The following is a 459,523-nucleotide window of genomic DNA, read 5'->3' as shown; positions in this document are numbered from 1 at the left end:
ACATAGGCCTTGGTGCTCGACACCGAACGGACGATCTCACCCTCGTCGTATTCCACCGTCGGAAGGCGATCCGGCATCGTTCGCGGGCTGGGCCGGTAGCGGCTCGCCGGCACATCGAAGTCGAGAGCCTCGTGGGGCCGGTCGAGATTGTAGACGGCCCGCCATTCGTCGAGCGCCCGCTGGACGTCGTCAAGGTCCCTGTAGCGCTTGAAGGCAAAGACTTCGGCCTTCAGGCTGCGGTGGAAGCGTTCGTTCTTGCCGCGGCCCTGAGGATGATACGGCCGGCTGTGGATCGTTCGAATGCCGAGCTTCAGAAGCCAGACCGTCAGCGCGGTCCAGGGGTCTTCGAGAGTAAAGCCCCAGGGACCACCATTATCGACGAACATCGCATCCGGCAGTCCATAGCGGCGGAACGTCGTCTCCAGATGTCCTTTGACCGTAGAGCCGCGCTCGTTGTCACACGCCGCCAGGCACGCGGAGAAGCGCGAGTGGTCGTCCAGCGCAGTCAGCGGGTGACAGGACACGCCGTTCTCCAGCGCACTGTGCCCCTTGAAGTCCATCTGCCACAGCTGATTGGGCGCATCCTTCTCGAAACGCCTGTACGGCTGCCCCGGCGTGCCTGCAGGCTCGCTCACGCGATCGTAGCGGCGCAGGATGGTGTGCACGGTGGATATCGCCGGGACAGTTTGCCCGTCGCGCGCGAGACGACGTGCGAGCTTGCGCGCGCCCCAGGCCGGGTGGGCGTCGCGCAACGCGACGATCTGCTGCTCAGTCGCAGCCGCCGTGCGCTCCGGACTCCGATGCGGCCGCCGCGACCGGTCCGCCAGCGTCGTATCGCCGGCGTCATACCGCTGGATCCACTTGTAGCCGGTCTCGGCGCTGATGCCGAACTGACGGCACAGCTTCCGCCGGTTCACGCCCTCCTGCTTGGCAAGCATCACAAACTCTCGTCGCTGGTCCATGACAGACACCTCTCGCCACGGCATCGCTCGCCCCTTTGCTTGACGAATCGAGCCGATTTTGAGGTGTCAACCATGTCTCCGAACACCTGTCAGCCATGTCCCCGGGCTGAACACTTCGCGGGTGATGACAGATGAATGTGTGGCGGGATCTCCCAACTCACACGCTTGGACCCGGCGCAGTGCTCCGCTCAGTGGGCGACCGCGCCGACTACTTCCTGATCTTCACGCCCTTGGTCGTGAACCGCTGCGGCCGCTGCTCCGGGCGCACCGGCCGCCGCGTTGTGGCGGCCTTGCCCGTTCCGGGCGGCTGATGTGCCGGCACCAATTGATCAGGGCGCGAGCCGATCAGGTCGCTGCGGCCCATGGCGCGGAGCGCGTCGCGCAGCACCGGCCAGTTGTCCGGGTCGTGATAGCGCAGGAACGCCTTGTGCAGCCGGCGCTGCTTCAGGCCCTTGATCGCCTCGACCTTGTCGCTCGCCCCGCGGCGGACGCCGCGCAAGGGATTGAAGCCGGTGTGGTACATCGCGGTCGCGGTGGCCATCGGCGAGGGCAGGAAGGTCTGGACCTGATCGGCGCGGTAGCGGTTGCGCTTGAGCCACAGCGCGAGGTTCATCATGTCCTCGTCTGACGTGCCGGGATGGGCGGCGATGAAATACGGGATCAGATAGTACTTCTTGCCGGCCTCGCGCGCCGCGGCGTCGAACATCTCTTTGAAGCGGTCATAGGTGCCGATGCCCGGCTTCATCATCTTGTCGAGCGGGCCGCGCTCGGTATGTTCAGGGGCGATCTTCAGATAGCCGCCGACGTGATGCGTGACGAGCTCCTTGATGTAGGCGGGGCTCTCGACCGCCAGGTCATAGCGCACGCCCGAGGCGACCATCACGCGCTTGACGCCCTTGACCTCGCGCACCTTGCGATACAGCCGGATGAGATCGTCATGCGAGGTGTTGAGGTTCGGGCAGATCTCGGGGAACACGCAAGAGGGCCGGCGGCAGGCAGCCTCGACCTTCGGGTCCTTGCAGGCCATCCGGTACATGTTGGCGGTCGGGCCACCGATGTCGGAGATCACGCCGGTGAAGCCCGGCGTCTTGTCGCGGATGCGCTCGATCTCCTGCAGGATCGATTCTTCCGAGCGGCTCTGGATGATGCGGCCCTCGTGCTCGGTGATCGAGCAGAAGGTGCAGCCGCCGAAGCAGCCGCGCATGATCGTGACCGAGAACTTGATCATGTCCCAGGCCGGGATCTTGGCATCGCCATAGGACGGATGCGGCGCGCGGGCGTAGGGCAGATCGTAGACGCTGTCCATCTCCGCCATGGTCAGCGGGATCGGCGGCGGATTGAGCCAGAGGTCGCGGTCGCCATGGCGCTGCACCAGCGGGCGCGCATTGCCGGGATTGCTCTCCCGGTGCAGCACGCGCGAGGCCCGCGCATAGGCTTCCTTGTCCTGCTCGACCTGCTCGCAGGACGGCAGGCGGATGACGACGTCGCCCTTCTCGCGGGCCGCGCCTTCGTCGGCGGAATCGAGATCGTCGGCATGCAGCTCGACGAACCCCTCCGGCACTTTCCGGAACAAGGCGGTGCCGCGGACCGACTGGATGTCCTTCGGCGATTCCCCACCTGCGATGCGGTGCGCGACCTCGATCACGGCGCGCTCGGCATTGCCGTAGATCAGAATGTCGGCCTTGGCGTCGGCCAGCACCGAGCGGCGCACCTTGTCGGACCAGTAGTCATAATGCGCAATCCGGCGCAGCGAGGCCTCGATGCCGCCGAGCACGACCGGCACGTCCTTGAACGCCTCGCGGCAGCGCTGGGCGTAGACCAGCGTGCAGCGGTCGGGCCGCTTGCCGCCTTCGCCATTCGGCGTGTAGGCGTCGTCGCTGCGGATGCGGCGATCGGCGGTGTAGCGGTTGACCATCGAGTCCATGTTGCCGCCGGTGACGCCGAAGAACACGCGCGGCCGGCCGAGCGCCTTGAACGGCTCGGCGGAATGCCAGTCGGGCTGCGAGATGATGCCGACGCGAAAGCCCTGCGCCTCGAGCAGCCGGCCGATGATCGCCATGCCGAACGAGGGATGGTCGACATAGGCATCGCCCGTCACCAGCACGATGTCGCAGGCGTCCCAGCCGAGCGCGTCCATCTCCTGGCGGCTCATCGGCAGGAACGGCGCAGGCTTGAGGTCGGCGCGGTGGCGCGGCCAGGAACCCAAAGGCGGAGCGGTGAGGGGGATGTTCATCGCCCAGCCATAAGGCGGAGGGCCGGCGAGTTCAACCGCGTGCCGACCCGAGCGGGGGCGGCCGAGGATCAAATTGTCCGGAATGGTTCCTGGAAGATGTCGCGGGGCGTCCAGGCCGGCGCGGAACGCGGGCTCAGTTGAGCCCTTCCTGGGCGGTCGCCCGCCGTTTCATCCAGCCATGGCCGAAAAAGGCCAGCAGCGCCACGGCGGCGAGCATGATCCAGATCGAGGGCATTTTCGAGCGGGTGCCGCCGCTGGATTCGCCCACCGTGATCGAGTCCTGGGCCCTGCCCGGCTCGGTCATCGACACCAGCCGCATGTCGACCACTTCGGTCGCGCGGCGCATGTCGGCCAAGGCGGAGGGCATGGTCGGGGTCGAGTCGGCCGCAAACAGCGGGCCGGTCGGCGCGCCGCCGGGATCGTCGGCGGCGACCTCGGTCTTCGGCGGCTCCATCGCCGACTGGGCGGCGTGGCTGCCAGCGGGCAGCTGGGCGAACGAGTTCAGGTTGGCCGGCCGGTGCGTCTTCGGCGGATGCTGCGGCATTCGCTCCTGCCGCTCCACCTTGTCGGCGCTCGCCGTCTTCTTGCGGGGAACGTGCTGCGGCACGGCGACCCGCACTTGCGGCCGCGCATAAGAGGGGTTGGTGATGGCCAGCATGCGGTTGGACCAGGACATATAGGCCTTGCAGAGATCGCTGCAGTACTGCTCGTTGACGGTCTCGCTGCTGGCCGACGCAGCTTGCGCCGGACCGCTTGTGAGAAGGGCAATTGTCGAGACCACGGCTGCGACGCCGCCGAGCCTCACGAAGGACTTTGAATGAGACGTCGCGCTGAAATGGTTGATCATCAATTTCCCCCGTCGCGGTTTCACGCCGTTTGGGAGATAACGACAGTCGCTATGGTCGATAGTTGGATCAGATCGCGTCAACTTCCGGATCAGATGCGGTCAAATTTTCGGATTCGAGGAGCTTCTCCATGCGACAGCGAGCGCTGTTGTTCGATATCGACGGCACGCTGGCCGACACCGATGCGCTGCACATCCAGGCCTTCAATGCCGTCTTTGGGCGATATGGCCACATCTTCGACCGGGCGCGGGCCGCGCGGGAGCTGCTGGGGCGCTCGAATGCGTCGATCGGCGCCGAGTTTCTGCCGGACGAGCCGCCGGAGCGGCGTGCCGAAATCATGGCGCAGAAGGAGGCGGTGTTTCGCAGCCTCGCCGCCGGCGAGGTGCAGCCATTGCCGGGCCTGATGACGCTGCTCGATCATGCCGAGGCGGCGGCGATCCCCGTGGTCGCCGTCACCAACGCGCCGCGCGCCAATGCCGAAATGATCCTGCACGGGCTCGGGATTGCGGCTCGGTTTCGCGCCGTCATCATCGGCGACGAGCTGCCGCACGGCAAGCCGCACCCGCTGCCCTATCTCGAGGGGATGCGCGCGGTCGGGGCCGCACCCGATCGCTCGCTCGCCTTCGAGGATTCCCGGGCCGGCATCACCGCGGCGAATGCCGCGGGCCTCGTCACGGTCGGCATGCGCAGCAATCTCGGCCATGACGATCTGATCGCCGCCGGCGCTGCGCTCACGGCGGCGGCCTTCGACGAGCCGGAGGTGCTGGCGCTGGTGACGATGCGGCTCGGCGCAGGCGCTTGAGTCGCCCGATCGTGGTGCAGGTTCAAACCGAGCAGGCGAAATAATTCGGCGACGATGGTCTTTGAAATGTCCAGGGGATGCCTAGCTCCTCGCCCGCCGACATCGAACGGCATGATCGCGCGAGGTGACAGCGCGGCGGCAGGAGCCGCCCCGGCCGCGCGCGACTTGGAGATCCCTCATGGACATCACCACTCTGATCCAGCCGGCCCTCGCGGCCGGGGCGATCATTGCGCTGCTTGCGTTGCTGAAGCTTTCCAACGTCATCCGCTACATTCCGAACAACCAAGTCGGGATTGTCGAGAAACTATGGACGCCGCGCGGCTCCGTGGCTGACGGGTTCATTGCGCTGAACGGCGAGGCTGGCTTCGAGCCGGAAGTGTTGCGCGGCGGCCTGCACCTGTTCTTCCCCTTCATGTACCGCATCCATCGCTCCGACCTCGTCACCGTGGGCCAGGGCAAGATCGCCTATGTCTTTGCCCGTGACGGCGCGCCGCTCGGCGCCTCGCAGGTGCTGGGCGCCAACGACAGCGATGACAAGAGCGATTTCCAGGACGCGCGTCGCTTCCTGCGCGCCGGCGGCCAGAAGGGCCCGCAGCGCAAGATCCTGCGCGAGGGCACCTATGCGATCAACACCACGCAGTTCGCCATCATCACCGACGAGCGCGTCTACGGCCATGCCTTGAGCGAGCAGGAGCGTGTCGTGCTCGACGCGATGCAACTGACGATCGCCGAGCGCTGGGGCTTCACACCCGTCATCCTGGCGGCTGATCATGACCTCGTCGGCATCGTCACCGTGCATGACGGTCCGTCGCTGCCGCCCGGCGAGATCATCGCGCCGGAGGTCGGTACCGACCTGCATGACGACGGCACCTTTCACAACAACTTCCAGGAGCCGGAGAAATTTCTCGCCGCCGGCGGGCATCGCGGCCGCCAGCTGCAGGTCATCGTCGAGGGCACCTGGTACATCAACCGGCTGTTTGCCACCGTGGAGAATGTGCCGAAGACCATCATCCCGGTCGGCAATGTCGGCGTCGTGATCTTCTACACCGGCCCGCGCACGGCTGACGTGTCGGGCGAGCAGTATCGCCATGGCGAGCTGGTCGGCAATGGCGGCCGCGGCGTCTGGAAGGATCCGCTGCTGCCGGGCAAATATGCGTTCAACACCTATGCCGGCAAGATCGAGATCGTTCCGACCGTCAACTTCATCCTGAAATGGGTGCGCGGCGAGGTCGGCGCGATGAAGCTCGATGAAAATCTGTCGGAGATCTCGCTGATCACCAAGGACGCGTTCGAGCCGACCTTGCCGCTCTCGGTCGTGATGCACATCGACTACAAGAAGGCGCCGATGATCATTCAACGCTTCGGCGACGTGAAGAAGCTGGTCGAACAGACGCTCGATCCGATGGTCAGCGCGTTCTTCAAGAACGTCGCGCAGAAGATGACCCTGATCGAATTGCTGCAGAACCGCGCCGCGATCCAGGAGGAGTCGGCGGCCGAGATGAAGGTGAAGTTCGAAGGCTATTCGCTCGAGCTGCAGGAGGTCTTGATCGGCACGCCGCGCGCGGCACCAGGCGATCAGACGATCGAGAACATCCTGATCCAGCTGCGTATGCGCCAGGTCGCACGCGAGCAGGTCGAGACCTTCCAGGAACAGGAGAAGGCCGCGATCCAGGAGCGCACCTTGAACGAAGCGAAGGCGACCGCGGCAGCCCAGGCCGCGCTGACCCAGTCGCTGATCCAGATCCGCGTCAACGAGAACGAGGGCGCGGCCGCGCTGGCCCGTGCGCAAAAGGATGCCGAGACACGCAAGGTCACGGCAGCTGCCGTCGGCGAACAATCGCGACTGGAAGGCCAGGGCGAGGCCGATCGCGCGCTGGCGGTCGGCGCGGCCAGCGCGCAGGCGACCAAGCTCGCGGTCGATGCCTATGGCGGGCCGGAGTTCCGGCTGGCCGAGCAGAACTTCGCCAAGTTCGCCGAGGCGCTGACCCGGATCAACCAGCCGCTGGTGCCGCAATTCCTGATGTCGGGCGGGCCGGGACAGGAGAGCGGCAGTTCGGGGCTGATCCCGACGGCGATGCTAAGCTCGATGTTCGGCCGCATGATGCCGGAGGCGCTGGAGCAATTGAAGCGCGAGGCACCGCGCGCCGCGCGTCAGTAGCAGGGAACAGGGTGGGACGGCGAGCTGACATGTCGCTGACATCGGACAACAGCTTGCCGTCACCGCCCGTGCGCCATGGTCGGATCGAAGGCGGCCGATGCATCGGCTGCCATGAGATCAAGGTGAGACGTATGCGCAAATTGCTGATCGTGACCGGTCCGTCGGAGGAACCGTTTCGAGTGATGCTGCCAACCGATGACGGCCCATCGGCGGCCAGCCCGCGCGGCCGCCGGGTGCGCACTGGACGTCCAGCCGGGCGCGCGGACCGCTTGCAGCGCTCGCCGCGGCGGTTGCGCTGGGCGTATCCCTCACGGGCCATTGCGGCGGTGCTCAGGAGCCTGAGGACGATGCTGCAGGCGCTGCTGCCGACAGAGAGCCAGGACGTTGCCGACAGTCATTCGGTGAGGCGAGAGGCCGCGGGCGAGCCGCGGCTGCGTCTGGTTCGCGATTGCGGCTCGTCTCTTGCGTCGGCGGCACGTCCGAGCGCCTGCGCTGACATCGTTCGGGACCTGCCGACGCAGCGCCGTCGCGCGTATTACCGTCGCAGTTCGCGTGTGAGATGAAGCGCACCGCGCTGGATTCCGGAGGCCGTTTGGATCATGCTGGCGCTGCAACTCGCGAGGGCTGTGTGCCATGCAAGGGTCGAAATGGATCGTCGCGTGTCTGCTGACTGTCGTGTCGCTGATCCAAGGCGCGGCGGCCCAGACGGCCGATCAGCACGTCACCTTCGACACTGCGCCTTATGTTCTTGACCAAATCCAGCGGCGTCTCGCGCTCGAGCGCGGCGAGATGGTTGTGGCGACCGGCCAGACGATCGACGGCTATCTGTCCAAGCCGGAGGGGGACGGCCCGTTCGCAGCGATCGTCTATCTGCACGGCTGCGCCGGGCTCGGTGATCGCGCCCGTCAGTACTTCTCGCGTTTGTTGACGGGGTGGGGCTATGTCGTGCTGGCCGTCGACAGCTTCCGGCCGCGCGGACTTGCGCAGGCCTGCGACCGCCCGATGCCGGATCGCAATGCCGATGCCTGGGGCGCGCTCACGTATCTCGCGTCGCTTCCGTTCGTCGACCGCTCGCGCATCGGCCTGGTCGGCTCATCCCAAGGCGGCATCGTCACGCTACGGCTCGTTTCCAAGCATGACGTCAAGATCTACGAGCTGCCCGATGATCTGACTTTCAAGGTTGCGGTCGCCTACTATCCGCGGTGCAGCTCCGCGGGGCGTTGGCTCGTAGTGCCGACGCTCATCCTGATCGGCGACAAGGATGACTGGACACCCGCGGCGAATTGCGAGCAGTGGCTGTCGCTGCAACCGGACCAGGGCGCTCCTGTCAGGCTCGAGGTCTATCCCGGCGCCTATCACGCCTTCGATTTTCCCTGGCTGGCATCGGGCCGGTCCAATTTCGGGCACTGGCTGCAATATGACGCCGATGCCGCCGGCCGCTCGGTCGCAGAGATGCACGATTTTCTCTCGACGCATTTGAGCAGATGATTGTCAACGATGTACTCATCGCGTGAGGCTGGATCCCTGTGACCTGCTGCACATGGCAGGCGGGCCTGCATGGGGAGCCCGCGTTGGCGTCATCTTGTGCCGGCTGCCATGCCGTGGGATTGAGGGGCCTTCCGGCGCTGAATTCGTCGGAGCGCGCTCAACGCACGAGGTCTGGACTGATCATGTTCTCTTGCCGCTCTCTGCTCGCTGGGGTCGCGATGCTGCTCTCTGCCGCGTCTTTCGCGGCCGACGCGCCGGGCACGATCAAGGGCACGGTGCTGGAGCCCTCGCCGGAGAATCTCGCGCTGACCTGGACCAAGGCCAATCTCGTCCTGCCGGCTTCGCTCGCGGGCGGGCGGCGCTGGGAAGGCCGTGCCGAGGATGCGCCCGACGTGATCGGCATCGTGCCACTGGTGGTCGTGATGCACGGCTCCAGCGGCGTGGCGCCGGCGATCAAGGAGTTTCAGACCTGGCTGGCCGACGAACTCGGCGCCGCCTCGGTCGCTCCCGACAGCCTCGCGATCCCGGACCGGCTGACCTATACCTCGCCGGTCGATGTCGACACCTATGAGCGTGTCCATACCTTGCGGCTGGCCGAGCTGGAGAACGCGTTGAAGGCGTCGCGCGACTGGAGCTGGGTCGACCGGCAGCGGACCCTGCTGGCCGGCAGCAGCGAGGGCGCGGTGGCGGTTGGCCGCTACGCCGGCAAGGACGTCGCTGCCCGGCTGATCTATTCGTGGTCCTGTGAGGACAACTACTTCGTCACCGCGCCCCGGCTCGGCATCGGGCCGAAGGAGCCGGTGCTGAATGCGATCTCGGCGCGCGATCCTTATTTCTCGGGTGCCAATCCCTGGAACAAGGACCGCGCCGTCACCGGCTCCTGCGCGGCGGCGCTGAAGGATGATCCGAAGGCAGAGGTGATGGTGCTGGATGCTGACGTGCATACGATCCTGAACCGGCCGGAGGTGCGCGAGCGGACGGCGCAATTCCTGCGCGGTGTCTTGAATCCTTGAGGCGGCCGCATCCATGAACGTTCGGAGAGCGAAAACGTGCTGAGATTGCTCGTCCTCGAAGGCAACTCACTTGCCGGCCGGCGCCGCTGGGCGGAGATCGCGGGGCATACGCCATCTGAGAGCTATGCCGATGTGCTTCGCGCGCTGGCGCCGGAGGCGGTGGTCGACATCGCCACGCCAGCCGACGCCGATGCGCAGTTGCCGCAGCCGATCGATGCCTATCAGGGCATCGTCATCACCGGTTCCGCGCTCAACATCTATCAGCGCGAGCCGGAAGCGCTGCGGCAGATCGAGCTGGTGCGCAAGATCTTCGCCCAGGGCGTGCCGATGTTCGGCTCATGCTGGGGCCTGCAGCTCGCCACGGTGGCGGCCGGCGGCGAGGTGTCGCTCAATCCTGCCGGCCGCGAGGTCGGTTTCGCGCGCAAGATCGCGCTGACGGAGGCGGGCCGCGCTCATCGCCTGCATGCTGCGCGCGGCAGCGTGTTCGATGCGCCGGCCATCCACAGCGATATCGTGACCCGGCTGCCGCCGGATGCGACCGTGACGGCGCGCAACGGCATGAGCGAGGTGCAGGCCGCAGAGATCAGATACGGGCGCGGTCGCTTCTGGGGCGTGCAGTATCATCCCGAGTTCAGCTTCCAGGACGTTGCCTGTGTGATCAGCCGTATCGGACAGCCGCTGGTCGATGAAGGCTTCTTCGCCGATCTGGCCGAGCTGGAGCGTTACGCGGCAGATCTCGCGACGCTACATCGCGACCGCGGTAGGCGGGATGTTCTGTGGCGGCTCGGGCTCGATCAGGACGTGGCCGACGATGCGCTGCGCCAAGCCGAGATCAGCAACTGGCTGGCCTCACTCGATCGGCGCTGAGTTCGCTGGCTCACTTCATGAACTGGATGATGAGCGGCGCCAGCGCCACGTTCATGAGCCCGACCAGCACCATCACGAGGCCCGCGATGGCGCCTTCCTCGCGTCCGATCTGGTGTGCGCGCGCTGTTCCCGCGCCATGCGCGCCCACGCCGAACAGCGCGCCCTTGGCGAGCGTCGAGCGAAGCGGCAGCCGTGCCAGCACGATGTCGCCGACAGCGGCGCCGATGATGCCGGTGAGCACGACGAACACTGCGGTCAGGTCAGGAATGCCGCCGATCTCGCCGGAGACTTCCATCGCGAACGGCGTGCTCATCGAGCGCGGCAGCAGGCTCAGCCGCAGCTCGCCGTCGATGCCGAGCACATAGGCCAATGCCCAGCTGGTCGCGACGGCGGTGAGGCTGCCGGCAACCATGCCGGCGAGCAGCAGCGGCCAGCGGCGGCGAATCAGCGCCCGCTGCTCATAGATCGGCACGGCAAAGGCGACGGTCGCTGGGCCCAGCAGCGCAACCAGCCAATGCGTGCCGCGGATGTAGTCACGATAGGAGACGTTGAGCGCGAGCGCCGCGATCATCAGCAGCGCCGGCGCGACAGCGAGCGGCATCAGCCACCAGCGCGGCCAGCGCCGGTGCACCCGCTTGGCCAGCAGGTACAGCAGGATCGTCGCCAGCGACCAGACCGCAGCCTGGACAAGCGGTTCACGCCACAGCGCTGCCAGCGTCATGATGCTCGGTCCAACGATAGCAGAGATCCACGGTGAGAGCGGTCACGCACATCACGGCGGTGGTGCTCACGACGATGACGGCAAAGATCTTCAAGCCGAGCAGCCCGAACAGCTCGCGATGATCGAGCAGCGCCAGCACCGCCGGCACGAAGAACAGCAGCATCTCGGCCAGCATCCAGTTGGCGCCCCGCTTCATGCTGGCCACCTTGAGCCCGCCTGCGAGGAACAGCGCGAGCGCCAGGGCCATGCCAATGATACCACCGGGCAGCGGCAGGCCAGTGGCCCGCGAGACCGCCTCGCCAGCGGCCCAGAACACGCCGAGCAGGCCAAGCTGCGCCAGCTGGTTGCGGCGGAGGAGGCGGTGCGCCTGAAGAAGAATGCTGCGTTGCGTCATGATGGGGGGTCCGAAGTCAGCCGTCGCAGAAGAGGATATGTCGCAATGCAGCATGTACAAAATGAATTGGTTGACTAATCTTCAGTCGAATTTGGAATGCTGAGGATGGAACTCAGGACGCTCAGGGCCTTCGTCGAGGTCGTCCGCCAAGGCGGTTTCTCGCAGGCCGCCAAGGTGGTCTTCGCGACCCAGTCGACCGTCAGCAAGGCGGTCAAGCAGCTTGAGGACGAACTCGGTCTGCCCCTGCTGGACCGGCTCGGCCATAAGAGCCGCATGACCGCGGCCGGGGAGATCGTCTATCGCCGCGCGATCCGGCTGCTTGCCGAACGAGACGACCTGCAGGCGGAGCTTGAGGAACTCAAGGGATTGAAGCGGGGCGTGCTGCGGCTCGGCCTGCCGCCGATCGGCTCCAGCACACTGTTCGCGCCGCTGTTTGCGCTGTATCGCCAGCTTTATCCCGATATCGAGATCCGGCTGGTCGAGCACGGCAGCGACCGCCTCAGCGAGTTGCTCGCCGCCGGTGAAATCGACTTCGCAGGCCTGCTGCCGCCGATCGCCGATGAGTTCGCGGCCCAGGTGGTACGCCGAGAGCCGCTGATGGCCCTGGTCTCGGTCGATCATCCGCTGGCACAGCGTGACGCCGTGACGTTGGCCGATTTGCGCGAGACTCCGTTCGTGCTGTTCGAAGCCGGCTTCGCGCTCAACCGGATCATCCGCGAGGCCTGTCGCCGCAACGGCTTCGAGCCAGTGGTGGCGGCGCGCAGCACCCAGATCGACTTCATCGCCGAGCTTGCCGGCGCTGGACTCGGCATCGCCTTCCTGCCGCGCATGATTGCGACCCAGCGCACGCAGGTGCCGATCAGTCTCGTCCTGCTCGACGAGCCGGGTACGGAATGGACCCTGTCGATGGCTTGGCGCCGCGGCGCCTATCTGTCGCCCGCGGCCGCGGCTTGGCTCAGACTGGTCCGCGAACGCGGCGAGGCGTGAGCGACAGCGCGACGATGTCGCGCGTTGTTTGCGGTGGAACGTGGGGCGAGACATTGGTTATCGCGCCCGGTGCCCGGCTAGGGCCCGCGACGGCAGACTGGGACGTGGCGCATAGCGCACGGCTGATACTGACGATCAGCGTTCCGCGCGGCGTGGAACCGGGCCGTCCCGCAAGGCGTTTCCGCCAGCCCCACAATCAGCAGGAGACGCCAGCAGTGAGCAAATCCCCGCTTTCCACCTGCGAACACAGCCCGGATCAAGACGTTCGTCCGGCGTGATCAGCCAATCGCATGCCGCCATGACGGCCGGTTCGACGCCCCCCTCCGCATTGGAGCATCACGATGTGCCGCTGGATCGCCTATCGCGGAGAAACAACCGCCTTCGAGCATTATGTGACGGAGCCCGAGCATTCGCTGGTTACGCAGAGCATCCGTGCGCTCGAATCGACCGCAGGCACCAATGGCGATGGCTTTGGCCTCGGCTGGTACGGCGATCATCCGGAGCCAGGTCTCTATCGCGAGACCCGGCCGGCATGGTCGGACGAGAACCTGCGTTATCTGTGCCGGCATCTGCACTCGCACCTTTTCTTCGCGCATGTGCGCGCCGCGACAGGCACGGCGGTGACACGGCAGAATTGCCACCCATTCGCCTGTGGCCGGTGGCTGTTCATGCACAATGGCTTTGTCGGCAGCTGGAACAGGCTGCGCCGCAAGGTGGAGGCGATGATTCCCGATGCGCTGTATCCGTCGCGCCTCGGCACCACGGATTCCGAGGCGGTCTTCCTCGCGATCGTCGGCGCCGGCATCGATCAGGACCCGATCGGCGCGACGCGCAAGGTGCTCGGGTCACTTTGTCAGCTCGTCAACCAGGACGGGCTTCGCGAGCACCTGCGCTTCACGTCGGCTTTGTCGAATGGCCACGATCTCTACGCGTTCCGATTCGCCGCGAATGATCGCGCCAATTCGCTCTACTATCGCGAGGACGGCGACCAAGTGATCGCGGTGTCGGAGCCCTATGACAGGGAGCCGGACTGGATCGAGGTGCCCCCCGATCATGTGCTGGTGGCGCGCGCGTCCTGCGCTGCCGAGATCGTTCCGCTATTTGCCGCAGGCACTGCTGGTCTTGATGCGGAACGCAAGCGATCACAGAGGGTTGTCGGAGACCTATAGAACAATGGAGTTGGATGTCCTGCGATGTGCGGCATTTGTGGTGAAGTCAGATATTCCTCCCCGCCGTTGCTGCACGCGCTGAGCCGCATGAACGATGCGATGCAGGCGCGGGGTCCCGATGCAGCTGGGCTCTACGTGCAAGGCGGGGTTGCCCTCGGCCATCGCCGGCTCAGCATCCTCGATCTGTCCGCTGCCGCCCAGCAGCCGATGATCGATGCGGCGTTCGGGCTCGGCATTGTCTTCAACGGCTGCATCTACAACTTCCGTGAACTCCGGACCGAACTCCAGGCCAAGGGCTATCGTTTCTTCTCGGACGGCGACACCGAGGTCATCCTCAAGTCCTATCATGCGTGGGGCAAGGGTTGTGTGCAGCGCTTCAAGGGCATGTTCGCCTTCGCGCTATGGGAACGTGACAGCGGCCGCGTGGTGCTGGCACGCGACCGGCTCGGCATCAAGCCGCTGTATTATGCCGAGGGCGCGGGCTTCTTCCGCTTCGCCTCGTCGATGCCCGCACTGCTCGCAGCTGGTGATGTCGATACATCCCTGGACCCTACGGCGCTGCATCACTTCTTCAGCTTTCACGCTGCGGTCCCGGCGCCGCGGACGATCCTCAACGGCGTGAAGAAGCTTGCGCCCGCGACGTTGCTCACGATCGATCCCGACGGAACGCAGCATCGCGAGCGTTATTGGAGTTTCAATGTGGGCGAGCAGCGCCCGACCGATCGGGCGATGAGTCAGGAGGAATGGTCGGATGCGTTGCTCGATGAGATGACCGTGGCGGTCGACCGCCGTCGCGTCGCCGACGTGCCGGTGGGCGTGCTGCTGTCCGGCGGCCTCGATTCATCCCTGCTGGTCGCCCTGCTGTCCAAGCTGGGACACCAAGATATCCGCACTTTCTCGATTGGCTTCGATGCGGTGGACGAGCATAGCGGTGACGAGTTCCGCTACTCGGACATCATCGCGCGAACCTTCGGCACCGATCACGAGCAGATCAGGATCGGCGGGGATCGCGCGCTCGAGGCGTTGCCGAATGCCATCGCAGCGATGTCGGAGCCGATGGTCAGCCATGACAGTGTCGCCTTCTATCTGCTGTCGTCGGAAGTGGCGAAGCGCGTCAAGGTGGTCCAGAGCGGGCAGGGCGCCGACGAGGTGTTCGGCGGTTACAGCTGGTATCCCGGATTCCTCGCGGCGAATGACGCCGTCCATCAGTATCAGAACGCCTATTTCGACTGGCAGCATGGTGATCTGCGGCGCTTGCTCGCTCCGGATCTCCTCGGCGACGATGTGAGCCTTGAGCTCGTCGAGCGCTTCTTTGCAGATCATGCCGGCGTCTCTGCGGTCGACAAGGTGCTGCAGATCGACACCGAAATCATGATGGTGGACGACCCTGTGAAACGGGTCGACAACATGACCATGGCGTTCGGGCTCGAAGCCCGCGTACCGTTCCTCGATCACGAGGTCGTCGAGCTCGCCGCGCGCATGCCAGCCGAGCTGAAGGTGACGCATGGCGGCAAGCATATCCTGAAAGAGGCGGCACGCCGTTGCGTGCCGGCGGAGGTGATCGACCGTCCCAAGGGCTACTTCCCGGTGCCGTCCTTGCGTTATCTGCGCGGGCCGTTTCTCGCTTATGTGCGGGACGTGCTGAGCGATGAGAAGGCGCGCAGCCGCGGGCTCTACCAGCGCGATTTCATCGATCACATGCTGCAAAACCCTGAAGCCGAAATGAGCCCGAAAGGGCATTCGCGGCTGTGGCAGGCGGGCCTGCTCGAAGCCTGGCTGCAAACCCACGGCCTCTGAGTCTGACAGGATCGATCACATGGGATTGGACCCGAGAATACTCGAACGGCTCAGGTTGGGCCTGAGCGACGACGAACGGCGCCTGGTGATCCGCTCGGCTACCGGCGGCGAGGACGTCACCGAATATTCCTTCGGCATCGAGGAGGAGTACTTCCTGGCGGATGCGAGGACGCTGGACGTCGCGATCCGCACGCCGGATGACCTGTTCGAGGCGGCGAACTGGTCGACTGGCGGACAGGCGATGCGCGAGATGCTGCAGGCGCAGATCGAGGTCGCGACCAATGTGCATGTCGATTCGCGGGACGCCCGCGAGGAGCTGAAATTCCTGCGCCGTGAGGTCGCCAGCGTGGCCGGCCAATATGGGCTCACGATTCTGGCCTGTTCGACGCATCCCACCGCCATGTGGCGCAGCTCGCAGCCGACCCCGAGACCACGCTACGCGGAGATGATGGAGGATCTCCGCATCGTCGGCCAGCGCAACATGCTGTGCGGGATGCATGTGCATGTCCAGTTGCCGGATAGCGAGCGTCGCTTCGCGGTGATGCGCGCGATGATTCCCTATATCCCGGTGTTCATCGCTCTGTCGGCATCCTCGCCGTTCTGGAATTCACGCGAGACCGGGCTGAAGGGCTATCGGCTTGCGGCCTATGACGAGCTGCCGCGCACCGGCCTGCCGGAGCTGTTCACCTCGAAGCCGGAGTACGACCGCTATGTTGCGGCGCTGACACGGTCGGGTGTGATGCCGGACGAAAGCCATGTCTGGTGGGCGATGCGGCCGTCGCTGCGGCACCCGACCCTGGAATTGCGCGCTCCCGACGTCTGCACGTCGGTCGACGACGCCGTGGCGGTCGCGTCGCTGTATCGGGCCTTGGCGCGCCATCTTTATCTCCATCCGGACCTCGCCGATGCCGTGGGCAATGTCGAGCGCGCGATCGCGGTCGAGAACAAATGGCGGGCGCAGCGCTACGGCACCGACTGCCTGTTCGTCGCCGAGGAGGGGCCCGTTACCGGGCAGGAGATCCTGAACCGGATGATCGCCGACATCGCGCCGCATGCGGAGGCGCTCGACTGCCTCGCCGAGGTCGAACGTTGCCGCACCATCATGCAGTTCGGCAGCTCCGCTGACTATCAACTGCAGGCCTATCGCGAGTCCGGTGGCGAATTGTCGGCAGTCCTGCGCTGGATCGAAGTGGCAACCGTGTCGCGCTCCGATCCCCCGCGCACACACGCGCCGGTCGAACCGGCGCAGTGACGCTCACCGCGGCCGGAGGACGCGGCCGTCGCGCGCGACCAGGCGGCCATCCTTGTAGACGGAGCGTCCTTTCGGGACAGCCACCACCGCCTCGGGAACGTGCTCCGCGTCGAGCGTGACGAAGTCGGCGCGGGCGCCGACATTCAGGCCATACCCCGCAAGGCGCAGGGCCTTGGCGCCCGCATCCGTGACGAGGTCGAAGGCGATGCGCAGCTCCTCGTCCACATAGAAGCCGGAGCGGTAGCCGACCATCATGGCGCGGTTCAGCAGGTCGCCGTCGCCATAGGGCCACCAGGAGTCGCGGATGTTGTCGTTGCCGCTGAACACGGTGACGCCGGCTGCGCGGAGCAGCGCGACAGGTGGAAACGGCCGTGCGCCGGGTGCGTTCGTCATGATGGCAACACCCGAGGTCGCCAGCACATCAGCGATCCTCTTCAATGCATCTGCCGCGAGATCGCCGAGCGCATAGGCGTGGCTGACCACGACATGGCCCTGCATGCCCAGCACGCGCGTGCGTGCCGCGATCTGCTCCAGCTCGAACAGGCCGAGCATGCCCGGATCGTGCAGATGGATGTCGATGTCGACGCCATGCTTCTGCGCGACGCCGAACACGACGTCGAGATGCTTCTCGACATCGCGGTCGAAGCTGGCCGGATCGAGGCCGCCGACAAGATCCGCGCCGAGCCTGATCGCCTCGTCAAGCAGCTCCGGCGTGCCGGGGCTCTTGAGGATGCCGCTCTGCGGAAACGCGACGAGCTGGATCTCGATCAACTCGCGATATTCGTCGCGCACACGCAGGATGGTTTCGAGTGAATTGAGCCCGACGGAGCCGTCGACCATCACGTGGCTGCGCATGCGCGTGGTGCCATGGCCGATGCAGAGATCGAGCTGGTTGCGGGCGCGCACGTCCATCGGTGCGGCCGCGGCCATGTTTTGTGCCTGGAAGGTAACGCGCTCGTGCACGTCGAAGCCGTTGGTGCATGGCTTGTGCGGCTTCCAGGCATCGCCATAGAAGCTGGTGTCGAGATGGATGTGGCCCTCGACGAAGCCCGGCACGACCAGCGCGCCACCGAGATCGATCACCTCGCGTGCCTCGGGACGCTCAGTTTCGGCGAGGAGAGCGCTGATGCGGCCCTTGTCGACCGCGATGGCGTGGCGCGCGCCTCGATCGAACCGCGCATTGATGAACAGCTTGTCGATGGCCATCACGCAGATCCTTTCTCTCGATCGGCCACAGCATCTCAGCCGTCCTGAGGACGGACTGATGCGGTGGCCGATGAGAGCATTGTCGATCAGGATCGCTCTGCGCCGCAAGCGGCTTCAGGCGGCCATCGCCTGCGGCAATCCGGCGATCCAGTCGCGGGCGAGCGCGATGTCCGGCTGCGACAGCTGATGCCCGGTCGGAAGCGTCGTGTGGGTGACGTCGGCACCGGCATCGATGAGCTGGTTGCACAGCTTTGCCGCGTTGGCGGTGGGCACGATCGGATCGGTCAGGCCCGACAAGATCAGGACCGGCGTGCGCGCCAGCTTCACGGCCGGGGGCTGGTTCAGCGGCACCATGGCGCGGAACAGCACCGCGCCGGCCAGCGCTTGCGGCTGCAGCAGGAGCAGCGCGGCCGCGATGTTGGCTCCGTTGGAATAGCCGACCGCGACCGGCGCGGCGATGCCGTAGTGCCGACGAGCTTCACCGATGAACTCGCCGAGTTCCAGCGCCCGGCGGCGGACGTCGTCCTCGTCGAACACGCCCTCGGCCAGACGGCGGAAGAAGCGCGGCATACCGTGCTCGAGCACCTGGCCGCGCGGCGACAGCAGCGCTGCGCCGGGCGACAGCGTGGCACCGAGCGGCAACAGGTCGTTCTCGTCGCCACCCGTTCCGTGCAGGAGCAGCAGCGGCGCTGCTCCGGTCGCGCTTCCGGGCTGAAAGCGGTGCGTAAAGGACAATGCGGCGGTCACGATGCGGTCTCCTCGAGGTTGGGCAGCACGCCCTCGATCTGCTTGCGATGCGATTCGAGGAAGGCGGGCAGCTTCAGATTGCGTCCGAGTTCGGCGACCGGCTCGTCGACCGCGAAGCCCGGAACGTCGGTGGCGATCTCGAACAGCACGCCGCCCGGCTCACGGAAATAGATCGAGCGGAAATAGTTGCGGTCCTTCTGCTCGGTCGGATGCAGGCCGTGGTGGTCGACCAGCCGCTGCGCCATCACGCTCTGCGCGGCATCGTCCGCCGCGCGGAAGGCGATATGGTGCACCGAGCCGGCGCCCTGCGTGCCGCGCAGAAAGCCCTTGGCTTCGTAGATGTCGACCACGCTGCCTTGCGCGTCGCCCGGCGCTTTGAAGCGGATCACCGAGCCCTCGCGGCCTGTCTCTTCGAAGCCGAACACGTCGCTGAGCACGGCCGCGGTTTTTTCGGCGGAGTCGAGCAGCAGAGTCACGCCATGAAAGCCGCGGATGGCATGCTCGGCCGGGATGTCGCCATTGCTGTAACCAGGCTCGTTCTCCGCACCGGGCACGCCGACCAGCGCCAGAGCCATGCCGTCGGGATCGGTAAAGGGCAGCACGGATTCACCAAAGCGCTTCTCCAGCGCCTCATAGGCGATGCCCTTTTCGGTGAGACGTTGCGTCCAATAGCCGAGCGAGCGTTGCGGTACCCGGAACGCGGTCTGATGCGTTTCGCCGACGCCGCGGCGGCCGGGCCGTACCCCCGCCCAGGGGAAGAAGGTCAGGATGGTGCCGGGGCGGCCGGTCTCGTCGCCGTAATAGAAATGGTAGGTGCCGGGATCGTCGAAATTGACCGTCTTCTTGACGAAGCGCAGGCCGAGGTCGCGGGTGTAGAAGCCGAAATTGCGGATCGGATCGCCGGCAATCGCGGTGACGTGGTGCAGTCCGGGCATGGGGATCTCCTGTCGATCAGGCCCTTCAGGGGCGTTGAAGTCTTGGACAGCAATATCGGTCGGCTTTGATTTGGAGACAATCCGTGCTCTTGTGACGTCTCTGTCTACGATTTGGCGACAATGGCGATCCGGGACGATGGACAAGCTCAGCAGCCTCAGGGCCTTCGTGAAGGTGGTCGAGAGCGGCAGCTTCGCCGAGGCCGGCCGGCAGCTCCGGCTGTCGCGCTCGGCCATCTCCAAATATATCGGCGAGCTGGAGGCGAGCCTCGGCGTGCAGCTGATCGTTCGCACCACGCGTCATGCCAGCCCCACCGAGGCGGGCCAGCTTTATTTCGAGCGAGCGGTCGTGATCCTGGCCGAGCTCGATGCCGCGGATCAAGCCGTCAGCCAGTCGCAGGCGGCGCCGCGCGGGCTGCTGCGGGTCAACGCCCCGATGTCGTTCGGTACCATGCGGCTTGGACCAGTCGTCGCCGAATTCATGCTGCGCTATCCCGAGCTGCAGCTGCAGATCGTGCTCAGCGACGACCTGCTGGACCCGGTGCAGGACGGATTCGACGTCACGTTGCGGATCGCCGAGCTGGAATCGTCGAGCCTGGTTGCGCGCAAGATCATGCCGGTGGAGCGGGTGATCTGTGCCGCACCCGCTTATCTGGCGCAGCATGGCACGCCTGCCAGCCCGGAGCAGCTTCGCCGCCATACCTCGCTCACCTATGGCTTCCTGCTGACCGGCAACCAGTGGAAGCTCACCGGCCCCGACGGCGATCATTGGATTCAGCCGGCCTGGTCGTTATGCGTCAACAACGCCGAAGTGTTGCGCGACGTCGCCATCAAGGGGCAGGGCATCGCGTTGATTCCACGCTTCATCGCCGCAGACGCGCTCGAGAGCGGCGCATTGACCGCGATCCTGGCCGACTACACGGCGCCGCCGCTCGCGCTTTATGCGATCTATCCTCCGACGCGGCACCTGTCGGTGAAGGTACGGCTGTTCATCGACTTCCTGGTCGAGCGCTTCGGCAGGGAGGCGGGCTGACCAGCCGATAGGCGTCTCGTGAGCGTCAAATCGCCTCGAAGCTTTAACCGGCGGCTGATAATCTTCGGATGGATCGCAGAAGGACATACGCATGGGGCGGCTGAGCACGCATATTCTGGACACGGTGAGGGGCAAGCCTGCCGCCGACGTCGCGATTGACCTCGACAGGCTGGAGCCGGATGGCTCCTGGCGCCGCATCAAGCAGGTCCGGACCAATGCCGATGGGCGGACCGATCAGCCGGTGCTGGCCGGTGACGACCTCGCGAGCGGCACCTATATGCTGACCTTCCACATGGGCGCCTATTTCAAGGCCCATGGGCTCGCCGCGGATGATCCGCTGTTCCTCGACCTGATCCCGCTCCGCTTCGCCGTCGCTGATGCAAGCGCGCACTACCACGTGCCGCTGCTTGCGACGCCCTGGAGCTACTCGACCTATCGCGGGAGCTGACACAGATGAGCGCCGACATCTATCCGCGCGACATGGTCGGTTATGGCCGCACGCCGCCGCATCCACGCTGGCCGGGCGATGCCCGAATCGCCGTGCAGTTCGTGATCAATTACGAGGAGGGCGGCGAGAACAATATCCTGCACGGCGATGCCGCCTCGGAAGCGTTCCTGTCCGAGATCGTCGGCGCGGCGCCCTGGCCGGGCCAGCGTCACATGAACATGGAATCGATCTACGAGTTCGGCGCGCGCGCCGGCTTCTGGCGCCTGTGGCGGATGTTCACCGCGCGCAAGCTGCCGGTCACCGTGTTCGCCATCGCCACCGCCATGGCCCGCAACCCGGACGCCGTGGCCGCGATGAAGGAAGCGGGCTGGGAGATTGCCTCGCACGGGCTGAAATGGATCGACTATCGCGATTTTTCAGAGGCTGAGGAGCGTGCCCATATCGAGCAGGCGATCCGTCTCCACACCGAGCTCACCGGCGCGCGGCCGCTCGGCTTCTATCAGGGGCGCACGTCAGAGCACACGCTGGACATTGTCCTGAACGAGCAGGGCTTCCTCTACAGCGCGGACTCCTACGCCGACGAGCTGCCTTATTGGATCCAGGGGCCGCACGGTCCGCAGCTGATCGTGCCCTACACGCTCGATGCCAATGACATGCGCTTTGCCACGCCGCAGGGCTTCAATTCGGGCGACCAGTTCTTCGCCTATCTGAAGGACAGTTTTGATACGCTTTACGCTGAAGGCACGGACGCGCCGCGCATGATGTCGGTCGGGCTGCATTGCCGCTTGGTCGGCCGCCCCGGGCGCGCGGCCGCGCTGGCGCGCTTCCTCGATTACATCATGAGCCACGACAAGGTCTGGGTCGCGACCCGGCTCGACATCGCCCGGCACTGGATCAAGACACATCCGCCCGATGGCACGTGGCGCCCGTCGCAGATGTCGCGCGTGCTGTTCGTCGAGCGTTACGGCGACATTTTCGAGCATTCGCCCGAGATCGCCGATCGTGCCTATCGTGCGGGCCTGTCGGCGTTCGACGATGCCGCCGACGCGCTGCATACGACGCTCATGAACGTGGTGCGCGGCATGAGCCGCGACGAAAAGCTGAAACTGGTTCGCGCTCATCCGGAACTGGCAGGGCGGGAGGCGCTGGCGGGCGAGATGACGACTGACTCGATCGGCGAGCAGGGCCGGCTCGGCTTCACGTCGCTGTCGCGGGCCGAGTTCGAGCGCGTCGCCGATATCAACCGCCGCTATCGTGACAAGTTCGGCATGCCGCTGATCGTGGCGCTTGCGTTGCATGCCGACCGCGCCTCGGTCATCGCCGAAATGGAGCGGCGGATCAGCAACGACCTGGACACCGAGATCGCCAACGCCGTCGACCAGATCGGCCACATCACGCGGGCGAGGTTGGCGAGGAAGTTCGAGCAGGGCTGAACGAGAGCAGCCGCTCCGCCTGGGCGGCGGCATCCAGCAGCATTCGGTCGCGGCCTCGTGCCGCGATCAGCTGCAGGCCGAATGGCAGGCCGTCTGCATTCTTGCCGCAGGGAATCGAGATCGCCGGCACGCCGGCATGGTTGGCGAACGGCGTGAACACCGCATGCGCGCGGGGCGACGCCGGTTGCCCGCCGATCTCGACGGGGCCGAGTTGCGTGAACGGCCAGGCAACGCAGGGGACGGTTGGCGTCAGCAGCACATCGACATCGGTGAACAAGGCTGCAAATGCGCGTGCGATTCGCGTGCTGGCCTCCAGCGCGCCAGCGACGTCGGCGCCGCTGAGGCCGAGGCCGCGCTCGATCTGCTTGGCAATGTCGGGATCGAATTGCGTGGGATCGCTGCGGAAGGCGTCGCCATGGAGGGCCGCCAGCCCGGCATGCTGGAGCGGCATGACGGCATCCTCGGCAAGCCCTGCAGGCCAGATCGGATCCTTGTCGACGATCGACATGCCGCCGGCGCAGAGCCGATTGATCGTCTGCCGCAGTCCGGCGCTCACATCGTCATCGACCGCGACGTCGAGCCCGAGCCGCGGCGAGAACGCCACGCGCAATGGCTTCCCTTCAACCGCCGAGCAGACATCGAACGAGTCCGGATCGCGCGGATCGGCGCCGGCCATCGCCTCGAAGGCAAGCCGGGCATCGCCAACATCGGCGGCGATCGGGGCGATCACCGAGATGCGCCAGAACGGTTCGGCAAATCCAGGGCCGTAGGGAATCGCGCCATAGGATGGTTTGAAGCCGACCACGCCGACATGCGCGGGTGGTCGGCGGCTCGAGCCGCCCGCATCGGTGCCGATCGCGAGCGGGACGAGGCCCGCCGCAACCGCTGTCGCCGGTCCGCCCGAGGACCCGCCGGGCGTGAGCTGCGGATCCTGCGGATGACGTGTCGGTCCGTACAGAAGCGACGTGGTAACCCCCTTGCAGGCAAACTCGGATGTCGCGCCGATGCCGACAATGACCGCGCCCGCCCGCCGCAGTCGCGCGATGGCTGTCGAATCTTCCGGCGCGGTGAAATCGGCAAACAGCCGCGAGCCTTGCGTGATGCGCCAGCCCTCGGCCCAGACGTTGTCCTTGACCACGACTGGTACGCCGGCGAGCGGCAGCCACTCTCCGGCGGCAACGCGCGCATCGACAGCTCCGGCTGCGGCGCGCGTCCGCTCGGGATCAATCGTGACGACGGCATTGAGATCGCGCGCGGCGGCGATCCGCGCCAGCGCCTGCTCGGCCACGTCTCTCGCGGACGTCTGCCGCTCCGTGACGGCGCGGACGATGTCAGTTGCGCGCATGAGATCGCTCCATCAGCAGCACCGCCGCACCTGCGGCCGCGGTCAATCCGAGCGCAACGAAGCTGCCGCCGAGTCCGACGCGTGGCGTCAGGACGGCGACGAGCGGCGGCGCTGCGACGAGACCGATAAACGAGACGGTGAGCACAGCGCCCGTGGACTCGGCGACGCGCCCGGGCTTGGCGAGGTTGGCGATCTCGGCGATGAACACGCCGTTCCAGCCGCTCGCGGTGAGCCCGAACAGGAAGGCGAGCAGGAGCAGGATCGGCCAGCTCAGCAAGGCGCCCCACAGCCCGAGCAGCAGCGCGCAGACCGCCATTCCGACGCCTGCCATCACCAGCACCGCCCGCGCCGAACGTAGCCGCGTCGCGACGACGCCCCAGCCCAGACGCCCCATCAAGCCCGCGCCCTGCGCCGACGCCAGCACCCAGCCGGCCTCGACATGGCTCAGCGCCAGCTCCGACGTGCCGAAGCTGACGAAGCAGGTGTTGAGGATCACCTGCATGCCACTGAACGGGATCGAGGCGACCGCGAGCGATGCCATGCGCGGGTCGGAGCTGACGAGCTGCAGCCGCTGCCGCAGGCCGAGATTCGGTATGGCCGGTATTTTGACCGCGTAGGCCGGTCGTAGCCGCTCGAAGCTGATGAAGCCGATCACCGCGCAGGCGATCACGGCAGCATAGGCTGAGCTGGGCGCGAGGCCGACTGCCAGCGGCGGCAGCAGCAGCGAGCCGATGATCGCGCCGATCTGGCTGCCGGTCTGTCGGATCGAGAACACCATCGCACGCTTCTCAGGCGATACCAGACGTCCGAGCAGCGCCGAGCTTGCCGGCGTTTCCGGACCGGCCGCAAGTCCGAGCACCAGCCCGGCCCCGAGCAGCGCCCAGCCATTGCCGAGCGTCGCCAACGACATGCCTGCGCAGACGGCGACCGCGCACAGCGCTGCGACGCGGAGCGAGCCGACCTTCTGCACCAAGGTGCCGCCCCAGAATGATGAGACGAGGCTGACCGCAAAGGCCGCGGTCGAAAACAGCGACAGCTCCTCGACGCTGAGCCCGGCGCGCGGCGCGACCGTGCCCGGCGCGAATAGCGCCAGCGATACCAGCGCCTGCAACGCTGTCATCGCGACCAGGCCGGGCCACAGTCGCGGCGCTGGCGCCGCGGTCGGCTTCGCGTCTATCATGACGAGAGAACCTGATAGCGGAGTGGCTGATGGCGGGTGGTATCTCGGTTCATGCGGTCGATGTGGCGAATGGGCGTCCGGCGTTGGGACTGCGGGTCGCGATCTGGCGCCTCGCGCCCGATCGGGCTCTGCTCGCGGAAGGCCAACTCGGCGCCGACGGCACCTTGCAGGCGCCGGTCGTCAAGGGCGATGGTGTCACAGCCGGCGAGTATGAGGTGCTGTTTCATATCGGCGAGTTCTTCGGGGCCAACGCTCAGACGAGATTCCTGACCACAGTGCCGTTTCGCTTCGCGATCGACAAGGTCGAGGAGCATTTTCACCTGCCGCTGAAATTCACCCCCTGGGGTTATTCGATCTTCCGCGGCGCTTGATCGCACTACGCCTCACGCCATCATACGCTCATGGTTGGACGATACTGTCTGCCAAGAAATTGCTCGTCGTGCCGGGACGAGCCCGCCATGACGGCGCTGATGGAGATGGGCACGAACCAGCACCGATGCGACCCGGGCAAGCTCAGCCGGTCAGTCGCTTCGACAGGCCCGTGGTGCGCTCCATGATCGCCATCAGCGCGACCGTGCCGATGATCAGCACGCTCGACAGCGCGGCGATGGTGACGTCGAGCTTGCCTTCGAGGTCCTGCCACATCCGGATCGGCAGCATGTCGGTGGCAGCATCGCGCAGGAACAGCGACACCGGCACGTTATCGAACGACGACATGAAGGCGATGAACGCGCCCGAAATGATGCCGGGGCGGATCAGCGGCAGCACGATCCGGCGGAAGGTGTAGAGCCTGGAGGCCCCGAGGATCGCCGAGCTTTCCAGCAAGGTCGGCTCCAGCTGCGTCAGCGCAGCGACCGTGTTGCGCACCACATAGGGCACGCAGACGATGGTGTGGCCGATCACCAGCGTCAGCAGCGAGATCGGCAGCCCGATCAGCGAGAAGAACATCAGCGCCGCGAGGCCGAAGGCGAGCGCCGGCAGCACCAGCGGCGACATGAACAGCGAGTCCAGCAGCTTTGCCGTCAGTGCTTTGGAGCGCGAGATCGCCAGCGCCGCGGCGACGCCGAGCACGATCGAGAGCGCCGTGGACCACATCGCGACGACGACGCTGTTGCGCGCCGCGAATTGCAGCTGCCAGGCGTTCCACAATTCGACGTACCAGCGCGTCGAATAGCCCGGCGGCGGGAATTTCAGCGAAAAGCCCGAGGTGAAGGAGACGATCACCACGACCAGCGACGGCGACACGATCAGGATCAGCGCCAGCACGGCGATGGCCGTCATCGCGATCTGGAAGCTGAGCGCTTCCCAGTTCCGCTGCCGGCCGCTCATCGGGCGTCTCCATAGCCACGGGCGCGCCGCCCGAGCATCGAGAACAGCGCGACGATGGCGAGCACCGCGAACAGGAAGATGATCGAGATCGCAGCCGCAAACGGCCAGTTCTGCAACGTCGAGGCCTGCTGATAGAGATACATCGGCATGAACAGCATCTGGCCGCCGCCGATCAGCGACTGGGTGATGAAGGCGGTGATCGCCGCGGCATAGGTCAAGGTGCAGCCCGCGATGATGCCGGGCATCGACAGCGGCAGCATCACCTTGACGAAGGTGCGCCAGCTGCCGGCGCCGAGCGAGGCCGAGGCGTCGGCAAGATTGGGATCGATGCGGCCGATCGCGGTGATCAAGGGCAGCACCATCAGCGGCATCTGCACCTGGGCCAGCGCGGCGATCAATCCGCCCTGCGTGTAGATCATGCGCAGCGGCGTGCCGATCAGGCCGAGCGACTGCAGCACCGAGTTGATGATGCCCTGTCGTCCGAGGATCACGATCCAGGCGAAGGTGCGGACGACGACGCTGGTGAGCAGCGGCAGCAGCACGATCATGATGATCAGGGTCTGCACCCGACTGCCGGAGCGCTGGTACAGCCAGGCGATCGGATAGCCGAGCACGAGGCAGGCGAGCGTCACCTCGGCGCCCAGCAGCAGGGTCGAGCCGAGCACCGCGAGGCTGAAGGGATCGCTCAGGAACTTGATGTACTGGCCGAGCCCCCACACCGTGGCCGCGGTGTCGTTGTGCAGCGACAGATAGAACAATTGCGCCAGCGGCAGCACGAAGAAGATCGCGAACACCACCCCCAAGGGCAGCGCGAGCCCCAGGCTGAAGCTGGTCACGTCGCCAGGAGCTGTCGCGCTTGCTGTCGTGGCGCTCTTCATCGCGTCAGATCTTGATGTCGCGGTTGAACTTTTCGATCCAGGAGGCGCGCTGCTCGTTGATCTTCTTCCAGTCCTGGAACACGAACTTCTTCTTCAGCTCCGCGGTGTCCTTGGCCAGCACCTTGGCGATCTCGCCGGTCATCGCGACCTTGGTGTTGGTCGGCACGATCAGATAGGGCGGGTTCATCAGCGCCGTCTGGACCTCTGGCGACAGCGCCGCCTCGATCAGCTTGAAGGCCAGCTCCTTGTTCGGCGAGTTCTTGACGATGTGGATCGTGGTCTTGAAGGCGATCGCGCCTTCTTTCGGCGCCACGAACTCGACCGGCACGCCGCGCGCTTTCAGGATCTGGATGGCGTTGAAATTGCCCGGCGAGATGTCGATCTGGCCCTGCTGGAACAGCGTCGCCAGCGCGCCGGGATTGGCGGCGACGGCGGCAAGGTTCGGCTTCAGCTCCTCCAACGCCTTGAACCCTTCGTCGACATTGGCCTCGGAGCCGCCGCGCATCCGTGCAATCTCAACCAGCCAGCCGGTGCCGAGCGTCGAGTTCAGATTGGTGATGCCGACCTTGCCCTTGAATTCCGGCTTCCACAGATCCGCCCATGATGTCGGCGGCGTCTTCACGGTCTCCGGATTGAAGGTGAGGCCGACGACCTGGAAGAACGGCGCCGGGCCCATCGCGTCCTGCGCTTCTGGAATCAGGTCCTTGAAGTACGCACTCTTATCGGCCGGGAACGGCTCGACGAGGTCCTGGCCGATCGCGACCAGCGCCGGACCCGGATCGTGCAGCATGACGTCGATCGGCGGATTGGCCTTGGCGGCATTGACCTTGGCGATCTGGTCGACCGACAGCATCGGATCCAGCACGATCGCGGCATCCGCATTGGCCTTGCGGAACGCCGGCACCAGCACCGCCTTGTGCGCCTCCTCCCAGCTGCCGGTGAAGGTCGCGAATACCAGCGGCCGCGCTTGCGCGAGGCTCAGGCCCGGGAACGCATGCATGGCTCCCAGCGTCAAGGCGCTGGTCAGGAGCCGGCGGCGATCAAGCATCATGTTTCACTCCGATGTATCTGTTGGTTGTTCATTGCGGGAAGACGGTGGCGAGCCCCGGGGCCAGCGGCGCGACGCGCACGGGCGTGCCGGCCTCACGCAACGGCGTGCCGCCGGTGCGGGCCTGCGAAATCTTGATGCTCGATCCGTCCTTGGCCTTGATCTCATGGACCACGGTGGCACCGAGCGGCAGCGCCATGCCGATCTCGCCGGCAAAACCGCTGTCGTCGCTGACGAAGGTGAGATGCTCGGGACGCAGGCAGACGATGACCTTGTCTGAGGCACGGACCGGCTTGGGCGCGCGGGCGATGATCTCTCCGCCGGCGTCGAGCGCGACCTTCACGTCGTCAGCGTCGGTCGCGATTACCGTGCCCGTCACCCTGTTGGCGGTACCGACGAAGGTATTCACAAACAGTGTCTGCGGCTGATCGTAGATTTCCGATGGCGTTCCGAACTGCTCGAGATGACCGTGGCTCAGCACGGCGACGCGATCGGCCATCGACAGCGCTTCCTCCTGGTCGTGGGTCACGATCAGGGTGGTCGTCCCGGCCATGCGCTGCAGTCGCTTGACCTCGATCTGCATGTCCAGTCGCAAATTCTTGTCGAGGGCGGCGAACGGCTCGTCGAGCAGCAGAATCGACGGCTTGATCGCGAGCGCGCGCGCCAGCGCCACGCGCTGCTGTTGGCCGCCCGACAATTGCCGCGGCAGCCGCTCGCCGAATGGGCCAAGCTGCACCATGTCGAGCAGTCGCTGTGCCTCCTTGTTGCGCGTCGCCTTGTCGACGCCGCGCGCCGCGAGGCCGTAGCCGACATTCTCCGAGATCGAGAGGTGCGGGAACAGCGCGTAGTTCTGGAACACGATCCCGACCGCGCGCCGGTTAGGTGGCAAGGCATCGACAACGTCATTGCCGATGATCACGCGCCCCTCGCTCTGGCCGATGAAGCCGGCGATGATGCGCAGCAAGGTGGTCTTGCCGCAGCCGGACGGTCCGAGCAGAGCGATGATCTCGCCGCCTTTGACATCGAGATTGATGTCGGAGACGGCCATCGTGCCGCTGGCAAAGCGGTGCGTGATCCGATCCAGAACGAGCGACTTGGCTTCCGATACGCTGGCCATGGGCTTCCTGCTCAACTGATTGGAAAAAGCAAGAAGCGTGCCGTCTTTTCAGGCAGCGGAGGCTGTTTGTGTACAAGCAGGTTCCCGGCCGGTATGCGAGTGTGCCGGACTGACGTAGCAGCTCACAGCAAGCAGTTTGTGGCCCCCTCTCTCCCCACGTCATTCCAACTAACCGTCGCGGTGCTCCAGCCGCGCGGCCAGCGCTTCCGACAATCCCGTCGTCGGCTTCGCCGCCGGACGGCGGAAGGTGCCGGCGGTGGCCTTGCGCATCTTCAGCGCCAGCAGCGCCTCGGCCTGTTTCACCGCGGCGATCACCTGATCGACCACCGGCACCGGAATACGATGCGCGACGCGCGCGGCAAGTCCGGAGAGCGGCGCACCGGCGAAGATCAGCACGTCGGCCTCGTTCTCCTCAACCGCGCGCAGCGCCAACTCGACCAGCAGCTCCTCCTTCTCGTGCTGCACGTCGGAAATCTGCTTGAAGCTGCCGTCGAGCATGCGAATGCCGGCGCAGCGCTCCATCAGCCCATGCATGCGCACGCACTCCTCGTACCAGGGGCCGAGCGCCTGCGCGAAGGTGACGATCGCAAAACGCCGCCCGGCCATGCAGGCCGTCAGCATTGCCGCTTCGGCGAGCCCGATGACGGGCACGTCGAACAGCTCGCGCGCGGCGAACAGGCCGGGATCGCCGAAGGCGGCGATGATCGCGGCATCGAAGCTGCCGTTGCGCTCGGCCAGCATTTCCAGCGCAACGGCCCCGCCGATCTGCGCTTCGGCGCGGGTTGCGATGTAGGGCACGCCGCGCGGCGCCGTGCAGGGGATCAGGCTGGTGCCAGGCGCGGCGGCGGCGCGGCCGACCTGCAGCATCAGATCGGTGATGTCGGTGCGGATGTTGGGATTGAGCAGCAGGATGTTCATGGCGCCTCGCGAGGGGATGCGCGAGCTTGCCCGACGCATTGCGGCCTTGTCCAGCGGTGGTCGTCAGGGCACGGTTCGAACGACGATGCTGATCAACGTCGCGAGCAGAGAGAGCATCGCGCCGATGCTGAGCAGCCGCCGCAGCCGGACAAACCAGGCACGGGAATCGTCGCTGCCGAAGTTGAATTCGTCGAAGACCAAGGCCGCCAGCAGCGCGGTCGTGAGCAGCACCAGCGCCGGCAGCGGTGGCAGTAGCAGCGCGACCCAGCCGAGCAGAGATGGCGTCACGCCCCAGCTCATCCGCGGCCAAGTCGCCAGCGCCGGCGTTTGCACCGCGGCTCCCCAATGCAGCGCCCCCAGGAAGCTCACAATGACCGCGCCATAGCCGATCTGCGCGCGCAAGGCGGCTGCGTGCAGGCTGTCGTCGCCGGCGATCACAACAGCTGCAAGGCCGATGAACGGGATCAGTCCCGCCAAGCCAAGGCTGCGCATCGGTGCGGGAATGCCGGACAACATCGGGCTAACGTCCTTGGGGCGTGGCGGTCGGGGCGGAGGCAATTTGGCTGCGCTCGGACCGGCAGCGGTCCGAGCAGTATTTCACCTCGTCCCAGTCGCGCGCCCATTTGCGCCGCCATGCGAAAGGGCGGCCGCAGGTGGCGCAGATCTTGGTCGGCAGGTCGGCCTTGCGCCGCATCCTCGGCATGGACGCCTCACCACGGGACCGGCGTGCCGCGCCAGTCATAGAAGCCGCCGGAGTCCTTGGCGTCGAGCCGGTCGATGACGCCGAGCAGGTGCCGCGCCGCCTCGACCGGTGCGACGCCCGACGTCGCGGCGAACGGCGCCGACAGCCGGGTGGCGACAGTGCCGGGATGCAGTGCGACGCAGACCGCTTCGGGAGCGCGGCGGGCGAGCTCGATGGCCGCGCAATGCACAAGCTGGTTGAGCGCTGCCTTGGACGCGCGATAGCCGTACCAGCCGCCGAGCCGGTTGTCGCCGATCGAGCCGACCCGCGCCGAGAGCGCCGCGACCATGGCCTTGCCGGTGCGTGGCAGTCGCGGCAGCAGATGCTTCAGCAGCAGCGCCGGACCGATGGCGTTGATGGCGAAGGCGCGGGCGAGCCGCTCGGCATCGAGCTCACGCCAGCTCTTCTCGGGCAGTGCTGTGCCCTCGTGAAGCATGCCGGTCGCGAGGATGACGAGACGGATGTCGCCGCAGGTCGCCAGCGTCTCCGCCGCCGTTGCGACGCTCGCCTCGTCGGTGAGATCGAAGCTGAGGTCGCCGCAGCGGCTGAAGCCGAGCACGCGGTCGAACCGGCCGCTGTCAGTCAGCGCCGCGCCGAGGGCTGCGCCGATGCCGCCGGTGGCCCCGAACACGGCGGCCAAGCCACCGTGCGGAAAGGAGTCCAGCCGAACGGTGAGCCGGGGCGCGTCGTGCCCTGCAGCACCGTCACGGCTCGCTGTCAGCTGGTCGGCCACGTCCATCCTCGCTGGTCACGTGCGGCGCTCAGCTCGGCCAAGCACTGTCCATGGTCACCAACGCTTGATGATCGCGATCGGATCATCGCCTCGCGCAAAAGGTGGGCCGCTTAACTATCCCTTGGTGACATGCACCGCCGGGGTCGCACCGGCGTTCCATCTGCCATCGATCGCGCGCTCGATCTGGGCGGCCAGCTGCAGCAGCAGGCCGTCATCCGCCTGCTTGCCGATCGCCTGGATGCCGAGCGGCAAGCCATGTTCGTTGGTCGCGAGCGGCAGCGAGAGCGCCGGGATGCCGCAGAGATTGGCGAGCGGCGTGAAGGCGAAGTTGCGCCACAGATTCTCGAACCAGTCGAGCACGTCGGGATTGTCGCTGATGGTCAGATATTCGGTGGTGCCGATTTTCGGCGTCGGCAGCGCGGTGATCGGGGTCAGGATGATGTCCCAATCCTCGAAGAACGCGCCGAAGGCGCGCGAGGTGGTGTTGAACACCGCCTGCATCGCCGCCCGCTCGGCGAAGCTGGTGCTGCGACCGGCTTCCCAGATGCGGATGTTGATCGGCTCGATCAGGTCGGCCGGGGGCCGCTCGAGCTTGCGCTGTGCCAGCAGGTTGCTGATGACGATCGCGAAGTTCGAGATGTAGCAGGTGGTCTGCGCCGCAAAGGCAGCACGATAATCGACGTCGGGCAGCGCATATCCGACGTGATGGCCGAGCCCTTCGAGGAATTTGCCGACGCGTTCCAGCTCGGCCGCGATATGCGGCGTGGCGCGGTAGTCGCCCCATTGATGCGACAGCGCGATTCGAAGCTTGCCGGGATCGCGCTTGATCAGCTCGACATAGGGCTCCGGCGTGGTCCAATACGGCATGAATTCGCCCGGCGCGCCGCCGCGGCAATGATCGACGAAAGCGGCGGTGTCGCGGACGCTGCGCGACTGGCAGCCCTGGATCGAGACCAGCCCGGTAAGATCGGACAGGTGCGGCGCGATCGAGAACACGCCGCGCGAGACTTTCAGGCCGATATTGCCGTTGACGCCGGCCGGAATGCGAATCGAGCCGCCGCCATCGGTGGCGTGCGCGATCGGCACCACGCCCGCCGCGACCATCGCCGCACTGCCGGCGGACGAGCCGCAGGTCGTGTAGTCGGTATTCCAGGGATTTCGCGTGACATAGACGGCCGGGTTCTCCGCCGAGCTGCAGACGCCGAACTCCGGCGTCGTGGTGCGGCCCATCAAATTGAGACCGGCCTTGCGCATCTTCGCGGTGAGGTGCGTGTCGGCGACGGGACGGTTGCCGCGCATGAACAGCGAGCCCTGCTCCTGCAGCCGGCCCGCCATGGTCGGGCCGAGATCCTTCATCAGGAACGGCAGGCCGGCAAACGGACCCTGCGCATTGGCGCCGGCCTTGATCGGATCCTCGATTGCGTCGGCGAACACTTCGACGACGCCGCACAGTTTCGGATCGACCTTGGCAATGCCCTCGGCGGCCTGCCGTGCGAGTTCCGCGGCGGTCAGCTCGCCGCTTTTCACACGGGCCGCGAGCGCCATGCCATCATGCCGGGCCCACTCGTCCCAGCTCATCACCAAAGTCATTGCTGTCCGATCCTTCGCGCCGCGATCATCATGGCCTCGCCGGGCCGTGATCCGCGCAGTTCATATTGTCCGGCGGCGCGAACCTTAGTGGCCGAAGGAACCAAGTCAATCAATCGACCTGCATGCGGTTCATTCGATCTCGTCATGCGGCACGGCTTACCGCCGTTTCGCCGATGTTAACGAAGACTGACGCGAGCGCCGTTCCGGAAAGCGGGACTTAAGCTTTAGCGGTTAACAGGGCAGGCCAGGGAGCGCGGCACGGGACGTTCGCATGACCACCGAGGCGATTGGATCGGCAGATGCGGACCGGGGCGCTGCGAGCGACGGCCTCATGGCGCGGCTGTCACGGCGCTCTCTGGTCATCCTGTCGATCTGGTTTGTGCTGTTCGCGGTCGAGCTGATCGTCAGCATCAACCTGGCCGGCGGCCGTCTCGTTTTCACCCTTGACGATGCCTACATCCATCTGGCCGTGGCCGATCAGATCCTGTCGGGCGGCTATGGCGTCAATCCCGGCGAGTTTTCATCACCGAGCTCGTCGATCATCTGGCCCTATCTGATCGCCGCCACCGAGGCGGTGCATCTCGGTGGCTGGGGGCCGCTGCTCATCAGCGCCGCCGCGGCCGCGGCCACGATCGTCACCATCATGCGGCTGCTGGAAGGCTGCGGCCTGTTCGACGCAGCCGGCTCCTGGCTCGTGGGCGCGCTCTGCGTGACGACGATTTTCATCATCAGCGCAGTCGCGCTGCCGATGACCGGGCTCGAGCACAGCCTTCACGTCTGGGCGACGGTGACCACCTTCGCCGGCCTCGCCGCCGCGGCGCAGGGCCGCGCGCCAAGTGGACTGCAGATCGCCGCCTTGGTACTGCTGCCGCTGATCCGCTTCGAAGGTGCGGCACTGGCCTGCGCGGCGCTGGCCGCGCTCGTGCTCCTGCGGCAACGCCGCGCCGCCGCGCTTGCCGCCGCTCTGATCGCCGCGGCGTTGCTGGCCTATGCGGCGCGCATGCACGCGCTCGGCCTGCCGCTGCTGCCGAGCTCGGTGCTGTTGAAGGCCCGCTTCGTCGAAGCGGCGTATGAGCGCACCGCCGCGTTCAGCGCCGTCACGGACAATCTGATCCTGAGCCTGATCAATCCCTACGGCCAGCGCCTGCTGCTGCTCGGCATGGCCGTGGCCGCCACCGCCTGCTGGCTGCGCGGCGACAGGCCGGCCTTGATCATCGCCGGCGCTGTGCTGGCGGCGGTCGGCGGTCACGTCGCTTTCGGCCAGTATGACTGGTTCCACCGCTACGAGGTCTATGTGATCGCGCTCGCCGCCGTGGCGTGGCTGTGGCTGGTCGCTCGCCTCCGGCCCCATCTCGATGCGCGCGTGGCGACGGCCTTGAACGCCCCCCTGCTGATGCTGCTGGGCTTTGCGGCGTGGCCCTACGTTGCTGCCGCGCTCGCGACGCCACTGGCGTCCCGCAACATCTATCAGCAGCAATATCAGATGGGCCGCTTTGCCCGGGAGTTCTATCGCCATCCCGTAGCGGTCAACGACCTCGGGCTGGTCGCCTATCGCAATCCGAACTACGTGCTCGATCTCTGGGGCCTCGGCTCCGAGCCGGTGCGCAAGGCCAAGCTCGCCGGCCATTATGGCCCGGCGGAGATGGCCGCACTTGCCGCGCAGCACGCGGTCGGCATGGCGATGATCTATGACCGCTGGTTCCCGCAAGGCGTGCCGGCGAGCTGGACCAAGGTGGCGGTGCTTCACACGCCGTTCGTCACGGTCGCCGTCGGCGACGTGGCCTTCTACCGGACGCCGGACGCCGATCCTGCCGAGGTCACGCGTGCGCTCGAGGCGTTCGCGCCGACGCTGCCGCCGAATGTGGCTCTGGATATCATGAGCCGCTGACGGCGGCGCCGCCCCCGGCGTGACATTGACCTTCGTCAAGGCGGCCAGTCCGCCGGCATGGTCGATGGCAACATGGATTTGTTGACCTTCGTTCTGTCGACCGCGGCCCTGCTGGCCACACCCGGTCCGACCAACACGCTGCTGGCGACGGCAGGCGCCAGCCGCGGCGCGCGCGCCTCCGCGCATCTGCTGCTCGCCGAACTCGCCGGCTATCTGCTGGCGATCCTGCTGCTACGCGTCGTGCTCGGACCGGTGCTAGCGACGGCGCCGCTGGTCGGCCATGCCTTGCGTGTCGTGGTCGCGCTGTATCTGCTGCATCTGGCCACGTCACTGTGGCGTCATGGCGGTGCCGGCCACAGCGATGCGGCGGCGGTCACCCTGCGCCGCGTCTTCATCACCACGCTGTTCAATCCGAAGGCCATCATCTTCGCCTTCACCTTGCTACCCGCCCCCGGCGCCGGGATCGAGCTGCTGCCATTCGCCGTTGCGCTCGGCTGCTCCACGATCATGATCGGCGGCGGCTGGCTGGTGCTCGGTGCGACGCTGCGGCGCGGTCTTGGGCAGGTCATGCCGGCGACGCTCGGCTACCGTTGCAGCGCTGCCGCGCTGGCGCTGCTGTCCTGCGTCATCCTCGCGCCCGCGCTTGCGGTGCCGTGACGCGGTGTTACATTGTTGCGGATCGACAATCGCTGCGGCAACGTGCTATCGGCTGCGCGACCAGGGGGCGCGGTGCGCAGCATTGATCGACGATCTCACGGAAGCCGTCCGCGCTTGCTGCGCCGGATTGCGGCCCTGTGCTTGATGCTGGCCTATCTGCTCGCTGGCGCGCTGCACGGCGCCTGCGATCTTGACGTGGCCCATGTCCCAGCCGGCAAGCTGGAGATCGCGTCGTTGCTCGACAAGGCCAGTCATTCCGATCCGCGCGGCATCGCCGATCACCATTGCCATGGCTGCTTCTCGGTGGCCATTCCGCAGTTGCAGTTCGCGGCCGTTCCGGCCGACATCGTCGCCGCAACCGATTGGGCCATTCCGCTGCTTCGCGCCGGCATCGTCTCCGAGTCGGAGTCTCCGCCACCGAAACACCTGATCTGACGCTGCGTGCCGGACGGCCGACGCCGTCCATTCTTGCTCGTCCAGACAGGTTCTTCTCATGTCATTTGCTGGGACGGCTGCGCGCGCGCTCTGCGCCGCAGCCCTGCTCGCGGCGTCCGCATACGCTGCGTCTGCGCAGACCTTGACCCTGCGCGAGGCGCTGGCGCGCGCACTCGCCGTCAGTCCGCGATTATCGGCCGCCGATCGCGACATCGGCATCGCCTCCGGCCAGCGGCTGCAGGCCGGCGCGCTGCTCAATCCCGAGCTCTCTTATGAGCAGGACAATTCGTTCGGCTCCGGCGCGTATCGCGGTACACGCGCGGCCGAGACGACGTTGCAGATCAGCCAGGCCTTCGAATGGTTCGGCAAGCGCGACGCGCGCGTCGCCGCCGGCCAGGCCGGGGTTCGCGCGGCCGAGGTGCAACGACAGGCGGTGCGGCTCGAAGTCTTGTCTGAAACGGCGATTGCCTTCGTGACAGTCCTCGCCGCGCAGCGCCGCATCCAGATCCTCGATGATCAGGTCGCCGCGCTGGACCGGCTGACGCCGCTGTTGCGGCGGCGGGTCGAGGCTGGTGCGTCGTCGCCGGCTGAGACCGGCCGTGCCGAGGTCGCCTCCGCGCTGGTGCGCGCCGATCGCGAGCGCGTCAAGGCGACGCTCGCCAGCGCACGGCGCGAACTTGCCGTGCTCACTGGTGACAGCTCGGCCAAATTCGCGTCCGTCAGCGGCCGATTCGAAGCCATCGGCCAGCCGCCATCGTTTCAGAGCGTCATGACGGCGATTGACGCCAATCCGCAGCTGGCGCGCTGGACCGCGGTCTTTGCCCAGCGCAATGCCGAGCTGCTGCTGGCGCGGCTGAAACCCTATCCCGACGTGCGCGTCGGCGCTGGCTGGCGCCACTTCAACGACACGAAGGACGATGCGGTCAGGCTCAGCGTCTCCGTGCCGATCCCGGTGTTCGATCAGAACCAGGGCAACATCCTCTCCGCGCAGGAAAGCCTCGCCAAGACCGAGGCCGAGCGCAAGGCCAACCGCAACGCGCTGCTTATCGTCGCCGGCCGTGCCTATGATTCGCTGCAGGGCTCGCTGCGCGAATTGTCCGTCCTGCGCGAGATCGCGATCCCCAAGGCGCGGGAGGCGGCGGACGAGATCGCACAGGGCTATAGCGCCGGCCGCTTCACCCTGCTCGAAGTGCTGGACGCGCAGGCGAGCGTGGCGCAGGCCCGGCTGCGCGAACAGGAGGCGCTGCAGAACATCCATGTCGCGGTCGCGACGATCGAGGGCCTGGTCGGCCGCCCCTTCACTCTGGCTCGGGAGACCACGCGATGAAGATCTCCACCATCACCGTTATCGTGATTCTGGCGGCTGCAGCCGGCGCCGGGGTGTCGCACCTCCTGGCGGACGCGGTGCCGCACAGGAATACGGCGGCTGGCCACACCGATCACGCCGAGAAGCAGGAGTGGACGCCGAGGGATCACGTCGAGCAGGACGAGCACGGTGCCGACCGCATCCGCATCAGCGACGTCAAGCTCGCCGCCGCCGGCGTCACGCTCGCCGAAGCGGGGCCGGCGACGCTCTCGGACACGCTGGCGTTCAACGGCGTGCTGCGCGCCAATCAGGAGGCGCTGGTGCAGGTGACGCCGCGCTTCCCCGGCATCGTCCGTGCCATCAGGAAGCGGATCGGCGACAGCGTCGCCAAGGATGAGTTGCTCGCGTCGATCGAAAGCAACCAGAGCCTGACCGCCTATGACCTCAAGGCCCCGATCGGCGGCACCATCATCGATCGCCAGATCTCGCTCGGCGAATATGCCTCCGAGCAGAAGCCGGCCTTCGTGGTTGCGGACCTCTCCACGATCTGGGTCGACCTGTCGATCTATCGCCAGGATCTCCGTCGTGTCCGGCTCGACGACGAGGTGTTGATCGACCCCGATGACGGCCGCGGCCCGATCAAGGGCAATGTGTCCTACATCGCCCCGGTCGGCGCCAGCGAGACGCAGACCGCGCTCGCGCGCGTCGTGCTGGGAAATGCCGACGGCCGCTTGCGCCCCGGCCTGTTCGTGACCGCGCGGCTGGTGCTGGCCAAGCGCAGCGTCGCCGTCGCGGTGCGCGCCAGCGCGATCCAGACGCTGGAGAACAAGACCGTCGTTTTCGTGCGCGAGGAGGGCGACAAGATCGAGGCGCGGCCAGTCGCGCTCGGCGAGTCCGATCCGGTCCATGTCGAGATCCGCGATGGTCTGTCGCCCGGCGAGCATTACGTCGCCGAGAACAGTTTTGTGGTGAAAGCCGAGATGGGCAAGGGGGAGGCCGAGCATGATTGACGCGATCCTCGCATCTGCCGTCCGCCAGCGCTGGCTGGTGCTGCTGGTCTCGCTTGCCGCCGCCGCGTTCGGCGCCTGGAATTTCACCCGGCTGCCGATCGATGCCGTGCCCGACATCACCAATGTCCAGGTGCAGATCAACACCAAGGCGCCGGGCTATTCGCCGCTCGAGACCGAGCAGCGCATCACGTTTCCGGTCGAGACCGCGATGGGCGGTCTGCCGCGGCTGGACTACACGCGCTCGCTGTCGCGCTATGGCCTGAGCCAGGTCACCGTCGTGTTCCAGGACGGCACCGATATCTACTTCGCGCGTCAGCAGGTCAATGAGCGCATCCAGCAGATCAAGGATCAGTTGCCACCGGGCGTCGAGGTCGCGATGGGGCCGCTCTCGACCGGGCTCGGCGAGATCTTCATGTATGCGGTCGAGGCCAGGCCCGGCGCGAAGACGCCTGACGGCGCCGACTACTCGCCGACGGAGCTGCGCACCATCCAGGACTGGATCATCCGGCCGCAGCTGCGCGGCGTTCCCGGCGTGATCGAGGTCAACACCATCGGCGGTTTCGAACGCCAGTTCCACGTGCTGCCCGATCCCGGCCGTCTGATGGCCTACAAGATCAGCTTCCGCGAGGTCATTGCCGCGCTGGCTGCGAACAACGCCAATGTCGGCGCCGGCTATATCGAGCGCAATGGCGAGCAATATCTGGTCCGCGCGCCCGGCCAGGTCGGCACCGCCGCCGAACTCAGGGATATCGTGATCGGCGCGCGCGGCGGCACGCCGGTGCGCATCGGCGACGTCGCCGAGGTCATGGAGGGACGCGACCTGCGGACCGGCGCTGCAACCCTCAATGGCGAGGAGACGATCCTGGGCACCGCGATGCTGCTGATCGGCGAGAACAGTCGCGCCGTGGCGCGGCGGGTCGCCGCGCGGCTCGACGAGATCGCGAGATCGCTGCCCGACGGGGTGATCACGCGCACGCTCTATGACCGTACCCATCTGGTCGAGGCGACGATCCGCACCGTCGAGAAGAATCTGCTCGAAGGCGCCGCGCTGGTCGTCGTCGTGCTGTTCCTGCTGCTGGGCAATATCCGCGCCGCCTTGGTTACCGCCTGCATCATCCCGCTGTCGATGGCGATGACCGTCACCGGCATGGTCGAGAGCAAGGTCAGCGCCAATCTGATGAGCTTGGGCGCGATCGATTTCGGCATCATCGTCGACGGCGCCGTCATCATCGTCGAGAACTGCCTGCGCCTGCTCGCCCAGGCGCAGCACCGCAAGGGCGGGCTCCTCACGACGGCCGAGCGGCTGCAGACCATCGTCGGCGGCGCGCGCGAGGTGATCGGGCCGAGCCTGTTCGGCACGCTGATCATCGCCGTAGTCTATCTGCCGGTGCTCACCTTGACCGGCGTCGAGGGCAAGATGTTCACGCCGATGGCGTTGACCGTGTTGATGGCGCTCGGTGCCGCCGTGCTGTTCTCCGTGACCTTCGTGCCAGCCGCGGTCGCGGTCTTTGTCACCGGCAGAGTGTCGGAGCAGGAGAACCTGGTGATGCGCGGCGCGCGGCGGATCTATGCGCCGCTGCTGCGCGGCGTGATCGCGCATCGCATGATGGTCGCTGCTGCCGCCGTCGTGATCGTCGCCGCAAGCGGGGTCGCGGCGACGCGCATGGGTGGCGAGTTCATCCCGAGCCTCGACGAGGGCGATGTCGCGCTGGCGGCGCTGCGCATTCCCGGCACGAGTCTGACGCTGTCGGTCGATCTGCAGAAGGCGCTGGAGGCGAGGCTGAAGCGAATTCCCGAGGTGAAGGACGTCTTCACCCGCATCGGCACCGCCGAGGTCGCAACCGACCCGATGGCGCCGTCGCAGGGCGACGGCTACATCATGCTGAAGCCGCGCGAGCAGTGGCCCGATCCGGCGAAGCCCAAGGCGCAGCTCGTCGCCGAGATCGAGGAGGCGGCCGACGAGATTCCCGGCAGCAATTACGAGATCTCGCAGCCGATCCAACTGCGCTTCAACGAGTTGATTTCCGGCGTGCGCAGCGACGTCGGCGTCAAGATCTTCGGCGACGATCTCGACATTCTGCAGGGCGCGGCGCGCCAGGTCGAAGCCGCGATCCGCGGCATCTCCGGTGCCACCGATGTCAAGACAGAGCAGGTCGCGGGCCTGCCGATCCTGACCGTGGCCATCGACCGCCAGGCGCTGTCGCGCTACGGCCTCAGCGTCGCCGAAGTACAGAACGTCGTCGAGATTGCGATCGGCGGCAAGGCGACCGGCAAGCTGTTCGACGGCGACCGCCGCTTCGACATCGTCGTGCGCCTGCCCGAGCGACTGCGCGGCAATCTCGACGCGATCCGCGCGATCCCGATTCCGCTGCCGGCCGGAGAGGAAGCGAGTGCGGCACCGCTGCGGACCGCCTTCAATTCCGCAAGCCAGCCGCGCTACGTACCGCTGTCGTCAGTCGCTACGGTCGCCTCGGCGCCGGGACCGAACCAGGTCAGCCGTGAGAATGGCAAGCGTCGCATCGTGGTGTCGGCCAATGTCCGTGCCCGCGATCTCGGCTCGTTCGTGACCGAGGCGCAGGCCACGGTGGCCGAAAAGGTCAAGCTGCCGCCGGGCTATTGGATCGGCTGGGGTGGCCAGTTCGAGCAACTCGTGTCGGCGACCAAGCGGCTCACGATCGTCGTGCCGATCGCGCTCGCTCTGGTATTCCTGCTGCTGTTCATGAGCATGGGCTCGGTCGCGGACGCCGCGCTGGTGTTCTCCGGCGTGCCGCTGGCCCTGACCGGCGGCATCGCCGCGCTGCTGCTGCGCGGGCTGCCACTGTCGATCTCGGCCGGCGTCGGCTTCATCGCGCTCTCAGGCGTCGCGGTGCTCAACGGTCTCGTCATCATCGCGTTCATCGAGCGGCTTCGCCAGGAGGGACGCAGCGTGCTGGCGGCGGTGGAGGAGGGCGCCCTGGCGCGCCTGCGGCCGGTTCTCATGACGGCGCTGGTCGCCTCGCTCGGCTTCGTGCCGATGGCCCTCGCGACCGGTGCCGGTGCCGAGGTGCAGCGGCCGCTCGCGACCGTCGTGATCGGTGGCATCATCTCCTCGACCGTGCTCACCTTGCTGGTATTGCCGGCGCTCTATGTCCTGTTCAGGCGGGAGACGCAGGCACCATCCGTCAAAGCTTCAGCCGCTTGAACAGCGCTTCCGGAATGAGCCCGATGATCGTCATCACCAGCCAGAACCGGCGGCCGACGTAAATTACGTCGCGCGGACTCTCCTCGGCGGCGGCGTAAATGTCGGCGGCGACGCGGGCAGGCGTCACGGTCAGTGGCGCCGGCAGCTTTAGATGCGCGGTCATGCGTGTGCGCACGAAGCCGGGCTTGACGGTGACGACGCGGACCTTGCCGGTCAGCGCCATACGGTTGCGCAAGCCCGATAGGAACTGCGAGAAGCCGGCCTTCGCGGCGCCATAAACGTAGTTCGAACCGCGGCCGCGATCGCCGGCCACCGAGCTGACGCCGACGATGGTGCCGGAGCCGCGGGCGGCGAAGGCGTTGGCGAACAACCCGAGCAGCAGGCTCGGCGCCTCGAAATTGGTGCGCATGACCATTGCGGCGTGCGCGATGTCGCGTTCGGCGCGGGCCTGGTCGCCGAGCTCGCCGACCACGGAGATCACCGTGTCTGGCAGGGCCGGGAGGTCATCGACGAAGGCGGCGAGCCTGTCGGTCTCCAGAATGTCCAGCGCGTGAACGGCCACGTCGTTGCCGGTACGCGCCTTGATGTCGTCGGCATTGCGCTGGGCCGTGATCGTGTCGCGTGCGGCGAGCGCAACCTGCCAGCTGCGCTCGGCATAGCGCAGCGCCGTGGCGTGACCGATGTCGGAACTGCCGCCGATCACCAGCACGGATTTGGATACGGTCATGGCTCAGATCCCCAATCGGGCCGAAAGGTGGGAGACGAGTTTGTCGGTGGCGCCGATGCAGCGGCGGATGTCGCGCAAGCCGTCGAGACCGGCATAGCCGGCGGCGAAGGTGGCCCGCGACTGCCGCGCATCCTTGGCGAGATAGAGTCGGCCTCCCGCGGCGGTGACGATCGCATCGAGTTCGTCAAGGAACCCGAACAGCGAGTCCTGAATCGGAAAATCCATGGCCAGCGTGTAGCCGCGCAAGGGAAACGACATCAGGCCGTGGCTGTCGCCGAGCTGCTTGAGCACCGCGAGGAACGAGGCGCTGCCGCGGCGCGCGACGCGGTCGAGGATCTCGGCCAGGACGCGGCGGGCGTTGGCTGCGGGAATCACACACTGATGCTGCAGGAATCCGCGCGGACCATAGATGCGATTCCAGTGGCCGATCGTGTCAAGCGGGAAGAAGTAGGGATCCCAGTGCACGAGTTGTGGCGTCAGGGCCTGCCGGGCACCGCGCCGGAAATACAGCGCATTGAAGCCGCGCACCGCGAGCGGGTTGAGCACGAAGCTTGGCATAAAGGCCGGCATCGAAGGTCCAGCACGCCGCTGCGGCGGGAAGGCGTCGCGCGCCGGCGCGAAACGGTCCTTGTCGGCTGCGCTTGCATGGTCTGCGGCGTAGATCAACGAGCGGCCGAGCGCGCGTCCGCGGGCCAGGCAGTCGATCCAGGCGACCGAATAAGTATGGGCCGCGGTTCGTTCCAGCGCGGCCATGGCGGCGTCGAGATCCTCGGCGACATGGGTCTCCTGCACCAGCCAGCCGGTCTCGATCGGCATCAGGACCAAAGTCGCTTCGACAATGATGCCGGTCAGCCCCATGCCGCCAACGGTGGCATGAAACAGCTCGGCATTGGCGTGCCGCGAGCAGGTGACGATCTCGCCGTTCGGCAGCATCAATCGAAGCGCGATCACATGATCACCGAAGCCGCCGTCACGATGATGATTCTTGCCGTGGACGTCGGCCGCGATCGCGCCGCCGATACTGACGAATTTGGTACCCGGCACGACTTTCAGGAAGAAGCCGCGCGGCACGTAGGTCGCGAGGATGTCGGCAATGGTGACGCCGGCCTCGACCGTCAGCTCGCCGCTCGCAGGATCGAAGCGGCGCATCCGGTTGAGGCGCGATGATGTCAGCGTCGTCGCCATGCCGACCGCGGCGTCGCCATAGGCGCGCCCCTGGCCGCGGGCAACGAGTCCGCTGCGCCCGGCGAGCAGCGGCGCGATGGCCTCGGCTCGCGCGGGCACGAGCTGCTCGGTCGGAATGCGCGGATAATTGCCCCAGCCGGCGAGGTCGCTCATGGCCGGTCGTTACATTGCGGCGAGCATGATCGCACCGATGGTGCCGAGCGCGAGCCAGCTGACCCGGTCCTTCAGCGCAAAGATCACCGGATCGTCGTCGATCAGGCCGCGCTGGGCGAACAGCATCACACGGGCGACCCAATACATCAGCACCGGACAGCTGGCCCACATGATCTGGGGATGACCGTAGAGCGCGCGCACCGCGTCTGACGAGATGTATAGCGTGAAGATGACGACGGCATTGAAGCCGGCGGCCGCCGCCAGGACCGCGATCATCGCCCGGTCGTTCGGCTGGTAATCGCGTGACAGCGGCCGGTCGCCGCTGCTCCGGCGGTCGAGCTCGACGTAACGCTTCACCAGCGCCAAGGCCATGAAGATGAAGAGCGAGAATGCGAACAGCCATTCCGACATCGCGACGCCGATGGCGACCGCGCCGGCGACGACGCGGATCGTGTAGAGCACGGCCAGCGTGACCACGTCGAGCAGCGCAAGGCGCTTCAGCCGGAACGAATAAGCGGTGGTCAGTGCGAGATAGCCGGCAAGCACGCCAAGGAAGGCCGGGGAGACCACCGCGGCGATCGTGATCGCGCCGATGAGCAGCAGCGCCATCGCGGCGATGGCCTGCGCCGGAGCAATCGCGCCGCTGGCGATCGGCCGCTCGCGCTTGGTGGCATGGGCGCGGTCGGCGCTGACATCGACGAGGTCGTTGAGGATGTAGGCCGCGGAGGCGCCGAGCGAAAAGGCAAGCGCCGCAAACAGCGCCGTGATCGCCGGCCACAGGCCGAATTGATGGGCCGTCAGCAGTGGCACCAGAACGAGCGCGTTCTTGGCCCATTGATGCACGCGCAGCAGCTTCGCCCAGACCCGCCAGCCGACGGGATCGCTGGTCGCAACGGACGGCGCCGCAGGTGAGCGGCGCGGGATTCGCGTCGCGCCGGCCGGCAGCACTTCGGAATCATGGCCGAGATAATCGAAGCCCTGACTCCAGGACTGCAGCAGGCTCAGGGCCTCCGGATCGAGCCTGGCGCCATCCGCCGAGGCGGTCCAGGCGGTGAATACGCCGAGATGCTGGGCGATGGCACCGACGAGCGCGCTGTCATAGGTGTCGGAGGCGAGATAGACCGGACGGCCTTCGCCGAGGACGCGCAGCATATAAGCAACGGTTTCGGTGTCGTAGGCGAGACGGGCCGGATCGAAATGTGCCGAATTGGCCAGGCGTCGCTTCAGCTCGGCCGGACCGCGCAGCACGGCGGCGGCCAAGGCGATGGCGGCTGCGGGACGATGGGCGATCTCCGACCAGATCGCCTCGCTCGACAGGCTCGTCTGCATCAGCACGTCGTCGACATCGACGACCAGCGGCCGGCCGCCGCGCAGGCGCGCGTCGCGGAGTGGGCCGGCGTCACCCGGGCCGGTCGTGTCTTGATAGGGAAGTGGCATCTCTCACCGCTGCTGGCGTCGCGCTCATCCTGCGGCTTGCTTCCCTAAGATCGTGTGAACCGGCGCGGAGCAACCAGGACGAAAGCCGGTGCTAAGGATTTTCCGTCATGGATGCGCGAGCAGCAGCGCATCCATGGATTCGACCGGTTCCTCAGCCCAGAAGCTTCTCCAGGTCGCCGGCGCATGGCTCGGCGGCTGCGCGCTCGCGGCCTTTGCCGTCCGTTCGGTTAACGATCCGTTGTGGGCCGACGAATTGCTGACGACGCATTTGCTGCAGGCGGACAGCCTGCCGAGGCTGTGGAGGGGGATCGCGCGCGGCATCGACGGCAATCCGCCGCTCTATCTCACCGGCGCATGGCTGCTGACGCGGTTATTGCCCTCAGCCGTGCCCGTTGTCGCGGCGTTGAAGCTGCTGAATATCGCATTGGTCGGCCTCGGCCTTGTCGCGCTGTGGCGGCTCGCCCGCCGTGCGCTCTCGGCGGTCTCCTGCACGGCCGGCGCCCTGATCCTCGTCACGCTGAACGACAACCTGCTCTACGCCGCCTTCGAACTGCGGACCTATGCCACCTATTTCGCGACGGCGGCCGTCGCGGCGCTGTGCCAGCAGCGGCTGATCGAGCGCGGTCGTCCCGCCGATCTGATGCTATCAGCGTTGTCCTTCGTCGGCCTGGCCTTCGCGCATACGTTCGGCATCGCCTATGTCGGCTGCATCGCGCTGGCCGGCTGTCTCAGCCGGCCGCGTGATGGTGCGCTGCTGCGCCGGGCGCTGCTTGCGACAGGTCCGGCGGTGCTCCTCCTTCTGGCCTGGACGCCGGTGCTGCGCGAGCAATTGCAGGTGGCGAGCCCCTATGGCTGGATGACGGAGCCGGGCTGGAGCGAACTGGCCGAGACCCTGTTCTCGTCGCAATGGCTGCTGGCGATCAGCGTGGTCGCGCTGCTGGGTCTGGGCAACGCCGGAATGGCATGGCTGAAACGAACGCCGCGGCGGCTCGAGGAGATGGTCGCCAGCGACCAAGGGCAGCCAGCCCGCTATCTCGGCCTCCTAGCGGCCGGCTTTACCGCCTTCGCGCTCGCCGGCTGGATGGTGTCGCGCGCCGCTGTCCCCATCTTCGTGCCGCGGTTCTTCACCCCGCAGATCGTGGTGTCCTACCTGCTGCTCACAGCCTTTGCGCAATGGCTGCTCGTTGCCGCACCGCGTGCGCTGGCGCTCCCGGCCGCGCTGCTGATCGGCGGATTGATGTTGCGCAACGTCGTGGATCATGCGGCCACGCCGTTCCACGGCGATCCCGTCTGCGCCGATGCGAATGGCGGCTATTTCGAGAGCCCGCATGTCGGCGGTGACCTGCCGGTGATCGCGGACTCGCCCCATGTCTTCCTGCCGCGCGCCGCCTATGCCGCGCATGCTGCGGCCTATCGATTTCCGCTCGATTGGGATGTGGTGATGACCTATCCGACGCGGTCGCCGGGCAATGCGGTCGACTATCACATTCTGCAGGCCTTGCAGGGTTGGCTGCCGATGCCGCAAATCGTGAGCACGGCCGATGTCGTGCGCGATGGTGCCCAGTTCCTGGTGATCGAAACGCCGGGGCGCGCCTGGTTCGATCATCTGCGTGCCACGCACAAGGTGCAGGCCGAGGCGCTGGCGCACAGCGTCGGCCGGGCTGGCGTGGTCTGCACCTTGTGGAAGGTCACGGCCGTCGACGCGCCGCGCTGAATGCGCGGCGCGATTAGGACTGGTGGCGCTTGGTGATGGCGACGCGCGCCGCTTGGCCATAGAGTCCCGACATCTGGTCGAGTTGCGCGGTGGTTGCCGCGCAGCTGTCGATCCAGCCGGGCAGCGCGTCGAACAGCGGCGGCAGCGTCGTGGCGCGCAAGGCGGCATAGTCCTCGGTGACGGCGCGGCCGCGGGCGGTGGCGCGGTAGCGCGTCTCCTTGCGCGAGGAGCGGCCTTCGGTTTCGATCAGGCCGGCGCGCACCAACTTGCGCGTCGCATATTGCAGATTGGGCACGTCGACGCGGTTGAGCAATTGGCCGACTTCGGCGAGCCGTTTCGGCTCGTCGCCCATGCGCACGACATTGAGGACGGCGACGTCGTCGCCGGTCAGCGGTACCTCGCACACCGCTGCGAGGCAGGACGCCTTCCAGCGGTAATAGGACTGCGCCAGCCGCTCCAGCGCAAATTCGAAATCCGACAGCCGCCGCTCCGCATCGCTGCGGGCGAGATGCCAGGAGCCCTTGTCGCCGTTCGCATCCGCGGCGTTGCGTGCCTTGGCCGGCTGTGAACCTGTCCTACGGCCGGCGGATTTCGCCTTCACCGCCACGGCCTTGCGCGTCGCCGCGGCGCCATCAGCCCTTTTCAATATCCCATCTCCCGATGCCGCTCCGCACAATGCGTGTGCAGCGCATGCTCAATCTCTGCTGTTTACATCCGATATTTTTACATTAAAAATTCAATGAAGAAAACACATCAGGTGCGGCGTCACTGTGGACGCCGGCAGGACCGGGGAGCATGACGATGGCTGGACAGTGGGTCGACATTGCCGCCGCCGATGGCGGCACGTTCAAGGGCTATCTAGCCGTGCCGGCATCAGGCTCCGGTCCCGGCATCGTGCTCCTGCAGGAGATCTTCGGCGTCAACGCCTCGATGCGCGCGGTCGCCGACTACTATGCCGAAGAGGGCTATGTCGTGCTGGCGCCCGACCTGTTCTGGCGCTTCGAGCCGGGCATCGAGCTCGGCTACGGCGAGGCGGATTTCGCCAAGGCGTTCGGCTACTACCAGCGCTTTGACGTCAATCTCGCGATCAAGGACACGGCGGACGCACTGAAGGTGCTGCGGGCGCGGCCTGAATGCAAGGGCAAGGTCGGCGCGCTCGGCTTCTGCCTCGGCGGCAAGCTCGCTTACCTCACCGCGGCCCGCACCGATGTCGATTGCGCCGTCTCCTATTATGGAGTCGGCATCGAGGCCGATATCGCCGAGGCCAAGACCATCAAGGGACCGATCGTCTTCCACTTTGCGGAGCTCGACAAGTTCGCCCCTGCCGAGGCGCGCGAGGCGATCAAGGCCGGCTTTGCCGGCCGCGACGATGCCGAGTTCTATCTCTATCCCGGCTGCGACCACGCCTTCGCCGCGCCGGAGCGCGCCAGCTTCGACAAGCCGGCGACGCTGATGGCGCATTCGCGCTCGATCGCGCTGTTCCGCAAGGTTCTCGGTCCGCATTATGACCTGTCGTCGCTGTGGGATCGCCACACCGAGCTCGAATTCGCCACCCGCTCGGCGGAGGCGACGATGGGCACGATGGTCGCCGAGCCCTATGTCAACCACATCCCGACCATGACCGGCGGCGTCGGTTACAAGAACTTGCTGCGCTTCTACGCCAATCACTTCATCCCGAAGACGCCCGCGGACACCAAGCTTGTACCGATCTCGCGCACCATCGGTGCCGACCGCGTCGTCGATGAGATGCTGTTCTGCTTCACCCACGATATCGAGATCGACTGGATGCTGCCCGGCATCCCGCCGACCGGCAAATATGTCGAGATCCCCTTGGTCGCGATCGTCCGCTTCCGCGGCGACAAGCTCTACAACGAGCACATTTATTGGGATCAGGCCTCGGTGCTGGTGCAGATCGGTCTGCTCGATCCGGCCAAGCTGCCGGTCGCGGGCATCGAGACCGCCAAGAAGCTGGTCGATGAATCCCTGCCCTCGAACACGCTGATGAAGTGCTGGGCCGAGAGCGCGCCGAACTGATCACGTCGTCGGGCGGCGTCGGCAGGAACGCCGCCTCATTCGCTCGTCGTCCTTCGCATCCGGAGTTGCATCACCATGCGTGACCATCAGATCTCTCGTCGTACGATGTTGCAGCTCGCCGGTGCGGCTGCGCTGCCGCTCGCCGCCGGCCTGCCGATCCATTCGGCGCGCGCCGCCGCGGGCACCCTGACCATCGCTTACAATGTCAATCTGCCGTCGTTCGATCCGACCGTCGGCGTCTCGGCGGTGAACCCGACGATCCAGTCGATCTACCAGGCGATCTTCGATCCCTATATCGGCCAGGCCGCCGATCTCTCCTTCAAGCCGGGCCTCCTGACCAAATGGGGCTGGAACGAGGACCGCAGCAAGGTCACGATGGAGCTGCGCTCCGACGCGACCTGGCATGACGGCTCCAAGGTGACGCCGGAGGACGTGGTGTGGTCGCTGACCCGCGCCGCCGATCCGAAGGGTGGCAACCCGATCCAGTTTGTCTGGTCGAAGATCAATAACTTCAAGATCGACGGCCAGACCATCACAGCCGATGTGGTCGAGTTCGAGCCCGTGCTGTTCAAATGGATGGCGTTCCTCACTGGCTACGTGCTGCCGAAGGCGTATTACGAGAAGGTCGGCGCCGAGGGCTTCGAGAAGGCGCCGATCGGCTCTGGCCCCTACAAGGTGGATGCGTTCGAGCGCAACGCCTTCCTGCGGCTGAAGGCGCATCCCGGCTATTGGGGGCCAAAGCCGGCGTTCGACACCGTCGTCTTCAAGTTCGTCACCGATCCGACCAGCCGCGTCGCCGAGATCGAGTCCGGCGGCTCCGACATCACTTTCGAGATTCCCTATGAGGAGTTCGACCGCCTCAAGGCCAAGCCGAACCTCGCCGGGCTCACCCAGCCGATCTCCGACATCGGCATGATCTTCCTGACCGACATCGACCCGATGCTCGACCGCAACGTGCGGCTCGCCGCCAATCACGCCATCGACAAGAAGGCGATCGTCGAGAAGCTGTTGCGCGGCTATGGCGTGCCGATCGACACGCTGGAGGCGCCGGGCTACGCCGCGTTCGATCCGTCGATCAAGACAGCCTACGACCCGGAGCTGGCGAAGAGCCTGCTCGCCAAGAGCGGCTACTCGACCGCCAAGCCGGTCAAGTTCACGATCCAGACGACGCGCGGCTTCAAGCCAAAGGACTACGAGATGGTCCAGGCGATCGCCGGCATGTGGCGCAAGGTCGGCATCGAGGCCAATATCGAGGTCTACGAGATCGCGCAGCATTTCGAGCTGCGCGCCCGCCACGCGCTGGCGCCGGCCGCGTTCTACAATTGGGGCAATGCGATCGGCGATCCCACGACCTCGACCGGCTTTGCGATGTTCGGCCCGTCGCCGCACTCGGCCTGGAAGGGCAAGGACCTGATCGAGCGCATCGGGCCGCTGTGGGGCGAGAAGGACGACGCCAAGCGCATCGCCGGCTGGAAGGCGGTCGACAAATACATCGCCGAGGAAGGCGAGGTGATTCCGCTGCTGCAATATGTCCAGCCGATCATCCATAAGAAGGGGCTGAAGGTGGTGCCGCAGGCCAACGGCATGATCCTGCCGCAACTCGTCACCCAGGGCTGAGCGGGGACGCGGGCGATGCGCTGGAGCGCCATTCTCAAGCGCCTCGCTCTGATCCCGCCGACCTTGCTCGGCGTCGGCGCCATCGTGTTCGTGCTGCTGCGCGTGGTGCCCGGCGATCCCATCGCGATGATGATCCCGCCGGGCGCCTCGCCGGCGGATATCGCGCGGCTGCGCGCGCTCTATGGCCTCGACCAGCCGCTGCTGGCGCAATTCGTGACATGGCTCGGCCAGGTCGCATCGGGCGATTTCGGCCGCTCGATCAGCCTGCGCCAGCAGGTCTTTGAACTGGTCGGCGCGCGGCTGCCGGCGACCTTGGAGCTCGCGGCGCTCGCTGTCGCGCTCGCGCTCATGATGGGCGTGGCGGTGGCCGTGGTCGGCAGTCTGCTGCGTGGCAGCCGCCTCGAATGGCTGCTCGACACCGCCAACGGCTTCTTCCTCGCCATTCCCGATTTCTTGTGGGCGCTGATCCTGCTGCTCGGCTTCGGCGTGCTGCTGCCGCTGTTGCCGATCTCCGGCCGGCTCGATCCGCAGCTCGCGGTCGCCTTCCGCACCCACTTCTATCTGATCGAAAGCCTGCTGACTTTGCGCTTCGACGTCGCCGCCGATCTCTTGCGCCACATGCTGCTGCCGTCGCTGGCCTTGGCGCTGCCGTTCGCGGCGCTGGTCGCGCGGCTGTTGAAGGCGCAACTCGCCGAGGCCGAGGATCAGGATTACGCCCAGATCGCGCGCACGCGCGGCTTCTCGCGCACCACCATCCTGCAACGCGAGGTGTTTCCGAACGCGCTGATCCCGACCGTGGCGCTGTCCGGCGTGCAAGTCACCCTGTTGCTCGGCGGAACCGTGCTGGTCGAGCGCATCTTCTCCTATGAGGGCATCGGCAATATGGCGATCGACGCGGTCATCAACCGTGATTTCCCGCTGATCCAGGGGCTGATCCTGACCTTTGCGGTGCTGTTCATCGCCCTCAACCTCGCCGTCGATCTCCTGGTGGCGGTGCTCGATCCGAGGCTGCGTCATGGCTGATCTCATTCTCTCGGGACCGATCTCCGCGCCGGCCTCGCGCTGGCGCAGCGCGCTGGCGCGCGGCGGGGCACGGCTGTGGATCGGCGGCGTCCTTGTTGCCTTGCTGCTGTTGATCGCGTTGTTCGCGCCGGTGATCGCGCCGCATGATCCGGCCGAGCAGGATCTGATGTCGGCGCAACTGCCGCCCGCCTTCATGCGCGGCGGCGAGGCCGCGTTTCCGCTGGGCACCGACAGCCTCGGGCGCTGCGTCCTGTCGCGGCTGATGTATTCCGCGCGGACCGCCGTGTCGGTGGCCCTGATCGCCTCGCTGCTCGCCGCGATCATCGGCATCGCGCTCGGCCTCGTCGCTGGCGCCTTCGGCGGCGTCCCTGATCAGTCGGTCTCGCGGCTGATCGATGTGTGGATGGCCTTCCCGCCGGTGCTGCTGTCGATCGTGCTCGCGGCGGTGATCGGCGCCGGGCTTGTGTCGGTCATCGCCGCCATCGTCGTGGTCGATTGGACCCGCTTCGCCCGCATCATCAGAGCCGAGACTCAGGCCCAGCTGGCGCGCGACTATGCCGCGGCCGCGCACGTGCTCGGTCTCACCCGCGCGCAGGCGCTGCGGCTGGAGATCCTGCCCAATCTGGTGCCGCTGATCGTCACCCTGCTGGCGGTCGAGATGGGAATCGCGATCCTGGTCGAGGTCATCCTGTCCTTTGTCGGTATCTCCGTCACCGGCGACACCGCGAGCTGGGGCGGCATGATTACCGAGGGGCGGCAGATCGTCTACCAGGCGCCGTGGATCATGGCGCTGCCGATTCTCGCCGTCATCATCAGCGTCATCGGCTTCAATCTGCTCGGCGACGGTCTGCGCGCCGCGCTCGATCCGGTGCAGCGCCGATGAGTGCCGTGCTCGAGATCGACAATCTCCATGTCGCGATCGGCGCCGCCAATGTGCTGCGCGGCGTCAGCCTGCGCGTCGAGGCCGGCGAGGTGCGCGGTTTGGTCGGCGAATCCGGCGCCGGCAAATCGATGGTCGGCCGCACCATCTTCGGGCTGTTGCCGGCCAAGGCTGCGATCCGCGCCGGCCAGGTGCAGTTCGAAGGCCGCGACCTCTTGGCGATGCCGGACAAGGAGCGGCGCGGTCTGCTCGGACGCCGCATCGCGCTGATCCCGCAGGATCCGATGACCTCGCTCAATCCGGTCCGGCGCATCGGTGCGCAGATGGTCGCGCTGCTGCAGCTGCATCTCGGCCTGTCGAAGCGCGCCGCTCTGGATCGCGCCGCCGATCTGCTCGCCGAGGTCGCAATCCGCGATCCCGCGCGCGTGCTGCAACTCTATCCTCACGAACTCTCCGGCGGAATGCGTCAGCGTGTGCTGATCGCGATGGCATTTGCCTGCGACCCGGCACTGGTCATCGCCGACGAGCCGACCACCGCGCTCGATGTCACCGTGCAGCGCCAGGTGCTGCAGCTGGTCGAACGGATGCGTCAGCGCCATGACGCCGCGATCCTGTTCGTCACGCACGATCTCGGCGTGGTCGCCAAGATCTGCCGCAGCATGACCGTGCTGCATGCCGGCCGCGTTCTCGAGGACGGCCCGACCGCGGACGTCCTGGTGAAGCCGCATCATGCCTACACCCGCGCGCTTCTGGCGGCGACGCCACGCGCCGATCGCCCGGCGGATGCGCTGAAGCCGGTGCCGCCGGCGCTGATCGAAAGCCTCTGGGCCGAGGCGCGCCGGCTCGATCAGCTGACCGCGACGAGGCCGGCATGAGCGACATCCTGCTCCGCACCGGCCAGCTCGGCTTCGCCTATCCGGCGCGATCGACATCGCCGTTCGGCAAGCCCGTGATGCGTGACGTCATCAAATCTGTCGATCTCGCGGTGCCGCGCGGCGCGGTGCTCGGTCTCGTGGGCGAATCCGGCTCTGGCAAGACCACGCTCGGGCGGCTTCTGGTGCGGCTGCTGGAGCCGACGTCGGGCGGCATCCAGTTCGACGGCACCGAGATCAGCCACTTGTCGGAAGCTGCGTTGCGCCCGCTGCGCGCGCGGATCCAGATGATCTTCCAGGATCCGCAATCGTCGCTCAATCCGCGCCTGCCGCTGGCGGTGACCTTGACGCGCCAGCTCGAGGTCTATGGCCGGCTGAAGGGCAGGCGTGATCGCCGCGACCGTGCCGCCGCGCTGCTCGATCTCGTCGGTCTGCCGACGGCGTTCGTCGACCGCTATCCGCACGAGCTCTCCGGTGGCCAGCGCCAGCGCGCCGGCATCGCGCGGGCTCTGGCGCTGCAGCCGGACTTCATCGTCGCCGATGAGATCGTCTCCGGCCTCGACGTCTCCACCCAGGCGCATATCCTGATGCTGTTGAAGGAGCTGCGCGCCAAGCTTGGTCTCACGGTCGTCTTCATCAGCCATGACCTGTCGGTGATTCGCGTGCTGTGCGACGAGGTCGCCATTCTTCGGGGCGGCGAGGTGGTGGAGCACGGTCCGGTCGGCCGCATCTTCTCCCATCCGCAACACGCCTATACGCGCCAGCTTCTTGCCGCCATTCCGCTCCCCGATGTCGAGCCGGGCTGGCTCGACGACATCCCGTCCCGTCAGCAACCCCAGCAGCAGGGATCAGCCGCATGAGTGCTTCGATCAAGGACTCCGTCGTCGTCATCACCGGCGCCACCGGCGCGATCGCCACGGCGCTCATCGCCGAACTTCTCGCCCGCGGCGCGGCCAAGATCTACGCCGCCGCGCGCGACGTCTCGGGACTTGCGGCCACCGGCAAGATCGTGCCGCTGAAGCTCGATGTCACCAGCGATGCCGACGCGGCGGCCGCCGCCTTACAGGCATCGGACGCAACGCTGCTGATCAACAATGCGGGCGTCAATCACAACACCGCCTTCATGCTCGCGCCCGATCTCGCCTTCGCCAAGGAGGAGATCGAGATCAACTATCTGGCGCCGCTGCGGCTGACCCGCGCCTTCGCGCCGGTCCTGATCAGGAACCATGGCGCGGTGCTCAACATCCTCACCATCCTGGCGCGGGTGAACCTGCCGCTGATGGGCTCCTATTGCGCCTCGAAGGCCGCGGCCCTGAGCCTCACGCAAGGCCTGCGTGGCGAGCTCACGCCAAAGGGCGTGCGCATCGTCGGTGCACTGCCCGGCGCGGTCGACACGCGCATGACGGCCGGCCTGCCGATTCCGAAGATGACCCCGGCCGATGCCGCAAAAGAGATTCTCGACGGCTACGAAGCCGGTGAGGAGGACATCTATGTCGGCGACATGGCCAAGGGTCTCGCTGCTGGCTTGGCGCAGGATCACAAGGCGGTGGAGAAGCAGCTGGCATCGGGGTGACGCGTGGAGCTCCACCGGTTCAGCTACGAAGTGAGGGGTTTGTCGCGGCACACGACGTTGCTCGTGAGTTTCTCCGTCATGCCCGGGCTTGTCCCTGGCATCCACGTCGCTCCCGGAACGCCGCGCGACATGGATGGCCGGGACAAGCCCGGCCATGACGACGTGGAGGCTCACGGGCACAACACTCCGGTCGTCACACGTGTTCGGCTGGATGATCTTTCCCCGCAATCAGGTCATCAGTTTGTCCCCTGGGAGTCCATCGATGAAGATCAGTCAACGCCTCAGCGCCACGATCGCCGCCCTCGCCCTTTCCACCACCGTCGCCTCCGCCGATTCCATCCCCGGCCTGCGCGGCCATGACCACACCGGCATCACGGTGCCCGATGTAAAGGCCGCGATTGCCTTCTTCACCGACGTGATCGGCTGCAAGCAGGCGATGTCGTTCGGGCCGTTCTCCGACGACAAGGGCACATTCATGCAGGATGTCGTCAACGTGCATCCGCGCGCGGTCATTCACGAGATCAGCATGGTTCGCTGCGGCTATGGCTCCAATATCGAGCTGTTCCAGTATGAGGCGCCGGATCAGGCGAAGACGCAGCCGAAGAACAGCGATCTTGGCGGCCACCACATCGCGCTCTATGTCGACGACATCGACAAGGCCGCCGCCTATCTGAAATCGAAGGGTGTGCGCACGATGCAGGGCCCCATTCCAATCACCGAGGGGCCCGCTGGCGGCCAGTCGATCCTGTACTTCCTCACTCCCTGGGATCTGCAGATGGAGTTGATCAGCTACCCAAAGGGCATGGCCTACGAGAAGGGCGCGACGACCTTGCTGTGGTCGACGACGGAGCCGCAGAAGTAGAGCGCGCTGTCCTCGTTCGGATCAGGCTCAGTCGTGCGCCGTCGCTCTTGGCCGCCGAGTGGCTCGCATAGGCGCGTGCCATGATTCTCCGATGCGCAATGGCGTGCGCATCGGAGGTCGGGCATGCGTCGACGGCGAGCATCGCGCGCCTGTGTAACGGCGATCAAGCGACGGCTCGGTTGGTCAAGGAGAGACGGGCTGGGACTGGCTTAGTTGAACGCCATCGGCGTTGCGTTGGCCATCCAACCATCAGTCCGCGCACGGGCGAGATGCTGATATGCTGGTGCGCGGGCCTGGCGGGTGAAGCTGCTGGCCGCGCCGTACATCGACGACGCCGCATCGGGATTCACGATCGTATAGCCTGCGATGGAGCGCGGGTGCTCGCGGGTGACGTGACCCCCGGAGTTGCCGTCATGCACAAGCCAGACATTGCCCGCGACCTGCTGCTGCAGGATCATGACGTGGCCGGGACGGACCGCAGCCATGCCAGGCGCGGGATAGGCCCGCGGAAAGCGACGCCAGTTCGAGGCGAGATTGAGCTCGGGAATGACGCGGCCGAACTTGTAGAGCGATGCTTCGCAGCCGCAGAAGGCGTGCGGGCATCCTGACGGACGGCCGCCGACCACGCGGCCCTCGCCTGCGATCGAGGCCATGGCATACATGGCCGAGTGGTGATGGCGGTGCGCAAAGTGATGAGAATGATGATGGTGGTGACGGGGGCGGGCCTGAGCCTGCGTCGAGAGCGCCAGCAATGCGGCGATGAGGATGACAACACGATACATTTGGAGGACTCCTGAACTGTGAAATCCCCCTGCCACGTGCCAATCAGCCGGCAATCATGTCCTCAAAGTGACGGAATCGCCGGTGAGCCATGCAAAACCGCGAGGGGGCTGCTCATCGAGGCAGGTTCCAATTCAACCCAAGTAGTTGACTCTTTCTCACGACTACCTGGGTACGGTGTGTTCTCTCAGCTCCACGGTCGGACGTGGAATTGTATCAGGACGAGGGCGCGTGACATCGCGGCCCGTTGGGCCGCCACGCTGAGACTTGTTAGTCAATCGCAGCGTGGCGCCGCGCAGTGGTTCTCCAGACCAGGGCGCATGGATCTGGGCGCTTGCCTCAGAGGAGATGAGTATGGCGAGATTTCGTGGCAGCTGCCTGTGCGGTGAGGTCGTGTTCGAGGTCGACGGCCCGTTCGACAAGTTTCTCAACTGTCATTGTTCACGATGCCGTAAGGCCAGCGGCACGGCGCATTCCTGTGAGGTCATCGTCAAGGCCGCGGCGCTGCGCTGGCTGCAGGGCGAAGCGCGGGTCGCACGTTTCGACCTGCCGCAGGCGCGTAGCTTCGCGACGGCCTTCTGCAGTCGCTGCGGCAGCCCGATGCCGCATCTGACGCGCAGCGGCCGGGAGGCCATTGTCCCGGCCGGCGGCTTCGATCAATCGCTCGGGGCCGCGCCGGATCGTCACGTGCATTGGGCGTCACGCGCCGATTGGTATGTTCATGGTGACGGGCTGGACATCGAGGACTGATGCGATCGGATATTGACGCGGTGGTCGTCGGGCGACTCAGCGAGCGCTTGCTCACCTGCGATGAGGGTGCCCGGCAAGCGCCGGCGGCCGCCCGACCAGCCGCATCCCGCCGCTGCACCCCCAGCGGGGCGGAGAGATGACCGCACTGCCGCTGCTTCGCCATTGACCGTCCCATTCATTGGCCTATCTCTTGAAGACCGCGAAAAGAAACCGGAACTGGATACCTCTGATGACCGCACATCCGCGCAATTTCGATGCCGCCATCGATCCCGTGAAGCTCGACCGTCTTGCCGAGGTTGCGGTGAAGGTCGGCCTGCAGCTGCAGCCGGGGCAGGATCTGCTGCTGACCGCGCCGTCGGTGGCGCTGCCGCTGGTCCGGAAGGTCGCGGAGCACGCCTACAAGGCCGGCGCGGGCATCGTGACCTCGTTCTTCTCCGATGAGGAGCTGACGCTGGCGCGCTACCGCTTCGGTCACGACAACAGCTTCGATCGTGCCGCTGACTGGCTCTATCAGGGCATGGCCAAGGCGTTCTCGGAGAACACCGCGCGGCTCGCGATCGTCGGCGACAATCCCATGCTGCTGTCTGGTCAGGATCCGGCCAAGGTCGCACGCGCCAGCAAGGCCAATTCCAAGGCCTACCAGCCGGCGCTGGAGAAGATCACCAATTTCGAGACCAACTGGAACATCATCGCCTATCCGAGCGCATCATGGGCCAGGCTGGTGTTCCCCGATGTACCGGAGGAGGTCGCCGTCGCCAAGCTCGCGGACGCGATCTTCGCCGCCTCGCGTGTCGATCGGGAAGATGCCGTGTCCGCCTGGGAGCGTCACAACGCGGTGCTGCGCGAGCGCACCGAATGGCTCAATGGCCAGCGCTTCAGCGCGCTGCACTACACCGGCCCCGGCATGGACCTGACGATCGGTCTCGCCGACGGCCATGAATGGGAGGGCGGCGCGTCGACCGCCAAGAACGGCATCGTCTGCAACGCCAACATCCCGACCGAGGAGGTGTTCACCACGCCGCATTGCCGCCGCGTCTCCGGCCACGTCGTCAGCTCGAAGCCGCTGTCCTACCAAGGCACGCTGATCGACAACATCCAGGTCAAGTTCGAGGAAGGCCGCATCGTCGAGGCCAAGGCGTCGAAGGGCGAAGAGGTTCTAAACAAGGTGCTGGACACCGACGAGGGCGCGCGCCGGCTCGGCGAGGTCGCGCTGGTGCCGCACTCGTCGCCGATCTCCAAGAGCGGCCTGCTGTTCTACAACACGCTGTTCGACGAGAACGCCGCCTCGCACATCGCGCTCGGCCAGTGCTACTCGAAATGCTTTGTCAACGGCACCTCGCTGTCGCCACAGCAGATCGCGGCCCAAGGCGGCAATCAGAGCCTGATCCACATCGACTGGATGATCGGCGCCGCCGAGACCGACATTGACGGCATCCATGCCGATGGCCGCCGCGTGCCGGTGTTCCGCAAGGGCGAGTGGGCTTGAGAAGCAAGGATGCCGGTCGGCAGTGCGCGAAGCGCTTCCGCCGACTGCACACGAAGGTGCGTAGCACGGGTCGTCGTGAGCTGATGTTCTCGCCGCGACCCGTAATTCTACTGCATCCAATGGTTGAATAGGTGTTGCTTCTGCATCCTAGTTAGTTCGTCTTTAAGCAGAACTCATAAAACTCGCCGCTGTTGCTTCATCGACTCATAGGGAACAGCGATGTGTGCCGAAGTCACGAGCCCGGCGCGGAGCCAGGTTCGTTTTGGGCTCAAAGGCCAAATTCTTTGTCTGGGAGTTGCCGGAGTCGCTGTCATCGGATGCCTTTATCTCGCGGGGCTATCGATCGAGCGGCGCAGCCAGCAGGTCGCCGATCGCGTTGGCACCTTGGCCGCTTTGAGCGGCGGGGTCTGGGAGGGGCTGCTGCAGGCGCGCGGCATCGCCACGGAGTTCCTGCAGAGACCGTCGGACGCCAAGGTCGCCACGCATGAGAAGATCGTGACCTCGGTCGAGGCGCAGATCGATCGCGTTGATGGCATTCTCGCAGCGATGCCGTATGACGATACGGCGCGGCAGGCCGCCTCGTCACGTGAGGCCATCAGAGGCTATGCGACGCGCTTCGCGAATGTGGTCGCTGCGCAGAGGATCATCGGTTTCGATGAGAATGACGGGCTGCAGGGCAAGCTACGCGGCGCTGTGCGTTCGATCGAGACCCAGTTGACGAAGCACGATCAGCCGCGGCTCGCCGTGCTGATGCTGATGATGCGCCGGCATGAGAAGGACTTCATGCTGCGCGGCGATCCCAAATATGGCGATGACCTGCGCAAGCGCGTCGACGAGTTCGGGGCCGAGCTGGCGAAATCCAATCTGTCGGAAGCCGTCAGGGCTGACATCATCAAGCTGATGGATGTCTATCGGACCAGCTTTCTCGCTTACATGGCCGGCCAGACCAAGCTGCTGGAAGAAGCGGCGGAGCTTACGCGGCATTACGAAGGCATCAGCCCGAGCCTGCAGGCGATCAGGTCGGCGGCGGACCAGCGACTCGGAATCGTCAAGGCGGAACTGGCGAGCGTCAAGGACTACGTGTTCTGGTCGATCTGCATCACCGTGCTGGTCGCAGCGGTCGCGGCGCTGCTGTTCGGACGCTGGCTTGCGACGCCGCTGCTGCAGATGGCTCGCGCCATGGAGCGGTTGGCGCAGAACGATCTTGATGTTCGCCTCGAGCCTGTGAAGCGTCGCGACGAGGTCGGGCAGATCTCGCGCGCACTTGGCATCTTCCACGGCAAGCTGCTGGAGAACCGCCGGCTGACGGAAGCACAAGAGAAGGCCAAGGAGGAGGCCGAACGCGAGCGTCGCAGGATGTTCGCCGAAATGTGGGAGCTGCTGGAGACTGATCTCGATTGCGCTGTCGCCGAGGTCATGTCGATCAGTGGCGATGCGTCGACCCGCAGTGCCCAGGCGGTCTCGGAAGCGAAGACGATTGCAAGCGAGGCCGGTGTTGTCGCGCAGGCGTCGGCCAGGGCGAGCAGCAACGTCGCCACGGTATCGAGCTCGGCGGAGGAGCTGTCGGCCACCGGGCGGGAGATCGCTCAGCGTGCAGCGGAAACGGCCGAGCTCGCCAGCCGCGCGGCGCGCGAGGCTCAGCAGGCCGGATCCACCGTCGCCGCCCTGAGCGACGCGGCCGAGCAGATCTCCTCGGTCGTCAGCACCATCGCGGAGGTCGCCGCGCAGACCAATCTGCTCGCGCTCAACGCGACGATCGAGGCGGCGCGGGCCGGTGAGGCCGGCGCAGGGTTCGCGATCGTCGCGCATGAGGTCAAGGCGCTGGCGCGCAAGACCTCCGAGGCGGCGGATGACATCGCCCGGCGCATCGAACGCATCTCCAATGCGACGTCGGACTCGACGGCTGTCATCAGCAAGATCAGCACGGCGATCGGCAGCATCGACGGCGCCAGCGCCGCCATGGCCGCAGCGGCGGAGCAGCAGGAAGCGACCTTGCGCGAAGTGGCGCGAAGCCTCACCGAGGCGTCGGCGGGAGTTGCCTCGGTGGCCGAGAACGTCACCCGTATTTCGGGACGCTCGGCCGAGATCGAGCAGCAGACGCAGGCCGTCTCCGAACTCGTGAACGGCACCAACGGACGGGTCTCGGAATTGCGTGCCAATCTGATGGTGTCGCTGCGGTCGTCGAGCGTCGGTGACCGGCGGTCGTCCCAGCAGCGGCGGCCGATGAGTCTCACTGGCTGCTTGCATGGCAGGGGCGGCCGGTTCGACGGCAGTGTCCTGGACCTGTCGGAGGCCGGCTTGCGATTTCGCGCGGGCATGGACGTGGTAGGATTGTCCGAGCACCAGCAAGTGAAGGTGGAGTGCGCGGCGTTCGGTGCCGTCGAAGGTGACATCGTTGCGATCGGCAACCGCGATATCCATGTTAGCTTCGGCGAGCACGGGATGGCGCAACGTGACGCGGTCGCCGCGTTCCTGGCCGAGATCGATCGCGCCGATCAAGCGAATGTCCAGGCCGCGTTGACGATCGCCGGCAGGATCGTGGCTGCCATCGAACAATCGATCGACTGCGGCGAATCGTCGATCGCGCAATGGTTCGATTTCAACTATCAGCGTCTGCCGGGCACCGATCCAGAGCAGTTCGAGGCCCCGTTCACCGCGCTATGCGACCGGCTGCTGGCGCCGATTCAGGAAGCTGCACTGGCTTCTGACCCCAACGCCGTGTTCTGCGCGGCCACGGATCGCAATGCCTATATTCCGACCCACAACCGCAGAGTCTCGCAACCGCAGCGGCCGGGAGACAAGGCCTGGAACGCCGCCAATTGCCGCAACCGTCGCTTCTACAAGGATCGCGCCGGAATGGCCGCGGCGCGGACTCTCCACCAGCCCTTGCACAGCGCTATGAGCGCGACATGGGAGGCGGGCTCAAGGTGGTGTTGAAGGAAATCGACGTGCCGATCCGGGTCAAGGAGCGTCACTGGGGCGCATTGCGACTGGCATTCAAGGCTTGATGTCAGCGATGGGAGCAGGAGGTCGTGACATCACGTTTGAGGTCACATCTCCATGCAATCGCGCGGCTGAACGGCGCCGGAGCTGCGGCGCCGTTCGCCGAGGCAGCGTTACTGCTTCGCGCTGCCGGTCGTGGCCTGCACGTTCACGGTGATGCGCTCGGACATCACCGGCTTGTTGTGCGGGATGTGGCTCCAATCGCCGAGCACGAGCTGCAGCGTGTGCTTGCCCGGCGTCAGATTGACCGAGGCTTCGGTCTGGCCCTTGCCAAAATGGACGTGCTCGGCGTCCACCGGGATCGCCTCGTTCAGCGCATCGCCTTCGAGCGCAGGCGCGTCGATGAGGAGGTGATGATGGCCGGTGTTCGGAGCCTCGGTGCCCGACGGAGCAACGCCCATGCCGGACAGGCCGAAGCGGATCAACACCGGCGAGGTGACCGTATCGCCATCCTTGAGGTTGATGAAATAGGCCTTGGCGTTGTCGGGTGCGGGCGTTTCGCCAGCCATGGCGAAGGTCACGGTCGACAGCAGGAGGGCGGTTGTGAGGCTCAGTCGGCGCATGTCGGCAAATCCTTGTCTCTGCGAAGGCGGCAAATCTCAAAAGGTGAAGGCATGCTGCAAGTTGCGTTACGCGACTATAACAAGCACGTCCGCATCTTGCAGTGCGGATAAACACTAGATCAGGAGGTTTGGCGGGGCCGCGAACAAATTGCGGCGCTCGCGTGACGTTTATGGTGCTGGCGCGGTTGTGATGCGATGGTTTACGGTGCCTGCTGTCCTACATTTAGACACCGTCGAGGATGATCACGGTCGGCGTCGACGGCAAGAGCTCGCGCGACATCTTCAGGGTCCGCTCGGTGCGGCGGTCGATCTCGAATTGCTGGCCGATCTTGCGCATGAACTCGTCCAGCGGCGTGGCGAAACGGTGCATCGGCAGCACCACCGAGGCGCGCAGCCGCTTGGTGATCTCGGAGATGCCGTCGAGCGACATCGTATAGGTGCCGTCGATCGGCACCATCACGATGTCGAGCCGGCCGATCGCGGCGAAATGGGTCTCGTCGAGCTTGACGTGCAGGTGACCGAGATGGCCGATGCAGAGCCCGGCGACCTCGAAGATGAAGATCGAGTTGCCGTCCTTGATCATGTCGGCGCCGAGCGAGTCACTGAAATAGCGCCGGATGTCGGTGGTGATGTTGCGGATCAGCACGTCGCCGACCCGCTCGAAGATCTGCGCCGGCTTGCCGTCGTCGCCCCAGCCGCGCAGGACATGCGGGATGCGCGGATCGGGCGCCAGCGTGTAGTGCGTCGAGTGCGCCCGGTTCATCGTGATCACGTCGGGCAGCCGTCCGACCTGGTAGGCGCCGCTGTAGTCGGTCGCGATCCGGATGCCCTCGGGCGTGTCGATGAAATAGGTCGAATGGCCGGCATAGGTGATGGTCACCTCGTTGCCGGACGCGGCGGCCCGGCGCAGGCTCACCGGCATCGCGCGCGGCGCGTTGCCCGCCATCGCCAGGCACTCGCTGGTGCGAGGCCCCGATTGCGCCAGGCCGGGCGATGCGAACGAGACCAGGATGGCAAGCAGCGAGACCAGCGAGCGCAGCATGGCGGTTCCCCTTCAACAGCGCGTGGGAGTGTAGCGCCGAAACCGGATCAGACCTATCATCATCGCAGCGCTGGAATGGGCAAGGTGGTTCAGCACTCGCGGAGGACAGCATGACGGATCAAGGAGGATCAGCGCAGGCGCAGGACATGCAGCCGGTCCGCGCGGTTGATGCCGGGGTGCTCAGAATAGCCTATGTGGAGAGTGGCCCCGCCGATGGACCGGTGGCGATCCTGCTGCATGGCTATCCCTACGACATTCATTCCTATGTCGAGGTCGCGCCGCGTCTGGCGGCCCAGGGCTGCCGCGTCATCGTGCCCTATGTGCGGGGCTATGGGCCGACGCGCTTTCGTGATCCGTCGACGCCGCGCTCGGGCCAGCAGGCGGCGGTCGGCGCCGACCTGATCGCGCTGATGGATGCGCTGGCGATTCCGCGCGCGGTGTTCGCCGGCTATGATTGGGGCGGCCGCGCGGCCTGCGTCGCTGCGGCGCTGTGGCCGGAGCGTTGCCAGGGGCTCGTCTCGGTCAATGGCTACCTGATCCAGGACATTGCCCGGGCGCTGGAGCCGGCGCCTGCGCCGCGCGAATGCGCCTTCTGGTATCAATGGTACTTTCAGACCGAGCGCGGCCGCGCCGGGCTGGCCGCCCACCGCGCCGAGATCGCGCGGCTGTTGTGGCAGCAATGGTCGCCGAACTGGGGCTTCGACGATGCGACCTTCGCGCGCTCGGCCCGGGCTTTCGACAATCCCGATCATGTCGACGTGGTGATCCACAGCTACCGCCATCGTTACGGCCTCGCCGCCGGTGATCCGCGTTACCAGGAGCTGGAGCAGCGACTGGCGGCCCAGCCCGTCATCAATGTGCCGACAATCACGCTTGATGGTGACTGCGACGGCGTGATCCCGGCCACCGACGGCGCGGCACATGCCGCGAAATTCAGCAATCGGATCGCGCATCGCGTGATCACGCGCGCCGGCCATAATCTGCCGCAGGAGGCGCCTGAGGCCTTTGCGGCGGTGGTGATGGAGCTGCTGCGCTGAGGATGTCAGGTTCGGGGCGGGCTGAGCTTCCAGGCCGCGAACAGCAGCGCTGCCGTCATCAGCCCGCAGATCACCGCGCCCTCCGGCAGCGCCAGCGCAAGCGCGGCCGTCGCGGCCCAGCCGATCGAGGAGAAGGCTTCCGCGAAGGTCGCGAGCCGCGACGAGGTCTGGCGGCGGCGAAACTGGCTGCGCCGTGCCTGGATGCGGAACCACAGCTGGATGGCGGTGGAGGAGACGGTCGCAATCAGCACGGCGGTCGCCGTGACCATCGCCTGTGCCGGTGCGATCCAGGCAAGTGCCAGAACGAGCGGTGCGAAGATCACGGCGATGGTGATCAGCACCACCTCGATCTTGGCGCGCATGGCTCGCCCCGCCGTCAGCGGTGCGGTCGCGACCAGTTCGGGCGCATCCTCGCCGGAGATGGTGAGCCAGGCCAGTCCGCCGGCGAGCTGGCCGGCGGCCATGACGATCACCGGCGTGATCAGAATCACGGCCTGCGAGCTGTCGGAATAGCTCCGCCACAGCAGCAGCGCCGGCGGCACGAGGTAGAGCAGCTGCATCAGCGTCTGTGAGATCAGCCAGGGATCACGCCGCAGCAGCATGAACTCCTTGCGCCGCAGCGCCTGTTGACGCGACCCGCCGCGGAAGGCCCTGACATGGGCGCCGGCGCGGCTGGAGACGCCCTGGGCCGCGGCGCTGATCGCGGTGTCGGCAAAACGCGGGGCAAACAGCAGCATCACGACGCCGAGCAGCAGCAGCCCGGTGGCGAGCAGGATCAGCAGCGCCTGGCCGTCGCCGAGCGCGGCGCGGGCCGGCAGCCAGATCAGGCTGTCCGGATCAGGCGCGATCGCGGCCGCGGCGTCCGAGGTCAGGACCGCGAATCGCGACAGCGTGCCGTAGGAGACGATGGCTGCGATCTGCAGCACGATGACGAAGCCGGCACCGATCACGGCGGCCAGGATCTGCGCGACCAGCCGGGTGCGGGCCGGGCCGATCAGGCGAAACAGGACGATCGTGATCGCGATCGCGATCGCAGCAGCAGTTAGGCCGACAGCCGCGACGACGACGAAGACCGCGAGCCAGCGCAGGCCGCCTTCAATGAGCAGAATATCGACGAACGGTGTGGCCAGCAGCAGCGCCATGCTGGTCACGGACAGCGCGATCGCGGCGATCCGGACCGAGAAGATCTCGGCAAGCCGTACCGGCGACGACATGATCAGGTCGAGATCCGCGCGGGCGTAGAACACCCGTGTCACCGATTCGATCGCCTGCGACAGCATCAGCGCCCAGGACAGCATGATGGTCGCGGTGATCACGATCAGTGCGGTCTTGTCGAGCGGTGGCCGCAGATCGGCGTAGCGGCCGACCACCACCCAGGCCGGCAGATGCATGATGGCGCCAAACAGCAGCAGGCCAATGATCGCGACGCGGGTGCGGCGGCGCCGCCCGGCCGTGATCATGCTGAGCCATTCTCGCCAGGCGAGCCTGAGCTCGTGACGGGCAAACCATGCGAGCGTCGCCGTCCGTGTCATGCCGCCGGCTCGACGTCGACCAGAGTGATGAACAGCTCCTCGAGGCTGGTGTCGGTCCGGCCGTTCTGTTGGCGCAGCTCGGCGAGCGTGCCCTCGGCCAACACACGTCCGGCCGCGATGACCCCGATGCGGTCGGCCATGCGCTCGGCGACTTCGAGAATATGCGTGGTCATGATCACCGTCCCGCCGCGGCGGACGCGCTCGGCCAGCAGCCCCTTGACGTGTCGCGCCGACACCGCGTCGAGGCCTGTGAGCGGCTCATCGAGAATGATCAGCCGGGGATCGTGGATCAGGGCGCCGGCCAGCGCCACCTTCTGGCGCATGCCCTTGGAAAAGCCCTCGCAGCGCTCGTGCAAATGGCCTTCCAGCCCGAGCGAGACCAGCAGCTCGCGGGCTGCCTCGCCGGACGCTGCGGGATCGATGCCCCACAGGCCGGCGACGAATTCGAGATATTCAAGTGGCGTGAGCTTGTCGTAGATCATCGGCTCGTCCGAGACCCACGCCATCATCTGCTTCGCGGCGATGGGTTCACGCAGTGCGTCAATGCCGAAGATCGCGATCTCGCCCGCATCGGGGCGCAGCAATCCGGCGACCATCCGCAAGGTCGTGGTCTTGCCGGCGCCGTTGGGGCCGACCAGCGCATAGAATTCACCGGCGCGCACGACGAGGTCGAGCCCGTCGACGGCCGGACGTTCGAAACGTTTCGCGAGTCCTCGCACGGCGAGGGCGGGGCTGTCTGAGGTCATGGCCGCTCGTTCGGTTTGCGTCTGCAACTTGGACGCAACTCGTTGCGGCCGGGTGAACGGCCGCGCGATTGCGAGATCGATGCGGGTTCCCGTGCCGGCCGGTGCGCCGTGTCCTGCGCAAGGGTGTTCGCTGGCCCGGGCAACCCGGACATGATGGCAGCATGGCCTGGAGTCAGGATCGCGGCAGGAGGCGCGCCGGTCCGCCTTAGCGGGAACCCAGGGCGCTCGGAACGGGCAGCGCCGCACCCGCCTCCGACCAGAAGGGGGAGGCCTGATATCGGCCGATACCGGTCTCGTCCATCACGAAGAGCGGGCGAATTTGCCGCGCATCACTATCGCGAACCATCGCCATCCGCTGATTGTCCAGCATCAGCCAGCGGCCATCCAGCCTGACGGCCGCAACGGCGTGATCCTCACCGCGGGCAAGATCGCGAACGATCACGATCCGCAGATCGCTCGCCGCGATACCGGCCAGCCGCAGCGCCACGAACTTGGCGATGGCATAGTCCTCGCAGTCGCCTGCGCGGCGGTCGAAGGTCGCGAGCGGCGCGCTCCAGACGTCCATTCTACCATACTGGGCGAAATCACTGGCGGGCCGGATGGCAAGATTGATCGCGCGGTTGATCTCGCCGAGCCGGGCGCGGCCGTCTTTCGCGCGGCCCTGGTCGACAATGGCGAGCAGGCGCAGAGCCGCGTCCGAGACGCAGCGTTCGCGATCGCCATCGCACAGCGCGAGCTGGACGCGCTCGTCGGCGAGTTGACGGGCAAGCGTCTGCCATTTGGCCTTCACGGCGCCGGCTTCCAGGTCCAGGCGCGGCAGGCCGAACGGTTCTCCTGTGTCTTCAAGGATGATCGTCAATCCCAGCGGCTGCCCAATCGGTCCCGCAACAACCGGGCCGCCAGCGCACAGGCTGGCGGTCAGCACCGCGATCGATGCGCGGATCAGTGCGCGAATGTTCATCTGACGCCCCGTGCCGGATCTCTCCTGTCCGACGTCGCGCATTGCGGACCCGGATGTTGTTGGGGACCAACATGGGGCTTGGGTATTGTGGTCCGCTTAATTCCCGGGAGCCGCTGAAGAATTGGCCGAATTAAGCTGAACGTTGTGTTGCCTCGCTGCGACAAATCCTATTGAAAGCGCCGGATTAACCGTTCAGTTGATCGCAAGCGGTGCGGCAATTCACTTTTAGGTTGCGCATGTGCGGGCGCGAGCAGGTACGACGAATTCCATACAATCTGTAGATATCTGTTGGCTCGATCACAGTCGGCCACTTGAAACTGGCTGATAACGGATTGCGCAGGTGGCGGCAGTGGTCGCCCCCAGCAAAGCGATGCGAGCGAATACTAAATTTTACTTCGAAGGGCGGAATCTTGGTGATTCAATACTTCCGAATATGTGGCGACATCGCGTGTCGGAAGGCCGAATATTGGCAATTTTCAAGCAAACCGTTGACGGAGGCCATTGTTCTGGCCCTGCAGCACAAGCTGAAGATGGTTCCGCCCGAGACTCGCCAGTGATATGCACGCATTGAACGCACATTGTTATGTAATAATTAACCATACGTCGGTGGTCCCGTGAATTACGCTGGTAAATCTGGCGCCGCGCATTTCTCCGACAGCCTCGGTGCGACCGCGCATGATCATGTGCGGTTCGATGCTCCGCCGGCTCACGCGCCCGCGGGAGCCGTCGTCGTTCCGGACGCGCATTTTCTGTTCAATGCCGATTTCAAGCGATCCGGTGTTGACCTGATCCTGTCGGTCGACGGCCGCGACGTGGTCCTGCCCGACTATTTCAAGGGCGAGAAGCGGGCCGCGCTCGCGTCGCCCGACGGCGCGCATCTGACCGGTGACGTCGTCAGTGCACTCTCAGGAGCCGTTCAGGTCAGTCAGGCCGGGGCTTCCGCGCCGGCCGGCAAGGTGATCGGTCATGTCACCAAGCTGCAGGGGACTGCGACCGCGATCCGTAACGGCGTCTCGATCATCCTGCACCAGGGCGACAACGTCGAGAAGGGTGACGTCGTCCAATCCGGCTCGGATTCCACGCTGGGCATCACCTTCATTGACGGCACGGTCTTCGGCCTGTCCTCGAATGCGCGGATGGTGCTGAATGAAATGGTGTACGATCCCAACGGATCGAACAACTCGTCGTTGATCAGCCTGGTCGCCGGGACCATCTCCTTCGTTGCCGGCGAGACCGCCAAGCACGGCGACATGAAGGTCGATACGCCCGTGGCCACCATGGGCATTCGCGGCACCGCCGTGCTGGTGGAGATCGACTTCACGGTGCCGGGGCAGGGCACTCTGCCCGACGCCAAATTCCAGGTGCTGGTCGAGCCCGATGGCCGCACCGGCTCCTACGTCCTGTTCGACAAGACGACGCTGCAGCCGATCGCCGTGGTCAACCAGGCCGGGCAGCAGATCCAGATCAGCAACGGCGTGGTGAACCAGAGCGCCGTTCCCCTGACGCCAGATCTCCAGAAGCTGATCAACGACGTCTTCACGCTGAAATTCACCGACAACACCAACCCGAAGACAACGACCCATTTCACCGATGTCGGCGTGCTTGAAGCGCTGACGCCATTGACCCTGGCCAATGGCACCAGCGCGGTACCGAAGATCCTCGTCACCGACAATACCAGTTCGACACCCACGACCATCACAACGTCAGCGCCGCCCTTTCGCATTCCGGGTCAACTGGAGGTCAGGGTTCTCGACGTCACAGGTGGTGTCACCACGGCATTCGGCGTGAACGAGCGGGTCGGCCAGACCGGGAACAGCACCGATCTCGACACCGTTCTCAGCCGGGTCAATTTCGCCGATATCAACGTGTTCGATCGGCCGACAGTTTCGGTGAGCTTCAGCGCCTTTAGCTACAAGAGCGCGCAGCAGGCCGACGTCACCGGGGCTCTGAATCAATTGCAGTTGCAGGATGTCCTGGCCACTGCCGTGAAGGTCTCGGTCACGCCGGACCCGAACAACAACAATAACGGCTCTGCGACGCTGACCTACAGCGTTCCCGACAACGCCTTCGATTTCCTGGCCGCGGGCGAGACGCTGACGCTGACCTACATCGTGCGTGTCGACGTCAATTACCCCGGCGCCAATGAGTTCAAGGAGGTGCCGATTACGATCACGGTGACCGGCACCAACGACGGGCCCGTCATCACGACCAGCGCTCAGACCATCAAGCTCACGGGCAGCAACGCGCCGAGTGGCGCGCTCACCTCCATCGATCCGACGTCCGGCAGCGTCACCTTCAAGGATGTCGATCTCACCGACACCCACACCGTGTCGGCCAAGCTGACGAGCGCAGAGCTGCCAAACGGCGGCACCATCCCGCCGGCGCTGCTCGCGCTGTTTGAGCAGTCCCTCACGGCCTCCCTGGCCTCGGACAGCACGGGCAGCGGCACGGGGAAGATCAACTGGAGCTTGGGCAGCCTGCCCGCCGCCGCCGCCGATCTCGTCCCGGCGGGGCGGAGCCTGACGCTGACCTACACGGTGAGCGTTACGGATTCTCACGGCGCGATCGCCACGCAGACGATCACGGTGACGATCGCCGGAACGGGGGACCCGAGTCTGGTCTGGATCGCTACGACCCAGGGGCAGTCCGGAGAGAGCAGCGGCGCGCAGGTTCTGTTGTGGAGCGATGGTGCGAATTGGCGCGGCGGCGTTGCGCCGACCGCTTCGGACGATGTCCGCATCGTCACCGACCAGACCCACGGCCTGACCCCGGCGTTCCCCGTCACCATCGACAGGGCCGCTTTCGCCAAGACTGTCAGCCTCGATGATCTCGGCGGCGGCGCCGTTCCTGAGCTCGACAATGCCAGCAGCTTGACCATCGGCGGTACGCTGACGGCCAAGTCCGACGCGCGCATCTTCAATTACGCTCAGGCCACGATCAACGTCGGGGGAGCGGTTCAGCTTCTGGACCACGCTGAATTGCACAATGCCGGCACGGTGCTGCTGGCCGGCGGCGGCGTATTCGGTGCCAGCGCCGGCATCAGCAATACGGGAACGATCGAGCTGTCCGGCGGTACGCTCTCGGTGCTGGGCGAGATCGCAAATGCTGCTGATAGCAGCTCCGGCCTCCTGCAGGTTGATCTGGCGGCAACCTTGACCGTTCAGGGCGGCAGGATCGACGGCGGCACCATCCTGATCCAGGGCGTGCCGGACATTCAGGTCGTCGGAACGCATGAGGGCACTGACAAGCCCGAACAGAAGGCCGACGGACTGCTCGTCCTGACGGGCGGGGCGGTGATCAGCAATGGTGAGCTAGCCAATTTCGGCACTCTCGACGCATCCGGGGGCGGCAACGTCGTCTCCGACGAGCGCGTCACGAATGTCGGCCTGATCGAGGTCAAGGCCGGCGGCGAGCTGACGCTCGATCTCGACACCCGCGTCGACAATGCGTCGGGAGTCATCAAGATCGAGGATACGGCCCGGCTGGCTTTGTCGGGAGCGCTCATCACCGGTGGTACGGTCACCAATCACGGCACCGTGGCGGTGGTCGGGGACAGCAGCATCGATGGCGGCGCGGTGAATGGCGGCGCAATCCTGGTCGGCGATACCGGCGGCGGCAACGTCCAGCTTCTGGCCGTCGCCGCGGCCGAGGCGCCCGTAAGCCTGACCCTGAAGGGCGGTACTGTCGTGACCGGTGCCAGCCTGGCGATCGATGCTGGCGCCATGCTGGAGGTTGCCTCGGCGGCCGGCGCGACGCTGAACGGCGTCGCAGCGCTCAACTCCGGAACGGTTCAGGTCGACCAGAATTCATTGCTGGTGCTCGAGAACAGCACGATCAGCGGTGGCGGCCTCGTCAATCGCGGCACGGTGCATGTCGAGACCCAGGCCGCAACGGCGTTCGATCACGTCGCGATCGACAATGCGGGCGGTGCAATCATCATTGATGATGATGGCGCTGCGGCGGTGCCATCGACCCTGGTGCTGGGTGGCGGCACGACGATGGCCGGCGGAACACTGAGCATCGGCATCGTCGGAACGCTGGAGGTGTCCGGGCGCGACGTGACCCTGTCGGGCATGCATGTCGATAATGCCGGCGTCTTCACGGTGGATCTCGGGGCGATCCTTGGCCTTGCCGGCACCACTGTGAGCGGCGACGGCACGCTGCATGTTTACGGAACGATCACCGCGAGCGGCCTCAGCAGCGTCGGTGGCAGCATCATCAATGACGGCAAGATCGAGATCGTCGGCGGGACGTTCGATGTCGCCGGCTCGATCTCCGGCGCAGGGACGATCGTCATCGATCCCGGTGCCATCCTGCACCTTGGCGGCGGCAACGCGCAGACGATCGATTTCAGCGGCCTGGGCAGCAGCGAGCTCGTCGTCGACGGCGCCAGCTTCTCCGCCAAGATCAGTGGTCTCGACGTCTCCGACAAGATCGACCTGTCGGCGATTGCTTGGAATGCCACGACGAAAGCATCCTACGACGCGAAGACTGGCGTCCTGACGGTCAGCGACGGTGATGGTGACAGCATCAGCCTGACCTTGAGTGGCGCCGACTATTCGGGGGCTCACTTCGTCGGCAGCGATGACGGCCATGGCGGAACGCTGATCACGCTGGCCGCCGAAGATTCGGCGCCGGTCATCAGCAATCCCGCCCAATCCGGCGCGATCGCGGAAACGACCGGACAGACCGGATCGCTCGATTCGCACAGCATTGGCGGCACGATTCATTTCAGCGATCGCGACCTGAGCGATCGTCCGACCGCTGCAATTCTGCCTCATTCTCAAAGCGTCAGCTGGATCGCGGCGGATCACCACACCGATCTCTCCAGCCAGTTGACGTCGGGCCAGATCGCCGCGCTGGAGCAGGCGCTGCAGCTGAGCCAGAGCGGCAACACCAACAATGGCACCGTCGCCTGGACCTATTCCGTCGCCGATGGAACGCTCGATTTCCTTGGCGAAGGTGAGAGCGTGACCGTCACCTCCACGGTGACAGTCGATGATCATCACGGCGGCACCGCCCCTGCGACGATCGTGGTGACCATCACAGGCAGCAATGACCGGCCCGTGGTGACAAGCGACGTGCAGACCGCTGAGCTCGCCGAGCGGGCGAACACGTCCGGCTCCGATTTGCCCGACAGCGCGAGCGGCGTCATCACCTTTACTGATGCCGACGCCACCGATGCGCATATCGTCAAGGTGACCGGCGTCGTCGCGACCGGCGATGATGGCAGCCTGCCGTCCGACAACTCGGTGCTCAAGAGCTGGCTCTCGCTCGGCGCATTGACCGATTCCGGCAAGGGCGCTGTCGGGTCGCAGGCGTGGACCTTCTCCGCCCCTGACAAGATGTTCGATTATCTCCGTGCCGACCAGAAGGTGACGCTGACCTATACGGTCGAGATCGACGATGGTCATGGCGGCATTCGCGATGTGCCGGTCACCGTCACCGTGCACGGCGCAGACGACGCACCCGTCATCGTCGGCGAAACGAACCCGGCCACTCAGATCGTCGTCCTGGCGGAGCAGGCGACCGTGCTTCCGGCCGGCACCACGGTCAACGCCGAGGGCATGGCGACGGAGACGTTCGATGGCATCACCGCCGGTTCAGCCTCGGACAATGGCGCTGGTTACGGCAGCTTCTACAGCGAAGCGCTGCACGCCACCTTCACGGCGGAAGGGCGGGCCGGTGTCGTTCACGGCTCCTCGTCGGTCTCCACGGCGCCCTATGTCGGCGGTGGCCAGGACCAGACCAACTATCTGAGCATCGGCAGTCACGGTCAGCAGACCATCACCTTCGACAGCGTGAAGAACAGCTTCGGGCTGTATTGGGGTTCGGTCGACGGGTACAACACGATCTCATTCTACGATGGTGACAAGCTGGTCGCATCCTATACCGGCAGCGATGTCGCGCCGCTGCTCGCGGATGGCGGACGGGGCTCCTTCGCTTCGAACGGCTATGTCGAGTTCCTGGGACTCGCGCCGTTCAACAAGGTCGTGCTCGAGAGCAGCGTCGACGCGTTCGAGATCGACAATGTGTCTGCAGGCTATATCGCCGACCAGCCGGTGAAGCTGGCGAGCGGCATGTCGGGCACCCTCACCGTGATCGACAGGGATGTCGGCGACACCCTGACCGCATCGGTACTCGGCAGCGCTGTCGTCAAATACAACGGTTCATCGACCCTGCCGGCCAATGCGCATGCCGAGGCGTTGGCCGCCGCCGGCGCCGTCACGTTCGATAGCGCGACCTCCAATGGTGGCTCGCAGGTGTTGCACTGGACCTATCATCCGGGTGACGTCGACCTGGATTTCCTCCAGCCCGGCGACACGCTGACCGTGACCTATCAGGCCGCTGTCAGCGATGGTCACGGCACCTCCGGCATTCAGCCACTAACCGTGACGTTGGTCGGCAACGGCGCGGCGACGGTGACCGGGACCAGCCAGGACGACAATTTCGTCAATGTCGGTGGCGGCGCGACCATTTTCGGCCAGGGCGGCAACGACACGTTCGTCTTCAATCCGCATTTCGGCAGCGCCACGATCGCCGATTTCGACGTCAACAGGGACACGATCGAGATCGACCATTCGCTGTTCGCCAATGTGGCGGCGATCCTGGAGAGCGCCAAGACGGTGAATGGTGACACGGTGATCACCGATGCGGCGCATGACACGATCACGCTCAAGGGTGTCACGGTCGCGCAGCTGCAGAACCATCAGAACGATTTCCACATCGTCTAGCAGGCTGTTGAAGAAGTCAGTGGCGTCGGGCCTCTCGTCATGATTCCTTAGGTCCGGCTGGATTGAGGGGCGGACGATGCGAGGAAGCGACGAACGGACGGGATCCCTGTTCAGCTATGTAGATTTGGAGGATCGGGTTCGTGCCGACCACCCGCTGCGGACAATAAGGCGGCTTGCCAATGCGGCACTGGCTGACCTTTCAAGGGACTTCGAAGCGCTCTACACCGCGTTCGGCCGGCCGTCGATCGCGCCGGAGAAACTGCTGCGGGCGATGCTGCTGCAGGCGTTTTACGGCATTCGCTCGGAGCGGCAATTGATGGAGCGGCTGGACTTCGACCTGCTGTTCCGCTGGTTTGTCGGCCTGGGCATGGACGACGCGGTATGGGATCATTCGACCTTCTCCAAGAACCGTGACCGGCTGCTGGAGGGCGAGATCGCGGCGAAGTTTCTGACGGCGCTGCTGGCTCGGCCCGAGGTGAAGCGGCTGCTGTCGAGCGACCACTTCTCGGTCGACGGCACGCTGATCGAGGCGTGGGCGTCGATCAAAAGCTTCCGCCGCAAGGACGGCGGCGATCAGGACAATGACGGTCCGGGCCGCAACGCCGAGCGCAGCTTCCACAAGGAAAAGCGCAGCAACGAGACGCATCAGAGCACGACCGATCCCGAGGCGCGGCTGTACAAGAAGGGCGAGGGCCAGCCGGCGAAGCTCTGCTACATGGCTCATACCTTAATGGAGAACCGCAATGGCCTCGCCGTGCTGGGCGGCGTCAGCCAGGCAACCGGCACCGCGGAGCGGGATCAGGCGCTGGAACTGATCGACCGCCATCGCGGCGATCGCACGCGCCGGATCACGCTGGGGGCCGACAAGGCTTACGACGTCACCGACTTTGTCGGAGAGCTGAGAAGCCGTTCGGTGACGCCGCACATCGCCATCGACGGGCATTTGAGCAAGACCGGCAAGCCACGCAAGACCGCGATCGACCGGAGAACGCTGCGTCACGCCGGCTACGCGGTCAGCCAACGCTGCCGCAAGCGCATCGAGGAGGTGTTCGGCTGGATCAAGGCCTCGGCCGGCCTTGCCAAGGTCAAGTTCCGAGGCCGCGCCCGCGTCGATGCCGCCTTCAAGCTGGCGCTGGCGGCCTACAATCTGATCCGCCTGCCAAGACTGTTGGAGGCAACCGCATGAGGCACCTCGGCTCAGGGTCCAAGCGCCGCACAAAGCCGACACTCGGCGCTTACCAGCCGACCCGGAGACTCAAATCCGACCGAAAGCAGACTTCTTCAACGGCCTGCTAGAGCATGATCCGGACAAGTGGAAACCGGCTTTCCGCGAGACATCATGCGCAGACGAAGTGCCATGGCGGGGGCAGCGGTCCTTGGCACGCCATGATCGCCCTTGAAAAAGGTGGATGCCGGCGCAGACCTCGTGACGCTCGGCCTGTCGAAGCCGAGCGCGCAATGGCGGTCCTGTCATGAAGCGATTGAAGGCCGTGCCAAGATGGTTCGCGCGCCGGTTCGGCTATGCGCGCGCGATCTGCCTGCTGCTGCTGCTGGGCTTTGCGGGTCTGCGCGTCGCCGATCCGGCCCTGGTGCAGGAATTGCGCGTCCGGACCTTCGACAACTTCCAGGTCCTGAGCCCACGGGTGAAGACGGTGCGGCCGGTGACCATCGTCGATATCGACGAAAAGAGCCTTGCCGATCCCAAGCTCGGTCAGTGGCCCTGGCCGCGCACGCGCATCGCGGAGATCATCGACAGGCTGACGCGACTCGGTGCGGTCGTCATCGCCTTCGACGTGGTGTTTGCCGAGCCGGACCGGCTCAATCCCGCGCTCGCGGCCGAGACCTTTCCCAATCTTGACGAGGCAACGCGCGACAAGCTCAGGACCCTGCCTTCCAACGACCAGGTGCTCGCCGAAGCGTTGCAACGATCGCGCGTCGTGCTCGGCGAATCCGGTGGTCCTGAGGCCCGCGCAGATCTCGACAGGACATTGCCCAAGACGGGCATCGCGACCCGCGGCCAGGATGCAGAGCGGTTCATGTGGAACTTCCCGGGGCTGTTGCGTAACGTCTCCGTGATCGAGCACGCGGCCGCCGGGCGCGGCCTGTTCACCATCAAGCCGGAGCGCGACGGCATCATCCGCCGGGTCCCGATGATCATGCTGGCCCAGGGGGACATCATGCCGTCGCTGAGCTTCGAGATGCTGCGGGTCGCGACCGGCTCGGACACGATCCTCATCGAGACGGACAAGAGCGGCATCATCAGGCTCCGGCTCGGGCGCGTGCAGATTCCGACCGACACGCACGGGCAGCTCTGGTTGCATTATGCCGAGCGTGATCCATCGATCTACGTGTCCGCCATCGACGTGCTGGAAGGCCGGGTGCCGCCGGAGAGGATCGCCGGCAAGCTGGTGCTGATCGGACCCTCGGCGGCCGGCCTGAACGACATCAAGACGACGCCGATCTCGCCGGCGATGCCGGGGGTCGAGGTGCACGCCCAGGTCCTGGAGAGCGCGCTGACGGGCGCGATCTTGACGCAGCCTTATTGGGGGCTGCCGGCGGAGTTTTTCGGCGCGCTGGTGCTCGGCCTGCTCGTCATCGTGTTCGCCCCGCAACTCGGCGCCGTCACGTTGGTGGTGGTCGGCGCCGTGTTTGCGACCGCGCTGATGGGCCTGTCCTGGTACTTCTACACCCAGCACCGGCTATTGATCGATTTCACCTACCCGATGCTGTCGACCACGGCCATCTATCTGACGCTGATCTTCGCGAGCTTCGTGCGCGAGCAGAGCCAGCGCCGGCAGATCCGTTCCGCCTTCGGCCAGTATCTCTCGCCGGCGCTCGTCGAGCAGCTCGCGCACTCGCCGGAGAAGCTGGTGCTCGGCGGCGAGGAGCGTGAGATGACGATCATGTTTTCCGACGTGCGCGGCTTCACCACGATTTCCGAAAGCTACAAGCACGATCCGCAGGGCCTCACGCGGCTGATGAACCGCTTCCTGACGCCGCTGACCAATGCGATTCTGGCGCGCAAAGGCACGATCGACAAATATATGGGCGACGCCATCATGGCGTTCTGGAACGCCCCGCTCGATGATGCGCGGCATCAATTGAATGCCTGCGAAGCCGCGCTGGATATGCTCGCGCGCGTCGACGAGCTCAACCAGGCGCGCGAGCAGGAGGCCAAGGACGGCGGTCACGTCTATATTCCGATCAATATCGGCATCGGTCTCAACACCGGCGTCTGCGTGGTCGGCAATCTCGGCTCGGATCAGCGCTTCGATTATTCGGTGCTGGGCGACAGCGTGAATCTCGCTTCCCGACTCGAGGGGCAGTCCAAGGAATACGGCTTCCCGATCATCGTCGGCTCGAAGACCGCGCTCGCCGTCAAGGACAGGCTGGCGATTCTCGAGCTCGACTTCGTCATGGTCAAGGGCAAGACCGAGCCTGAGGTGATCTATGCCATTACCGGGCGTGAAGACGTGATGCATTCCGAGCGCTTTCAGCGCCTGCGCAATCTCACCATCGAGATGCTGGCGGCCTATCGCAGCCGCGATTGGGACGAAGCGCTGACCGCGATCGGACGCGGACGCCGGAGCGACGAGGCGCACGAGCTCTCGAAGCTCTACGATCTCTACGAAGCGCGTATCCGCAATTATCAAAAAAGCCCACCGCCTGACGACTGGAACGGCGCCTACGCACTGATGACGAAGTAGTCGCGCTCCGTGGCGCAAGGGTCTCGCGGCCGCCATTGCGAGGAGCGAAGCGACGACGCAATCCATGGCCGGTGGCCCGGCCCAGGATGGCTTCGCCGCGCTCGCAATGACGACCGCGCGCGACGCTGCCGCAGCTACTCCGCCCCGATCGTCGTCAGGTCCTGGAACCAGTGCTGGGCCTGCACGAACTTCTTCACCTTCGGCGACAGCGCGTGCGGGTTGGTGTCGTGCACGACCCAGACCAGAACGGCATCGTCGACGACGGCCGCATGGGCCTGGGCGATCAGCTCGTCCTGCTTGGCCGGATCGAAGGTCTGCTTGGCCTCGGCGATCAGCGCATCGACCTTCGGGTTCTTGTAGCCGCCCCAGTTGACGCCTGTGGGCGCGATCTGGTCTGACGCGAAGAAGCGCACGATGGCATAGAGCGGATCCGACGTGACATAAGCGATGTTGTTGGCGGTGATGCCGGCATTCATCTCGTCGGCCGCGCCCTTACGCCAATGCGTATACAGAGTCTCGAGCTCGACCACCTTGAAGTCGATGTCGATGCCGATCTCCTTGAAGCTCTGCTGCAGGAACTCGTTCATCGGCAGCGACAGCATCTGTCCGGTGCCGCCTTGCGCGATGATGAAGGTCGTCTTCAGCGGCTTGGCTGGTGAGTAGCCGGCCTCCTCGACCAGCTTCTTGGCCGCGGCGAGATCATATTTCAGCTCGAAGCTCGGCTTGCCGAACCACGGGCTCGACGGATCGACCTGGCCTTTGGCCGGCTTGGCGAGGCCGTTCATCAGCCCCACGACCTCGTCGCGATTGATCGCGAGGTTGAGCGCCTTGCGCAGGCGGATGTCGGTCCAGGGCGAGCCCGGCAGCACGCTGAGATGGTAGTTCCAGACATGCGGCGTGACGTTGTCGACGAGCTTCATGCCGGCGGCCTTGAGCTGCGGCACAGCGTCCGGCGCCGGCGTCTCGATCAGGTCGACCTGGCCGGCGAGCAGCGCGTTGGTGCGCGTCAGCGCCTCCGGCATCGGCACCAGCACCAGCTTGTCGGTCTTGGGCAGCCGGTCCTTGTTCCAATATTCGGAATTCTTGCTGAGCTCCGCGAGCTCGCGCGGCACCAGTTTGGTCAGCTTGAACGGACCGGTGCCGGAGGGCTGGCTGGCGAACTTGTCCCAGTCCTTGCCGAGCTTCTCATATTGCGCCGGGCTCGAAATCAGGAACCACAGCATTTGATAGGGGAAGAACGAATCGACGGTCTTGGTGGTGATCTCGACGGTGGAGTCGTCGATCTTGGCGTAGCTCGCGACCGACGGAAGGCGGGTCTTTACCTGCGCGCTCTGCCGCTTGTCGAACTGCGGTGCCTTATCGTTGAGCACCTTGTCCAGATTCCAGATCACCGCGTCGGCATTGAAGTCGCTGCCGTCGTGGAACTTGACGCCCTTGCGCAGGGTGAAGCGCCACTTGGTCTTGTCGGCGTCATCGACCTTCCACTCGGTGGCGAGGCCAGGGATCAGCTTGCCGGGCTTGTCGGCGACGCTCATGTCCCAGGCGACCAGCGGATCGTAGATCGTATAGCCGGTAAACTGATAGGCCCCGGCGCCGCGATCCGGCTGTCCCGTGGTCAGCGGGATGTCGGCCATCGAGATGCCGTAGCGCAGGATGGTCTCGGCACGCGCAGCGACGGCGGACAGGCCGAGCGCGAGCGCGGTGGCGAGCAGGGAAAGTCGGACACGCATGCAGGGGAGCTCCGTTGCGATGTCGGCTCCGCGGCAGCGAAACCGGATCAAATTCGCAAGCGGACCTGCAATCCGGGTGCCACGGCGCGCGCGGGGATCGTTTGAACACAAACGGTTGTGACCACGCGTCGCAGGGGCTCTGTGCGCCGGGTCGCTGGCACAGCCGTTGCATACATTTGCTTAGAAATTAGCCACTGATCGGAGATGTGATCGTGCTGTCGAGCGTTACGAATTCGTTGACCATGCGAGCGGCTGTTGTGGCCGCGATGATGACGACGGTCTCGGCCTTCGCGCTGCCGGCGACGGCCGGTGCGGACTCCGTGCTGCGCATCGGCATGACCGCGGCCGACATTCCGCGCACGCTCGGCCAGCCCGACCAGGGCTTCGAGGGCAACCGCTTCACCGGCCTCACGATGTACGACGCGCTGACGATGTGGGACCTGTCGTCGGCGGACAAGCCGAGCGTCGTCATTCCCGGCCTCGCCACCGAGTGGAAGGTCGACGACGCCGACAAGACCAAATGGACGTTCAAGCTGCGCCCCGGCGTCACCTTCCATGATGGTGCGCCGTTCAATGCCGATGCCGTGGTGTGGAACGTCGAGAAGGTGTTGAAGCAGGACGCGCCGCAGTTCGATGCGAGTCAGGTCGGCGTCACCGCCTCGCGCATGCCGACGCTGGTGTCGGCGCGCAAGATCGACGATCTCACCGTGGAGCTGACGACGAAGGAGCCTGACAGCTTCCTGCCGATCAATCTCACCAATCTGTTCATGGCGAGCCCGGCCAAGTGGCAGAAGCTCTATGAGGCCGCGAGCGGCGCCGACGACAAGGCGAAGTCACAGGCCGCCTGGGCCGCGTTCGCCAAGGACGCCTCGGGCACCGGCCCGTGGAAGATGAGCAAGTTCACGCCGCGCGAGCGGCTGGAGCTCGTGAAGAACGAGGCCTATTGGGACAAGGCGCGCGTGCCCAAGGCGGACAAGATGATCCTGCTGCCGATGCCGGAAGCGAATGCACGCACGGCGGCGCTGCTGTCCGGACAGGTCGACTGGGTCGAGGCACCGGCGCCGGATGCGCTGCCGGAGATCAAGCAGCGTGGCTTCAAGCTCTACGCCAATGAGCAGCCGCATGTCTGGCCATGGCAGTTCTCGCGCGTCGAGGGCTCGCCCTGGAACGACATCCGCGTTCGCAAGGCCGCCAATCTCTGCGTCGATCGCGAGGGCCTGCGCGATGGCCTGCTCGCCGGCCTGATGGTGCCCGCGAGCGGCACTTTCGAGAAAGGACATCCCTGGCGCGGCAACGTCACCTTCGAGATCAAATACGACAAGGCGGCCGCGCAGAAGCTGATGCAGGAGGCCGGCTTCGGACCCGGCAAGAAGCTCGAGGTCAAGATCCAGACCTCGGCGTCGGGCTCGGGCCAGATGCAGCCGCTGCCGATGAACGAATATCTGCAGCAGGCGCTGGCGGAGTGCTATTTCGACGTCAAGCTCGATGTCATCGAGTGGAACACGCTGTTCACCAATTGGCGCCGCGGCGCCAAGGATCCGTCGGCGAACGGCGCCAACGCCACCAATGTGACCTATGCGGCGATGGATCCGTTCTTCGCGCTGGTGCGCTTCCTGCAGTCGTCGATGGCGCCGCCGGTCTCCAACAATTGGGGCTTCATCAACAATCCCAAGTTCGACGAGCTGGTGAAAAAGGCGCGCCAGACCTTCGATCCCACCGAGCGCGACAAGGCGCTGGCCGAGCTGCACGCGGCCTCGGTCGACGACGCTGCGTTCCTTTACGTCGCCCATGATGTCGGCCCGCGCGCGATGAGCCCGAAGGTCAAGGGCGTGGTGCAGCCGAAGAGCTGGTTCATCGACTTCTCGCCGATTTCGGTGGAGCCGTAAGCGACGATCTCCCAGTATTTCTCATGGCCGGGCTCGACCCGGCCATCCACGTTTCGATCCGAGGAGAGAAAGACGTGGATGCCCGGGTCAGGCCCGGGCATGACGGTCGATAGACGTTTTAGCAGGTGACTCGTGCTCTCTTATGCTGCCAGGCGGATGGTCTATGCGATCCCGATCATCATCGGCGTCGCGCTGGTCTGCTTCATGCTCGTTCACATCACGCCTGGCGATCCCCTGGTCGCGGTGCTGCCGGCCGATGCGTCGCAGGAGTTGGCGCAGCAGCTGCGTGTGGCCTATGGCTTCGACAAGCCGCTGCCGGTGCAGTTCGGCCTGTGGCTGTGGCGTGCCGTCAATGGCGATCTCGGCAGCTCGATCGCGACGGGCCGTCCGGTGCTGGCCGAGGTGCTGCGCGCCGTGTCCAATACCGTGACGCTGGCGATTGCGGCCGCCATCATCGGTTTCTCGCTCGGCCTGTTCTTCGGCCTCATCGCCGGCTATTTCCGCGATAGCTGGATCGATAAGGTGGCGACCTCGATCGCGATCGCCGGCGTGTCGCTGCCGCATTACTGGCTCGGCATGGTCCTGGTCATCATCTTCTCGGTCGAGCTGAACTGGCTGCCCGCGGTCGGCGCCGGCCCGTCCGGCTCGGGCGCGTGGTCGTGGGACTGGGCGCATCTCCGCTTCCTGATTCTGCCGGCGATCACTACCTCGGTGATCCCGATGGGCATCATCACCCGCACCGTGCGCGCGCTGACCGGCGACATTCTCAGCCAGGACTTCGTCGAGGCGCTACGTGCGAAGGGCCTGCGTGAAACCCAGGTGTTCCGCCACGTGCTGAAGAATGCGGCGCCGACCGCGCTCGCGGTGATGGGCCTGCAGCTCGGCTACATGCTCGGCGGCTCGATCCTGATCGAGACCGTGTTCTCCTGGCCCGGCTCGGGCCTGTTGTTGAACTCGGCGATCTTCCAGCGCGACCTGCCGCTCTTGCAGGGCACGATCCTGGTGCTGGCGATGTTCTTCGTCATCCTCAACCTCGTGGTCGACATCGCGCAGGCCGCGATCGATCCGCGCATCAAGCGGGGCTCGTGATGAGCGTCAGTTCGAACGCGATGAACGACGCCGCGCTGCAGGCCGCGCCCATGGCCAACGCGCGCGGCTATTGGGCGACCGTCGGCCGCCGCATTGTCCGGGACAAGGTCAGCATGGTTTGTGTCGCCATCCTGCTGCTGATCCTTCTTTCCGCGCTGCTCGCGCCCTATCTGCATCTCGCCGATCCATATCAGGGCTCGATGATCCGCCGGCTGCGCCATATCGGCACGCCGAACTATCCGCTCGGCACCGACGAGCTCGGACGCGACATGCTGGCGCGGCTGATCTATGGCGGACGGCTGTCGCTGCTGATCGGCATCTCGCCGGTCATTCTTGCCTTCGGCCTCGGCACCATGCTCGGCCTCGTCGCCGGCTATGTCGGCGGCTGGGTGAACACTGCGATCATGCGCACCATCGACGTGTTCTACGCCTTCCCGTCGGTGCTGCTGGCGATCGCGATCTCAGGCGCGCTCGGCGCCGGCATCGCCAACTCCATCGTTTCGCTGACCATCGTGTTCGTGCCGCAGATCACCCGGGTCGCCGAGAGCGTCACGACCGGCGTGCGCAACCGCGACTTTGTCGAGGCCGCGCGCGCCTCCGGTGCGAACGCCTTCACGATCATGCGCGCGCACATGCTCGGCAATGTGCTCGGACCGATCTTCGTCTACGCGACAGGGCTGATTTCCGTGTCGATGATCCTCGCCGCAGGCCTGTCGTTCCTGGGCCTCGGCACCAAGCCGCCGGAGCCGGAATGGGGCCTGATGCTGAACACCCTGCGCACCGCGATCTACGTCAATCCCTGGGTCGCGGCGCTGCCCGGCGCCATGATCTTCGCGGTCTCGATCTGCTTCAACCTGCTCAGCGACGGCCTGCGCAGCGCCATGGACATCCGGAGCTGATGTTTGCAATGCTGATGATCAACGCCGCTCGCTCGGCAATGGCAGTGCACCTCTCCCCGCCTGCGGGGAGAGGTCGGATTGTATCGAAAGATGCAATCCGGGTGAGGGGGGACAGGTCTCACTACACACACTCCCCGTGCGGCTGCCCCTCAACCCAACCCTCTCCCCGTAAGAATGGGGAGAGGGGGCGCACTATTTCTGCCGCGCCTGCTCGAGTACAACATCATGAGTGAAGCAACGGCAGTCACCGGGCTCGAGCCGATCGAGGACCTCGGCGGCAAGGCGCAGCCATTGCTGCGCGTGGATGGCCTCACGAAGCACTTCCCCGTTCGCGGTGGCCTGTTCGGCGCGCGCAAGACGGTGCGTGCGGTCGATGATGTCTCGTTCAACATCGGCAAAGGCGAGACCGTCGGCATCGTCGGCGAGTCCGGCTGCGGCAAGTCGACGACGGCGCGGCTCCTGATGCATCTGATGGACCGTGATGCCGGCGAGATCATCTTCGACGGCCGCCAGGTTGGCCACGAAATGACGCTGCGCGAGCTGCGCCGCGGCATGCAGATGGTGTTCCAGGATTCTTATGCCTCGCTCAATCCGCGGCTGACGATCGAGGAGTCGATCGCGTTCGGGCCGAAGGTGCATGGCATGGCCGATGGTGCCGCACGCGCGCTCGCGCGCGAGCTGCTCGGCAAGGTCGGCCTGCGGCCCGAAATCTTCGCCAACCGCTATCCGCACGAGATCTCTGGCGGCCAGCGCCAGCGCGTCAACATCGCGCGCGCGCTGGCGCTGTCGCCGCGGCTCGTCATCCTCGACGAGGCCGTCTCGGCGCTCGACAAATCGGTCGAGGCGCAGGTGCTCAATCTGCTGATGGACCTCAAGCGCGAGTTCGGTCTGACCTATCTGTTCATCAGCCACGATCTCAATGTCGTGCATTACATCTCCGACCGCGTGCTGGTGATGTATCTCGGCGAAGTCGTTGAGCTCGGCCCGGTCGAGCAGGTCTGGGCCAGGCCGGCTCATCCCTATACACGCGCTCTGCTGGCCGCGATGCCGTCGTCCGATCCGGACCGGCGCACCGAGGTGCCGCCGATCTCAGGCGATCCGCCCAATCCGATCGATCCGCCGGCCGGCTGCCGCTTCCACACCCGCTGTCCGTTCGCCGAAGCGCTGTGTTCGAATATCGCCCCTGGGTTGACGGAGCTGGATACAATGGGCCATCAGGCCGCCTGCCACATGGCGATCCCCCGTTCGGGACACAGCCGGGCCCCGGCCGCCTGACCGGCAGACACCAGCAGCGAGAAGCGGAATGACCAGACCCACGCCCCAGCAAGTCAGTGCCATCGCGGAGGCCTCCGGCCTGCCCGTCGACAAGGAGGTTGCCACCCGCATCTCCGATTCGATCGGACCGGCATTTGACGGCTTCGCCGCCATTGCAGGTACCCTGCCGTTCGATCTCGAGCCGTCCAGCTACGTCGTGGCCCAGACGCTGAAGGTGGGCCGATGAGCACCGAACCCGCGCTGATGACCCTGACCGAGGTCGCCAAGGCGATCGCCGAGAAGAAGCTGTCCTCGGTCGAGGTGACCCGCTCCTGCCTCCACCGCATTGCGGAATGGCAGCCGAAGCTGAACGCCTTCATGGCGATCGAATCAGAGCCGGCGCTGAAGGCGGCCGCCGAGGCGGATGCGGCTCTGGCCAAGGACGGTCCGAAGGGGCCGCTGCATGGTGTCCCGCTCGCCCACAAGGACATGTATTACGAAGCCGGCCACGTCTCGACCTGCGGCTCGCTGATCCGCCGCGACTTTGTTGCGACCACCACCTCGACCGCATTGCAGCGGCTGAAGGATGCCGGCGCGATTCGGCTCGGCACCCTGCAAATGGCCGAGTTCGCCTATGGCCCGACCGGCCACAACGCGCATTACGGTCCTGTGCACAATCCGTGGAAGCTCGGCTATGTCACCGGCGGCTCGTCGTCCGGCTCGGGCTCGGCGGTCGGCGCCCGCCTGACGTTCGCTGCACTCGGCTCCGACACCGGCGGCTCGATCCGCATGCCCGCGAATTTCTGCGGCGTGACCGGCCTGAAGGTGACCTGGGGCCGCGTCAGCCGCGCTGGCGCGATGCCGCTGTCGCAGTCGCTCGACACGGTCGGGCCGCTGGCGCAGACCGCCGAGGATTGCGCGCTGATGCTCGGCCTGATGGCCGGTCCCGATCCGGAGGATCCGACCGCCAGCCACGCGCCCGTGCAGGACTATGTCGCCGCCACCCAGGCTTCGATCAAGGGGTTGAAGATCGGTGTGCCCAAGGCGTTCTACGTCGATGACCTCGATCCTGAAGTGGCGCGCTGCCTCGACGCCACGATCGGCCTCCTGAAGACCGAGGGCGCCGATGTCGTCTCGGTCGAGCTGCCCGATCAGCGCCAGCTCACCGCGGCCTGCCAGCTCGTGCTCGCGGTCGAGGCCGCTGCCTTCCACAAGCGCTGGATGATCGAGCGGCCGCAGGATTACGGCCCGCAGGTGCTGATGCGGCTGCAGAACGCGCTGGCCGTCTCGGGCGTCACCTATCTCGAGGCGCTGCGCTGGCGCGGCGCGGCCCTGGCCGCGCATGTCGCGGCCACCCAAGGCATCGATGCCGTGATCGCACCGGTGTCGCCGCTGGTCACGCCGTCGATCGCCGAGAGCGATGTCGGCGGCGTACCCGGCGCCGAAGCCGTGATCCAGCGCATCACCCGCTTTACTCGTCCGGTGAATTACCTCGGCCTGCCGTCGCTCGCGATCCCGACGGGCTTCACCGCGACGGGACTTCCCGTCGGCATGCAGCTGATCGGCCGCTCCTTCGACGAGGCCACCATCCTGACCATCGGCGCCGCGTTCCAGCGTGCGACCGACTTCCACGCCAGGGTCCCGACGCTGCCATGAAGCGGAGCGGGAATCGTAGCTCGGATGAGCGGAAGCCCGCGCCCGCAGGGCGGAGGCGGACGCGACATCCGGGTTCTCACGCGGTGTCGCTGGTGAACCCGGATGTCGCTGGCGCCGACGCCGAAGAGGCGTCGTCTGTCGCTCATCCGGGCTACCAGCAACGCGCGCCGCATACGGGCACGACACCGGGTTTGTGAGGATCAAAACCCCATGACCAACCTCGTCGAGATCGACAACCTCACCATCCGCTTCACTGGCGATCGCACGGTGCATGCGGTGAACGATGTCAGCCTGTCGCTCGGCGATGGCGAGGTGCTCGGGCTGCTTGGTGAGTCCGGCTCGGGCAAGAGCGTGACGATGCGGGCGCTGATGCGGCTGTTGCCGAAGAAGCGGACGCAGATATCAGGCCAGGTCAAGGTGATGGGCCGTGACGTGCTCGCCATGGGCGATGAGGAGCTGTCGCAGTTCCGCGGCCGCATGGTGTCGATGATCTTCCAGGAGCCGGGGCTGGCGCTTGATCCGGTCTATACGATCGGCAAGCAGATTGCCGAGACCGTGATGCGGCACGAGGGCAAGAGCTACGCCGAAGGCTACGCGCGGGCGCTGGAGATGCTCGATGTGGTCCGCATCCCCTCGGCGAAGCGCCGGCTGGAATCCTATCCGCACGAGATGTCGGGCGGCATGCGGCAGCGCGCGATGATCGCGCTGGCGTTGGCGTGCCGGCCCAAAGTGCTGCTGGCAGACGAGCCGACCACCGCCCTCGATGCCACCGTGCAGATCCAGATCCTGCTACTTTTGCGCGAGCTGCAGCGCGAACTCGGCATGTCCGTCATCTTCGTCACCCACGACATCGGTGTGGCGATCGAAATCTGCGACCGTGTCGCCGTGATGTATGCCGGGCAGATCGTCGAATACGGCGCGTTGCGTGACATCGTGCGCGATCCGGCGCATCCCTACGCGCGCGGCCTCCTCGCATCGACCGTGCATGCCGCCAAGCGGGGCGAGCGGCTGCAGACGATCCCGGGGACGCCGCCGTCGCTCGACCAGGCGCCGCAAAACTGTTCCTTCGCGCCGCGTTGTCAATTGGCCGAACCGCGTTGCCTCAACGCATTGCCGCCAGCCGTGAGTCTTGCCGCGGATCGCGGTGTTCGCTGCGTTCGGGCAACGGAGTCCGCGACCAGCAAGGCCATGTGAGGACGCCGCTGTCGCTTGTGAGACTCATGGTTGGACCCGAAGCAGGCTCGCAAGCACCGAACGCGCGATCCTCGATGCACGCATCGTGCGGCACGAACGGCTGGCCGATACGTAAAAGCGCTGCTTGGCCTCATCCTGATCAGCGTGATCGTACAAACAGTCCCAGCCTTTGGCACTCCCTGTAGCATTCAAAGGCTGAGTTCGAAGCTGCCGTCGTATCGTATGCCGGGGGCCGGCTTTTGATGGCTCTTAGTATTGTTTTCGATGGGCTGTGCCCCTGATCAGGAAAAGGAACTTTGTCAATCTTATTTCGGAGCAGGCAGACTTTTGGCCGCAGATGGTCATAAGTGATCAATGAAACGATACGACCGCGCCGAATGGGCCTGCTTAGGCCAGGAAATGATGACGAATGGACATCGTCATACGATCCAACTTGTGGTGACGCGATACATTTGTATCGCGTGAATGAATTGCGACATGCGACCGAGCGTGTCTTCGGCCAGAAGCAGCCGCGAGTTCGGAAGAGCGACGCAACTTAAGATAACCAGGGCAGGGGGGCCATGGCTATGTACCGTTCGTTTTCAGCGCTGTCCGACAGGCGGCGCTATGCGCTCAGATCTCGATTCATCCGGCTCTCGATTCAGGCGGATGAATTCTGTCGAAACGTCTTTTCTGCGCTGTGTCTCTGAGCGTCAGCGCCGCCTCCGATAGCATTGCGTAGAGCCGCTGACGGACGTCGGGAGCCATCCCAGCCATCCGCTTCGGTTCTTTTTCGACGGCTACGCATCGGCTCGGGAGGCCGATGGCGCAGAACGCCGCTGTCCGGGCGCTGAATGGCCGTGACCATTCGATCGGGACGTTCCAGACCTCAATCAAGAGCATGAGAGGACGACATGAGAACGGCTGCCAACCTGCGAGGGACCGTTGACTTCCAGGATCTCTGGGATTCGCCTTGGGAGGTCGATTCAATCTTCAGCTCATTTCACGGCCTGCAGCCCTACCAGCTGCAAGCCAATCAGCTGCAAACACAGGCGCTGCAGGGCGGTGGAGACGGTGCGTCCGCCGCGGGATCAGGAGCGACTGCAGCAACGCCGGGGCAGGCTGGTCCATCGGCGCCGGCCGGTGGTTCGGTCGTGACGGTAGATTCGGGCGGCGTTGTCTTCAATCTGATCTATGATGCAGCCTCGATGTCGGCGCCTGCGAGTGTTCGCGCGGGCCTCGAGGAGGCCGCCGGTATCCTCAGCTCGTCGCTGACGGACAGGATCACCGTCAACATCAAGGTCGACATCAGCGGTACGGGCGGCGGCGGCTCAGCCGATCCTGACTGGGGCTGGAACAACATCAACTATTCGAGCGTCCACGATCTGCTCGCCGCCAGCGCGCCGCGCGGCGATCAGACGTTCAGCTCGCTTCCGTCGGGGTCGACGATCGGCGGTGCGTCGGTTGTCACCGTCTACGCCGCGCAGATGAAGCTGTTCAATCTGTTCAATCCGAACGTCACCCTTCTCAAAGCCAATGATCAGACCTCGGACGACGGATTCGTCCATCTTGCTACCGATACCCCAAATCCGGTCGCCCTGTCGCTGCATGAGCTGACCCACGCGCTCGGGCGAACGAACATGCCGCTGTCGATCACGAAGGTGCCGGAGAGCTCTCCCAGCATCTTCGAGTTCTACCGCTATACGAGTCCGGGTACGCGTCTGTACTCGGCCGATCTGCAAAAGGCACCGCCAGCCTATTTCTCGCTCGACGGTGGTCAGACCAAGCTGGCCGATTACGGTCAGACCTCGGACCCGGCCGACTTTCTCGACGGTGGCGTTCAAGGTGATCGGGATCCGTTCAACGAGTTTTATTTCAACGATACGCCCAGCACCTTGTCGATGGTCGATCTGCAGCAGATGCACGCGTTGGGCTTCCATACGTCCATTCCGGCCTTCTCGGTCGCGCAGATCACCGGAACGCCGGTTGGCAACTCTGCATCCGCGAGCGCGGTCGCGTCCGCGGGCGGAAGCAATGCGAGTGCGCCCGGTGTCGCGGATTTGCATAGCGGCTGGGATGAGCTGTTTCACAACGCGCACCCCTTGCTGCATCATGGCGATTTCCACCTCGTCTAGGGGAAGGACGCAGAGCGGACCGCCGGCTGCCATGCCGGCGGTCTCACCAGGTGCCCGCCGCGCTTCGACAGATGATCTCCCTGGATGCTCCGAGATCAGAAGGTGTCTCTGCGGCGTTGACGGCTCCTGCGCAGCGAGCAGCGGCACGGGCCGTGGTCGCATCGGAGGAACATCGGGACGTCGTACTCATCGCTAGCTGCGCGCGACCGTGGGGGCGCGCCGCGACGGCAGTCATGACGATCGAGGCGCCTTGGTCATTGCCGAGGATGCCAAAGATCGATGATGCGTCGCGGCTGACGCTGCGTGAGAACACGGATCGTCTGTTTTCCGGAAGTAGTTGGTACGTGGCGATCCGATGTCTTCAATCTAAAAGTGTGTTGCTTTCTGCGTCGATGAAACACAAAGTTCCCCCGCCGTCGTTGTTTGTCAGGGCGATGATGAAGCAATTCAGTCACCCGATCGAAGGATCGGGGACGAGGTCGGCAGCCACCCCAGAATCGTGAGCGGCGATGCGATGGTCAACGGCGGAAGGTCAGACGACGAGCGCCGTCGTGATCCGTCAATCCAAATCCGGCAAATGGCGATGCGGACGTAGGCCGCTTCGACAACATGCGTCTTGGATCACCGCTTCTTTGATTCAGGATCATTCATCATGACACGCGACGGCCGCAAAGGTCCGTCGAGCAAGCAGAGTAGACCAAATGAAGTCTGTACTGGCGCCGCATCGGGTGCTCGATCAACATCATCTCTTCGATTCACAAGATCTCTTCGACTCAGTGTTGGACGAGTTCGTCTTACCTGATCTGCCTGAAGCGGTCGGCTATCGTCTCCATGCCGTGGCGCCCGGGCCGGAACCTCAGTCTGGCGGGATGACGGCAGCTGCGCCGACGGCACCCGCTGGCGGCGCCGTCGTGACGATCGACCAGGGAGGCATGGTCTTCAACTTGATCTACGATGCCGCCGCGATGAAGGCTCCGGCCGCGATCCGCGCCGGGATCGAGCAAGCGGCTGCCATGCTGAGCGGTGCAATCACCGACAGGATCACGGTCAACTTTCAGGTCGATGTCAGCGGGACCGGCCGGGGCGCCGACGGGGGTCCCGACAGTGCCTGGGGCCTGTCATATTCCAAGGTGCACGACCTGCTGTCGGGCAGCGCCGCGGCCGGTGATCGGACCTTCGCCTCGCTGCCCTCGGGATCTTCGATCGATGGCAGGTCGCTCATTACGGTGACCGGGGCGCAGGTGAAGCTGTTCACGCTCTACGATCCCGAGCTCAAGGTGACGGACGATCCGACGAAGCCAGCCAATGTCCATCTCAATCCGAATGATCCCACCACCGACGATGCGGGCATTCATCTCGATGCCGATGTGCCCAATCCGGTCGCCGTCGCCTTGCACGAGCTGACCCACGGTCTCGGCCGGATGCAGTTGGCGCCATCGGAAGATCTGCCGCCCATCTTCGACTTCTATCGCTATACGGCGCCGGGCGTTCGCCTGTATTCGACACAGTCCAGCACGTCTCCGGCAGCTTATTTCTCGCTCGATGGCGGCAAGACCAAGCTTGCCGATTACGGTCAGACGTCTGACCCGGCGGATTTCCTCAATACCGGCGTGCAGGGTCCGCGAGATCCGTTCAACGAGTTCGGTAACGAGAAGTCGTTTCAGTTCTTGACGATGGTGGATTTGGCGCAGATTCATGCGATCGGCTTCCACACGATCATACCCGGTTTGGCGGTCGCCCATGCCGTGGGCCACGGGGCGGATCTTGCATCCGCTCATCCCGTCGGTGGATTGGGCCTCGACGCTCAGCTCCAATCGCTCGCCCATCCTGCGGTGCTGCATGACGGCTTTCATCTGGTCTAGGGTGTAGGGCGCGATGGTCTTGGCCGACCGGGTCTGACCCTGGGGTCCTCGACATCGTCGGCCGGCGCTGCGGCCGGGCTTGCCGGGCTGGCGCCTCATAAAGGCCGGCTGAATTGATACGGACGGTCTGCGGAGCGCGGCGTCGCGCCGCGCTCCTGCTCACCAACTGCCGTGCTTGGTTGCGCGGATTCGACCAGAGCAGGTATACTGAAGACGCCGCGCTCCGTCTGCCGTACACGCTCTACTAACCATCAAGCCATCTGACCTGGAAAAAGATCGATGCTGCCCCCATTCGGCACCGGACCTTCCGAGCTTCGCGACGCATTGAGGGGCTGCCGCAGCGCCTTCATCGGCGTCGGACTGATGAGTTGCGTCGTCAACCTGCTGTATCTGACCGGCTCGATCTTCATGCTCGAGGTCTACGACCGGGTGCTGCCGAGCCGGAGTGTGCCGACCCTGATCGGCCTCATCATCATCGCCGCCGGCCTGTATGTCGCGCAGGGCGCGCTCGACATGATCCGCAGCCGCATCCTCGGGCGGATCGGGACGGCGTTGGACGAAAGCCTGAATGCGCGGGTGTTCGATACGGTGGTGCGCTTGCCGCTGGCGGTCGGCGGCCGCAACGAGGGACTGCAGCCGTTGCGCGATCTCGACAACATCCGGAGCTTTCTCGGCAGCCAGGGGCCCGGCGCGTTCTTCGATCTGCCGTGGCTGCCGCTCTACCTCGCGATCTGTTTCGCCTTTCACGTCCTGCTCGGCGTCACCGCGCTGGTCGGCGCTGTCATTCTGGTGACACTGACCCTGGTCACGGAGTTCCTCACCCGGACCCCGGCCAAGGAGGCGATGGGACTCGCTGCCCGCCGCAACGATCTCGCCACCGCCAGCCGTCGCAACGCCGAAGTGCTGGTCGCGATGGGCATGGCCGGGCGGATGATGCAGCGCTGGAGCGAGACCAACGATCGATATCTCGCCGGCAACCAGCGCGCCAGCGATGTGGCCGGCGGCCTCGGCGCGATCGCCAAGGTGCTGCGCATGATGCTGCAATCGGCGGTCCTTGCGGTCGGCGCCTATCTGGTGATTCACCAGGAGGCTACCGCCGGTATCATCATCGCCGGTTCGATCCTGAGCGCGCGGGCGCTGGCTCCGGTCGATCTCGCGATCGCGCATTGGAAAAGCTTCGTGGCGGCGCGCCAGAGCTGGCACCGCCTCAGCCAGCTGCTGCACACCATGCCAGCGCGTCCCACGCCGACCTTGCTGCAGCCGCCGGTCAGCAAGCTCTCGGTCGAGAGCATCTCGATCGTGGCGCCGGGCGACCAGAAGCTGATCGTGCAGGACGTCACCTTTGCGCTCTCGGCCGGCAATGGCCTCGGCATCATCGGGCCGAGCGCCTCGGGCAAATCCTCGCTGGTGCGGGCGCTGGTCGGTGTGTGGCGTCCGGTGCGCGGCCATGTCCGGCTTGACGGTGCGGCGCTGGATCAATGGTCCTCGGACGAGCTCGGCCGGCATATCGGCTATCTGCCGCAGGATGTCGAACTGTTCGCCGGAACGGTGACCCAGAACATCAGCCGCTTCGATCCGCACGCCTCCGCCGATGCCGTCATCGCCGCGGCAAAGGAAGCCGGCGTCCACGACATGATCATCAAGATGCGCGAGGGCTACGACACCCAGGTCGGCGAGCAGGGCGCGGCGCTCTCGGCGGGACAGGCGCAGCGGGTGGCGCTGGCGCGCGCCCTTTACGGCAAGCCGTTCTTGATCGTTCTCGACGAGCCGAACTCGAATCTCGATACTGAGGGCGACGAGGCCCTGTCGCGCGCGGTGCGCTCGGCGCGTGCGCGCGGGGCCATTGTCATCGTCGTCGCACACCGGCCGATCGGCATCGAGGCGGTCGATCAGGTGCTGGTGATGAAGGATGGCCGGATGCAGGCGTTCGGTGCCAAGGAAACGGTGCTCGCGCAGGTCCTGCAGCCACGCGGCGCGCCGCCGTCGCCGATCAAGATCGTCTCCGAGGCAGGGGTCGCCAAGTCATGACCGTCGAACAAGTCATGACCGTCGAATCCCATGAACCGTCGAATCCCATGAGCAGCCAGGTTCCATGAGCAGCCAAGTCATCACAGGCGCCGCGATCGGACCGGGCAAGACGGTCGGGGTGCGGCAGTCGATCCGGCTGCACCTGATCGTCGGCATGGCCGTGGTCGCGGTCGTCGCTGGCGGGCTCGGCGGCTGGGCCGCGACCCAGCAGATCTCCGGCGCGCTGATCGCGCCCGGCCAGATCGTGGTCGAATCCAACGTCAAGAAGGTGCAGCATCCGACCGGTGGTGTCGTCGGCGAGCTGCGGGCCCGCGACGGCGATGTCGTCAAGTCCGGCGATATCGTCGTGCGGCTCGACGACACGGTGACCAAGGCGAGTCTTGCCATCGTCACCAAGAACCTCGATGCGCTGCTGGCGCGCGCCGCCCGGCTGGAGGCCGAGCAGCGTGGCTGGGCCAAGATCCTGTTCCCGCAGCAGCTGCTGCAGCGGCTGAGCGACCCCGACGTCAGCGGCCTGCTGGCGTCGGAGACCAAGCTGTTCGAGGTGCGCGTCAATGGCCGCATCGGCCAGAAGGCGCAGCTGCGCGAACGCGTCGCCCAGCTCACCGAGGAGATCGAGGGCCTCTCGGCGCAGGTCAGCGCCAAGGAGCAGGAGATCGCGCTGGTGCAGAAGGAACTCGAGGGCGTGCGCCAGCTCTATGAGCAGCATCTGGTGCAGCTGTCGCGCCTGACCACATTGGAGCGCGACACCGCCCGCCTCAACGGCGAGCGCGCGCAATTCATCGCCGCCCGGGCCCAGGCCAAGGGCAAGATCAGCGAGACCGAGCTGCAGATCATCCAGGTCGACAAGGACATGGTCAGCGAGGTGTCGAAGGATCTGCGCGAGACCACCGACAAGATCGGCGAGTTCGTCGAGCGCAAGGTCACCGCCGAGGACCAGCTGCGCCGGGTCGACATCCGCGCGCCGCAGGACGGCATGGTGCTGCAATCCTCCGTCCACACCGTCGGCGGCGTCATCACCGCCGGCGACACGATCATGCTGATCGTGCCGCAGGCCGACGACCTGCAGGTTGAGGCCAAGGTCAATCCGCAGGACATCGACAAGCTGCAGGTCGGCCAGAAGACGCTGCTGCGGCTGTCCGCTTTCAACCAGCGCACAACGCCGGAGCTGAACGGCGTGGTCAGCCGCGTCTCGCCCGACGTCACCACCGACCAGCGCACCGGCCAGAGCTATTACACCATCCGCGTGTCGATGCCGCCGCAGGAGATCGCCCGGCTCGGCGACGTCAAGCTGATCCCGGGCATGCCGGTGGAGGCCTTCGTCCAGACCGGCGATCGCACCGTTCTGTCCTATCTGATGAAGCCGCTGCACGACCAGCTGATGCGGGCGTTCCGGGAGAAGTGAGGGCTCTTTGTTCGCGAGGGCCAGAGGCCCCGCGCCAAACTCCGCGTCATCCCCGCGCAGGCAGGGATCCATAGCCCCCCGGCGGACTTTGGCTTGCGCAAGAGACCAACGCGCAGCCTGCCCCAAGTGAGATCACGCGGGATGGGTCCCGGATCGGCGTCCACCGACGCTTCGCGTCATCGGGCTTGCCCGGGACGACACCGAACGGCCTACTGATCAAGCTTCGTCAGCAGCAGCTCCAGCGCGCTCCTCGCGAATAGCTGCATGTTGGCGAAGCGGTCGCTGCGGCCGCTTTCCAACGTGACCACGGCGGTCGCGGGGCCGGCCACCGCGCAGCAGGCATGGCCAGCGGCGTCGCCATAGCGGTTGCCGGTCGGGCCGGCCGCGCCGGTCTCCGACAATCCCCAATCGGTCGCAAAGCGCGTCTTGATCTGCCGCGCCAGCAGCTCCGCATAGGGCTCGGAGGCGGAGCGGATGCCCTTCATCGCCTCGTCCGGAATGTCCATCAGCACGCGCCGCGCATCGCGGGTGTAGACCACGGCGCCGCCGAGGAAATAGGCGGAGGCGCCGGGCACCGCGAGCAGCGCCGCCGCGATCAGCCCGCCCGCCGACGATTCCGCAACCGCAATGGTCTGCTTGCGCGCGACGAGGCGCTGCGCAATCTGCTCGGCGATGGCGATCAGCTCATCCATGACAGACCTCATTTCCGCTCCGGCCGCACAAAAAAGCGGGCGGCATCCGATGATGCCGCCCGCGATGAAAACAGGCAACCAGGTTCAGGCCGTCGCCGGCTCGCGCGTCGCCACGGCCTGCTTGCCGCCGCGATAGACGGTCAGGGCGGCGATGATGCCGAGCACGGCCGCGAACATCAGCCAGAAGCCGGGCGAGGCCTTGTCGCCGGTTTTCTCGATCAGCCAGGTTGCGGCGAACGGCGTGAAGGTGCCGAACAGCGCCGCGGCGAGCGCGAAGGCCAGCGAGAAGCAGGTGGTGCGGACATGCGCCGGCACGATCTCGACCAGCGCGCCCAGCATGGTGCCGCTGTACATGCCGAAATAGAACGAGAACATCATCTCGACCGCCAGCATCTTGCCGAAGCTCGGCGCCGATACCAGCCAGCTCAACGCCGGATAGGCGGTCAGCAGCGCCAGCGTCGCGATCGTGATCAGCACCGGCTTGCGGCCGATACGGTCGGACAGCGCGCCGCCGACCGGGTTCCAGATGAAGTTGGTCACCGCGACCAGCAGCGTCACCAGCAGCGCGTCCGCCGACGACAGCTTCAGCACGGTCTTGCCGAATGTCGGGGTGTAGACGGTGACGAAGTAGAACGTCGTCGTGGTCAGGATCGCGATCATCATGCCGAGCAGCACGATGCGCCAATTGGCGAGCGCCGAGGCGAACACTTCGCGGGCCGTGGGATGCTTCTTCATGGCCAGGAAGGCTGGCGTCTCCTCCAGCGTGCGGCGCAGGAAGAAGATCAGCGGGATGATGAGGCAGCCGACGAAGAACGGGATGCGCCAGCCCCAGGCGGTCACGGTAGCGGCCGGCATGGCCTCGCTCAGCAGATAGCCGAGGATGGAGGCGACGAAGATCGCGACCTGCTGGCTCGAGGATTGGAACGAGGTGTAGAAGCCGCGATTGCCGGGCGTGGCGATCTCCGACAGATAGACCGAGACACCGCCGAGTTCGACGCCCGCGGAGAAGCCCTGCAACAGGCGGCCCAGCAGCACGATCACCGGTGCGGCGATGCCGATGGTCTCATAGGACGGGCAGAAGGCGATGACGACGGTGCCGGCCGCCATGATGCCGAGCGTCACGATCAGGCCCTGGCGGCGGCCGATCTTGTCGATATAGGCGCCGAGTACGATGGCGCCGACCGGGCGCATCAGGGCGCCGAGCCAGAACACGCCGAACGTGTTCAGGAGCGAGGCCGTCTCGTCGGTCGAGGGGAAGAACGCCTTGCCGATCGCCGCCGCGTAGAAACCGAACAGGAAGAAGTCGAACTGCTCGAGGAAATTGCCGCTGGTGGCGCGCAGGATTGCGCCGATCCGCGAATTGATGGTGGGCGCCTGGGAGGCAGAGGGCTGTGACACGCGAAGAAACTCCTACCGTCGCATGGCTCGTGCGGAAGAATTTCTGCGCCGGCCGTCGGGAAATGGTGCGGCAATTTGCCATGCGACATCCTGTCGGCCAATAGGTTTGCGGACAAATGCCTAACGCTGAACAGGATTTCGGGCTTCACGGGTTTGCTGCGCTGCACTCTTGAGCCATTGCCGGAAGGCCGTGAGCTTCGGCGCGTCGGTGCGGCCCTCCGGCGTCACCAGATAGAACCCGGCGTCGCTCGGCAGCGCCATTTTGAACGGGACGACGAGGCGGCCTTTGGCGATGTCGTCCTGGACATAGGCGGTGCGGCCGATGGCGACGCCGAGCCCGTCAATCGCGGCCTGAACGGTCATGAACAGCAGATCGAAGCTGAGGCTGCTCTGCCGCGAGATTTCTACCGGCAGGCCCGCTGCCGTCAGCCACAACCGCCAGTCGTCGTCATAGCCGCCGCTCGCTTGCAGCAACGTATGGTGGGCAAGGTCCTCCGGGCAGCGCAGCGGCTTGTCGCCCTGCAGCAGGGCCGGGCTGCAGACCGGAAACAGTTCGTCGGCCATCAGCCATTCGGCGCGGGCGCCAGGCCAATGGCCGCGGCCGTAGCGGATCGCGGCGTCGACATCGTCCGTGCGGAAATCGACCAGGCTGGTGGACGTCGTGATGCGCACGTCGATACCGGGATGAGCCTCCTGGAACGCGATCAGCCGTGGCAGCAGCCATTTGGCCGCCAGCGAGGCGATGGTGGAGACCGTCAGCACCTTTCCATTGTCCTTGCGCACCAGCCGCTCGGTCGCCAGCCTGAGATCGTCGAAGGCGGCGCGCACCAGCGGCAGATAATCGCGGGCCTGCGGCGTCAGCGCGAGGCTGCGGTTCTGCCGCACGAACAGCCGAATGCCGAGTTCGTCCTCCAACCGCTTGATCTGGTGGCTGATCGCGGTCTGCGTCACGTTCAATTCGGAAGCGGCGCGGGTGAAGCTGAGATGCCGCGCCGCGGCCTCGAACGCCCGCAATCCGTTCAGAGAGGGTAGCCGCGGCATCCTCCATGCCTCCTCATTCATGATGTTAATTCATCCGAAACGGTATCAAATGTCGTTTGTGAATGATCATTTTGCGGTCGATATTGCAGCTTCATTGTATTTCCAGGAGGCTTCCATGTCCATTTACGTCTCCTCTCTGATGACGAAAAATCATACCCGCGGCCTGTGGTCCGGGGTGGCCGAGCTGCTCGCGGCCTGGCGCTTCCGCTACCGCACGCGGCACGAACTGTCGCTCTGGTCGGAGCGTGACCTGCACGATCTCGGTTTGTCCCGCAGCGACATCGCCGCGGAGATCGACAAGCCGTTCTGGCGGGCGTGACCCCTCACTCGTCCCGCCGCCGGCGCTGCTCCGCGAAGGACGGCGCCGGCAACCCGCCGCGAGGAGCCCGCGATGCCGAGATCAGCCATTGTCGACCACGCCGCTGTGGCCGACGTCATCCTGACACGGCGCGGCGAGGCGGTGCACTTGCGCTTCGTGACGCCGGATGATGCCGAACTGTTGCAGGCCTATGTCCGCCGCCTCAGCCCGCGCTCGCGCCACAAGCGCTTCCTCGGCGCGCTGAGCGAGTTGCCCAAGGCGGTGCTCGATGACTTCGTCGCGCTCGGCCGCAACGACCGTTACAGCCTGGTGGCGATCATGGCGCAGGATGGCGTTGAGAGTGTCGTCGCCGAGGCGCGCTATGCGCTCGATCGCGCCAGCGGTCGCGTCGAGTTCGGCCTGTCGGTGCAGGACCGCTGGCATGGCCACGGCATCGGCCCGGCGCTGATCGCGCATCTCGAACAGCGCGCGCTCACCCTCGGCGGCGTCGTGCTGTCGGGCGACGCGCTGCGCACCAATGACGTCATGATTGCGCTGGCCCGCAAGGCCGGTTTCGCGATCCAGCCGCATCCGGATGACTGGACCTTGGTGCGGTTCGAGAAGGTGCTGACGGGACTCGTCGCGCAGTCGTCAAGCTCTGGCCTGCAAATGGTCGGTCACGAGCCGCGCGACACAACGCATGTCATCACATGAGGGGCGTCATTCCCCGCGCAGCCGAAGCATCCAGCAGGCGGCGGCCGCCCGGTGTTCCTCGCTGTGAGCTGCGGTTGCTGGATCGCCCGGTCAAGCCGGGCGATGACAGTTGTTATGAGGCGATCATCTATCCCCGTCATTGCGAGCGCAAGCGAAGCAATCCAGAGTCCTTGCTCGGCCCTGGATTGCTTCGCTTGCGCTCGCAATAACGGGGTGAGAGGTCGGTGCTCGACCAGCTACGGCCTTAAGCGACGTCGGTTCTCAGAATGTCTCCACCCAGGGACGCAGTTCCATCTCCCAAGTCCAGGCGCTGCGCGACTGCTGCAGCACGCTCCAATAGCTCGCCGCAATGGCGTCGGGATCAAGCATGGAGTCCGGGCGCTCCGCGGGCTCCTGACGCTCCGCGCTCTTGATGCCGCCATCGATGACGAAATGCGCGACATGAATGCCCTGCGGCGACAGCTCGCGCGCCATGCTCTGGGCGAGGCCGCGCAAAGCGAACTTGCCCATCGCGAACGGCGCCGATTGCGCATAGCCCTTCACGCTCGCCGAGGCGCCGGTAAACAGGATGGCGCCATGCTTGTTCGGCAGCATGCGTTGCGCCGCCTGCTGCGCCACCAGGAAGCCGCCGAACGCGCTCACGGCGATGGCGTTCTGCACGTCGGCCGGCACGAGATCGACCAGCGCGCCGCGCGCCCGGGCGCTGGCATTGTAGACCACGAGATCAGGTGGGCCGATCTCGCGCTCGACGAGGCCGAACAGCCGTTCCACCTCATCCGGATTGGTGGCGTCGCACGGATAGGCGCGGGCGCCGGTCTCGCTGCAGAGCGCGCCGAGCTTCTCGATCTTGCGCGCGGCCAGCGCCACGCGGATCTTCTCGCGCGCGAACAGCCGGGCCAATGAGGCGGAGAGCCCCTCGCCGGCACCGACGATCAGGGCGATCTTGTAGGCAGGGATGTCCATCAGCTTGTCCTCGGCAAAGTCCTGGCCAGACTCCTGGCCGAAATCCTGGCGATGCGCCCGCTCAAGCTAGTGCAGCCGGTGTCATCTTCCTACCGTTCATCCCCACAATTCTGCCGGAGGTCAGGCCGGACGCGGCTGCAATCCCGCCAGGCAGCCGATCTCCTCCAGCACCACGTCGAGCCGGCTGCGGTCATGCAGGAAGGCGTATTTGCCGCGCAGCATCGCCAGCGACCGCGCATGATATTTCTGAGGCTTCTGCGTCCAAAGGGCGCCGTCGAGCTGGACGGTGAACAAGTCGCGATTGTCAGCCAAAGCCTGCTCATTGGCGAGCGTCCATGGCATGAACAGCGCGCCGACCTGTCGCGTCAGGATCGGCATCAGGGTCAGCGACAATTCGGGCCATAGCTCGAAATCGCCTTCGGCGCGCGGCCACAGCATGCGATGAATCCAGGCCAGCACGTGGGGCGCGTTGCCCTCGATCAGCGCGCCGGCGGTCGGATCGGTCCACAGCTCGTAGAACTGGCCCCACAGACCGAAATCGCCATAGGCTGGCCGCCCGCCGAACAAATAGGGCCGGACCGCCAGATGCCGCTCCAGGAGACCGAGCATCTCGACGAACCCGCGCTCGATCTGCGGCGCGTTGACCTCGTTCGATCCGACATACCACAGGCGCTCCACCATCCGGGCGCGGATCTTCTCGGCGACCTTTGCAAAGCTGGCCTCATCGGCTTTCGGCGTGACCATGCGGGCGATGCGCCCGGCGGAGGCCCGCTGATCGACATCGCGCGCCCAGCGATAGTGGAACATCCATTTGTTGCCCCACTCGTCGCCGAATTCCTCGATGAGCGCGGAGATGAAGCTCGTCAGCACGTCGCCGGGATGGATCGACGGTTCCTGAAAATCGAGCTCGAGCGCGTCGATGATCGGCGTGGAATCCTGCATCGGCTGCTCGTCCGGTGAGACCACCAGCGGAATGATCGGCAGCTTGGCGTGCCGCGCATACTCCGCTTCGCTTTCCGCGTTGCGCAATATCCAATGATGCGGAATGCCCTTGTAACGCAGATACGATCGCACCTTGACCGAATAGGGCGACATCTCCGCCCCGAAGATGCGATAAACCTCGGTCGGTTGATTGGTCATGGATCTGCTCCCTCGCGCGTTCGAGCATGGGACGTGGTGTACCCGATCAGATGCAACCTGTCGAAGAGTCCATCAGAGACTTGAGCAACGAACGAGGGCTTAACCATGCATCAGTTCCTGAAGCGCGAGGACGTCATGACCGGCGGCGCCAGGCCGGCGCTGCTGGCGCCGGATACCACCGGGCTGAACTTTTATCGCGCCGATCCAGCGCTCTCGGACCTCCTGCGCATCCATCTGCCTGACACTCTGTTCCGTCACCTCACGCCGCATCTCGACCGGCTCGGTGAACTGGCCGGCGGCTATCTGGACGAGTGCGCCCGGCTCGCCGACCGCCACGGGCCAGTGCTGCATCAGCGCGACCGGTTCGGCCGCGACATGCAGTGGATCGAGTATCACCCCGCTTATCGCGAACTGGAGCGCGCCGCCTTCGGCGAGTTCGGCATTCACGCGATGTCGATCCGCAAGGGCATTCTCGGCTGGCCCGACAAATATCCTGTCGTCGCCAAGCACGCCTTCACCTTCCTGTTCAACCAGGCGGAGTTCGGGCTGGGATGTCCGATCAATGTCACCGATGGCTGCGCCAAGCTGCTGGCGAGCTTCGGCAGCGATGGGCTCAAGGCGAGATATCTCGACGGCCTGACGCAGACCGATATGCGGAAGCTGACCCAGGGCGGCCAGTTCATGACCGAGAAGGAGGGCGGCTCCGACGTCGGCACCTTGACGACGGTCGCGGTGCCGGAGGGCGATCATTGGCGCCTGCATGGTGAGAAATGGTTCTGCTCGAATGCCGACGCGAAGGTGGTGATGCTCCTGGCGCGCCCGCAAGGTGCCGACAGCGGCACGCGCGGCGTCGGACTGTTCCTGATGCCGCGCTTCCTCGATGACGGCAGCCAGAACCGGTATCGGATCGTCCGCCTGAAGGACAAGCTCGGCACCCGCTCGATGGCCTCGGGCGAGATCAAGCTCGAAGGCGCAATCGCTTATGCGGTCGGCCGGCTCGATCGCGGCTTCGTGCAGATGGCCGAGATGGTCAATTCGTCGCGCCTTTCCAACGGCGTCAAATCGACCGCGCTGATGCGTCGCGCCTGGCACGATGCGATCACGGTGGCGCGCAACCGCGTGGTGTTTGGCCAGCGCATCGTCGACCTGCCGCTCGGACGCCGCCAGCTGATGAAGATCCTGCTCGCCACCGAGCAGGCGCTGTCGATGAGTTTTCTCACCGCCGACGCGCTCGATCGGGCCGAGGCCGGCAGCCAGGATGCGGCAGCGCTGCTGCGCATCCTGACGCCGACCTTGAAGTTCCGGGCGACGCGGGATGCCCGCAAGGTCTGCGGCGATGCGTTGGAGATGCGCGGCGGCATCGGCTATGTCGAGGAGTTCGTCACCGCGCGGCTGCTGCGCGACGCGCATCTCGGCTCGATCTGGGAAGGCACTGGCAACATCGTCGCGCTCGATGCGCTCAAGCGCGCGGTCGGCCGCCATGGCGCGGACGCCGCGCTCGCAGCCGATCTGCATGCGCGGCTCGACGACAGCAATGCCGTTCCGCAGGCCTGGCGCGATCAGCTGCATCGCCTCGTCGATCGCGCCGTCGGCTTTGCGCGCGAGGTCGCTGGCCGCGCCGACAACGAAGCCGAGGCGCGACGCGCCACCAGCCTGCTGTATCACGTCGCCAGCGCCGTTTCTCTTACCTGGGAAAGCGCGCGCATCCACGCGCTGCGCGGCGACGCGCGGCGCCTGCTGCTGGCCAGGCTCGTGGTCGATCATCGGCTGATGCCGTCCGATCCATTCCGGCTTACGGAAAACAAGGCGGATGATGCGATCGCAACGCTGCTACTTGGCGAGAACGTCGCCAACATGGGAGAGGTTGGCGAACTGCTAACAGCGGCGTAGTCTCTCGGAATGTCACGATGATGGATCGCGACCTCATGACGAAGCTCATAGCTTCTGGTCTGTGCGAGTGATGAGCGAACAAGGCGCGGCGACGTCGGTGCACCTCGCCCCGCTTGCGGGGAGAGGCCGGATGGCATCATCAGATGCCATCCGGGTGAGGGGGGACAGGTCTAACCCTTCGCACCATCCGTGCGTCTGCCCCTCACCCCAACCCTCTCCCCGTGAAGAACGGGGAGAGGGAGCGCAGCACCCGCGTCCAAACAGCTGAGCCTTAACCGAGAACAAACAAAACCGGGAGAACGCCAATGAAAGCCGCCGTGCTGATGGAGGTCAACAAGCCGCTGGTGATCGAGGACATCAGCGTGCCCAAGCCGGGGCCGCGCGAGGTGCTGATCCGCACTGCTGTCGCCGGTCTCTGCCATTCCGACCTGCATTTCATCGAAGGGCTGTATCCGCATCCGCTGCCGGCGGTGCTCGGCCACGAATCCGCAGGGATCGTCGAGCAGGTCGGCTCCGACGTGACTTATGTAAAGCCCGGCGATCACGTCGTCACCTGTCTCTCGGTGTTCTGCGGCACCTGCGACAATTGCACCACCGGCCGGCCGGTGCTGTGCACCGACACGACGGTGAAGATGCCGCCTGGCGCCTCCAACCGGCTGTCATGGGGACGAAGTGAGAAGCTGCACCAGTTCCTCAATCTGTCATCCTTCGCCGAGCAGATGCTGGTGCACGAGAACGCGATCGTGAAGATCCGGCCGGACATGCCGCTCGATCTTGCCGCGCTGATCGGCTGCGGCGTCATCACCGGCTATGGCGCGGTGGTCAACACCGCGCGGGTGACGGCCGGCGAGACGGTGGCCGTGATCGGCTGCGGCGGCGTCGGCATGGCCGCGATCAACGGCGCTGAGATCGCGGGCGCCGGCCGCATCATCGCCATCGACACCAATCCGGCCAAGCTGCAACTCGCGACGAAACTGGGCGCCACCGACATCATCAATCCGGCCGACGGCGATGTCGTGGCGCAAGTGCGCGAGCTGACCAAGGGCGGCGTGCATCACGCCTTCGAGGTGCTCGGACGCAAGGAGACCGCCGAGCAGGCCTTCGCGATGCTGGCGCCGGGCGGCACAGCGACCATCGTCGGCATGATCCCGTTCGGCCAGAAGATCGAGTTGCACGGGTTCGATTTCCTGCGCGAGCGCCGCATCCAGGGCTCGTCGATGGGCTCCAACCATTTCCGCGTCGACATGCCCCGCCTCGTCGAATTCTACCTGCGCGGCAGGCTGCACCTGGAAGACTGGATCTCCGCCAAGCTGAAGCTGTCCGAGATCAACGAGGGCTTTGCCAATATGAAAGCCGGCAAGACGCTGCGCAGCGTGATCGTCTTCGATGCGTGAAGGCATTTGATTTCGAGCCGGCGGCAGCCGTCCAGCGCTTTGCCGGCTGGTTTACTCGTCATGCCCGGGCTTCGTCCCGGGCATCCACGTCTCTCCAGGCATTCAGGGCGTGGATGGCCGGGACCAGCCCAGCCATGCCCACAACATTTTCGTTGCTATTTTTCCGAAATCGTGTTCTTCTTTGCCCAACCTGCCTCCTGCTGAGGGGCGTACGCGTCGTCACGATACGCGAGGTGGGCCGCGATGGCCGCGACCGGAGGCGCTTGACGAGCGCAGACGGCACGGACCTGAAGTGACAGGGTCCTGACACCCCGAAGCTGGTGTCCAGCATGACGCGCCTGAGCGCGTCGTGCGACATGGTGGCCAACAAGCCGGCGCACCAGGGAGACTGTCTATAAGGGTGAAGACCATCGCGCAGGGAAGGCCGGATGCTCCGGCTGAGCCTGTGGTTCCTTCCCCGTGCATTCTTTTCGCACGGGGGCCGCAGGTGCCAGTCGGCACCTGGCCTTCCCTGCGCCCTCGCATCTTTCGAGGGACATGCCGACCGCATGATCCGGGCGTCACGCGCCGCGGAGCCACGGGGGCATGTCCACTGCTTGTCAGGTGAATAGGGTGGGCACGCGATGTTTCCCCTCGTCATTGCGAGCGCAGCGCATTAGGGCGTGGACCTAGTCCAGTCTGTCTATGTTGAGGCAGTCGGGATTGCTTCGATGCAAGGGCGCCTCGCAATGACTGAGTGGGGAGAGTTGAGGTTCAAACTCGCGACTGTGATTGTGGTCAGGCGCGGTTCACGTCGTTGCAGACGCCAACTAATCCGCGAACATCGGCGGCGGGACGAAGCCGCCGAATTCGCGTTCGATCAGCTCGGCGAGCTTGAGCGGCGTGCGGTCTTCGAGGAAGGGGCCGACGATCTGCATGCCGACAGGAAGCCCACCGGCGAGCCCGAGCGGGATCGCCGTCGCGGGCAGGCCGGGCAAGGTGGCCATGCCCGGCCAGGCGAGCTGGTCGTTGTAGTCGTGCGCGACGCCGTCGATGCTGATGCGGCGTTCCCGCTGATCCGGAGAGTGGTCATGCGGAAAGGCGGGCGTCGGCATGATCGGGCAGATCACCGCATCGAAGCTCTCGAACAGGGCCCGCCATTGCGCGCGCAGCCCGAAGCGGGCGTTGTTGGCCTGCACCCAATCGCGATGGCTGAGCGCGATGCCGCGCAGACGTTCGGCCGCGAGGCTGTTGGCTTCCTTCGGCAGCTGCGCGGCCGCCTGGCCGGCGCCGGCATGCACGTCCGGCGGCATGATGGCGCCGAGGAAGCCGAGCAGGAGGCGCATATAGAGTCGGCTGGATGCGGCGAAGTCCGGCAGCAACGGGCTCTCACGTGCGACATTCACGCCAAGCTTGGCGAGATCGGCGGCGAGCCGCTCAATGGCGCCACGCACGGCGCCATCGGTCGGCAGCACCGGGTCGCTGGCAATCACCAGGATCCGATAATCCTGCAGGCGCGCATGCCGCGCCGGCGGCAGCTGCAGCCGATACGCCTTGCCGGCCTCGAGCGGATCAGGTCCTGCCATCACGTCGAGCAGCAGCGACAGATCGGCCGCCGAGCGCGCCATCGGGCCGACCACCGCGAGATCCGCCTCGTTCGGCAGTGGCTGGAACGGCGGCGGCGTGTGGCCGCGGGTGGGCACGAGGCCATAGGTCGGCTTGTGCGCCGTGATGCCGCAATGAAATGCCGGTACGCGCAGCGATCCGCCGATGTCGGAGCCGAGCGACAACGAGCCGTAGCCGGCCGCCAGCGCCGCGGCCGAGCCGCCGGAGGAGCCGCCCGGCGTGCGGCCGAGATCGAACGGATTGTTGGTGGTGCCGTAGATGTCGTTGTAGCTCTGCCAATCGCCGAGCCCGATCGGCACGTTGGTCTTGCCAAGCACGATGCCGCCGGCGTCCTTGACGCGCGTCACCGTCAGCGCATCCTCGGCGGCGATGAAATTCTTCTGCTGCGGAAAGCCCCAGGTCGTCGGCAGCCCGGCAACGTTGTAGGACTCCTTCACGGTCAGCGGCAGGCCGAGCAGCGGCCGGCGCTCGCCGCGCGCGAGGCTCGCATCGGCGGCGTGCGCCGCCTCCAGCGCGCGTTCGAAATCGCGCACGCAGATGGCGTTGATCTTGTCGTCATGTCGCGCGATGCGGTCGATCGCGAGCTGTGTCAGTTCGACCGAAGAGATTTCGCGATTCGCCAGAGCCTTCGCCGTGTCGACGGCGGTCGCGAACGTCCATTGCGATGCAGCCAAGGTCCTGCTCCCTTGCTCGTGGAGCTCCTTTGTACTCCGGGCGAATGGCAGGCGCTTGACCGAAATTGCGCAGGCCCGTCGTCAGCCCGGCAGCATGCGCTGCATGATGCGGTCGCGATAGACGAAGATGTGCGCCAGGGCGGCGCCGACATGGACGACGATCAGGATCAGCAGCAGCCATTCGGCCGCCTGGTGCAATCCGTCGATGGCGCGGTTGCCCGCCGGGTTGCGGCCGGCCAGCATCGGCAGCGGAAACAGATAGAAGTAGGATACGCTCCAGCCGCGGAACGAGGCGAACAGCCAACCGGTGACGGTGCTCGCCAGCACCATCACATAGAGCATCCAGTGCACCGCCTCCGAGCTCAGCCGCTGCCATGGCGGCAGCGAGCTCTCGGGCGCGACCGGATGCGTCAGCCGCCAGACGAAGCGCACCACGATCAGCGCCAGGATGGTGAGGCCGAAGGAGATGTGCAGGATCATCGGCGCGCCGGGCGGCGTGTTGGCGTGCAGGTCCGGCATCAGCCAGCCGATCGGATATTGGATGGCGAGCAGCGCCACCACCAGCCAGTGCAGGATCTTCGCAGGCGTGCCGTAATGCAGGCGTGGTGTCATGGCGAACAGTCCATTGTGATCGGTCGGCATCGCGATCGGTCTGGCGCAATCCGTGGGCTTGGCCCGGAGTTCCGCAGCCAGCCGCGCGGCAGGTGGCTAGGCCGCTCCTATCAAGATCCCCACCCCAAGCACGATGATGCCGCCGAGCACGATCTGGAACACCGCCTGCAGGAAGGGTGTGTCCATGTAGCGCGCGCGGATATAGGCGATCGCCCACAGTTCGAAGAACACGACGAGGCTGGCGATGGCTGTGGCGATCCAGAACGCGTTGGGCCAGGAGTCGGGGACGAGATAGGGCATGGTGTGGCCGAGACCGCCGAGCGTGGTCATCGCGCCGCAGACCGCGCCGCGCAGCCAGGGCGAGCCGCGGCCCGTCAGCGAGCCGTCATCGGACAGCGCCTCGGCAAAGCCCATGCTGATGCCGGCGCCGATCGAGGCGGCGAGACCGACCAGGAAGGTCTGGAAGTTCTGGTGGGTGGCGAAGGCGGCAGCGAACAGCGGCGCCAGCGTCGAGACCGAGCCGTCCATCAGTCCGGCAAGGCCTGGCTGCACATATTGCAGCACGAATACGCGCCGGCGCGTCTCGTCCTCCTTGTCGCGGACGTCAGGACTCAGGATCTTGTCGGTCAGTTTCGCCGCGACCTTCTCATGCCCCTTCTCGGCCTCGGCGAGGTCGCCCAGCAGGCGGCGCACGCCGACATCCTTGGCCTGCTCGGCGGCCTTGGCGTAGAAGCGCTCGGCCTCGAACTCCATCGTGCCGACCTCCTTGCGGATGGCATCGAGCGACAGGTTCTTGGTCAGCCAGATCGGGCGGCGCTGCATGAAGCCCTTGACGTTCTCGCGTCGGATCGGCGGCAGGTTCTTGCCGAAACGCTCCTCATAGAGCTCGAGCAGCATGTGCCGGTGGCCCTTTTCCTCCTCGGCCATCTGCTCGAACAGCTTGGCGGAGTCGGGATAGCGCTCCGCCAGATCCTCCGCGAAGCTCATATAGATGCGGCCGTCTTCCTCTTCGGCCGAGATCGCGATCGCCAGGATCTCGCGCTCGGTGAGGTCGGCAAAATTCTTCATTCCAAGGTCCCCGGATATGCCGTTCTCAACATTCGAGTGTTTAGAACGCTTCTAAAGTCTATACGGATTTGCCGCAGCGCGGTCAAACTGCTGCCGCGGCGCGGTCTCGAAACATTTCGTGACGACGCATTCAGGCCTCAGTCATGGAACCTCGATGCAAATTCATTGTTCGCGTTCCGCTTTTGCTAGCTAAGGAGTTCCAATGGACAGCGTCAAATACCGGCTGAACGATCCAGGGTTGGCGCCGCGCCGCACCCGGATGGATATTCCGGGTTGGGCCGGTGAGCGGCAGCCGCGCGCGAATGGCTCGCATGAGCAGGTCTGGCATTGCGTACCATTCTCAGAAGGTGCGCAATATGGCATCGAGCTGTTCTATCCGTATGATTTCGAGCTGAGGGTCACGACCCGCGACGGCAAGCTGGACTTCGCCGGTGAATGGGGCGAGCCGCCGAGCCCGAGCCTGCAATGGCCGCCATTCCGCAATTTCGGCGATGCATTCTACACCTATCAGATCCTGCTCGATCTGAAGGTCCCCAAAGGCTTTGCGATCCGGACCGAGCCGCATCCGCGCTTCTACACCGATCGCACCGATACCTGTCCGATCGCGGTGCCGGCGCTGGTGCGCAATTTCTGGCCGATGCTGTTCTTCTGCGTGTTCAAGGCGCCTGCCGAAGGCCGCACGCATATCTTCCGCCCGGGCGAGCCGTTCGCACAGGTGATCGTGATCCCGGAAGAGGCGAACTTCACGGTCGAACCGATGAGCCCTGACGAGGCGGCGGAGCGCGAGCTGCAGTCGCGCCGCATTCACGCCAGCCGCCCGACCCTTGGCAAGGAGACCGAATGGGTCTCGAGCACCAATACGGTGTTCGACGGCACCTATCGTCATCTGCACCGCGCCGCCAAGGAGAAGGCACGCAAGTCGTGACGCTTCCGTTCTCCCAAGCGCAGAGGGCGCCGACCTCCCGGTCGGCGCCCTCTCTGGCTCTCATCGCATTGGCGATCAATAGCGATCGTAGTACCAGTGGTGATGGTGATGATGGTGGTGGTGATGGTAGTACCGGCGCGGTACCACATAGACCCGGGGGCCGTAGCCGTACCCATAGCCAGGGCCGTAGCCATAGCCGCGCCAGTAACCGTGATGATGGTGGTGGTGATGATGGTGGTGATGGTACCACTGCGCCAGCTGCACCTTCGGCTTGGCCTCCGGCGGCGCCTGCTCGTCGAGCGCCTGCAGCACCTTGGCCGCATTCGGGATCGGCTCGAGCAGGTCGGCGTAGGAGTTGGCCTTCAGCACGTCGCTCGGGGCCGGAGCCGCTGACGCCTGCGCCGTGCCGAGCGCGCCGACAGCGGCGACCGCGCCCAACAAGCCTGCGATCTTCTTATCCATAAAACCTCTCCTGATGCGCATCGCCCGGATGCAAAAACGTCAACCCCGATTGTTCGTTCCTCGAATCGCCTAATAAGTCGGAACGGCGTCCGAAATCAGGCTGTCGATTTGTTCAGGAACGTGAACAGAAGCTCATTGACATGGTCAGGTTGCTCCTGCTGCACCCAATGGCCGGCACGATCGATCAGCTCGCACAGGATCATGTTGGTGCACACTCGGGACTGCATCGCTTCGAACACACCGGGCCGTTGGTAGATGCCCCAGTCTTGCAGGCCGGAGATGAATGCAGACGGAACGTCGATGGTGCGATCCGACCACGTCTGCAATTCCGCGTCGAACAGGCCTGATGTGCCGCAGCGATACCATTGCAGGCCGCCCTGGAAGCCGTTCCGTTCATATTCGGCGGTATAAACCGCGAGCTCGCTGTCGGGCAGCCAGCGATTGGCTGCGATCGCCGCCGCGTCGGGCATCTCCTGGGCGACCGTCTCGGCCATCGTCTTGTCGAGGTCCATCACGTAGTAGGTCGGCAGCTTGGCTAGCTCGTCTGCATTCCAGGCTTGGAGCGAACAGGGTGCGTTGCCCGACCAGTTGGCGCTCTTGTGATGATAGTACGCGCGCAGGAAAGCATGCAGGCCTTGCGGCGCCCGATGCATGTCGGCGTTGGCCTCTGGTGTCGAGTAGTACCATTGATAGTGCTTGCGCGGACGCGACAGCGCGGCCAGCTCGCGGTGCACGGGGTCCTGCTGCGGCGTGAGGGGATGATCCGCGATGCCGAACGGCGCGGCCGGCGGCCCCGCGAACGGCGCGCTCATCATCACGACAGATCGAAAAACATCGGGGCGGATCACCGCGCACCACGCGGCGACGAAGCTGCCGAAATCGTGGCCGACCACGGCCGCCACATGGCGATGGCCGAACGCATAGACGACGCCGAGCGCATCGCGCACCAGATTGGTGAAGCGGAACGGGGCGAGGTCGCCACCATACTCGGGGCTCCAGCCGGTGGTGCGGCCATAGCCACGCTGGTCCGGCGCCAGCACATGATAGCCGGCTGCCGCCAGCGCCGGCATCACCTTGCGCCAGCTGAAGGCGAGCTCGGGAAAGCCGTGCAGCAGCAGCACACACGGCCGTCCCGGCGTCTCGAAGCCGGCCTCGAGCACATGCACGCGCAAGCCGTTGATGCCGTCGACGAAGCGGGAGCGGATGGAGGGGGGCAGCGGGAGCGGGGCAAGAGACTGAGACATGGCGTGTACTCTCCTCGCGTCGTCCCGGCGAACGCCGGGACCCATAGCCACAGGATAACGTGGCCGGGCGTGCTGGCAGCTCCAGCCTTCGCAGAATTCAAAACGGTGGCGATGGGTCCCGGCGCAAGGCCGGACGACAGCCCGCCTGGGGGTCAGGCCGCGCCCTTCTTCGGCCAATAGCGTTCGCGCAAATGGCGTTTGACCAGCTTGCCGGTCGGGGTGCGCGGCAGCTCCGGCTCGAAGTCGATCGAGCGCGGGCATTTGATCGGCGACAGATGCTGGCGGCAGAACAGGATCAACTGCTCCTCCAACGCCTTGCCGGCACGGGACATGTCGTGCGGCTGCACCACTGCCTTGACCTCTTCTCCCATCTCCTCGTTCGGCACGCCGAACACGGCGACATCAGCGACGTCGGGATGGGTGATGAGAACGTCCTCGGTCTCCTGCGGGTAGATGTTCACGCCGCCGGAGATGATCATGTAGGATTTGCGGTCGGTGAGATAGAGGAAGCCGTCGGCATCGAGATAGCCGACATCGCCGAGCGTCGACCAGCCCTTGTCGTTGTAGGCCCGCTTCGTCTTCTCCGGATCGTTGTGATAGGAGAATACAGGCGCGTCGGCGAAATAGACCGAGCCGATCTCGCCGGTCGGCAGCTCCTTGTCGTCCTCGCCAAGAATCTTGATCTTGCCGACGACGGCGCGGCCGACGCTGCCGCGATGCTCCAGCCACTGCTTCGAGGTGCACACGGTGACGCCGTTGCCTTCGGAACCGGCATAATACTCGATCAGGATCGGTCCCCACCACTCGATCATCTTCGCCTTGACGTCGACAGGGCAGGGCGCGGCGGCGTGGATCGCGCCCTTCAAGGTCGAGACGTCGTAACGCCTGCGCACATCGTCGGGCAGCTTCAGCATGCGCACGAACATGGTCGGCACCAGCTGCGACTGCGTGACCTTGTATTTCTCCACCAGTCGCAGGAAGTCCTCGGCGTCGAAATGCTCCATGATGATCGAGGTGCCGCCAAGCACGATCGCCATCATGTTGAAGCGCAGCGGCGCCGCGTGATAGAGCGGCGCCGGCGACAAATAAATGCTCTCGGCATTCATGCCGCACATGTCGGCGCAGAGCACGCGCAGGAACTGATTCGGCGCCTCGATAGGATTGCCTTCAAAGTCCTTCTTGATGCCCTTGGGCCGCCCGGTCGTACCGGACGAATACAGCATGTCATAGCCGGCGACCTGGTCGGCAATCGGCGTCTTGGGCTGCGCGCCAGCCTCCTTGTCCCAGGAGCGGAAGCCGGGTTCGGGCTCGTCGACCATGAAAAACATCGGGCCATCAGCCGCGGTCACGAGATCGCGGACCTGCTCGGCGCATTTCGGCGAGGTGATGAAGACCTTGGCGCCGCAATCCTTGATGATGTAGGCGATCTCGTCCTTGGTGAGATAGCGGCTGATCGCGGTGTAATAGAGGCCGGAGCGCTGCGCGGCCCATGCGATCTCCATGAAGGCGAGCCGGTTCTCCATCAGGAAGGCGATGTGATCGCCGGCTTTCAGCCCCAAAGCGCGGAACAGCTGTGCACCCTGGTTGGAGAGCTCGTCGAGCTCGCGATAGGTGATGGCCTTGCCGGTCGCCGCCATCTGATAGGCGATCTTGTCGGGATGGCTCTGGGCATGAATGGAGGGGTGGGTCATGAGGGGCACACCGCTGATCTGGAAAAAAGCTGTCGTCCCGGCCTCGAGCCGGGACCCATAACCACAGGAGCCTGTGGTGAGAGCAAGCTGTGGCTCCAGCTCGCCCGACATTCAATTCGGTGCTTTGGGTCCGGCTTTCGCCGGGACGACACCGTTATTGAGGCGGGACCTACAGCCGCTCCACGATCGTCACATTCGCCATGCCGCCGCCTTCGCACATGGTCTGCAGGCCGTAGCGCTTGTTGCGCTGCTTCAGCGCATGCAGCAGCGTGGTCATCAGCTTGGTGCCGGAGCCGCCGAGCGGATGGCCGAGCGCGATCGCGCCGCCATTGACGTTGAGCCTCTCAGGATCGGCGCCGGTGGTCTTGAGCCAGGCGGTCGGCACCGAGGCAAAGGCCTCGTTGACCTCATAGAGGTCGATGTCGTCGATCGACATGCCGGCCTTCTGCAGCGCGCGCTGCGTCGCCGGCAGCGGCGCCTCCAGCATGATGACGGGATCGCCGCCCATCATCGTCATGTGATGCACGCGCGCGATCGGCTTGACGCCGAGCGACTTCAGGCCGCGCTCGTTGACGACCATCACGCCCGAGGCGCCGTCGCAGATCTGGCTCGCGGTCGCCGCCGTCAACTTGCCGTTCTCGGCGATCAGCTTGACGCCCTTGATGCCGTCCAGGCTGACATCGAAGCGGATGCCTTCGTCGATATGGTGGGTGTCGGTCGAGCCGTCCGCGCGGGTGATCTGCAGCGGGACGATCTCGTCCTTGAAATGGCCGGCTTGTGTCGCGGCAATCGCGCGTTGATGGCTGTTATAGGCGTATTCGTCGAGCTCGTCCTTGGACAGCCCGTACTTCTCCGCCATCATCTCCGCGCCGGTGAACTGGCTGAACTGGATATTCGGATAGCGGCTCTGCATGTTCGGGCTCATGTAATGCCCGAAGCCGTTCTTGGCCGGCAGCGTCGAGGCGAGGCCCATCGGCACCCGCGTCATCGACTCCACGCCCGCGGCGATCACGACATCCATCGCGCCGGACATCACTGCCTGGGCCGCGAAATGCAGCGCCTGCTGCGAGGAGCCGCATTGGCGGTCGATCGAGGTGCCCGGCACGCTCTCCGGCAGCTTCGAGGCCAGCACCGCGTTGCGCGCGATGTTGGTGGACTGCTCGCCGGTCTGCATCACGCAGCCCATGATGACGTCCTCGACCTGGTCCGGCGCGGCGCCGGAGCGCTCGACCAGCGCGTCCAGCACCGTCGCTGCGAGATCGGCCGGATGCCAGCCGGCCAGGCGGCCTCCTTTGCGACCGCCGGCCGTGCGTGCAGCCGCGACGATATAGGCTTCCGCCATGACGTTTCCTCCCTAGACTTGGTGTTCGTAATTGGCGCCGATTTAAATGCGCGATTGAGCCTTAGTCAATCGATCAATTAACTCTTGAGATCAACTCTGGCTTCGGCTTATCTGGCTCGATCATTAGCGAGACACGTCTTGAGACCACAGCTTCAGAACAGCGTGCCGGAGAAACTTCCCGCGGGGCGGAATGCCACCGCGGAGAAGCTGTTGGATGCGGCGAGCGAACTGATGATCGCGCGCTCCTCGATCGAGATTTCGCTGAGCGACATCGCGCAGAAGTCCGGCGCCAACGCCGCGCTGGTCAAATACCATTTCGGCAACAAGGATGGCCTGCTGCTGGCGCTGCTCGCGCGCGACGCCGCGACCGAGGTGGCCAATCTCGAATACCTCCTGGCGCAGCCGATTTCGCCGACGGCCAAACTGAAGCTGCATATCAGCGGCATCATCCGCGCCTATCACCGGTTTCCCTATATGAACCGGCTGATCCATTATCTGCTGCATGAGAGCAGCGCCGAGGCGGCCGACGAGGTGTCGAAGTTCTTCGTCGCGCCGCTCTTGGATTTCCACCGCCGGCTGATCGAGGAGGGCGTCGCCCAGGGCGAGTTTCGCGCCGTCGATCCGGTGCTGTTCTACACCAGCCTGATCGGCGCCTGCGATCATCTGTTCTTCGGCCGCCATGCGATGTCGCGCGCCATCGGCGTGGGTCCGGTCACCGATGATGTCTGCCGCCAGTACATCGCCCATATGGAGGCGCTGATCTGCGGCGGAATATTGCAAGGGGCGAGTGGCGAATAGCGGCTTCCCTCTATTCGTTGCTCTCTACTCGCTATTCGCCAATAACAAACAACGGAGGAACCATCATGCAGTTGAACAATGTTGCCGTTCTCATCACCGGCGGTGGCTCGGGTCTCGGCGCCGCCACGGCACGCGCCATGGCGGCCAAGGGGGCCAAGGTGGCCGTGCTCGATCAGAGCCTGGAGAATGCCGAGAAGGTCGCCGCCGAGATAAAGGGCGTCGCCTTGCATGCCGACGTCACCAATGAGGACCAGGTCAAGGCCGGCATCGCCAAGGCCGAGGCCGCGCACGGCATCGCCCGCGTGCTCGTGAACTGCGCCGGCATCGGCGGCTCGCAGCGCATCGTCGGCAAGGACGGCGTCTATCCGCTCGCCAAGTTCGCCCGCATCATCAACGTCAACCTGATCGGCACCTTCAATGTGCTGCGGCTGTTTGCGGAGCGCCTGGTTACCGCCGAGCCGATCGGCGAAGAGCGTGGCGTTGCCATCAACACCGCCAGTGTTGCGGCCTATGAAGGCCAGATCGGCCAGATCGCCTATTCGGCGTCGAAGGGCGGCGTCGTAGGCCTGACGCTGCCGGCCGCGCGCGATCTCGCCAGCCAGAAGATCCGCGTCAACACCATCGCGCCCGGCCTGTTCCTGACGCCGCTGCTGATGGGTCTGAACGAAGAAGCCCGCAAGAGTCTCGGCGCCCAGGTGCCGCATCCGGCCCGTCTCGGTGATGCTTCGGAATACGGCAACCTTGCGGTCCACATCGTCGAAAACCCGATGCTGAACGGCGAAACCATCCGTCTCGACGGCGCCATCCGCATGGCGCCGCGCTAGTCGTTCCATCTAAGGTGCCCCCTCTCCCCTTGTGGGAGAGGGTGGCGCGCGAAGCGCGACGGGTGAGGGGTCTCTCTCAGCGCGTGAGAATGTCGAGATAAACCCCTCACCCGAGCGAATCCGGGGCTGATGTCGGTGATGCCCTCTCCCTCAAGGGGAGAGGGCGCAGTAACGACCTCCGGCGCATTGTTGAAGCGAGCGAGCTTTGCATGTCCCAACCGCTGCTGATCGAGCACGACAATGGTGTCGACCGGGTGACGCTCAATCGTCCGGACAGTCTCAATGCGCTCGATTCCACGCTGATCGACGCGCTCAATACCTATTTCGAGGGTCTGCAGCGCAATCGTACCACGCGCGTCGTGGTGCTGAAGGGCGCGGGACAGAATTTCTGCGCCGGGCTCGACCTGAAGGCCGCGATGCAGCGGCGTGGCGGCGTCAACGAGCCGCCCAGCGTAACCGAGTCGCTCGACTCGCAGCGGCGCATTGCGGACATCGTGATGCTGATGCGGCGCTGTCCGCAGCCGATCATCGCGCTGGTGCAGGGCGCGGCCGCCGGCGGCGGTTTCGCGCTGGCGCTGGCCGCTGACATCCGCATCGCCTCGCGCTCGGCGCGGATGAATTGCGCCTTCATCAAGCTGGGACTCGGCGGCTGCGACATCGGCACCAGCTACTTTTTGCCGCGCCTCGTCGGCGTGTCCGTCGCCTCCGAGCTCATCCTCACCGGCCGCTTCATCGGCGCCGAGCGCGCGCTGATGGTCGGATTGGTGTCGGAGATCGTCGAGGAGGACATGCTCGAGAGCGCCGCCGCGCCCTTCATCGATGCGATGATGAGCGCCTCGCCGGTAGGGCTTCGGCTGTCGAAGGAGTGTCTCAACATGAGCGTCGACGCCGCATCGATCGATGCCGTGATCGCCATGGAGGATCGCAACCAGGTGCTGTGCAGCCGCTCGGAGGATTTCAAGGAAGGCATTCAAGCCTTCCTTGAGAAGCGCAAGCCGGTCTATACCGACCGCTAGATATCAAGATCCGTAAAGGACGATATTTCGGGAGACGCAAAATGGACGGGACGGCAGCGAAGGTGCTGGAGAAGCCGGCATTCCGCAAGGTCAATTGGCTGGCGCGCGACATCGACGTCGAACGCCGTGCCGATGGCGTCATCATCATCAAGTCGCGCATTCCGCTGCAGGCCTATGAGCCGCATCTCGCCGCGCCGCTCGCCCGCTGGGCCAAGGAGGCACCGACGCGGACCTGGCTCGCGCAACGCAGCGGGCCCGAGCGGCAATGGCGCAAGCTGTCCTATGCGGACGCCAAGCGCACCGTCGATGGGCTGACGCAAGGACTGCTCAATCTGAAGCTCGACGGCCGTCCCGTTGCGATCCTCTCCGGCAATTCGATCGAGCATGCGCTGCTGACGATGGCCGCGATGCAGGCGCGGCTGCCGGCGGCGCCGGTGTCGCCGGCCTATTCGCTGATGAGCCACGATCATCTCAAGCTCAAATATCTATTCGGGCTGGTGAAGCCGGGCGTCGTGATGGTGCAGGACGGCCCGACCTTCGAGAAGGCGCTGAAGGCGCTCGACCTCGACGGCGTGACCGTGATCCATGTCGCGCGTCCGTGTGACGGCGTTCCGAGCGTCGGCTTCGCCGATCTGGCGGCGACGCCGGTGACATTGGAGGTCGCGGCGTCGGTCGCGCAGATCACGCCGGAGACCGTCGGCAAACTCTTGTTCACCTCCGGCTCGACTGGCATGCCCAAGGCGGTCATCAACACCCAGCGCATGATGTGCGCCAATGCGGCGATGATGATGCAGACGCGCCCGCGCGGGCCCGATGCGCCGATCTCGACGGTGCTCGACTGGATGCCATGGAATCACACCATGGGCGGCAATGCGCTGTTCAATCCGCTGCTGATCGAGGGCGGTACGCTGTACATCGACGATGGCCGGCCGATGCCCGGCCTGTTCGACGAGACGATCAGGAATCTGCGGGAGGTGTCGCCGACCTACTACGCCAATGTCCCCGCCGGCTACGCCGCGCTGGCGGCGGCGATGGAGAAGGATGACGCGCTGTGCCGCTCCTTCTTCAAGGATCTGGGCATCATGGCCTATGGCGGCGCGCGCCTGCCGGATGATCTCTACGAGCGCATGCAGGCGCTGGCCGTGAAAACAACCGGCGAGCGGATCGTGTTCTACACCGGCTGGGGCTCGACCGAGACGGCGCCGACCTCGACCGGCACCTATTGGAACACCGAGCGCGTCGGCCTGATCGGCCTGCCATTCCCCGGCGTCGAGCTGAAGATGGTGCCGACCGGCGACAAATACGAGCTGCGGCTGCGCGGCATCAACGTGATGCCCGGCTATTTCGGCCAGCCCGAGCTGACCAAGAAGGCGTTCGACGAGGAGGGCTTCTACTGCATCGGCGATGCCGGCGTGTTCGTCGATCCCGATGATCCGGCGCAGGGCATCATCTTCGCCGGCCGCGTCGTCGAGGATTTCAAGCTGACCACCGGCACCTTCGTGCATGTCGGTTCGCTGCGCACCGATGCGATCGCCGCCGCCACCCCGGCCGTCCATGATGCGCTGGTGACGGGGCAGGACCGCGACTATGTCGGACTGCTGGCGTGGCCCAATCTGCATGCCTGCCGGCAGCTGGTCGGCAATCCCGAGGCGACATTCGCGGACGTGGTGAAGCATCCGGCCGTCATCGATTGCGTTCGGCGCGGCCTCGAGGCCCACAACAAGGAGTGCGAGGGTGCAAGCAGCCGGCGCATCGGCCGCGCGATGCTGATGGTCGAGCCGCCGTCGATCGATGGCCATGAGCTGACCGACAAGGGCTATATCAACCAGCGCGCCGGCCTCGAACGCCGCGCCGCGCTGGTCGAGCGGCTCTATGCCGCCGAGCCCGACAGCGACGTGATCATACTGTGATGAGTCCCCGCTCTCTCTATTCGTCATTCCGGGATGCGTGCGAAGCACGCAGGCCCGGAATCCATAACCCCGATCGGGCGTATGGATTCCGGGCTCGCGCTCCGCGCGCCCCGGAATGACGGAGATACTTTCGAATATCAAAGGCGAGTGACACCCATGAACTTCGATTTCTCCGACGACCAGAAGCAGTTGCGGGACCAGGCGCGGAAATTCCTCGCCGAGAAGTGTCCGCCCAAGGCGGTGCGCGTCGTGCTTGACGGGCAGGCACCCTATGACCGCGCGCTGTGGAAGGGCTTTGCCGAAATGGGCTTCCTCGGCGTTGCCATTCCGGAAGAATATGGCGGCGCGGGCGCCGGCCATCTCGAGCTGTGCGTGATTGCCGAGGAGGTCGGCCGCGCGCTGGCGCCGGTGCCGTTCTCATCGACGGTGTATCTCGCCGCTGAGGTCCTGATGCTGGCCGGCAGCGATGCGCAGAAGCAGGCGTGGCTGCCGAAGATCGCGAGCGGCGAGGCGATCGGCACCTTTGCGCTGTTCGAGGGCACGGGCAATCCCTCTCCGAAGGCGATCAGGCTGGACGCGGCGAACGGTGTCCTCAATGGCGTCAAGACGCCGGTCGCTGACGGCGCCATTGCCGATCTCATCATCGTCGCGGCGCGCACCGCCTCGACCGGCCGCGACAGCGACATCTCACTGTTCCTCGTCGATGCGAAGGCCGGCGGTGTCGACGCCAAGGCGTTGACCAATCTCGATCCGACCCGTGGCCAGGCCGAGCTCACGTTCAAGACCTGCAAAGCGGAGCCGCTCGGCGCTCCCGGCGAGGGGTGGAGCATCATCACCCAGGTGCTCGATCGCGCCGCGGTGCTGACGGCGTTCGAGCAGGTCGGTGGCTCGGACCGCGCGCTGGAGATGGGCCGCGACTACGCGTTGGATCGTATCGCCTTCGGTCGTCCGATCGGATCGTTCCAGGCGGTCAAGCACATGCTCGCCGACATGTATGTCTCTGCGACCCTGGCGCGTTCGAACGCCTATTACGGCGCCTGGGCGCTCTCGACCAACGCGCCTGAATTGCCGGAGGCTGCGGCATCGTCGCGGATCAGCGCGACGCAGGCCTATCAGCACTGTGCCAAGAACAACATCCAGGTCCATGGCGGCATGGGCTTCACCTGGGAGTTCGACTGCCACATGTACTACCGCCGCGCCAACGCGCTCGCGCTCGGCCTTGGCAGCCTGTCCTACTGGGAAGACCAGCTGATCGACCGCATGCGCAAGCGCAATGCGGCGTGAGTCAGAGCCGAACATGCCGTCGTCATTGCGAGGAGCCGCAGGCGACGAAGCAATCCAGTGTCTTCGTTTGGCCCTGGATGGCTTCGCTTCGCTCGCAATGACGCTGACGAGATCGACCGGTCAATTGCTACCAGAGCAGGGTCTGAACCATGAATTTCGATGACACTCCGCAGGAGGCCGCGTTCCGCAGCCAAGCCCGGGCTTGGATCGCCGCCAACGCGCCGAAGGAATATGAAGACGAGCTGCGCGCCACCTCGCTTGGCCGTGTCGGGCTGAAGAACGCCGATATCCTTGAGGTCGCCAAGGCCTGGCAGAAGAAGAAGGCCGATGCCGGCTGGGCCTGCCTGCATTGGCCCAAGGAATATGGCGGCCGCGGCGCCTCGCCGATCGAGCGCGTCATCTGGCAGCAGGAGGAGGGGCCGTTCGGCAAGCTCTCCGGCCTGTTCATCATCGGTCACGGCATGTGCGGTCCGACGGTGATGGCCTATGCGTCCGAGGAGCATAAGCGGCAGTATCTGCCGCCGCTGGCGTCGGGTGAGAAGGTGTGGTGCCAGCTGTTTTCCGAGCCCGCGGGCGGCTCGGACGTCGCGGGCCTGCGCACCCGTGCCGAGAAGCGCGGCGACGCGTGGGTCATCAACGGTCAAAAGATCTGGACCTCGGGCGCGCATTACTCCGACTACGGCATCCTGCTGACGCGGACCGATCCGACCGTGCCCAAGCACAAGGGGCTCACCATGTTCTTCCTGGATATGAAGAGCAAAGGTGTCGAGGTGCGTCCGATCAAGCAGGCGAGCGGGCATTCGGACTTCAACGAGGTCTATTTCACCGACGTCGTGATTCCGGACTCGCAGCGGCTCGGCGCCGTCAATGACGGCTGGAACGTTGCCCTCACCACCTTGATGAACGAGCGCATGTCGATCGGCGCCGGTGTCGCGACCGGCTTTCCCGAGCTGTTCGCCTTCTGCTCCAACCTCATGCTGGACGATCGTCCGGCGATCGAGGACCGCAATGTGCGCTCCAAGCTCGCGAGCTGGGCCGTGAAGGCGAGCGGGCTGAAATACACCAGCATGCGCGCGATTTCCGCGCTGTCGAAGGGCGAGCGTCCCGGTCCGGAGAACTCGATCGGCAAGCTGGTCGCGGGACCCATGATCCAGGACGTGGCGGCCTACGCGCTCGATCTGCAGGGGGCGGCCGGCGTGCTGAGCGGTTCCGAGGCGGAGCTTGCCGGCAAATTCCAGGCGATGCTGCTGCGCGCCCCCGGCACCCGCGTCGAAGGCGGCACCGACGAGATCATGCGCAACATCATCGCCGAGCGCGTGCTCGGCCTGCCCGGCGACATTCGGGTCGACAAGGACGTGCCGTTCAACCAGGTGCCGACCAAGGGACGCGCCTAGACCCTTATCGTGAGGAGCTGCGCAGCAGCGTCTCGAAGGATGAGGCCCGTATCGGGGCCTCATGGTTCGAAACGGCGCCAAGGGGCGCCTCCTCACCACGAGGGGAAAGGCCTGACCCGAGATCAGCTATCCACTGACGCAAGAGAGCCACCATGAACTTCGATGACACTCCGCAGGAAGCCGCCTTTCGCGAGACCGCGCGTGCCTGGGTCGCAGCCAATGCGCCGAAGGACCTCGAGGCGGAGCTGGCGAGTTCCTCGCTCGGGCGCATCCGGCTCAAGCATGCCGATATCGTCGAGGTCGGCAAGGCCTGGCAGAAGAAGAAGGCCGAGGGCGGCTGGGCCTGTCTGCACTGGCCAAGGGAGTATGGCGGCCGCGGCGCCACGCCGATCGAGCGGGTCATCTGGCAGCAGGAGGAGGGCGTCTACGGCAAGCTGACGCAGCCGTTCCAGATCGGCGAGGGCATGTGCGGCCCGACGGTGATGGCCTATGGCAGCGAGGCGCACAAGCGGCGCTACCTGCCGAAGCTCGCCTCCGGCGAGGAGATCTGGTGCCAACTGTTCTCCGAGCCCGCCGGCGGCTCGGATGTCGCGGGCCTGCGCACCCGCGCTGAGCAGCGCGGCGATGACTGGATCATCAACGGCCAGAAGATCTGGACCTCGGGCGCGCACTACTCCGATTACGGCCTCCTGATCACGCGCACCGACCCCAACGTGCCCAAGCACAAGGGTCTGACGATGTTCTTCCTGGACATGAAAAGTCCCGGCGTCGAGGTCCGCCCGATCAAGCAGGCCAACGGCATGCAGGAGTTCAACGAGGTCTATTTCACCGACGTGGTGATCCCGGACAGTCAGCGCCTCGGCGCGGTCGGTGATGGCTGGAACGTGTCGCTGACCACCTTGATGAACGAGCGCATGTCGATCGGTGCAAGGCTCGCCACTGGCTTCCCAGAAATCTTCGAGTTCTGCACCAACCTGATGACCGACAACGGGCTTGCGATCGACGATCGCGCCACGCGCTCCAAGCTGGCGTCCTGGGCGGTGAAGGCGAGCGGGCTGAAATACACCAGCTACCGCGCGATCTCGGCGCTGTCGAAGGGCGAGCGACCGGGGCCGGAGAACTCGATTGGCAAGCTGGTGGCCGGTGTCATGCTGCAGGATATCGCGACCTATGCCATGGATCTCGAGGGCGCCGCAGGCGTGCTCACGGGCGCAGACGAACAGGTCACGCAGGGACAGTTTCAACAGATGCTGCTGACCTCGCCCTCGATGCGCATCGCTGGCGGCACCGACGAGATCCTGCGCAACATCATCGCCGAGCGCGTGCTCGGTCTGCCCGGTGACATCCGTGTCGACAAGGATGTGCCGTTCAACAAGGTGCCAACCAGGGGACGGAGCTAGGCCCTCATTCTGAGGAGCTGCGCAGCAGCATCTCGCCTCATGGTTCGAGACGGCGCTGGGCGCCTGCTCACCATGAGGGGAGGCCATCGGTCGGAGCGAGAACCATCCAATGCAAACAGATGCCGAAGCCGTGCAGACAGACCCCATTGCCATCCTCGAAGAGCTGATGGCCGCGCGGTTCTCCTGCCGCAGTTTCCGGATCGATGCGGTGCCGCGCGCGACCATCGAGCGCATCCTGACGGCGGCCCAGAAGACGGCATCGTGGTGCAACAGCCAGCCCTGGCGGGTCGAGATCACCTCGGGGGCGGCGACGGAGGCGTTCCGCAAGGTGATGTATGCGGCTGCGTCGAGCGGCAAGCCGGCCGCAGGCGACTTCCCGTTTCCGCGCGAATACAAGGGCGTCTATCTCGATCGGCGCCGCGAGAGCGGCTTCCAGCTCTACAACGCGCTCGGCATTGAACGCGGCGACAAGGCGGGCTACGCGCGGCAAGCGCTGGAGAACTACAACTTCTTCGGCGCGCCGCATGTGGCGATCATTCATAGCGACGAGGCGCTCGGCACCTATGGCGCGATCGACTGCGGCGGCTATGTGACGAGCTTCCTGCTGGCGGCGCAGGCGCTCGGCGTCGCCACGGTGCCGCAGGCGGCGCTGGCGTTTCATTCTGACCTGGTGCGCCAGCATTTCGGCCTTGCAGACGATCGCAAAATCGTCTGTGGCATCTCGTTCGGCTATCCCGACCTCAGCCACAAGGCCAATTCCTACCGGACCAGCCGTGCCGCGATCGCAGACACCGCCCGCTTCGTCGACAAATAGGATCATAACTTGGTGCGCTTGTGGCCAGTGTCACGGCCGCCAGCGCGCTCTTCAAAGCGGCTTAACCCCCGCAGATCAATTGCGTGTGTCCGGCCGACGTCGCGCCCCGGATCAAATGCGCTGTGCGCGGCGGCTTGGCGGCAGCGAACTTGAGCCGTGCATTCGGGCCGAGGCGACCAGGCTTATCGCCTCCGGCCAGCTGTGGATCGGGCCACATGTTCAAACTGCATCTAAATCGATGGCTTGATAATCAGCCGGAGATAGGCTCGCTCTCGATCGGCGGGCGATGGGATATGAAACTTGGCTGCGAGCCGCTAATTGTTGGTGTTGGTTGACGGGGGCGAACATTTTTCCTTGAGTTCATGGGCCTCCAGCAACGATATTGACAAAATCCTTTCTAACATTTTGAGTTGCATCGCGCGAGCGTCGACAATGCAAAATTGCAGACGCTCAATGATCTTCTCGATTGAAGGTTCAGTCACGGCTCAAAACCTGAAGTGTCAGCTATGGATTCTATGAACACGCCGTCCAACCTTTACGCCCTGGAGGTGGATGAGGCGACGATCCTAGGTCACCGTCTCCTGAAGGCCTTCCACAAGCTGAGGCTGACGCGGCACCGTGAACAACTCATTGCGCTGGCTGAAAGGCTGGCGGAAGATGAAGAAAGATATCCGGCAGGGCCTGGCGGCTGACGCCTTCGAGTCCCTGCCAGGTCAGGGTCGGACGGGTGAGGCCGATCTGGCTGCACAGCGACTTCCAGGTGCTCTCATCGCAATCGACAAGGACGGCCATGACGGCCATGCCGTCCATCATATGCGGCACTCCCAAGGGCTTCGCCTTCCAGCCGCATTTTTCGAAGCGGGGCAGCCACCAGGTTTCGAGGACGATCGAAAAACCGGTCAGCCCGATCGAGATGCCATATTCCATGATCGCGGTGAGCAGCAGCAGATCAATCCGTGGGCCGGCATGCTCGCCACGGCGTTCGGGGATGACAAAGATGCGCGACAGCTCATAGACGTCCGGGCGCTGGATCGGTCCGCGCAGATTGAGATAGGGAAAGATGTCGCTCATCAGCGTCGGCACCATTGTCGGCACCGCGCGCATCGAGCCGATCAGTTGGCCCTTGTCGATACAGAACAGATAGACCGAATCTTCGGTGTCGAATTGATCGATCTCGCGCCCGTCCGGACGATCGAGCGCCATCCATTTGCGTTGCTTGACATAGATCTCGTGACGCAGCCGGTAGTATGGATCAAAGTATTTCTCGTAGAGCGCGCGATTATCTCTGCGAACGACATGAATCTCAGGCATTGAAACCCCCGGTCGTCTGGAGCGGTTGGGGCCTGCAGATTGCCGATGTCCAATGATTGTTCCAGTGGCAAAAACGCCAGATCAGATCGTGATCTCGCCGTTGACAAGGGCGGTCGCAACAGTCGCCGTCTTGTTCTTGGTCTCCAGCTTGCGCTGGGCTTCTTCGAGATGCCAGCGAACGTTCCGCTCCGACACACCGAGGATGCGTGCGGTTTCCCACGCTGTCTTGCCACGCGCTGCCCAGCTCAGCACTTCGGCTTCGATCCTTGACAGGCGCCGGCTCTGCCCCCCCGACGTTGCACGCGCGAGGGCGCGGAGCCTCGAATGGGTAAAGATGCTGATCAGGTGGAGCGCGCCTCGGGCGTCCGGCGCGAGATTGGGCCGCTCGCCCGCAAGGCTGACCGCGCCAACCGCATCGTCATAGTGGATGGGCACGCAGAAGCCTTCGTTCAATCGGAAGTCGCGCGCACGCGTCATCACCTCATGCGCCCCCGGCTCATCGTTGCGGTCATAGGGCGCTTCCGACCATGCGAATGGATTCAGAGTCGAGAGGCAGTGCCGCGGTATAGGATCGTAGCGGTGGAACTGCTCTCGGGCATACAGGTCGAACCATTCGCTCGGCCAGCCATTGGCCAGGATCGTATGCTGCAGCGACTGCCCGGGGGCCGGCACGCCGGCCATGATGTAAGCGTGGAAACCCAGGTCGCCGATCATCTTCTCGAATTGGGAGAGCACGCTTGCGCTGGTCTTCGATGCTTCGATCGCATCGACATAGTCCAGAGCACGTCGCCCCCAATATGCATCTATCACTTGCATGTGAAAGTCTCCGCCCGAAGCCAAGCTAGCCGCGCGCAAAAGGCTGTCAACCGCAAATTGGAGCTTTGTTGCGATAGTTCGTTGAACGTGTGTCAGCACACCGTCTGGATACAGTAGGATGCATGCAAAATGCAGAAGGTCTGCGAGTACATTGCGCTCAGAATCGTGGCCTTCTCTTCTCTGCAAACGATTTCATTCCCTCCTTTATTTCTTCTCCTTCCATGCTGTCCTGGTATCTGCGGCGGGCTGCCGCCTCGTCGAGGGTCCCGCGGGCAAAGTCGTTGATAGCTCGCTTCATGCCGCGCATCGCGAGCGGGGCATTCGCGGCCAGCAGCGTTGCTAAGCGGCCAACCTCCGCATCGAGCGCGTCGCTTGCGACTATGCTGGTGAGATAGCCGATGCGCAGCATCTCCGCCGCGCCGATCTTCTCTGCCGTGAGGAAGAGGCGCTTGGCGTTGTCGATGCCGAGCCGGGAGACGTAGCGCTTGATGCCGTTCGGGTAGTAGTGCAGCCCGAGCCGCGCGGCCGGCATGAACATCTCGGCCGCGTCGATCCCGATGCGAAAATCGCATGCCAGCGCCAGGTCGGTCGATCCGCCATAGACCCCGCCATTGAGCCGGCAGATCGTCGGCAGGGCCAGATCCTCCAGCCGATCGACGACGCTCTCGAAGGACGGGCCCGTGCCGCCGGCTGGGTTCGTCTCGGCTGCGCCACCGATCGCGCCAAGGTCGTAGCCGGTGCTGAAGGCGCGTCCTGTGCCGGTCAGGACGAGGACGCGCAGGCTGGGATCGGCTTCGACGCGATCGAACAGGGCGATCAGGGCACCGAGATCTTCCGGCTGCAGACGGTTGAGATGTCGGGGGCGATTGAGCCGGATCGTGGCGCGCGCACCATCGATGGTCAGCACCGGCGTGCTCGGCGCCTCCGCGGCTTCCTCGGTCCGTTGGTGGGTCATGTCCTGTGCTCCATGGCGCGGCGTTGGTCTTCGGCGTCGATGCTCTGCAATAGATCCGGGTGGCGCGCCAGAGCGAGAATGGCGGTCCTCAACCGAAGCTGCCGAGGCCCGAGATCATCAGCATGGCGGCGACGACCGGGACCAGCGGCATGACCGGCAGCAGGTCGCCAGACCTGTCGTGGCCCCGGTCACCACGGCCCACCACAGCGCGGAGGAATCGCGCCGCCGCACCATCAGGAAAGCCGCGAGCACCGACACGAGTGAGCATGATTCCACGACGAGCCCCGCCGCGGGCGGGGATCGCCGGGGACGATCTTGGCGATCCAGGTCTCCGCGAACAGCCATCCGCGACGGGGGCACGCCTCAGCCGAGTACCACCGGTGCGGCGACCCCGGAGATCGTGTCGAGCAGGCCGTGCCCAGACCCGAGACACGCCGCGAGACGGCTGATCCGGGCGGCCTGGTGAACCCCGGCAGCCCGTTGGACGACAAAACAGCAGGGCATTTCCAGGGCAGGGCGATGATCCAGCGACCGGCGGGAGTCCACTGTCAGCCGGACCATGGCCGATCATTCCGAGCGCAACGGCCAGGGACCTCGCCCGCGCCAGGTGTCGTCTGTGTCTGTCGTCCGGTCGTCACGGTAAAGCGGGCATTCAAGCCCAGGATGGGCTGCGGTTAGGCCATCGGCGGCGGGCGCCTGTCGCGGATCGAGCACTGCGGGGACATGGCGGCAAAGTGCTCTCAGCAGGGAAGGCCGGTCAACGATGCCAGGGGCTCGGCCGGGGGAGGCCGACCTCACACCAGCATCGGCGGTGGGAATTTTTTCGTCCTGACTCGAATACCGGTTCAAACGTCGTCTGTTCGCCGTATATCACAAGTGGGCATTGACACGCTAAATTCGCCATGGAGGCCGGAACCAACTCGCCCGTCCTCCTGCATCCAAGAGTCTGGTTGATCCCGATGGATACCTCTCACCTGGTCGAACATGCAGGCGCCGCAGGCAGCCTCTTCGCGTCGATCTTCGTGGTCGCGACGCTGTCGATGCGGACGATGATCCCGCTGCGGGTCTTTGCCATCCTGACCAATGTCGTGCTGATCGCGACGGCGTTGCCGATGCACAATTATCCCGTGCTGGTGCTGCACGGGGTGTTGCTGCCGCTCAACAGCTATCGCCTGCACCAGATGCTGCAGCTGGTTCGCGACGTGAAGCAGTCGGTCAACAGCGACCTGTCCATGGAGTGGCTGAAGCCCTTCATGACCGAACGCAAATGCGCGAGCGGTGAGGTGCTGTTCTACAAGGACGAGAAGGCTGACAGCATGTACTACATCGTCAGTGGCCGCTTCCGTCTGGTTGAATCCGGAATCGAGCTGCCGGTCGGGGCGATTGTGGGCGAGTTCGGCATGATATCGCCGTCCAATACGCGCACGCAGACGCTGGAATGCGTCGAAGGCGGGCTCGTGCTGTCGGTATCCTACGATCAGGTTGAGCAGCTCTACGTCCAGAACCCCGCCTTCGCGTTCTATTTCCTGCGATTGGCCAGCGCCCGGCTGTTCCAGAACATCGAGACCCTGGAGCGGCGGCTGGCGCAGCAATCTGCCGCACCGGCGGTGGTCGCCAAATCGGCGTGACCGGGGAGCGCTGACAGCCGTGGAAAGTGTCCGGTCCTCGCTGCGATATTTGTTTGCCGACATCATCGGCGACGCGGATGGCGAGCCGCCTTTCCTGCCGGCTGGCCTGCCGGACGCCGCCGCTGCCGCCGTCAGCGACGGCATTCATCTGCTGATGGACTATCAGGGCGCGCGTTACGCCCAGCTTTATGTTGATCGCCTCCAGCGCTTTGTGCGCCGATCGAACGTCGATGCCGCCGCGCTGTGCCGAATCGCACAGCTCCTGGCCGCACGCATGGCCTATGAGGATCCGATCCGCATCGCCCAGCTCAGATTGGCCGAACTGGAGGCGGGGCGGGCGATCCGCGGCCGCGACGGCGATGATCTCCGGCGGTTCCGGCTCGACGAACTGATCGGCGTGCTGCCACAGGCGCTTGCCGATTCGCTGCTCACGGGATTCGAGCAGATCGGATGGCTGGGGCGGCGCCGGCTCAAGGTCCGGTTCTCGACCCGGTCGCGTCTCGCGGTGCGTCGCCTGCGTATGATGGCGGGGCTGCGGCGCTGGCGGTTGCAGTCGGTGCGCTATGCCGAGGAGCGCGTCTGGGCCGAGCGGTGGCTCCACATGATCGCGCGTGCGCTGGACAAGCAGCCTGCTGCGGCGAGCGCTGTGATCGAGACAGCAACCATGATCCAAGGACAGGGCGACGGCTATCGCCAGGGCCTTGCGGATTGGCATGCGATCATCGACGGCCTCGTCAAGCCGACCTTCGACGGCGTGCTACCGATCTCGGACCTCGCCGCTGCCATCGCGGAAGCGCGCGCAGCGGCGATGCCGGATCCGCGCCAAGCGGCTCTGAAGCGCGCGATCGCGCAGATCCGCGTTCAGGCGCTCTCGGTCGAAGCGAACAGCCACGCGGCGGAGTGAGTTCGGCAGTGAGTGCCGCGCGTGCGCTCTGCGAGCATCTGCTTTGGCGAGCGGGCGGTAACCTTATCCTTCGCACGAGGGTTGAGAAGGGTAGCGGAGTGCGAATTGCGGTTCCCTTTCGCGTGCAATTCGGCGGCGGAGATGTCATAAACGTTCCATACGCGTCGAATTGGCCGGGTTTTCTCAACAGATTGCGCTGAACGCCTCCAGTTCCCGGTGCGTGCAAGGTTAGTCGTAGCGAGAGCGTCAGCTTTGTCTTTACCCTCTTTGTCGTCGCAGGTTCCGGTTGGTGCGCTGGTCGGCTGGATGCTGCTGCTCACTTTCAAGCACGTCATTGCTGATTTCGTTCTACAAAATGCGTGGATGGCCTATGGCAAGGACCAGCGGAAGGGCTGGGCGCTGCCGCTCCTGGTGCACTGCCTGATCCACCTTGCGGTCGCCATGGTGCTGATCCTGATCGTGGCGCCGAAGTTCTGGTTCGTCGCGGTGGTCGACTTCGCCATTCACATCACCGTCGATCGCCTCAAGGGCATCTGCTCGTCGCGCTGCGGCGTGACCATCGAGCATCCCTGGTTCTGGACTTTGATCGGCGTTGACCAGGCGCTGCATCATCTGACCGGCTTCGGACTGTCGATCTTCATGGCGGCCAACGGCTGACGTCGCCGGCTTAGCGCCGTCCTGCCGGCTGATGCGGCGGCTCACGGCCTGATCTCCGTTCTCCAACATGGTTAACCAGACGTTAGCGATTCGCATCGCATCCTCTCGGCAAGAGGATCGAGCAATGTTTGCCAGCCGTAATGCCTTCGACAGCGACGACTGCCCGGTCGGCGATGAGCTTCTTGGCGCGCTCTACCGCGCGGACGAGAACGGGCTGCCCGCTCTGGTCGAGAGCGTGTCGGCCGATGTGAGGGCGATGCTTGCGCTATTCTGTTACCGTCGCGCCCATCTGCATTCGCTGGCGCTGGCGATCGCCTCCAGCTGCAGCGAGCAGGATCTGTCGGATGCTGGCGGACGCGTCGGCGCGGCGCTCTACGCCCAATCCCGCAAGAGCGGGCGGTCCGCCCCGCTGTCCAGCCGCAAGCCGATCTCCCTGTCGACCATGCCATTGTCGCCTGTCGCGCCACTCGACGACGAGCTCGATGACGAGCTTGCGCCCGTCACAACCTGAGCCGATTGTCAGGTCAGGTCAGGCAGGCCGAATTTGCGCCGCGCCATGGCGCATTCAGCGTCCCCCGGCATGCAGGTCCGGCAGACCTCCGGACGGATCGCGTAGATCCGGCAGGTAACCGCTTGCGCGATCTCGCCGTCGAGGGCGCAGCAGCGATCGTTCTCGCAGCGCATTCCCGACAGCCGCTCATTGACCAGCTCGGCCGGAATCAGATCGAGCGCTGCATCCTCCTCGATTGTGAATCGCGGCCAGTTCGACGAATAGGCGCAGCAGGCGCCACAGCTCTGACAAGAGCTGGCGTCAGTCTGATTGGACGGTTGTTCAGACATCCTTGGGAACCTCCCACACCAGGCTGCGCCGCCATTTGGCGCGCAACGCTTCGCGGCGCTCGGGGTATTTGTCGTCGAGATAGTCCGCCTCGACCACGCGGTCGGTGCGGAAGCTGCGGAAGTCGTGGCGCAGTTCGCACCACGCGGCGAGGATGCGGACCGCGTCATGATAGCCGATCGCGATCGGCCAGATCACCCGCTCGCTGTCGCGGCCCTGCTCGTCGCGATAGCGGAGCCTGATCTTGCGGCCCTCGTGAATTTGCGACCGCGTGCGTGACATGTCGATGCGATCCGGCTCGCGGCTCCAGGGCCGCGGCGCCCGGCTCGCCGGCTCCAGCACGAACGGCCGCAGCCGCTCCGGCACGGTGTCGGCGATCTTCGCCATCAGGTCCTCCGCCGCGCGCGCCAGCACCGGATCGGCATTGACCGCCACCCATTGCGCGCCGAGCACGGCGGCCTCGATCTCGTCGGGCGTCAGCATCAATGGCGGCAGATCGAAACCCTTCTCCAGGATGTAGCCCATGCCCGCCTCGCCGCGGATCGGCACGCGCTGGCCGATCAGCGTGGCGATGTCGCGATAGATCGTGCGCTTCGAGGTCTCCAGCTCGGCCGCGATCGCATCCGCCGTCAGCGGACGCCGCGTGCGTCTCAGCACCTGGATGATCTGGAACAGCCGGTCGGCGCGTCTCATGGTGTGTCCTGCGGAAGCGATCACCCCGCCGATGCTGACAGGATGCTGGCAGCAGCCTGTCCTTATACCGGGCCAACAACGAGATTGAAGGGGTGATGTCGATGATGATGCTTTATGGCCTTGGCCTTGCCACCACGCTACTGCCGCTGCTGACACCATGGTGGCAGCAGCATGTTCGTAGCCTCCGGCGTCTGCTCAGGAAGTCGGGAGTGCTGTCATGATCACGCTGTTTGGTTTGGGCGCGGGCTTCGGCCTGCCGGAGATCAGCCCCTTCGTCACCAAGACGGAGGTCCAGCTGACGATGGCGGGCCTCGCTTTTCGGAAGCAGCGCGCGATGCCGCCGGCCTCGCCCAAGGGCCAGCTGCCCTTCATCGACGATGCCGGTGAGCTGATCGCCGATTCGACCTTCATTCGTGCGCATATCGAGCACCGCTATGGTTTCGATTTCGATTCCGGCCTCGATGTGCGCGCGCGGGCGCAGGCCTGGGCGTTCGAGCGCATGATCGAGCATCATCTCTATTTCGCGCTGGTCGGCGCGCGTTGGGTCGACCCGGTGAACTTCGCCAAGGGTCCCGCGCATTTCTTCGACGGTGTGCCGGCGGACAAGCGCGAGAAGCTGCGCGAGGACGCGCAGTTTCGCGTCGCCGAGAACTATCTGATTTCCGGGCTCGGCCGCCATGCGCCGGACGAGGACGTCGATCTCGCTGCGCGCTCGCTGCGGGCGCTGTCGGTGCAACTCGGCGACCGGCCCTATCTGATGGGCGATCGTCCCTGCGGCACCGACGCGACGGCATTTGCGGTCATCGCCGGCATCCTCACGCCATTCTTCGACTCCGAGCTTCGCCGCCGCACCGAGACCTTTGGCAATCTCGTCGCCTATGCCGACCGCATGATGGCGCAGTATTTTCCGGAGTTCGATTGGGGGCGCGCGCAGCAGGCCGCCTGAGCTAGACGGCGGGTCGGGGCTCGCCCTTCAATCGCGCCAGCTCGGCTTCGAGCTCGGCGATGCGGGTGTCGCGGACGGCAATCGCCTCCGCGACATCGGCCGCATCGAACTTCTGCGGGATGTGTTGCGGGCAGTTGGTGTCCCAGGCCTCGATCGTGAACAGGATCACCTGCTCCGGACGCGCTCTGTAGCCCGCAGGCATCAGCGACTCTGTCAGCGCGGCATCGTCCTCGACGACGCGGGCCGTGCCCCAGATCTTGACGCGACGGCGATGCGCGTAGTCCATCAGGAAAATATAGGCGCGCGGGTTCTCCGACAGATTGCCCTGCGTGATGTATTGCCGGTTGCCGCTGAAGTCGGCGAACGCCAGCGTCCGGCTGTCCAGCACCTTGAGAAAGCCCTTTGGCCCGCCGCGATGCTGGATGTAGGGCTGGCCGTCGGCCGAGGCGGTGGCGAGATAGAAGCTGGTGGCCTCGGCGAGACGGTCGGCGAGATCAGCGTCGACCTCGCGGCGAAAGCCGCGCGTCTCCGCGACACGGGCATAACTCTCGCGCGATCCCTTGCGGGCCTGGATCGCCTTGACGGCCGGTGAGAACATGACGTCGGCGGACGTCCGGGTGGCGGTCTGGGTCATGGCAATGACTCCTTGTCGATGCGGCAATGGCTGTCGCCGTCCCGCCAATATGGTCCCGCTTGGCGTCGGAAATAATCAGGCGGGTTGACACTGGATCATTGCAGATGCTGCAATGATCGGATGGATCGCATCGACGCCATGCAGGCCTTCGTCACGGTGGCCGATCTGAACGGCTTTGCGCCGGCGGCGCGGCGGCTGAAGCTGTCGCCCTCGGCGGTGACACGCCTGATCGCCGCGCTCGAAGCGCATCTCGGCGTCCGGCTGCTGCAGCGCACGACGCGCTCTGTGACGCTGACCGATGCCGGCCGGCGCTATCTCGAGCGGACCAGGCGCATCCTGGCCGATCTGGAGGAGGCGGAACTCGCCGCCGAGAGCGAGCGCCTGCAGCCGGCTGGACGGCTGGTGGTTTCGGCCCCGGTCGGCTTCGGCCGGCTCCATGTCGGTCCCGTCATGGCGGCCTATCTGAGCCGCTATGCCGAGGTCGCCGCCGAGCTGCGTCTTGAGGATCGCCAGGTCAATCTGGTGGAGGACGGCGTCGATTGTGCGGTCCGCATCGGCCATCTCGGCGATTCCTCGCTGGTGGCCCGCCAGGTCGGCAGCATGCGTCGCGTTGTCGTCGGCGCGCCTGCCTACTTCAAGGATCATGGCGAGCCACGGACGCCCGAGGCGCTCGCCAAGCACCAAACCATCCAATTCGGCGCTGCCGATGATTGGCGCTTCGCAAAGGACGGCAAGGAGCTTCGGATCGCGGTCAGCCCGCGGCTGGTCACCAACAATGCCGACACCGCGATCCAATATGCCGAGGCGGGCGGCGGCGTGACCCGGGTGATGGCCTATCAGGCGGCCGACGGCTTGCGCGGCGACCGTCTCAAGCGGGTGCTGGCGAAATATGAGCCGCCCCCGGTCCCCATCCACATCGTGTTTCCGAGCTCCCGCCTGCTCTCGGCCAAGGTGCGCGCCTTCATCGACCTGATCGCCACGACCTGTGACTGGCGGTTCGGCTGACGGCGTCACGCCGGCTTCGGCACCAGGCGGAAGGTCGCGTTTGCGCGCGCGATGACCGTGTCATCGGCCAGCACCAGGCTCTGCGCGAAGCATATGGTGCGTCCGCTCTTGATCACGTCGCTCTCGACGCTCAGCCACTGCCCGATCCCGGCGCTGCCGATGTAATCGACGGCGAGATTGATCGTGACCAGCGACACCTCCCAGCCGAGCGCCTGAGCGCAACTGTAGCCCATCGCATTGTCCGCGAGCGAGGCGATCAGGCCGCCGTGGATCAGCCCGCGCGAATTGGTGTGCGGCGTCGCGAGCCGCAGGCCGAGGATGACGGCTTTGTCGGTCTTCTTGGCGTAGAGCGGCTCCCAGGGATCGGTGAACGGGCTCTTGCGAAAATGCGGTTCGAAGCCGGCGGGAATGCTGCTCATGCGGGTCTCAGTGATGGCTGGCGATGTCCCACAGTCAACGACATCAGCGCGCGTTTTGCACCGCCTACAAAGTTTCAAACGTCTTTTGCACCTGCGTTTGAAACGGTGCATCTCAGACGCTCTGACGGACCCCGCACGATGTCGCAGGCGCCCAGCCCTCCGATGCGGCAATTTCGTCCTGTGATGGTCGGACCGTGCAATTTCGGGTGCACGACAGATCCTTAACGTGTTAATGAAATGCCGTGCGTCTTCGACTTTGGTCTGTCATACTTGGCGCAACCGAAGCGATGGGCGCGCGCATTGCGGCGTGCAGCGATGGCAGGTGTGCCGTCACGCTTGCAATGATGTTTATATGCTATAACAATGAAGCAAAGGGTCCTCGAAGGCCCACCGATGGAAGGAGACGATCTCGATGAGGAAGACGCTTCTGGCGTTGGCGCTGGCTGCCGGTGTCACCCCCGCGCTCGCGCAGGACAAGACGTTCGATCTGAAGATCTCGCATTGGGTCCCGGCCAGCCATCCGCTGCAGAAGGCGCTGGAGGATTGGGCCGCGTCGGTCGAAAAGGCCTCGGGGGGCACCATCAAGGGCAAGGTGTTCCCGGCGCAGCAGCTCGGCAAGGCCTTCGACCATTACGACATGGCCCGCGACGGCATCGCTGATGTCACTTATGTGAACCCCGGCTATCAGCCCGGCCGTTTCCCGATCATCGGCGCCGGCGAGCTGCCGTTCCTGATCTCCGACGCCAAGGGCGGCTCCGAAGGCCTCGATGCATGGTACCGCAAATATGCCGAGAAGGAGATGAAGGACGTCAAGTACTGCCTGGCCTTCGTCCACACGCCGTCCTCGCTGCATACGCGGACCAAGAAGGTCACGCTGCCCGAGGACCTCAAGGGCATGAAGATCCGCCCGGCGGATGCCACCATCGCGAATTTCGTGACGCAGCTCGGTGGCACCAATGTGCAGTCATCCGCGCCCGAAGTGCGCGATATCATCGAGCGCGGCGTTGCCGACGGCGTGTTTTTTCCGGCCGGCTCGCTGGTGCTGTTCGGCGTCGACAAGGTCACGAAATTCCACATCGACGCGCCGATGTACGTGACGACCTTTGTCTTCGTCATGAACAAGGACAAGTACAACCAGATGTCGGCGGCGCAGAAGAAGGCGATCGACGACAATTGCAACACCGAGGCCGCGGGGCGGGTCGGCGAGCCCTGGGGCAAGTTCGAGGATGCGGGCGTGGACAAGATCAAGGCCGAAGCCGGCCAGGAGGTCTACAAGCTGACGCCGGAACAGACCGCAGCCTGGAAGAAGGCCTCCGAGCCGCTGTTCAAGACCTGGGCCGACGGCGTCAAGAAGACCGGCATCGACGCCGATGCCGCCATGACCGAGCTGAAAGCTTCACTCGCCAAGTACAACGCGCTGGCGCAGTAGAGTCTTCGATAGCCAAACTGTTGCGCGGCGGACGGTGCGCTCCCTCTCCCCGTTCTTCACGGGGAGAGGGTCGGGGGGAGGGGCAGCCAAGCGCACAGACCGTGCGGAGCGCCCCCTTCACCCGGGTCGCATCTGACGATGCAATCCGGCCTCTCCCCGCAGGCGGGGAGAGGCCGGGCCAACGCGCGCTGCGCAGCAACTCGCTCCACATCTTCGAGATGCAAACCTGAATTGTTAGAACGGGGACGCCATGCAGCGCGCCTTCATGGACCGGATCATCGACGGCATCGAGTGGATCGCCGCGTTCTTCGTCGGCATCGTCGCGCTCGACATCTTCCTGTCGGTCTTGCTGCGAAACACGCTGAACTATTCGATCCCGGATTCCTTCGACATCGGGCGCATGCTGCTCGGCATCCTGATCTTCTGGGGCATCGCTGCGACATCGTATCGCGGCACCCACATCACCGTGGATCTCATCTGGGGCAATGTCGGCCCGCGCTACCAGCGCTGGATCGACATCTTTGCCACCCTGGTGCTGCTGTTCGTCGTGACGGTGCAGACCTGGACCCTGTTCGACAAGGTGCGCGGCACCTATGAGGACAACGTCCTCACCTACGACCTGCACATGCCGACCTGGCCGTTCTTCGCCATCGCCTGGATCGGTGACGTCTCGGCTGTGCTCCTGATCGCCATCCGGACCTATCGCCTGATCTTCCATCCCGAGGAGATTCATGACCCTCACGTCAAGCCCACGGAGTAGTGCCGCATGAGCACGGATGCGGTCGCAATCATCGGCTTCGTCGCGCTGTTTGCCCTGATGCTGTTGCGCGTGCCCGTCGGCATGGCGATGGGGCTCGTCGGCGTCTCCGGCTTCGCCTACCTCGTCAACGGCACGGCGGCTCTGAAGCTGGTCGGCCAGACCTCGATGCGCACGGTCACGGACTACACCTTCGGCGTGATCCCGATGTTCCTGCTGATGGGAACGTTCGTGTCCAACTCCGGCATGAGCCGCGAGCTGTTTCGCGCTGCCAACGGCTTTGTCGGCCATTTGCGGGGCGGCCTCGGCATCGCCACGGTGGCCGCCTGCGGCGGCTTTGCCGCGATCTGCGGCTCGTCGGTGGCGACCGCCGCGACCTTCTCGGCGGTGGCCTATCCGGAGATGCGCCGCTTCGGCTATCCGCAATCCTTCGCTACCGGCGTCATCGCCGCCGGCGGCACGTTAGGGGCGATGCTGCCGCCCTCCACGGTGCTCGCGGTGTATGGCATCATCACCGAGCAGGACATCGGCAAGCTGTTCATTGCCGGTATCATCCCGGGCCTCCTGGCGATGACCATGTACATGGTCACCATCACGGTGATCGGGCGCGTCAGGCCGGACTTCCTTCCCAAGGGTGAGGCGCTGCCGTGGCGCGAGCGGATCAAGGGGCTGAAGGGTATCTGGGCGCCAGTGCTGCTGTTCCTGTTCGTGATCGGCGGCCTCTACGGTCTGCCGTTCCTGCCGCGCTTCACGCCGACGGAAGCCGGCGGCGTCGGTGCCACCGGCGCCTTCCTGATCGGCCTGTTCACCGGTCGGCTCGACAAGGACAAGATCCTGGCCTCGCTGCTGCAGGCGACACGCACGGCGGCGGCCGTATTCACGGTGCTGATCGGCGCGCTGATCTTCGGCTACTTCCTCACGGTGACGCAGACGCCGCAGAAGGTGACGGAGTTCCTCACCGGCCTCGGCCTCGGGCCCTACGGCGTGCTGGCGCTGATCATGGTGATGTATCTGGTGCTCGGCTGCCTGATGGACGCCATGGCGATGATCATCCTGACTGTGCCGATCATCTTTCCGGTGATCTCGCATCTCGGATTCGATCCGATCTGGTTCGGCGTCATCATCGTGATGACCGTCGAGCTCGGCCTGATCCACCCGCCGGTCGGCATGAACGTATTCGTGATCAAGAGCGTGGTGAAGGATGTCTCGTTCTCCACCATCTTCAAGGGCGTGCTGCCCTTCGTCGCGACCGATCTGATCCGGCTGGTGATCCTGATCGCCTTCCCGCTGCTCGCCACCTGGCTGCCGCAACAGATGATGAACCGATGACCGCGCCCGTTCTCGACACGAAGTATGTTTTCACCCTCACCGTGATGGTCGGCGACGTCACCAGCGCTGGCGAGACCGGCGTCGGCGTGCGCCGGATCATCCCGATCCATGGCGGCGAGGTAACGGGCCCGGGCCTGAGCGGCGAGGGCGTCTGCGGCAGGATTTGCAATTTGGGCGCCGACTTCCAGGTCATCCGCCCCAACGAGCTGATCGACCTGGAGGCGAAATACGCCTTGGAAACGGATGATGGCGCGACCATCTATGTCGAGAACCGCGGCATTCGCTTCGGACCGGTCGATCTGCTGCAGAAGCTCAAGCGCGGCGAGCCCGTCGATCCCAAGCTGATCTACTTCCGGACCCAGCCACGCTTCGAGACCGGCCACGACAAGTATCGCTGGCTGATGGAGCACATCTTTGTCGGCTCCGCTGCGCGGCATCCGGATCGCGTGATCGTCGACGTGCACGTGGTGTTGTAGGCCGCGCCGTTGCGACAAACTCCGTCATTGCGAGCGCAGCGAAGCAATCCAGGGCTGTGGGCGGGATTCTGGATCGCTTCGTCGCTGCGCTCCTCGCAATGACGGTGTGGCTGTGAGATGTGACTCAATCCACTGCTGTCGTCCCAGCGAGCGCAGGGACGAGAGCGGAGCTTGGGGGGGCGCCGTGGCGTTGAGCAAGACGATCGGATTGCTCGAATACCGGTGAGACGTCGAACTAATCCTCGTCGTCCCAATCCGACGCCCTGCGGTAGCCGTGGTCGCAATTGCGATAGCGGTGAGCCGGCACGTAACGGTAGCCCTCGTCGCCGTAGCCGTCATACGCCGCGTCGCGATAGTGGGACCGGTATTGGTATCGCGGCTGGTAGTGGTATTGGGAGCGATAGACCGGGGCGGGCTCATACGCCTGCGCGTCCGATGCCAGCGCGCCACCGATGAGGGCTCCGACAACCAGGCCGCCGATCAGCGCCGCATTGCGGCCGTCATGGGCCTGCGCTGGCGCCGCGCCGGCGAACAGGGTTGCAGTCACAGCGAGCGCGGCGATGCCGCCTGCGATAGATTTCTTCAGCGAAACCATGATCCCCTCCATTGGGAAGTGTGGTGACGTTCTACCTTGCGCGCTTTGAAGCCATGCTGAATGCGATGTTGCCCGCCATTCATGTCCGAAAGCCGCGTCGGTCCGGCCGCACCTGCTGCCGCCTGTGTTGTTGTTAGTAGGCGGACGACGACGACGGCGTCAGTCGGCGCCTGGCCCTGCCTGCGCCCTTGGCACGTGATGCGGGCCGATCTCGACCCGTCCCGGGCGTGATTTTGCCGCGGGAACGCCCGATCATGTCATTTGCCTTTGCGCGGTTGCGCCGTACGATGCGCCGCGCGTCGCATCGCGTAGTTCATTCCGGCGCCGCTCTTTTTGCATTGCACAACATGATATCGGAGCCCGCTTATTGACTCCTGGCAAGATCGTTATAAAATATAACTATTCTGGATAGGACACAATAGAGCCCATGGGAAACGCCGACACCGCCACGCCTGCGGGGGATCCGTCGCTGCTGCAGATCGAACAGCAGGGCGCCGTCCTGACGATCGGGCTGAATCGCCCCGCCAAGCGCAACGCGCTGAATGATGGCATCATCCTCGCCATCGGCGACTGCTTTGCCGGTCTGCCGGACGACGTTCGCGTCGTCGTCATCCACGGCCTCGGCGACAATTTCTCCTCCGGCCTGGATCTTTCCGAGCTGCGCGAGCGCGACGCTACCGAGGGCCTCGTGCATTCGCAGATGTGGCATCGCGTGTTCGACCGCATCCAATATTGCCGCGTGCCCGTGATCGCCGCGCTGAAAGGGGCGGTCATCGGCGGCGGTCTCGAACTCGCTTGTGCCGCTCATATCCGCGTCGCTGAGCCGTCCGCCTATTTCGCACTGCCCGAGGGCCAGCGCGGCATCTTCGTCGGCGGCGGTGGCTCGGTGCGGCTGCCGCGCCTGATCGGCGTCGCCCGCATGATGGACATGATGCTCACCGGCCGCGTCTATTCGGCGACCGAAGGTTCGTCCTACGGCTTCGCGCAATATCTGGTCGAAGCGGGCGCATCGATGACCAAGGCGATGGAGCTCGCTGGCAAGATTGCGAGCAACGCGCCGCTGACGAATTTCGCGGTGCTGCAGGCATTGCCGATGATTGCGGAGGCCAACCCGCAGACCGGTCTGCTGATGGAATCGCTGATGGCCACCGTCGCGCAGAGCGATCAGGAGGCCAAGCGCCGCATTCGCGCCTTCCTCGATCACAAGACAGCCAAAGTGAAGCCGACGTGACATGACCGCGCAAACAAAAACAATCACACAGGGGGGAACGGACAGCACGGCGCGGAGCGCCAGTGTTCATCCGTTGCGCGCCATCTCGTTCAACGATCCCGTCGTCAACGTCGAGCGCCGCGACGACGGCACCATCTATCTCCGCCCGACGCAGCCGCTCGGCGACTATCCGCTGCGGATCACGGACCGGCTGCATCACTTCGCAAAGGCCACGCCGCAGCGCGTGTTCATGGCCGAGCGCGTCGGGCCGGAAGGCTGGCGCGAGCTGAGCTACGCCACGCTGCTGGCGGCGAGCCGGCACATCGCGTCGGGGCTGCTCGCGCGCGGCCTGTCGCCCGACCGGCCGGTGATGATTCTGTCGGGCAATTCGATCGACCATGCCCTGGTCGCGTTCGGCTCGCTCTATGCCGGCGTGCCGTTCTGCCCGGTGTCACCGGCCTATTCGCTGGTATCGCGCGACTACGGCAAGCTCGCTTATCTGATGAAGCTGCTGACGCCGGGCCTCGTCTTCGTCGACGACGCCGACAAGTTCGCGGACGCGCTCATTGCCAACGTGCCTGAGGGCACCGAGATCGTGGCGTCGTTCGGTTCGGTGCCGGGCCGCAAGATCACGATGCTCGCCGATCTGATCGCCTCGCCGCTGTTTGCCGGCCTCGACGCCGTCCACGACAAGATCGGTCCGGACACGATCGCAAAATTCCTGCTCACCTCGGGCTCGACCGGCAATCCGAAGGCCGTGATCAACACTCAGCGCATGATCTGCGCCAACCAGGTGATGATCCGCGAGACGCTCGCCTTCCTGAAGGACGAGCCGCCCGTGATCATCGACTGGCTGCCTTGGAATCACACTTTCGGCGGCAACCACAATATCGGGCTGACGCTGTTCAACGGCGGCTCGATGTATCTCGACCAGGGCAAGCCGGTGCCGGGCGGCATCGAGGAGACGGTGCGAAACCTGCGCGAGATCTCGCCGACGGTCTATTTCAACGTGCCGAAGGGCTACGAGTCGCTGCTGCCCTATTTCCGCGAGGATCCGGGCCTGCGGAAGACCTTCTTCAGCCGGCTGCATGCGATGTTCTTCTCCGGCGCCGCGCTGGCGCCGCATGTCTGGAACGAGCTCGATGAGCTGTCGGTGGCCGAGACCGGCACTCGCGTGCCGATGCTGACCGGCCTGGGCTCGACGGAGACGGCGCCGTTCTTCATGTCGGTCAATCCGCGCACCAGCCGCTCCGGCCATGTCGGCCTGCCGGTGCCGGGCAACGAAGCCAAGCTTGTGCCCAACAACGGCAAGATGGAAGTGCGCGCCAAGGGGCCGAACGTCACGCCGGGCTACTGGCGCTTGCCCGAGGTCTCGGCCGCGGCGTTCGATTCCGAGGGCTACTATCAGATGGGCGACGCGCTGAAGCCCGTCGATCCCAACGATTTCAACGCTGGTTTCGATTTCGACGGCCGTGTCGCCGAGGACTTCAAGCTCGCCTCCGGCACCTGGGTCTCGGTCGGTCCGTTGCGCGCGCGCTTCGTCGCCGCCTGTGCACCGCTGGCGCGCGACGTGATCATCGCCGGAATCAACCGCGACGAGATCGCCGCCATCGTCGTGCTCGATCTCGACGGCTGCCGCCTGATCAACCCGACCTTGCCGATGGACGATCTCGCCGCGACCGCGGCAGATCCGCTGATCGTCGCGGCCTTCCGCGAGCGCTTTGCCAAATTCCAGGGCACCGCGACCGGCTCCTCGACGCGGATCACGCGCGCCGTGCTGCTTGGCGTGCCGCTGTCGATCGACAAGGGCGAGGTCACCGACAAGGGCTCGATCAACCAGCGCGCCGTGCTGGAGAACCGCAAGGACCTGATCGAGCGCATCTACGCCGCGACACCGGGCGACGACATCATCCTGGCCCGCTGACCGCCGCATTCAAGGGAGAAACGACATGTTGTTGAAGGATCAGGCCGCCATCGTCACCGGCGGCGCCTCCGGCCTCGGCGCCGCCACCGCCCGCAAGCTCGCGGCGCAGGGCGCCAAGGTCGCCGTGTTCGACCTCAACGCCAAGCTGGCGGAGGAGGTTGCCGCCGAGATCAAGGGCGTGGCGGTGGTCTGCGACGTCTCGGACGCGGCCGGCGCGGAAGCCGCCGTTGCCAAGGCGGTCGAGGCGCTCGGACAGCAGCCGCGCGTGCTGGTGAACTGCGCCGGCATCGGCGTCGCCAAGCGCGTGGTCGGCCGCGACGGCCCGATGCCGCTGGCCGATTTCGAGAAGGTCATCAAGGTCAACCTGATCGGCTCCTTCAACATGCTGCGCCTTGTGACCAACGGCATGACCAAGCTGGAGCCGCAGGCAACCGGCGAGCGCGGCGTCGTCATCAACACCGCCTCGGTCGCGGCCTATGACGGCCAGATCGGACAGTCGGCCTATTCGGCGTCGAAGGGCGGCATCGTCGGCATGACCCTGCCGATCGCCCGCGAGCTCGCGCAGTTCGGCATCCGCGTGCTGACCATCGCGCCCGGCCTGTTCCTGACCCCGCTGCTCGCCAATTTGCCGCAGGAGGCCCAGGACTCGCTCGCCGCCGCGATCCCATTCCCGCGCCGGCTCGGCCAGGCCGACGAGTTCGCCGCGCTCGCGCTGCACATGGTCGAGAACGCCTATTTGAACGGCGAAGTCGTCCGCCTCGACGGCTCGCTGCGCATGGCGCCGAAGTAGGATTGAATGTTCGAATGAGTTCGGCCGCCGGCCATGAGCAGGCTCCCAGCCTCTCCCCGCGTGCGGGGAGAGGCCGGATTGCATCGGCAGATGCAATCCGGGTGAGGGGGGCTCTCCGCGAGGTCGGTGGGTGTGGTTGCCCCTCACCCCAGCCCTCTCCCCGTAAGAACGGGGAGAGGGAGCGCAATATTCTCCGCGGCTTGTAGCGAGGTTCACAATCGATGTTCGTCAATCGCCGCGACGTGCAGATCCAGTGGGGCGACTGCGATCCCGCCAATATCGTCTACTATCCGCGCTATTTCGCGATGTTCGACGACGCCACTTCGGTGATGTTCGAGGCGGCCGGCTTCTCCAAGCAGGACATCGTCCGCCGTTACGGCCTGGTCGGCATTCCCATGGTGGACACACGGGCCAAGTTCTACATCCCCTCGACCTACGGCGACTGGATCACGATCGAGAGCCGGATCGAGAGCATTAAGCGCTCCTCGTTCGACGTCACCCACAAGGTGTTCAAGGGCGAGGCGCTGGCCATTGAAGGGTTCGAGACCCGGGTGCTGGTCGGGCGCGATCCGGCCGATCCGGACAAGCTGAAATCGGCGCCTTTTCCCGAGGAGATGCGGAGCAAGTTTCTTGGAGGGTGAGGCGCTGCAACAGGTGCGACATGCGGCCGTCTTAAGGATGAATCTCTGTCGTGCTTTGGTCGACTGGTGAGACGTGATCTTCTCGTGTTCAATACCAGGATCACGTTTGGACACATGTCGGCCGGCCGAGATCGAAGGCGCCCTGGATCAGGGCGGGACTGCAAACAGGATCGGCGGATCACGAGCTGAACCGAAAAGATTGAGGGAGGATTGAATGAGAAAGGCCTATCTGGCGGCGGCAGGCGTCATCGCGATGCTAGCCTCTGCGCCGGCGCTGGCGCAGACCAGCGAAATCACCATCGGCATCACCACCACCACCACGGGCCCGGGCGCCGCGCTTGGCATTCCCGAGCGCAATGCGCTTGAATTCGTGCCGAAGGAGATCGGCGGCGTGCCGCTGAAGGTGATCGTGCTGGATGACGGCGGCGATCCGACCACGGCGACCACCAACGCGCGGCGCTTCGTGACCGAGTCCAAGGCCGACATCATCATGGGCTCGGCGCTGACGCCGCCGACGATCGCGGTGTCCAACGTCGCCAACGAAGCCGGGATTCCGCATTTCGGCCTGGCGCCGTTCCCGGTCACGCCGGAGCGGATGAAGTGGTCGGTGGTGATGCCGCAGCCGGTGCCGATCATGGGCAAGGTGCTCTACGAGCACATGAAGGCGCACAACATCAAGACCGTCGGCTATATCGGCTATTCCGACTCCTACGGCGATCTCTGGTTCAACGATCTCAAGAACCAGGGCGTGCCGATGGGCATCACCATCGTCGACGAGGAGCGTTTTGCCCGCCCCGACACGTCCGTCACCGGGCAGGTGCTCAAGCTGGTCGCCGCCAATCCGGATGCGATCCTGGTCGGCGCCTCCGGCACCGCGGCCGCGCTGCCGCAGACCGAGCTGCGCGAGCGCGGCTATCAGGGCCTGATCTATCAGACCCACGGCGCGGCGAGCATGGATTTCATCCGCATCGCCGGCAAGGCGGCAGAGGGCGTGATCATGGCCTCGGGTCCGGTGATGTCGCCGGAAACCCAGGACGACAGCGCGCTCACCAAGAAGCCCGGCCTCGAGCTCAACAAGGCCTATGAGGGCAAGTATGGCCCGAACAGCCGCAGCCAGTTCGCCGGCCATTCCTACGACGCGTTCGAGATCCTCAAGCGCGTGATCCCGGTGGCACTGAAAACCGCCAAGCCCGGCACCCCGGAGTTCCGCGAGGCGATCCGCCAGGCGCTGCTCTCCGAAAAGGACCTGGCGGCCTCCCAGGGCGTCTACAACTTCACCGAAAAGGACCGCTCCGGCCTCGACGACCGCGCCCGCATCATCCTGACTGTGAAGGACGGCAAATACGTCCCGGCGAAATAAGTCGCGCGAACCATGGCAAGATCAGAAAGGCCGGCTCTGTGAGCCGGCCTTTCGGCTATGAGGACCATGATTTTTTGGTTCACGGAGGCCCTGCATGATTCCCGTCCCCACCGGAGCGACCCGGCTCCACATCATCATCGGTGATCCGATCGCGCAGGTGCGCGCGCCGGCCGGCGTCAGCCGGGCCTTTGCGGAGCGTGGCAGCGATGCGATCCTCGTCCCAGTCCAGGTCGCACCAGTTGATCTCGCCGGCTTCCTCGCGACGGCGACGCGCGTGAAGAATCTCGATGGCATCGTCGCGACCATCCCGCACAAATTCGCCTGCTACCGCGCCTGCGCCACCGCCACCGAGCGTGCGCATTTCATCGGCGCGGTCAACCTGATGCGGCGCAGCCCCAATGGCGGCTGGCATGGCGACATGGTCGATGGCCTGGGCTTCGTCGGTGCTGCGCGGGCCAAGGGCTTTGATCCGAACGGCACCCGCGCGCTGCAGATCGGCGCCGGCGGCGCCGGATCGGCGATTGCGCTGGCGCTGATCGATGCGGGCGTGCGTGAGCTCGCGATTCACGACAGCGACGCCGGGCGGCGTGATGCGCTGATCGCGCGCCTCAATGAGCGGGGTAGGGGCCGGGCGCTGATCGGCGCCATGGATGCAACCGGATTCGACTTGGTGGCGAACGCGACGCCGGCCGGCATGCAGCCGGGCGATCCCCTGCCGGTCGACATGGCGACGGTGAGCCCGTCAGCCTATTGCGGCTGCGTGATCACGCGTCCCGAGGTCTCGCCGTTCATCGCCGCCGCGCGTGAGCGCGGCTGCCTGACGGCGACTGGCACCGACATGTACCGGGCGCTGGAGCGCGTAATGGTCGACTTCCTGTTGTCGCGACAGCCGCCATCCTGAGACGGCGCCTCCCGCTTCACATCAGGCTCAGCTGGCCGCCGCCTCGGCAAAGCCCAGATAGCTCGCCGCGACGCGTTGGTCAGTCGCGATCTCGCTGGCCTTGCCATTGAGCACGAATTCGCCGAGCTCCATCACATAGGCGCGGTCGGCGACCTTCAGCGCAGCCTTGGCGTTCTGCTCGACCAGCAGCACCGAGACGCCTTCCTCGCGCAGCTTGGCGACGATCTCGAAAATGCCGGCGACGATGATCGGCGCCAGCCCGAGGCTCGGCTCGTCCAGCATCAGCATCTTCGGCGCGCCCATCAGCGCGCGGCCCATCGCCAGCATCTGCTGCTCGCCGCCGGACAGCGTGCCGGCAAGCTGCTTGCGCCGCTCCTTCAGTTTCGGGAACAGCGTGTAGACGTGCTCGAAGCCTCTGGCAGCATGCGCCTTCGACATTCTGAAAGCGCCGAGCTGCAGATTGTCCTCGACATTCATGCTCGCGAACAGCTCGCGATGCTCCGGCACCAGACAGAGGCCGCGTGCGACGCGGTCCTCGATCTCGTAGCGGGCCAGGTCCTCCCCCAGGAACGAGACGCGGCCCTTGAGCGGAAACACGCCCATGATGGCGCTGAGCAGCGTCGTCTTGCCGGCGCCGTTGGCGCCGATGATGGTGACGATCTCGTTCTCGGCGACGGTGAGCGAGACGGACCTGACCGCTTCGACCTTGCCGTAGGAGACGTGCGCGTCGGTGACTTCCAGCAAGGTGCTCATGCGGTGGCTCCGAGATACGCCTTGATCACCTCGGGATTGGTTTTGATCGCGGCTGGTGTGCCCTCGGCGATCTTGGTGCCGAAATCGAGCACCACGATGCGGTCGGCGAGGTCCATGACGAAGCCCATGTCGTGTTCGACCAGCAGCACCGACATGCCGCCGGCGCGGAGGTCGCGCAGCAGCGCGCCAAGGCGCTGCTTCTCCATGTGGCGCAGGCCCGCGGCCGGCTCGTCGAGCAGCAGCAGCATCGGATCGACGCACAGCGCGCGGGCGATCTCGACGATGCGCTGCTGTCCGAGTGAGAGCGAGCCGGCGAGCTGGTGCATCTGGTCGCCGAGCCCGACACGCTCGATCTGACGCGCCGCCTCCGCGAGCAGCTTGGCCTCGTCGCCGCGGTCGAGCCGGAACATGCTGGAGAGCGCATTGGAATGGCCGCGCAGATGCGCGCCGATCGCGACGTTCTCCAGCACCGTCATGTCCGGCACCAGCTTGACGTGCTGGAAGGTTCTGGAAATGCCGAGCTTGACGACATCCTGCGGCGGCGCGTTGCCCACGGCCTTACCGAGCACGGAGATGTTGCCGGAGGTCGGCGGCAGCACCCCGGTGATCAGGTTGAAGGTCGTGCTCTTGCCGGCGCCGTTGGGGCCGATCAGCGCCACGATCTCGCGGGCCTGGACGTCGAACGAGACGTTGTTGACCGCAACCACGCCGCCGAACTGCTTTCGTGCGTTGTCGACCTGCAGCAGCACGCTTGGCGCCGAGGCGGAGCGCGCCCGGGCCGGCAGCGCGATCGAGGTGTCGGGCTTCTTGGCGAGCGGCTTGAACGGCAGCCGCGCGGTCAGCCAGGGCCACAGGCCGGTCGGCGCGAGCTGCAGCAGGGTGACGAGGAGGATGCCGAACACGATGGTCTCGAGCTGGCCTTCGCCATGCAGCAGCAGCGGGAGGTAGCTCTGCAGCACCTCCTTCAGGATCACGACGATCGCCGCGCCCAGCACGCCGCCCCAGACATAGCCGGCGCCGCCGACGACCGCGACGAACAGATATTCGATGCCGGCCTGGGCGCCGAACGGCGTCGGGTTCACGGCGCGGGTGAAGTGCGCATAGAGCCAGCCGGACAGGCCGGCGAGCACGGCCGCGTAGATGAACACCAGCAGCTTGGCGCGCGGCGAGTAGACGCCGAACGCCTCGGCCGCGATATGGCCGCGGCGCAGGGCCCGGATGGCGCGGCCGGTGCGCGAGTCCAGCAGGTTCATCGTCAGCAGCGCTGCGATCAGCACGGCGGCCCAGATCGCGAAATAGATCGTGCCGGGATCGAGCATCTTGAGGCTGCCGATCGAGAGCGGCGGGATGCCGGAGATGCCGTCATTGCGGCCGAGGAAGGCGAGCTTGCTGAAGAGATAATACAGGCCGAGACCCCAGGCGAGCGTGCCGAGCGGCAAGTAATGCCCGGACAGCCTGACGGTGACGAGGCCGAGCAGCACCGCCGCAAGGCCGGAGACCAGCAGCGACAGCGGCAGGGTCAGCCAGGGCGAGACGCCGTACTGCGCCGACAGCACCGCAGTCGTGTAGGCGCCGAAGCCGACGAAGGCGGCCTGGCCGAACGAGGTGAGACCGCCGACGCCGGTCAAGAGCACCAGGCCCATCGCGACCAAGGCGGACAGGCCGATATTGTCGAGCAGGACGATCCAGAACGGCGGCACGCCCGGGATGAACGGGATCGCCGCGACGAGGACGGCAAAGACGATGAGAGGCCAACGCTCGCGCACGGCTCAATCCTTCTCTTCTTCGACCGCGGGCGCGGCGAGCGAACGCAGCAGCAGGACCGGGATCAGCAGCGTGAAGACGATCACTTCCTTGAAGTTCGAGGCGTAGAACGAGGAGAACGCCTCGACGATGCCGACGACAAGGGCAGCCACAGCGGTCAGGGGGTAGCTGATCAGGCCGCCGATGATCGCGGCGATGAAACCCTTCAGGCCGATCAGGAAGCCGGTGTCGTAATAGAGCGTCGTGATCGGGACGATCAGGATGCCGGAGAGCGCGCCGATCGTGGAGGCCAGCAGGAAGGCGATCTGGCCGGACAGCGTGGTGCGGATGCCGACGAGACGGGCGCCGAGCCGGTTGACGGCGGTGGCGCGCAGCGCCTTGCCGTACAGGGTCAGGCCGAAGAACAGCCAGAGGCCGACGATGAAGGCGATGGTGATGCCGTAGACCGCCATGCCCTGGCCGGTGAAGCGCAGCGAGCCGAGCGTCGCGCTGGCGGTGAGCAGGGTCGGGCCTCGCTGGCCCTCGGCGCCGAAGAACAGCAGGCCCAGGCCCTGCAGCGCCAGATGCACGCCGACCGAGGCGATCAGCAGCACCAGCACCGAGGTGTGGGCGAGCGGCTGGAACACGATGCGGTACAGCGACAGACCGATGCTGGCCACGATCAGCAGCGACAGCACCAGGCTGACGCCCGCCGGCATGCGCTGGTCAGCGGCCCATAGGCTGGCCAGCAGAACGATCACCGGAAAGACCATGTTGAGGCCGAACGTTCGCGCGATCTTCGGCACGTGCAGCGTCTTGCGCATCGCATAGAGGTCGAAGGCAAACGCGATGAGGCCCATCACCACGGCAAGCTTCGCCGTGCCCGGCATGCGGCCGGCGGCGAGCGAGGCGTAAGTGAGCGCGCCATAGGTGACGAATTCGCCCTGCGGGATCAGGATCACCCGGGTGACGGCAAATACCAGCACCAGCGCCAGCCCAAGCAGGGCATAGATCGCGCCGTTGGTAATGCCGTCCTGCAACAGGAACAGCAAGATCGTTGTGTTCAAGACAGGACGCTCCCCCTCTGTGATGGCCGGATGCGGGCGGCGCCGCGCGCCTTCTCGCCGGCCGGGCAGTTGAATTCGCCTGCCCGTGTTTGGTATAGTGGATAACAATTATCGATTATAATCTCAAGGCCGCTGTTCCGGCTGCGGCATTCGAGACCAGGGATGGAAGCAGGTGCGATGATCTTGGCGGTTTCTGATGGCCGATAGCGCCAAACCCGTCAGCAGGCCCCACAGGGAAAGCCGAAAGGAAGCTGCCGTAGCCGTCGACGAGACGCAAGCGGTCCAGCTCGGCGAGCTCTCCGATCTGCTCGGCTATGTGCTGAAACGGGCGCAGTTGAAGGTGTTCGAGGACTTCCTGCGCTGCGTTGCGCCGCTGCAGCTGACGCCGGCCCAGTTCTCGGTGCTGCTGCTGCTCGACGGCAATCCCGGTCGGAACCAGACCGAGATTGCCAATACGCTGGGCATTCTCAGGCCGAACTTCGTCTCGCTGCTGGACAGCCTGGAAAGCCGCGACCTCTGCTCGCGGGTCCGCTCTGCCAATGACCGCCGCTCGCACATCCTGATGCTGACCGACAAGGGGAGAAGCGTGCTGGCGCGGGCCAAGAAGCTGGTCGTGACCAAGCATGAGGCGCGGCTGAACGAGCTGCTCGGTCCGGACGGTCGCGAGACGCTGCTGGCGATGCTGACGAAGATCGCCGAGGACTTCTGAGGGCGCCGATCGGGCGCCCTCAATCGACCAGGATCACGCGGACGTCGTTGACATTGGTCAGCGTCGGGCCGGTCTGCAGCAGGCCGCCGGTTGCCGCGAAGAATGCGGTGGCGTCATTGTTGGCGAGATAGGCCTGCGGATCCAGGTGCTGCGCCCGCATCGCCGCGATGACCTCGGCATCGACCAGCGCGCCGGCCGGATCGGAGGCGCTGCCGCCGCCGCCATCGGCGCCGTCGGTGTCGCCGGCGAGCGCCGCGACGCCCTCCATGTCCTGGAGCAGGTCGGCCAAGGCGAGGGCGTATTCCTGGTTCGGCCCGCCGCGGCCCTGGCCGCGCACGGTCACCGTGAGCTCGCCGCCGGAGATGATTGCCATGCGGCGGCCGAGCGCGCGCGCCTCGCGCGCCAGCTTGGCGTGATCGGCCGCGACCTCGCGCGCCTCGCCCTCGAGATCGGCGCCGAGGTCGAGCACGTCGTAGCCGGCGTTTCTGGCGCTGGCCACGGCAGCCTCCAGCGCGGAGGCAGGGCGCGCGATCAGCTCGAACGAGGCGCGGGCGAAGGCCGCGTCGCCCGGCTTGCAGCTCTCATTGGCCGCATCATCCAGCGCCCGGGCGATCGCCGGGTCGATCTCGAGCTGGTACTTCGCAATGATCGCGCGGGCATCGGCCAGCGTGGTCGGATCCGGCACCGTCGGCCCCGAGGCAATGGCCGAGGGATCGTCATGCGGCACGTCGGAGATCGCGAGCGTGACGATCTCCGCCTTCTGCCCGGCCCGGGCCAGCCGGCCGCCCTTGATGCGCGACAGATGTTTCCTGACGGTGTTGATCTCGCCGATCGGAGCGCCTGAGCGCAGCAGCGCGCGGGTCAGCTGTTGCTTCTGCATGAAGCTCACGCCATGCGCCGGCGCAATCCAGTTGGCGGAACCGCCGCCGGACAGCAGCACCAGCATGAGGTCGTCGGTCTCGGCGGTTGCGGCGAGCTGCAGGGTCTCGTCGGCGGCCTTCAGGCCGGCCTCGTCCGGCATCGGGTGCCCGGCTTCGATCACCTTGACCCGCCGGGTCGGCACGCCATGGCCGTGACGGGTGGTGGCGATGCCCGCCAGCCGCGCCGGATCGACCTTGAGCGTGTCGAGGTAGTGCCGCTCGGCGGCGAACGCCATGGCGGCCGCGCCCTTGCCGGCGGCGAGACAGATGATCCGCCCCTTCGGAGCGGCCGGCAGATAGGCCGGCAGCACGATGTCGGGATGAGCGGCGGCGACCGCGGCATCAAAGATGGCGCGCAACAACGGACGGCGGCTGCTCATGCGGCGCCGCCCGCGTCGGTGAGGCGGCTTACTTCAGCTCGCCATTCATGACCTCGCCGAACAGCTGCCACCGCTCGCCCTTGAACTGCATCAGCTGCAATTGCTCGATCGGCTGGAAATCGTCGGGCCCCGTGGTCAGCGTGACACCGGGCAGGAGCCCGCCTTGCGCAAACTGCTTCAGGCTTGCCGCCTGTTTCATGACGTTGGCGCGGGTCAACTCGTCGCCGCATCGCTTCAGCACCTCGACCATTGTGGTGGCGATGTTGTAGCCGGTCAGCGCCGACGAATCCACGGGGTTGATCTCGGGCAGATATTTGGCCAACAGGTCCTTGAACGCGCCCAGGCCTGGGTCATTGGCCCATTGCGGATCGGATGCATCCTTGGCGTAGGCGGCCGAGATCACGCCTTGTGAGTTCTCGACACCGGCCGGCCGCATCACCGCCGCCGTCGAGGCGCTGACATTGGAAATGATCGTGAGCGGCTTCCAGCTCATCTCGCCGAGCTTCTTGATCGCCTGGGCGCCGGATTTCGGCGTCGTGAACAGCACCACGATGTCGGGATTGGCCGACTTCATCTTGACGATGTGCGACTCCACCGTTGGCTCGGCGATCTCGTAGCTCTCCTCCAGCACCAGCCGCGATGGATCCCCGAGCCCGTCCTTGAGGCCCTTGAGATAGTCCTTGCCCATGTCGTCGTTCTGATACAGCACCGCGATCTTGCCGCTCGGCTGCTGCGCCGTGAGATATTTGGCGTAGATGCGGGCCTCCGACTGGTAGCTCGGCAGCCAGCCCATGGTCCAGGGAAAGGTCTTCGGCTCGTTCCACTTGGTGGCGCCGGTCGCGACGAACAGCTGCGGCACCTTCTTGGCGTTGAGATATTTCTGGATCGCCGTGTTGGGCGCGGTGCCGAGCACGCCGAACAGGAACAGCACCTCGTCGCTCTCGACCAGCTTGCGCGCCTGCTCCACCGTCTTGGGCGGCGAATAGGCGTCGTCATAGGAGATGAAATTGATCTTGCGGCCATTGATGCCGCCCTCATCATTGACCTTTTTGAACACGGCCGTCATCGCCTTGCCGACCGAGCCATAGGCCGATGCCGGGCCGCTATAGGGCACGATGTTGCCGATCTTGATCTCGGTGTCGCTGGCGCCGGTGTCGTACTTCTTGTCGGCATATGCGCTGCCGGCCGCGGCGCCGACCAAGGCAAGGCCGAGCAGGCTGGAGACGGTGCGGCGGGTGAGGGCAGTGGTCACGTGGGGGGACTCCTTCTGGGCCTTGGAGCTTGGCCTTGTTGTTGGATCCGCCCGCAGCGCGGGCGACTCGTTTCACTCCGAACGAGCCCCCAATAGCGCAGCAGCGTCCGGCAGGTAACTGCCGCCGGCGCATGCCCGCCTGTCTTTCTCCTGCTAGCTTAAGAAATCATTGGCAAAGATCGCCGAGATGTTGGGAGACAGCGACTCCTGCGGCGCGACGCCGCAGGAGTCAGGTTACATCTGCGCCCTGAGATCAGCCGCCGACATCGGCCGAGATGACGTCGCCGAACAGTTCCCACTTCTCGCCCTTGAAGCGCATCAGCTGCAGCTGGCTCACCGGTGCGAAGTCGGTCGCCGAGGTGTTGATCGTGATGCCCGGCAGCAGCATCTCAGTCCGGAAATTGCGCAAGGATGCGGCCTGCTTCATCACGTTCTCACGGGTGAGGTCGTCACCGCACTGCTTCAGCACCTGCACCAGGGTCTGCGCCACGGCATAGCCGACGACAGTGCCGCCGTCGAGCTTGTCGCCCTCCGGGAACTCCTTGGCCATGAAGTCGAGGAACTGCTTCATCCCCGGGTCGTCCTTCCACTGCGGATCGGAGACGTCCTTCAGATAGGCGGCCGAGATGATCTCCTGCGAGTTCTCGAAACCGGCCGGCTTCAGCACGCTGCCGACCGAGGCCGAGACGTTGTTGAGCAGGTGCAGCGCCTTCCAGTCGATCTCCTTCACCTTCTTGATCGCCTGCGCGGCGAATTTCGGCGTCGTGATGTTCATGAAGACGTCGGCGCCGGTCGATTTCAGCTTGACGATGTGGCTGTCGATCGTGGGCTCGGTGGTCTCGTAGCTCTCCTCCATCACGATCATGCTGGCGGCCTTGGCGCCGAGCCCGTCCTTGAGGCCCTTCAGATAGTCCTTGCCGTAATCGTCGTTCTGGTACAGCACCGCGATCTTGGCGCCGGGTTTCTCCTTCAGGAGATATTTGGCATAGATGCGCGATTCGGCCTGGTAGCTCGGCTGCCAGCCCATGGTCCACGGGAAGTTGGATGGATCGTTCCACTTGGTGGCGCCGGTCGCGACGAACAGCTGCGGCACCTTCTTGGCGTTCATGTATTTCTGGATCGCGCTGTTCGACGGCGTGCCGAGCGAGTTGAAGATCAGGAGCACCTCGTCGCTTTCGACCAGCTTGCGCGCCTGCTCGACCGCCTTGGGCGGGGAATAGGCGTCGTCATAGGAGACGAAGTTGATCTTGCGGCCGTTGATGCCGCCTTCGGCGTTGATCTTCTTGAAGTAGGCGGCCTCCGTCTTGCCGATGATGCCGTAGGCCGAGGCAGGGCCGCTATAGGGCATGATGTTGCCGATCTTGATCTCGGTGTCGGAAGCGCCGGTGTCAAATTTCTTGTCCGCGGCGAATGCGCTGCTCGAGGCGAGGACGATGGCGGCAGCGGAGGCGAGGGCTGCCCTGCGCGTGATCATCATGGTGCGTATCTCCCGTATTGGTTCTGGATGACGTGTCGCGGCTTCCTTGTCGGAAGCTCTTGTTAGCCTGCGAACTATAGCAGAGCGGGGGAGCCACGGCTGCGACATCGCGGCACGGGCCGTGTTTTCGCGGCCGGCGTTGGCCGCCTCGATGTGCAGCTGCGAGATCGGCAATCTCGGCGAGCGCTTGCTCTGCAAGAACAGCCTGAGATCAGTAAAGCGGTGGCGATGCACCGGCGGACGCAATGGCGACGCGGCGCAACAAAAAGCCCCCCGCGCGCTGGCGCGGAGGGCAGGGCAGACAGAGCTGCTGGCTGACGCAGGATTACTCGATGGCGCCGCTGATCGCCTCACCGAACAGCTCCCATTTCTCGCCCTTGAACCGCATCATCTGCAGCTGGTCGATCGGGGCGAAGTCGGTCGCCGAGGTGTTGATCTTGACGCCGGGGAGCATGGTATCCGGCGTGAAATCCTTCAGGCTGGCCGCCTGCTTCATGACATTGGCGCGGGTCAGATCGTCACCGCACATCTGCAGTACCTTCACCAGCGTCTGTGCTGCGCCGTAACCATACACCACTGAGCTGTCGAGCTTGTTGGCGTCGGGATAATACTGCTGCAGGAACTCGAAGAACTTCTTCATGCCGGGATCGTTGTCCCACTGTGCGTCGGCAGCGTCCTTGGCATAGGCTGCCGAGAGGATGCCCTGCGAGTTCTCGAAGCCGGCCGGCTTGATGACGCTGCCGACCGAGGCCGATACGTTGACGACGAGATGCAGCGGATGCCAGTCGATCTCGGCCAGCTTCTTGATCGCCTGCGCCGCGAATTTCGGCGTCGTGACGCTGAAGAACACGTCGGCGCCCGATGCCTTCAGCTTGACGATGTGACCGTCGATCGAGGGCTCGGAGGTCTCGTAGCTCTCCTCCATGACGATCATGCTCGCGGCTTTGTCGCCGAGACCGTCCTTGAGGCCCTTGAGATAGTCCTTGCCGAAATCGTCGTTCTGGAACAGCACGCCGATCTTGGCGCCCGGCTTGTCCTTCAGCAGGTACTTGGCGTAGATGCGGCCCTCGCTCTGGTAGCTCGGCTGCCAGCCCATGGTCCAGGGGAAGTTCTTCGGATCGTTCCACTTGGTGGCGCCGGTCGCGACGAACAGCTGCGGGATCTTCTTGGAGTTGAGATATTTCTGAATCGCCGAGTTGGAGGGCGTGCCGAGCGGGTTGAAGACCAGCAGCACCTCGTCGCTTTCCACCAGCTTGCGCACCTGTTCGACCGCCTTGGGCGGCGAGTAGGCGTCGTCATAGGTGACGAAGGTGATCTTGCGGCCGTTGATGCCGCCTTCGGCGTTGATCTTCTTGAAATACGCTTCCTCGGTCTTGCCGATCACGCCATAGGCGGATGCGGGTCCGCTATAGGGCATGATGTTGCCGATCTTGATCTCGGTGTCGGACGCGCCGGTGTCGTACTTCTTCTGGGCGAGTGCGCCGCCCGAGGTGAGTGCGATGACCGCCGTCGCGAGCGCGGCGATTCGTAATTGTTGCATCACGTGCAAGATGTCCTCCTTAGGTCTTACGGACTTTGCTCAGCAGTTGCTGAGCCACCATCGCCACCTGCCGCGCGCCGTGCGGCACGAGGAAGATGATGAGGAACAACAGGACGCCGAACACCGCGCCGGACAGGCCCTTGGAGATGCCCTCGGCGATGTTCGGAACGAAGATGATGAAGGCGGCGCCGATGAAGGAGCCGGGCAGCCAGCCGACGCCGCCGACCACCATGCCGAGGAACAGCGAGATGGCGAGGACGATGGTGTAGCTGTCGGGCGCGACGAACTGCACCGCGATGGCGCCAAGACCGCCGGCCACGCCGGTGATGCCGGCGCTGACGCCGAATGCCAGCGTCTTGTAGGTGGCGACGTCGATGCCCATCGCGGAGGCCGCGATCTCATTGTCGCGGATCGCCATGAAGGCCCGGCCGGAGCGCGAGCGCAGCAGGTTCACCGAGAAGATGTAGATCGCGATCGTGATCGCCAGCGTGAAGTAGTACAGCCACATGTCCTGCGACATCGGCAGACCGAACGGCGCGTCCGGCTTGGTCACGACCAGGCCCTGCACGCCGCCGGTCCAGTGCTCGAAGAAGCCGAGCTTCAGGATCTGCGGCATAGCGGTGGCGAGCGCGAAGGTTGCCAGCGCCAGGTACACGCCGGACAGCCGCAGCGCCGGCTGGCCGAACAGGAAGCCGAACCCGAAGCAGACGACGCCGGCGACCGGCAGGGTCAGCGCGTAGTTGATATTGTACTGCTCCATCAGGATCGCCGACGTATAGGCGCCGACGGCATAGAAGGCGCTCTGGCCGAGCGAGAACTGGCCCGAGCCGCCGGTCAGGATGTTCAACGCCAGCACCGCGAGGCCGTAGATCAGCAGCATCGTCATCTGGAAGATGATGAAGTTCTTGACGAACAGCGGCACGACCAGGAGCAGCAGCACGACGACGAAGGCCGTGCCGGAGCTGAGGGTCATGGCCCGCTTCGGAACCGCCTCGACCGCGGGCGCCTGAGACCCGACTTCCTCGATTGCGCTCATGATCAGACTCGCTTCACGATGTTGCGGCCGAACAGACCGGCGGGTTTGACGACCAGGACGGTGATGATCAGCGCCAGTGCGATCGGGAGCTTCATCTCATTACCGACATGAGGGATGTAGGTGCCGGCGAGGTTCTCGAAGATGCCGACCAGGAAGCCGCCGAGCACGGCGCCGAACGGGCTGGTGAGGCCCCCCAGCACCGCCGCGGCGAAGCCGTAGATCAGGACGCCGCCCATCATGTTGGGCTCGAGGAAGACGACGGGCGCGATCAGCATGCCGGCGATCGAGCCGATCGCCGCCGCCATGCCCCAGCCGAGCGCGATCATCCAGGAGGTGTTGATGCCGACGAGCCGCGCGGATTCAGGAACCGAGGCCGCCGCCCGCATCGCCAGGCCGATGCGGGTGTACTGGAAGAACACGTAGAGCCCGATCAGCAGCAGCACCGTGATGCCGATCATGCCCGCTTGATGGGTCGAGATCAGCTGGCTGCCGAGGAACGGTGTCGAGCCGAACGGCGTCGGATATTGCTTGATCGTGAAGTCCCAGATCAGCCCGGCGCAGGAGTTGATGATCGAGAACAGCGCGATGAAGCCGGCGACCTGGGTCAGGATCGGCGCCTTCGCCAGCGGCTTGAACAGCACCCGCTCGATGACGATGCCGCCAGCGAAGGAGAACGCCAAGGTGAGCACGAAGGCGCCCCAATAGGGCACGCCCCATTGCATCAGCTGCCACGACACGAAGGTCGAGAACATCGCCATCTCGCCTTGCGCGAAGTTGAGATGGTCGATCGCCTGGTAGATCATCACGACCGCGAGCGCCATGCAGGCATAGATCGCACCGGTCGCGATTCCGGCCAGGACCTGGTTGGTGAAAAGCTCCATTGTCCCGACTCCGTCAGTAGCCCAGATAGGATTTGCGGACGTTCTCGTCCTGCGCGATGTCCTTGGCCGCGCCGGACATGACGATGCGGCCGGTCTCGATCACATAGGCCTGGTCGGCGAGTTCCAGCGCGAGTTGCGCGTTCTGCTCGACGACGAGGATCGACACCTTCTCGTCCCGGTTGATCCTGCCGAGGATCTGGAAGAGATCGCGCACGACCAGCGGCGCCAATCCGAACGACGGTTCGTCCAGCAACATCAGGCGCGGCCGGAGCATCAGCGCGCGGGCCACCGCCAGCATCTGCTGCTCGCCGCCGGACAGCGTGCCGGCCTGCTGCGTATGTCGCTCCTTCAGCTTCGGGAAGTAGCCATACATGCGCTCGATATCGGAGCTGATCGCCTTGTCGGTCCGGGTGATGGCGCCGAGCTGCAGGTTCTCCTCCACGGTCATTGTCGTGAAGGTGCCGCGGCCCTGCGGCACATGGGCGATGCCGAAGCGGACGATGCTCTCGGTCGACTTGTTGTTAAGCGGCTTGCCGTCGAACTCGATCGCCCCGGTGGAGCGGACCATGTTGCAGATCGCGCGCAGCGTGGTGGTCTTGCCTGCGCCATTGGCGCCGAGCAGCGTCGTCAGCGAGCCCTCGTTGAGCGAGAAGGAGAGGCCGTGCAGGGCCTGGACCTGGCCGTAATAGGCGCGCAGATCCTTGACGTTGAGAAGCGGCGTCATTGATCTTTGCTCCCCAGATAGGCCTTGATGACGTCAGGGTCGGCCTGCACCTGGGCCGGCGTGCCCTCGGCCAGCTTGCGGCCGAAATTGAGCGCAACGACGTGATCGGCAATCGACATCACGAGTCCCATGTGATGCTCGACCAGCAGCACCGTGATCTTACGGTCGTCGCGGATGCGACGGATCAGGTCGCCGAGGACGTAGACCTCCTCGTGGTTGAGACCGCCCGCGGGCTCGTCGAGCAGCAGGATCTTCGGATCGGCCGCCAGCGCGCGCGCCAGCTCGACGCGCTTCTGGGTGCCGAATGGCAGGCCGGAGACGGTGCGGTGGGCGACGCTTTCGAGATCGAGATAGGCCAGGATCTCCTGCACCTTGGTGTTCACCGCGGATTCGCTGCGCCGGACCCAGGCGAGCCGCAGCGAATCGGAGATGATGTCGCTGGAGGTGCGGGCATGGGTGCCGACGCGGACATTGTCGAGCACGGAAAGGTTTGGAAACAACGCGACGTTCTGGAACGTCCGCCCGATGCCGATCTCGGCGATCCTGTGCGGCGGCCGCGACAAAATGCTGCGGCCTTCCATCAGGATGTCGCCGGCGGACGGCTGATACAGCCGGCTCAGGCAGTTGAACAGCGTGGTCTTGCCGGCGCCATTCGGGCCGATCAGTCCGAGGATCTGTCCCTGGTGCATGTCGAACGACACGCCGGCGAGCGCGACGATGCCGCCGAACACGACGTTGACGTCACGCACCGCGAGCAACGGATCGCTGCTGCGAGCAAGTTGCGCCTGCGTCATGTCGTCTCGCCCACCATAACGATCAGCGAGACGGAAGGATGCTGCGCCGGACTGGCGTGACCATGCAGGCTATCTGATACCCTCGGCAACACGGGCAAGTTTTCCTCCTGGCTTCTGCTTTTTGCTTGGTTCTTTGTTTGGCTGATTAGTTGCCGGCGCTAATCCGCCGACTGCCGCTTCGATGTTTCTTACCATCGCGAGCAGACGAGGTCCAATGTCGGTGCGCAGCCGCTCTTCCGTGAAGCGGAATGCAGGCGCGCCGCAATTGAACGCGTAAGGGCCAGTTCCGTCGTTGAGCTTCATCGCGACGCCCACCGCATGGACGTCGTCCTGCCACTCGCCGGCCGAGATCGTGAAGCCGTAGCGGGCGACAGTCTCGCCGGATCGTTCGATGCCTTCGCGGATCTTCGGCCAGCGGCTGCCGTAATGCTCGCGCAGCTCGCGCATCAGCACGGCGCGTTCCTCCTCGGAGAGCGCCCAGATATAGGCACGCCCCATCGCTGTCGTCGCGATCGGGATGCGGGATCCGACGTCGAGTTGAACATTGACGACGCCATGCCGGCTCTGCCCGATATAGATCATGCTGAGACGGTCGCGGCCGCCGATTGCGACCGCCCCGCCGGTCTCGCGCATCAGCTGCTCGCGGAACGGCTCGGAGAGATGGCGCACGCCGAGATTGGCGAGCGCGGCATAGCCGAGCAGGAGGGCGGACGGCGCCAGCTGATATTTCTCGAAGCGGGGGACCGGGGTGAGATAGCCGAGCTTGGTCAAAGTGTAGGTCAGCCGGGACACGGTGGCCTTGGGCAGGTTGGTGCGCGCGGCGATCTCCTGGTTGCCCAGCAGTCCGTCATTGGGCCTGAAGGCCCTGAGCACCTCGAGGCCGCGCGACAACGCAACGACGAAGTTGCGATCGGTCGCAGCTTTCTTCCCTGGGCGTTTCATGTCATCGGCTATTGATTGAGAGCCTCGTTGACAACGCTCGTGCTTCAAAATAACCCTGGCTGTCAAGATGTGGAATTAGATTTCGCACTGCGGAATTGAGCCTCGGCAGCGACTCAACGCAAGCAAGGCTGATACTCCGCGCAAATGAAGAGCCAAGAAGTCGCCGGGGCGTTAACCGGCAACAAAGAAACGACATCCCAAGGAGCCTAGCGTGAGCGAAGTGGCAAAGCTTGATCGTCATGATATCGTCGGCATCGTCACCATCGACAGTCCGCCCGTCAATGCGCTGAGTGCCGCAGTTCGCGGTGGTATCCTGGACAACGTCAAAGCGGCCATTGCTGATCCCGAGATCAAGGTCATCGTTCTGACCTGTGGCGGGCGCACCTTCATCGCCGGCGCCGACATCACCGAGTTCGGCAAGCCGCCGAAGCCGCCGGCGCTCAACGACGTGCTGAGCACGATCGAGAACAGCCCGAAGCCGGTGATCGCCGCTATTCATGGAACGGCGCTGGGCGGTGGTCTCGAGGTGGCGCTCGCCTGTCATTATCGTGTCGCCACCAAGGACGCGAAGCTCGGCCTGCCCGAGGTGAAGCTCGGTCTGCTGCCGGGGGCGGGCGGAACGCAGCGCCTGCCGCGGGCCGTCGGTCCGGAACTCGCCGTGAAGATGATCGTCGGTGGTGATCCGATCGGTGCCGCGGAGGCGCACAAGGCGGGGCTGATCGAGGAGATCGTCGAGGGGCCCGCGTCAGGGGCCGAAGCCTTTGCGCGCAAGGTGGTGGCGGAGAACCGTCCGCTGCGCAAGCTGCGCGACGATGATTCCAAGCTGGCGGCGGCCAAGGCGGACCGTTCGATCTTCACCAATGCGGTCGCGGCGATCACCAAGAAGTCGCGCGGCCTAGAAGCGCCGTTCGCCGCGGCCGATGCCGTCGGCTATGCGATCGACCTGCCGTTCGACGAGGGCCTGAAGCGGGAGCGGGAGGGCTTCCTCAAGCTCCTCACCAGCGACCAGTCCAAGGCGCAGCGCTATGCCTTCTTCGCCGAGCGCGAGGCTGCCAAGATTGCCGGCGTGCCCGAGGGCACCAAGGGCCGCAAGGTCGATCGCGTCGCGATCATCGGCGCTGGCACGATGGGCGGCGGTATCGCGATGTCGTTTGCCAATGCCGGCATCCCGGTGACCTTGATCGAGACGGCCGAGGAACAGCTCAAGCGCGGCATGGGCGTCATGCAGAAGAACTGGGAGGCGACCGCCGCGCGCGGCGGCATCCCGGCGGATGCGCCGGCCAAGCGCATGGCGCTGATCGACGGCAAGGTCGGGCTCGAGCACGTCAAGGATGCCGACCTCGTCATTGAGGCCGTGTTCGAGACCATGGCGGTGAAGAAGGAAGTGTTCGGCAAGCTCGATCAATACGCCAAGCCCGGCGCGGTGCTCGCGTCCAACACCTCCTACCTGAACATCGACGCCATCGCCGCAGAGACCAGCCGTCCGCAGGACGTGCTCGGCATGCACTTCTTCTCGCCGGCGAACGTGATGAAGCTGTGCGAGATCGTCCGCGCCGAGAAGACGGCGCCGGATGCGCTGGTGACCGCCGTGTCGATCGCGCGCAAGATCGCCAAGGTGCCGGCGGTGGTCGGCGTCTGCGACGGTTTCGTCGGCAACCGCATGCTGGCGCAGCGTGGCAAGCAGGCCGAGAAGCTGCTGTTCGAAGGCGCGCTGCCGCAGCAGGTCGACGCCGTCGTCACCAAGTTCGGCATGCCGATGGGCCCGTTCGCGATGGGCGATCTCGCCGGCCTCGACATCGGCTGGCGCTCGCGCAAGGACCGCGGCATCAAGAGCGAAATCGCGGACGCGCTGTGCGAAGCCGGCCGTTTCGGCCAGAAGACCGGCAAGGGCTACTACAAATATGAGGCCGGCTCGCGCGCGCCGTTGCCGGATCCCGACGTCGAAAAGCTGATCGACGAGACGCTCGCCAAGCTCGGCCTCAAGCGCCGCGCAGTCAGCGACGAGGAGATCCTCGAGCGCATGATGTATCCGATGATCAATGAGGGCGCGAAAATCCTCGCCGAGGGGATCGCCGCGCGTCCGTCGGACATCGATGTCGTCTGGCTGTACGGCTATGGCTGGCCGATCTATCGCGGCGGCCCGATGTACTGGGCGGACAGCGTCGGCCTGAAGCATATCGCCGAGCGCCTCGCCTTCTATGCCAAGGAGACGAACGATCCGTCGCTGGAGCCGGCGCCGCTGCTCAAGAAGCTCGCTGACGAGGGCAAGACGTTCGCGTCGCTGGCCCAGGGGAAGGCCGCTTGAGGTCGAAGTTTCACTGTTGCTCCGTGCGCAGGCGCGCTCCCCTCCCCCTTGCGGAGAGGGGACGGGGGTGGGGGTCCACAGCGGCGGTCTCGCCTGGGGCCACCCCCCTCCCTGACCCTCCCCCACAAGAGGGGAGGGAACGCAAAGAGCGGGGCTGCCTTCCGGCAAGAAACACAGAGTCCTCATGACCCATCCCGGCGAGCAGTTCTATCCCGAAGGCGTCCGCTGGGACGCGCCGATCGCGCGCGGCACCTTGCCGGAGCTGCTGGCGAAAGCGGTGAGCGACTTCGGCGATCGCGGCGCACTCGAATTCCGCGACCGTCCGATCAGCTTCAACGCGCTCGCCGGGCTCGTCGATCAGGCCGCGGCCGCGTTCCTGCGTGCGGGCTTCGGCAAGGGTGCCTCGATCGCGCTGTTCCTCGGCAATTCGCCGGACCATCCGATCAATTTCTTCGGCGCGCTCAAGGCCGGTGCCCGCGTCGTGCATCTGTCGCCGCTCGATGGCGAGATCGCGCTGTCGCATAAGCTCAGCGACTCCGGCGCACGTATCCTGGTGACGTCGAACCTGTCGGCGCTGCTGCCGATGGCGCTGAAGTTCCTGGAAAAGGGCCTGCTCGATCGCCTGATCGTCTGCGAGGATGATCATTGGGGCCAAGTCGGCACGCCGCAGACGGCGTTGCCGGACAGCCCCGCTGTGATCACGCACCGCGCCTTCGTCGATGGTGCCGTTGCGCCCGCCGTATGGCCCGCCATCTCGCCCGATGACATCGCGCTCTTACAATACACCGGCGGCACCACCGGCCTGCCCAAGGGCGCGATGCTGACCCACGGCAATCTCACCTCGGCGGTCTCGATCATCGAGATCTGGAGCCGCGCCACCCGCACCCGGAGCGAGGGGGGCGACCGCGTCATCTGTGTGCTGCCGCTGTTCCACATCTATGCGCTGACCGTCGTACTGCTGACCGCGTTGCGCATCGGCAGCCTGGTATCGCTGCATCAGCGCTTCGATCTCGAGGCCGTGATGCGCGATATCGAGCACAAGCGCGCGACCTATTTTCCCGGCGTGCCGACGATGTGGATCGCGATCGCCAACCTACCCGATCTCGACAAGCGCGATCTGTCGTCGCTGACCAGCGTCGGCTCCGGCGGCGCGCCATTGCCGGTCGAGGTTGCCCGCATCCTCGAGCGCCGCGTCGGCATGAAGCTGAAGAGCGGCTGGGGCATGACCGAAACCTGCTCGCCCGGCACCAGCCATCCCAAGGAGGGCCCCGACAAGCCGGGCTCGATCGGCATCGCGCTGCCCGGCATCGAGATGGACGTCGTGTCGCTCGAAGATCCAACCAGGGTGCTCGGCGTGAACGAGGTCGGCGAGATCCGCGTCAAGGGACCGAACGTGACCAAGGGCTACTGGAACCGGCCGGAGGAGACGGCGCAGTCCTTCGTCGGCGACCGCTTCCTGACCGGCGACATCGGCTATGTCGACGCCGACGGCTTCTACTTCCTGGTCGACCGCAAGAAGGACATGATCATCTCCGGCGGCTTCAACGTCTATCCGCAGATGATCGAGCAGGCGATCTACATCCATCCTGCGGTGCAGGAGGTCATCGTGATCGGCATTCCCGACGCCTATCGCGGCGAGGCGGCCAAGGCCTTCATCAAGCTGCGCGACGGCTTTGCGCCGTTCCCGGTCGAGGATCTGCGCGAATTCCTCACCGGCAAGCTCGGCAAGCACGAGCTGCCGGCGGCGGTCGAGTTCGTCGACGAGCTGCCGCGCACGCCGGTCGGCAAGCTGTCGCGTCACGAATTGCGCCAGCAGCAATCATCCACGTCTCAGAGCAAACATTAGCAACAACAACAGGAGGTCGCCCATGACCGATGCCGTCATCGTTTCCACCGCCCGCACGCCGATCGGCAAGGCCTATCGCGGCGCGCTCAACGCCACCGGCGGCGCCACCCTGCTCGGCCACGCCATCGGCGAGGCCGTCAAGCGCGCCAAGGTCGATCCGGCCGAGGTCGAGGACGTCGTGATGGGCGCGGCCCTGCAGCAGGGCTCGACCGGCGGCAACATCGCGCGCAAGGCGCTGTTGCGCGCCGGCCTGCCGGTGTCGGTCGGCGGCACCACGATCGACCGCCAATGCGCCTCCGGCCTGCAGGCGATCGCGCTCGCCGCGCGCTCGGTGATCTTCGACGGTGTCGAGATCGCGGTCGGCGGCGGTGGCGAATCGATCTCGCTGGTCCAGAACGACAAGATGAATGCGTTCCAGGCCACCGATCCGGCGCTGCTGGAGATCAAGGGCGACGTCTACATGCCCATGATCGACACCGCCGAGATCGTTTCCAAGCGTTATGGCATCTCGCGCGAGAAGCAGGACGAATATGCGCTGGAAAGCCAGCGCCGGACGGCAGCGGCGCAGCAGGGCGGCAAGTTCAACGACGAGCTGGCGCCGATCACCACCAAGATGGCCGTGACGGACAAGGCCACCGGCAACGTCTCGTTCAAGGACATCACGCTATCGCAGGACGAGGGTCCGCGCCCGGAGACCACGGCTGAAGGCCTTGCCGGCCTGAAGGCGGTGCGCGGCGACGGCTTCACCATCACCGCCGGCAATGCCAGCCAGCTGTCCGATGGCGCCTCGGCCTGCGTGATCATGAGCGATGCCACCGCCGCCAAGCGCGGCCTGCAGCCGCTCGGCATCTTCCGCGGCTTCGTTGCGCATGGCTGCGAGCCCGACGAGATGGGCATCGGCCCCGTCTTTGCTGTGCCGCGTCTGTTGAAGCGCCACGGCCTGACCGTCGACGACATCGGCCTGTGGGAGCTGAACGAGGCGTTCGCCGTGCAGGTGCTGTATTGCCGTGACAAGCTCGGCATCGACCCGGACAAGATCAACGTCAATGGCGGCGCCATCTCGGTCGGCCATCCCTATGGCATGTCGGGCGCCCGCTTGACCGGCCATGCGCTGATCGAAGGCCGCCGCCGCAAGGCGAAGTATGCCGTCGTCACCATGTGCGTCGGCGGCGGCATGGGCGCCGCCGGCCTGTTCGAGGTGCTGCAGTAAGGAGTTGAGTGAGGCGGGCGTGCCGCAATCGCCGCTCGACCTCTCCCCGTCGGGGAGAGGTCGGATCGCGAAGCGATCCGGGTGAGGGGACGGTCCCTCGTTGGACCGTAACCCCTCACCCCAGCCCTCTCCCCATGGGAGAGGGGGCGCACCGCCTCCGCGGATATATCGAGTCTTATAGACACACGGGAGGATCCGATGGATCTTGCATTCACGAAGGAAGAGCAGGCGTTCCGCGAGGAAGTGCGGCAGTTCTTCAGGGACAATGTCCCGCCGGAGACGCGCCGCAAGATGATCGAGGGCCGCCATCTGTCGAAGGACGAGATGGTGACCTGGTGGCGCATCCTCAACAAGAAGGGCTGGGGCGTCTCGCACTGGCCGGAGGAATATGGCGGCACCGGCTGGAGTTCGGTGCAGCACTACATCTTCAACGAGGAGCTGCAGGCCTATCCTGCGCCGCAGCCGCTCGCGTTCGGCGTCAGCATGGTCGGCCCGGTGATCTACACCTTCGGCAATGAGGAGCAGAAGAAGAAGTACCTGCCGCGCATCGCCAATGTCGACGATTGGTGGTGCCAGGGCTTCTCGGAGCCGGGCTCGGGCTCCGACCTCGCTTCGCTGAAGACCAAGGCCGAGCGCCGCGGCGACAAGTGGATCATCAATGGCCAGAAGACCTGGACGACGCTCGCCCAGCACGCCGACATGATCTTCTGCCTGTGCCGCACCGATCCCTCCGCCAAGAAGCAGATGGGCATCTCCTTCATCGTCTTCAGCATGAAGTCGAAGGGCGTCACGGTGCGTCCGATCCAGACCATCGACGGCGGCCGCGAGGTCAACGAGGTGTTCTTCGACGACGTCGAGGTGCCCTACGAGAACCTGATCGGCGAGGAGAACAAAGGCTGGGACTACGCCAAGTTCCTGCTCGGCAATGAGCGCACCGGCATTGCCCGGGTCGGCGTCTCCAAGGAGCGCATCCGCCGCATCAAGGAGCTGGCGGCGAAGGTCGAATCCGGCGGTCGTCCGGTGCTGGAGGATCCGTCGTTCCGCGAGAAGCTCACGGCCTGCGAGGTCGAGCTGAAGGCGCTCGAGCTGACGCAGCTGCGCGTCGTCGCTGACGAGGGCAAGCACGGCAAGGGCAAGCCTAACCCGGCCTCCTCGGTGCTGAAGATCAAGGGCTCCGAGATCCAGCAGACCACGACCGAACTGCTGATGGAGGTGATCGGCCCGTTCGCCGCGCCCTACGACGTCCATGGCGACGACGACAGCAACGAGACCATGGATTGGACCGCCCAGATCGCGCCGAGCTACTTCAACAACCGCAAGGTCTCGATCTACGGCGGCTCCAACGAGATCCAGCGCAACATCATCGCCAAGGCGGTGCTGGGGCTCTGAGGTTTGAGCCGCAGCGCTTCGATAACGCACGCCGTCATGGCCGGGCTTGACCCGGCCATCCACGCGAAGCCCGCGAAGGCGCGACGTGGATGCCCGCGACAAGCGCGGGCATGACGGAGAATGGGGATATTGGAGAGTCAACCAATGGATTTTGATCTTACCGAGGAGCAGCGCCTCCTCAAGGACAGCATCGACGGCCTCTTGGCGGATGCCTATGACTTCGACAAGCGCAAGCTGTACATGAAGGAGAAGGGCGGCTGGAGCAAAGCGATCTGGTCCAAGCTCGCCGAGCAGGGCCTGCTCGGCCTGCCGTTCTCCGAGGAAGACGGCGGCTTCGGCGCCGGCGGCGTCGAGACCATGATCGTGATGGAGGCGATGGGGCGCGCGCTCGTGCTCGAGCCGTATCTCGCGACCGTGGTGCTCGCCGGCGGATTCCTGCGCCATGGCGGCTCGGCGGCGCAGAAGGCCGCGCATCTGCCGGGCATCATCGACGGCAGCAAGACCTTCGCCTTCGCCCAGCTCGAGAAGCAGTCGCGCTACGACCTGTTCGACGTTGCGACGTCGGCGAAGAAGAAGGGCGATGGCTATGTCATCGACGGCGAGAAGTTCGTCGTGCTCAATGGCGAGAATGCCGACACCCTGATCGTGACCGCGCGCACCGCTGGTGGCCAGCGCGACAAGAGCGGCATCGGCGTGTTCATCGTGCCGGCCGGCGCCAAGGGCGTCACCCGCAAGGGCTATCCGACCCAGGACGGCCTGCACGCCGCCGACATCAGCTTCACCGGCGTCGAGGTCGGTGCTGATAGCGTGATCGGCGACCCGGCGAACGGCCTGCCGCTGATCGAGCGCGTCGTCGACGAGGCCCGCATCGCATTGTGCGCGGAGGCCGTCGGCCTGATGGACGAGTCGCTCAAGACCACGGTCGAGCACATCAAGACGCGCAAGCAGTTCGGTGTCGCGATCGGCTCGTTCCAGTCGCTGCAGCACCGCGCCTCCGACATGTTCGTGGCGCTGGAGCAGGCGCGCTCGATGTCGATGTTCGCGACCATGGCCGCCGAATTCGACGACGCCAAGGAGCGCGCGACCTCGATCGCCGCGGCGAAGGTGCAGATCGGCAAGTCCGGCAAGTTTGTCGGCCAGCAGTCGATCCAGCTCCATGGCGGCATCGGCATGACCATGGAGGCCAAGATCGGCCACTACTTCAAGCGCCTGACGATGATCGAGACCACCTTCGGCGACACCGACTACCACATGCGCCGCGTCAGCGAGGCGGGTGGGTTGATCTAGGTCGACAGGTTCCTCCGTCATTGCGAGGAGCGAAGCGACGAAGCAATCCAGAGTCGCGCGTGAGGCCCTGGATTAGTTCGCTTCGCTCGCAATGACGGCGGAGCGAGATTTCGTAACCCGGATGAGCGCAGCGACATCCGGGTTCATCTCGGCAGCTCGTGAGACCCCGGATACCGCTGCGCTCATCCGGGCTTCTGTAACGGGCCTTGGTTTGTCAATCCCAATTCTGCATGTCCTCTCGCCGGGCCCTTGCTTCTGTACGGGGTCGGCGCATGGCCGCCACCTGTTGGGCTGCGTAAGAGGAACCGGCCGGCCAATCTACGGAGAGCGTGGTTTTGAACCGACTGCCCGGATGGCGGCCTGACCGGATCCATCGTCCCGGCGAAGGGACCCTGCTCGGGGAGAGCCTGGTGTCGTGGCCCGCCCAGAACTCGATCGATGCTCCCCTAGGTCGCGGCAGCCTTGGCCGCGGGGTTGAACGGCATGTTGTCGGCGAGCATGCGGTGAAGGATCACGGCAAGCTTGCGCGCCAGAGCCACCTTGGCTTTGCGCGGGCCGGCGCGCCTGGCGACCCGCATCGCCCAGCTCTTCAGCTGTGAGCAGTTCTTGACCGGCTTGGTCAGCATGATATGCGCCGCCTGATAGAGCGCCTCGCGCACCGACGCATCGCCGACCTTCGTGATGCGGCCGCTATAGTCGGTCTCGCCGGACTGGTACCGTCTCGGCGTGAGGCCAAAATGCGCGCCTGTCGCCTTGGAGGATCGGAAGCGCTTGGGGTCGTCGATTGCGAACATGTAGGTCAGCGCGACGATCGGGCCGACGGCCGGCGTGGTCATCAACAGCTTGGCCTGCGGATGCGCCTTCGCGAGCTGTTGCACCTGCTTGTCCAGCTTCTTGAACTCGCGCAGCAGCACCGTATGAGCCTCGAGCAGCGCCTGCACGACCAGCGTCAGTCCCGAATGGCCAGCCACCAGCGCCTCGATTCGCGTCGCGAAGCTGCGATCGGTGGTCTTGCCGACCTTCAAGCCGAAGCCCCGTAGCACGCCGCGCAAACAGTTCTCGACGTCGTGCAGCTTCGATTGCAGCAGCTTGCGTGCCGTAAGAACCGCACGCATCTCCTGCGCCTCGATCGATTTGCAATGAACCGGACGGAACCAGCCAAGCCGCATCAGCTGGGCAATACCCCTTGCATCGTTGCGGTCGGACTTCACCGACATCGCCCTGAAGGCGTCACGCACGTGCCGCGTCTCCAGCAGTTCGACCCGCTGACCCGCCTCCTGCATCGCCGCATACAGCCATTGCGACAGCGGCCCTGCCTCCAGACCGATCCGCTCAACCTCGATGCCGAACTGCTTGAACCAGCCGATCAAGACTGCCGGCTCACTCTCGACTGCCGCTTCCCGAACGATCTTGCCCGCCCCATCGACAATGCAGACCGCCGAGGATTTCAAAGACACGTCAATTCCGGCATAGTGGTTCATGGTCGTCCCCTAATGATGCGAGGAGCGGGCTTGCCCGACTCCGTTGAACACCATCAATTTGAGGGACGACCACCTTTCCGCCAACCGGGCGGCACGCGAACGCGCTCCCAAATAGCGCAGGAGTGAGCGTGCCGCTCGGGTGGTCGGCCCGTTACCCCATCTACGAGGCCGCTGCGGAGGAGCAGAACATGACCCCCAACCCCTTCAACCTCGCCGGACAGGTCGCCGTCATCACCGGTTCGAGCCGCGGCATCGGCCGCGCGTCGGCTGAGTTGCTCGCGCAGCTCGGCGCCAAGGTCGTGATCTCCAGCCGCAAGGCCGAGGCCTGCGAGGAGGTCGCGAACGGCATCCGCGCCCATGGCGGCGAGGCCCATGTCATTCCCTGCAACATCTCGCGCCGCGCCGAGGTCGACGCGCTGATCGACGGCGCCGTCAAGCAATACGGCCAGGTCGACATCCTCGTCTGCAACGCCGCGGTCAATCCGTATTACGGCCCGCTGCTCGATATCTCCGACGAGGCCTTCGACAAGATCATGACCTCCAACGTCAAGAGCAATCTCTGGCTCTGCGCCAAGGCGATCCCGCCGATGGCGGCGCGCGGCAAAGGCTCCGTCATCATCGTGTCCTCGATCGGCGGGCTGCGCGGGTCGACCGTGATCGGCGCCTACGGCATCTCCAAGGCGGCCGACTTCGCGCTGTGCCGCAGCCTCGCCGGCGAATGGGGCCCGCAGGGCGTGCGCATCAATTGCGTCGCGCCCGGCCTGATCAAGACCGACTTCGCCCGCGCGCTGTGGGAGGACGAAGCCCGCTTGAAGCAGCGCTGCGCCACCACGCCGCTGCGCCGCATCGGCGAGCCGCACGAGATCGCCGGCGCCGTCGCCTACCTCGCCTCGGACGCCTCGACCTTCATGACGGGGCAGACCATCGTCGTCGACGGCGGCGTGACCACGGCGGCGGTGTAGTCGTCCATCCACACGACATCTGCACCTCTCCCTCGCGGCCATCGCGTAGCGATTGCCTGGAGCGGGAGAGGGGGGGTGCGCGAAGCGCAACCGGGTGAGGGGTCTCTCCTCATACTCAGAGCTCAAATGTGGCACCAACCCCTCACCCGAATGAGCTTGGAGCGTCCGCCAGTGTAGCCCTCTCCCGCAAGGGGCGAGGGCGCAGTCATGCGCAGCGGAGCCGACTTCCGCTGCAGCGTGCGGGCGGCGCGTGACCCCAACCTCCTTGACCTTCCCGTCCCAATCCGCTTGCTTGTCGCCAACGTCGTCAACTTCCCGGGAAGAAACCCCCATGTCCTTCGTGCTGGCCATCGATCAGGGCACCACGTCCTCGCGCGCGATCGTGTTCCGCTCCGACATCTCGATCGCCGCGGTCGCGCAGCAGGAATTCCCGCAGCATTTCCCGGCCTCGGGCTGGGTCGAGCACGAGCCGGAGGACATCTGGACCTCGACGGTGATGACCTGCCGCGACGCGCTGGATAAAGCCGGGATCAAGGCCAAGGACATCGCCGCGATCGGCATCACCAACCAGCGCGAGACGACCGTGGTGTGGGACCGCGCCACCGGCCAGGCGGTCCACCGCGCCATCGTCTGGCAGGACCGCCGCACCGCCGACATCTGCGCCAAGCTCAAGGCCGACGGCTACGAGCCGGATGTCAGCGCCAAGACCGGCCTGATCATCGATCCCTATTTCTCCGGCACCAAGGTCGCCTGGATCCTCGACCACGTTCCGGGCGCGCGCGAGCGGGCCGAGCGCGGCGAGCTGTTGTTCGGCACTGTCGACTGCTACCTGCTGTGGCGCCTGACAGGGGGGCGGGTGCACGCGACCGACGCCACCAATGCCTCGCGCACGCTGCTGTTCAACATCCACACCGGGCAGTGGGACGACACGCTGCTGAAGCTCCTGCGCGTGCCGCGCTCGATGCTGCCCGAGGTGAAGGACTCGTCCGCCGAGTTCGGCACCACCACGCCGGACCTGTTCGGCGGCCCGATCAAGGTCTCAGGGATCGCCGGCGACCAGCAGGCGGCGACCATCGGCCAGGCCTGCTTCACGCCCGGCATGATGAAGTCGACCTACGGCACCGGCTGCTTCGCGCTGCTCAACACCGGCGCCACGCCGGTGAAGTCGAACAACAAGCTGCTGACCACCATCGCTTATCAGCTGGGCGGCGTCAGGACCTACGCGCTCGAAGGCTCGATCTTCGTCGCCGGCTCGGCGGTGCAGTGGCTGCGCGACGGGCTCGGCATCATCAAACATGCCGCCGAGACCGGCCCGCTCGCCGACAAGTCCGATTCGATGCAGTCGGTCTATCTGGTACCGGCCTTCGTCGGCTTGGGGGCGCCGTATTGGAATCCGCGCGTGCGCGGCGCGCTGTTCGGGCTGACCCGCAACACCGGCCCGGCCGAGCTTGCGCACGCGACGCTGGAGAGCGTCTGCTACCAGACCTACGATCTGTGGGCGGCGATGCGCGCCGACTGGCCGGATGCGTCGGCGGCCACCATCGTGCTGCGCGTCGACGGCGGCATGACCGCCTCCGATTGGACCATGCAGCGCCTCGCCGACCTGCTCGACGCGCCGGTCGACCGTCCGATGATCCAGGAGACCACCGCGTTAGGAGCCGCCTATCTCGCCGGCCTCAATGCGGGCGTCTATCCGGAGCCGGAAAAGTTCGCCGACAATTGGCGGCTGGAGCATCGCTTCAAGCCGGCGATGAGCGCGGCCACGCGCCAGCGCAAGCTGGCCGGCTGGGCCCGCGCGGTGAAGGGCGTGTTGGCGAGCGACGAGGGCGAGTAGGGATGTCCATTCCTGACGGTTATTTCGATATCCCGCCCGGAAAGATCGCCGCGATCGTGACTTCGCTCGAGATGCTGGCGCCACCAGTGCTGCCGCCCGATCCGGCCGGCGACTGGAGCGTTCGCCGCGTCGCGCAGCCCGGTCTCGACTGGTACCGCGACCTCTACAGCCGCGTCGGCCGCGAATGGCTGTGGTCGCAGCGCCTGCGGATGAACGACGCCGAGCTCGCCGCCACTATCCGCGCTGACGGCGTCGAGATCTACACGCTGGCGCATGATAGCGGCGACGAGGCCCTGCTGGAGCTCGACTTCCGCAACAAGAACGAGTGCGAGCTGGTGCTGTTCGGCGTCACGTCGAAGCTGATCGGCACCGGGGCCGGCCGCCTGCTGATGAACCGCGCGCTGCAGCGCGCCTGGGCGCAGCCGCTGACGCGCCTCTGGGTGCACACCTGCAGCTTGGATCATCCGCGCGCGCTGGCCTTCTACCAGCGTTGCGGCTTCCGCCCGTATCGTCGCCAGATCGAGCTTGCCCCGGATCCGCGGCTCGACGGCACCCTGCCGCGCAATGTCGCGGCGCATGTGCCGCTGCTCGGCTAGGTCGGGCCTGCCCGTGATGAACCGATCGCGAAGCTCCAATCTCGGTCGTCATGCCCGGGCTTGACCCGGGCATCCATGTTCGGCGTCACGAGAGACGTGGATGGCCGGGACAAGCCCGCCCATGACAGCGGAGAGCGTGAGCCAATGCGGGTGACAGCAGCCGCAAATGGCGCTTCAATGCCGCGCATAGGAGGACGCGCCATGTTCCTGATCGGCCAGTACGACTCGCCCTTCGTCCGCCGCACTGCGATTGCGCTACGGCTGTATGGCCTGCCGTTCGAGCACAGGCCGTGGTCGACCTTCGGTGATGCCGACAAGATCGCGCCGTATAATCCGCTGCTGCGCGTCCCGGTGCTGGTGCTCGACGATGGCGAGGCGCTGATCGATTCGGCCGCGATCCTCGATCATCTCGACGAGACCGTCGGGCCGGAGCGCGCGATGCTGGCGCCGCACGGGCCGTTGCGCCGGAAACAGCTGCACACGATCGCGCTCGCGACCGGGCTCGGCGACAAGGCCGTCAGCCTGATCTACGAGCGCGTGCTGCGCAAGGACCGCCTGGCGCTATGGGTGGCGCGCTGCGAGACGCAGATCTCCGGCGTGCTTTCGATGCTGGAGGTCGAGCGCGCGGGCGTGACCACGGACTATTGGTATGGCGAGCACATCGGCCACGCCGACATCGCCGTCGCCTGCGTTCTCCGCTTCACGTCGGAGGCACATCCGCATCTGTTTGATGAGACGCGCTATCCGGCGTTGGCGGCTCACGCGGCGACGTGCGAAGCGCTGCCGGCATTCCAGGACATCGTGCAGCCGCTAGCCCCGCCGAGCGGCGATTGAGGTGGCGAGTTTGGAGACGGCGGACGACCGCCTCCGGCTCGCTGCTCACCCTCTCCTGGAGGGGGAGGGGCGCCTCACGATGAGCGCAGCGAAACGAGAGGCGGGGTGATCTCTCCACATCCGCCGTCGCCCGTGGCTTCACCCCACCCCGCTCGCCCGCTTTGCGTGCGAGCGACGCTTCCCCTCCAGGGGAGGGTGAGCAGGGGAGCGTGCGGCGCAGCCTACGGCGATCATTGAACGCCGGCCACGCTAGGCTCACGGCCTGAAATACACATCCACCTTCATGCCGACCGCGAATGGGCCCGGCTCAGCGAGATCGACCAGCACCTCGACGACGTCGACGTCGGTCATGTTGCGCTGGCTGAGCGCAGCCGTGCGGCTGCTCTCGACCAGCGGCGCGATGCTTGCGACCTTGCCGGCGATATCGCGGCCGCGGAAGGCGTCGGAGCGGACCACGGCCTGCTGGCCGACCTTGATCTTGTCGAGGTCGCGCTGGTCGAGCTCGGCGCGCACGCGCAACGCCGACATGTCGCCGAGCAGCACCAGCGGCTGGGTCGCTTGCGGCGCGGCGATCTCGCCGGCGCGCGCATTGACCTGCAGCACGGTGCCGTCGAGCGGCGCGCGGATCGTGAGCTTCTCCAGGGTCGCGCGGGCGCCCTGAAGGTCGCTGCGCGCGACATTGAGTTGTCCCTCGACGCTGACCGGCAGCGGTGCATCGGCGGTGACCTTGCGCAGTTCGTCGGCCTGCTGCTCGAGCTTGGCCTGCGCATTGGCGAGCTGCGTGCGCGCGCTCTCGACATCACCATCCGCGCCGCGTCCCGCCCGCCGCTCGGCCACCGCCTTGTCGAGCGCTGTGCGCGCGTCGAACACTGCCGCCTGCGCGTCGGCGACGCCATCCTCGGCGCGGCGCCGCGGCCCGGCGCCTGACGGCGTCGATTCCTTGTTGCGCACGCGCTTGCGCATCGCGGCCTGCGCCTCGGCGCTGGCGAGCTGGGCACGGGCCTCGGCGTCAGTAAGGCGCAGCAAGGCCTGGCCGGCGAACACGGTCTCGCCCGGCTTGACCAGCACCTCCAGGATCGGCGCTACCACGGGCGCGCCGAGCTTGATCAGGCCGGAGGCCGGCTCGACTCGGCCGGGCGCGACGGCGAGCCAGCGCTCGTCCTGGGCATTGGCCGCGCGCGCCGGTGGCGCGATCCAGGCCGGTGCAACGGCCAGTGCGAAGGCCGCTGCCGCGACCAGCCCGAGCGCGGCGGTGCGATGTGAAACTGCCGATGTCATGCGTTTGAGACCTTCTTCATGGACTCGCCGCCGCTCTCCTCGCTGACAATGCGGCCGTCCTCGATATGGATGACGCGGCTGGCGAAGGGCAGGATGCGCGGATCGTGCGTCACCACCAGCACGGCGCGTGCCGGGTCCTTGGCGATGTCGGCAAGCAGGGCCATCACCGCCTGGCCGTTGGCGGTGTCGAGCGCGCCGGTCGGCTCGTCGGCGAGAATGACTTGCGCCTTGCCGACGATGGCGCGGGCGATCGCGACGCGCTGCTGCTCGCCGCCGGAGAGCTCGCGCGGCAGCGATTTGCGCTTGTGGCCGAGACCGACCGTGGCGAGCACCTCGCGCGCCGCCAGCTTCGCGGCCCGCGCGCGCTCGCCGCGGACGTCGAGCGCGAGCCGGACATTGTCCTCGGCGTTGAGCGTCGGAAACAGATGATAGGATTGAAAGATGAAGCCGATGCGCTCGCGCCGGAGCTTCGCCAGCGCCTCGGCATCGAGCGCCGCAACGGCCTGGCCACCGACCTTCACCGTGCCGGCATCCGGCGTCATCAGGCAGCCCAGGATCGACAGCAGCGTGGTCTTGCCGCTGCCGGACGGACCCATCAGCAGCACCAGTTCGCCGCCCTTCAGCGCGAGGCTCACGCCCTTCAGCGCCTGCACCCGGCCGGCGCCCTGGCCGAGGTGGTGGACGAGATCGGTGGCCTCGAGCACAATCTCGGTCATCGCGAGAACACCAAGGTCGGGTCGATCCGCATCACCTTCACGATCGCCGCAATCGCCGAGCCGATGCACATCGTCAATGTCAGGACGAACAGCGCGACCGTCAGCAGCGGCGTCATGATCACCGGCAGCGCCGATTCCGCGGTCGCGGCCGCGACGATCTTGCCGATCGCGGCGGCGCCGGCGAAGCCGACAATGGCGCTGAGCAGCGCCTGCCAGATGATCACCGTGTAGATGTAGCGGCTGGTCGAGCCGATCGCGCGCAGCGTGGCGAACTCGTTGATGTGATCCTTGGTGCTGGAATACAGTGTCTGTGCCACGATCACGGTGCCGACGATGAGGCCGAGCAACGCGCCCGCGAACAGCGCCGCGCCCGCACCGGTGCCGAACAGCCAGAATGAGCGGCTGCGGCTGGCGAACTCGGCGGCCGTCAGCACCTCGACATCGGCCAGATTGGCGCGCACCGCCTGCTGCACGGTCCAGAGGTCCGCCCCCGGCGCGAGCTTCACCAGCAGATAGGACGCCTTGTTCGGTGCAATGCCGGTAAAGCTGCGTGCACGCTCGACATCGGTGAACACGTAAGGCGTGGTCGTGAACGAGCGGATGCCTTTGGTGACCGCCATCACCTGCACCTTGCGATCGCGCAGCTCGGCGGCCTGCTCGACGCCGGTGATGCCGAGCCGCTCGAAATAGGTCTGGTCGATCGCGACGGCGCCGGGCACCGAGAGGTCGTCGAGCCGGCCCTCGACCACGTTCCAGGGATGCAGCCCGAGCCCGCGCAATTCCGAGCCGACCACGAACACCGGCGTCGTGGTGCCCTGCGGCAGCCGCCATTGCGCGTAGCCGATCACCAGCGGCGTGGCCTCGGCGACGCCCGGAACCGCCAGCGCCCGGAACCGCTGCCGCTCGTCGAGCAGCGAGGGGTCTTCGAAACATTTGGTGCCGACCGGCATGATCCAGAGCTCGGCCGGCGCGTGGTCGATCATGGTCGTGACCATCAGGCGGAAGCCGACATAGAGGCCCATCTGCACGGTCACCAGCACGATCGAGAAGATGATGCCGATGATGGTGGCGATGAAGCGCAGCCTGTCATGAAACAGGTTTCGCGACGCAAGCCTGAACTGCAGCGACATGAACGACAACCACCCGACGCCCCAGGTCTATTTCAGCCGGTTACGGCGGAGATGTCCACGCTGCATCGCATGACGGCCACTGTGGCGCTTTGTCATTCGCAGCCGCCGTGGCGCGGGGGACACGGGGAGGGACGCCGGCGAGTGCCTCATGCGCGCCGACCAGAGTGCGTCAAAGGCGGTGTCGTCCCCGCGAACGCGGGGACCTATAACCACAGGGAGTTGTTGTGGCGCTCGATGTCGGCCACCGCCGACGACCGGTAGATCACGCGGCAGGTCCCCGCGTTCGAGGGACGACGGCTGTGTATGTCGAGGCAGTGCCGGCTATTTCGCGCCGACGGCCTTCTTACGCCAGGCGAGATGCACCGCGCAGGTGCAGCCGGGCGGGTGGCCGGCGAGTTCGGCGGGGGCGGTGTCGTTGGCCGGAGCGGGCGCTGTCGTGGCGCGCGATGTCTCGGCCTCCTGGCCGCCGCGGGCCGGGATGTAGTTCAGGATCGGCGCCAGCCAGCGTTCGACTTCGGCGACCGTCATGCCCTTGCGCGTGGCGTAGTCCTCGACCTGGTCGCGCTCGATCTTGCCGACGCCGAAATAGAAGCTCTCCGGCGAGGCGAAATACAGGCCCGAGACCGACGAGCCCGGCCACATCGCAAAACTCTCGGTCAGGCGGACGCCGGCGTTGTTTTCGGCATCCAGCAGTTCGAACAGCGTCGCCTTTTCGGTGTGATCGGGCTGCGCCGGATAGCCCGGTGCGGGACGGATGCCCTGGTACTTCTCCAGGATCAGGTCGTCGGGCGAGAGCGCCTCGTCTGGGGCATAGGCCCAGAACTCGCGGCGGACGCGGGCATGCAGCCGCTCGGCGAACGCCTCGGCCAGACGATCGGCCAGCGCCTTCACCAGGATCGAGGAGTAGTCGTCATTGGCGTTCTTGAAGCGGTCGGCCACCGCGTCCTCGCCGAGGCCGGCGGTGACCACGAAGCCGCCGACATAGTCCGGCACGCTCGAACCCACGGGCGCGACGAAGTCGGACAGGGCGGTGTTGAAGCGGCCCTCGCGCTTTTCGAGCTGCTGGCGCAGCGTATGCAGCGTCGCAATCCGCTCGGTGCGGCTGTCATCGGCATAGAGCACGATGTCGTCGCCTTCGGCATTGGCCGGCCAGAAGCCGATCGCGGCGCGCGCGGTGAACCACTTCTCGTCGACGATGCGCTTCAGCATCTTGAGCGCGTCATCATAGAGCGCGCGCGCGGCCTCGCCGACCTTGGCGTCGTCGAGGATGGCCGGGAAGCGGCCGGCGAGCTCCCAGGTCTGGAAGAACGGCGTCCAGTCGATATAGGGCACGAGCTCGGCGAGGTCGTAGTCGGCGAAGGTCTTGACGCCGAGGAAGGTCGGCTTGACCGGCCTCGCTTTGGCGAAATCGATCTTCGGCGCGTTGGCGCGGGCGTCGGAAAGCTTCAGCCGCTTCTTGTCGGCCTGGCCGCGCAGATGGGCGGCGGCGATCTTCTGATATTCGGTCCGGATCTCGGCGGCATAGGCATCCTTGCGCTCCGCCGACAGCAGCGAGGAGGCGACGCCGACGGCGCGGCTGGCGTCGTTGACATGCACCACCGGGCCGCTTTGGTAGTTCGGGTCGATCTTGACGGCGGTGTGGACGCGGCTCGTCGTCGCGCCGCCGATCAGGAGCGGCATGTTGAGGCCCTGGCGCTCCATCTCGGAGGCCAGATAGGCCATCTCGTCGAGCGACGGCGTGATCAGGCCGGAGAGGCCGATGATGTCGGCATTCTCGGTCTTCGCCGTCTCGATGATCTTGGCGGCGGGCACCATGACGCCGAGGTCGATGACCTCGAAATTGTTGCACTGGAGCACGATGCCGACGATGTTCTTGCCGATGTCGTGGACGTCGCCCTTGACGGTCGCGAGCACGATCTTGCCGGCGTTGGAGCGCTCATTGGCACGGCCCTTGTTGGCGGCCTTCTCGGCCTCCATGAACGGCATCAGATAGGCCACCGCCTGCTTCATCACGCGTGCCGATTTCACGACCTGCGGCAGGAACATCTTGCCGTCGCCGAAGAGATCGCCGACCACGTTCATGCCGGCCATCAGCGGGCCTTCGATGACGTCGAGCGGCCGCGTCGACGCGGCGCGCGCCTCTTCGGTGTCGACTTCGATGAACTCGGTGATGCCATGCACCAGCGCGTGGGACAGGCGCTTGTCGACCGGCCAGTCGCGCCAGGCGAGATCGGCCTCCTTGGTCTGCTTGCCCTGGCCGCGGAACTTTTCGGCGAGTGCGAGCAGCCGCTCCGAGGCGCCGGGGTCGCGGTTGAGCACGACGTCCTCGCACACCTGGCGCAGCTCGGGATCGATGTCGTCATAGACGATCATCTGACCGGCATTGACGATGCCCATGTCCATGCCGGCCTTGATGGCGTGATACAGGAACACCGAATGCATCGCCTCGCGCACCGGCTCATTGCCGCGGAACGAGAACGAGAGATTGGAGACGCCGCCCGAGACATGCGCATGCGGCAGGTTCGAGCGAATCCAGCGTGTCGCCTCGATGAAGTCGACGCCGTAATTGTTATGCTCCTCGATGCCGGTGGCGATCGCGAAGATGTTCGGGTCGAAGATGATGTCCTCGGGCGGGAAGCCGATCTGCTCGACCAGGATCTTGTAGGCGCGGGCGCAGATCTCGGTCTTGCGCTTGTAGGTGTCGGCCTGGCCGGTCTCGTCGAACGCCATCACGACCACGGCGGCGCCGTGGCGGCGCGCGATCTTGGCCTCGTGGATGAACTTCTCCTCGCCCTCCTTGAGCGAGATCGAGTTCACGACTGGCTTGCCTTGAACGCATTTCAGGCCGGCCTCGATGACGTGGAACTTCGAGGAATCGACCATCACCGGAACGCGGGCGATATCCGGCTCGGCGGCGACGAGGTTGAGGAAGGTCCGCATCGCGGCTTCCGAGTCCAGCAGGCCCTCGTCCATGTTGACGTCGATGACCTGGGCGCCGTTCTCGACCTGGTCGCGCGCCACCTGCAGCGCCGCGGTGTAGTCGCCGGCGGTGATCAGCTTGCGGAATTTGGCAGAACCCGTGACGTTGGTGCGCTCGCCGACATTGACGAACGGAATCTCCGGCGTCAGCTCGAACGGCTCCAGGCCCGACAGCCGCAGCCGCGGCGCGATCTCAGGCACGGCGCGCGGCTTGTGCGGGGCGACCGCGGCGGCGATCGCCGCGATATGGTCCGGCGTGGTGCCGCAGCAGCCGCCGACGATGTTGACGAGGCCGTCGCGGGCGAACTCGCCGATCAGCCGCGCCATGTAGGCCGGCGTCTCGTCATACTGGCCGAACTCGTTGGGCAGGCCGGCATTCGGATAGGCGCAGACCAAGGTATCGGCGACGCGGCCGATGTCGGCGACATGGGCGCGCAGATCCTCGGCGCCGAGCGCGCAGTTGAAGCCGATGGTCAGCGGCTTGGCGTGACGCACCGAATTCCAGAACGCCTCGGGCATCTGGCCCGACAGCAGGCGGCCGGACTTGTCGGTGATGGTGCCCGAGATCATCACGGGCACGTCGATGCCGCGCGCCTCGCACAGCTCGGCGATCGCGTACAGCGCCGCCTTGGCGTTCAGCGTGTCGAAGATGGTTTCGACCAGCAGCAGGTCGGCGCCGCCGTCGAGCAGCCCGCGCGCCTGCTCGCCATAGGCAATGCGCAAGTCGTCGAACGTGACGGCACGGTAGCCGGGGTTGGAGACATCAGGCGAGATCGAGGCGGTGCGGTTGGTCGGGCCCATCGCGCCGGCGACGAAGCGCTGTTTGCCGTCCTCGGCGGCGACACGGGTCGCGGCATTGCGCGCGAGCCGGGCGCCTTCGCGGTTGAGCTCGTAGATGATGTCGGAGAGATCGTAATCGGCCTGTGCGATCGACGTCGCGGAGAACGTGTTGGTGGCGACGATGTCGGCGCCGGCGCGCAGGTATTGCGCGTGGATGTCCTCGATCGCCTCGGGCTGGGTGAGGATCAAGAGGTCGTTGTTGCCACGGAGGTCGCGATGGAAGTCCTTGAACCGCTCACTGCGGAACGCGGCCTCGTCGAACTGCAGCGCCTGGATCATCGTGCCCATGGCGCCGTCGAGAATCAGGATGCGCTCACGGGCAGCCGTGAGAAAGGCGGTACGCGCGGGCGAGACGGGAGCGGACATCAGGCGGCAGCCTTGTTGGCGGACTTCGGACGGATGCCAAGCAGATGGCTGATCGCGAAGACGAGGTCGGCGCGGTTCATGGTGTAGAAATGGAAGGTGTCGACGCCATGCTTGGCGAGCTTGTGCACCTGGCCGGCGGCGACGGTCGCCGCGACCAGCTTGCGGGTCTCCGGATCGTCATCGAGGCCGTCAAACTTCTCGGCCAGCCAGTCCGGCACCGTGGTGCCGGCGCGCGTGACGAAGCCGCGCGCCTGCTTGAAATTGTGCATCGGCATGATGCCGGGCACGATCGGAATGTCGATGCCGCGGGCGCGGACGCGATCAAGGTAGCGGAAGTAGAGATCGTTGTCGAAGAACACCTGGGTGATGGCGCGGGTCGCGCCGGCATCGACCTTGGCCTTGAGCATGTCGATGTCGGCGTCGAAGTCGCGGCTCTCGGGGTGCTTCTCCGGATAGGCCGACACCGAGATCTCGATGTCGGGGTGACGCTTCTTGATGCCGGCGATCAGCTCGGGCGAGCTCTGATAGCCCTCGGCATGGGTGTAATAGGGCGTGCCGATGCCGCCGGGCGGATCGCCGCGCAGCGCGACGATGTGGCGGACGCCGACCTCGTGATAGCGGTCGACGACCTCGTCGATCTCGTGGCGCGAGGCGCCGACGCAGGTGAGATGCGCCGCCGGCAAGAGCGCGGTCTCTTTCAGGATGCGCGCGATGGTGGCGTGGGTGCGCTCGCGCGTCGAGCCGCCAGCGCCATAGGTCACCGAGACGAAGCTCGGCTCCAGCGGGGCGAGGCGCTCGATCGAGGTCCACAACGTCCTCTCCATCTCCTCGGTCTTCGGCGGGAAGAACTCGAAGGAGATTTTCGGCCGGATGATCGCGGCATGTCCGTCGGTGATGGCGGTGGCGAGGTCGGTCATGGCGGCGCAGCTTCCCGATGGCGCGTAAATTTCAACTCAAGAGGGGATCGTCCCTTGGAGCCGCCAAGATAGGGGAAGTGCGACGCAATATACAGCCCACCAACAATGGGATTTTGCCCACTTTTATGAGAGATATGTGTTTTGAAAGGCGGCAATACTGGCCGTTGGGCAAAACGAGAATGCTTAAGGCCAGGGATTTGTGAGCAAAAATGCCGATTCCTACGCGAATGAGCGTGTGGGACAAGGGAAAGATCAAATTGTATACAGGCGATCTGTCCCAATCATATTCGAGCCAATCTCTGCGTTTGCGGCAGGTCACCGGCGCGATTGGCCCATTGTGGCCCGCGGTGCAGTCACTACGTTGACGGCATGATCCCGCTCTCAGTCCTCGACCTCTCGGTCACCACCACGGCGACGCCTCCGTCGGCGGCGCTGCGCAACAGCATCGATCTGGCGCGCCATGTCGATCGGCTCGGCTATGTCCGCTATTGGCTGGCCGAGCATCACAGCCTGCCCTCGGTGGCGAGCCCGTCGCCGGACATCATGATTGGGCAGATCGCGGCCGCCACCAAGCACATCCGCGTCGGCTCCGGCGGCGTGATGCTGCCCAATCACGCGCCGCTGGTCGTCGCCGAGCGCTTCAAGATGCTGGAAGCCCTCTTCCCCGGCCGCATCGATCTCGGCCTGGGACGGGCGCCCGGCACCGACGGCACCACGGCGTATGCGTTGAGGAGCCGGCTCGACCGCCGCGAGGGCGACGACTTCCTGGAGCGGCTGCACGAGCTGATGTTGTGGGAGACCCGCGAGTTTCCGGCCGGCCATCCCTACAACAACGTCATCGCGATGCCCGACGATGCGCCGCTGCCGCCGATCTGGCTGCTCGGCTCCAGCGACTATTCCAGCGAGCTGTCTGCGCAGCTCGGTATGGGTTTTGGCTTCGCGCATCATTTCGCTAATCATGATGCGATCGATGCGATGACCACTTACCGCGCGCATTTCACGGCGTCGCGCTGGCGCGCGCAGCCGCATGCCATCCTGGCGGTGGCCGTGGTCACGGCCGAGACCGACGCGGAGGCCGAGCGGCTCGCGTCATCGATGGATCTGAACCGCCTGCGGCGCGACCGCGGTCAATTCCTGCCGCTGCCGAGCCCGGAGGAAGCGGCGGCTTATCCGTATACAGACGCGGATCGCGCCTCGATCGCGCGCAACCGCTCGCGCCTGTTCGTGGGCTCGCCGGCGACGGTGCGCGCCAAGCTCGACCCGATGATCGCGGCGAGCCAGGCCGACGAGCTGATGGTGATCACCGCGATCTTCGATCACGACGCCCGCAAGCGCTCCTACAGCCTGCTCGCCGACGCCTTCGGCCTGGAGCGGAAGGCGGCGGCGTGAGTTTTTGCCGTCGTCTCGGGCAAGGCCAGGCAGCGCAACAGCGCTGCCTGGCCGCCGGCCCTGGATCCATTCCGCGTGATGTCTGGGTGAGGCAGCGGTAGGAGAGACTTTGCTGCGACCATTCGATCCGGCGGTCGTCGGCCCCGGCCTTCGCCGAGGCGGCAGCAGAGCGTCACTCCATCCGTTCGCTGAACGTGGCACGGAACGGGTGCGCCGGATAGACGCCGACGATACGCAGCTCGCGCGAGAAGAACTTCAATTCCTCCAGCGCGAAGGCGAGTCCCTTGTCTTCGGGATGGCCGTCGACATCGGCATAGAATTGCGTGGCGAAGAAATTGCCGTCGACCATGTAGCTCTCGAGCTTGGTCATGTTGACGCCGTTGGTCGCGAAGCCGCCCAGCGCCTTGTAGAGCGCGGCGGGCAGGTTGCGGACGCGAAACACGAAGCTCGTCACCAGCGGGCCGGAGTTCTGCTCGGCCCATTGCGGCTCGCGCGCCAGCACGACGAAGCGGGTGGTGTTGTGGGCCTCGTCCTCAATGTCCTCGGCGAGGATTTCCAGGCCATAGATCTCCGCGGCCAGGCGCGAGGCAATCGCTGCAACGCTCCTGTCGCCGCGCTGGGACACGTCCCGCGCGCTGCCGGCAGTGTCGCCGGCCACGATCGGCCGCACGCCGAGCTGGCGGATGATGCGGCGGCACTGGCCGAGCGCATGAACGTGACTCTCGACGGTCTTGATGTCGGCGAGCTTGGTGCCCTTCAGCGCCATCAGCTGGTGACGGATCGGCAGGAACCACTCGCCGATGATGGAGAGGCCGGAGGCCGGCAGCAGATGGTGGATGTCGGCGACGCGGCCCGCGACCGAGTTCTCGATCGGGATCATGCCGAGATCGGCCTCGCCGGAGGAGATTGCGCTCAGCGCATCCTCGAAGGTCGGGCAGGGCATGGCCTCTGCGGTCGGATAGGCCTCGGAAATGGCGATGTGGGAATTGGCTCCCGGCTCGCCCTGGAATGCGATTTTCAAGATCTTGCTCATGACGGGCCTTGTAGCAGCGGCTCAAGCCTTGGACAAAAGCCGGCGTGCGGTTTCGAGATCGGGCGGGGTATCGACCCCCCGCGGTACGGTATCGACGATGCCGATGTCGATCCGCATGCCGGCCTCCAGCGCGCGCAGCTGCTCCAGCTTCTCCTGAAGCTCGAGCGGCGAGGGCGGCAGGCTGACGAAGCGTTCCAGGGCGGCACGGCGATAGGCGTAGAGGCCGATATGATGGTAGCGTGGTCCGTCGCCGTGAGGCGCGGTGGCGCGGGTGAAATACAGCGCACGCAGTCGCCGCTCGCCGATCGGGGAGCCGACCGCCTTCACCACGCTCGGCGCGGCGTCCTCCTCGGCGGTGTGGATCTGGGCTGCAAGCGTGGCGATATCCACGGCCGGATCGGACAGCGGCAGCAGCACGTCGCGGATGTTCTGCGGCAGGATGGTCGGGAAGTCGCCCTGCAGGTTGACGACGATCTCTGCTTCGCCAGCGGGATCGAGCTTGCACGACGCCTCGTAGATCCGATCCGATCCGGAGGGATGGTCCGGCCGGGTCATCACCGCCTCGCCGCCATGGGCAATGACCGCGTCCGCGATCTCCTTCGTATCGGTGGCCACAGCGACCCGGCCGATATTGGCCTCCTGGGCGCGGCGGAGCACCTGCACGATCATGGGCAGGCCTGCGATGTCGAGCAGCGGCTTGCCGGGCAGGCGGGTGGATGCCATGCGGGCAGGAATCAGCACCAGGATCTTAGGTTGGGTCATCCGGGGAACGGCAGGTCGGAGCCGGTCGCAACAGCGCGTCCGGACGATGTGGAGACAGTAAAAACCGCCCGCTTATACGGGTTGCCAGAGCACGGGCAAACCGATATCTCACTTCTGCCGCAGGGGGAGGCGCGACGGCTCGATTCCGCTCGATGCCTTCACGAGTCTCGATGCCTTCGAGTCCTGGGGCGATTCACGGTCGCGGCCCCGCGACCTCAAAAGCAATGAAATCCGCCCTCGGAGCCTGATTCCAAAATGGACTCCTTCGAACTGAACAAAATCCTCGGCGCCGTCCTGGCCGCCTGTCTGGTCGTGCTGGTGACGAGCTTCAGTGCCGGCGCGCTGTTCGCGCCGAAAATGCCCGAGAAGCCGGGTTTCGAGATCGCCGTCAAGGAGAGCGAGGGCGCCGCCAAGGGTGGCGCTGCGCCGGCCGCCGCCGAGCCGATCGAGAAGCTGCTGCAGACCGCTTCGGTCGAGAAGGGCGCCGCCGCCGCCAAGAAGTGCGCGGCCTGCCATACCTTCGCGAAGGGCGAGAAGAACGGCGTCGGGCCGAACCTCTGGGGCGTCGTCGGCGACAAGATCGGCGAAGGCCGCGGCTTCAACTGGTCGCAGGCGATCAAGGCCAAGGGCGGCACCTGGACGATCGACGCGCTGAACCAGTTCATCGCCAACCCCAAGGGCTACATCCCGGGCACCGCGATGGGCTTCGCCGGCATCCAGAAGGACTCGGAGCGGGCTGACGTGCTGGCCTATCTGAACTCGCTGTCGGACAATCCGGCGCCGCTGCCGACCGCGGCCAAGTGATCCAAGGCTAAGCTCTCAGGTTTTCGACGGCCGGGCCCCAAGCCCGGCCGTTTTGCTTTGGCGGGCCAATTTCGCCCCATTTGGGACCTTTGGTCGCATCCGTCCCGTTCACAACCCGGTATCATGAGGAAAAAGCAAGGTTATTCGTCGAAACCTTGCCGTATATTGGTCCCCTGAATGGAACGGGGTCGCAGGTTCCGGGCGCCCTTGCCCGGCCGGCGCAACCCGCCCTCGCCAAACGGGTTACGATCAAACGTTCGATCTGGGAGCAGGGGCGTCCACCGCCGGACTCTGCTCCTCAGCGGTCTTATTCAGAGGAAGTCTCATTTGACGATTACCCGACGACAGCTCCTGCAGAGCAGCGCCTTCGCTGCGATGGTCCCGGCGCTCGGCACCGCCGCCAGCCTTGCCCCTCTCGACGCCGCGCAGGCGCAGGCCGGGGAGCAACTGGTCTGGCGCCACGGCCTGTCGCTGTTCGGCGAGGTGAAGTACCCGGCCGACTTCAAGCGCTTCGACTACGTCAATCCCGACGCGCCCAAGGGCGGCACGGCCCGGATGATCTCGCTCGGGACGTTCGACAATTTCAACATCGTCGTGATGTATGTGAAGGGCAACATCGCCGCGGCCGCGATGCTCCCCTACGAGACGCTGATGACGCGGTCGCAGGACGAGATCTCGACCGAATACGGCCTGCTCGCCGAGGCGGCGTCCTACCCCGACGATTATTCGTGGGTGATCTATCGGCTGCGCCCGGAGGCGCGCTGGCATGACGGCAAGCCGGTCACGCCGGAGGATGTCATCTTCTCGCTCGACGTGTTGAAGAAGAACAGCCCATTCTACTCGTCCTACTACCGTCACGTCATCAAGACCGAGAAGACCGGCGACCGCGAGGTGAAGTTCACCTTCGACGGTCCGGGCAATCGCGAGCTGCCGCACATCGTCGGCGAGATGATCGTGCTGCCGAAGCATTATTGGGAAGGCACCGATGCGCAGGGGCGCAAGCGCGACGTCACCGCCACGACCCTGGAGCCGCCGCTCGGGTCCAGCCCCTACCGGATCAAGGATTTCGTGCCGGGACGCTCGATCAAGGTCGAGCGCGTCAAGGACTATTGGGGCGCCAATTTGCCGGTCCGGATCGGCCAGAACAATTTCGACGAGCTGCAATACGAGTACTTCCGTGACAACCAGGTCGCCCTCGAAGCGTTCAAGGCCGATCAGGCCGACTGGATCAACGAGAACTCGGCCAAGCAGTGGGCCACGGCCTACGAATTCCCGGCGATTGTCGACAAGCGCGCGGTCAAGGAGGAATTCCCGGTCCGCGATTCCGGCCGCATGCAGGGCTTCGTGTTCAACCTGCGCCGCCCGCAATTCCAGGATGCCCGGCTGCGCCGCGCCTTCAACTATGCGTTCGATTTCGAGGAGATGAACAAGCAGCTGTTCTTCGGCCAGTACAAGCGGATCAACAGCTATTTCGAAGGCACCGATCTTGCCTGCTCGGGCCTGCCGCAGGGCCAGGAGCTCGAGCTGCTGGAGGCGCTGCGCGACAAGGTGCCGCCGGAGGTGTTCACCACGCCCTACCAGAACCCGGTCGGCGGCAATCCGGAGAACGTGCGCGGCAATCTGCGCGAGGCCACGAAGCTCCTGAAGGACGCCGGCTACGAGATCAAGGACCGCAAGCTGGTCGATCCTGCCGGCAAGCCGGTCGCGATCGAGATGCTGGTGCAGGATCCCTCGTCCGAGCGCATCGTGCTGTTCTACAAGCCGTCGCTGGAGCGGCTCGGCGTCACCGTGACGGTGCGCCAGGTCGACAACGTCCAGTATGAGCAAAGGGTTCGCACCTTTGATTACGACATTATCACCGACACCTGGGGCCAGTCGCTGTCGCCCGGTAACGAGCAGCGCGATTTCTGGGGTTCCAAGGCGGCCGACGAGCAGGGCTCGAAGAACGCGGCCGGCATCAAGAATCCGGCCATCGACCAACTGATCGAGAAGATCATCTTCGCCAAGGACCGTGCCAGCCTGGAAGCGGCGACGCATGCGCTCGACCGCGTGCTGCTGTGGAATTTCTACGTCGTGCCGCAATTCACCTATCCGTTCGCGCGCAGCGCCCGCTGGGACCGCTTCAGCCATTTCGAGCCGTTCCCCAAATATGCCAGCACCGGCTGGCCGACGCTGTGGTGGTACGACGCCGACAAGGCTGCCAAGGTGAAGCGCTCTTGAGCCGGCTCCCGCATCTGTCGCGCCGCGGCGTGCTCGGGCTTGGCCTCGGCGCGCTCGGCGTTCCCCTGCTGAAGCCGGCGATGGCCGCGGAGTTCGGCGCGGACTCGCACGGCATGTCGGCGTTCGGCGACCTCAAATATCCGGCCGACTTCCCTCATTTCGATTACGTCAATCCGGACGCGCCGAAGGGCGGGATGTTCTCGCTGATCCCCTCGGTGCGCGCCTACAACCAGTCCTATCAGACGTTCAATTCCTTCAATGCCTACGTCCTCAAGGGTGAGGGCGCGCAGGGCATGGACATGACGTTTGCCACCCTGATGGTGCGCGCGACCGACGAACCGGATGCGGTGTATGGGCTGGTCGCGAAGTCCGTGGCGATCTCGCCGGACAAGCTGACCTATCGCTTCACCTTGCGTCCCGAGGCGCGCTTCCACGACGGTTCGAAGATCACGGCGCAGGACGTCGTCTGGTCCTTGAACACCTTGAAGGAGAAGGGCCATCCGCTGATCGTCGTGCAGCTGCGCGACTTCGTGAAGGCCGAGGCACTCGATGACGCGACCGTCGTGCTCAGCTTCGTCGAGAAGCGCGCCCGCGACGTGCCGCTCTACGTCGTCACCCTGCCGATCTTCTCCAAGGCCTGGTATGCGAACCGTGCCTTCGACGAGAATCCGCTGGACGTGCCGCTCGGCTCGGGGCCGTACAAGGTCGGCAAATACGAGATCAACCGCTACGTCGAGTTCGAGCGCGTCAAGGATTGGTGGGCCGCCGACCTGCCGGTCAGCCGCGGCCTCTACAATTTCGACAGTGTGCGCTACGAATTCTACCGTGATCGCGACGTCGCCTTCGAGGGCTTCACCGCCAAGAGCTATCTGTTTCGCGAGGAGTTCACCTCGCGCATCTGGGCGACGCGCTACGATTTCCCGGCGATCAAGGACGGCCGCGTCAAGCGCGAGCTGCTGCCGGACGAGACGCCATCGGGCGGCCAGGGCTGGTTCGTCAACACCCGCCGCGACAAGTTCAAGGACCCCCGTGTCCGCCAGGCGCTAACCTACGCCTTCGATTTCGAATGGACCAACAAGACCATCATGTACGGCGCCTATGCGCGCACGGTGTCGCCGTTCCAGAACTCCGACATGGTCGCCGTCGGGCCGCCCTCGCCGGAGGAGCTGAAGCTGCTGGAGCCGTTCCGCGGCCAGGTGCCTGACGACGTCTTCGGCGAACCGTTCGTGCCGCCGGTCTCGGATGGCTCGGGCCAGGACCGCGCGATGCTCCGCAAGGCCACGCAACTGCTGCAGCAGGCGGGTCTTCCGGTCAAGGACGGCAAGCGGCTGCTGCCATCGGGCGAGGTCTTCAGCATCGAGTTCCTGATCGACGAGGTGTCGTTCAAGCCGCATCACGGCACCCTGATCAAGAATCTGCAGACGCTCGGCATCGATGCCGACCTGCGCATCGTCGATGCGGTGCAATACCGCGCGCGGGTCGAGGATTTCGATTTCGACATCACGGTGCAGCGGCTGTCGATGTCGCCGACCCCCGGCGACAGCCTGAGGCCGTACTTCACCTCCGATGCGGCCAAGACCAAGGGCTCGTACAATCTCGCCGGCATCAGCAATCCCGCGATCGATGCGCTGGTCGCCAAGGCGATCGGCGCCGACACCCGTGGTGAACTGACGCTCGCCTGCCGCGCGCTGGATCGCGTGTTCCGCGCCGGCCATTACTGGATACCGCAATGGTATCGCCAGACCCATCCGATCGCCTATTGGGATCAGTTCGGCCACCCGCCGAAGCCGCCGAAATACGCATCCGGCGTGGGCGCCCCCGATATCTGGTGGTACGATGCCGCCAAGGCCGCAAAGCTGGAGCAAGCGAAGTAGTTCATGGCCGCCTATATCGCTCGCCGTATGTTTCTGATGCTCCCGACCCTGCTCGGGATCCTGTTCATCTCCTTCGTCGTGGTGCAGTTCGCGCCGGGCGGCCCGGTCGAGCGCGTCATCGCGCAGCTGACCGGCGCCGACACTGGCGGCACCTCGCGCATCTCCGGCGGCAGCGGCTCCGATTTCGGCGCGCGGCCGCCGGGCCAGGTGGGGTCCGGCGGTGACACCAACTCGAAATATCGCGGCGCCCAGGGACTCGACCCGGCCTTCATCAAGAAGCTGGAGCAGCAGTTCGGCTTCGACAAGCCGGCGCCGGAACGTTTCGCGCTGATGGTCTGGAACTTCGCCCGCTTCGATTTCGGCAAGAGCTATTTCCGCGACACGACCGTGCTGCAGCTGATCAAGGAGAAGCTGCCGGTGTCGATCTCGCTCGGCATCTGGATGACCCTGCTGACCTATCTGATCTCGATCCCGCTCGGCATTCGCAAGGCGGTTCAGGACGGCTCGCGCTTCGACGTCTGGACCTCGGCCGTGATCATCATCGGCTACGCGATTCCCGGCTTCCTGTTCGCCATCCTGCTGATCATCCTGTTCGCCGGCGGCTCGTTCTTCAACATCTTCCCGCTGCGCGGCTTGACCTCAGACGGCTGGGCCGACTTCCCGTGGTACTGGAAGATCATCGACTATTTCTGGCATCTCACGCTGCCGCTGCTGTCGATGGCGCTCGGCGCCTTCGCCACCATGACCTTGCTCACGAAGAACTCGTTCCTCGACGAGATCCGCAAGCAATATGTCATGACCGCGCGGGCCAAGGGCTGCAGCGAGACCCAGGTGCTGTATGGCCACGTGTTCCGCAACGCGATGCTGATCGTGATCGCCGGCTTCCCCGGCACCTTCATTCATGCCTTCTTCTCCGGCTCGCTGCTGATCGAGACCATCTTCTCGCTCGACGGCCTCGGCCTGCTGTCGTTCGAGAGCATCCTCAACCGCGACTATCCGGTCGTGTTCGGCAACCTCTACATCTTCTCGCTGCTGGGCCTGGTGGTCAATCTGATCTCCGACCTCACCTACATGTGGATCGATCCGCGGATCGACTTCGAGGCGCGGGAGGTCTGACGATGCTCAAAACCGCGCCCCCCGTCGAGACCACCACGCAGGCGCCGCTCGGCGAGGCCGTGCCGCCGACGCGGCACAGATTCCGGCCGTCGCCGCTCAACCAGCGCCGCTGGCAGAACTTCAAGGCCAACCGCCGCGGCTACTGGTCGCTGTGGATCTTCCTGTTCCTGTTCATCGTCTCGCTGTTCGCCGAGCTGATCGCCAACGACCGGCCGTTCCTGATCAAGTTCGACGGCCATCTGTATTGGCCGGCCTTTGTGTCCTATCCGGAGACGGCGTTCGGCGGCGACTTCGAGACCGCGGCCGATTATCGCGATCCGTATCTGCAGAAGCTGATCGCAGACAAGGGCGGCACCGTGATCTGGCCGTTGATCCGTTATTCCTACGCCACCCACAATCTCGATCTGCCGACGCCGGCGCCGTCGCCGCCGACCTGGATGCTGACCGAGGCGCAGTGCAAGCCCGTGGTCGAGAAGAAGGGGCTGAAGAGTTGCCGGGATCTGGAATACAATTGGCTCGGCACGGATGATCAGGGCCGCGACGTGGTCGCGCGGCTGATCTACGGCTTCCGCATCTCCGTGCTGTTCGGCCTGTCCTTGACGTTCTTCTCCTCGATCATCGGCATCGCCGCCGGCGGCGTGCAGGGTTATTTCGGCGGCTGGGTCGACCTGTTGTTCCAGCGCTTCATCGAGATCTGGAACGCGATTCCCTATCTCTATCTGCTGTTGATCCTGTCGGCGGTGCTGGTGCCCGGCTTCTTCACGCTGCTCGGGATCATGCTGCTGTTCTCCTGGGTGTCGCTGGTCGGCTTGGTGCGCGCCGAATTCCTGCGTGGCCGCAATTTCGAATACATCCAGGCGGCGCGCGCGCTCGGCGTCTCCAATGCCGTCATCATGTGGCGGCATCTGCTGCCGAACGCGATGGTCGCGACCATGACCTTCCTGCCCTTCATCGTGTCGAGCTCGGTGATGACGCTCACCGCGCTCGACTTCCTCGGCTTCGGCCTGCCGCCGGGCTCACCCTCGCTCGGCGAGATGCTGTCGCAGGCCAAGGCGAATGTGCAGGCGCCGTGGCTTGGCCTCACCGGTTTCTTCTCGGTCGCGATCATGCTGTCGCTGCTGATCTTCGTCGGTGAGGCCGTGCGCGACGCCTTCGATCCACGCAAGACGTTCAGGTGACCGCCATGGATGCGATGAGCCAGCCGCTTCTATCGGTCAGCGATCTCTCGGTCGCCTTCCACCAGCAGGGCCGCGCGACGACCGCCGTCGACCACGTCTCGTTCGACATCAAGCGCGGCGAATGCGTTGCGCTGGTCGGCGAATCCGGTTCGGGCAAATCTGTCAGCGCACTCTCGGTGCTGAAGCTGTTGCCCTATCCGGTCGCCTCGCATCCCTCGGGCAGCATCCGCTTCAAGGGTCGCGATCTGCTGCCTCTCTCCGAAGGCGAGATGCGCGAGATCAGAGGCAGCGACATCTCGATCATCTTCCAGGAGCCGATGACCTCGCTCAATCCGCTGCACACGATCGAGCGGCAGATCAGCGAGATCCTGCAACTGCACCAGCCGATCTCGAACAGTGCGGCGCGCAAGCGCGTGCTCGAACTGCTCACCCAGGTCGGCATCCCTGAGCCGGAGACGCGGCTCGGCAGCTATCCGCATCAGCTCTCCGGCGGCCAGCGCCAGCGCGTCATGATCGCGATGGCGCTCGCCAACGAGCCGGACCTGTTGATTGCCGACGAGCCGACCACCGCGCTCGACGTCACCGTGCAGGCGCAGATCCTGGCGCTGCTCGCCGACATCCGCGCGCGGCTCGGCATGAGCCTGCTCTTCATCACCCATGATCTCGGCATCGTCCGCCGCATCGCCGACCGGGTCTGCGTGATGAATGGCGGCAAGATCGTCGAGCAGGGCCCGGTCGAGCAGGTGTTCACCGCACCCGCGCATCCCTACACCAAGGCGCTGCTCGCGGCCGAGCCGAAGCCGGACCCGGCGCCGCCGCGGCCGAATGAGCCGGTGGTGATGCAGGCGAAAGACCTGAAGGTCTGGTTTCCGATCAAGCGCGGCCTGTTCCGCTCCACCGTCGGCCACATCAAGGCGGTGGACGGTGTCAGCGTCGCCGTGCGCAAGGGCGAGACGCTCGGCGTGGTCGGCGAATCCGGCTCCGGCAAGACCACGCTCGGCCTGGCGCTGCTGCGGCTGATCTCCTCCGACGGCCCGATCGTGTTTCTCGGCAAGGAGATCCAGGGACTGTCCTTCAAGGACGTCCGGCCGTTCCGCCGCGACATGCAGATCGTGTTCCAGGATCCGTTCGGCTCGCTCAGCCCGCGCATGTCGGTCGGCGACATCATCGCCGAGGGCATCAGCGTGCATCAGCCCAGGCTCAGCGAAGAGGAGCGCGAGGCCAAGGTCATCAAGGCGCTGAACGAGGTCGGGCTCGATCCGGCGACGCGCTTCCGCTATCCGCACGAATTCTCCGGCGGCCAGCGCCAGCGCATCTCGGTGGCGCGCGCCGTCGTGCTTGAGCCTTCCTTCGTCGTGCTGGACGAGCCGACCTCGGCGCTCGACATGCTGTTCCAGGCGCAGATGGTCGCGCTGCTGCGCGACCTGCAGCGCAAGCTCGACCTCACCTACATGTTCATCTCGCACGACCTGCGCGTCGTCGCTTCGCTCGCCAGCCACCTGATCGTGATGCGCCACGGCAAGGTGGTCGAGGAGGGCCCGGCCGTCGACCTGTTCAAGGCCCCGAAGACCGACTACACCCGCGCCCTGTTCGCGGCCGCATTCAGGAACGAGACCGCGGCGAACGGCACGGCGGCGAACTGAACCGGCGCGGATGGCAAGCGAGCCGTCGCGGCGCCGGTCGGGTTCGATCAGCGCCGGCCGCCGCCGCCACCGGGCGGACCGCCTGGGGCGCCGCCGAAGCCCGGCCCATCCGTTGGGCCGCCGGGACTGAATCCGCCGGGCGGCGCCATCCCATTGTCCCTGCCGAATCCTGGCGCGCCCGGGCCGCCGGGAGCACCCGGTCCACCCGATCCGCCCGGACCATTCGGTCCGCCCGGAGCATTCGCGCCACCTGGGCCGCCCGGTCCGTGCATGGGTCCCTGGCTGCGCGGCGGGGCGTGCGGACCCTGGACGGACTCGCCGGGGAATCGGCTCACCGCCTGCACGGTCTCGACCCGCAGCCCACCGGCGCCGTCGGGCACGGCGTTGACGACGACGCGTGTCTCCCCAGACGGCTGGAAGCGCGAATTGTCACGCGCGACATAGCCCGAGCCGAATTGCAGCTCGCTGCCGACACGCCGGACATAGCCTTCGACCAGCAGCCGGCTGGCGCGGGCGAAATCCTGGAGATCGTCGGGCCTGATACGTGTGACCTGCAGCACGCCATGCGCCATGCGGCCCTCGGCCTGGATGCGGCGTCCGATCAGGGCCGGATCGACACCGGCGAGGTGGAGCCCGCCGAGGGCGAGCCCGTTGCGATCCCGCACCACCACGCCGCTGACTCGGCTGACCGTGGTCTGGCGCGGATCGACCAGGCTCGCGACGATCACGCCGTCGCTGCGCCGCAGGCCGAACACGGCGACGTGCGTGCCGATCTTCCGCCAGCTCTCCTGGCCCGGAGAGACGACGGTCTGGCCAAGCACGGTGAGCTCGCCGGGCCTGATGGCCTCGATCGGTCCGGTGACCTCGCTGACGATGTCGATGCTTCGTGTGGTCAGCGTGCCCTTGCCGTCGCGCTGCGCCAGCACGCGTGCGAGCTGCCCGATCTTGAGCGCCTTGGCCGAGGCCGCCTCGCCGTCGATCCGCACCGGCACGTCGGCAGCGTAGCTGACGCGTTCGCCATTGACGAAGATGCTGCCGAAGCGCTGGATCACGCCGACGATGCCGGTGCCGCCCATGCCCTGGTCCTGGCCGCCGGTGATGCCGGTGCCGCCGAGACCTTGATCATTGCCCTTGCGCGTCTGTCCCCACGCCAGAGCCGACGATCCGGCGAGCCAGATGCCGGCGAGCAGCGACCTGCGCGACAAACCGGGCGGCCGGCTCATGACGTGCCGCCCTTGCCGGGCGCGTCCGGCGGCTCTTCGAGATAAATGTAGACGCCGAAATTCCAGCGCGCGTCGCCGCCCTTGTCCTTGGCGAGGGCGCGGTTGGCTTCGCGGTTCGCCGTTTTCAGCGCCTCCATCGCCAGCTCGCGCGAGCGCTGCTCGAGTCGCCGCGCGAGCTTCGGCGACAGCCCGTCATAATGCACCGCGCGCTCCATGAAGCGCGGCGCATCGCCCGAGACGTTGGTCGCTGCGGCCGCAATGTGGTCGTGCAGATTGCGGCCGAGATAGTACCATTTGCGGTCGTCGTCGCCGCGCGGCACGAGGCCGGTCTCGGCCAGCACGATGTTGTCCTGCGCATCGATCGTCACGAGCCTGCGATCGAGCCATTCGTCGAGCACCGCGCGCGGCCGCACGTCCTTGGTGATCGCGGCGACCAGCGCCTCGAACGACGGCGCATCGCCGTCGGCCGTGCGCGGCAGCGGCAGCGGCTCGCCCTTGGCATCGGTGAATTCCGGCGCGGCCAGCCAGTGCGCGATGATGGCGCTGGTGCGCGACAAGGTCGCCGGCACCTCGTTCACAGGAGCTCCGGCGCCGCGCAGCCGCGCCACCTCCTTGCGGTGGATGCCCGTGAGCAGGCTGACGCGGCTGTCGGTCTGCGGCTTGCCGTCCAGCGCGAAGTCGTGCTCGGCGACGTTCACGAACAGCTCGCGGAGCAGCTGCGCCAGCGCCGGAAACGTCATGCCACTGCGAATGCACAGGCGCACGAGCGGACGCAGCAGCCGCGCCAGCGGCGCGTGCAGCTGTGTCGCGGCGAGCGGCGAGGGCGCAGCCGGCGGCGATTGTCCGGAACTCGGATCCATCAATCAAGTCTAGCGAGATCACATGTGGGACACAATCCCACCCACATCCATTGACGTGTGAAAAATTCCCACGTAATGCAGGCGGAGTTGAGGCACAGGAGTTCGCAATCATGCCCTGCTCTCAGGTCCGATCCGCTGCAGCCGCCGCCCCCGTCGACGCGTCCCTCCGCTGCAGCCCGGATCCATCTCATCCCCGGCCGCTGCTCGCCGGCGTCCCGGCCATGCTCCTGGTTCTGCCCCGTTGAGCCCCGCGAGCCCGGTCATGGACGCAGCTCCTGCCTCTTCGCGCCGCTTCTCGGTGCTTCACGTCTTCAAGGTCTTCTATCCCGACCTGTTCGGCGGCACGCTCACGGTGATCCGCGACATCTGCGCCGGCCTGGCGCACGCCGTCGCGTCGTCGGTGCTGGTCTGCTCGGACGCGCCGCGGCCCCGCCACGAGATCGTGAACGGCATTCCGGTCGAGCGCGTGCGCTCGCTCGGAAACCTGTTCTCGCTGCCGATTGCGCCGACCTATCCGTTCCGGCTGTGGCGCCGCATTGCCGCGTACGATCTGGTCGCGCTGCATGCGCCGTTTCCGCTGGCCGATCTCGTATTCGCCTGCGGTCTCGGGCGGGCGCGTCCGCTGGTCGTGCACTGGCATGCCGACATCGTGTCGCATGGCCGGCTGCGCTGGCTGGTCGAGCCGCTGATGCGGCGAACGTTGCAGCGCGCGGAGGCGATCATCGTCTCCGATGCCGCGCTCGCGACGCGGACCGCGCTGCTGCGCGACGTCGCCAACAAGTGCCACGTCGTTCCGTTCGGCGTCGATCTTCGGAAATTCGCGGCGCTGGAAAACAGCGAGCGGCCGGGCTCCGCCGGCCGGCGCGTCGTCGCCTGCGGCCGCCTCGTGCCGTACAAGGGCTTCGACGTGCTGATCCGTGCCGCGGCCGACCACGACTTCGAGGTCAGGATCATCGGCGAGGGACGCGAGCGCGCTCATCTGCAGCAGCTGATCGACGGCTTCGGAATCGCGGATCGAGTCCGGCTGCTCGGCTCGCTATGCGATGACGAGATGGTGGCCGAGATCGGCGCCGCCGACGTCTTCGTCATGCCCTCGGTCACCAATGCCGAGACCTTCGGGCTCGTGCAGTTGGAGGCGATGGCGGCCGGCCGTCCGATCGTCAACACCGCGCTCGACACCGGCGTGCCCCGCGTCGCCCGTGATGGCCGCGAGGCCGTCACCGTGCCGCCGAGCGATGCCGTGGCGCTCGCCGGAGCGATCAACGCGCTGCTCGCCGACCCCGCGCGCCGCCGCCGCATGGGGGATGCCGCACGGCAGCGCGCGGCGACGCATTTTGCGACCGCGGCATTCGACCAGGGCATCGAGCGGATCTATCGCCGCGCTGTCGCCGCGCATGCGGCGGCGCATCGCGCATCGGAGCAGGGTGTCGGACTGCTCGATTCGGTTCGGATCGCCGCCGCGCTGGCTTGGTCGGATCTGCGCCATCGCTACGTGCGCTCGCTGCTCGGCCCGTTCTGGATGTCGATCCAGATGGCGATCATGGTGGCGGTGCTCGGCTCGGTGATCAGTCATTTCGGCCCGGCCGGCGGGTTGTCCCGGCTGCCGATGCTGGCGCTCAGCCTCACCGCATGGACGTTCCTGAACGGCGTCGTGCTCGATGCCACCACGGCGCTGCAGGCGTCGGCCAGCCTGATCAAGGACCGCGCCTTGCCGCCGGTCGTGTTCCTGCTGCAATGCTGTTTCCGCCAGGGCCTGTTCGCGCTTCACAACGCCTGTGTGCCGCTGGCGCTGTGGCTCGCGATCGATCCGATGGATGTCGGCGGCGTGTTCGCCGCGTTGCCGGGCGTGCTGCTGTTCATCGCCTTCACCTTCGCGGCGAGCCTCGTGCTCGGCGCCCTGGCCACGCGGTTTCGCGACCTCAAGCCGATCATCGAATCCTGCCTGACGCTCGCCTTCCTGGCCTCGCCCGTCATCTGGTCCCCCGAGATGATCGACCGCGGGTCATTCATCATGCGGGTGAATCCGCTGACGCATCTGTTCGCGATCTGGCGCGAGCCGCTGGCAACCGGGCAGGTCCCGATGTCGAGCGTCCTCTACGTGGTCATGAGCCTGTCGGTGCTCGTGGTCGCGAGTCTCGTGACGTTGAGCCGGCTGCGCAAAGCCGCCTTCTGGATTTGAGCCATGACAAGCATCACCCTCAGCAACGTCTGTCTCGACTACCCGCTCTACGGAGCCTACGACTTCTCGATCAAGCGGCGCCTCATGAACCGCCTGCTCGGAGAGGCCGACGGCGCGCATGCCGTACGGGCGATCGATCAGGTCTCGCTCGACATCCGTTCCGGCGCGCGCATCGGACTGTTCGGTCCGAACGGATCGGGAAAATCGACGCTGCTGCGGCTGATCGCCGGCGTCTATCCGGCGACCAGCGGCCGTATCGAGGTCCGGGGCAGGGTGATGCCGCTGCTCGGTCTCTCCGCGGGGGCCAATCTCGACCTGGTCGCCACCGACAATATCAGCCTGCTGCTGCGGATCGGCGGCCGTCGGCCGACGCCCGCGATCATCGACGACATCTGGGCGTTCACCGAGCTCGAGGACCGCATGCGCCGGCTGCCGCTGCGCACCTTCTCGTCGGGCATGCTGATGCGGGTCCTGTTCGCGACGGCCACGGCGTTCCCCGCCGATATCCTGCTGCTCGACGAATGGCTCAGCGTCGTCGACGAGCGCTTCTCGGCGAAGGCCGAGCGGCGGCTGCTCGGACTGGTGGATGGTGCAGCGATCGTGATGCTGGCATCGCACGATCAGGAGTTGCTGCGCCGCGTCTGCAACAGGATCGTTCCCCTCGATCGCGGCCGCATCGTCGGCGCGGAGGGAGGCGGTCAGACGGATCGATCGGCTCGGAAACTGGAGGAGATCTGCGCATGACCAGCATCCTGATCATCAGCGAGGCGCTGGGCGAGCCAAATCACAAGCGCGGTATCTTCCATTTCACCCGCGAACTGCTGCGATCGCTCGCCGCGGAAGGGCACGAGCTCACTTTGCTGGTCGAGACCACCAGGCGCTATCGCAAGCTGCGCAAGCGCCAGCAGCAGTCGCGGCTGTTCGCCGCCAACTCGCGACTGATCGAGCTGCTGGCGCTCTATCGCTTCCTGGACGAGGCCGACATGAACGCCTCCGCGAGCAGGAGCGGTCTGCGCCAGCGCGTGGACTGGCTGCGGAGCCGTCTCACCGTGTCGGTATCCGCGGAGTACTGCCGCTGCTTCCTCCGGGCGCTGGGATTCTGGTTTCCACGCCACGACGCGTTGGAGAACCGCACGGAAGGCCTCGAATACATTCCGCCCGACCTGCGGCATCTCCGGCTGTTCCGAAAGTTCCTGCTCGAGCCCGGCTTCTACAGCTACCAGGACAGCTCGGCGTTCTTCAGGTTGCCGCCGCCGCGGATCGACGCGCGCGGGTATGACATCGTCCTGATCGACACGCCGACGCGCGTCGCGGTCCGACGCGATGCCGGGACCCGCGTGATCTGCGTGGTCCATGATCTCCTGCCGCTTACGGATCTCAAGCTGAGCGATGCCGCGACGCGGCTGTTCCTGTCGCGGCTGGCCACCAGCATCGCGCAGGCCGACGAGCTGGCTTTCGTGTCCAGCTACAGCCTGGAGCGCTTCCGGGAATTGATGCCGCAGCACGCGCATCTGCCGGCGCGCGTGGTCTATCCGCGAACGCGGTTCGACGAGGCTGCGCCGCCCATCGCGACCGCCGCGGGCGCCGCCCGGCCGAGTTTCGTCGTCATCGTCTCCGCGGAGCCGCGCAAGAATCTCGATGCGCTGATCCGCGCCTTTCGCCGGCTGCCTCAGGCCGATCTCGTCGTCATCGGCTATGCCGGCAAGACGCATCAGGCGCGCAACCTGCCGCCGAACATCCGTTTCGCCGGCTATGTGGAGGAGCAGGACAAGGTCGCGCTGATCGCGGAGGCCCATGGCCTGATCATGCCGAGCTTTGCCGAGGGGTTCGGTGTCCCCATCATCGAGGCGCTCGCCGCGAACACGCCGGTGCTGTGCTCGGACATTGCCGTGTTTCGTGAGGTGGCGGGCGATCTCGCCGAATATTTCGATCCGTTCTCGACCGCCTCGATCTGCGCAGCCGTCGATCGCGCGCTGCACCAGCAGGAGCATTGGCGGCACAAGATTCGCGAGCGGCGCAGCGAGCTCGCCGCCCGGTTCGGCCATCACAGCCAGGCGCGCGACCTGCTCGGCCAGCCCGCGGACGGGGCCAGCGATTGCGCGCACGGCGCAATGGCGGCGACGTCGGCCGGGCATGAACGACTTGCAGCGCAGGAGGCCTGATATGGCACAGGACGCCTGGCCCATGACGCTCGAGACTGGTTCATCGCGGGATGCGCCGCAGGCGCGCTCCGTCGCCACGCCCTGGGTGGAGGCCCCGCTCTATCTCCGGCTTGCCGATACGATGGTGGTGCTGACGGCGGTCGCGCTGCCCTGGTCGACCACGGCGACCGCCTTCTTCATTGTGCTGTGGCTGGTCCTGCTGATCCCGACCATCGACTGGGACGAGCTGGTCCGCAGCCTGGCCACACCCGTCTCGGCCATGCCGCTGGCCTTCTTCGTGCTCGCCGACATCGGCGTCTTGTGGTCCGGCGGACCGTGGGACTCCGGCATCAAGGGTCTCAACCCGGTTTCCAAGCTGCTGCTGATTCCGTTCCTGCTCTATCACTTCCGACGCTCGCCGCGGGCGGCCTGGGTTCTCGCCGGCTTCATCGGTTCGTGCACGCTGCTGATGATCCTGTCGTGGATCGTCGTGGTCGATCCGTCCTGGAAGATCTCCGCGACGGCCTCGAGCGGCGTACCGGTCAAGAACTACATCGACCAGAGCCAGGAATTCGCGTTCTGCGCCTTTGCGCTCGCCCCGTTGCTGCTGCTCGCCTGGACACGACGACAGTTGCTGATGGCCGCGGGCCTGCTCGGGTTGATCGCCGGCTTTCTCGCCAACATGCTGTTCGTCGCGTCTGCGCGAACGGCGCTGATCTATCTGCCGGTGCTGCTCGTGCTGTTCGGCGTCCGCCATCTGAGCCGCCGCGCCATGCTCGGTCTGGTGGCTGTTGCGCTCGCTGCGGGCACCCTGGTGTGGACGACATCGCCCTATCTGCGGCAGCGCGTCGCGGATGTCGCGATCGAGTATCGCGCCTATGATGCCAACGTCCCGGCGTCGACCGCGCAGCGGCTGACCTACTGGCGCAAGTCGCTGAAATTCTTTGCCGACGCGCCGTTGCTCGGACACGGCACCGGCGCGATCCGGCACTTGTTCGAAAGCGACGCCGCCGGGCAGACCGGGCTACGGGCCGAGGTGGTGAACAATCCCCACAATCAGACGCTCAACGTCGCGATCCAATGGGGACTGGCCGGCGTGGCCGTCCTCTACGCGATGTGGGCCGTCCATCTGCGTCTGTTCTGGCGTATGCATCCTGCGGCCTGGATCGGACTTGCGATCGTCGTGCAGAACCTCGTCAGCTCGCTCCTCAACTCGCATCTGTTCGATTTCAACGAGGGCTGGATGTATGTGCTGGGCGTCGGCGTGGCCGGTGGCGTCGTGCTCGGCCGCGCTGACGCGAGCGACCGGTCGGACGCGGTGCCGTCCGATCCCCGCGCCCCCGATGCAGGATCGATCGCCGCGGCCTGAAGCTCCACGAACGGAGGCGCCGGCTGGCACATCAGCGCCATTCCATCGGCGTTTCATCCCGGCGGGCTCTTGGCCCGGTACAAGACGACCCCAGCCCGCGGAGCAGGCAAAGGATGCTGCAAAGGCAGGGCACGGCGAGCAGACCCCAGGACAGCATCCACCAGGCTCCGCCTTCACCGACCAGGGCCGATGTCAACCCTGCCAATGTCGTCAGTGCCAGCAAGGCCGGGATCGTCCAGTTGACGCGGCGGGATGACGCGCCTGTCATCGCGAGGGCTCGGCGGCAAGTGGGGCGGAACCTGCCGCAGCCCGACGTCCGGAGCGTCGCTTGGTGAACCAGAGATACAGGCCACTCAGCAGAATGATGATGGTGACGACGTCGAGCACCGCCCAGATGATCTTCAAGGGCAGGCCGCCATAGTCGCCGAAGTGCAGCGGTTGCGAGACGAAAAGCGCGACCGCATACCAGGGCATCTGCCGAACCGCGACGACCTCGCCACTCGCCGCATCGATGATGGCAGGTTGGAGAATACGGCTCGTAAGCGGCGTATCTCCAGACAAGAACGCGGCGTAGTGGCTCGGTGTCGAAAACGGTGTACCCGGGAAGGCGAGGGTCGTCACCGTCATTCCGGGGGCCGCCGCCCGGACCTTGGCGAGCACGAGATCGACCGGAGCTCTCCGGTCCGTCGGCGCCGCCGCGGCGCGACTCTGCGCTGCCATTTCGGCGAGCTGGCCCGACTGCCACATCAGCTCGATCGGCGCGGCCAAGCTGTTGATCACGCCGGTCAAGGTCACGATGCCGAACCAGGCCAGGGTGATGATGCCGAGCACATTGTGCAGATCCAGCCATCGCACGCGCCGGCCCTGTCGCTGGCGTACGTCGCCGAAGCGCCGGCGCCGCGCGAACGGGCCGTAGAGCGCCAGGCCGGACCCGATCGAGACAGCCAGCAACAGCCCCATCGCCCCCAGAAACAACGTGCCCTTGAGGCCGGCGAACAGGTCGGCGTGAAGGCGCAACATGACATACATGAAGCCCTGGTTGGGCTGGTCGATGCCGAGCGCCGTGCCGGTTCTGACGTCGAACACCTTGTAGAAGAAGGTGTCGGGAGACGACGTCACGCTGGCGGCGATCGGAATCTTCACGATCGGCTTGTTGCGATCATAGAACAGGTACGGCACGATTTCGCCCGGCCGCTCGGCCAGGGCCTGCGCGATCATGGCGTCGACGGACGCCCGAACGCCGCGGTCCGTGCCGGTCTCCAGCGCGGGATTGGGGCCGAGCTCGTCGTGAAAGATCAGAGGCAGGCCGGTGAGGCACAGCAGCAGGGCAAAGATCGTGCAGATCAGGCTGCTCCATGTGTGCGTCCACGACCACCATCGCAGCCGGGCCGCCGTCATCGTGCGAACCGCGCAATTGGAGGATCGACCGCAGCCATCGTGAACGACCTCATCGCGTCACCACCTGTAACGCAGCCCTGCGAGCACGAGCCGCCCGTTTCCGTACTGGCAATAGAAGTTCGAGCTGCAACTCGTGTAGTAGCTCTTGTCGAACAAATTGGTGACGTTGAGCGTGAGCTCCGCGCCCTTCCAGCCGCGCGTCAAATTGACCAGGTCGTAGCGGAGCGCCGCGTCGAACACGACGTATCCCGGGGACACCAGGCTGTTGACGTCGTCGCCGAAGCTCGGGCCGACCGAGCGGACTCCGCCGCCGACGGTCAGGCCGGCGAGACCGCCGGTGAGGAAGCTGTAGTTGGCCCAGAGCGATTCGAAATGCGTCGGCACCGCCTGCGGACGCTTGCCGATCGCCGTGAGATCCGTCGAGCGGGTGATCCTGGTGTCGAGTACGGTCGCGGCCGCGATGATCTCGATATTGGCGTTGACCTTGCCCCGCGCCTCGAATTCGAGGCCGCGCGACCGGATTTCGCCCTGCTGCACGCTGAAGCCGCTGACGGACGACGGTGTCAGCGTGTTCTGCTGGCGAAGATCGAAGGCGGCGGCGGTGAACAGCATGTCGGCGAAAGCCGGCTTGTACTTCAGGCCGCCTTCATACTGCTCGCCGGTGGTTGGAACGAAGGGCAGGCCGTTGCTTCCCACCCCGATCACGGGTTCGAACGAGGTCGAATAGCTCACATAGGGGGCGAGTCCGTTGTCGAACAGATAGAGCAGTCCCGCGCGGTAGGTCTGCTTGTCGCTGTCCTGCGACTGCCTGGTCGCGCTGATCCGGTTGTCCGTCGTCTGCGCCGTCCAGTCGTGGCGGGTTCCGAGGGTCAGGCGGAAGCCGCCGAGCTTCATCTGGTCCTGCACGTAGAGGCCGGTCTGGGACAGGGACTGGTCGTTGTTGATGAAGGGAAACAGCGTTCCGACCGGCTGATAATAGGCCGGGTTGACCACGTCCAGCGAGGTCGCCGCACCAAACTGGTAGATCCACGAGCTGTGCGAATTCTGCTGATCCCAGCCGGCGATCACTGAATGTTCGACACTGGCCGTCCGGAAATCGAAGCGCAGCCGGTTGTCGGCGGTAACGCCGTCGACGCTCTCGATCGAGCGGATGGCGGCCCGGGGGATCGTCCCCGCCGCCGTCAAGCCGGCCGCCATCTGAAGCGATTGGAAGTCGGTGTCGACCTTGGCGTAGCGAAGCGCCGAGTGGACGCTCACGACGTCGTTGAGCCGCCGGTCGAACACATAGCCGATCGCCGACTGCTCGCGCTCGAAGCGGTCAAAGCCGGGATCGCCGATGTTCAGGTTGCGATTGAGATAGGGCCGATACGCTGCCGGTGCGAGCGATTGCGGATAGAGCGAGTTGAAATAGCCGCCTTTCGGGTCGCGCTGATAGAAGCCCGACACGGTCAGCTGCGTGTCGGTGTCGGGGCGCCATGTGATCGCCGGCGCCACGCCGTAGCGTTGCTCCTGCACCCCGTCATACCGCGTATCGGACATCCGGCCGATCGCGCTGATGCTGTAGAGCCATTGATGCGCGGCGTCCAACGCGCCCTGGCTCGTAATGCCGCTCTGGACGCGTCCGTAGCTGCCGCCTTCAATCCGGGCTTCATTGTAGGAGCTGTCGCTCGGCTGCCGGCTGGCGAGGTTGACGAGACCGCCGGGGCTGATCTGTCCGTACAGGACCGCCGAGGGCCCTTTGAGGACCTCGATGCGGTCGAGCAGGAATGCGTCAATCGAGGTCACCGCGAAGGCCTGGCCGCGCGGCAGCTTCAACCCGTCCAGGAAGCTGACGAAATTGGTCGACGTGCCGAAGCCGCCGAAACCGCGGATGAAGACGCTGTCATAGCGGGTGGTCGCGTCGACTTCCGAGAGCACGCCACCCGTGTAGCGCAGCGCATTGCCGACGGTCTGCGGATTCTGCGCGTCGATCTGCCGGCGCGTGACGGTGCTGACGGATTGCGGCGTTTCCAGCACGGGCGTCGAGGTCTTGGTCGCGCTCGATTGCGTATCGGCCAGAAGCCGCTCCCGCGTGTCTTGCGCGCCCGCGAAGGCTGGCCGGGCCGCGCCGGCGGTGGGCGCTGGCATCGTCTCTGTTGCGCGCTGTCGCGCACTGCGCCGCGTCGCGCTCTGCTGGCGCGGCGTATTGACGGGGCGAGCCGATCGCTGGACTTGCGGCGCGTCAACCGTGACCGGAGGCAGCACCGACTCTTGCCCGAATGCCGGCACCTGCAACGCCAGAAATGCAGTAGACCCAAGCAAGAGCCCCAACCCCCGCTTCACATCACGCGAAATCTCGTACATCCCCGTTCCTCGAACCTCGCTTGAAATCCCGCGGCGAAGGATAGTCAAAACGGGACGGAACAGTCCAGTTAAGCGGTTGGCGTTTTCGCTTATTTAGAATTATTAAAACTCAACGGATGATTCCCGGGCGGCGCACGAGATTGAAGGCATGAAGACGGCAGTCACGACAAAGACACGCGCAAAGGGGCGGACAGGCCCCCGGCGCGGCGGACGACCGACCCGGGCTGAGGCGCAGGCGATCGAGGAGCGCATCCTCGCCGTCGCGGCGGAGCTGTTCGCGAGGGACGGCTACGCCGCGACGTCGATGGAGCGTGTTATTTCGGAGTGCGGTGCCGGCAAGGATACGATCTATCGCCGCTACGGCTCGAAACGAGAGATCTTCGATGCCGTGCTCGACCGCAGCCGCAGCCGCATCATGGCGCGCCTCGCCGATCTCGAAGCTGGGCAGTCGAGGCAGAGCAGTCTTGCGCAGCTCAAGGACCTGGCGCGCTACCTGCTCGATATCAACCTCGATCCGGAACTGGTGGCTTTCAAGCGCATCGCTGCGAGCGAAACGCTGATGGTCGAGGGAAGCGATGCCAGCCCTGAGCCCGACGCTATCCTGATGCTGCTGCGGACGGCGGTCTCGAGAGCGCAGGAGGGCCAGCACCTTGTCGCCGGCGACGTCGCCTTCTTGGCGGACTTTCTCGTGAATAGCATCATTGTCGGTCCCACCACCCTGGCAATGTTCGGATACCGGCCTCTGGCGTCCGCGAAGGAGCGCGCAGTGTACTTCGAAAAGGCGTGGAAGCTGTTTCTCGGTGGCGCCGCCCGGGCGCGCTAGATCCAACTTATCCGTGACGGGGGCTGCGGGGCGCGGGGCGTTTCGTTGAGAGGACGGCGAGACGCCGAGTTTCGTTGAGAGGACGGCGAGACGCCGAATTGACCGAGCGTGAGTCGCGGACCGCGACGATAGTCTCGCCGGCTTATTGACGGGCGAGCTGATTTGCCCGACGCGCAGCGTCTGCGAAAATCTGTCCAGCTCCTCCTGAAGAAATATTCCTGTTTCTTATTTTCGGAAATCCTGCATACTCCGCCGCGTCCTGCCCCAAGAGAGGGACGTACGCGTCGTCACGGACGTCGGGTGCGGGATGCGATGGCCGTGGTGATGTCGCAGTGTGCATGCGCACACGGACGAACGACGTCATGCGGACGACGAAGTCGCGTGGTCCTGGCGCCCCGATGCTGGCGTCAAGGCTGTGGGCCTGGATGAGGCCTGCGGCCGACAGGGGCAAGACAGCCGGTCCCTGGGGAGAGCGCGTATAAGTCGTAGCCCATCGCGCGGGGAAGGCCGGATGTTCGGCCCGTACCTGTGGCGACTACGCGTGCTTTCCTGCACGCAACCACGGGCGCGTTCGGCGCCCGGCCTTCCCCGCGCCCTCTCATGTTCGAGGGCGGACGATGCCGCAAAGCTCGGGCCACGAGGCCGCGAGAACGCGGACGTTTGGCTTACGCTGTTGGAGACGTGAACCCGGCAAATGACGTGATGAGAGCCGCTGGCTGCGACGACGTTCGCCGCTGATCAGGCCACGCCGTCGTTGCGAGCGAAGCGACGCAATCCAGGGCTGCGCAAGGACTCTGGATTGCTTCGCTCGCGCTCGCAATGACGGAGGGAGGAGCGTGTGTCTCTCAGGTCATCGGGGCGAGGACGCGTCAGCGCGATGAGATAACCTCAAGCGAGCCGCTTGATCGCGAGCACGTCGCTGCGGCTGGCCTTGATGCGCGCAATCGCTGCACTGATCGGCTCGATCGCCGTCGCCATGTGAAACGCATTGGCGTGCACGAGCGTGTCGGCATCCTTGATAATGGCGACGTGCCCCTTCCAGAAGATGAGATCGCCGCGGCGGAGCGGGTCGCCGGCCGCAAGCGCGCGTCCGAGCGCGGCGAGCTGCAGGTCGCTGTCGCGCGGGCACTCCATGCCCGCAGCATTCAGCGAGAGCTGCACGAGTCCCGAACAGTCGATGCCGAGGCTGGTCTTGCCGCCCCAGAGATAGGGCGTGCCGACGAAGCGCTCGGCAATCGCAACGTAGTCGGGCTCGATATGGTCGAGACCAACTACATGCTGCTTCGGCACGAACCAGCCTTCATGCGTCACGACGAAGCTCGCCTCCTCGCGCGTCACCGCGAGCGTCGATGCCATCGGCAGCGTCTCGACCGGCGGCAGCTTGATCGACGGTCCGGGAAATGCGAAGCTGCGCAGCGCGCTGATCTTGTGGGTCGGTGCGGCAGCGGACGCAGCCAGCGCAGCTTCCGGCAACCAGCCGACATAGTGATCGGCTGCGAGCTGTCCCCAGGCCCAGCCTTCGCCGTTGCGATCGTAGATCGTGACGCGCTCGCCCTTCAGCGCCTGCGTCGCCAACTCGGCGCCCGTGAAGGGCTGCTGTCGCAGCGGCGCGATCGGATCGCCGACGACAAGCGTCTCGCCTTGGACGAAGCGATCAGCGACGACCTGGCCTTCGAGATGCTTGGCGGCGATGTCGCCGCGCGCCGGCGTGAGGCGGGGATCAGCCATAGCGCTCGCTCAGGAGCTTGTAGAGTGCGCGCGCCGCCTGGCACTCGCCGCCTTCGGGCCGTCCTGGCTTGGCCGACGGCGTCCAGGCGAAGATATCGAGATGCAGCCAGCTCCTGGCATGTTCGACGAAGCGCTGCAGGAACAGCGCGCAGGTGATCGAGCCGGCGAAGCCGCCCGACGGCGCGTTGTTGAGGGTCGCAACCTTGGAGTCGAGCCAGCTGTCATAGGGCGCCCACAGTGGCATCCGCCACAGCGGATCGTTCTCGGAAGCCGCGCAGCGCGCGACATCAGCGGCGAGCGTCTCGTCCTGGGTGTAGAACGGCGGCAGATCAGGACCCAGCGCGACGCGCGCGGCCCCGGTCAGCGTGCCCATGTCGATGAGCAGATCCGGCTTGTCCTCGTCGGCGAGCGCCAGCGCATCGGCGAGGATCAGCCGGCCCTCGGCATCGGTGTTGCCGATCTCGACCGTGAGGCCCTTGCGCGAGGGGAAGACGTCGAGCGGGCGGAAGGCGTTGCCGGCGACCGCGTTCTCGACCGTCGGAATCAGCACGCGCAGATGCAGCTTGAGCTTCGCGTCCATCACCATCTGCGCCAGCGCCAGCACATTGGCGGCGCCGCCCATGTCCTTCTTCATCAGCAGCATGCTGCTCGACGGCTTGAGATCGAGCCCGCCGGTGTCGAAGCAGACGCCCTTGCCGACGAGCGTCACCTTGGGATGCGCCGGATCGCCCCAGATCAGCTCGATCAGGCGTGGCGCCCTGGTCGAGGCGCGGCCGACGGCGTGAATGAGCGGAAAATTCTGCTGCAGCAGGTCGTCGCCGATGATGCTGGTGAAACGGGCGCCGAAGCGCTCGGCGACCTGTTTTGCGGCCGCTTCCAGTTCCTCCGGCCCCATGTCGTTGGATGGCGTGTTGACGAGATCGCGCGCCAGGCTCGCGGCATCTGCCAGCCGATCGAGCTCGGCGGCTGCGACGCCGTCGGGCGGCACGAGGCGGACCTCCGGACTCTCCGCCTTGCGATAGCGGCCGAAGCGATAGCTGCCGAGCACGAAAGCGAGCGCGGCCAGCCGCGGATCATGCGGCGCATTGTCGAAGCGGTAGGTGCCCGCGGGCAGCAGGCCGGGCAGGCTGCCGGCCCGGAACGGGTCGCAGTGCTTGGCATCGCTGTCCTCGATGCCGAACAGCACCTGCGCGATACGGCCATCCGCACCAGGGAGGATCAGGCAGCTGCCGGGCTTGGCCGCGTAAGCATTGGCCTCGGCGAAATTACGGGCTTCCGCCGGCAGCGTGTCGCGGAGGGCCGGCCAGCTCGATTTCGTCACGAAGGTGATGGGAATGGCCGATGGGGCGGGGGCGGTCTCGAAGATCGACGGCATGTCTTCCAAGTCCTTGACGGTCGCGCTGCCGGCAGACTTCGCAGAGTTTGACGGCCGCTGCAATCGCACCGGCGGCATCGCCCGGATGTCGACGCAGAGCTGCCATCCGCGCCCGGTTCATGCCATTAACCGGCTGTTAGCGTTAACAGTTTATTGCTGGCGCGTTCATTTCGCTCGTCCCCAAAGTTCAAGTGACATGCGTCAGCAACCTCCCCTCAGCCGGCTCCTTGCGTCGGCCGCACTCCTCGCACTTCTCGCTGCCGGCCTCGGCGGTTGCCAGACCGTGTCCGACGTCACGGGATCGCTGAAAAGCCGTGCCGAGCCGCCGCCACCGGCGACCCCGCAACGGGCGGCCGAGGTGTATGGCGAGCGCTATCGCGCCAACCCGAAGGATGCGGTTGCCGCGGTCGCCTATGGCCAGGCGTTGCGCAACAATGGCCAGCGCGAGCAGGCGGTCGCCGTTCTGGAGCAGGCGACGTTGGCCAATCCCGGCAACAAGACCGTGCTCGCCGCCTATGGCCGGGCGCTCGCCGACAACGGCAATTTCAAACTGGCCTTCGACGTGCTGTCCCGCGCGCACTCGCCCGACAACCCCGATTGGCGGCTGCTGTCGGTGCAGGGCACCGCGCTCGACCAGATGGGCCGTCACGACGAGGCGCGGCGCTATTATGAGAGCGCGCTCAAGATCGTTCCGGGCGAGCCGTCGGTGCTGTCCAATCTCGGCCTGTCCTACATGCTGACGCGGGAGCTGCCAAAGGCGGAGGAAGTGTTGCGTCAGGCCTATGGCTCGCAACAGGCGGATGCGCGGGTGCGCCAGAACCTTGCCCTCGTGGTCGGCCTGCAGGGACGCTTCAGCGAGGCCGAGCAGATCGCGCGTGCCGACCTGCCGCCCGACGAGGCCGCCGCCAACGTCGCCTATCTCAAGGAGATGATCCAGGGGCAGAGCCAAGGCCGTGGCAAGGCCAAGTCGCGGCCCGGCGCGCCGGTCGCGGCGCTCAGCCAGCCTGAGGAGTGATCGACGCCGCGTCCGCGAGCAGGCGACGGCAGGTCTCGACGAACACATCGGCCCCGGTGACGATGTCGGCGTCGGCGGTGTTCTCGGTCCAGTGATGGCTGACGCCGCCGATCGACGGCACGAACAACATGCCGGCCGGCATGATGGTGGCCAGTACCTGCGCGTCGTGGCCGGCGCCACTCGGCATCCGCAGCGACCGGCCGCCGGCGAGATCGCGGCTCGCAGCCTCGATCGTATCCTGGAACGCGGCATCCATCATCGCCGGCGCACCGGTGCGGATGCGCTCGACGGCGATCTGACAGGAGCCTGAAGCGGAGTCCGCATCGGCGAGGGCGTGCAGCAACTGCTCCAGCCGCGCGATGACGGCGGGATCGTCGTCGCGGATCTGGAACAACATCTCGGCCCGCCCCGGAATGATGCTCGGCGCGCCGGGATCGAGGGTGATGCGCCCGGTGGTCCACACCGTGCGCGGGCCGCAGGCGGCCGGAAAGCGGGCGTCGATCGCAACGCAGAACCTGGCCAGAGCCAGGCCGGCGTCCTTGCGCACCGCCATCCGCGTGGTCCCCGCATGGTTCTGCTCGCCCGTAAAAACGATGCGGTATTGCCAGATGCCGACGATCGAGGTGACGATGCCGATCTTGAGCTCGCTGTGTTCGAGCGTGTCGCCCTGCTCGATGTGAGCCTCGAGATAGCCGATGTGGCGGCCGCGCTCGGCCTGCAGGCGCGGCCGGCCGGCAAGGCCCATCTCGGTCAAGGCCTCGCGCATGCTGCGCGGGCTGCTGCGGTCGCGGGCGGCGTCGATGTCGGCCTCGCTGACCTGGCCCACATAGGAGCGGCTGCCGAGGAAGCTGCCGAAATGGCCCTCTTCGTCGCACCAGGAGGCGACTTCCACCGCTCCCGGGATCGACGGATCAGGATTGAGCACGCGTGCGGCCTCGAGCGCGTAGATCACCCCCAGCGGACCATCGAGCCAGCCGGCATGGTTCTGGCTCTCCAGATGCGATCCCGCCAGCAGCTTCGGGCCGGGCTTGGCGCTGGTGCCGAGCACATTGCCGATGCCGTCGATGGTGGGCGTGAGCTGCGCGTCGGGCAGCCGCTCGGCCAGCCAGCTCAAGGATTGACGGTGCGCTTCGGAGAAGGTCGGACGGTGGACGCCGGTCTTGTAGCGTCCGAACGCGCGCAGCGCGTTGAGATCGGCGAGGACGCGGGCGCCATCGGCGCGGCGGAACTGGGGGGACATCAGGCGGAGACCTCGATCATGCTCCGCCTAGCTTCCAGCTGCCGTCGTTGTCCGCAAGCAAAATCTCCGCCCGCTACTGCATCGCGGCGACCTTGATGCCGGTCGGTCCTAGAATGACCACGAACAGCACCGGCAGGAAGAACAGGATCATCGGCACCGTCAGCTTCGGCGGCAGCGCCGCAGCCTTCTTCTCGGCTTCGTTCATGCGCATGTCGCGGTTCTCCTGCGCCATCACCCGCAGCGATTGACCGAGCGGGGTCCCGTAGCGTTCGGATTGCTGGAGCGCGAGGCAGACGGACTTCACGCCCTCGAGGCCGGTGCGGCGCGCGAGGTTCTCATAGGCGACCTTGCGGTCCTGCAGATAAGAGAGCTCGGCGGTGGTCAGCGTGAACTCCTCGGAGAGCGCGATCGACTGGCTGGCGATCTCCATCGACACCTTGCGGAAGGCGGCCTCGATCGACATGCCGGACTCGATGCAGATCAGCAGAAGATCCAGCGCATCGGGGAAGGCACGCTTGATCGACAGTTGGCGCTTTGAGATCGCGTTGCTCAGGAACAGCATCGGCGCCTGCAAGCCGAGATAGGCCATGCCGATGCAGATGCCGATCTTGATCGGCAACGACTTCTGCAGATTGGCGATCACGAAGACATAGAGCACGGAGCCGACGAACAACACCACGGGCGTGACGAGCCGCGCGAACAGGAATGTGATGTAGGGCGCCTGACCGCGATAGCCGGCCATGATCAGCTTCTCGCGCGCCGCCTCCTGCGCCAGCCATTTGGTGAGGTTGAAATCATCCACCACCTTGGCAACCAGCTGCTTCGGGGTCTGGCGCAGCGACACCTTCTCGCCGGCATTCATCCGCTCGCGTTCGCGCTGCTTGATCCGCTCGCGCTCGCTCGCCACCGCCTTCATGCGCTTGTTCAGGTTCTCGCCCGCGAACAGCGGCATGATCAGCGTATAGACGGTTGCGCTCGCCGCGATGGCGGCGAACAGCATCGTCATGAAGTGCGGGTCGTGCAGCTTGGTGACCAGAAAGTCGACCATGGTCCACCTCAGAAATCGAAGTTGATCATCTTCTTCATGACAAAGATGCCCATGGACATCCACACCACGCAGCCGACCAGCATCAGCTGGCCGGTGGGATGGGTCCACAGCAGGGAGATGTAGTCGGGCGTGCTGAGATAGACCAGCAGCATCACGATCGGCGGCAGCGATCCGATGATGCCGGCGGAGGCCTTCGCTTCCATCGACATCGCCTGAATCTTCTCGGCCATCTTCTTGCGGTCGCGCAGCACCTTGGACAGGTTGCCCAGCGCCTCGGACAGGTTGCCGCCCGACTTCTGCTGGATCGCGACGACGATGCCGAAGAAATTGGCTTCCGGCAGCGGCATGCGCTCATAGAGCCGCGCGCAGGCCTCGCCGAGCGGCATGCCGATCGCCTGCGTCTCGATGATGGCGAGGAACTCGCTGCGCAGCGGCTCGGGGGCGTCGGCCGCGACCACCTTGATGGACTCGAACAGCGGCAGGCCGGCCTTGATGCCGCGGACGATGACGTCGACGGCGTCGGGCAGGGCTGCCAGAAACTTCTTTTCGCGGCGCTTTTTCAGGAAGTTCAGGATCCAGCGCGGCAGACCGAAGCCCGCGGCGAAGCCGAGACCCAGGGCGCCGAGCGGGCCGCCGCCGCCGAAGAAGGCAATTGCGGCGGCCATGAAACCGAGCACTCCGGAAATGATCCAGAATTTCTGCACCGTCCAGTCAAGTCCGGCCTGCGAGATCCGCAGGTTCAGCGGCACCTTGCTCTGCTTCTGCGCTTTGGCTTCGAGATCCTTCAGCGAGGACTCGACCTGCTCGCGGCGTGAGCGCTGATTACGTTCCGCTTGGCGAACCACCGGTTCCGATTTGGCGACACTGCTGCGCCGCTGCTCGGCCTTCCGTTCTCCTGACAGCATGGGATAGAGGAACACCCAGGCGATGCCGCCGATCGCGGTGGCGGCGAGAAAGGCCAGGGCGAGAACCTGAAGCTTCATGGGGCCGCTCCCTTAGTCCTTGCTTGCGACTTCGGCGGCGTCGAGCGCCGCCGCCAGCCGCTTCTCTTCGCCATAATAGCGCGCGCGCTCCCAGAAGCGGGGACGGCCGATGCCGGTGGAGCGATGGCGTCCGATGATCTTGCCGTTCGCGTCCTCGCCGATCATGTCGTAGAGGAAGATGTCCTGCGTGATGATGGTGTCGCCTTCCATCCCCATCACCTCGGTGATGTGGGTGATGCGGCGGGAGCCGTCACGGAGGCGCGCCGCCTGGACGATCACGTCGATCGAAGCGCAGATCATCTCGCGAATGGTCCGCGATGGTAGTGAGAAGCCGCCCATCGTGATCATGGATTCGCAGCGCGACAGCGCCTCGCGCGGGTTGTTGGCGTGCAGGGTGCCCATCGAGCCGTCGTGACCGGTGTTCATGGCCTGGAGGAGATCGAACGCTTCCGGGCCGCGGACCTCGCCGACGATGATGCGTTCAGGACGCATACGCAGGCAGTTTCGGACCAGCTCGCGCATCGTGACCTGGCCTTCGCCCTCGATGTTCGGCGGCCGTGTTTCCAGGCGGACCACATGCGGCTGCTGCAGCTGGAGTTCGGCCGCGTCCTCGCAGGTGATGATGCGTTCGTCGTGATCGATGTAGTTTGTGAGGCAGTTCAACAGCGTGGTCTTGCCGGAGCCGGTACCGCCGGAGATCAGCACGTTGCAGCGGACGCGACCGATGATCTGCAGGATCTCCGCGCCTTCCGGCGAGATTGCGCCGAACTTGACCAGCTGATCGAGCGTCAGCTTGTCCTTCTTGAACTTACGAATGGTGAGCGCAGGCCCATCGATCGCCAGCGGCGGCACGATGGCGTTGACGCGGGAGCCGTCGGCGAGACGGGCGTCGCAGATCGGCGAGGATTCGTCGACGCGGCGGCCGACCTGGCTGACGATGCGCTGGCAGATGTTCAGCAGTTGCTGGTTGTCGCGGAAGCGGATGCCGGTGCGCTGGATCTTGCCGGCGACCTCGATGTAGACCGTGCCGGCGCCGTTGACCATGATGTCGGCGATGTCGTCGCGTGACAGCAGCGGCTCGAGCGGACCGTAGCCGAGCACGTCGTTGCAGATGTCGTCGAGCAGTTCTTCCTGCTCCGCGATCGACATCACGATATTCTTGATCGCGATGATCTCGTTGACGATGTCGCGGATTTCCTCGCGCGCCGACTCGCCGTCGAGCTTGGCAAGCTGGGCGAGGTCGATCGCCTCGATCAGCGCGCCGAAGATCGTCGCCTTGACCTGGTAGTAATTGTCCGAACGCCGGGCTTCCACCACGGGGGGCGGGGGCGGAGGCGCCTGCCGGGCCGGAGACAAAGGCGGCGAGGCGACCGTCGGAGCAGCCGCGCGCGGCGCCGCCGGCGCCGGCTCGGGCGCAGGCGCAGCCGGCCTGGGAGCCCTGGTATCGTTGTCCAATCCGCTACGCTTACCAAACACGACCTAGAACTCCACGCGTGCTTACTTCGACCTCAGCTTGTCGAGCAGAGGTGACAGGAAGGAGCCTTTCGGCTTCTTGGTCTCGCTGCGGCCGGTCAGCCGCTGGGCGATCTGCAGAAACATCTCAGTGGTCCGATGATTGGGCGACATCTCCGCAATCATCTGGCCGTTGTTCGCGGCCGCACCGAAGACCTGAGGCTCGAACGGTATCGAGGCGATCGGCTGGCTCTCGATCGCCTTGGCGAATTCGCTCGCATTGATCTCCGGCCGCTTGGGAACGCCGACCTGGTTCAGGCAGTACAGCGGCATGCGGTCGTTCGGGCGCGCGGCCTTGAGCAGGTCGTAGATGTTCTTGGTGTTGCGCAAGGAGGCAAGGTCCGGCGCGGCCACGATCAGGATGTCGTCCGCGCTGATCAGCGCCCGCTTGGTCCAGCCCGACCATTGGTGGGGAACATCGAGCACGATACACGGCATCGAGGCCCGGAGCGTATCGAAGATCGCATCGAACGCCTCGACGCCGAAATCGTAGACCCGGTCGAGCGTGGCAGGTGCCGCGAGCAGGCTCAGATGATCGGTGCATTTGGACAGCAGCCGGTCCATGAAGGCGATGTCGATTCGGTCCGGCGAGAACACGGCGTCGGCGATGCCTTGTGCGGGATCCTGGTTGTAGTCGAGACCGGCCGTACCGAAGGCGAGGTCGAGGTCGGCGACGACGGAATCCATCGAGAGGTCGCGGGCGATCGCCCAGGCGACGTTATGCGCGATGGTCGACGCGCCGACGCCGCCCTTGGCGCCAACGACGGCGATGATGCGGCCGACCGCCTTGGCCTCGGGCGCGGAGAACAGGTTGCAGATCGAGCGCACGACATCGATCGGCGTGACGGGAGACAGCACGTAATCGCTGACGCCGCGGCGCACCAGTTCGCGGTACAGCGTGACGTCATTGACGCGGCCGATCACGACGACGCGGGTGCCCGGATCGCAGACGGTCGCGAGCTGATCGAGGCCGGCGAGGATGTCGGAGCGCGCATCGGTCTCGAGAATGATCACGTTGGGCGTCGGCGCCGAGCGATAGGCCTCGATGGCCGCGGCCATACCGCCCATCTGGACCTTCAGATGCGCCTTGCCCAGGCGCCGGTCCTCACCGGCGGCCTGAACCGTGGCGGCCGTCTCGACCGTCTCGCAGAACGCCTGCACCGACACGCGCGGGGCCGGCGCGATATGATCGTCGGCCGGCGGCGGCACGACGTCGGGCTGCTCCTCTGGGGTCTGTCGGGCGTAGCTGATCATTTGCCTGTGTCGCTGAGTTTGGCCTTATCGGCTTCGGGATAGGTGATCGCGGTTGACGATCCCTTGCGGTATTTGTCGAACAGCGCGGTGCGCCGCGTGGTGTAGGACGGCGTCTCAGCGCGCGGCTGCACCAGATCGGCGGGGTTGTCGACCATCGCGGCCATATTGCGCTGGTAGGCGCAACCGAAGTTCCAGTCCGGCTTGTTCTCGAACCAGTTCTTGTTCTTGATCGTGGGGCCGAGATCGTCAGGCCAGACGCCGCACGGGCCTGCCGTCGCCGACATTTTCGGATAGCTCAGGCGGATCGCCGCCATCTGGCGCGGGTCCTTGGGCTGATAGTTCCGCACGGTGAGGCCATGCGGCGGGACGCCGGCGGCAGCGAACAGCGATTGAATCTCGCGCATGGAATCGCCGGCCGCGCGCGCATTCGGCGTGCCGGTTGGCACGTCGGCGCTGATCGCGCCGGTGCCCTGGCGAAGCCAGCTCTGCGCCAGCGCCATCACTTCCGCGCGCTGCTCGGCGGTTAGGCCGCCACGGCCTTGACCGACGAAGACGACGAGCGAGTCGGGCGCTTCCTGGACGGCGATCGGATGGCGCAGCCGGTAGTCGTCAGGGATGCTCGCCGTCATGGCGTCGTCCCTGGCGTGGTTGCAGGCGCCGAGCAGGGCTGCCGTCGCGGTCAGCATGGCGGCGAGAGGCAGGCGGCGAGCGGGGCTGGATTTCGTTGTCATCGTTGCAGGTCCTTGTCCCAGCTCAGTCCGTGATGAAGCCGTAGGTGCCGCGATAGCTGCGTCCGGGCTCGACCCGGCCGGGCACGCCATAGATGCGATTGATGCTGCCCAGAAGATCGGCTTGCCGATCGGATGCTGCGGCGAAGCCGTCGTCGGGACGTGAGAGATCCTTCTGCGCGACGGCGCGCACGACGAACGGCGTCACCAGCACCATCAGTTCGGTCTGGTTGTTGACGTAGTCGCGGCTGCGGAACAGCGTGCCGAGAACCGGCAACTGCATCAGGCCCGGCATGCCGCTGATCGCCTGCTTGGTCTGCTGCTGGATCAGGCCGGCCATCGCCATGGCGCCGCCGGAGGGGATCTCCAGCGTCGTCTCGGCGCGGCGGGTCTTGATCGAGGGAACGGTGAGCGAGTTCACGGTCGATGAGGTCACCGCCTGCGACAGGGTGATGGAGTTCTCGTTGGAGAGTTCGGACACCTCCGTCATCACCCGTAGCGAAATCCGGCCCTCGGCCAACACGACCGGTGTGAAGTTGAGGGAGATGCCGAACTTCTTGAAGCTGATCTGCGTCGTACAGACATGGGTCGTCGGATCGCAGGAATAGCCGGCCGGAACCGGGAACTCGCCGCCGGCGATGAAGGTAGCCGACTCGCCCGAGATCGCGGTCAGATTCGGCTCGGCCAGCGTGCGGATCACGCCGGCGTTCTCCATGGCCCGCAGCGTCGCCTGAACCGAAGACCCGAACGACGCGTTGATCGCATTGTTGGAGACCAGGTTGCTGCCATAGGCGGTGAACGGGTTGGAGTTGGCGAATTTGACCACCGCGGTGCCGTAATTGAGCTGGCCCGACAGATCGATGCCGAGCTGCTTGACGACGGAGCGCTGGACCTCGGCAACCGTCACCTTGAGCATGACCTGATCGCGGCCTCTGACCGTGATCGAGTTGACGACCTTGTCGGCGCCGCCTGCGAGTCGCGCCGCGAGCTCGCCGGCCTGCTGAGCCTCGATCTGGCTCGCGGCCGAGCCGCTCAGGACGATGCTGTCGCCGAGGCCCTCGATCTGGATGTCCGAATTGGGCAGCAGCTGCTTCAGCGCGGCACGCGCCCCGTTGAGATCGCGCTTGACCGCAATGTCATAGGCCGCGATCTGCTGTCCCTGGGCATCGAAGAAGACGATGTTGGTCTGGCCGACGGTTGCGCCGATGATGTAAGCGCGCTGCGACGAGCGGACCACGGCATTGGCGATCTTCGGATCGGCGACGAGCACATCCTTGATGTCGCGGGGCAGATCGATGACCACGGATTTGCCGACGCCGAGCGCCAGGAAGCGCGCATTGATCTGGCCGTCGGCCGCGGCTGCCGTGACCGCCGGGTGGTAATCCGCCGCGATCACCGGCGCCAGCGCCGGATTCAAGGTCAGCGCAGCGGCGGCCGAAAACGACAGCGCGCGAACCATCGCGGTCCGCAGTTTTCGCTGATTTTCGCTGCATGTCATCGTGGTGGTCCTCTCGGTCACTTCTGCGTCGTCATCGTGCTGGGAATGCCGAAGCGGATGACGGCGACGCTGTCGCCGCGCCTGCGGCTGTTCTCGTCAGAGCGGTTCTCGGCGACGTTGATGTCGGCAATGCTGCGCAGGGCCAGCGACAGGGTCCCGCTCTGGCGCGCGCGCGCCAGCGTCTCGGCCTGCTCCGGCTTCAGTTCCAGGGTGACGGTCTTGCCCACGACGGTGGTCTGGCCATCCTTTTCCTTGGGCGCCTGGTCGATCGCCAGGACACGAATGTTCGACAGAATGATCTCCGAACTGATGACGTCGCCGGCATTGGGCTGCTCCGGATTGCGCTCGCGCTTGGACAAGAGCACGTCGACCCGATCATTCGGCAGGATGAAGCCGCCGGCCCCGGTCTCCGGTGAGATCTCGGTGGAGACGGCGCGCATGCCGGCGGGGAGGATCGCGGCCATGAAGCCCGAGCCATCGGCCTTGACCAGCTTCTGCTCGCGGATCGGCTCGCCGGCGATGAACGGCGCCCGGGCAATCATGCCGGTCACCTCGGCATCGCCCTTCGACCGATCCTTGCGCTGGATGAAGCTGGAGCTCGTCGTCGCCGCCGGCCAGCTCTGCCATTGCAGGTGTTCAGGCTTCAGCGACTGGCCGAGGTTGATGTCGGATTTGGCGACCAGGACTTCGACGGTCTCCACGGTCGGCGCAACAGCGGCGACCGGAGCCGGCCGATCGTCGGATCCGCTCGCGAGATATGCGGCCACGCCGCCAGCGCCCACAGCGATGGTGAGAACCACAACACGTGCGGTATTCATACGCTTCACTTTCCACATTACGCCGCGACGCTTCCGCCGCCGTGATGGGAGTTGAGCAGTTATTCGTCAAAGCATGGTTAATGAGGCGTATCTAAATCGCCTTAACACCGCGTTCACACGGTGTCTCAGGGCATCGCGAAGCGCGCCGCGTCGATCGTCTTCACCCAGTCGGTGTCCGGGTAGACCATCAATGCGCCCAGGGCGAGCGCGATGCCATAGGGCACGCCGCTCTCCCTGGCATGCAGACGGGCAAGCCAGGGCTGTCCGGCCAGCATGTACGGCAGCGGCCATTGCCGGAACTGCATCAGCAGCAGAGTCAGGACCCCGCCGAAAATCGATGCGTAGAGGAGGTAGTTCATCAGATGGGCGAAGCCGAACCATAGCGCGGCCGCCGACGCGACCTTGGCATCGCCGCCGCCGATCCAGCCGAATGCAAAGCAGGCAAATGCGACGACGAGCAGGAGTGCGCCGGCGCCAACATGGCTGAGCATGTCCTGCATTCCCATCCCGCTCAGCGGCGCCAGCACCAGAAATCCCGCAAGCAGCGCGAATGAGACGCGGTTCGAGATGGTCATCGTGAACAGGTCGCTCGCCGCGGCGAACGCCATCAGGGCCGGGAACAGCAGAAGGCGCGCAAGATCAAGGGTCATAGCTTCCGACGGCATTGGAGCGGCGCGGGTGGGCGGTCACGCGACGGTAGCGGCAAGACCTAAATGATCAGAAAACGGCTGCCACGGCCGGAGCACGGCGGCCGGCTTCACCAGATGCTGACGATGCGGGCGGTGAGAACGATGATGGACAGGCCGAGTGCGAGACATACCCAGCGCATCGTCGCATCGGTCCGACCAAGGGAGCGCCTGGACGCGCCGGCCGGCAGAACGTGGTTACGCATGACTGAACGCCACCGGAAAAGAACGCCAAAACAATAAAGGCCCCGGATCGCCGGGGCCTTTTTGCTCGATCGTGACGACCGCTTACTTCAGCGACGAGTTGATCGACGAGAACTTGGAGCTCAGGCTGGTGCCGAGACCGTTCACGGCGGCAATGATCGCGAGCGAGATGCCGGCAGCGATCAGGCCGTACTCGATGGCGGTCGCGCCGGATTCATCCTTCACGAAGCGAGCAAGCAGATTCTTCATAGGTAACTCCATGTACACGTGGCTGGTCGAACATGATCTGGTCGTTGCGGCGTTCTCAGCACCGTGACCATGCGGCTACCCTAGGCAGCAGGCATTTCGGCGTAGTTAATTCGGTCGATGAAACACGGCGACAAATGCCTGTTATTGCGCAGAGTAAATTTCGAATGAAGCGCACGAAGAAAAGTTGAAACATTGCGCAATCACATCTGAGTCCATCTTCGATGAGGTGGTTCCGCGCAGCCGGCGGCGCCTCGCGCAGCGCGATGTCGAGATGCGATGCGCCGTCATGCGCACACTTCTTTCCGGCATTTCTTCCATCCGCGTCTTGCGCTCCCGGTGAGCACCCACGCGCTGTGGGTTCACGGCTCCTTAAGCGCGACGGAGTACGCCTCGGGAAAGTTCATGAAATGAGGCACGTGATGTCCGGTCTGCCATGGGAAGTCGCACTGATGCTCGGCCAGACCATCGAGAAGGTGCTGCCGATCACCCTTGCACTCGCTGTGGTCTTTTCGGTCCTGAGCCATTTCTGGGCCTGCAATCCCGGCAAGCCGTGGTGGCAGAAGCGCGAGCTCGTCACCGACATGGTCTATTGGTTCTTCGTGCCGGTGTTCGCGCGTGTGCTGCGCATCGGGTTGCTCGTGCTCGGGGCAGGCGTGGTGTTCAAGATCCACGACGCAGACGAGTTGATCGCGTTCTATGAAAATGGCCATGGGCCGCTGGCTCAGCTGCCGGAATGGCTGCAAGGTCTGCTGTTCATCGTGCTCGCCGACTTCATGCTGTATTGGACGCACCGGCTGTTCCATGGCGGCGAGTTCTGGAAATATCATGCCGTCCATCACTCCTCCGAGGACCTTGAATGGATTTCGGCGGCGCGGTTTCATCCCATCAACCTGATCCTCGGCACGATCGCCGTCGACGTGATCCTGCTGATGGCCGGCATCTCGCCGAATGTGATGATCTGGGTCGGTCCGTTCACGACGTTCCATTCGGCCTTCGTGCACGCCAACCTCAACTGGACGCTCGGACCCTTCAAATATGTCCTGGCAACTCCGGTCTTCCATCGCTGGCACCACACCGCGATCGAAGAGGGCGGCAACACGAACTTTGCCGGCACCTTCCCGCTTTGGGACATTCTGTTCGGGACGTTCCGGATGCCGGAAGGTCGACTGCCGGAGAACTACGGCAAGGATGAAGCCGCGATGCCTGGCGAATTCGCCGGCCAGCTTGTCTTTCCCTTCCGCCGCTGAACGCCGGCCCGCAGGCTTAAGGCGAGTGGGCAACGTTTGCAGATCGTTCACCAATTGAGCGCAGATTTGCCGCGTCGGGCGCCGTCACCGCTGCGTATCGCTTGAGACGGCTCGTCAATGTCCCGGGGTTCCAGAATGTCGTTCAGTGTGTGGTGTCGTCCTCATCTTTCCCTGGCATGGCGCGCTTGCGTGGCCGCGATGCTGCTGTGGCCTGCCGCGGCGTCGGCCGATCCCGATCCGGCCATCGCCGTGAATGTCGATCAGGCGAAACTGGTCAAGCTGCCCGACAGGGTCGCCACCCTGGTGGTCGGCAACCCCATGATCGCGGATGTCACTCTGCAGAGCGGCGGCATCATCGTCGTCACGGGCAAGAGCTACGGGGCGACGAACTTCATTGCGATGGACCGCGGCGGCCAGGTGCTGGTCGATCGCCAGATCCAGGTGGCTGGTCCGACCGACAGGCTGGTGACGGTGTATCGCGGCGTCGATCGTGAGACGTATAGCTGTATGCCTGTGTGCCAGCGTCGGGTGACGCTGGGAGACGGTGACAATTACTTCAAGTCGGTGCTCGAGCAGGCCGGAACGATGTCCAGCACGGCGAGCGGCAGCGCCGCATCCGGCCCCAAGGCCAATTGACGCCAGCAGCGCCGCCGCCGGCGCCACGCTACCAGCGTTCTGCATCGCGCGAGGCGTATTGCCGCCTTGCGCTGCGCGTCGTGGTGCATGGGTGATCCGCGCAAATCTCTGCCGCGAGACCTTCTCTCGCAATGAGGCCTGCCGGGATGACGAACGATCGTGGCAATCTCGACACATGGTTAGCGGATCGTTGACGCGCCGCCCCACCTCGTCCGTTTCGTAGGAAACTCTTTCCCAACAAGTTTCCGCTATTTCTTTCACCCAGGTTGACGTGCCTCCCTCAAATCGGATGAACCCATGCAATCGTCCTCGATCGCCTCGTTGCGCAGCCTTTTGCGACGTTTTCGGCGCAATCGGCGGGCCTCCGCCGCGCTCGAATTCGCTCTGGTGGCGCCGATCTTCTTCGCGCTGCTGTTCGCGATCATCGAAACGGCCCTGATGTTCTTTGCCGGTCAGGTGCTCGAAACCATCACGCAGGATTCGGCGCGCATGATCCTCACCGGGCAGGCGCAGCAGGGGTCGTATACGCAGTCCCAGTTTGCGAGCTATGTCTGCAACCAGGTGCCGGCGCTGTTCGACTGCAACAAGATCTATATCGACGTGAAGAGCTACTCGAAGTTCGCCGACGTCTCGATCAGCAGCCAGATCGATAATTCCGGCAACTTCGTCAACAACATGACCTACAGCCCAGGCGCCGCCGGAGACATCGTCGTGGTCCGGCTGTTCTATCAATGGCCGATCTTCGTGACCGGGCTTGGCTACAACATCGCAAACCTCTCGGGCAGCAAGCGGCTGCTGGTTGGAACGGCCGCCTTCAAGAACGAGCCGTATTCATAAGACCGCCAAGGTGTCCATCATGCATTGTGCAAAAAGACCGGGAGCTTCGATGGGCGACCGCCTGCTTCGCCGCCTCGGCGCTTTCGGGGCCGACAAGCGGGGGATCGCCGCCACAGAATTCGCCTTCATTGTCCCGCTGATGCTGGTGATGTTCTTCGGTACAGTGGAGTTCTGCTCGGGGATCGCCGTCGATCGCAAGGTCACGTTGATGGCGCGGACCCTGTCCGATCTGACCTCTCAGTCGACCTCTGTCGGGGACTCCGACATGTCGAATTTCTTCGCTGCGTCGACTGGCATCATGTACCCCTATTCGACGACGCCGGTGAACGCGACGATCACTGAGCTCTATGTCGACCCCAAGACGATGCAGGCCACCGTGATGTGGAGCAAGGGATCGGCCCCGCGCTCGTCAGGCACCACGGTCGGTGTGCCGGCCGACCTGCTGGTCAGCGGCACCTACCTGATCTTCAGCGAGGTCAACTATCAATATGTGCCGACGATCGGCTATGTGATGGCGAAGACCGGCATCAAGCTCAGCGATGTCGCCTACACCCGCCCGCGGCAGTCGACCTGCGTGTTCTACAGTCCGAAGACGAGTTGCTAGAGCATGATCCGGAAAGGCGGAAACCGGCTTTCCGCAGATATCATGCTCAAACAAAGCGCTTAGCCAGCCGCCGCGTCGTCGCAGGCCGACCTTCGCAACCTCATCAACATCGAACATGAAAAAGGCCGCTCGACGCGGCCTTCTTTTTTTGACTTGCAGCTTTGTCAGCTGGGCCGAGCGGGTCGAAACTGACCCGCCGCCTTCAACGTCGCCAGCTTAGCTGGCTGCGCGGAGGTTGTCGGCCGACGACTTGCCCGAACGACGATCGGCCACGATCTCGTAGGAGATCTTCTGGCCTTCGCGCAGCGTGCCGAGACCGGCGCGCTCGACGGCGCTGATGTGCACGAACACGTCGTTGCCGCCGTCATCCGGCTGAATGAAGCCGTAGCCCTTGGTTGCGTTAAACCACTTCACGGTTCCCATGCTCACGGGGGTAGTTCCCTTCTCAGATATCAAATGCGTAACCCAGGATCCTGGGCTGGTTAGATCGAATTTTTGGAAGGGTCGTCAGCGTCTGAACCGGCTGTACCGGTAATAGCTAATCTCGTCCGGCCGAAAATCGATTGCCGCATATTCTATTGGAAATGGGGCCGCAAAACAATCCTGAGCTGCGCGCGCGCGCACGATTTTTTGCGCGCCGGCCGAGGACCGGCGCGCTCATTGCGCAAGAGATAATCATGCCGCGAGAGGGTGAAATAATGTTCCACCCTGGACTGAGCACTGACCGTTCAGCGGCGGCGGAACTGCCCGCCGCGCTGCGGCGCACCACGTGGAGGACCGCCTGGGCTGCTGGGCCGCTCATCCTTGTGACGGAAGATGAGGCGGCCCTTTTCCAGATCGTAGGGCGACATCTCGACGGTCACGCGGTCGCCCGCCAGCGTCTTGATGCGATTCTTTTTCATCTTGCCCGCGGTGTAGGCAACGATTTCGTGCCCCGCATCGAGTTGAACCCGGTAGCGCGCGTCGGGAAGGATTTCGGTGACCAGCCCTTCGAACTGGATCAGCTCTTCCTTAGCCATGTCTCTCTCCAGATCGATAGACGTCTAGTTTGGCCGTTGGTTGCGGTTATGAGCGTGGTTTTTGGGTCTGCCTTCGCGATGCAGGAATGCAACGCCTTGAATCGACCCGGACTTGCCGCCGCCTTGCGACGGTCGGTTGGGCTCCTGACGATTGCCTGGCAGAGCCGGCATCTTAGCATTGGAACGCCGACGACGGCGAGGGCCTTTTGCGGCGTTGCCACCATCATTGGCCCGCGCATTCTGCATGCCAGGGCGGCCGCCAGGACGCTGGGGCTGGCCGGCGGGCGCCGCGTCGCGGTGACCCGGCGTCCGGCGATCCTCGCGCGGCAGCGTGGTCTTGGTCAGCCGCTCGATGTCCCGCAGGTAGGACAGTTCGTCCGCTCCCGCCACCAGCGAGATCGCGACGCCATCGGCGCCGGCGCGCGCGGTGCGCCCGATCCGGTGCACATAGGTCTCCGGTACGTTCGGCAGGTCGAAGTTGACGACGTGGCTGACGCCGTCGACGTCGATGCCGCGCGCGGCAATATCGGTGGCGACCAGGGTGCGGATCTCTCCGGTGCGGAACGCTGCCAGGGTGCGCTCGCGGTGGTTCTGCGACTTGTTGCCGTGAATGGCCTGAGCCGGAATGCCCGCCTTTTCGAGGCCCTTCACGACCTTGTCGGCCCCGTGCTTGGTGCGGGTGAACACCAGTGCCCGATTGACCGGCTCATCCTTGAGCAACTGGGCCAGCAGGCTCGGCTTGGCGGAGTGGTCGACCTGGATCACGCGCTGGGTGATGCGCTCGACCGTCGACGACACCGGCGTCACCGCCACCCGCGCGGGATCGCGCAGCATGGCGTCGGCCAGTTCGGCGATGTCCTTCGGCATGGTCGCCGAGAAGAACAGGGTCTGGCGCTTGATCGGCAGCTTGGCCACGATCTTTCGGATGTCGTTGATGAAGCCCATGTCGAGCATGCGGTCTGCTTCATCGAGCACGAGGAACTCGACCTGGGTCAGCTTCAGGGCATTGCCCTGAACGAGGTCGAGCAGCCGGCCGGGCGTGGCGACCAGCACGTCGACGCCCGGCATCAAAGCGCGGACCTGGCGTCCCATGGGCACACCGCCGATGGCAAGCGCCGAGGTCAGGCGGATATGACGGCCATAGGTGTTGAAGCTGTCGAGAATCTGGCCCGACAACTCGCGGGTCGGGCTCAGCACCAGCACGCGCGCCGTCTTCGGCTGCGGCTTGATGCGGTTCTCCAGCAGACGATGCAGGATCGGCAGCGCAAAGGATGCCGTCTTGCCGGTTCCGGTCTGCGCGATGCCGATCACGTCGCGGCCTTGAAGCGCGATCGGGATGGTCTGGGCCTGGATCGGGGTGGGGGTGGTGTAGTTTTCTTCCTTCAGCGCGCGCGTCAGCGCGTCGGCGAGGTTAAAATCCTGGAAGGATGTCAAAAGCGTGGGCTTTCCATATGAGGATAAGGCCCTCGTCGGCATGGGGCCGGACGCGGGCGGGTGACTAGAGACACCCGCGTGTTTGGAGCGCCTATTGTGGAGTGCTGAGGATGCGGAGCCAAAAGCTCTGGATGAGCTAAAGAACACGCGGCTCGCAAAGATCCGGCTGATTCGCCTCGATCTGCCAGCTATATGGAGCAGCTGCGCGCCACTTTCAAGGCCACGTGCGTACCGCAGTGGCGATCGAGGTGGTACCCCGCTGCTTTAAAATTAGTCATCCAAAACAATCTGCACAAATTTGGCGCTACTTGCTGGCCGATTGGTCAGGTTCGCTGCTCAAAAAATGGGCTGTCGGTTGCGACCTTCGGTCGCGGTTGGACTGATTTTTAATATTCCTTCAATGGCTTACCCGGTGTGAGGGGCGTGGCACGCTTCTTGCGATTCTTCCGCCGCAGACCGCCGGCCGCTTTGGCTGCGAAGCACGTCTGCGTCAGGGAGATATTCACTCATGCTTACTCGACTCACTCAGGAATTAACGGCGCCGTTCAGCCGCCGTCGCTGGCTGGCTGCTGCTGCCGGCCTGGCACTTGGCGCTGCCGGCTTCGGCCCGGCGATGGCCGCGGACGACACCATCAAGATCGGCGTTCTGCATTCGCTGTCCGGCACCATGGCGATCAGCGAGACCACGCTGAAGGACACGATCCTGTTCCTGATCGACGAGCAGAACAAGAAGGGCGGCGTGCTCGGCAAGAAGCTCGAGGCCGTCGTGGTCGACCCTGCGTCGAACTGGCCGCTGTTCGCCGAGAAGGCGCGCGAGCTGATCACCAAGAACAAGGTCGCGGTCGTGTTCGGCTGCTGGACCTCGGTGTCGCGCAAGTCGGTGCTGCCGGTGTTCAAGGAGCTCAACAGCATCCTGTTCTACCCGGTCCAGTACGAGGGCGAGGAGAGCGAGCGCAACGTGTTCTACACCGGTGCGGCGCCGAACCAACAGGCGATCCCGGCGGTCGACTATCTGATGAAGGAAGAGAAGGTGAAGCGCTGGGTGCTGGCCGGCACCGACTACGTCTATCCGCGCACTACCAACAAGATCCTGGAAGCCTACCTGAAGTCCAAGGGCGTGGCTCAGGACGACATCATGATCAACTACACGCCGTTCGGTCACTCCGACTGGCAGACGATCGTCGCCGACATCAAGAAGTTCGGCTCGGCCGGCAAGAAGACCGCCGTGGTCTCGACCATTAACGGCGACGCCAACGTTCCGTTCTACAAGGAGCTCGGCAACCAGGGCATCAAGGCCAAGGATATCCCGGTGGTCGCGTTCTCGGTGGGTGAGGAAGAGCTCGCCGGCATCGACACCAAGCCGCTGGTCGGCCATCTCGCCGCCTGGAACTATTTCGAGTCGATCAAGACCCCGGCCAACGAGAAGTTCATCAAGGATTGGCAGGCCTACACCAAGAACCCGAAGCGCGTCACCAACGACCCGATGGAAGCGCATGTGATCGGCTTCAACATGTGGGTGAAGGCGGTCGAGAAGGTCAAGTCGACCGACGCCGACAAGGTCATCGATGCGCTGCCCGGCACCGAGGCTCCGAACCTGACCGGCGGCGTGTCGAAGATGCTGCCGAACCACCACATCACCAAGCCGGTGTTCATCGGCGAGATCAAGGGTGATGGCCAGTTCAGCGTCGTCTACAAGACCAAGGACCTGGTCCCCGGCGACGCCTGGTCGAAGGAGCTCGAAGGCTCCAAGGACCTGATCGGCGACTGGGTCGGCAAGAAGTGCGGCAACTTCAACGTCAAGACCAACAAGTGCCTGGGTTCGGGCACCTGATCCCGACCTGACGACTTCATCACGACCGGAGAAGGCGGCGATCAGTGCCGCCTTCTCTCTTCCTCCTGCCGGGGTGGTCCAGTGCTTGCCATTGTTCTCGCGATTGTTCGCAGCCTTCTTCTATCCATTGCCCTGATCGTCGCGGCCGTTCCGGCCTTCGCCGCCAGCTTCGAAGAGTCCGTCGCCAAATTCGCCAATGACGATTTCTCCGACACCGATGATGCGGTGGGCGAGATCGCGGTGTCGGGCAATCCGCTGGCCTATCCGATAATCAGCGCGCTGCAGGACGAGCGGCTGATGTTCGATGCCGAGACCAAGAAGGTCTATGTCAAGCAGGCCGACGGCAAGATCATCGATGCGGCCACCGGCGCGGCCGTCGACAAGCTGCCCGACAATGCCGCGGCGGTGAGCCTCAACAATCGCCTGCGCCGCAGTGTCGACGCCGCGCTGGGCGGCCTGACCCTGCTGTCGCCGGACGTGATCACGCGGCTGTCGGCGGCGAAATCCGTGTTCAAGTCGCATGACGAGGCGACGCTGCCGACGGTGGACTCGGCGCTCGCCAAGGAAACCAACCGCAGCGTCAAACAGGCGCTGACCGAGGCGCGCGCCGCCATTCTCCTGTTCAAGTCCGATGCCAGCGAGGTCGACAAGCTCGAGGCCGTCGCGACCATCAGGGCGCGCAGCGATCAGGAAGCGCTGGCGCTGCTGACCGAGATCAGCGGCGGCGATCAGCCGGCGAGCGTTGCCAAGGCCGCGGCCGGCGCCATCGCCGCGATCCAGAGTTCGCTCGCGATCTGGTCCGGCGTGCAGAACGCCTGGTACGGTCTGTCGCTCGGCTCGGTGCTGCTGCTGGCCGCCATCGGCCTCGCCATCACCTTCGGCGTCATGGGCGTCATCAACATGGCCCATGGCGAGATGGTGATGCTCGGCGCCTACACCACCTTCGTCGTGCAGGAGGTGATCCGCACGCGCTACCCGGCGCTGTTCGACTATTCGCTGCTGATCGCGGCCCCGCTCGCTTTCTTGGTGGCCGGGGCAATCGGCGTGCTGATCGAACGCACCATCATCCGCTTCCTCTATGGTCGTCCGCTGGAGACGCTGCTGGCCACCTGGGGCCTGTCGCTGATCCTGCAGCAGGCGGTGCGTTCTGCCTTCGGCCCCACCAACCGCGAGGTCGGCAATCCCTCCTGGATGAGCGGCGCGTTCGAGCTCGGCCAGATCACCATCACCTATAACCGGCTCTGGATCCTCTGCTTCACCATGGCCGTCTTCGCGATCCTGCTGGCGATGCTGCGCTACACCGCGCTTGGGCTGGAGATGCGCGCGGTGACGCAGAACCGCCGCATGGCCGCGTCGATGGGCATCGCGACGTCGCGGGTCGATGCGCTCACCTTCGGCCTCGGCTCCGGCATTGCCGGCATCGCCGGCGTGGCGCTGTCGCAGATCGACAATGTCAGCCCCAACCTCGGCCAGAGCTACATCATCGACTCCTTCATGGTCGTGGTGTTCGGCGGCGTCGGCAATCTCTGGGGCACTTTGGTCGGCGCCTTCACACTCGGCATCGCCAACAAGTTCCTGGAGCCGGTCGCCGGCGCCGTGCTCGGCAAGATCGCTATCCTGGTGCTGATCATCCTGTTCATTCAGAAGCGCCCGCGCGGCCTGTTCGCGCTCAAGGGCCGGGCGGTGGAAGCATGATGCCGCATATGCTGACGAGGTCGCTGGACCGCGCCGCGACCATCTTCGTGCTGATCGTGGCCGCCTGCGGCGTCCTGATCCCGCTGTCGAACCTGCTGCTGCCGGCGGGCTCCGCGCTGCAGGTGCCGACCTATCTGGTCGCGCTATGGGGCAAATATGTCTGCTACGCCATCCTGGCGCTCTCGATCGATCTGATCTGGGGCTATTGCGGCATCCTCTCGCTCGGCCACGGCGCGTTCTTCGCGCTCGGCGGCTATGCGATGGGCATGTATCTGATGCGCCAGATCGGCACCCGCGGCGTCTACGGCAATCCGATTCTGCCGGACTTCATGGTGTTCCTGAACTACTCCAAGCTGCCGTGGTACTGGCACGGCTTCGACATGTTCTGGTTCGCCGCGCTGATGGTCTTGTTCGTGCCGGGCCTGCTCGCGTTCTGTTTCGGCTGGCTGGCGTTCCGCTCGCGTGTGACTGGCGTGTATCTGTCGATCATCACCCAGGCGATGACCTACGCGTTGCTGCTCGCTTTCTTTCGCAACGATTTCGGCTTCGGCGGCAACAACGGTCTGACCGATTTCAAGGATATTCTCGGCTTCAACGTCCAGGCGGAGGGCACCCGCGCCGCCTTGTTCGCGCTGAGCTGCCTCGCGCTCATTCTGGCCTTCCTGATCTGCCGCGCCGTGGTGTCGTCCAAGCTCGGCAAGGTGCTGATCGCGATCCGCGACGCCGAGTCGCGGACGCGCTTCCTCGGCTATCGCGTCGAGTCCTACAAGCTGTTCGTGTTCACGCTGTCGGCCTGCATGGCCGGCGTGGCCGGCGCTCTCTACGTGCCGCAGGTCGGTATCATCAATCCCTCGGAGTTCGCGCCGGGCAATTCGATCGAGGCGGTGATCTGGGTCGCGGTCGGCGGCCGCGGCACGCTGGTCGGCGCGGCGCTCGGCGCGGTTGTCGTCAACTACGCCAAGACCTTCTTCACGTCAGGCGTGCTCGCGCCCTATTGGCTGTTCATGCTCGGCGCGTTGTTCGTCCTGGTCACCCTGCTGCTGCCCAAGGGCATCCTCGGCACCTTCAACAGCTGGTGGGATCATGTCAGCAGCAAGACGCCGAACGCCGACAGCGCCGCCCGCGAGGACGGCGTCACTGAACCCAAGATGGCGGAGTGAGCGGCATGAATGTGATGGATACGAGATCGACCTCCGCGCTGCTCTATCTCGACGGCGTGCACGTCTCCTTCGACGGCTTCCACGCCATCAATAATCTCTCGCTGGCGTTGGAGCCTGGCGAGATGCGCGCCATCATCGGGCCGAACGGCGCCGGCAAGACCACGATGATGGACATCATCACCGGCAAGACCAAGCCCGACGAGGGCACGGTGCTGTTCGACGGCAAGACTGATCTCACCCGCCTCGACGAGACACGCATTGCCGAGCTCGGCATCGGCCGCAAATTCCAGAAGCCGACCGTGTTCGAGAGTCAGTCGGTCGAGGACAATCTGCTGCTGGCGCTCAACGTCGACCACAGCGTCAAGGGCACGCTGTTCTGGCGCGGCTCGAGGGGCGAGGCTGAGCAGATCGACAAGGTGCTGGAGACGGTGCGGCTGAAGGACGTCCGGCGCAAGCTCGCCGGCAGCCTGTCGCACGGCCAGAAGCAGTGGCTGGAGATCGGCATGCTCCTGGCGCAGGACCCGAAGCTGCTGCTGGTTGACGAGCCGGTGGCCGGGATGACCGATGTGGAAACGCATCAGACCGCCGAGCTGCTCAAGGAAATCAACAAGGATCATACCGTCATGGTCGTCGAGCACGACATGACCTTCGTCCGCGAGCTCGGCGTCAAGGTCACCTGCCTGCATGAAGGCACTGTCCTCGCTGAGGGCACCATCGATCAGGTGTCGTCGAACGAGCGGGTGATCGAAGTGTATCTGGGTCGATAAGCGAATAGGCGAGTAGCGAATAGGGAAGCGCAGAGACATGAACGGAACGGCAGATTCTATTCGCTATTCGCTATTCGCCATTCGCCCCTCATCGACCGGAGGTCGCTGATGCTGGCCGTCGACAACATCAACCTCTATTACGGCGCCGCCCAGGCGCTGCGCGGCGTCTCGATTGCGGCTGAGCCGGGCAAGGTGACCTGCGTGCTCGGCCGCAACGGCGTCGGCAAGACCTCGCTCTTGCGGGCGTTGGTCGGGCAATATCCGCTGGCCTCCGGCAGCATCACCTTCGATGGCGCCGACATCACCCATCTCAAGCCCTATGAGCGGGCGCGCAAGGGCATCGGCTTCGTGCCGCAGGGTCGTGAGATCTTTCCGCTGCTGACGGTGGAGGAGAACCTCAAGACCGGCTTCGGCCCGCTGAAGCGCAGCGACCGCAGCATTCCGGACGACGTGTTCTCGCTGTTTCCGGTGCTGCAGTCGATGCTCGGCCGGCGCGGCGGCGACCTCTCCGGCGGCCAGCAGCAGCAGCTCGCAATCGGCCGCGCGATGGTGATGCGGCCGAAGGTCCTGCTGCTCGACGAGCCGACCGAGGGCATCCAGCCCTCGATCATCAAGGACATCGGCCGGGCCATCTCTTACTTGCGCAATCTCGGCAACATCGCCATCGTCCTGGTCGAGCAATATCTCGACTTTGCCTGCGAACTCGGCGACAACTTCGCCGTCATGGATCGCGGCGCGGTGAAATTCACATGCACCCGCGCCAATCTCGATCCGGCCGAGATCAGCCGCCAGATGGCGCTTTGATCGTCATTTAGCTTGGTGGACGCGGTCTCGCCCGCGTCCGGTCCCAGGGGAGGGGATCGATGCGGGCCGATCCCGCCAGCGCCGCTGCCGATATCTTCGAGGCCAACCGCGCCCGTGGCGCGGTGCGTTTCGATGTGCGGCTGCAGGATGGCATGACGCGGCGTCATCATCTGCATGAATCCGGCTCGCTGCGCGTGCGCTTTCCCTCGCCCGAGGATGACGGCCTATCGGCGATGTTCGTCAACACGGCGGGCGGCATCGCCGGCGGCGATCGCTTCGCGGTCGAGGTCGCGGCCGGCGAAGGCAGCCGCGTAACGCTGTCAAGCGCCGCCGCCGAGAAGGTGTATCGCGCCCCGGGCAAGCCGGCCGAGCTCGACATTGCGCTGACCGCCGCGGCGGGCGCGCATATCGCGTGGCTGCCGCAGGAGACCATCCTGTTCGATCGCGCCCGTATTCACCGCCGCATCGACATCGATCTCGCCGCAACCGCGTCTCTCCTGCTGTGCGAGATCGTCGTGTTCGGCCGTACCGCCATGGGCGAACGCATGCGCGAGGGCGAGTTCGTCGATCGCTGGCGGCTGCGGCGCGGCGGCAGGCTGGTGTTCGCCGAGACGGTCCGCCTCGACGGCGACATCGGCGGCAAACTGGCGCATCCGGCGATCGCCAACGGCGCCGCGGCGATCGGGACGGCGCTGATCGTGCCGGGCGACGCGGCGCTGGTCGAGCGCATCCGGGAGAGCCTGCCGGCGTTCCGGGGCGAGGCCGGGCTGTCGGCCTGGAATGGATTTGCAATGGCGCGCTTCTGTGCCCAAGATGCCGCGAGCCTGCGCGCCGACATGATGGCCGTGCTCGGCTGCGCCTCCGCCGTGCCGCTGCCGCGGCTCTGGCTTAATTAGACGTTGACCAACTGACGATTACCAGAAGACGTTGACCAGACGACGATCACCAGAGAGCCCGCATGAACCTGTCTCCCCGCGAAAAGGACAAGCTCCTGATCTCGATGGCCGCCATCGTGGCCCGCCGCAGGCTCGAGCGCGGCGTCAAGCTGAACCATCCCGAGGCGGTCGCGATCATCTCCGACTTCATCCTCGAAGGCGCGCGTGATGGCCGCACCGTGGCCGAACTGATGCAGGCCGGCGCCCAGGTCCTGACCCGCGACCAGGTGATGCCGGGCATTCCTGAGATGATCCACGACATCCAGGTCGAGGCGACATTCCCGGACGGCACCAAGCTCGTCACGGTGCACGAGCCGATCCGGTGAGGTAGGCGCAAACATTGTTGGCCGTCATGCCCGGGCTCGACCCGGGCATCCACGCCCTCCGATCCGCAAGGTGGGAGGTGGATGGCCGGGACAAGCCCGGCCATGACGCAGCGGAGATAGGCGAGGTAACACATGATCCCCGGCGAACTCTTTATTCAGGACGGCGAGATCGAGCTCAATGCCGGCCGCAAGACGGTGACGCTCTCGGTCGCCAACACCGGCGACCGGCCGATCCAGGTCGGCTCGCACTACCATTTCTTCGAGACCAATCCGGCGCTGAAATTTGACCGCAAGAAAGCGCGCGGCATGCGGCTGGACATCGCCGCCGGCACGGCGGTGCGCTTCGAGCCCGGCCAGACCCGCGACGTGCAGCTGGTGGCGCTCGCGGGCAAGCGCATGGTCTACGGCTTCCGCGGCGACGTCATGGGCAAGCTGTAGACCGATGCCGACCGGGTTACGCCTTGTCTCCGAAGCCGCCGAGCTCGCGGCCCGCCGCCACGCCGGCCAGCAGCGCAAGGGCCGTGATGAGGAGCCTTACGTCAATCATCTCGCCGAGGTCGCGAGCGTCCTCGCGGCGACCAGTGATGGCGCGGACGCCGAGTTGGTCGCAGCCGGCTGGCTGCACGACATCATCGAGGACACCGACACCACCGCCGACGAGCTGACGCAGCGTTTCGGTGCGCGCGTCGCCGGCCTCGTCGAGGAGGTGACGGACGACATGACGCTGCCGAAGAGCGAGCGCCGCGCCGTGCAGGTCATCGCCGCTCCCGGCAAGTCTGCGGGCGCCAAGCAGATCAAGATCGCCGACAAGATCAGCAACATCCGCGCCCGCATCTTCTTCGAGCCGGATCTCGAGCAGCAGCTCGAACTCATGGAGTATCTCGGCTGGGCCGAGCAGGTCGTCGCCGGCTGCCGCGGCGTGAACCCGCGGCTGGATACGCTATTCGACGAGACCGTTGCGAATGCGCGGGGCTCGCTGTGAGCAAACGGCCGGCGTCTCGCCATCACGACAAGCAGAGCTAATTGGGGGCCAACGATGTCCGTCAAGATCAAGCGTTCCGTCTATGCCGACATGTTCGGCCCGACCACCGGCGACAAAGTCCGGTTGGCCGACACCGATCTGATCATCGAGGTCGAGAAGGACTTCACCATTTATGGCGAGGAGGTGAAGTTCGGCGGCGGCAAGGTGATCCGTGACGGCATGGGGCAGTCGCAGGCGACCAACAAGCAGGGCGCCGCCGACACCGTCATCACCAACGCCCTGATCGTCGATCATTGGGGGGTCGTGAAGGCTGACGTCGCGATCAAGGACGGCATGATCAGCGCGATCGGCAAGGCCGGCAATCCCGACATCCAGCCCGGCGTCACCATCGTGATCGGCCCGGGCACCGACGTGATCGCGGGCGAGGGCAAGATCCTCACCGCCGGCGGCTTCGACAGCCACATCCATTTCATCTGCCCGCAACAGATCGAGCACGCGCTGATGTCCGGCGTCACCTCGCTGCTCGGCGGCGGTACCGGTCCGTCGCACGGTACTTTCGCCACGACCTGCACGCCCGGCCCATGGCATATCGGGCGCATGATGCAGTCGTTCGATGCGTTCCCGGTGAACCTCGGCATTTCCGGCAAGGGTAACGCGTCGCGCCCGGCCGCGCTGGTCGAGATGATCAAGGCCGGCGCCTGCGCGCTGAAGCTGCACGAGGATTGGGGCACCACGCCGGCCGCGATCGACAACTGCCTCTCGGTCGCCGACGATCACGACATCCAGGTCATGCTGCATTCCGACACGCTGAACGAGTCCGGCTTCGTCGAGGATACGATCAAGGCGTTCAAGGGCCGCACCATCCACGCCTTCCACACCGAGGGCGCCGGCGGCGGCCATGCGCCCGACATCATCAAGGTCGCCGGGCTGAAGAACGTGCTGCCGTCCTCGACCAATCCGACGCGACCGTTCACGCGCAACACCATCGACGAGCATCTGGACATGCTGATGGTGTGCCATCATCTCGATCCATCGATCGCCGAGGATCTGGCGTTCGCCGAAAGCCGCATCCGCAAGGAGACGATCGCGGCCGAGGACATCCTGCACGATCTCGGCGCGCTCTCGATGATGTCGTCGGACTCGCAGGCGATGGGGCGGCTCGGCGAGGTCATCATCCGGACCTGGCAGACCGCCGACAAGATGAAGAAGCAGCGCGGCGCCTTGCCGCAAGACAAAGGCAAGGACAATGACAATTTCCGCGTCAAGCGCTACATCGCCAAATACACGATCAACCCGGCGATCGCGCATGGCGTGTCCAAGTTGATCGGTTCGGTCGAGAAGGGCAAGCTCGCCGACCTCGTGCTGTGGTCGCCGGCCTTTTTCGGCGTCAAGCCGGACTGCGTCATCAAGGGCGGTACGATCGTGGCGGCGCCGATGGGCGATCCCAACGCCTCGATCCCGACTCCGCAGCCGGTGCATTACCAGCCGATGTTCGGCGCGTTCGGCAAGTCGTTGACGGCGTCCTCGGTGATCTTCACCTCGAAGGCGGCGGTCGCGGGCGGCCTTGCGCGCAAGCTCGGCCTCTCCAAGAAGCTCTACGCGGTGCAGAACACCCGCGGCAAGATCTCGAAGAAGAGCATGATTCACAACGATGCGACGCCGGAGATCGAGGTCGATCCCGAGACCTATGAGGTGCGCGCAGACGGCGAGCTCCTGACCTGCGAACCTGCCGAGGTGCTGCCCATGGCGCAGCGCTATTTCATGTTCTAAACTTGCTCCCGGTACCCAGAACCAGAAACGTACCGGGAGGACTGCCTCGTGATTTATGTCGTTGCCACCTTGACCATCAAGCCTGAAACCCGCGCGGAATTCATTGCTGCGGCGACCGCCTGTATTGCAGGGACCCGCAAGGAACCCGGCAATATCGCCTATGACCTGCACGAGAGCGTCACCGATCCGAGCCGGATGGTCTTTGTCGAGCAGTGGGAAAACGCCGAGGCTTTGGTGCCGCATCGCGCGACCGAGCACATGAAGACGTTCGGGCGCGTCGCGGTGAAATGCATGGCGGCGGCGCCGAAGATCGAGATCATTACGCCTGAGAAGGTCGATGTCCGCTGAGCGGAATTACGAGATGAGGATGTCAGCATGATCCGCGCCACGCGTGTGCTGGGGCAGCATCGTTGGACAGAGGCGGCCGCCGATTCCGTCCTGCTCGATTTCGACGATCGGCATCGGCGACGGCTGGCGATGACCGGCACGCGCGGGCTCGCATTCGTGCTCGACCTCGCGCACGCCACCGCGCTTCGCGGCGGCGATGCCCTGGTGCTGGAGGACGGCCGGCTGGTCGAGGTCGTTGCCGCGGCGGAGCCGCTGCTGGAGATCCGCGCCAGCGATCCACACCATCTGGTGCGGCTCGCCTGGCATCTCGGGAACCGGCATCTGCCGACCCAGATCATGGCCAAGAGCCTGCGCATCCGCCGTGACCACGTGATCGAGGCGATGGTCAAGGGTCTCGGCGCGCGCGTCATCGAGATCGAGGCGCCGTTCGATCCGGAAGGCGGCGCCTATGCCGAGCCCAGCCATGCGCAGGGCCATGACGAACATGATCACCATCATGGCCACGATCATCATCACGATCATGGCGGGCACGAGCACGCGCATCACGGCCATGACCACGGCCACGCGCATGACGATCATGTGCATGACGAGCACTGCGGCCACGGCCATCATCATCACGGCCATGCCCATGCTCATGACCGCAAGTGAGCGGCCGCATGTCTCCGCGGCGATGACCGAGCTGGATCATCCGGCGCTCTACCGTCTGATGACGTGGTTGTCGCCGGCCTTCCCGGTGGGCGGCTTCGCCTATTCGAGCGGCATCGAATGGGCCGTCGAAGCCGGCGATGTCGACGATGCCGCTTCGCTTCGGGGCTGGCTCTCGACGATGCTGACCGACGGCTCCGGCTTCTGCGATGCGGTTTTCCTCGTGCATGCGCATCGCGCCATGGAGCTCGGCGACATCGACCGCCTGCGCGAGGTTGCGGAGCTTGCCGCTGCTTTCGTGCCGTCGCGGGAGCGGCAATTGGAGACGACCGCGCAAGGCCGTGCCTTCATCGAGATCGCGCGTTCGGCGTGGAATTCCCCAGGTCTCGACGACGCCGTGTCGCAGTGCGAGGCCATGGTCTACCCTGTCGCCGTCGGCGTGGTGGGCGCTGCCCATGGCATTCAGTCAAGCCTGCTGCTGCACGCTTACCTTCACGCGGTGACGTCGAATTGGATCTCTGCGGGAAGCCGGTTGATCCCACTGGGGCAGACCGACAGCCAGCGCGTGCTGGCCGCGCTCGAGCCGGTCGTGACCGCCACCGCGGTACGGGCGATCTCGGCTTCGCTCGATGATATCGGCAGTGCGACCTTCAGGGCCGATCTTGCCAGTCTGCGTCACGAAACACAGTATACGAGGCTGTTCCGTTCGTGAGCTGCCTGGATCGTCATCTCGGCCGGATGATCAACGCGAGTCGTTGTCATGAGCGGCGGCAGGACGAGCCTCATACGGCCTTCGGTCGAATCTGATGAGTTATCGATCCCCATTCCACGGGGATGACAAGAGGACATTGATATGGCTACGTCGCATGGTCCGCTTCGCGTGGGTGTTGGTGGTCCGGTTGGATCCGGCAAGACCGCGCTGATGGATCTCCTCTGCAAGTCGATGCGGGGACGCTATGACATCGCGGCGATCACGAACGATATCTACACCAAATGGGACGCTGAGTATCTGGTCCGCTCCGGCTCGTTGACACCGGACCGCATTGCCGGTGTGGAGACCGGCGGCTGTCCGCATACGGCGATCCGCGAGGATGCGTCCATGAATCTCGCAGCGGTCGCCGACATGCGGGCGAAGTTTCCCGGACTCGATCTCATTCTGATCGAGTCCGGCGGTGACAACCTCGCCGCAACCTTCTCGCCTGAGCTGGCCGACATCACCATCTACGTCATCGACGTCGCGGCTGGCGACAAGATCCCCTCCAAGGGCGGCCCCGGCATCACGCGGTCCGACCTCCTGGTGATCAACAAGATCGACCTGGCCCCGCATGTGGGCGCCTCTCTCGAGAAGATGGAGACGGACGCCAAGCGCATGCGCGGCGAGCGTCCCTTCGTCATGACCAACATGAAGAAGAGCCAGGGGCTCGACCGGATCGTCAGCTTCATCGAAGCGAAGGGGGGGCTGACAGCGTCCGCTTGAGCTCTGCATCCGGCAGAGGATCTGAGATGTGCAGGCCTGCCGTCTTCGGCGGCGTGCTTCGCACTTGCATGACCAGGGCCGTCGCCGCGCAGTCCCTGCTTGAACGGTCGCCCGGAGCATGGCGCTGATCCAACCGCGGCGACCGGGCGTTCCGGACCTTAACGATCCGAAGCGGCGAGACGCAAAAAAGCCTTACCGGGCCGGAACAACTTGATCTGCCCGAGGTTTCCTGAGCCCGGAGTGTGGCTGGCCGAAAACGCGTACGCCAGGCGTGGTCGTTCTGCTTGACCCCGGGGGTCGTCTTCCCGATCAATTTTTGCTCGTAACGAGGCGCTCGTTTAAAGAGTAGCAGGCCCATTTATTGGATGTCTCGTGCCCTCCTCCCACAACCCTTGATTACAGAGTAAACGAGTGCTCCGGCTGGGTGTCATCATCGGTGTGATCGCGCTAATTGGAACGGCGTTATCCGGCTTGGCGGCTTACCGGGTTCACGATCAGGAGCTGGCGATCGATCGCATCGCGCTGGCACGCGCTATCGACGTGCATGCAAGCCTTGTCCAGGACCGTCTGACCGAGCGTGAATTGCTGGCGCGGGTGGCCTCCGGGCTGTTCCGGGCTCCGTCCGTCATCAAGGCGAACATGCTGGAGCCGCTGCGCTCCTCAATCTACGCCTTCAAGACCGATTTCGTCGTGGCGTCGTGGATCGCACGGCTGCGGCCCGATGAGCTCCCGATCGCGCAGGCGGAGCTGCGCCAAGCCGGCTTCCCGAACCCGACTATTCGCAACTACGACGATAAGCCGTTGGATGCGGCGACCCTGACGGGTCCGATCGACGTCTTGATGGATCTCGAGCCGCGCAACGCCGATACGTTGAAGCTTCCCGGCGTGGCTTTGGACCGGCAGCCGATCGTCGGGCCCATGCTGACGCGCGCCATGGCTGAGGGCAAGCCGGTCGCGTCCGACCCGACGCCCCTGTTGCGCGCGAATGGACCGATCGGAATTGTGCTGGCGGCCCCGGTCGTCCCGCAGGGGGCGACGGCACCGGCCGGCTTCGTCACGTTCTCCTACGAGATCGGCCCGCTGCTCCTGACCAATGACGATCTTTCTCTGTTCTCTGTGGCGCTCAAGGATCCTCGCAACGCCTCCGATGAGCTGGTCGCCAATGATCAGGGTGCCGTGTCCGGCAGGACGCGCGGGGCGGACGCACCGGCGCCGTCATCAACGCGGACTGTCACCTTCGGCAATCATGATTGGTCGCTGGTCTATTACGCCAAGAGCAATTCGGTCCGGCGAGCCCAGCAGACCGCCGCGATCGTCGGCGTGATCGGGCTAGCCCTGACCGGTATCATCTGCGGCCTGTTCGGCTACGTCGCCTATAACAATTTACGCCTGAGCCGTGAGATCCAGGTGCGGATCGGCTTTGAACGCCGCCTGACGGCCGTCATCGACGAGCTGAATCATCGGGTCAAGAACATCCTGGCGGTGATCCAGTCGATCGTGACGCGCACGTTGCGCCATGGCAGTGATATCGATGTGGCGCGCGAACTCCTGATCGGGCGTATCCACGCCATGTCCAACGTCGTCACGCTGCTGAGCGAGAGCCAGTGGCAGGGGGTTCAGCTGCGCGGCCTGTTCGAGTCGCGCGCCATTCCGCATGCGGATCGGATCGCCGTCACCGGTCCCGACATCACCGTGAGCGCGCGGGCGGCGCAGAGCCTATCGCTGCTGTTCTTCGAGTTGGCGTCCCACTCCGACGAGGGGCTGTCGCTGGTTGGCAAGCATCCCCACATCACTGCGAAATGGGATGTGACTGGCGAGGAGCCGAATGCCGTTTTTCAGTTCCGCTGGGAAGAGTTCAACACCAGCGAAGCGACCCGGCGGCCGGATAGCGATTTCGGCCTGATCCTGCTCGATCGCGTTGCGCCGGAAGCCTTGGGTGGCACGTCGAAGCGGTTCTTCACCGAGGCCAGCTATGTCTATGAGCTGACCGCTCCGATGGAGACGGTCGTCGACATCACCGAGCGCGATCGCACCGAGCAGTTCTCAGCCCCCGTGCATCCATCGCGTTAGAGCATGATCCGAAAGACGAGAACCGGCCTTCCGAAGAGATCATGTTCAAACAAAAATCAAACGGCGGCCCCACAGGGAGCCGCCGCTTGTGTTTGATGAGCCCGGTTAGACCGGTCAGCCGCCGCTGCCGCCGATGACTGCACGGACGGTCTCGTCCGGGCCGAAATCCTCTGCGCCTTCGACATACAGCAACGCAGCGAGCTTCGAGCGCGCGCGGTTCACGCGGCTCTTGATGGTGCCCACGGCGCAGCCGCAGATCGCGGCGGCGTCCTCGTAAGAGAAGCCCGACGCTCCCACCAGGATGAGCGCTTCGCGCTGGTCCTGAGGCAGCTTCTCGAGCGCCGCCCGGAACTCCTCGAATTCGAGGTGAGCACCTTGCGACGGATGCGTCTTCAGCGTCTTGGCGTAGTTGCCCTCGGCATCTTCCACCTCGCGCCGGCGTTTGCGGTAATCAGAGCGGAACAGATTGCGCAAAATCGTAAACAACCACGCGGGCAGATTGGAGCCCGGTTGGAATGAGTCGATGTTCGCCAAGGCTCTCAGCAGGGTTTCCTGCACGAGGTCATCGGCGCGATCGCTGTTGCCACTTAAGGAAATCGCAAATGCGCGGAGGCTTGGGACGGCCGCAAGGATATCGTCCCGCAAGGAATCAGTGAGAGGCATTCACTCCCTCCCGTCGTTCTGGTCGGTGGATCCCCCGCCGTTCTCCACGTGGGACTGTGCTGCCGGTACATCAAGCTTGCGGATCAGATCCGTGAACCGGTCAGGTACCCCCTGACGGACGACATCATCGTACATCGCGCGAAGTTGATGACCAATTCTCGATTGGATCTCCGCGTTCAGTCCGCCGGGCTTGCGCGGTGCCGCATTCTTGCTGGCTTGAGACTTTACATCTTTCATGACCTTTTCCACGTTTCCCCGAGAGTTAAGTCCCTGAAGCTTCAAGAATTATCCTCGCCATCGAGGGGGTCTGTCGGGAACTAATGCAACCGGCCCACAAAAGTTCCACGCGTTTTGGGAACTTTTCTTCGTTTCAGGCGTAATCAGCTCATCATGGAACCGGGGCGGAAGCCCAGAATACCGAATGGAGTGGGGATGAGCCGATCACAGCTAGTTGCTGAACATTTGCCGCTGTTGCGCCGGTACGCCCGTGCCCTCACCGGTAGCCAGGGGTCCGGGGATGCTTATGTCGGCGCGATGCTGGAGGCTCTGATCCAGGACCCGGCCCTGCTCGACGAGCGCTACGGCGCGCGCGCGGGTCTTTTCCGGCTGTTTACTCAGATCTGGAATTCGGTCGCCCTGAACGACGACGCCGAGGTGGCCACCTTGCCGATGCCCCCGGAGCGGCGGCTCTCCAATATCACTCCGTTACCGCGCCAGGCGTTCCTGTTGTTGTCGCTGGAGGGCTTCCCCGAGGAGGAAGTGGCTTTCATCCTCGACATCGACGTCGCAGAGACGCGGCGACTTGCGGATGCGGCCGGCCGGGAGCTTGCTGCAGAGATCGCGACCGATGTCCTCATCATCGAGGACGAAACCTTCATCGCGATGGACCTTGAGAGCCTGATAAAGAATCTCGGGCACAACGTCATCGGGGTCGCGCGGACGCATGCGGACGCGGTCGCGCTCGCAAAGAACAAGAAGCCGGGCCTGATCCTGGCAGATATTCAGCTTGCGGACGGTTCATCGGGGCTCGATGCCGTGAACGAGTTGCTGCGGACCTTTGAGGTGCCGGTGGTTTTCATCACCGCCTATCCGGAACGGTTCCTCACCGGCGAGCGACCGGAACCGGCATTCCTCATTTCCAAGCCGTTCCAGCCGGCAATGGTGTCCGCTGTCGCGAGCCAGGCTCTGTTCTTCCAGCGCAATTCGCGCAACAGGATGCCCAAGCCGGCTGCCTGAGACGCTGTTTGGATTTAGCCATTTACCGGCGCGTTCCGAGCGGAGCGCGCCGATTTTTTTGCACGCAGGAGAGATCGCCTTCAGCAGTCGCGGCAGATGCCTTTGAGCCGCGCTTTAAGGGCGGCGTCGTTTCGCTTCGCCTCCTCGAAGTCCAGGACGGTCGAGGGTTGGCGTGGAGCGAAGACCACCGGAAGCACAAATGTCAGATCATCATCTACAAGCACGCCAGGTGGGGAAGGGAAGGGCTGAGCGCGTTCAACCATGGCCAGAGCTTCACGGTCGAGGAGGGCGTCGCCCGTGCTTTCCATCAGCGCGACGGAGATGAGATGTCCCGCACCATCCAAATGAAACATCACCCTGGCATGACCGCCCTGGCCTGAAGCCTGCAAAGGATATCGGCGTTCCGCCCTCAGACGCGCCACGATCTCCTGGGCCCAAGTGCCCTTTAGGAGTTCCTTGGAGTTCTCCGCCGCTGCGAAGGGCGGGAGCAGGCTCAGCAATGCAACAGCCAGGGCGAACGAGCCGTCGACAAATCTCTTGTGCATGCGGGAGTCCGACATAGGCCTCGTCTCGAGGACGCCGGCAATATACCCCGCCATCAAGGCTGACGGAATGCGCGCAGGAACCAGCAGCACAAAAGGAAGCGGGGCACCGCCGGCATCACCACGGCGGTGCCCCGCATCGCCGGTCAATGGGGCAGGGGGAATAACCGGCTGTCATGATGACTCCCGTCGCGCGAAGTCGTTCCCAGTCCGACCAACTTTTTTGCCCCCGGCTCACCTCCGTTCATACACGCTTAAGTGATTTGGCCGTCCGAGAACCCAGTTCCCGCGACCCACGTTGAGATGCTGATCGCCGGCAAGGTGAGGGAGCACGGACATGTCGCAGACAGGAAAACTGGTCATTTGGGGCGCGGTCACCGCCTCCGCGATGCTGGCCGGTGCGATGCAATTGGCCTCCGGGCATGATCTTGCCTCCGAATTGTCGGCCCGAGCGCCAGAGCAGGCTTTGGCGTCGGTCGCCACCAATGTGAACCGCGCGAGCAAGACAGACCGGGCCGCCTCGATCGCGGAGGCCACACCGACCCAGACCGTCTCGATCAAGCTTGCGGCATTTGCAGATACTTCGTTCCTGTTGCGGTTGCCGCTCGCCACCACAAGCGTGCGCGACGGGCAGGGGGCGTCGCCGCAGGGATCACAGCTGATCACGACCGAAACCGAGCGGCGTGAAGCCAAGCGGCCGGTCGCTTGCGAGCCGTCAGTGTCGGTTCTGACCGAGATCGCGAAGCGCCTGCAGCCCGGACGGTGCGTAACCTGATAGTCCTACCAAGAAGTGGAAGCCCCACAGGCCTCGCTGAGTTATTTCCGCAATCAGCTTGCTGCAGGTGATCGCCGCATCTGAAACGCCTGATGATTGGCATCCAGAGTCGAGCAATCAGGATTGAGGCCGAGGCCTGAGTCGTTATTCTGCCGGATCAGGATTGTCGGCCATTTGGCCGCGGGCCAGAAGGCCGAGAGCTATCCCTCCGATCGCAAGAATGGGAATGAGGCGCTTTACTCCGATCATCCGCACCAGCTGCAGGCCGCTGGCCAGGAGCATGGGATCGGCAAGGAGCGACTGGGCGGCGCCCCGCGCCGCCTCTGCCGGACGTGCTGCGTTTGTCGTCCGCGACCGCTTACCAACCGTATAGATCAGCACAGCAATCGACGTGACGACAAAAAAGATCGCCGCTCCCGTGAGACAGGCCGCGACCAAGCCATGGCGTTCGAACACTGCGACGAAGGCGGCGGCACAGAGGAAGGACGTCGTGACGAACAATCCGGCTCCCGCGATCAGCGCCAGGGATGTCAGCCGGATCGTGTGTCCGGTCGATTCCTTCACGCCTGCGATCATGCGCTCGAGCATGAGTCTTCTCCCTGTTCAGCTGATCGTGTTCAATGAAAGTCAAATCGGCGCCGAGGGCGGCGCCGATTGTCGCTGTTTGGATGTGCTGCATCGGCTTGCGCCAAGTCAGCGCTTCCAGCTTACCCCGATGAGAAAGCCGAGGCCGAGCGCGAGGCCCACGGTCGCGAGAGGGCGCTGCGAGATCACGTCTTCCAGCCGCTCTTCGAGGGAGTTCGCCGCATCCTGCGCCGCGCTGAACATGGCGCCCCCGCGCTCGGACATGTCGTCGATCGTCTGGTCCATGTTCTCGCGCGCCTGGCGATAGCCGCTGCGCGCCTGCTTGCCGGCCTGGCCGGCAAAGGCGTTGAGCACGTCGGTGATCTGATCGGTAAGGGCTGCGATATCGTTCTTCACGGCGTGGACATCCTTCTGCAGGCGTTCATAATTCGCTTTGTCGGCAAGATCGTTCAGCGCGGTGTCACCATGGGTTGGCGGCATGGGCAGCTCCTGGGCAAAGCGGTGTGCGTCAGCTCGACAAACGCGGTGTGTCAGTCGAAGTTCCTTGGATGAAACTGAATTAGTCGGCGGGTAGTTGCGGCGAAGTGTCCGGCAGCAGGTGCTCTTTCACGATCAGCGCCACGATGAGCAGCGGCGAGGCAAGGAAGGCGCCCATCGGACCCCATAGCCACGTCCAGAAGGCGAGCGCGATGAACACGGCCAGCGCGTTGAGGGCCAGGCGTCTGCCGATGATCGTCGGCGTCACAAAATGCCCCTCCATGAAGGTGATCGCGGCGAAGATGAGGGGCGCGACCATTCCGCCGCTCAAGGTCGGGAATGCGATCAAGCCGACCATAATCAGGACGCAGAACGTCGCGATGGGCCCGATGATCGGAATGAAGTTCAACGTGGCGGCAAGCGCGCCGAGGCCGGCCGGATTGGGCATGCCCGTGAGCGCGCAGGCGAGCCCGGTCGCGACGCCAACGCCCGTATTGATGAGTGTAACGGTCAGCAGATAATTGCCGAGATGCAGTTCGAGCTCATTGAGGATGCGCAGCGTCCGCAATCGCGCATCATGGTCTCCGAAGGTCATGATCAGGGTGCGCCGCAGATCGCGCCAGCTCGCGATGAACAGGACAAGCGTCGCGAAGAACAGCAGGAATTCTGTAAAGGTCGGCGACAGGAACTCGATGGTCGGTTGCACCCAGTCGAATTTCGGCAGCTCGAGGCTCGGAGGCGCCTGCGCGCTGCCGCCGCCAATCGCCGCCTGCATCTCATGCCACATCGCGAACGGTCGATCGAAGACGTGCAGTTTGGCCTTGAGCTGGGTGGCGAGTTCAGGAAGTCGGTTGGTCCAGTCGAGCACGGGCGCCGAGATCAGGCCGATGATGAAGGCCAGTCCGGCGGCGACCGCGATCACGATGAGCACCGCGCCGATACCGCGCGGCACACGATGACGCTCAAGGAAGTTGGCCGCCGGCGACAGCATCGTTCCGACCACGAATGCCATGACGATCGGAAGAAAGAATCCCTTGGCGACATAGAGGACGCCGGTGACGCAGATCGCCGTCAGAATCACCAGGGCGACGGCGACGATCTCGGCGCGCTTGATGACGGGAGGGAGCTCGTGACGGCTCTCGGTCAGGGCTGAGCTGTCGTTGCCGCCAGCCGTCACCCGCTCGGTGGGAAGTACACGCACCATTGTTTCCCCCGATGGAGTTCTCGCGCGCAGCTCTCCCGCCGGCGACGTTCTGTTCTGCGCAAACACACGAAGGTGGCATCGGGTTCCGTCGCGTGAACGTGAGGGCCTGCTGGCTTGACTGATGTAGAGGAGCCACATCGGGCCGGAACTGCGGCGCGCCGATGGGCGTTGGAGAAGCGATCATGCGTCGCACCGCGATGCTCGTTTGACAGGGGCACTCCATGACACAGCTTGTTTCTGGCGCGCGCCGCTTCTCGCGGCGGACCGCCATCGTGATGGCCGGTACTGTCGCTCTCCTGCTCGGGCCTGCCGTGACAGATGCTCGTGCGCAAAGCCTCGGTTACGCGCCGATCGAGCAGCAGACCTTTCCGCCCGATGAGTCAACAGCGCCCAACACCGCGCAGGACGAGGACAGCCTGCTGCCGGACCGGCTGCGCCGCACGATCGTCAACCTGGATACGCGGGAGGCGCCGGGGACGATCATCATCGATACCGGCAACACCTATCTGTACTACGTGCTCGGCGGTGGCCGGGCGCTGCGCTACGGCGTGGGCGTCGGCCGGGAAGGCTTTACCTGGACCGGCGTGCAGACCATCACCCGGAAGGCGGAATGGCCAGATTGGCATCCGCCGGCCCAGATGATCGCGCGCCAGCCCTATCTGCCGCGCTTCATGGCCGGCGGTCCAGGCAATCCGCTCGGTGCGCGCGCGATGTATCTCGGCTCCAGCGAATACCGCATCCATGGCACCAACGACCCGACCACGATCGGCAAGTTCGTCTCCTCGGGCTGCATTCGCCTGACCAATGAGGACGTCACCGACCTGTTCAGCCGGGTGCAGCTGGGCAGCAAGGTCGTCGTGCTGCCGAAGAACGCGTCGCTGCAGGCCCGCACGACACCGGGGCGTGGGACCCCGCTGCCGTCCGGGCGGCAGGCGATGTCGCTGCCGGTGGCGGCCGTGAACTGATCGGAGAGCGGAGCCATGACCAGTCGAAGCATATGCGCGGCCATCGCGGTGGCAACCATCACGACGGCTGCCGCGCTGTCCGGGCCGAGCGCGGCGCGTGCGCAGGATTTTTTCTCGGCGCTGTTCGGCGGCTTCAATGCCCGGCAGGCGCCGCAGCCCTACGTCCGGATGCCGTTCGCCGACGAAGCGCCTGCGCCGCGCCCGGCGCCGCGCGGCGAGGCCACCTCCCGCGGTGGCGGCGGCAGTGTCGCCTGGTGCGTCCGGACCTGTGATGGCCGCTACTTCCCGCTCGGCGCCACCGGCGACCAGAGCAAGGAAGCGGCCTGCAACAGCTTCTGCCCGGCCGCCAAGACCGAGATCGTCTATGGCAGTTCGATCGACGGCGCCGAGACCGAGAGCGGCAAGCCCTATTCGGCGCTGCCCAACGCCTTCCGCTATCGCACCGAGGTGGTCGACAGCTGCACCTGCAATGGCAAGGACCATTTCGGCCTCGCCCAGGTCTCGATCGACAACGACCCGACCCTGCGCAAGGGCGACATCGTGGCCAGCGACGACGGCCTCAAGGTGGCGAACCGCAGTGCAGGCCGCAAGAGCGCGGAGCTCAACTTCTCGCCGGCGCCGGCATCGCTACGCGCGAAGTATGAGCGAGCCCCGCTGATGGCGGCCGACTGACCCGGCGCCTCATGCCGCGCGGATCTTGCTGAGGAAGTCCGTGACCTGGTGACGGAGATTTCGGCTCTGGTTTTCCAGCGTCTCGGAGGCGTGCCGGACGTTCTCGGCCGCGGCGGCTGCGGCGTCGGCGTCGGACTTCACCCCGGTGATGTTGTCGGAGACGTTCTTGGTGCCGTCGGCGGCAAACTGGGTGCTGCGCGAGATCTCCTGCGTTGCTGCACCCTGCTCCTGCACGGCGGCGGCAATCGCGGTGGCGACCTCATTGACCTCGCCGATGATGCCGCCGATGCGCTGGATCGCATCGATCGCATCATTGGCGACGCGCTGAATGTCGGAGATCTGCTCGGAGATCTCGTCGGTCGCCTTGGCGGTCTGGCTCGCCAAGGTCTTGACCTCCGAGGCCACGACGGCAAAGCCCTTGCCGGCCTCGCCGGCACGCGCCGCCTCGATGGTGGCGTTCAGCGCCAGCAGATTGGTCTGCGAGGCGATGCTGTTGATCAGGCCCACCACCTCACCGATGCGGTTGGCCGATTGCGACAGGCCCTGCACGGTGCCGTCGGTCATGCGCGCCTGCTCCACGGCGCGGCTGGCGATGCCGGCGGCATGCGAGGCCTGCTTGCTGATATCGGCAATCGAGGCGTTGAGTTCCTCCGCCGCGGAGGCGACCGTCTGCACGCTCATCGAAGCATCGTTCGAGGCCTTCTCAGCCACCTCGGCGCGGGCATTGGTCTGCCGCGAGACATTGGTCAGGCCGGACGACGTCGCCTGCATGTCGGTGGAAGCGCGGCCGAGCTGCTCGAGCGACTCGCGCACCAGCCCCTCGAACTCGCTCACATAGCTTTCGATCGCCCGCTGGCGCGCGATCGTCGTTTCGTTGCGTTGGCGCTCCTGGGCCTCGATCGCGAGCTTGTCCTTGGCCTGCTGCTTGAACGTTTCGAGCGCACCTGCCAGCGCACCGATCTCGTCCTGGCGCTGCACGTAGCCGGTCTCGACGCTGAGATCGCCGCCGGCAACCGCCAGCATGGCATCTCGCATCTCGTTGAGGGGCCGGATCACCCGACGGCTCACCAGCGTCAGGGCGGCACCGCCGATCACGGTTGCCGCGATCAGGAGGCAGAGTTCGACGCCGAGGGTCCGCAAGGCGGCCGCATGCTGCTCCTCAATATAGGTTCTTGCGGTTTCAAGCGCAGTCTCGGCGACCGCAACCGCGGCATTCAGGCGCCCAACCGTGAACGGGCTCCATTTGTTGGCCACCATTTCCGGCGTCTCGCCATTCGCGACCGCGTTGACCAGGCGATCCCGCAGCGCCGTATATTCCGCGTCGAAATAGGCCTTGCGCGTGGCTTCCAGCGCAGTCGTCATCGCTGCCGGCCATTTTGCGCCGGTCGTCACCAGTTCGAGCGCCTTCCACGCGGCCTCGGCGCCGCCGACCGCCTTGGTATAGTTCAGCCGCGCCTCGGGCGTGATCTTGCCCGCGGCGAGCCCGTTCGAAACCAGGAAGGAGGCGTCGCCGGCGGTGTTGCGCAGCAACCATGCGATCTGCTTGATCTGCAGCAACTGATCGATGGTCGGATCCGCATGGTTGACCTCGGCGGCGAGAATGGCCTGGATCTTCTCGAGCGTTTCCAGCAGCCTGTCCTCGGTCTGCATGTATTCCTTGCCGAGCGCCAGCCGGCGTGACGCCTTCGGTTTGGCGACCTCCTGCCAGAATTCCTTCTGCTGATCGCTCAGCGTCGTCAGCAATTGCTGGAACTGCGAGAGCAGCGCCGCCTTGTCGGTAAAGTCGATGCCCGGCAGGATGTTCAGGGCGCGGCCCATGGAAGGCATGGCGACGTCCCGCAGCGCGCGGACGTATCGCTCGGTCTCGGGTTCGACCTTCTCGTCCACGGTCACCATGCGGTTCGAGGTCGAGCGGTCGGCCCGCAGCTTGTCCATCGCTTTGAACATGCTTTCGGAGGCATCGACGATCGAGGCGATGCGCGCGGTCAGCCTGAGCTGCTGCCACGAATTGTAGGCCCGCGAGGCGAACAGCGCGACAAACAGGCATGCCGTCACCAGGATGATGGTCTTCAACGTCGTGGAAATGGTCAGGCGGTTCAGCATGTTGATCTCCGATTCTCGGCATTCGACCGCAAACCCGTAAAAATCTGGATCAGGGTTGGCTCCGTGGAATTACGGATACGCCGTTGAGCGCTCAGGTTCCGGTAATGGAACTGCCAGCCGTCGAACGGGTTAGCTGATCACCGCCAGCGCATTCTCCTCTCGTTTCAGGGGCTCATTCATGCTCATCAGTGCTCTCGTCACCTTCCTCGTCGTTCTCTTGATCCTGTATCTCATCAATCTGCTGCCGCTCGACGGACGGGCCAAGCAGATCTGCCGGGTCGTCGTGATCGTGCTCGGGGTGATCTCGCTGCTGCGATACATCGCGGTGATATGAGCGGGATCATGTTACCTCATGCTGAGTAAAAAAAGCCCCGGCTGAGCCGGGGCTTGTCGTCAGGCCTGCGCTTTTGCCTCACGGCGCCGCGCGGTCAGGATGTACTCGGTGTAGCCGTTGGGCTGGGTGCGACCTTCGAACACCAGATCGCACGCCGCCTTGAACGCGACGCCATCGAATGACGGCGCCATCGGCTTGTAGAGCGGATCTCCGGCATTCTGCTTGTCGACCACCACGGCCATGCGCTTCAGCGAGTCCATCACCTGGTCCTTGGTGACGACGCCATGGTGCAGCCAGTTGGCAAGATGCTGGCTGGAGATGCGCAAGGTCGCACGATCCTCCATCAGGCCGACATCGTGGATGTCCGGCACCTTGGAGCAGCCGACGCCCTGGTCGATCCAGCGCACGACATAGCCGAGAATGCCCTGGCAGTTGTTGTCGATCTCCTGGCGGACGTCGTCGGGGGCCCAGTTCGAGTTCGACACCGGAATGGTGAGGATGTCGCCGAGCTTGGCGCGCGGGCCGCCCTTGGTGAGCTCGGCCTGACGGGCGTGCACGTTGACCTGGTGATAGTGCAGGGCATGCAGCGTCGCCGCGGTTGGTGACGGCACCCAGGCGGTGGTCGCGCCCGCCTGCGGATGGCCGATCTTCTGCGCCAGCATGTCCGCCATCTTGTCCGGCGCGGCCCACATGCCCTTGCCGATCTGGGCGTGGCCCGGAAGGCCGCAGGTCAGGCCCATGTCGACGTTCCAATCCTCATAGGACTTGATCCAGGGCTGCGCCTTCATCTCGTTCTTGCGGATCATCGGGCCCGCTTCCATCGAGGTGTGGATCTCGTCGCCGGTGCGGTCGAGGAAGCCGGTATTGATGAACACGATGCGCTTGGAAGCCTGCTGGATGCAGGCCTTGAGGTTCACCGTGGTGCGGCGCTCCTCGTCCATGATTCCGACCTTCATGCTGTTCTCGGGCAGGCCGAGCAGCTTCTCGACGCGCGCGAACAATTCGACCGTGAGCGCGACCTCGTCGGGGCCGTGCATCTTCGGCTTGACGATGTAGATCGAGCCGGTGCGGCTGTTCTTGACCTTGGAATGGCCCTTGAGGTCGTGGATCGCCAGCAGGCCGGTCACGGCAGCGTCGAGAATGCCTTCCGGCACCTCCTCGCCCTTGTCGTCGAGCACGGCGTCGGTGAACATGTGATGTCCGCAATTGCGGATCAGCAGCAGGCTGCGCCCTTGCAAAGTCAGCGTGCCGCCGGACGGCGTGGTGTAGCTGCGGTCGCTGTTCAGCGCGCGGGTCAGCGTCTTGCCGCCCTTCTCGAAATCGGCCGAGAGCGTGCCGTTCATCAGGCCGAGCGTGTTGCGATAGACCAGCACCTTGTCCTCGGCATCGACCGCGGCGACCGAGTCCTCCATGTCGAGAATGGTCGAGACCGCGGCCTCCAGGATCATGTCGGAGACGCCGGCCGGATCGTCCTTGCCGATGACGTGGCTGCGATCGATCACCACCTCGATGTGCAGGCCGTTATTGGCGAGCAGGATCACGCTGGGCGCTTCCGCCGAACCCTGGTAGCCCGCGAACTGCGCGCCATCCTTCAGCGCCGTGGCGTTGCCGCTCTTGAGCTTGGCCGAGAGCTGCCCCGCGATCACGCTGTAGGCGGTCACGTCGGTATGGCTGCCGGTGGCGAGCGGCGCAGCCGCGTCGAGAAACGCCTTGGCCTTGGCGATCACCTTGTCGCCGCGCGCCTTGTTGTAGCCCTTTCCGCCCTCGCTCGGATCATGCGGGATGGCGTCGGTGCCGTAGAAGGCGTCGTAAAGCGAGCCCCAGCGTGCGTTCGCGGCGTTCAGCGCGTAGCGCGCGTTGGTCAGCGGCACCACCAGCTGCGGGCCGCAGATCTTGCCGATCTCCTCGTCCACATTGGCGGTCTCGACCTTGTGGGTCGCCGGCTCCGGCAGGAGATACCCGATCTCCTTCAAAAACGCCTTATAGGCGCCGAGGTCGAAGGCCTTGCCCTTGTTGGCAAGGTGCCAGGCATCGATCTTGTCCTGCAGGGCGTCCCGGTAGGCAAGTAGCGCGCGGTTCTTCGGGGCGAGATCGCGCAGGATGGCGGCGACGCCGGCCCAGAACGCGTCCGGATCGATCCCCGTCTTGGGTGCCGCCTCCTTGGCGATGAAGTCGAACAAAACCGGGGCGATCTTCAGTCCGTGGGCGTCGATACGGGTCATGATGAGACGTTTCTCTCGGGTCAAAGCGACGTTGCGCGTGTTTTGGGCGTGCTGAAATCGCCGCCTCGGGGGGCGGCGCGTGCAGTGCATTTAGCGCCAAAGCGGGGTCCAAGGAAGGGGGGAGGGGTATCGCCGTTGGTCTGGGGCAGGGATGGTTCCGGGCGCGGTCGTCCGGGGCCGGGGGCGATCTGTCGTCCCTGATGTCCAGGCATTCGCTCGCCGTCATTGCGAGGAGCGAAGCGACGAAGCAATCCAGGCTGCCGCGGCGGCGACAGTCTGGTTTGCCTCGCTTCGCTCGCAATGCCCCTTGAGGTTGCATGGCCCACGTCAGATTCTGCATCTGCGGACAATCACCTTCGTCCTCGCGACGCCTGACCGCGTCCGAGCTTTGTTGATGTGCGGCCTCTCGAACACGAGAGGCGCTGGGAAGGCCGGGTGCGGGCTGCACCCATGGCCCGCCTGCAGACAAAAAAGCAGGCGGCAGTCACCACAGGTACGAGCCGGACATCCGGCCTTCCCTGCGCGATGGCTTTAACGGTTGCTCCGTGGTCTCCCCGGTGCGCCGGGCTTTCTGGTCACCGTTGCCCGCGCGACGCGTCAGCGTCGTCGCTTGCGTGGCATCAGCATCGGGATGCCAGGACCCCACGGCTTGGCCGTGCGCCTTAGGGACTGTCCGCCAGCCTGATCGCTCACGCCGCAGCCCAAAGCGCCCACCGCATCCCGCACCCGACGTCCGTGACGGTCGCGAAACGCCCCTCGTGTGGGACGGGACGCGAAGACATAAGCATTGATTCTGAAAAAAAGAAATAGGAATATTTCTGCCTTGGGGACTGGACAGGGCAAATCAGGTTGATAGCGCAGGCGAATTCGGGCTTGCTGCAACAGAAGTTCAAGCGGCTGGCTTCAACAGCTACGGGGCGCCAGCCCTCGATCGCACATCAACCGCGAGAGCCGTTCATGCCTGATCTTGCATTTGAAGGGTCTCCGACCGGCGCTGGATCGAGGTCAAGCGTGACCTGTACCGAGGGCATCCGCATTGCCGCGCCGTGCTTGTCATCGCGCAGGATCGAATGGCGGTCACACTCGATCTGAAGGTCGACGGTGCCTGGACGTCCGCGCTTTTGCAGAGCGCCGAAGCCGAGCTGTAGCTGCCCGGCTTCGGCCTCAACTGCCGTATCGCCGATCTCTACGAACGCACGCCCGTGCTTCGTCATTAGGTTGTCGTTCGTAGGGTAAGCAAATGCGCGCCCGCGCATCGCGCAGGTGCGTCATGCCACCCGTGTGCTGGCCCGGCAGCGATGCGTTCGACTCTGTCTTTCAAGACGGATGGCAGGCCGAGGCAACGCCGTGTGCGTTGCGCGCGATCGCATATTCTCAGCCCCAACGTGCGTTGCATAGAGTTGTGCAACCTCAATTAACCTCACCTTAGATTGTTGCCGTATAATTACGGGTGTCACCGGGGGTGGGGATGATGAACGCTGATACGGAGCTGAATCACGCGCGGCGTCTGCATGTCGCCACATGGTTGGCACTCGTTGCGATCTATCTGATCGTCGCGATTTGCATGGCGAGCTCGCAGTTCTCGTTTGTCGTCGAGAGTGGCCTGCTGGCCTCGGTCGAAACAGCGGCCGCATTCGCTGCGGTCGGCTATGTCATCTCCCGGTGGTCGTGGGGTCTGCGGCCGGCCTTCGTGCTGCTCGCGCTGGCCCAGCTCAACATCCTATTCCTCTGCGGCACGCCGCTCTCCTACATCGCGGCATCGGCGGCTCTGCCGCTGCAGGATCACAGCCTGGCCCGGCTCGACGAGCTGCTCGGACTGGATTGGCCGGGCTACTATCGCTACTTCGTCTCGCAACCGGAGCTGCTGCGCTACGTTCCGATGTTCTATGCGATGATCGGATGGCTCGGCCTCGGCGTCCCGCTGTTGCTCGGGTTGACGAAGAACCCTCTCCGTCTTCAGCAGTTTACGCTGGCCTGCGTGATTGCGGTGTTCGTGACGGCGCTGGTGTCGGCGCTGTTTCCGGCTGTCGGCACCTACCAGCATTACGGCCTGCCACCGGAGACGGCGGACTTCCGGGCGACGGGCTATCTGGTGCAGCTCGATCGTCTGCCGTTCGTGCGCGACGGATCGCTGCGGGCGCTCAACGTGACGCAATTGGGAGGTATCGTGACTTTCCCGAGCTTCCATGCAGCGGCGGCGGCGCTGGCGCTTTGGGGATGCTGGAGCGTGTGGTGGAGCCGGCCGATCGCGATCGTCACCAATGGTGGCATGCTGGTGGTCACGCCGCTGGTGGGTGGGCATTACTTCATCGACGTGATCGCCGGGATCGTCGTCGCCGTGCTGGCAACCGCCGCGGCATCGTCGCTTCGCCTGCCGTCGATGGATCGACGCGGGGCGATGTTTGGACTTCGCCAGCGGACGGAGCCGGCGCGAACAGCTCATGCGATGGCAAAGACGCGCCGACTCGCGGTGACGCCTTGCTCGCCCCAGGTTTCGTCAATCTCACAACGCCTAAGCATGCGGCGTCGGCGCGGCAGCTGAAAAGGGCGGGTGACGCGTTGCTCATCCGCCCTGCCAGCAGTCTCGAACGACCTTATTGATATCGTCCGTTGGCGCGGGCGTTGTCGTACTTCACGCGGGCGCGCTGCTCGGGGGTGACGCAGGTGGTGTCGCCGACATAGGCCTCGCGCCAGACGTAGCCCTGACGGCAGGTCCTGGAGCCATAGGTGCGGTCGGTGGCGCTGACGCGGTTGCCGGCCTGGCGGTTGTCGAGCGCGGCGCGGGCGCGCTGCTCCGGTGTCACGCAGGTGTGGTCGCCGGGATAGGCTTCGCGCCAGACATAGCCGACCTTGCAGGTGTCGGGTCCGTAGGCGCCGCCGGCCTGCGCCTGCGACATCGCGCCGAGGCTGGTGATGATGAGAGACAAAGCGAAGCCGATCTTGGTGACGGTGGAGCGCGACATGGTGACCTCTCCTTGAGTGTGTGAATGAGCGCTGAGGATGGATGGCCGGTCGGCCTGGACGACGTGTCCGCTGCGCGGCTTGCTCAGCGCGCTGGCCGTGGGCGTAGCGTTAGGACGCCCCGCCCGCATCGACCGTGACTCCCATCACACGGATGCGACGCTGACGGCAGCCGCGCCGATGGCCAAGCGCTATCGAGACCCGACCGTCATCGGTTGTGCGGCGGCCGACACTCGCGCGTCGATTCCTCGCCGCCGCACAGTCCTACTTCGGACGTAAAAGCTATCAACAATGATTTGCATGTAGAGGGTGCGGGGGAGACGAGTCATGTCGGTGACTGGAGTGCGGTTGGTCGTGTTGTGTCTTGGCCTGCTCGCTCTGCCCGCACTGGCGGCCGACAAGTCCGTTGCGCCATACCTTGCTGCGGTAGAGCCAAAGCCGACGCCGCCGCATTTTGCTGCCATTGTGGGAAAGCCCTTGTCGCTGCTTGCTGCGGCGATAGGGCAAAAGCCCAAGGATCCGAATCGGGATCCGCACCGGGCCGCGCATCAGCCGCCGCATGCGGCCGCGGCGACGGAGAAGCCGAAGGCGGCACCGCAGGTCGCTGCTGCCGCTGAGACGCCGCCGGCCCAACTCTCCGAGGCAGAGCTCGCGGCCAAGGGGCTGCAGCTGTTCAACGACGCCAGCCTGTCCGGCGGCAGCAAGGCGTCCTGCGCGACCTGCCACTTCTCGACCGGGCATACCAACAACAAGACCTATGTCGGGCTCGACGTGGTCGCAGATGGCGATCCCAATGGCCGCAACACGCCGACGCTCTGGGGCGTCGGCGAGCGCTCGGTGTTCGGCTGGGCCGGCCAGGCTGCGACCCTGGAGGACAGCATCCGCGGCATCATCGTCAACCGCATGAAGGGACCGGAGCCGTCGAAGGAGACCTTGGCGGCCCTGGTCGCCTATGTGCGCACCTTGAAATATCCGGCGAATTGGCAGCTCAAGGAGGATGGCTCGCCGACGGCCGACGCCAGCGCGGCGGTGAAGCGTGGCTACGAGCTTTATCTCGGCGATGGCGGCTGTGGCACCTGCCATCAACTGACGAGCTTCGACAAGAAGAGCCGCGACGACATTGGCACCGGCGGCAAGTTCAAGGTGCCGGCGCTGCGCGCGGTGGCGTCGACCGCGCCGTATTTCCACGACGGCCGCACCGCCTCGCTGCGCGAGGCGGTGAAGATGATGTGGGAAGTCTACGCCAAGAAGATGGAGTCGCGGCAGCCGACCGACGCCGAGCTCGACGATCTCACCGCCTATGTCGGTGCGCTCTGACGCGGCGACATCGAAGGAAAGTCCTGCCCGACCGACACCACCGACTCCATTGTCGTGGTTAAGCTGATCTCGAGATTTTGGCCTCTGCTGTTCGCCCGCGGGTCTCGCCTTTGGCGAGCCCGAGGACAGGCTCCGGCGGACGCTCCAGTCCGCCGTGACATCCCGGTTCAATGTCTTCTGCCGCGGAGTACTGGATGCTCCGCCTTCGCGGAGCATGACAGCGGTGGAGACGGCGAGAGCTCACCCCGGAAACAATGCCCGATTCCGGGGGGAGACGCTGGTCGAGTTCAGATATTGGCGCCGAGATCGGCGATGTCGTCGAACAGCACGCCGGTCTTCGAGAGCAGTGCTTCCAATTCGTCGGTCGCGTCGGCGATGCCGCGTGTGGCGGTGTCGATCACGAGTTCCGCGTCGAGCGGCGGCTCATAGTCGGTGCCGATGCCGGTGAAGTTCTGCAAGGCTCCGGCGCGGGCCTTGGCGTAATGGCCCTTGGGATCGCGGCTCTCGCAGATCTCGGCCGGTGTTGCGACGTGGACCTCGCGGAACAGATCGCCGGCGATGCGGCGGGCCGCGGCACGGTCGTCGCGCGCCGGCGACACGGCGGCGACGATCGCAATCTGGCCGTTGCGGGCGAGATGGGTCGCGACCTCGGCGAGGCGGCGGATGTTCTCGGCGCGGTCCTCCGGCGTGAAGCCGAGATCCTTGTTGAGGCCGGCGCGCAGGGTGTCGCCGTCGAGCAGCACCGGGTTGCCGCCGCGGCTGAACAGCCGCCGCTCCAGCGCACGCGCCAAGGTCGACTTGCCGGCGCCCGGCAGCCCGGTCATCCACACCACGGCGCCCTTGTGGCGATAGCGGTCGGCGCGCTCCTGCGGCTGCAGCGCCGACTCCACCGGCATGATGTCGACCGGCGCGGCGCGTTTGCCGGCCGCGATCGACAGCACCAGCCCGCCGCCGGCAATGCGGCCCTGGACCTCGATGACGAGGCGGCCGGTGCGCGCGTTCTCGGTGTAGGGATCGACGGCCACCGGCTGGGTCAGCGCGATCTCGATCTCGCCGACATGGTTGCGCGCGATCGCGGCGTTCTCTTCGTTGGAGAGCGAACCCGGATCGACCGCCTTCTCGATCGCGACCACGCTGCCGCGCGCCTCGCGGGTGCCGAGCCGCACCAGGATGTTGTCGCCTTTGGCGAGCGGCTGGTCGTGCAGCCAGAAGATCCGGGCGTGCAGCCGCCGCGCCGCCTGCGGCTCGCGGCCGACATGGGCGATGACGTCGCCGCGCTCGATGAACAGTTCACGGTCGAGCGTGATGCCGACCGAGCGGCCCGCGCCTTGCGGCGCGGTGACCGGGGTTTGCGGCCAGCCCTCGACGGTCTTGATCTTGGCGATCTTGCCGGCCGGCATAATCACGATCTCGTCGCCGGTCTGGAGCTCGCCGGCCTCGACGCGGCCGGCGACGATGCGGCGGTCGTCGAACTTGTAGATTGCCTGCACCGGCAGCCGCAGCGGCAGGCTCGACAGCGGCTTGGCCGGCTCCAGGCCGTCGAGCGCCTCGACCACGGTCGGGCCGTCATACCAGCGGATGCGCGAGGTGTGCTGGGCGACGCCATCGCCGTCGCGCGCCGAGATCGGGATTACGGCGACCGGCTTGACGCCGAGGCCTTCGAGGTGGGCGGAGATCTCGGTCTTGATCTCGTTGAAGCGGTCCTGGCCGAAATCGACGCGGTCCATCTTGTTGACGACGACGGCGACCTGCTTCACGCCGAGCAGGTGCAAGAGATAGCCGTGGCGGCGGGTCTGGTCGCGCACGCCTTCGAGCGCGTCGATGATCAGCACCGCGCCGTCGGCCTGCGAGGCGCCGGTGATCATGTTGCGCAGGAATTCGGCGTGGCCGGGCGCGTCGATCAGCACGACCTCGCGCGCATTGGTGCGGAAGCGGATCTGGGTGGTGTCGATGGTGATGCCCTGGTCGCGCTCGGTCTGCAGCGCGTCGAGCAGGAACGACCATTCGAACGGCATGCCGCGGCGGGCGGAGACCGCCTGCAGCATCTCCAGCTTGCCGTCGGGCAGGCTGCCGGTCTCATGCAGCAGGCGGCCGACCAGGGTCGACTTGCCGTGATCGACATGGCCGACGATGACGATGCTGACCTGCGGGCGGGTGGTGCCGTTCGGCGTGGCGGGGGCGGCGGAGGGGACGCGCATGTTCATTGCCTCGCTCCGCTCACAGATAGCCGGCGACACGAAGCCGCTCGAACGCATCCTCGGTCTCGTGGTCGAGCGCGCGTCCCGCACGCTCCGGCACCTTGGTGCTTTCGAGCTCGGCCAGAATCTCGGCGATGTTCGAGGCATTGGAGGCGACGGGGAACGTGATGTCCTGGTCGCCGAGCGAGCGATAGCGCTTGCCGTTCTTGGAGAGATACAGCGGGATGATCGGAATGTTCTCGCGCGCGGTGTAGGCCCAGATGTCGGCCTCGGTCCAATGCAGGATCGGATGGATGCGCAGATGCGCGCCCGGCGGCGGCGAGGCGTTGAAATGGTCCCAGAATTCCGGCGGCTGGTCGCGCACGTCCCAATTGCCCTCGGCGCCGCGTGGCGAGAACACGCGCTCCTTGGCGCGGGTTGCCTCCTCGTCGCGGCGGATGCCGGCGATCAGGCCGTCGAAGCCGTGCTTGGCGAGCGCCATCTTCAGGCCCTCGGTCTTGCGGGCGGCCGAGCGCGCCGCGGGTGGCAAGGTCGGATCGACGGCGTCGATGGGCGGGCACGGCTCGACGCGCAGATCGAGGCCCCATTCCTGCGCATAAGTGTCGCGGAAGGCGTACATCTCCGGAAACTTCTTGCCGGTATCGACATGCATGGCCGGAAACGGCACGCGGCCGAAGAAAGCCTTGCGCGCGAGCCAGATCATCACATTGGAATCTTTTCCCAGCGACCACAGCAAAGCGAGCTTCTTCAGCCGTGCAAAGGCCTCGCGGAGAATGTAAATGCTCTGCGCCTCCAACTGGTCGAGATGATCCATCGTCGGCGCGGCGCTGAGGGCGCGCGGCATGGAAGATGCCTGGTCGAGCTCAGAGGAGGGCAACCGATCTCTCGAAACGTCGTTTGTGAGAATGTGCATGCTGCGAGCCTTCGCCTACTTGGGAGAAAATTCTATGGCGAAGCCAAGGAATATTTTTCTCTTTGCGTTCCGGCGGGGACACTTATATAGAAAATAATTCCAGTCAACCCCGAAGAGTCGAAACCGAAGAGCGCAATGCAATATCTGCCGGTGTTTCTCGATCTGAAGACCGGCCCCGTGCTGCTGATCGGCGCGGGCGAGCTCGTGCGCGCCAAGCTTCGGGTGTTGTTGGCGGCGGGCGCTCGCATCCGCTGGTTCGCCACCGATGGCGATTTCGAACTCGGCGGGCTGCACGATGATCATGGCCAGATCGCGCGCGCCGACGGCGATCCGCTGAGCGCTGACCTCTCGGGTGTGATCGCGGTGCTGTGCGCCGGCGCCGGCGACATCGGTGTGGCGATGTCGGCGCGGGCGCGCGCAGTCGGTCTGCCCGTCAATGTGATGGACGACCTGGCGCATTCCAGTTTCATCTTTCCGGCGATCGTCGATCGCGGCGATGTCGTGGTCGCGATCGGCACCGGCGGCTCGTCGCCGGTGGTGGCGCGCCGCGTGCGTGAGCGCATCGAGGCGCTACTGCCGGCGCGGATCGGCGAACTCGCGAGCTTCATCGGCGACTTCCGCAAGACCATCAATCCGCGCATCCCCGAGATGCCGCTGCGCCGCCGGTTCTGGGAGCGCATCGTCGACGGCCCGATCGGCGCATTGGTGCTGGCGGGGCGCAAGCATGAGGCCGCGGCGGCGCTGCATGGCATCGCGGATCCCTCCGCCTTTGCCGGTGCGGATCATGCGGGCCGCAGCGACGGTCATGTGACGCTGGTCGGCGCCGGTCCCGGCGATCCCGATCTTCTCACCATCAAGGCGCTGCGCGCGCTGCAGGACGCCGACGTCGTTTACTATGACGAGCTGGTCACGCCGGAGATTCTCGACCGCATCCGCCGCGACGCCTCGCGCGTGCCGGTCGGCCGCCGCGTCGGCAAGCCCGGCATCGGCCAGGACGCCGTCAACAAGCTGCTGATCGAGGCCGCGCGCGAGGGCAAGCGCGCCGTCCGGCTGAAGGGTGGCGACTCCTACGTGTTCGGCCGCGGCGGCGAGGAGGTCGACGCGCTGCGCCATGCCGGCGTCGCCTACACCATCGTGCCCGGCATCACTGCCGGCATCGGCGCCGCCGCGCAGTTCGAGGTGCCCCTGACGTTCCGCAGCAAGGCGCTGCGCATCACCTTCCTCACCGCGCACAAGGAGCGCGACGCCGAGGCGGTCGACTGGTCGGCGCTGACAGACACCAAGATGACCGTCGTCGTCTACATGGGCATGACGGCGGCGCCCGCCGTGCGCGCCGGCCTCCTCGCCGCCGGCCGCTCGCCGCAGACGCCGGTCGGCGTGTTCGCGCGCGTGACGCGGCCGGATGCGCAGGCGGCGGTCGGCACCTTGGATCAGCTGCCGGATCTGGTCGGCCAGATTGATGGCGGCCCGGCTATCCTCATCATCGGCGACGTCGTGGCGCATTCAGCGCCGTGGCGTCAGAAGAACCTCAGTGGCGTGATTGCAAAACTCCTGGAACCCGTCTGAATGACCTCCCCGCTGCAACAGAAGATCAAGATCACCGGTCCCTCGATCATCACTGCGAACCGGACCTGGGACGGCGCCGTGATCTACCGCACCGGCACCAAGAGCTGGTCCGACGAATTGACCGACGCCGCGATCGTCCGCACCGCCGACGAAGCGCGCGCGCTGCTGTCGGAAGCGGTCGCCGATGATCTCAACGCGATCGGCCCCTACATCGCACCGGTTGAGGTTGCGACGGACGGCGCGGTCAAGCCCGGCAATATGCGCGAACATATCCGGCTGACGGGCACCACCATCGCGCTGCCGGCTCAAGCCTGAAGGCCCTCTCATGTATGCTTATGACGACATCGATCGCACCCTGGTCAATGAGCGCGTCGCTGAATTCCGCGACCAGGTGAAGCGCCGCCTGTCCGGCGAGCTCACCGAGGACGAGTTCAAGATCCTGCGGCTGCAGAACGGCGTGTATCTGCAGCTCCACGCCTACATGTACCGCATCGCGATTCCCTATGGCACGCTGTCGTCCGAGCAGCTGCGCCGGCTGGCGCATGTCGCGCGGCGTTATGACCGCGGCTACGGTCACTTCACGACCCGGCAGAACATCCAGTTCAACTGGATCAAGCTCGCCGAGCTGCCGGATGCGATGGCCGACCTCGCCGAGGTCGGCATCCAGTCGATGCAGACCTCCGGCAACAACATGCGCAACGTCACCTCCGACCAGTGGGCCGGGGTCGCGCCGGGCGAGGTCGAGGATCCCCGCATCTGGGCCGAGCTGCTGCGCCAGTTCACGACGCTGCATCCGGAATTCTCGTTCCTGCCGCGCAAGTTCAAGATCGCGATCACCGCGTCCGCGCACGACCGCGCCGCGATCAAGATCCACGACATCGGCCTTCGTCTGCTGAAGAATGAGCAGGGCGAGACCGGCTTCGAGGTGCTGGTCGGCGGTGGCCTGGGCCGCTCGCCCTTCATCGCCAAGACGATCAAACCGTTTGTCCATGGCCACGACATTCTGAGCTATGTCGAGGCGATCCTGCGCGTCTACAACCAGTACGGCCGCCGCGACAACATCTACAAGGCGCGCATCAAGATCCTGGTCCACGAGCTCGGCATCGAGACGTTCGCCGCCGAGGTCGAGGAGGAGTGGCAGCAGATCCGCGACGGCGTGCTCAAGCTCGACGACGGTATCGTCGAGGACATCCGGTCGCGCTTCTTCTATCCGGCCTATGAGACGCTGCCGCACATGCCGGACGAGCTGCGGCAGGCCGCGCATGATCCGAAGTTCGAGGCCTGGCGCAAGAACTCGGTGGTCGCCCACAAGGTGCAGGGCTATGCGATCGTGACCGTGTCGCTGAAGCCGATCGGCAAGCCTCCCGGCGATGCGACCGCCGACCAGATGGATGCGCTCGCTGACATCGCCGACAAATATTCGTTCGGCGAGATCCGCGTCGGCCACGAGCAGAATCTGGCGCTGCCGCATGTCCGCAAGCGCGATCTGCCGGCGGTGTGGAAGGCGCTCGACGCCATCGGGCTCGCCATTCCCAACGTCAACCTGGTCTCCGACATCATCGCCTGCCCGGGGCTCGATTACTGCTCGCTGGCCAATGCGCGTTCGATCCCGATCGCGCAGGAGATCACCCGCCGCTTCGCCAATCACGACACGGCGAACCTGATCGGCCGGCTGCACATCAACATCTCCGGCTGCATCAATGCCTGCGGCCACCACCATGTCGGCCATATCGGCATCCTCGGCGTCGAGAAGAACAACGAGGAATTCTATCAGATCACCATCGGCGGCCGCGCCGACGAGGGCGCCGTGCTCGGCACCCTGATCGGACCCGCGGTGCCCTATGCCGAAGTCGCCGATGTCGTCGAGGACATCGTCGAGGCCTATCTTGCGCTGCGCGCGAGCCCCGAGGAGCTGTTCGTCGACACGGTGGCGCGGCTCGGGGTCGAACCATTCAGGGAGCGGGTTTATGCCACTCGTTAAGGGCGGACACATCATCACGGACGAGTTCGTCCGTATCACCGACGATGCCGATCTGCCGGCGCAGGGCGCGATCCTCGTCTCCGAGACGCGGTTCCTCGCAGGTCCCGATGCGCTGGTGAGCCGCACCGGCGGCAAGCTTGGCGTGATCTGGCCGAACAATCGTGACGTCGACGATCTCGTCCCCTATCTCGACCGGCTGGCGCTGATCGCTCTGGTGTTTCCGAGCTTCCGCGACGGCCGCGCCTACACCCAGGCGCGCTTGCTGCGGGAGCGCTACGGCTTCCGCGGCGAGCTGCGCGCCACCGGACAGGTGCTGCGCGACCAGTTCGTGTTCATGCTGCGGGCCGGCTTCGACGCTTTCGATGTCAAGAAGCAGGCCGATGCCGAGGCGTTCAGCGAGACCGTGAAGCGCTATTCGGTGTTCTATCAGCCGGCTGGCGACGGCCGGATCTCGGCGCTGCATCAGCGCCTGCAACTGCGTCATTCGGAGAGTGCCGGGCTGTGAGCACGCTGGCTGTATCACCTTCGGTCGGGCACACGCCGGTCGCGGCGCTCGACGCCGCGCTGCGGACGGCCTCGCCGCAACAGGTCATCGCCGCCGCGTTGCAGGCGATCGGCCGCGAGCGGCTTGCGGTGGTGTCGTCCTTCGGCACGGAATCGGCCGCGTTGCTCAAGGTCACGGCCGATGTCGATCCGGCGATCCCCGTGATCTTCCTCGACACCGGGCACATGTTCGCGGAGACGCTGGCCTATCGCGACCAGCTGATCGAGATCCTCGGCCTGCGCGACGTGCGCTCGGTCGCACCCGATGCCACGGCGCTCGCGCGCGAAGATGCCGACAACGATCTGTGGTTCTCGGACCCCGACGCCTGCTGCCGCATCCGCAAGGTCGAGCCGCTGGCGCGCGCTCTCGCGCCCTTCACCGCCTGGATCAACGGCCGCAAGCGGTTCCAGGGCGGCTTGCGTGCGGCGATCCCCGTCGTCGAGCAGGATGGCGCCCGGGTGAAGTTCAACCCGTTCGCCAATGTCGCCCGCGAGGACATCGCGGAGATCTATCGCGCGGCCAACCTGCCACAGCATCCGCTGGTCGCCGCAGGCTTCCGCTCGATCGGCTGCATGCCCTGCACCAGCCGCTCGGATGCGAACGAGGATGATCGCGCCGGCCGCTGGCGCGGCCGCGGCAAGACCGAGTGCGGCATCCATACGGTGGCGACGTCGTCGGTGTAGTTGGGACGTCGCCTGCCGGCTGCTTGGTCGCCCAAGACGGCATAGTGTCGCGGCAAAGAACAGCTATCCCAATGCCGGGCGCTTCGTAGCAAAATGCCCGCGTCCGGTCGGAAACAAGAAAATCCGGTTTCGTTGACTCGGAACGGCACATGCGGCGATCTGCAGGACGCGCCTGCAACATTGCAGGCCCGTTATTTGAATGGAGAGATTGCATGATGCGGCGTGTTCTTGCGGTTGTCGCGGGCCTGGCATGGGCGGGGTCGGCCGTTGCTGCCGACGTGAATCTGCTCAACGTGTCCTACGATCCCACCCGTGAGCTCTATGTCGAGTTCAACAAGTCGTTTGCCGAGGCCTACAAGAAGGACACCGGCAAGAGCGTCGAGATCAAGCAGTCGCATGGCGGCTCCGGCGCCCAGGCGCGCAGCGTGATCGATGGCCTGCAGGCCGACGTCGTCACCCTGGCGCTGGCCTATGACATCGATGCCATCGCGAACAAGGGACTGCTCGACAAGGAGTGGCAGAAGCGCCTGCCGCAGAACGCCTCGCCCTACACCTCGACCATCGTGTTCCTGGTCCGCAAGGGCAATCCGAAGGGCATCAAGGACTGGGACGATCTGTTGAAGTCGGGCGTCGACGTCATCACGCCCAATCCGAAGACCTCCGGCGGCGCGCGCTGGAACTATCTCGCCGCCTGGGGCTACGCCCTGAAGAAGACCGGCTCGGCCGACAAGGCCAAGCAGTTCGTGGCCGACCTCTATAAGCACGTTCCCGTGCTCGACACCGGTGCGCGGGGCGCGACCGTCACCTTCGTCGAGCGGGGGGTGGGCGACGTGCTGCTGGCCTGGGAGAACGAGGCCTATCTGGCGCTGAAAGAATTCGGTAAGGAAAAGTTCGAGATCATCTCGCCGTCGCTGTCGATCCTGGCCGAACCGCCAGTTGCCATCGTCGATAGCGTCGTGGCCAAAAAGGGCACCCAGGCCGTCGCCGAGGCCTATTTGAAGTACTGGTATACGAAGGAAGGTCAGGAAATCGCCGCACGCAACTTCTACCGTCCGCGCGATCCGGACGTCGCCAAGAAGTACAGCGAGTCGTTTGCCAAGGTTGACCTGTTCACGATCGACGACGTGTTCGGCGGCTGGACCAAGGCGCAGAAGGATCACTTCGGCGAAGGCGGGATTTTCGATCAGATCTACAAGAACTGATTGGCGAACCAAGGCGGACAACACGGGAATGGGCCCGATGGGAATGAGCCAGGTGGCTTCTTGAGCGTTCTCGCACCCCGACGCAGCACCTTGCCGGGCTTTGGTCTCACCATGGGGCTGACGCTGACCTGGCTGTCCCTCATCGTGCTCATTCCGCTGGCCGGGCTGTTCGTGCGCTCGACCGAGCTCAGCCTTGAGCAGTTCTGGGGCATCGTCACCAGCCGGCGCACCCTGAGCGCCCTCAAGATCTCGTTCGGACTGTCCTTTGCCGCGGCTCTCGTCAACCTGGTGATGGGCACGATCGTGGTCTGGGCGCTGGTGCGCTACCGCTTCCCCGGCCGCCGGCTGTTCGACGCCATCGTCGACGTCCCGTTCGCGCTGCCGACGGCGGTGGCCGGCGTGGCGCTGACCTCGCTGTTCGCGCAGAAGGGCTGGCTGGGCGCGCCGCTGGCCGCGCTCGGCATCAAGGTCGCGTTCACGCCGCTCGGCATCTTCATCGCGATGATCTTTATCGGCATTCCCTTTGTCGTCCGCACCGTGCAACCGGTGCTGATCGACCTCGATCCGGAGATCGAGGAGGCGGCGGCCAGCCTCGGCGCCGGCCGCTGGCACATTGTCACCAAGGTGATCCTGCCCAGCCTGATGCCGGCGCTGCTGACCGGCTTCGCGCTCGCTTTCGCCCGCGCCGTCGGCGAGTACGGCTCGGTGATCTTCATCGCCGGGAATCTGCCGAACGTGTCGGAGATCGCGCCGCTCCTGATCGTGATCCGCCTGTCCGAGTTCCGCTACGCCGACGCGACGGCCATTGCGGTGGTCATGCTTGTGGTGGCATTCGTGATCATCTTCGCGGTGAATCGCTTGCAGCGCTGGGCACAGGCCCAGGCGTCCAGTTGAGGCCGCGCCATGAGCATCGAGATGACCCTGCAACGGGCGCCGGACAGGCCGGCGCAGCCCAGCGATGTCGAGATTGCCGCGCGGCGTGATCCGCGCGCCGAACCGACCGTGGTTCGCATCGCCCTCATCACCTTGGCGATCGGCTTTCTGTCGGTGTTCGTCGTGCTGCCGCTGGTGGTCGTGTTCGTGGAGGCGTTCGGCAAGGGCATCTCCGCCTATCTGTCCGCGCTGGCCGACCCCGAGGCGTGGTCGGCCATCCGCCTCACCCTCGGCGTCGCCGCGGTCTCGGTCGGCACCAATCTGGTGTTCGGCCTCGCCGCCGCCTGGGCAATCGCGAAATTCGACTTTCCCGGCAAGACGGTCCTGATCACGCTGATCGACCTGCCGTTCTCGGTCAGCCCGGTGATTTCGGGTCTCGTCTTCGTGCTGCTGTTCGGGGCGCAAGGCTTCTTCGGGCCCTGGCTGCAGAGCCATGGTCTGCAGATCCTGTTCGCCTTCCCGGGCATCGCGCTGGCCACCGTGTTCGTGACCTTTCCGTTCGTCGCCCGCGCCCTCATCCCGTTGATGCAGGAGCAGGGCACGCAGGAGGAGGAGGCCGCGATCTCGCTCGGTGCCTCCGGCCTGCAGACCTTCTTCCGCGTCACCTTGCCCAACATCAAATGGGGCGTGCTGTACGGCGTCCTGCTTTGCAATGCGCGTGCGATGGGCGAGTTCGGCGCGGTCTCCGTGGTCTCCGGCCACATCCGCGGCGAGACCAACACGATGCCGCTCTTGGTCGAGATCCTCTACAACGAGTACCAGATGGTCGCCTCGTTCGCGATCGCCTCGCTGCTCGCCATGCTCGCGCTGATCACGCTGGTCGCCAAGACCATTCTCGAACGCAACATCGACGAGGACCTGCCTCATGACCATTGAAGCGAGGGGCGTCGTCAAGACCTTCGGCACCTTCAAGGCGCTCGACGGCGTCGACCTGAAGGTCGCCAATGGCGAGCTTTTGGCGCTGCTCGGCCCGTCCGGCTCGGGCAAGACGACCTTGTTGCGGATCATCGCCGGGCTGGAATGGCCGGATGCCGGCGAGATCCTGTTCGACGGCGAGAACGCGCTGGACCGCGGCGCGCGTGAGCGTCATGTCGGCTTCGTGTTCCAGCATTATGCGCTGTTCCGGCACATGAGCGTGTTCGAGAACGTCGCCTTCGGCCTGCGGGTGCAGCCGCGCCGCATCCGCAAGAGCGAGGCGCAGATCCGTGCCCGCGTGAAGGAGCTGCTCGACCTGGTGCAACTCGATTGGCTCGCCGACCGTTATCCGAGCCAGCTCTCCGGCGGCCAGCGCCAGCGCATCGCGCTGGCGCGTGCGCTCGCCATCGAGCCACGCATCCTGTTGCTCGACGAGCCGTTCGGCGCGCTCGACGCCAAGGTGCGCAAGGAGCTGCGGCAATGGCTGCGCACCTTGCACCACTCGATCAACGTCACCTCGATCTTCGTCACGCATGACCAGGAAGAGGCGCTCGAGGTCGCGCATCGCGTCGTGGTGATGGACAAGGGCCGTATCGAGCAGGTCGGCTCGCCGAACGACGTCTATGACGCCCCGGCCACGGCCTTCGTGCACGGCTTTATCGGTGAGTCGATCATGCTGCCGGTGGAGGTCTCCGGCGGCGCGGTGCATCTCAACGGCCGGCCGCTGGATCTGGCTGCGCCGGGCGATACAGCCGGCGCATCGACGCTGTTCGTGCGCCGTCACGACATGGTGATCGGCCCGGCTGACAGCGGCACCCTGCATGGCGCCATCATCCATGTCCGCAGCTTCGGCCCGGTGCAGCGCGCCGAGATCGCGCTGACCGAAGGCTCCACGATCGAGATCGACGCCCCGCGCGACCGCGAACTCAAGATCGGCGACCGCATCGGCCTCAAGCCGCGGCATTATCGGATCTTTGCAAGCGGTTAGTGGCGGGCTGGGCTCGGGCTCAATCCGGGTCGCTAGCCAAGATTGCCAACCAAGACATCGTTTGCTGGATGTCGTGCTCGGCACCAGCCTAAGCGCGATGTGACCGCAAAGTGCTGTCGATCCCTCGACCCCGGCAGGCTTGACCGCCCCGCTCATAGGGTTGACGAACCGTTGCCGGCCGGAATGGTCGCAATTGTCGCGATGGAACTTACCGGCGATTCACCTTTCAGCCACGGTTGATGTGCAACAACCCGCCTCTCTTCTCCGCACAGGGACTGGTTCATTGAAGCGTCTGGCTCTCGCTCTTTCCATCGCATTGCTGCTCGCCGGCTGCGCGGCTGAAACGCCCGTCGTGCAGGCACCGACGATGTATGCCGACATGGCGGTCGCCGGGGCCAAGCTCGATGCTGCCGCTGCGGCGACGATGATCTCGCAATACCGCCAGAACAACGGGCTCGGCATGGTCGAGGTCGATCCGGAGCTGATGCGGCTGGCGGAGTCGCAGTCGCAGGCGATGGCCGACAAGAACAAGCTCGATCACGACGTCCGCGCCCCGCTGGCCAAGCGGCTGAACAATGCGGGCTATGATGCGACCGTGGCGGTGGAGAACGTCTCGGCCGGCTACCACACCTTGGCGGAAGCGTTTTCCGGCTGGCGCGACTCGCCGCCGCATCGGGCCAACATGCTGAAGACGGGTGTCACAAAAATAGGCATTGCGGCGAGCTATGCTCCGAATACCAAGTACAAGGTCTTCTGGACCATGATCCTGGCCGCGCCCGATGGTAAAAAGGCCTCCTGACAGGCAGGTTCGCTGCCGCCTTGTGCAGCGGTCGTCCGGAGCAGGACCTCTCCTTGGGATGGATTGACGTCACCCCGAAGTGACGCCACGCTGGCGCCATGTTTTGCTAATGACCGCCGTAAATGACGCATCATCCATTTCCCCCGCAGCCGGCCACTCCCACCCAGTCGCAACGAGTCCTCGTCCTGCAGGGCGGCGGCGCGCTCGGCTCCTATCAAGCCGGCGCCTATCAGGCGCTATGTCACTTCGACTTCGAGCCGGAGTGGGTGGCTGGTATCTCGATCGGCGCCATCAACGCCGCGATCATCGCGGGCAATGACCGCGACAAGCGCGTCGGCCGGCTCAAGGAATTCTGGGAGATGGTGTCCTCCCCGGTGCCGTGGAAGCCGCTGCTCAATGGCGACCATCACCGCTCGGCGTTCAACGAGGCCAGCGCGGCGCTGATCGCCGCGTTCGGCGTACCCGGCTTCTTCACGCCACGCTTTCCGCCGGCGCCGCTGTGGCCGGCCGGCAGCCTGCAATCCGTCAGCTATTACGATACCGCGCCGCTGAAGCGGACCCTGGAGCGGCTGGTCGATTTCGATCGCATCAACGACCTGAAGACGCGGCTGTCGGTCGGCGCCGTCGGCATCACCACCGGCAATTTCACCTATTTCGACAATGTCGAATTCAAGAAGCAGGGCAAGCGCATCGGCCCCGAGCACATCATGGCCTCAGGCGCGCTGCCGCCGGGCTTTCCGCCGGTCGAGATCGACGGCGAGCATTATTGGGACGGCGGCATCGCTTCGAATACGCCGCTCGACTATGTGCTCGACACCGAGACCGATCGTGACCTGCTGATCTTCCAGGTCGATCTGTTCTCCGCGCGCGGCGAACTGCCGCGCACCTTGCTGGAAGCGGCCGAGCGCGAAAAGGACATCCGCTATTCCAGCCGGACGCGGATGAACACCGACAAGAACCGCATGATCCACAACACGCGCAAGGCGTTCCGCGAGCTCTATGCCAAGCTGCCGGAGGAGCTGCGCAACGATCCTGCGCTCGAGATCCTGTGCAAGGCGGCGCAGGAGAACACCGTGACGGTGGTGCACCTGATCTACCGCAGCAAGACCTACGAGACCTCCTCGAAGGACTACGACTTTTCTCATGTCGCGATGGTCGAGCATTGGGACGCGGGTGTGCGCGACGTCCACCAATCGATGAGCCACAAGGACTGGCTGGAGCGGCCGCAGTCCGGCGAGACCATGGTCACCTACGATCTCACGCAGGATGGCAGCCTCGCGGCCGCCAAGAAGGAGTGAAGCAATGACGACGAATTTGAAGGGCAAGACCGCTGTGGTGACCGGCTCGACCAGCGGCATCGGACTCGCCATTGCGCGCGGCTTTGCCAGCGCCGGGGCGAACATCGTGCTCAACGGCTTTGGCGCTGCCGCCGACATCGAGAAGGAGCGCGCCGCCATCGAGAGCGAGTTCAAGGTCAAGGCCGTGCATTCGCCGGCCGACATGAGCAAGCCGGCCGAGATCGCCGGCATGATCGCGCTCGGCGAGAGCACGTTCGGTGCGGTCGACATCCTCGTCAACAATGCCGGCATCCAGTTCGTCTCGCCGGTCGAGGACTTCCCGCCGGAGAAGTGGGAGCAGATCATCGCGATCAATCTCTCCTCGGCGTTCTACGGCATCCACGCCGCCGTGCCCGGCATGAAGAAGCGCGGCTGGGGCCGCATCATCAACACGGCGTCCGCGCACTCGCTGGTCGCCTCGCCGTTCAAGTCGGCCTATGTCTCGGCCAAGCACGGCATCGCCGGTCTGACCAAGACCGTGGCGCTGGAGCTCGCGACCTTCAAGATTACCTGCAATTGCATCTCGCCGGGCTATGTCTGGACGCCGCTGGTCGAGAAGCAGATCCCCGACACCATGAAGGCGCGCAATCTCACCAAGGAGCAGGTCATCAACGACGTGCTGCTGGCGGCGCAGCCGACCAAGGAGTTCGTGACGGTCGATCAGGTCGCAGCGCTGGCGCTGTTCCTGTGCAGCGACGAGGCGTCGCAGATCACCGGCGCCAACCTCTCGATCGACGGCGGCTGGACCGCCGCGTAAGTCAGCGCCCAGCGGATCACGGCGCGCGGAACGCCGTGATCCTTCGCCGCGGGTCCGACAGGCAGGTTTTTGGCCTCGCGCGGTTTCGCTTTGACACGGCGCGTTCTACAAGCAGGCTTTCACCGCGCTTGCACACGGACCCTTCCTTTGCTGACCACGCTGATCGGCCTCGGCGCCGCCACCTGCACCACATGCTCGTTCCTGCCCCAGGTCATCAAGGCCTGGCGGTCGCGCTCGACCCAGGACATCTCGGCCGGCATGTTCGTGCTGCTGACCACCGGCAACGCGATGTGGCTGCTTTACGGCGCGCTGATCAACGACCTGCCGCTGGTCGTCGCGAACCTGATCACCCTGGCGCTGGTCGCGACCATCCTCGGCCTGAAGCTGCGCTACGGCTAGAGCATGATCCGCAAAGGTGGAAACCGGTTTTCCGAAGAGATCATGCGCAAACAATGACGAAAGATCATGATGCGTTTCCGTGGAAACGAATCATGATCTAGAATCAGCTGCGGCGCGCGAAGATGTTTGCATTGGTGGAGGCGACGCTCTGGCCGGGCGGCAGCACGACCACGGTCGATCCCATCTGCACGCGGTTGTAGAGGTCGGCGACGTCGGTATTGGTCATGCGGATGCAGCCGGACGAGATCGCCTGGCCGATATATTCCGGCTGGTTGGTGCCGTGGATCCGGTACAGCGTGTCCTTGTTGCCCTCGTAGAGATAGATCGCGCGGGCGCCGAGCGGGTTGGCCGGGCCGCCGGGCACGCGCTTCGGATAGGGGCCGAGACGAGCTTGGATGTCGGCGGTCGGAACCCAGTCGGGCCATTCCGCCAGCTTGCCGACGGTGGCGACGCCGGAGAACGCCATGGCCTCCTCGCCGACCGCGACGCCGTAGCGGACCGCCTTGCCGCCGGGCAGGACATAATAAAGGAAGCGCGCATCGGTATCGACGATGATCGTGCCCGGTTGCTCCTGGCGCGAGAAGTCGACGATGTGGCGCTGGAACTGTTCCGGGATCTGCGCTTCGGCATAGGGCGCGCGCGCCAGCAACTGCTTGTCGCGCGGTGTCAGCGCCGCATCAGTCGTCGGCGACAGAGTCGCTTCCATGCAGCCGGACAGCAGCAATGATCCAGCCAGCGATAGTGCGAGCCCCAGTCTCGACATCTTCATCTCCCCCGCGCGATGGAACCATGTGTCTAGAGGATCGCGCCCAAATCATGGCACTGCACTCAACACTTGCGTGATCGCTGCGCGAGCGAGAGGCGGCCGCAGAGCGCCGGTTCGAGCATGAACATCTGATGTCGCAGGTCCGTCACGGAACCTGCGTCAGGACGCCTTGCCGAAGGCGAGAACGTGCAGGCCGAGCCGTCGCTTGACGATGCGGAACAACAGCACCGTTTCGAACACCAGAGACAACGAGGTCGCCGCCGCGGCGCCGTGGCCGCCGAAGCGGGGTACCAGGACGATGCACAGCACGAGGTTCATGACGAAGGCGGCCGCATAGGCGGAGGCGCAGGCGCGCTGCTGGCCCAGCATGTTCAAGAGGCGCTCGACCGGGCCGATCGCGGCGCGTACGACAAGGCCGATGGCCGCGATGAACATGATGTCGTAACCCGCAGTGAACTGCGCGCCGAACAGCCACAGCAGCGGCTTGCCGAGCGCAAGCAGGACCAGGGTCGCCGCGAGCGACGGCCAGAACGTCCATTGGATCGCATGCGCGACATAGGCCGACAGCCGTGCCTTGTCGCCGAGCGCGTGATATTCCGCGAAGCGATGCGCCGTGGTCGCCGACATCGCGTAGTGGATGAACGACACAAGCGCGAGCGTCTTCACCACCGCGAAATAGACACCGACCTCTTCGGAGGAGCGGAACTGCTGCAGCACCAGGACATCGGTGTAGGACAACAGCAGATAGAAGCTCTCGACCAGCAGGATCGGCAGCGACACTGCGAGCCAGCCGCGCAGATCATATTGTTTCGGCCCGACCTCGACGTGGCGCTCGAGCCGCCGGTTCAGCACCAGCATCTGGCCGAGCATCGCGACCCACACCGCGGCGGCGCTGGCGGCCATGGCGGCGCTGGCGCCGAGCTGAAAGCCGAGCACCAGGGCGCCTGCGGTGAAGCCGATGATCAGGCCCTGGCGGATGATGAATTGCGGCATCAGCCCGAGCGTCATCCAATCATGCGAGCGCGCGATGCCGTCCTGGGTGTTGGCGACCACGAAAGCGGGCAAGGTCAGGCAACCGATATAGAGCGGCAGGCGCTCGCTCTCCTCGATCCACGGCGACAGCAGCGCGATCAGTCCGGCGAGCAGCAAAGCGGCGATGCCGGAGGTTGCCAGGGTCAGCCAGCGGCCGCCCGACAGGAAGCCGCGCAGCAGCGCGTGCTGGCCGGACGTGCGATAGTCGGGGATGATCTTCTGCGCCGACGAGGCGATGCCGAAATCGAGCATGCTGCCGAGCAGCAGCACCCAGGTCCAGACATAGACATAGATGCCGTAATCCGAGCCGCCCATCCAGCGCGCGAGCAGGATCTGGCTGAGATAGGCAAGGCCGGCGCTCAGCACGCGGATGAGGAAGATCAGCGCCGCGAGCCGCTGCGTGAGCGATGCTTCACCGCCGCCGGCGAGCGCCGCGACGCGCGCCCTCAGCCGGGCTGCGAGGCCTGTCGATGTGGTGTCGTTGCGGGCATCCATCACGGCCACGGGGCAAGTCCGGCTCTCGGGCCGCGGAAGGCGGCCGTCATGCCCTCCTATCAACGCAACGTTAAGAATCGGTTGGGCGGCCCCGTTTACGGCAGGCTGGCGTTGAACTCATAGGCCTTGTCGGGGCCGACCAGCGTGAATTTCAGCGTCGCGCCGTCGGGCTTGACGCCCGGCGGGACACCGTCGAGCTCAAAGGCGAAGCGCGCGATGCCCGGCGTCCCGCTGTCGCGCTGGCTCGGGATCGGCAGCGACCAGTCCGGTGTCGGACCCTCGACGTAAAGATGAACGCCGCGTTTATCGGGCGCGATGACGTCGACGATGACATCCTTCTTGCCGTCGCGCGTGATGTCGCGGATCGTAAACGGATTGGGATCACCGACATTGGCGGGCTTCGGCACGGTGTCAAGCGCGGCCGACAGCGAGGCGTCCTCGGTGCTTGCCACGCTGGTGAAGGCGAGTTCGACCTTGGCTTCGACGGGGATGCAGATCTTCTCGCACACTGCGTAGCTGATGTCGGCGCGCAAGGTCATCGGCTTGTCGGCGCTCTTGGCAACGATGCGCAATGGCAGCACGACTTGATCGTGATAGCCCAGCGAGTGTCCGCCGGCACCGTCGTCGAACTTGGTCGGGGCCGGCCACAGGACGGTCACCGCATCGACATTTTCGGACCGGGAAAAGTCGAATCGCGGCGGCACGCCGGAGTCGCCCGGCGTGCGCCAATAGGTCTTCCAGCCCGGCTGGAGCTGAAACGCGACGCCGCCGAGAACCACCGGTCCGCTGCGCGATCCGGCGAGCAGGCGGACCGCGGAATGGCCATCACGCTGCCAGGGCGACGAGTCCTGCGCCCAGCCGCCGAGCGAGGCGCAGGACCACAGCAACGCCGCGGTGAGAAGTGTGGCGGAGGGACGAGGAACCAAGGCGGACATGAGACGTCTTTAAAGTTTGGTTGGGGCGCAAACCATTGAATTGCTTGTGAGCGGATTCCGCGGCGGAGGCCTGAACCTTGATTGACAGATGCTCATCCCAATATCAGGATATCAACCATCATGAGAGTCCTCGCGGATGAATCCTGACGCAAAACGGCTCGGCGACGTTCGCCGCAAAGTGACCGGGATCGGGGATCACACCTCTCACGGCGGTTATCTCGACGGCCAATTGCTGGTCGCCATGCCCGTCATGGGGGATTCGCGGTTCGAACGCTCCGTGATCTATCTCTGCGCGCACTCAGCCGAGGGGGCCATGGGTATCATGGTGAACCGGCCAGCCGGCAGCATCGATTTTCCGCAGCTCCTGATGCAACTGAACATCATCGAGAAGGGCGATCAGATCAGCCTGCCGGACAGCGCCGAAACCATGAAAGTGCTGAGCGGCGGTCCGGTCGATACCGGACGTGGCTTCGTGCTGCATTCGAGCGACTACTTCATCGCCAATGCGACGCTGAAGATCAATGATGGCGTCTGCCTGACCACGACCATCGACATCCTCAAGGCGATCGCCAAGGGCAATGGTCCGAAGCACGCGCTGCTCGCGCTCGGCTATGCCGGCTGGCGCGCCGGCCAGCTGGAGGAAGAGATCCAGGATAATGGCTGGCTGCATTGCGATGCCGATCCCGAGCTGATCTTCGGCGACAATGTCGAGGACAAATATGATCTTGCGCTGCGCAAGATCGGCATCGATCCCGGCATGCTCTCCAACGCCGCCGGGCACGCCTAAGTACGCTGTGACGTTTCGGCACGATCTCTGCTGTCGCGGAATACTGGATGCTCCGCCTTCGCCTTCGCGGAGCATGACAGCGTCGCAGACGGCGAGATCTTGCATCAGCACGGACCGCCGATTCCAAGGAAACGCTCGTCTCGACGGCCTTCTTAGGCGGTCTTGACGCCATCAACTCTTCGCCGCCATCCCTCCGCTTTGCCGTGGCCGGGCTTCGTCCCGGCCATTTGTGTCTCTGGTTGCCGTGTCTCCGGCATCCAGCAAGCGGTTCGACGCGCGAGCGCCGATCTACTCCGCCGCCTGCTGCGCGATGGTGGGCTCGGTGCCGGCGACGGTGGCGCGGCGCATGTCGCGCGGCTGCGACTGATCGTAGCGGCGCACGCGATGCATGGTCTGGCGATTGTCCCACATGATCAGGTCGTGGAGCGCCCATTTGTGCACATGGACGAATTCCCGCTGCGTGGCGTGCTCGGTCAGGTCGCGCAGCAGCAGCCGTCCCTCCGGCAAGCTCATGCCGACCACGGCTCCGGCATGCGACGACAGGTACAGCGACTTGCGGCCATGCGCGGGATGGGTGCGCACCAGCCGCTGCCTGACCGGCTTGAACATCTCTTTTTCCTCGTCGCTGTAGTCGAGGAAGCCGAGCGCGCCGCGCGAATACATCAGCGAATGTTCGCAGACGAGATCCTCGATCTCGGCCTTCGTCTCCGGATCGAGCGCGTCATAGGCGGCGCGCATGTCGGCAAATTCGGTGTTGCCGCCCTTCGGGTTCACGATCCGCGCCGACAGGATCGAGTATTTCGCCGGGATCGGCCGAAACGAGCTGTCGGAGTGCCACAGGCAATTGCCGAGATTGAACAGATGGGTGCGGTGATCGCGCGGCAGCGGTCTGCCGTCCTTGCCGAGATTGGAGACGTCGTTGAGGCCGGTGGTGAGACGGTAGTCCTCTTTCTTGGTGACGGTGCCGCCACGGGCTTGTTCTCGCTCGCCGAAACTGAGCGCGAAAGCGAGCTGCTGTTCGTCGGTGATGTCCTGGTCGTGGAACACCAGGACCGCGTAATGATCGATCGCGGTCTGCAGCTCCGCGGTCTCATCGCGCGTCAGCGGCTTGCGCAGATCGATGCCTGAAACTTCACCAATGAAAAAAGGATGCAGCTGCCGGATGGCGATCGCCATGGCGTCCTCCTTGATGTCCTCATCGTCGCGGCTCGCTCGTCCGCTTGTCGGTGTCGAAGCTACGCTGCGGCAAGGCGAAGTCAACGCGCGCTGGGAAGCGCGGCCCGCACGGCTGTCATTCCCGCGTGGCAGACGTCACGCGTTGCGCGCCATCAGGCCGCCGTCGACGGGGATCACGGCGCCGGTGATGAACGAGGCCGCCGGCAGGCACAGGCTCAACGTCATATGCGCGACCTCCTCGGGATCGCCGTAACGTCCGAGCGCGGTGCGCCGCCTGGCGTAGATCGCCTTCTGCTCGTCGGTAATGCGCGCGGTCATCGCGGTCGCGATCGGCCCTGGGCAGATGCAATTCACGGTGATGCCGTCGCGCCCGAGCTCGACCGCGAGCGAGCGCGTCAGCCCGGTCACGCCGGCCTTGGCCGCGGAATATGCGCTGTGCAGCGCGGTGGCGCCGAGCGCTTCGGTCGAGGCGATGTTGACGATGCGGGGACTTTGCGAGCGGCGCAGATGCGGCAGCGCAGCGCGGATCACGCGCTGCTGCGCCGTCAGCATCACTGCCAGAGCCTTGGCCCAGGCCTCGTCATAGCTTGCGTCGTCGATCGCCATCCGCACCGAGATGCCGGCATTGTTGACGATGATGTCGAGACCGCCGAATTGCGTGGCCGCCGCACCGACGACGGCGGCGATCGCATCGCGGTCGGACAAATCAAGCCGCCAGGCCCGCGCGGTTCCGCCCGCCGCCACGATGTCCGTGGCCACGGCACGCGCGCCATCCTCATCGATATCGATGACGGCCACCTGCGCCCCTTCATCAGCAAACAGCCGCGCCGTGGCACGCCCCATGCCTGAGGCCGCGCCCGTGACCAGGACGGTCAGGTTTTTCACCGAGCGGCTCAGTTGTTTGTAGCTCTGCATATTGCGGCCCGCGAAAAATGCGCGCTGTGTCGCGCCGTTGACAACGCTGGCACCGATCCGCACACAGGTCAAACAAACAACGACAGGAGGAAGGGAGATGAACGCGCTCGATTTTTCGGGACGGCAGGTGCTGGTGATCGGCGGCTCCAGCGGCATCGGCAACGGCATCGCCCAGTCGTTTCGCGCCCAGGGCGCGCGCGTCGCGGTCTGCGGCACGCGCGCGACGGCAACCGATTATTCCATCGAGGAGGGCTGCGATCTCACCGGGCTGGACTATCAGCAGCTCGACGTTGGCAATGCCGCGTCCATTGCGGCGTTCGTGCCGCGCTGCGAGCGGCTCGACGTGCTGGTGCTGGCCCAGGGGGCGGTGCTGTACCGGCGCGGCGAATTCGCCATGGACGGCTTTCGCAAGGTCGTGGAGATCAATCTCATCAGCCTGATGGCCTGTGCGACGAAATTTCACGGTCTGTTGCGGGATGCCAGGGGCGCGCTGATCATCGTCTCGTCGACGGCGGCCTATCATTCGACCATGGGCAATCCGGCCTATAATGCCTCCAAGACCGGTGCCGTCGGGCTGACGCGGACGCTCGCCGAAGCCTGGGCCGAGGACGGCATCCGCGTCAACGGGATCGCGCCCGGTCTCGTCGATACCAAGATGACGAAGGTGACGACGGCCAATCCCAAGCGCCTCGAAGGTGCCCTGCAACGCATCCCGCTCAAGCGGCTGGGGACGCCGCAGGACATGGCGGGCGCGGCGCTGTTCCTGGCCTCGCCGCTGTCGTCCTACATCATTGGCCAGACCATCGTCGTCGATGGCGGCTTGATTTTGTAGTGCGTCGGAACCGTCGCCGCCTCAGCCGGTTAGCACAGCGGCAAGCCCGCAAACGCGAGACAAGGAGAAGCGGCGATGGATACGGATCGGTTGACCGGAACAGTCAAGGATGTCGCAGGCAAGGTCGAAGGCGGCATCGGTGAAATGACTGGCGACAAGAGCACGCAGGCTTCAGGGCGCGCGCGCGAGGCCTCGGGCGTGGTTCAGAATCTCTACGGCCAGGCCAAGGACGCCGCACGTGAGGCCGGCGACGCCGCGGTGGACTACGCCAAGGATACGTTCGGCGGCAGCGCCGACACGTTGCGCGACGGCACGCAGGCGTTGACCAAGCGGGTCCAGGACAATCCAGTGGGCGCGCTCCTGGTCGCCGGCGGCATCGGTTTCCTGCTGGCGATGTTGATGCGGCCGTCGAGCCGCCCTCAGCCGCAGCGCTGGCGCTACTGAGACGCGACGCCCGTGATCCGGCCTTCTCCGGATCACTGGATAAGACCGAATAAAATGAGGCCCGCATCCGTTGATCGGTGCGGGCCTCATTGCTTTCGACTCTCATTGCTTGCGACTCTTCGGATCGCCGCTCGCTGATGCTGCGCCGCGAGCGGGTGATCGTGTCAGCGCCAGGGCGAATCGAGCACCGCTGCGGCGCGGCCGACCGGCGCCGGTGGCCGTGGCGGGGCGTTGGGATTACGCGCCGCCGGCGGCCTCGGCGGCTGCGCCTGCTGCGGCGTTCCGAAGCCGAAGAAGTCGCGCGGCGCTTGGCTCGGCTGTTGCGGTGCCTGGGCGGGCGACGTCGCGCCGGGCGTGGTCAGCCGTCTCGGCCGCTGCGAGGCCGCCGGCGCACCGGCGGCGGGCTCGCCAGGCGCCGTGCCCGGGGTCGTCGTGGCCATGGGCGTATCCGGTTTCGACTGCTCTTTCGGCGGCTCCTTGGCCTGCTCACGGCCGATCTCGCGGCGTGGCCAGACGTAATCGTCGGCGCGCCCCGCCGGCGGGCTCAGGGCCTCGCCCTTGACCAGCGTTCTTGCCGCCAACGGATCGACGGCCGCGGGCCGCGAGCCAGGGCCGCCGAGCAGCTGATCGGTGCCGACCGATGACGCGACGAGCGGCAGAATCGGCCCGGCCATCGGTCGCGGCGCGGGCTGACCCGGGACGGCATTGGCGTCTGGCGTCGCCGGCTCGGTCGGCAGTTCCAGCGGCGACGAGCGGGCGGCGAGCAGGCGATTGATCTCGCGCTCGGCGTAGTGGGCGAGCTTTCGCGCGCCGGCCTTGGTGAAATAGACGCCGTCATAGGACCGCAGCTGGCGGATCTGGCCTTCGAAGTCCGGGCCCTTCTGCAGGAAGCGCCCGGCTTCGTCGACGAAACCGTCCCAGACGTCGACATAGGTGATGCCGGCCTTGCCGGCGACATCGCGATACAGCGAATCCAGGAACAGCGTGTCCGCGGTGCCCTTCGGGCCGCGGACCGCGGGCAGGCCGACCCAGAGCACGGGAACGCCCTTGCTCTTGGCGACCGCGATCATCTCCTCGATCTTTTTCGAATAGAGCTCGATCCAGCGCTCGTCGCGGAAGTCGTAGATGCCGTTGGGCGATCGCGCGGTCTTTTCCGGTGCCGCGGTCGCGGGCGTGTCGTTGTCGACCTCGTCCTGCGGCAAATCGCTGTCGGCGGGCTTGGCGGCCGCGTCGGCCTTGGTGTCGGGTTTGCCATCCGGCTTGGCCTCGGCCGCTTTGGGGTCGGCCGCCTTGCCGTCGGCTGTCTTGGCGTCCCCCGGTTTGGCCTCGCCAGCCTTGGTATCGCCAGGCTTGGCGTCGCCCGGCTTGGTCTCGCCTGGCTTGGTCTTGGCGTCCTTCTTGGCCTTGTCGTCCTTGGTCTTGTCCACGGCCGGCTCGCGCAGCGGGAGACGGTCGTTGAGGCCGAGCATGATCACGATCGCGTCGGCACGCTCGGTGGCCAGGATGCCCTTGGCGGCGGCGGCCCAGTCGGACGGCTCGCCCTTGGGCTGGTACTTGATGAGACCCGAATTGGTCTTGATCTTGCGGGTGACGCCCATGTCAGGCTGCTCGGAATAGGCGTCTTCAAGGCCGTAGGCGAGCCAGTCGGCCATGCCGTCGCCGAGCACCAGCACATAGCGCTCCGGCGTGCCGTCGCGCTTCTCCTGCGGCGGCGCCTTGGAATAATCCTGGGGCACGCGCTTGGGCTGCTGCGGCTGGAACGGGGCGAAGAAGTCGCCGCCGAACCAGCCCCCACCGCCCCCTCCGCCGCCGCGCGGGGCGGGACGCGGCGAGGCGAACGGGTTGAAATTGAAGAACTGGGCCGAGGCGGGCCCGGCAATCCCGAAAAGCATGGCGATGACGACCGCGAGCACCACCATCGGCCCGGGTTCGTTCAATAGCTTGAGGAGGGACTTCAGCTTTGACATGCGCACCCGTCCGCACCCGTCGCGCGGCGAAATCGTGACCGTCCATATAATAGGAGCCGAATCAGGCCGCAAACGGGCATTCACCGGATGGTGTTGATGTCCGTCGCCAAACGCCACAGAAGGTTACCGGCACGGCTCAAAATGCCGCTGTTCAGCGGCTGCGCAGCCGTTCCAGGACGTCGGTGGTTGCGAAGCCGTCGGCGGGGGCGCCGATCGCGGCCTGGAAGTTCCGCAGCGCCTCCCGGGTCTGGCCGCCGAACTGGCCATCCGGCGTGCCGCGGTAGAATCCTCGCTCGGCGAGCAACTGCTGCAGCTCGAGCCGCTCGGCCCGCGACAAGGTGCGTTCCTCGCGCGGCCAGGCCTGCACGAAAGGTGGCGCGCCGCGCAGGCGGTCCGCGAAATGCCCGATCGCCAGCGCATAGGCCTCGGCCGGGTTGTATTTCATGATGACCCGGAAATTCTGCAGCATCAGGAAGCCCGGTCCTTGCGCGCCTGCGGGCGCCAGCAGATAGGCCTTCTCGGGCGTGGCCGGGAACGGCTGGCCATTGGCCCGCTTCAGCCCGAGCTGCTCCCACTGGCCGAAGCTCATGGTCTTGGCGCGGTCGGCCAGCATGAAGTTGAAGCCTTGCGGCAGCACGACCTCATAGCCCCAGCTCTGGCCGCTCTGCCAGCCGTCCTTCTTCAGATTGTTGGCCGTCGAGGCGATCAGGTCGGCCGGGTTGTCGACGACGTCGCGGCGGCCGTCGCCATCGGCATCGACCGCGAAGCGCTTGAACGCGGTCGGCATGAACTGCGTCGGCCCGAACGCGCCGGCCCAGGAGCCGCGCAACTGCTCGGGACGGAGATCGCCGCGGTTGAGAATTTCCAGCGCCGACAGGAACTCGTCCTTGAAATAGGCCTGGCGGCGGCCGATGCAGGCGAGCGTTGCGGTCGATTGCAGCACGCTGCGGTCGCCGATCTGGGTGGAATAATTGGATTCGATGCCCCAGATCGCCGCAATAATGTAGCGATCGACGCCATAAGCGCGCTCGGTGGCATCGAACTGCGCCTTGTATTTCGCCAGCACCTCGCGACCCTTAGCGAGCCGATTGTCGTTCACCAGGATGTCGAGATAGTCCCAGATCGATTTGGTGAACTCCGGCTGCGCATCGAGCAGGTCCATGATGCGCAGATCCGGCGTCAAGCCCGCGGTGAAGCGCTGGAAATTGTCCTGGGTGATGTTGCGGCGTGCGGCATCTGGCCACATCGCAGCGACGCAGCCGTCGAAATTGCCGGCGGCCTCGCGGATCGCGGCGGCGGTCATCAAGGGGTGGCCCGAGGCGCCGTCCTCGCCGCTCCAGGGTTGCGGACCGCCGGCCGAGGGGGCCTGCGCCGGCGCCGGCGAGCCTGAGTTGCCATTGCTGAGCGTGCCCGTGAACAGGCTGTCGAGAAAGTTCAGCGGATTGCCGGATTGCGCCTCGGCGGAACCAGACACCGCTAGGGCGGATGCGACAATCGCGGCCCTCGTCCCGGTCCTCAAAGCTGCCAGCATGACGTTCCGTCGCATCGTGATCTCGTCCATTGCAGGAAAGAGCCCCAGGAGGCCCGCTCCGGCTTAACGCAAGATTAACAAGGTTAACGATTTCTCGGCAGCGAAATATGGCGATCCTGACCGGGTCGGAGGGAACGCTCGACCAACATCCGCCTTTGTTCTCGGCTGCAAACGAGCTACCAACATGCGATCAATTTCGCATTCATTCGTCACAAGGTTTAGTCACCCCCCATGAAGATCCGCAAAGCCGTATTTCCGGTCGCCGGTCTCGGTACCCGCGTCCTTCCCGCCACCAAGGCGATGCCGAAGGAGATGCTGACGATCGTCGACAAGCCGCTCATCCAGTACGTTTTCGACGAAGCCAAGGAAGCCGGCATCGAGCATTTCGTCTTCGTGACCGGGCGCAACAAGACCGCGATCGAGGATCATTTCGACCGCATGTATGAGCTCGACGCGACGCTCGCGGCGCGCGGCAAGAAGACCGAGATCGAGATCCTGGCCCGGGATCAGCCGGAGGCCGGCGCGGTCAGCTTCACCCGTCAGCAGGCGCCGCTCGGCCTCGGCCATGCGGTGTGGTGCGCGCGCGACATCGTCGGCGACGAGCCGTTCGCGGTGGTGCTGCCGGACGAGCTGGTGCTGAACACGCCCGGCTGTCTCGCGCAGATGATCGCCGCGGCAAACAGACTGCCTGAGAAAAGCAATTTGCTCGCGGTGCAGGAGGTGCCGGCCGATCAGACCCACCAATACGGCATTTGCGGCGTCGGCAAGCGCGACGGCAAGATCTTTGAGGTCGACGGCATGGTCGAGAAGCCCGCCAAGGGCACGGCGCCGTCGAACTTCTCGATCACCGGGCGCTACATCCTGCAGCCGGAGATCTTCAAGATCCTGGCGACGCAGGAGCGTGGCGCCGGCGGCGAGATCCAGCTCACCGATGCGATGATCGGCCTGTCGAAGACGCAGACATTCTATGGCGTCGATTTCGACGGCGAGCGCCATGATTGCGGTTCGAAGTCCGGTTTCCTGAAGGCCAACATCGCCTTCGGCATGGCCCGTGCCGATCTGCGCGACGGCCTGCGCGCGGACATGAAGCGCTACCTCGAAGGCAAGAGTTGACCGACGCCGTCAGACCCGATTGCGTTGCGGCGGCTGGCGGCGTCACGCCGCCAGCGCGGCTGCTGACGCCAGGCCGGGCACCGTCGCGGCGACGCAGCGGTTTCGGCCCGCCGCCTTGGCCATGTACAGTGCTCTGTCGGCCGCGTTCATCAGCGCGGTCCAGTCGGTATCGCGCGATGGCGTGATGCTGGCGACGCCGATGCTGACCGAGGTGTTGCCCGCCTCGCCCGCCCAGATCGCGACCTTGGTGCGGATCGTCTCGGCGACGTGAAGGGCATCGGCGTCCGACGTCCCGGGCAACAGCACGGCGAACTCCTCGCCGCCATAGCGCGCCGCGCAGTCTCCGGCCCGGCGGACCGAATCGGAAATGCAGACGGCGATGCCGACCAGCACCTGGTCGCCCGCCTGATGCCCGTGATTGTCGTTGTAGCTCTTGAAGTGGTCGGCATCGATCATCAGTAGCCCCAGCGGTGCATGGTGGCGCAGCGCCCGCCGCCATTCGACCTCGATCGTCTCGTCGAACTTGCGCCGGTTTTTCAGGCCGGTCAGCGGATCGGTCGTGGCAAGCTGCTCCAGTCTGGTCTCGACCTTGGTGCGCAACTGGATCTCGCGCGCGGCAACCTGCGTGGCCGCCAGAACGAACACGATGAGCGCCAGCATCATCGCGCCGATCTGCATGGCCTCATGGCGCCAATAGGCGTAGACGCTCTCCCAAGTCTTGCTGGCCACCACCACCAGCGGCTCGGTGCCGTTGCGCCAGACCAGCAGCCGCGGCAGATCGTCGAGCGCGCCGTAGCTGCTCGACCATCCCGTCGGCTCGGTCAGCGCACGGGTCACTGCCGGGGCCCGCGCCAGGTTGCGGCCGATCGCGTCCGGATCGAACGGTGCGCTGACGATCAGGGTGCCGTCGCGTCTGAACACCGTGATGCTGTCGCCGGGGCCGAGCGTCAGGCTCCCGAACAGGTCGCGGAAATAGCTGAGGCGAAGCGAGCCGGCGACGACCCCGGCGAAGCGCCCGTCGGGCGTCGAGATCCTGCGGCTCAGGACGATGGAAGAGGGGCCATGATGCTGCGCCGGGCGTCCGACATAGAGGCCGGCATCGGGGCGGTCGCGATGGACCTGGAAGAAATCGGCGTCGCTGCGATCCTCGGGCCTCGGATCGAGCGTGGCGGAATCGATGATCAGCCGACCCTGGGCGTCGAACACCTGGATCGTCCCGAAATTCCTGGCGGTCGAGGCGCGATCGAACAGGATCAGTTGGCGAAGCGGCTTGCTGACCTCGTGAATTTCAGGCAGCAACAGGTTGCCCGCCACGGCCCGCAGCGAGAGATCGTAAAGCTCGACGTTGCGGCTGATGTCGGCGGCAATGCTGGCGGCCATGTTCTCCAGGGCCTGCCGGGCGCGGACTTCCTCGCCGCGGCGCAGGTCGACCATGACGCTGGCGCAGATTGCGGAGAAGCCGATGATGGTCGAAATGGAGCAGCTGATCAGCGTGCGCGCCGAGAGTCGCCAAGGCTGCTTTGCCCGGCCTGTTCGGCGTGTCCAGCGCATCAGCCCGTCCCGTCCCGTGGAATCCCGCCCGTAAACTGACGGGTCACCGGAAGTAACGCATGTTAGATTAACGAGTCGTTGCGTCCGCCGCGCTTGTCGTCAAGGCGGCCGCACACGCGCTGCTACGAGGGAGTCGAGACTTGCCGGACTATGATGCGCTTCGAGATTATCTGAAGCGGCAGACCCTGCCCGAATTGACGCTCAGCTTCGAGGCGATCGAGGAGCTGATCGGTGACAGCCTGCCGCGCGCAGCGCAGCGCGCGTCGTGGTGGGACAGCCTGAGAAGCCCGCAGGAGAAGATGCCGCAGCGCGAGGCTTGCCTGGATGCGGGGTATGTCGCGACGCGCATGCCCGACGGCAAGGGCGTGCGCTTCCGCCGGTTGAAGCAGAAAATGTGAGCTCCGCGCCGCGCGACCCACGCAATTTTGGGTTGCTAGATTCTTGGACGTCGGTTGTGGCGGATTGGCCCGGTTCCTGCTCTCAATGGGCGGCGAAATGATGCGGCTTGCGCGCAGCCTGCCGCGCAGAGGAGATGCGAGATGAACGAACAGGACCTGCGCGGCGAGATCGCTGCGGTCAAAGAAGGCCGGCTGTCACGCCGCGACTTCGTGCAGCGGATGCTCGCCGTCGGGCTGACAGCGCCGATGGCCGGCATGATGCTGGCACATTCCGGGGTCGCCATGGCGGCTCAGGACTTCCCCTACAAGCCCACCAAGGCCGGCGGCGGCGGGCCCTTGAAGCTGCTGTTCTGGCAGGCGCCGACGCTGCTCAATCCCCATTTTGCCATCGGCACGAAGGACCAGGAGGCGGCGCGGGCCTTCTACGAGCCGCTTGCCGGCTGGGATGCGGAGGGTAATCTCGTGCCGGTGCTGGCGGCAGAGATTCCCAGCATGGCGAACGGCACGGTCGCAGCGGACGGCACCTTCGTCATCTGGAAGCTGAAGCAGGGCGTGACGTGGCATGACGGTCATCCGTTCACCGCCGACGACGTGATCTTCAACTGGCAATATGCGACCGATCCCGAGACGTCGGCGGTCACCAGCGGCGATTACAAGCACATCAAGGCAATCGAGAAGATCGACGACCACACCATTCGCGTCGTGTTCGCGCAGCCGACGCCGTTGTGGATGACGGGCTTCGTCGGCGGCGGCAGCGCGCTGATTCCCAAGCATCTGTTCGGCGACTATATCGGCGCCAAGTCGCGCGAGGCGCCGAACAATCTCAAGCCGGTCGGAACCGGCGCCTATCTGTTCGTCGATTTCAAGCCGGGCGACGTTCTGCTCGGCAAGCTCAACCCGAATTATCACGTGCCGAACCGGCCGTATTTCGATACGCTCGAGATCAAGGGCGGCGGCGATGCGGTCTCGGCGGCGCGCGCGGTGCTGCAGACCGGCGAATACGACTATGCCTGGAATCTGCAGGTCGAGGATGAGATCCTGCTGAAGCTGGAGAGCGGCGGGGCAGGCCAGGTCGAGATCGTGCCCGGCGGCAATTTCGAGTTCATCCTGCTCAACGCCACCGATCCCTGGACAGAGGTGGATGGCGAGCGCTCCAGCATCCGGACGAAGCACCCGGTGTTGTCAGACCCGGCGGTGCGGGCGGCCATCAATATGCTGATCGATCGCGCGTCGGTGCAGAAATACGTCTACGGGCGCGGCGGCATCGCGACGGCCAACTGCATCAACAATCCTGCACGCTATCGCTCGCCGAACACCAGCTTCGAGTTCAGCATCGCCAAGGCGAACGAACTGCTCGATGGCGCCGGCTGGAAGAAGGGCGCCTCCGGCATAAGGGAGAAGGATGGCAAACAGCTCAAGCTGGTGTTCCAGACCTCGATCAACGCGCCGCGGCAGAAGAACCAGGCGATCATCAAGCAGGCCTGCCAGAAGGCCGGCATCGAGCTTGAGCTGAAATCGATCGTCGGATCGGTGTTCTTCTCCAGCGACACCGCCAATCCGGACACTTACGCGCATTTCTACTGCGACATGGAGATGTATCAGTGGTTCACGCTGTCGCCCGAGCCGCAGAACTTCATGAACCAATATGTCTCGTGGGAGGTGGCGAGCAAGGCCAACAAATGGCAGGGGCGCAACATCAGCCGCTGGCAGAGCAAGGACTATGACGATCTCTACAGGGAACTGACGCGGGAGATCGATCCGGTGAAGCGCGCCGCGCTGTACATCAGGCTCAACGACACGGTCTGCGCCGGTCACCACGTGCTGCCGCAGCTCAGCCGGCCGCGCATGTCGGGACTCCGAAGGGGGCTGCAGACCCATTCCTCCGGCTGGGACAACGATCTGTGGCAGCTGCCGAACTGGTATCGTGAAGGCTGACGGCAACCTCGGCGTTTGATCCCATCACCAGGCACTCAGGTCGGGAAGCCCCCGGCCGAGTGCCTGTTCCATTTTCCGGGATACGCGACTGCAACTAATTACCGCAGTGCAAAGGTGCGACAATCGATCCGTTCCATATTGCGAAATTGGCCCGGAATCTGCTTTGACACTCGGCTCGAAGGCTGATCCAATTTTAAGCAGCGTCCCCCGCATGTATGGCGGGGCGCTTTTTTTGGGCATCAGCGCCATTGTGGAGTCGATTGAATGAACGAGCGTGATCTCCGTCGCCAGATCGCTGATGTCAAAACAGGGCGTCTGTCGCGACGCGAATTTGTGCAGCGGATGATCGCCGTCGGGCTGACCGCGCCGATGGCTGGCGCAATGCTCGCGCATTCCGGGATCGCGGTGGCCGCAGAAGCGATTCCCTATAAGCCGACCAAGGCCGGCGGCGGCGGTCCGCTCAAGCTGCTGCTCTGGCAGGCGCCGACGCTGCTCAATCCGCATTTCGCCGTTGGCACGAAGGACCAGGAGGCGTGCCGCTTGTTCTACGAGCCGCTCGCCGGCTGGGACAAGGAAGGCAATCTGGTTCCGATCCTTGCCGCGGAGATCCCGAGCAAGGAGAATGGCGGTCTCGCCGCCGACGGTCTGTCCGTGATCTGGAAGCTGAAGCCCGGCGTGAAATGGCACGACGGCAAGCCGTTCACGGCCGACGATGTCGTCTTCAACTGGGAATACGCCAACAATCCCGAGACCTCGGCGGTCTCGATCGGCAGCTATAAGAACGTCAAGGCAGTCGAGAAGATCGACGATCTCACCGTCAAGCTGATCTTCCCGCAGCCGACGCCGTTCTGGGCCGATGCCTTCGTGGCTTCGTTCGGCTGCATCATTCCGAAGCATCTGTTCGGCGACTATATCGGCGCGAAGTCGCGCGAGGCGCCGGCCAATCTGAAGCCGGTCGGCACCGGCCCCTATATGTTCGTCGACTTCAAGCCGGGCGACACCGTCGCCGGCAAGCGCTTCCCGGACTATCACGTGCCGACGCAGCCTTATTTCGACACGGTGGAGATCAAGGGCGGCGGCGATGCGGTGTCGGCGGCACGCGCGGTGTTGCAAACCGGCGAATATGACTATGGCTATAATCTGCAGGTCGAGGACGAGATCCTGACCAAGCTCGAGGCCGGCGGCCAGGGCAAGACCGAACTGACGCTGACCGGAAACATCGAATATATCGGCCTCAACGTCACCGATCCCAATGTCGAGGTCGACGGCGAGCGCGCCAGCCTCAAGACCAAGCATCCGTTGTTCTCCGATCCGGAAGTGCGTAGGGCCATCAACCTGCTGATCGATCGCGCCTCGGTGCAGAAATTCATCTACGGCCGCGCCGGCGTCGCGACGCCGAACTTCCTCAACAATCCCGAGCGCTACCGCTCCAAGAACAACAGCTTCGAGTTCTCGATCGAGAAGGCCAACCAGATCCTCGATGCCGCCGGCTGGAAGAAGGGCGCGTCCGGCATCCGCGAGAAGGACGGCAAGCCGCTCAAATTCGTGTTCCAGACCTCGATCAACGGGCCGCGTCAGAAGAACCAGGCGATCATCAAGCAGGCCTGCCAGAAGGCGGGCATCGATGTCGAGCTAAAGTCGGTGGTCGCATCCGTGTTCTTCTCCTCGGACGTTGCCAATCCCGATACTTACACGCATTTCTACTGCGACATGCAGATGTATCAGACGACGATGCCGCAGGCCGATCCGCAGTTCTTCATGAATCAGTTCACCTCCTGGGAGTGCGCCACCAAGGAGAACAAGTGGCAGGGCCGAAATGTCTGCCGCTGGCAGAACAAGGACTATGACGAGACCTACAAGCTGGCCCAGAGCGAGCTCGATCCGGTCAAGCGCGCCGCGCTGTTCATCAAGCTCAACGACCTCGTCGTGCGCGACAATTACGTGCTTCCGGAGATCAACCGGCTCAACGCGATCGGCGTCAAGAACGGCATGGTGCTGTACAAGAGCGGCTGGGACAACGACCTGGCGTTCATCGCATCCTGGTACCGGGCGAGCTGACGCGCGGCCAGCATGATCAGCCAGACATCGTAGGGGTGGAGCGATGGGAAACTACCTTCTCAGGCGCCTCATCGTCGCTGTGCCGAGCCTGCTCGGCATCAGCCTCATTCTGTTCGTGCTGCTCGCGCTGGCGCCGGGCGATCCGTTCGGCGAGCTCGCGACCAATCCGAACGTGCCGCCCGAGGTGCGCGAGGCGCTGCGCGTCAAGTTCGGCATGAACGATCCGATCCTGCTGCGCTATGTGCGCTGGCTGATCGCCATGATGCATGGCGATTGGGGCTTCTCCTTCGCCAGCCGCGTCAATGTCGACACGCTCATCCTGCAGCGGATTCCGACCACGCTCTACGTGGTCGGCACCGCGCAGATCCTCGCGCTGGCGGTCGCGCTGCCGGTCGGCGTGCTGGCGGCGCGGCGGCCTTATTCGATCTTCGACCAGATCGCCAACACCTTTGCCTTCATCGGCTTTTCGCTGCCGACCTTCTTCACCGGCCTGCTGCTGATCCTGATCTTCAGCGTCAATCTCGGCTGGCTGCCGTTCGTCTACCGCGCCGATCTGCAGGCGACCGGCTGGCAATGGTGGTGGGAGAGCATCAAGCAGGCGATCATGCCGATCACGGTGCTCGGCCTGTATCAGGCCGCGTCCTATACCCGCTATGTGCGATCCGCGGTGCTCGACGTCATCAAGCTCGATTATGTCACGACGGCGCGCGCCAAGGGCCTCGACGAGCGCAAGGTCATCGTCAAGCACGTGGTGCGCAATGCGCTGATTCCGGTGGTGACCCTGGTGGCGCTGCAGATGCCGACTGTGTTCGGCGGCGCCATCGTCACCGAGCAGATCTTCCGCATTCCCGGCATCGGCTCGCTGCTGATCAGCGCCATCCTCGCCAACGACACGCCTGTGATCATGGCGGTGACCTTCGTGTTCGCCTGCCTCGTCGTTCTCTTCAACCTTATCGCAGACATTCTGTATGGCTGGCTTGACCCACGCATCTCCTTCCGTTGAGGCGGCGCCGGTCGCCGCGTCGGGCAAACGGCGCTTCTCGCCCGGCCGCGACGCGCTGCGCCGCTTCCTGCGCCATCGCATGGCGGCCGCCAGCATCCTCGTGCTCGCGCTGCTGGCGCTGTCGATCGTGCTCGGGCCGCTGCTCTGGCGCATCCCGATCAACGAGATCGACTTCACCGCGCGGCTGGCGCCACCGTCCTGGGAGCACCCGTTCGGCACCGACGATCTCGGCCAGGATCTGCTGGCGCGCATGATCTATGGCGGCCGCATCTCGCTCGCGGTCGGCTTCGCCGCGATGGGCGTGGCGCTGATCGTCGGCATCGTCGTCGGCGCGCTCGCCGGCACCTCCAAGGGACCGGTCGACGCCGCGCTGATGTGGCTGACGGACCTGTTCCTGTCGCTGCCGCAGCTGCCGCTGCTGCTGCTCATCATCTACCTGTTCCGCGACTTCCTCAAAGGATGGCTGGGGCCGGAGGGCGGCGTGTTCGTCCTCATCGTGCTGGTGATCGGCGGCTTTCGCTGGATGCCGGTGGCCCGCTTGGTGCGCGCGCAGTTTCTGTCGCTGCGCGAGAAGGAGTTCGTCGAGGCCGCGCGTGCGCTCGGGGCTTCCAACGTCCGCCTCGTCGTCCGCCACATCCTGCCCAATGCGCTCGGTCCGGTGATCGTTGCCGGCACGATCGACGTCGCCGCCGCCATCATCGCGGAATCGACGCTGTCGTTCCTGGGCCTCGGCTTTCCGCCTGACATTCCGACCTGGGGCCGGCTGCTGTTCGACGCCAAGGATTATCTCGACATTGCGCCGCATTGGGCGCTGTTCGCCGGCGGCGCGATCTTCCTGACCGTGATCGCGATCAATTTCATCGGCGATGGCCTGCGCGATGCGCTCGATCCGCGGAAGGTGATGTGATGGACGCGCGTGTCGCACCGCTCCTCGAGATCAAGGGGCTCAAGACCTACTTCAACAGCGACGAAGGCCAGGTCCAGGCCGTCGACGGCGTCGACATCTCGATCAACCGTGGCGAGACCCTGTGCGTGGTCGGCGAGTCCGGCTCCGGCAAGACCGTGACCGCGATGTCCGTGCTGAAGCTGATCGCGATGCCGCCGGGCCGCATCGCCGGCGGGCAGATCCTGTGGCAGGGCCGGGACCTGGTGCCGCTCAACTCCTCCGAGATGAACAAGATCCGCGCCAGCGAGATCGCGATTGTGTTCCAGGAACCGATGACGTCGCTCAATCCGGTCTACACCGTCGGCGACCAGATCTCTGAGGTGATCCGGCTGCATCAGGGCCTGTCGAAGAAGGCCGCGATGGAGCGCGCGGCGGAGATGCTGGCGCTGGTTCAGCTTCCCAACCCGCAGCGCCGCATTCACGACTACCCGCATCATTTCTCAGGCGGCCAGCGCCAGCGGGTGATGATCGCGATGGCGCTGTCGTGCAATCCGAAGCTCCTGATCGCGGACGAGCCGACCACCGCGCTCGACGTGACGATCCAGGCCCAGATCCTCGATCTGCTGCTCGACATGAAGGAGCGGCTCGGCATGTCGATCATGCTGATCACCCACGCGATGGGCGTCGTCGCCGAGGTCGCGCAGCGCGTGGTGGTGATGTATGCGGGCCGGGTCGCGGAGGAGGCGCCGGTCGAGCGCCTGTTCGCCAATCCGCGTCATCCCTACACCCAGGGCCTGATCCGCTCGATCCCGCGGATCGATCTCGCCGCAGTGAAGAAGAGCCGGCTGGAGAGCATTCCGGGCAGCGTGCCGAAGCTGATCAATCCGCCCGAAGGCTGCCGCTTCGCCTCGCGCTGCCGCTTCGCCATTCCCGACTGCACGCGCGCGCAGCCCGAGCTGCGCGAGATCGAGCCCGGCCACAAGGTGGCGTGCATCCGCGCCGAAGAGACGTTGCTGTGATGACCGACACCGCCATTGCTCCTGCCACCGCACCGGCGCCTTTGCTCAGCGTACGCAATCTGACCAAGGCGTTTCCGATCCGGGGCGGATTGTTGAAGCGCCAGATCGGCAGCGTTCGCGCCGTCGACGGCGTCAGCTTCCACATCGAACCGAGCGAGACGTTCGGCCTTGTCGGCGAGTCCGGTTGCGGCAAGTCGACCACCGGCCGCTGCGTGCTCCGGCTGATCGAGCCGAGCTCGGGCGAGCTGATATTCGAAGGCAAGGACGTGATCGCGCTGTCCGGCGAGAGCCTGCGGGCGCTCCGCCGCGACATCCAGATCATCTTTCAGGACCCCTACGCCTCGCTCAATCCGCGCATGACCATCGGCGCCATCATCGGCGAGGCGCTGACGATCCATGGGCTCGCCGCCTCGCGTCAGAAATACGAAGAGCGCATCGTCCATCTGCTCGAGACGGTCGGCCTGCAGGCCGATCATATGACGCGCTATCCGCACGAATTCTCCGGCGGCCAGCGCCAGCGCATCGGCATTGCACGCGCGATCGCAGTCGAGCCCAAGCTGATCATCTGCGATGAGCCGGTGTCGGCGCTGGACGTCTCGATCCAGGCGCAGGTCATCAATCTGCTCGAGGACCTGCAGCAGAAGTTCGGCATCGCCTATCTGTTCGTCGCCCACGATCTCTCGGTGGTCGAGCATATCAGCCGCCGCGTCGCGGTGATGTATCTCGGCCGCATCGTCGAGACCGCGCCGTCACGGCTGCTTTATTCGGCGCCGAAGCATCCCTACACCGAAGCGCTGCTGTCCGCGGTGCCGATCCCGGATCCGAGCGTCAAGCGCAAGCGCATCCGGCTCAAGGGCGAGGTGCCGAGCCCGATCGATCCGCCGTCAGGCTGTCACTTCCATACCCGCTGCCCCATCGCCAAGGATGTCTGCAGCAAGGAGGTGCCGCCGCTGAAGGCGAGCGCCGAGGGGCATCTCGTCGCCTGCCATTTCCGGTGAGATGAGGCCGCGAGCTCAGGCGGCCTGACGATCGGAGATCAGCGCCGTCAGGCGCGCCGCCTGCTCCGTGTTCAGTGTGAACTGGACCAGGGCCGTGCGATCGCTGACGCGGGTCACGGTGCCCGGCAAATCCGACACCATGCCGGTGATTCCGAGCGCGACCGGCGTGTTGATCGACAGCTGGACCGGAATCTGCTCAAGCAGCGCGCCGCCGAGCGACAGGTTGCGCACGGTCACTGCAATGGGTGCGCCATTCACCTGCAGCGTACCTGGGCGGTTGATGTTCAGGCGCGTCGACAGGCGGCGATCGACATCGGCGGTCGAGGTCCGGATCACCCGCACCAGCTCGGTGCGAAGCCGCTGCACCTTGTCGGCGACATTGGTCGAGCCGTCACGGATATCGGTCGAGCGCCGGCCGGCCTCGCTGGCCTCGCGCGAGACCTCCGCGATCTGGGTTGCGACCTCGCGTGCCGCGGCCGAGGTCTCCTCGACTGTACGCGAAATCTCCATGGTCACGCTGTTTTGCGCCTGGATCGCATCGGCAATGCCGGTGGACACCGTTTCGACATTGCGGATGACTTCGCCGATGGCGCCGATCGACGAGACCGAGGCGCGCGTCGACTCCTGGATCTCGGCGATCTGCTGCGCGATCTCGCTGGTCGCCTTCGCGGTCTGCTCGGCGAGCGACTTGACCTCGGAGGCCACGACGGCGAAGCCGCGGCCGGCATCGCCGGCGCGGGCGGCCTCGATGGTCGCGTTCAGCGCCAGCAGGTTGGTCTGGCCCGCGATCTCGCTGATCAGACTGGTCACGGCGCCGACCTTGTCGGCGGCCTCGGACAGTTTCGCGATCGTCGCCTGGGCCTCTGACGAGGTCGCGACCGCCTTGCGCGTGAGCTCGCGCGACGCGCTGACCTGGCTGGAGATCTGCGCGATCGACGCGGCGAGCTGCGACGACGCCTTGGCCACGGTCTGCGTCGTGGCCAGCGCCTGCTCGGCCGCAGCGGCGACGCTGCTGGAATTCCGCTCCAGCGTCAGCGTGCTCTCCGTCATCGACTTGGCGTTGTTGGCCATATGGCCCGTCCCTTCGGCGACCTCGCCGACCGCCGTGCTGGCGGCGTGCTCGACCGCCTCGGCCATCTCCTGCAAAGCCTTGCTCTTGATCCGCTCGGCGACCTGGCGCTGCTCGTCCTCGAGCATCGCCGTCTGTCGCGCCTTCTCCTCGGTCTTCTGCCTGAACTGCTCGATCGAGCGCGCCATGTCGCCGAGCTCGTCGCTGCGGCTGAGGCCGGGTAGCTTGATCTCGAAATTGCCGTGGCCGAGCTCGGTCAGCGCGCCGCTCATGGAGGCGAGCGCCGACGACATCCGCCGCGCGATGATCAGAGTGATCGACCCGATGATCAGCATCACCAGCATGGCGGCGATGAACACGCCGCGCTTGCTCTCCCACATCTGCGCTTCGAGATCGTCGACATAGACGCCGGTGCCGATGATCCAGCCCCAGGGCTCGAAGCCGGCGACGTAGGACAGCTTGGGCTGCGGCGCGTCCTTGCCGGGCTTCGGCCACATGTAGTCGACGACACCGGCGCCCTGGCGCTTGACGACATCGACCATCTCCATGAACAGCCGTTTGCCGTTCGGATCCTTGTTGTCGGCGAGGTTCTGGCCATTCAGCTCCGGCTTGACCGGGTGCATCACCATCTTCGGACCCATGTCGTTGATCCAGAAGTAGTCGCCGCTGCCATAGCGCAGCTTGCCGATCCGCTCGGCGGCCTTCTTCTGCGCGACGTCGGGGGCCACCTTGTCGCGCGCGATCGCGTCATACTCCTCGCGCGCGATGCTGAGCGCGGTCTGGGTCAGATGCGCGAGCTCGCTCTGCCGCTGCTCCTGCAGAGCCGTGGCGAGATTTTGGCTTTGCGTCGCGGCGAGGCCGGCGAGCCCGCAGAAGGAGAGCCCGATGATCGCGTAGAGACGGAGGGCAAGCGAGAAGCGCGGCTGAGCCATGGCACGGTCCGGGCAAGAGGGTAGATGCGGACGACTTTAAGGAAACGCAGTTGATACCCGGTTAAGTGCGGATGGTCGTGCATTGCAGGATCAGCGCCCTTTCTCCGTATTTTCACGGGCTTTCACGCGCGGATGGAATTCAACTTCAACCGATGATTGGTCCTGATTAGTTGTTAGGCACGCGGCGGGTCGAACGAACGGTTGTAGGTTGAAGCGGATACACGGGAGTCGTCTCGGGTCGTGTCTGAGATCCCCAAAGCAGACTCGTCGAGATGCAGCGAACAGAATCGCCGCCGATCTCGTGGGTTTCGGGCCTCGCTACGCAGGCGGCTTGCCACCAGCTGACCTGGTGGTTCAGCCGCCTACGCCAGCCGGATCAGGTCGGATGCCGTATCGTCCTGCAGCCTGGCGACCAGGTCGCTCCGACGGGAGAGCACCGCGCGTTGATTGATGTAGCCCTTGTCGGTGATCTCGCCGGCGTCGAGTGACGGCGGCTCGGCCATCAGCAGCGCGCGCGTGGCGTAGCGCGATGAGCCGACCGCCTCCATGCGCAGCTTTGTCATTCCTTCCGCGATCGCGTCGCGGACTGCCGGATGCGCGAGCACCTCGCCGATCGAGGCCGTGTTCGCCAGCGCGGCCTTGCTGCGGCAGGCGGCGATGTTCGGGACGACCAGGAAATGCACCTCATCCGTGCCGTGTCCGGCGACCACGATGTCCTGGGCCAGCGGCGCGAGCGCTGCGATCCCGGCGATGCGCAGCGCGCCGACATTCACCCAGGTGCCCGAGCTGAGCTTGAAATCCTCGGTGATGCGGCCGTCGAAGACCAGGCCGCGCTCCGGATGCTCCGGATCGGCGAACTTCACGGCATCGCCGATCTTGTAGAAGCCCTCGTCGTCGAACGCTGCGGCGGTCAACTCCGGCGCCTTCCAATAGCCCGGCGTCACATTGGGCCCGCGCACCCTGATTTCGAGCTTCTCGCCCGAGGGCACCAGCTTCAGCTCCGTGCCGGGAATCGGCACGCCAATATTGCCGGCGCGCTCGGCGAAGAAGTGACAATCGGTCGCCAGCGGCGAGGTCTCGGTCGCCCCCCAGGCCGACAGCAGCGGAGCCGGCCGCCCGACGCTGGCCAGGCTCATCTCGTTGAGCGCGTCCCACAGGTTCTGCGGCAGCGCCGCGGCTGCGTAGAAAATGCATCTGACACCGGAGAAGAATTGCTGCCGCAGATCGTCGTCGGTCTTCAGCGCAGCGACCAGCATGTCGAAGCCACGCGGCACGTTGAAATAGATCGTCGGCACTTTGCTGCGGAGATTGGCGAGCGAGGTGTCGAACAGACCGGGGGCCGGCTTGCCGCCATCGATATAGAGCGAACCGCCCTGGCTCAGCACCAGGTTGAAGTTGTGATTGGCGCCGAAGGTGTGGCTCCAGGGCAGCCAGTCGACGATGACCGGGCCGCCTTCGACCTCGCGCAGAAACGTCCACAACTGCGCCTTGGCCTGCTGGCTGGTCGTCATCATGCGCTGCGTGTTGATCACCGCTTTGGGCTGCCCGGTAGAGCCGGAGGTGAACAGCAGCTTGGCGACCGTGTCCGGCGTCACCGCGGCGAAGGCGCGGTCAACCTCGGGGCCGGGTGTCGTCGCGATCAAGCTCTGCAGCGGCACGGCGCTCGTGCCGTCCCCGTCACCGGCGATGATGGTTGCCCGATGAAGGCTCTCGATCGCGCTCAGCGCGGGCGCGAACGGGGCGCGTTGCGCGACGAAGATCGCGCCGGGATCGAGCAGCCGGATCATCGCGCGCAGCTTCTCATGGTCGGTCGACATCAGCGAGTAGGCCGGCGAGATCGCACTGACCGGCACGCCGACATGCTGCGCGGCCAGCGCCAGCACGGCATGCGCGATGCTGTTGTCGGACAGGATCGCGAGCGGACGGTCGGGGCCGAGGCTTTGCGCCAGCATCCAGGCCGCCGCGGCGCGCACTTGCGCACGCGTTTCGCCATAGGTCAGCCCTGTCCAGCCGTCGCCACGGCGCTCGGCCAGGAAGGTCCGGTCAGGGACGCTGCGCGCCCAGTGCTCCAGCCATTCGCCGCTGCAGCGCGCAGCCGGCGCGAGCGGTGTGCGTGAGCGCAGGATGATCGCGCCATCATCGCGCCTGACGGCGTCGATTGCGGGCTCGGCGAACATCGAATTCACGGGGAGGATCTGGCGTTCGGCGCTAGCCATTGCGCGCCTCCGCATTGCGGGAGGCCGTCGTCGGTGCGAGGCCAAAGAATGCCCGGCGGAAACATGCGTTATCCGCTGTTGTGCATGGTCGCGGCGCTGTCGTCACGCGTGCAGCCGCTGTCGAGGCCGACATGGCTCGTCCCTCCCATTTGGTATTCGTTGCGGGAAAGACTAGCAGAATGATTGTGGTTTGCAATTATTGTGAATGTGACCCTTTGTGGCGCCTTGTTCTGGCGATGTCGCCGGTCTAGGCATGGATGTCCACGGCAGCGAGAAATCATGTCCAAGAGCGTGAACGCCGGCGCACAACGTGACGCCGCGAAGCCGAGCGGGGAGATCGGGCTCGGCGAGCTCGAGAACCATCTCGGCTATTTCGTTCGTCGTCTCCAGCATTGGATCTTCCGCGACGTCAATGCGGCGCTCGCGGCGGTGGAGCTCGACGTCATCCTGTATTCCATCCTGGAGACGATCGCGGCCAATCCAGGCACCACGCAGATCGCGGTCGCCGGCGCGCTCGGCATCGAGCGTGCCCGGATGGTCGGGCTGCTCGACGATCTGCAACAGAGCGGCCTGATCGTGCGCGAGCGCTCCGAGCAGGACCGCCGGGCGCACGCGCTCGGCCTGACGCCGCGCGGCCGCCTGATCCTGAAGAAGGCCAACGCCCTCGTGGCCGCCCACGAAAAGCGGGTGGCTGTCCGGCTCGGCGCCGGCAATTATCGCCGCGCTCTGACGGCGCTGTCGCAGTTCGAGATGGATTGAGCGGGCCCGAAGGCGGCGTGCGATGCCCGTGGCCGCCTCAGCTCGCCGCTTCGAGCCGCTCTTCCGTCAACAGCCGCATCGCGGCATCGGCATCCATCGGCTCGCCGAAGACGTAGCCTTGGGCATATTCGCAGCCGAGCTGATAGAGCTCCACGGCATCCGAATCCGACTCCGCGCCTTCCGCCACCACGTCCATGCCGAGATCATGGGCCAGCGCGATGATCGATTTGAGGATCACCGGGCGGGTGCCGCGCGCGGTGGTGCGCACAAACGACTGGTCGATCTTCAACGTGTCGAACGGGAAACGCTGCAGATAAGCGAGCGAGGAATGGCCGGTGCCGAAATCGTCGATCGATAGGCCAACGCCGAGCTCGCGGATGCGCGTCAGCATCTGCGCGGCATGCTCCGGGTTCTCCATCACCAGCGACTCCGTCAGCTCGATCTTCAGCGAGCCGCGGGCGACCGACGAGCGCGCCAGCACCGAGCGGATGTCGTGGATCAGGTCGTGGCGCAGCAGCTGCCGCGAGGAGACGTTGACGCTGGCGAAGATCGGCTCGCGCAACCGCGTCGCGCGCTGCCACACCGAGAGCTGGCGCGCGGTCTGGTCGAGCACGAAGGTGCCGAGATCGACGATCAGCCCGATCTCCTCGGCGATGGTGATGAACTCGTTCGGCGACATCCGGCCGAGCTTCGGATGATCCCAGCGCGCCAGGGCCTCGAAGCCGGCGATCGAGCGATCCTCCAGCCGCACGATCGGCTGATACAGGATCGTGATCTCCTGGCGTTCGATCGAGCGGCGCAGCTCGCTCTCCAGGGTCAGGCGGTCGTTCTTGCGGGCGCGCATCGCCGGCTTGTAGACGTCGATGCGGTCGCCGCCGATCCGCTTGGAATGATACATCGCAAGCTCGGCATCCTTGATGATGTCCTCCGACAGCTGCACCTGCGGGTCGGACAAAGCGAGGCCGATCGAGGCGGTCAGGAAGATCTCGCGCTCGTTGAAGGCGATCGGGGCGCGGATGGTCTTGCGGATGGTCTCGGCGAAGGCGGTGATGCGCGCCGGGTCCTGCTCGGACAACAGGATCAGGCCGAACTGGTCGCCGGCCAGCCGCGCCAGCGTGTCCTGCGGCTTGAGCGTGCGCGACAGCCGCCGCGCCAGGGTCAGCAGGATGGAATCGCCGACGGCGATGCCGACGGAATCGTTGACCTGCTTGAAGCGGTCGAGATCGATCACCATCAGGGTCGGCCGCAGGGTCGGCATCGACTTGGCGAAGTTGGCGACGGCGGCGAGGCGATCGATGAACAGCTTGCGGTTGGGCAGGCCAGTCAGATTGTCATGCACGCTGTCGTGGAGCAGGCGCTCCTCGGCATTCTTGAACTCGGTCACGTCGGTCAGCGTGCCGACCACGCGCGAGACCTCGCCGTCGGAGCCGACCACGGGGCGCGCCTTCAGTGCGAACCACATGAAGTGACCATCCGGTGTCCGCAGCCGGAAGTCCTGCACCAGGCGGCCGCGGCGCTGGTCGAGCACGCTGTCCAGCGCGGCGCGGAAGCGGTCCTGATCGAGCGGGTGCAGCACCTCGAGCCATTTCGCCGCCGGGCCTTCGAGTGTGCCGCGCTTGAGGCCGAGCAGGCTCTCGGTCTCCGGGCTGGTGAACACCTTGTCGGCGGAGACGTCCCAGTCCCAGATCAGGTCGCCGGAGCCGGCCAGCGCCAGCGCGCGCCGCTCGACGTCGGAGACGATGCCGGTGCTGGCGCCGCCGCCGGCGAAGGCGTGCTGCATGACCGTGAAGCCGATCAGCATCACGATCAGCACGAGGCCGCCGAGCAGCGCCGGACCGACGATATCGTTGGTGACCTGGCCCGCCACCGTCATGCCGGCGGCGCCGACCCAGACGGCCAGCAGGAACCAGGTCGGGATCAGCAGCACCGCGCGGTCGAAGCCATGGCTGGAGAGATAGACGATCAGCGCGAAGCCGAGCACGGCGATCAATAGCAGGGACATCCGCGCGATGCCCGAGGCCACCGCCGGATCGAACAGCGCGACCGCGACCAGCGAGCCGAGGAAGAACAGCCAGCCCAGCGTGATGTGCGAGTAGCGAACGTGCCAGCGCGACAGGTTGAGATAGGCGAACAGGAACACCAGCAAGGTGGCGGCGAGGATCGCCTCGCCGGAGGCGCGCCAGACCCGCTCGGCATTGTTCGACATGTCCAGGACCTTGCCCCAGAATCCGAAATCGACGCCGATATACACCAGCACCGCCCAGGCCAGCGCCGCGGCGGCCGGGAACATGATGCTGCCCTTGACCACGAACAGGATGGTGAGCACCAGCGCCAGCAGGCCGGAAATGCCGATCACGATGCCCTGGTACAGCGTGAACGAGTTGACCTTGTCCTTGTAGGCCTCGGGTTCCCACAGATACAGCTGCGGCAGCTTGTCGGTGCGCAGTTCAGCCACGAAGGTGACGACCGAGCCGGGATCGAGCGTAACGCGGAAGACGTCGGCGGTCGGGCTCTCCTGCCGCTCGGGGAGGTCGCCGATCGAAGGCGTGATGGTGGCGATGCGCGACAGGCCGAGATCGGGCCAGAACACGCCGGAGCCGACAACGCGGTAGTGCGGCGCGACGATCAGGCGGTCGAGCTGGTCGTCGGTGTTGTTGGCGAGCGCAAACACGATCCAGTGCTGGCCGCCCTCGCGGGCCCGCACCTCGATGCGGCGCACGATGCCGTCGGTGCCGGGCGCGGTAGAGACCTGGATGCGGTCGTTCTCGCTGCGCTGATGATCCAGAATGCCGGTGAGGTCGATGGCAGGCGCGTCGCTGCGGACGCTGACGGCGTCAACGGCCTGAGCGGGGGCAGCGGCACCACACATCACGAGGCCCAGCGCCAATGACGCCAGGCACCTGATCAGACGCAATGTCAAATCTCCGCGTTCGACGCCAAACCCCAGCGAAACAGATCAAACCTAACGCAACGTTCGCAAAGGATTTGGAGCCGTTCCAGGCACGGTTCAGATGTGCGCGATCATTGGCACGAAAGCGAGGAAAAACAAAGAGTTTCCAAACACGCTCTGTTTAGACTGCGCCTAGATTTCCAACACAATTTTGCCAATATGTTGGCTGGTCTCCATGCGCGCATGCGCTTTCGCGGCCTCGACCAGCGGAAAGGTCGAGTCCATCAGCGGCTTGATGCGGCCCTCGCGCAGCAACGGCATCACCTTGGCCTCGATCGCCGCCACCATCGCCGCTTTGTCGGCGTTGCTGCGCGGGCGCAAGGTCGATCCGGTGTGGGTGAGGCGCTTCACCATCAGCTTGACGAAGTTCACGGTGGCCTTCGGGCTACCCAGGAAGGCGATCTGAACGATGCGGCCATCGGTGGCCGCGGCGTCGTAATTGCGCTCGATATAGTCGCCGCCGACCATGTCGAGGATGACGTTGGCGCCCTTGCCGCCAGTCGCTTCCTTGACCACGGCGACGAAATCTTCCGTCTTGTAGTTGATGGCACGGTCGGCGCCGAGCTTGACGCAGGCAGCCGCCTTGTCCGGCGAGCCGACGGTGACCAGCACCTTGGCGCCGAACGCCTTGGCGAGCTGGATCGCCATGGTGCCGATGCCGGACGAGCCGCCATGAACCAGCAGGGTCTCGCCCGCGGTCAGTCCGCCGCGCTCGAACACGTTGTGCCACACCGTCATCAAGGTCTCGGGGAGGGCGCCGGCCTCCAGGATCGACAGGGCCGATGGCACGGCCATCGCCTGCGCGTCCTGGGCGATGCAATATTCGGCGTAGCCGCCGCCGGCGACCAGCGACATCACATGATCGCCCAGCCGATGCCGCACAGCGCCGTCGCCGAGCGCCACCACTTCGCCCGCAACCTCCAGGCCCGGCAGGTCGCTGGCGCCTGGCGGCGGCGGGTAGCTGCCGGAGCGCTGGGCGACGTCGGGACGGTTGACCCCCGCAGCCTTCACCTTGATCAGGATTTCGCCGGGACCCGGCTTCGGAACCGGCCGGGTCTCGGGCTGCAGCACCTCAGGGCCACCCGGCTTGCTGATGGCGACCACGGTCATTTGCGCGGGCAGCTGTTCCATGAGATGTCCTTCAGCACGACGTTGAGACCAGGATATTGAGACGGTGTGCTGGGCGTGCTTAAGCCAGCCGGGGCCGGGCTGGCAACCGGGAGGAGGGGGCGATGGCAAACGAGGACGACGACCGGCCGCGCAAGGCAGGGTCACATGAGATCGGTCAGGATCTCGCGATGCTCTCCGTCGAGGGACTGACCGGCCGCATTGCGCTGTTGCGGAGTGAGATCGAGCGGATCGAGCAGGCGCTGGCCAAGAAGCGCGCATCGCGCGACGCCGCCGCCAGCATCTTCAAATCCTGACCTGTTCCAGCAGGTAGAAATACGGTCGGCGAGTGACGGTCGGCCAGTGGCCGACATGGCTAATGAAGTTTGAAAAATTTTCGCCATTTACGGTTGATTAAGCTTTCGGGTTTACAACCGGAACCGTCCTCGTTTGGACACCGAGTGGCTCCTGTCCACTCTGTTTGACGCCTCCCTGTTATCAACTTCAAAAGCCGCCGGAAACGGCGGCTCTTTTTTTGCGTTGTCCAGCTACCGTTGCTCGCATCACGAGCGGTATGAAGGACGCTCGCCCCACGCCGTGGAAACCATAAAAGGCGTTGCCGCTGGACTCTGAAAAGCCGTCGCGCAATGATTTGTTCATCATACCGGCGCGGTGGCCGGATTGCGTAAATCAGTCGCGTTTATGAGGCGTTAACCATGTCGGACCGTTTGCTGGGCGATGGCGCTCTGGTTCAGTTCAATGAGCGGCTCACCAATTCTGCTGCATTCGGCGCGCTGTTTCGGGAGGGCATGGATCTGGTCGAGGAGACCGCCGCCTATCTCGATGGCGACGGCCGCAACGAAGCGAAGGCGCTGGATCGCGCCGTCAGCCTGACCTATGCGACCGAGAGCATGCGGCTCACCACGCGCCTGATGCAGCTGGCGTCCTGGCTGCTGCTGCACCGCGCCGTGAAGGAAGGCGAGATGACGCTGGGTCAAGCCAATCGGGAGAAGACCAAGGTCAAGCTCACCGCCGCAGATCCCGGGCCGGCCGACCTCCTGGAGAAGCTGCCGCAGCAGCTGCAGGACCTGATCGCGCGCTCGATGAGCCTGCAGGGGCGGGTCCGCCGCCTCGACGCCACGATCCATTCCCCGCCGCCGGACCAGAGCGCGATCGGCAATCCGCTGGTGCCGCATCTCAACCGGCTGAAGGCTGCCTTCGAGCAGTAAGCCTCGAATCCCGGGGCTCGGCGCAGGCCGAGCTCGCCGGGACCGCCGCAGCGACACGCGCAACAAAAACGCCCCCGTTTCCGGGGGCGTTTTGCTGTCAGGCTGCCAGTGCTGCGGGCGCTTGAGGCCCGCGCGCTGCATCAATCCTTCTTGAGGAAACCCTGGAACTTCTTCTGGAAGCGCGAGACGCGGCCGCCGCGGTCCATGATCTGCTGGGTGCCGCCGGTCCAGGCCGGATGCGACTTCGGGTCGATGTCGAGGTTGAGCTTGTCGCCCTCTTTGCCCCAGGTCGAACGGGTCTGATACTCGGTGCCGTCGGTCATCACGACGGTAATCGTATGATAATTCGGGTGAATGTCGGCTTTCATGGCGGATCCTAGGGCGCAATGCGTTAGACATGACAGGGCGCGGTCGCGCCTCATCCTGCCGTCACTGAAGGGGGACAATTGGCGCGGTCTATAGCCCAAGGTCCCGCCCAAAACAAGCCAAGGTCGCGAAACAAGCCAGGATCCGCCATCCACCTTGGTATATTACCGGATTTGCCAAGGTCGGTGCGGCGGGCCTATCACGACGACAGATTGGATGAATTCTCAGGTGGCCTCATGAGCGCAGTGGAACGGCTGGACGAGCGGCAGAGCGTTGTTCCTCCAGGGCAGGACCCGGTCGGGGACGCGGCTGCGGCCGTCGAAGCGCTGATCGAGCCCACGACCCCGGTCCGCCGGTCCAAGCTGCGGCCGCTGCTCGCGCTCGCCCCCTACATCGCCCGCTATCGCGGCCGTGCCCTCCTCGCGCTGATCTCGCTGACGATCGCCGCGCTGACCACCCTGCTAGTGCCGGTCGCGGTGCGGCGCATGATCGATTTCGGCTTCACGCCGAAGGGCATCGAGCTGATCAACAGCTATTTCAGCGTCATGATTGCCGTGGTGGCCGTGCTCGCCCTGGCCAGCGCCGCCCGCTATTACCTCGTGATGACGATCGGCGAGCGCATCGTCGCCGATATCCGCCGCGACGTGTTCGCGCATCTGATGTCGCTGTCGCCGTCCTTCTTCGATTCGGCGCGGTCCGGCGAGCTGGTGTCGCGGCTCACCGTCGACACCACGCAGATCAAGTCGGCGGCCGGTGCCTCGGTCTCGATCGCGCTGCGCAATCTGCTGCTGTTCGTCGGCGCCACCGGCATGATGGTCTTCACCAGCCCCAAACTGTCCGGCTTCGTGCTGTTGGCGATCCCGCTGATCGTGATGCCGCTGGTCGCATTCGGCCGCTGGGTTCGGCGTCTGTCGCGCAACGCCCAGGATACTCTGGCCGATGCCTCGGCCTATGCCTCCGAACTGGTCGGCGCCATCCGCACGGTGCAGGCCTATACCAGCGAAAAGCTGGCGGCAGGGCGGTTCGGCGGCGAGGTCGAGCAGGCCTATGAGGCGGCGCGGGTCTCGACCCAGGCCCGCGGCGTGCTCACCGCGATCATCATCTTCATCGTGTTCTCCAGCGTGGTCGCGATCCTCTGGGTCGGCTCGCATGACGTGCTGACCGGCAATATCAGTGCCGGGCGGCTCGGCCAGTTCGTGCTTTATGCGGCGTTCGCGGCCGCGGGGCTCGGCCAGCTCTCGGAGGTGTGGGGCGAGGTCTCGGCCGCCTCCGGCGCCGCCGAGCGGTTGTTCGAACTCCTGCATGTCCAACCGGACATCAAGGCGCCGGCACACCCCGCGGCTTTGCCGGAGCCTGCGCGCGGCGACATCAGCTTCGACCGTGTCAGCTTCGCCTATCCGAGCCGTCGCGATGTCCGCGTGCTTGAGGATGTCTCGTTTGCGATCCGCGCCGGCGAGAAGGTCGCGATCGTCGGCCCCTCCGGCGCCGGCAAGAGCACGTTGTTTCATCTGCTGCTGCGGTTCTACGATCCGGCCTCCGGCGCGATCTCGGTCGACGGCGTGCCGGTGCGCGCCGCCGATCCGCGCAAGGTGCGCGAGCGCATCGCGCTGGTGCCGCAGGAGTCCGTGGTGTTTGCGGCGAGCGCGCGCGAGAACATCCGTTTCGGCCGGCCGGAGGCGTCGGACGCCGAGGTCGAGCGCGCGGCCGATCTCGCCCATGCCAGCGAGTTCATTCGCCGGCTGCCGGAAGGCTTCGACACCCCGCTCGGCGAGCGCGGCGTGACTCTGTCGGGCGGCCAGCGCCAGCGCATTGCAATCGCGCGCGCCATCCTGCGCGATGCGCCGCTGCTGCTCCTTGACGAGGCGACCTCGGCGCTCGACGCCGAGAGCGAGACGCTGGTGCAAACCGCGCTCGAAGGCCTGATGAAGGACCGGACCACCTTGGTGATCGCGCATCGCCTCGCCACCGTGCTGTCCTGCGACCGCATCCTGGTCATGGACCGCGGCCGGATCGTCGAGCAGGGCACCCACAGCTCGCTGGTCGCCGCCAACGGCCTCTATGCCCGTTTGGCGCGGCTGCAGTTCGAAGGCGTGTAGTGTCGGCACTCCCGTGCACAGCAGGGCGATCGCGTTTGACCAATTGGCTCAAGCGCAGCAGGAACGCCCAACAATGATTTAGGCCGTCATGCCTGGGCTCGTCCCGGGCATCCACGTTGTCCGAGGGGGGAGGATGACGTGAATGGCGGGACAAGCCCGGCCATGACGACGTGCAAACACACCCACGAATTCTCGCGGCGGACCTGCAACCTTTCTCGGGCCTTGTACGTTCCCTGCCGGAACAGTTGGCGCGGCGCTCGATGTGCGCCGACCGCACACTCAACCGCACAGGAGCAACACGCATGCCTTACCGTCGTGGCAGTTTTGCCCTCACGCCCCCCTCCTTCGTGATCTTCGCGATCGCGCTGGTGCTCGCCCTGGTCGCGATGCTCGCGCACTACATGCACGCCTCGGTGCCGCTGCTGTCGGCCGCGCACGCCTTCGACGCGCTGGCGATCGCCTTCGTGGTGCTCACGATCGGTGTGCTGTTTCGCGGCGTGTAGTTGCTGTTCACCCCATACGCGGTGTCGCCCCTGCGAAAGCAGGGGCGGGCGATACTCGCCACATCGTTCTTCGCCAAACCCTGCTGCGGCCTGTGGTCGCTCGGTTGTCGGGACGACGGCGGTATGTGTCGCTGCGATCGGGAGGCGATTAAGGCGTCCACGCCATGCGCAGGACCGGGCGGCCCGAGGTCGGATTGACGTCCGCGCCGGCCTCGACGAAGCCGCTGCGCTTGTAGAACCGGATGGCGCGGGCGTTGTCGGTGTTGACCAGCAGCGTGATGCCGCCGGGGGACCTCGCCTTCGCGGCCTCGACCAGGCGCGTCGCGAGCGGCGAACCCCAATGCTGCGGCGCGACCACGAGCTGATCGAGATAGCCCGTGGCATCAATGGTCACGAAGCCCGCGAGCGCGCCGTCCGTCTCGGCGACGATCACCTCGGCGTTCGGCACCAGCTCGTTGCGCCAGCGCGCGCGCCACCACGGCACCCGCGCCGCGAAGTCGATCGCGGGATAGGCCAGCTGCCACGTCGCCTGCCACAACGCGATCGCCGCGTCCTCGTCCGCCGCGCGATAGGGCCGCAATGAGACGTTCGGCGTCACCGCTCCGTCAGCTTCAATTCGATGCGGCGGTTGCGGCGGAAGGCATCTTCGGTGTTGCCGGGATCGAGCGGCTGGAATTCGGCAAAGCCGGCGGCGACGAGGCGCTGCGCCGGCACGCCGAGCGAGATCAGATATTGCACCACCGAGATGGCGCGCGCCGACGACAATTCCCAGTTCGACTTGAACACGGGGCTGTTGATCGGCCGCACATCGGTATGGCCGTCGACCCGCAGCACCCAGGAGATCTCGGCCGGGATCTGCTTGTCGAGATCAACCAGCGCCGTGGCCACCGAGTTCAGCTCCTGTTGTCCCTCGGGCAGCAGGGTAGCCTGGCCGGTGTCGAAGAACACCTCCGACTGGAATACGAAGCGGTCGCCGACGACGCGGATGTCGGGACGGTTGCCGAGGATCGCGCGCAGCCGGCCGAAGAATTCGGAGCGATAGCGCGTCAGCTCCTGCACCCGCTGCGCCAGCGCGACGTTGAGGCGGGAGCCGAGATCGGCGATGCGGTTCTGCGATTCCTTGTCGCGCTTTTCGGAGGCGTCGAGCGCATCCTCGAGCGCGGCGAGCTGGCGCCTGAGCGCACTGATCTGCTGGTTCAGCACCTCGATCTGGGCCATCGCCCGCGCGGTGACCTGCTTCTCGGAATCGAGCGCCCGGTTCAGCTCGTTGGTCCGGCCGGCGGCGTTGCTGCCGGCGCTGGCAAGGCCGTCATACAGACCTTTGACGCGGTCGCGCTCGGCTTCGGCGTTGGCGAGGCCCGCGCGCAATTGCGCGACCTGGTCATCCAGCGAGAGCTTGCCGAGCTTCTCCAGCGACAGCATCTCGTTGAGCTGCGCGATCTTGGCGTTGAGCTGCTCCAGCGCCTTGTCCTTGCCGGTGACCTCCTGCGACAGGAAGAACTGCACCACCAGGAAGACGGTCAGCAGGAACACGATCGACAGCACCAGCGTCGACAGCGCGTCGACGAAGCCCGGCCAGTAGTTGAGGCCGGAATCTCCACGGCGGGTACGGGCAAGCGCCATTCAGCGTCTCCTCAGAACTGCCAACGCAAGCGCGGTTGCGCGCTAGCTCTTTTCCGTCTGCCGCGCGAGCCGCTCCAAGAGCCGCTTGATCTCGCGGTTCTGCTCGCCCTGGCCGTCGGCCCATTCTCGGATCATCTGCTGCTCGGTGCGCATGTGGCCGACTAGGCCCTGGATCGCCTCGGCGAGGTTGGCCATCGCCGCGGTGGCGCCGCGGCCCGATCCTTCCTCCATGGCCGTCCGCAGCCGCTCGACGGCGATGGCGAGATCTCCGCTCGCGCCGTCGCCGCTGCCGCCAAATTCGCGCACGGTGCCGGCGAGCCAGTCCTCGAGGTCGGTATAGAAGCGGTTCTGCGCCTGGCTCGATTGCAGGTCGAGGAAGCCGAGGATCAGCGATCCGGCGAGGCCGAACAGCGAGGACGAGAACGAGATGCCCATGCCGCTGAGCGGCGCCGCCAAGCCGCCCTTCAACGTGTCGAACAGCGCGCCGGCGTCGCCGCCGACCTTGAGCCCGTCGATCACCTTGCCGACCGAGCCGACGGTTTCGATCAGGCCCCAGAAGGTGCCGAGCAGGCCGAGGAAGACCAGCAGGCCGGTCATGTAGCGCGAGATGTCGCGGGCCTCGTCCAGACGGGTGGCGATCGAATCCAGCAGATGGCGCATCGTCTGCTGCGAGATCGACATCCGGCCGGAGCGTTCGCGGCCGAGGATCGCGGCCATCGGAGCCAGCAGGGTCGGGTGGCGGGGCACCGCCAGGCCGGGATCGGCGATGCGGAAATTGTTGACCCAGGACACTTCGGGATAGAGCCGGATGACCTGCCGGAACGACAGAACGACGCCGATCAGCAGCACCGCACCGATCAGTGCGTTGAGCCCCGGATTGGCGAAGAACGCCATGATGATCTGCTTGTAGAGCACCACCCCGACCAGGGCGCACAGCACCAGGAAGACCAGCATCCGCACCAGGAAGATCCGGGGCGTGGACAATTTGGTCATTGCGACGTCCATCGCGGAGCGGGAAGGGGAGCCTTGAGGCATTGTCGATGACATCCGTTGCGGGGGGACCGGTCCCGAAAATCCACTATGGCACAGCAGCGGCGGGAGAAAAGCCGCGATCGGCGCAATTCCCGTCCCCTGCGCGGAACTGTGGCTGAAACCGGCGGGCGTCCGCGGCGTAGTTAGTCCCGTGGCTTATATTTAGCTGGAATGCCCGGGCTTTGTCATGACCATCCTGGAATATCTGCAAGCTCTGCTGGCGATGGCGCTGGCGATGTCCGTGCTGATGGCGCTGGCCTGGATGGTGCAGCAGCGCAGCGGCAATTCGGGCTGGGTTGACACGATCTGGACATTTTCCGTCGGCCTCGTCGGCGCGGCCGGCGCGATCTGGCCGGTCGGCGGTGCCGCGCCGAATGCGCGGCAATGGCTGGTGGCGGTCCTGGTTGCGATCTGGGCGGTGCGGCTGGGCGGCCACGTCGCGGTGCGCAGCCGCGGCATCTCCGACGACCCGCGCTACGCCGAATTCGCAAGGCAATGGGGCGCCGCTGCGCCGCGGCGGATGTTCCTGTTCCTGCAGCAGCAGGCCTGGGGCTCGATCCCGCTGGTGTTCGCGATCTTCGTCGCCGCCCATGCGCCGGCGGCCGAGCTGCGCCTGCAGGACTATCTGGGCATCCTGCTGCTGTTTCTCGGCATCGCCGGTGAGGGGCTCGCCGACGCGCAGCTGAAGGCGTTTCGCGCCGATCCCGCCAACAAGGGCAAGGTGTGTGACGTCGGGCTGTGGCGCTGGTCGCGTCATCCCAACTACTTCTTCGAGTGGGTGTGCTGGCTGTCCTACCCTGTCATCGCGCTGTCATTCGACAATCCGTGGGGCCTCGCGAGCCTGCTGGCGCCGCTGTTCATGTACTGGATCCTGGTCCATGTCACCGGCATCCCGCCGCTCGAGCAGCAGATGCTGCGCTCGCGCGGCGACAGCTACCGGGCCTACCAGGCGCGCACCAGCGCCTTCTTTCCCCTGCCGCCGCGTGACGGAGCCACCGCATGAGCTTCATCTCCACCATCATCGGCGCCGCCGAGCGCGTGCCGTTGCCCGATCCGGTGATCCGTGCCGTGATCCATGAATTGTGCGCGCGCACGGCGGCGCGGCTGGCGCAGCCGCAGGCGATGGGCGACGCAGAGTTCGCCCGCCTGCTGGCGATGCGGCCGATCGCCGAGCATACCGATGCGGCGAACAGCCAGCATTACGAGGTGCCGGCCGCGTTCTTCGCGCGGGTGCTGGGGCCCAATCGGAAATATTCCTGCTGCTTCTACAAGGACCCGGCCTCGACCTTGCAGGAGGCGGAGGAGGAGGCGCTACGTCAGACCGTCGCCAATGCCGGTCTGCAGGACGGCCAGCGCATCCTGGAGCTCGGCTGCGGCTGGGGCTCGCTGTCGCTGTGGATGGCGCGGCAGTTTCCGCATGCGCAGATCACGGCGGTGTCCAATTCTCACTCTCAGCGTCTCGCCATCGCTGACATGGCGAGCGCGCGGGGCCTGCTCAACCTGCGTGTTGTCACCGCCGACATGAACGACTTCGCGCCGGACGGCCAGTTCGATCGCGTGGTGTCGGTCGAGATGTTCGAGCACATGATGAACTGGCGGCAATTGCTGTCGCGCGTCAGATCGTGGCTGAAGCCGGAGGGGCGGCTGTTCATTCACATCTTCACCCACCGCACCGGCTCCTATCTGTTCGACCGCAATGATCGCGAGGATTGGATCGCGCAGCATTTCTTCACCGGCGGCATCATGCCGAGCCACACCCTGATCCGGCAGCACGAAGATCTGTTCGCGGTGGAGAAGGAGTGGCGCTGGAGCGGCACGCATTATCAGCGCACCGCCAAGGATTGGCTCGCCAATTTCGACGCCGATCGCGACCGCATCCTGCAGGCGCTGCAGCCGGTCTATGGCGACGACACCGCGTTGTGGATGCGCCGCTGGCGCTGGTTCTTCCTCGCCACGGCCGGCCTGTTCGGTCACGACGAGGGTCGGGAATGGGGCGTCAGCCACTATCGTCTGCGTCCGGCCAATACATAAATCGAGGGCTGCCGGATTCGCCGGAACCGGCGCACAATGCCGGTTTCGCTGTGCGGAACCGGCTGGAACCCGCCGACACAAAACGCTCACAATTCGGTGAGTCGTAAAAAGCGATTAGGAATGAAGGGGTTGGCTCGTGTGACATCAAGCCGCCCGGCTGCTGCGTTGCGTCGCAGCGTGCGCTTTCTATGTTGCACGGGACATTGCCGCCAGAATGGCGCCATGACCGGGACGCCCGGTCGACCGCTTTGCAACATCATCCAGGGGCGCAATTACCCATGTCTCGTTCGCGCGCGGTGCTGATCAGCTCCGCATTGATGCTCGCCGTTGCCGCGCCGCTGCTGGCCGGCTGTAACGAAGCTACGCAGGCTCAGGCGTCCGCCAACGAACAGGCCGTCGTTCCCGACGTGGGCATCGTCACCGTCGAGCAGAAGCCGCGCGCGATCGTGCGCGAGCTGCCCGGCCGCATTGCGCCGACCCGCGTCTCCGACGTTCGGCCGCGGGTGTCGGGCATCGTCGTCGAGCGGCTGTTCCGCCAGGGCAGCGAGGTCAGGGCAGGCGATCCGCTGTACCGGATCGACCCGAAGCCCTTCGAGGTGGAAATCATGTCGGGCCGTGCGGCGCTGGCGAAGGCCGAGGCGGTGCATGAGCGCGCCGTGCAGCAGGCGCGCAGGATCAACCTGCTGTTCAAGGAGCGCGCCGCGCCCGAGGTCGAGCATGAGAAGGCGATCGCGAGCGAGCGCGAGGCGGCGGCCGATGTCGAGGCCCGCAAGGCGGATCTCGCGCGTGCCCAGCTCAATCTCGACTACGCGACGGTGCGTGCGCCGATCGACGGCATCGTCGGCGCCGCGCAGGTCAGCGAAGGCGCCATCGCGGTCCAGAACGAGACCTCGCTCGCGACCATCCAGCAGCTCGATCCGATCTATGCCGACTTCACCCAGTCGGTCAGCGAGCTCAACCGCCTGCGCCGCGCCTTCGAGTCCGGCGATCTCGACCAGATCGCGCCGGACGCGATCAAGGTCCGGCTCGTGCTCGATGACGGCACGTCGTATTCGATTCCGGGCAAGCTGCTGTTCTCCGATGCCAAGGTCGACGCTGCCACCGGCCAGGTCACGTTGCGGGGCGAGTTCGCCAATCCGAAACGCGAGCTGCTGCCGGGCATGTATGTGCGCGTGCGTATCGAGCAGGGCATCGACAGCGATTCCGTCGCGGTGCCGCAGCAGGCGGTGCAGCGGAACGCCGCCGGCGGGTCCGAGGTCTACGTCATCCGCGAGGACAACCGCGCGATCGCGCGGCCGATCCGCACGGGTCCGATCCAGGACGGTCTGGTGCTGGTTACCGACGGCCTCAGGGCCGGCGACCGGGTGGTGGTCGACGGCTTCCAGAAATTCGCCGCCGGCGACAAGGTGGCCCCGCAGGCCTGGACCGAGGCCAGCGCCGCGGCTCAGATCGAGCCGAACGCGACGCCGCGTTAGTCGCCGATGCCGAGCTTCTTCATCGACAGGCCGATCTTTGCCTGGGTCGTCGCCCTTTTCATCTGCCTGATCGGCGCGATCGCGATTCCCCTGCTGGCGGTGGCGCAATATCCGATCATCGCGCCGCCCTCGATCTCGATCTCGACCAGCTATCCCGGCGCCTCGCCCGAAAATCTCTACAACAGCGTCACGCGCCTGATCGAGGAGGAGCTCAACGGCGCCTCCGGCATTCTCAATTTCGAATCCACCAGCGACTCGCTCGGCCAGGTCGAGATCACCGCGAACTTCGTGCCGGGCACGTCGACCAATGATGCGTCGGTCGAGGTGCAGAACCGGCTGAAGCGCGTCGAGGCGCGGCTGCCGCGCGCGGTCATTCAGCAGGGCATCCTGGTCGAGGAGGCCTCCGCCGCAGTGCTGCAGATCATCACCTTGCAGTCGACCGACGGCAGTCTCGACGAAATCGGCCTCGGCGACTTCATGATCCGCAACGTGCTCGGCGAAATCAGGCGCATCCCTGGCGTCGGCCGCGCCACGCTGTATTCGACCGAGCGTTCGCTGCGGGTCTGGCTCGACCCGAACAAGCTGATCGGCTACGGCCTCACCGCCGACGACGTCACCAAGGCGATCGGTGCCCAGAACGCGCAGGTCGCCTCGGGCAGTATCGGCGCCGAGCCGGCGACGACCGTGCAGCGCACCTCGGCGCTGGTGCTGGTCAAGGGCCAGCTCGATTCGCCGGATGAGTTCGGGTCGATCATGCTGCGCGCCAATCCCGACGGTTCGACGGTGCGGCTGCGCGACGTGGCCCGCATCGAGATCGGCGGCTTGAGCTATCAGTTCAACACCCGCCTCAACGGCAAGCCGACCGCTGGCCTGTCGGTGCTGCTGTCGCCGACCGGCAACGCGCTGGCGACCGCGAGCGCGATCGAGGCCAAGATGAAGGAGCTGTCGCGCTTCTTCCCGTCCAATATCAGCTACGAGATTCCCTACGACATCACCCCGGTGGTGAAGGCCTCGATCAAGCGGGTGCTGATGACCCTGGTCGAGGCCGTGGTGCTGGTGTTCGTGGTGATGTTCCTGTTCCTGCAGAACATCCGCTACACGATCATCCCGACCATCGTGGTGCCCGTGGCGCTGCTCGGCACCTGCGCGACCCTGATGCTGGTCGGCTACTCCATCAACATGCTGACGATGTTCGGCATGGTGCTCGCGGTCGGCATCCTTGTCGACGACGCCATCGTCGTGGTCGAGAATGTCGAGCGCATCATGGCCGAGGAGGGGCTGTCGCCGAAGGAGGCGACTCGCAAGGCGATGGGCCAGATCACCGGCGCCATCATCGGCATTACGCTGGTGCTGATGGCGGTGTTCGTGCCGATGGCGTTCTTCCCCGGCTCGGTCGGCATTATCTACCGGCAGTTCTCGGTCACCATGGTTGCGGCGATCGGCTTCTCGGCGCTGCTGGCGCTGTCGTTGACGCCGGCGCTGTGCGCCACCTTGTTGAAGCCGGTGCAAGCCGGCCACGGCCATGCCAGAACGGGGCTGTTCGGCTGGTTCAACCGCTTCATGGACGGAAGCCGCAACCGCTATACAAGCGTGGTCGGCGGCGCGTTGACGCGCACCGGACGGCTGATGCTGATCTACGCGATCTTCCTCGTCGGGCTCACCTACGCCTTCATCCAGCTGCCCGGCGGCTTCCTGCCGGTCGACGACCAGGGCTTCATCACCACCGACGTGCAGACCCCGGCGGACTCCTCCTACGCGCGGACGCAGGCCGCGGTCGAGGCGGTGGAGAAGTATCTGGCCAAGCGCGAGGGCATCGAGGACGTCACGTTCCTGACCGGCTTCAGCTATGCCGGCCAGGGCGTCAACACGGCGCAGGCGTTCATCTCGCTGAAGGACTGGTCCGAGCGCGGCAAGCAGGACAGCGCCGCGGCGCTGGTCGCCGACATCAACCGCGATCTGGCCTCGCTCCGCGATGCCAAGATCACCGCGCTGCAGCCGCCGCCGATCGACAATCTCGGCAACTCCTCGGGCTTCAGCTTCCGCCTGCAGGACCGCGGCCAGAAGGGCTATGCCGCGCTGACCGCGGCCGCCGACCAATTGATTGCCGCGGCAAATGCCAGCCCGGTGCTGCAGAAGGTCTATATCGAGGGCCTGCCGCAGGGCCCGCAGGTCAATCTGATGATCGACCGCGAGAAGGCCGGCGCCTTCGGCGTCACCTTCGAGGACATCAACAACACCATCTCGACCAATCTCGGTTCGACTTACGTCAACGACTTTCCGAATCGCGGCCGTATGCAGCGCGTCGTGGTTCAGGCCGACCGCATCAGCCGCATGAATGCGGACGACATTCTCAATTACAGCGTCAAGAACGCGAGGGGACAGCCGGTACCGTTCTCGTCCTTCGCGACGATCCAATGGGCCAAGGGACCGAGCCAGATCGCCGGCTTCAACTATTATCCGGCAATCCGCATCTCCGGCGAGGCGAGGGCGGGCTACACCTCGGGCGATGCGCTCAACGAGATGGAGCGTCTCGCCGCCAATCTGCCGCGTGGCTTCGGCTATGAATGGACCGGCCAGTCGCTGCAGGAGAAGCTGTCGGGCTCGCAGGCGCCGTTGCTGCTCGGATTGTCGGCGCTGGTCGTGTTCCTGTGTCTCGCTGCGCTCTACGAAAGCTGGACCATTCCGCTGGCGGTGCTCCTGACCGTGCCGCTCGGCATTCTCGGCGCCGTGGTCGCGGCCAATCTGCGCGGTCTCTCCAACGACGTCTATTTCACGGTGGCGCTGATCACCATCATCGGCCTCGCCGCCAAGGATGCCATCCTGATCATCGAGTTCGCCAAGGATCTGCGCGCCCACGGCAAGCCGCTGGTGGAGGCGACGATCGAGGCCTGCTCCCTGCGCTTCCGGCCGATCATCATGACCGGCCTCGCTTTCGTCTGCGGCGTGCTGCCGATGTCGATGGCCACAGGCGCCGGCGGTGCCAGTCAGCAGGCGCTCGGCACCAATGTGATGGGCGGCATGATCGCCGTGGTGGTCCTCGCGCTGTTGATGGTGCCGGTGTTCTTCGTCTCGGTGCAGCGGGTGCTCGCGGGCGATCGGGAGAAGCCGCAGCCGATGGCCGAGCGCGAGGTCTACGGACCGCCGGCGCCGGCGAAGCCGTAGGCGATCGGAGCAGCGCGCTCAAACGATCGTGCCACATTTGATCCCCGCAGATGCTCTGCTCCCTCCCCGCTGCCGATAATCGCTAGCGCGATTGCGGCGTGGGGAGGGAAGCGCACCCGCTTCGCGGCGCTCGATATCCTGTCTGTGTCTGGAGTTCGCCACTCTCCGCGTGTATGATCCGCAGACGTGTAGCGATAACGGCATGTCGATGGTCTCACGCAAATTGGCTTTCGCGTTTCTGCTGGCTGGCCTCAGCCTCGGCGTTGACGCGGCCCACGCCCAGTCGGGCCCTGTCAAATACTGGCTTCCGGGCTGGCCGGTCGGCTTCAGCGAGTCCGGCAGCCTCGATTCCTACGGCGATGTTCCGAGCTTTACGACGAACGGAACCGACAGCGGCTTCTTCTCACGACGCTACAGCGTGACGAACAATTGGTCGGCGCTGTCGGGCGTCGGCCTCAGCTCGAACATCGTCAACCGCTATGGATCGCTCGGCTCCTACACCACCGAAGGTGCGCAATACGGCTACACCTTCAAGAGCGGCGTCAGCTTCTACGGCGGCTTCGATACGCTGAAATACAATCCCGGCCTTGGCGGCCCGTTCGCGACCTTCGACGGGCGATCGACCTCGACTCCGGCCTATGCGATCAATGGCGGCGTCGAGTTCAAGCCGACGTCCAATATCAGCCTGTCGCTCGGCTTCAGCTATGCCGGCCAGTCGTCCGATCGCATCGACAGCGACATCAACTCGCCAGCCCTGCCCGGCGCCACGCCGCAGGCGTTCACCAGCGGCCGGCGGTAGCGCCGCGCGGGGCAGGTCTCTGCCCCCAGGTATCCCCGGCGGCGTTACGCCGCCGCCTTCAGCACCCTGGCCAGCTCGCGGTGGATGACCTCGTTGCCGCACAGCACGTGGCCGGTGGTCAGCGCGTCGGTCTTGCCGTCGACGTCGGAGACGGTGCCCCCGGCCTCGCGCACCATGATCATGCCGGCGGCGATGTCCCAGGGCTGCAGATCGCGCTCCCAATAGGCATCGAAACGGCCGGCCGCGACGAAAGCGAGATCGAGCGAGGCGGCGCCGAAGCGGCGGAGGCCGGCGACCCTCGGCTGCAGCGCGGTCATCTCGCGCAGGAACAACTGGTGGTCGCCGCGGCCGATATGCGGCAGGCCGCAGGCGATGACGCATTCATGCAGCTGACGGCGCGCGGCGACGCGCAGCCGCTGGTCGTTCAGGAATGCGCCCTTGCCGCGCTCGGCGATATAGAGCTCGTCATTGGCCGGGTTGTAGATCACGCCGGCGATCACCGTGTCCTCGCGGCGCAGCGCGATCGAGATCGCGAATTGCGGGATGCCGTGCAGGAAGTTGGTGGTGCCGTCGAGCGGATCTACGATCCAGGTATGCGACTTGTCGCTGCCCTCGCGCGTGCCGCCTTCCTCGCCGATGAAGCCGTAGCCGGGGCGGGCCTTCGAGAGGTCCTCGTACAGCATCTCCTCGGCCTTCTTGTCGGCGCGGGAGACGAAGTTCGCGGGTCCCTTCAGCGACACCTGCAGATGCTCGATCTCGCCGAGGTCGCGCTTGAGGTTGCGGCCGGCCCGGCGCGCGGCCTTGACCATGACATTGATGAGGGCGGAATGGATCATGTTCTCGATGCGCTGGGCTGACCGCAGCTCGCGGTGTGCCTCGTCCGGACGGGCGGAGGCGGGTGAGACGGATGCAGTGGGTGCCCTGCCGGGGCGGCGACGTCAAGAGCCGATCAGGCGCCGGTCATTTGGTGGTTCCGAGCCAGCGCTTGGCGGCCTGCTCGCCCTTGGCGCGGTCCTCGGGCGGCATGTCGGCAAACTTCTCGTCGAGCTTGGGATCCCCCTTGCCGGCCGTCTTGGCCACCAAATGCCATTTGTAGCCTTCGACCTTGTCCATCGGAGCGCCGGCGCCGTAATAGAGCACCCAGGCGAGCCGGTTCTGGGCGATCGGGCTGTTCTGCCGTGCTGCCCGGCGCAGCAGGGACACCGCCGCCGGCTTGTTCTCGGGCGTGCCGACCCCGTTATAGAGCGCGATGGCGTATTCGACCTCCGCGTCGACATTGTCGGCGACCGCTGCCGCCTGCAGCAGCCGGGTCGCCTTTTCCGGGTCCTTCGGAACGCCCGTTCCCTCCTTGTAGAAGGTGGCCAGCGCATATTGTGCCTCCGGATTGCCGGCATCGGCAGCCATGCGCAGCAGCTCGGCGGATCGCTTGAGGTCCTGCGGCAGGGTCTGGCCGTCGAGATACAGCAGTGCGAGATTATAGGCCGCCTTGGGCTCGCCGAGCTTGGCGGCGGAGGCGAGCAGCTTCACCGCCTCCTGCTTGTCCACCGGGCCGCCGCGCCCCGCCAGGCGCATCATCGCGAGCGCGAACATCGCCTCGCGGTCGCCGGCCTCCGCGGCACGCTTGTACCAGATCGCCGCCTTCTCGTAGTCGCGGCGGATACCCATGGCGTTTTCGTACAACTGGCCCAGCATCGCCATCGCCTTGGGATCTCCGGCCTGGGCGCGGGGCGTGGCCAGGTCGAAGGCGGTCTTGTACTGGCCGCGCTGATAGGCGCCGTAGACCAGGTCGACATTGGGATCGGTGGCGGCCGGCTGCGGCGGCTGCGGCGATGCCACCGGCGCCGGAGCGGCGGGCTTTGCCGTCGGCGCAGGGGCGGGCGCCGGCTTCTTCGTGACCGCTGGCGGCTTGGGTTTGTCGGCGGCCTTCTCGGTGGGCCGTTCGGCGGGTTTCGGCTTGTCGGCCGGCGGCTGCTGCAGGGTCGGCGGCGTCAACGAGATCTGCGCATGCGCCGCCGTCGTCGCCGCCGCGATCACCGCAAGCATATATGTCAGGCGCAGGAGGGTCATCGCCAGCCGTTCAGCCCTGTCCCGCCGGGGCGACCGGCGCCGCGGCATGAGCGGCCCGGATCGTCGCGCCGATCTCCGCCAACGCCGCGGCCGGGCCGCGGGCGTCGTTCCAGACGAGATCGTCGACCAGCACGAAATCGGCGCCGGCAGCCACGAAATCAGCCGCTTCCTTGAGCGAGATGGCGTAGCCGACGCAAGGCGGCTCGAACAGCTCGGCCCACCAGGCCAGGCGCTCGTTGATCGCGTCCGGCGAGGGCCGCCGTCCGTGGGCGTCGCGCTCGCCGAACAGCACGTAATCGGCGCCGAGTTCGCCGGCGCGCATCGAATCGTGGCGGGTCGACAAGCCGCCGATCCCGGCGATGCGGTCGGGCTTCAGGCCGGGGAGCGCCTCCTCCAGCACCTTGATCCCCGTTAAATGCGCGCCGTCGGCGCCGGCGCGGGCCACGATGTCGGGATGGCCGTCGATCAGCAGCGCCGCTCCGGTGCCCTGGATCGCGGGCGCCAGCGCCTTGACGGTGGTGATCATGCTGCGCGGATCGGTTTCCTTGAGCCGCACCAGCACCGCGGCGACGTCGGCGCTGCCGAGGATCGCCGGCAGGCTGGCCGCGAGCGGGGCCGGATCGGTCACCATTTGGGTTGCCAGATAGAGCCGCGGCGCCGGCCGCGCGGGAGCTGTCTTGTCGGACACGTCAGGCCGCCTCGTTCTCGCGTTCGGTGGTCCATTGACCGCGGCTCGCCAGCGCGTTCATGCGGGCGCGGTGGCTGAAGGCGCGCTGCGCGGCGGGGACGTTCGCCGTCCGGCCAGCCCAGACGCGCTGCGGCGCCGCCTGCAATGCGCGGCCATAGGAGAAGGTCAGCATCCAAGGCAGCGGGCCGCGCCGGTTGATTGCGTCGAGATGCGCCGTTGCCACTGCATCCGATTGTCCGCCCGACAGGAAGGCGACACCCGGCACGGCCGCCGGCACGCACTCCTTCAAGAGCTGCACGGTTCGGTCAGCGACCTCCGTGACGCCGGCCTGCACAGGGCATTTCTGACCGGACACGACCATGTTCGGCTTCAGGATCATGCCTTCGAGTGCAACCCGCTGGATGCGCAATTCGCGAAACACCTCGTTCATCACGCGCCGCGTGACGTCGAAGCAGCGACCGATATCGTGATCGCCGTCCATCAACACCTCCGGCTCGACGATCGGCACGAGACCGGCGGCCTGGCACAGCGCGGCGTAGCGGCCGAGCGCATGCGCATTGACATGAACAGCGGTCATCGAGGGGATCCTGTCCTTGTCGAGATCGATCACCGCTCGCCATTTGGCGAAGCGCGCACCCAGCGCGTAGTACGCCGCCAGCCGATCCGCAAGCCGGTCGAGTCCCACCGTGACGGTTTCGCCGGGGCAGCCGGGCAGGGGCTGCGTGCCCTCGTCGACCTTGATCCCGGGAATGCTGCCGGCCTGCTCGATCAGCTTCACCAGCGGCGTGCCGTCGGCGGCGTTCTGCCGGATGGTCTCGTCATACAGGATGACGCCGGAGATGAACGTCATGCCGTCGCTGCGAAACAGCATCTCGCGATAGTCGCGGCGGTTCTGCGCGGTGGATTCGACGGCGATGGCGTCGAAGCGCTTCTTGATGGTGCCGGTGGATTCATCGGCCGCGAGAATGCCCTTCCCGGGGGTGACCATGGCGAGCGCGACGGTGTTCAGTGCGGAGAGATTCATGTTTGGCTCCAGACGCACCTGCCCTGCCCATCAAAATAGACGGTTCTCGGGCGGATGCCGAGCGAACATTGGCCGCAGGTAAGGCGGGCTCTCGGAGAGGTGAAGCAGGCTGCCTCTTTCGCCGAGCCTCTTTCGCCTCAGCCTTTCAATTGGCCGTCAGCGATGTCCTCTCCTCTCTAGGGAGGACATCGCTCTGGCGCCCATGCCTGGGCTCGATAAGCCTCGACGATGACGGCAGGCTTAAGCCACCGTCGGGTCGAGCTCGCCCTTGGCGTAGCGCTTGGCCATCTCCGCGGTCGTCAGCACGCGCTTGATCTTGCCGGCCTGGCCGGCGGTGTTGAACTCCTCGAAGCGCTGCTTGCACAGCTTGGTCATCGCTTCCATCGCCGGCTTCAGGTATTTGCGCGGATCGAACTCTTCCGGGTGCTCCGACAGGATCTTGCGGATCTGGCCGGTCATCGCCATGCGGTTGTCAGTATCGATGTTGATCTTGCGCACGCCGTTCTTGATGCCGCGCTGGATCTCGGCGACCGGCACGCCCCAGGTCGGCTTCATCTTGCCGCCATAGGAATTGATGATCTCCTGCAGGTCCTGCGGCACCGACGACGAGCCGTGCATCACCAGATGCGTGTTCGGCAGTTTGCGGTGGATCTCCTCGATCACGTTCATCGCGAGAATGTCGCCGTCCGGCTTGCGCGTGAACTTGTAGGCGCCGTGCGATGTGCCCATCGCGATCGCGAGCGCGTCGACCTTGGTCTCGCGCACGAACTTCACCGCCTCGTCGGGATTGGTCAGCAGCTGATCATGCGACAGCTTGCCTTCCGCGCCGTGGCCATCCTCCTTGTCGCCCATGCCGGTCTCGAGCGAGCCGAGGACGCCGAGCTCACCCTCGACCGAGATGCCGCCGAGATGCGCCATGGTGGTCACCGTCTTGGTGACGCCGACATTGTAGTCCCAATCGCCGGGCGTCTTGCCGTCGGCCTTGAGCGAGCCGTCCATCATGACCGAGGTGAAGCCGGACTGGATCGCGGTCATGCAGGTCGCCGGCTCGTTGCCGTGATCGAGATGCACGCAGATCGGGATCTGCGGATAGATCTCGGTCAGCGCGTCCATCATGTGCTTGAGCATGACGTCGTTGGCATAGGCGCGGGCGCCGCGCGAGGCCTGGATGATGACCGGGGCATCGGCCGCATTGGCCGCCTCCATGATCGCCAGCGCCTGCTCCATATTGTTGATGTTGAAGGCCGGGACGCCGTAATCGTGCTCCGCCGCGTGATCGAGCAATTGACGCAACGTAATACGAGCCATGGCTGGAACTCCCTGATTAAGAATTGGACTGTGCGGCGGCTGACGCACGCGCCGAAACTGATGTCCCGTGCATAACGCGGCGGTGGGCGGAATCCAAGGGTGGCGGCGACGCAGGCGGGAGGAGGGGACGGTCAGGCGATGTTGAGGTTAGCGACCCGAGCTGGCGCCGCTGGTCGATCACGCCAAGGCCGCAGGATCAGGTCGTCCTGGCTTCGAGAGCCGCGATGCGCTCCTCGACCTCGCTGACCCGCTCGTCGAAGTCGCTGGCGGTTGCGCGCATCATGACCAGCATGCCGGCGGCATCGCGGCGCTGCTTGCGGATCAAAGATTCCATCCGCTCGTGTTCGGCGCGATCGTCCTGCCTGAACTGCCCGACCTCGGCCCGGAGCGCAGCGATGCCTTCCTGGATCTTCACCAGGATCGGAAGAACAGCATCCGTCGGTGCCTCGGCCATGAATGGAACATAACAGAAACATTCATGGCCGACAAGCTCCGCGGTCTCAGACTTTCAGTACCTCAACGCCCGGCAGCGGCTTGCCTTCCATCCACTCCAGGAAGGCGCCGCCGGCGGTCGAGACGTAGCTGAAGTCCGACGCCACGCCGGCCTGGTTGAGCGCCGCGACGGTATCGCCGCCGCCCGCCACCGAGATCAGCTTCTTGGCCTTGGTCCGTTCCGCCGCATGCTTGGCGGCCACCATCGTGCCGCGGTCGAACGGCGTCAGCTCGAAGGCGCCCAGCGGGCCGTTCCACACCAAGGTCGCCGCATCGTCGATCGCGGCATGGATGCGCGCGGTCGATTGCGGGCCGACGTCGAGGATCATGCTGTCCGGCGGGATCGCGTCCAGGCCATAGGCGAAGGACGGCGAGTTGGCCGCGAAGTGATAGGAGACGGTGGCATCGACCGGCAGGATGATGGCGCAGTTCGAGGCTTCCGCCTTCTCCATGATCCGCAGCGCGGTCGCGGCGAGATCCTTCTCGGCCAGGGACTTGCCGATCTGCACGCCCTGGGCATGAAGGAAGGTGTTGGCCATGCCGCCGCCGATCACCAGCGCATCGACCTTGGTGACGAGGTTTTCCAAGAGGTCGATCTTGGTCGACACCTTGGCGCCGCCGACGATCGCGATGACCGGCTTGACGGGCGACCCCAGCGCCTTCTCCAGCGCGTCGAGCTCGGCCTGCATGGTGCGGCCGGCATAGGCCGGCAGCTTGTGGCCGAGGCCCTCGGTCGAGGCATGGGCGCGGTGGGCGGCAGAGAACGCGTCGTTGACCCAGATGTCGCCGAGTTTTGCCAGTTCGGCCACGAAGGCCGGGTCGTTCTTCTCTTCCTCTTTATGGAAGCGCGTGTTCTCTAGGCATAGCACGTCGCCGTCCTTCATCGCGGCGATGGCGGTTGCGGCCGGCTCGCCGATGCAATCATCGGCGAAGGCGACCGGGCGCTTGATCACCGCGGACAGCGCGGCCGCGACCGGCTTCAGCGAGTCCTTCGGATCGCGGCCCTTGGGCCGGCCGAAATGGGCGAGCAGGATGACCTTGCCGCCCTTGGTCGCGATCTCGTTGATGGTCGGCGCGACGCGCTCCAGCCGCGTCGTGTCGGTGACGTGGCCGTTCTCGGTGGGCACGTTGAGGTCGACGCGCAGCAGCACGCGCTTGCCTTTGGGATCGACGTCGTCGAGGGTGCGGAATTTTGTCATGTCGAACATCTCCCTCCGTCATGGCCGGGCTTGACCCGGCCATCCACGGCTTAGTTGCCTTGCGAGCAAGATGTGGATGCCCGGCACAAGGCCGGGCATGACGGTGTATGTGGGTTACAGCAGCTTGCCGATTGCGACGGCAGTGTCGGCCATGCGGTTGGAGAAGCCCCACTCATTGTCGTACCAGGACATCACGCGCACGAGGTTGCCGTTCATGACCTTGGTCTGGTCCTGGTGGAACGTCGAGGAGTGCGGATCGTGGTTGAAGTCGATCGAGACGTTCGGCGCCGTGGTGTAGCCGAGGATGCCCTTCAGCTCCTGCTCGCTGGCGCGCTTCATCGCCTCGTTGATCTCCTTCGGATCGGTGTTGCGCTTGGCGACGATCTTGAGGTCGACCACCGAGACGTTCGGCGTCGGCACGCGGATCGCGACGCCGTCGAGCTTGCCCTTCAGCTCGGGGAGCACGAGGCCGATCGCCTTGGCCGCACCGGTCGAGGTCGGGATCATCGACATCGCCGCCGCGCGGCCGCGATAGAGATCCTTGTGCATGGTGTCGAGCGTCGGCTGGTCGCCGGTGTAGGCGTGGATCGTGGTCATGAAGCCGGTCTCGATGCCCACCAGATCGTTCAGCACCTTGGCGATCGGCGCCAGGCAGTTGGTGGTGCACGAACCGTTGGAGACGACCAGATGATCCTTGGTCAGCGTCGTGTGGTTGACGCCGTAGACGATGGTGGCGTCGGCGCCGTCGGCCGGCGCCGAGACCAGCACGCGCTTGGCGCCGGCGGTCAGATGCGCGGAGGCCTTGTCCTTGGAGGTGAAGATGCCGGTGCATTCGAGCGCGATGTCGACGCCGAGATCCTTCCACGGCAGCTTCGACGGATCGCGCTCGGCGGTCACCTTGATCTTGCCGCGGCCGATATCGATGCTGTCGCCGTCGACGGTCACGGTGTGGGGGAAGCGGCCATGCACGCTGTCGAAGCGAAGCAGATGGGCATTGGTCTCGACCGGGCCGAGATCGTTGATGCCGACCACCTCGATGTCCTTGCGACCCGACTCCGCGATGGCGCGCAGAACGTTACGGCCAATGCGGCCAAACCCGTTGATCCCGACCCGGACTGCCATGTTCGTCTCCTTCAATGACGTTTCTCGTCCCCGTCTGCGACCCTTTCGGAAGGGCGCCACGAGGGTTTTGGAACTAATGCCGACCGGTTCTGCCGGACGGGAGCGGACGATATGAGCCCTTGGTAGCCCGTTTTTGCGCCAATCTCAACTGTCTGATGGCGATCCTGATCCTGAGGCGCCTGCCGCCGTGATCAGCGCCAGCAACTCGTCGCCGTAATGTTCAAGCTTCTTGTCACCGATCCCGGGGATGTCGCGAAGCTGCCCGAGCGTGGCCGGCCGGGCGCTGGCGATGCCATCGATGGTTGCGTCGTGCAGCACGACATAGGCTGGTACACCACGCTTGCGCGCGATCTCCGAGCGCCAGGCCCGCAGGCGCGCGAGCAGCGTGGCATCGCCTGCCGCGGCCGGCCGCTGCACCAGGTCGCCACGCCGCGATTTGCTGCGGATCGCACGGCCGGTGCTCGCCGTCTGCTCGCGCAGCAGGATCGGCGTCTCGCCCTTCAACACGCCGCGCGCGCTCTCCGTCAGCTTCAGCGCGCCATAGGCCTCGCTGTCCGGCGCGAGATGGCCCATCGCCACCAGCTGGCGCAGCGCCGCGCGCCATTGCTTCTCATTAAGTTCGCGCCCGACGCCGAACACTGACAATTGATCATGTCCGAACTGCTTGACGCGCTCGGTCGCGCGCCCCACCAGCACGTCGATCAAATGCATGGCGCCGAAGCGCTGCCCGGTGCGATAGGCACAGGACAGCAACTTTTGCGCGATCACTTTGCCGTCGCGCACCTGCGGCGGCGACAGGCAATTGTCGCAATTGCCACATTTCTCGTCCGCCGGGGTCTCGCCGAAATAGCTCAGGAGCAGCCGGCGCCGGCAGCCGGCGGTCTCGGCCAGCGCCACCAGCGCGTCGAGCTTGCGGATCGACACCCGCTTGAACGCCTCGGCGCCGGTGGACTCGTCGATCATCCGGCGCTGCTGCACGATGTCGGACAGGCCGTAGGCCATCCAGGCGGTCGACGGCTTGCCGTCGCGCCCGGCGCGTCCGGTTTCCTGGTAGTAGGCCTCGATGCTTTTCGGCAGATCGAGATGCGCCACGAAGCGCACGTCGGGCTTGTCGATGCCCATGCCGAAGGCGACGGTCGCGACGACGACGATGCCGTCCTCGTTGATGAAGCGGTCCTGGTTGCGCGAACGCACGCTCGCCTCGAGCCCGGCATGATAGGGGATCGCGGTGATGCCGGCCTCGGTCAGCGCCGCCGCGGTATCCTCGACCTTGGCGCGTGACAGGCAGTAGACTACGCCGGCGTCACCCGGGTGGCGCTCCTTGATGAAGGCCTTCAGCTGCGCCGGCCCGTTGTTCTTGTCGACGATCTCGTAGCGGATGTTCGGGCGGTCGAAGCTCGCGACGAATTGCGGTGCGTCGGTGAGGCCGAGCCGTTCGGCGATCTCCTTGCGCGTCAGCTCGTCGGCGGTCGCGGTCAGCGCGATGCGCGGCACCTCGGGGAAGCGTTCGGCAATGATCGACAGGCCGATATATTCCGGGCGGAAATCGTGCCCCCATTGCGACACGCAATGCGCCTCGTCGATCGCGAACAACGCGATGTCAGCGCGCTCCAGCAGCGCCAGGCAGCGCGGCGTCACCAGCCGCTCCGGCGCGACGTAAAGTAAATCGAGATCGCCGGCGATGAGCCGCCGCTCGACCTCGTCGGCCTCCTCGCGCGACAGCGTCGAGTTCAGCACCGCGGCATTGACGCCCGCCTCGGTCAGCCCGGCGACCTGGTCGCGCATCAAGGCAATCAGCGGCGAGACGACGATTCCGCAGCCTTTGCGCAGCAGCGCCGGCAGCTGATAGCACAGCGACTTGCCGCCGCCGGTCGGCATCAGCACCAGGCAATTGCCGCCCGCGGTGACATGCCGGACCACCTTCTCCTGCGCGCCGCGAAAGCCCGGCAGCCCGAACACCGAATGCAGCACGGCCAGCGCGCGATCGGCCGTATCGGTCGTGGCGTTGGGGGCTGAGGCCATGGGTGGAGTGAGCGTCCGCAGGTCGGGAGAACAGGGGCGTCAAGCCGCGCCGGTTCTCGTATTGTCCTCGTCTTTGCGCGTCACAGTCAATGCCGCTCCTCGTCCTGAGGAGCTTGGCGAAGCCAAGCGTCTCGAAGGACGAGGCCCGTGATCTCGACCCGGGCCTCATGGTTCGAGACGGCGCTTTGCGCCTCCTCACCATGAGGGTTGAGATCGGAGGCTGGCGATGCAGCCGCTTGCGGCAGGATCAGCCCAGCCGCTTCACGGCCGCGTCCACGGCGGCCTCGGCGGTGATGCCGAAATGCTTGTAGAGCTCCTTGTAGGGGCCGCTCTCGCCGAACGAATGCATGCCGATGAAGATGCCGTCCGAGCCGATCACGGCGTCCCAGCCCCAGCGCACCGCGGCCTCGATCGCGATCTTGACCGGTGCCTTGCCGATGATGGCGGCCTTCGCGTCCTCCGGCTGCTCCAGCAGCAGCTCCAGCGACGGCACCGAGACCACGCGCGCTGGAATGCCACGTTCGGCGAGCTGCTTCTGCGCGGCGACCGCGATCTCGACCTCGGAGCCGGTGGCGAACAGCGACACCTTGGCCTCGCCTTGGGCTGCGACCAGCTCATAGCCGCCATGGCTGCACGGATTGTCCGACGGGGCCGAGGTGCGCAGCTGCGGCAGGTTCTGCCGCGTCAACGCCAGCACGGTTGGCCCGTTGGTGCGGTTCAGCGCCAGCTCCCAGCACTCGGCGGTCTCGACCGCATCGGCCGGGCGGAACACGCGCATGTTCGGGATCGCGCGCAACGCCGCCAGATGCTCCACCGGCTGATGCGTCGGGCCGTCCTCGCCGAGGCCGATCGAGTCGTGCGTCAGGACATAGACGACGCCGGCACCCATCAGCGCCGACAGCCGCATCGCGCCGCGGGCATAGTCGGAGAACACCAGGAAGGTGGCGCCGTTCGGCGCGAAGCCGCCATGCAGAAAGATGCCGTTCATGGCCGCGGCCATGCCGTGCTCGCGGATGCCGTAATGGATGAAGCGGCCCTTCGGCGTCTTGGCCGAGAACGAGGTGGCCGACTTCGCCTTGTTGTTGTTGGAGCCGGTGAGGTCGGCGGAGCCTGCGACGAATTCGAACGGCATCGCCGCGGCGATCACCTCGATCGCGGCCTCCGACGATTTGCGCGTCGCGATGTTGAGCGGGGTCTCCAGCAGCGCCTTCTTGTGGTCCTTCAGCGCTTTTGCGAGCGCCGCGGGACGCTCATGGCGCAACCGGCGCTCGAACTCGGCGCGCTTGCGCGGGCCCATCTCGGCGAGCCGCGTCTCCCATTCGGCGCGCGCAGGCGCGCCGCGGCGGCCGGCCTCGCGCCAGGCCGCCAGCACGTCGTCCGGCACCGAGAACGGTTCCAGGGAGATGCCGAGCTTCTCCTTGGCGCCCTTCAATTCCTCCGGCCCGAGCGCCTCGCCATGCACCTTGGAGGTGCCGGCCTTGGTCGGGGCGCCATAGCCGATCGTGGTCTTGCAGGCGATCAGCGACGGCCTGGAGGATTTCTGCGCACGGGCAATCGCGGCGGCGATCGCCTCCGGATCATGGCCGTCGATCAGCTCGGCGGCCCAGCCGGCCGACTTGAAGCGCTTCACCTGGTCGACCGAGTCGGCGATCGACAGCGGGCCGTCGATCGAGATGCCGTTGTCGTCCCACAGCACGATCAGCTTGTTGAGCTTCCAGTGCCCGGCCATCGCGATCGCTTCCTGGGAGATGCCCTCCATCAGGTCGCCGTCGGAGGCCAGCACGTAAGTGTGATGGTCGACGATCTTCTTGCCATATTCAGCCTGCAGCATCTTCTCGGCCAGCGCCATGCCGACGGCGGTCGAGATGCCCTGGCCGAGCGGGCCGGTGGTGGTCTCGATGCCCTTGGTGCGGAAGTTTTCCGGATGGCCGGGGGTGAGCGAATCGACCTGGCGGAAACGCTTGATCTGGTCGAGCGTCATCTCCTCGTTGCCGGTGAGATACAGCAGCGCGTAGAGCAGCATCGAGCCGTGGCCGGCCGACAGCACGAAGCGGTCGCGGTCCGGCCAGGCGGGCGCTGCAGCATCATATTTCAGCACGCGGGTGAACAGCACGGTGGCGACATCGGCGGCGCCCATCGGCAGGCCGGGATGGCCCGATTTCGCCTTCTCGACGGCATCCATCGCGAGCGCGCGGATGGCGTTGGCCATGCGGGAATGATCGACCTGCGTCATGCTGGAATCCGTCCAAACGTGAAGTGCTGATGACAAGAGAGCCGCCGGTATCGCTGGCGGGCCCGGAATTTGCGGGCTGATTAGCACCTCGGTTCCGGGAATCAAAGGCAATGCAACGTCCCGGGCCGCCCAAAAGTTGCTTAGTAGTGCATAGTTTCGGCCGAGCGTTGCGCTTGGCTCGTCCAGCACGTAAGATTTTGCCCGTAAACGCTTGCCGGACAGCGGCTTTTGTCGCTATCCCGGCGATGGAAGGGCCTCGCATCCGCCTCATGAACGATCACCCTGCCAATCTTGCCGGTCAGGTGGAACCCGGCGCCGCCGATCTTGAGGCGGCGACGCGGCGCCTGATGACCGCGCTCGACGCGCTGGAGAGCGCAGTCGAGCGGCGGCGGGAGGCTGATCGGGACGAGGACGAGCTGGCGACGCGGATCCAGGCGCTCGGCGCCGATCGCTCCCGCCTCGCGGATGAACTCGACGGCTCGCTGATGAAAACGCGCCGGCTCGAGCGCACCAATCGCGAGATCGCCGAGCGCCTCGATAGCGCGATCGGCACCATTCGCGCGGTGCTCAATGGCGGCGACGCGCAGGACAAGGCGCATCATGATGAGGATGACGAATGAGCCACATCAACGTCACCATCAACGGCCGCCAATATCGCATGGCCTGCGAGGAGGGCCAGGAGCTCAGGCTGCTGAAGCTCGCCGAGAGCCTCGAATCCCGCATCACCAATCTGCGCGGCAAGTTCGGCGAGATCGGTGACGCCAGGCTCACCGTGATGGCGGCGCTCACGGTGTGCGACGAACTGATCGACGCCAATCAGCGCGTGCAGATGCTGGAGCAGGAGCTCGAAGGCCTGCGCAATGTGCGCAACCAGTCCGCCGACCGCGCCCGCGCGACGCAGGTTGCCGTGGCCAAGGCGCTGAACGCCGCCGCCGAGCGCATCGAGCGCACCACGCAGGTGCTGAACCGCACGATCGGCGGTGGCGTGGCGATCGGGTAGGTTGCTACGACATATAACTGATCAGTTTGATCAATCATCATTGACTTGCTCCGTCATTGCGAGCGCAGCGAAGCAATCCAGGGCTGAGCAAAGACTCAGCATTGTTTCGCAGCACTCGCCATCAATGACAGAGCCAGATCCATCAGTGGCAGGATGGAATGTACGCTCGCGCCGTGGCCTCACAATTGCAGCTCGATCGCCGCCTTGTCGATGACCGACCACACCTCGGCGATCCTGCCCTCGCGGAATGCGTAGAACACGTGCTCGGCGAAGGCGACGCGCCGGCCGTTGACGGGGAGGCCGAGAAACGTGCCGCGCGGCCGGCAATCGAAGCTCAGGATGCTCGCGACATGTGGCGGGTTTGATAGCAACAGGCGGATGTCGAAGCGAAGGTCTGGAATTTCGGCGAAATTGCCCATTAGCATGTCGTTATAGCCTGCGAGCCCGATCTGCCGCCCGTTGTGGACGACATGCTCGTGCACGAAATTGCCGAGCTGCGGCCAGTCCTGCGCGTTCAGGCACGCGATGTAGGCGCGATAGCGCGCGCCGAGTTCGGTTGCGGTCATGGCGCTAAGCTCTGTTCGAAACGTGAGTCAGCCAACATCTCGCAACCGCAACGGTTCCGGCAATGCGATCAGAGGCCCTCGATGATCGTTGCGATGGTTTGCAACGGGAATGCCGCCGCCACGGCGCCGATGACGAGGCCGACGGTCCCCAGCACAACGGCGCCGATCCAGCCGCCGGAGTGAAGACCTAGCAGGCCGTTGAAGAAGTCTGCTTTCGGTCGGATTTGAGTCTCCGGGTCGGCTGGTAAGCGCCGAGTGTCGGCTTTGTGCGGCGCTTGGACCCTGAGCCGAGGTGCCTCATGCGGTTGCCTCCAACAGTCTTGGCAGGCGGATCAGATTGTAGGCCGCCAGCGCCAGCTTGAAGGCGGCATCGACGCGGGCGCGGCCTCGGAACTTGACCTTGGCAAGGCCGGCCGAGGCCTTGATCCAGCCGAACACCTCCTCGATGCGCTTGCGGCAGCGTTGGCTGACCGCGTAGCCGGCGTGACGCAGCGTTCTCCGGTCGATCGCGGTCTTGCGTGGCTTGCCGGTCTTGCTCAAATGCCCGTCGATGGCGATGTGCGGCGTCACCGAACGGCTTCTCAGCTCTCCGACAAAGTCGGTGACGTCGTAAGCCTTGTCGGCCCCCAGCGTGATCCGGCGCGTGCGATCGCCGCGATGGCGGTCGATCAGTTCCAGCGCCTGATCCCGCTCCGCGGTGCCGGTTGCCTGGCTGACGCCGCCCAGCACGGCGAGGCCATTGCGGTTCTCCATTAAGGTATGAGCCATGTAGCAGAGCTTCGCCGGCTGGCCCTCGCCCTTCTTGTACAGCCGCGCCTCGGGATCGGTCGTGCTCTGATGCGTCTCGTTGCTGCGCTTTTCCTTGTGGAAGCTGCGCTCGGCGTTGCGGCCCGGACCGTCATTGTCCTGATCGCCGCCGTCCTTGCGGCGGAAGCTTTTGATCGACGCCCACGCCTCGATCAGCGTGCCGTCGACCGAGAAGTGGTCGCTCGACAGCAGCCGCTTCACCTCGGGCCGAGCCAGCAGCGCCGTCAGAAACTTCGCCGCGATCTCGCCCTCCAGCAGCCGGTCACGGTTCTTGGAGAAGGTCGAATGATCCCATACCGCGTCGTCCATGCCCAGGCCGACAAACCAGCGGAACAGCAGGTCGAAGTCCAGCCGCTCCATCAATTGCCGCTCCGAGCGAATGCCGTAAAACGCCTGCAGCAGCATCGCCCGCAGCAGTTTCTCCGGCGCGATCGACGGCCGGCCGAACGCGGTGTAGAGCGCTTCGAAGTCCCTTGAAAGGTCAGCCAGTGCCGCATTGGCAAGCCGCCTTATTGTCCGCAGCGGGTGGTCGGCACGAACCCGATCCTCCAAATCTACATAGCTGAACAGGGATCCCGTCCGTTCGTCGCTTCCTCGCATCGTCCGCCCCTCAATCCAGCCGGACCTAAGGAATCATGACGAGAGGCCCGACGCCACTGACTTCTTCAACAGCCTGCTAAGGCGGCACCGACGAATGTGCCGGCCGCGATCGCGCAGACAGCCCAGATCGCGTGAAGGATGTGCCCGATCGTTCTCAGCATGCGTGATCCCGCGCGGCAGCGATCTCATCCGTCCTCGATGATTCGTCAGGTCGCCCGGCCATTGTGCAGCAGCGAAGCTGATCACATCGCCGCGATACGATCGTGTTGCAAACGCTTGTCGTTCTCCGCGAGCTGACTTACTGCTTGCGTCAGCGGACCTGTCGAGTCCTGCAAGCATAAGCGGGGTCATCCGCATCAGGGAGGTTTCATGAAGACGCGGATCAAGGCGGCTGCGGCCATTGCCTTCACCATGATCGTCACGCCGCTCGCTGCCGCACCTCTGCCCGAAGCCAAGCCCGACGAGGTCGGCTTCTCGCAATCCGGCCTGGACCGCATGGACGCTTTCTTCGCCCGCGAGATCGCCGCCAAGCGCGTGCCCGGCGCCGTGGTGGCGATCGCGCGCGATGGCAAGCTGGTGCACTACAAGGCCTATGGCCAGCTCGATCCGGTCAAGGGCACGCCGATGCCGCTCGATGCGATCTTTGCCCTGGCCTCGATGACAAAGCCGATGGCGGCGGTCGGCGCGCTCACCTTGATGGAGCAGGGCCGGCTGCCGCTGCAGGCGAAGCTCGCCGATTATTATCCGGCGTTCGCGGACATGAAGGTCGGCGTGGTGCAGGAGGGCGGAGCGCTGCAGTTCGAGCCGCAGCGGCGCCCGATCCTGATCCATGATCTCTATCGCCACACTTCGGGCCTGATGTATGGCGGCCGGCCGGACAGCGCGAGCCCGGTGGCGCGGCTCTATCCGGACGGCATCGCGCCGGCGATCGAGGGCGACACCCAGGCCTTCATCGAGCGCCTCACCAAGCTGCCGCTGGCGCATCAGCCGGGCACGCAGTTCGAATATGGCTTCTCCATCGACGTGCTCGGCGCCGTCGTCGAGAAGGTCTCAGAGCAGCGGCTCGGCGACTATCTTTCCAACAATCTATGGAAGCCGCTCGGCATGGTCGATGCCACCTTCGCGCCGACCGAGGCGCAGCGGCCGCGGCTGGCGCGGCCGTTCCCGAACGATCCGCTCACCGGCAAGCCGCAGGCGATCAAGCTCCTGGACACGCCGACCAGGTCGGATTGCGGCGGCGCCTGTTCGTTTGCGACCATCGGCGACTACATCCGCTTCGGCCAGATGCTGCTCAATGGCGGCGAGCTCGACGGTGTGCGCATCCTGAGCCCGAAGACAGTGCATCACATGACCTCCAACCATCTGGGACCGGAGATCAAGAACACCGTCGCCAATGTCGAGCCGCATCGCGCCGGCTTCGGCTTCGGCCTCAGCGTCGCCGTGCGCGTGAGCGAGGGCCTTTCTGCTGTCCCCGGCAATCCCGGCGAGTTCAGCTGGAACGGCGCCTTCGGCACGCAGTTCTTCTGCGATCCCAAGGAGCGCCTCGTTGTGGTGGTCGGCACGGCGTCGCCCGGGGACTTGCGCAAATATTATCGCGAGCAGGTGCAGGACATCGTCTATGGCGCGATGGTAAGGTAGCGCATGCTCACCGTTCATCATCTCGGAAAATCCCAATCCGAACGCATCGTCTGGCTCTGCGAGGAGCTGGAGATCCCCCACGATCTGAAATGTTACGCGCGCGACGCCAAGACCATCCTGGCGCCCGCGGAGTACAAGGCGCTGCATGCCATCGGCGCCGCGCCCGTCATCACCGACGGCGAGCTGCAACTCGCCGAGTCCGGGGCGATCGTCGAGTACATCACCGCGAAATACGGCCAGGGGCGCTTGCGGCCCGGTCCCGACGATCCCGGCTTTGCCCCGTTCCTGTATTGGTTTCACTTCGCCAACGGCACGCTGCAGGCGGCGATGGGGCGGCTGATGATCCTGAACCGGCTCAATCTGCCCGAGGACAATCCCATGCTGTTGGCGATGCGCGGGCGCGTCGATCGCGCCTTCGCCGCCGTCGAGGCGCGCTGCGGCGAGACGGATTATCTGGCCGGCAACGCGCTGACCAGCGCCGACATCATGACCGTGTTCTCGCTGACCACGATGCGCTACTTCCTGCCCTACGACCTCGCGCCGTTCCCCAACATCCGCGCCTATCTGGCGCGGATCGGCGCGCGCCCCGCTTATCAGCGGGCCATGGCCAAGGGCGATCCGGGCATGGAGCTGTTGTTGAGCTGAGAAAAGTTGTTTGACGATCGCTCGTGCGGCAGGCGCGGTGCACCTCGCCCCGCTTGCGGGAAGAGGTCGGATTGCATCGCCAGATGCAATCCGGGTGAGGGGGGACAGGTCTCACCGCATGCACTTCCCGTGCGGCTGCCCCTCACCCCAACCCTCTCCCCGTAAGAACGGGGAGAGGGAGCTGACCGTCTCTGCCGTGATAGCTCGCTTTTCAGTTTCCACCTATCTGCTCGCATCGCTGCGATAAGCGATTGAGCGCCAGCTGGCATCGGATCACGTCGATCCCTCACTTCTGACGTTTGCGGCTCCAGTCCAGGAACGAGCGATACAGCTCCTCCTTCTCGGCCTTCGTCGTCGGCGCCTTGGCCTGCGAGGCCAGGAACGCCTCGAAGCGCTCCTGTTGCGACAGGCTGCCGGTTGCGGCCGGCGGCAGGCCGACATCGGCTTCCTTCCTCATGCGCTCCAGCACCGTCTCGACGTAGGGATAGCGTTGCCAGCCCGGCACCTGGGCGTCGAGATTGAGATCCTTCCAGCCCGGATGAAACGGCGGCTGCTGCAGGCGGGCGAGGTTGGTGAACAGCGTCTCGACGAAACGGTTGACGCGGTCGGCGCGGTCGCTGCCGGGCTTCCAATTGTAGACGGCGAGCACCGAAGGGACCGCGATCGTCTCGATCGAGGTATCTGGCGCGAGCAGCGCCGGATAGGTCTCGGCCTTGATCGCCGTGGGATAATAGAAGTCCGAGAACTGGCTGGTGTAGGGGATCGGCACGAAGTGAAAGCCCGGGTCGGCCGCCTTCATGCTGCTGAACACCTCGCCCGGCTTCGAGGCGACATAGACCATCGCCGCAATCTCGCCCTTGTGCAGCTTCTCCAGCGCGACCGGTCCGCCAACCGCGACCGGCTCGATGTCGATGCCAAGTCGCCGGAAGATCAGCGGGCCGGTATGCGCCGCGGCGACGCCGGCCGTGCCGACCGCAATCTTCTGGCCTCTGAGATCCTGCAGCGACTTGAACTCATTGCGTGCATAGATATGCACATCGGAGATGAAGAATCGCAGCACATAGCGGATGCGGTCGTTGATGTTGGCGAGCCCGGCCTGCCTCACATAAAAGTCGAACGCATCGGCATAGGTGATCGCGACGTCGACGCCGCGCAGATAGAGCAGGTCGGCGATGTTCGACGTCGTGCCGCGCGTCACCATCGGAATCAGGCGCATATTGTCGCCGTCATCCATCGTCCGCGCCATCTCGCTGGCGAAGCGCACGAAGCCGCCATCGGGCAGGCCCGCGGCGAGGCCGACGGTCCATTGGTTCATGCGCGTCTTGGTCGCGGTTTCGTCCGCTGCGCTGTGTGGCTCGGGCACACGCGCCTGCGCGGCCCGAGGCTCGACAGCCCGTCGTTCCGCCGTGCGGGCGGGCTTGAGGGAGAGCGGCGTCGCAGGCTGATCCCTGATGAGATCCTGAGCCAGCGCCACGGGCCCGGCAGTGAACAAGACAGCAGAGGTCAGCGCCAGCGCGATCAGCGCTGGACCAGCGGGCGTTCGACGCATGATGATCATCCTCGATCGCGTCTGCCCGCGTGTCCCCGTGAGCAGACTAATATGGCCGCTTCAATCTAAGGTCGTGTGAACGTGTGATATAAACCTGGCGGATTTGCGGCGACAGCTACCTAGGGTTTTAGGTAGCTCCAGCCGCTCTCTTGAAGTTCCATCAGCCTCACAGCGCCCGAGGGCACGAGGCTGGCTTCGGCGACGATCGCGATCGGGTGGCCTTCGCGCTTCTCCATGCCGCGCTTGGTGATGTTGCAGGCGGAGAACTTGATCTTGGCGGGAAAGCTGAGCTCGGCGATCTGCTTGAGCCGGTCCTTCACCGGCGACGTGTCCTCGCGCAGCATGTTGAGCCCGGGCCCGTAGGTGACGAGCTCGATCTCGACCTCCTCGCCCTTCTCCTTGAAGGTCTCCATGATGTTGCTGGCGTTGTTGAGGGCCAGATTCATGATCGCCGGATCGTTCTGATCGACCTGGATCGCGACACGGTGAATCTTGACCTCGGCGCTGAGGCTCGCGCCCGCCGATGCGATCAACAGCGCGCAGGCCGCTGTGACTGTCCTGAGATCGAAGCGCATGCCAGTCTCCAATGGACGCTACAGATATGTACGCTACTGGGCATTGGTGGTCATGATCCGGCACAACCACTGCTGCAATCGTTGAGCCTCAATCATGGCGACACTATGCGCGGCTTGTGCCGCGCTGCCTCGCTGGCAGCCTCGCGGGACAGCGGAATGTGTGGCGGCCTCGCGTCGTCGCGATACGGGCCTTCTCGCACGGCCCCTTTGCACAACGGGCAATCCGCGTCGGCTCTGCCGTGATCGGCTCGACCGTCGCAAACCCACAACTGTCATCGTCCGCGAAAGCGGGCGATCCAGTACGCCGCGGCCTCTCGGCTCCGTCACCGCGGCCTCGGAGTATTGGGGCGCCCGGTCACGTCTTCGCCTTCGACGCGGCCGCCATGAGCCCCCGGGGCGCGCCGAAGCTTGAGCGAAGGCTGCAACCCGGGCCACGACAGCGAGTTGCAGGCCTAGTCTCGCCTTATCACGTCCACCGCTGGCAAAATCACCCCGCGATGGTTACATTGGCTCGGCGAGGCTGCGACGCGCGTCCGGAACCAACATATCCCCGGGGCCTTATCGATCCTTTAGGGAACTGTCCCTGGCCAGGTCCGTGGACCTGGACATATGGTGCCCACCTACTTTCGTAGGGAACTCCGGGATCGAGCGTTTCAACGGCGATTGCGGCTTCGCGCTTCACTCTCTTCCCTCATCTCTCTGCCCTCATTTCTCTGTTCTCCGTCCCCATCGGTTGCCGGTCCCCAGCGTTTCTGAGAACGTTCGATCGCCCGCCGTCCGCGGGCCTCCCCGGAGGTCACGTCGCATGCCGATGAAGGCCGCACAGCAGTCCAAGCAGCAGTTGCGAGCCAACGCGCTTGCCGCGCGCGATGCGCTGAGCGAGGATGCCCGCAAGGCGGCCGCAGCGACGATTGCCGCCCGCGGCCTGCCGTTCGCGCTGCAGCCGGGCGCCGTCGTCGCCGGCTATGTCGCGATTCGCAGCGAGCTCGATCCGGCCCCCCTGATGCTGAGACTTGCCGCCGCCGGGGCCCGGCTGGCGCTGCCGGCGATCACCGCGCGGGGCCACGCGCTGACCTTCCGGGCCTTCGCGCCGGACGATCGGCTGGTGATGGGGTCGCTTGGCATCCCCGAACCGTCGCCGGCCGCCGCCGAGCTGATCCCGAACGTCATGCTGGTGCCGCTCGCGGCCTTCGACCGCGCCGGCCACCGCATCGGCTATGGCGGCGGCTACTACGACTACACCTTTTCGCACCTGCGGAAGGCGCATCATGTCATCGGCGTCGGTCTCGGTTTCGCCATCCAGGAAACCGCTGCGGTGCCGGCCCTGGCCCACGACGCCGCGCTGGATTATGTGCTAACCGAACGCGAGACCTTCGATTTCCGGAGCAAATGAATTGCGAATTCTGTTTGTCGGCGACGTGGTCGGCCGGGCCGGCCGCAGCGCCGTCTCTGACCACCTTCCAGGCCTGATCCGCGACTGGGCGCTCGATCTCGTCATCGTCAATGGCGAGAACGCGGCCGGCGGTTTCGGCATCACCGAGGCGATCTATCAGGAGCTGGTCGATGCCGGAGCGGACGCGGTCACGCTCGGCAATCACTCCTGGGATCAGCGCGAGGCGCTGGTGTTCATCGAGCGGGCGCCGCGCCTGGTGCGTCCCGCGAACTATCCGCCGGGCACCCCCGGGCGCGGCGCCGCGCTGGTCGAGGCCAAGAACGGCGCGCGGGCGCTGGTGGTCAACGTGCTCGGCCGCGTGTTCATGACGCCGTTCGACGATCCGTTCGCGGCGATCGGCCGCGAGCTCGGCGCCTGCCCGTTGCGCGAGGCGGCGGACGCGATCGTGGTCGACGTGCATTGCGAGGCGTCGAGCGAGAAGCAGGGGCTCGGCCATTTCTGCGACGGCCGCGCCAGTCTCGTGGTCGGCACCCACACCCATGTGCCGACCGCCGATCACCAGATCCTGCCCGGCGGCACCGCCTACATGACCGATGCCGGCATGACCGGCGATTACGACTCCATCATCGGCATGCAGAAGGACGAGCCGCTGCGCCGCTTCCAGTCCGGCATCCCGTCGGCGCGGTTCGAGCCGGCGATGGGTGAGGCCACCCTGAGCGGTGTGGCGGTCGAGACCGATGATGCGACCGGGCTGGCCGTCAAGATCGCGCCGTTGCGCATCGGCGGACGATTGTCCCCGGCCAGGCCTCCCTTCTGGGGCGCGTGAGGCACCGCGCCTAGCTGTGGCGGAAGCCCATCCGGAATGCGCCCCAATGGCGGCCCTTGATGAAGATCGGCGCCGAAAGGTCCTTCATCAGCACGAATTGGCCGCCGCCCATGTCGCGCCGATAGGTCTGCAGCAGGAACGGCTTGTTGCTCGCCGCGGCGACCTTCTTCACGGCCCGATCCTCGAACAGGCGGCGATTGCGGCAATTGGCGTTGTTCCAGACCGGGTCGGGCCCCTGCGGCTTGCGGTAGTTCGGATTGTGGGTCGGCAGATAGCCGCCCCGCGCCCAGGCGACGCAGAACACGATGCGCGGGTCGGTGCTCTGCAACGGATCCTGAATTGGCGGCAGAACGCGGTCGGTGAAGTCGACATAGCGCGTCATGAATTGCTTGGGATTGGTGCCCGGAATCTCGCGATAGTTCTCGTCCATCAGGTCGGCGAGCGAGATCTCGCCGCGATCGACGGCGGCCTCGAACACCGCGGAGATCTGCTTTGCGGTCTCGACGACGGCCTTGATCAGCGGCGCATCGGCGGTCTGCACGCCGCTCTCGGCGATCAGTCCGATCAGCGCCTCGGAACTGTCGAGCAGCTTGGCAATGCGGGCGTCGGCTTGCTTGAGCTCGATCGAGGACTGATCGACACCCTTGGCAAGCTCGTTGAGCTCGCTGATCACAGCGTCGCAATGCGCGAGGTTGGAGGTCGCGGCCTTGGCTACGCCGTCGATTTCCTGGCCGACGCTGGTGAAGCCGTCCTGGACGCGGACGATGATGCCGCCGATCTGCTGGGCGCCTTCGCCCGCGGTCTTGGCTCGCGAGGAGGCTTGGCCGCTCTCGCCGAGCAGGTTCTTCACCTGGGAATCGAGTCCCCGCAGCGTGTCGCCGATCTGCTGCGTGGCCTGGCGGGTCGCCTCGGCGAGCGATTTCACCTCGCTCGCGACCACAGCGAAGCCGCGGCCGGCGCTGCCGGCGCGCGCCGCCTCGATCGTGGCATTGAGGGCGAGCAGGTTGGTCTGCTTGGCGATCGCCTCGATCGCCACCGACACTTTGGCGACCTGCGACAGCGCATCGCCCACCGAACCGAGCCGCTGCTCGATGCGCTCGACCGAATCCACCAGCTCGGCGATGTGGCGCACCGCGGCATCGACGACGCTGCGCGATTGCGCGATATCGCCGACCGCCGCCGACGTGGCCGATTGCACCGCCTGCGAGGCGGTGGCGATGTCGTGATTGGCCGCCACCATCGTCTTGGCGGTCGTCTGCAGATGGCCGAACCGCTGCGATTGGTAGCTGAACCGGTTGGCGACCTCCTGCACATTGCCGGCGACATCGGCGAGCTCGACGCCGAGCCCGCCAATGCGGTCGGCGATTTCGTCGATGAGGCGTTCGGCGCCCCAGCGCGCATCGTGACTTTCCAGGATTGCGCGTTGCGCGACGGACATTTCCAGGCTCCCGGGATTAATGATTTGAAGAGGATTGTCGGTAGGTCTCAGCTGGATTTACAGTTTGTAGGCAGTCCGAAAGCCCCCCCAGTGCCGGCCGCGGACGCGGATCGGCACGTCGATTTCGCGCATCATGACGGTGTTGCCGTTGCCCATGTCGCGGGCATAGCTCTGGATCAGATAAGGTCGCTGGTTGCGGCCGGCGGCGAGGCCGGCCGCATCATTGAAGATTCGGCGGTTGCGGCTGTTGGCGGTGTTGAAGGCCACGTCCCCCGGCCGCTGCGGGTGCGAATAGATCCTGTTATGCACCGGAAGGTAGCCGTTGCGGTCGATCGCGACACAGAATGCCATCCGCGCATCCTTGGCCAGGAAGGCCTCCTGGAACGGCGGCAAAGCGCGGTCGGCCCAGTCGAGAATGCGGCTGCGGTGCTGCTGCGGATTGGTGCCGGCGATTTCGACATAGTTCGTATCGAACATGTCCTCGAGGGTGATTTCGCCGTTCTTGACTGCGTTCTCGAAAATCCGGTTCAGCTCGGTGCCGGCCTCCATCGCACGGGCAACGAATTCGTTGTTCTCCTCGTGCAGCGCCCAGAGCTTGTCCTCGATCTTCTCGCGCAGCTCGGCGTTCGGCGCATCGAACCGCGCCTGGGCGCCAGCCTTGACCTGCTCGGTCACGCGCAGCCGGCAGGGGCCGACATCCTCCAGCACGGCGTCGAAACGCTCGTTCACCGGCAGGCGGCTCGCCTCAGGTCCGGTGATCAGCATGCCATCGTTGGAGATCTCATAGACAGGGACGCTGAGACTGCGCGCGCCGGATTTGATCTCGAGGCTGAGATGGCAGGGCAGGCGCTCATTGCCGCTGCGGGCAACGCGATTGCCCTGCCGCAGCAGCACCGCGCAGCGCGCCTTCAGCTTCTGCGCGTGCATCTTCACCGCGCGGCCGGCGCTGGTGACGCTTTCGCCATAGCTCTCCGCCTGCTTGGTGGCGGTGCCGATGTCGGCGGCACTGTCCACGACCGAGGCGATGAATTGCGACGCCTGCGCCGCATTGCCGGACATCTCGCCGGTGGTCTGGTTCTGCTCAGCCACCGCGCCGTTGACATTGGTGAACACCGGACGGATCGCATCGATCGCCTGCGCGATGCGGTGCACGGCGTCGGCGGAGCCGGCGGCGTCTTTCTGCAGCGCCTCGATCTTGCGGGTAATCTCCTCGGTCGCATTCTGGGTCTGGATGGCCAGCGCCTTGACCTCGGTCGCGACCACCGCAAAGCCGCGGCCGGCGTCGCCGGCCCGCGCGGCCTCGATGGTCGAGTTGAGGGCGAGCAGGGTGGTCTGGCGGGCGATCTGGGAGATCAGGTTGACGACGTTGCCGATCGCGGCCGAGGATTCGCGCAGCCGGTCGACATTGGCGCGTGCCTCGCTCGCGGCAGCGCTGGCCTGGTCGGCGAGTTGGCCTGCATCCTGGACCTGTGCGCGGATGCCATGCGCCGACTGGGTCACCTTCTCGGCCGCCTGGGCAAAGGTCGCGGCCGTCCCCTGGGCGGCGCTGCTGCGGCCGGTCAGGGCGTCCGCGCGCTGGCGGATGTCGGTCAGTGTCCCCGCCGTCGCCTCGGCACCGCTGGCGACGGCGTTCGCGGCGCGTTCCAGCTGACGGATCATCCCGCCGAGTTCCAGCTCCAGCAGGTCGAGAATCGCGCTCGCCGAATCGCCGTCCGCTCCGGCCGGCGTCTCAACGACGGCGATCGGCTTCAGGGCGACCTCCGCCTTCGTCTCGGGCGCAGGGGCACGTCGTGCAAGAAAACCAAACGCCATGGGAAGGTACCCCGGTGCGCGTGAAAAGGTGCAGATAGGCTGATATCCTTGCACTTCGGCGTGAAGCGATGGTTAAATTCCGCCTTACGGTGCAAGGCCACCAGCTGCATGCCGTCGGTTGCACCGCCCCTTGAATCCGCTCCAAATCTTTGATTTTGACGAGTCATCGGCCTATAAGGCCGCGCTTCCCACTGACCTCAGACCCTTCCAAGAGACCTCGCATGGCCGGCCATTCCCAATTTAAAAACATCATGCATCGCAAGGGCCGGCAGGATGCGATGAAGTCCAAGCTGTTCGGCAAGCTGGCGCGCGAAATCACCGTCGCGGCCAAGCTCGGCACGCCCGATCCGGCGATGAACCCGCGTTTGCGGGCCGCCGTGGTCGCCGCCCGCGCCGAGAACATGCCCAAGGACAATATCGAGCGCGCGATCAAGAAGGCGCTCGGCGGCGAGGGTGAGAACTATGCCGAGATCCGCTACGAGGGCTACGGCCCTGGCGGTGTCGCCGTCATCGTCGAGGCGCTGACCGACAACCGCAACCGCGCGGCCTCCGACATCCGCTCCTACTTCACCAAATCGGGCGGCAATCTCGGCGAAACCGGCTCGGTCTCGTTCATGTTCGACCGCGTTGGCATCATCGAATTCGACCGCAGCGTCGCCTCCGACGATGCGGTGCTGGACGCGGCGATCGAGGCCGGCGCCGACGACGTGATCTCGGGCGAGGGCGGCCACGAGGTCTATGCGTCGCCGGACAGCTTCCATGAGGTCGCCAAGAACCTCGAAGCCAAGTTCGGCGAGCCGCGCAAAGCGGCGCTGACGTGGAAACCGCAGAACACAGTGTCGGTGGACGACGAGACCGGCGAGAAGCTGCTGAAGCTGATGGACCTTCTGAACGAGCACGACGACGTTCAGAACGTCTACGCCAATTTCGAGATCTCGGACGCGCTGATGGCGAAAATGGGCGGTTGACGGACGCTTAACCACGTCGCTGCCGCTGTTCCGTTTATGTTTCCATCGGTGTGGCGCGAGGCTATCTCTAACGCATGAAAGCCCAGCCGATTCGCGCCGCCGTCCGCATCATCGGGATCGATCCCGGCCTCCGCCGCACCGGCTGGGGCGTGATCGAGAGCGAGGGCAACCGGCTGATCTATGTCGGCTGCGGCTCAGTCGAGCCGCCCGACGACCTGCCGCTGGCGAACCGGCTGCTGGCGATCCACGAAGGGCTCGCCAAGGTCCTGAATGACTTCCAGCCGCTCGAGGCCGCGGTCGAACAGACCTTCGTCAACAAGGACGGCGTCGCCACCCTCAAGCTTGGCCAGGCTCGCGGCATCGCCATGCTGGCGCCGGCGATGTTCGGAATTTCCGTCGCTGAATACGCCCCCAACCAGGTCAAGAAGACCGTCGTCGGCGCCGGACACGCCGACAAGGGCCAGATCGCGGTGATGCTGAAGATCCTGCTGCCCAAGGCCGAGCCGCCGTCGGCGGACGCCGCGGATGCGCTCGCCATCGCCATCACCCACGCCCATCACCGCCAGGGCCAGGCGCTGCGGATGAAGGTGGCCGGACTATGATCGGCAAGCTCAAGGGCCTGATCGATTCCTATGCCGAGGATTTCGTGATCCTCGACGTCGGCGGCGTCGGCTATCAGGTGCACTGCTCGGCGCGCACCTTGCAGGCCTTGCCGTCGCCGGGTGAAGCCGCCACATTGTCGATCGAGACCTATGTGCGCGAGGACCAGATCAAGCTGTTCGGTTTTCGCTCGGATGTCGAACGGGAATGGTTTCGCCTTTTGCAGACCGTGCAGGGCGTCGGCGCCAAGGTCGCTCTCGCCGTCCTCGGCACCCTGCCGCCGGCCGATCTCGCCAACGCCATTGCGTTGCGCGACAAGGCCGCGGTGGCGCGGACGCCGGGCGTTGGTCCCAAAGTCGCCGAGCGCATCGTGACCGAGCTGAAGGACAAGGCTCCGGCCTTTGCCGATGTCGATCCAGGCGTTATCAGGTTGTCCGGCGCAATCGAGGACTCCCGCGCGCCGCAACCGATCGCGGATGCGATCTCCGCGCTCATCAATCTTGGCTATGGCCAGCCGCAGGCGGCCGCGGCCATCGCCGCCGCCTCGCGGGCCGCCGGCGACAAGGCCGAGACCGCGCAACTCATCCGTCTCGGTCTCAAAGAGCTGGCGAAATAAGCTATCGTTGCCGCGCCGGGCGAGCAGAAGGGCAGATGTTTTCCTCATGGTGAGCAAGAAGGACAAGGAGCTGATCGAGGCCGCCGCAGCCGCGGTCAGGAGCCGCTACCGCAACGAATGGCAGGAGGTCGGCGCGGCCATGCGCACCCGCGACGGCCGTATCATCACCGGCGTCAACATCGACGCCTATCTCGGCCGCAATGCCGTCTGCGCCGAGGCCATCGCCATCGGCCGCGCCATCACCGAGCACGGTGATCATGGCATCGAGACCATCGTCGCGGTGCGCCATCCGAAGCCCGGCGAGCCCGGCGAGGTCGCGGTGGTCTCGCCCTGCGGCACCTGCCGCGAACTGATCCATGACTACGATGCCAAAGCGCGCGTGATCGTGCCATCGAACGGCGCCGGGCCTGAGGTCGTTACCATCGGCGAGCTGCTGCCCAACAAGTACAAGCGCGGCAGCAAATGAAGCCGCCCGCGCGCATGGTCAGCCCGGAGCGGCGCTCCGACGATGTCGGCGACACCGCGCTGCGTCCGCAGCAGCTCTCTGAGTTCGTCGGCCAGCAGCAGGCGCGCGCCAATTTGTCGATCTTCATCGAGGCGGCGCGCAAGCGCGGCGAGGCGCTCGACCATGTGCTGTTCGTCGGCCCTCCCGGTCTCGGCAAGACCACGCTGGCGCAGATCGTCGCGCGGGAGCTCGGCGTCGGTTTTCGTGCGACGTCGGGACCCGTGATCGCCAAGGCCGGCGATCTCGCGGCGCTGCTCACCAATCTCGAAGAGCGCGACGTGTTGTTCATCGACGAGATCCATCGCCTGAGCCCGGCGGTCGAGGAGGTGCTCTATCCGGCGATGGAGGATTTCCAGCTCGACCTCATCATCGGCGAAGGACCGGCGGCGCGCTCGGTCAAGATCGACCTGGCGAAGTTCACGCTGGTGGGCGCGACCACGCGCGCAGGCCTGCTGACCAATCCGCTGCGTGACCGTTTCGGCATCCCGATCCGGCTGAACTTCTACACGGTGGAGGAGCTCGAGGGCATCGTCACGCGCGGCGCCCGCGTGCTCGGGGTCGGCATGACCGCCGACGGCGCCAACGAGATCGCCCGTCGCGCCCGCGGCACGCCGCGCATCGCCGGCCGCCTGCTGCGCCGGGTCCGCGACTTCGCCTCGGCGGCGAACGCGGACGCGATCGATCGCGCGATTGCCGATCACGCGTTGAGCGCGCTGGAGGTCGACGCCGCCGGGCTCGATGCGATGGACCGGCGCTATCTCACGACCATCGCGCTGAACTACGGCGGCGGCCCGGTCGGCGTTGAGACCATGGCGGCGGCGCTGTCGGAGCCGCGCGACGCCATCGAGGACATCATCGAGCCCTATCTCATCCAGTGCGGCTATCTGCAGCGCACCCCGCGCGGCCGGCTCTTGACCTCACATGCGTTCCGTCATCTCGGCATGGCCGAGCCCAGCCGCGATGCCAGCCAGTTCGGCCTGTTCGGCAGCGAGGACGATGCTTAACGAAACTGCTGACAATCTGCACAGACACACCCGAAATCGGTTGCAATGAGCGGAGAAGAGGATTGCGTGCGAGGAGTTCGTCCATGCTGTCACGCCGTCGCTTTCTCTCATTCTCCGGTGGCCTCGCCGCCACGGGTTTTTCCACCGCCACCTATGGCGTGGGCATCGAGCCGCTTCGCCTCGGCGTCACCGATTATCATGTTCATCCGCGCAATTGGCCTGTAGGCCTCAAGCTGAAGATCGCGGCGATCGCCGACATCCATGCCTGCGATCCCTGGATGTCGCTGGCGCATATCGAGACCATCGTGGCGCGGACCAACGCGTTGCGACCGGATCTGATCGTGCTGCTCGGCGACTATGTCGCCGGTCATCGTCATCACATCGGCCGTATCGACGCTGCGGCCTGGGCGCCGGTGCTGGGCGGCTTGAAGGCGCCGCTGGGGGTCCATGCCATTCTCGGCAATCACGATTATTGGGACGATCGAACCGTGCAACGCAACGGCCGCGGCGTTCCGGTCGCCCAGCAAGCGCTCGAGGCGGCCGGGATTCCCGTCTATGAGAACGAGGTCGTGCGGCTGACCAAGGACGGCCAGGCCTTCTGGCTGGCGGGCCTCGGCGATCAGCTGGCTTACGTGCCGGCGCGGCGATTCCGGTCCGTGCCGCGGATCGGTGTCGATGATCTCGCCGGCACGCTGCGCAAAGTCACGGATCGCGCGCCGGTCATCCTGATGGCTCACGAGCCTGACATCGCACTGCGGGTGCCGTCGCGCGTATCGTTGCAATTGTCCGGCCATACCCATGGTGGGCAGGTCCGCCTGCTCGGCTGGTCACCGGCGGTTCCTCCGCGCAATGGTGTCAACCTGGCTTACGGCCACCTCCGCACGCAATGTGACGTCATCGTCTCCGGCGGGCTCGGCTGCAGCCTCATGCCGGTGCGAATCGGCATGCCCCCGGAAATCGTTCAGGTCACCGTCGGCGGGGAACCGCAGGAGGTCACGTCGTAGCTTGCGCTCGCGGTTGAACTGGGCGAAACGATCGCCATTTCGGGCGATCGAGGATTTCCAGTGACCCATCAACATCTCGACGGCGAGATCCGCGACGGGCGCCACCATATGCAGGTACGCGTCTATTACGAGGACACGGATTTTTCGGGGATCGTTTATCACGCCAACTATCTCCGCTTCATGGAGCGCGGCCGCACCAATCATCTGCGGCTGATGGGGGCCGAGCAGCACGCGCTGTTCGCCGAGGCCGCCAGCGAGGCGCCCGGCTTCGCCTTCGTCGTGCGCTCGATGACGCTCGATTTCCTGCGGCCGGCCCGCATGGACGACGTGCTCGACGTCGTCACCTGGCCGATCGCGGTCAAAGGCGCCTCGATCACGCTGGCGCAGGAGGTGCGGCGCGGAGAGGAGGTGCTCGTCAAGGCCGATGTCCGCGTCGCCTTCATCAGCGGCGGCAAGGCGCAGCCGATCCCAAGGCCGCTGCGCGACCTGATGAAGGCGGACCTTGCTTAGAGCATGCTTCGGGAAGATGGAAACCTGCCTTCCGAAGCGATGATGCTGATCCGGGAGATACGATCATGATGCGCTGCTGCGGAAACGCCTCATGATCTAGCCGGTTGAGCCTTGCGCTGCAGGCGAGGCGTCCTGCGGCTTGCTCACCATGTCTCCCTCGCGGCGGAGTTGCCCCGCCTCCAAAAGCTCGCGCAGGCTGCCCTGAACCGCGTCGCGCAGCTGGGCGCTGGTCGAGCCGAAGCCGAACAGCCGGGCCACGGCCTGGACCAACTGGTCGTCCTCGGCGCCGTAGTTCTGCTGCACGACCTGGATGATCGCCGCCTTGATCTCGTCCGGCGGCAGCATCTCGGGCTTGCGCATCGACTGCGATTGCACATGCTCGCGGTTTCGCACGACGACGGCCTGGCCGGGCACGGCGTAGAACGGACCTCCGGTGATCTGCCCGTTGGCAACTGCCGCGTTCAAGGCTGCTCTCACCGCATCGCGGATGCGATTGCCCGCGCGGGCGAGGCCCCAGGCCGATCTGATCCGGACGATGATTTCCGATTCGTGCACCGGCCCTTCGACGGCGACAATCTCGGCGATGTGGCGCGTCATATCCTTCAGCGAGGTCTCGTGCGGCTCGACCTCCCTGCGCACCCGAAGCTTCGCCTCCTCATACGCGACCACAGCCGGCGTCTGTGCGACCATCGGAGCAACGCGGTCCTCGGCCTGTTCCGGTGGAGGCGCCTCGATGCCTGACGGAGGGACCGGCTGCGCCGCGACCGTGCCTTCGTCGATCTCCCGCCAATGCGCCTTCGCCGCCTCGATCGCACGCACGACCTTCTCGGTTTCCTCCTTGGGCCGGAGAAACCAGTCCGTCGACCAGATACGGTGCAGGACCCAGCCATGCGCCTCCAGCACGTTCTGTCTCAAGCGATCGCGGTCGCGCGCCGAGCGGGACGCATGATATTGCGCACCGTCGCACTCGATGCCGAGCAGGAAACGGCCGGGCTTGTCAGGATCGACGATCGCGAGATCGACGAAGAACCCGGCCGTGCCGATCTGTGTCTTCACGTCATGCCCGAGCGCCCGCAGCCTGGCGGCGACCTGCTCCTCGAACACCGAATCCGGATCGCGGCCGGTCTCCTGTGCGATATCGAGCTGCCCGGTTTGGGCGAAGGTCAGGAACGTCTTCAGCGCGGCAATGCCGCGGCCCTTGGCGCGCGACAGATCGATGTCGTCGCCGGTGATCGAGGAGAACACCTCGCAGCGCAGCTTGGCGCGCGAGATCAGCACGTTCAGCCGCCGTTCGCCGCCATCCGAATTCAGCGGGCCGAAGCTCATCGACACGAAGCCTTCCTTCGTCCTACCGTAGCCCATCGAGATGAAGATGACGTCGCGCTCATCGCCCTGGATGTTCTCGAGGTTCTTCACGAAAAACGGCTCGCTCGTGCCGGGCGCGAAGAAGTCTTCCGTCTCCGGGCTCTCCTTGCGGAGCATCTCGAGCTGGTCCTGAATGGCCTGGCGCTGTGCCACGGAGAAGGTCGCGACGCCGAGGCTTCTCTGCGGCGTTTCCCGCGCGTGGCGCATGACGGCTTCGGCCACAACCCTTGCCTCCTTGGGATTGGTGCGGCTGCTGCCGCGCTCGTAATGCGCATCGGGATCATAGTTGAACTTCAGTCCCATGCCGGCGACGGCGTCATAGGGACTGGGCACGATGAACAGCCGGTTGTCGTAGAACTGCTTGTTGGAGACCGCGATCAGCGACTGATGCTTGCTGCGATAGTGCCAGTTCAGCATCCGATGCGACAGGCCCTTGGCCAGACAGAGATCGAGGATGCTCTCGGCGTCCTTCACCTGAAAGGTCGGCTGGTCCTCGTCATCGCCGTCGTCGTCATCATTGCCGGTCAACTTTGCGAAGAAGCGCGTCGGCGGCAGCTGTCGCTCGTCACCGACCACGACCATCTGCCGGCAGCGCGCGACGGCGCCGAGCGCATCGACCGGCTCGATTTGCGAGGCCTCGTCCACCACCAGCAGATCGAAGGCGATCGCACCGGGCTTCAGGAATTGCGCGACGGACAGCGGGCTCATCAGAAAGATCGGCTTGATCTGCTGAATGACGGGGCCGGCGCGCTCCAGCAGCTGCCGGATCGGAAGGTGGTTGCGTTTTTTTGCAATCTCACCATTCAGCACGCCAAGTGGACCGATGCCGCCGGCATTGCGCGGCAGCGCCGCCGCGTGCTCATAGGCAATCTGGTCGCGGGCCAGCTGCATGCGTTCGAGGTCGAGCTTGCGAAAGCCGTCGACGAGCCGGCTGTGCGACTCGCCGTCGAAACGCTTCAGCTCGGGATGCTCAGCGAAGATCACGCCGCGCATGGCATCGTAATAGGATCTGTCAAAAGCCCGTTCCAGCTCCTCGCCCGGCAACGAGCCATCGAGCGCCCCATCGACCAGCGCCGCCAGCCCGTCCGTGCGCGCCCGGCGCACGCGATCCATGAAAGCGATCCAGCGGGTGAGGCGTTCGGTGGAGTCCTGCCACGTCGACAGGGTCTGGGACAGTTCGTCAAAGCGGATACGATCACTGGCGTCGAGCGGGATGCGGCCGGGCTCCAGATCCAGAAACTCGATCAGCTGCTGCAGGCCGGACCGAAGGCCGGCGAGATCGCTGTTGAACTGATCGATCGCCTGTCGTTCGTCGGCCGATAGCGTGAGCTGCGCCAACGTTTGGCGCGCGTCGTCGTTCGCGAGTGACCTCGGGAATGCGTTCCACCAGGCTGTGAGTTTCGAAAGCGCATCCCAATCCGACTGCTCCTTGTGCCAAGCGGTTCCAAACGCAGCGCTGCCGGCACTCTCGACCTGTTCGAAGGATCGGCGCGCGGCCTGCGCCGCCATCAGGCCGTCGATCAGCAGGAGGCGCTGATCGAGCGCTTTCGGCATCGGCACCTTCAAGTAGGAGCTCAGCAGCGCCATCTGCGCGCGATAATGCGTGCTGAGGAGGCGAAGCCAGGAGTTGCCTTTCTCCGCGATCACCTTGCGGCAATCGGCCATCGATGCATCCCAGGCGGACTCCACGAAGGCTGATTCGAACGCCGTCTTCAATTTGGCATAGCGCAGACCCTTGTCGACGAGATCGGCGACATCATGGGGCCGGCTCCAGATCGGATCGCGGAAAGCAGCCTTGTCGCACTCCGGCATCGCGGCCACGGCTTCTGCGCATGCCAGCACGCCTGCGGCATCCGCCAATGTGACCGCCGCAGGCAGATCGAGCAGCGAGCCGATGCGCGCCGCTGCGGTGGTGACACGGTTGAAAACCTTCGCAATGTCATCCAGCGACGTTCGCAGCTCAGCCATCTCGGCGGGGTCCAGCGCGTCGCGGTCGACGCCGCGCCAGGGGTGCAGATGAGGTGGCCCATCGGATGCAATCCGCCCGGCCAGCTCTGCGATCAGCTCGCGCCGCCGTTCCAGGTCCAAGGGAGTCCAGGAGGGCGCGCCCTGCAAGGGCAGCGCCGGCTGTGCGGAGGATTCTCCGCAGCGCAGGAGATGGCCGAGCAACCGGAACGGCGTCAGCCTGCTCGGCTGGTGCGGACGGTGCATCATCTCGGCGTGCTGATTCAGACTGTCGCGACTGTCGGTGAGACGCTGCACCAGCGTCGCCTCGCCGCGAGGTGCGGGCACCCGGGCCGTCTTGCAGCGCTTGAGTTCCTCCAGCAGAGCGCGCTTGTTCGCCTTGTTGGAGTGAAGCTCGAGGGCCAGGGAGCCGAGGCCAACTGCCTTCAACCGGCGGTGCACGACGTCCAACGCCGCCATCTTTTCGGCGACGAACAGAACCGTCTTCCCCTCGGCGGCGGCCGTGGCGATGATGTTGGTGATGGTCTGCGACTTGCCGGTTCCCGGCGGTCCCTTGACGACGAGGTCGCGCCCGCGCACGACCTCCTCGATCACCACCGCCTGCGATGAATCCGCGTCGACGACGTGGTTCATCGCGATCGGCTGGATGACGGGATCGATCTTGCCATCGTCGGCCACGATCGGCTCGGATGCTTCGAAGCCGTTTTGGAGCAGCGCCGTGATCAGCGGGTGCCGATCCAGTGCGCCGTCCGCGGGCCAGGTCTCGGGATCGAGATCGCGATACATCAGGAACTTGGAGAACGAGAAGAAGCCGAGAACGATCGCGTCCGACTTGACCTCCCACGTCTTCTTGGTCGCGACCGTCTCCGCGATCCCGGCCAGATAGCTCGCGATATCGACATCGTCCTCGTCGCCAAAATCCTCGATCTTGAGCCCGAACTCCTCGTTGAGCTTGGCTTGTAGCGAGAGGTTGGGCGAGGGCGGCTCGGCGCGGGAGACGAGATGAAAGCGCTCGGCAGCGCTGCTGCGTTCCAGACGCACCGGCAACAGCACGAGGGGAGCAAGCCGCTCGACCTCGGATTTCTCATCCTCGAACCATTTGAGCAGTCCGAAGGCGAGGTAGAGGATGTTGACGCCCTGTTCCTCCTCCAGCGTTCTGGCGTCGTACCAGATGTCGAGCAGCCGCTTCTGCAGCGCCTCGGACGACAACCGAGTCTGCAGCCGCGTTTCAGACGGCCGGGCCTGCGCGTCCGAACCGTCCCCGTTCTGTCGTGCCGCCGCCTCGGGCGCCGTGGTCGCGATGACGGGCGTTGCAGTCGCAGCCGCGCCCTCGGCCTCCGGTGGCGTCTCCGTCTTCGATGGCAGGAAGGTGAAGCGCTTGCCTTCCTTGAGGAGTTCGAACAGCGTCGCCGAGCGCGCGCCGGCGATCTCGATGGTCCGGATGTTCTTGGTCTTGAGCGGGATGTGCACGAGCCGATTGCGCGTGCCCAAATCGAGCAGCGCGCGCCGGTCCGCCAGCAATCTGTCGCGTACGGATGTTCCTGCCACGTGCAATCCTCCTGCGATTCGAGGATTGCAACCCGGCGTCTCCGCGGTCAAGCATTGGATACCGTGCCGACTCGGTCCGCCGCGCGGCTGTAGCGCTGCGCGACGAAGATGACACGCACCCGGCTATGCCGCCGCTCTGTGGCGCGCCAGTTCCGCCTTGTAGAGCTCGAACTCCTCGGCGATGGCGCGTGCGATCGCCGGTCGCTGGCGCAGACGCTCGTAGTAGGCCTTCACCGCTGGCCATTTGGCGAGCTCGATCGGCGGCGTTGCCATGGTCCAGTTGATCACCGTCACGAGATAGGCGTCCGCCACGCTGAAATGGTCGAGCAGATGATCTCGGTTGCGCAGATGGGTCTCGAGATGATCAAGGCGCGACAGGTTCTTCTTCAGAACATGCATCTTCATCTCGTCGGGGGCGGTCTTGTCGAGAATCGGAATGAACAGGCCCTTGTGCAACTCGGTGCCGATGAAGCAGAGCCATTGATGCAGCCGGCTCCGATCCATGCCGGGACCGGTGCCGAGTTTCGCCTCGGGAAAGCGGTCGGCGACATATTGCAGAATGGCCGCGTTCTCGGTCAGCAGGTCGCCGTCATCGGTGCGCAGGGTCGGCACGAGGCCGAGCGGATTGACGTTACGAAAATCTGAGCCGTCGTTGAGGATGATTTTCGTCTTCGGATCGACCTCGAGGTAGTTTGCGTCTGCGCCCGCTTCATAGAGCGCGATGCGGGTGGCGAGCGAGCAGGCGAGCGGCGAGAAATACAAATCCATGGACGTCTCCCTGGGCTCCGGACCGGAGCGTTCATTGATTTTTATACTGTCTCGCATAATATATCGGCGGTCAAGGATTTATTGCGAAATGGTACAAAAAAGGAAGGGGCCGCCCCCTGAAGGCTCCGTCCCAGAACAAGCGGCCGCGCGACCCGAACCGAAACGGCGCGGGCGGCCGCGCGCCTATGAGCCGGATATCGCTCTGGGCAAGGCGCTCGATCTGTTCAGGACAACGGGCTTCGCCGCGACGTCGCTCGACGACCTCAGTGCCGCAACGGGCATGAATCGGCCTAGCCTCTATGGGGCGTTCGGCGACAAGCGCGAGCTCTACATCAAGAGCTATCAGCGCTATCGCGACAATGCCCGCGTCGCGATGGGTGACATCTTCCGCCATGACTGGCCGGTGCGGCGACAGCTGGAGCAGATCTTCGCCACCGCGCTGGACATCTATCTCTCCGGCGAGGAGGGACCGCGCGGCTGTTTCACGGTGATGACGGCGGGGTCGGAAGCGGTGGCTGATCCCGACATCCGCGCCATGGTGCAGAACGCGCTGACCGAGCTCGACAGAGCGTTCGCGCATTGCTTCCGCCGCGCCAAGGAGAAGGGCGAACTGCCTGAGGGCGCCGACCCCGTCGTGCTAGCGCAGCTCGCCTCGGCCACGATCCATTCGATCGCGGTCCGCGCCCGGGCGCGGGTGCCGCGCCCGGAGCTGGAGGCGATCGTCGCCGGCGCGATCGATTTGATGCTGGGCGGCAGATCGCGGGTCAGTAGCCCCTGACGCGATCGACCAGGTTGCGCAGCGCGCCGCCCGTCTCGAAGGACGCGATCTGCTCGGCGACGTAGCGCGAGATCGCGTCGGCATCAGTGTCGGCCGCATTGTGCGGCGTCAGCACGACTTTCGGATGCGTCCAGAACGGACTGTCGGCGGGCAGCGGCTCCTGTCCAAACACGTCGAGCGAGACGGCACCGAGCGTGCCGTCGTCGAGGCAGGCGAGGATGTCGGCCTCGTTCTGCAGGCCGCCGCGGCCGGCATTGATCATGATCGGGGCGCCGAGCGGCGACGAGCGCCGCAGCTTGGCGAACATCTTGCGGTCGAGAATGCCGCGGGTATTTGCCGTCAGCGGCAGCAGCGACACGAGAATGTCGGTCCGCTCCAGGAACGCGTCGAGCTGCGCCCCGCCATGGAAGGTCTCGATGCCTGCAACCTGCTTTTCGCTGCGGCTCCAGCCAGCGACCTGGAAGCCGATGCGCCTGAGGACCTCGGCAGCATCGATCCCGAGCGTGCCCAGCCCGAGAATGCCGACGCCGATCGCGGCCGCCGGCCATTGATATTTCGGTGCCCAGCGCTTCACGCGCTGCGACTCGCGCAGGTAAAGCTCCTGACGATGATGCATCAGCACGTGCAGAACGACATATTCGGTCATGCGCGCAGTGAGATCGTCCACCGCGACGCGGACCAGCGGCACGCTCGGCAAGGTCTTGTCGGCCATCAGCGCATCGACGCCGGCGCCGAGATTGAAGATCACGCGCAGATTCGGAAAGCCGGCGAGCTCGCCGGGGACCGGCTTCCACACCGCGGCGTAGTGCACCTCGGCCGGGTCGAGGCCGGCATCGGGCAGCAGCACCACCGGACGGTCGCCGCAGACGTCGTCGAAACGTGTCTTCCAGCGCTGCGGCGACCAATTGTCGGTGCCGCCATGGATCAGGAGCGCCAACGCGCCTTTGCTCATCGGAAGGTCCTCGAAGCTTGAGTGATCTGCCCCACATACCAGATCGCGCGGGCAGGCCAATCTCCGAACGTCAACACGGAGACATCATCATGCGCAAATTGCTTCTCACCACCGCCTTCATTCTCGCCTCTGCCGCGGCCCAGGCCCAGACCATCGACGTCGGCGGGATTCTGTCGGCCAACGGCATCTCCCTCGGCAACGGCGGCGGCCAGCAGGGGGCCGCGCCGGGCATGACCCAGGGCGCCGGCAACCAGGCAGGCCAGGGCGCCGCAGGTCAAGGGCAGGGACAGGGCCAGTCGCAGCGGCAGGCGGGGCGTGCCAAGCAGCCGCGCGAAAGCGCGCAGGAGACACGCGCGCGCAACATTGCCGCCAAGTACGGCATATCCTGGTAGGCTGACTGTTCCTACCTGCGGAACACGTGAAAATTCTTCGCCGCTTTGTCGGTTGCAGGCATACTTCCCCGTCTTGAAGACGAAGGGAGAGCCTGCCGATGCTGTACGCGCTGCTTTGCTATCACGACGAGGATGTCGTTTGCGCCTGGAGCAAGGACCAGGATGCCGCGGTCATGGCCAAGCTCGCGGTCATCCAGGAGAAGCTCGCCAAGCAGGGACGGCTCGGGCCGGTGGCGCGGCTGTTGCCGACCACGGCGGCGACGACCCTACGCAAGGAGGACCCGCCGCTCGTGCTCGATGGTCCCTACGCCGAGACCAAGGAGCAGCTGCTCGGCTTCTACATCGTCGACTGCGCCAATCTCGACGAGGCGCTGGCGGTGGCGCGCGAGCTCGGCGAGGCCAATCCCGGCGGGTCGTATGAAATCCGTCCTGTTGGGACGTTCAGGCCGGGCGGAGCGCTGACATGACCGACGGGGCCTGGATTGATGCAACGCTGACATCAGCACGTCCCCAGGCCGTCGGCGCGCTGCTGCGCTATTTCCGTGACCTCGACGCCGCCGAGGAGGCGTTCCAGAACGCCTGCCTGCGCGCCCTGAAGAGCTGGCCGCAGAACGGACCGCCGCGCGATCCCGCGGCGTGGCTGATCATGGTCGGGCGCAATGCCGGGATCGACGATGTCCGGCGTGTCCGCCGCGAACAACCGCTGCCGGATGATGAGGCGATCTCCGATCTCGACGATGCCGAGAGCGCGCTCGCCGACCGGCTCGACGGCTCGCACTACCGCGACGACATCCTGCGGCTGCTGTTCATCTGCTGCCACAAGGAGCTGCCGGCAACGCAGCAGATCGCGCTGGCGCTGCGCGTGGTGTCCGGGCTGACGGTGAAGCAGATCGCCCGTGCCTTCCTGGTCAGCGAGGCCGCGATGGAGCAGCGCATCACCCGTGCCAAGGCGCGCGTCGCGCAAGCGGACGTGCCGTTCGAGACGCCGGGCGCGGTGGAGCGCGCAGAGCGGCTGGTGGCGGTCGCTGCCATGATCTACCTCATTTTCAACGAGGGCTATTCGGCCAGCGGCGAGGCCGCCGAGCTGCGCCAGCCGCTGTCCGAGGAGGCGATCCGGCTGGCGCGGCTGCTGCTGCGGCTGTTTCCGGGCGAGCCGGAGATCATGGGCCTCATGGCGCTGCTGCTGTTGCAGCATGCGCGTAGCGCCGCCCGCTTCGATGCCGAGGGCTTGCCGATCCTTCTGGAGGACCAGGACCGCACGCTGTGGAATCAGCCGATGATCGCCGAAGGCCTGGCGTTGATCGACAAGGCGATACGGCATCGCCGCAGTGGCCCCTACCAGATCCAGGCGGCGATCGCGGCCCTGCATGCGCGTGCCATCAGGCCGGAGGACACCGACTGGACGCAGATCGACCTGCTCTATGGCGCGCTGGAAGTGGTGCAGCCGTCGCCGGTCGTGACGCTCAATCGCGCCGTGGCGGTGTCGAAGGTGCGCGGCGCCCAGGCGGCGCTCGATCTGATCGCGCCACTCGAGACCCGACTTGCCAACTATTTTTACTTTTTCGGTGTGCGTGGCGCGCTGCTGATGCAGCTCGGACGCAATGACGAAGCGCGCACCGCCTTCGATCGCGCCATCGCGCTGGCGCACAGCTCGGCCGAGGCCGCTCATATCCGCATGCAGCTCGACCGTCTGATGCGTGACAGCGCCACGGCGCGTCCGGGGCGATGAGCCGCATCGGACATCGCCGGACGTCGGCTTGAGCATATATGCGCAACAATTCCGTCGGAGCTGTCGGCAACGCGATGGTTCGATCGTCCTGGGAGCAGCATCAGGGAAAGGAGCTCGAAATGTCGACGATCACCCTGGACCAGCCGGTCTCGCGTGCCGAATTGTGGGGCGGCCGCATCCTGAGCGGGCTGGTGATCCTGTTCCTGCTGTTCGATGGCGCGATCAAGCTCATCCCGCTTGATGTCGTCACCCAGACCATGGATCAGATGGGCTATGGCGGCAGCGACGCCATGGCCCGGGCGCTCGGGCTGATCACGCTGCTCTGCACATTGCTGTATGCGCTGCCCTCGACTTCGCTGTTGGGCGCGATCCTGCTCACCGGCTATCTCGGCGGCGCCATCGCCGCGCATGTCCGCATCGGCAGTCCGCTGTTCAGCCACGTGCTGTTCGGCCTCTATCTCGGGCTGATGGTGTGGGGAGGCCTGTGGCTGCGCGACCGCCGCCTGCGCGCGCTGCTGCCGCTGCGTTGACGCATCAGCTTTCCAACCAAGGAGGATGACATGATCTGTCCCTATCTCACCTTCAATGGCGACTGCGAGCAGGCCCTGAAGCATTATGGCCATGTGCTTGGCGCGAAGATCGACATGATGATGCGCTATGGCGAGGCTCCGCCGGAGATGCCGTCGGCGCCGGAGCACAAGGACAGGATCATGCACGTCCGCTTCTCGATATCTGGCGATGTCCTGATGGCGTCGGATTCGCCGCCCGACTATTATCAGGGCAAGCCGCAGGGCATCTCCGTCTCGTTGCAGATCGACGATGTCGCCGAGGCCGAGCGCAAGTTCAATGCGCTGATCGACGGCGGCACCGTCACCATGCCGTTCGGCAGGACGTTCTGGTCCAAGGGCTTCGGCATGGGTGTCGATCGCTTCGGCATTCCCTGGATGATCAACTGCCCGGCCGAGGGCTATTGACCGTCTCCCGAAATCAGCGGCAGGAGGCGTACATCGCCTTCAGCTCGCGCCCGCGCAGCATCAGGAGCCGCGACGTCAGGCCGCCGCGGCGCGCGATCCAGCCGCGCACCGGCGCCGGATAGGTCTGCAGCACCAGCTTTGAGGCCTCGGGCTCGGCATAAGTCCGCCCACGACGATCGACCGAGCGCGCCGCGTGGAAACCGAGCACGGCGCGCCGGGTCACGCAGATGCGGTCTTCGGGCACCAGGGACAGCACCAGCGTACAGGCCGACAGGCATGGGCCGTCGATCACCACGCGCTCGCCGGAGGCACGGACCTTCTCGAACAGGCTGAGAAACGGCCCGACCTCGCCGCCGGGCGAAGAGATGATGCGGATATCGGCGCGCGCCAGCATCGTGGCGATCCCCCACAGCACCACCGCGAGGAGCAAGGTCAGGATGATGCGCATCCGGCTCGGCATGGTCTCATGCGCTCCTGCGTCCTATGCGTTCCTGCGTTCACCGCGCAAGGTCGGCAGCCCGATTCCGGCCGCGTCGAAGCCGCCGTCGACCGCCAGCACCTGGCCCGTAATATAGCTCGATCGCTCCGAGCTCAGGAAGAAGATGGCTTCCGCCAGCTCCTCTTCAAGGCCGTAGCGGTTGAGCGGGATCGCGTCGTGATAGTCGGCGCGAATCTCCGGCGTATGAACGGCCTTCGCCATCGCGGTCTCCACCGGTCCGGGCGCGACCGCATTGACGCGGATGCCGGCGGAGGCGAGTTCCACCGCGAGCTGCTTGGTCAGATGCGCCAGGGCCGCTTTGCTGGTGCCGTAGGCGGAGCGCAGCGTGGACGCGCGCACGGCCGAGATCGAGGTGATGTTGACAATGGCCCCGCCATGCTCGCGCATCAGCGGCACCGCGGCCCGCGTGCAAAGAAACGGTCCGGTCAGATTGACGTCGAGGATTCGTTGCCAGTCGGTCTCGGTCGTCTCCATGATCGGGGCGAAGCGCGCGACGCCGGCATTGTTGACCAGCGCATCGAGGCGGCCGAACCGCCGGGTGATGCGCTCCAGCGCATCGGCCACCATGGCCGCGTCCGAGACATCGCAATGCAGCGCGAGCGTTCGATCCGGGCATCGGAGAGAGGATGTGGCGCTGTCGAGCAGCTGTTGCTCGATGTCGAGCAGGGCCACGCGCCAGCCCTCGTGGAGAAACCGCTTGGCGGTCGCAAGCCCGATGCCGCGCGCTGCCCCGGTGATCAAGGCGACCTTGTCGTTCGGCATCGCCGTTGGTGCTTCCGTCACGGTCGTCGGCTCCTTCGGCCGGTGGCCCGGCTCTTGGCTGTTGTGATTGCTAACACGCGCGGCGCGGACCGGCTGTGAAGGCCGTCACAATTGTGAGTGTGCTTTCAATTTGAATCGCTGCATAAGGCAGCCAAGTTCGCTGTCCTTGTCAAACAGCCAAGGGTAGTAGGAGGGGCATCGGCTCGCGTTCTCGCGGCGCGCAGGCGCCCGAGCCTTGCTCGATTGCTGTCCCCCTCTGATCAGAGGGAGCAGGGAAGGCCGGAAGCTCGCCGCTCCCATGGCCCCCGTGCGAACAAAATGCACGGGGCAGGAACCACAGGTTCGGCTCGGACATCCGGCGGCCTTCGCCGCGCGATGGGCTCACGGCTTATACGCGCTCTCCTCGGGGACCGGCTTGATTGCCCCCGTTTTTGCCACAATGCGTACGCGCATCGGACATGACATCAGCATCGGGATGCCAGGACCACACGATTTCGCCGTACGCGCCGCGTTGTTCGTCCACGTGTCCTTCATATGAGCATGATCTTGTCGGAAAGCTGTGGCGCAATGCGCGTCATCACCTCCGGTTCCGAATCATGTTCCACGCTGCAACATCGACGCGTCCACCGCGTCCCGCTCCCAACGTTCGTAACGATCGCGAAACGTCCCTCTCGATCGGGACCAGGAGGGGACGAGAAGAGCGTTGTTTCTGAAAAGACGAAAGAAGAAAAAATTTACGGAGCGGACTGGACAAGGATGAGCGACTTGAAAGTCTTCAGGAAAAAAGCGCCGTGGCGCAGCCGCTGCGAGACCGCGCCGCAGTGTCCCGGACCGTGTTTCCCCGGCCAACGCGATCGCGACACCGCCGGCTGATTTGCCCGTCGGGTCATGGTTTGGACGAATCCTGAGCGGGTAGCGTAGAGTATAAGAGTCTCGGTAGAATCGACATGGACCGTCAATTCCCCAACCATCGAATCACCATCGTGACCCGGAGCACGGAGCAGCAGGTGCTGTTGCGTGAGCCGGGCAGTCTTGCGCGCGCGCGTGGCGCGCTGTTGTGGTCGTGCGTGGTCCTTGGTCTGGCTGCGAGCAGCGGAGCTCGGGCAGATGGTTCGGTCGCGGCCAAGCCCGCTCCGCTCGAGCAGGCCGTGCCGCCGCAATCCCCGACATCGACGTCCGAGCCAGAGACGGTTGGTCGGCCGGCAGAGGTGCAGACGACAGGTCCGAAGGTCGTGGTGCCGTCGACCGAGGCCGGGAAGCCGGCAACAGCCGAACGGAAGAGCGATGTGCGCAGCGCGGCGCGCGATGCCAAGGACACCAAGAACCTCTCCGTCCCGCAGCGGGTGCTGCCGGCCGAGGTCGCGCAGAAGATCGGTCGCAAGATCTGGCTCAACGAGGCCGGTGGCCGACGCGATGCAATCACCTCCTGGAATGCGGGCGAAGAATTCGCCTCGCTCGGGATCGGACATTTCATCTGGTACCCGGTCACCGCGAAGCCGCCCTATGAGGAAGGTTTCCCCGGGCTGGTCGCGTTTCTCCGCAAGGGCAAGACGCCGCTTCCGGCCTGGCTCGACAAGACGCCGATCCCGGCCTGCCCGTGGACGAGCCGGGCCGACTTCAAGCGGAATTTCAATTCGCCGCAGATGCGGCAATTGCGGCAGTTCCTCCTGGATACGATGGCGGAGCAGACGCAGTTCCTGGTGGCGCGTGCGCAGGGCGCGATGGACAAGATCCTCGCAAATACGCCCGACAGTGGCGAACGCGAGCACATCGTCGCGCAATATTCCCGCGTCGTGCGCGCCTCGGAGGATCTCTATCCGCTGATCGACTACATCAATTTCAAGGGCGAGGGCACCAACCCGTCGGAGACCGCGGTCGACAAGGAAACCGGTCAGCGTCAGGGCTGGGGCCTTAAGCAGGTGCTGTTGAAGATGAATGGCACGACCACCGAGCCGAAAGCCGTGCTCGCCGAATATTCCGACGCCGTCCAGATCGTGCTGCAGCAGCGGGTCCGCAATCTCCCCTCCAACCGCATCTGGGAGGCGGGCTGGCTGCGTCGCGCCGAGACCTATCGTCGTCCGATCGCGCAGTTGGAGCAGGTGCCGGAACGCGCGCCGCGCAAATCATCGCGCTACAGGGCGGACAATACGCGGTTCTGACGCGCGGCCAGGTGGGTCGCGCGGCTCGGGACCGGCTTGCAGATCGAAGCCTCAGCTGCGGCGCGTCTCGGCCTGCTCGGCGAGCACCCTTTGATAGGCCGCCTGCAGTCGCTCACCGACGCTGGGGCCTGCCTTCTTGCGCCGCTTGATGCCGAGATGGATCTCGCGCAATTCGTCCATGAACTCGGCCCACATCTTGGGGCCGCCCTCCATCAGCAGCCTGGCGCGGATGCCGAGCTCCTCTGACACCGGCAGATATTTGTAACCCCAGCCTGCCATCTGCGCGAGGATCGGCAGCAGCTCGATGCCCTGCTCGGTCAGGGAATAGATGCCCTTCTGCTTGTGGCTCGGGTCGTCGTCGCGGCTGATGATTCCGGCGGCGAGCAGGGTCTTGAGCCGATCGGCCAGGATGTTGGAGGAGATGCCCTCCTCGGAGCCGCCGAGCAGCTCGCGATAGTGGCGGCGATTTCCGAACATCATGTCACGGATGATCAAGAGACTCCATTTGTCGCCCACGACCTCGAGCGTGAGGTTGATCGGGCAGCCGGAGCGCTGAAGGTCGGACATGGAAATCTCTGGGTGCGGTCGCCAATCAAACTGCTTGCAATATTGCATCGGTCTCGGCATTCTCAAACTGATTGCAAAATGAAAGCAGTTAGGGAGGTAGGTCCGTGGCCAGGCTGGTGATGTGGAACATGATGACGCTCGACGGCATGGTCGCGGGCGCGGAGGGCGACATTTCCTGGCACGAGGATGTCTGGGGCCCGGAGCTCGAGCAATTCTCCGAGGCGCAATTGAAGGATGCCGGAGGATTGCTGTTCGGTCGCGTGACCTACGATCTGATGGCGGGCTATTGGCCGTCGCAAAACGGCGCGATCGCCGAGTTCATGAACGCCATTCCGAAATATGTCGCCTCGCGCAAGCTGTCCGTTCTCGCATGGTCGAATGCGCATCTGCTGGGCGATCAGCCAGCCGCCGAGGTCGACAGGCTCAAGAGGGCGAGCGCCAAGGATCTGTTCCTGTTCGGCAGTGCGGATTTCGCCGCCACGCTCATGGCCCATGATCTGATCGACGAGTTCCGCATCGCGATCAATCCGCGCGTGCTCGGCGGTGGAGCACCGCTGTTCAAGCCGGGTCTGGCGATGAAGCTCCGGTTGATCGACAGCCGCCCGCTGTCCAGCGGCGCGGTGATCGTGCGCTATGTGCCTGCGCGGGACGCGTAGGCGCTGTCGGCGTCGCGCGAGCTCAGCCAAACGTCGCCTTCCTTGACCAGTCAGGAGCACCGATGTCTCTCACCCTCTACTATCATCCGCTGTCGTCGTTCTGCTGGAAGGTTCTGATCGCGCTGTATGAGAACGACATTTCGTTCACGCCAAGGCTGATCAATCTGGGCGACGCCGACGATCGTGCGGCGTTTCTGAAGCTGTGGCCGATCGGCAAATTTCCGGTGCTGCGCGACGAGCAAAGCCAGCGCACGATCCCCGAGTCGAGCATCATCATCGAATATCTCGATCAGCACTTTGCCGGAGCGATGCGCTTCATTCCCGCCGCGCCGGACCTGGCGCTGCGGACGAGGCTGCGCGATCGTTTTCTGGATCTCTATCTGCACATGCCGACGCAGACCATCGTATTTGACCGGTTGCGGCCGAGCGATACGCGCGATCCGCTTGGCGTCGCCGATGCGCGGGCGCGGCTGCGCACATCCTATGCGATGCTCGAAGCCGAGCTGCCGTCCGCGGGCTGGGCGATGGGCGAGAGCTTCACTCTGGCGGATTGCGCGGCCCTGCCGGCGTTGTTCTACGCCGAGAAAGTGGAACGCTTCGGTGACGCGCTGAAGACGGTGCCGGCCTATCTCGATCGGCTGAAGGCGCGGCCATCCGTCGCGCGCGTTGTCGCCGAGGCGGAGCCGTATTTCCACATGTTCCCGAACGAGCGTGAGCCGACCCTCCGCACGAAATTAATTGCAGAGCCGTGTCGGAGGTCGCGGAGGCGAATCGTCTTTCTGGGAGGGCAGGGCAATCCTGCCCGAGCTTCAGGGAGAGTGACCATGCGGTTCATGGTGATTGTGAAGGCGACGAGGGACACCGAAGCCGGGGTTCTGCCGACCACTGAGGAATTCGCTGCGATGGGCCGGTTCAACGCGGAACTGGTCAAGGCCGGCCTGATGGAGGCAGGCGAGGGTCTGCATCCGACCGCCAAGGGCGCGCGCATCGCGTTCTCGGATGGCAAGCCTCGCGTCATGCGCGGTCCGTTCGGTTTCACCAGCGATCTCACGGCCGGCTTCTGGATGCTCAAGGCCGGCTCGCTCGACGAGGTGATCGAGCACATGGCGCGCGCGCCGTTCCCGAGCGGCGAGATCGAGATTCGGCAGGTCTATGCGGACGAGGATTTCGGCGAGACGTTCACGCCGGAGCTGCGCGAACGGGTCGCGCGCCTGCGTGCGCAGGCCGGCAACAGCTGAGCCTGGCAGCCTGGACCAAGAGAGGAGGAACGCGATGCGATTCATGATGCTGATGATTCCGCTCGGCTATGAGAGCGCGCCACCGGATGTGCAACTCGATCCCGAGCGGGTCGCTGCGATGATGCGCTACAATGAGGCTTTGAAGGAGGCCGGCGTGCTGATCACGCTGGAAGGCCTGCATCCGCCGTCGATGGGCGCGCGAGTGTCGTTCGCAGGTGGCCAGCCGATGGTCACCGACGGGCCGTTTGCCGAGGCCAAGGAGGTGCTCGGCGGCTTCTGGATGATCGAGGTCGCCTCGCGTGAGGAGGCGATCGCCTGGGCCAAACAATGCCCGGCCTCCGACAACGAGATCATCGAGATCCGCCAGGTCCAGGAGATGACCGACTTCTCCGACGAGGTGCAGCAGGCGGCGGCCGGCTTTGCCGAGTTACCGCATGCCGGCCGTGCTTGATCATCATTTCACAACAGAAGGAAAGTGCGATGAGCGACAACAGCAACACCTATCTCGCCATGTTTCTCGGTAGTCGGACCAGCCCCGCGTGGCAGGCCTGGGAGGCGATGTCCGAGTCGGAGCGCCATGCGAAGGGCCAGCAAGGCATGGCCGCCTGGCACGCCTGGGTCGAGAAATACAAGGACGCTGTTGTCGCGATGGGCGGGCCGCTCGGCAAGACCAAGCGGGTCGACAAGGGCGGCGTCAACGACATCGCCAACGAGATGGGCGCATTCACGGTGGTGAGGGCTGCCTCGCACGAGGATGCGGCGAAGATGTTCGTGAACCACCCGCATTTTACCATCTTCCCCGGCGAGCGCGTCGAGATCATGCCGGTGCTGCCGATCCCGGGTGGTTAGGCCCCGCGCCTTTGCGAGCAGGCAGCGGTGGGTCCCGGTGCCCCCCTCCCCTGGAGGGGGAGGGTCGGCTCGAATCCGCGCAGCGGATGCGAGCCGGGGTGGGGTGACAGACTATCGGCATGCTCGATGCTGAGGTTCTACGGGTCACTCTCTGCAGCCGTCTACGCAACGCCATGCCGACCTCCCCCGGGGCTCACCCCACCCCGCTCGCCCGCTGCGCGGGCGATCGACCCTCCCCCTCAAGGGGAGGGTCGACCTGCACCTTGGCTTGGGAGCGACCCTCTATTCCCAAAAGCCTCTGGCCTCTTTCGCACCGGCTCATGTAAAAGCCCTTCACATGAGCTGGCGCAAGGAAGAGCGCCGCGCCGAGCGCGGCTATCATCACGGCAACCTCAAGGAGGCGCTGCTGCAGGCGGCGCTCGACCTGATTGCGCAAAAGGGCGCCGCCGGCTTCACCTTCGCCGATGCCGCCCGCATGGCCGGCGTCAGCCCGGCCGCGCCATACCGTCACTTCCGCGACCGTGACGAACTGCTGTCCAGCATCGCCCAGCGCGGCTTCGAGCAGTTCGAAGCCCAACTCGCGGCGGCCTGGGACGATGGTCGCCCGGATACGGTCACCGCGTTCGAGCGGGTCGGCAAGGCCTATCTCGCCTTCGCCCGGACCGAGCCCGCATTCTACTCGGCGATGTTCGAATCCGGCGTGGCGGCGGACTCAACGGCCGGGCTGCTGGCGGCCGGCGAGCGTGCATTCGGCGTCATTCGCGCTGCCGCCGAGCGGCTCGCGGCGCTGGCGCCGCCAAATGTGCCGCGGCCGCCGGCGCTGATGATGGCGCTGCACATCTGGTCGATGTCGCATGGCGTCGCCTCGCTGTTTGCGCGCGGTGATGCGGCCCGGCGCAAGCTGCCGATGTCGCCGGAAGAGCTGCTGGAGGCCGAGGTGCTGATCTATCTGCGTGGGCTCGGCTTCACCACCGACCGCCGGCCGGCCTCCGCAGCCGAGCCGCCGCCGCTGCCGGACGACGACAAGCCGGCCGGGCCGTGGGGCCGGTCCAAATAAGGTTCAAAGGTCCGCCTAAAATTAATTCGAGCGCCGCGTCAGGCGGCCGCCTTGACAAAATCGCGGGTTGAGCTAGCTATGTAAATGTTATTTACATTCACGCGGCATGGCGCCGCGAATGGAGAGGGAGATGGCCTACACCGCAGATGTCAATCGATGGCGCGGTTCGGAGGAGGAGCAGAGGTACCGGCCCCATATGCTGGAGTCGCCCTGGCATCCCGGCTGGATCGCCGTGACCGTGCTCGGCTTCATCATCTGGTGGCCGATCGGACTTGCCCTTCTCTTTTTCACACTCGGGAGCAGAAAGATGGCGTGCTGGAACGGCGGGGATCGCTGGCAGAACAAGATGGAGCGGATGCAGTGGAAGATGGACCGCATGCGCGACAAGATGGAGCGCCGCGGGTTCGGCTTCGGCTTTTCGCAGCCGGCCTCGAGCGGCAACCGTGCCTTCGATGAATACCGTATGGAGACGCTGCGCCGGCTGGAAGAGGAGCAGCAGGAGTTCCGCGACTTCCTGACGCGGCTGCGCCACGCCAAGGACAAGGAGGAGTTCGACGCCTTCATGGCCCAGCACAAGCCGCGTCCGACTCCGCCGAACGAGCAGCCGCCGCAGACCTGATCGGCTGATCCGCAGGGCCTTCAGCCCCAGCCCTGACCCAAAATCGGCTCAAGACGCCCGCCGCGGTTCCTGCCGGCGGGCGTTTTGCGTCTCCCGATACCTCTTGCTGCGGCAGGTCGCCGCTGGCCGATCGCGCCCCCGATTGGCCGGGGTCTGATCACAAAGGCTCTATCTGGCTGGCTGGGCTGGGCCTTTGACCTCCGCAATTCTCCGCGGTAACCCCGCCTTAACCCCGATGGGGGTTTGGTTAAGGGGCGCTTACGCGCGCCGAGAGCCCTTGTTTTGACACGTTGGCAGAGGAAGCAGGCCGCTGATGGCTTCGGCGGGCCTCTTAAAGCGATCAGGATCGGGCTTTCTCGCGCAGGCGCTTCCGCCGCGACGGCGTCCGCCGTGCAACGGCGGCTGCATGGGTCCCGGACCGCCGGGATGTTTGAGAGGATATTGCCAATGAATCCGGCTGACGTGGCTCCGGCCGCCCTTCCGGTCGTTTCCGGCGACGTCTCCCTGATCGCGCTGTTCTGGCAGGCGCATTGGGTGGTCAAGGGCGTCATGCTCGGTCTCATCACCTGCTCGGTCTGGGTCTGGGCGATCGCGATCGACAAGCTGTTTCTGTATTCGCGCACGCGCCGTTCGATGGACCGGTTCGAGCAGGCCTTCTGGTCCGGCGAGTCGATCGAGGAACTGTATCGGGCGCTCTCCGCCAAGCCGACGCAATCGATGGCAGCCTGCTTCGTCGCGGCGATGCGCGAATGGAAGCGCTCCTTCGAAGGTCATGCGCGCTCGTTCGCCGGCCTGCAGATGCGCATCGAGAAGGTCATGAACGTGTCGATCGCGCGCGAGGTGGAACGGCTGGAACGCCGGCTTCTGGTGCTCGCCACCGTGGGCTCCGCGGGCCCGTTCGTCGGTCTGTTCGGCACCGTCTGGGGCATCATGTCGAGCTTCCAGTCGATCGCGGCGTCGAAGAATACCTCGCTCGCCGTCGTGGCGCCCGGCATTGCCGAGGCGCTGTTTGCCACGGCGATCGGCCTGATCGCGGCCATTCCGGCAACGATTTTCTACAACAAATTCACCTCCGAGGTGAATCGGCAGGCGCAGCGGCTGGAAGGCTTCGCAGATGAATTTTCCGCCATCCTGTCCCGTCAGATCGACGAGCGGGGATGAGGGCAGGTATAGTGGCGTCCGGATGGTGAGTACCAGACGATGGGCATGAGCATGGGAAGCGCGTCCGGCGGCGGTGGCCGTCGCGGACGGCGCAAGGCACCGGTGATGGCGGAGATCAACGTCACGCCGATGGTCGACGTCATGCTGGTGCTGCTGATCATCTTCATGGTCGCCGCGCCGCTGCTCACCGTGAATATCCAAGTTGACCTGCCGCAGGCGCAAGGCGGCTCGGCTTCGACCGCGGACGCCAAGCCGCCGCTCGAGGTGACCGTCAAGAAGACCGGCGGCGGCTGCGCCTCCAAGGTCGACGTCTATCTCGGCGAGACGCAGATCGGGATCAACGAGCTCGGACCGAAGATCAAGGCGATGAAGGAAGCCGGCGCTGGCGGCGGCGACAATGTCGTCAAGATTCGCGGTGATCGCGACGCCTGCTATTCCGATATGATGAAGGTGCTGGGGCTGGCGCGCGACGCCGGCTATCGGGCCAGCATCGTCGTGCTGCCGGAACAGGGCTCATGACGGTCTCAGACCTCACCCGGTTCGTTCGCGCGCGCAAGGGCACGGTGCTGTCCGTGACCTTGCACGTGCTCGTGCTGGGCTGGGGTCTGTTCAGCTTCTCCGCGCGCTCGATGGTGGCGCCGCCGGAGGATCTGGTTCCGGTCGATGTGATCTCGGAGGACAACACCTCCAAGGCCAAGGCCGGTGCGCTGACCGGCAAGAAGGAGGTCGCAAAACTCCTCGCCGACAAGATCGGCGAGAAGAAGCCGACCGAGGACATCGTCGGCAAGGTCGATCCCAAGCCGGTCACCGAGACCGACGCCGCGCCGACGCCGCAACCCAAGCCCGAGAAGCCGCTCGAGAAGAAGCCCGATCCGCCGAAGCCGGTCGAGAAGCAGCCGGACACGCCGAAGCCGGTGGCCGAGAAGAAGCCCGAGCCGCCGAAACCAGCGCCGGCCGAGAAACCCAAGCCGGAGGAGAAGAAGCCGGACCCGTTCAATCCGGATCAGATCGCGAGCGTGCTGAACAAGGACAAGCCGAAGCAGCCGCCGAAGCCGCAGCAGGCGGCTGCGGCGACGCCGGAACCGCCGAAGCACAAGAGCGAACGCAAGTTCGACGCCGAGAAGATGGCGAGCCTGATCAATCAGAAGGACCCGACGCGGCAGGCCGTGACCGGGGCCGAGCTCAATGCCAATGCGGCGCTGGGCTCGGCGCGCGGCGCGGCGGCGGACAATTCGGCGAGCTGGGTGGCGTTGTTCCAGCAGCAGGTCAATCGATGCTGGAAGCCGCCTTATTCGGGGGTCGATGCCAATCCCGTCGTCGCCTTCAATGTCAGGCTGCGACGTGACGGCACCCTGGACGGCCCACCCGTTCCCGTCGGAGCCGCCGATACGCCGTTTCTGCGGGCCTATCGCGACAGTGCTCAGCGCGCGATTATTGCGTGCCAGCCCTATAATCTGCCGCCCAAGCTCTACGACGATTGGAGCTATTTCCAGCCAGTGTTCAACGACGACGCACGGCGGACATAACGAGGTCTATGGTTGCCCTCATGAAGCAAATTCACGATATGCATGATCCATCCGGACTGCGCCGCGCGCTCGTTTCGCCGACCCGCCGCCAGCTGATCGCGGGGGCGGTCGCGCTTGGCGCGGCCGGAATGGGTTCGATGCGTTCTGCTTTGGCGCAAAAACGGGTGCCGATCCTGCCGGGCGAATTTGCGCCCATTCCGATCGCGATTCCGCCCTTCGTACCGGGCGGCGCTGGCGATGCCGATGTCGGCAACGGCATCTCGCAGGTGATCACCAACAATCTCAAGCGCAGTGGTTTGTTCGCGCCCGTCGATCCGGCTGCGTTTCCCGAGCGCATCGCCAATTTCGAGGCCCCGCCGCAATTCGCCAGCTGGAGGCCGCTCGCTCTGCAGGGGCTCGTGACCGGCCGCGCGACGCGACAGCCAGATGGGCGGCTCAAGGCCGAGTTCCGGCTGTGGGACCCGAATTCGGGCCAGCAGCTCACCGGCCAGCAATATGTAACGGCTCCCGAATATTGGCGGCGCATCGCCCACATCATCTCCGACCAGATCTATTCGCAGATGACCGGCGAAAAGGGCTATTTCGACAGCCGCGTCGTGTTCGTCGACGAGAGCGGCCCGTCGGAGCGCCGCGTCAAGCGGCTGGCGCTGATGGACCAGGACGGCGCCAATGTGCGCTATCTGACCCGCGGCGCCGATCTCGTGCTGACGCCGCGCTTCTCGCCGTCGAGCCAGGAAATCACCTATATGGAGTTCGGGCAGGGCGACCCGAAGGTCTATCTGTTGAACATCGAGACCGGTCAGCGCGAGATCGTCGGCAATTTCCCGGGCATGTCGTTCTCGCCGCGCTTCTCGCCCGACGGCCAACGCATCATCCTGAGCTTGCAGCAGGGCGGCAACTCCAATCTGTTTGTGATGGATCTGCGCTCGCGCACGACCACGCGGCTCACCGACACGCCGGCGATCGACACCTCGCCATGCTACTCGCCGGACGGCAATCAGATCTGTTTCGAAAGCGATCGCGGCGGCAAGCCGCAGATCTATGTGATGCCGGCCAATGGCGGCGGCGCGCAGCGCATCTCGTTCGGCGAGGGCAGCTATTCGACGCCGGTCTGGTCGCCGCGCGGCGACTACATCGCCTTCACCAAGCAGGGCGGCGGCCAATTCGCGATCGGCATCATGAAGACCGACGGCTCGGGCGAGCGCATCCTCACGTCAGGCTTCCACAATGAGGGGCCGACCTTCTCGCCGAATGGGCGCGTGCTGATGTTCTTCCGCGATCCCGGCGGGACTGCCGGCCCGTCGCTCTACACGATCGACGTCTCAGGCCGTTTCGAGCAGAAGGTGCCGAGCCCCGGCTACGCGTCGGACCCGGCATGGTCGCCGCTTCTGTCCTAAATTCGGGTGGTCATTGCGACCTGCTCACGTCCTGGTATACCGGATCCGAGGAGTCGCGCGTCGCGTGTTCCGGGAGAAAATAGAACCAGCCGTTGCAGGACCTGGGTAAGGTTTGCCTAGTTTGCTGAATTCCCACGCGAATTCAGGCTCTTCGCGGCTGTGGCAAGGGTTCGCTAACGATGTTCGCTCAGAAAGGCTTCACCTGCAAACGGTAATAGTACGCGCCGAACAGGACGCGTGCCACGAATGCAGGTCATCAAGCAGAGCGATGAAATCGACCAGCGATTGCAGTCGTCAATCAATGCTGCCCTGGTCGATTCGCTATTCCAGAATCCGCAGTCGCTGGGCGCGGGTGCGGCCCTCGTCGCGATGGCCGCTGCGCTCACCGCGACCAAGACAGGGCTGACATCGCTCTGGTGCTGCGTCGGGCTGCTCGTCCTCAGCGGCGGATGGCGCACGTTCGACATGTACTGCTACCGCGTCGGCCGGCTTCATTCAACGCCCGCTTTGGCGCAGAAGTGGGAGATGCGCTATCAGTTCGGCGCCATTCTCTACGCGGCTGCGCTCGGCCTGTGGTGCGCCGTCGGCCTGCTGGCGACGACCGATACTGTCGTCCACATGATCTCGATCGTGGTCACCGTCGGCTACATCGCGGGCGGTGTCGGCCGGACCTTCGGAAGGCCCTGGATCTACCATCTCCAGATCGCATTGTCCTTCGGCATCACGTCGATCGCACTGATCCTCCACGGCACGATCTACTATATCGGCCTGGCGTTCGTCGCCGCCGGATTCCTGTTTGCGCTGCGCGAGATCACCAAGAACCTGCAAAAGATCTTCGTCGATGCGCTGACCGCCCGCGACCGCGAGGCGGCGCTGGCCAACCAGTTCGATACTGCGCTGAACAACATGCCGCATGGCCTCTGCATGTTTCGCCCGGACGGGCGTCTTGCCGTCATGAATCACCGGTTCGGCGAGATGATGAGCCTGCCGGAGGACATCCTGCAGTCCGGCGGCACCGCCGCCGATATCATCAATGCCTGCGTGCTCTCCGGATCGATTTCGGCCGCCAGCGGCAGGCTGATCCTGTCGGAGATCGAGAACACCAAGACCCACAATATCATCACCAGCGATCCGGACATCATGCGTGACCGGTCGCTGTCCTGGACGTTCCAGCCGATGGCGGATGGCGGCGCCGTGGTGCTGCTCGAAGACATCACGGAGCGCCGCCATGCGGAGGCGCGGATCTCGCATCTCGCCCGCTATGACGAGCTCACGACGCTGCCCAACCGCGTCAGCTTCCGCGACGAAATCGAGCGGCTGCTGAGAATCCCGCCGCGCCAGGGTGAGCTCTCGGCGCTGCTGTTCGTCGACCTCGATCGCTTCAAACAGGTCAACGACACGCTCGGCCACCCCTGCGGCGATCAGCTGCTCTGCGCCGTGTCCGAGCGGCTGCGTGACATGCTGCGGCCGGAGGATTTCGTCGCCCGCTTCGGCGGCGATGAGTTCGTGGTATTCCAGCGCAACATCCGCTCCAATGACGACGCCGCGGTGTTGGCGCGGCGCATCGTCGACCAGCTGAGCGAGCGCTACAAGATCGACAATCATCTGGTCGAGATCGGCGCCAGCGTCGGCATCGCCATGACCGCGCCGGGGATCAGCGCCGATACGCTGCTGAAGAACGCCGACATGGCGCTCTATCGCGCCAAGGCCGAAGGACGCGGCACGTTCTGCTTCTTCCGCGACGAGCTGGCCCAGACCGTGGAGGCGCGCCGCATCCTCGAGCTCGACCTGCGCAAGGCGCTGGCCAACGAGGAATTCGAGCTGTTCTATCAGCCGCTGGTCAATCTCAAATCCGGCAAGATCTCGACCTGCGAGGCGCTGCTGCGCTGGAACCATCCGGTGCGCGGGACCGTGTCTCCGGTCGACATCATTCCCGTCGCGGAAGACATGGGCCTGATCGTGGATCTCGGCCGGTGGATCCTGCGCAAGGCCTGCCTCGAATGCATGAAGTGGCCGGACGCCGTCAGCGTCGCCGTCAACTTCTCTCCGCAGCAGTTCCATCAGCGCGACGTCCTGAGCGAGGTCCGCTACGCCCTCGAAGTCTCCGGCCTCCCGCCGCATCGCCTCGAGATCGAGATCACCGAATCCTCGCTGTTGCGCAACACCCAGCTGACCCATGATGTGCTGTCGCAGCTGCACATGCTCGGCGTCCGGATCTCGCTGGACGATTTCGGCACCGGCTATTCGAGCCTCAGCTATCTGCATAATTTCCCGCTCGAGAAGGTGAAGATCGATCGCTCCTTCCTCGAGGGCATCGATACCGACCGCCCGTTGACCTTGCTGCGCGGTGTCGCCCGGCTGTCTGCCGATCTCGGCATGTCGGTTGTGGTCGAGGGCATCGAAACCAACGAGCAGCTCGAGCTGGTCAGTGCCGATGGCACGGTGACCGAGGCGCAAGGCTATCTGTTCAGCCGCCCCGTGCCTGCCATACGCATCCGCCAGCTCCTGAACGCCTCGCATGGCCGGCGAATGACCGACGAGGCGATCACTCCCCTTAACGGAATCCGCTCGATCGCCTGATCGCCGCGCCATCGACGCGAACCCGTGCCAAGATGGCACAACTGCACGTGGTGGTGGGGCGTGCGGCGGCATTTCATGTGAGGTGCGATTTCTCGCTGAAATGCTGGGTAGATGCTCAAAACGAACGCTGTCCGGGGGCGCTTTTCCCAATAAGCCATGATCGGCATTGTGGATTCGATGCGGCGTTAACCCTCTACCAGCGAATGTTTTGCGCCGATTTTAACGAGCTGTTAAGGTTGAGATAGCTCGTAAAAGTTGTGTGAAGTGGGGTTGGTAATGGGGGCTGCGGACGCGAATAGCGCAGCGAGCATGCGAGGTTTGGACCTGCTCGACCGTGTCGATTATCGACTGGCGCGGACGGCGGAGGAGAAAGACGAGATCTATCGTCTGCGCTACAGGGCCTATCTGCGGGAAGGGGCCGTCTCACCCGCTCCAGACGAGCGCGTCTTCGATCATTATGACGATCTGCCGAACTGCTGGATCTTCGGGGTCTATGTGGACGGGCATTTGTGCAGCTCGATCCGCATCCACATCGCCACGCCCGCCTGGCGCAAGTCGCCCTCGGTCGACGTGTTCGGCGACGTTCTCCATCCCAAGCTGGATGAGGGGCTGGTTTTCGTCGACTCGACGCGGTTCGTGGCGGACCCCGACAAAGCGAGGTCCTGGACGGCTCTGCCTTACGTGACGGTGCGCCTCGGGTCGATGGCCGGCGTGCATTTCGATGCCGACTATGGCCTCGCCATGGTGCGTCCCGAGCACCAGGCCTTCTATCATCGCGTTTTCCTGCATGAGACGTGGGGCCCGCCGCGCCTGTTCCCGGGCCTCGTGAAGCCGGTCGGACTGATGGCGTCGCATCTGCCGAGCGTGCGTGACAGGGTTCTGGCGCGCTATCCGTTCCTGCACTCGACCGTGTTCGAACGGCGCATGCTGTTCGATCGCGCGACGCCCGACGCCTTCACTGATTCGTTCAGGATTCAGGCGGTCGCCAAAGCCGGTTGATCCCGACCCCGCTGATCTCAGAGGTTGCCGGCGGGACCGGATCGTTCGGAGATGTTATCGGATATCAGCGAAAAAGCGCCCCGATGCGGGCGCGTCCCCGCTTGCCTTCACCCTGGCGCCACATTTACAACCCATTAACCATCGCGGTCGCTTTTTCGGGTTTCGTTAGCATTTGACCGGGTTCGGCAAGACCCCATCAAGGTTGACGGAACGTTCGCTTAACCATCGCCCTGTAGACCGGATGGCAGTCTAGAACGTGAGCGTGGAGGCTCCGGGAATGAAATATCAGATGCGTATCCTCCAGGGATTGAAGTTGGCCGCCGTGCTCGCGGTCGCGCTGTCGATGGGCGCGTGTGCCAACAAGAATCTCACCGGGGCCGATGGCGCGATGGCCAGCGCTGCCACGCCGGGCAGCCAGCAGGACTTCGTCGTGAACGTGGGCGACCGCGTCTTCTTCGAAAGCGACCAGACCGATCTGACGCCCCAGGCGATCGCGACCCTGGAGAAGCAGGCGCAGTGGCTGCAGACCTATCCGCGTTACAGCTTCACGATCGAAGGCCATGCCGACGAGCGTGGCACGCGCGAGTACAACATCGCGCTGGGCGCCCGGCGTGCGCAATCAGTTCGCAACTTCCTGGTTTCGCGCGGCATCGACCAGGGTCGCATGCGCACGATCTCCTACGGCAAGGAGCGGCCGGTCGCGGTTTGTAACGATATCTCCTGCTGGTCGCAGAACCGCCGTGCGGTCACGGTGCTGAACGCCAGTTCATAAAGCTGAACGGATAGCTCGTTCATGAAGCCGGCGTCGGTCATCGACGCCGGCTTCATCTTTTCGTCTTCGCTTGATCGTCATTTGTCGCTATTTCAATTCTGACGTACAGCCTCGCCCATCGGGCTATTTCCACCGTCTCCCGGATTCCGTCGTCAGGACAGCATGTCGTTCATGTTTCTTCCAAGGAGCGCCGCTGCGGCCATCGCAGCGCTCGTGATTGTCTCGTACCAGGCATTGTCGTCGCCAGCTTTCGCCCAGGTCGACGATGATCCGGAGATCCGGATTCAGCGGCTGGAAAATCAGCTCCGGCAGCTCACCGGTCAGAACGAGGAACTGCAATATCGCAACCGCCAGCTGGAAGAGCGCCTGCGTCAGCTGCAGAGCGGCGCGCAGCCGACGGCGCCGGCGGTACAGCCGAGTGCGGCGCCTCCGACCCAGATCGCGCCGGCTTACGGCCAGCCCTCCCAGCCCGCTTATGGCCAGCCGCAAGCCGGTCAGCCGCAATATGGCCAGCCGCAGCCGCAACAGGCCTATCCGCAGCCGCAGCCGCAGCCCAATTATGCGCAGCCGCAAGCTGCGCCCGCGCCGATCGCGCAGGACCAGCCGGCGCCGGGAGCCGGCGTCCGGCGGCGCGGCGATGCGTTCGACCCGAGCCAAAACCCCAGTGCGCCGGGCGCCCCGCAAGCGCTTGGCGGCGGACAATTGCCGGTTCAGGCGGGCGGTCAGCCGACCGGCCGGGCCGGAGGTGACGCCGCCAGTCTCCGCACCGGGCGTTACGACCAGGCGCCACCCGCGGCTGCCGCACCGGGTGGGCTCGATACGGCCCCGCCGACACAGACCCCGCGTGACGAATATGATCTCGGCATCGGCTACATGCAGCGCCGCGATTATGCGCTCGCCGAGCAGACGATGCGGAACTTCACGCAGAAATATCCGAACGATCCGATGATCGGCGATGCCAAATACTGGCTCGGCGAAAGCTTCTACCAGCGGCAGCAATATCGCGACGCCGCCGAGGTCTTTCTGGCAGTGACGACGAAGCACGACAAATCGTCGAAGGCGCCGGATGCGCTGCTTCGCCTCGGCCAGTCGCTGGCGGCCTTGAAGGAAAAGGAAGCTGCCTGTGCCGCCTTCGGCGAGATCTCGCGCAAATATCCGCGCGCATCGGCCGGCGTGAAGGCGACCGTCGATCGTGAGCAGAAGCGGGTGAAGTGCTGATCCTTCCGGGCGTGCAGGGCCTCGCGCCGGATCGGTGAGGCCGTTAGAGCATGATCTTGAAAAGTGGAAACTGGCTTTCCCAAAAGATCATGCTCAGACCAGGAGGAACGATCATGATGCGTTTCCGCGGAAATGCATCATGATCTAGTCTCGCGCGCGATGTCGACTGGACAGTCCGAAGACCATCTTCCGATCTCCGCGGCCGAAGCGGAGCGCCTGTTCGCGCCATTTGCCGACAGCGGCGTGCTCACATTGGCCGTCTCCGGCGGACCGGATTCCATGGCGCTGATGTGGCTGGCGGCGCGCTGGCGCGCAACGCGCGCCGGGGGGCCGCGTCTTCTCGCCGTCACCGTCGATCACGGTTTGCGGCCGGAGTCCCGGCGCGAAGCGCTGATGGTCAAACAACTGGCGCGCCAGCTCGGCCTGACGCACCGGACCCTGCGCTGGAGCGGCGAGAAGCCAGCAGCCGGAATTCCCGAAGCGGCTCGCATCGCGAGGTACCGGCTTCTGGCGCGCGCGGCCGAGCAGGCCGGGGCGAGCCATGTCGTGACCGCCCACACCCGAGACGACCAGGCCGAGACCGTGCTGATGCGGCTGCTGCGCGGCAGCGGCATTGCCGGCCTGGCGGCGATGGCGCCCGTCAGCCGGCGCGATGGCCTGCTGCTCGCGCGCCCGCTGCTTTCGCTGTCGAAGGCGAGGCTCCTCGCCACGCTGCGCTCCGCCGGAATTGCGTTCGCGGATGATCCGACCAATCGAGACCCGGCCTTCACCCGGCCAAGGCTGCGCGCGCTGATGCCGACGCTCGCCGCGGAGGGGGCCGACCCGCGCACCCTCGCCACGCTGGCCAACCGGGCTCGGCGGGCCAATGCTGCCATCGAGTTGATGGCCGACGGCGCCGAACGGTACCTCGCGCTGCTGGCGGCCGGCCGGTCGTCAAAGCGCCGGGGCGGCGAGGGGGAGATGTTCGACCCGCGCGCCTTTGCCGCACTCCCAGCCGAAATCAGGCTGCGGCTGCTGATGCGTGCCATTGACCGGGTTGGAACCGAGGGCCCCGTGGAACTCGGCAAGGCCGAAGCGCTGCTGGAACGGCTGGACCGGACTCTTGCGGGGATCACAGATGGTGGTACAGCCGAGCGCGGCACGCTAAAACAGACCCTGGCCGGTGCATTGGTAAGTCTGGCGAAGGACGCCATCCGCATCTCGCCCGCGCCGCCTCGGCGACGGCGCGGCGAATGATGCGGCCTGACGCCTTCGCGGACCCTTAACCACCTGCGTCGGCGGCGCTTTCGGGCGCCATTTTTTGAGCGGGAATCAGGCTATGATGCGATAAATAGTCCTGTCTGGTTCCCTTGGCATTGCTGCGAGTGGTACCTAGATTACGAGACGGTCGACCGGGGGATTCCCTCGTGGCTGCCCAGGGATGAGTCCGAGGACTAACGGCCGCGATCCGCGCGACCACGAAGGAAAATCGATGAACGCCAATCTGCGCAATTTCGCCCTTTGGGTCATTATTGTCCTGTTGCTGTTGGCGCTGTTCACACTCTTCCAAAATCCAGGGCAACGCGCGTCGTCCCAGGACATCTCGTTCTCGCAGCTGCTGAGCGAGGTCGACCAGGGCAATGTGCGCGACGTCGTGATCCAGGGGCCGGAGATCCACGGCACCTTCAAGAACGGCTCCTCGTTCCAGACCTACGCGCCGAGCGATCCGAACCTGGTCAAGCGCCTGTATGACGCCAAGGTCTCGATCACGGCCAAGCCGCCGGGCGACAATGTGCCGTGGTTCGTGTCGCTTCTGGTGTCCTGGCTGCCATTCATCGCGCTGATCGGCGTCTGGATCTTCCTGTCGCGCCAGATGCAGGGCGGCGCCGGCAAGGCAATGGGCTTCGGCAAGTCACGGGCCAAGATGCTGACGGAAGCGCATGGCCGCGTCACCTTCGAGGACGTCGCCGGCGTCGACGAGGCCAAGCAGGACCTGCAGGAGATCGTCGAGTTTCTGCGCGACCCCGGCAAGTTCCAGCGGCTCGGTGGCCGCATCCCGCGCGGCGTGCTGCTGGTCGGCCCTCCCGGCACCGGTAAGACGCTGATCGCGCGCGCCGTGGCCGGCGAAGCCAATGTGCCATTCTTCACCATCTCCGGTTCGGACTTCGTCGAGATGTTCGTCGGCGTCGGCGCGAGCCGTGTCCGCGACATGTTCGAGCAGGCCAAGAAGAACGCACCCTGCATCATCTTCATCGACGAAATCGACGCCGTCGGCCGCCATCGCGGCGCCGGCCTCGGCGGCGGCAATGATGAGCGCGAGCAGACCCTCAACCAGTTGCTGGTCGAGATGGACGGCTTCGAGGCCAATGAGGGCGTCATCCTGATCGCCGCCACCAACCGTCCCGACGTGCTCGATCCGGCCCTGATGCGTCCGGGCCGCTTCGACCGCCAGGTCGTCGTGTCCAACCCCGACATCATCGGCCGCGAGCAGATCCTCAAGGTCCATGTCCGCAAGGTGCCGCTGGCGCCGGACGTCAACCTCAAGACCATCGCCCGCGGCACGCCCGGCTTCTCCGGCGCCGACCTGATGAATCTCGTCAACGAGGCCGCGCTGACCGCCGCCCGCCGCAACAAGCGGATGGTGACGCAGGCCGAGTTCGAAGAGGCGAAGGACAAGGTGCTGATGGGCGCCGAGCGCCGCTCGATGGTGATGACCGAGGAAGAGAAGATGCTGACCGCCTATCACGAGGCGGGCCATGCGATCGTCGGTCTCAACGTTCCGAGCCACGACCCGATCCACAAGGCCACCATCATTCCGCGCGGCCGCGCGCTCGGCATGGTGCAGTCGCTGCCGGAGGCGGATCGCCACTCGCACACCCGCGAATGGTGCGTGTCGAAGCTCGCGATGATGTTCGGCGGCCGCGAGGCCGAGGTGCAGAAGTTCGGTCCGGAGAAGGTGACCAACGGCGCCACCGGCGACATCCAGCAGGCCACCAACCTCGCCCGCGCGATGGTGATGGAATGGGGCATGTCCGACAAGCTCGGCCGCGTCCGCTACCAGAGCAATGAGCAGGAAGTCTTCCTGGGTCATTCGGTGGCGCGCTCGACCAACATCTCGGATGACACCGCCCGCCTGATCGACTCGGAGATTCGCGGCCTGATCGAGGCCGGTGAGCAGGAGGCGCGCCGCATCATCACCGAGAAGCGTGAGGATTGGGAAGCGATCGCCCAGGCGCTGCTCGAATATGAGACGCTGACAGGCGAGGAGATCCTCGACCTGCTCAAGGGCAAGAAGCCGAACCGCGAATCTGCGATCGAGCCGTCGACGCCGCGTGCCTCGGCCGTGCCGCCGGCCGGCAAGCCCCGCCCGCGGCCCGATCCAGGCCTGGAGCCGCAGCCTCAGGCCTGATCCGGGCAAAGAGGGGGGACCAGAATTACTTCCCCCCTTTTTAACGAGACCGAATCGACAAGCCCGGCTTTGCAGCCGGGCTTTTCGTTTTCAGCGACCCTTGCTGTCCAACTGCGGCTTGCGAAAGTCAGCCGACGACTCCCGAGCGGCATCGCAATCGGGTCTGCGCGCCGTCAGTCTCGGGCGGCTGCCCCGGCGATGATGACGCCCGGGCGTCGCCATGTCCGGCTGCTCATCGCGCGGATCACGGCTTGTCGAACCAGGCTTTCCATTGCGGAACGGCGGTGGCGAATGTGCCGCGATGCGTGGTCGGTCCGGTCGACACCGCCTCGACCTTGCCGTTGCCGGCGCCGATCGCCTGCTGATAGGTCATGGCCAGCCGGCCGAGGCCGACCGAGATCGCCTCGTCGTTCTCGCCGTAATAGTTGCGCACCGGCGACTTGATGATCCAGCGATAGGCCTGGGTCTGCGCGACCAGGCGGCCATAGCTCGAGGCGGCGAAATATTGCGCGTCGAAATAATCCGGCTTCAGCAGCTTGTGCAGATCGGTTGGTATGTCGGCGACGTTGAAAGGCTGCCGCTCATAGGCCTTGCGGGCGACATCGTAATAGGTGTCGGCGATCACCGAGCGGGCGAGGCCCGGCACCGCATAATAGTTCTCGAACGCAAACGCCGACAGGATGAACAGCGAGTTGACCCAGGACGCGTCGTTGCTGCGGGGGAAATTCAGGAAGCCGTTGAGCGCGACGAACACGTCGACGGGGGCGCTTGCGGTCGCAGCTGCTGCGACCGGCACGCCGGCGCTTTCGAGCTTTTCGAGGAACGCCATGGTGACGAAGCCCCCCTGCGACCAGCCGGCGATGGACAGTCTGGTGGGCGTCAGATGCATATCGTTGAGCACGGCCCGGCTGGCGATCAGCATGTCGTAGGTGGCCTGCTGGTGGCTCGCCTTGACCATGTAGCCTTCAGGCTCGGTCGAAGTCCCCATGCCGAAATAGTCGGCGCCGATCAGCAGATGGCCTTGCCCGGCGAACTGCGCGATCATCAGCTGCGTCTCGGGGGACTGCTCCGGGAACGACGGCACCTCCTGTTTTCCGTACACCGTGCCGTGCTGATAGGACACCATCGGCAGGCTGGTCTCGGTGATCTCGGGCACGGCCAGCAGGCCCGTGGCGCGGATCGGCTTGTTGCCGCGTTCGGGGACGACCGACGCGTAGGTGATGCGATAAAGCCGGACGGCGTTGACAGCTGGCGTATAGCTGACTGTGACGCCGGCGAATTTCGGCGTGTCGATGGTCAGGATCTTGTTCAGCCGGTCGGTGTCCCAGCGCGCCAGAAACTCGTAGGAGACGTCGGACGTGACGCGCACCACGCCCTTGTCCTGGGCGAGGCTTGCCACCGGCCACATCAGGCAGAGCGCGAGGGCGACGATCATTCGAATCATGGGCATGGGACTCCTGCGTGGTGCCTGCCAGTTGCATCGGAGCCCTGTGCTACAGCGCGCGCGTAAACAATCAGTGCGGCCGGCCTCGCTCCAGCTCAGCCGGCGCCCCCGCGCTTAAGCCTTCTTCAAGCCTCGCGGCCTATGCCTTGATCAGGAGTGCGCCCGTGCTGGCGCGGGTGAGGTTCAGATGGCCGACAATTCCGTTGCCGCCGCGATCCCATCGCAGCGTCCTGGCGTTCCGGCGAGCCTGTTCGCAGCGTGCTTCGCGCTTGCCTGTATCAATGCCGCGTTCTTCCCCGCAGGTCTCTTCTCCGGCGTCTGGATCTGGGGCGCGGACGGGCTCGGCATCCCGACCGATTTCGTCAACGTCTGGGCCGCCGGCAAGCTTGCGTTGCAGGGCCATCCGGCCCTGGCCTGGGATTGGGACGTGCAGCGTCAGATCGAGCTTGATCTGCTGCGGCAGGACTTCCCAGGCTATTTCGCTTGGCACTATCCGCCGCCCTTCCTGTTCGTTGCGGCCTTGCTCGCGCAATTGCCTTACACCTTGGCCTTTGCCGGCTGGGTCTATGCGAGCTTCATTCCCTATGCGCTGGCGATGCGGGCGATCGTCGGCCGCGGTTTCGGCCTGTTGCTCGCGGCCGGCTTCCCAGCGCTGTTCTCGAATGCGCTGGTTGGGCAGAACGGATGTCTCACCGCTGCGCTCGTCGGCGGCACGCTGTATTGGCTGCCGGTGCGGCCGGTGCTGGCCGGGATCTGCCTCGGCCTCCTGACCTATAAGCCGCAATACGGGCTGCTGTTTCCGATCCTGCTGATCGCCACCCAGCGCTGGACCGCGTTCGTCTCGGCCAGCGCTACCGCCCTGGTTCTGGCGCTGGCGTCCTTCCTCGCTTTCGGCCTTGAGAGCTGGCAGGCCTTCGTTCACTGGATGCCGGCCTTTTCCCAGGCCTTCCTCACCGAGGGCAAGGCGACCTGGTGGAAGCTGCAAAGCTTGTTCTCGCTGGTGCGCTATCTGGGCGGCTCCGAGACGCTCGCCTGGGCCCTGCAATGGGTGCTCACCGCGGCGATCGCAATGGTGCTGGTCGTGATGTGGCGAAGCCCGGTGCGCTATGCGGTCAAGGCCGCGGCCCTGGCGGTCGGGCTGCTGCTCACGACGCCTTATCTGTTCATGTACGACATGATGGTGCAGGCGATCGCGGTGGCGTGGCTGGTGCGGATGGGCCTGCATGACGGTTTCCGGCGCTATGAGCTGCCGGCCCTCGGCTGTAGCGCTGGGCTCCAGATCACGTTCATGCTGACCGGCATCCCGCTCGGCCTGGCGGCCAACCTGATCATCGGCGGGCTGGCGCTGGCGCGAGCTGGCGCATGGTGGCGACGGCAGCCGGCTCCCTCCGGCGCGGTGCTGTCCGCAGCCTGACATCCTTCCCGCCGGTGACCGAACCAACAACCCTCTTGTCTTGTGCTCTGAACAGGTGTTCAGTTCTTCCTTGAGATTTGCGAGGCCGAGCCTCCAAAAACACTGAACCAGCGTTCGCCAGGAATCGCCTGGACGGCACGCGTCGGGGACGAGAAGCGTCATGGTTTACCGGCGAACCCACCAGGTCGTGAAGCGGCTGGCCGCGCGCCGCAGCGCCATTCTGGCGGCCGCGCGTGAAACCGCCGCCGAGGGCGGCATGTCCGCTGTCCAGATCGCACCCGTCGCGGTCCGCGCCAATGTCGCGGCCGGGACGGTCTATCGCTATTTCCCCTCCAAGGCCGACCTGATCTCGGAGCTGATCGCCGAAGTGTCGCGCGACGAGCTCGCGGCTGTCCGCCGCGCGGCCGATGCCGCGCCCGGGCCGTCCTCGGCGCTGGCGGCGGCGGTGTCCACGGTCGCCGTCCATGTGCTGTCTCAGCGCAAGCTCGCCTGGGGCATCCTGGCCGAGCCGGTCGATGTCGACGTCACCGCCTCCCGCCTGGCCAGTCGCCGCGACATCGTCGGCGAGATCGCCTCGCGGATCGATGCCGCCGTACGCGCCGGACATCTGCCGGCGCAGGACACCCAGCTCGCCGCCACCGCGCTGCTCGGTGCCCTGCACGAGGCGCTGGTCGGGCCACTGGCGCCCGACCATCTCGACGATCCGGCGAAGCTTCGCGACACGGTTCAGGCGGTGACCCTGCTGGCGTTGCGTGCGGTGGGCGTGATGGACGCGCGCGCCCGTGGCCTCGTCGTGCAGGCGGTGTTGCCGGTCAAGAGCCTGGTCGGCGCCTAGCTTAAGCAAGGATTCATGGGTCGCCGCCATGGTCGGGCGCGGCGCCGCGACGGCCGCCGCAGCTCGCAACCCCCAGGCGTTGTCGTCAATCGATGTCCATCGTGCGTAAACATCCGGTGATGCTGCTCGTGATCGCCGGATCGGCCGCTGCTGGCGCCGTCTACGCCTATATGGCCGGCGAGGACATCAACTGGGACTGGCAGAACTATCACGACTATGCCGGCTTTGCGCTGGTGCATGGCCGGTTCGATGTCGACGTGGCGCCGGGCGGCTTTCAGAGCTTCCTCAATCCGCTGATCTATCTGCTGCCTTACATGGTCCGGCATGGATTGGGCGCGCCCTGGTGGGGCATCGCACTCGGCGCCCTGCATGGGCTCAACCTTGCTGTCGTGTATTGGGTGACACGCGTGTTGCTGGGCCGTGCCGCCGACATCTGGACATTGGCGGCGGCGCTGCTCATCGCGGCGCTCAGTCCGATGGCGCTGTCCGAGGTCGGCACCAGCTTTGCGGATATTCTCACGACCTTGCCGATTCTCGCCGCGATCGCGCTGATGTTCAGCGCCGAGGACGACACGCCATCGATGCGGCATCTGCTCGCTGCCGGCGTCCTGATCGGTGCCGCGACCGGGCTGAAGCTGACCAATGCAAGCTTCCTGATCGCGGCCGGCGTGTCGCTGCTGCTCGTGGTCCGGCCATGGCGTGCCGTCCTCGCCTTCGGCCTGGCCAGCGCTATCGGCGTCGTCGTGACGGCAGGGCCGTGGGCGCTGAAGATGGCGCGTGATTTCGGCAGTCCGCTTTATCCGTTCTACAACACGATCTTTCGTTCGCCCGAGGCGCCGCAGATCTCGATCGTCGACACGCGCTTCATGCCCGCGGGCCTGCTCGATGCGCTGGCCTATCCATTCTACTGGGTGGTCGGCAGACATCCGTCGTCGGAATGGCCGTTCCGTGATCCGCGCTTCGCCGTCGTCATCATGCTGCTGGCCGCGCTCGTGGTCACGGGCCTGTGGCAGAAGCGCGAAGTGCTGCAGCTGCGCGACCGCCGCCTGATCACCTTCTTCTGGGTCGGCTATGTGCTGTGGATGCTCGCCTTCTCGATCCAGCGCTATCTGATGCCGCTCGAGCTGCTTGCGGCGCCGCTGATCGTGCTGCTGTTGCTGCGGCTGATCGAGGCCTGGCGCGAGGCGCCACCGGCCTCATCGCGCGCTGCGCAGGCTGTCGTCGTCAGCGTCGCGCTCGTCATCGCGCTGGCGTCGCAGCCGACCGACTGGATGCGGCGGCCGTGGGCGGACCCGTACCGGCCGCTGCTTGCGGAGACGCTGCAGCAGCCGGCGACGGTCCTGCTGCTGCAGAAGCCGCTTGGCTATGTCACTTCGTTCCTGCCGGCGGGCTCGCGCGTCTATCAGCTGTCCGAGCTGGTGGTCCCGATCGTGCCGGGCGGCGTGCTGGACCGCAGGGTTCGCGCTGGCCTGGCCGATCCGCTGCCCGGCGGCGTTTGGGCGCTGTATTACTCGGAAAGCCCGGCGGACAATCCGCCCCGGCTCGACGTGCTCGGCGATTACGATCTCACGATCGACGGATCGCGGCGCTGCGAGCGCATCGCCGGCGCCGATGGCACCGACATCACGGCCTGTCCGGTCGTCGCGGCCACGCGGCGCGCGGCGCCGACGGCAGGATTGCGGCCGAGCACGAGCGCCGACTGATCGGTGTCAGAGAAGGGCCTCGCTGGACGGTCCGACATAAGCGATGCGCACCATGTTGGTGGTGCCGGGCGTGCCCAGCGGAACGCCAGCGACGACCAGCACGCGCTGACCAGCGCGCACGAAGCCGTCGCGGAATGCGATCGAGCCGGCGCGCTCGACCATGTCGTCCTGGTCGCGGGCATCCTCCGCGACGACGCAGTGCACGCCCCAGACGACCGACAATCGTCGGCCGGTGGCGAGATTGGGCGTGATCGCGACGACCGGCGGCTTCGGGCGTTCGCGGGCGACGCGGACCGCGGTCGAGCCGGACGAGGTCCAGCAGATGATGGTGGGCAGGTCGAGATTCTCGGCAATGCGGCGAGCGGCTTCCGCGATCGCATCACCGGCGGTCGATTCCGGCTCCGGGCGCTGCGCGGCGATCACCGAGCGGTACACCACGTCGCGCTCGACCTCCTCGCCGATCCGGTTCATCGTCGACACCGCCTCGATCGGGTATTTCCCGGCGGCCGATTCCGCGGACAACATGATCGCGTCGGCGCCTTCATAGACCGCGGTGGCGACGTCGGAGACCTCGGCGCGGGTCGGCACTGGCGACTGGATCATGGATTCCAGCATCTGCGTCGCCACGACGACCGGCTTGCCGGCGCGGCGGGCCAGCCGGGTCATGAGTTTCTGCAGACCGGGGACGCGCTCCAGCGGCAGCTCGACGCCGAGATCGCCGCGGGCGACCATCAGCGCATCCGAAGCGTCGATGATGTCGTTCAGACGTTCGATCGCCTGCGGCTTCTCGATCTTGGACATGACCGCAGCGCGGCCACGAATGATCTTCTTGGCCTCGAGCACGTCGTCGGCACGCTGCACGAAAGACAGCGCAATCCAGTCGATGCCGATATTCAAGGCGGCCTCGAGATCGGCGCGGTCCTTCGGCGTCATCGCCGACACCGGCAGGTCGGTGTCCGGCAGGCTCACGCCCTTGCGGTCGGACATTCGGCCGCCGATCACCACGCGGGTGACCGCGCGGGTCGGCGAGGTCTCCTCGGCGATCAGCCGCACCTTGCCGTCGTCGAGCAGCAGGGCATGGCCCGGCTGCAGCGCCGCCAGGATCTCCGGATGCGGAAGATGCACCCGGGTCGCATCGCCCGGCGTCTTGTCGGCATCGAGCACGAAGCTCTGGCCGTTGTTCAACTGCACCGGCCCGTCGGCAAAGGTGCCGAGCCGCAGCTTCGGCCCCTGCAGATCGACCAGAATGCCGATCGGACGGCCATAGCTCGCTTCGACACTGCGGATGGTCGCCACCAGCTCCCGCAGCTTGTCATGCGGGGTGTGGCTCATATTGATCCGGAAGATGTCGGCGCCCGCCTCGAACAGCTTGCGGATCATCGCGCTGTCCGAGGAGGCGGGGCCGAGCGTGGCGAGGATCTTGATGCGCCGTAATCGTCTCATGGCTTGGGCGCTTGCCCGGGAGGCGTGGCGGCCGGCGGGGCGGCCTGCGGTCCATTGGGGAGGCCCGGCACATTGCCGCCAGGGCCCAGCGTGCCGGGAATGCCGGGAACGCGCTGCTGCGCGGGCTGCTCATTGGCTTCGGTCAGCTGTACCGTCCAGGCGCGCTGGTCCCCGGTATCGACCTCGAAGAAACCGGTGCGGTCGAAGCCGCGGGCCAGGCAGTTCTCGGTTCCCTTGATCGTGAATTCCTTGTCGCGCGAACACATGAAGGCCTGGCCGGACCACTCGCCGCCGCGGTCATAATCGAGCGCATAAATGTAGTAATAGCGTGCCACCAGGGTGCCCTTCAGCAGGGTCTCGCAGCTGCGAGATGAGACGTTCCACCAGCCTTCAGTGGTCCAGCCCTCGGCGTCCTTGTAGCCAAGGGCGATGCCGACCCGGCTTGACGTGTTGTTGCAGAGCCGGAAATCAGCCGCTGCCGGGGTGGAGGAGAGACAGAGCGCGGCCAGCCCAAGCAGCGAAAGCAGTCCGAAACCGGGGCAGCGGGGAATGCGATGCAGGAGGGAGGAGGTTTTGGGGATCATTGCGCGACGCTATATCAAACGTTGATTGATGTCGCGTGACTTGGCTGCGGCTGTCAACGGCAAGGCAATTCGTGGCGACGGTGGGTCGATCGCGCCCATTGCCCCCTTAAGGTGTTGCGATATGGCCAAGCCTGCGACGATGCCGCATCTTATAGCAGACATCCGCCACAACGCGGAACAGGGAACGAAAGCGATGACGATGGACAGCACCACCCGGACCGAACTCGAAGCTGCCGCCTTCCGCAGGCTCGTCGAGCATCTGCGGACCAGAACCGACGTTCAGAATATCGACCTGATGAACCTGGCGGGGTTCTGCCGCAATTGCCTGTCCAACTGGCTGAAGGACGCGGCCGACGCCAAGGGCGCCGCGATGACCAGGGATGAGAGCCGCGAGGCCGTCTACGGCATGCCGTATGAGGAGTGGAAGGCGAAGTATCAGCGCGAGGCCAGTGCCGAGCAGCTCGACGCCATGAAGAAAGTCCACCCGGGCCACTGATATCGGGCTTGGTTATCGGCCCTTGCGAGGGCAGGCGCGGATAGCGCGAATGAGCGAATCGGAGGGCTGCGCCGGATGGCGGGCTCAACGCAAGCGGCGTCGCCCGCTGGCCCGCGCCTGCCGCCATCTGGACCAACAAAGTGTGGGCGCTCTGTGGATGAGGACGATGTCGCCTTGACGCAGGGCACGCCAGATTTGAGGGTCGCGGCGAGCACATGCGCCTGACGGGCGCCTTCATTGGACACACCAGTTCCATTCAGGAGTATCAAATGGCCACCTCCGCCGCCGCGAAGGACGACGACTCGCCCGCGACCCGCTTCGCCGTAGACCAGCTCAGGTCGATCATCGAGCGCATCGAGCGGCTGGAGGAGGAGAAGAAGGCGATCTCCGAGGACATCAAGGACGTCTATGCCGAAAGCAAAGGCAACGGCTTCGACGTCAAGGCGCTGCGCACCATCATCCGGCTGCGCAAGCAAGACCCGAATGAGCGCCAGGAGGAGGAGAGCATCCTCGAGACCTACATGCAGGCGCTCGGCATGGTCTGAGGCGAAAGCGCCTGATCCGTCGACGTTCGAATGCCCCGGATGCTCGCATCCGCGGGCATTTGCTTGTCGGCATCCCGACCGGGCCCGTCACGCCGGCAGATGCGGCGGGCCCACGGCACCTCAGCGCAAGGCTGCGGCGCGCATCGTGAAGCTCTTGGTTTCGAGCTTGATGATCGCAGGCCCGGAGAACTGGTCATAGCTCAGTCCCGGTGTCGGATCGGCGGCGAAGCTCATCGCGATCGCGACCTGCGGCTTGACGAAATAGCTGCGCATGACCGTGAGATCAGGGTCGCCCATTTTGGTCACGGACATCGAGGACGAGGCGCTCGGCGTCAACAGAATCGCCCGCATCCAGGTCGAATCGGTGCCCTTGGCGGCCGAAATCCGGGTGGACATCGTGATCACGGCATCCTGGCCCTGGGCGTTCTTGCCGGCCGCCGCGGCGCCGTCGGGAGCGGGTGCCGCACTGCGCGTCGCGGGGCGGGAATTGCGCACCGGGATCACTGCCGCGGTGCCGCTGCCATTGGCGCGATCGATCGGCGAGGAGGCCGGAGGAGCGAAGGCCATGGCCTGCATCAGGCTTGCGTTCTGCGGCTGATCGATCGAGGACAGCGCCCGGCGCGCGGTGATCGCGGCCACCTGCTCGGGCGTCGCCTGCTTCGGCGTCGCTGGATTGTCACCCCAGAAGCCGCGTGAATTGATGATGTCGGCGACGCTCTGCGGGCCGCCGTCCCGGGCCGCATTGGCGGCAATCGCGCTCGTGGTCTCGGGCTTCGCCTCCGGCTGGCTTTCGGGCCTGGACTCGGGCTTGTTGCCGGACTTGGCGGCCACTGGCTGTGCGCCCTGCGAATCGGCCGACGCCAACTGCAGCGCATTGGCGATCTTGCCGCGCGCCGTGGATTTGCTGTCGGCCGGCTTGGCCGCGACCGCCGCCGCCTGGACCGGCTTGACGTCGGCCTCCGACGACTCTTCGTCATCCTCGCTCGGGCGTCCCCGGAACAGGCGTGCGAGCAGGCCGGGCTTTCCGGTCGAGGCGTCCTCGCCATTGCCGCGCTTCTCGATCTCGGCCTTGGCCAGCTCATAGCCCTTCAGCGGCACGCCATTGCTCGGGACGTGCACGGTCTTGCCGTCAGGGAATACGCGCGCCAGCTGATCGGCGGTCATGCGCGGCCAGTGCCGGATATTGCCGGTGTCCAAGTGCACGAAGGGCGAGCCGGAGGTCGGATAGAAGCCGACGCCGCCGCGCTGCAGGCGCAGGCCGGCGAAGCGGATCTGCTCCAGCGGCACGTTGGGAATGTAGAAATCCATCGCATGGCCCAGCATGTGCTGGCTGTGCCGCGCCACCCCGGAATGCGCCGAGCGCCGGCGCAGCATCGAATTGGTGGCGGGAGAGCGGTACGACGAAATGATCTGGATCGGCTGCTTGGCGTCGACGTCGCGATAGACTTCCCAGAGGATGTCGAACAGGCGGCGGTCCATGACCGTCTCGTCCTGGGTGCGCCAGTCGCGCAGGAAGTGGTTGAGCTTCTTCAGCGCATCTTCGTCATAGCGGCCTTCGCGCTTGAAGGTGACCGTGAGGTCCTCGCCGGAATGGGTGTGATGGAAGGAGAGCGTGCGTGTTTCGTTCAAGGCCGCCGCATCATGGACCGAGCCTGCGCCGATCAGCAGCAGCAGCGTCGCCAGTCCAGATCGGCATCCAGCCTTCCAACCCGCTCTCGTGAGCGAAACAGATTGGCGCGCGAAAACAGACAGCAAGATGCAGCCCACCCCGTCGACGAGCGTTTACTCGGATACCCTCTTGCGGCCCGTCCGGCGGAAGAGAGAGGAAACGCTTACCTAAGGCGGGATGGTTAAAGGATACTCACCGGCCCGCCCCCCAATTACCCTTAACATATACTCTTGAGTGTGGCGAAAAAGGGCCAGCGAATCGTGGTTGACCGTTGTGGTTAACCAACATTAAAAAGAAGCCCGCCGAAGATGTTACCTTCGGCGGGCTTCTTGATCTCACGTCGATATTTTCAGATCGTTATTTTCAGGTCGTGGACCTTGCTCGGATCAGCGGGTGAACACCCGTCGCACCGGGCGCCCGACCGGGGCCGGCGGGGTCGGCGAACCGCCGCCGAACAGGCGCTCGAAGAAGTTCGGCCCTGACCCCGACGAGAAGCTGTTGTCGCTGACATTGACCGCGCTCGGCAGTGGTCCGCGCGGCCGCGCATAGCTCGGCTGCGCGTGGGCGACGACGTTTTCGAGATCCTTGCCGCGGCCGTTCTTCAGGATCGAGATCATGGTCGCGTCGCGGCCATACACGTCCTTGCGGAACTGCAGCTTGCCGGCATCGTCGACGAAGGCGGTCTGGTAGGTGATGTTGACCGGGATCGGCGTCGGGAATTTCAGGTCGATCTCGCTCGAACCATACATGCTGCGGATACGCTCGGGCGTGTAGCGCTCGCCCGGCATGGCGATGTTCAGCAGAACGGATGCGTACTGGTCGGGATACTGCACGCGCATGCAGCCATGGCTGAAGGCGCGGTCCTCGCGCGCGAACAGATGCTTGTCCGGCGTGTCGTGCTGATAGACCAGGAACTTGTTCGGGAAGTTGAAACGGATGCGGCCGAGCGCGTTGGCCTCGCCCGGCGGCTGGGAGATGTGGATCGAGCCGTCGCGGGCGCGCTCCAGGCGAAGCCCCATGCGGTCGAGCACCGTCGGATCCTGCTGCAGCGCCGGCAGATATTCGTTGTAGATGATCGACGGCGGTACGTTCCAGGTCGGATTGACCGTGATGAACTTCATCGTCTCGCTGAGCAGCGGGGTCGCATGCTGGCCCGGCTTGCCGGTCACGACGCGGGTGGTCCAGACCTGGGCGCCGCGTTGCATGACCTTCAGCGTATAATCGGGAATGTTGAGGATCACATAGGCATCCCCGAGCGCCGGCGCGCCGAGGTCGCGCGGCAGCCAGCGCCAGCGCTCCATGTTGACGAGGATGGTGTCGATCTGCTTGTCGCGCTTGGGCGTGTTCAGCGCCTTCACGGTGCGATCGTCGAGCACGCCCGTCGGCTTGAGATCGGCGCTCTCCTGGAACTTGCGCACGGCCGCGGCGACCTTCGCATCATAGCGGATGTCGTCGGCATTCTCGGTGAGTCCGAGCTTGGCGCGGAGCTTCGGCACGCGCGGATCGGACATCTGCGCCTCGGCCTCGGGCGCGTTCTTGCCGCGGGCCGGGGTGTATTTCAGCGGCTGGCCGTCGTCGATGATGATCGGCGCCCCATCGCTGCCGCCGCGCAGCTCGGCGAGCTTGGCCTTCAGCAGCTTGTAGAGCTTGTGCGGCGGGTTGTAGCTCTCAAGCGCCGCAGATGCGTCCTTGGCGGTGGTGACGTTGGCCAGCACCTCGTTCGGGTCGATCGGATGTTCGGGATATTGAATGTCCGCCGACACCTGCGACCAGTGCATGCGGCCGCTCTGCGCCTGGCGGGCATAGTCGAGCATGCTTTCAGTCAGCTTGAGATCGGCTTCCGCCAACGCATCGGGCGTGGCCGCCGCAGCGCTGAAATCGGGCACCGGATAATCGGCAGGATTGAGGCCGTCCGCCGCCGCATCCCGCAGGCGAGCGATCACGCCCTTGGCGGTCGCGGTCAGGTTGCCGGCCTGAGTCCAGATCGGCGCATAGTCGCGGCCGGTGTAGAATTTCTCGACCGCGGCGCGCTCGGTCTTGCGATCGAAATAGCGCGCGCCCTTGGTGGCGATCAGGTCGCGCAAACGATCGGCCACCGGCTGATCGGCCGCAGGAATGTTGCTGGCGGCCTTGACCGGATCCTTCGCCGGTTCGGGCGCCGTTGCCGTGGCAGCAGGCGGGCTGGCCATCGTCTTGGCTGGCTCAGCGGCCGGGGCCGCGACAGCGTCGAGCGGCTTCGTCGGCTCGGGTGCCTTGGCCTGCTCGGGGGTTTTGGCCAGATCCGGGGTCTTGTCGGGTGTCTTGGCCGGCCCGGGCGAGACCGTCGCGGTGGTGTCGAGCTTGAAATCGCTGGCGGTCGGCGGCGGCACATTGGCCGGCTCGGGCAGCGGGATCGCCGCATCGATGGCCAACTCGGCAGCGTTGTTGCGAGGCGCGTCACCCTGGGCCAAAGCCGAGGTCGCGGACACCGCGAGGAAGGTTGCCGCGACAGCCATCAGCACGCGGTCATATCCGCCACGGGTGGTCACACAATCTCGCATCGTCAATCCCTCGGATGATTCGTTCCGTCCGGAACAGGGTCGGTCACACGCTCGCTTCTGCCCGCCGGCTCCGGCTCGAGCGCCCGCTTGTGAGAATGGATCACGCATGCACGCAATGATTCACCAAACGATACTCAAGCCCCATTTCTGCGGCCAGCGCCACACGGGACAACTCACGACAAACTGACTCTTGGGAAACCCCGGCCAAACCGATCGTGCGTTTGTGCCATGCGTTTTTTCCTTTGTCTGTCACCGCAAGGCAACGGTTCAGATGTTCCATTGTTGCGGAGCCTTGCGGCGTTTTTCGGACATGAGCCGATCATCCCAGCGGCGGAGATTCCGTCGCCGGCGTCTCGCCATTGGCTTCGTCGAGCTTGCGGTATAGCGTCGAGCGTCCGATTTTGAGACGCCGCGCAACCTCCGACATCTGGCCACGGTAATGCGCGATGGCGAAGCGGATGATCTCGTGCTCCAGTTCCTCGAGTGGGCGCACCTCGCCGCTCGCGGTCAGGAGCGGCAGAGCACCGTGCGAGGGCAGGGGAGCGATGGGTACTTCACTACCCGGCACGACCGCCGGCAGTGACGGGATGGGCCGCTCGACGGTGAGCGCGGGCGCCGGCTCCACCGGCGGTGCATGGGTCGGGATCAGCGGAAAATCCGCCACGCCGAGCAGATCGCTCTCGCTCATGACGACGGCGCGATAGACCGCGTTTTCAAGCTGGCGGATGTTGCCGGGCCAGTCGAGCTTGGTCAGATAGGCGACGGCGTCGCCGGCGATGCCGGTCACGGCGCGATTCTCCTCGGCCGCGAAACGCGCGAGGAAGTGCCGCAGCAGATGCGGAATGTCCTCGCGGCGCGCGCGCAAGGGCGGGATCGTCAGCGGCAGCACATGCAGCCGGTAGAACAGGTCTTCGCGGAAATGACCTTCCTTGACGCGTTCGAGCAGCCTGCGATTGGTCGCCGAGATGATGCGGACATCGACCTTGACCGGCTTGCGGCCGCCGACCGCCTCGACCGCGCCTTCCTGCAAAGCGCGCAGCAGCTTGACCTGGGCGGCGAGCGGCAGCTCGGAGACCTCGTCGAGGAACAGCGTTCCGCCATGGGCTTCGACGAATTTGCCCATGTGACGCTCGGTCGCGCCAGTAAATGCGCCCTTCTCATGGCCGAACAGAATCGATTCCACGAGGTTGTCGGGGATCGCGCCGCAATTGACCGCCACAAACGGCTTTGTCTTGCGCTCGCTGGTGCCGTGGATCGCGCGGGCGAACAGCTCCTTGCCGACTCCGGATTCGCCTTCGATCAAGACTGGGATCGAGGATGCCGCAGCCTTCTCGGCGATGCGCAGGATCGGCGCCATCGCCTCCGCCCGGGTAATGATGTCGTCGAACGTCAGCCGGCCCTCACGGCTGTGACGGATGCGCTGCAGCTCTCCCTTCAGCGCGGACGTGTTCAGGGCATTGCGCAAGGAGACCTGCAGACGCTCGATCCCGACCGGCTTGACCACGAAGTCCTGCGCGCCGGCGCGCATCGCCGAAACGACATTGTCGATCCCGCCATGCGCCGTCTGCACGATCACGGGTATCGAAATCCCGGCTTCGCGCATCTTGGACAGGACGCCCATGCCGTCGAGCCCGGGCATCACCAGATCGAGCACGATGGCGTCGATCGGGCCGGCGTCGGTATGGGTCAGCTTCTCGATGACGGCGTCGCCGGTGTCGACCACAATCGCCTCGTAGCCGCATTTCTGCACCATGTTCTCCACCAGCCGGCGCTGGACCGGATCATCATCGGCGATCAAAATGCTGGCAGCCATGGCTTTCCTTGCACGCTACGACTATCTGTCTCGAATCGGGGCACTCTCGCCGACGCCGATTAACGCAACCTTAAACCTCGCTGATCGGGATACACGTTCGAACAACAGGTTACCCATCCGATGACCTCGCGCGCTTCTTCCGCCCTCCGCAAGCCGACCAAGTCCGCTCCTCCGTCCAAAACCGCCAAGGCCAAGAAGGCCGCCGCCAAGCCGACGTCCGGCAAGCCGGCGTCCAACAAGCCGGCGTCCAAGTCGAAACCGGCGGTCAAAGCAGGGCGTGGTGCAGCGGCCAAATCGTCCGCCAAGCCCGCAAAGAAGGAGGTCGCGGCCAAGACGGGAATCGGGACGCTGCCCGAATGGAATCTCGGCGACCTGTATATGGGCATCGACGCACCGGAGATCGCTCACGATCTCGCGAAGATGGATGCCGAATGCGTCGCGTTTGAGACGGATTACAAGGGCAAGCTCGCCGAGCATGTCGCACGCGACGATGGCGGCGAATGGCTTGCAGCGGCCGTGCGGCGCTACGAGGCGATCGACGATCTTGCCGGCCGGCTTGGTTCATTCGCGGGCCTCGCGCATGCCGGCGACAGTGTCGATCCGGCGATTTCCAAATTCTACGGCGATATCTCCGAGCGACTGACCGCTGCATCCACGCATCTGCTGTTCTTCCCGCTCGAGCTCAACCGCATCGACGACGCGGTCATTGAGCGCGCGATGGAGACGCCGGCGCTCGGCCATTACCGGCCATGGATCGAGGATCTGCGCAAGGACAAGCCATATCAGCTCGAGGATCGCGTCGAGCAGCTGTTCCACGAGAAGTCGCAGACGGGCTATTCGGCCTGGAACCGGCTGTTCGATCAGACCATCGCCGGTCTGCGCTTCCAGGTCGGGGGAAAGGAGCTCGCGATCGAGCCGACCTTGAACTTCCTGCAGGACCGCGACGGTGCCAAGCGCAAGGCGGCCGCCGAGGCGCTGGCCAAGACCTTCAAGGCCAATGAGCGCACCTTCGCGCTGATCACCAATACGCTGGCCAAGGACAAGGACATCTCCGATCGCTGGCGCGGCTTCCAGGATGTCGCGGATTCCCGCCATCTCAACAACCGGGTCGAGCGCGAAGTGGTCGATGCGCTGGTGGCGTCGGTGCGCGCGGCCTATCCGAAGCTGTCGCATCGCTACTATCAACTGAAGGCGCGCTGGTTCAAAAAGAAGAAGCTCGCGCATTGGGACCGCAACGCGCCGTTGCCCTTCGCCGCCAACGCCACCATCGCCTGGCCGGACGCCAAGAACATGGTGCTGACGGCCTATCGCGGCTTCTCGCCTGAAATGGCCGACATCGCCCAGCGCTTCTTCGACCAGAGCTGGATCGATGCGCCGGTGCGGCCGGGCAAGGCGCCGGGCGCGTTCTCGCATCCGACCACGCCCTCGGCGCATCCCTATGTGCTGATGAACTATCAGGGTAAGCCGCGCGACGTGATGACGCTCGCGCACGAGCTCGGCCATGGCGTCCACCAGGTGTTGGCGGCGAGGCAAGGCGCGCTGATGGCGCCGACGCCGCTGACGCTCGCCGAGACCGCGAGCGTGTTCGGCGAGATGCTGACCTTCAAGCGCCTGTTGTCCGAGACCCGCGACGCCAAGCAGCGCCAGGCGCTGCTCGCCGGCAAGGTCGAGGACATGATCAACACGGTGGTGCGGCAGATCGCGTTCTATTCGTTCGAGCGCGCCGTGCACACCGAGCGCAAGAATGGCGAGCTCACCGCCGAGCGGCTCGGTCAGATCTGGCTGTCGGTGCAGACCGAGAGCCTCGGCGAAGCGATCGAGATCAAGCCGGGCTACGAGAACTTCTGGATGTACATCCCGCACTTCATCCATTCGCCGTTCTATGTCTACGCCTATGCGTTCGGCGACTGCCTCGTGAACTCGCTCTATGCGGTCTACGAGCATGCCGCCGAGGGCTTCGCCGAGCGTTATCTGGCGATGCTCGCCGCCGGTGGCACCAAGCATTATTCCGAGCTGCTCGCCCCGTTCGGCCTGGACGCCAAGGACCCGAAATTCTGGGATGGCGGCCTGTCGGTCATCGCCGGCATGATCGATGAGCTGGAGCGGATGGGGTAGTGGCGTATAACATTTGTTGAACTGGGTGGGCTTCTCTGTTATACAAGTGTACAACAGAGGAGCCTGCCATGAATGAAAGTCCCAAGGAGCTGAAGCCGGACAGCAGCGTGGTGCTGCAGGTCCGAAAGATCGGTAATTCCATCGGGCTGATCTTGCCTAAGGAGATGGTGGCCCGGCTGAACCTTAAAGAGGGGGACAAGCTGTTCCCTGTCGAGCAGCCGGGTGGCGGCATCATGCTGACGCCGCATGATCCGGATTTCGAGCGGGCGATGACAGTCGCCCGGCGCGGCATGAAGCGGTATCACAACGCGCTCTCCGAGCTGGCGAAATGAACGAGCCGTTCTGGCTCACGCGTCAGATGGTCGTTGCAATCCATGATGAGCAGCTTGCAATTCATGGCGGAGCAAGCGGCTTGCGCGACGAGGGCATGCTCGAGTCTGCGCTGGATCGCCCGAGAAACAAGTGGGCTTACGAAGGCGCAGAGCTTCCGGAGCTCGCCGCAGCCTATGCCTACGGCATTGCGCGCAATCATCCGTTCGTGGATGGCAACAAGCGGACCTCGCTGCTGGCGCTCTATACGTTCCTTGGCGTCAATGGATTCGATTTCGACGTCCCGGAAGCGGACGCCGCTGCGGTGATCCTCGCCCTCGCTGCGGGCGAGGTCAGCGAGGCCAGCCTGACGCGCTGGATCCGTGATAATTGGCCAAGCCAATAGGGTGATCGGAAAAGCCGATAGAACTGGCTGGCATGGCCGCCGTTGCCCTTGCATCGGCTTTGAGGTATGCGACCTTAACAAAGCATATTTCTCTGGGGGACCCCGATGGCAAACCATGGCGAGACCGCCTACTCGACGGCTGACGGCAACGACTACGCGGCGCATGAAGCAACCTATGAGGGATTCATCGCGCTGGTGAAGTACGGCACCATCGGTGTCGCCCTCATCGTCATCTTGATGGCCATTTTCATCGCTTAATGTCGCTTTCGGCCCGCCGGCACCCCGCTGGCGGGCCTTCAGCTGAGTGCGGATGCCGCGCCCGCTGACGACACATCGCCGTCCCGCCCCTTTTAAGCTCGCGCGCGCATCCGCGCCGGAGGCCTCATGAAGATTGCCGTCGCCAAGGAAATCGACCCGTTGGAGCCGCGGGTCGCCGCCTCTCCCGACACGGTGAAGAAGTTCAAGGCGTTGGGCGCCGAGGTCGTGATCGAGCCCGGTGCCGGCATCAAGTCCGGCGTCCCCGACGCGGAGTTCACGGCAGCCGGCGCCACCGTGAGCGCCGACGCGCTGAAGGACGCCGACATCATCATCAAGGTGAAGCGGCCGGAGGCTTCCGAGCTCGCCAACTACCGGCGCGGCGCGCTGGTGTTCGCGATCATGGATCCCTATGGCAATGACGCTGCGCTGAAGGCGATGGCCGATGCCGGCATAGCGTCCTTTGCGATGGAATTGATGCCGCGCATCACCCGCGCCCAGGTCATGGACGTGCTGTCGAGCCAGGCGAACCTCGCCGGCTATCGCGCGGTCATCGAAGGGGCCGAGGCCTTCGGCCGGGCCTTTCCGATGATGATGACCGCCGCCGGCACCGTGCCGGCGACCAAGGTCTTCGTGATGGGCGTCGGCGTCGCCGGCCTTCAGGCGATCGCGACTGCGCGCCGGCTCGGCGCCATCGTCTCGGCCACCGACGTCCGTCCAGCCACCAAGGAGCAGGTGGAAAGCCTCGGCGCCAAGTTCCTGGCCGTCGAGGATGAGGAATTCAAGAATGCGCAGACCGCCGGCGGCTACGCCAAGGAAATGTCGAAAGAGTATCAGGCCAAGCAGGCGGCGCTGACGGCGGAACACATCAAGAAGCAGGACGTCATCATCACGACGGCGCTGATCCCCGGCCGTCCGGCCCCGCGCTTGGTCACCATGGAGATGGTGAAGTCGATGCGTCCGGGCTCGGTGCTGGTCGACCTCGCAGTCGAGCGCGGCGGCAATGTCGAAGGCGTCAAGCTCGGCGAGACCGTCGAGATCGACGGCGTCAAGATCATCGGCTTCCCGAACCTGGCCGGGCGCGTCGCCGCCTCGGCCTCGGGGCTGTACGCCCGCAACCTCTTCGCCTTCATCGAGACGATGATCGACAAGAAGGAGAAGACGCTGGCGGTCAATTGGGACGACGAACTGGTCAAGGCCACGGCTTTGACAAAGGACGGCGCCATCATTCACCCGAACTTCCAGCCGAAGGCCTAGTCGGAAGACACAAGGAGCAAAGCCATGGAGCATGTCGTCCAAGCCGTCGATCCGTTCGTCTTCCGGCTGTCGATCTTCGTCCTCGCCGTTTTTGTCGGCTATTTCGTCGTGTGGTCGGTGACCCCGGCGCTGCATACGCCGCTGATGTCGGTGACCAATGCGATCTCCTCGGTCATCGTGGTCGGCGCCCTGCTGGCGGTCGGCGTCTCCATGGTGTCGAGCGGCAGCGGTCTGGCGCGGGCCTTCGGCTTCATCGCGCTGATCTTCGCCTGCGTGAACATCTTCGGAGGCTTCCTCGTCACCCAGCGCATGCTGGCGATGTACAAGAAGAAGTCCAAGTAACAACGCCGCACGACGCGGGATGACAGGCACAACGGGGCATCTGCAATGAACGCCAATCTGTCGGCACTCCTTTATCTCGTGGCAGGTGTGCTGTTCATCCTGTCGCTGCGCGGGCTGTCCAGCCCGGCCACCAGCCGCCAGGGCAATCTGTTCGGCATGGTGGGCATGGGGATCGCGGTCCTTACCACGCTCGCCAGCCACCCGCCGGCGGATGCGCTGGCCTGGATCCTGGTGATCCTCGGCGTCGCGATCGGCGGCGGCATCGGCGCGGTCATCGCCCGCCGGGTGCCGATGACGGCGATGCCCGAACTCGTCGCCGCCTTCCACTCGCTGGTCGGCATGGCCGCGGTGCTGGTCGCCGCAGGGGCCTTCTTCGCGCCGGAAGCCTTCGACATCGGCACGGCCGGCAACATCCATCCGCAGAGCCTCGTCGAGATGTCGCTCGGCGTCGCCATCGGCGCGCTGACCTTCACCGGCTCGGTGATCGCGTTCCTCAAGCTGTCGGCGCGGATGAGCGGCGCACCGATCATCCTGCCGGCGCGCCACCTGATCAACATTGCGCTCGCCGTCGCGCTCGTCTTCTTCGTCGTCCGCCTCGTGCTGACCGGCGGCGGCTTCGACTTCCTGATGGTCACGATCCTGGCGCTGGCGCTCGGCGTGCTGATGATCATCCCGATCGGCGGCGCCGACATGCCGGTCGTGATCTCGATGCTGAACTCCTATTCGGGCTGGGCCGCCGCGGGCATCGGCTTCACGCTGGGCAATTCGGCGCTGATCATCACCGGCGCGCTGGTCGGCTCGTCCGGCGCCATCCTGTCCTACATCATGTGCCACGCGATGAACCGCTCCTTCATCTCGGTCATCCTCGGTGGCTTCGGCGGTGAGACTGCGTCCGCGGGTGCCGCCACGGGCGAACAGAAGCCGGCCAAGCTCGGTTCGGCTGACGATGCTGCCTTCATCATGAAGAACGCGTCGAAGGTCATCATCGTCCCCGGCTACGGCATGGCGGTGGCGCAGGCCCAGCACGCGCTGCGCGAAATGGCGGACACCTTGAAGAAGGAAGGCGTCGAGGTGAAATACGCCATCCATCCGGTCGCGGGCCGCATGCCCGGCCACATGAACGTGCTGCTCGCCGAAGCCAACGTGCCCTATGATGAGGTGTTCGAGCTCGAGGACATCAACTCGGAGTTTGCGCAGGCCGACGTCGCCTTCGTGATCGGCGCCAACGACGTCACCAACCCGGCGGCCGAGGAGGACAAGACCTCGCCGATCTACGGCATGCCGGTGCTGCAGGTCTGGAAGGCCGGCACGGTGATGTTCATCAAGCGCTCGCTGGCGTCCGGTTATGCCGGCATCGACAATCCGCTGTTCTACCGCGACAACACGATGATGCTGCTCGGCGACGCCAAGAAGATGACCGAGAACATCGTCAAGGCGATGTGACGGAGTCGGTCGGGAGCCATGACCGTCGTGAAATGGCTCCTGATCGTCGTGGTGGCGATCTACGCCACCGTGCTTGCGGTGCTGTTCGTGCGTCAGCGCGCGATGCTGTTTCCGATCCCGCCGGTCGGCCGCACGGCGCCTTCTGCCGCCGGCTTTCCGCAAGCTGAAGAGCATGTGCTGACCTCCGCCGATGGCGAGAAGGTCATTGCCTGGCATGTCCCGGCGAAGCCTGGGCACAAGCTCGTGCTCTATTTCCCCGGCAATGGCGATTTCCTCGCGGGGGTCGTCTCGCGCTTCAAGGCGCTGACCGCCGACGGCACCGGTCTCGTGGCGTTGTCCTACCGCGGCTATGCCGGATCGACTGGCAGTCCCAGCGAGACGGGGCTGCTTCAGGATGCCGCAGCCGCCTATGCGTTCACGCGGGAGCGCTATGCGGCCGACCGCATCGTGGCCTGGGGCTTTTCGCTCGGGAGCGGCGTGGCGACCGCAATCGCTGCACAGCATCCGATTGCAAAGCTCATCCTGGAGGCGCCCTACACGTCGACCGTTGATGTCGCCTCCGAGATGCTCCGCGTCGTTCCGGTCAGCCTGCTGATGCGCGACAGCTTTCATTCGGACCGCCGCATCGCCGCGGTCCACGTGCCGCTCCTGATCATGCATGGGGCCCAGGATCCGGGGATTCCGATCCGCTTCGGGGAACGATTGTTCGCGCTTGCGCATGACCCCAAGCGCTTCGTACGGTTTCCTGACGGCGGACATAATGATCTGGATTTGTTTGGTGCGACCGAGACGGCAAAGACTTTCATCGACGGCCCTTAGCTTCGGCCTCAAGACGTGGCCGGCGCTGCTCGTTGGGGGTCTGGTTTTCGCAGCGCTGCCCGGGCCGGCGCATGCCGCCACCGGGCTGGACGGCGCCGCGATGACCTGGCCGTTCGCGCTGCCATTCGCCGGATTGCTGCTGTCGATTGCGCTCGGGCCGCTGCTGTTCGCCAAGTTCTGGCATCATCACTACGGCAAGATCGCTGCGGCATGGGCGTTGATGACGTTGGCGGCGTTGAGCTGGCAGGCCGGGCCCGGCGCCGCATTCGCGTCGTTCGTCCATGCGCTGCTTGCTGAATATCTCAGCTTCATCCTGCTGCTGTTCGCGCTCTACACGGTGGCCGGCGGTGTCCTGGTGACCGGCGACGTCCGAGGCACGCCCGCCACCAATACGTCGATCCTCGCGCTCGGCACGATCATCGCGAGCGTGGTCGGCACCACGGGCGCGGCGATGATCCTCGTGCGGCCGCTGATCCGCGCCAATCTGACGCGGCCGCACAACGTCCATGTGCTGATCTTCTTCATCATCCTTGCGGCCAATGTCGGCGGCGCCTTGAGCCCGCTGGGCGACCCGCCGCTGTTCGTCGGCTTCCTGCGCGGCGTCGACTTCTTCTGGACCACGCGCAACATCTGGCTGCAGACGGCGATCGTCGCCGGCCTGCTGCTCGTCGTCTTCGCCGCGGTCGATGTTTGGCGCTACCGCGCCGAGAAACCGGCGAGCGTCGATGGTCCGACGGAGCCGCTGCGGGTCCGCGGGCTCGTCAACATCCTCCTGATCGCCGCCATCGTTGCCAACACGCTGATCTCTGCGACCTGGAAGCCGGGCATTTCTTTCGACGTTGTCGGCACGCATCTCGAGCTGCAGAACCTGGTTCGCGATGCCGTCCTGGTCGTGATCGCCGGATTGTCGCTCTGGCTCACCCCGGATGAGCACCGCGAGGCCAATGGGTTCACTTGGGAGCCGATCCGAGAGGTCGCCAAGCTGTTCGCCGCGATCTTCACCGCGATCGTTCCGGTCATCGCGATGCTGAATGCGGGCCATGGCGGCTCGTTCGGCTGGCTCCTGACCGCGGTGACGACGCCCTCCGGCGCGCCGCGCGAGGTCGCCTATTTCTGGTTTACCGGCTTGATGTCGGCCTTCCTCGACAATGCGCCGACTTATCTGTTGTTCTTCGAGCTCGCCGGCGGCGATCCCAAGGTGTTGATGGGCGAGCTGTCGGGAACGCTGGCCGCGATCTCGATGGGGGCGGTGTACATGGGCGCACTGACCTATATCGGCAACGCGCCGAACTTCATGGTCGCAGCGATCGCCAACGAGCAGGGCATCAGGATGCCGAGCTTTTTCGGCTACATGCTCCGGGCGGCCGCCATCCTGATCCCGCTCTTCGTGCTGCTGACGGTGCTGCCGATCCACCCGCTGCTCGACCCGCATTGATCCGATGCTGATGTCGGAGGCCGTGCCGGTCGAGAAGCGTGCGTCCCGGCGCGTGACGATCGCCGCGCCATCGCGCATAGTCGATGGGAACCGATCGAGGAGCGCGAATCATGAGCGTGAAGGGTGCCACGCCGGCATCGTCGGTGATCTTCCCCGGCCTCGCCGTGGCGCTGGTCGTGGGGGTCACGGCATTGCATTACGACTTCACTCCGTCAGCGGTTGGACTGGTGTTTGCGGCCGTGCTGCTGGTCATCCTGTTCGGCACGGTGTTCGCGGCCGTGCATCACGCCGAGGTGATCGCGCATGAGATCGGCGAGCCGTTCGGCACGCTGCTGTTGACGCTGGCGGTGACGGTCATCGAGGTGGCGCTGATTGCCACCATCATGCTCGGCGACAAGGCTGCGCCGGCGCTGGCCCGTGACACGGTGTTCGCCGTCGTCATGATCGTATGCAACGGCCTGGTCGGAATCTGCATCTTCATTGGCAGTCTGCGCTATCGCGAGCAGGACGTGCTCGTGTCCGGTGCCAATCTCTATCTCAGCGTGCTGTTCACGATGGCGACCATCACGCTGGTGCTACCGAACTACACGCTGACCTCTCCCGGTCCGGTCTATTCGACGGCGCAGCTCGCCTTCGTCAGCATCGTCACGATCCTGCTCTACGCGATGTTTCTTTATACGCAGACCACCCGGCACCGGGACTATTTCGTTGGCAGCTCGGCCGGCTTCGCCGATGATGATGTCCGGCTGCCGCGCAGCAAGCTGATGCTCAGCGTCGGGCTGTTGCTGGTCGCGCTGCTCGCTGTCGTGCTGCTCGCCAAGAAGTTCTCGCTGGTGGTCGATGCCGGCGTGGCCGCGACCGGTGCGCCGCCCGCCGTCGCGGGCGTGTTGGTGGCGCTGCTGATCCTGCTGCCGGAGAGCGTGGCGGCGATCTCGGCGGCGCGCGCCAACGATCTGCAAAAGAGCATCAACCTGGCGCTGGGATCGTCGCTCGCGACCATCGGCCTGACCATTCCGGCCGTGGCGGTCGCCGCTTATGCGCTCGACAAGCAGCTCGTGCTCGGGCTCGATGCCCAGGGAATGGTGCTGCTGGTCCTGACCTTCGTGCTGAGCATGCTGACCTTCGGCACAGGCCGGACCAACATCCTGTTCGGGCTGGTGCACATGGTCGTGTTCGCGATATTCCTCTTCCTGCTCTTCGTGCCCTGATTTTGAGAGAGATCCGCATGCTCAGCGCTCAATCCGACGTCCAGGTCGATACGCCCGAGGTCCGCGTCACGGAGTGGCGGCTGGCGCCGGGGAGTGCGACGGGGCGCCATATCCATGAAATGGATTACGTGATCGTGCCCGTCACCGCCGGCGAGATGACGATCGTGGCGCCGTCGGGAGAGCGCTCGAAGGCGCAGCTCGCGGTCGGGAAATCCTACTTCCGCAAAGCGGGCGTTGAACACGATGTGCTGAACGAGACGGGTTCCGAGATCGTTTTCCTGGAAGTTGAATTGAAGCCGTAACCAATTGTTTACCGGCATGCCGCTGATTGTGGTATCTTGAACCGGCGATCCGGTTTGCTATGGCGCCGCCCAGTGCGGCCGCACGGCTCCGGTCTGAACGGCTTTCAGGAAACGATCTTGCGAAGGGCGCGCCGGTCCGCTTGGCAGGCGTGAGCTTCGGAAGGTGGGGAATGGTCCCTTAATTGTGCCTCAAAGTTCCCGCAAATACCGCGCCGCGGGAGTGGTCAGCATGCTGAAATATCTCACCAAGTTCGCCATGGAGATCATCCCGTCGGTGGTGGCGACCATCATCGGCGCGTACATCGTCAACCACTACATCAATACCAAGCCCGACTCGCCGCCCTCGACCGTGGCGTCTGTTGCGTCGGCAGCCTATGCCAAGCTCACCGGCGCCAAGAGCGACGCGTCCAAGACCGCAAGTCACACCGACGCGGCCAAGGTGGATGCCAAGCCCGCCGAGACGTCGGCCGAGGTCTCCAACGTGCCGGCGCCCGGCATCAAGGCGAAGGGCGTCTCGGAGAAGTCGCTGACCGAAAAGGCTGCGGAGAAGGCTGTCGAGGTGAAGCCGACCGAGACGGCGAGCCTTCCGGCCGAGACCCCGCGCCGTGCGGCCTCGCCGCGCGAGAAGCTGATCGCGCGAGGAACTCCCGCAGAGGCGCCGGCCGCTCAGCCGGAGGAGCGACGCGATGCCGCCGATCTGGCGCGCGCGGCGATCGAACGGCTGCGTGCGAGCGAGAGCACCGGCAAGGCGTCGAGCGAAAAGCCGGCCGATGCTGCCCGTGGTGCCGGCGAAGCGCCGCGTATCGTCACGGCGACGCCTCCGGTCTCTGCGGTCCGGCCGTTGCCGCCTCCCGTCACGGTTTCGGCTCCGCCGGCCGAGCAAAGCTTCGGCATGGCCCCGGCGTCCGGCACCAACCCGCCCTATACCGGGGCGCTCCAGCCGGATGGGCGCCCGACGCCGCCGGCCGAAATCCCGACACGCCAGTTGAGCCCGCTCGATCTGCGTGCGGACAAGAACGATCCGTCGATCAAGGATCAGATGTCCAACGTTGCGCAGGACATGATGTCGGCTGCGAAGTCCGTGTTCCATTCGGTCCTGCCGAAATAGCGGACTTGCTCAGCTCCTGCGGTGATCTCAAAGCGGCGGCCAAGGGTCCGCCGCTTTTGCTTTGGTCGGTACCATCGAAGGACAAGTGAGACCGGCGTTCCGAAGGATGCTCGGGACGAAATCGCCGGATGCCAAGATGGCCGGGTGGTCGTCGGCGGCGTCTCCCGCGCAACAGCGCTCCCGCTTACAGCAGGCAAAATAAAAGCGCGGGCTGCAGGCCCGCGCTTGGAACATCGTCAAATCTGTTTGGGCAGATCAGCGCGGCGCGCCGGGACGGGGGCCTGCGCCCGGTCCGCGACCAGCACCGCGGTCGCCACCTGCGCCAGCGCCGAACACCGGCTTCGGCTTCATCGGCAGCAGGCCTTCGCGCTGCAGCTTCTTGCGGGCCAGCTTGCGTGCGCGGCGCACGGCTTCGGCCTTCTCGCGTGCTTTCTTCTCAGAGGGCTTCTCGTAATGGCCGCGGAGCTTCATCTCGCGGAAAATGCCCTCGCGCTGCATCTTCTTCTTGAGCGCCTTGAGAGCTTGATCGACATTGTTATCGCGAACGAGAACCTGCACGCGGCATCCTCTTTCTCAGTCTATCGGTTTGAAATCTGGTGAAAGCCAGGGCTGGCAAAAGGCCGCGCCCTTAACCTTGAGGGCGCCCGTGTATCAGACAACACCATCCCTGTCCACCCGGTGCCGGGCTCTGGATGGAAAGTTTAACGCGCCAGAAGCGGATTATTTCAGGCCCGCCCTTGGCGGCATCGGGGACACCTGGGTGACATGCCCCATTTTGCGGCCCGGCCGGGCCGCCCCCTTGCCATAGAGGTGCACGGTGGCGCCGGGAACCGTGAGCCATTGCTCGTAGCTGTTGATCTCGTCGCCGATCAGATTGGTCATCGTGACCTGCCCGTGGCGCAGCGGCTTGCCAAGCGGCCAGCCCGCGATCGCCCGGATGTGCTGCTCGAATTGCGAAATCGACGCCCCATCCAAGGTCCAGTGGCCGGAATTATGCACCCGTGGGGCAATCTCGTTGACCAGCACGCCGGGGCCGGAGGGGCCGGGCACGACGAACATCTCGACAGCCAGGACGCCGACATAATCGAGCGCGGTGGCGATCCGGCTGGCAATGTGGCGAGCCTCGTCGGCCAGCGTGTCCGGGATGCGGGCCGGCGCCTGCGACACTTTCAGAATGTGATCGCGATGCTCGTTTTCCGTGACGTCGAAACACTCGACCTGTCCGTCAGCCCCCCGCGCGGCGATCACCGAGATCTCGCGCTCGAACGGGACGAAGGCTTCCAGAATGGCGGATTTGGTACCGAGCTCAGCCCACAGTTTTTCCAGGTCATCGCCCTGGCGGATCTTCACCTGACCTTTGCCGTCATAGCCGAAGCGGCGGGTTTTGAGCACGGCCGGCAGGCCGATCCGCAGGATCGCTTCGCGCAGCGTGGATGGCGAGGAGACATCGGCGTAATTGGCCGTTCGGATGCCGAGCGAGGTCACGAAATCCTTTTCCGTGAGCCGATCCTGCGTGGTTTCGAGCGCCGAGCGGCTCGGCAGCACGGGACGTCTGGCAGCCAGCACCATGGCAGCGGCCGATGGCACGTTTTCGAACTCATAGGTCACGACATCGACGTCGTTGGCGAACAATTCGAGCGCTTCGACATCGGCATATTCGGCGCAGGTTGCGTTCAGGACGACATCGAATGCCGGCGAATCCGGGTCCGGCGAGAACACCTGGCAGCGCAACCCGAGCCGCGCCGCCGCCAGCGCCAGCATGCGGCCGAGCTGGCCGCCGCCGAGAATGCCGATCGTGTCGCCGGGCTTCAGCTTCACCCGATTGGACCCGCTCACGCCGCGCCCTCCGGACGCTCGGCGATCGAACTCGTCTGCTGCTGCCGCCAGGCCGAAAGCCGCTCGGCAAGGGCGGTATCCGAGAGCGCCAGCACGCTGGCCGCGAGCAGGGCCGCATTGACCGCCCCGGACTTGCCGATGGCCAGCGTGCCGACCGGAATGCCGGCCGGCATCTGAACGATCGAATAGAGCGAATCGAGCCCCGATAGCGCCTTGGATTCGACCGGGACGCCGAATACTGGCAGCTCTGTCAGCGACGCCGTCATGCCCGGCAGATGCGCTGCGCCGCCTGCACCGGCGATCACGACCTTGTAGCCGGCCGCCTTGGCGCCTTTGGCAAAGGCGTAGAGCCGATCCGGGGTCCGATGCGCCGAGACGATGCGGGCGTCGTAGCTCACACCGAGGGCGCCGAGTGTATCGGCGGCATGACGCATGGTATCCCAGTCCGACTGGCTTCCCATGATGATGGCGATCGCGGCGGTCATGAACTCAATTCTCTCGGGAATCCAGAAGCATGGGCCGGAGTATAGGATCGGTCCCGACAGCGGCAAGCCATGGCATGGAGGTCTGAATGGACTATCCTGACTTGGTAAACCCCGGCAAGCCCAAACCTCGTGCGTCAAGGTCTCCGATGAAAAAGAAGCGCATGATCAAGGCCGCGAATGCCGGAGCGCGCGGAACAAAATACCGTCGGAAGCCCGTGCGCGGCGCCGGGACGCGTGCGGCGGCGGCCCCGCCGGGGGCGCGCCAGGTCGTACGCCGCCTCAAGGCGGAACTCGCCGCGGCGCAAGCCCGGATCGCTGAACTGACGGCTCTGGCCGAGCGCGATGTTCTGCTCGACATCTTCAATCGGCGAGGATTTGCGCGGGAGCTCCACCGCTCCATCGCCTTCATCAAGCGCTATGACGCAACTGGCGCGCTGATTGTGCTCGACGTCGATCACCTCAAGCCGATCAACGATACGTTTGGACATGCCGCGGGCGACGAAGTCCTGAAGGCGGTGGCCGGTGTGCTCAGCGAAGTCGTGCGGTCCTCGGACGTGATCGGGCGGCTCGGCGGTGACGAGTTCGGCGTTCTCCTGTGGCACCTCAGCGAGGCCGATGCGCGCGCCAAGGCGGCCGAGCTGGAACACGCCATCGACAGTCTGAGCTTCACCTTCGATGGCCAGACTGTTCATGCCGGCGCCTCAGCCGGCGTTGCCGTTCTCGACAGGCGTGTCAATCCGGTGCGGGCGTTGGAGGAGGCCGACCGTGCGATGTATGTCCGAAAGGCCCAGCGCAGGCACGAAGCTCGTGCGTGAGGAGCGCAAGGCACGGGGCCTCCGTTCTCCCTGTGCGGGGGCAGGCCGCCGGCCATGCGACGGCGTCACAGCTCGCCGAGATCGTCCGGCAGCTCACCGAACTTGTGCAGCAGCTGCGCGTCGCTGAATTCGCCCAACAAGGGATCGCCGCTGCGACTGAAGGCGACGGCTCCGATGTTGTCCCCGAGGCGCGACATTGCTTCTGCCCGGCGGAGCGCGGCCGTCGCGCTCCGGCATTCCTCTGCCGCTCCGGCGATCAGCGCGCCTGATTCGTCGAGTCGAAACGGCAGGGCCACGTAGTAGGTGACATCAGGCATCGCACGCGTCTCCAACTCGGTCGGGAGTACGGGCAGGCGTCGGGGCTCGTCCGCGGGCGGATCGAAGACGGCGGCTCAGGCGGCACTGCTCTTCGCTTCGTCCGAAAGGGCGTTCGGCATGCAGCCGCAGGAGATCGCGGCGCGCAGTTCGTGCAGCTCCAGTTCAAGATATTCGTTGGCGATGATCAGCGCCTTGATCGTGGAGCGCAGATTTCCGTCGCACATCGCGATCGCCTGATCGCAGGCCTGTTCGTAGAGGCGGTCTTGCGGAGAAAAGGGGGCGGGCATCAGATCGATCCTGTCTGCTCGGGCGGCGTGAGAGGCGGTCTGATTGTTCTTGTTTTGTTCTAAAATGTCAATTGCCGCCGACGTGTGAACTCACAGCGATCTGCGGACCCTGTTGGTCAGAACGTTATGCGTCAGGAATGCTGACGCTTGTGGTCAGGCGATGATGTCGGGCGTGATCTGGTCTTCGATGAAGGCGATCCGGTCGCGCAGCGACAGCTTCCGCTTCTTCAGTCGTTGCAGCCGCAACAAATCCGGCGCTGGCGATTGATGCAAAGCGTCAATCGCCGCGTCGAGATCGCGGTGCTCCTGCTGCAGGCGCGCGAGTTCGGCCTGCAGTTCGCGCTCGTCTTGGTCAGCCATGATCTATGATAGCAAAAAAGCGGACAGAAGGGGAAAGGCTTGCGGCGGGAGGTCGCAAATATTGCGCTTGCGAACCTCTCGCGCAAGTCGAGAACGACTGAATCACCGCCTCTGTCCCGTGAATTTCAAGTTGGTGTCAGTGCGAGATTCGTCCACATCTCCTCACGCTTCATTACACACGGCCTTCAAATTTGCATGTGCGGTCTTTTGGCCCCATCGACAGGTCAAACCACTTGTGTACACTTATTCACCCTGGTCGAATCTCAACTTGACCTATCGAGGAGGTTTCGAATGGCCCTTCAGGCGCATCTCGTTGAACTCGAGCGTAAGCATAAAGTTCTTGAAAACGAATTGCATGAAGCTCTCCTGCATCCATCGACTGACGACTTGCGTATTGCCGAGTTGAAGCGCCGCAAACTCATGGTGAAGGACGAGATCGAACGCTTGAGACAAGTGACGAGCGAGACGATTCACTGATTTGATCGCCTGAGATCACAACTGACGGATCCCGGCCGGGATCACCACTAACGCCAAAGACGCGTTCGCGCTGGGAAGGCACGCTTCGTGCCTTTCCCAGCCTATTACCAGCCTATCATCTGAGGACGTCTTCGATGTGGACGTCTCCGTCTGGTGATTTCCGAACTGGAAACTCTGCCTGAAAATGTTGGGCGTCCTGATCTGACATTGCGCAGATTTTCCCCGCGCCAACTTCCTTCCTCAGTTCGCGGCGAGCTCGCCCACATGCTGCGCGATCGCAAGCGACGAGGTTAATCCGGGCGATTCGATTCCGAACAGATTGATCAGCCCGGCCACCCCGTGATCGCGCGGGCCCTGAATGACGAAGTCCTGCGAGGCCACCGCGGGCGGTACGATCTTCGGCCGGATGCCCGAATAGCTCGGCATCAAGGCACCGTCCGGCAGTGTCGGCCAGTATTTGCGGATCGCTGGATAGAAGCGTTCGGCGCGGGACGGGTCGACCGTGTAGTCGATGTGATCGATCCATTCGACGTCCGGGCCGAAACGCGCCTGGCCAGCCATGTCAAGCGTCAGGTGGACGCCCAGCCCGCCAGGCTCCGGCACGGGATAGATCAGCCGCGAGAACGGCGCCTTCGCGCTGCAGCTGAAGTAATTGCCCTTGGCGAGATAGGCCTTGGGCACCAGCGCTGGCGGCATGCTCTCGATCAGCCCGGCCACGGCGGGCGCGTTCAGGCCGGCGGCATTGACCAGCAGCCGGGAGGCCAGCGTCATCGGCTGCTCCCCGCCGGCATCGATCTCGATCATATCGCCGGTCGCCCTGGCCCGCAGCAGCGGCGTGTTGAAGGCGAACGCGCCGCCCGCGTCCTCGATCTCGCCGCGCAGCGACAGCATGTAGGCGTGGCTGTCGAGGATGCCGGTCGACGGCGACAGCAGGGCCGCCTCGCAGGCAAGGGCGGGTTCCATGGCGCGCGCCTGCGGGCCCGACAGCAGCTGCATGCCCTCCACGCCATTCGCTTCGGCGTGTGCGCGGATGCCTTGCAGCTTCTCGGTCTCGGTCGGATTGGTTGCAACGATCAGCTTGCCGCAATTGCGGTAGGGAACGCCGTGCTCATCACAATACCGGTACAGCATCCGCTTGCCACTGACGCAGAAGCGGGCCATCAGGCTGCCGGCCTTGTAGTAGATGCCGGCATGGATCACTTCGCTGTTGCGGGACGAGGTGATGGTGCCGATGTCCTCGGCGGCTTCGAGGACGATCACTTCACGCCCCGAAATGGCGAGGTGGCGGGCGATGGCAAGCCCGACGACGCCAGCGCCGATGATGACGCAATCGACTTTATCCATGCGTGTTCCTGAAACGATTCGTGGAGTTATGGTCTCGTGCAATTTTTAGTAGGTGGAACCGCGTTCCAAAGCATGTCGCGTGTTAGCAAACCGTTCATCATGGGAGATCATTGACCGAATTTGCTTCGCCTTTTTCGAAGTTTGCCAAAGCCGTTTACCCGATCCCAACACGTGAAGCCAGATTATGCCATCCGAATACCGCGGGTGATCGATGGCTGGCAAGAATTGGCAGGCGAGCAGCAGAAATGCGTTTCCTGCGCGTGTCGTTGCGGCCGCGATGGCCGTCATGGCCGCGTTGGAAGCTGCATCGCCGGCGTGTGCCTGGGCCGCTCCGGCCGATTTCTCGCCCAGCAGCTTTGTGGGGGTCGTCGAGCCCGACGTGCTCTGGAAGGTGCTGATCGCCGGAATCGTGGTCTGCGCCTTTCTCGCCTCGGTGGTGATCTGGATCCATTCGAGCTTGCGGCGAACCAAGCGTGCGCAACTGCGCCGTAACGCCTTCGTCAGCTCCGCGCTGAACAATCTCAGCCAGGGTCTGATGCTGACGGACTCCGCCAATCGCGTCGTCTTCTATAACCGTCGGTTTCTCGAGATCTACGGCATGACCAGGGCGGACATCCCGCCCGGCTGTACCGGGCGAGATCTTGTCGAGCTTCGGCGTCAGCGCGGCCTGCTCGCGCTATCCGTCGAGGACTACGCCCGGAAGGCGCGCGAGCCGGACGGGTGTCTGACGGACCTGCCCGACGGACGCGCGGTCCGCGCGAAGATCTTTCGGCTGCCGACCGGGGGATCGATCGGCATCCACGAGGACTGCACGGTGCAGCGCCGGCTGGAGGACGAGCTCGCCTCGACCAAGCAGTTCCTCGAATCGGTGGTGGATCAGGTCCCGGCCTGCGTTGTCGCCAAGAACATCGAGGACGGCCGTTACATTTTCGCCAACCGCGCCTTCGAGCGGTTCGCGCGGGTGTCGCGGGACCGGATCATTGGAAAGCGCCCCGGCGACCTGTTCGGCGAGGAGACCGCCGCCAACATCACCCAGGCCGACCGCGCAGCGATGCTGGCGCCGGGCACCACCTATCGCAGCGAGCTCGTGGTCCAGCGCGGCGACGAGAAGCGAATCCTGGAATCCCACCGGGTCGTCGCGCGCAATGACAAGAACGAACCGCAGTTCCTCATCGCCTTGTTCGATGATGCGACCGAGCGGCGCTCGCTCAGCCAGGAGCTGGAAAGCACCAAGAAGTTCCTGGAGCTCATCGTCGACAACATCCCGGTCTCGCTGATCGTCGAGAGTGCCGGCGATGGCCGCTACCTGCTCGCCAACCGCAGCGCGGAGATCATCCTCAACCGCAAGCGGGAGGATGCAACCGGCCTGACCACGGCCGACATCTTCAATCCGCGCGAGGCCAGGCTGATCATGGCGCGCGACGAAGCCGCCATCAAGAAGCGCGGGGTTTTGACCGAGGAACATCCGATCTCGACCAAGGACGGCCTGCGCCTGTTCCTGACCCGGCGGGCGACCGTGCTCGGCGACGGTGGCGAGCCGCAATATCTGATCAAAACCTATGAGGACGTGACCGACCGGCGCCAGACCGAATCGCGGATGGCGCATATGGCCTATCATGACGGCCTCACCGACCTGCCGAACCGCGCGGCGTTCCTCCAGGCCTTGAGCCAGATGATCGAAGCTTGCGCGGATACCGGCGAGGAATTCGCCGTCTTGAATGTCGATCTCAAGGGGCTGAAGGACGTCAATGATGTGTTCGGCCACGCCATCGGTGACAAGCTGCTGATCGAAGTCGCTCGCCGCGTGCACACCGTGGCAAGAGGCGGCGTGGTTGCACGGCTCTCCGGCGACGAGTTCGGCTTGATCATCGACGGCAAGCAACCGGAGACAGGCAGGGCGCTCGCTGAACAATTGGCCGCAGCCATCGCCGTCGAATTTCAGATCGAAGGCAAATCAATTCGCACCGCGCTGACGACCGGCATCTCGGTGTTCCCGCATAACGGCCCGGATCCGGCCTCGCTGCTCGCGAATGCCGGTGCAGCCCTGTTCCGCGCCAAGGCCAGGTCGCGTGGCAGCATCACCTTCTACGAACCCGAGATGGACCAGCAGATCCGCGACCGCCGCGTTCTGCATCAGGAGCTGTCGGTCGCGATCAAGAACGGCGAACTGTCACTGTACTTCCAGCCGCAGGCGAGCTCCGGCCGGACCGTGGATTGCAGCGAGATCATCGGTTTCGAGGCGCTGGCCCGCTGGCACCACCCCGTGCGTGGCTTCGTGCCGCCCAGCGACTTCATCCCGCTTGCGGAAGAGAGCGGAATGATCGTCGAGATGGGCGAGTGGATCCTGCGTGAGGCCTGCCGCGAGGCGGCGTCCTGGCCAAAGCCGCTGCAGGTCGCGGTCAACCTGTCGCCCGCCCAGTTCGTCCATGGCGATCTCGTCGCTCTGGTCCACTCCATCCTGCTGGAGACGGGGCTGTCGCCCGGCCGGCTCGAGCTCGAAATCACCGAGGGCGTGCTGATCGAGGATTTCGACCGCGGCGTCGCGCTGCTGCGCCGGTTGAAGGCGCTCGGTGTTCGCGTCTCGATGGACGATTTTGGCAGCGGTTACTCGTCGCTGAGCTATCTGCAGGCCTTCCCGTTCGACAAGATCAAGATCGATCGCGCCTTTGTCATGAATCTCGGCCGCAATCCGCAATCCGCGGCGATCATCCGTGCGGTGATCGGGCTTGGTCACGGCATGAACATGTCGATCGTGGCCGAAGGCGTCGAGACGCCGGAGCAACTCGGCTTCCTCGCCGAGCAGGGCTGCGATTCCGTTCAAGGCTATCTGCTGGGCAAGCCATTGCCGATCGACAAATATGACGGCATCGTCGGCCGCGCGCATGTCGACGCCATCACGGCGGTTCGCAAGACCGGATGACCGTAGGATTGCGGCCAGAGGCGATCGCGCAACAGCACGAATATATCCGCTGAGTCGTCCGCGTCGCGGCTACGAGAATCATCGATGCGGGCTTAGGATCGCATGTCCTGACACGCTCGAAGACGTTGCGTATGGCGGACTACGATCTTGCAATCATCGGCGGAGGTCTGAACGGCGTCAGCCTGGCGCGGGACGCGGTCGGCCGCGGCTTGCGCGTCATTCTGGTCGAGCAGGGCGACCTCGGCAGCGCAGCCTCCTCCGCCAGCTCGCGGCTGGTGCATGGTGATCTCGCCAGCTTGGAGCGCCGCCGCGTGTTGCGCGTGCGCGCCGCTCTTGCCGAACGCGACGTCTGGCTCAGGATCGCGCCGCATCTGGTGCGCCCGATCCGCTTCGCCATTCCCGCCCATGCCGAGGAGCGTCCGACCTGGCAGCTGCGCACCGGATTGTGGCTCTACGACCGGCTCGCGGCTCGCAAGCGGTTGCCCGCCGCGACGACGCTGGACGTGACGCATCATCCGATCGGCGACGCGCTGAAGCGCCCGATCGGAACGGCGTTCGCCTATTCCGATTGCGTGGTCGACGATTCCCGATTGGTGGTGCTGACGGCGCTGGACGCGGCCGAGCGTGGCGCCGCGATCCGGACCGGTGCCCGTTGCGTGCGGGCCGACCGCGACCGCATCTGGCGGCTGGCGATCATCGACCGCGGCCATCGGCGGATCGTCACGTCCCGGGCCCTTGCCAACGCGACCGGCGCGTGGAGCGTCTCGACGGCGGAGACCGTGCTGCGTCAGCCGCCGCCGTGGGTCGTCGCGCGGCAGATCAGTCAGATCGTGGTGCCCCGGCTGTTCGATGTCGACGCGGTCTACGTCTTCCAGAACCATGACGGCAGGCTGATCTTCGCCCAGCCCTATGAGCGGGACTTCACCCTGATCGGCACGGTCGCCCATGAGTTCAAGGGCGATCCGGCGGTGGTGGCGATGCCGGCGCCTGACGTCGCCTATCTCTGCCGGGCCGCCAACCGCTATTTCCGCTCCGACATTCAGCCTGTCGACGTGGTGCGGACGGTCTCCGGAGCCAACATGATGCTGCGCGCCGCCGGCGGTGAGCGGTTGGAGACCGTCGTGAGCCTCGAGGCCAGCCGGACCCAGGCGCCGCTGCTGACGATGTGCGGCGGCGACGTCACCACCGCCCGGCGGCGCGCCGAGCAGGCGATCAACCGGCTCGCGACCTTCTATCCGATGTCGCCGCGCTGGACCGCTGGCGCGCCTTTGCCCGGCGGTGATTTCGATTGGAACCGGTTCGACGATCTGGTGGACGACGTCCGCGAGCGTTGGCGGTTCCTCAGCGAAGCCGAGGCAAGGCGCCTGGCAGGCGCCTACGGCACACGGCTCGCCGACGTCCTGGGGGACGCCAGCAGCAGGGCCGAGCTGGGCCGCGCGTTCGGATCGCAGCTGACGGAGGCCGAGGTCCGCTATCTCATGACCAAGGAATGGGCCCGCTTTCCTGACGACGTGCTGTGGCGGCGGACCAAACTCGGCCTGACCCTCGGCGCCGCCGAACAGGAGGCGCTTGCAGCCTTCATGGCCGCGGCAGCCCGTGACCAGAGCACGATGGCTCCGCATGAGGTGGACGGGGATAGTCCGGCCCGTGCGGTTGAGCTGCAGGCCATCGACGGCTAGCTTGCCCTCGCCGTGCCGTTCGGGCCGGCAGGGGTGATTTGAACGGATCATGGCTGACGACATCGCGACCTCCGAGCCTGCTGCCGAGCCGGCGCCACCATCGTCGCCGGTCCCGCGCCCTGATCCCCAGCCGCCGATCCTGCGGATCGAGAACGTGGTCAAGACCTTCGGCAGCTTTCGGGCCGTCGACGGCGTCTCGCTCGACATCCGGGCGGGCGAGTTCTTCGCGCTGCTCGGTCCGAGCGGCTGCGGCAAGACCACGCTGTTGCGCATGCTGGCCGGCTTCGAGACGCCGGATGAGGGCCGCATCCTGCTGTCGGGCGAGGACATCGCGCCGGTGCTGCCGCATCAGCGTCCCGTCAACATGATGTTCCAGAACTACGCGTTGTTTCCGCATCTCAACGTGCGCGACAACATCGCCTTCGGCTTGAAGCGGGCCGGCATGCCGCGCGGCGAGATCGCCAGCCGCGTTGCGGAGATGGTGGCGCTGGTCCGGCTTGAGGGCCTCGAGAAGCGCAAGCCCGATCAGCTCTCGGGCGGTCAGAAGCAGCGCGTCGCGCTGGCACGCTCATTGGCCCGCCGGCCGAAGGTGCTGCTGCTCGACGAGCCGATGGCCGCGCTGGACAAGAAGCTGCGCGAGAGCACGCAGTTCGAACTGATGGAGCTGCAGCGCAAGCTCGGCATGACCTTCATCATCGTCACCCATGATCAGGAGGAGGCGATGACGGTGGCGAGCCGGATCGGCGTGATGAAGGCGGGCCAGCTCGAACAGGTCGCCGTGCCACGCCGCCTCTATGAGGAGCCGGCCTCGCGCTGGGTCGCGGAGTTCGTCGGCGACATCAATCTGTTCGAGGGCGAGGTGACTGCGCGCGAGGCGCTCCGGCTCCGGGTCGCGACCTCAACTGCGGGCGAGCTGGTGGTGGCGCAGCCGGTCGCGCCGGTCGCCGAGACCAAGGTCGCCGTGGCCATCCGGCCGGAGAAGATCCGCCTGGCGCTCCGCGGACCGGCCGCCGATGCGGCGGCGGCGGCCGCGCTCAACCGGGTCGAAGGCGTCATTACGGATGCGAGCTATCTCGGCGGCAAGACCGTGTACAAGATCAGGCTCGACGGTGGCGCCGTGCTTCACGCCGCGCAGGCGAACACCGCGCGGCTCGACGCCGACGGTTATGGGGTGAACCAGCGCGTGGTGGCCTGGTTCACGCCGGATGATTGTGTGGTGCTTGAGCGATGAGCGCGCGCCGCATCTTCTCCCGCCCGGCGCGCTTTGGCGCGATCGCGCCCTATGTCTGGATGGTGCTGTTCTTCCTGGTGCCGTTCGCCTTCGTCGCGAAGATCAGCCTGTCGCAGACGGCCATCGCGCAGCCGCCTTATACGCCGGTGTTCTCGCTGGCCGGTGGATTGTCGGCGCTGTCGGACGCTCTCGCAGGGCTGTCGCTGGACAATTTCCGCCTGCTGCTGTCGGACGATCTGTATCTCGCGTCCTATCTGCGTAGTGTCGTTGTCGCCGCGACCTCGACGGCGATCCTGCTCCTGATCGGCTATCCGATCGCCTATGGCATGGCGCGACTGCCGAAGCGGTGGCAGGGCGTCGCGATGATGCTGGTCATCGTGCCGTTCTGGACCTCGTTCCTGATCCGCATCTATGCCTGGGTCAACATCCTGCAGCATGACGGATTGTTGAACCAGATCCTGCTCGCGCTGCATCTGGTGTCGGCGCCGGTGGTGTGGCTGTCGACCGACAGCGCGATGTATGTCGGCATCGTCTATTCCTATCTGCCGTTCATGATCCTGCCGCTGTTTGCGACCTTGACCAAGCTGGAGCCGGCGCTGGAAGAGGCGGCCGCCGACCTCGGCGCCTCGCCGCGCGAAACCTTCTGGCTGGTGACGTTTCCGCTGTCATTGCCGGGCGTCGGCGCGGGCAGCCTGCTGTGCTTCATCCCGATCGTCGGCGAATTCGTCATTCCAGACCTGCTCGCGGGATCCAGATCGCTGATGATCGGTCAGACCCTGTGGCTGGAGTTCTTCACCAACAAGGACTGGCCGGTGGCGTCGAGCATCGCCGTCGTGCTCCTGGCGGTGCTGCTGATCCCGCTCCTGCTCTACGACCGGCTGCAGCGCCGGCAACTGGAGGAGGGCAGATGAGCGTGATCACGGCACGGCCGTCCCGCCTGTCGCGCTTCAACGTCGCCTCGCTGACGCTCGGGCTCGCTTTCCTGTATCTGCCGATCCTGATCCTGGTGATCTATTCGTTCAATGCCTCGCGCCTGGTCACGGTGTGGGGCGGCTGGTCGTTGCGCTGGTATCACGAGTTCTTCAACGACCGCGCGATGATCGATGCGGCCTGGATGAGCCTGCGTGTCGGCGCGACCTCCGCGACCGCGGCGACGGTGTTGGGCACGCTCGCGGCTGTCGCGCTGTCGCGCGGCCAGGGCTTTCGCGGCCGCATGCTGTTCTCCGGCATGCTGTACGCGCCGCTGGTGATGCCGGAGGTGATCACCGGCCTGTCGCTGCTGTTGCTGTTCGTGGCGCTGGAGGCGGAGCGCGGCTTCTGGACGGTGACCATCGCCCACACCACCTTGACGATGTGCTTCGTCGCCGTGGTCGTGCAGTCTCGGCTGGTCTCGCTGGACCGCAGCCTGGAGGAGGCCGCCATGGATCTCGGCTGCGATCCGCTGCGGGCGTTCGTGTTGGTGACCCTGCCGCTGATCGCGCCGGCAGTGGTGGCGGGCTGGATGCTCGCCTTCACGCTGTCGCTCGACGATCTCGTGATCGCGAGCTTCACCACCGGGCCCGGCTCGGCAACCTTGCCGATCCGGATCTATTCGGAGGTCCGGCTCGGGGTGAAGCCCGAGATCAATGCGATCTGCACCTTGGTGATCGGGCTGATTGCCGTCGTGATCGTCGTGGCGTCGTTGGCTTCAAAACTGTCGAGCGACCGCGGCGAGAGTGCAGCTCCGCTGTAGCGGCCGTCCTTGCGAGCGCACTGACGACGGTGGCTCAACGGGTCGCCCCATCATCACAGCTGTCATCGCCCGGCTTGACCGGGCGGTCCAGTACTCCGAGAAGCCCGTGAGTCCGCCGAGAGGCCGCGGCGCACTGGATGTCCGCCTGCACGGGCATGACAGCTGAGGTTGTGGCGCCTTGCTCGGTCATTGCGACCGCCGATCGCGATGACCAAGAATGCTGCGTCAGTGTTCACGCCGAGAACAACTTCAACGCCGCGGCGACGACTGTGCGGTGGATCGTGCCGCGATCGACCGACGGCGGATCGACGCAGCAGGCGGGATCGGAGCTGCGGCCGAGTTCGGTGCTTTCGGGCAAGAACACGTAATGGCCGGCATCGTCGGCGATAATATCGAATGTGCTATCGCCCAGCCGCTCTTGTAGCCAGCGCGCGGCCGGCAGCAGCGCATCGGCGCCGCCGGCCATGATGTGCGTCGGCACGTTGATCGCAGCGACGCTGTCCTCGGAAAAGCCCTGCACCGAGCGTCCCGGCGCCAGCAGCAGCGCCGCCTTGATGCGCGGATCGTGGCAGGAGGCGGACATGCGCGCCCAGGAGTCGCGGAAGATCTGGCTCTCCGCCATCAGGCGCGGCAGGTGATCGACGAGGTCGGGAAATTCGCGCGGCCCGCGGCCGAGATTGGCGCCAGGCTCGAACGGCGAGCGGATCATGATGGCGCCGAGCAGGGCGGTGGCCGTGACGCCGCCCAGTGAATAGCCGACCGCGAACAGGCGATCTGCGTCGATACGGCCGGCGAAGGCGGGATGCGCGACGATGTGGTCGATCAGCAGCGAGATGTCGCGCGGGCGTTCCCACGAGCAGAGAAAGGCCTCCGCGCGATACGGCGCGGCATTGCTGTTGCCATGATGATTGACCGCAACCGCGACGAAACCGTGGGCCGCCAGTTCCCGCGCCAGCCATTCGAACTGCAGACCGTTGCAGCCGGTGCCGTGCGAATACACGACGAGCGGATACGGACCATCCGCGGCGAGCGGCGCATCCAAAGCCGCCGGTCCCGCTGCGAACCATCCTTCAGGCCATGGCGCGACCGGAAGCGCTGCTTCGGTCGCATCGTCCGGGGCCGGATACCAGGCGAACCAGTCGATCGGACGCGGCCCGTCGCCATCCCAGTTCGGCCGCGAGGCATCCGCGATATGGCCCTGGCGAAATCCGACGCGCATCAAGGGATCACGACTTCACGGCGCCCGCGGTCAGCCCGCCGACCATGTAGCGCTTGAAGGCATAATAGACCGCAGCCGGCGGCAGCGCGTAGATGAAGCCCGTGGTCATCAGGAGTTCCCACGGCGAATCGTCGGCGGCGAGGAAGTTGCCGAGCGCCACCGGCAAGGTGATCGCCTTGTCGTTGGAGAGCAGCAGGAAGGCGTAGAGATATTCGTTCCAGGCCAACAGCACGGCATAGGTGCCGATCGCGACCAGCGACGGCATCATCAGCGGCACATAGACCAGGCGGAAGATTTGCAGCGGGCTCGCGCCGTCCATCACGGCGGCCTCGTCCAGTTCGACCGGCAGCTTGTCCGAGGCCTGCTTCAGCACCCAGATCGCATAGGGCGAGGCGATCGTGACCATCGCCAGGATTAGCGACCAGTCATTGTTGAGCAGGCCGTATTTGCCCATGGTGCGATACATCGGCACGGCGAGGAATGCGGCCGGAATGAAATAGGTGAACAGCGCGAGATTCATCACCACGCGGCTGCCGGGCACGCGCAGGCGCGAGATGGCGTAGGCCGCGCAGGTGGCGATGATCAGGGTCAGCGCGCCCACCGCGACGGCGATCACGACGGAGTTGCCGAACTGCACCCAGAAGTCGCGCAGGAAATAATGCTGCTGGTGAAACACAATCGAGAAATTGTGCAGGGTCGGATGATCCGGCCACAGCTTGCCGGAGAACGCGTCCTCCTTCGGCGAGATCGCGAACAGGAACATGTGGTAGATCGGGATCATCGTCCAGATGAAGACGGGAATGCCGATCAGCAGCAGCCGGGCCTCGGTGCCGACTTCGCGGAGGGTGGGAAGCTTCATCGCGACAACCGCTTCATCATGAAATAGACCAGGGGGAGCACCAGCGGCATCGCGCAGACGATCGAGGCCATCGCGAGACTGAGCTGATCGAGCCGCAGATAACGGATGCCGAGCGTCGACAGCACGTGCGTCAGATCGGCCGGGCCGCCGCCGGTCAAGAGATAGACACTGTTGAAGTCGCCGAGCGTCCAGATCATCGAGAGCAGCGTGCAGGTGATGTAGAGCGTCTGCATCGACGGCCAGGTGATGTAGCGGAACTTCTGCCACCAGGTGGCGCCGTCGACCTCGGCGGCCTCGAACAGGTCCTGCGAGATCGCCAGCCGCCCGGTGATCAGGATCAGGGTCCAGAACGGCAGCGACTTCCAGATATGCATGCCGATTGCCATCGACAGCGCGATCGTCGGGTCGTTCAGCCAGTTCGGGCCGTCATCGCCGGTAAGGTTGAAGATCAAATGGTTGACCATGCCCCATTCGGGATTGAGCATGAAGCGCACCGACAGGATGGTCGGGATCGACGGCACGGCCCAGGGCAGGATGAAGATGACCGACAGCCATTTGATCCAGCCGCGCTGCTGAATGAAGAAGCCGGACAGGAATAGCGCGATCACCATCTTCAGATTGATGCCGACCAGGAGGAAGATCAGCGTGTTGACGGCGGCACGCGCGAAGATGGGATCGTTGAATAGCGCGACATAGCTGGCCGGATCGCGCGCCAGCCACAGGCCGTAGCCGACGGGGTAGACGACGAAGGCGATGAAGATGAGCAGGTAGGGTGCGAGCATCACGATGCCCCACACCTGTGACGGTGTCAGCAGCACCGGGCGCGGCGCCTCCGCGAGCGCGGAATCGGAAGCTGAGAGCGTGATCGCCATGGTCGTTTTGTCCCGGGTCGTCTGTTCCCGCCTATCACCGAACCGGCCGCAGACGCTGCGGCCGGCCGGCATTGTCGGTGTCAGGATCTCAAGCTAGTGCATCGCGTCGCGACAGACTAGCCTGCGACCTCCTTCAAACGCGCGATCAGCTCGTCGACGGCCTTCTCGACCGGCACCTTCTCGCTGACCACGCGGTTCATCGCCTTCGCCCAGACGTTCTCGTTGTTGAGAATCGTGAACTTGTAGTTCTTGGTGAAGTCGAAAGGCGTCGTGCCGCCGGTGAACTGGGTGTAGACGGCCTTGCGATGGCGGTCGGCTTGCCAGAACGGGCTCTTCTGGCCGGCTGATGTCACCGGGAACCAGCGGCCCAGCGCGCCCTCGACATAGGGGCCGAGATTCTCTTCCTGCATCAGGAACTTGATGAACTCCTTGGCCTGCGCCTTGTTCTTCGCGCTGCTGAAGATCAGACCGGTCTTGACGTCGGAGCGATACTTGATCGGCGTGCCGTCGGGCTTGTTGGGGAAGGACGCGGTGATGATGTCCTCCTCATAGGCCTTCTTGCCGGCGGCGCGCTGCTCCGGCGTCAGCGCCTGGTTGGTGGAGTCCTCGAACCACTTGGCGGCGATCGAGATCGTGAAATTGTGCGTCATCACGATCGTCTTGTTATGGAACGCGACGTTGTTGTCCGGATCCTTCCAGGTCGTGGAGGAGGGCGGCGTGCAGCCCTTGATGTAGGTGTCGGTATAGTCCTTCAGCGCCTTGACGAGGCCCTCGCGGACCTTGGGATCGTCGACCAGCAGCTTACCGTCGTCATCGACCAGCTTGACGTTGTAGGCGTCCATGAAGGTGTAGAACGACTGGAACGAGTCGGTGGATTCCACGCCCATCGGCTGGCCGACACCATAGATGCGCTGGCCGGTGGCCTTGCGGATTCCCGGCTGCACCTTGTCACACCAGAACGTCCAGTAATCCTCCCACTTGGTCGGGATGTCGCTCTGTTTGAAGCCGGCCTTCTCCAGCATGTCGCCCCAGATCTGGACATGCATGCTCTGCTGCTTCAGCGGAAAGCCGTAATAGGCCTTCTTCTTGGTGACGTTGTTATAAAGATAGGCAGTCTCGATCGTGTTCGGGGCGAAAGCCGACTTCATCGGCTCCAGGATGTCGGTGAGGTCCTCGAGCTTGCCTTCATACGCCCATTTGCCCTGGGCCTGAACGTCGTAGGTGTCGGCATAGGCCACGTCGGGCACGGTGCCCGAGTCGAGCGCCGCGACCGTCTTCGGGATCATGTCCTGGATCGCGTATTGCGACAGCTCGACCTTGATGCCGGTCTTGGCCTCGAATTTCTTGACGACGTTGAGCAGCGCATCGTCCTCGGACTTGTAGAAGCCCTTGCTCCACCAGATGGTGATAGTGTCCTGAGCGATGGCTGGTGCTGCAGCGCAAAAAAGCCCGGCGGCTGCGACTGCGATTGAAAGCGCACCCATTCCCCTGGATTTCACGTGTCTCTCCCTGATCCGCCGATCTTGCTTGATCGGTTGCGGCGGAGACTAGCTCACGGGACGGACGCGATCCAGAAGTAATATATCAGACATAGGTCGGGTCTGAGCGCTTGGTGAAATGCGCTGACGCATCATCAGTTCTGTTTGGCGGGACTGCCTGCCGGCGCGTCAGCCTGCGGCGGAGGGGTGTCCTGCTGGCTAGGCGACAGTCCGCCGCCGGTGAACCGCTTGAGCACCGAGTTGATGGCATCTCGCGTCTTGCGGTCCTTGACGGCGTCGAGCAGCGGCGCGGCCGCAGGGGCGCGGCGGATCAGGCTTTCGGGATCGGGGAAGATGAGCGGATCCTCCCAGGGGCCCTGCACCACGAAGGGCAGCTCGAAGCCATTGCCGCCGTTGCCTGACGACAACAGGCTTGCAACGCCCTTGAAGTCATATTCGCGGGTCGGAACCGAGGCCGTGCCGGTCATGGTGATCCGCGCTGTCGGACTCTCGACCCGGATATCCTCGGCCGTTGCGACGCCGTCGGAAAACCTCACCGCGACCGTCAATGAATCATAGGGCGTCGAGCCGGAGCGGAAATTGCCGCCGCGCGACAGCGGACTGCGCTCCAGGCGCTTGAGCAGCTGCTCGACATTGAAGCCGGAGATCGAACCGTCGCGGCCTTGCAATGTCGCGCTGCCGTCGAGCGATTGCGCCAGCCCGAACGGGCTCGACCCGGACGCCGTCAGCGAGACATTCAGGTTGCCGCGTCCCGAGATGGACGACACGCCGAACAGCTCGTTGGCGCAGGACTGCAGATCGACATCGGCGAATTGCAGCTCGGCCTTGACGTCGGCGACGGCGTCGGCGCGGGCAATGCCGACCGAGCCGCGCACGATGCCGCCATACATCTGCGCTTCGCCGACCGAGAGCGCGAGCACGCCGTTGCGCAGATTGGCGCCGAACGCGGTCCGCCCGAGCTTCGAAGGGCCGACGGTGACCTTTGCGGCGGATAGCCGCATATCGAGATCGGTCGTCGACAACGCCTTGAGGTCGAACAGCTGCCGGTTCCAGTCGCGGGCGCCGTTGGCGAGCAGCCGCACGGTGGAAATATAGGGTGTGAAATCGAGCGCATCGGCGGCGAGCGTCGCCTGCAACGCCTGCCGTCCATTATTGGCGTAGGTCATCACGCCCTCGGCGGTGTTGCCGTCGAGCTCGACATTCACATTGGTGAGCGCGATCGAGGCACCGACCACATTGGCGCGCGCGCGCAGCGCGAAGCGGCCGAAGCCGCCGCTGCCGAGCGGCGTCTGGCCTGTCCAGCGCAACGCCTCGCGCAGCGAGGGGCTGTCCACCGTCAGCGTGCCCTCCATCAGGGCGCTGGTGCGGTTCGCGACCGTCCCGTCGAAGGCGACCTTCAGCGGCGGGCTGGCCAGCCGCATCTTCAGTCCAGAGCGGTCTCCCGACAGCGCGGCGAGAAAGTCGCTGACGCTGATCGAGCCTTCGATGCGCTGCCCGCGCCAGTCGAACTGGCCGGTGGCTGCGAAAGAGCGCGAAATCGACGGCCAAGCCAGCGACAGGTCGATGTCATCGAGCCGCTCCTGGGAGCGCGTGCCGTTGTCGTCGAAAACCAGCACGCCGTCCTGGATCCGGATCTCGGAGAACGACATCTGACTGTCCGGCCCAGGCCGCATCGTATGTGCGATCGTGGCGATGAAGGGCGTCCAGTTGCTGCTGCCATTGGCCTCGCGGATCACATTGATCTGCGGCCGCAGCAGCATCAGATCGGCGATCTCGAACCGCTGCAACAGCAGCGGCAGCAGCTGGAGATTGGCCGTGAGCACATCGACGCGCAATGCGGGATCTGCGGTGCCGCCGCCCTTCAGGCCCACGTCATGAAACGACACATAGCTGCCCGGAAACAGCGAGACATCGATGTGTCCCTTGACGACCAGTTCGAGGCCGGTGACGGCGCGGATCTGCGTCTCTACTGCCCGCCGCAACGCGTCGCGGTTCACCAGCCATGAACTGACGAAAAGCCCGATAAACGCGACGCCAAGCAGCACCGCAATCGGCGTGCCGAGGCGCCTCATTCCTTGAGCCATAGTCACCGACATGTCCTGGGATCATCCGATCGCTGGTTGCTGTGGACGGGCAAAGCGCGCCGAAAACCCTTGCCAACATCAACAACTTGATGCGTTTTCTTGACGCTTTCAAGGCCGCGCCGCTGATGTGGCCGGATTGCGGCGCAGACATCCCGAACCGGATCCTGGATCAGTGCGGACCCGCCGACCGATTCGAGTGCTAGAGCAGGATGGATGCGTTGGGAAGGCGTCATTGACGCATTGCGAAGATTTCGCCTAATAATCCGGTCGATATCTGCGCGCCCTCCATATTCCATCAGGTCATTCTCGTATGAACAAGGTCTATCCGGACGCCAAATCCGCCCTTGCGGGCCTCCTGAAGGACGGTATGACGATCATGTCCGGCGGGTTTGGCCTCTGTGGCATCGCCGAAACCCTGTCCGATGCCATCCGCGATTCCGGGGTGAAGGATCTCACCGTCATCTCCAACAATGCCGGCGTCGACGGTATCGGCCTCAGCCGATTGCTGGAGACGCGGCAGATCAGGAAGATGATCTCGTCCTATGTCGGCGAGAATAAGCTGTTCGCACAGCAATATCTGGCGGGCGAGCTGGAGCTCGAGTTCTGCCCGCAGGGCACTTTGGCCGAGCGCATCCGCGCCGGCGGTGCCGGAATCCCGGCCTTCTTCACCAAGACAGGCGTCGGCACGCTCGTGGCCGAGGGCAAGGAGGTGCGCGAATTCGACGGCGAGAAATATCTGATGGAGCGCGGCCTGTTTGCCGATCTCGCGATCGTGCATGCGTGGAAGGGCGATACCGCCGGCAATCTCGTCTATCGGAAGACCGCGCGGAACTTCAATCCGATGATGGCCACTGCGGCCAAGGTGACGGTGGCCGAAGTTGAACATCTGCTGCCGGCCGGCCAGATCGATCCCGACCACATTCACACGCCCGGGATCTTCGTGAAGCGCATCGTTCACGTGGGAACCGCGCTCAAGCGCATCGAGCAGCGCACCGTGCGCAAGCGTGAAGCCGCGGCTGCAGCCGGGGAGGAAGTCTGATGGCCTGGACGCGAGAGCAGATGGCGGCGCGCGCCGCCAAGGAACTGCGTGACGGCTACTACGTCAATCTCGGCATCGGTATTCCGACGCTGGTGTCCAACTACATCCCGCCCGGCGTCGATGTGGCGCTGCAGAGCGAGAACGGCATGCTCGGCATGGGTCCGTTCCCTTACGAGGGCGAAGAGGACCCAGACCTCATCAACGCCGGCAAGCAGACCGTCACCGAGCTGCCGATCACCAGCTATTTCTCGTCGGCCGATTCGTTTGCGATGGTCCGTGGCGGCCATATCGATCTGTCCATTCTCGGCGCGATGCAGGTCGCGCAGAACGGCGATCTGGCCAACTGGATGATTCCCGGCAAGATGGTCAAGGGCATGGGCGGCGCGATGGATCTTGTCGCCGGCGTCAAGCGCGTCGTCGTGGTGATGGAGCACAGCGCCAAGGACGGTCCGAAGCTGCTGAAGTCGTGCACGCTGCCGCTGACCGGCGAACGCGTCGTCGACATGGTCGTCACCGACCTTGCGGTGTTCACCATCGACAAGCACGGTGATGAGGGCATGGCCCTGATCGAGCTCGCTGACGGCGTGACGCTCGACGAGGTCAAGGCCAAGACCGAAGCCGAATTCCGCGTCGCACTGAAAAATACCTGACGCACGCTGGCGCTGATGCGTGGCACCAAGCGGAGACGCGATCGCGTTCTCCGCTTTTTGCTGGTTTGGCCTTGCAGGTCACGACGGGCGCCGTGCGCTACATGCGCCGGCCCAATGTTTCCGCGATCTTCACCGCGAGCCGGCAGGCGGCATTGCGCGTCATCGCTGCTGGCGTGTGGCCAGCGCGGTCGGCGAGCATCCGGATCGAGAGAAACGGCACGGAGCGGCTGAGGCAGATCAGTCCGGCCACATAGGCGGATTCGTCTGCACCCAGCGCTCCGGGGAACGCGGCCAGAACGGCGTCGTCACTGCAATCCCCCTTGCGCGTGACCGTCTGCCCCTCGAAGAACTGGCCGATCTCGTCCAGCATGGTTTCGGCCGCATCATGCGCGAGGCGATGAAGCGCTGGGTCCGCCGGGATGATCGCGCTGCGGCCATCGCTGAACGGCGCTTCGGCGACGCTCAACGCATCCTGAAGTTCGGATTTGATGCCGAACGGCGCCACCGAGCTCGCGATGACGAGCGCGCCCGGACCGGCCCCGGAGAAATGCGGGCCGCCGCTGACATGCCGCAATGCTTCGCCCAGCGCATGGGCTTGCCCCGGCATGATCAGCCAGCGCGCTCCATGCTCCTCGACGGCCAGCGCTGTCGCGCTCGCGGCCTCCGTGATCGAGCGTCCGAGGCAGATCACCGCGTGAAACGAGGGATGCCGGATGATCGCGCGTCCCGCATTGCGTTGCTCGATCAGCGTGCCCTGGCCCATGGCCTGAATGAGGCCCTCGATGTCCTCGGGCCGCTCGACCAGGAAACCGATCGTGTTGGCTTTCGCATGCAGAAAGCGCAGCGCCTCGAGCATTGCGTTCAGGCTCGCTTTTTCGCGCTGGTCGAGCTGCGGCCACAGCGCTTCGAGCACGTCCAGCGACGCCACCACGCTGGCGCCGATGATGCCCTGACCAAACGGACGGGCAGTGGTCTCGCAACGATAGAGCTCTTCGAGCGCCTGCAGCACGGTGCGGCGATCCTTGACCGCGCAGGCGCCCTGCAGAACGCGCGCGAGCACCAGCGCCCGCTTGCCGGGCTCGAGCGGCATGGCCATCCAGGCAAAATCGGCCAGCTCGACCGCTTGTTCGCTGGCTGCGCGCTGGAACTCACCGACGACCTGGCCGTAGTGCCAGCCGATCTGCCAGGGCGTCACCTGCCGCCCGCGATATCTGCCGCGTTCGATCCTTTCCAGGGCCTGGGCCTGCAGTTCGTGCCGCAGATCTGCGTCGAAGCCCGGCGATCGCTTATCGAGCAACCGATAGGCGCGCGTGGCGACGGCCGGTCCAAACCATTCATGCGCGGTGTCCCCGGTCGAAAGCTCACCCGGTACACGGATCTGGATCGTGCGGCGAATCTGATCGAGCTCGCGCCGGGCAACCTTGGCGGCCGTTCGCGAGACCCTCTGCACCTCGCACAGTGCGTCGACGACACTGGCCCAATCCCAGTAATCATCTCCGTAGAATGGAATGCAATATTGGCGGCTGGCCACGATGCCCGCGCAGATCTCCTCGATGGCGGGCGCGACGCGATCGACAATGTCGTGGCGGGCGAGCGCGGGATCGGTCAGGCATTGGTGGACGATGCGCGCCGCGTTGGCATTGATCAGCTGCCAATCCTTGGCGGCGAATTTGGGGGCCGTGCAAAGATATTCCAGCGCATCGAGCAGGCAGCGACCAGCGAGCGCGCGGGGCGACATATCATCGAACCAGCTGGTGTTGCCGATTCCGTAGCCGTGCAGGTCTGACGCGAAGAAGACCGGGGGATGTCGAGGAATCACGCTCGCCTCCTGGTCTCCTTACGCGACGTTGCTCGAAACATTTTGTAACGTTTGTAGCCGTCTCCTCGCAACCAAAAGTTGATAAGAGGTCACTGTCATTTGTCCCAGTCTCGGGCGCGAAACCGGGACAAAGGGCAGCAGGCCTCGTCGTCAGGAGCGCAACACCATGAGGGCCGATCTGGCGCGTTGTCTGACCATGTGGCTCCACGGCAGTTGTTCGCGAACGAGCCGGAAGCCGAGATTGCTCGGCGGCGTGCCCGACGCGCAGCCGCCGGCGCGTGCGTCGCGGATGAAGTCGGTGACGTAGGCCCGGTGCGCGCCTTCGGCCAGACGGACACCGCAATTGCTGACGGTCTTGACGACGCGTCCGGCCTGATCCTGCACATTGCGCGTGAAGCAGGTCGAGGTCCATTCCCACACATTGCCGGCCATGTCGGCCACGCCGTGCTCGTTGGTGCCGAAGCCGCCGAAGCTGCGCGTCTTGGGATCGTCGGGCAGCGTGGCTTCACGCTCGTAACGGGCGAGCCAGCGCCGCGACGGATCGGCAGCATCGATCGTCACACCATCGTCCTTGAAGCGGCTGCCGGCGGCGTAGGCCCACTCCGCATCCGTGGGCAGGCGATAGGTGTACCCGGTGTTGCGCGACAGCCATTCGGCATAGGCGACGGCGTCATGCCAGCTGACCTGGACGGCCGGGCGATCGATGGCAATGGCAACGTCGCGATCCAGCGCGCGGCATGCGCGGGCGTCCACACAGCTCTGATAGTCGCTAGCGCTGACCTGGTTGGTCATGATGCTCAGCGGGCGCTCGAAGCGGACGCTGGAGAGGGGGGCCTCGGCCGGGCGGCCGTTGCGAACATGGTCGCCCGCGTCGCGATAGGTGAAAGATCCGGGCGCGATCTCGGTCAGGGCCGGACCATCGAGGCTCGCGGCCGGGCTATGCAGCCCGGCGATGATCGGCGCCATGGCCGTCGGACCGGCCAGGCCCACGATGCAGGCGAGGGTGAGCTTGATTTTGAAGGCGAGGAGCATGGCAGCACATCGAAGCGAGAGGGGGCCGGACAGGCCGGCCCCCTGAGCTGATCAGTTGGTTGAACCGGCCGGGATGTCCGCCGGAGCCTTCACCTGCGTCATCAGGTCGTCGTTCCACTTGCCTTCGACCTTGAAATGCGCGGTTGCGCCGAGATTGGCCGCCTCGATCAGATTGTGGGTCACATAGGCGTAGATGCCAGGCTGCAGGAATTTGTACAGCGCGGCGCCTGCGGAGCCGCCGCGGATGAACCAGGTTTCGAGCCCGGTCTCCGGCGCATTGGAGAATTTGCCGGTCTCCCAGACATAGTCGCCATGGCCGCCGATCAGATGCGGACGGCTGTCGCGGTTCGCCTGCGAATGCACGATCAGCACGTTCTCGCCGACATTGGCGGTGAGCGCATTCTTGCCGGTGAGCGCACCGACCTTGCCGTTGAACACGACATGGGTCGGGATGAGCTTGCGCATGACCTCCTCGGTGTCAGTATAGGCTTCGCCGGGGGAATCGTAGGACTTGAAGTTGCCCTTCTCGTCGCGGGGAACGTAGAGATCCTGCTCGCCGATGTAGTAGACGCGATCGTAACGCAGCGCGTGACCGCGGCCGTCATTGAGACCGTCGCGCGGCAGCACCATGACGGCACCATTCATGCCGGAGACCACATGCCAGGGGATCATCGGTCCGCCCGGGGCGCAGTGATAGACGAACACGCCGGTCCGCGTCGCCTTCCAGCGCAACACGACCTGCTCGCCCGGGTTGATCAGCGTCAGTGCACCGCCACCGAGCGCGCCCGTTGCGGAATGGAAATCGATGTTGTGCGGCATCGTGTTGGTGGCCGGGTTGACCAGGGTCAGCTCGACATAGTCGCCCTCGTGCACGACCATCAGCGGTCCGGGCATCGAGCCGTTGAAGGTCATGGCTTGGAAGGTGGTGCCCTTCTCGTCGATCACCATCTTCTTTTCCTGGACCACGAGCTTGAACTCCATGATCTTCGGGCCCTGCTTGGTCGCCTGTTCGTGCGCATGCACGAACGGCGGGGCGACCAGGTCGACCTTCTGGCGCGGCAGCTTGAGGTCTTCGGCAACAGCGGGAGCCGCAAGCATCATCGCGGCGATGGCTGCACTGAACATGGCGGTGCGGCGGGTCAACATGGATCGCTCCTTCGTTTGGATCTGTTGTGGGCCGCGATCAGCATGCGCCTGTTGGAACCGGACTTGTTTGTGCTGCAACAAGCAACTTAGCAATCGCGAGAAGAGTAGTGCCTCATGCGGATGAGATCCGTTGGATCTGCGCGCATCCGCATATCATTCGCAGTATGAGAAGAAGGGGGGCGCGCCGCGCGATGTCCGGCCTGATCGCCTGAGGAATCGGTGTCAGGCCAGGGCCGGACCGCGGCTGCTGAATCCGAAGCCAGACCGAAGAACGAAGCGGCCGTCCGCGCGGCCATGTCAGGCGCACGTGATGCTTTCAGGTCTCGGCGCGACGGTCGTCCTGTCGAACTAGCCGAGCCAGCGGATCGCAAGCAGCGTCACGAAGGCCAGTCCGGCCGCGACGCAGAAGACGGTCGTCAGAAACATCGCGAGATTGCCGAGCAGCCCGACCGGCGCCTGATCGTCTCGGAAGGAATCGAACCCGTCGGATTGAGGGATATGGCCACGGATGTTGGAGACGACGGCGAAGATACGGATCATCAAGTCCAGAACATCCATTGCGGGTCCCTCGAATCGGCAACGACCGGATGATGCCGTGAAATAACCGGGTCACTTTGAGGAAGCGCAAAGTCGAGGATGAAAGCCGGCGATTTACTGAAAGTCTGAGGGGATCTGGCCGGCTCCGCTTTGAGCAGGCTCAAGGCGGCAGCGCCAGCCCCGTGCCAATGACAGTCAACGTTAACGACGTCCCAACCAGGTGGACAGGCAGGACATGAGACCAGATCTTGCGGCATGCTACGGGCAGGAGCGCCTTCCGCGCTACACCAGCTATCCCACGGCGCCCCATTTCTCGGCGTCGGTCGGCCCGTCCACCTATGCGGAGTGGCTGCGGGCGATCCCGACGACCGCCACGGCATCGCTGTACCTGCATGTGCCGTTCTGCCGATCGATGTGCTGGTATTGCGGTTGCAACACCATGGTCGCCAAGCGCGACGAGCCGATCGCGGTCTATGAATCCGCGCTGCGCTGCGAGATCGACATGGTGTCGCGCCAGATCGGCCGGCGGCTCCAGGTCGGGCATATCCATTTTGGCGGCGGCACCCCCACCATCATGGCGCCGGAGTCCTTCGTCGATCTGGTCGGATCGCTGCGTCATTCCTTCTTCGTGCTGCCGTCCGCCGAGATCGCGATCGAGATCGATCCGCGCACGCTGACGCGGGCGATGATCGCCGCGCTCGGCGCCAGCGGAGTCAACCGCGCCAGCCTGGGCGTACAGAGCTTCGATCCGCTGGTGCAGAAGGCCATCAACCGGGTGCAGAGTTTCGAGCAGACGGCGGCGGCCACCCATGGTTTGCGCGAGGTCGGGGTGGCCGGGATCAATTTCGACCTGATCTATGGGCTGCCGCATCAGAACGTGGCGTCCTGTCTCGACACTGTCCGGCGCTCCATCGAACTGCGTCCCGACCGGCTCTCGGTGTTCGGCTATGCGCATGTGCCGTCATTCAAGACGCACCAGCGCAAGATCCAGGATACCGCATTGCCCGACAGTCTGGAACGCTACGATCAGGCCTGCGTGATCGGCGAAGCGCTGAAGGACGCAGGCTACGTGCAGATCGGGCTCGATCATTTTGCGCTGCCGGCCGATCCGATGACCATTGCCTTCCGCGAAGGCAGGCTGCATCGGAATTTCCAGGGCTACACGACCGACGCCAACGACCTCCTGATCGGCTTCGGCGCATCGGCCATCGGCCAACTGCCGCAAGGCTATATCCAGAACGCGCCGCAGGTGCGTGCCTATGAGGAGAAGATCGCCTCCGGCAGTCTCGCCACGGTCAAGGGCTACGGCCTGACCGACGATGATCGGCTGCGCGCCGACATCATCGAGCGCATCATGTGCGACTATGGCGTCGACCTTGATGTCATCTGCACCCGTCACGGCATGGCCGCCGACGCGATGCTGGAATCTGCGCCGCGCCTGCAGTCATTGATCTCTGACGGCGTGGTCGAGCTCAGGGGCGGTTCGCTCGCCGTGACCGAACATTCCCGGTTCCTGGTGCGAAGCGTGGCTGCGGCCTTCGATGCTCATCTCGACGCGTCGAAGCAGTTGCACAGCCGCGCCGTCTAATCTTGATAAGACGCGGTGGTTGTGCCGCGACAAAGACCACTAACGGCATGCCTGCTACCATTCGTTTGGAATGGAGGCACGCATGCCAATCTCCTTTAATGAATTGGTCGACGACGTCATGCGGCGAAAGCCGGAAACGATCCGCGTCTTCCTCGCATTCCAGATGCGCTGCGTCGGCTGCCCGATCGCCTGTTTTCACAATGTCGCCGATGCCTGCCGCGAGCATGGCGTCGATCCCGACCTGTTCCTCTCGGCCTTGTCGGCCGCGACGTGATCAGGGGCGGGAGGCCGTCGTGTCGCCTGCGCTCTGCTCGGCGAGGAGCACGATCTTGTGCGGTTCGCGCAGCACGATCTTCTGACGCCCGCTTTCGACCAGCCCGAGTTGCTCCCAGCCGGACAGGATGCGGCTGACTGTGTGCAATGTCGTGCCGGTCATCTGGGCGATGTCCTGCCGGCTGATCGGAAAATCGATCTGCACGCCGCGATCGAGCTTGCGGCCCGCCTGATTGGCGAGCCGCAACAGCGCATGTGCGATGCGTTGCTCGACCTGCTGTGTCGACATCTCGATCACGCGGGCATGCGTTTCCTGGAGCCGCTGGCCGACGGTCTGGAGCGTGTTCGCCCCCAACGACGGAAACCGCGCGACCAGCCGCGGCCAGGCGGCCGATGGCCAGGCCAGCACGATGCTGTCGTCGACGGCGGTCGCCGTCGCCGGATAATGCTGCAGGCCGATGGCGGGCGCGACGCCGAATGTGTCGCCGGGCACGACATAGCGCACCACGATCTGGTCGCCGGTCGGCGTCGTCTTGCTGGCGCGGACATGGCCGTGCAGCAGAAGAAAGAACGAGGTCGCATCCGCGCCCTGTTCGAACACTGCGGCGTTGCGGGGTACCCGGATGGAGCGCGCCTCACGCAGCACCTCGGTGAGGTCCTCGGCGGAGAGGCCGGTAAACAGCGGCAGATGTGCGACCAGTGAGCGGTCGATGGCAGCCATGATGTTCTCCGCGGCGATGCACGCCAGATGGCGCCGCTCCCATAGCATGTTTTCTGGCGTGATCGGAAGTTTGTGCTGGCACAACCCCTCATCGCCGAACGTCGATTATATCTGGAAAACGGCGTCCATCGGGGCGCGGTTCCCGTCGTCAAGCAAGCGAGCACGCCTATGGCCAATCCACGCAACTATCAGGGCTGGACTTTCCTCGCGAATGGGTTCCGGCCATTCTTCCTGCTCGGCGCAATCCAGGCCGCGCTGACGATCCTGGTCTGGCTTCCGACCTTCTACGGAGAGCTGAAGCTGAGCTCAGGCTTCGCCCCTCGCGACTGGCACGTGCATGAAATGCTCTATGGCTACCTGCCGGCCATCGTGACCGGATTTCTGTTCACTGCAATTCCGAACTGGACCGGACGCCTGCCGATTCGCGGCATGCCTCTGCTGATGCTGGTGACCCTGTGGCTGGCGGGGCGGATCGCCGTCACGTTCTCGGCCTTCGGCCCCTGGTGGGCCGCGCTGCTGATCGATGCGGGCTTTCTGTTGCTGGTCGTGCTCGCTGCAGCGCGCGAGATCGCTGCGGGACGGAATTGGCACAATCTGCCGGTCGTGGCCATCGTGGGTGTGTTGTGCGCCGGCAACGTCGCGTTCCATGTCGAAGCCCATCTGCACGGCTCGGCCGACTATGCGATCCGTATCGGAGTCGCGGTCGTTGTGCTGCTGCTGGCCTTGATCGGTGGTCGCATCACGCCGAGCTTCACGCGCAACTGGCTGGTGAAGCACAATCCCGGGCGGCTGCCGGTGCCGTTCGGCCGTTTCGATATGGCCGTCGTGCTGTTCAGCGCGCTCAGTCTGGCCGGCTGGGTCGTGGTGCCGGAGAGCGTCGCAACCGGCTACGTGCTGGCGGCGGCGGGCGTGATGCATGTGGTGAGACTCGGGCGCTGGGCCGGCGATCGGACCTTCCGCGAGCGGCTGCTGGTGATCCTGCATATCGGCTACGCCTTTGTGCCACTCGGCTTCCTGATGAGTGCGGCGGCGAGCTTCGGATGGGTGCTGCCGAGCGCCGGGCTGCATGCATGGATGGCGGGGGCCGCCGGCGTGACGACGCTCGCAGTGATGACACGCGCCACGCTCGGCCATACTGGACAGCCGTTGACGGCGTCGGCTGCGACCCAGGCGATCTATCTGGCCATCCTGATCGCCGCCTTGACGCGGATCTGCGCGGTCCTGGCGCCGAGCCATGCCGAGGGGCTTCTGCACGTGGCTGCGTTCGCCTGGATCGTGGCCTTTGCCGGCTATGCGCTGGCGTTCGGACCGCTGCTGCTCGGCCTCAAGCTGCGCGCACTGGCGGTCCGCGCATCGGGAGCGGCTCAGGCGGTGCTCTGATTGCGCGCCACCGCGCGCGAGAACACCACCTCGAGCAAGGTGCCGGATTTCGGCGCCGCCTTGATGTGAAACTGCGCGCGATTGGCCTCGACCAGCGCCTTGGTGAGAGAGAGGCTGAGACCCGAGCCGTCATGGCCTTGCTCGGGCCCCGCCGTCGCGCGGAACGGTTCGAGCGCGGCGGCCACCGCCTGGTCGTTGAGACCGTGGCCAGTGTCGCGCACGCGCAGCACCACCTCGCCAAAATCCGACGTCGCCGTGGAGACGATGACTTGGCCGCCGGCATTGGCGAGCGAGATCGAGGTCGAGATCAGGTTCATGGCGATCTGGCGCAGCGCCCTGGCATCGGCGATGACCGGCGGAAGGCTCTGCGACAGCGAGGTGCGGATGATGATGCGGGCGCGGTTGGCGTGCGGCTGCATCACCGCCACACAGCCCTCGACGAGCTCATTCAGATTCTGGCTGGTGAAGGCAAGCTCCAGTCTGCCGGTCTCGATGCGCGACAATTCGAGCAGATCGTCGATCAGCGACACCACGCGCTCGCCGGACGCGCGGATATCCTTCATGTACTCGGCGTAGCGCGTGTTGCCGAGCGTTCCAAAGCGTTCGCCGATCATCACCTCGGCAAATCCGATGATGGCGTTGAGCGGGGCCCGCACTTCGTGGCTGATCCGCGCGAGCATGTCGGCCTTGGCGCTGGCGGCGCGATCGGCGACGCGCCGCGCCTGCAGCAACTCGCTTTCACCGCGACGAAGCTGCGACAGGTCGCGGAACACGGCAAAGAAATTCGGACCGTCTTGTCTGGTCCGGCCGATCGTCATCGACAGCGGGATGGCGCCGCCCTGGGCGACCTTGCCCAAGACTTCGCGGCTCGGCTCCGGCACATTGGCGGTCCCCGCCTGCTGCACACGGTCGAGATGATCCAGCACCAGCCTTGCGCTTTCCGGCGCGAACAATTCGATGATGTTGCGGCGGACGAGCTCCGTTCCGTCATAGCCGAACATGGCCTCGGCACTGCGATTGCAGGCGTGGATATTGCCGCCAGCATCGAACATCAGGATGCCCTCCGCGGTGACGTCAAGGATGGCGGCGAGATCTTCCGCGTCGGCATGACCGGCGACGGGCGGCGGCGCGAGGACCAGCGGCGCCGGTGCGGCCGGTGCAGGAGCGGGGGCCGATCCGGTCTCGGCCGGAGCGGACACGGCGGTGGCCGCCGGGCCAGGTGCGGGCGCGAAGATCAGCGCATGCGCGCTGTCGCCGTCCCAGGTGATCGTGAACAGACGCGCCTCGGCTTTGATCTCCTCGCTGGAGGAGCCGTCGGCCGCCGAGATCGTCACCGGCGTGCCGACCTCGGGCTTGCCAGAGCCGGCGGGCGCGCCGGGTTCGACATAGAGCGCATCGAGGCCCCCGGCCTGCTCCAGAGTCGCGAGATCGGTGTAGCCCATCTGCTTGAAAAATGCCGGATTGGCATAGAGCAGGCGGTCAAGCCGATAGATCAGCATTCCCGTCGGCAGCAGATCCAGCAGGATGCGGTCACGCTGGCTGTCGCCTTGGGCGGGCGGTTGCTCGGGCGTGAGCCACTCGGCCTGCAGCCCGGCTGTGGGCTGATCGCTCGCATCGCTGCCGAGCAATGACGTGGGGACATGCGGCGCGTCGAATGGTTCGGTCACTTGCGCCGCCGGCTCATGCGTCGCCGCTGCCGCGTCCGCCGGCGCATTGCGGTTGTCGCCTTCAAGCCTTGCCGACAGCTGGCGCGCGAGCTCATGGAAGGCATTGTTCTCCACCGGCGTCAGCGCCGGATGTTTGGTTTCGCCGGCTGGGCGGAAAGGCACGACATTGCCCGCCGCTTCGAGCCCACCATTGTCGATGGGAGGCGCGTCCGACGCGACGGACGCGTCACGGGTCGACACGGTGATGTTGTCCTGCTGTGGCGGCGCATCTGCGGCCGGCGCAAGGTCGGATTGCGCAAAAGCCGTCGCGTCAGCGTCAGCCGTCTCGGCCGCGATGGAAGACGTTGGCTCCGGGCGGTCGATGCCGACGACCGGCGGCGCCTGCACGGCGGGTTCGTCGAGCGGAGCGAATGCGGCAGCCGCTTCGCGCGATTGCGCTGATGTCTCGTCGTCCAACGGGCGTTCAGTCATTGCATCCATCGAGGGAGGAGGCGGACACTCGGCCGCGACCTCGGGGGCAGGATTGGCGGGGTGGGGAGGTGTTGCAGCCGTCTCGGCGACAGGGACGGCGTCAACGGGCACGTCGGCGTTCGGCTCCGCTTGCTTGACGGCCGGGGCGGGCGCCGGGACTGCGACCAGCCCGATTTGGCTGCCAGCGCCGACCCGGTGGAGCACGGCGCGCTCGTCGCCGAACTGTATCTCGGCGAAGCCTGCGGTCAGCGCCTCGTTGCGGACATCCGCAAACAGCGGCGCGCTGAGGTCGTGGATGCCGAACAGGCGCCGTCCGGCTGTACTGATGCCGGCGAACTCGCCATGCGCGGTGAAGGCGATCAGCGCGAGACCGCTGTTCTCGACAAGCCGCCTCAGGCGCTCCGTCAGCGGCCAGCTGCGGCCGCTGTTGTCCGTGCCGGTGATCAGGACGGCGCGCATGCCGTCCGGCAGGTCGATCATTGCGCAACCGCACGTCGCAAGCGCGCCGAGCGGCGCGCCGAACCCGCGCAGGCGCTCGAGTCGGATGGCGCCATTTTCCGGCAGCCGGCGCGCCAGCTGAGCCACTTGACGGCGGTGCTGATCGGCCGGTCCGAACCTCTTGTCGACCAGGGCCCAACTGTTGGCTGCACCGAGAGCCCGCGCAGCCATGGCGTTGGCCCACAATACGCGACTGCCGTCCGCCGACCACAGCCATGCCGGCAGGCTGCCCGCGGCATGGACGGCCAGCCGGGGGTCGCTCAAGGCCTGCAACTCGAAATCGGCGTGGTTCATGGCGCGACGACGGCGGTGGCTCTCATGACGTTGATCGGCGCCGCAACGGCAGCGTTAAGAATTCGTTACTATCGCGCATGTTGCCGTCCGAGGTCCACGGCCGGGCCGAGGTCCTGGCGTGCTAAAGCTTGGATAACCTTAATGTGTTCCTGCCGCGCCCCAGTGGGGACATCCGTCTGCTCTGGGAGGCCGCTGCCCTGCCACAAGGATGGCGACGCGGTTGAGTATGGCAGGGTCTGAACAGACCAAGGCGGCCCGGTGACGGCAGTCGTGGTGCCCCCGCTGTTCGGCGCGCTGCAGGCCCTGAGCACTGTCGAAGCGCGCGATCAATCAAGCCTATCCTGCAAATCCGAATCCGGCGGGAGTTCCTGATTGTGGAATTTTCATTGCGTTGCACAAATTCGACACGATATAGCTCTACGCGAGGTTGTTGCTACCTCCCAGGGGCGGTTCCTCTGCGTGATCCGAAGTGACGCCCGATTGCCGGGCCGGTCCAACGTCAATGTTCGAAGGATGCATGCCATGACCAATGCCACCGATCCTTTCTCAGCGTCCATCATTCCGTTCGAGGTTCCCGAGCAGGTGCGCGCGCTCGCCGAAAAAGGCGTGTCGCAGGCCCGCGAAAACTATGCGAAATTCAAGGATGCAGCCGAGACCCACAATTCGGCCATCGAGGCGTTTTTTGCCAACGCAAGCAAGGGCGCTGGCACCTATTCGTCCAAGGTCATGGAGTTCACCAAGGCGAACACGACCGCTTCGCTCGACTTCGCTCAGGAGCTGTTCGGCGTGAAGTCGCCGTCCGAGGCGCTGGAGCTGTGGAGCGGTTTCGTCCGCAAACAGTTCGAGACGTTCACCGGTCAGGCCAAGGAACTCGCCGAGCTCGGCCAGAAGGTTGCGACCGAGACCGTGGAGCCGATCAAGGAAAGCGCCACCAAGCTGTTCAAGACCGCGGCCTGAGACCGGCGGCTTGTCCGTGGAGCGCGCGGCACGGCCGGGCGCTGCCGGAACGGCAATTCTCAGCTTTCTGGGGCTCGCAAATTTGCCGTTTGCGAGCTCGATTTTTTGGAGACCGGTCTCGGGGCGGTCCCGTGGGGTGAAACAAACGGCGGTATGGCGCGCGACTTTATCCGTTCTCGGCCTTGCCAAATTCGCGCGTTGCACCTAGTTTCCGGCCCGTTCGGCGCCCCCTTGTGGGGTGGCGTCATGACGGATGCAGTTGTAGCTCAGTTGGTTAGAGCGCCTGTCTGTGGAACAGGAGGTCGGTGGTTCGAGCCCACCCAACTGTACCAATGAAATCAATGGCTTGCGCGAAGTTTCGCGCGCTGGCCGCTCGGGCTGGCTACCATCCAGCAACCACACGCGAGCGAAGCATTGCCGTTGCCAAGTCCGTCGGAAAAATCTGCCGACGCATCATCCGCGCTTCGCAGTACCGCTCGATCGACGGCCTAAGAGCTCCGAAGCCGCAATTGCGGGATGGCACGACGGCGGGTAGTCACGTCTCCGGATTGCACCCGGACCAAGCTATTTCGTGTTCATCACGACTCGAGCCTCTGGTTGGGGCCTGAGTTTGGGAAGCGATCTCTGGGTCGCCATCCGACCGGATCTGCGATCCAGTGGCTGTGGGCGTCCATGCCCGGCATCGCCAGCACATGGACGCGCTCCCCAGTCATGCCCTGCGCCTTGTGGATCGTTGCCGCATAGCCATGGTCGATCCGGTTGTAATCCTTGAGGGCGAAGCGCACGGATCCCGTCGGCCACCTGACACCGGGCTTCGGCGGCGCTTGCGTGAGCTCGCCTGCGAGCGGCGGCGCTTCGGTTATCGGCGGCTGTTCATCCTGCTGCCGCGTGAGGGCGAGCCGTCCGGGATCAATCGGATCCACCGGCTCTACCGGGAGGAAGGGCTCGCAGTGCGCAAGCGCCGTACCCGCCGCAAGGCGTGCGGTGTCCGCGTGCCGATCCTGGTGGAGGCAAAGGCCATGCTGCAGGATGTGCTCTCAAAACAAGCTCTGAAGCCTGGCCGCAAGCGTGAGCTTGTCGACAAGGTGCGGAACGACTGGAAGGTCTCGATCAGGCGGGCCTGTTCGGCACTTCGGATCGATCGCGCACGGTATGTTTACAAGTCCAAGCGTGGCGACCAGGCGGCTCTCAAGAATCGGATCAAGGACGTCTGTCAGACACGGGTGAGGTACGGATATCGCCCCGTCCATGTCTGGCCATGATCAAGCAGCACGGAACCATACGCCAAGCCAAGCACCGGGGTCGCGACCGTGTGCCTAGCGATGTCCTCCTCAAGCTGATCGGCTCTAACGTCGCCCGGATGCTCAAGCTGATTGGCGCATGAGGCCACGTCCGTGGCGGAGATCATCGCGCCGACAGCGGTCTCTCGTCCGGAACGCAACATCACCGAGATCCGTGACCACGCGCCGGTTCTTCAGCAGACTGCCAGTCTCGTCGTGACGGGGTCTGCGCGCCGCACATCCACGTTGTCCGCCGTCGGCGATTGGAGAGAGTGTGTCGAGCGCGCGTGAATTCAGGGGTGATGTCGACGCAGTGCTTCCAGTAGCTAACAAGATCCGCGTAGTATCTGGCGCGGGACAATAGTTGTAGCCGCGCGCCCTGGTGATTCCGCTTCGGGTAATCGCGCGCTTCTGCTGGGCGTTGTCGGTCTGCGGCAGCCCTGTTGCTGCGGCCATTGTTGGCAGGACGAGATTTCTACTCGACCAATCGATAATATTCTATTTAAGGTTGTATTGCGTAGTTTGGATCTGTCAGCTTCTGGATATGAAGACTAAGTTAGGATCATCCCAAGTCGAAGCCGTCGCTTTTCTTAGAATGGCCGAGGAGAGAGCGCTCTTCGCAACTTGGGTGGGCTGTTCCGGTAGTAATTGGTTGGACTGCCGAGTCTACCCCCTTTGTCGTTGACGCTGAGGGGATGTCGATGAATCGCAACTTTGTTCCGGAGCGTCGTGCAGGCAATTCTGGCGATTCGATTTGGAGTCCTCTGTCTCGAATCCAGCGTTCCCTTTGGTTCTCGTATAAATTGTATCCTCACGCGCGGGGAACACACAATATAAGCTTCTGCGCGCGTATTTTCGGCGAGTTGGATCTGGCGCGCCTGCATAGGGTCTTGAACGTCCTGCGGCTCAAGCATCCAATGTTGTGCGTCCGGTTCATCGACGCGTTCGGTGAGCCGAAACAGACAATCGAGTGGGGAGCTGAGATCGCGGTTTCGCGGCGGGATGTGCGCGGAGTCGGCTCAGACGCACTTGAAGATATTCTGAGGGATGATTGGTGCAAGCCCTTCGATCTCGACGTGGCTCCGTTGGTCCGGGTCGTCGTCTACGATTGCGCCGAAGAAGAGGCAGTCATTCAGATCATCTGTGATCACCTCGTGTTCGATGGGTGGTCGATGTGGCGTCTGATTGCCGAGCTTGGCTCGATGTACGAGGCGGATGTCGGGAGCATCGAGGCGGTACCAAGTAACTCGATCGCCAAGAAGCCGGCGTACTTTGAATATGTTGAATGGCAGGAGCGTTGGTTAAAGAGCAGCGAATCGCGTCGCCAGCTCGAGTATTGGCGGGAGGCGCTCACTGAAGAGTTTCCTCCCCTCGATCTGCCGAAAGAAGCGGCTTCGAATGTAGATTTGTCCGACAGAGGCATCGTGCGAGTCACGATCGACCGCAACCTCACTTCAGCGCTGAATGAGCTTGCGCGGGTGACAGGCTCATCAATGTATGTCGTGCTGTTGACCGGATATTTCGCCTTCCTCCACCGGCTCACGGGCCAAGAGCGTGTTGCTGTCGGAACCATCATGCCCGGCCGAGGGCGTCGGAAGTGGGCGGATGTTGTTGGCACGTTTGTCAATCAGGTCGTCTTACGATCGGTGCTCACAGCAGAGATGGACGTGGCTGCACTCCTGCAGCAGGTACGTCGGCTTGCCCGACAGTCGATGATCAATCAGGAATATCCGTTCGCAGAATTGGTTGAGCGTCTCAATCCGTCGAGAGCATCTTCGCTTCAGCCTTATTGTCAGACCCTGTTCGCGATGCAGAACTCGCGAGGTGAGGATGGTTTGGCAGAGTTGATCGGCGGTGAGAGCGGCGCAGCGTCCGTGCCGTGGGGAGGATTGCGGCTGACTAGTTTCGGGCGCACGCCGATGGGGGCGGGGCGTGGGCCTAAGATCGAGTTGTTCGTAACGGCGATACCGGTCGATGACGAGATCTCTTGCTTCTTTGATTACGCATCAGAGATGTTCGATCAGGCTACGATCGAGCGATGGTCGCAGTACTGGGTGAATGTTCTTCAGGAAATGGTAGGTGACGGACGACGTCAGATCGTCCGGATTCCGTTGCAGCCGGACGCGGAGCGTCATCGTGTCCTGGTGGAGTGGAACGCGACGGCGGCGGATTATCCGCAGGATACATGCGTGCACGAGCTGTTCGAGGCGCAGGCCGAGCGGACGCCGGATGCGGTGGCGGTGGTGCATGAGGAGCGCCGGCTGAGCTATGCGGAGCTGAACACCCAGGCGAACCGGTTGGCGCATCATCTGCGCAAGCTCGGCGTGAAGCCGGACGATCGTGTTGCGATCTGCATCGAGCGCAGCCCGGAGATGATCGTGGGTCTGCTGGCGATCCTGAAGTCGGGCGGGGCCTATGTGCCGCTTGACCCGGCCTATCCGCCGGAGCGGCTGGCGTTCATGGTTCAGGACAGCGCGCCGGCGGCGCTGCTGGTGGGCGGCGGCGCGCTGGATGTGCTGCCGGTCGTGGAGGCCGAGCTTGCGGCCAGCGGCGTGCCGGTGCTCGACATCGGCGCGGATGCGGCGCAGTGGGCGGAGTCGCCCGCGCATAATCTGGAGCGGACCGAGACCGGACTTGCGCCTGATCATCTCGCTTATGTGATCTACACCTCCGGATCGACCGGTCAGCCCAAGGGGGTGATGGTCGAGCACCGCGGTCTCGCCAACCTGGTGCATTGGCACTGCGAGGTCTTCGCGCTGCGTCCGGGAACGCACAGCTCCTTGGTAGCTGGTTTGAGCTTTGACGCTTCGAGCTGGGAAGTGTGGCCGGCGCTGTGTTGCGGCGGCGTGCTGGTGGTGCCGCGGCCTGAGACGGCGCGGGATCCCGAAGCGCTGATGGCCTGGTGGCAGACGCAGCCGCTGGACGTGAGCTTCCTGCCGACACCGATGGCGGAGTTTGTGCTGTCGCAGGGGCTCGTGAACCGACATCTGCGTGTTCTGCTGACGGGGGGCGACCGTTTGCGGAAGCTGCCCAAGGCGCTGCCATTCGCGCTGGTCAACAATTACGGTCCCACGGAAACGACGGTGGTGGCCACGTCCGGTTTGCTCGGGGCTGATGAGGCGGTGCTGCATATCGGCCGTCCGATTTCGAACACGCAGATCTACATCCTGGATGAGCATGGCGAGCCGGCGCCGATCGGTGTCGCGGGCGAGATCTACATCGGCGGAGCCGGCGTTGCGCGGGGCTATCTGAACCGTCCCGAGCTGACGGCGGAGCGGTTCGTGGAGGACCAGTTCTCGGGCGAGGCCGGAGCGCGGCTGTACCGGACCGGGGATCTCGGGCGCTGGCTTAGCGACGGGACGATCGCCTATCTCGGGCGCAATGACTTCCAGGTGAAGATCCGCGGCTTCCGGATCGAGCTCGGCGAGATCGAGGCGCGGCTGTCGGAGCATGCGGGTGTGCGCGATGTCGCGGTGATCGCGCGGGAGGATGCTCCGGGCGACCAGCGCCTGGTGGCCTACTATGTGAGCGACGCGGCGATCGGAGCGGAGGAGCTGCGGGGCCATCTTGCGGCGCGGCTGCCGGACTACATGGTGCCGTCGGCCTATGTGCATCTGGAGCGCCTGCCGCTGACGCCGAACGGCAAGCTGGACCGCAAGGCGCTGCCGGCGCCGGAGGGCGCTGCGTTTGCTGTGCAGGCCTACGAGCCGCCGCAGGGCGAGACCGAGGCGGCGCTCGCCCGGATCTGGGCGGAACTGCTCGGTGTCGAGCGGATCGGTCGCCACGACAACTTCTTCGCGCTCGGTGGGCACTCGCTGCTGGCGGTGACCTTGGTGGAGCGGATGCGGCGAGCGGGGATCGCGGCTGACATCCGCACCTTGTTCGCGACGCCGAGCCTTGCGGCGCTGGCGGCGGCGGGCGGGGGTGGCGCGGTCATGGTGACCGTACCAGCCAACCTGATCCCTGCGGGCTGCGAGCGGATCACGCCGGAGATGCTGCCGCTGGTGACGCTGAGCCAGGCGGAGATCGATCGCATCGCGGCTGCGGTGCCGGGCGGCTGTGCCAACATCCAGGACATCTATCCGCTGGCGCCGCTGCAGGAAGGCATCCTGTTCCATCATCTGCTGGGGGGAGAGGGCGACGTCTATCTGTTGTCCGGCTTACTGGGCTTTGACAGCCGGGCGCGGCTGGACGGTTTCCTGGCGGCGTTCGATGCGGTGATCGGCCGTCACGACATCCTGCGGACGGCGGTGCTGTGGGAGGAGCTGCCGGAGCCGGTGCAGGTGGTGCTGCGGCATGCGCCGCTGCCGGTGGAAGAGGTCTTGCTCGATCCGGCTGGCGACGACGGGGTAGCGCAACTGCAAGCGCGGTTCGATCCCCGGCATGACCGGTTGGATGTGCGTCAGGCGCCGCTGCTGCGGGTCGTGATCGCGCGTGATCCGCAGAGCGGAGGCTGGCTGCTGCTGCTGCAGTTCCATCATCTGGTGATGGACCATACCACGCTGGAGATCGTGCTGGAGGAGATCCAGGCGCATCTCGCGGGAGAGGAAGCGTCGCTTGCGGCGCCGCTGCCGTTCCGGAGTTTTGTGGCGCAGGCGCGGCTGGGCGTGAGCCGTGAGCAGCACGAGACGTTCTTCCGCGAGATGCTGGGCAAGGTCGAGGAGCCGACCGCGCCGTTCGGGCTGCTGGACGTGCAGGGCGACGGGTCTGAGATCGCGGAGGCACATCTCGAACTGGCGCCTGAGCTTGCGGAGCGGCTGCGGTCGCAGGCGCGCGCGCTGGGGGTGAGCATGGCGAGCCTGTTCCATGTGGCGTTCGCGCAGGTGCTGGCGCGGAGCTGCGGGCGCAGCGAGGTGGTGTTCGGCACGGTGCTGTTCGGGCGGCTGCAGGGCGGCGAAGGGGTGGACCGTGCGCTCGGCCTGTTCATCAACACGCTGCCGCTGCGGGTAGAGGTCGGCGAGCAGGGCGTTGCGGCGGGCGTGCGCGAGGTGCAGCGGCATCTTGCGGAGCTGCTGCGTCACGAGCATGCGCCGCTGGCGCTGGTACAGCGCTGCAGCGGGGTAGCCGCGCCGGCGCCGCTGTTCTCGGCACTGCTGAACTACCGGCACAGTGCGGCGGGCGGCGTCGCGGAGCAGGCTCAGTGGGAGGGGATCGAGGTCCTTCACGCGGAGGAGCGGACGAACTATCCGCTGGCGCTGTCGGTGGACGATCTGGGGGCTGGCTTTGCGCTGACGGCGCAGGTGGCGGCACCGGTCGCGGCGGAGCGGATCTGTGCGTTCATGGCGACGGCGCTGGAGGGGCTGGTCGAGGCGCTGGAGCGGACGCCGGAGCGGCCGCTGCGGCAGATCGACGTGCTGCCCGAAGCGGAGCGTCATCGTGTCCTGGTGGAGTGGAACGCGACGGCTGCGGACTATCCGCAGGATGTGTGCGTGCACGAGCTGTTCGAGGCGCAGGCCGAGCGGACGCCGGATGCGGTGGCGGTGGTGCATGAGGAGCGCCGGCTGAGCTATGCGGAGCTGAACACCCAGGCGAACCGGCTGGCGCATCATCTGCGCAAGCTCGGCGTGAAGCCGGACGATCGTGTTGCGATCTGCATCGCGCGCAGCCCGGAGATGATCGTGGGTCTGCTGGCGATCCTGAAGGCGGGCGGGGCCTATGTGCCGCTCGATCCGGCCTATCCGCCGGAGCGGCTGGCGTTCATGGTTCGGGACAGCGCGCCGGTGGCGCTGCTGGTGGGCGGCGGCGCGCTGGATGTGCTGCCGGTCGTGGAGGCCGAGCTTGCGGCCAGCGGCGTGCCGGTGCTCGACATCGGCGTGGATGCGGCGCAATGGGCGGAGGCGCCGGCGCGCAATCCGGCGCGGAGCGAGGTCGGGCTCGCGGCGAGCCATCTCGCTTATGTGATCTACACCTCTGGATCCACCGGCACGCCCAAGGGCGCGATGAACGGTCATCGCGCGGTGGTGAACCGCCTGCTGTGGATGCAGGACGCCTACGCTCTCGATGGTGGCGATGCGGTGCTACAGAAGACGCCGTTCAGCTTCGACGTGTCGGTGTGGGAGTTCTTCTGGCCATTGCTCGCGGGAGCGCGGCTGGTGATGGCGCGGCCGGAGGGCCACAAGGATCCAGCCTATCTGGTGGAGGTGATCCGGCGGGAGCGGATCACGACGCTGCACTTCGTGCCATCGATGCTGCAGATATTCGTGGAGTATGCGGAGGCCGGTAGCTGCACGAGCGTGAAGCGGGTGATGTGCAGCGGCGAGGCGCTGTCCCCGGTCTTGGCGGCGAGGTTGCTGGAGCGGCTTGAAGGAACAGAGCTGCATAACCTTTACGGTCCGACGGAAGCTGCGGTGGACGTGACGGCGTGGCGCTGTGCAAAGGAAGCGTCGGATGCGAGCGTTCCAATCGGCCGTCCGATCTCGAACACGCAGATCTACATCCTGGATCAGCATGGCGATCCCGTGCCGATCGGTGTTGCGGGCGAGATCCATATCGGTGGCGTCCAGGTGGGGCGGGGCTATCTGAACCGTCCTGAGCTGACGGCGGAGCGGTTCGTGGAGGACCGGTTTTCGGGCGAGGCGGGAGCGCGGCTATATCGGACCGGGGATCTCGGGCGGTGGCTTGGCGACGGAACGATCGCCTATCTCGGGCGCAACGACTTCCAGGTGAAGATCCGCGGCTTCCGGATCGAGCTCGGGGAGATCGAGGCGCGGCTGTCGGAGCATGCGGCTGTGCGCGATGCCGCGGTGATCGCGCGGGAGGATGCTCCGGGCGACCAGCGCCTGGTGGCCTACTATGTGAGCGACGCGGCGATCGGAGCGGAGGAGCTGCGGGGCCATCTTGCGGCGCGGCTGCCGGACTACATGGTGCCGTCGGCCTATGTGCATCTGGAGCGCCTGCCGCTGACGCCGAACGGCAAGCTGGACCGCAAGGCGCTGCCGGCGCCGGAGGGCGCTGCGTTTGCGGTGCAGGCCTACGAGCCGCCGCAAGGCGAGACCGAGGCGGCGATCGCCCGGATCTGGGCGGAACTGCTCGGTGTCGAGCGGATCGGTCGTCACGACAATTTCTTCGCGCTCGGCGGACACTCGCTGCTGGCGGTGACCTTGGTGGAGCGGATGCGGCGGGCGGGGATCGCGGCCGACATCCGCACCCTGTTCGCGACGCCGAGCCTTGCGGCGCTGGCGGCGGCGGGCGGTGGTGGCGCGGCCACGGTTGCGGTGCCGGCCAACCTGATCCCGGCGGGCTGCGGGCGGATCACGCCGGAGATGCTGCCGCTGGTGACGCTGAGCCAGGCGGAGATCGATCGCATCGTGGCTGCGGTGCCGGGTGGCTGTGCCAACATCCAGGACATCTATCCGCTGGCGCCGCTGCAGGAAGGCATCCTGTTCCATCACCTGCTGGGGGGAGAGGGCGACGTCTATCTGTTGTCCGGCTTGCTCGGATTCGACAGCCGGGCGCGGCTGGACGGTTTCCTGGCGGCGTTCGATGCGGTGATCGGCCGTCACGACATCCTGCGGACGGCGGTGCTGTGGGAGGAGCTGCCGGAGCCGGTGCAGGTGGTGTTGCGGCATGCGCCGCTGCCGGTGGAAGAGGTCGAGCTCGATGTGGGCGGCGGGGACGGGGCGGCGCAGCTGCGCGCGCGTTTTGATGCGCGGCACGATCGGCTGGATGTGCGGCGAGCGCCGCTGTTGCGGGTCGTGATCGCGCATGATCCGCGGAGCGGAGGCTGGCTGCTGCTGCTGCAGTTCCATCATCTGGTGATGGACCATACCACGCTGGAGATCGTGCTGGAGGAGATCCAGGCGCATCTCGCGGGAGAGGAAGTGTCGCTTGCGGCGCCGCTGCCGTTCCGGAGTTTTGTGGCGCAGGCGCGGCTGGGCGTGAGCCGTGAGCAGCACGAGACGTTCTTCCGCGGGATGCTGGGCAAGGTCGAGGAGCCGACCGCGCCGTTCGGACTGCTGGACGTGCAGGGCGACGGGGCGGGGGTTGAAGAGGCACATCTCGGGCTGGCGCCTGATCTTGCGGAGCGGCTGCGATCACTGGCGCGGGCACTGGGTGTGAGCGCGGCGAGCCTGTTCCATGTGGCGTTTGCGCAGCTGCTTGCGCGCAGCTGTGGACGCAGCGATGTGGTGTTCGGCACCGTGCTGTTCGGGCGGCTGCAGGGCGGCGAAGGGGTGGACCGTGCGCTCGGCCTGTTCATCAACACGCTGCCGCTGCGGGTGGAGGTCGGCGAGCAGGGCGTTGCAGCGAGCGTGCGCGAGGTGCAGCGGCATCTTGCGGAACTGCTGCGTCATGAGCATGCGCCGCTGGCGCTGGCACAGCGTTGCAGCGGGGTGGCGGCCCCGGCGCCGCTGTTCTCGGCGCTGCTGAACTACCGGCACAGTGTGGCGGGTGGCGTCGCGGAGCAGGCTCAGTGGGAGGGGATCGAGGTCCTTCACGCGGAGGAGCGGACGAACTATCCGCTGACGCTGTCGGTGGACGATCTGGGCGCGGGCTTCAGGCTGACAGCGCAGGTGGCGGCATCGGTCGCGGCGGAGCGGATCTGTGCGTTCATGGCGACGGCGCTGGAGGGACTGGTCGAGGCGCTGGAGCGGACACCGGAGCGGCCGCTGCGGCAGATCGACGTGCTGCCCGAAGCGGAGCGTCATCGCGTCCTGGTGGAGTGGAACGCGACGGCGGCGGCCTATCCGCAGGATGTGTGCGTGCACGAGCTGTTCGAGGCGCAGGCGGAGCGGACGCCGGATGCGGTGGCGGTGGTGCATGAGGAGCGCCGGCTGAGCTATGCGGAGCTGAACACCCAGGCGAACCGGTTGGCGCATCATCTGCGCGGACTTGGTGTCAAGCCCGATGACCGTGTTGCGATCTGCATCGCGCGCAGCCCGGAGATGATCGTGGGTCTGCTGGCGATCCTGAAGGCGGGCGGGGCCTATGTGCCGCTGGACCCGGCCTATCCGCCTGAGCGGCTGGCGTTCATGGTTCGGGACAGCGCGCCGGCGGCGCTGCTGGTGGGCGGCGGCGCGCAGGCGGCGCTGTCGGTTGTTAAGGCCGAGCTAGCGGCCGCCCGTATGCCGGTGGTCGATATCGGCGCGGATGCGGCGCAATGGGCGGAGGCGCCGGCGCGCAATCCGGCGCGGAGCGAGGTCGGTCTCACGCCGGACCATCTCGCTTATGTGATCCACACATCCGGATCGACCGGTCAGCCCAAGGGGGTCGCCGTTGAACATGGCAATGTCGTCAACTTCATCGCGTGGGCTGCACCGGCCTTTGTCGGTGAGGCCTTGGCGCGGACCTTGTCGTCGACCTCGCTGAATTTCGATATCTCGATCTGTGAATGGTTTGTCCCCCTGACGGTCGGCGGAGCGGTCGATGTCGTGCGGAACGTGCTTGAGCTGACGAAGCAGTCGAACGTGACATTTCTCAATACCGTTCCGTCCGCACTGGATGCGCTGTTGAAGAACGAGAGTTTTCCAGAGACGGTACGGACGGTCAATGTTGGGGGCGAGCCGCTAAAACGATCATTGGCAGAGCAACTGTTCGCAACGACGCAGGTGGAGCTGCTACGCAATCTATATGGTCCGACGGAGACGACGGTCTATTCAACCTCGGTGTTGATGCGTCGTGGCGAGCCATTCGCTGCGCATATCGGTCGACCGATTTCGAACACGCAGATCTACATCCTGGATGAGCATGGCGAGCCGGCACCGATCGGTGTTGCCGGCGAGATCTACATCGGCGGGGCGGGCGTTGCGCGGGGCTATCTGAACCGTCCCGCGCTGACGGCGGAGCGGTTCGTGGAGGACCGGTTCTCGGGCGAGGCGGGCGCGCTGCTGTACCGGACCGGGGATCTCGGGCGGTGGCTTGGCGACGGGACGATCGCCTATCTCGGGCGCAACGACTTCCAGGTGAAGATCCGCGGCTTTCGGATCGAGCTCGGGGAGATCGAGGCGCGGCTGTCGGAGCATGCGGATGTGCGCGATGCCGCGGTGATCGCGCGTGAGGATGTCGCGGGCGACAAGCGCCTGGTGGCCTACTATGTGAGCGACGCGGCGATCGGAGCCGAGGAGCTGCGGGGCCATCTTGCGGCGCGGCTGCCGGACTACATGGTGCCGTCGGCCTATGTGCATCTTCAGCGCCTGCCGCTGACGCTGAACGGCAAGCTGGACCGCAAGGCGCTGCCGGCGCCGGAGGGGGCTGCGTTTGCGGTGCAGGCCTACGAGCCGCCGCAGGGCAAGATCGAGGAAGAGTTGGCTCGTATATGGGAGGAGCTGCTGGGCGTGGCGCGCGTCGGGCGCCACGACAACTTCTTCGCGCTCGGCGGTCATTCGCTGCTGGCGGTGACCTTGGTGGAGCGGATGCGGCGGGCGGGGATCGCGGCCGACATCCGCACCTTGTTCGCGACGCCGAGCCTTGCGGCGCTGGCGGCCGCAGGCGGTGGTGGCGCGGCCACGGTGACCGTACCAGCCAACCTGATCCCTGCGGGCTGCGAGCGGATCACGCCGGAGATGCTGCCGCTGGTGACGCTGAGCCAGGCGGAGATCGATCGCATCGCGGCTGCGGTGCCCGGCGGCTGTGCCAACATCCAGGACATCTATCCGCTGGCGCCGCTGCAGGAAGGCATCCTGTTCCACCATCTGCTGGGCGGGGAGGGGGACGTCTATCTGTTGTCCGGCTTGCTCGGATTCGACAGCCGGGCGCGGCTGGACGGTTTCCTGGCGGCGTTCGATGCGGTGATCGGCCGTCACGACATCCTGCGGACGGCGGTGCTGTGGGAGGAGCTGCCGGAGCCGGTGCAGGTGGTGCTGCGGCATGCGCCGCTGCCGGTGGAAGAGGTCGAGCTGGATGCGGGCGGCGGGGACGGAGCGGCGCAGCTGCGCGCGCGGTTCGATCACCGGCACGATCGGCTGGATGTGCGGCGAGCGCCGCTGTTGCGGGTTGTGATCGCGCATGATCCGCGGAGCGGAGGCTGGCTGCTGCTGCTGCAGTTCCATCATCTGGTGATGGACCATACCACGCTGGAGATCGTGCTGGAGGAGATCCAGGCGCATCTCGCGGGAGAGGAAGCGTCGCTTGCGGCGCCGCTGCCGTTCCGGAGTTTTGTGGCGCAGGCGCGGCTGGGCGTGAGCCGTGAGCAGCACGAGACGTTCTTCCGCGGGATGCTGGGCAAGGTCGAGGAGCCGACGGCGCCGTTCGGACTGCTGGACGTGCAGGGCGACGGGGCGGGGGTTGAAGAGGCACATCTCGAACTGGCGCCTGATCTTGCGGAGCGGCTGCGATCACTGGCGCGGGCACTGGGTGTGAGCGCGGCGAGCCTGTTCCATGTGGCGTTTGCGCAACTGCTGGCGCGCAGCTGTGGACGCGGCGATGTGGTGTTCGGCACGGTGCTGTTCGGGCGGCTGCAGGGCGGCGGGGGGGCGGACCGTGCGCTCGGCCTGTTCATCAACACGCTGCCGCTGCGGGTGGAGGTCGGCGGGCAGGGCGTTGCGGCGAGCGTGCGCGAGGTGCAGCGGCATCTTGCGGAGCTGCTGCGTCACGAGCATGCACCGCTGGCGCTGGCACAGCGCTGCAGCGGGGTGGCGGCCCCGGCGCCGCTGTTCTCGGCGCTGTTGAACTACCGGCACAGCGGAGAGCGCTCGGGCGGGGGAAGCCTGTTGTTTCCGGAGGGGATCGAGCTACTTGGCGGCGAGGGGCGGACGAACTATCCGCTGACGGTGTCGGTGGACGATCTGGGCGCGGGCTTTGCGCTGACGGCGCAGGTGGTGGCACCGGTCGCGGCGGAGCGGATCTGTGCGTTCATGGCGACGGCGCTGGAGGGGCTGGTCGAGGCGCTGGAGCGGACGCCGGAGCGGCCGTTCCGGCAGATCGACGTGCTGCCGGAAGCGGAGCGTCGTCGTGTCCTGGTGGAGTGGAATGCGACGGCTGCGGATTATCCGCAGGATGTGTGCGTGCACGAGCTGTTCGAGGCGCAGGCGGAGCGGACGCCGGATGCGGTCGCGGTGGTGCATGACAAGCGCCGGCTGAGCTATGCGGAGCTGAACACCGAGGCGAACCGGCTGGCGCATCATCTGCGCAAGCTCGGCGTCAGGCCGGATGACCGTGTTGCGATCTGTATCGAGCGTTCGATCGAACTTGTCGCTGCGGAGCTGGCGATCCTCAAATGCGGCGCAGCCTATGTGCCGCTGGATCGCGACGTCCCGGCGGAACGATTGGCGTTCATGATCAAGGATTGCGAAGCATCCCTCGTGTTGATGGCACGAGGCGCGGTGCTGCCGGAAGGGCTTGAGGCCCACAGGATCGATATCGAGGATGTCCTGCGAGGTGCCGGAGACGCCTCCAATCCTGGCTTGTCGCGGGACAGCGGCAGTGATGCCTACATCATGTACACGTCGGGCTCCACGGGAACGCCCAAGGGAGTGGTGATTCCGCATCGAGCGATCGGGCGGCTGGTGATCAACAACGGCTATGCGGACTTCAATGCGTCGGATCGCGTTGCTTTTGCCGCCAATCCTGCGTTTGACGCGACGACGATGGAGGTATGGGGGCCGCTGTTGAACGGCGGATGCGTCGTGGTGATCGACCAGGCGTCGGTGCTGGAGCCCGAGCGGCTGGTCAGCGTCATGGAGCGGGACGGGGTCACGGTTCTGTGGCTCACGGCGGGTCTGTTCCAGCAGTATGCGGAGCTGCTCGGTGGCGTCTTCCGGCGACTGCGTTATCTGTTGGTGGGCGGCGACGTGCTGGATCCACGGAGCATCCGTCATGTTCTCCGGCACAGTCGTCCGCAACATCTGCTGAATGGCTACGGCCCGACGGAGACGACGACGTTTGCCATTACGCATGAGATCACCGAGGTCGACGAACGTGCGAGCAGCATTCCACTTGGCCGTCCGATCTCGAACACGCGGATCTACATTCTTGACGCGTATGGCGATCCTGTGCCGATCGGTGTTGCGGGCGAGATCTACATCGGCGGAGCCGGCGTTGCGCGGGGCTATCTGAACCGTCCCGAGCTGACGGCGGAGCGGTTCGTGGAGGACCGGTTTTCGGGAGAAGCCGGAGCGCGGCTATATCGGACCGGGGATCTCGGGCGCTGGCTTGAAGACGGAACGATCGCGTATCTCGGGCGCAATGACTTCCAGGTGAAGATCCGCGGTTTCCGGATCGAGCTCGGAGAGATCGAGGCGCGGCTGTCGGAGCATGCGGATGTGCGCGATGCCGCGGTGATCGCGCGGGAGGATGTCGCGGGCGACAAGCGCTTGGTGGCCTACTATGTGAGCGACGCGGCGATCGGAGCCGAGGAACTGCGGGGCCATCTTGCGGCGCGGCTGCCGGACTACATGGTGCCGTCGGCCTATGTGCATCTTCAGCGCCTGCCGCTGACGCCGAACGGCAAGCTGGACCGCAAGGCGCTGCCGGCGCCGGAGGGCGCTGCGTTTGCGGTGCAGGCCTACGAGCCGCCGCAAGGCGAGACCGAGGCGGCGATCGCCCGGATCTGGGCGGAGCTGCTCGGTGTCGAGCGGATCGGGCGCCACGACAATTTCTTCGCGCTCGGTGGGCACTCGCTGCTGGCGGTGACCTTGGTGGAGCGGATGCGGCGGGCGGGGATCGCGGCGGATATCCGCACCTTGTTCGCGACGCCGAGCCTTGCGGCGCTGGCGGCAGCAGGCGGTGGTGGCGCGGCCACGGTGACCGTACCAGCCAACCTGATCCCGGCGGGCTGCGGGCGGATCACGCCGGAGATGCTGCCGCTGGTGACGCTGAGCAAGGCGGAGATCGATCGCATCGCGGCTGCGGTGCCGGGCGGCTGTGCCAACATCCAGGACATCTATCCGCTGGCGCCGCTGCAGGAAGGCATCCTGTTCCACCATCTGCTGGGGGGAGAGGGGGACGTCTATCTGTTGTCCGGCTTGCTCGGATTTGACAGCCGGGCGCGGCTGGACGGCTTCCTGGCGGCGTTCGATGCGGTGATCGGCCGTCACGACATCCTGCGGACGGCGGTGCTGTGGGAGGAGCTGCCGGAGCCGGTGCAGGTGGTGCTGCGGCATGCGCCGCTGCCGGTGGAAGAGGTCGAGCTCGATGTGGGCGGCGGGGACGGAGCGGCGCAGCTGCGCGCGCGTTTCGATGCGCGGCACGATCGGCTGGATGTGCGGCGAGCGCCGCTGCTGCGGGTCGTGATCGCGCATGATCCGCGGAGCGGAGGCTGGCTGCTGCTGCTGCAGTTCCATCATCTGGTGATGGACCATACCACGCTGGAGATCGTGCTGGAGGAGATCCAGGCGCATCTCGCGGGAGAGGAAGCGTCGCTTGCGGCGCCGCTGCCGTTCCGGAGTTTTGTGGCGCAGGCGCGGCTGGGCGTGAGCCGTGAGCAGCACGAGGCGTTCTTCCGCGAGATGCTGGGCAAGGTCGAGGAGCCGACGGCGCCGTTCGGGCTGCTGGACGTGCAGGGCGACGGGGCGGGGGTTGAAGAGGCACATCTCGAACTGGCGCCTGAGCTTGCGGAGCGGCTGCGGTCGCAGGCGCGCGCGCTGGGTGTGAGTGCGGCGAGCCTGTTCCATGTGGCGTTTGCGCAGCTGCTGGCGCGCAGCTGTGGACGCAGCGAGGTGGTGTTCGGCACCGTGCTGTTCGGGCGGCTGCAGGGCGGCGAAGGGGTGGACCGTGCGCTCGGCCTGTTCATCAACACGCTGCCGCTGCGGGTGGAGGTCGGCGAGCAGGGCGTTGCGGCGAGCGTGCGCGAGGTGCAGCGGCATCTTGCGGAACTGCTGCGTCACGAGCATGCACCGCTGGCGCTGGCACAGCGCTGCAGCGGGGTAGCCGCGCCGGCGCCGCTGTTCTCGGCACTGCTGAACTACCGGCACAGTGCGGCGGGCGGCGCTGCGGAGCAGGCTCAGTGGGAGGGGATCGAGGTCCTTCACGCGGAGGAGCGGACGAACTATCCGCTGGCGCTGTCGGTGGACGATCTGGGGGCTGGCTTTGCGCTGACGGCGCAGGTGGCGGCACCGGTCGCGGCGGAGCGGATTTGTGCGTTCATGGCGACGGCGCTGGAGGGGCTGGTCGAGGCGCTGGAGCGGACGCCGGAGCGGCCGCTGCGGCAGATCGACGTGCTGCCCGAAGCGGAGCGTCATCGTGTCCTGGTGGAGTGGAACGCGACGGCGGCGGCCTATCCGCAGGATGTGTGCGTGCACGAGCTGTTCGAGGCGCAGGCCGAGCGGACGCCGGATGCGGTGGCGGTGGTGCATGAAGACGAACGGCTGAGCTATGCGGAGCTGAACACCCAGGCGAACCGGCTGGCGCATCATCTGCGCAAGCTCGGCGTCAGGCCGGACGACCGGGTGGCGATCTGTATCGAGCGTTCGATCGAACTTGTCGCTGCGGAGCTGGCGATCCTCAAATGCGGCGCAGCCTATGTGCCGCTGGATCGCGACGTCCCGGCGGAACGATTGGCGTTCATGATCAAGGATTGCGAAGCATCCCTCGTGTTGATGGCACGAGGCGCGGTGCTGCCGGAAGGGCTTGAGGCCCACAGGATCGATATCGAGGATGTCCTGCGAGGTGCCGGAGACGCCTCCAATCCTGGCTTGTCGCGGGACAGCGGCAGTGATGCCTACATCATGTACACGTCGGGCTCCACGGGAACGCCCAAGGGAGTGGTGATTCCGCATCGAGCGATCGGGCGGCTGGTGATCAACAACGGCTATGCGGACTTCAATGCGTCGGATCGCGTTGCTTTTGCCGCCAATCCTGCGTTTGACGCGACGACGATGGAGGTATGGGGGCCGCTGTTGAACGGCGGATGCGTCGTGGTGATCGACCAGGCGTCGGTGCTGGAGCCCGAGCGGCTGGTCAGCGTCATGGAGCGGGACGGGGTCACGGTTCTGTGGCTCACGGCGGGTCTGTTCCAGCAGTATGCGGAGCTGCTCGGTGGCGTCTTCCGGCGACTGCGTTATCTGTTGGTGGGCGGCGACGTGCTGGATCCACGGAGCATCCGTCATGTTCTCCGGCACAGTCGTCCGCAACATCTGCTGAATGGCTACGGCCCGACGGAGACGACGACGTTTGCCATTACGCATGAGATCACCGAGGTCGACGAACGTGCGAGCAGCATTCCACTGGGCCGTCCGATCTCGAACACGCGGATCTACATTCTTGACGCGTATGGCGATCCTGTGCCGATCGGTGTTGCGGGCGAGATCTACATCGGCGGAGCGGGCGTTGCGCGCGGCTATCTGAACCGTCCCGAGCTGACGGCGGAGCGGTTCGTGGAGGACCGGTTCTCTGGCGAGGCGGGAGCGCGGCTGTACCGGACCGGGGATCTCGGGCGGTGGCTTGGCGACGGGACGATCGCCTATCTCGGTCGCAACGACTTCCAGGTGAAGATCCGCGGCTTCCGGATCGAACTCGGCGAGATCGAGGCGCGGCTGTCGGAGCATGCGGATGTGCGCGATGTCGCGGTGATCGCGCGGGAGGATGTCGCGGGCGACAAGCGCCTGGTGGCCTACTATGTGAGCGACGCGGCGATCGGAGCGGAGGAGCTGCGGGGCCATCTTGCGGCGCGGCTGCCGGACTACATGGTGCCGTCGGCCTATGTGCATCTCGAGCGCCTGCCGCTGACGCCGAACGGCAAGCTGGACCGCAAGGCGCTGCCGGCGCCGGAGGGGGCTGCGTTTGCGGTGCAGGCCTACGAGCCGCCGCAAGGCGAGACCGAGGCGGCGATCGCCCGGATCTGGGCGGAACTGCTCGGTGTCGAGCGGATCGGTCGTCACGACAATTTCTTCGCGCTCGGCGGACACTCGCTGCTGGCGGTGACCTTGGTGGAGCGGATGCGGCGGGCGGGGATCGCGGCCGACATCCGCACCCTGTTCGCGACGCCGAGCCTTGCGGCGCTGGCGGCGGCGGGCGGTGGTGGCGCGGCCACGGTTGCGGTGCCGGCCAACCTGATCCCGGCGGGCTGCGGGCGGATCACGCCGGAGATGCTGCCGCTGGTGACGCTGAGCCAGGCGGAGATCGATCGCATCGTGGCTGCGGTGCCGGGTGGCTGTGCCAACATCCAGGACATCTATCCGCTGGCGCCGCTGCAGGAAGGCATCCTGTTCCATCACCTGCTGGGGGGAGAGGGCGACGTCTATCTGTTGTCCGGCTTGCTCGGATTCGACAGCCGGGCGCGGCTGGACGGTTTCCTGGCGGCGTTCGATGCGGTGATCGGCCGTCACGACATCCTGCGGACGGCGGTGCTGTGGGAGGAGCTGCCGGAGCCGGTGCAGGTGGTGTTGCGGCATGCGCCGCTGCCGGTGGAAGAGGTCGAGCTCGATGTGGGCGGCGGGGACGGGGCGGCGCAGCTGCGCGCGCGTTTTGATGCGCGGCACGATCGGCTGGATGTGCGGCGAGCGCCGCTGTTGCGGGTCGTGATCGCGCATGATCCGCGGAGCGGAGGCTGGCTGCTGCTGCTGCAGTTCCATCATCTGGTGATGGACCATACCACGCTGGAGATCGTGCTGGAGGAGATCCAGGCGCATCTCGCGGGAGAGGAAGTGTCGCTTGCGGCGCCGCTGCCGTTCCGGAGTTTTGTGGCGCAGGCGCGGCTGGGCGTGAGCCGTGAGCAGCACGAGACGTTCTTCCGCGGGATGCTGGGCAAGGTCGAGGAGCCGACCGCGCCGTTCGGACTGCTGGACGTGCAGGGCGACGGGGCGGGGGTTGAAGAGGCACATCTCGGGCTGGCGCCTGATCTTGCGGAGCGGCTGCGATCACTGGCGCGGGCACTGGGTGTGAGCGCGGCGAGCCTGTTCCATGTGGCGTTTGCGCAGCTGCTTGCGCGCAGCTGTGGACGCAGCGAGGTGGTGTTCGGCACCGTGCTGTTCGGGCGGCTGCAGGGCGGCGAAGGGGTGGACCGTGCGCTCGGCCTGTTCATCAACACGCTGCCGCTGCGGGTGGAGGTCGGCGAGCAGGGCGTTGCAGCGAGCGTGCGCGAGGTGCAGCGGCATCTTGCGGAACTGCTGCGTCATGAGCATGCGCCGCTGGCGCTGGCACAGCGTTGCAGCGGGGTGGCGGCCCCGGCGCCGCTGTTCTCGGCGCTGCTGAACTACCGGCACAGTGTGGCGGGTGGCGTCGCGGAGCAGGCTCAGTGGGAGGGGATCGAGGTCCTTCACTCGGAGGAGCGGACGAACTATCCGCTGACGCTGTCGGTGGACGATCTGGGCGCGGGCTTCAGGCTGACAGCGCAGGTGGCGGCATCGGTCGCGGCGGAGCGGATCTGTGCGTTCATGGCGACGGCGCTGGAGGGGCTGGTCGAGGCGCTGGAGCGGACGCCGGAGCGGCCGCTGCGGCAGATCGACGTGCTGCCCGAAGCGGAGCGTCATCGCGTCCTGGTGGAGTGGAACGCGACGGCGGCGGCCTATCCGCAGGATGTGTGCGTGCACGAGCTGTTCGAGGCGCAGGC

General features: G+C 65.4%; 392 protein-coding genes, 1 tRNA gene, 1 other RNA gene and 2 pseudogenes (2 of these 396 cut by a window edge). 230 read left to right on the top strand and 166 right to left on the bottom strand.

The features are described 5' to 3' along the window. The 3 genes from BBTA_RS33840 to BBTA_RS33830 form a co-directional block, all read right to left on the bottom strand. Positions 1-986: the 5' portion of an IS481-like element ISBrsp4 family transposase gene (locus BBTA_RS33840; protein WP_083780733.1), read on the bottom strand. The gene continues 172 nt to the left of window position 1, outside the view; 986 of the gene's 1,158 nt are visible here — the first part of the coding sequence; its start codon is at positions 984-986; its stop codon lies off the left edge, out of view. A 184-nt stretch (positions 987-1,170) separates the two neighbouring features. Continuing rightward, positions 1,171-3,195 (bottom strand): YgiQ family radical SAM protein, encoded by a 2,025-nt coding sequence (locus BBTA_RS33835; protein WP_012047024.1) that lies wholly within the window; start codon positions 3,193-3,195, stop codon positions 1,171-1,173. Between the two features lie 133 nt (positions 3,196-3,328). Continuing rightward, positions 3,329-4,042, bottom strand: coding sequence for a hypothetical protein (locus BBTA_RS33830; protein ID WP_012047023.1), 714 nt, complete (start codon positions 4,040-4,042; stop codon positions 3,329-3,331). Positions 4,043-4,170: 128 nt separating this feature from the next. Here BBTA_RS33830 and BBTA_RS33825 point away from each other — a divergent pair, with 128 nt between their 5' ends. The 5 genes from BBTA_RS33825 (at position 4,171) to BBTA_RS33800 (ending at position 10,368) form a co-directional block, all read left to right on the top strand. Continuing rightward, positions 4,171-4,842: an HAD family phosphatase gene (locus BBTA_RS33825; RefSeq protein WP_012047022.1), complete on the top strand. Its 672-nt coding sequence runs from the start codon at positions 4,171-4,173 to the stop codon at positions 4,840-4,842. Positions 4,843-5,020: 178 nt separating this feature from the next. Next, entirely contained in the window at positions 5,021-7,000 is a 1,980-nt protein-coding gene (locus BBTA_RS33820) for an SPFH domain-containing protein (protein ID WP_012047021.1), read from the top strand. A 633-nt stretch (positions 7,001-7,633) separates the two neighbouring features. Beyond that, entirely contained in the window at positions 7,634-8,488 is an 855-nt protein-coding gene (locus BBTA_RS33810) for a dienelactone hydrolase family protein (protein ID WP_012047019.1), read from the top strand. A gap of 218 nt (positions 8,489-8,706) precedes the next feature. Continuing rightward, positions 8,707-9,501, top strand: a complete 795-nt coding sequence (locus tag BBTA_RS33805; protein ID WP_012047018.1) for a hypothetical protein — start codon at positions 8,707-8,709, stop codon at positions 9,499-9,501. A gap of 36 nt (positions 9,502-9,537) precedes the next feature. After that, on the top strand, positions 9,538-10,368 hold the full coding sequence (locus tag BBTA_RS33800) for a type 1 glutamine amidotransferase (protein ID WP_012047017.1): 831 nt from the start codon (positions 9,538-9,540) through the stop codon (positions 10,366-10,368). 10 nt (positions 10,369-10,378) lie between these two features. Here the strand turns inward: BBTA_RS33800 and BBTA_RS33795 are convergent, their stop codons facing one another. Both BBTA_RS33795 and BBTA_RS33790 read right to left on the bottom strand, forming a co-directional pair. Further along, positions 10,379-11,089 carry an LrgB family protein gene (locus BBTA_RS33795; protein WP_012047016.1) on the bottom strand — a complete coding sequence of 237 codons (711 nt, stop codon included), beginning with the start codon at positions 11,087-11,089 and terminating at the stop codon, positions 10,379-10,381. Continuing rightward, positions 11,064-11,483: a CidA/LrgA family protein gene (locus tag BBTA_RS33790; RefSeq protein WP_012047015.1), complete on the bottom strand. Its 420-nt coding sequence runs from the start codon at positions 11,481-11,483 to the stop codon at positions 11,064-11,066. Before BBTA_RS33790 ends, BBTA_RS33795 begins: the two co-directional genes overlap by 26 nt. Before the next feature lie 105 nt (positions 11,484-11,588). Here BBTA_RS33790 and BBTA_RS33785 point away from each other — a divergent pair, with 105 nt between their 5' ends. The 4 genes from BBTA_RS33785 (at position 11,589) to BBTA_RS33770 (ending at position 16,688) form a co-directional block, all read left to right on the top strand. Beyond that, positions 11,589-12,470, top strand: coding sequence for a LysR family transcriptional regulator (locus tag BBTA_RS33785; RefSeq protein ID WP_012047014.1), 882 nt, complete (start codon positions 11,589-11,591; stop codon positions 12,468-12,470). Positions 12,471-12,811: 341 nt separating this feature from the next. Beyond that, positions 12,812-13,639 (top strand): class II glutamine amidotransferase, encoded by an 828-nt coding sequence (locus tag BBTA_RS33780; protein WP_012047013.1) that lies wholly within the window; start codon positions 12,812-12,814, stop codon positions 13,637-13,639. A 24-nt stretch (positions 13,640-13,663) separates the two neighbouring features. Continuing rightward, positions 13,664-15,436: an N-acetylglutaminylglutamine amidotransferase gene (locus BBTA_RS33775; RefSeq protein ID WP_041751063.1), complete on the top strand. Its 1,773-nt coding sequence runs from the start codon at positions 13,664-13,666 to the stop codon at positions 15,434-15,436. Between the two features lie 19 nt (positions 15,437-15,455). Then, complete coding sequence (locus tag BBTA_RS33770; protein ID WP_012047011.1) at positions 15,456-16,688, top strand: carboxylate-amine ligase; 1,233 nt, start codon at positions 15,456-15,458, stop codon at positions 16,686-16,688. A gap of 3 nt (positions 16,689-16,691) precedes the next feature. Here BBTA_RS33770 and BBTA_RS33765 read toward each other — a convergent pair whose 3' ends face one another. From BBTA_RS33765 to BBTA_RS33755, 3 genes are all read right to left on the bottom strand, one after another. Beyond that, positions 16,692-17,894 carry an amidohydrolase family protein gene (locus BBTA_RS33765; RefSeq protein ID WP_012047010.1) on the bottom strand — a complete coding sequence of 401 codons (1,203 nt, stop codon included), beginning with the start codon at positions 17,892-17,894 and terminating at the stop codon, positions 16,692-16,694. Positions 17,895-18,008: 114 nt separating this feature from the next. Then, positions 18,009-18,641 carry an alpha/beta hydrolase gene (locus BBTA_RS33760; protein WP_012047009.1) on the bottom strand — a complete coding sequence of 211 codons (633 nt, stop codon included), beginning with the start codon at positions 18,639-18,641 and terminating at the stop codon, positions 18,009-18,011. After that, positions 18,638-19,576, bottom strand: a complete 939-nt coding sequence (locus BBTA_RS33755) for a ring-cleaving dioxygenase (protein WP_012047008.1) — start codon at positions 19,574-19,576, stop codon at positions 18,638-18,640. Before BBTA_RS33755 ends, BBTA_RS33760 begins: the two co-directional genes overlap by 4 nt. 136 nt (positions 19,577-19,712) lie before the next feature. On the opposite strand from BBTA_RS33755, the gene BBTA_RS33750 reads away from it, so the two are divergent. The 3 genes from BBTA_RS33750 to puuE all read left to right on the top strand — a co-directional run bounded on the left by BBTA_RS33750 (position 19,713) and on the right by puuE (position 22,487). Next, a complete protein-coding gene (locus BBTA_RS33750) occupies positions 19,713-20,606 on the top strand; it encodes a LysR family transcriptional regulator (protein WP_012047007.1) in 894 nt (297 codons plus the stop codon). Between the two features lie 91 nt (positions 20,607-20,697). Next, entirely contained in the window at positions 20,698-21,054 is a 357-nt protein-coding gene (gene uraH, locus BBTA_RS33745; protein WP_012047006.1) for a hydroxyisourate hydrolase, read from the top strand. Between the two features lie 5 nt (positions 21,055-21,059). Then, positions 21,060-22,487, top strand: a complete 1,428-nt coding sequence (puuE, locus tag BBTA_RS33740; RefSeq protein WP_012047005.1) for an allantoinase PuuE — start codon at positions 21,060-21,062, stop codon at positions 22,485-22,487. Here puuE and BBTA_RS33735 read toward each other — a convergent pair. After that, the gene (locus tag BBTA_RS33735; RefSeq protein WP_012047004.1) at positions 22,447-23,832 is read right to left on the bottom strand and encodes an amidase; all 1,386 of its coding nucleotides are present in this window, start codon (positions 23,830-23,832) and stop codon (positions 22,447-22,449) included. The genes puuE and BBTA_RS33735 overlap by 41 nt on opposite strands. Next, positions 23,819-25,012, bottom strand: coding sequence for an MFS transporter (locus BBTA_RS33730; RefSeq protein ID WP_012047003.1), 1,194 nt, complete (start codon positions 25,010-25,012; stop codon positions 23,819-23,821). The genes BBTA_RS33735 and BBTA_RS33730 overlap by 14 nt, the downstream gene beginning before the upstream one ends. A gap of 29 nt (positions 25,013-25,041) precedes the next feature. Here BBTA_RS33730 and uraH (BBTA_RS33725) point away from each other — a divergent pair, with 29 nt between their 5' ends. After that, positions 25,042-25,383: a hydroxyisourate hydrolase gene (uraH, locus tag BBTA_RS33725; RefSeq protein ID WP_012047002.1), complete on the top strand. Its 342-nt coding sequence runs from the start codon at positions 25,042-25,044 to the stop codon at positions 25,381-25,383. A 142-nt stretch (positions 25,384-25,525) separates the two neighbouring features. On the opposite strand, the gene BBTA_RS33720 is transcribed toward uraH (BBTA_RS33725), so the two are convergent. The 9 genes from BBTA_RS33720 to BBTA_RS33680 all read right to left on the bottom strand — a co-directional run bounded on the left by BBTA_RS33720 (position 25,526) and on the right by BBTA_RS33680 (position 33,367). Further along, complete coding sequence (locus BBTA_RS33720) at positions 25,526-26,341, bottom strand: ABC transporter permease (protein ID WP_012047001.1); 816 nt, start codon at positions 26,339-26,341, stop codon at positions 25,526-25,528. After that, the gene (locus BBTA_RS33715) at positions 26,338-27,219 is read right to left on the bottom strand and encodes an ABC transporter permease (RefSeq protein WP_012047000.1); all 882 of its coding nucleotides are present in this window, start codon (positions 27,217-27,219) and stop codon (positions 26,338-26,340) included. The genes BBTA_RS33720 and BBTA_RS33715 overlap by 4 nt, the downstream gene beginning before the upstream one ends. Positions 27,220-27,223: 4 nt before the next feature. Continuing rightward, a complete protein-coding gene (locus BBTA_RS33710; RefSeq protein WP_012046999.1) occupies positions 27,224-28,270 on the bottom strand; it encodes an ABC transporter substrate-binding protein in 1,047 nt (348 codons plus the stop codon). A 28-nt stretch (positions 28,271-28,298) separates the two neighbouring features. After that, positions 28,299-29,384 (bottom strand): ABC transporter ATP-binding protein, encoded by a 1,086-nt coding sequence (locus BBTA_RS33705; RefSeq protein ID WP_012046998.1) that lies wholly within the window; start codon positions 29,382-29,384, stop codon positions 28,299-28,301. 168 nt (positions 29,385-29,552) lie between these two features. Then, positions 29,553-30,302 carry an aspartate/glutamate racemase family protein gene (locus tag BBTA_RS33700; protein ID WP_012046997.1) on the bottom strand — a complete coding sequence of 250 codons (750 nt, stop codon included), beginning with the start codon at positions 30,300-30,302 and terminating at the stop codon, positions 29,553-29,555. 63 nt (positions 30,303-30,365) lie between these two features. Further along, entirely contained in the window at positions 30,366-30,818 is a 453-nt protein-coding gene (locus BBTA_RS33695) for a DUF3429 domain-containing protein (RefSeq protein ID WP_012046996.1), read from the bottom strand. 4 nt (positions 30,819-30,822) lie between these two features. Continuing rightward, positions 30,823-31,005: a DUF2256 domain-containing protein gene (locus BBTA_RS33690; RefSeq protein WP_012046995.1), complete on the bottom strand. Its 183-nt coding sequence runs from the start codon at positions 31,003-31,005 to the stop codon at positions 30,823-30,825. A gap of 7 nt (positions 31,006-31,012) precedes the next feature. After that, positions 31,013-31,777 (bottom strand): SDR family NAD(P)-dependent oxidoreductase, encoded by a 765-nt coding sequence (locus tag BBTA_RS33685; RefSeq protein ID WP_012046994.1) that lies wholly within the window; start codon positions 31,775-31,777, stop codon positions 31,013-31,015. A gap of 114 nt (positions 31,778-31,891) precedes the next feature. Then, a complete protein-coding gene (locus BBTA_RS33680) occupies positions 31,892-33,367 on the bottom strand; it encodes an amidase (protein WP_012046993.1) in 1,476 nt (491 codons plus the stop codon). A gap of 271 nt (positions 33,368-33,638) precedes the next feature. Between BBTA_RS33680 and BBTA_RS33675 the strand changes: the two genes are divergently transcribed. The 6 genes from BBTA_RS33675 (at position 33,639) to BBTA_RS33650 (ending at position 41,844) form a co-directional block, all read left to right on the top strand. Beyond that, positions 33,639-35,255 (top strand): hypothetical protein, encoded by a 1,617-nt coding sequence (locus BBTA_RS33675; protein WP_244424229.1) that lies wholly within the window; start codon positions 33,639-33,641, stop codon positions 35,253-35,255. A 72-nt stretch (positions 35,256-35,327) separates the two neighbouring features. Further along, entirely contained in the window at positions 35,328-35,912 is a 585-nt protein-coding gene (locus BBTA_RS33670; RefSeq protein ID WP_041751738.1) for a LysE family translocator, read from the top strand. A gap of 114 nt (positions 35,913-36,026) precedes the next feature. Beyond that, the gene (locus BBTA_RS33665) at positions 36,027-36,347 is read left to right on the top strand and encodes a hypothetical protein (RefSeq protein WP_148221555.1); all 321 of its coding nucleotides are present in this window, start codon (positions 36,027-36,029) and stop codon (positions 36,345-36,347) included. Between the two features lie 58 nt (positions 36,348-36,405). Continuing rightward, entirely contained in the window at positions 36,406-37,674 is a 1,269-nt protein-coding gene (gene ihpA, locus BBTA_RS33660; RefSeq protein ID WP_012046989.1) for a divalent metal ion exporter subunit IhpA, read from the top strand. Beyond that, entirely contained in the window at positions 37,671-38,663 is a 993-nt protein-coding gene (gene ihpB / locus BBTA_RS33655; RefSeq protein ID WP_012046988.1) for a divalent metal ion exporter adaptor subunit IhpB, read from the top strand. Before ihpA ends, ihpB begins: the two co-directional genes overlap by 4 nt. Then, a complete protein-coding gene (locus BBTA_RS33650) occupies positions 38,656-41,844 on the top strand; it encodes an efflux RND transporter permease subunit (RefSeq protein WP_012046987.1) in 3,189 nt (1,062 codons plus the stop codon). Before ihpB ends, BBTA_RS33650 begins: the two co-directional genes overlap by 8 nt. Here the strand turns inward: BBTA_RS33650 and BBTA_RS33645 are convergent. Genes BBTA_RS33645 through BBTA_RS33635 form a run of 3 tightly spaced genes read right to left on the bottom strand, consistent with a single transcriptional unit; the run spans position 41,825 to position 45,346 of the window. Then, positions 41,825-42,571, bottom strand: a complete 747-nt coding sequence (locus BBTA_RS33645; RefSeq protein ID WP_012046986.1) for an SDR family oxidoreductase — start codon at positions 42,569-42,571, stop codon at positions 41,825-41,827. The genes BBTA_RS33650 and BBTA_RS33645 overlap by 20 nt on opposite strands. A 3-nt stretch (positions 42,572-42,574) precedes the next feature. Next, positions 42,575-43,909 (bottom strand): FAD-binding oxidoreductase, encoded by a 1,335-nt coding sequence (locus BBTA_RS33640; protein WP_012046985.1) that lies wholly within the window; start codon positions 43,907-43,909, stop codon positions 42,575-42,577. Between the two features lie 9 nt (positions 43,910-43,918). After that, the gene (locus tag BBTA_RS33635; RefSeq protein WP_012046984.1) at positions 43,919-45,346 is read right to left on the bottom strand and encodes a UbiA family prenyltransferase; all 1,428 of its coding nucleotides are present in this window, start codon (positions 45,344-45,346) and stop codon (positions 43,919-43,921) included. A gap of 133 nt (positions 45,347-45,479) precedes the next feature. On the opposite strand from BBTA_RS33635, the gene BBTA_RS33630 reads away from it, so the two are divergent. Beyond that, entirely contained in the window at positions 45,480-47,060 is a 1,581-nt protein-coding gene (locus BBTA_RS33630) for a hypothetical protein (protein ID WP_041751061.1), read from the top strand. 13 nt (positions 47,061-47,073) lie between these two features. Here the strand turns inward: BBTA_RS33630 and BBTA_RS33625 are convergent, their stop codons facing one another. Beyond that, positions 47,074-47,706 carry a winged helix DNA-binding protein gene (locus BBTA_RS33625; protein WP_012046982.1) on the bottom strand — a complete coding sequence of 211 codons (633 nt, stop codon included), beginning with the start codon at positions 47,704-47,706 and terminating at the stop codon, positions 47,074-47,076. A gap of 155 nt (positions 47,707-47,861) precedes the next feature. On the opposite strand from BBTA_RS33625, the gene BBTA_RS33620 reads away from it, so the two are divergent. The 8 genes from BBTA_RS33620 (at position 47,862) to BBTA_RS33585 (ending at position 55,921) form a co-directional block, all read left to right on the top strand. After that, on the top strand, positions 47,862-49,094 hold the full coding sequence (locus BBTA_RS33620) for a dienelactone hydrolase family protein (RefSeq protein ID WP_012046981.1): 1,233 nt from the start codon (positions 47,862-47,864) through the stop codon (positions 49,092-49,094). A 75-nt stretch (positions 49,095-49,169) separates the two neighbouring features. Continuing rightward, complete coding sequence (locus BBTA_RS33615; RefSeq protein WP_041751060.1) at positions 49,170-50,711, top strand: ABC transporter substrate-binding protein; 1,542 nt, start codon at positions 49,170-49,172, stop codon at positions 50,709-50,711. 15 nt (positions 50,712-50,726) lie between these two features. Beyond that, complete coding sequence (locus BBTA_RS33610; RefSeq protein ID WP_012046979.1) at positions 50,727-51,734, top strand: ABC transporter permease; 1,008 nt, start codon at positions 50,727-50,729, stop codon at positions 51,732-51,734. Continuing rightward, positions 51,727-52,617: an ABC transporter permease gene (locus BBTA_RS33605; RefSeq protein ID WP_012046978.1), complete on the top strand. Its 891-nt coding sequence runs from the start codon at positions 51,727-51,729 to the stop codon at positions 52,615-52,617. The genes BBTA_RS33610 and BBTA_RS33605 overlap by 8 nt, the downstream gene beginning before the upstream one ends. After that, positions 52,614-53,489: an ABC transporter ATP-binding protein gene (locus BBTA_RS33600; RefSeq protein WP_012046977.1), complete on the top strand. Its 876-nt coding sequence runs from the start codon at positions 52,614-52,616 to the stop codon at positions 53,487-53,489. The genes BBTA_RS33605 and BBTA_RS33600 overlap by 4 nt, the downstream gene beginning before the upstream one ends. Next, complete coding sequence (locus BBTA_RS33595; RefSeq protein WP_012046976.1) at positions 53,486-54,346, top strand: ATP-binding cassette domain-containing protein; 861 nt, start codon at positions 53,486-53,488, stop codon at positions 54,344-54,346. The genes BBTA_RS33600 and BBTA_RS33595 overlap by 4 nt, the downstream gene beginning before the upstream one ends. After that, positions 54,343-55,059, top strand: a complete 717-nt coding sequence (locus BBTA_RS33590) for an SDR family oxidoreductase (protein WP_012046975.1) — start codon at positions 54,343-54,345, stop codon at positions 55,057-55,059. Before BBTA_RS33595 ends, BBTA_RS33590 begins: the two co-directional genes overlap by 4 nt. Before the next feature lie 262 nt (positions 55,060-55,321). After that, on the top strand, positions 55,322-55,921 hold the full coding sequence (locus BBTA_RS33585; RefSeq protein WP_012046973.1) for a VOC family protein: 600 nt from the start codon (positions 55,322-55,324) through the stop codon (positions 55,919-55,921). A 209-nt stretch (positions 55,922-56,130) separates the two neighbouring features. Here BBTA_RS33585 and BBTA_RS33580 read toward each other — a convergent pair whose 3' ends face one another. After that, positions 56,131-56,703 carry a hypothetical protein gene (locus BBTA_RS33580; protein ID WP_012046972.1) on the bottom strand — a complete coding sequence of 191 codons (573 nt, stop codon included), beginning with the start codon at positions 56,701-56,703 and terminating at the stop codon, positions 56,131-56,133. A gap of 352 nt (positions 56,704-57,055) precedes the next feature. On the opposite strand from BBTA_RS33580, the gene BBTA_RS33575 reads away from it, so the two are divergent. The 3 genes from BBTA_RS33575 to BBTA_RS33565 all read left to right on the top strand — a co-directional run bounded on the left by BBTA_RS33575 (position 57,056) and on the right by BBTA_RS33565 (position 61,874). Beyond that, a complete protein-coding gene (locus tag BBTA_RS33575; protein ID WP_012046971.1) occupies positions 57,056-57,451 on the top strand; it encodes a GFA family protein in 396 nt (131 codons plus the stop codon). 229 nt (positions 57,452-57,680) lie between these two features. Further along, positions 57,681-58,937 (top strand): aminopeptidase, encoded by a 1,257-nt coding sequence (locus BBTA_RS33570; RefSeq protein WP_012046970.1) that lies wholly within the window; start codon positions 57,681-57,683, stop codon positions 58,935-58,937. 384 nt (positions 58,938-59,321) lie between these two features. Continuing rightward, positions 59,322-61,874 carry a methyl-accepting chemotaxis protein gene (locus BBTA_RS33565; protein WP_244424227.1) on the top strand — a complete coding sequence of 851 codons (2,553 nt, stop codon included), beginning with the start codon at positions 59,322-59,324 and terminating at the stop codon, positions 61,872-61,874. Positions 61,875-62,053: 179 nt separating this feature from the next. On the opposite strand, the gene BBTA_RS33560 is transcribed toward BBTA_RS33565, so the two are convergent. Then, complete coding sequence (locus BBTA_RS33560; RefSeq protein ID WP_012046969.1) at positions 62,054-62,503, bottom strand: DUF4399 domain-containing protein; 450 nt, start codon at positions 62,501-62,503, stop codon at positions 62,054-62,056. Positions 62,504-62,726: 223 nt separating this feature from the next. Continuing rightward, entirely contained in the window at positions 62,727-63,545 is an 819-nt protein-coding gene (locus BBTA_RS33555) for an MBL fold metallo-hydrolase (RefSeq protein WP_012046968.1), read from the bottom strand. Between the two features lie 110 nt (positions 63,546-63,655). Between BBTA_RS33555 and BBTA_RS33550 the strand changes: the two genes are divergently transcribed. Next, positions 63,656-64,582 carry an alpha/beta fold hydrolase gene (locus tag BBTA_RS33550; protein WP_012046967.1) on the top strand — a complete coding sequence of 309 codons (927 nt, stop codon included), beginning with the start codon at positions 63,656-63,658 and terminating at the stop codon, positions 64,580-64,582. A gap of 5 nt (positions 64,583-64,587) precedes the next feature. Here the strand turns inward: BBTA_RS33550 and BBTA_RS33545 are convergent, their stop codons facing one another. The 3 genes from BBTA_RS33545 to BBTA_RS33535 form a co-directional block, all read right to left on the bottom strand. Next, positions 64,588-66,114 carry a hypothetical protein gene (locus BBTA_RS33545; RefSeq protein ID WP_012046966.1) on the bottom strand — a complete coding sequence of 509 codons (1,527 nt, stop codon included), beginning with the start codon at positions 66,112-66,114 and terminating at the stop codon, positions 64,588-64,590. After that, the gene (locus BBTA_RS33540) at positions 66,111-66,860 is read right to left on the bottom strand and encodes an ABC transporter ATP-binding protein (protein WP_012046965.1); all 750 of its coding nucleotides are present in this window, start codon (positions 66,858-66,860) and stop codon (positions 66,111-66,113) included. The genes BBTA_RS33545 and BBTA_RS33540 overlap by 4 nt, the downstream gene beginning before the upstream one ends. Positions 66,861-67,065: 205 nt before the next feature. Further along, on the bottom strand, positions 67,066-67,821 hold the full coding sequence (locus BBTA_RS33535; RefSeq protein ID WP_012046964.1) for a transglutaminase-like cysteine peptidase: 756 nt from the start codon (positions 67,819-67,821) through the stop codon (positions 67,066-67,068). 614 nt (positions 67,822-68,435) lie between these two features. Between BBTA_RS33535 and BBTA_RS33530 the strand changes: the two genes are divergently transcribed. The 3 genes from BBTA_RS33530 (at position 68,436) to BBTA_RS33520 (ending at position 78,262) form a co-directional block, all read left to right on the top strand. Then, positions 68,436-74,555 carry a VCBS domain-containing protein gene (locus BBTA_RS33530; RefSeq protein WP_012046962.1) on the top strand — a complete coding sequence of 2,040 codons (6,120 nt, stop codon included), beginning with the start codon at positions 68,436-68,438 and terminating at the stop codon, positions 74,553-74,555. A gap of 76 nt (positions 74,556-74,631) precedes the next feature. After that, entirely contained in the window at positions 74,632-75,741 is a 1,110-nt protein-coding gene (locus BBTA_RS33525; protein WP_012043985.1) for an IS5-like element ISBrsp7 family transposase, read from the top strand. Between the two features lie 286 nt (positions 75,742-76,027). Further along, entirely contained in the window at positions 76,028-78,262 is a 2,235-nt protein-coding gene (locus tag BBTA_RS33520) for a CHASE2 domain-containing protein (RefSeq protein ID WP_012046961.1), read from the top strand. A gap of 134 nt (positions 78,263-78,396) precedes the next feature. Here BBTA_RS33520 and BBTA_RS33515 read toward each other — a convergent pair whose 3' ends face one another. Then, positions 78,397-79,992: an ABC transporter substrate-binding protein gene (locus BBTA_RS33515; RefSeq protein WP_012046960.1), complete on the bottom strand. Its 1,596-nt coding sequence runs from the start codon at positions 79,990-79,992 to the stop codon at positions 78,397-78,399. 242 nt (positions 79,993-80,234) lie between these two features. Between BBTA_RS33515 and BBTA_RS33510 the strand changes: the two genes are divergently transcribed. The 11 genes from BBTA_RS33510 (at position 80,235) to BBTA_RS33460 (ending at position 95,379) form a co-directional block, all read left to right on the top strand. Beyond that, positions 80,235-81,878, top strand: a complete 1,644-nt coding sequence (locus tag BBTA_RS33510; protein WP_085972741.1) for an ABC transporter substrate-binding protein — start codon at positions 80,235-80,237, stop codon at positions 81,876-81,878. 132 nt (positions 81,879-82,010) lie between these two features. Continuing rightward, positions 82,011-82,967, top strand: coding sequence for an ABC transporter permease (locus BBTA_RS33505; RefSeq protein ID WP_041751058.1), 957 nt, complete (start codon positions 82,011-82,013; stop codon positions 82,965-82,967). Then, positions 82,967-83,866 (top strand): ABC transporter permease, encoded by a 900-nt coding sequence (locus BBTA_RS33500; protein ID WP_041751057.1) that lies wholly within the window; start codon positions 82,967-82,969, stop codon positions 83,864-83,866. Before BBTA_RS33505 ends, BBTA_RS33500 begins: the two co-directional genes overlap by 1 nt. A gap of 225 nt (positions 83,867-84,091) precedes the next feature. Further along, a complete protein-coding gene (locus BBTA_RS33495; RefSeq protein ID WP_012046956.1) occupies positions 84,092-85,141 on the top strand; it encodes an ABC transporter ATP-binding protein in 1,050 nt (349 codons plus the stop codon). Between the two features lie 28 nt (positions 85,142-85,169). Continuing rightward, positions 85,170-85,367: a hypothetical protein gene (locus BBTA_RS33490; RefSeq protein ID WP_012046955.1), complete on the top strand. Its 198-nt coding sequence runs from the start codon at positions 85,170-85,172 to the stop codon at positions 85,365-85,367. Continuing rightward, positions 85,364-86,776, top strand: a complete 1,413-nt coding sequence (locus BBTA_RS33485; RefSeq protein WP_012046954.1) for an Asp-tRNA(Asn)/Glu-tRNA(Gln) amidotransferase GatCAB subunit A — start codon at positions 85,364-85,366, stop codon at positions 86,774-86,776. The genes BBTA_RS33490 and BBTA_RS33485 overlap by 4 nt, the downstream gene beginning before the upstream one ends. Before the next feature lie 210 nt (positions 86,777-86,986). Then, positions 86,987-87,970: an ABC transporter ATP-binding protein gene (locus BBTA_RS33480; RefSeq protein WP_012046953.1), complete on the top strand. Its 984-nt coding sequence runs from the start codon at positions 86,987-86,989 to the stop codon at positions 87,968-87,970. A gap of 893 nt (positions 87,971-88,863) precedes the next feature. Beyond that, on the top strand, positions 88,864-90,084 hold the full coding sequence (locus tag BBTA_RS33475) for an NF038122 family metalloprotease (RefSeq protein ID WP_012046952.1): 1,221 nt from the start codon (positions 88,864-88,866) through the stop codon (positions 90,082-90,084). Positions 90,085-90,953: 869 nt separating this feature from the next. Beyond that, on the top strand, positions 90,954-91,946 hold the full coding sequence (locus BBTA_RS33470; protein ID WP_148221553.1) for an NF038122 family metalloprotease: 993 nt from the start codon (positions 90,954-90,956) through the stop codon (positions 91,944-91,946). Positions 91,947-92,225: 279 nt separating this feature from the next. Further along, positions 92,226-93,974 carry a type I secretion system permease/ATPase gene (locus tag BBTA_RS33465; RefSeq protein ID WP_012046950.1) on the top strand — a complete coding sequence of 583 codons (1,749 nt, stop codon included), beginning with the start codon at positions 92,226-92,228 and terminating at the stop codon, positions 93,972-93,974. A 64-nt stretch (positions 93,975-94,038) separates the two neighbouring features. Continuing rightward, the gene (locus BBTA_RS33460; protein WP_012046949.1) at positions 94,039-95,379 is read left to right on the top strand and encodes an HlyD family type I secretion periplasmic adaptor subunit; all 1,341 of its coding nucleotides are present in this window, start codon (positions 94,039-94,041) and stop codon (positions 95,377-95,379) included. A gap of 209 nt (positions 95,380-95,588) precedes the next feature. Here BBTA_RS33460 and BBTA_RS33455 read toward each other — a convergent pair whose 3' ends face one another. From BBTA_RS33455 to BBTA_RS33445, 3 genes are all read right to left on the bottom strand, one after another. Further along, a complete protein-coding gene (locus tag BBTA_RS33455; RefSeq protein ID WP_012046948.1) occupies positions 95,589-96,071 on the bottom strand; it encodes a CinA family protein in 483 nt (160 codons plus the stop codon). Between the two features lie 84 nt (positions 96,072-96,155). Next, the gene (locus tag BBTA_RS33450; protein ID WP_012046947.1) at positions 96,156-97,469 is read right to left on the bottom strand and encodes an MFS transporter; all 1,314 of its coding nucleotides are present in this window, start codon (positions 97,467-97,469) and stop codon (positions 96,156-96,158) included. Positions 97,470-97,589: 120 nt separating this feature from the next. Further along, positions 97,590-98,510, bottom strand: a complete 921-nt coding sequence (locus tag BBTA_RS33445; protein ID WP_012046946.1) for a transcriptional regulator GcvA — start codon at positions 98,508-98,510, stop codon at positions 97,590-97,592. 115 nt (positions 98,511-98,625) lie between these two features. Between BBTA_RS33445 and BBTA_RS33440 the strand changes: the two genes are divergently transcribed. Together BBTA_RS33440 and BBTA_RS33435 are read left to right on the top strand one after the other, a co-directional pair. Beyond that, complete coding sequence (locus BBTA_RS33440) at positions 98,626-98,829, top strand: DUF1127 domain-containing protein (RefSeq protein WP_012046945.1); 204 nt, start codon at positions 98,626-98,628, stop codon at positions 98,827-98,829. Positions 98,830-98,970: 141 nt separating this feature from the next. Further along, positions 98,971-99,522, top strand: coding sequence for a GNAT family N-acetyltransferase (locus tag BBTA_RS33435; protein ID WP_012046944.1), 552 nt, complete (start codon positions 98,971-98,973; stop codon positions 99,520-99,522). A 261-nt stretch (positions 99,523-99,783) separates the two neighbouring features. Here BBTA_RS33435 and BBTA_RS33430 read toward each other — a convergent pair whose 3' ends face one another. Beyond that, positions 99,784-100,485, bottom strand: a complete 702-nt coding sequence (locus tag BBTA_RS33430; protein ID WP_012046943.1) for an SDR family NAD(P)-dependent oxidoreductase — start codon at positions 100,483-100,485, stop codon at positions 99,784-99,786. 120 nt (positions 100,486-100,605) lie between these two features. Next, the gene (locus BBTA_RS33425; protein ID WP_012046942.1) at positions 100,606-101,625 is read right to left on the bottom strand and encodes a glutathione S-transferase family protein; all 1,020 of its coding nucleotides are present in this window, start codon (positions 101,623-101,625) and stop codon (positions 100,606-100,608) included. Positions 101,626-101,730: 105 nt separating this feature from the next. On the opposite strand from BBTA_RS33425, the gene BBTA_RS33420 reads away from it, so the two are divergent. Both BBTA_RS33420 and BBTA_RS33415 read left to right on the top strand, forming a co-directional pair. After that, on the top strand, positions 101,731-103,515 hold the full coding sequence (locus BBTA_RS33420) for an acyl-CoA dehydrogenase family protein (protein ID WP_012046941.1): 1,785 nt from the start codon (positions 101,731-101,733) through the stop codon (positions 103,513-103,515). A 305-nt stretch (positions 103,516-103,820) separates the two neighbouring features. After that, complete coding sequence (locus BBTA_RS33415) at positions 103,821-104,909, top strand: Zn-dependent alcohol dehydrogenase (protein WP_012046940.1); 1,089 nt, start codon at positions 103,821-103,823, stop codon at positions 104,907-104,909. An 809-nt stretch (positions 104,910-105,718) separates the two neighbouring features. Here the strand turns inward: BBTA_RS33415 and BBTA_RS33410 are convergent. The 3 genes from BBTA_RS33410 to mbfA form a co-directional block, all read right to left on the bottom strand. Continuing rightward, positions 105,719-107,188, bottom strand: coding sequence for an amidase (locus BBTA_RS33410; protein WP_012046939.1), 1,470 nt, complete (start codon positions 107,186-107,188; stop codon positions 105,719-105,721). An 81-nt stretch (positions 107,189-107,269) separates the two neighbouring features. Next, positions 107,270-107,800 carry a cytochrome b gene (locus tag BBTA_RS33405; RefSeq protein WP_012046938.1) on the bottom strand — a complete coding sequence of 177 codons (531 nt, stop codon included), beginning with the start codon at positions 107,798-107,800 and terminating at the stop codon, positions 107,270-107,272. A gap of 96 nt (positions 107,801-107,896) precedes the next feature. Further along, entirely contained in the window at positions 107,897-108,868 is a 972-nt protein-coding gene (mbfA, locus tag BBTA_RS33400; RefSeq protein ID WP_012046937.1) for an iron exporter MbfA, read from the bottom strand. A gap of 202 nt (positions 108,869-109,070) precedes the next feature. Here mbfA and BBTA_RS33395 point away from each other — a divergent pair, with 202 nt between their 5' ends. Beyond that, entirely contained in the window at positions 109,071-109,793 is a 723-nt protein-coding gene (locus BBTA_RS33395; RefSeq protein WP_012046936.1) for a hypothetical protein, read from the top strand. Between the two features lie 75 nt (positions 109,794-109,868). On the opposite strand, the gene BBTA_RS33390 is transcribed toward BBTA_RS33395, so the two are convergent. From BBTA_RS33390 to BBTA_RS33375, 4 genes are all read right to left on the bottom strand, one after another. After that, on the bottom strand, positions 109,869-110,255 hold the full coding sequence (locus BBTA_RS33390) for a hypothetical protein (RefSeq protein ID WP_012046935.1): 387 nt from the start codon (positions 110,253-110,255) through the stop codon (positions 109,869-109,871). Between the two features lie 95 nt (positions 110,256-110,350). Beyond that, a complete protein-coding gene (locus BBTA_RS33385; RefSeq protein ID WP_012046934.1) occupies positions 110,351-111,421 on the bottom strand; it encodes an alpha/beta hydrolase in 1,071 nt (356 codons plus the stop codon). Between the two features lie 230 nt (positions 111,422-111,651). Then, a complete protein-coding gene (locus BBTA_RS33380; RefSeq protein ID WP_012046933.1) occupies positions 111,652-113,190 on the bottom strand; it encodes an acyl-CoA synthetase in 1,539 nt (512 codons plus the stop codon). Between the two features lie 169 nt (positions 113,191-113,359). Further along, positions 113,360-114,532 (bottom strand): acetyl-CoA C-acetyltransferase, encoded by a 1,173-nt coding sequence (locus BBTA_RS33375; protein WP_012046932.1) that lies wholly within the window; start codon positions 114,530-114,532, stop codon positions 113,360-113,362. Between the two features lie 138 nt (positions 114,533-114,670). Between BBTA_RS33375 and BBTA_RS33370 the strand changes: the two genes are divergently transcribed. From BBTA_RS33370 to BBTA_RS33335, 8 genes are all read left to right on the top strand, one after another. Then, positions 114,671-115,330 (top strand): TetR family transcriptional regulator, encoded by a 660-nt coding sequence (locus tag BBTA_RS33370; RefSeq protein ID WP_012046931.1) that lies wholly within the window; start codon positions 114,671-114,673, stop codon positions 115,328-115,330. A 65-nt stretch (positions 115,331-115,395) separates the two neighbouring features. Further along, on the top strand, positions 115,396-116,154 hold the full coding sequence (locus tag BBTA_RS33365) for an SDR family NAD(P)-dependent oxidoreductase (protein WP_009027628.1): 759 nt from the start codon (positions 115,396-115,398) through the stop codon (positions 116,152-116,154). Positions 116,155-116,363: 209 nt separating this feature from the next. Continuing rightward, on the top strand, positions 116,364-117,170 hold the full coding sequence (locus tag BBTA_RS33360) for an enoyl-CoA hydratase/isomerase family protein (RefSeq protein ID WP_012046930.1): 807 nt from the start codon (positions 116,364-116,366) through the stop codon (positions 117,168-117,170). A gap of 41 nt (positions 117,171-117,211) precedes the next feature. Then, positions 117,212-119,080 carry an AMP-binding protein gene (locus BBTA_RS33355; protein WP_012046929.1) on the top strand — a complete coding sequence of 623 codons (1,869 nt, stop codon included), beginning with the start codon at positions 117,212-117,214 and terminating at the stop codon, positions 119,078-119,080. A 156-nt stretch (positions 119,081-119,236) separates the two neighbouring features. Then, on the top strand, positions 119,237-120,364 hold the full coding sequence (locus BBTA_RS33350) for an acyl-CoA dehydrogenase family protein (protein WP_012046928.1): 1,128 nt from the start codon (positions 119,237-119,239) through the stop codon (positions 120,362-120,364). Between the two features lie 149 nt (positions 120,365-120,513). Continuing rightward, positions 120,514-121,758 carry an acyl-CoA dehydrogenase gene (locus tag BBTA_RS33345; protein ID WP_012046927.1) on the top strand — a complete coding sequence of 415 codons (1,245 nt, stop codon included), beginning with the start codon at positions 120,514-120,516 and terminating at the stop codon, positions 121,756-121,758. Positions 121,759-121,910: 152 nt separating this feature from the next. After that, positions 121,911-123,158, top strand: coding sequence for an acyl-CoA dehydrogenase (locus BBTA_RS33340; protein WP_012046926.1), 1,248 nt, complete (start codon positions 121,911-121,913; stop codon positions 123,156-123,158). Positions 123,159-123,324: 166 nt separating this feature from the next. Then, entirely contained in the window at positions 123,325-123,972 is a 648-nt protein-coding gene (locus BBTA_RS33335) for a nitroreductase (RefSeq protein WP_012046925.1), read from the top strand. A 627-nt stretch (positions 123,973-124,599) separates the two neighbouring features. On the opposite strand, the gene BBTA_RS33330 is transcribed toward BBTA_RS33335, so the two are convergent. The 4 genes from BBTA_RS33330 to BBTA_RS40435 all read right to left on the bottom strand — a co-directional run bounded on the left by BBTA_RS33330 (position 124,600) and on the right by BBTA_RS40435 (position 127,322). Then, positions 124,600-125,283 carry an acyl-homoserine-lactone synthase gene (locus BBTA_RS33330; protein ID WP_012046923.1) on the bottom strand — a complete coding sequence of 228 codons (684 nt, stop codon included), beginning with the start codon at positions 125,281-125,283 and terminating at the stop codon, positions 124,600-124,602. An 81-nt stretch (positions 125,284-125,364) separates the two neighbouring features. Then, positions 125,365-126,099: a LuxR family transcriptional regulator gene (locus tag BBTA_RS33325; protein ID WP_041751056.1), complete on the bottom strand. Its 735-nt coding sequence runs from the start codon at positions 126,097-126,099 to the stop codon at positions 125,365-125,367. Between the two features lie 157 nt (positions 126,100-126,256). After that, a complete protein-coding gene (locus BBTA_RS33320; protein ID WP_012046921.1) occupies positions 126,257-127,054 on the bottom strand; it encodes an enoyl-CoA hydratase/isomerase family protein in 798 nt (265 codons plus the stop codon). A gap of 88 nt (positions 127,055-127,142) precedes the next feature. Continuing rightward, positions 127,143-127,322: a hypothetical protein gene (locus tag BBTA_RS40435; protein ID WP_148221552.1), complete on the bottom strand. Its 180-nt coding sequence runs from the start codon at positions 127,320-127,322 to the stop codon at positions 127,143-127,145. A gap of 691 nt (positions 127,323-128,013) precedes the next feature. On the opposite strand from BBTA_RS40435, the gene BBTA_RS33310 reads away from it, so the two are divergent. The 4 genes from BBTA_RS33310 to BBTA_RS33295 all read left to right on the top strand — a co-directional run bounded on the left by BBTA_RS33310 (position 128,014) and on the right by BBTA_RS33295 (position 130,754). Further along, on the top strand, positions 128,014-128,682 hold the full coding sequence (locus tag BBTA_RS33310) for a Crp/Fnr family transcriptional regulator (protein WP_012046920.1): 669 nt from the start codon (positions 128,014-128,016) through the stop codon (positions 128,680-128,682). A gap of 19 nt (positions 128,683-128,701) precedes the next feature. Next, on the top strand, positions 128,702-129,586 hold the full coding sequence (locus tag BBTA_RS33305; RefSeq protein WP_012046919.1) for a DUF6537 domain-containing protein: 885 nt from the start codon (positions 128,702-128,704) through the stop codon (positions 129,584-129,586). A gap of 306 nt (positions 129,587-129,892) precedes the next feature. Then, positions 129,893-130,243 carry a DUF3307 domain-containing protein gene (locus tag BBTA_RS33300; protein WP_012046918.1) on the top strand — a complete coding sequence of 117 codons (351 nt, stop codon included), beginning with the start codon at positions 129,893-129,895 and terminating at the stop codon, positions 130,241-130,243. 124 nt (positions 130,244-130,367) lie between these two features. After that, on the top strand, positions 130,368-130,754 hold the full coding sequence (locus BBTA_RS33295; protein WP_012046917.1) for a hypothetical protein: 387 nt from the start codon (positions 130,368-130,370) through the stop codon (positions 130,752-130,754). A gap of 8 nt (positions 130,755-130,762) precedes the next feature. Here BBTA_RS33295 and BBTA_RS33290 read toward each other — a convergent pair whose 3' ends face one another. Both BBTA_RS33290 and BBTA_RS33285 read right to left on the bottom strand, forming a co-directional pair. Further along, on the bottom strand, positions 130,763-131,083 hold the full coding sequence (locus BBTA_RS33290; protein WP_012046916.1) for a YkgJ family cysteine cluster protein: 321 nt from the start codon (positions 131,081-131,083) through the stop codon (positions 130,763-130,765). Further along, a complete protein-coding gene (locus tag BBTA_RS33285; protein WP_012046915.1) occupies positions 131,076-131,774 on the bottom strand; it encodes a YafY family protein in 699 nt (232 codons plus the stop codon). Before BBTA_RS33285 ends, BBTA_RS33290 begins: the two co-directional genes overlap by 8 nt. A 217-nt stretch (positions 131,775-131,991) precedes the next feature. Here BBTA_RS33285 and BBTA_RS33280 point away from each other — a divergent pair, with 217 nt between their 5' ends. After that, positions 131,992-132,720, top strand: coding sequence for a glutathione S-transferase family protein (locus tag BBTA_RS33280; protein ID WP_012046913.1), 729 nt, complete (start codon positions 131,992-131,994; stop codon positions 132,718-132,720). Position 132,721: 1 nt separating this feature from the next. Here the strand turns inward: BBTA_RS33280 and BBTA_RS33275 are convergent, their stop codons facing one another. Continuing rightward, positions 132,722-133,354 (bottom strand): pyridoxamine 5'-phosphate oxidase family protein, encoded by a 633-nt coding sequence (locus tag BBTA_RS33275; RefSeq protein WP_012046912.1) that lies wholly within the window; start codon positions 133,352-133,354, stop codon positions 132,722-132,724. Between the two features lie 120 nt (positions 133,355-133,474). Between BBTA_RS33275 and BBTA_RS33270 the strand changes: the two genes are divergently transcribed. Next, on the top strand, positions 133,475-134,359 hold the full coding sequence (locus BBTA_RS33270; protein ID WP_012046911.1) for a LysR family transcriptional regulator: 885 nt from the start codon (positions 133,475-133,477) through the stop codon (positions 134,357-134,359). Positions 134,360-134,364: 5 nt separating this feature from the next. Here BBTA_RS33270 and BBTA_RS33265 read toward each other — a convergent pair whose 3' ends face one another. Next, positions 134,365-134,778 (bottom strand): PaaI family thioesterase, encoded by a 414-nt coding sequence (locus BBTA_RS33265; protein WP_012046910.1) that lies wholly within the window; start codon positions 134,776-134,778, stop codon positions 134,365-134,367. Positions 134,779-135,190: 412 nt separating this feature from the next. On the opposite strand from BBTA_RS33265, the gene BBTA_RS33260 reads away from it, so the two are divergent. From BBTA_RS33260 to BBTA_RS33245, 4 genes are all read left to right on the top strand, one after another. Then, on the top strand, positions 135,191-136,207 hold the full coding sequence (locus BBTA_RS33260; RefSeq protein WP_012046909.1) for a TRAP transporter substrate-binding protein: 1,017 nt from the start codon (positions 135,191-135,193) through the stop codon (positions 136,205-136,207). 250 nt (positions 136,208-136,457) lie between these two features. Next, positions 136,458-136,967 carry a TRAP transporter small permease gene (locus tag BBTA_RS33255; RefSeq protein ID WP_012046908.1) on the top strand — a complete coding sequence of 170 codons (510 nt, stop codon included), beginning with the start codon at positions 136,458-136,460 and terminating at the stop codon, positions 136,965-136,967. A gap of 6 nt (positions 136,968-136,973) precedes the next feature. Further along, complete coding sequence (locus tag BBTA_RS33250) at positions 136,974-138,293, top strand: TRAP transporter large permease (RefSeq protein WP_012046907.1); 1,320 nt, start codon at positions 136,974-136,976, stop codon at positions 138,291-138,293. Further along, the gene (locus tag BBTA_RS33245; protein WP_012046906.1) at positions 138,290-138,769 is read left to right on the top strand and encodes a DUF3237 domain-containing protein; all 480 of its coding nucleotides are present in this window, start codon (positions 138,290-138,292) and stop codon (positions 138,767-138,769) included. Before BBTA_RS33250 ends, BBTA_RS33245 begins: the two co-directional genes overlap by 4 nt. Before the next feature lie 235 nt (positions 138,770-139,004). Here BBTA_RS33245 and BBTA_RS38350 read toward each other — a convergent pair whose 3' ends face one another. Next, complete coding sequence (locus BBTA_RS38350) at positions 139,005-139,364, bottom strand: hypothetical protein (RefSeq protein WP_012046905.1); 360 nt, start codon at positions 139,362-139,364, stop codon at positions 139,005-139,007. 427 nt (positions 139,365-139,791) lie between these two features. Between BBTA_RS38350 and BBTA_RS33235 the strand changes: the two genes are divergently transcribed. The 6 genes from BBTA_RS33235 (at position 139,792) to BBTA_RS33210 (ending at position 146,190) form a co-directional block, all read left to right on the top strand. Continuing rightward, positions 139,792-140,595 carry a crotonase/enoyl-CoA hydratase family protein gene (locus BBTA_RS33235; protein ID WP_012046904.1) on the top strand — a complete coding sequence of 268 codons (804 nt, stop codon included), beginning with the start codon at positions 139,792-139,794 and terminating at the stop codon, positions 140,593-140,595. Position 140,596: 1 nt separating this feature from the next. After that, positions 140,597-142,498 (top strand): feruloyl-CoA synthase, encoded by a 1,902-nt coding sequence (locus BBTA_RS33230; protein WP_049795430.1) that lies wholly within the window; start codon positions 140,597-140,599, stop codon positions 142,496-142,498. 25 nt (positions 142,499-142,523) lie between these two features. Continuing rightward, positions 142,524-143,288 carry an SDR family NAD(P)-dependent oxidoreductase gene (locus BBTA_RS33225; RefSeq protein ID WP_012046902.1) on the top strand — a complete coding sequence of 255 codons (765 nt, stop codon included), beginning with the start codon at positions 142,524-142,526 and terminating at the stop codon, positions 143,286-143,288. A 221-nt stretch (positions 143,289-143,509) separates the two neighbouring features. Next, a complete protein-coding gene (locus BBTA_RS33220; protein ID WP_012046901.1) occupies positions 143,510-143,929 on the top strand; it encodes a thioesterase family protein in 420 nt (139 codons plus the stop codon). Between the two features lie 214 nt (positions 143,930-144,143). Continuing rightward, on the top strand, positions 144,144-145,289 hold the full coding sequence (locus BBTA_RS33215) for an ABC transporter substrate-binding protein (protein ID WP_012046900.1): 1,146 nt from the start codon (positions 144,144-144,146) through the stop codon (positions 145,287-145,289). Positions 145,290-145,383: 94 nt separating this feature from the next. Continuing rightward, positions 145,384-146,190, top strand: coding sequence for a shikimate dehydrogenase (locus BBTA_RS33210; protein ID WP_012046899.1), 807 nt, complete (start codon positions 145,384-145,386; stop codon positions 146,188-146,190). A gap of 27 nt (positions 146,191-146,217) precedes the next feature. Here BBTA_RS33210 and BBTA_RS33205 read toward each other — a convergent pair whose 3' ends face one another. From BBTA_RS33205 to BBTA_RS33195, 3 genes are read right to left on the bottom strand one after another with little or no spacing between them, the layout of a single operon-like run. Continuing rightward, positions 146,218-146,943, bottom strand: a complete 726-nt coding sequence (locus tag BBTA_RS33205; protein ID WP_012046898.1) for an ABC transporter ATP-binding protein — start codon at positions 146,941-146,943, stop codon at positions 146,218-146,220. Then, positions 146,940-148,709 carry an ATP-binding cassette domain-containing protein gene (locus BBTA_RS33200; RefSeq protein ID WP_012046897.1) on the bottom strand — a complete coding sequence of 590 codons (1,770 nt, stop codon included), beginning with the start codon at positions 148,707-148,709 and terminating at the stop codon, positions 146,940-146,942. Before BBTA_RS33200 ends, BBTA_RS33205 begins: the two co-directional genes overlap by 4 nt. A 3-nt stretch (positions 148,710-148,712) precedes the next feature. Further along, complete coding sequence (locus BBTA_RS33195; RefSeq protein ID WP_041751053.1) at positions 148,713-149,753, bottom strand: branched-chain amino acid ABC transporter permease; 1,041 nt, start codon at positions 149,751-149,753, stop codon at positions 148,713-148,715. Positions 149,754-149,949: 196 nt separating this feature from the next. Here BBTA_RS33195 and BBTA_RS33190 point away from each other — a divergent pair, with 196 nt between their 5' ends. Then, positions 149,950-150,462 carry a MarR family winged helix-turn-helix transcriptional regulator gene (locus BBTA_RS33190; protein ID WP_012046895.1) on the top strand — a complete coding sequence of 171 codons (513 nt, stop codon included), beginning with the start codon at positions 149,950-149,952 and terminating at the stop codon, positions 150,460-150,462. Between the two features lie 19 nt (positions 150,463-150,481). Here BBTA_RS33190 and BBTA_RS33185 read toward each other — a convergent pair whose 3' ends face one another. From BBTA_RS33185 to BBTA_RS33145, 9 genes are all read right to left on the bottom strand, one after another. Beyond that, positions 150,482-151,762 (bottom strand): glycerate kinase, encoded by a 1,281-nt coding sequence (locus BBTA_RS33185; RefSeq protein WP_012046894.1) that lies wholly within the window; start codon positions 151,760-151,762, stop codon positions 150,482-150,484. Between the two features lie 28 nt (positions 151,763-151,790). Then, positions 151,791-153,014, bottom strand: coding sequence for an ABC transporter substrate-binding protein (locus BBTA_RS33180; RefSeq protein WP_012046893.1), 1,224 nt, complete (start codon positions 153,012-153,014; stop codon positions 151,791-151,793). A 253-nt stretch (positions 153,015-153,267) separates the two neighbouring features. Further along, a complete protein-coding gene (locus tag BBTA_RS33175) occupies positions 153,268-154,491 on the bottom strand; it encodes an ABC transporter substrate-binding protein (protein WP_012046892.1) in 1,224 nt (407 codons plus the stop codon). Between the two features lie 325 nt (positions 154,492-154,816). Then, a complete protein-coding gene (locus BBTA_RS33170; protein WP_012046891.1) occupies positions 154,817-156,031 on the bottom strand; it encodes an ABC transporter substrate-binding protein in 1,215 nt (404 codons plus the stop codon). Positions 156,032-156,050: 19 nt separating this feature from the next. Beyond that, a complete protein-coding gene (locus BBTA_RS33165) occupies positions 156,051-157,067 on the bottom strand; it encodes a branched-chain amino acid ABC transporter permease (RefSeq protein ID WP_012046890.1) in 1,017 nt (338 codons plus the stop codon). A gap of 2 nt (positions 157,068-157,069) precedes the next feature. Continuing rightward, positions 157,070-157,948 carry a branched-chain amino acid ABC transporter permease gene (locus tag BBTA_RS33160; protein ID WP_012046889.1) on the bottom strand — a complete coding sequence of 293 codons (879 nt, stop codon included), beginning with the start codon at positions 157,946-157,948 and terminating at the stop codon, positions 157,070-157,072. A 13-nt stretch (positions 157,949-157,961) separates the two neighbouring features. After that, on the bottom strand, positions 157,962-158,672 hold the full coding sequence (locus BBTA_RS33155) for an ABC transporter ATP-binding protein (RefSeq protein ID WP_012046888.1): 711 nt from the start codon (positions 158,670-158,672) through the stop codon (positions 157,962-157,964). Next, entirely contained in the window at positions 158,669-159,466 is a 798-nt protein-coding gene (locus tag BBTA_RS33150) for an ABC transporter ATP-binding protein (protein ID WP_012046887.1), read from the bottom strand. The genes BBTA_RS33155 and BBTA_RS33150 overlap by 4 nt, the downstream gene beginning before the upstream one ends. Before the next feature lie 69 nt (positions 159,467-159,535). After that, positions 159,536-160,408: an IclR family transcriptional regulator gene (locus BBTA_RS33145; RefSeq protein ID WP_041751051.1), complete on the bottom strand. Its 873-nt coding sequence runs from the start codon at positions 160,406-160,408 to the stop codon at positions 159,536-159,538. 211 nt (positions 160,409-160,619) lie between these two features. Between BBTA_RS33145 and BBTA_RS33140 the strand changes: the two genes are divergently transcribed. From BBTA_RS33140 to pimD, 5 genes are all read left to right on the top strand, one after another. Then, positions 160,620-162,713, top strand: coding sequence for a 3-hydroxyacyl-CoA dehydrogenase NAD-binding domain-containing protein (locus BBTA_RS33140; RefSeq protein ID WP_012046885.1), 2,094 nt, complete (start codon positions 160,620-160,622; stop codon positions 162,711-162,713). A 184-nt stretch (positions 162,714-162,897) separates the two neighbouring features. Further along, entirely contained in the window at positions 162,898-164,559 is a 1,662-nt protein-coding gene (pimA, locus tag BBTA_RS33135; RefSeq protein ID WP_012046884.1) for a dicarboxylate--CoA ligase PimA, read from the top strand. Between the two features lie 22 nt (positions 164,560-164,581). After that, positions 164,582-165,769, top strand: a complete 1,188-nt coding sequence (locus BBTA_RS33130) for an acetyl-CoA C-acyltransferase (protein ID WP_012046883.1) — start codon at positions 164,582-164,584, stop codon at positions 165,767-165,769. A 198-nt stretch (positions 165,770-165,967) separates the two neighbouring features. Continuing rightward, a complete protein-coding gene (gene pimC / locus BBTA_RS33125; protein WP_012046882.1) occupies positions 165,968-167,158 on the top strand; it encodes a pimeloyl-CoA dehydrogenase large subunit in 1,191 nt (396 codons plus the stop codon). A 144-nt stretch (positions 167,159-167,302) separates the two neighbouring features. After that, positions 167,303-168,445, top strand: a complete 1,143-nt coding sequence (gene pimD, locus BBTA_RS33120; RefSeq protein ID WP_012046881.1) for a pimeloyl-CoA dehydrogenase small subunit — start codon at positions 167,303-167,305, stop codon at positions 168,443-168,445. A 446-nt stretch (positions 168,446-168,891) separates the two neighbouring features. Here pimD and BBTA_RS33115 read toward each other — a convergent pair whose 3' ends face one another. Continuing rightward, the gene (locus BBTA_RS33115; RefSeq protein WP_041750297.1) at positions 168,892-169,926 is read right to left on the bottom strand and encodes an IS110 family transposase; all 1,035 of its coding nucleotides are present in this window, start codon (positions 169,924-169,926) and stop codon (positions 168,892-168,894) included. Positions 169,927-170,114: 188 nt separating this feature from the next. Here BBTA_RS33115 and BBTA_RS33110 point away from each other — a divergent pair, with 188 nt between their 5' ends. The 4 genes from BBTA_RS33110 (at position 170,115) to BBTA_RS33095 (ending at position 174,152) form a co-directional block, all read left to right on the top strand. Beyond that, the gene (locus BBTA_RS33110; RefSeq protein ID WP_012046880.1) at positions 170,115-170,888 is read left to right on the top strand and encodes an SDR family NAD(P)-dependent oxidoreductase; all 774 of its coding nucleotides are present in this window, start codon (positions 170,115-170,117) and stop codon (positions 170,886-170,888) included. Between the two features lie 331 nt (positions 170,889-171,219). Continuing rightward, positions 171,220-172,722, top strand: coding sequence for a glycerol kinase GlpK (gene glpK, locus BBTA_RS33105; protein ID WP_012046879.1), 1,503 nt, complete (start codon positions 171,220-171,222; stop codon positions 172,720-172,722). Between the two features lie 2 nt (positions 172,723-172,724). Beyond that, entirely contained in the window at positions 172,725-173,318 is a 594-nt protein-coding gene (locus BBTA_RS33100) for an N-acetyltransferase (RefSeq protein ID WP_012046878.1), read from the top strand. Positions 173,319-173,519: 201 nt separating this feature from the next. After that, entirely contained in the window at positions 173,520-174,152 is a 633-nt protein-coding gene (locus tag BBTA_RS33095; protein WP_041751050.1) for a glutathione S-transferase family protein, read from the top strand. A 255-nt stretch (positions 174,153-174,407) separates the two neighbouring features. Here BBTA_RS33095 and BBTA_RS33090 read toward each other — a convergent pair whose 3' ends face one another. From BBTA_RS33090 to metF, 5 genes are all read right to left on the bottom strand, one after another. Then, positions 174,408-175,430 (bottom strand): HlyD family secretion protein, encoded by a 1,023-nt coding sequence (locus BBTA_RS33090; protein ID WP_012046876.1) that lies wholly within the window; start codon positions 175,428-175,430, stop codon positions 174,408-174,410. Next, positions 175,427-176,146 (bottom strand): ABC transporter ATP-binding protein, encoded by a 720-nt coding sequence (locus tag BBTA_RS33085; RefSeq protein ID WP_012046875.1) that lies wholly within the window; start codon positions 176,144-176,146, stop codon positions 175,427-175,429. The genes BBTA_RS33090 and BBTA_RS33085 overlap by 4 nt, the downstream gene beginning before the upstream one ends. Then, positions 176,143-177,276 carry an ABC transporter permease gene (locus tag BBTA_RS33080; RefSeq protein ID WP_012046874.1) on the bottom strand — a complete coding sequence of 378 codons (1,134 nt, stop codon included), beginning with the start codon at positions 177,274-177,276 and terminating at the stop codon, positions 176,143-176,145. Before BBTA_RS33080 ends, BBTA_RS33085 begins: the two co-directional genes overlap by 4 nt. Before the next feature lie 321 nt (positions 177,277-177,597). Then, entirely contained in the window at positions 177,598-181,461 is a 3,864-nt protein-coding gene (metH, locus tag BBTA_RS33075) for a methionine synthase (RefSeq protein ID WP_012046873.1), read from the bottom strand. Beyond that, complete coding sequence (metF, locus tag BBTA_RS33070; protein ID WP_012046872.1) at positions 181,461-182,378, bottom strand: methylenetetrahydrofolate reductase [NAD(P)H]; 918 nt, start codon at positions 182,376-182,378, stop codon at positions 181,461-181,463. Before metF ends, metH begins: the two co-directional genes overlap by 1 nt. Before the next feature lie 369 nt (positions 182,379-182,747). On the opposite strand from metF, the gene BBTA_RS33065 reads away from it, so the two are divergent. Further along, positions 182,748-183,767 carry an LLM class flavin-dependent oxidoreductase gene (locus BBTA_RS33065; protein WP_041751049.1) on the top strand — a complete coding sequence of 340 codons (1,020 nt, stop codon included), beginning with the start codon at positions 182,748-182,750 and terminating at the stop codon, positions 183,765-183,767. Between the two features lie 172 nt (positions 183,768-183,939). Here BBTA_RS33065 and BBTA_RS33060 read toward each other — a convergent pair whose 3' ends face one another. Continuing rightward, positions 183,940-184,800 (bottom strand): prephenate dehydratase, encoded by an 861-nt coding sequence (locus tag BBTA_RS33060; RefSeq protein WP_012046870.1) that lies wholly within the window; start codon positions 184,798-184,800, stop codon positions 183,940-183,942. Positions 184,801-184,821: 21 nt separating this feature from the next. Then, the gene (locus BBTA_RS33055) at positions 184,822-185,562 is read right to left on the bottom strand and encodes a 3-deoxy-manno-octulosonate cytidylyltransferase (RefSeq protein WP_012046869.1); all 741 of its coding nucleotides are present in this window, start codon (positions 185,560-185,562) and stop codon (positions 184,822-184,824) included. Positions 185,563-185,817: 255 nt separating this feature from the next. Between BBTA_RS33055 and BBTA_RS33050 the strand changes: the two genes are divergently transcribed. The 6 genes from BBTA_RS33050 to BBTA_RS33025 all read left to right on the top strand — a co-directional run bounded on the left by BBTA_RS33050 (position 185,818) and on the right by BBTA_RS33025 (position 194,397). Continuing rightward, entirely contained in the window at positions 185,818-186,366 is a 549-nt protein-coding gene (locus tag BBTA_RS33050; protein WP_012046868.1) for a cytochrome c family protein, read from the top strand. A 375-nt stretch (positions 186,367-186,741) separates the two neighbouring features. After that, positions 186,742-188,586: an extracellular solute-binding protein gene (locus tag BBTA_RS33045; protein WP_012046867.1), complete on the top strand. Its 1,845-nt coding sequence runs from the start codon at positions 186,742-186,744 to the stop codon at positions 188,584-188,586. Next, entirely contained in the window at positions 188,583-190,460 is a 1,878-nt protein-coding gene (locus BBTA_RS33040; RefSeq protein ID WP_201767744.1) for an extracellular solute-binding protein, read from the top strand. Before BBTA_RS33045 ends, BBTA_RS33040 begins: the two co-directional genes overlap by 4 nt. A 3-nt stretch (positions 190,461-190,463) precedes the next feature. Next, positions 190,464-191,576 carry a microcin C ABC transporter permease YejB gene (locus tag BBTA_RS33035; RefSeq protein WP_012046865.1) on the top strand — a complete coding sequence of 371 codons (1,113 nt, stop codon included), beginning with the start codon at positions 190,464-190,466 and terminating at the stop codon, positions 191,574-191,576. Positions 191,577-191,578: 2 nt separating this feature from the next. Beyond that, a complete protein-coding gene (locus BBTA_RS33030; RefSeq protein ID WP_012046864.1) occupies positions 191,579-192,754 on the top strand; it encodes an ABC transporter permease in 1,176 nt (391 codons plus the stop codon). A gap of 5 nt (positions 192,755-192,759) precedes the next feature. Beyond that, the gene (locus BBTA_RS33025; RefSeq protein ID WP_012046863.1) at positions 192,760-194,397 is read left to right on the top strand and encodes an ABC transporter ATP-binding protein; all 1,638 of its coding nucleotides are present in this window, start codon (positions 192,760-192,762) and stop codon (positions 194,395-194,397) included. Between the two features lie 47 nt (positions 194,398-194,444). Here BBTA_RS33025 and BBTA_RS41010 read toward each other — a convergent pair whose 3' ends face one another. Next, on the bottom strand, positions 194,445-195,620 hold the full coding sequence (locus BBTA_RS41010; protein WP_012046862.1) for a DUF5666 domain-containing protein: 1,176 nt from the start codon (positions 195,618-195,620) through the stop codon (positions 194,445-194,447). Further along, on the bottom strand, positions 195,617-196,480 hold the full coding sequence (locus tag BBTA_RS33015) for a DUF6502 family protein (protein WP_012046861.1): 864 nt from the start codon (positions 196,478-196,480) through the stop codon (positions 195,617-195,619). The genes BBTA_RS41010 and BBTA_RS33015 overlap by 4 nt, the downstream gene beginning before the upstream one ends. Before the next feature lie 262 nt (positions 196,481-196,742). Here BBTA_RS33015 and BBTA_RS33010 point away from each other — a divergent pair, with 262 nt between their 5' ends. Genes BBTA_RS33010 through BBTA_RS32995 form a run of 4 tightly spaced genes read left to right on the top strand, consistent with a single transcriptional unit; the run spans position 196,743 to position 202,169 of the window. Beyond that, positions 196,743-198,659, top strand: coding sequence for a glycosyltransferase (locus tag BBTA_RS33010; protein WP_012046860.1), 1,917 nt, complete (start codon positions 196,743-196,745; stop codon positions 198,657-198,659). Between the two features lie 3 nt (positions 198,660-198,662). Further along, positions 198,663-199,403, top strand: a complete 741-nt coding sequence (locus BBTA_RS33005; protein ID WP_012046859.1) for an ABC transporter ATP-binding protein — start codon at positions 198,663-198,665, stop codon at positions 199,401-199,403. After that, positions 199,400-200,821 carry a glycosyltransferase family 1 protein gene (locus tag BBTA_RS33000; protein ID WP_012046858.1) on the top strand — a complete coding sequence of 474 codons (1,422 nt, stop codon included), beginning with the start codon at positions 199,400-199,402 and terminating at the stop codon, positions 200,819-200,821. The genes BBTA_RS33005 and BBTA_RS33000 overlap by 4 nt, the downstream gene beginning before the upstream one ends. A 22-nt stretch (positions 200,822-200,843) precedes the next feature. After that, positions 200,844-202,169 carry an O-antigen ligase gene (locus BBTA_RS32995; RefSeq protein ID WP_244424224.1) on the top strand — a complete coding sequence of 442 codons (1,326 nt, stop codon included), beginning with the start codon at positions 200,844-200,846 and terminating at the stop codon, positions 202,167-202,169. Between the two features lie 264 nt (positions 202,170-202,433). Here the strand turns inward: BBTA_RS32995 and BBTA_RS32990 are convergent, their stop codons facing one another. Further along, positions 202,434-203,567 carry a PepSY domain-containing protein gene (locus tag BBTA_RS32990; protein WP_012046855.1) on the bottom strand — a complete coding sequence of 378 codons (1,134 nt, stop codon included), beginning with the start codon at positions 203,565-203,567 and terminating at the stop codon, positions 202,434-202,436. A gap of 57 nt (positions 203,568-203,624) precedes the next feature. Then, positions 203,625-205,694: a TonB-dependent siderophore receptor gene (locus BBTA_RS32985; protein WP_012046854.1), complete on the bottom strand. Its 2,070-nt coding sequence runs from the start codon at positions 205,692-205,694 to the stop codon at positions 203,625-203,627. A 364-nt stretch (positions 205,695-206,058) separates the two neighbouring features. Here BBTA_RS32985 and BBTA_RS32980 point away from each other — a divergent pair, with 364 nt between their 5' ends. Continuing rightward, the gene (locus BBTA_RS32980; protein WP_012046853.1) at positions 206,059-206,733 is read left to right on the top strand and encodes a TetR/AcrR family transcriptional regulator; all 675 of its coding nucleotides are present in this window, start codon (positions 206,059-206,061) and stop codon (positions 206,731-206,733) included. 888 nt (positions 206,734-207,621) lie between these two features. On the opposite strand, the gene BBTA_RS32975 is transcribed toward BBTA_RS32980, so the two are convergent. Together BBTA_RS32975 and BBTA_RS32970 are read right to left on the bottom strand one after the other, a co-directional pair. Beyond that, positions 207,622-208,461 carry an NlpC/P60 family protein gene (locus tag BBTA_RS32975; protein WP_012046852.1) on the bottom strand — a complete coding sequence of 280 codons (840 nt, stop codon included), beginning with the start codon at positions 208,459-208,461 and terminating at the stop codon, positions 207,622-207,624. Continuing rightward, the gene (locus tag BBTA_RS32970) at positions 208,454-209,836 is read right to left on the bottom strand and encodes a M17 family metallopeptidase (protein WP_041751731.1); all 1,383 of its coding nucleotides are present in this window, start codon (positions 209,834-209,836) and stop codon (positions 208,454-208,456) included. The genes BBTA_RS32975 and BBTA_RS32970 overlap by 8 nt, the downstream gene beginning before the upstream one ends. Positions 209,837-210,032: 196 nt before the next feature. Between BBTA_RS32970 and BBTA_RS32965 the strand changes: the two genes are divergently transcribed. Further along, entirely contained in the window at positions 210,033-210,851 is an 819-nt protein-coding gene (locus tag BBTA_RS32965; protein WP_041751048.1) for a tetratricopeptide repeat protein, read from the top strand. Here the strand turns inward: BBTA_RS32965 and BBTA_RS32960 are convergent. The 11 genes from BBTA_RS32960 to BBTA_RS32915 form a co-directional block, all read right to left on the bottom strand. After that, a complete protein-coding gene (locus tag BBTA_RS32960) occupies positions 210,832-212,091 on the bottom strand; it encodes a Zn-dependent hydrolase (protein ID WP_012046849.1) in 1,260 nt (419 codons plus the stop codon). The two genes, BBTA_RS32965 and BBTA_RS32960, sit on opposite strands and share 20 nt — an antisense overlap. Before the next feature lie 73 nt (positions 212,092-212,164). Next, a complete protein-coding gene (locus BBTA_RS32955) occupies positions 212,165-213,139 on the bottom strand; it encodes a type II secretion system F family protein (protein WP_012046848.1) in 975 nt (324 codons plus the stop codon). Between the two features lie 8 nt (positions 213,140-213,147). Continuing rightward, positions 213,148-214,122: a type II secretion system F family protein gene (locus BBTA_RS32950; RefSeq protein ID WP_012046847.1), complete on the bottom strand. Its 975-nt coding sequence runs from the start codon at positions 214,120-214,122 to the stop codon at positions 213,148-213,150. Between the two features lie 12 nt (positions 214,123-214,134). Next, positions 214,135-215,598: a CpaF family protein gene (locus tag BBTA_RS32945; protein WP_083780730.1), complete on the bottom strand. Its 1,464-nt coding sequence runs from the start codon at positions 215,596-215,598 to the stop codon at positions 214,135-214,137. A gap of 21 nt (positions 215,599-215,619) precedes the next feature. Continuing rightward, positions 215,620-216,888, bottom strand: coding sequence for an AAA family ATPase (locus BBTA_RS32940; protein ID WP_012046845.1), 1,269 nt, complete (start codon positions 216,886-216,888; stop codon positions 215,620-215,622). Continuing rightward, positions 216,885-217,619 (bottom strand): CpaD family pilus assembly protein, encoded by a 735-nt coding sequence (locus tag BBTA_RS32935; RefSeq protein ID WP_012046844.1) that lies wholly within the window; start codon positions 217,617-217,619, stop codon positions 216,885-216,887. The genes BBTA_RS32940 and BBTA_RS32935 overlap by 4 nt, the downstream gene beginning before the upstream one ends. Positions 217,620-217,641: 22 nt before the next feature. Continuing rightward, a complete protein-coding gene (locus BBTA_RS32930) occupies positions 217,642-219,114 on the bottom strand; it encodes a type II and III secretion system protein family protein (protein ID WP_083780804.1) in 1,473 nt (490 codons plus the stop codon). Between the two features lie 17 nt (positions 219,115-219,131). Then, on the bottom strand, positions 219,132-219,932 hold the full coding sequence (gene cpaB, locus BBTA_RS32925; RefSeq protein ID WP_041751730.1) for a Flp pilus assembly protein CpaB: 801 nt from the start codon (positions 219,930-219,932) through the stop codon (positions 219,132-219,134). Between the two features lie 125 nt (positions 219,933-220,057). Then, positions 220,058-220,582: a prepilin peptidase gene (locus BBTA_RS32920; protein ID WP_012046841.1), complete on the bottom strand. Its 525-nt coding sequence runs from the start codon at positions 220,580-220,582 to the stop codon at positions 220,058-220,060. A gap of 107 nt (positions 220,583-220,689) precedes the next feature. Next, positions 220,690-220,824 (bottom strand): hypothetical protein, encoded by a 135-nt coding sequence (locus BBTA_RS41700; protein WP_256374682.1) that lies wholly within the window; start codon positions 220,822-220,824, stop codon positions 220,690-220,692. Positions 220,825-220,906: 82 nt separating this feature from the next. Continuing rightward, the gene (locus BBTA_RS32915; RefSeq protein WP_012046840.1) at positions 220,907-221,071 is read right to left on the bottom strand and encodes a Flp family type IVb pilin; all 165 of its coding nucleotides are present in this window, start codon (positions 221,069-221,071) and stop codon (positions 220,907-220,909) included. A 419-nt stretch (positions 221,072-221,490) separates the two neighbouring features. Here BBTA_RS32915 and BBTA_RS32910 point away from each other — a divergent pair, with 419 nt between their 5' ends. The 4 genes from BBTA_RS32910 (at position 221,491) to BBTA_RS32895 (ending at position 224,395) form a co-directional block, all read left to right on the top strand. Then, on the top strand, positions 221,491-222,318 hold the full coding sequence (locus tag BBTA_RS32910) for a sterol desaturase family protein (RefSeq protein WP_012046839.1): 828 nt from the start codon (positions 221,491-221,493) through the stop codon (positions 222,316-222,318). Positions 222,319-222,516: 198 nt separating this feature from the next. Further along, positions 222,517-222,954 carry a pilus assembly protein N-terminal domain-containing protein gene (locus tag BBTA_RS32905; protein ID WP_012046838.1) on the top strand — a complete coding sequence of 146 codons (438 nt, stop codon included), beginning with the start codon at positions 222,517-222,519 and terminating at the stop codon, positions 222,952-222,954. A gap of 297 nt (positions 222,955-223,251) precedes the next feature. Next, positions 223,252-223,791, top strand: coding sequence for a TadE/TadG family type IV pilus assembly protein (locus BBTA_RS32900; protein ID WP_012046837.1), 540 nt, complete (start codon positions 223,252-223,254; stop codon positions 223,789-223,791). 49 nt (positions 223,792-223,840) lie between these two features. Next, positions 223,841-224,395 carry a TadE/TadG family type IV pilus assembly protein gene (locus BBTA_RS32895; protein ID WP_012046836.1) on the top strand — a complete coding sequence of 185 codons (555 nt, stop codon included), beginning with the start codon at positions 223,841-223,843 and terminating at the stop codon, positions 224,393-224,395. A gap of 216 nt (positions 224,396-224,611) precedes the next feature. On the opposite strand, the gene BBTA_RS32890 is transcribed toward BBTA_RS32895, so the two are convergent. The 3 genes from BBTA_RS32890 to BBTA_RS32880 form a co-directional block, all read right to left on the bottom strand. Then, on the bottom strand, positions 224,612-224,824 hold the full coding sequence (locus BBTA_RS32890; protein WP_011440687.1) for a cold-shock protein: 213 nt from the start codon (positions 224,822-224,824) through the stop codon (positions 224,612-224,614). A 299-nt stretch (positions 224,825-225,123) separates the two neighbouring features. After that, positions 225,124-225,414 (bottom strand): translation initiation factor IF-1, encoded by a 291-nt coding sequence (infA, locus tag BBTA_RS32885; RefSeq protein ID WP_012046835.1) that lies wholly within the window; start codon positions 225,412-225,414, stop codon positions 225,124-225,126. A 24-nt stretch (positions 225,415-225,438) separates the two neighbouring features. Beyond that, a complete protein-coding gene (locus BBTA_RS32880) occupies positions 225,439-226,848 on the bottom strand; it encodes a DEAD/DEAH box helicase (RefSeq protein ID WP_012046834.1) in 1,410 nt (469 codons plus the stop codon). A 508-nt stretch (positions 226,849-227,356) separates the two neighbouring features. On the opposite strand from BBTA_RS32880, the gene urtA reads away from it, so the two are divergent. From urtA to BBTA_RS32805, 15 genes are all read left to right on the top strand, one after another. Then, a complete protein-coding gene (gene urtA, locus BBTA_RS32875; protein ID WP_012046833.1) occupies positions 227,357-228,679 on the top strand; it encodes an urea ABC transporter substrate-binding protein in 1,323 nt (440 codons plus the stop codon). Positions 228,680-228,811: 132 nt separating this feature from the next. Then, positions 228,812-230,374 (top strand): urea ABC transporter permease subunit UrtB, encoded by a 1,563-nt coding sequence (urtB, locus tag BBTA_RS32870; RefSeq protein WP_012046832.1) that lies wholly within the window; start codon positions 228,812-228,814, stop codon positions 230,372-230,374. Next, positions 230,371-231,534: an urea ABC transporter permease subunit UrtC gene (urtC, locus tag BBTA_RS32865; protein WP_012046831.1), complete on the top strand. Its 1,164-nt coding sequence runs from the start codon at positions 230,371-230,373 to the stop codon at positions 231,532-231,534. The genes urtB and urtC overlap by 4 nt, the downstream gene beginning before the upstream one ends. Positions 231,535-231,539: 5 nt before the next feature. Further along, complete coding sequence (gene urtD / locus BBTA_RS32860; RefSeq protein WP_012046830.1) at positions 231,540-232,301, top strand: urea ABC transporter ATP-binding protein UrtD; 762 nt, start codon at positions 231,540-231,542, stop codon at positions 232,299-232,301. A gap of 108 nt (positions 232,302-232,409) precedes the next feature. Further along, positions 232,410-233,105, top strand: coding sequence for an urea ABC transporter ATP-binding subunit UrtE (gene urtE / locus BBTA_RS32855; RefSeq protein WP_012046829.1), 696 nt, complete (start codon positions 232,410-232,412; stop codon positions 233,103-233,105). 59 nt (positions 233,106-233,164) lie between these two features. Then, entirely contained in the window at positions 233,165-234,001 is an 837-nt protein-coding gene (locus tag BBTA_RS32850) for an urease accessory protein UreD (RefSeq protein WP_012046828.1), read from the top strand. Positions 234,002-234,063: 62 nt separating this feature from the next. Beyond that, on the top strand, positions 234,064-234,366 hold the full coding sequence (locus tag BBTA_RS32845) for an urease subunit gamma (RefSeq protein ID WP_015669637.1): 303 nt from the start codon (positions 234,064-234,066) through the stop codon (positions 234,364-234,366). Between the two features lie 132 nt (positions 234,367-234,498). After that, the gene (locus BBTA_RS32840) at positions 234,499-234,804 is read left to right on the top strand and encodes an urease subunit beta (RefSeq protein WP_006612145.1); all 306 of its coding nucleotides are present in this window, start codon (positions 234,499-234,501) and stop codon (positions 234,802-234,804) included. Positions 234,805-234,808: 4 nt separating this feature from the next. Beyond that, the gene (locus BBTA_RS32835) at positions 234,809-235,348 is read left to right on the top strand and encodes an HD domain-containing protein (RefSeq protein ID WP_012046827.1); all 540 of its coding nucleotides are present in this window, start codon (positions 234,809-234,811) and stop codon (positions 235,346-235,348) included. Between the two features lie 54 nt (positions 235,349-235,402). Then, entirely contained in the window at positions 235,403-237,118 is a 1,716-nt protein-coding gene (gene ureC, locus BBTA_RS32830) for an urease subunit alpha (RefSeq protein WP_012046826.1), read from the top strand. Positions 237,119-237,166: 48 nt separating this feature from the next. Then, positions 237,167-237,466: a putative quinol monooxygenase gene (locus BBTA_RS32825; RefSeq protein ID WP_012046825.1), complete on the top strand. Its 300-nt coding sequence runs from the start codon at positions 237,167-237,169 to the stop codon at positions 237,464-237,466. Between the two features lie 27 nt (positions 237,467-237,493). Further along, complete coding sequence (locus BBTA_RS39285; RefSeq protein ID WP_012046824.1) at positions 237,494-238,114, top strand: urease accessory protein UreE; 621 nt, start codon at positions 237,494-237,496, stop codon at positions 238,112-238,114. Continuing rightward, positions 238,101-238,823: an urease accessory protein UreF gene (locus BBTA_RS32815; RefSeq protein WP_012046823.1), complete on the top strand. Its 723-nt coding sequence runs from the start codon at positions 238,101-238,103 to the stop codon at positions 238,821-238,823. The genes BBTA_RS39285 and BBTA_RS32815 overlap by 14 nt, the downstream gene beginning before the upstream one ends. Positions 238,824-238,964: 141 nt before the next feature. Continuing rightward, positions 238,965-239,588, top strand: a complete 624-nt coding sequence (ureG, locus tag BBTA_RS32810) for an urease accessory protein UreG (protein ID WP_012046822.1) — start codon at positions 238,965-238,967, stop codon at positions 239,586-239,588. Positions 239,589-239,999: 411 nt separating this feature from the next. Continuing rightward, entirely contained in the window at positions 240,000-241,658 is a 1,659-nt protein-coding gene (locus BBTA_RS32805; protein WP_012046821.1) for an HWE histidine kinase domain-containing protein, read from the top strand. A 114-nt stretch (positions 241,659-241,772) separates the two neighbouring features. Here BBTA_RS32805 and BBTA_RS32800 read toward each other — a convergent pair whose 3' ends face one another. Further along, positions 241,773-242,321: a sigma-70 family RNA polymerase sigma factor gene (locus BBTA_RS32800; RefSeq protein ID WP_006612137.1), complete on the bottom strand. Its 549-nt coding sequence runs from the start codon at positions 242,319-242,321 to the stop codon at positions 241,773-241,775. After that, positions 242,322-242,558 carry a NepR family anti-sigma factor gene (locus tag BBTA_RS32795; RefSeq protein ID WP_012046819.1) on the bottom strand — a complete coding sequence of 79 codons (237 nt, stop codon included), beginning with the start codon at positions 242,556-242,558 and terminating at the stop codon, positions 242,322-242,324. Positions 242,559-242,753: 195 nt separating this feature from the next. Between BBTA_RS32795 and BBTA_RS32790 the strand changes: the two genes are divergently transcribed. After that, positions 242,754-243,557 (top strand): response regulator, encoded by an 804-nt coding sequence (locus BBTA_RS32790; RefSeq protein WP_041751727.1) that lies wholly within the window; start codon positions 242,754-242,756, stop codon positions 243,555-243,557. A gap of 80 nt (positions 243,558-243,637) precedes the next feature. Here the strand turns inward: BBTA_RS32790 and BBTA_RS32785 are convergent, their stop codons facing one another. Next, the gene (locus BBTA_RS32785) at positions 243,638-244,102 is read right to left on the bottom strand and encodes an energy transducer TonB (RefSeq protein WP_012046817.1); all 465 of its coding nucleotides are present in this window, start codon (positions 244,100-244,102) and stop codon (positions 243,638-243,640) included. Between the two features lie 334 nt (positions 244,103-244,436). On the opposite strand from BBTA_RS32785, the gene BBTA_RS32780 reads away from it, so the two are divergent. Continuing rightward, positions 244,437-244,874: a hypothetical protein gene (locus BBTA_RS32780; RefSeq protein ID WP_012046816.1), complete on the top strand. Its 438-nt coding sequence runs from the start codon at positions 244,437-244,439 to the stop codon at positions 244,872-244,874. A gap of 144 nt (positions 244,875-245,018) precedes the next feature. On the opposite strand, the gene BBTA_RS32775 is transcribed toward BBTA_RS32780, so the two are convergent. From BBTA_RS32775 to BBTA_RS32765, 3 genes are all read right to left on the bottom strand, one after another. Beyond that, entirely contained in the window at positions 245,019-245,462 is a 444-nt protein-coding gene (locus BBTA_RS32775) for a hypothetical protein (RefSeq protein ID WP_012046815.1), read from the bottom strand. A 105-nt stretch (positions 245,463-245,567) separates the two neighbouring features. Beyond that, entirely contained in the window at positions 245,568-245,939 is a 372-nt protein-coding gene (locus tag BBTA_RS32770; RefSeq protein WP_012046814.1) for a YqjD family protein, read from the bottom strand. A 79-nt stretch (positions 245,940-246,018) separates the two neighbouring features. After that, positions 246,019-247,137: an AI-2E family transporter gene (locus BBTA_RS32765; protein WP_012046813.1), complete on the bottom strand. Its 1,119-nt coding sequence runs from the start codon at positions 247,135-247,137 to the stop codon at positions 246,019-246,021. Positions 247,138-247,361: 224 nt separating this feature from the next. On the opposite strand from BBTA_RS32765, the gene BBTA_RS32760 reads away from it, so the two are divergent. Beyond that, on the top strand, positions 247,362-248,105 hold the full coding sequence (locus BBTA_RS32760; RefSeq protein ID WP_012046812.1) for a L,D-transpeptidase: 744 nt from the start codon (positions 247,362-247,364) through the stop codon (positions 248,103-248,105). Positions 248,106-248,120: 15 nt separating this feature from the next. After that, positions 248,121-248,777, top strand: coding sequence for a DUF2865 domain-containing protein (locus tag BBTA_RS32755; RefSeq protein ID WP_012046811.1), 657 nt, complete (start codon positions 248,121-248,123; stop codon positions 248,775-248,777). A gap of 9 nt (positions 248,778-248,786) precedes the next feature. Here the strand turns inward: BBTA_RS32755 and BBTA_RS32750 are convergent, their stop codons facing one another. After that, on the bottom strand, positions 248,787-250,880 hold the full coding sequence (locus BBTA_RS32750) for a methyl-accepting chemotaxis protein (RefSeq protein ID WP_012046810.1): 2,094 nt from the start codon (positions 250,878-250,880) through the stop codon (positions 248,787-248,789). A gap of 178 nt (positions 250,881-251,058) precedes the next feature. Here BBTA_RS32750 and BBTA_RS39785 point away from each other — a divergent pair, with 178 nt between their 5' ends. Then, positions 251,059-251,214, top strand: a complete 156-nt coding sequence (locus BBTA_RS39785) for a Thivi_2564 family membrane protein (protein ID WP_012046809.1) — start codon at positions 251,059-251,061, stop codon at positions 251,212-251,214. 59 nt (positions 251,215-251,273) lie between these two features. Here BBTA_RS39785 and BBTA_RS32745 read toward each other — a convergent pair whose 3' ends face one another. Beyond that, positions 251,274-253,436 (bottom strand): malate synthase G, encoded by a 2,163-nt coding sequence (locus tag BBTA_RS32745; protein ID WP_012046808.1) that lies wholly within the window; start codon positions 253,434-253,436, stop codon positions 251,274-251,276. A 938-nt stretch (positions 253,437-254,374) separates the two neighbouring features. Beyond that, entirely contained in the window at positions 254,375-254,650 is a 276-nt protein-coding gene (locus BBTA_RS41005; RefSeq protein ID WP_168167937.1) for a hypothetical protein, read from the bottom strand. Between the two features lie 257 nt (positions 254,651-254,907). On the opposite strand from BBTA_RS41005, the gene BBTA_RS38340 reads away from it, so the two are divergent. Next, positions 254,908-255,978, top strand: coding sequence for a phosphatase PAP2 family protein (locus BBTA_RS38340; protein WP_168167936.1), 1,071 nt, complete (start codon positions 254,908-254,910; stop codon positions 255,976-255,978). 52 nt (positions 255,979-256,030) lie between these two features. On the opposite strand, the gene BBTA_RS32735 is transcribed toward BBTA_RS38340, so the two are convergent. Next, positions 256,031-256,399, bottom strand: a complete 369-nt coding sequence (locus BBTA_RS32735; RefSeq protein ID WP_012046805.1) for a hypothetical protein — start codon at positions 256,397-256,399, stop codon at positions 256,031-256,033. A gap of 325 nt (positions 256,400-256,724) precedes the next feature. Between BBTA_RS32735 and BBTA_RS32730 the strand changes: the two genes are divergently transcribed. Next, the gene (locus tag BBTA_RS32730) at positions 256,725-257,714 is read left to right on the top strand and encodes a cytochrome-c peroxidase (protein ID WP_012046804.1); all 990 of its coding nucleotides are present in this window, start codon (positions 256,725-256,727) and stop codon (positions 257,712-257,714) included. A gap of 287 nt (positions 257,715-258,001) precedes the next feature. On the opposite strand, the gene cysC is transcribed toward BBTA_RS32730, so the two are convergent. Further along, positions 258,002-259,918, bottom strand: a complete 1,917-nt coding sequence (gene cysC, locus BBTA_RS32725) for an adenylyl-sulfate kinase (RefSeq protein ID WP_041751046.1) — start codon at positions 259,916-259,918, stop codon at positions 258,002-258,004. A gap of 13 nt (positions 259,919-259,931) precedes the next feature. Further along, the gene (cysD, locus tag BBTA_RS32720) at positions 259,932-260,756 is read right to left on the bottom strand and encodes a sulfate adenylyltransferase subunit CysD (protein WP_012046802.1); all 825 of its coding nucleotides are present in this window, start codon (positions 260,754-260,756) and stop codon (positions 259,932-259,934) included. Positions 260,757-260,960: 204 nt separating this feature from the next. On the opposite strand from cysD, the gene cysG reads away from it, so the two are divergent. From cysG to BBTA_RS32655, 13 genes are all read left to right on the top strand, one after another. After that, on the top strand, positions 260,961-262,391 hold the full coding sequence (gene cysG, locus BBTA_RS32715) for a siroheme synthase CysG (RefSeq protein ID WP_012046801.1): 1,431 nt from the start codon (positions 260,961-260,963) through the stop codon (positions 262,389-262,391). Continuing rightward, positions 262,392-262,706, top strand: coding sequence for a DUF2849 domain-containing protein (locus tag BBTA_RS32710; RefSeq protein ID WP_012046800.1), 315 nt, complete (start codon positions 262,392-262,394; stop codon positions 262,704-262,706). A gap of 10 nt (positions 262,707-262,716) precedes the next feature. Beyond that, entirely contained in the window at positions 262,717-264,372 is a 1,656-nt protein-coding gene (locus BBTA_RS32705) for a nitrite/sulfite reductase (protein WP_012046799.1), read from the top strand. Then, complete coding sequence (locus tag BBTA_RS32700; protein ID WP_012046798.1) at positions 264,359-264,877, top strand: DUF934 domain-containing protein; 519 nt, start codon at positions 264,359-264,361, stop codon at positions 264,875-264,877. The genes BBTA_RS32705 and BBTA_RS32700 overlap by 14 nt, the downstream gene beginning before the upstream one ends. Beyond that, positions 264,874-265,599, top strand: coding sequence for a phosphoadenylyl-sulfate reductase (locus BBTA_RS32695; protein WP_012046797.1), 726 nt, complete (start codon positions 264,874-264,876; stop codon positions 265,597-265,599). Before BBTA_RS32700 ends, BBTA_RS32695 begins: the two co-directional genes overlap by 4 nt. Before the next feature lie 212 nt (positions 265,600-265,811). Next, complete coding sequence (locus BBTA_RS32690; RefSeq protein WP_012046796.1) at positions 265,812-266,801, top strand: sulfate ABC transporter substrate-binding protein; 990 nt, start codon at positions 265,812-265,814, stop codon at positions 266,799-266,801. A gap of 60 nt (positions 266,802-266,861) precedes the next feature. Continuing rightward, entirely contained in the window at positions 266,862-267,695 is an 834-nt protein-coding gene (gene cysT, locus BBTA_RS32685) for a sulfate ABC transporter permease subunit CysT (protein WP_012046795.1), read from the top strand. Positions 267,696-267,704: 9 nt separating this feature from the next. Continuing rightward, positions 267,705-268,610, top strand: a complete 906-nt coding sequence (gene cysW, locus BBTA_RS32680; protein WP_012046794.1) for a sulfate ABC transporter permease subunit CysW — start codon at positions 267,705-267,707, stop codon at positions 268,608-268,610. Then, positions 268,600-269,637, top strand: coding sequence for a sulfate/molybdate ABC transporter ATP-binding protein (locus BBTA_RS32675; RefSeq protein ID WP_012046793.1), 1,038 nt, complete (start codon positions 268,600-268,602; stop codon positions 269,635-269,637). Before cysW ends, BBTA_RS32675 begins: the two co-directional genes overlap by 11 nt. A 283-nt stretch (positions 269,638-269,920) precedes the next feature. Beyond that, positions 269,921-270,436 (top strand): CAP domain-containing protein, encoded by a 516-nt coding sequence (locus BBTA_RS32670; protein WP_012046792.1) that lies wholly within the window; start codon positions 269,921-269,923, stop codon positions 270,434-270,436. Between the two features lie 122 nt (positions 270,437-270,558). Next, positions 270,559-271,734, top strand: a complete 1,176-nt coding sequence (locus BBTA_RS32665; RefSeq protein ID WP_012046791.1) for a patatin-like phospholipase family protein — start codon at positions 270,559-270,561, stop codon at positions 271,732-271,734. A 4-nt stretch (positions 271,735-271,738) separates the two neighbouring features. Next, entirely contained in the window at positions 271,739-272,530 is a 792-nt protein-coding gene (locus tag BBTA_RS32660) for a 3-hydroxybutyrate dehydrogenase (protein WP_012046790.1), read from the top strand. A gap of 147 nt (positions 272,531-272,677) precedes the next feature. Then, on the top strand, positions 272,678-272,929 hold the full coding sequence (locus tag BBTA_RS32655; RefSeq protein ID WP_012046789.1) for a SemiSWEET transporter: 252 nt from the start codon (positions 272,678-272,680) through the stop codon (positions 272,927-272,929). Between the two features lie 103 nt (positions 272,930-273,032). Here the strand turns inward: BBTA_RS32655 and BBTA_RS32650 are convergent, their stop codons facing one another. The 3 genes from BBTA_RS32650 to BBTA_RS32640 all read right to left on the bottom strand — a co-directional run bounded on the left by BBTA_RS32650 (position 273,033) and on the right by BBTA_RS32640 (position 276,157). Further along, positions 273,033-273,692 carry a L,D-transpeptidase gene (locus BBTA_RS32650; protein ID WP_012046788.1) on the bottom strand — a complete coding sequence of 220 codons (660 nt, stop codon included), beginning with the start codon at positions 273,690-273,692 and terminating at the stop codon, positions 273,033-273,035. Between the two features lie 162 nt (positions 273,693-273,854). Then, the gene (locus BBTA_RS32645) at positions 273,855-275,231 is read right to left on the bottom strand and encodes a lipopolysaccharide biosynthesis protein (protein ID WP_012046787.1); all 1,377 of its coding nucleotides are present in this window, start codon (positions 275,229-275,231) and stop codon (positions 273,855-273,857) included. A gap of 86 nt (positions 275,232-275,317) precedes the next feature. Next, the gene (locus tag BBTA_RS32640; RefSeq protein WP_012046786.1) at positions 275,318-276,157 is read right to left on the bottom strand and encodes a protein-disulfide reductase DsbD domain-containing protein; all 840 of its coding nucleotides are present in this window, start codon (positions 276,155-276,157) and stop codon (positions 275,318-275,320) included. 136 nt (positions 276,158-276,293) lie between these two features. Between BBTA_RS32640 and BBTA_RS32635 the strand changes: the two genes are divergently transcribed. Beyond that, the gene (locus BBTA_RS32635; RefSeq protein ID WP_012046785.1) at positions 276,294-276,944 is read left to right on the top strand and encodes a YqgE/AlgH family protein; all 651 of its coding nucleotides are present in this window, start codon (positions 276,294-276,296) and stop codon (positions 276,942-276,944) included. Positions 276,945-277,232: 288 nt separating this feature from the next. On the opposite strand, the gene BBTA_RS32630 is transcribed toward BBTA_RS32635, so the two are convergent. After that, positions 277,233-278,120, bottom strand: coding sequence for a TauD/TfdA family dioxygenase (locus BBTA_RS32630; protein WP_012046784.1), 888 nt, complete (start codon positions 278,118-278,120; stop codon positions 277,233-277,235). A 135-nt stretch (positions 278,121-278,255) separates the two neighbouring features. Then, positions 278,256-279,035: an SDR family NAD(P)-dependent oxidoreductase gene (locus BBTA_RS32625; protein ID WP_012046783.1), complete on the bottom strand. Its 780-nt coding sequence runs from the start codon at positions 279,033-279,035 to the stop codon at positions 278,256-278,258. 97 nt (positions 279,036-279,132) lie between these two features. On the opposite strand from BBTA_RS32625, the gene BBTA_RS32620 reads away from it, so the two are divergent. After that, a complete protein-coding gene (locus tag BBTA_RS32620; protein WP_012046782.1) occupies positions 279,133-279,867 on the top strand; it encodes an SDR family NAD(P)-dependent oxidoreductase in 735 nt (244 codons plus the stop codon). A 75-nt stretch (positions 279,868-279,942) separates the two neighbouring features. After that, the gene (locus BBTA_RS32615; RefSeq protein WP_012046781.1) at positions 279,943-280,311 is read left to right on the top strand and encodes a CsbD family protein; all 369 of its coding nucleotides are present in this window, start codon (positions 279,943-279,945) and stop codon (positions 280,309-280,311) included. Positions 280,312-280,475: 164 nt separating this feature from the next. Here the strand turns inward: BBTA_RS32615 and BBTA_RS32610 are convergent, their stop codons facing one another. Next, positions 280,476-282,278 carry a DUF459 domain-containing protein gene (locus BBTA_RS32610; protein WP_012046780.1) on the bottom strand — a complete coding sequence of 601 codons (1,803 nt, stop codon included), beginning with the start codon at positions 282,276-282,278 and terminating at the stop codon, positions 280,476-280,478. A 151-nt stretch (positions 282,279-282,429) separates the two neighbouring features. Further along, a complete protein-coding gene (locus BBTA_RS32605) occupies positions 282,430-283,824 on the bottom strand; it encodes a lytic murein transglycosylase (RefSeq protein ID WP_012046779.1) in 1,395 nt (464 codons plus the stop codon). Positions 283,825-284,040: 216 nt separating this feature from the next. Here BBTA_RS32605 and galU point away from each other — a divergent pair, with 216 nt between their 5' ends. Continuing rightward, entirely contained in the window at positions 284,041-284,922 is an 882-nt protein-coding gene (gene galU, locus BBTA_RS32600) for a UTP--glucose-1-phosphate uridylyltransferase GalU (RefSeq protein ID WP_012046778.1), read from the top strand. 42 nt (positions 284,923-284,964) lie between these two features. Here the strand turns inward: galU and BBTA_RS32595 are convergent, their stop codons facing one another. Next, positions 284,965-286,473, bottom strand: coding sequence for a diguanylate cyclase (locus tag BBTA_RS32595; RefSeq protein ID WP_012046777.1), 1,509 nt, complete (start codon positions 286,471-286,473; stop codon positions 284,965-284,967). A gap of 140 nt (positions 286,474-286,613) precedes the next feature. Between BBTA_RS32595 and BBTA_RS32590 the strand changes: the two genes are divergently transcribed. The 7 genes from BBTA_RS32590 to BBTA_RS32560 all read left to right on the top strand — a co-directional run bounded on the left by BBTA_RS32590 (position 286,614) and on the right by BBTA_RS32560 (position 294,770). Continuing rightward, positions 286,614-286,871, top strand: coding sequence for a hypothetical protein (locus BBTA_RS32590; protein ID WP_012046776.1), 258 nt, complete (start codon positions 286,614-286,616; stop codon positions 286,869-286,871). A 141-nt stretch (positions 286,872-287,012) separates the two neighbouring features. Next, a complete protein-coding gene (locus tag BBTA_RS32585; protein WP_041751044.1) occupies positions 287,013-288,806 on the top strand; it encodes a peptide ABC transporter substrate-binding protein in 1,794 nt (597 codons plus the stop codon). 264 nt (positions 288,807-289,070) lie between these two features. Continuing rightward, positions 289,071-290,864, top strand: a complete 1,794-nt coding sequence (locus tag BBTA_RS32580) for a peptide ABC transporter substrate-binding protein (RefSeq protein ID WP_012046774.1) — start codon at positions 289,071-289,073, stop codon at positions 290,862-290,864. Positions 290,865-290,907: 43 nt separating this feature from the next. Then, complete coding sequence (locus BBTA_RS32575; RefSeq protein ID WP_012046773.1) at positions 290,908-291,867, top strand: ABC transporter permease; 960 nt, start codon at positions 290,908-290,910, stop codon at positions 291,865-291,867. Continuing rightward, positions 291,833-292,774, top strand: a complete 942-nt coding sequence (locus BBTA_RS32570; protein WP_041751043.1) for an ABC transporter permease — start codon at positions 291,833-291,835, stop codon at positions 292,772-292,774. Before BBTA_RS32575 ends, BBTA_RS32570 begins: the two co-directional genes overlap by 35 nt. Continuing rightward, positions 292,774-293,772, top strand: coding sequence for an ABC transporter ATP-binding protein (locus tag BBTA_RS32565; protein ID WP_201767742.1), 999 nt, complete (start codon positions 292,774-292,776; stop codon positions 293,770-293,772). Before BBTA_RS32570 ends, BBTA_RS32565 begins: the two co-directional genes overlap by 1 nt. After that, complete coding sequence (locus BBTA_RS32560) at positions 293,772-294,770, top strand: ABC transporter ATP-binding protein (RefSeq protein WP_012046770.1); 999 nt, start codon at positions 293,772-293,774, stop codon at positions 294,768-294,770. The genes BBTA_RS32565 and BBTA_RS32560 overlap by 1 nt, the downstream gene beginning before the upstream one ends. 15 nt (positions 294,771-294,785) lie before the next feature. Here the strand turns inward: BBTA_RS32560 and BBTA_RS32555 are convergent, their stop codons facing one another. Then, positions 294,786-296,771 (bottom strand): cache domain-containing protein, encoded by a 1,986-nt coding sequence (locus BBTA_RS32555; RefSeq protein ID WP_012046769.1) that lies wholly within the window; start codon positions 296,769-296,771, stop codon positions 294,786-294,788. Positions 296,772-297,133: 362 nt separating this feature from the next. Next, positions 297,134-298,987 carry a feruloyl-CoA synthase gene (locus BBTA_RS32550; RefSeq protein WP_012046768.1) on the bottom strand — a complete coding sequence of 618 codons (1,854 nt, stop codon included), beginning with the start codon at positions 298,985-298,987 and terminating at the stop codon, positions 297,134-297,136. A gap of 279 nt (positions 298,988-299,266) precedes the next feature. Here BBTA_RS32550 and BBTA_RS32545 point away from each other — a divergent pair, with 279 nt between their 5' ends. Continuing rightward, positions 299,267-299,746: a MarR family winged helix-turn-helix transcriptional regulator gene (locus tag BBTA_RS32545; RefSeq protein WP_012046767.1), complete on the top strand. Its 480-nt coding sequence runs from the start codon at positions 299,267-299,269 to the stop codon at positions 299,744-299,746. Between the two features lie 37 nt (positions 299,747-299,783). Here BBTA_RS32545 and BBTA_RS32540 read toward each other — a convergent pair whose 3' ends face one another. Continuing rightward, on the bottom strand, positions 299,784-302,660 hold the full coding sequence (locus tag BBTA_RS32540) for an EAL domain-containing protein (RefSeq protein WP_012046766.1): 2,877 nt from the start codon (positions 302,658-302,660) through the stop codon (positions 299,784-299,786). Between the two features lie 168 nt (positions 302,661-302,828). After that, complete coding sequence (locus tag BBTA_RS32535) at positions 302,829-303,827, bottom strand: NAD(P)H-quinone oxidoreductase (protein ID WP_012046765.1); 999 nt, start codon at positions 303,825-303,827, stop codon at positions 302,829-302,831. A 101-nt stretch (positions 303,828-303,928) separates the two neighbouring features. On the opposite strand from BBTA_RS32535, the gene BBTA_RS32530 reads away from it, so the two are divergent. After that, a complete protein-coding gene (locus tag BBTA_RS32530; protein WP_041751042.1) occupies positions 303,929-304,120 on the top strand; it encodes a DUF1192 domain-containing protein in 192 nt (63 codons plus the stop codon). Positions 304,121-304,519: 399 nt separating this feature from the next. Further along, positions 304,520-305,032 (top strand): DUF1465 family protein, encoded by a 513-nt coding sequence (locus BBTA_RS32525; RefSeq protein WP_012046763.1) that lies wholly within the window; start codon positions 304,520-304,522, stop codon positions 305,030-305,032. 140 nt (positions 305,033-305,172) lie between these two features. Here the strand turns inward: BBTA_RS32525 and rpmE are convergent, their stop codons facing one another. Next, entirely contained in the window at positions 305,173-305,400 is a 228-nt protein-coding gene (gene rpmE / locus BBTA_RS32520) for a 50S ribosomal protein L31 (RefSeq protein WP_012046762.1), read from the bottom strand. A gap of 234 nt (positions 305,401-305,634) precedes the next feature. Between rpmE and BBTA_RS32515 the strand changes: the two genes are divergently transcribed. Beyond that, positions 305,635-307,494, top strand: coding sequence for an ABC transporter ATP-binding protein/permease (locus tag BBTA_RS32515; RefSeq protein ID WP_012046761.1), 1,860 nt, complete (start codon positions 305,635-305,637; stop codon positions 307,492-307,494). Between the two features lie 302 nt (positions 307,495-307,796). After that, the gene (locus tag BBTA_RS32510; RefSeq protein ID WP_006614616.1) at positions 307,797-307,997 is read left to right on the top strand and encodes a hypothetical protein; all 201 of its coding nucleotides are present in this window, start codon (positions 307,797-307,799) and stop codon (positions 307,995-307,997) included. A gap of 148 nt (positions 307,998-308,145) precedes the next feature. Here the strand turns inward: BBTA_RS32510 and BBTA_RS32505 are convergent, their stop codons facing one another. The 3 genes from BBTA_RS32505 to BBTA_RS32495 are packed head-to-tail and all read right to left on the bottom strand — an operon-like array spanning position 308,146 to position 310,655. Beyond that, entirely contained in the window at positions 308,146-308,595 is a 450-nt protein-coding gene (locus tag BBTA_RS32505) for a GNAT family N-acetyltransferase (RefSeq protein ID WP_012046760.1), read from the bottom strand. After that, positions 308,592-309,620 (bottom strand): peptidoglycan -binding protein, encoded by a 1,029-nt coding sequence (locus tag BBTA_RS32500; RefSeq protein ID WP_012046759.1) that lies wholly within the window; start codon positions 309,618-309,620, stop codon positions 308,592-308,594. Before BBTA_RS32500 ends, BBTA_RS32505 begins: the two co-directional genes overlap by 4 nt. Positions 309,621-309,662: 42 nt before the next feature. Continuing rightward, positions 309,663-310,655: a hypothetical protein gene (locus BBTA_RS32495; RefSeq protein ID WP_012046758.1), complete on the bottom strand. Its 993-nt coding sequence runs from the start codon at positions 310,653-310,655 to the stop codon at positions 309,663-309,665. Between the two features lie 184 nt (positions 310,656-310,839). Between BBTA_RS32495 and BBTA_RS32490 the strand changes: the two genes are divergently transcribed. From BBTA_RS32490 to BBTA_RS32470, 5 genes are all read left to right on the top strand, one after another. Next, positions 310,840-311,655, top strand: a complete 816-nt coding sequence (locus BBTA_RS32490; protein WP_012046757.1) for a DUF1295 domain-containing protein — start codon at positions 310,840-310,842, stop codon at positions 311,653-311,655. Next, positions 311,652-312,683: a cyclopropane-fatty-acyl-phospholipid synthase family protein gene (locus BBTA_RS32485; RefSeq protein WP_012046756.1), complete on the top strand. Its 1,032-nt coding sequence runs from the start codon at positions 311,652-311,654 to the stop codon at positions 312,681-312,683. The genes BBTA_RS32490 and BBTA_RS32485 overlap by 4 nt, the downstream gene beginning before the upstream one ends. Positions 312,684-312,961: 278 nt before the next feature. Continuing rightward, the gene (locus BBTA_RS32480) at positions 312,962-314,158 is read left to right on the top strand and encodes an efflux RND transporter periplasmic adaptor subunit (protein WP_201767741.1); all 1,197 of its coding nucleotides are present in this window, start codon (positions 312,962-312,964) and stop codon (positions 314,156-314,158) included. 6 nt (positions 314,159-314,164) lie between these two features. Then, positions 314,165-317,320, top strand: a complete 3,156-nt coding sequence (locus BBTA_RS32475; RefSeq protein WP_012046754.1) for a multidrug efflux RND transporter permease subunit — start codon at positions 314,165-314,167, stop codon at positions 317,318-317,320. A 202-nt stretch (positions 317,321-317,522) separates the two neighbouring features. Further along, entirely contained in the window at positions 317,523-318,119 is a 597-nt protein-coding gene (locus BBTA_RS32470) for an outer membrane protein (protein ID WP_041751041.1), read from the top strand. A 44-nt stretch (positions 318,120-318,163) separates the two neighbouring features. Here BBTA_RS32470 and BBTA_RS32465 read toward each other — a convergent pair whose 3' ends face one another. From BBTA_RS32465 to tkt, 10 genes are all read right to left on the bottom strand, one after another. Further along, positions 318,164-318,955 (bottom strand): inositol monophosphatase family protein, encoded by a 792-nt coding sequence (locus tag BBTA_RS32465; RefSeq protein ID WP_012046752.1) that lies wholly within the window; start codon positions 318,953-318,955, stop codon positions 318,164-318,166. Between the two features lie 124 nt (positions 318,956-319,079). After that, a complete protein-coding gene (locus BBTA_RS32460; RefSeq protein ID WP_012046751.1) occupies positions 319,080-320,186 on the bottom strand; it encodes a tetratricopeptide repeat protein in 1,107 nt (368 codons plus the stop codon). 10 nt (positions 320,187-320,196) lie between these two features. Continuing rightward, positions 320,197-320,874, bottom strand: a complete 678-nt coding sequence (locus tag BBTA_RS32455; protein ID WP_012046750.1) for a thiamine phosphate synthase — start codon at positions 320,872-320,874, stop codon at positions 320,197-320,199. Between the two features lies 1 nt (position 320,875). Then, positions 320,876-321,898, bottom strand: a complete 1,023-nt coding sequence (locus tag BBTA_RS32450) for a class I fructose-bisphosphate aldolase (protein WP_041751040.1) — start codon at positions 321,896-321,898, stop codon at positions 320,876-320,878. A 240-nt stretch (positions 321,899-322,138) separates the two neighbouring features. Continuing rightward, entirely contained in the window at positions 322,139-323,206 is a 1,068-nt protein-coding gene (gene fba / locus BBTA_RS32445; protein ID WP_012046748.1) for a class II fructose-bisphosphate aldolase, read from the bottom strand. Between the two features lie 196 nt (positions 323,207-323,402). Continuing rightward, the gene (locus BBTA_RS32440) at positions 323,403-323,660 is read right to left on the bottom strand and encodes a hypothetical protein (protein ID WP_012046747.1); all 258 of its coding nucleotides are present in this window, start codon (positions 323,658-323,660) and stop codon (positions 323,403-323,405) included. 46 nt (positions 323,661-323,706) lie between these two features. After that, positions 323,707-324,897: a phosphoglycerate kinase gene (gene pgk / locus BBTA_RS32435; RefSeq protein WP_012046746.1), complete on the bottom strand. Its 1,191-nt coding sequence runs from the start codon at positions 324,895-324,897 to the stop codon at positions 323,707-323,709. Positions 324,898-325,011: 114 nt separating this feature from the next. After that, a complete protein-coding gene (gap, locus tag BBTA_RS32430) occupies positions 325,012-326,019 on the bottom strand; it encodes a type I glyceraldehyde-3-phosphate dehydrogenase (protein WP_012046745.1) in 1,008 nt (335 codons plus the stop codon). Positions 326,020-326,163: 144 nt separating this feature from the next. Further along, positions 326,164-328,041 (bottom strand): DNA helicase RecQ, encoded by a 1,878-nt coding sequence (gene recQ, locus BBTA_RS32425; RefSeq protein WP_012046744.1) that lies wholly within the window; start codon positions 328,039-328,041, stop codon positions 326,164-326,166. Positions 328,042-328,288: 247 nt separating this feature from the next. Next, positions 328,289-330,274: a transketolase gene (tkt, locus tag BBTA_RS32420; protein ID WP_012046743.1), complete on the bottom strand. Its 1,986-nt coding sequence runs from the start codon at positions 330,272-330,274 to the stop codon at positions 328,289-328,291. A 269-nt stretch (positions 330,275-330,543) separates the two neighbouring features. Here tkt and BBTA_RS32415 point away from each other — a divergent pair, with 269 nt between their 5' ends. Next, positions 330,544-330,894 carry a DUF4164 domain-containing protein gene (locus tag BBTA_RS32415; protein ID WP_012046742.1) on the top strand — a complete coding sequence of 117 codons (351 nt, stop codon included), beginning with the start codon at positions 330,544-330,546 and terminating at the stop codon, positions 330,892-330,894. Further along, entirely contained in the window at positions 330,891-331,274 is a 384-nt protein-coding gene (locus tag BBTA_RS32410; protein WP_012046741.1) for a cell division protein ZapA, read from the top strand. Before BBTA_RS32415 ends, BBTA_RS32410 begins: the two co-directional genes overlap by 4 nt. Positions 331,275-331,453: 179 nt before the next feature. Here BBTA_RS32410 and BBTA_RS32405 read toward each other — a convergent pair whose 3' ends face one another. Both BBTA_RS32405 and BBTA_RS32400 read right to left on the bottom strand, forming a co-directional pair. Continuing rightward, positions 331,454-331,840, bottom strand: coding sequence for an ester cyclase (locus tag BBTA_RS32405; RefSeq protein WP_012046740.1), 387 nt, complete (start codon positions 331,838-331,840; stop codon positions 331,454-331,456). Positions 331,841-332,137: 297 nt separating this feature from the next. Further along, complete coding sequence (locus BBTA_RS32400) at positions 332,138-333,247, bottom strand: IS5-like element ISBrsp7 family transposase (RefSeq protein ID WP_012043985.1); 1,110 nt, start codon at positions 333,245-333,247, stop codon at positions 332,138-332,140. Positions 333,248-333,616: 369 nt separating this feature from the next. On the opposite strand from BBTA_RS32400, the gene BBTA_RS32395 reads away from it, so the two are divergent. Both BBTA_RS32395 and BBTA_RS32390 read left to right on the top strand, forming a co-directional pair. Beyond that, positions 333,617-334,885 carry a serine hydrolase gene (locus tag BBTA_RS32395; RefSeq protein WP_012046739.1) on the top strand — a complete coding sequence of 423 codons (1,269 nt, stop codon included), beginning with the start codon at positions 333,617-333,619 and terminating at the stop codon, positions 334,883-334,885. Between the two features lie 3 nt (positions 334,886-334,888). Next, positions 334,889-335,530, top strand: coding sequence for a glutathione S-transferase family protein (locus BBTA_RS32390; RefSeq protein WP_012046738.1), 642 nt, complete (start codon positions 334,889-334,891; stop codon positions 335,528-335,530). Between the two features lie 286 nt (positions 335,531-335,816). On the opposite strand, the gene BBTA_RS32385 is transcribed toward BBTA_RS32390, so the two are convergent. Together BBTA_RS32385 and BBTA_RS32380 are read right to left on the bottom strand one after the other, a co-directional pair. After that, positions 335,817-337,079, bottom strand: a complete 1,263-nt coding sequence (locus BBTA_RS32385; RefSeq protein ID WP_012046737.1) for a TAXI family TRAP transporter solute-binding subunit — start codon at positions 337,077-337,079, stop codon at positions 335,817-335,819. Between the two features lie 119 nt (positions 337,080-337,198). Further along, positions 337,199-337,654 (bottom strand): DsrE family protein, encoded by a 456-nt coding sequence (locus BBTA_RS32380; protein WP_012046736.1) that lies wholly within the window; start codon positions 337,652-337,654, stop codon positions 337,199-337,201. A gap of 514 nt (positions 337,655-338,168) precedes the next feature. On the opposite strand from BBTA_RS32380, the gene ssrS reads away from it, so the two are divergent. The 3 genes from ssrS to BBTA_RS32370 all read left to right on the top strand — a co-directional run bounded on the left by ssrS (position 338,169) and on the right by BBTA_RS32370 (position 339,873). Continuing rightward, a non-coding RNA gene (gene ssrS / locus BBTA_RS38515) (6S RNA) lies at positions 338,169-338,330 on the top strand. A 135-nt stretch (positions 338,331-338,465) separates the two neighbouring features. Next, positions 338,466-339,047: a 5-formyltetrahydrofolate cyclo-ligase gene (locus BBTA_RS32375; protein ID WP_012046735.1), complete on the top strand. Its 582-nt coding sequence runs from the start codon at positions 338,466-338,468 to the stop codon at positions 339,045-339,047. A 1-nt stretch (position 339,048) separates the two neighbouring features. After that, the gene (locus tag BBTA_RS32370) at positions 339,049-339,873 is read left to right on the top strand and encodes a TIGR00282 family metallophosphoesterase (protein ID WP_012046734.1); all 825 of its coding nucleotides are present in this window, start codon (positions 339,049-339,051) and stop codon (positions 339,871-339,873) included. Between the two features lie 10 nt (positions 339,874-339,883). Here the strand turns inward: BBTA_RS32370 and BBTA_RS32365 are convergent, their stop codons facing one another. After that, positions 339,884-341,311: a methyl-accepting chemotaxis protein gene (locus BBTA_RS32365; protein WP_012046733.1), complete on the bottom strand. Its 1,428-nt coding sequence runs from the start codon at positions 341,309-341,311 to the stop codon at positions 339,884-339,886. Positions 341,312-341,368: 57 nt separating this feature from the next. Further along, positions 341,369-343,123 (bottom strand): methyl-accepting chemotaxis protein, encoded by a 1,755-nt coding sequence (locus BBTA_RS32360; protein ID WP_012046732.1) that lies wholly within the window; start codon positions 343,121-343,123, stop codon positions 341,369-341,371. 221 nt (positions 343,124-343,344) lie between these two features. Here BBTA_RS32360 and BBTA_RS32355 point away from each other — a divergent pair, with 221 nt between their 5' ends. From BBTA_RS32355 to ybgC, 7 genes are all read left to right on the top strand, one after another. Further along, a complete protein-coding gene (locus BBTA_RS32355) occupies positions 343,345-344,091 on the top strand; it encodes a YebC/PmpR family DNA-binding transcriptional regulator (protein WP_012046731.1) in 747 nt (248 codons plus the stop codon). 74 nt (positions 344,092-344,165) lie between these two features. Continuing rightward, on the top strand, positions 344,166-344,693 hold the full coding sequence (ruvC, locus tag BBTA_RS32350; protein WP_012046730.1) for a crossover junction endodeoxyribonuclease RuvC: 528 nt from the start codon (positions 344,166-344,168) through the stop codon (positions 344,691-344,693). Then, positions 344,690-345,307: a Holliday junction branch migration protein RuvA gene (gene ruvA / locus BBTA_RS32345; RefSeq protein WP_012046729.1), complete on the top strand. Its 618-nt coding sequence runs from the start codon at positions 344,690-344,692 to the stop codon at positions 345,305-345,307. Before ruvC ends, ruvA begins: the two co-directional genes overlap by 4 nt. A 46-nt stretch (positions 345,308-345,353) precedes the next feature. Beyond that, complete coding sequence (locus tag BBTA_RS32340) at positions 345,354-345,773, top strand: cytidine deaminase (protein WP_012046728.1); 420 nt, start codon at positions 345,354-345,356, stop codon at positions 345,771-345,773. After that, positions 345,770-346,816 carry a Holliday junction branch migration DNA helicase RuvB gene (gene ruvB, locus BBTA_RS32335; protein ID WP_012046727.1) on the top strand — a complete coding sequence of 349 codons (1,047 nt, stop codon included), beginning with the start codon at positions 345,770-345,772 and terminating at the stop codon, positions 346,814-346,816. Before BBTA_RS32340 ends, ruvB begins: the two co-directional genes overlap by 4 nt. Positions 346,817-346,899: 83 nt before the next feature. Next, a complete protein-coding gene (locus BBTA_RS32330) occupies positions 346,900-347,820 on the top strand; it encodes a metallophosphoesterase (protein WP_041751039.1) in 921 nt (306 codons plus the stop codon). A gap of 60 nt (positions 347,821-347,880) precedes the next feature. Beyond that, positions 347,881-348,330 carry a tol-pal system-associated acyl-CoA thioesterase gene (gene ybgC / locus BBTA_RS32325; protein WP_012046725.1) on the top strand — a complete coding sequence of 150 codons (450 nt, stop codon included), beginning with the start codon at positions 347,881-347,883 and terminating at the stop codon, positions 348,328-348,330. A gap of 96 nt (positions 348,331-348,426) precedes the next feature. On the opposite strand, the gene BBTA_RS32320 is transcribed toward ybgC, so the two are convergent. Together BBTA_RS32320 and BBTA_RS32315 are read right to left on the bottom strand one after the other, a co-directional pair. Further along, the gene (locus BBTA_RS32320; RefSeq protein WP_012046724.1) at positions 348,427-353,208 is read right to left on the bottom strand and encodes a DUF3320 domain-containing protein; all 4,782 of its coding nucleotides are present in this window, start codon (positions 353,206-353,208) and stop codon (positions 348,427-348,429) included. Between the two features lie 123 nt (positions 353,209-353,331). Beyond that, complete coding sequence (locus BBTA_RS32315) at positions 353,332-353,976, bottom strand: glutathione binding-like protein (RefSeq protein ID WP_012046723.1); 645 nt, start codon at positions 353,974-353,976, stop codon at positions 353,332-353,334. A gap of 88 nt (positions 353,977-354,064) precedes the next feature. Here BBTA_RS32315 and BBTA_RS32310 point away from each other — a divergent pair, with 88 nt between their 5' ends. Further along, positions 354,065-354,754 carry a TetR/AcrR family transcriptional regulator gene (locus tag BBTA_RS32310; protein WP_012046722.1) on the top strand — a complete coding sequence of 230 codons (690 nt, stop codon included), beginning with the start codon at positions 354,065-354,067 and terminating at the stop codon, positions 354,752-354,754. Here the strand turns inward: BBTA_RS32310 and BBTA_RS32305 are convergent. After that, positions 354,741-355,706, bottom strand: a complete 966-nt coding sequence (locus BBTA_RS32305; RefSeq protein ID WP_012046721.1) for a glyoxylate/hydroxypyruvate reductase A — start codon at positions 355,704-355,706, stop codon at positions 354,741-354,743. The genes BBTA_RS32310 and BBTA_RS32305 overlap by 14 nt on opposite strands. 89 nt (positions 355,707-355,795) lie before the next feature. On the opposite strand from BBTA_RS32305, the gene BBTA_RS32300 reads away from it, so the two are divergent. The 5 genes from BBTA_RS32300 (at position 355,796) to BBTA_RS32280 (ending at position 358,801) form a co-directional block, all read left to right on the top strand. After that, positions 355,796-356,098 carry a hypothetical protein gene (locus tag BBTA_RS32300; RefSeq protein ID WP_012046720.1) on the top strand — a complete coding sequence of 101 codons (303 nt, stop codon included), beginning with the start codon at positions 355,796-355,798 and terminating at the stop codon, positions 356,096-356,098. A gap of 98 nt (positions 356,099-356,196) precedes the next feature. Then, entirely contained in the window at positions 356,197-356,565 is a 369-nt protein-coding gene (locus BBTA_RS32295; RefSeq protein WP_012046719.1) for a YciI family protein, read from the top strand. Continuing rightward, on the top strand, positions 356,562-357,827 hold the full coding sequence (locus BBTA_RS32290) for an RNA polymerase sigma factor (RefSeq protein ID WP_012046718.1): 1,266 nt from the start codon (positions 356,562-356,564) through the stop codon (positions 357,825-357,827). The genes BBTA_RS32295 and BBTA_RS32290 overlap by 4 nt, the downstream gene beginning before the upstream one ends. A gap of 161 nt (positions 357,828-357,988) precedes the next feature. Next, positions 357,989-358,357 (top strand): DoxX family protein, encoded by a 369-nt coding sequence (locus BBTA_RS32285; protein WP_012046717.1) that lies wholly within the window; start codon positions 357,989-357,991, stop codon positions 358,355-358,357. Between the two features lie 30 nt (positions 358,358-358,387). Further along, a complete protein-coding gene (locus tag BBTA_RS32280) occupies positions 358,388-358,801 on the top strand; it encodes a VOC family protein (protein WP_012046716.1) in 414 nt (137 codons plus the stop codon). 13 nt (positions 358,802-358,814) lie between these two features. Here the strand turns inward: BBTA_RS32280 and BBTA_RS32275 are convergent, their stop codons facing one another. Both BBTA_RS32275 and BBTA_RS32270 read right to left on the bottom strand, forming a co-directional pair. Continuing rightward, positions 358,815-359,261, bottom strand: coding sequence for a hypothetical protein (locus BBTA_RS32275; protein ID WP_012046715.1), 447 nt, complete (start codon positions 359,259-359,261; stop codon positions 358,815-358,817). A gap of 21 nt (positions 359,262-359,282) precedes the next feature. Then, complete coding sequence (locus tag BBTA_RS32270; RefSeq protein WP_041751037.1) at positions 359,283-360,062, bottom strand: SDR family NAD(P)-dependent oxidoreductase; 780 nt, start codon at positions 360,060-360,062, stop codon at positions 359,283-359,285. Between the two features lie 947 nt (positions 360,063-361,009). Between BBTA_RS32270 and BBTA_RS32265 the strand changes: the two genes are divergently transcribed. Then, on the top strand, positions 361,010-362,221 hold the full coding sequence (locus BBTA_RS32265) for a hypothetical protein (protein WP_012046713.1): 1,212 nt from the start codon (positions 361,010-361,012) through the stop codon (positions 362,219-362,221). Positions 362,222-362,272: 51 nt separating this feature from the next. On the opposite strand, the gene BBTA_RS32260 is transcribed toward BBTA_RS32265, so the two are convergent. Continuing rightward, complete coding sequence (locus BBTA_RS32260; RefSeq protein ID WP_041751721.1) at positions 362,273-362,788, bottom strand: helix-turn-helix domain-containing protein; 516 nt, start codon at positions 362,786-362,788, stop codon at positions 362,273-362,275. 116 nt (positions 362,789-362,904) lie between these two features. Between BBTA_RS32260 and BBTA_RS32255 the strand changes: the two genes are divergently transcribed. The 17 genes and pseudogenes from BBTA_RS32255 (at position 362,905) to ftsH (ending at position 380,248) form a co-directional block, all read left to right on the top strand. Beyond that, the gene (locus tag BBTA_RS32255; RefSeq protein ID WP_012046711.1) at positions 362,905-363,444 is read left to right on the top strand and encodes a dihydrofolate reductase family protein; all 540 of its coding nucleotides are present in this window, start codon (positions 362,905-362,907) and stop codon (positions 363,442-363,444) included. 62 nt (positions 363,445-363,506) lie between these two features. Further along, a pseudogene (locus BBTA_RS32250) lies at positions 363,507-364,154 on the top strand (glutathione S-transferase family protein); the annotation flags it as partial. Continuing rightward, the gene (locus BBTA_RS39275; protein ID WP_371260218.1) at positions 364,140-364,682 is read left to right on the top strand and encodes a YciI family protein; all 543 of its coding nucleotides are present in this window, start codon (positions 364,140-364,142) and stop codon (positions 364,680-364,682) included. The pseudogene BBTA_RS32250 and the gene BBTA_RS39275, both read left to right, overlap by 15 nt. 34 nt (positions 364,683-364,716) lie before the next feature. Further along, a complete protein-coding gene (locus BBTA_RS32245) occupies positions 364,717-365,133 on the top strand; it encodes a YciI family protein (protein WP_012046709.1) in 417 nt (138 codons plus the stop codon). A 29-nt stretch (positions 365,134-365,162) separates the two neighbouring features. After that, positions 365,163-365,531 carry a hypothetical protein gene (locus BBTA_RS32240; RefSeq protein WP_012046708.1) on the top strand — a complete coding sequence of 123 codons (369 nt, stop codon included), beginning with the start codon at positions 365,163-365,165 and terminating at the stop codon, positions 365,529-365,531. 337 nt (positions 365,532-365,868) lie between these two features. Continuing rightward, positions 365,869-366,588 carry a TetR/AcrR family transcriptional regulator gene (locus tag BBTA_RS32235; RefSeq protein ID WP_012046707.1) on the top strand — a complete coding sequence of 240 codons (720 nt, stop codon included), beginning with the start codon at positions 365,869-365,871 and terminating at the stop codon, positions 366,586-366,588. 130 nt (positions 366,589-366,718) lie between these two features. Next, positions 366,719-367,207 carry a DUF2852 domain-containing protein gene (locus tag BBTA_RS32230; protein WP_012046706.1) on the top strand — a complete coding sequence of 163 codons (489 nt, stop codon included), beginning with the start codon at positions 366,719-366,721 and terminating at the stop codon, positions 367,205-367,207. 447 nt (positions 367,208-367,654) lie between these two features. Beyond that, complete coding sequence (gene tolQ / locus BBTA_RS32225) at positions 367,655-368,368, top strand: protein TolQ (protein WP_012046705.1); 714 nt, start codon at positions 367,655-367,657, stop codon at positions 368,366-368,368. Between the two features lie 39 nt (positions 368,369-368,407). After that, complete coding sequence (locus BBTA_RS32220) at positions 368,408-368,887, top strand: biopolymer transporter ExbD (protein ID WP_012046704.1); 480 nt, start codon at positions 368,408-368,410, stop codon at positions 368,885-368,887. Further along, entirely contained in the window at positions 368,884-369,894 is a 1,011-nt protein-coding gene (locus tag BBTA_RS32215) for a membrane protein TolA (RefSeq protein WP_012046703.1), read from the top strand. The genes BBTA_RS32220 and BBTA_RS32215 overlap by 4 nt, the downstream gene beginning before the upstream one ends. 38 nt (positions 369,895-369,932) lie before the next feature. Next, complete coding sequence (gene tolB / locus BBTA_RS32210) at positions 369,933-371,291, top strand: Tol-Pal system beta propeller repeat protein TolB (RefSeq protein ID WP_049795427.1); 1,359 nt, start codon at positions 369,933-369,935, stop codon at positions 371,289-371,291. A 246-nt stretch (positions 371,292-371,537) separates the two neighbouring features. Then, positions 371,538-373,871: a bifunctional diguanylate cyclase/phosphodiesterase gene (locus BBTA_RS32205; RefSeq protein WP_012046701.1), complete on the top strand. Its 2,334-nt coding sequence runs from the start codon at positions 371,538-371,540 to the stop codon at positions 373,869-373,871. A gap of 309 nt (positions 373,872-374,180) precedes the next feature. Then, positions 374,181-374,870: a hypothetical protein gene (locus BBTA_RS32200; protein WP_244424219.1), complete on the top strand. Its 690-nt coding sequence runs from the start codon at positions 374,181-374,183 to the stop codon at positions 374,868-374,870. 277 nt (positions 374,871-375,147) lie between these two features. Continuing rightward, positions 375,148-375,642, top strand: a complete 495-nt coding sequence (gene pal / locus BBTA_RS32195) for a peptidoglycan-associated lipoprotein Pal (protein WP_041751034.1) — start codon at positions 375,148-375,150, stop codon at positions 375,640-375,642. A 171-nt stretch (positions 375,643-375,813) separates the two neighbouring features. Then, entirely contained in the window at positions 375,814-376,860 is a 1,047-nt protein-coding gene (gene ybgF, locus BBTA_RS32190; RefSeq protein WP_012046697.1) for a tol-pal system protein YbgF, read from the top strand. A 159-nt stretch (positions 376,861-377,019) separates the two neighbouring features. Then, positions 377,020-378,096 carry a tRNA lysidine(34) synthetase TilS gene (gene tilS / locus BBTA_RS32185; protein WP_012046696.1) on the top strand — a complete coding sequence of 359 codons (1,077 nt, stop codon included), beginning with the start codon at positions 377,020-377,022 and terminating at the stop codon, positions 378,094-378,096. 235 nt (positions 378,097-378,331) lie between these two features. After that, positions 378,332-380,248: an ATP-dependent zinc metalloprotease FtsH gene (ftsH, locus tag BBTA_RS32180; protein WP_012046695.1), complete on the top strand. Its 1,917-nt coding sequence runs from the start codon at positions 378,332-378,334 to the stop codon at positions 380,246-380,248. Positions 380,249-380,492: 244 nt separating this feature from the next. Here ftsH and BBTA_RS32175 read toward each other — a convergent pair whose 3' ends face one another. Further along, on the bottom strand, positions 380,493-381,698 hold the full coding sequence (locus BBTA_RS32175) for an acetylxylan esterase (protein ID WP_012046694.1): 1,206 nt from the start codon (positions 381,696-381,698) through the stop codon (positions 380,493-380,495). A 181-nt stretch (positions 381,699-381,879) separates the two neighbouring features. Here BBTA_RS32175 and BBTA_RS32170 point away from each other — a divergent pair, with 181 nt between their 5' ends. From BBTA_RS32170 to BBTA_RS32160, 3 genes are all read left to right on the top strand, one after another. After that, entirely contained in the window at positions 381,880-383,106 is a 1,227-nt protein-coding gene (locus BBTA_RS32170; RefSeq protein ID WP_012046693.1) for a glycosyltransferase family 87 protein, read from the top strand. 160 nt (positions 383,107-383,266) lie between these two features. Further along, the gene (locus BBTA_RS32165; RefSeq protein WP_012046692.1) at positions 383,267-383,941 is read left to right on the top strand and encodes a TetR/AcrR family transcriptional regulator; all 675 of its coding nucleotides are present in this window, start codon (positions 383,267-383,269) and stop codon (positions 383,939-383,941) included. Positions 383,942-384,033: 92 nt separating this feature from the next. Continuing rightward, positions 384,034-385,644, top strand: a complete 1,611-nt coding sequence (locus BBTA_RS32160) for a glycosyltransferase family 87 protein (RefSeq protein WP_049795426.1) — start codon at positions 384,034-384,036, stop codon at positions 385,642-385,644. 6 nt (positions 385,645-385,650) lie between these two features. Here BBTA_RS32160 and pyk read toward each other — a convergent pair whose 3' ends face one another. Beyond that, positions 385,651-387,087: a pyruvate kinase gene (gene pyk, locus BBTA_RS32155; RefSeq protein WP_012046690.1), complete on the bottom strand. Its 1,437-nt coding sequence runs from the start codon at positions 387,085-387,087 to the stop codon at positions 385,651-385,653. Further along, positions 387,084-387,671 carry a DUF1036 domain-containing protein gene (locus BBTA_RS32150; protein WP_012046689.1) on the bottom strand — a complete coding sequence of 196 codons (588 nt, stop codon included), beginning with the start codon at positions 387,669-387,671 and terminating at the stop codon, positions 387,084-387,086. The genes pyk and BBTA_RS32150 overlap by 4 nt, the downstream gene beginning before the upstream one ends. A 193-nt stretch (positions 387,672-387,864) precedes the next feature. Here BBTA_RS32150 and BBTA_RS32145 point away from each other — a divergent pair, with 193 nt between their 5' ends. Continuing rightward, complete coding sequence (locus BBTA_RS32145; protein ID WP_012046688.1) at positions 387,865-388,167, top strand: DUF1244 domain-containing protein; 303 nt, start codon at positions 387,865-387,867, stop codon at positions 388,165-388,167. A gap of 269 nt (positions 388,168-388,436) precedes the next feature. After that, positions 388,437-388,712: a DUF2312 domain-containing protein gene (locus tag BBTA_RS32140; RefSeq protein WP_012046687.1), complete on the top strand. Its 276-nt coding sequence runs from the start codon at positions 388,437-388,439 to the stop codon at positions 388,710-388,712. A 120-nt stretch (positions 388,713-388,832) separates the two neighbouring features. On the opposite strand, the gene BBTA_RS32135 is transcribed toward BBTA_RS32140, so the two are convergent. The 4 genes from BBTA_RS32135 to BBTA_RS32125 form a co-directional block, all read right to left on the bottom strand. After that, positions 388,833-390,467, bottom strand: coding sequence for a DUF882 domain-containing protein (locus BBTA_RS32135; RefSeq protein ID WP_012046686.1), 1,635 nt, complete (start codon positions 390,465-390,467; stop codon positions 388,833-388,835). A 300-nt stretch (positions 390,468-390,767) separates the two neighbouring features. Next, positions 390,768-392,876 carry a murein L,D-transpeptidase gene (locus tag BBTA_RS32130; RefSeq protein WP_012046685.1) on the bottom strand — a complete coding sequence of 703 codons (2,109 nt, stop codon included), beginning with the start codon at positions 392,874-392,876 and terminating at the stop codon, positions 390,768-390,770. A gap of 145 nt (positions 392,877-393,021) precedes the next feature. Continuing rightward, positions 393,022-393,201 (bottom strand): hypothetical protein, encoded by a 180-nt coding sequence (locus BBTA_RS40410; RefSeq protein WP_148221548.1) that lies wholly within the window; start codon positions 393,199-393,201, stop codon positions 393,022-393,024. Between the two features lie 39 nt (positions 393,202-393,240). After that, entirely contained in the window at positions 393,241-394,734 is a 1,494-nt protein-coding gene (locus tag BBTA_RS32125) for a sigma-54 dependent transcriptional regulator (RefSeq protein ID WP_012046684.1), read from the bottom strand. Between the two features lie 120 nt (positions 394,735-394,854). Between BBTA_RS32125 and BBTA_RS32120 the strand changes: the two genes are divergently transcribed. The 12 genes from BBTA_RS32120 (at position 394,855) to BBTA_RS32065 (ending at position 405,733) form a co-directional block, all read left to right on the top strand. Beyond that, positions 394,855-396,849 (top strand): M3 family oligoendopeptidase, encoded by a 1,995-nt coding sequence (locus tag BBTA_RS32120; protein ID WP_012046683.1) that lies wholly within the window; start codon positions 394,855-394,857, stop codon positions 396,847-396,849. Positions 396,850-396,917: 68 nt separating this feature from the next. Next, positions 396,918-397,181, top strand: coding sequence for an AbrB/MazE/SpoVT family DNA-binding domain-containing protein (locus BBTA_RS32115; RefSeq protein ID WP_172236084.1), 264 nt, complete (start codon positions 396,918-396,920; stop codon positions 397,179-397,181). Further along, entirely contained in the window at positions 397,178-397,564 is a 387-nt protein-coding gene (locus tag BBTA_RS32110) for a type II toxin-antitoxin system death-on-curing family toxin (RefSeq protein ID WP_083780729.1), read from the top strand. Before BBTA_RS32115 ends, BBTA_RS32110 begins: the two co-directional genes overlap by 4 nt. A gap of 105 nt (positions 397,565-397,669) precedes the next feature. After that, on the top strand, positions 397,670-397,822 hold the full coding sequence (locus BBTA_RS32105; protein WP_012046680.1) for an aa3-type cytochrome c oxidase subunit IV: 153 nt from the start codon (positions 397,670-397,672) through the stop codon (positions 397,820-397,822). A 126-nt stretch (positions 397,823-397,948) separates the two neighbouring features. Further along, a complete protein-coding gene (locus BBTA_RS32100) occupies positions 397,949-399,076 on the top strand; it encodes a Re/Si-specific NAD(P)(+) transhydrogenase subunit alpha (RefSeq protein ID WP_012046679.1) in 1,128 nt (375 codons plus the stop codon). A 24-nt stretch (positions 399,077-399,100) separates the two neighbouring features. Continuing rightward, positions 399,101-399,418: a proton-translocating transhydrogenase family protein gene (locus BBTA_RS32095; protein ID WP_006612207.1), complete on the top strand. Its 318-nt coding sequence runs from the start codon at positions 399,101-399,103 to the stop codon at positions 399,416-399,418. Positions 399,419-399,463: 45 nt separating this feature from the next. Beyond that, a complete protein-coding gene (locus BBTA_RS32090; protein ID WP_012046678.1) occupies positions 399,464-400,861 on the top strand; it encodes an NAD(P)(+) transhydrogenase (Re/Si-specific) subunit beta in 1,398 nt (465 codons plus the stop codon). An 18-nt stretch (positions 400,862-400,879) separates the two neighbouring features. Next, positions 400,880-401,680: an alpha/beta hydrolase gene (locus BBTA_RS32085; RefSeq protein ID WP_012046677.1), complete on the top strand. Its 801-nt coding sequence runs from the start codon at positions 400,880-400,882 to the stop codon at positions 401,678-401,680. Between the two features lie 100 nt (positions 401,681-401,780). Further along, positions 401,781-403,115, top strand: coding sequence for a sodium:proton antiporter (locus tag BBTA_RS32080; protein ID WP_012046676.1), 1,335 nt, complete (start codon positions 401,781-401,783; stop codon positions 403,113-403,115). Between the two features lie 110 nt (positions 403,116-403,225). After that, complete coding sequence (locus BBTA_RS32075; protein WP_012046675.1) at positions 403,226-404,323, top strand: calcium:proton antiporter; 1,098 nt, start codon at positions 403,226-403,228, stop codon at positions 404,321-404,323. 17 nt (positions 404,324-404,340) lie between these two features. Beyond that, complete coding sequence (locus BBTA_RS32070; RefSeq protein ID WP_015664455.1) at positions 404,341-404,625, top strand: cupin domain-containing protein; 285 nt, start codon at positions 404,341-404,343, stop codon at positions 404,623-404,625. A 229-nt stretch (positions 404,626-404,854) separates the two neighbouring features. Beyond that, entirely contained in the window at positions 404,855-405,733 is an 879-nt protein-coding gene (locus tag BBTA_RS32065) for a hypothetical protein (protein ID WP_012046673.1), read from the top strand. A 255-nt stretch (positions 405,734-405,988) separates the two neighbouring features. On the opposite strand, the gene rpsU is transcribed toward BBTA_RS32065, so the two are convergent. From rpsU to purE, 3 genes are all read right to left on the bottom strand, one after another. Then, positions 405,989-406,291, bottom strand: a complete 303-nt coding sequence (rpsU, locus tag BBTA_RS32060; protein WP_009028248.1) for a 30S ribosomal protein S21 — start codon at positions 406,289-406,291, stop codon at positions 405,989-405,991. A 162-nt stretch (positions 406,292-406,453) separates the two neighbouring features. Further along, the gene (locus tag BBTA_RS32055) at positions 406,454-407,569 is read right to left on the bottom strand and encodes a 5-(carboxyamino)imidazole ribonucleotide synthase (RefSeq protein ID WP_012046672.1); all 1,116 of its coding nucleotides are present in this window, start codon (positions 407,567-407,569) and stop codon (positions 406,454-406,456) included. Continuing rightward, positions 407,566-408,054, bottom strand: coding sequence for a 5-(carboxyamino)imidazole ribonucleotide mutase (gene purE / locus BBTA_RS32050; RefSeq protein ID WP_012046671.1), 489 nt, complete (start codon positions 408,052-408,054; stop codon positions 407,566-407,568). Before purE ends, BBTA_RS32055 begins: the two co-directional genes overlap by 4 nt. A 146-nt stretch (positions 408,055-408,200) precedes the next feature. Between purE and BBTA_RS32045 the strand changes: the two genes are divergently transcribed. Then, positions 408,201-408,869 (top strand): GGDEF domain-containing protein, encoded by a 669-nt coding sequence (locus BBTA_RS32045; protein ID WP_049795425.1) that lies wholly within the window; start codon positions 408,201-408,203, stop codon positions 408,867-408,869. Positions 408,870-408,934: 65 nt separating this feature from the next. Here BBTA_RS32045 and BBTA_RS32040 read toward each other — a convergent pair whose 3' ends face one another. From BBTA_RS32040 to BBTA_RS32030, 3 genes are all read right to left on the bottom strand, one after another. Then, positions 408,935-409,186, bottom strand: a complete 252-nt coding sequence (locus BBTA_RS32040; RefSeq protein ID WP_012046669.1) for a hypothetical protein — start codon at positions 409,184-409,186, stop codon at positions 408,935-408,937. Between the two features lie 75 nt (positions 409,187-409,261). Next, a complete protein-coding gene (locus BBTA_RS32035; RefSeq protein ID WP_012046668.1) occupies positions 409,262-409,474 on the bottom strand; it encodes a hypothetical protein in 213 nt (70 codons plus the stop codon). Between the two features lie 153 nt (positions 409,475-409,627). Then, positions 409,628-409,834 carry a YdcH family protein gene (locus BBTA_RS32030; protein ID WP_041751032.1) on the bottom strand — a complete coding sequence of 69 codons (207 nt, stop codon included), beginning with the start codon at positions 409,832-409,834 and terminating at the stop codon, positions 409,628-409,630. Positions 409,835-410,125: 291 nt separating this feature from the next. On the opposite strand from BBTA_RS32030, the gene BBTA_RS39270 reads away from it, so the two are divergent. Continuing rightward, positions 410,126-410,311: a YdcH family protein gene (locus tag BBTA_RS39270; protein ID WP_083780728.1), complete on the top strand. Its 186-nt coding sequence runs from the start codon at positions 410,126-410,128 to the stop codon at positions 410,309-410,311. Between the two features lie 240 nt (positions 410,312-410,551). Here BBTA_RS39270 and BBTA_RS32020 read toward each other — a convergent pair whose 3' ends face one another. Further along, positions 410,552-411,655 (bottom strand): NAD(P)/FAD-dependent oxidoreductase, encoded by a 1,104-nt coding sequence (locus BBTA_RS32020; RefSeq protein ID WP_012046664.1) that lies wholly within the window; start codon positions 411,653-411,655, stop codon positions 410,552-410,554. Positions 411,656-411,866: 211 nt separating this feature from the next. Between BBTA_RS32020 and BBTA_RS32015 the strand changes: the two genes are divergently transcribed. From BBTA_RS32015 to BBTA_RS31995, 5 genes are all read left to right on the top strand, one after another. Then, positions 411,867-414,575, top strand: coding sequence for an EAL domain-containing protein (locus BBTA_RS32015; protein ID WP_012046663.1), 2,709 nt, complete (start codon positions 411,867-411,869; stop codon positions 414,573-414,575). A 131-nt stretch (positions 414,576-414,706) separates the two neighbouring features. Beyond that, positions 414,707-416,254, top strand: coding sequence for a glycerol-3-phosphate dehydrogenase (locus BBTA_RS32010; RefSeq protein WP_012046662.1), 1,548 nt, complete (start codon positions 414,707-414,709; stop codon positions 416,252-416,254). Positions 416,255-416,303: 49 nt separating this feature from the next. Further along, a complete protein-coding gene (locus tag BBTA_RS32005; RefSeq protein ID WP_012046661.1) occupies positions 416,304-417,485 on the top strand; it encodes an ABC transporter ATP-binding protein in 1,182 nt (393 codons plus the stop codon). Further along, entirely contained in the window at positions 417,482-418,396 is a 915-nt protein-coding gene (locus tag BBTA_RS32000; protein ID WP_012046660.1) for an ABC transporter permease, read from the top strand. The genes BBTA_RS32005 and BBTA_RS32000 overlap by 4 nt, the downstream gene beginning before the upstream one ends. Then, positions 418,393-419,217: an ABC transporter permease gene (locus BBTA_RS31995; protein ID WP_012046659.1), complete on the top strand. Its 825-nt coding sequence runs from the start codon at positions 418,393-418,395 to the stop codon at positions 419,215-419,217. The genes BBTA_RS32000 and BBTA_RS31995 overlap by 4 nt, the downstream gene beginning before the upstream one ends. A 232-nt stretch (positions 419,218-419,449) precedes the next feature. On the opposite strand, the gene BBTA_RS31990 is transcribed toward BBTA_RS31995, so the two are convergent. The 5 genes from BBTA_RS31990 to BBTA_RS31970 form a co-directional block, all read right to left on the bottom strand. Then, on the bottom strand, positions 419,450-420,436 hold the full coding sequence (locus BBTA_RS31990) for a serine aminopeptidase domain-containing protein (RefSeq protein WP_012046658.1): 987 nt from the start codon (positions 420,434-420,436) through the stop codon (positions 419,450-419,452). A gap of 7 nt (positions 420,437-420,443) precedes the next feature. Continuing rightward, positions 420,444-421,295 carry a carbohydrate ABC transporter permease gene (locus tag BBTA_RS31985; RefSeq protein WP_012046657.1) on the bottom strand — a complete coding sequence of 284 codons (852 nt, stop codon included), beginning with the start codon at positions 421,293-421,295 and terminating at the stop codon, positions 420,444-420,446. After that, positions 421,292-422,167: a carbohydrate ABC transporter permease gene (locus BBTA_RS31980; RefSeq protein WP_012046656.1), complete on the bottom strand. Its 876-nt coding sequence runs from the start codon at positions 422,165-422,167 to the stop codon at positions 421,292-421,294. The genes BBTA_RS31985 and BBTA_RS31980 overlap by 4 nt, the downstream gene beginning before the upstream one ends. A gap of 116 nt (positions 422,168-422,283) precedes the next feature. Continuing rightward, the gene (locus BBTA_RS31975) at positions 422,284-423,666 is read right to left on the bottom strand and encodes an ABC transporter substrate-binding protein (RefSeq protein ID WP_012046655.1); all 1,383 of its coding nucleotides are present in this window, start codon (positions 423,664-423,666) and stop codon (positions 422,284-422,286) included. A 134-nt stretch (positions 423,667-423,800) separates the two neighbouring features. After that, a complete protein-coding gene (locus BBTA_RS31970) occupies positions 423,801-425,750 on the bottom strand; it encodes an AsmA family protein (protein ID WP_041751030.1) in 1,950 nt (649 codons plus the stop codon). Between the two features lie 310 nt (positions 425,751-426,060). Between BBTA_RS31970 and BBTA_RS31965 the strand changes: the two genes are divergently transcribed. Together BBTA_RS31965 and BBTA_RS31960 are read left to right on the top strand one after the other, a co-directional pair. Beyond that, positions 426,061-426,789, top strand: coding sequence for a CoA transferase subunit A (locus BBTA_RS31965; RefSeq protein WP_012046653.1), 729 nt, complete (start codon positions 426,061-426,063; stop codon positions 426,787-426,789). Further along, positions 426,789-427,439, top strand: coding sequence for a CoA transferase subunit B (locus tag BBTA_RS31960; protein WP_041751029.1), 651 nt, complete (start codon positions 426,789-426,791; stop codon positions 427,437-427,439). Before BBTA_RS31965 ends, BBTA_RS31960 begins: the two co-directional genes overlap by 1 nt. Positions 427,440-427,536: 97 nt before the next feature. Here the strand turns inward: BBTA_RS31960 and BBTA_RS31955 are convergent, their stop codons facing one another. From BBTA_RS31955 to BBTA_RS31940, 4 genes are all read right to left on the bottom strand, one after another. Next, positions 427,537-429,258 (bottom strand): hypothetical protein, encoded by a 1,722-nt coding sequence (locus BBTA_RS31955; protein WP_012046651.1) that lies wholly within the window; start codon positions 429,256-429,258, stop codon positions 427,537-427,539. A 150-nt stretch (positions 429,259-429,408) separates the two neighbouring features. Then, positions 429,409-430,290, bottom strand: a complete 882-nt coding sequence (locus BBTA_RS31950; RefSeq protein ID WP_012046650.1) for an SUMF1/EgtB/PvdO family nonheme iron enzyme — start codon at positions 430,288-430,290, stop codon at positions 429,409-429,411. Positions 430,291-430,341: 51 nt separating this feature from the next. Further along, complete coding sequence (gene nirK, locus BBTA_RS31945) at positions 430,342-431,436, bottom strand: copper-containing nitrite reductase (protein ID WP_012046649.1); 1,095 nt, start codon at positions 431,434-431,436, stop codon at positions 430,342-430,344. A gap of 348 nt (positions 431,437-431,784) precedes the next feature. Further along, positions 431,785-431,994, bottom strand: a complete 210-nt coding sequence (locus BBTA_RS31940) for a hypothetical protein (protein WP_012046648.1) — start codon at positions 431,992-431,994, stop codon at positions 431,785-431,787. Between the two features lie 214 nt (positions 431,995-432,208). On the opposite strand from BBTA_RS31940, the gene hemN reads away from it, so the two are divergent. Both hemN and BBTA_RS31930 read left to right on the top strand, forming a co-directional pair. Beyond that, the gene (gene hemN, locus BBTA_RS31935; protein WP_012046647.1) at positions 432,209-433,561 is read left to right on the top strand and encodes an oxygen-independent coproporphyrinogen III oxidase; all 1,353 of its coding nucleotides are present in this window, start codon (positions 432,209-432,211) and stop codon (positions 433,559-433,561) included. 82 nt (positions 433,562-433,643) lie between these two features. Continuing rightward, positions 433,644-433,835, top strand: a complete 192-nt coding sequence (locus tag BBTA_RS31930) for a DUF1858 domain-containing protein (RefSeq protein WP_041751716.1) — start codon at positions 433,644-433,646, stop codon at positions 433,833-433,835. Here the strand turns inward: BBTA_RS31930 and BBTA_RS31925 are convergent, their stop codons facing one another. After that, complete coding sequence (locus BBTA_RS31925) at positions 433,836-434,555, bottom strand: Crp/Fnr family transcriptional regulator (protein ID WP_012046645.1); 720 nt, start codon at positions 434,553-434,555, stop codon at positions 433,836-433,838. 168 nt (positions 434,556-434,723) lie between these two features. Between BBTA_RS31925 and BBTA_RS31920 the strand changes: the two genes are divergently transcribed. Continuing rightward, positions 434,724-435,935 carry an NnrS family protein gene (locus tag BBTA_RS31920; protein WP_012046644.1) on the top strand — a complete coding sequence of 404 codons (1,212 nt, stop codon included), beginning with the start codon at positions 434,724-434,726 and terminating at the stop codon, positions 435,933-435,935. Here BBTA_RS31920 and BBTA_RS31915 read toward each other — a convergent pair. Beyond that, a complete protein-coding gene (locus BBTA_RS31915; RefSeq protein ID WP_012046643.1) occupies positions 435,920-438,865 on the bottom strand; it encodes a PAS domain-containing sensor histidine kinase in 2,946 nt (981 codons plus the stop codon). The two genes, BBTA_RS31920 and BBTA_RS31915, sit on opposite strands and share 16 nt — an antisense overlap. Before the next feature lie 522 nt (positions 438,866-439,387). On the opposite strand from BBTA_RS31915, the gene BBTA_RS31910 reads away from it, so the two are divergent. The 5 genes and pseudogenes from BBTA_RS31910 to BBTA_RS41480 form a co-directional block, all read left to right on the top strand. Next, the gene (locus BBTA_RS31910; RefSeq protein WP_012046642.1) at positions 439,388-439,822 is read left to right on the top strand and encodes a phasin; all 435 of its coding nucleotides are present in this window, start codon (positions 439,388-439,390) and stop codon (positions 439,820-439,822) included. Between the two features lie 255 nt (positions 439,823-440,077). Further along, positions 440,078-440,154: transfer RNA gene (locus tag BBTA_RS31905), tRNA-His, on the top strand. A gap of 414 nt (positions 440,155-440,568) precedes the next feature. Then, positions 440,569-440,841: pseudogene (locus tag BBTA_RS40405) on the top strand (IS3 family transposase); the annotation flags it as partial. Positions 440,842-441,216: 375 nt separating this feature from the next. Further along, the gene (locus tag BBTA_RS41000) at positions 441,217-441,393 is read left to right on the top strand and encodes a hypothetical protein (RefSeq protein WP_168167935.1); all 177 of its coding nucleotides are present in this window, start codon (positions 441,217-441,219) and stop codon (positions 441,391-441,393) included. A gap of 404 nt (positions 441,394-441,797) precedes the next feature. Then, positions 441,798-459,523 carry the 5' portion of a non-ribosomal peptide synthetase gene (locus BBTA_RS41480; protein WP_012046639.1) on the top strand. The gene runs 8,215 nt beyond the window's last position, so only the first 17,726 of its 25,941 coding nucleotides appear in the window; its start codon is at positions 441,798-441,800; its stop codon lies off the right edge, out of view.

The sequence above is a fragment of the Bradyrhizobium sp. BTAi1 genome (assembly GCF_000015165.1).
Taxonomy (GTDB): domain Bacteria; phylum Pseudomonadota; class Alphaproteobacteria; order Rhizobiales; family Xanthobacteraceae; genus Bradyrhizobium; species Bradyrhizobium denitrificans.
The sequence above is the reverse complement of the archived record's forward strand: the minus strand, read 5'-3'. Positions and strand labels throughout refer to the sequence as shown.

Coding starts and splice junctions, on each gene's coding strand:
- BBTA_RS33030 (WP_012046864.1), top strand. CDS start 191,579: ATGCTCAAAACCGCGCCCCCCGTCGAGACCACCACGCAGGCGCCGCTC.
- BBTA_RS32385 (WP_012046737.1), bottom strand. CDS start 337,079: ATGCGTCGAACGCCCGCTGGTCCAGCGCTGATCGCGCTGGCGCTGACC.
- BBTA_RS32340 (WP_012046728.1), top strand. CDS start 345,354: ATGGTGAGCAAGAAGGACAAGGAGCTGATCGAGGCCGCCGCAGCCGCG.
- BBTA_RS33440 (WP_012046945.1), top strand. CDS start 98,626: ATGTCCATTTACGTCTCCTCTCTGATGACGAAAAATCATACCCGCGGC.
- metF (WP_012046872.1), bottom strand. CDS start 182,378: ATGACCGACCTCGCCACCGCCATCACCGACGGACATGCCGCGATCATC.
- BBTA_RS33590 (WP_012046975.1), top strand. CDS start 54,343: ATGAGTGCTTCGATCAAGGACTCCGTCGTCGTCATCACCGGCGCCACC.
- BBTA_RS32235 (WP_012046707.1), top strand. CDS start 365,869: ATGAGCTGGCGCAAGGAAGAGCGCCGCGCCGAGCGCGGCTATCATCAC.
- tkt (WP_012046743.1), bottom strand. CDS start 330,274: ATGACGCAGGTCGATCATTCCCGCATGGCCAACGCCATCCGCGCGCTC.
- cysG (WP_012046801.1), top strand. CDS start 260,961: ATGCAATATCTGCCGGTGTTTCTCGATCTGAAGACCGGCCCCGTGCTG.
- BBTA_RS32920 (WP_012046841.1), bottom strand. CDS start 220,582: ATGACCCTTGATCTTGCGCGCCTTCTGCTGTTCCCGGCCCTGATGGCG.
- BBTA_RS32985 (WP_012046854.1), bottom strand. CDS start 205,694: ATGCCAGCGCCCACCGCCGGCGCGGCCCGGCCAGCCTTCGCGGGCGCG.
- BBTA_RS32000 (WP_012046660.1), top strand. CDS start 417,482: ATGAGCGCGCGCCGCATCTTCTCCCGCCCGGCGCGCTTTGGCGCGATC.
- cysD (WP_012046802.1), bottom strand. CDS start 260,756: ATGCCGCGCGCCCTCAGCGCCGCGCCGACGATGGATCATCTCGACCAG.
- BBTA_RS32410 (WP_012046741.1), top strand. CDS start 330,891: ATGAGCCACATCAACGTCACCATCAACGGCCGCCAATATCGCATGGCC.
- BBTA_RS32615 (WP_012046781.1), top strand. CDS start 279,943: ATGGATACGGATCGGTTGACCGGAACAGTCAAGGATGTCGCAGGCAAG.
- BBTA_RS33575 (WP_012046971.1), top strand. CDS start 57,056: ATGGCGAGATTTCGTGGCAGCTGCCTGTGCGGTGAGGTCGTGTTCGAG.
- BBTA_RS33675 (WP_244424229.1), top strand. CDS start 33,639: ATGACCACCGAGGCGATTGGATCGGCAGATGCGGACCGGGGCGCTGCG.
- BBTA_RS32790 (WP_041751727.1), top strand. CDS start 242,754: ATGAGCCGATCACAGCTAGTTGCTGAACATTTGCCGCTGTTGCGCCGG.
- gap (WP_012046745.1), bottom strand. CDS start 326,019: ATGGCAGTCCGGGTCGGGATCAACGGGTTTGGCCGCATTGGCCGTAAC.
- BBTA_RS33510 (WP_085972741.1), top strand. CDS start 80,235: ATGCGAGCGGCTGTTGTGGCCGCGATGATGACGACGGTCTCGGCCTTC.
- BBTA_RS32450 (WP_041751040.1), bottom strand. CDS start 321,898: ATGAATCTCTCCGCACTGAACACCGTCGCGCTCGCCATGGTCACCCCC.
- BBTA_RS31950 (WP_012046650.1), bottom strand. CDS start 430,290: ATGCTCCTCGCCTTCAAAATCAAGCTCACCCTCGCCTGCATCGTGGGC.
- BBTA_RS32910 (WP_012046839.1), top strand. CDS start 221,491: ATGTCCGGTCTGCCATGGGAAGTCGCACTGATGCTCGGCCAGACCATC.
- urtA (WP_012046833.1), top strand. CDS start 227,357: ATGCTTACTCGACTCACTCAGGAATTAACGGCGCCGTTCAGCCGCCGT.
- BBTA_RS31920 (WP_012046644.1), top strand. CDS start 434,724: ATGGCCAATCCACGCAACTATCAGGGCTGGACTTTCCTCGCGAATGGG.
- BBTA_RS33340 (WP_012046926.1), top strand. CDS start 121,911: ATGAACTTCGATGACACTCCGCAGGAAGCCGCCTTTCGCGAGACCGCG.
- tilS (WP_012046696.1), top strand. CDS start 377,020: ATGTCGACTGGACAGTCCGAAGACCATCTTCCGATCTCCGCGGCCGAA.
- BBTA_RS32380 (WP_012046736.1), bottom strand. CDS start 337,654: ATGCGCTTCGATCTCAGGACAGTCACAGCGGCCTGCGCGCTGTTGATC.
- BBTA_RS33270 (WP_012046911.1), top strand. CDS start 133,475: ATGGATCGCATCGACGCCATGCAGGCCTTCGTCACGGTGGCCGATCTG.
- BBTA_RS41700 (WP_256374682.1), bottom strand. CDS start 220,824: ATGCGTAACCACGTTCTGCCGGCCGGCGCGTCCAGGCGCTCCCTTGGT.
- BBTA_RS33490 (WP_012046955.1), top strand. CDS start 85,170: ATGACCAGACCCACGCCCCAGCAAGTCAGTGCCATCGCGGAGGCCTCC.
- BBTA_RS33215 (WP_012046900.1), top strand. CDS start 144,144: ATGAGAAAGGCCTATCTGGCGGCGGCAGGCGTCATCGCGATGCTAGCC.
- BBTA_RS32005 (WP_012046661.1), top strand. CDS start 416,304: ATGGCTGACGACATCGCGACCTCCGAGCCTGCTGCCGAGCCGGCGCCA.
- fba (WP_012046748.1), bottom strand. CDS start 323,206: ATGGCTCGTATTACGTTGCGTCAATTGCTCGATCACGCGGCGGAGCAC.
- BBTA_RS32020 (WP_012046664.1), bottom strand. CDS start 411,655: ATGGATAAAGTCGATTGCGTCATCATCGGCGCTGGCGTCGTCGGGCTT.
- BBTA_RS32610 (WP_012046780.1), bottom strand. CDS start 282,278: ATGTCAAAGCTGAAGTCCCTCCTCAAGCTATTGAACGAACCCGGGCCG.
- BBTA_RS33785 (WP_012047014.1), top strand. CDS start 11,589: ATGGAACTCAGGACGCTCAGGGCCTTCGTCGAGGTCGTCCGCCAAGGC.
- BBTA_RS33310 (WP_012046920.1), top strand. CDS start 128,014: ATGGATACCTCTCACCTGGTCGAACATGCAGGCGCCGCAGGCAGCCTC.
- BBTA_RS33115 (WP_041750297.1), bottom strand. CDS start 169,926: ATGAACCACTATGCCGGAATTGACGTGTCTTTGAAATCCTCGGCGGTC.
- glpK (WP_012046879.1), top strand. CDS start 171,220: ATGTCCTTCGTGCTGGCCATCGATCAGGGCACCACGTCCTCGCGCGCG.
- BBTA_RS33830 (WP_012047023.1), bottom strand. CDS start 4,042: ATGATCAACCATTTCAGCGCGACGTCTCATTCAAAGTCCTTCGTGAGG.
- BBTA_RS33110 (WP_012046880.1), top strand. CDS start 170,115: ATGACCCCCAACCCCTTCAACCTCGCCGGACAGGTCGCCGTCATCACC.
- BBTA_RS32245 (WP_012046709.1), top strand. CDS start 364,717: ATGCGATTCATGATGCTGATGATTCCGCTCGGCTATGAGAGCGCGCCA.
- BBTA_RS33485 (WP_012046954.1), top strand. CDS start 85,364: ATGAGCACCGAACCCGCGCTGATGACCCTGACCGAGGTCGCCAAGGCG.
- BBTA_RS33695 (WP_012046996.1), bottom strand. CDS start 30,818: ATGTTGTCCGGCATTCCCGCACCGATGCGCAGCCTTGGCTTGGCGGGA.
- BBTA_RS32040 (WP_012046669.1), bottom strand. CDS start 409,186: ATGCCTGATGTCACCTACTACGTGGCCCTGCCGTTTCGACTCGACGAA.
- BBTA_RS32895 (WP_012046836.1), top strand. CDS start 223,841: ATGGGCGACCGCCTGCTTCGCCGCCTCGGCGCTTTCGGGGCCGACAAG.
- BBTA_RS32780 (WP_012046816.1), top strand. CDS start 244,437: ATGTCGCAGACAGGAAAACTGGTCATTTGGGGCGCGGTCACCGCCTCC.
- BBTA_RS32815 (WP_012046823.1), top strand. CDS start 238,101: ATGACCGCAAGTGAGCGGCCGCATGTCTCCGCGGCGATGACCGAGCTG.
- BBTA_RS31915 (WP_012046643.1), bottom strand. CDS start 438,865: ATGAACCACGCCGATTTCGAGTTGCAGGCCTTGAGCGACCCCCGGCTG.
- BBTA_RS32175 (WP_012046694.1), bottom strand. CDS start 381,698: ATGCCCATGATTCGAATGATCGTCGCCCTCGCGCTCTGCCTGATGTGG.
- purE (WP_012046671.1), bottom strand. CDS start 408,054: ATGACCGCCGCGATCGCCATCATCATGGGAAGCCAGTCGGACTGGGAT.
- BBTA_RS33255 (WP_012046908.1), top strand. CDS start 136,458: ATGCAGCGCGCCTTCATGGACCGGATCATCGACGGCATCGAGTGGATC.
- BBTA_RS33220 (WP_012046901.1), top strand. CDS start 143,510: ATGTTCGTCAATCGCCGCGACGTGCAGATCCAGTGGGGCGACTGCGAT.
- BBTA_RS32930 (WP_083780804.1), bottom strand. CDS start 219,114: ATGACATGCAGCGAAAATCAGCGAAAACTGCGGACCGCGATGGTTCGC.
- BBTA_RS33380 (WP_012046933.1), bottom strand. CDS start 113,190: ATGACCCACCCCTCCATTCATGCCCAGAGCCATCCCGACAAGATCGCC.
- BBTA_RS32960 (WP_012046849.1), bottom strand. CDS start 212,091: ATGTCCCCCCAGTTCCGCCGCGCCGATGGCGCCCGCGTCCTCGCCGAT.
- BBTA_RS32095 (WP_006612207.1), top strand. CDS start 399,101: ATGGAGCATGTCGTCCAAGCCGTCGATCCGTTCGTCTTCCGGCTGTCG.
- BBTA_RS33150 (WP_012046887.1), bottom strand. CDS start 159,466: ATGACGCAGGCGCAACTTGCTCGCAGCAGCGATCCGTTGCTCGCGGTG.
- BBTA_RS33615 (WP_041751060.1), top strand. CDS start 49,170: ATGCGTGACCATCAGATCTCTCGTCGTACGATGTTGCAGCTCGCCGGT.
- BBTA_RS33610 (WP_012046979.1), top strand. CDS start 50,727: ATGCGCTGGAGCGCCATTCTCAAGCGCCTCGCTCTGATCCCGCCGACC.
- BBTA_RS33455 (WP_012046948.1), bottom strand. CDS start 96,071: ATGGATGAGCTGATCGCCATCGCCGAGCAGATTGCGCAGCGCCTCGTC.
- BBTA_RS33295 (WP_012046917.1), top strand. CDS start 130,368: ATGTTTGCCAGCCGTAATGCCTTCGACAGCGACGACTGCCCGGTCGGC.
- BBTA_RS32950 (WP_012046847.1), bottom strand. CDS start 214,122: ATGAAGCTTCAGGTTCTCGCCCTGGCCTTTCTCGCCGCCACCGCGATC.
- BBTA_RS33475 (WP_012046952.1), top strand. CDS start 88,864: ATGAGAACGGCTGCCAACCTGCGAGGGACCGTTGACTTCCAGGATCTC.
- BBTA_RS32130 (WP_012046685.1), bottom strand. CDS start 392,876: ATGGCTGTCGCGGCAACCTTCCTCGCGGTGTCCGCGACCTCGGCTTTG.
- BBTA_RS32230 (WP_012046706.1), top strand. CDS start 366,719: ATGGCCTACACCGCAGATGTCAATCGATGGCGCGGTTCGGAGGAGGAG.
- BBTA_RS32375 (WP_012046735.1), top strand. CDS start 338,466: ATGAAGGCCGCACAGCAGTCCAAGCAGCAGTTGCGAGCCAACGCGCTT.
- BBTA_RS32045 (WP_049795425.1), top strand. CDS start 408,201: ATGAAAAAGAAGCGCATGATCAAGGCCGCGAATGCCGGAGCGCGCGGA.
- BBTA_RS33265 (WP_012046910.1), bottom strand. CDS start 134,778: ATGAGCAGCATTCCCGCCGGCTTCGAACCGCATTTTCGCAAGAGCCCG.
- ihpB (WP_012046988.1), top strand. CDS start 37,671: ATGAAGATCTCCACCATCACCGTTATCGTGATTCTGGCGGCTGCAGCC.
- BBTA_RS33690 (WP_012046995.1), bottom strand. CDS start 31,005: ATGCCGAGGATGCGGCGCAAGGCCGACCTGCCGACCAAGATCTGCGCC.
- BBTA_RS32595 (WP_012046777.1), bottom strand. CDS start 286,473: ATGCGCTGGACACGCCGAACAGGCCGGGCAAAGCAGCCTTGGCGACTC.
- BBTA_RS33775 (WP_041751063.1), top strand. CDS start 13,664: ATGTGCGGCATTTGTGGTGAAGTCAGATATTCCTCCCCGCCGTTGCTG.
- BBTA_RS32515 (WP_012046761.1), top strand. CDS start 305,635: ATGAGCGCAGTGGAACGGCTGGACGAGCGGCAGAGCGTTGTTCCTCCA.
- BBTA_RS33720 (WP_012047001.1), bottom strand. CDS start 26,341: ATGAGCGGCCGGCAGCGGAACTGGGAAGCGCTCAGCTTCCAGATCGCG.
- BBTA_RS32660 (WP_012046790.1), top strand. CDS start 271,739: ATGACGACGAATTTGAAGGGCAAGACCGCTGTGGTGACCGGCTCGACC.
- BBTA_RS32355 (WP_012046731.1), top strand. CDS start 343,345: ATGGCCGGCCATTCCCAATTTAAAAACATCATGCATCGCAAGGGCCGG.
- BBTA_RS32730 (WP_012046804.1), top strand. CDS start 256,725: ATGTCGGTGACTGGAGTGCGGTTGGTCGTGTTGTGTCTTGGCCTGCTC.
- BBTA_RS33540 (WP_012046965.1), bottom strand. CDS start 66,860: ATGACCTCAGACAGCCCCGCCCTCGCCGTGCGAGGACTCGCGAAACGT.
- BBTA_RS32535 (WP_012046765.1), bottom strand. CDS start 303,827: ATGGAACAGCTGCCCGCGCAAATGACCGTGGTCGCCATCAGCAAGCCG.
- BBTA_RS32665 (WP_012046791.1), top strand. CDS start 270,559: ATGACGCATCATCCATTTCCCCCGCAGCCGGCCACTCCCACCCAGTCG.
- BBTA_RS41010 (WP_012046862.1), bottom strand. CDS start 195,620: ATGAGCCGGCCGCCCGGTTTGTCGCGCAGGTCGCTGCTCGCCGGCATC.
- ureG (WP_012046822.1), top strand. CDS start 238,965: ATGGCTACGTCGCATGGTCCGCTTCGCGTGGGTGTTGGTGGTCCGGTT.
- BBTA_RS33080 (WP_012046874.1), bottom strand. CDS start 177,276: ATGTCGCTGCAGTTCAGGCTTGCGTCGCGAAACCTGTTTCATGACAGG.
- BBTA_RS32165 (WP_012046692.1), top strand. CDS start 383,267: ATGGTTTACCGGCGAACCCACCAGGTCGTGAAGCGGCTGGCCGCGCGC.
- cpaB (WP_041751730.1), bottom strand. CDS start 219,932: ATGAATACCGCACGTGTTGTGGTTCTCACCATCGCTGTGGGCGCTGGC.
- BBTA_RS32065 (WP_012046673.1), top strand. CDS start 404,855: ATGCTGAAATATCTCACCAAGTTCGCCATGGAGATCATCCCGTCGGTG.
- BBTA_RS33155 (WP_012046888.1), bottom strand. CDS start 158,672: ATGACGCCGCTTCTCAACGTCAAGGATCTGCGCGCCTATTACGGCCAG.
- BBTA_RS33245 (WP_012046906.1), top strand. CDS start 138,290: ATGACCGCGCCCGTTCTCGACACGAAGTATGTTTTCACCCTCACCGTG.
- metH (WP_012046873.1), bottom strand. CDS start 181,461: ATGTCCGCTCCCGTCTCGCCCGCGCGTACCGCCTTTCTCACGGCTGCC.
- BBTA_RS33480 (WP_012046953.1), top strand. CDS start 86,987: ATGACCAACCTCGTCGAGATCGACAACCTCACCATCCGCTTCACTGGC.
- BBTA_RS31930 (WP_041751716.1), top strand. CDS start 433,644: ATGCCAATCTCCTTTAATGAATTGGTCGACGACGTCATGCGGCGAAAG.
- BBTA_RS33620 (WP_012046981.1), top strand. CDS start 47,862: ATGGCTGGACAGTGGGTCGACATTGCCGCCGCCGATGGCGGCACGTTC.
- puuE (WP_012047005.1), top strand. CDS start 21,060: ATGAGCGCCGACATCTATCCGCGCGACATGGTCGGTTATGGCCGCACG.
- BBTA_RS32115 (WP_172236084.1), top strand. CDS start 396,918: ATGAATGAAAGTCCCAAGGAGCTGAAGCCGGACAGCAGCGTGGTGCTG.
- BBTA_RS33525 (WP_012043985.1), top strand. CDS start 74,632: ATGCGAGGAAGCGACGAACGGACGGGATCCCTGTTCAGCTATGTAGAT.
- BBTA_RS33015 (WP_012046861.1), bottom strand. CDS start 196,480: ATGGATCCGAGTTCCGGACAATCGCCGCCGGCTGCGCCCTCGCCGCTC.
- BBTA_RS33430 (WP_012046943.1), bottom strand. CDS start 100,485: ATGGACATCCCTGCCTACAAGATCGCCCTGATCGTCGGTGCCGGCGAG.
- BBTA_RS33390 (WP_012046935.1), bottom strand. CDS start 110,255: ATGGATAAGAAGATCGCAGGCTTGTTGGGCGCGGTCGCCGCTGTCGGC.
- BBTA_RS32205 (WP_012046701.1), top strand. CDS start 371,538: ATGCAGGTCATCAAGCAGAGCGATGAAATCGACCAGCGATTGCAGTCG.
- BBTA_RS31980 (WP_012046656.1), bottom strand. CDS start 422,167: ATGGCGATCACGCTCTCAGCTTCCGATTCCGCGCTCGCGGAGGCGCCG.
- pyk (WP_012046690.1), bottom strand. CDS start 387,087: ATGAGACGATTACGGCGCATCAAGATCCTCGCCACGCTCGGCCCCGCC.
- BBTA_RS32850 (WP_012046828.1), top strand. CDS start 233,165: ATGCGGGCCGATCCCGCCAGCGCCGCTGCCGATATCTTCGAGGCCAAC.
- BBTA_RS33600 (WP_012046977.1), top strand. CDS start 52,614: ATGAGTGCCGTGCTCGAGATCGACAATCTCCATGTCGCGATCGGCGCC.
- BBTA_RS33375 (WP_012046932.1), bottom strand. CDS start 114,532: ATGGCGGAAGCCTATATCGTCGCGGCTGCACGCACGGCCGGCGGTCGC.
- BBTA_RS33175 (WP_012046892.1), bottom strand. CDS start 154,491: ATGATGATCACGCGCAGGGCAGCCCTCGCCTCCGCTGCCGCCATCGTC.
- BBTA_RS31925 (WP_012046645.1), bottom strand. CDS start 434,555: ATGGCTGCCATCGACCGCTCACTGGTCGCACATCTGCCGCTGTTTACC.
- BBTA_RS32160 (WP_049795426.1), top strand. CDS start 384,034: ATGTCCATCGTGCGTAAACATCCGGTGATGCTGCTCGTGATCGCCGGA.
- BBTA_RS32555 (WP_012046769.1), bottom strand. CDS start 296,771: ATGGCTCAGCCGCGCTTCTCGCTTGCCCTCCGTCTCTACGCGATCATC.
- BBTA_RS32015 (WP_012046663.1), top strand. CDS start 411,867: ATGGCTGGCAAGAATTGGCAGGCGAGCAGCAGAAATGCGTTTCCTGCG.
- BBTA_RS33770 (WP_012047011.1), top strand. CDS start 15,456: ATGGGATTGGACCCGAGAATACTCGAACGGCTCAGGTTGGGCCTGAGC.
- tolB (WP_049795427.1), top strand. CDS start 369,933: ATGCATGATCCATCCGGACTGCGCCGCGCGCTCGTTTCGCCGACCCGC.
- BBTA_RS33250 (WP_012046907.1), top strand. CDS start 136,974: ATGAGCACGGATGCGGTCGCAATCATCGGCTTCGTCGCGCTGTTTGCC.
- BBTA_RS32215 (WP_012046703.1), top strand. CDS start 368,884: ATGACGGTCTCAGACCTCACCCGGTTCGTTCGCGCGCGCAAGGGCACG.
- BBTA_RS32010 (WP_012046662.1), top strand. CDS start 414,707: ATGGCGGACTACGATCTTGCAATCATCGGCGGAGGTCTGAACGGCGTC.
- BBTA_RS32935 (WP_012046844.1), bottom strand. CDS start 217,619: ATGACAACGAAATCCAGCCCCGCTCGCCGCCTGCCTCTCGCCGCCATG.
- ruvA (WP_012046729.1), top strand. CDS start 344,690: ATGATCGGCAAGCTCAAGGGCCTGATCGATTCCTATGCCGAGGATTTC.
- BBTA_RS32770 (WP_012046814.1), bottom strand. CDS start 245,939: ATGCCGCCAACCCATGGTGACACCGCGCTGAACGATCTTGCCGACAAA.
- BBTA_RS32900 (WP_012046837.1), top strand. CDS start 223,252: ATGCAATCGTCCTCGATCGCCTCGTTGCGCAGCCTTTTGCGACGTTTT.
- BBTA_RS32650 (WP_012046788.1), bottom strand. CDS start 273,692: ATGTCGAGACTGGGGCTCGCACTATCGCTGGCTGGATCATTGCTGCTG.
- BBTA_RS31990 (WP_012046658.1), bottom strand. CDS start 420,436: ATGCGCGTCGGATTTCGCCAGGGCCATATCGCGGATGCCTCGCGGCCG.
- BBTA_RS32395 (WP_012046739.1), top strand. CDS start 333,617: ATGAAGACGCGGATCAAGGCGGCTGCGGCCATTGCCTTCACCATGATC.
- BBTA_RS32760 (WP_012046812.1), top strand. CDS start 247,362: ATGACACAGCTTGTTTCTGGCGCGCGCCGCTTCTCGCGGCGGACCGCC.
- BBTA_RS33810 (WP_012047019.1), top strand. CDS start 7,634: ATGCAAGGGTCGAAATGGATCGTCGCGTGTCTGCTGACTGTCGTGTCG.
- BBTA_RS32580 (WP_012046774.1), top strand. CDS start 289,071: ATGAACGAGCGTGATCTCCGTCGCCAGATCGCTGATGTCAAAACAGGG.
- BBTA_RS32495 (WP_012046758.1), bottom strand. CDS start 310,655: ATGCCTCAAGGCTCCCCTTCCCGCTCCGCGATGGACGTCGCAATGACC.
- BBTA_RS33205 (WP_012046898.1), bottom strand. CDS start 146,943: ATGAGCACCTTGCTGGAAGTCACCGACGCGCACGTCTCCTACGGCAAG.
- BBTA_RS32605 (WP_012046779.1), bottom strand. CDS start 283,824: ATGCGACGGAACGTCATGCTGGCAGCTTTGAGGACCGGGACGAGGGCC.
- BBTA_RS39270 (WP_083780728.1), top strand. CDS start 410,126: ATGGCCCTTCAGGCGCATCTCGTTGAACTCGAGCGTAAGCATAAAGTT.
- BBTA_RS32525 (WP_012046763.1), top strand. CDS start 304,520: ATGTCGGACCGTTTGCTGGGCGATGGCGCTCTGGTTCAGTTCAATGAG.
- BBTA_RS33825 (WP_012047022.1), top strand. CDS start 4,171: ATGCGACAGCGAGCGCTGTTGTTCGATATCGACGGCACGCTGGCCGAC.
- BBTA_RS33170 (WP_012046891.1), bottom strand. CDS start 156,031: ATGCAACAATTACGAATCGCCGCGCTCGCGACGGCGGTCATCGCACTC.
- BBTA_RS33165 (WP_012046890.1), bottom strand. CDS start 157,067: ATGAGCGCAATCGAGGAAGTCGGGTCTCAGGCGCCCGCGGTCGAGGCG.
- BBTA_RS33635 (WP_012046984.1), bottom strand. CDS start 45,346: ATGCCACTTCCCTATCAAGACACGACCGGCCCGGGTGACGCCGGCCCA.
- BBTA_RS33580 (WP_012046972.1), bottom strand. CDS start 56,703: ATGTATCGTGTTGTCATCCTCATCGCCGCATTGCTGGCGCTCTCGACG.
- BBTA_RS32480 (WP_201767741.1), top strand. CDS start 312,962: ATGTCTCGTTCGCGCGCGGTGCTGATCAGCTCCGCATTGATGCTCGCC.
- tolQ (WP_012046705.1), top strand. CDS start 367,655: ATGAATCCGGCTGACGTGGCTCCGGCCGCCCTTCCGGTCGTTTCCGGC.
- BBTA_RS33500 (WP_041751057.1), top strand. CDS start 82,967: ATGAGCGTCAGTTCGAACGCGATGAACGACGCCGCGCTGCAGGCCGCG.
- BBTA_RS32300 (WP_012046720.1), top strand. CDS start 355,796: ATGCGCAAATTGCTTCTCACCACCGCCTTCATTCTCGCCTCTGCCGCG.
- BBTA_RS32270 (WP_041751037.1), bottom strand. CDS start 360,062: ATGCCGAACGACAAGGTCGCCTTGATCACCGGGGCAGCGCGCGGCATC.
- BBTA_RS33585 (WP_012046973.1), top strand. CDS start 55,322: ATGAAGATCAGTCAACGCCTCAGCGCCACGATCGCCGCCCTCGCCCTT.
- BBTA_RS32795 (WP_012046819.1), bottom strand. CDS start 242,558: ATGAAAGATGTAAAGTCTCAAGCCAGCAAGAATGCGGCACCGCGCAAG.
- BBTA_RS32200 (WP_244424219.1), top strand. CDS start 374,181: ATGCGAGGTTTGGACCTGCTCGACCGTGTCGATTATCGACTGGCGCGG.
- BBTA_RS31995 (WP_012046659.1), top strand. CDS start 418,393: ATGAGCGTGATCACGGCACGGCCGTCCCGCCTGTCGCGCTTCAACGTC.
- BBTA_RS32310 (WP_012046722.1), top strand. CDS start 354,065: ATGGTACAAAAAAGGAAGGGGCCGCCCCCTGAAGGCTCCGTCCCAGAA.
- BBTA_RS32030 (WP_041751032.1), bottom strand. CDS start 409,834: ATGGCTGACCAAGACGAGCGCGAACTGCAGGCCGAACTCGCGCGCCTG.
- BBTA_RS32090 (WP_012046678.1), top strand. CDS start 399,464: ATGAACGCCAATCTGTCGGCACTCCTTTATCTCGTGGCAGGTGTGCTG.
- BBTA_RS33035 (WP_012046865.1), top strand. CDS start 190,464: ATGGCCGCCTATATCGCTCGCCGTATGTTTCTGATGCTCCCGACCCTG.
- BBTA_RS33630 (WP_041751061.1), top strand. CDS start 45,480: ATGGATTCGACCGGTTCCTCAGCCCAGAAGCTTCTCCAGGTCGCCGGC.
- BBTA_RS32620 (WP_012046782.1), top strand. CDS start 279,133: ATGAACGCGCTCGATTTTTCGGGACGGCAGGTGCTGGTGATCGGCGGC.
- BBTA_RS33355 (WP_012046929.1), top strand. CDS start 117,212: ATGGACGGGACGGCAGCGAAGGTGCTGGAGAAGCCGGCATTCCGCAAG.
- BBTA_RS33395 (WP_012046936.1), top strand. CDS start 109,071: ATGGACAGCGTCAAATACCGGCTGAACGATCCAGGGTTGGCGCCGCGC.
- BBTA_RS33285 (WP_012046915.1), bottom strand. CDS start 131,774: ATGAGACGCGCCGACCGGCTGTTCCAGATCATCCAGGTGCTGAGACGC.
- BBTA_RS32400 (WP_012043985.1), bottom strand. CDS start 333,247: ATGCGAGGAAGCGACGAACGGACGGGATCCCTGTTCAGCTATGTAGAT.
- BBTA_RS32705 (WP_012046799.1), top strand. CDS start 262,717: ATGTATGCTTATGACGACATCGATCGCACCCTGGTCAATGAGCGCGTC.
- BBTA_RS33645 (WP_012046986.1), bottom strand. CDS start 42,571: ATGACCGTATCCAAATCCGTGCTGGTGATCGGCGGCAGTTCCGACATC.
- BBTA_RS33190 (WP_012046895.1), top strand. CDS start 149,950: ATGGCCGATAGCGCCAAACCCGTCAGCAGGCCCCACAGGGAAAGCCGA.
- BBTA_RS32490 (WP_012046757.1), top strand. CDS start 310,840: ATGACCATCCTGGAATATCTGCAAGCTCTGCTGGCGATGGCGCTGGCG.
- BBTA_RS33820 (WP_012047021.1), top strand. CDS start 5,021: ATGGACATCACCACTCTGATCCAGCCGGCCCTCGCGGCCGGGGCGATC.
- rpmE (WP_012046762.1), bottom strand. CDS start 305,400: ATGAAAGCCGACATTCACCCGAATTATCATACGATTACCGTCGTGATG.
- BBTA_RS32105 (WP_012046680.1), top strand. CDS start 397,670: ATGGCAAACCATGGCGAGACCGCCTACTCGACGGCTGACGGCAACGAC.
- BBTA_RS32690 (WP_012046796.1), top strand. CDS start 265,812: ATGATGCGGCGTGTTCTTGCGGTTGTCGCGGGCCTGGCATGGGCGGGG.
- BBTA_RS32330 (WP_041751039.1), top strand. CDS start 346,900: ATGCTGTCACGCCGTCGCTTTCTCTCATTCTCCGGTGGCCTCGCCGCC.
- BBTA_RS32240 (WP_012046708.1), top strand. CDS start 365,163: ATGAGCGACAACAGCAACACCTATCTCGCCATGTTTCTCGGTAGTCGG.
- BBTA_RS32305 (WP_012046721.1), bottom strand. CDS start 355,706: ATGAGCAAAGGCGCGTTGGCGCTCCTGATCCATGGCGGCACCGACAAT.
- BBTA_RS41005 (WP_168167937.1), bottom strand. CDS start 254,650: ATGACGAAGCACGGGCGTGCGTTCGTAGAGATCGGCGATACGGCAGTT.
- ruvC (WP_012046730.1), top strand. CDS start 344,166: ATGAAAGCCCAGCCGATTCGCGCCGCCGTCCGCATCATCGGGATCGAT.
- BBTA_RS32970 (WP_041751731.1), bottom strand. CDS start 209,836: ATGCCGTCGATCTTCGAGACCGCCCCCGCCCCATCGGCCATTCCCATC.
- BBTA_RS32265 (WP_012046713.1), top strand. CDS start 361,010: ATGGACCGTCAATTCCCCAACCATCGAATCACCATCGTGACCCGGAGC.
- BBTA_RS33670 (WP_041751738.1), top strand. CDS start 35,328: ATGGATTTGTTGACCTTCGTTCTGTCGACCGCGGCCCTGCTGGCCACA.
- hemN (WP_012046647.1), top strand. CDS start 432,209: ATGAGACCAGATCTTGCGGCATGCTACGGGCAGGAGCGCCTTCCGCGC.
- mbfA (WP_012046937.1), bottom strand. CDS start 108,868: ATGAAGAATTTTGCCGACCTCACCGAGCGCGAGATCCTGGCGATCGCG.
- BBTA_RS33000 (WP_012046858.1), top strand. CDS start 199,400: ATGACCAGCATCCTGATCATCAGCGAGGCGCTGGGCGAGCCAAATCAC.
- BBTA_RS32750 (WP_012046810.1), bottom strand. CDS start 250,880: ATGCTGAACCGCCTGACCATTTCCACGACGTTGAAGACCATCATCCTG.
- BBTA_RS31965 (WP_012046653.1), top strand. CDS start 426,061: ATGAACAAGGTCTATCCGGACGCCAAATCCGCCCTTGCGGGCCTCCTG.
- BBTA_RS32220 (WP_012046704.1), top strand. CDS start 368,408: ATGGGCATGAGCATGGGAAGCGCGTCCGGCGGCGGTGGCCGTCGCGGA.
- BBTA_RS32070 (WP_015664455.1), top strand. CDS start 404,341: ATGCTCAGCGCTCAATCCGACGTCCAGGTCGATACGCCCGAGGTCCGC.
- BBTA_RS33520 (WP_012046961.1), top strand. CDS start 76,028: ATGAAGCGATTGAAGGCCGTGCCAAGATGGTTCGCGCGCCGGTTCGGC.
- BBTA_RS32845 (WP_015669637.1), top strand. CDS start 234,064: ATGAACCTGTCTCCCCGCGAAAAGGACAAGCTCCTGATCTCGATGGCC.
- BBTA_RS32120 (WP_012046683.1), top strand. CDS start 394,855: ATGACCTCGCGCGCTTCTTCCGCCCTCCGCAAGCCGACCAAGTCCGCT.
- BBTA_RS32995 (WP_244424224.1), top strand. CDS start 200,844: ATGACGCTCGAGACTGGTTCATCGCGGGATGCGCCGCAGGCGCGCTCC.
- BBTA_RS32560 (WP_012046770.1), top strand. CDS start 293,772: ATGACCGACACCGCCATTGCTCCTGCCACCGCACCGGCGCCTTTGCTC.
- BBTA_RS33795 (WP_012047016.1), bottom strand. CDS start 11,089: ATGACGCTGGCAGCGCTGTGGCGTGAACCGCTTGTCCAGGCTGCGGTC.
- BBTA_RS33750 (WP_012047007.1), top strand. CDS start 19,713: ATGGACAAGCTCAGCAGCCTCAGGGCCTTCGTGAAGGTGGTCGAGAGC.
- BBTA_RS32500 (WP_012046759.1), bottom strand. CDS start 309,620: ATGGCGCTTGCCCGTACCCGCCGTGGAGATTCCGGCCTCAACTACTGG.
- BBTA_RS33445 (WP_012046946.1), bottom strand. CDS start 98,510: ATGCCGCGGCTACCCTCTCTGAACGGATTGCGGGCGTTCGAGGCCGCG.
- BBTA_RS33350 (WP_012046928.1), top strand. CDS start 119,237: ATGAACTTCGATTTCTCCGACGACCAGAAGCAGTTGCGGGACCAGGCG.
- BBTA_RS32475 (WP_012046754.1), top strand. CDS start 314,165: ATGCCGAGCTTCTTCATCGACAGGCCGATCTTTGCCTGGGTCGTCGCC.
- BBTA_RS40410 (WP_148221548.1), bottom strand. CDS start 393,201: ATGGAACATCTGAACCGTTGCCTTGCGGTGACAGACAAAGGAAAAAAC.
- BBTA_RS39785 (WP_012046809.1), top strand. CDS start 251,059: ATGCTCATCAGTGCTCTCGTCACCTTCCTCGTCGTTCTCTTGATCCTG.
- BBTA_RS33470 (WP_148221553.1), top strand. CDS start 90,954: ATGACGGCAGCTGCGCCGACGGCACCCGCTGGCGGCGCCGTCGTGACG.
- BBTA_RS33225 (WP_012046902.1), top strand. CDS start 142,524: ATGTTGTTGAAGGATCAGGCCGCCATCGTCACCGGCGGCGCCTCCGGC.
- BBTA_RS32700 (WP_012046798.1), top strand. CDS start 264,359: ATGCCACTCGTTAAGGGCGGACACATCATCACGGACGAGTTCGTCCGT.
- ruvB (WP_012046727.1), top strand. CDS start 345,770: ATGAAGCCGCCCGCGCGCATGGTCAGCCCGGAGCGGCGCTCCGACGAT.
- BBTA_RS33735 (WP_012047004.1), bottom strand. CDS start 23,832: ATGCGCGCAACTGACATCGTCCGCGCCGTCACGGAGCGGCAGACGTCC.
- BBTA_RS33090 (WP_012046876.1), bottom strand. CDS start 175,430: ATGACATCGGCAGTTTCACATCGCACCGCCGCGCTCGGGCTGGTCGCG.
- BBTA_RS33765 (WP_012047010.1), bottom strand. CDS start 17,894: ATGGCCATCGACAAGCTGTTCATCAATGCGCGGTTCGATCGAGGCGCG.
- BBTA_RS33280 (WP_012046913.1), top strand. CDS start 131,992: ATGATCACGCTGTTTGGTTTGGGCGCGGGCTTCGGCCTGCCGGAGATC.
- BBTA_RS33680 (WP_012046993.1), bottom strand. CDS start 33,367: ATGACTTTGGTGATGAGCTGGGACGAGTGGGCCCGGCATGATGGCATG.
- BBTA_RS32275 (WP_012046715.1), bottom strand. CDS start 359,261: ATGCCGAGCCGGATGCGCATCATCCTGACCTTGCTCCTCGCGGTGGTG.
- BBTA_RS33515 (WP_012046960.1), bottom strand. CDS start 79,992: ATGCGTGTCCGACTTTCCCTGCTCGCCACCGCGCTCGCGCTCGGCCTG.
- BBTA_RS32510 (WP_006614616.1), top strand. CDS start 307,797: ATGCCTTACCGTCGTGGCAGTTTTGCCCTCACGCCCCCCTCCTTCGTG.
- BBTA_RS32570 (WP_041751043.1), top strand. CDS start 291,833: ATGGCTGGCTTGACCCACGCATCTCCTTCCGTTGAGGCGGCGCCGGTC.
- BBTA_RS33535 (WP_012046964.1), bottom strand. CDS start 67,821: ATGAACATTCGCGCACTGATCCGCGCATCGATCGCGGTGCTGACCGCC.
- BBTA_RS33045 (WP_012046867.1), top strand. CDS start 186,742: ATGGTCCCGGCGCTCGGCACCGCCGCCAGCCTTGCCCCTCTCGACGCC.
- BBTA_RS33460 (WP_012046949.1), top strand. CDS start 94,039: ATGAGCAGCCAAGTCATCACAGGCGCCGCGATCGGACCGGGCAAGACG.
- urtD (WP_012046830.1), top strand. CDS start 231,540: ATGAATGTGATGGATACGAGATCGACCTCCGCGCTGCTCTATCTCGAC.
- BBTA_RS33495 (WP_012046956.1), top strand. CDS start 84,092: ATGAGTGAAGCAACGGCAGTCACCGGGCTCGAGCCGATCGAGGACCTC.
- BBTA_RS33275 (WP_012046912.1), bottom strand. CDS start 133,354: ATGACCCAGACCGCCACCCGGACGTCCGCCGACGTCATGTTCTCACCG.
- BBTA_RS32100 (WP_012046679.1), top strand. CDS start 397,949: ATGAAGATTGCCGTCGCCAAGGAAATCGACCCGTTGGAGCCGCGGGTC.
- BBTA_RS32835 (WP_012046827.1), top strand. CDS start 234,809: ATGCCGACCGGGTTACGCCTTGTCTCCGAAGCCGCCGAGCTCGCGGCC.
- BBTA_RS33700 (WP_012046997.1), bottom strand. CDS start 30,302: ATGAACATCCTGCTGCTCAATCCCAACATCCGCACCGACATCACCGAT.
- BBTA_RS40435 (WP_148221552.1), bottom strand. CDS start 127,322: ATGCTCACTCGTGTCGGTGCTCGCGGCTTTCCTGATGGTGCGGCGGCG.
- BBTA_RS33230 (WP_049795430.1), top strand. CDS start 140,597: ATGACCGCGCAAACAAAAACAATCACACAGGGGGGAACGGACAGCACG.
- BBTA_RS33210 (WP_012046899.1), top strand. CDS start 145,384: ATGATTCCCGTCCCCACCGGAGCGACCCGGCTCCACATCATCATCGGT.
- BBTA_RS32415 (WP_012046742.1), top strand. CDS start 330,544: ATGAACGATCACCCTGCCAATCTTGCCGGTCAGGTGGAACCCGGCGCC.
- BBTA_RS33605 (WP_012046978.1), top strand. CDS start 51,727: ATGGCTGATCTCATTCTCTCGGGACCGATCTCCGCGCCGGCCTCGCGC.
- BBTA_RS32545 (WP_012046767.1), top strand. CDS start 299,267: ATGTCCAAGAGCGTGAACGCCGGCGCACAACGTGACGCCGCGAAGCCG.
- BBTA_RS32465 (WP_012046752.1), bottom strand. CDS start 318,955: ATGATCCATTCCGCCCTCATCAATGTCATGGTCAAGGCCGCGCGCCGG.
- BBTA_RS31985 (WP_012046657.1), bottom strand. CDS start 421,295: ATGAAGCTTCCCACCCTCCGCGAAGTCGGCACCGAGGCCCGGCTGCTG.
- BBTA_RS33360 (WP_012046930.1), top strand. CDS start 116,364: ATGTCCCAACCGCTGCTGATCGAGCACGACAATGGTGTCGACCGGGTG.
- BBTA_RS32975 (WP_012046852.1), bottom strand. CDS start 208,461: ATGGCTGATCCCCGCCTCACGCCGGCGCGCGGCGACATCGCCGCCAAG.
- BBTA_RS31960 (WP_041751029.1), top strand. CDS start 426,789: ATGGCCTGGACGCGAGAGCAGATGGCGGCGCGCGCCGCCAAGGAACTG.
- BBTA_RS32640 (WP_012046786.1), bottom strand. CDS start 276,157: ATGTCCGCCTTGGTTCCTCGTCCCTCCGCCACACTTCTCACCGCGGCG.
- BBTA_RS32575 (WP_012046773.1), top strand. CDS start 290,908: ATGGGAAACTACCTTCTCAGGCGCCTCATCGTCGCTGTGCCGAGCCTG.
- BBTA_RS32360 (WP_012046732.1), bottom strand. CDS start 343,123: ATGGCGTTTGGTTTTCTTGCACGACGTGCCCCTGCGCCCGAGACGAAG.
- cysC (WP_041751046.1), bottom strand. CDS start 259,918: ATGAACATGCGCGTCCCCTCCGCCGCCCCCGCCACGCCGAACGGCACC.
- BBTA_RS33085 (WP_012046875.1), bottom strand. CDS start 176,146: ATGACCGAGATTGTGCTCGAGGCCACCGATCTCGTCCACCACCTCGGC.
- BBTA_RS32965 (WP_041751048.1), top strand. CDS start 210,033: ATGCGTCAGCAACCTCCCCTCAGCCGGCTCCTTGCGTCGGCCGCACTC.
- ureC (WP_012046826.1), top strand. CDS start 235,403: ATGTCCGTCAAGATCAAGCGTTCCGTCTATGCCGACATGTTCGGCCCG.
- BBTA_RS32955 (WP_012046848.1), bottom strand. CDS start 213,139: ATGGTCGACTTTCTGGTCACCAAGCTGCACGACCCGCACTTCATGACG.
- BBTA_RS32550 (WP_012046768.1), bottom strand. CDS start 298,987: ATGGCTAGCGCCGAACGCCAGATCCTCCCCGTGAATTCGATGTTCGCC.
- BBTA_RS32290 (WP_012046718.1), top strand. CDS start 356,562: ATGACCGACGGGGCCTGGATTGATGCAACGCTGACATCAGCACGTCCC.
- nirK (WP_012046649.1), bottom strand. CDS start 431,436: ATGTTGACCCGCCGCACCGCCATGTTCAGTGCAGCCATCGCCGCGATG.
- BBTA_RS33320 (WP_012046921.1), bottom strand. CDS start 127,054: ATGACCCACCAACGGACCGAGGAAGCCGCGGAGGCGCCGAGCACGCCG.
- BBTA_RS33650 (WP_012046987.1), top strand. CDS start 38,656: ATGATTGACGCGATCCTCGCATCTGCCGTCCGCCAGCGCTGGCTGGTG.
- urtE (WP_012046829.1), top strand. CDS start 232,410: ATGCTGGCCGTCGACAACATCAACCTCTATTACGGCGCCGCCCAGGCG.
- BBTA_RS32485 (WP_012046756.1), top strand. CDS start 311,652: ATGAGCTTCATCTCCACCATCATCGGCGCCGCCGAGCGCGTGCCGTTG.
- BBTA_RS33325 (WP_041751056.1), bottom strand. CDS start 126,099: ATGCAAGTGATAGATGCATATTGGGGGCGACGTGCTCTGGACTATGTC.
- BBTA_RS32735 (WP_012046805.1), bottom strand. CDS start 256,399: ATGTCGCGCTCCACCGTCACCAAGATCGGCTTCGCTTTGTCTCTCATC.
- BBTA_RS32940 (WP_012046845.1), bottom strand. CDS start 216,888: ATGATCAGCTACGCCCGACAGACCCCAGAGGAGCAGCCCGACGTCGTG.
- BBTA_RS32840 (WP_006612145.1), top strand. CDS start 234,499: ATGATCCCCGGCGAACTCTTTATTCAGGACGGCGAGATCGAGCTCAAT.
- BBTA_RS33710 (WP_012046999.1), bottom strand. CDS start 28,270: ATGATGCTTGATCGCCGCCGGCTCCTGACCAGCGCCTTGACGCTGGGA.
- BBTA_RS33335 (WP_012046925.1), top strand. CDS start 123,325: ATGGCCGCGCGGTTCTCCTGCCGCAGTTTCCGGATCGATGCGGTGCCG.
- BBTA_RS33130 (WP_012046883.1), top strand. CDS start 164,582: ATGACCGATGCCGTCATCGTTTCCACCGCCCGCACGCCGATCGGCAAG.
- pgk (WP_012046746.1), bottom strand. CDS start 324,897: ATGACAAAATTCCGCACCCTCGACGACGTCGATCCCAAAGGCAAGCGC.
- BBTA_RS33805 (WP_012047018.1), top strand. CDS start 8,707: ATGCTGCTCTCTGCCGCGTCTTTCGCGGCCGACGCGCCGGGCACGATC.
- BBTA_RS32145 (WP_012046688.1), top strand. CDS start 387,865: ATGACGATGGACAGCACCACCCGGACCGAACTCGAAGCTGCCGCCTTC.
- BBTA_RS32280 (WP_012046716.1), top strand. CDS start 358,388: ATGATCTGTCCCTATCTCACCTTCAATGGCGACTGCGAGCAGGCCCTG.
- BBTA_RS32635 (WP_012046785.1), top strand. CDS start 276,294: ATGAATCCTGACGCAAAACGGCTCGGCGACGTTCGCCGCAAAGTGACC.
- BBTA_RS38350 (WP_012046905.1), bottom strand. CDS start 139,364: ATGGTTTCGCTGAAGAAATCTATCGCAGGCGGCATCGCCGCGCTCGCT.
- BBTA_RS33570 (WP_012046970.1), top strand. CDS start 57,681: ATGACCGCACATCCGCGCAATTTCGATGCCGCCATCGATCCCGTGAAG.
- BBTA_RS33185 (WP_012046894.1), bottom strand. CDS start 151,762: ATGAGCAGCCGCCGTCCGTTGTTGCGCGCCATCTTTGATGCCGCGGTC.
- BBTA_RS32990 (WP_012046855.1), bottom strand. CDS start 203,567: ATGACGGCGGCCCGGCTGCGATGGTGGTCGTGGACGCACACATGGAGC.
- BBTA_RS33345 (WP_012046927.1), top strand. CDS start 120,514: ATGAATTTCGATGACACTCCGCAGGAGGCCGCGTTCCGCAGCCAAGCC.
- BBTA_RS33555 (WP_012046968.1), bottom strand. CDS start 63,545: ATGCTGCGCTCGCTGGTCTCGCTGCTTGCCATCCTGGTCTCGTTCGCA.
- BBTA_RS32440 (WP_012046747.1), bottom strand. CDS start 323,660: ATGGCCGAGGCACCGACGGATGCTGTTCTTCCGATCCTGGTGAAGATC.
- BBTA_RS33235 (WP_012046904.1), top strand. CDS start 139,792: ATGGGAAACGCCGACACCGCCACGCCTGCGGGGGATCCGTCGCTGCTG.
- BBTA_RS32980 (WP_012046853.1), top strand. CDS start 206,059: ATGAAGACGGCAGTCACGACAAAGACACGCGCAAAGGGGCGGACAGGC.
- BBTA_RS33730 (WP_012047003.1), bottom strand. CDS start 25,012: ATGATAGACGCGAAGCCGACCGCGGCGCCAGCGCCGCGACTGTGGCCC.
- BBTA_RS32630 (WP_012046784.1), bottom strand. CDS start 278,120: ATGGCGATCGCCATCCGGCAGCTGCATCCTTTTTTCATTGGTGAAGTT.
- BBTA_RS33145 (WP_041751051.1), bottom strand. CDS start 160,408: ATGAAACGCCCAGGGAAGAAAGCTGCGACCGATCGCAACTTCGTCGTT.
- BBTA_RS32460 (WP_012046751.1), bottom strand. CDS start 320,186: ATGACCCTCCTGCGCCTGACATATATGCTTGCGGTGATCGCGGCGGCG.
- BBTA_RS39285 (WP_012046824.1), top strand. CDS start 237,494: ATGATCCGCGCCACGCGTGTGCTGGGGCAGCATCGTTGGACAGAGGCG.
- BBTA_RS32080 (WP_012046676.1), top strand. CDS start 401,781: ATGACCTGGCCGTTCGCGCTGCCATTCGCCGGATTGCTGCTGTCGATT.
- BBTA_RS33095 (WP_041751050.1), top strand. CDS start 173,520: ATGTTCCTGATCGGCCAGTACGACTCGCCCTTCGTCCGCCGCACTGCG.
- BBTA_RS32565 (WP_201767742.1), top strand. CDS start 292,774: ATGGACGCGCGTGTCGCACCGCTCCTCGAGATCAAGGGGCTCAAGACC.
- BBTA_RS33715 (WP_012047000.1), bottom strand. CDS start 27,219: ATGAAGAGCGCCACGACAGCAAGCGCGACAGCTCCTGGCGACGTGACC.
- pal (WP_041751034.1), top strand. CDS start 375,148: ATGAAATATCAGATGCGTATCCTCCAGGGATTGAAGTTGGCCGCCGTG.
- BBTA_RS33465 (WP_012046950.1), top strand. CDS start 92,226: ATGCTGCCCCCATTCGGCACCGGACCTTCCGAGCTTCGCGACGCATTG.
- BBTA_RS33010 (WP_012046860.1), top strand. CDS start 196,743: ATGGACGCAGCTCCTGCCTCTTCGCGCCGCTTCTCGGTGCTTCACGTC.
- BBTA_RS33060 (WP_012046870.1), bottom strand. CDS start 184,800: ATGAGCAAGATCTTGAAAATCGCATTCCAGGGCGAGCCGGGAGCCAAT.
- BBTA_RS31970 (WP_041751030.1), bottom strand. CDS start 425,750: ATGGCTCAAGGAATGAGGCGCCTCGGCACGCCGATTGCGGTGCTGCTT.
- BBTA_RS33640 (WP_012046985.1), bottom strand. CDS start 43,909: ATGAGCGACCTCGCCGGCTGGGGCAATTATCCGCGCATTCCGACCGAG.
- BBTA_RS33065 (WP_041751049.1), top strand. CDS start 182,748: ATGATCCCGCTCTCAGTCCTCGACCTCTCGGTCACCACCACGGCGACG.
- BBTA_RS32755 (WP_012046811.1), top strand. CDS start 248,121: ATGACCAGTCGAAGCATATGCGCGGCCATCGCGGTGGCAACCATCACG.
- BBTA_RS32075 (WP_012046675.1), top strand. CDS start 403,226: ATGAGCGTGAAGGGTGCCACGCCGGCATCGTCGGTGATCTTCCCCGGC.
- BBTA_RS32585 (WP_041751044.1), top strand. CDS start 287,013: ATGAACGAACAGGACCTGCGCGGCGAGATCGCTGCGGTCAAAGAAGGC.
- BBTA_RS32710 (WP_012046800.1), top strand. CDS start 262,392: ATGACCTCCCCGCTGCAACAGAAGATCAAGATCACCGGTCCCTCGATC.
- BBTA_RS33755 (WP_012047008.1), bottom strand. CDS start 19,576: ATGCCCGGACTGCACCACGTCACCGCGATTGCCGGCGATCCGATCCGC.
- uraH (WP_012047002.1), top strand. CDS start 25,042: ATGGCGGGTGGTATCTCGGTTCATGCGGTCGATGTGGCGAATGGGCGT.
- BBTA_RS32470 (WP_041751041.1), top strand. CDS start 317,523: ATGTCGATGGTCTCACGCAAATTGGCTTTCGCGTTTCTGCTGGCTGGC.
- BBTA_RS32140 (WP_012046687.1), top strand. CDS start 388,437: ATGGCCACCTCCGCCGCCGCGAAGGACGACGACTCGCCCGCGACCCGC.
- BBTA_RS33415 (WP_012046940.1), top strand. CDS start 103,821: ATGAAAGCCGCCGTGCTGATGGAGGTCAACAAGCCGCTGGTGATCGAG.
- BBTA_RS33560 (WP_012046969.1), bottom strand. CDS start 62,503: ATGCGCCGACTGAGCCTCACAACCGCCCTCCTGCTGTCGACCGTGACC.
- BBTA_RS32915 (WP_012046840.1), bottom strand. CDS start 221,071: ATGAAGAATCTGCTTGCTCGCTTCGTGAAGGATGAATCCGGCGCGACC.
- BBTA_RS32745 (WP_012046808.1), bottom strand. CDS start 253,436: ATGACCCGTATCGACGCCCACGGACTGAAGATCGCCCCGGTTTTGTTC.
- cysW (WP_012046794.1), top strand. CDS start 267,705: ATGAGCATCGAGATGACCCTGCAACGGGCGCCGGACAGGCCGGCGCAG.
- BBTA_RS33705 (WP_012046998.1), bottom strand. CDS start 29,384: ATGGCCAGCGTATCGGAAGCCAAGTCGCTCGTTCTGGATCGGATCACG.
- BBTA_RS32365 (WP_012046733.1), bottom strand. CDS start 341,311: ATGTCCGTCGCGCAACGCGCAATCCTGGAAAGTCACGATGCGCGCTGG.
- BBTA_RS32530 (WP_041751042.1), top strand. CDS start 303,929: ATGGCAAACGAGGACGACGACCGGCCGCGCAAGGCAGGGTCACATGAG.
- BBTA_RS33160 (WP_012046889.1), bottom strand. CDS start 157,948: ATGGAGCTTTTCACCAACCAGGTCCTGGCCGGAATCGCGACCGGTGCG.
- BBTA_RS38340 (WP_168167936.1), top strand. CDS start 254,908: ATGAACGCTGATACGGAGCTGAATCACGCGCGGCGTCTGCATGTCGCC.
- BBTA_RS33790 (WP_012047015.1), bottom strand. CDS start 11,483: ATGACGCAACGCAGCATTCTTCTTCAGGCGCACCGCCTCCTCCGCCGC.
- BBTA_RS32775 (WP_012046815.1), bottom strand. CDS start 245,462: ATGCTCGAGCGCATGATCGCAGGCGTGAAGGAATCGACCGGACACACG.
- uraH (WP_012047006.1), top strand. CDS start 20,698: ATGGGGCGGCTGAGCACGCATATTCTGGACACGGTGAGGGGCAAGCCT.
- BBTA_RS32390 (WP_012046738.1), top strand. CDS start 334,889: ATGCTCACCGTTCATCATCTCGGAAAATCCCAATCCGAACGCATCGTC.
- ybgF (WP_012046697.1), top strand. CDS start 375,814: ATGTTTCTTCCAAGGAGCGCCGCTGCGGCCATCGCAGCGCTCGTGATT.
- pimA (WP_012046884.1), top strand. CDS start 162,898: ATGACCCATCCCGGCGAGCAGTTCTATCCCGAAGGCGTCCGCTGGGAC.
- BBTA_RS33300 (WP_012046918.1), top strand. CDS start 129,893: ATGCTGCTGCTCACTTTCAAGCACGTCATTGCTGATTTCGTTCTACAA.
- BBTA_RS33425 (WP_012046942.1), bottom strand. CDS start 101,625: ATGACCAATCAACCGACCGAGGTTTATCGCATCTTCGGGGCGGAGATG.
- BBTA_RS32260 (WP_041751721.1), bottom strand. CDS start 362,788: ATGTCCGACCTTCAGCGCTCCGGCTGCCCGATCAACCTCACGCTCGAG.
- BBTA_RS33055 (WP_012046869.1), bottom strand. CDS start 185,562: ATGACCCAACCTAAGATCCTGGTGCTGATTCCTGCCCGCATGGCATCC.
- BBTA_RS33290 (WP_012046916.1), bottom strand. CDS start 131,083: ATGTCTGAACAACCGTCCAATCAGACTGACGCCAGCTCTTGTCAGAGC.
- BBTA_RS32905 (WP_012046838.1), top strand. CDS start 222,517: ATGCTGCTGTGGCCTGCCGCGGCGTCGGCCGATCCCGATCCGGCCATC.
- BBTA_RS33420 (WP_012046941.1), top strand. CDS start 101,731: ATGCATCAGTTCCTGAAGCGCGAGGACGTCATGACCGGCGGCGCCAGG.
- BBTA_RS32085 (WP_012046677.1), top strand. CDS start 400,880: ATGACCGTCGTGAAATGGCTCCTGATCGTCGTGGTGGCGATCTACGCC.
- BBTA_RS31940 (WP_012046648.1), bottom strand. CDS start 431,994: ATGGATGTTCTGGACTTGATGATCCGTATCTTCGCCGTCGTCTCCAAC.
- BBTA_RS32315 (WP_012046723.1), bottom strand. CDS start 353,976: ATGGATTTGTATTTCTCGCCGCTCGCCTGCTCGCTCGCCACCCGCATC.
- BBTA_RS32295 (WP_012046719.1), top strand. CDS start 356,197: ATGCTGTACGCGCTGCTTTGCTATCACGACGAGGATGTCGTTTGCGCC.
- BBTA_RS33365 (WP_009027628.1), top strand. CDS start 115,396: ATGCAGTTGAACAATGTTGCCGTTCTCATCACCGGCGGTGGCTCGGGT.
- BBTA_RS33330 (WP_012046923.1), bottom strand. CDS start 125,283: ATGCCTGAGATTCATGTCGTTCGCAGAGATAATCGCGCGCTCTACGAG.
- BBTA_RS32035 (WP_012046668.1), bottom strand. CDS start 409,474: ATGCCCGCCCCCTTTTCTCCGCAAGACCGCCTCTACGAACAGGCCTGC.
- BBTA_RS33405 (WP_012046938.1), bottom strand. CDS start 107,800: ATGACACCACGCCTGCATTACGGCACGCCTGCGAAGATCCTGCACTGG.
- BBTA_RS33005 (WP_012046859.1), top strand. CDS start 198,663: ATGACAAGCATCACCCTCAGCAACGTCTGTCTCGACTACCCGCTCTAC.
- BBTA_RS32150 (WP_012046689.1), bottom strand. CDS start 387,671: ATGATCCCCAAAACCTCCTCCCTCCTGCATCGCATTCCCCGCTGCCCC.
- infA (WP_012046835.1), bottom strand. CDS start 225,414: ATGGCTAAGGAAGAGCTGATCCAGTTCGAAGGGCTGGTCACCGAAATC.
- BBTA_RS33260 (WP_012046909.1), top strand. CDS start 135,191: ATGAGGAAGACGCTTCTGGCGTTGGCGCTGGCTGCCGGTGTCACCCCC.
- BBTA_RS32125 (WP_012046684.1), bottom strand. CDS start 394,734: ATGGCTGCCAGCATTTTGATCGCCGATGATGATCCGGTCCAGCGCCGG.
- BBTA_RS33050 (WP_012046868.1), top strand. CDS start 185,818: ATGGACTCCTTCGAACTGAACAAAATCCTCGGCGCCGTCCTGGCCGCC.
- BBTA_RS39275 (WP_371260218.1), top strand. CDS start 364,140: ATGTTCCCGAACGAGCGTGAGCCGACCCTCCGCACGAAATTAATTGCA.
- BBTA_RS33545 (WP_012046966.1), bottom strand. CDS start 66,114: ATGACACGGACGGCGACGCTCGCATGGTTTGCCCGTCACGAGCTCAGG.
- BBTA_RS33100 (WP_012046878.1), top strand. CDS start 172,725: ATGTCCATTCCTGACGGTTATTTCGATATCCCGCCCGGAAAGATCGCC.
- ihpA (WP_012046989.1), top strand. CDS start 36,406: ATGTCATTTGCTGGGACGGCTGCGCGCGCGCTCTGCGCCGCAGCCCTG.
- galU (WP_012046778.1), top strand. CDS start 284,041: ATGAAGATCCGCAAAGCCGTATTTCCGGTCGCCGGTCTCGGTACCCGC.
- BBTA_RS31910 (WP_012046642.1), top strand. CDS start 439,388: ATGACCAATGCCACCGATCCTTTCTCAGCGTCCATCATTCCGTTCGAG.
- BBTA_RS33835 (WP_012047024.1), bottom strand. CDS start 3,195: ATGAACATCCCCCTCACCGCTCCGCCTTTGGGTTCCTGGCCGCGCCAC.
- BBTA_RS32800 (WP_006612137.1), bottom strand. CDS start 242,321: ATGCCTCTCACTGATTCCTTGCGGGACGATATCCTTGCGGCCGTCCCA.
- BBTA_RS33780 (WP_012047013.1), top strand. CDS start 12,812: ATGTGCCGCTGGATCGCCTATCGCGGAGAAACAACCGCCTTCGAGCAT.
- pimC (WP_012046882.1), top strand. CDS start 165,968: ATGGATCTTGCATTCACGAAGGAAGAGCAGGCGTTCCGCGAGGAAGTG.
- recQ (WP_012046744.1), bottom strand. CDS start 328,041: ATGGCCTCAGCCCCCAACGCCACGACCGATACGGCCGATCGCGCGCTG.
- BBTA_RS32405 (WP_012046740.1), bottom strand. CDS start 331,840: ATGACCGCAACCGAACTCGGCGCGCGCTATCGCGCCTACATCGCGTGC.
- BBTA_RS33595 (WP_012046976.1), top strand. CDS start 53,486: ATGAGCGACATCCTGCTCCGCACCGGCCAGCTCGGCTTCGCCTATCCG.
- BBTA_RS32625 (WP_012046783.1), bottom strand. CDS start 279,035: ATGCAGAGCTACAAACAACTGAGCCGCTCGGTGAAAAACCTGACCGTC.
- BBTA_RS32170 (WP_012046693.1), top strand. CDS start 381,880: ATGGCCGACAATTCCGTTGCCGCCGCGATCCCATCGCAGCGTCCTGGC.
- ftsH (WP_012046695.1), top strand. CDS start 378,332: ATGAACGCCAATCTGCGCAATTTCGCCCTTTGGGTCATTATTGTCCTG.
- BBTA_RS33025 (WP_012046863.1), top strand. CDS start 192,760: ATGGATGCGATGAGCCAGCCGCTTCTATCGGTCAGCGATCTCTCGGTC.
- BBTA_RS32675 (WP_012046793.1), top strand. CDS start 268,600: ATGACCATTGAAGCGAGGGGCGTCGTCAAGACCTTCGGCACCTTCAAG.
- urtC (WP_012046831.1), top strand. CDS start 230,371: ATGATGCCGCATATGCTGACGAGGTCGCTGGACCGCGCCGCGACCATC.
- pimD (WP_012046881.1), top strand. CDS start 167,303: ATGGATTTTGATCTTACCGAGGAGCAGCGCCTCCTCAAGGACAGCATC.
- BBTA_RS32785 (WP_012046817.1), bottom strand. CDS start 244,102: ATGCACAAGAGATTTGTCGACGGCTCGTTCGCCCTGGCTGTTGCATTG.
- BBTA_RS32110 (WP_083780729.1), top strand. CDS start 397,178: ATGAACGAGCCGTTCTGGCTCACGCGTCAGATGGTCGTTGCAATCCAT.
- BBTA_RS33550 (WP_012046967.1), top strand. CDS start 63,656: ATGACGGATCAAGGAGGATCAGCGCAGGCGCAGGACATGCAGCCGGTC.